Raw genomic sequence first — 454,098 nt, forward strand, 5'->3', positions numbered from 1 at the left:
ATTATAATGGTTTTATTTTTTGACAAGGATTATTGCGCGCGGAACCACAGTTGGCTTGGCGTCCGTGATGCGTTCCGTTCCGGGCGGGGCATTGATGCGACATACTGGGACGCGCTCACGACGGGGTTGGCCCTAAAGCGGGCAGTTTGGCCACGGCGCAGCGAGCCTTTTGGAACCATCGCGGCGGGCAGCGAAAAAAAACGGCGCCGCGTGGGCGCCGTTTAGGCAAGGTTCAGGCTGCGCGCATCAGTCGGCGGCGTGGCCCTGCGCCGGCAGGCGTTCACCGTCCAGCCAGGCGGCGCCGTCGCGCATCGCCAGGCGGCCGTCGACGAACCAGCTCACCACCAGTGGATAGATCGTGTGTTCCTGGGTTTGCACCCGTTCAACCACGTCATCCTCCTCGTCGTCAGCGAAAATCGGCACCTTGGCTTGTAAAATCACCGGGCCGCCGTCGAGCTGTTCGGTCACGAAGTGCACCGAGGTGCCGTGTTCGCTGTCGCCGTTGTCGATGGCCTGACGGTGAGTATGCAGCCCCGGGTATTTCGGCAGCAGGGAAGGGTGAATGTTCAGCATGCGGCCGGCATAGCGCTGCACGAACTGCGGGCTGAGGATGCGCATGTAGCCGGCCAGCACCACCAGATCGGGCTGGTACTGGTCGATGGCGTCCGCCAATGCGGCGTCGAACGCCGTGCGATCGGCGTAGGCCTTGGCATCCAGCGCCTGGGCGGCGATGCCCGCCGCTTCGGCGCGTTGCAGGCCATATGCCTGCGCCTTGTTGCTGAACACCGCCACGATTTCGGCGGCGATGCGGCCCTGCTGGCAGGCGTCAATCAGCGCCTGGAGATTGCTCCCCTGGCCGGAGACCAACACCACGATCTTTTTCATCAGTTGATGACCACTTGTTGTTCGTCGGAAGAGGCGGTCAGTTTACCGATTTTCCACGCTTTTTCACCTGCCGCGGTCAGCAGCGCGATGGCCGCTTCCACTTCGGCTTCCGGCAGGGCGATGACCATGCCTACGCCGCAGTTGAAGGTGCGATACATTTCATGACGGCTGACGTTACCGGCCTGCTGCAGCCAGGTGAACACCGCCGGCCACTGCCAGCTGGCTTCGTCGATCACCGCCTGCATGCCTTCCGGCAGCACGCGTGGAATATTTTCCCAGAAGCCGCCGCCGGTGAGGTGAGCGATGGCGTGTACGTCAGCCTTCTCGATCAGCTCCAGCACGGACTTCACGTAAATCTTGGTCGGCGCCAGCAGGTGGTCGGCCAGCGGTTTACCTTCCAACTGAGTGGCGGTCGGATCGGTGTTGCTCACTTCCAGGATTTTGCGCACCAGCGAGTAGCCGTTGGAGTGCGGGCCGGAAGCGCCCAGGGCGATCAGCGCATCGCCGGACTGCACTTTGCTGCCGTCGATGATCTCGGATTTTTCGACCACGCCGACGCAGAAACCGGCCACGTCGTAGTCTTCGCCGTGGTACATGCCCGGCATTTCAGCGGTTTCGCCGCCCACCAGCGCACAGCCGGACTGTTTGCAGCCCTCGGCGATGCCGGTGATCACGCTGGCCGCGGTGTCCACATCCAGCTTGCCGGTCGCGTAGTAGTCGAGGAAGAACAGCGGCTCGGCGCCCTGAACCACCAGATCGTTGACGCACATCGCCACCAGATCGATGCCGATGGTGTCGTGGCGTTTCAGATCCATCGCCAGACGCAGCTTGGTGCCCACGCCGTCGGTACCGGAAACCAGCACCGGCTCGCGGTATTTCTGCGGCAACGCACACAGGGCGCCAAACCCGCCCAGACCGCCCATCACTTCCGGGCGACGGGTCTGTTTAACTACACCTTTGATGCGATCTACCAATGCGTTGCCTGCATCGATATCGACACCTGCGTCTTTATAGCTGAGAGAGGTTTTGTCGGTCACTGCGCGATTCCCCACGACGATTTGCGGTTTGAAAACTGTGCTTCCGATGTTGATTCCGGAATAAGGCGCGGCAATTCTAACAGCGCAGGCAAACGTTTGCGAGCGGCTTGTGAACCGGCTCCGCTTTTTCGTCATCTATACTGATATTCAAAATTTTGTTGATCCCGATCGGGCTATTGTGGGTGGCGCGGCGAAAAAAAGGAGGTATAATCCCGCGATTTTTTTGGCCGCAACCACCTTAATAGGAGAAAAATGATGAAGATCGTTGAGGTGAAACACCCGCTGGTAAAACACAAGCTTGGCCTGATGCGCGAAAATGACATCAGCACCAAACGCTTCCGTGAGCTGGCCTCAGAAGTGGGTAGTTTACTGACCTATGAAGCGACCGCCGATCTGGAGACGGAAAAAGTCACCATCGAAGGCTGGTGCGGGCCAGTTGAAGTGGATCAGATCAAAGGGAAAAAGATTACCGTAGTGCCAATCCTGCGCGCAGGCCTGGGCATGATGGAAGGGGTGCTGGAGCACGTGCCGAGCGCGCGCATCAGTGTAGTGGGCGTATACCGCGACGAAGAAACCCTGGAGCCGGTGCCGTACTTCCAGAAGCTGGTTTCCAACATCGAAGAGCGCATGGCGCTGGTCGTCGACCCGATGCTGGCCACCGGCGGTTCGATGATCGCCACTATCGATCTGCTGAAGAAAGCCGGCTGCCACAGCATCAAGGTGCTGGTTCTGGTCGCGGCGCCGGAAGGCATCGCCGCGCTGGAGAAAGCGCATCCGGACGTTGAGCTGTACACCGCCTCCATCGATCAGTGTCTGAACGACAAGGGCTACATCGTGCCTGGCCTGGGCGATGCGGGCGACAAGATATTTGGTACTAAGTAAACATTTGAGCCGACTTAACGAGTCGGCTTTTTTTTGACTAAAACCTATAAAACCAATAAACCGAGGAAAAGCACACATGACCCGTCGCGCCATCGGCGTCAGCGAGCGCCCGCCGCTGCTCCAGACCATTCCGCTCAGCTTCCAGCACCTGTTCGCCATGTTTGGCGCCACCGTGCTGGTGCCTATCCTGTTCAAGATCAACCCGGCGACCGTGCTGTTGTTCAACGGCATCGGCACGCTGCTGTATCTGTTCATCTGTAAAGGCAAGATCCCGGCCTACCTCGGTTCCAGCTTCGCGTTTATCTCGCCGGTGCTGCTGCTGTTGCCGCTCGGTTACGAAGTGGCGTTGGGCGGTTTCATCATGTGCGGCGTGCTGTTCTGCCTGGTGGCGCTGATCGTGAAAAAGGCCGGCACCGGCTGGCTGGACGTGATGTTCCCGCCGGCGGCGATGGGGGCGATCGTCGCCGTCATCGGCCTGGAGTTGGCGGGCGTGGCGGCCAATATGGCGGGGCTGCTGCCGGCGGAAGGCGCCAGCGCCGACTCGACCACCATCACCATTTCGCTGGTGACGCTGGCGGTCACGGTGCTCGGTTCAGTACTGTTCCGCGGCTTCCTGGCGATTATCCCGATCCTGATCGGCGTACTGGTGGGCTATGCACTGTCGTTCTTCATGGGCGTGGTGGATTTGACCCCGATCCGCGAGGCGCACTGGTTCGCGCTGCCGACCTTCTACACCCCGCGCTTTGAGTGGTTCGCCATCTTCACCATTCTGCCGGCGGCGCTGGTGGTGATCGCCGAGCACGTCGGCCACCTGGTGGTGACCGCCAACATCGTGAAAAAAGACCTGATCCGCGATCCGGGCCTGCACCGCTCGATGTTCGCCAACGGCATCTCGACGGTATTCTCCGGCTTCTTCGGCTCCACGCCGAACACCACCTACGGCGAGAACATTGGCGTGATGGCCATCACCAAGGTCTACAGCACCTGGGTGATCGGCGGCGCGGCGGTGCTGGCGATCCTGTTGTCCTGCATCGGTAAGCTGGCGGCGGCGATCCAGGCGGTGCCGGTGCCGGTGATGGGCGGCGTTTCGCTGCTGCTGTACGGTGTGATCGGCGCTTCGGGCATTCGCGTGCTGATCGAATCCAAAGTGGATTACAACAAAGCGCAGAACCTGATTTTGACCTCGGTGATCCTGATCATCGGCGTGAGCGGCGCCAAGGTGCACATCGGCGCGGCGGAGCTGAAAGGCATGGCGCTGGCGACCACCGTGGGGATCGGCCTGAGCCTGCTGTTCAAGGTCATCAGCCTGTTCCGCAAGGAAGAAGAGGTGCTTGACGCGCCGGACGAATCGGCGGAGCAGAAGTAACGAAAAGGGCAGCCCAGGGGCTGCCCTTTTGACTTATGGCATTCGCCTTAGCTGCGAATTTTGCGGTACACGAACAGCACCACGATGGCGCCGATAACCGCCACCACGAAGCTGCCGAAGTTGAAGCCGTCAACCTTGCCGTAGCCGAAGAAGGTGCTGATATAGCCGCCGACCACGGCGCCGATGATCCCCAGCACAACGGTCAGGATAAAGCCGCCGCCGTCTTTGCCGGGCATGATCCACTTAGCCAAAATACCGGCGATCAGGCCGAAGATAATCCAGGAAATAATCCCCATTTACTGCTCCTTTCTTTGGTGGCTGAGAATAGCTTACTGCTGGGTGGCCGGCTGAGTATTGCCGTTCACCGCCGCATCGGTCTCTTGTTTCAACTCTTGCGCTTTGTTTTCGGCGCTGTTCTTGATGGCTTCGGTCTTCGCCTTGGCCTGCTCGGTCAGATCGTTGGCGCCGTTGATGGCGTCGTTTTTGATGGCCTTGGCCTGATCCACCAACTGCTGGCTCTGTTTGCCTGCGTCGTCTTTGATCGCGGCGGCTTTGGCCTTGGCGTCGTTGGTGATGGCGTCCGCCTGCTTGGCGGCGTCTTCTTTAATCGCCGAAGCTTTGTCTTTCAGCTGATCCGCCTGAGTGGCGGCCTCTTTTTTGATTTCATCCGCCGTCGCTTTCGCTTTGTCCGTCAGATCGTCTGCTTTTTTCTGGGCGGCGTCTTTCATCTGCTCGGCGCTGTCTTTGGCTTTATCCAGGTTGGCGTCAACCTTGGAGGAGTCATCACAGCCGGCAACCAACAACCCGATAAAGGAGGCCAACAGCACTTTATTCCATACTTTCATCGTCTATATCCTTGCAGAAACCTTGTTGATGGTGATTGCATTTAGCCTACCTATACTAGGTCAGATTTTACTTAAATTACAAATTTAACCTGCGCAGGCATGGAGTTAGGGAATGATATCGGATAATTCTTGCCTCGGCGGGCGCCGCCGCCGATCAAGCGATGCTTAGGCATTGTTCACTATTGCGGCATAAGATCCTGCCGGTTCAACAGCGCCCGTTTTCTGTGTTAAACTGCCCACGTTTTTCTGCCAGTTTTGGTTGAGGTGCTTCTCTGAATACGCCGGCACAGCTTTCACTGCCACTTTATCTTCCCGATGATGAAACTTTCGCCAGTTTTTATCCGGGCGAGAACCCATCCCTATTAGCCGCGATCCAATCCGCCGTCCGTCAGGAACATGGCAGCTATATCTATTTCTGGTCGCGTGAAGGCGGCGGGCGCAGCCATCTGCTGCATGCGGCCTGCGCCGAGCTTTCGCAGAAAGGCGAAGCGGTGGGCTATGTGCCGCTCGACAAGCGCGCCTACTTCGTGCCTGAAGTGTTGGACGGCATGGAGCAGCTGGCGCTGGTCTGCATCGACAATATCGAATGCATCGCCGGCGACGAAGAGTGGGAGATGGCGATCTTCAACCTCTACAACCGCATCCTGGAAACCGGCCGCACCCGTTTGTTTATCACCGGGGATCGTCCGCCGCGTCAGCTGAACCTGCGTTTACCGGATCTGGCTTCGCGCCTGGACTGGGGGCAGATCTACAAGTTGCAGCCGCTGTCGGACGAAGAGAAACTGCTGGCGCTGCAGCTGCGCGGCAAACTGCGCGGCTTCGAGCTGCCGGAAGACGTGGGCCGCTTCCTGTTGAAACGGCTGGATCGCGAGATGCGCACGCTGTTTATGACCCTCGATCAACTCGATCGCGCCTCGATCACCGCCCAACGCAAGCTCACCATCCCGTTCGTTAAAGAGATCCTGGGGCTGTAACGGGCTAATCTGCCTATTTTTCCGCGTGTTCCAGCAGGGAGCAGTAGTGCTCAACCTGCTGGCGTTGCCGATCGTTTCGCAGTTGCAAAGCGAGATTGATATGTTCCAGACACTGCGCATTGTCTGCAAGCCGTGGGTCGATTTTCCCCTGTTGTGCCAACCAGGCCGCCACGTCAGCCCAGCGCCACAGCGGTGAGGCGCCGCCGAGCCGTTGAATGGGGGAAGGGAAGCCGCCGGGGCCGCGAGTTCCGTCTTTTAGCATGGCGATCGCCTGACGCGACAGTTCGGTGAGCTCGGCAATATCGCTTAATCCCACCAGACTGGAGTCCACCGATATCACCTTGGCGCCGATATTTGCGGATTCAATATCGCTGATGGCGCTGCAAATCGCGTGCGCAAAGTTATCGCTTTCTCGATCGAACTCCAGGTAAACGGCTTTACCGTAGAAACAGATCAGCGCGTCATCGCATCCCGCCGCATACAGCGCATCTTCCAGCCCGGCGGTATCGGCGGTGACCCCATCCAGCGTCAATGAGAAATGATAGAGCGTCATGGTGATTCTCCGGTTATTTTTTCTGCGACAGCGCCAGGCAGTGATCGACTTTGCGCCGAATCTGTTTGGCATGTACCTCTGGGTTTTTTGGCGTGCTCCAGATGCTCATCATATGTTCTTGATGCCCGGCAAAGGCGCAATGTAGTCGGCCAAATGCGTGCCCCTTGCTGGGCCGAAAATGCCAACCCTGAGAAAGGGCGTAAGCTAATGCCGCCTGAATGTGCTTGTCTGGGTGTTTTTTCATCGCTCGTCCAGTGATGCGATCAGGGTAGGCGGGGTGTTGACGATTGTCAACGGCTGTTTCACCGAGAGATTTGGCGTTTGCGCAGCATAGCAGCGGAAGAAGACTGTGATGATGAAAAGTATTTATATAACAATTAATTAAAAATAGCCCTGTTCAGGGCTATTGGTATTTTGCGGTTCAATAAGAGATTTGCCGGACGATTACAAAATCTCCAGCACCTGCTCCGGCGGCCGGCCGATGCGCGCCTTGCTGCCTTTCACCACGATCGGGCGTTCGATCAGTTTCGGGTTCGCCGTCATCGCCGCCAGCAGTTGCTCTTCGCTCAGGCTTTCGTCCGCCAGCTTCAATTCCTTGTACAGATCTTCTTTTTTGCGCATCAGCTCGCGCGCGGATGTGAAGCCCAGTTCCTTCAACAGCTTTTTCAGCTCATCGACCGTAGGGGGCGTTTCGAGGTACAGCACCACCTTGGGATCGACGCCGTGCTGTTCCAGCAGCGCCAGGGTTTCACGGCTCTTGGAGCAGCGCGGGTTGTGGTAAATCGTGACGTTTTTCATGGCGTTCATTCCTTGTTGAATCAGCTGCGCTGGTATTGGCGGAAGCGCTGTTGCAGTTGGCGCAGCTGGTCGATGCGCGCATCGTAGCGCGCCTGTTTCAGGCTGCCGAGTTTCTGCAGCGAGCTGGCATTGCTGAGCAGGCCGATAGCCTGATCGAGCCGGCCGTTCAGCGCCAGGCTTTCGGCGCGGGCCGACAGCTCTTCATCGCGCAGCCCCTGAGCGGCGCTGGCCTGCGCCAGCAGATCCCAGCCGTTCGGATCGTCCGGATGGGCAAAGGTGTAGCGGTTCAGGATCTTCGACGCCTGCGCCGGCTGGTTGCCTTCGACATAGGCGTTGGCCAGGTTGAGCTGCAGCACCGGGTTGTTGTTCTGGGCGACGTTGGCCGCCTGCAGGCGGGCGATGGCCTGCGGCGCGCGTTTCTGGCCGAGATCGATATCGGTCATCAGGTCAATCAGCCAGACGTTTTTCGCATCCTGCGCCAGCATCGGTTGAATGATGTTGCGCGCGTCGTCGTATTTTTTCGCTTCATAGAACAGGATGGCGCGGCCGTATTTGGCGGCCGCCTGTTCGCGCACGTTCCCTTTGCTGAGCGAGCCGAGCAGCTCTTCATTCAGGCCATAGCCTTCCGAGCTGTACATGCCCAGTGCGCGCACCTTGGCCATCAGGTAATCCTGCGAAGACTGCACGATGTGTTTCTGCATCTGGTTGGCGCGGTTGCGCGCATCAGAGAGACGGCTGTCCGGCAGCGGGTGCGTCAGCAGCATTTCCGGCGGCTTGGAGGCGTAACGCGACTGATCCGAGAGTTTCTGCAGGAAGTCGGGCATCGCTTCCGGATCGAAACCGGCGCGCTGCAGCACCTGAATGCCGATGCGATCGGCTTCCTGTTCGTTCGATTGGGTAAAGCTGATCATGCCCTGCTGGGTGCCGGCCATGGTGCCGCTCAGCGCCGCCATGCCCATGGTCGGGTTGGCCATCGCCAGCAGGATGGAACCAAGCGCGCCCACCCAGGTCAACGGGGCGTTGCGTTGCTGATCTTCCATTGCGCGCGCCAGGTGGCGCTGGGTGACGTGCGAGATTTCGTGCGCCAGCACCGAGGCCAGCTGGCTTTCGTTGTCGCTGACGCGGAACAGGGCGGAATGCAGCACCACGTTGCCGCCGAAGAAGGCGAAGGCGTTGATTTCGTCGTTGCGCACCAGATAGAAATGGAACGGCGTGCGCACCGAATAGGCGCTGGCCACCAGCCGGTTGCCCAGTTGGTTGATGTATTGACTCAGTAGCGGATCGTTGATCAGCGGGGCGCTGGCGCGCAGTTGGCGCACGTAGAAGTCGCCCATCGCCAGCTCTTGTCCGATGCTCAGGGTGCCGCCGGCGGAGGTGCCCATATCCGGCAACTGGTCCTGGCTTTCCGCCTGTGCTGGCGCCAGGGCGGTGGCGTTCAACGTGCCGAGCAACAGCACCGCTAACGCGGTTTTGGTCAACCGGTTGGTCATAGTCAGGCGTTTCCCTTAAATAATCATTTCTAAGACGTCAGCAGCAGACAAGAGTTCTTTATTCCCACGGCGCGATCCGCGTGAAAGTGCGGCGGATCACAAACCGCCGCGACGGCAATCATCACATCATAGTCAGCGGCAGGCGACAAGGAAACGTTAGCCGGGGGCGAATAGGGCAAAAAAGTTTTATTTTTCATTTCGAAGGGCGTTTTCTCCGTCGGGAGCGAGACGGAACTTCAATAAAACGCGGATAAAGTTAGTCTGTGTTTTATTGACAAGATAAACGCAGACTCATATAGTCTGCGTTATTGAAGGTTTACTGACGGTCAAAAACGGACATATGGCGTACATCACAACCAGCGTTGAATATGGCATCCACTGCCTGCTGTGGCTGGTCGGCGATAACCAGCGCGCGCTCAGCAGCCGCGAACTCGCCGAACTGCAAGGGATCTCCCCCAGCTTTCTGGCCAAGATTTTCCCCAAGCTGGAAAAGGCGGGCATCGTCGCCGCCAGTGAAGGGGTGCGAGGCGGTTACCGGCTGGCCCGTCCGGCGAAAGAGATCAGCTTTCTGGAGATTATCGACGCCATCGAGGGGCACAAGCCGCTGTTCGATTGCCAGGAGGTGCGCGGGCGCTGTGCGGTGTTCGATGATTCCCCGCCGGAATGGGCGGTCTCCGGCAAATGCGCTATCCATGCGGTGATGCTGCAGGCGGAGAAGGCGATGCGCGATGCGCTGGCGGCGCAGACCCTCGGCGACGTCGCTGCCCGTTTTGGCCGCAAGGCGCCACAGGGCTTCTTCGGCGAGGTCAACATCTGGCTCGACGAGCGCATGACGGAACGCACCGCGCGCAGCGGCAAAACGGCTCGCGCCAAGACCTAAACTCCGCCTTTCCTTAAAACAAAACACATTTTTCCCGCCTCTTCGGAAGGGGCGGGCGGTCCTTCTGCACCCTGCGACGGGAGCGGAACGGCGCCGTTCATCCGAAAAAACTGCGGGCAGCCTCGTCGCCCGGTCAACCCTGTATGAAGGAGTCATCCCATGACGCAGAAAATAGTGATTGCCGGTTCCGGTTTTGCCGGTTTTTGGGCCGCCGTGTCCGCCATGCGCGCCATTACCCTTGCCGGTAAGCATGACGACATCGAGGTGCTGATGGTTTCGCCGACGCCAACGGTCACCATCCGGCCACGCCTGTATGAAGCGGTGCTGGAAAACATGAACCCCGACATTTCCGCGCAGCTCACCGCCATCGGTGCACGGCACCTGGCCGGGACGGTGGAACGTATCGACGCCGCCGCCAAAACGCTCAGGGTGGCGCCGGCGGTGGGGGAACCCCTTGAGTTGGCCTACGATCGTTTGGTGTGGGCCACCGGCAGTCGGCTTTCCGTGCCTGCGGTGCCGGGCTTTGCCGAATACGGTTTCAACGTCGATACGCTGGAAAGCGCGCAGCGTCTGGATGCTCATATTAAAGCGCTGGCGGCCAAACCGTCGACGCCGGCGCGCAACACCGCCGTGGTGGTGGGAGCGGGACTGACCGGCCTGGAGAGCGCGGCGGAGATGCCGCAACGGCTGCGCGATGCGCTGGGCAAAGACGAGAACGTGCGCGTGGTGATCGTCGATACCGCGCCGGAAGTGGGCGCGGGAATGGGGGCAGAGCCGGGGGCGGTGATTCGCCAGGCGCTGGCGGAGTGCGGCGTGGAAGCGCGAGCCGGCCTGCGCGTTTCGGCTATCGATGCCGAGGGGGTGATGCTGTCGAACGGTGAGCGCATCGCCGCCAACACGGTGATCCTGGCGGCAGGCGTGCGTGCGCATCCGCTGACCGAGCAAATCCCCGGCGAACGTGACGCTAATGGCCGAGTGATCGGCGACGCCTTCCTGCGCGCGCCGGCGGCGGCGGGCATTTTCGTGACCGGCGATACGGTGAAAGCGGCGACCGACGATCTCGGTAACCACAATCTGATGACCTGCCAGCATGCGCTGAGCCTTGGCCGTGTCGCCGGCCATAATGCGGCGGCGGAGCTGACGGGCTTGCCGGCGCACCCTTACAGCCAGCCGAAGTATGTGACCTGTCTGGATCTGGGCCCCTGGGGCGCGCTGTATACCGAAGGCTGGGAGCGCCAGGTGCGCTTTACCCGTGAGGAAGGCAAAAAGATTAAGCAGGAGATCAACACGCAGTGGATTTACCCACCGGCGGCGGATCGCGAGGCGCTGTTTGCCGTCGCCAATCCGGATTTCGTGATTGTGCCTTAAAGAAAAGAGAAAACGGGAGCGGCAACGCTCCCGTCGTCATTGGCCCAGCGGCAGGAACGAGCGCTCCGGCACCACGGTTTTCATCACCAGCGTGGAGCTCAGGCGCTGCACGCCCGGCAGAGCGGAGAGCTTCTCGTCGTAAAGCTGCTGGAAGGCGGGCAGATCGCGGGCGATCACGTGCAGCAGATAGTCCGGATCGCCAAACAGCCGCTGCGCCTGCACCACCTGGGGAATGTCCACCATGGCGTTTTCGAAGGTTTCAACGGCGCGGCGATCGCCTTCGCGCATGGTGACGAACACCAGAGCGGAGAAGTTATAGCCCAGGCTGCCGGGATCGAGCTGGGCGCGGTAACCCCTGATCACCCCGGACTCCTCTAATGCGCGCACCCGGCGGTGGCAGGGGGACACGCTCAAACCGATCCGCTCGGCCAGCTCGGTCACCGACAAACGCCCGTCGGCCTGCAGTTCAGCAAGAATCTTGCGATCAATCTTATCCATTTGGAAAAATTTCCCCGCTTATGCCGGTTTCAGGCAAGTAATTGAAAGCACATTTTAACGCCTTGAGGATATTCTTGCCATCTGTTGAACGGTTTTGACGGCCGCCGCCAGGCGGGGCCGTGCTTATTCTACGAGGAAAACGCGATGGTTCTCTGTTCGGTGCGGCGCTGTGCGTTTGAGAGGGCGCCGGCATGACGCTCGCTCTGTTCGCCGCTTTTTGGGTGGTGTCGATTCTGTTGGTGATCACGCCGGGTATGGATTGGGCTTATGTGATCTCGGCGGGCATTCGCGGCCGGGTGGTGGTGCCCGCCGTCGCCGGTTTGTTGTTCGGCCACCTGCTGATGATTGCGATCGTGGTGGCGGGCGTCGGCGCGTTGCTGGTCGGCAATCCGCTGGCGCTGACGGCGCTCACCTTGCTGGGGGCGGCTTACCTGCTGTGGATCGGTTTCAATATGCTGCTGCATCCGCCGGTGCCGGGCGCCGGTGAGGATCAGCGTTCCGATTCCTGGCTGCGCTGGGCCGGCAAGGGCGTGTGCGTCAGCGGCCTGAACCCCAAGGTGTTTCTGCTGTTTCTGGCGCTGTTGCCGCAGTTTACCGACGCCCGGGCCGAATGGTCGGTGCCGATGCAGATGCTGGCGTTGGGCGTGGTGCATTTGATCAGCTGCGGCCTGGTGTACCTGCTGGTGGGATTCGGTTCGCAGTCGGTGCTGCGCACGCGCCCGCAGGCTGCGAAGGTGGTGGGGCGCATCTCCGGCGCGGCGATGATCGTCATCGCCCTCGGGCTGCTGGCCGAGCAGGCGCTGAAATAGCGCCTTGAAAGGCCCGCTTGTGCGGGCCTGGCGGTATCAGGCTTTGACGGCGAGCAGCACCGATGAGGCTTTGATCAGGGCGATGGCGCGCGAACCGTTCTTCAGCGCCATCTCCTGCAGGCTTTCATTGGTGATCACCGACGTCAGCACAAAACCGGCATCCGCTTTGAGGTGCACGGTGCTGTTGACCGCGCCGTGCTCAACCGCAATCACTTCCCCGGCAAACTGGTTGCGGGCGGAAAAACGCAAACCGCAATCCTCCGTCGCCAGGATCACCCACGGCGCTTTAATCAGCGCGACGGCCTCTTTACCGATGGTTAATCCCAGCGACTGTTGGCTTTGTACCGTGACGATGGCCACCAGTTTTTCACCGCCCTGCAGGGTGATCTCCACTTCGTCATTGACGGCGCCTTTGGCGACGGCGGACACGGTACCGGTGAATTGGTTACGGGCTGAAACGGGCATAGATTCTCCTTGAAAGGGGCAAACGGTAAAATTTGTCGCCAGCATGGGCCCTAACCGCCGCGATTGCCAATGTCGCGGGGGAAGAGTGTGAACTGGGGCGGCCTTGCTGAAAAATTAACGTCGGTAGATGTCCGGTCGGGCGATCTGCCAGACAAAATCGGGACAGTTGATGGCGGTATAGCCCACTTTTTCATAGAGCCAAGGGGCGGTGCTGGTGACCAGCATGATTCGCCGCAGCGTCGCCATCAGCGGATGGGCCTGGCAGCATTCCGCCAGCCACAGGCCCAACCCGCCTTTTTGATGCGTCTCCAGCACGTACACGTCGCACAGATAGCCGAAGGTGGCGTAATCGGTGACCAGCCGGGCGAAACCGATTTGTCTGGTGCCGTGATACAAGCCGAAGCACAGGCTGTGGGAGAGGGACTGGCGAACGGTCTCTTTATCAATGCCCTCCGCCCATGACGAACGGGTCAGAAATGCATGAATGGCGTCAATATCCAGCAGGCTGGGCTCGGTGCTGACGAGATAGTCAGCACGCCGCCACTCCCGTGGGTCAGAGGTTGTCATGAGGGGGCTTCTCCTGTTGTCTGCTTGTTTGCCGTTAAGTGTCTGTACGCAGGGTGAGGCAGTCTCTCGACGGTGTAAGGCGAGATAATCATGCCCGGCACCGCGGTCGATAGCTGACGTATTGGCTTTGATAATACGAGATACCGCCATGACTTTTAGAGAGCGAAGGAAAATAATTACGCTTGATTGCGTAAATAATAATGAGTATGTTTCTCATTCTCTTTGTTGTTCGCGGGCGCATGAAGGAGTTATTAGCCTGCATTAGCGTGATAGTTGATTCACAGGGAAACACTGAGACGCGCGGTGGCGCTCATTTCTCGTTATGAGAAAGCTCAAAACTAAACTGCAGAGCCCCCGTTAACGCCGTTTTAAATGGTCAAGGATTTCCCCGATGAAAATGAAAATCTCTGTGCTCGCCCTGCTGACGGGTATGGCGCTAAGCGGCTGCGCGCCGCACCAAACCACTTCCTCTTCCCCTGCCGTGCAACCTCTCGCGCCAGCGGCGCAATCCGACAGCGTCGTCAAACGCCAACTGGCTTATGGTTTGTATGAAATGGCGCTGACGCCAGGGGGAGATGCGCTGTACGTCGCCAGCGCCGAAAGTTTTAAAGATGTACAGGGGGGCGTGGTCTATAAGCTGGACGCCAAGACCCTGAAAACCCTTGGCACGACGCATACCGATCTGAAAAATTTCGCCATGCAGGCCTCTGCGGATGGAAAAACCCTTTATGTCAGCAATTCGCTGGACGGCGGTATCAGCGCAATCGGCGCCGCCGACGGTAAGGTGAAAGGACGTTTGTTGTTCAGCGAGCGCAATGAGAAAGGGTTGCCGTATGGTGCGCGCCAAATTCTGGCTCACAACAATACGCTGTATGTGGGGGCGGTGGCCGATCCGGCGCAAATTTGGGTGGTTGACGCCGAAACGCTCAAGCTGAAAACGCGCATTAAAAATACCGGCAAATGGATGACCGGCCTGCATTACTCCGAACAGACCCAACGTGTGTATGCCGCCAATGGCAGCGGCGAGATCCTGGTGATCAACCCGCGTTCCAATCGCATCGAGAAACGCTGGAAACCGTTGGGAGACCAACCGGCACTGCTGCTTAATATGGCTGAAGACGAGGCTACCGGTCGTTTGTTCGTCACTGACAACTCCAAGGCGAAGACCACGCTGGTCTTGGATATTCATACCGGAAAATTATTGAAGCGGCTTGATGTGGGCGACTCTTTGGCTGTCGTTTTCAATTCACGGCGCAATGAAATTTATATCTCGCAGCGTGAATCCGGCAATGTACTGAGCCTGGATGCGACGACCTATGCGGTGAAACAGCGCTGGGCGCTGCCGCCGAATCCAAACAGCTTGCTGTTGTCGGCAGACGGCCAGACATTGTTCGTTACGGTCAAACAACCGTTTAACAAAGATCATTCCACTCAGGGGCCGGACAGCGTGGTTCGCATCGCGTTGAATCAATAAGCCCCATCGGCTCGGCGACGGGCCATTTAACTTTTTATCCTCATTCATGAGTGAATTATGCACAACACCAGTACAACGAATTCCCCTTTACGCAAAACGCTGCTGGCGCTGGCTATCGGCGCGCTGAGCCAAGGCGCGCTGGCCGCAGACGGCGACGCCAAGAAAAACCAGGAGGACACCCTGGTCGTCCGGGCCGAAAAACACGCCGATTTCAACTCCGGCGGCAATGATTTGGTTCCCGCCTACCTGGATGGACAGGTTGCCCACGGCGGCCGCCTGGGAATGTTGGGCGAACAGAAAGCGATGGACGTCCCGTTCAACGTCATAGGTTATACCGCGAAGCTGGTACAGGATCAGCAGGCGAAGACCATCGCCGACGTGGTCAGCAACGACGCGGGTGTGCAGGCGGTGCAGGGATACGGTAACTTCGCCGAAACCTATCGCATCCGCGGTTTCTCACTGGACGGCGACGACATGACGATGGGCGGGCTGCCGGGCGTGGTGCCGCGTCAGGTGATGGATACCCAGATGCTGGAGCGGGTAGAGATCTTCAAAGGGGCGAACGCCTTGCTGAACGGCCTGGCTTCCAGCGGCGTTGGCGGCATGATCAATCTTGAACCGAAACGGGCGGAAGAAACGCCGACCACTCAGATCGGCCTCGACTACACCTCCGATTCTCAGGTGGGCGGCAAGCTGGATCTGGGCCGCCGTTTTGGTGACGACAACCAGTTTGGCGCTCGCGTCAACCTGGTACACCGAGAGGGGGAAACGGCGGTTGAGGATGATAAGCGGCGCACCACGCTGGCATCGGTCGGGCTGGACTATCGCGGCGATCGTTTCCGTTCATCGTTGGACTTCGGTTATCAGAAAAAGACCTTCCATGGCGGAACGATGGGGGTCAACATCAGCGGCATCGATGTGATACCCGCAGTGCCTGACACCCGTAAAAATTACAGTCAGCAGTGGGGCTACAGCGATATCGAGAACGAATTCGGCATGGCGAAAGCGGAATATGATTTAACCCGCGACTGGAAGGCCTATGCCGGGTTGGGTGCGCAGCACGGCCATGAAACCGGCGTTTACAGCGCACCGAAGCTCATCAACGCCAACGGCGATGCCACGGTTGGGCGTCTGGACACCAATCGCATCATCGACGCTTTCAGCGGCATGGCGGGGCTTGAGGGCAAGTTCACGACCTGGGCGGTTTCGCATCGGGTCAACGTCGGTTATTCCGCGCAGATTAAACGCGACAAAACCGCGTGGCGCATGTCTGCCAACAATCCGACGACCAATATCTACGATAACCATGATGTCGCAATACCGGACAACGCCTATTTCGGTGGCAACTACAGCGATCCGCTGACCACGGCGCGCAACCGGACGCAGGGCTGGTTGTTCAGCGATACGCTGGGCTTTTTCGGCGACCGGGTGTTGTTAACGGCGGCCGCGCGCCATCAGAAAGTGGTGGTGCGTAATTACAGCAACGCCACCGGTCTGGAGGATACCGCCTCTCGTTATACGCAAAGCCGTTGGATGCCGACGTTCGGGCTGGTCTACAAGCCGTGGGAAACGGTGTCGCTTTATGCCAACCATACCGAGGCCTTGCAGCCTGGCGGCATCGCGCCGAAAGAGGCGGCCAACTTCGGGCAAAGTACCGGTATCGCCCGTTCCAAGCAAAATGAAGTGGGGGTGAAAGTTGATTTCGAACGCGTGGGCGGCTCGTTGGCGCTGTTTGAAATCAAAAAGCCGGCCACCATGATCGACAGCAACAACTACTACACGTTGAACGGCGAACAACGCAACCGCGGCGTGGAGTTGAATGTGTTCGGCGAACCGGCATTCGGCCTGCGCCTTAACGGCAGCGCTACCTGGCTTTCGCCTGAGTTGACCAAAACCCAGGGCGGTCGTAACGATGGCAAAGACGCTATCGGCGTAGCGCACTTCTACGCGGTACTGGGAGCGGAATACGATATCAAGCCAATCGATGGCCTGACGGCAACGGCGAAAGTGCGGCATACCGGTTCGCAATATGCCGACTCTGCCAATACCAAAAAGCTCGATAGTTTCACGACCCTGGATCTCGGCCTTCGCTATCGCATGCGTTTGAATGAGGATCAAAACACGCTGGTATGGCGTGTGGGGTTGGACAACGTCACGAATGAGAAGTATTGGTCCGGCGTAGAAAGCAATGGCACTTACGTCTTCCAGGGACAGGCGAGGACGCTGAAAGCGTCGGTAACTTACGACTTCTAATCGATACAGAAACGACGGCGTCCCACATGCGATGGGACGCCGGTTCCTTTGCCACCGGGAGGGCGTTTTTCAGCATGACCGGTGGGTGAGTACGCTGATCAAATCCAGCGCGTCGTCCGCCGCCGCGATTTCGCTTTCGCTGAGCGCCTGTCGTTCGATGAAGCATTCGATAGCTTCCAACAGGGAGAAGACGCTGATTTCATCCCCTATCTTCACGACTTCGCAAACGCCACGCCCGATTGCCAGACAGATGGCTTCATCAAATTCACACGGTTTGCTGTTCATCTTTCCCCCTTACGGCATTTGGGATGATATCGGCCATGCTACCGGTTTTTGCTCGACGGCTGTCTGACGAAAATCCCATTTTTTCGTTGCTGCAGAATGGCTCACGATCGCGTGCGTTGGCGAAATTCTGATTTCCTGACGGCGGTCAGATTTCCCTTGAGACCGCCTGAGCGGCGCGGTATTGTCGCCAAATGACGACAATACCGCCTCATTGTCCGCATAAAAAATTTATGACGTTATCATCCCTTCATCCCGCTGCCGTGCGGGATTTTTTTATGAGGTTTTTCTCAAAGTGCGGAGAACCTCGACGCGATCGCTTGCCATGCTCTGGGAATAATCCTAGCTTGAAATAGTCATTTAGGGTTAGCAATCCCTCATGACCTCCTTGTAATACTTGATGCACCAGAACGTTTTCTCCCCCCGCTTAGGCGGGGGTTTTTAATGGTGTGCATCGGCATAGGCCTTCAACGTAAAGAACCGACAGAGTTCGTGGCGATAATCGGTTTACGCATCATCAAGGGACAGGACAATGAAAAATGATCTGGCGGCGGCGATCGCCATCGGCTGTGTGTTGTTGTTCGCATTGGCGGTCGGTTCGCCGCTCTCCATCAGTGCCTCGCTGTAATCTTCTGCGGCCCCGCCCGGGGCCGTTCACCGACTCTGACGCGGCGTCTGCGGATTTTTGCGCCGATCGCCCACCGGCGCGATAAATTCAGCCAAATCGCTGTTGATGTATGGCGAACTTTGAGTACTCTGAGTGCTTTGCACACCCCCACGTGCGACGTTCTATCTATGCTTTAATCAGGCCCATCACAGGAATCGCCATGCCCGCCCGTCAAATCTCGAGGAGCCCGCTCTGATGCTGGAGATGCTATTACAGTGGTACCGCCGCCGTTTCACCGATCCACAGGCTATCGCGTTGCTGGTGATCCTGGTCGCCGGCTTCCTCATTCTCTATTTTCTGCACGGCATTCTGACCCCGTTGCTGGTCGCCATCGTGCTGGCGTATCTGCTGGAGTGGCCGACCGCGCGCCTGCAGCGCATCGGCTGTTCGCGCACCTGGGCGGCGAGCATCATGCTGCTGGTGTTCGCGGGCGTCGCCATGCTGCTGGTGTTCGTCGTCGCGCCGACCGCCTGGCAGCAGGGCATCAATCTGATGAGCGATCTGCCGGGCATGCTCAACCAGTTCTATAACTTTGCCGCGACGCTGCCGAAGCGTTATCCGGCGCTGGTGGATGCCGGCATCATCGACATGATGGCGGAAAATCTGCGCAGCCGGCTGTCCGGCATGGGCGAGTCGGTGGTGAAATTCTCGCTGGCGTCGCTGGTCGGCCTGTTGACGCTGGCTATCTACCTGATCCTGGTGCCGATGATGATGTTCTTCCTGTTGAAAGACAAAGAGCAGCTGCTGAACGCGGTGCGCCGCGTGTTGCCGCGCAATCGCGGTCTGGCGGGGCAGGTCTGGAACGAGATGAATCAGCAGATCACCAACTATATTCGCGGCAAGGTGCTGGAGATGGTGATTGTCGGCGTGGCGACCTACCTGGTGTTCGCCGTGCTGGACATGCGCTACTCGCTGCTGCTGGCGGTGCTGGTGGGTTTTTCGGTGCTGATCCCCTATATCGGCGCGGTGCTGGTCACCATACCGGTGGTGGTGGTAGCGCTGTTCCAGTGGGGCGTCGGCGCCGATTTCTGGACGCTGATCGTCGCCTATCTGGTGGTGCAGGGGCTGGACGGCAACCTGCTGGTGCCGATCCTGTTCTCCGAGGCGGTCAACCTGCATCCGCTGGTGATTATCCTGTCGGTGATCGTGTTCGGCGGAATGTGGGGCTTCTGGGGCGTGTTTTTCGCCATACCGCTGGCGACGCTGGTGAAGGCGGTGATTCACGCCTGGCCGGATGAACTGCGGGTCGAGGTGGAAGACAAGGCCGGCTGACGGAGGGAGACGAAGCGCAGCTGGCCGCTGCGCTTCGTGAGAATTACTGCTGCAGGTAGTTCAGAACGATGTCGTGGTGATTGGTGGTTTTGAAATCATCAAACACTTTTTCAATCTTGCCTTTGGCGTCGATCAGGAAGCTGATGCGATGAATGCCGTCATAGGTCTTGCCCATGAAGGTTTTCTCGCCCCACACGCCAAACTGTTGCGATACCTGATGGTCTTCATCAGACAACAGCGTGAAGTTGAGCAGCTCCTTTTCGGCGAAGCGCGACAGTTTTTCCGGTTTGTCGGTGCTGATGCCCAGCACTTCGACGCCGGCCTTTTTCAATTCGTCCATGTTGTCCCGCAGGCCGCAGGCTTGCACGGTGCAGCCCGGCGTCATCGCCTTCGGATAGAAATAAACCAATACTCGCTGTCCCTGGAAGTCGGCCAAATTAATTTCCTCACCGTCCTGGTCAGGCAAACTAAATTTCGGCGCTGTGTCACCGGCTTTCAATGGGCTCATCACTACTCTCCATCTTTCTCATCATGCTGTGGATAGTTCACCACGCTAATACTGCCTTGCGCGTTCAATTCTGTACATAGGCGATGGAAGGCTTGCTCAATATTTGAGGCGTCCCGATCGCCGGAACTGTGGGCGGTGATTTGAATATACAGCTGCGGCGGCAGGTCGCCGTCCGCTGGCTGCGTGCGTGAGACCAGCTCGGCGATATTCATCTGGCTGGAGTCGAACAGATCGGTAAAACGTTCGATGATGTGCGGCGAGTCCTTCACCTCGACCTGAACCCACACGGTGGCCGGCATCGGCGGCCTTTCATGCGAGTTTGTGCGCTTCATCACGATCAGCAGCTCCAGCTCCGCGCCTTTTTGCGGCAGGGTGGATTCGATCAGGGTGATGGCGTTCCAGCTGCCGGACAGCAGCATGATGAACGTGAACTCCTCTCCCAGCATGGCCAGACGGCTATCTTCGATATTGCATCCGCAACTGCTGACGTGGCGGGTGATGGTATTGACGATTCCGGGGCGGTCGGCGCCGAGCGCGGTAATCACGAGATAGTGTTCGTCTGACTGAGGCAAAATGGCGCTTCCTGTCGTGCTTAATGGGGTTACCATGGTAAACATAAAAAAAACCGCCTGCCAAGCGCTTACAACGCGGTTGTGCGCTTGCTTTTGGATAGGCAGCAAAAGTACCATGAGTGACTTGTTTGTGGAGGGGACGGCCAATGTTTACGGGAAGTATTGTTGCACTGGTTACGCCGATGGACGACAAAGGTGCTGTCGATCGCGCGAGCCTGAAAAAATTGATCGATTATCATGTAGCCAGTGGCACCGCGGCGATCGTTTCCGTAGGGACCACCGGCGAGTCCGCAACGCTTGCCCATGACGAGCACGTTGACGTGGTGCTGCAGACGCTGGAGCTGGCCGACGGCCGCATTCCGGTGATCGCCGGCACCGGCGCCAACGCTACCGCCGAAGCCATCGCGCTCACCACCCGCTTCGCCAACACTGGCGTGGTAGGTTGTTTGACGGTGACGCCGTACTACAATAAGCCGACGCAGGAAGGGCTGTATCAGCACTTCAAGGCGATCGCCGAGAGCACCGAGCTGCCGCAGATCCTGTATAACGTGCCTTCGCGCACCGGCTGCGACATGCTGCCGCCGACCATCGCTCGGCTGGCGAAAATCAAGAATATTGTTGCTGTAAAAGAAGCGACGGGGAACTTAAGTCGCGTTAGTCAGATCCAAGTGCTGGTTGACGATGAAGACTTCATTTTGCTGAGCGGCGACGACGCCAGCGGGCTGGACTTCATGCAACTGGGCGGCAAAGGGGTGATTTCCGTGACGGCCAACGTGGCTGCACGCGAGATGGCGGAACTTTGTGCGCTGGCGGCGCAGGGCAAATTCGCCGAAGCGCGCCGCTTAAATCAGCGCTTGATGCCGTTGCATCAGGATCTATTTGTAGAAGCAAACCCAATTCCGGTGAAGTGGGCCTGTAAGGCGTTGGGATTGATGGCAACCGATACGCTGCGTCTGCCGATGACGCCGTTGAGCGAAACCGCCCGCCCGGTGGTGGAGCGCGCGCTGAAAAGCGTCGGTTTGCTGTAACTCTAAGGGAAATTTGATGGCTTATTCATTGCAAAAGTCGACGGTAGCAAAAGTAGTGGGCATCTCTTTGGTGATGATGCTGGCGGCCTGCAGCAGCGATCAGCGCTACAAGCGCCAGGTCAGCGGCGACGAGGCTTACCTCGACGCGGCTCCGCTCAAGGCGCTGAACGCGCCGTCCGGCATGATCCTGCCGGTGCAGAGCGGCAACTATGACGTGCCCGCCACGACGCTGCAAGGCAACGTCGGCAAGCAACTGGACATTCGTCCGCCGGTGCAGCCGTTGGCGCTGCTGAGCGGTTCTCGCGCGCAATACGCCGGCGACAGCGGCACGCTGCTGCTGGAAAACAGCCCGCAGAACCAAAACCTGTGGTCGCGCGTCGTCAGCCTGCTGCAGGCGAAGAACATCGCGATCGCTTCCCGCCAGGACGCCGGTCAGACCCTGACCACCGACTGGGTGAAGTGGAACCGTCTGGACGAAGACAACCAGTACGAAGGCCGTTATCAGATCAGCGTGCAGCAACAAGGCTACCAGCAGGCGCTGGTGGTGAAAAGCGTTGGCCTGCAGCAGCAGGGCAAGACCGAACAGGTCACCGATCAGTCTGAGATCCAGCGTTACAATGGCATGATGATCAACACCCTGATCGAAGGTCTGGACAAGCAGGACAATCTGGCGAGCAGCCAGACCGCCAGCCGCTTCGGCGCGCTGGACGTGCAGAGCGGCGCCGATGATACCGGCCTGCCGATGCTGGTCGTGCGCGGCCCGTACACCGTGGTGTGGGATCGCCTGCCGCCGGCGCTCGAAAAACTGGGGATGAAAGTGGGTGACCGCAGCCGTCCGCAGGGCACCGTCGCCGTGACCTACAAGTCCCTGAGCAGCAGCGATTGGGATGCGTTGGGCGTCAAGGATCCTGAGCTGGCGGAAGGGGATTACAAGCTGCAGGTCGGCGATCTCAACAACCGCACCAGTCTGCAATTCATCGATCCGAAAGGCAAACCGCTCACCCAGTCGAAAAACGACGCACTGGTGGCGGCATTCCAGTCTGCCTTCAGTAAAACCAGCGTTAAATAACCAAAAAGGGGCTTCGGCCCCTTTTTGTTTTGTCTATACGGTATCGTTTGCGTCGCAGGTTTGGCACAATAGTGCCCGGCACGCCAAAGAATTCATTAGGTCAATTCTATACCCCCTAATTTCGGGCCGCGCTCGGGAGACAACGGGGATACATCACTGGAGTAAGTAAGATGCAAAAGCTAGCTGAGCTGTATCGCGGAAAGGCAAAAACCGTTTACACCACCGAGAATCCCGATCTGTTGGTGTTGGAGTTCCGCAACGATACGTCAGCACTGGATGGTCAGCGCATTGAGCAGTTCGATCGCAAAGGCATGGTGAACAACAAGTTCAACCATTTCATCATGAGCAAACTGGAAGAAGCCGGCATCCCGACCCAGATGGAGCGTCTGCTGTCCGACAACGAAGTGCTGGTGAAGAAGCTGGACATGGTGCCGGTGGAATGCGTGATCCGCAACCGCGCCGCCGGTTCGCTGGTGAAGCGTCTGGGCATCGAAGAAGGTCTGGTGCTGAACCCGCCGCTGTTCGATCTGTTCCTGAAAAACGACGCCATGCACGATCCGATGGTCAACGAATCCTACTGCGAAACCTTCGGCTGGGTGAGCAAAGAGCATCTGGCGCGCATGCGTGAGCTGAGCTATCGCGCCAACGAAGTATTGACCAAGCTGTTCGACGACGCCGGCCTGATCCTGGTCGATTTCAAGCTGGAATTCGGCCTGTTCAACGGCGAAGTGGTGCTGGGCGATGAATTCTCGCCGGACGGCAGCCGTCTGTGGGACAAAAACACCCTGGACAAGATGGACAAAGACCGCTTCCGTCAAAGCCTGGGCGGGCTGATCGAAGCCTACGAAGAAGTGGCGCGCCGCATCGGCGTGAAGCTCGACTAAGCGTTGGCACCGCCATTCGGGGCGATCCGGCCGGATCGTCCCGCTGTTCTGCATTTTTCCAGAAAATTTCTACATTTCCTCCGCGGCAGACCATTTATAATGATGGATGCGAGATGACTAAAACCTATCCCACTCAGGCTTGAAGCTGCCTTTGCGCTTACCAACGCGCGGCATCTTCAACGAGCAGGGGAAATATCTGGAGTGTATTTATGCGTTGGCAAGGGCGTCGGGAAAGTGACAATGTTGAGGATCGTCGCGGGCAGTCTTCAGGTTTGGGCGGCGGTGGCGGCGGTTTCCGCGTGCCGGTGCGCGGCAAGGGTGGCATCGTCATTCTGGTGGTGGTGCTGGTGGCCGGCTATTACGGCATCGATCTGTCGCCGCTGTTGAACGGCGGTAATGTCGCTCCTCAGGGTCAACAACAGAGCGCCAGCATCAGTCCGAAAGACGATGAGCTGGCCAAATTCACTTCGGTGGTGCTGGCCTCGACCGAAGATAACTGGAAAGAGATTTTCCAGCGCATGGGCAAAACCTACCAACCGCCGAAGCTGGTGATGTATCGCGGCGTGACGCGCACCAGCTGCGGCACCGGTCAGGCGGCGATGGGGCCGTTCTACTGCCCGGGCGACAGAACGGTGTATATCGATCTGTCTTTCTATCAGGACATGAAGACCAAGCTGGGCGCCGGCGGTGATTTCGCTCAGGCCTATGTGGTGGCGCATGAAGTCGGCCACCATGTGCAGAACCTGCTGGGCATCGAGCCGAAGGTACGCCAGATGCAGCAGGGCGCCAGCCAGGCGGAAGTGAACCGCCTGTCGGTGAAAATGGAGCTGCAGGCGGACTGCTTTGCCGGCGTATGGGGCAAATACGCCGAGAAGCAGCAGATGCTGGAAGAGGGCGACCTGCAGGCGGCGCTGAATGCCGCACAGGCGATTGGCGACGATCGGTTGCAGCAACAGAGCCAGGGCCGCGTCGTGCCGGACAGCTTTACCCACGGCACTTCGCAGCAGCGCTACACCTGGTTTAAACAGGGCTTCGACAGCGGCGATCCCAATACCTGCAACACCTTCGCATCCCGTTAACACCTCACGTGCCGGAGCCTGACTCCGGCATTTTTTTCGAATTGAGATACAGCCTTATGCTACAGGCAGCGCAACAACTCATGCGGCGGCAGGGCATCCGGCGCCTGCTGGTGCTCAGCGGCGAACCCGAGTGGTGCCGCGAACAGGCGCAGCGGCTGGCGGCGACGTTGCCCGGCGACTGGCCTTGGGTCGGGGAGAATCCGCCGCCCGGTCAGGCGGCGTTGGCGAGCGGCGCGGTGCGTCAATTGCTGGGGCAGGAGCGGCTGCACGCAGTGTTCGATGCCGGTCATTCGCTGGACGTAGAGGCGCTGGCGGCGTTGAGTGGCGCCCTGCGCGCCGGCAGCTGGCTGCTGCTGTTGACGCCGCCCTGGCGGCAATGGGCTCAGTTGCCGGACGGCGACAGCCTGCGCTGGAGCGATTGCCCGCAGCCGATCACCACGCCGCATTTCATTCATCATCTGCAGCAGCATCTGACCGACGACAGCGAAGTGACGATCTGGCGGCAGGATGAGCCCCTGACGCTGGCCGCGCTGCCGGTGCGTGAAGGGTGGCAGCCGCCGGATGGCCGGCCGACCGAGGAACAACAGGCGATCTTGACGGCGCTGCTGCAGGCCGAGTCCGGCGTGTGGGTGCTGACCGCCGCCCGCGGCCGCGGCAAATCGACGCTGGCGGGCATGCTGGTGGCGCAGTCGCCGCTGACCTGCTGGATCACCGGGCCGAGCCGCGCCGCCACGGCGGTGGCCGGAGAATGGGCGCAGGGGCGCGCGCAGTTTTGGGCGCCCGATGCCTTGTTGGCGCAGTGCCGGGAAGGCGACGTCAGCGCCGTGGGGTGGCTGCTGGTGGATGAGGCGGCGGCGATCCCCGCGCCGCTGTTGCAGCAGTTGATCGGCTATTTCCCGCGCGTGTTGCTGACCACCACGGTGCAGGGCTATGAAGGCACTGGCCGCGGTTTTCTGCTGAAGTTTTGCGCCGGGCTGCCGGCCTATCAGGCGCTGAGCCTGCATCAGCCGATGCGTTGGGCGCAGGGGGATGCGCTGGAACGGATAACGGACAATGCGCTGTTGTTCAACGAGCTGCCCGCCTGGCCGGCGGATGGCCAGGCGATCGATTACAGCCAGGCGGAACAAGGCGAGCTGTGCGCCGATCCGCAGCGGCTGGCGCGTTTCTACGCCCTGCTGAGCAGCGCGCATTACCGCACCTCACCGCTGGATTTGCGCAGGTTGATGGATGCGCCCGGCATGCATTTTGGGCTGGCGCAGGCCGGTTTGGAGGTGGTCGGCGCCGTGTGGCTGGTGGAAGAGGGCGGATTGAGCGCCGAGTTGGCGCACGACGTGTGGGCCGGCCGCCGTCGGCCGCGCGGCAATCTGGTGGCGCAGTCGTTGGCGGCGCATGGCGGCCAATGGTGGGCGCCGACGCTGCGGTCTCGGCGCATTACCCGCATCGCGACGCTGCCGGCATTGCGGCGGCGGGGTATCGCGCGCCAGTTGATCGAGCGGCAACGCCGTCAGGCGCAGGGGCTGGACTTCCTGTCGGTCAGCTTCGGCTATACCGAGCCGCTGTGGCGCTTTTGGCAATCCTGCGGTTTCGAGCTGGTGCGCATCGGCAGCAAGCCGGAGGCCAGCAGCGGCTGCTATACCGCGATGGCGATCTTGCCCCTGAGCGAGCAAGGAGAGGCGCTGCGGCACGCGGCGCACAAGCATCTGGCGCGCGACTGGCCCTGGCTGCGGCAGCGTATCGAGCTAACGCTGGCGATCCCGGGCGACGATGGCGATACGTCGCTCGGCGAAGAGGACTGGCGCGAGCTGGCCGGGTTCGCTTTTGCCCATCGGCCGCTGGAGGCCAGCCTGGGGGCGTTGCAGCGGTTGCTGTTGGCCAGCAGTCTGCCGCTGCCCGCACTGCGCGGCCATCTGCAGCGGCGGCACTCTCCCGCGGAGTGCGCAGAGCGGGCGGGCGTCAGCGGCCAGAAAGCCTTGCTGCGCCATTGGCGGCACGAAACGGCGCAGGCGCTGGAACAGCTGAATGCGCAGCACTGCCGCTACTGGCGCGACTGGGCGCAGTCATTGCAATAAATTGAAGAACTTGCTCAATAAAACCCGATTTTCCCGATTTCTCAGTGGCGTATAGTGGCTGTCAGCGGTGCGGCGACGACAGTCGCTGCGTCAGGTTTGGTTACTATTAAGGAGTCATCGATGAAACATGAGCATTTCGTTGTCCAAAGCCCGGCGACCCCGGCGGCGCAGCTGATCTTGCTGTTTCACGGTGTCGGCGACAACCCGGTGGCGATGGGGGAGATCGGCAGTTACTTCGCCAAAGAGTTTCCCCAGGCGCAGGTGGTAAGCATCGGTGGCCCCGCAGCGTTTGGCAACGGCGCCGGCCGCCAGTGGTTTTCGGTGCAGGACGTGACCGAAGAGAACCGCGTGGCCCGCATCGCAGACGTAATGCCGCAGTTTGTGGCCGTGGTGCGCCATTGGCAGCAGCTGAGCGGCGTTGGCTATGCCGGCACTGCCCTGGTGGGGTTCTCGCAGGGAGCGATCATGGCGCTGGAGGCGTTGAAGGCGGAAACCCGCCTCGCCGGGCGAGTGGTCGCGTTCAGCGGGCGTTTCGCCCAGTTGCCTGAGCAGGCGTTCGGCGACAGCGTGGTGCATTTGATCCACGGCGAAGAGGACGCGGTGATCGCGGTGCAGCATGCTCACGCGGCGGCGGAGGCGTTGCGGACCAACGGCGCCGATTTCACGCTGGACGTGGAACAGGACGTTGGGCATGCGATCAACCAGGGCATGATGAACGCCGCGCTGGAAAGGTTGCATTACTATGTGCCGCAGCGCTACTGGGACGAAGCCTTGTCCGGCAAGCGCGGCGAGCTGATCGCCTTCCGCTAAAAATTCAGGGCGCCGATGAGCGCCCTGATATCACTTCTTCTTCGGCCAGTCGTCTTCGTCATCCCACTGGGCGTTGTTGTCGCGGTGCGGCGGTATCTCCGGCTTGTTGGCCAGATAGCTTTTGACGTCAACGCGGCGCAGTTCCTTGATGCCGCTGACGACCATCCCCACCAGAACCAGCAGGATAATCCACCAGTAATCAGCTAACCATTGCATAGCTACTCCTTTCCTTTACTGCGTATAAAACGCGAAAAAATCGATGGCAGATGGCGTTCGAGCCATTCGGCACCGGCGACCTCCTTGTCTTGCCAGGCCGCCAGCAACAGCGCCGGCGTCAGCAAGTGTTCGGCTTCTTGCGCCAGCGGCCGGTAGCTCAGATGCCACGGCTCCACCGCTACGCCGCCGCAGTCTTCGGTGAAGGGGCGGTAGAAACCGAATTCGGCCATATGCGCCGTCAGCCACTGGTTAAGGGGCGCAAAGTAGCCGCCTTCCTCATATTCCCACGGTTCCAGCTGCAGCTTTTGCCCTTCCGGCAACAGCGACGGATCGTACACGTCCAGATCGCTGCCCCAGTGGTGGCGGCTGGCGCCCGGCAGAGCCGACCAGCGCAGGATCGCCTCACAGCGCTCGGCGGCGGACAGCGGCGCGACGTCGATCGGTTGACTGTCCTTATCTAATACTGGCCGCTGGCCGCAGAATTTGCCATTCCAGATGGCCAACTGCCGGTCAAAATCGCGGAAGGTGCTGGCGGGCTGGAGATCGAATCCCGCCGCACGCGCCGCCTGCTGCATCGCCAGAAACGCGTTGACGGCTTCCGGCTGCAGCCGATGGTTGCCGCTCAGCGGCGCCAGGTGCTCGGTCGAGCGGCCGGTGAGCATTTCTGCGTTGATCATGCGATCAATTGCTCCATGATGCGTTGATACATGCGGCTCAGCAGCTGCAGATCCGCGGCGTTGACGCATTCGTTGACCTTGTGGATGGTGGCGTTGACCGGCCCCAGCTCCACCACCTGTGCACCCATCTGCGCGATGAAGCGGCCGTCGGAGGTGCCGCCGGTGGTCAGCAGCTGCGGCGTCAATTCAGAATAGTGCTCGACGGCGTTGACCACCGCATCCACCAGCGCGCCACGCGAGGTGAGGAACGGCTGACCGGACAGCCGCCATTCGATGCTGTAATTCAGATGATGGCGTTCCAGCAGCTCTTCCACGCGCTGCTTGATCATCGCGTCGGTCAGTTCGGTGCTGAAACGGAAGTTGAACTGCACGTAGAAATCGCCTGGGATCACGTTGTTGCTGCCGGTGCCGGCCTGCACGTTGGCGATCTGCATGCTGGTCGGCGGGAAGAACTCGTTGCCGCGATCCCATTCGATCGCCACCAGTTCATTCAGCGCCGGCATGGCGCGGTGCACCGGGTTGTCCGCCAAATGCGGATAGGCGACGTGCCCCTGTACGCCGTGGATATGCAGGTTGGCGGTGATGGAGCCGCGACGGCCGTTTTTCACCACGTCGCCGACGCGCTCGGTGCTGGACGGCTCGCCGACCAGGCAGTAATCCAGCCGCTCGTTGCGCGCCATCAGCGCTTCGACCACTTTAACCGTGCCGTGAGTGGCGCTGGCTTCTTCATCCGAAGTGATCAGGAATGCCAGACGACCCCGGTGATTCGGGTTGGCGGCGACAAAGCGTTCCGCGGCCACCACCATCGCGGCCAATGACCCTTTCATATCCGCCGCGCCGCGGCCGTACAGCATGCCGTCGCGGATCGCCGGTTCAAATGGCGGGTTGTCCCAGCGCTTTTCATCGCCGGTCGGCACTACGTCGGTGTGCCCGGCAAACGCCAGGGTTTGCCCTTCGCCGCGCCAGGCCCAGAAGTTTTGGGTATCTTCGAAGTCCATTGCTTCGACGGTGAAACCGATCGCCTGCAGGCGATCGATCATCAGCTGCTGGCAGCCTTCATCATTTGGGCTGAGGGAAGGGCGTTTGATCAGTTGCTGAGCCAGTTCGATAACCGGGCAAGTCATACGGCGACCTCGGCGATAAATTGCTGGTAAGCGTCGGCGTTGAAACCGAGCAGGGTGCGCCCGTTGCCGGCGTCCAGCAACGGGCGTTTGATGATCGCCGGCTGCGCCAGCATCAGCGCGATGGCGGCGTCGGCGTTATCGCAGGCGTTGCGCTGCGCTTCATCCAGCTTGCGCCAGGTGGTGCCGCGGGTATTGAGCAGCGGCTCCCACCCCAGTTGCGCGACGAAACCGCGCAGCCGTTGTTCGTCCAGGCCGTCGGCGCGATAGTCGTGAAAATGATAGGCCACGCCCTGATCTTCCAGCCAGCGGCGGGCTTTTTTGATGGTGTCGCAGTTTTTGATGCCGTACATCGTCAGCGTTGTCTGTTGCGGTTTGTTTGCCATGGCGTAAAGCTACCTGTCTCGTCGAGTCGATACTGAGCGGCGTGGGCGATCTTTGGCCCGCTAGCCGCCCGGCGATAGCAGAGATAATGCCAGTAAAGCGGCGGCGAGATCCAGACAACGATGCGTGCGAGGTGCGATTGCGCGCCAGGGATAAGAGGTCGGCAACGTGGTTGAACGGCTGCCTTCGCCGACCGTGCTGGTGAAAAGGCGCCGGCGAACGCGTTCTGCCGCCAATGCAGAGCTGGCGGAGAGAGAGCTACTCTTTATTGATCCTTATGTTTAAACGATCGGTCAAACACCGTACGCGGGTAATATGCAAGAGCGGTTTTATCCGGCTGGCGCCGAGTTTTTTCATTATTCGCGACTTGTAATGATTGGCGGTTTTATTTCTGATATTCATGGCATTGCTGATGTCGGCCAGCGATTTTCCCGTCGACCATTCCGAGAGAAAATGCGATTCGCGCTGAGAGAGTTGCGGCGGCTCGGTATAGTGGCTGTAGCGCTTATATAAGTCGCCGATCAGGTGGCTGAAGCGGCTCAATGATATAAGGTTTGATAATATAATGGTCTTGCTGTCGACAATCACCATGTCATGCAGGCAGTCGGTGATAATGACTATTTTGTAGGTATTGGGGTTGGCATATTCATCGCGGTAGCGCGCTTCAAAATTGGCGATAGTGACATCGATAAAGCAGACTCTTTTGCGGCTAAAACCGGCCGGCGCGCGTTTCTCCGCCCAGGTTTGATTGATGAGCTGCCGGATGCCGATAGCGGTATAGGCACACTCGCTGAAAATATCAATTTTCATTTTATTATAATCCCTTAATTTCTATTTCCCGGTGAGGATTGATATCTTAAAACATAAAAAAAGAAACAATCTAAATAATTTCACATTGAACTTATTGGGCGCCTCAGGGAAAGAACGCTATCCTGCGGTGGACAATCAGGAAAGCCCCATATACTAGCATGATTTATAAAGAGTAAATTTGGTTTTTAATCGAGCTGCCCAGTGAAGAAAGAGGAATAGAATAGAAATCCTCTATTAATACTCCGGTTATTAAAAGGAATTAACATAGAAAATGGCTATCAAAATAAAATATTCGATCGTTAATATCGATCGTTTTTGTGAGGGAGGGAATGTTAATGAATTAATAATTAAGATATTTCTTGCTTTTTAGCGAGGGGTGTTGCTTATTTTTAGCGCAGTTCAAAGAGTGTGCTGGGACAATCTCATGGCGCGCGCCAAATTAATGGCAAAGATAAATCTTAATCAAAAAAATGCGATGTTTTAAGCTGCGTGCGTTGTGCAAGTGGGGAGGATTTATACGGGGGAACGGCATGAAAGAATGCCGGATCGAAATTTCCGATAAGATCACGTCGGAAATAGCGTCTTGTCTTGTGGACGGATTGGATCGCGTTAACGATGAATATATCGGCTACGACAATCGTCGGCCGTGGTGAAAGATCCTGACAGCGGCAGCAATTCTGCGGGGCATCTGCCGCCCTATTTTTATCAGCCGAACGTTGTAATGCGCGATTAACGCACGTAGCCCCCCAGTTGCAAACGCCACAGAGCATCCCCCTCTGCGAACACCATGCCGGTGGTCAAATCGTGAAAACCGTACTTTTCATAGAAAGCCAGTTTTTCCGGCACCGAATAGATGAAAACCTTGCCGAGCGGCGCCAGATCTTGCATTACCCGGTCCATCAACCGGCGCCCCAATCCCTGCCCCTGAAAGCGCGGATCGATCGCCACGTCGGCCAGGTAAGCGACCGAAGTCAAATCGCTGATGGCATGCGCGGTGGCGATCAGCTCATCGCCGATAAACCCCCAATAGCAAAACTGGCTGTGTTGATAAACGCGTTGCAGCGTATGCGGATCGCGTTCGCCCAGCCCGGCGGCCTGCAGCAATTCACACAGCCGCCGCCAGTCGATGGCGCGGCGGTTCATATCGGTGATGATTTCCATCGTTTTCCTCTAATCAATATGATTGAGATCGGCGGCATAGTGCCGAATGGCGCGCTGATAGCCGCGGATGTCGGGGTCTGACGAGGTTTCCGCCAGCAACAACAACAGATCGGCCACGGCCCGTTTACCTTCACCCAGGTTGTACAGCGTCATGGCGCGAAACAGCATCAGCTCGTTGGCCTGCGGGAACTCAGCCAGGCCATCGTCGAAAGCGCGCAGCGAAGCCGGGTATTTCCCGAGGGCGCGGTAAGTGCTGCCGAGGCCCAGCCAGGCTTCACGGCGCTGGGCGGGCGGCAAATCGCGATCCAACGCCGCGAGGTAGCAGGGAATCGCCTGTCGCTCCAAACCCTGAACGTCGTACAGGCAGGCCAGCTGAAAATGCAGCATCGCCGCTTCCGGCTCTGCCGCCAGTTGCCGCAACGCCAGCGCAGTGGCTTCCTGATAATGACCTTGCGCTTTCAACTGTGAGACAGACAAAGAGGTGGACATGATCGGCGCTCCATTGGCGTATTGTTATACCTTTTACACGCTATCGTGGAGAAATTGATATCACAAGGGAATAGCCGCACTGAACATTGATCAGATAAATACGAAAATGTGCGCTAACCCCGGTTTCCGGGCCCGGCATCGTTCCCGTTTCCCTTCACATGGTCAAAAAACAGGCGTAGAATCCGCTTCGTCAAATGATTGAGGTTGTAAAGTATTATGGTTGATCGTGAATTAGGAAACTGGAAAGACTTCATTGATGAGATGTTGGGCAACTGACACAGCGATGAAGCCGATGGCAAGGTTGAGTCATTGGAAAATTACTGAAACACCGTGGGAACGAGATATTCGTTCGAAAAAGCAGCATCGGTCATCCGACGCTGCTTTTTTTATGCGCCGCCGATCACTCTTCGGCGGGCGGTGTGGCGGCAGGATGCGCTTTACCGGGGAAGCGGCGGCGAACCAGCACGAAGAACAGCGGCACGAAGAAGATCGCCAGCAGGGTGGCGGAGATCATGCCGCCCATCACCCCGGTGCCGACCGCATGCTGGCTGCCGGAACCGGCGCCGCTGCTGGTGGCCATCGGCAGCACGCCGAAGATGAACGCCAGCGAGGTCATCAGGATCGGCCGCAGGCGCATGCGCGACGCGTCGAGCGTCGCCGACATCAGATCCTGCCCCTTCTGGTTCAGCTCATTGGCGAACTCGACGATCAGAATGGCGTTTTTCGCCGACAGCCCAATGATGGTCAGCAGGCCGACCTGGAAATAAACGTCGTTCTCCAGGCCGCGCAGCCAGGTGGCGGCGACCGCGCCGATCACCCCCAGCGGCACCACCAGCATCACCGAGAACGGAATTGACCAGCTCTCGTACAACGCCGCCAGACACAGGAACACCACCAGCAGCGAGATGGCGTACAGCGCTGGCGCCTGCGAGCCGGACAGCCGTTCCTGATAGGACATCGCCGTCCATTCCAGACCGAAGCCGGTCGGCAGCTGGCTGACCAGTTTCTCCATTTCCGCCATGGCGGTGCCGGTGCTGACGCCGTTGGCCGCTTCGCCGACGATCTCCAGCGCCGAGCTGCCGTTATAGCGTTCCAGCCGTGGCGAACCATACTCCCAGTGCGAGCTGGCGAAGGCCGAGAACGGCACCATGCCGCCCGTGCTGTTGCGCACATACCATTTGTTGATGTCATCCGGCAGCATGCGGAACGGCGCCGCAGCCTGCACGTAGACTTTTTTCACCCGGCCGCGATCGACGAAGTCATTGACGTAGGTCGAGCCCCAGGCGGTAGAGAGCGTGCTGTTGATGTCGTCGATCGACACGCCCAGCGCCTGAGCCTTGCGTTGATCGATATCGATTTGCAACTGCGGGCTGTCGTCCAGGCCGTTGTGGCGCACGCGCGACAGCAGTGGATTTTGCCCGGCGAGCTGCAGCAATTGATCGCGCGCCGCCATCAGCTTGGCGTGGCCGAGGCCAGCGTGGTCTTCCAACTCCATATCGAAGCCGGAGGAGTTGCCGAGGCCGGTGATCGCCGGCGGACTGCTGGCGATCACCCGGGCTTCGTTAATCTTGCTGAATGCCTGAGTCGCGCGATCGATGATGTCGAATGAGCTGTTGGCGCCCGAGGCGCGCAGGTCCCAGTCTTTCAGCCGGACAAACAGGCGCGCCACGTTTTGGCCGTTGCCCCCCGGCCCGGAGCCGATGATGGCGAACACCGACAACACGTCCTGTTTCTCTTCGGTGAGGAAGTACTGCTCGACCTTCTCCACCACTTTGGACGTTTGCTGCAGGGTCGATCCCGCCGGCAGCTGCACCTGTACGGTGAAGATGCCGCGGTCTTCCTGCGGCAGGAACGAGGTCGGCAGCTTGATGAACAGCAGCGCCATGCCGCCGAGCAGCAGCAGATAAATCACCATATAGCGGCCGCTGGCGTGCAGGATGCGCCCCACGCCGCGCTCATAGCGATCGGCATTGCGGTTGAACATGCGGTTGAACCAGCCGAAGAAGCCGCGCTTGCCGTGATGATGCCCCTTGGCGATCGGTTTAAGCAGCGTCGCGCACAGGGCCGGGGTCAGGATCATCGCCACCAGCACCGACAGCACCATGGCGGAGACGATGGTGATGGAGAACTGGCGATAGATGGCCCCGGTGGTGCCGCCGAAGAACGCCATCGGCACGAACACCGCCGACAGCACAAGAGCGATGCCGACCAGCGCGCTCTGGATCTGCCCCATGGATTTGCGCGTGGCCTCTCGCGGCGGCAAGCCTTCCTCGCTCATCACGCGCTCGACGTTCTCCACTACCACGATAGCGTCGTCCACCAGCAGGCCGATCGCCAGCACCATGGCGAACATGGTGAGGGTGTTGATGCTGAAGCCGCAGGCGGAGAGGATGGCGAAAGTGCCCATCAGCACCACCGGCACGGCGATGGTGGGGATCAGGGTAGCGCGGAAGTTCTGCAGGAACAGGTACATGACCAGGAACACCAGCAGGATGGCCTCCAGCAGCGTTTTCACCACGTCCTTGATCGAGGCTTTGACGAACGGGGTGGTTTCATAGGCCACTTTGGCTTCCAGCCCGTGCGGGAAGTATTGCGACAGCTCGGCGATTTTGTCCTTCACCAACTGGTCGGTCTGCAGTTCGTTGGCGCCGGAAGCCAGCTTGATGTTCATGCCGGCGGCCTGCATGCCGTTGTAGCGGCTGAGGTAGTTGTAGTTCTCGCCGCCCAACTCAACGGTGGCGACGTTGCCCAGCGTCACCAGCGAACCGTCCTGATTGACCCGCAGGGTGATCTGGCGGAACTGCTCCGGCGTCTGGAGCTGCGACTGGGCGTTGATGGTGGCGTTCAGCGCCTGTTTATCGACCGACGGCGTGCCGCCCAACTGGCCGACCGCCACCTGGGCGTTCTGCGACTGAATGGCTTTGACCACGTCCTGGGTCGTGAGCTGATAGCTGTTGAGCTTGTTGGGATCGAGCCAGATGCGCATGGCGTACTGCGAGCCGTAGACGTCCATGCTGCCGACGCCGTTGATGCGGCTGAGCGGATCCTGCAGGTTGGAGACGATGTAATCGGCGATGTCCTGCTTGTCCATGCTGTTGTCGGTGGAGACGAACGCCACCATCATCAGCGTGGTATCGCCGGATTTCGAGACCGTGACCCCCTGATTCTGCACCGCCTGCGGCAGACGTTTGATCGCCGCCTGCAGCTGGTTTTGCACCTGCTGCATCGCTTCGTTGGGGTCGGTGCCGGCTTCGAACGTCAGCGTGACGGTCGCCTGGCCGGTATTGGTGCTCTGCGACGACATATACATCATGTTGTCGAGGCCGGTCATATTCTGTTCAATGATCTGCGTGACGGTGTTTTCCAGCGTTTGCGCCGAAGCGCCTGGATAAGTTGCGCTGATGCGCACGTTCGGCGGCGCCAAATTCGGGTATTGTTCTACCGGTAAAGAAAAAATCGCCAACGCTCCGGTCAGGCAAAGAATTATTGCCAGCACCCAGGCGAAAATCGGGCGATCAATAAAAAAATTGGCCATGCAGCGCGAACCTCGTTATGACTTGTTCTATCTTTAAAACGCATCAGAATTATGCATTTCAGCGGCAGGGAGGGATCCCGGCGCTATTGCACTGTACTCGGGAAAGCCGAGGAAAGCGTGGAGAAAAAAAGGAGATAGTGTAAATAACGGTAGCGTAAAACGGCGTTGGCGCTTGTTTGCCGACAACGAGACGCGATTAAGACATTTTTATGACTGTCGAAGGCCTTGCGTGCCTTTTTCGCGCGCAGGGAACCGGAAATAAACAGGACTCACCTTACAGCAGGAGCTTGGCATGGGAATTAACCCGGTATTTGCCCGTCGGCTTTATTTGTGCTGGCTGATCAGTCACAGTGAGCGGCCCAATGTGCCGCGGTTGATGGCGTTGACCGGTTGGCCGCGCCGCACGTTGCAGGATGTGCTGAAGGCGCTGCCCGGCATGGGCGTCGAGCTGCAGTTCGTGCAGCAGGGCGTGCGCAACAACGACGGTTTCTATCAGCTGGAAAGCTGGGGGCCGTTCAACAAGAGCTGGGTGCACCAGCACCATCAGGCGCTGCTCAGCGCCATCGAGTAAGCTGCCCCGGCGCAGTTGCCGGGGCTGACGTTCATTGGCTTTTATGCTCCAGGTACATCACCGTCGCCGCCACGCGAGAACGCACGTCCAATTTGCGCAGTATGTTGCGGATGTGCACCTTCACGGTTTCTTCAGAGATATGCAGCTGCGCCGCTACCTGTTTGTTGGACAGGCCGCGCGCCACCTCTTGCAAGACATCCAGCTCACGTTCGGTCAAGGCGGCAAAGGGATCGCGCTGCTCACTGCGCGCCAGCAAATAGTCGGCCATGGCGTCGCTGATCACGTTCTGCCCCTCGGCGGCGGCGCCGATGTGCTCCAGCAGCAGTTCCGGCTCGCTGTCTTTCAGCAGGTAGCCGTCGGCGCCGGCGTCGATCAGCGCATACAGATCGCTGCGCGCGTCGGAGACCGTCAGCACGATGATGCGCGCGTCCACGCCTTCGTCGCGCAGGGCCCGCAGCGTGTCCAGCCCGGACATGCCCTTCATGTTCAGATCCAACAAGATCACGTCCGGGGCGTGCTGCAGCGCCAGCGCAACCGCCTCGCTGCCGTTGCCGGCCTCCGCCACCACGCTAAATCGCGCATCCAGTCCCAGCAGTTGTTTGATGCCGCGCCGCATCAACGGATGATCGTCAACGATCATGACTCGGTATTGCTTCATCACCATGAAATATGCTCCCTGTAGCAAGTAAAGCCACTCAAACGCGCCCTGCGGCGTGCTTCACAGTGGGACTGTCTCTTCAAAAATAGCGGCAATCAGCGCCGTAAACCTCCCCGGACGGCCTTCCGCCCGGCGGCAACCGTAACGCAGAATGAACAGCCGCAAGGTCAGGGCGAGAATGTCAGGCAAACCGCCGTGCCGCCGCCGCTTCTGCGCTGAATGTGCAGCGTTCCTCCCAATCGCGCCGCGCGTTCGCTCATGATGGTCAAACCATAATGCCCTTCCGGTTCCTCCAGACTGGCGATGCCGCAACCGTCGTCGGTAATGCTGAAAACGTTGTCGCCTGCGGCGTTGACCTCGCAACACACCGTAATCTCGTTCGCCCCGGCGTGCTTGACGGCATTGAGCACCGCCTCGCGCACGATCTGCAGCGCGTGCACCTGCTGCTGGGCGTTGAGCGCCTGCGAAGACAGCCGACAGTGTAACTGAATCCGCGCGGGGGTTAGCGCTTTTAATGGCTGCAACAGCTGCTCCAGCGCGGCGTTCAGATCCGCCTCCTGAATGTTGAGGCGGAAGGTGGCCAGCAGCTCTCTCAACTGGCGATAGGCATCGGCCAGCGTGCGATCGAAATCGTCGATAATGGTCTGCGCCGCCGGATCGGCGGCGCTGCGCCGCAGCAGCGTCAGCTGGATGCGCAGGAACGACAGCGTCTGCGCCAGCGAATCGTGCAGCTCGCGGGCGATGGTCGCACGCTCTTCCATCAACAGCAGATATTGGTGCTGCTTTTGTGCCCGGTTGAAGTAAACGCCGCGGCCCAACATATTGGCCAGGCTTTGCATCAGGTGAGGATGCGGCGGGTGCGCCTCGGGCTGCCAGCGCAACTCGCCCAGCGGCTTGTCGCCCTGGGTGATCGGCAGCGCGTTCCAGGCCTGCGTCGGCGCCGCTTCCCCTTCGCTCAGCCGCCACTGGCCTTGGCCGTCCGCTACGTGCAGTTGGATGCAGCGCAGCCGTTCGCTTTGGCGCACGATGCGCAGCACATTTTCGAACGCCTGCTGATCGAGCTGGCGCACGCTCAGTGCCTGCGAGCAGCGATACAGCACCTCAAGCGTTTCATTGGCCTGCTGCAGACGTTGGGTTTTTTCCTGTACCTTCAGCTCCAGCGACTGATAGAGCCGGGCCAGTTCGTCCGACATGGCGCTGAAGGTTTGCGACAGCACGCCGAGCTCGTTCGGCAACGTCACGTCCAACTGCGGGTGGCGAAAATCCCCTTGTTGCACGCGCTGGCTGGCGTCGACCAGATGCTGCAGCGGGGTGACCACCTGGCGGCGCATGAAACGAATGCAAAACAGCACCAGACCAATGATGGCGGCGTAACCCAGCACGCTGACGGCGGCCACCAGGGTCAGTTTCAGTTCGGAATAGCGCTGCAGGGCAGATACGAAATGGTCAACGCGATTGACATGACCGGCGACCTCCGCCCGATAGGCGATCGCCTGCCCGTTGCGGATCTGCCGCTCCATCGTTTGCCACGCCTGTTGCAGCGCCAGATAATGGTTGCGCACCTCGGCCGGTACGTAGAAGCGCGCCAGTTTTTGCAGCGCCGGCGCCTGCAATGACTGCCGGTATTGCTGCAGGTGCAGCTCCAGTTCTGGGCTCTGCTGGTCGAGATCGAAGGCCAACCGGTAGCTTTGCATGCGCAGCGAACCGGCGATATTGATCGCTTCGGCATCGCTCTGGCTGCCGGCGACGGTGGTCAACGCCAACCCGGTGGCGAGCACCGACAGTATCACGATGCCGAACAGCGCTTTGGCCAGGCTGCCGGTCACGGAACGTTTAACAAGCAATCAAGGATCCTTCTCTCAGGTAGGGCGCGTCGCCAGTTTCATTCGAAAGCAAAACTATAACTTTTGCAACTAAAATGCACCGCGATTTGTATCAAGTTGTCAACAAAACGGGAACAATTGTGGTTGTGTAATCAAATGAATAGCGAAACGCCCGTCGATTTTCAGCGGCGGGCCGGTTTCCTCTGACGATTTGTCTTTGGGGGGCGAATCGCACTGGGTTTTATGCAATCTCATGCGCCTGAGCGCGACTTATTTTTCATTATTTTAAGCAATGTTAAGTCCCGGCTTGTCCGGCGGGGCGCGGTGTGATTTTTGTTGCAAATCGTCTGCCGCGGCGCGGCCTAATCGCGGTATGATCTTCACGTTGTCACGCAAGGGAAAAGGGTTATGTCGTCGAAAATTGAGAATGTGAAGAAAGAGCTGCTGTCGGACAACTGGTATGTGCTGCACAAGTACACGTTCGATCTGAAACGCAAAAACGGCGGTTCGGTGCAACAGGTGCGCGAGGTCTACGATCGCGGCAACGGCGCCACCATTTTGCTGTATAACCGCGCCAAGGGCACGGTGGTGCTGACCAACCAGTTCCGCATGCCGACCTACGTCAACGGCAACGAGAGCGGCATGCTGCTCGAGGCCTGCGCCGGCTTGCTGGACGCCGACTCTCCGGAGCAGTGCGCGCGCCGCGAAGCGGTGGAGGAGACCGGTTTTCAGGTCAGCGAGGTGAAGAAAATCTTCGAAGCCTACATGTCGCCGGGCGGCGTGACCGAGATCGTGCACTTCTTTATCGCCGAATACCATGACGATGAGCGGCGCGCGGCCGGCGGCGGCATTGAAGATGAAGATATTGAGGTGATCGAACTGCCGTTTCGCGACGCGGTGGCGATGATCGCCGATGGCCGGATTAAAGACGGCAAAACCATCATGCTACTGCAGTATTTGCAGATTCATCGGGTGATGGAATAAAAAAAGCCGGTCATGATGACCGGCTTTTTTATCGGCTTGCACCCGGCGGCTTACTTCAGCAGCGCCTGCGCCTTGGCCACCACGTTGTCCACGGTGAAGCCGAACTCGGCGAACAGCTGCTCCGCCGGCGCCGACTCACCGAAGGTGGTCATGCCCACGATAGCGCCGTTCAGGCCCACGTACTTGTACCAGTAGTCCGCGATACCCGCTTCCACCGCCACGCGCGCCGTTACCGCTGCCGGCAGCACCGACTCGCGGTACGCCGCATCCTGCTTGTCGAACGCGTCGGTCGACGGCATCGACACCACGCGCACCTTGCGGCCCGCCGCGGTCAGTTTGTCCGCCGCCTCCACCGTGATGCCCACTTCGGAGCCGGTGGCAATCAGGATAACGTCCGGCGTGCCCGCGCAGTCTTTCAGCACGTAGCCGCCGCGGTACACGTTCGCCAGCTGCTCTGCGGTGCGCGGCTGCTGGGTCAGGTTCTGGCGCGAGAACACCAGCGTGGTCGGGCCGTCGTTGCGCTCGATGCCGTACTGCCACGCCACCGCCGATTCCACCTGGTCACACGGACGCCAGGTGCTCATGTTCGGGGTCACACGCAGGCTCGCCAGCTGCTCCACCGGCTGGTGGGTCGGGCCGTCTTCGCCCAGACCGATGGAGTCGTGGGTGTAGACGAACACGTTGCGCAGCTTCATCAGCGCCGCCATGCGCACCGCGTTGCGGGCGTATTCCACGAACATCAGGAAGGTCGCCGAGTACGGCAGGAACCCGCCGTGCAGCGCGATGCCGTTGGTGATGGCGGTCATGCCGAACTCGCGCACGCCGTAATGAATGTAGTTGCCCGCCGGGTCAACGTTCAGCGTTTTCGAACCGGACCACATGGTCAGGTTGCTCGGCGCCAGGTCGGCGGAGCCGCCCAGGAACTCCGGCAGCACCTTGCCGAACGCTTCCAGCGCGTTCTGCGACGCCTTGCGGCTGGCGATGTTGGCCGGGTTGGCCTGCAGTTTTTCCACGAACGCTTTGGCGTCCGCTTTCCAGTCCGCCGGCAGCTCGCCGTTCATGCGGCGCTTGAACTCGGCGGCCAGTTCCGGGAAGGTCCTGGCGTAGGCGGCGAACTTGTCGTTCCAGGCCGCTTCTTTGGCCTGACCGGCTTCCTTGGCGTCCCACTGGGCGTAGATGTCCTGCGGAATTTCAAAGGCGGCGTATTTCCAGCCCAGCGCTTCGCGGGTGGCGGCCACTTCGGCGGCGCCCAGCGCGGCGCCGTGCACGTCATGGGTGCCGGCCTTGTTCGGCGAGCCGAAGCCGATAACGGTCTTGCACATCAGCAGCGATGGCTTGTCGGTCACCTTGCGGGCTGCTTCAATCGCGGCCTTGATGGCGTCCGGGTTGTGGCCGTCGACGTTGCGCACCACGTGCCAACCGTAGGCTTCGAAACGCAGGGCGGTGTCGTCGGTGAACCAGCCGTCGACGTGGCCGTCGATGGAGATGCCGTTGTCATCGTAGAAGGCGGTCAGCTTGCCGAGCTTGAGGGTGCCGGCCAGGGAGCAGACTTCGTGCGAGATGCCTTCCATCATGCAGCCGTCGCCCATGAAGGCGTAGGTGTGGTGGTCGACGATGTCGTGACCTGGGCGGTTGAACTGCGCCGCCAGGGTGCGTTCGGCGATGGCGAAGCCGACGGCGTTGGCGATACCCTGGCCCAGCGGGCCGGTGGTGGTCTCAACGCCCGGGGTGTAACCGTACTCCGGGTGGCCCGGGGTTTTGGAATGGAGCTGACGGAAGTTTTCCAGCTCGCGCATCGGCAGGTCGTAGCCGGTGAGGTGCAGGAGGCTGTAAATCAACATGGAGCCGTGGCCGTTGGAGAGCACGAAACGGTCGCGGTCAGCCCAGTGCGGGTTAGTCGGGTTGTGGTTGAGGTAGTCGCGCCACAGGACTTCGGCGATGTCCGCCATGCCCATAGGGGCCCCCGGGTGGCCGGAATTTGCTTTTTGTACGGCGTCCATGCTGAGTGCGCGGATGGCGTTGGCAAGCTCTTTACGAGAAGACATAACGAAACTCCAGTGCGATTACAGTTGAGCGGCCAACATGTCTTCCAGCTTCTGCTGGTCGACGGCGAACAGGCGGATGCCTTCGGCGAGTTTTTCCACCGCCATGGCGTCCTGATTGTGCAGCCAGCGGAACTCCGCTTCGGCCAGCGGGGCAGGTTGGTGGAAGCCCTCGGTCGACGGGGTCAGCTTGCGTTCGACCGGCTGCTCGCTGTTTTTCAGCTGCTCCAGCAGGTTCGGCGCGATGGTCAGGCGATCGCAGCCGGCCAGCGCCAGGATCTGCTCAACTTTGCGGAAGCTGGCGCCCATGATCACCGTCTGGTAACGATGACGCTTGTAGTATTCATAGATGGTGCGCACCGATTTCACGCCCGGATCCTGATCGGCGTCGTAGTCGGCGGCAGGCTGTTTAGCCTGGTACCAGTCATAGATGCGGCCGACGAACGGCGAGATCAGATACACGCCGGCTTCGGCGCAGGCGCGGGCCTGAGCGAAGGAGAACAGCAGCGTCAGGTTGGTGTTGATGCCTTCTTTTTCCAGCTCTTCGGCGGCTTTGATGCCTTCCCAGGTGGAAGCCAGCTTGATCAGGATGCGCGATTTGTCGATGCCCTGTTCCTGATACATGCCGATCAGTTTGCGCGCTTTGGCGACGCACATGCCGCGGTCGAACGACAGGCGGGCGTCCACTTCGGTGGAGATGCGGCCCGGCACGCTTTTGAGGATCTCGACGCCGATGTTGACTGCCAGTTTATCGCTGGCGTTGATCAGCTGGGTTTCCTTGCTGCCGCCCTGGCGGCGGGCATACTCCAGCGCTTCGGTGATCAGCGCTTTGTACTGCGGCAGCGCGGCGGCTTTCAGGATCAGCGAAGGGTTGGTGGTGGCGTCCTGGGGTTCGAACTGGCGGATGGATTCGATATCGCCGCTGTCGGCGACCACCGTGGTCAGCTGCTTGAGTGCGTCTAATTGATTCATTGATAAGCTCCTTGACCAAGCTCAACGTAGGGAAATGAGAACCTTTTTCATCATAGGGGGAACACACTGCATCATCGGATCGAGAATGAAAATGCGCTTTTTCTGATTGTTGCGATGGATAATAACAATGAATGACGAATAAACCCAGGCGGAGCGCGGCTTGCGCGCGACCGCCATCGAGACTGCAGGCGATTTAACGCCGACCGACCGCGTTTTCGTAATAGCCGATCCGCTCGACTTTCGGCGCCGATCCTCCCCCTTCAAACTCCGATTCCAGCCAGGCATCGACGATGGTTTTCGCCAGTTCGGCGCCGATGACCCGCGCGCCCAGCGTGATGATCTGCGCATCATTGCTTTTGCGCGCCCGTTGGGCGGAGTAGGTATCGTGACATTGCGCCGCGCGAATGCCGGGCACTTTATTGGCCACGATGCTCATACCGATGCCGGTGCCGCACAGCAGGATCCCCCGCCGATGTTTTTCCTCCCGTATCGCCTGCGCGACGCGATAGGCGATATCGGGATAGATCCCCGTTTCTGCGGTGCGATCCGTCGTGTAGTCAATGACGGGAATGTCCCGTCGTTGCAGGTGGGCGACGATCAGATCCTTCAGTTCAATGGCGGCATCGTCGGCGCCGATGGCGATAGGCAGCATAGCGGTCTCCTGATTGGTAACGAAAAGGGCGGCGATCCTCGGTGGCGCCACGTTCATTACCGTATCCCTGTTTAATCAAATGTTCAATTGGTGTTCTTTTGTTTTTTGCCTGATTTTTCTGTTCCTCCCTTTAAAAGGTGACGAGCGTCACTAAAAAAGAGGTTTTAATCGTTATTTATCCTCATGCAAACGGGTTTTTGAGCGATATCACAGTTTGGCAAGTTCTCTGTGGGCAAATTGAACGCGTGACGTTAGTGTTCATTTGTTCTTTGTTTGTGTTATTGATCATAAAGAGTCACCCTACCAGAGGAGAGTGCTATGTGTCAGACCTGCATGACAGAGGCGAAAATGGCGGACGGTATCCCCGAGATCATGAAGGCGGTTGTGGCGTACGCCCCGAAAGATTACCGCCTGGAACAGGTGCCGGTACCGAAGATCGGCCCGAAAGAGATCCTGGTGAAGATCGAGGCCTGCGGCATCTGCGCCGGCGATGTTAAAGCGTTCGAAGGGGCGCCCAGCTTCTGGGGCGATGAAAAACAACCGGCATACATCAAGGCGCCGATGATCCCCGGTCATGAGTTTATTGGCCACGTGGTGGGATACGGCGAAGGCGTCGAGGGCTTCAATCTCGGCGATCGGGTGATATCAGAACAGATCGTTCCCTGTTGGCAATGCCGCTTCTGCAACCGCGGCCAGTATTGGATGTGCGAAAAGCATGACCTGTACGGTTTCCAGAAAAACGTCAATGGCGGCATGGCCGAGTACATGAAGTTCACCAAAGAGGCGATTAACTATCACGTGCCGGCCGATCTGCCGATCGAAAAAGCCATTCTGATCGAACCCTATGCTTGCTCCTTCCATGCGGTGCAACGCGCCAATATCAAACTGGGCGATGTCGTGGTGCTGGCCGGTGCCGGCACCCTGGGGCTGGGCATGATCGGGGCGATCAAAAAGTCCGGGCCCTCGAAGCTGGTGGTGCTGGATCTGTCCGATGAGCGTCTGGCGCTGGCGAAGCGCTTCGGCGCGGATGTGACGCTGAACCCGACCCGTGACGACGTGCCCGCGGCGGTTAAAGCGATGACCGACGGCTACGGCTGCGACATCTACATCGAGGCGACCGGCGCCCAAAAGTCCGTGGAACAGGGCCTGACGCTGATCCGCAAACTCGGCACCTTCGTGGAATTTTCCGTGTTCAAGGATCCGGTGACCGTCGACTGGAGCATCATCAGCGACCGCAAGGAGCTGGACGTGCTCGGTTCGCACCTCGGCCCTTACTGCTACCCGCTGGTGATCGAAGGCATCGCCAATGGCGATCTGCCGACCGAAGGCGTGGTGACGCATACGCTGCCGCTGGAACAGTTCGCCGAGGGCTTCGAGCTGATGAAGCGCGGCATCGGTTCAATCAAAGTGGTGCTTAATCCAAACCTCTGAAACCTGCATCGTTCTTCGGGTGCGGGCGAGCCTGCGCCTCCATAATCACATGTGCTGGGGTGTTCTATGTTGCATGGACTGATTCATCGCATTGGTCTGTCACCGAAACTGCTGCTGGGCTATGCCGGCGTGTTGGTGTTCATGATGGGCGAAGGGCTGGAACAAGGATGGCTGTCGCCTTATTTGATCGGCAAGGGGCTGAGCATTCAGGAATCGGCGCTGCTGTTCAGCGTTTATGGCTTTGCGGCCGCGATCGCCGCCTGGTTTTCCGGCGTGCTGGCGGAAATCTTTACCGCCCGGCGAGTGATGTTGGCCGGCCTGCTGCTGTTTCTGTTCGGTTCGGTGTGCTTTTTGACGTTCGGCCTGCCGAGCAACAACCTGGCGATCATGGTGCCGACCTATGCGCTGCGCGGCTTGGGTTATCCGTTGTTCGCCTACGGTTTTCTGGTGTGGGTGGCGTATGAGGCGCCGCCGGAAAGGCTGGGGTCGGCGGTGGGGATTTTCTGGTTCGTCTACAGCGGCGGGCTCAGCGTGCTGGGCGTGCTGTATTCCAGCATCATGCTGCCTTATCTCGGCGAGATCCACACGCTGTGGAGCGCGCTGATTTTCGTCGTGCTGGGCGCGGTGATTGCGCTGATGCTCAATCGCGACGACGGCGCGGCACAGAGCGGCAACCGTGAAAAGGCGTCGCTGGGTTACGTCTTGAAAGGCATCACCATCGCGTTTGAAAACCCGAAGATTGGCCTGGGCGGCATCGTGCGCACCATTAATACCTCCGCGGCATACGGCTTCGTCGTATTCATGCCCATGTACATGATGGATATGGGATTCACCCGCACGCATTGGCTGCAGATGTACGCCGCGCTGTGGACGGTCAACATCATTTTCAACCTGATTTTCGGCGTGATCAGCGACGGTCTCGGCTGGCGCAATGTGGTGATGTGGTTCGGCTGCGTCGGCTGCGCCTTGACCACGCTGATGTTCTACTACGTACCGCAATTCTTCGGCGCCAACTACCTGCTGACCGTTTGCGCCGCCGGTTTGTTCGGCGCCTGCCTGGCGGCGTTCGTGCCGCTGTCGGCCATCATGCCGTCGCTGGCGCCGGACAATAAGGGCGCGGCGATGTCGATTCTCAATCTGGGCGCCGGCCTGAGCACCTTTGTCGGCCCGGCGGTGGTGGGGCTGTTTATCGGCAGTCTCGGCACCGTTGGCGTGATCTGGATCTTTACCGGTTTGTACCTGTTCAGCGGCGTGCTGATGAAATTTGTCACGCTGCCGAAGGAAAGCGCGATGGCGCAGGAAGAACGCGGCGCGAGTTTGGCGAAAATATCCTGACCGAGGGTGAAGTTCACAGTTTTAAGGGGAAATATATGATTAATCATCAAACTACGGCGCCGCGCGAGCTCTCGCTGCAGGGCAAGGTGGCGCTGATTACCGGCGGCGCTGCGGGGATCGGCCTCGCTATCGCCGAACGCTATCTGCAAAACGGCGCGCGCGTGGCGCTGCTCGATCGTGCGCCGCAGGTTGCTGAAGTGGCGCGACAGCTGGACGCCGAGGCGGCGGTGGGCGTCGTGGCCGACGTCACCGATGCCGCGTCGGTGGAGCGGGCGGTGGCGCAGAGTGAGGCGCATTTCGGGCAGCTGGACGTGCTGGTCAACAGCGCCGGCATCGTCGCGCTGCATCCCGCTGAGGAACTGCCGGAAGCGGCGTGGGATGCAACCCTGGCGGTCAATCTGAAAGGCGTGTTTCTCACCTGCCAGGCGGTAGGGCGCCGTTTCATTAGTCAGCGCGGCGGCAGCATCATCAATCTCGCCTCGCAGGCCGGGGTGGTGGCATTGCCGAATCACCTGGCCTATTGCGCCAGCAAAGCGGGCGTGATCGGGTTGACTCAGGTGCTGGCGCTGGAGTGGGGGCCGCACAACGTGCGGGTCAACGCCATTTCACCCACCGTCGTTTTGACGGAGCTGGGCCGTAAGGCCTGGTCTGGCGAGGTGGCTGAGCAGATGAAGCAGAAAATCCCGCTGCGGCGCTTCGCCGAGCCGCAAGATATCGCCGCCAGCGCCCTGTTTTTGGCCGGTGACGCGGCGGCGATGATCACCGGCGCCAACCTGGTGGTCGACGGCGGTTACACCATTCAATAATTTCTTATTCAGGCGACAGAGAGGCCGCGATGAACAGAATCATTAACGATCCCGATCACGTAGTGGAAGACGCCATTCAGGGCTATAGGCTGGCCCACCCGGACTATTACGCCGCCACTGACAATGCGCGGGTGTTGAAATATCCGCCGGCGCCGATCGCCGGCAAAGTGGGCATCGTCACCGGCGGCGGTTCTGGCCATGAGCCGGCGTTTCTGGGGTATGTCGGCAAAAACATGCTGGATGCCGTCGCAATTGGCGAGATTTTTTCATCGCCTACGGCGGGGGCTTTTCTCGACGCGTTCAAGGCGGCGGACAGCGGTGCGGGCGTCGCTTGCCTGTACGGCAACTACGCCGGCGACAACATGAACGTCAAGATGGCGATCAAGAAGGCCACGGCGGCCGGCATACGGGTGAAAACCGTGGTGGCCAACGATGACGTCGCCTCGGCGCCGGCCAGTGAGATCGATAAACGGCGCGGCGTGGCCGGAGAAATTCTGATGTGGAAGGTCGGCGCGGCGGCGGCGGCCAAGGGATACGATCTGGACGGCGTGATCGGCGCGGCGCAAAAAGCCATCGACCGGTGTCGTTCGATCGGCGTCGGCCTCAGTTCCTGCACCATTCCCGCGGTCGGCAAACCCAATTTTCATATCGAAGACGGCAAGATGGAGATCGGCATTGGCCATCACGGCGAACCGGGCATTGAGGTGTCGCCGATCCAGTCGGCGTCGGCGATGGCCGGCACCATGCTCGATTTCGTGCTCAACGACATGCCGCTGGAACAGGGGCAGGAGGTGGCGTTGCTGATCTCCGGGCTTGGCGCCACGCCGGTGATGGAGCTGTATATCTATTATGCCGAAATAGAGCGTCGGTTGACGGCGAAAGGCGTGCGGGTGCATCGGCGCTACGTCGGCAATTACTTCACGTCGCTGGAAATGATGGGCGTGACGCTGACGCTGATGACGCTGGATGACGAACTGAAAACGCTGCTGGACATGCCGGCGCAATCTTTAGGCTTAACCCAGGTGGAGTGAATCATGACGGAACAAATTTCAACCCGGTACGGCAGTGAGATCGTTACGGGGCTGATAGAAACCATTGTCAGCAACCGCGAATACCTGAGCGAAATCGACGGCGCCATCGGCGACGGCGACCACGGCATTAACATGTCGAAGGGATTCGCGATGTGCGGCGATGCCATTCGCGGCCGCGAGCTCACGTTGGCGCAGGCGTTCGATGCGGTTTCCGATGCGCTGATGGAGGGCATCGGCGGTTCGATGGGGCCGCTGTACGGCAGCCTGTTCATGGGCATGGCGGAGAGCGTGCGCGAGCGCAGCGTGCTGGATAAGCAGGCATTTTTGGCGATGTTGCACGGCGGTTTGCGCGAACTGCAGGACATCAGCAGTGCGGGCGTGGGGGACAAGTGTCTGATGGATACGCTGATACCGGCGGTAGCGGCGTTTGAGCAGGCGGCGGGGCGCGGTGACGACTTCGCCGCTGCGCTGGAACAGATGAGGATCGCCGCAGCGCGCGGGCGCGATTCCACGCGCGAGCTGGTGGCGAAAATCGGCCGCGCCAGCCGCCTGGGCGAGCGTTCGCGCGGCGTACTGGACGCCGGCGCGGTATCTTGCTGCCTGCTCTTGACCCGATTGGCGGACGAGGTGGAGCAACGACTGAATACCGTTGCCGCCTGAACGCGTTATACTAGCGGGCATTCAGCATTGTCGGAGGGGCGTGTATCGTCCCTCCGCCATGATTAACCGGCCTGCCGTGGGGAAACGTCTAACGGATGGAAAAACAAACTGTGTCCCAGGATAACGAACTGCTGACCGAAATCGCCGTTGCTTATTATCAGGATGAGATCACGCAGGAAGAGATCGCCAAAAAGTTCGGCATCTCACGGATCAAAGTCGGTCGTTTGCTCAAGCGCGCCAAGGAAGAAGGCATCGTCGAGATCAACGTGCGTTATCACCCGGTGTTCAGCACCCGGCTGGAACAGCAGATGATGGAACGTTTTCCCATCAGCCGCGCGCTGATCGCGCTCGATCATCAGGACGAAGAGGAACAGCGTCGGCAAGTGGCGGCGCTGGTGTCCAACTACCTGGCGATGTCGCTGAAAGACGATATGGTGTTGGCGGTCGGGCAGGGACGCAACGTGGCGGCGATCGCCGATCACGTCGGCAGCGTGACGGAGCGCAACTGCAAGTTCATCTGCGGCATCGGCGGCACCCACCGTCCGGGCGATGCGATCAACGCCGACCATATCAGCCGGCGTCTGGCGAAGAAGTTCGGCGGCAGCAGCGAGACGCTCTATGCGCCGGCCTACGTCGAAAATCGCGCGCTGAAAGACGCCTTCATGCAGAACGGCACGATCAAGGAAACGTTGGATCGCGCGCGTAAGGCCGATGTGGCGTTAGTCGGCATTGGCGACATGAATGAAAACAGTTATATGGTGAAATTGGGGTGGTTTACGCCGCACGAGATTATCGACGCCAGCCTTAATCAGGGCGTGATCGGCGACATCGCCGGCTATGACTTTTTCAATGCCCAGGGGCAGCATGTCGATACGGTGATGAATGACCGTGTGATTGGGCTGAGCATTGATGAGCTGCGCAAAATTCCGTGTGTGATCGCCATTGCCTCCGAGAATACCAAGGCGCTGGCGATTTTGGGCGCGTTGCGCACCGGCGCCATCGACATTATCGCTACCAGCGCGCTCAATGTGCGCACTATCCTCAACATGTCGCAATAGCGACACCCGCAAAAAAAGGGTTCAGCGCCAGGCTGAACCCTCCAGAGACATCCCCCTTTTGACGGATCAGTGGCTGAGGTTGACGTCAATCGCCTGATAGAAGGCGTTGGCGGTGTCGGCTATGTCCCACACGGCAAGGATCACGTGCGAACCGCTGCGATCTGCCGGTATGTTGCACTGGTGGGTGACCTGCGCGGCAGGGATGGCGCCGCCGTCGTTGAACTGGCAGAACGGCGTCAGGTCAAAGGAAGCGCGGGTCAGCGGTTGAGAAGCGTCCCAGTTCGGCTTGGTGATGAAATAGCGCCAGCTGGTGGTGCTGTGACGCGCGGTCAGCTTCCAGGTAAAGGAGTTCGGGCCGGTTTTCAGGTTGAGCTTGTTCCAGCGCGTCGGCGTTTGCTGATCCAGTTCGAAGAAGGTGGACTTGTTGGCGCTGGCGATATGGCCGTCAACCGGGCCGGCCTGCGGGAAGCCTTTCAGGCCTTCGACGCTCTGCGGTTCGTACTGCACGCTGCCGCACTGGGTGTTGAGCTGCAGTTTGCACTGGTAGGCGCGGCTGGCCGGCGACTCGACATAACCGTGAGCATTCGCCTGTTGCGAAACGCCGAACATGGCCGCGCTCAGCAGGCCCAGAGAGAGCAGGGTACGGGAAGTTTTGTTCATAAGTCACTCCTGACTGAAATTATGTTGTAAGTTGAGCGTATTTCACCGACAAAATGAGAGACTAATAACGCAATTAGAAATAACCCTTCTTGTCGGCTTGTTTTATTTTTATCATTCTGGTCGTGCGATAGAGCGGAATGTTTTAACGGCTATTAACGAAAATTATTATGATGACGATCTTTGATCGTTAGGCTGAATTTATTTAACTGTCGCTGTGTAAAAGTAGGGCGCTATGATGAATTTTATATCAGGTCGTGATGAATAGTATTTAAGATAGCGCTCTCATTTATGAAGTATATTGCTTGTTGCTATGAGTACCCTTGTTCGATTTGATCGATTTTTGTGCGCCACCACCTTGGGAATTTAGTGTCATTTTTCTTATTTTATTTTAAAGAGGAATTTGTATGACTAGATTATCCCTGGACGCGATTAAAATAATCAGCACCATCAAGAGCACCGGTTCTTTCTCTATGGCGGCGGAGGCGCTGCATAAAACGCCTTCGGCGATCTCTTATCGGGTTTCCAATATTGAAAGCAAACTCTGCGTGAAACTTTTTCATCGCAATGGCCCCATGATTACCCTGACGGATGAAGGGGAATTTCTCCTGCAGGAAGGCAGCTGGATATTAAATGCGGTGCAGGATCTGGAAAGCCGGGTGCGCAACATCCCCAAGCTGGACAATAATATCCGCCTGGCGGTAGACACCTTCTTCCCGTTGGAAACCCTGACGCAGGATATCCGCGACTATATTCAGCATTGCCCGAACGCCAGTATCTCGGTGCAGCGAGAAGCGTTGAACGGCACCTGGGATGCGCTGAAGAACAACCGGGCGGATCTGATCATCGCCATCGGCCAAATTCCCGACAGCGTGCAGGCTAAAACCCTGATGCTCGGCAAGCTCAACTTTGTGCTGTGCGTGTCGCCTTCGCACCCGTTCGCGGCGCAGAGAAAGCCGGTGTGCAAGAAACAGCGGTTGAACGACATCGTGGTGGTGATCGCCGACAGCAGCCATGAGCTGCCCAAGCGTAATCACGGCACGCTGCCCTTGCAGCGTCAGTTGGTGGTATGCGACGTGGAAAGCAACCTGGCGCTGCTCAAACGCGGCATCGGCCACGCTTTTCTGCCGCCTGCTTTGATCGAAAAGGAATTGGCCAGCGGCGAACTGGTGACGGTGCCGGTGGAGATGCAAAAGGGCGACGAAATGATTTGGCTGGCGTGGCACCCGGCCAGCAAGGGCGCCGGGTTTAACTGGTGGCATGAGCGGCTGACGCGCAAAAGCGATGTCTACAGCCTGATGGGCCGCGAAGTGGTCCGGGATGGCGGTTATCCTTGGTGCCACAACTGAAGGAATAGAGACGAAGGGACGCGAAAATCAAACGGTTAACTCAATGAAAACCCCGCAGCATTCGGCTACGGGGTTTTTTTACGGCTTACGCCACGCGGCCCACCTTCAGCCAGGCGCCGTCAGAACCGGGCGCCGAGGTGATGTAACCCCATTTGGTTTGCCAGACGTAACCCTGGTAGGACACCAGCGCGCCCTGCGCGTAAGTGGTGCCCGGCACATAAGCCGGCGCGGTCATGATCGGCAGGTTGCCGGGGCCGACGCCGGTGTAGCGCAGCCCGGTGCCCATATCCAGCTGGCTGTCGTCGTAGTCCGCGGCGTTGAAATAGCGATCCAGCGAGGCCAGCAGATCGCCGTTGCGGTTGTCTTGCCCCAGATGCCAGAACATCACGCCGCCCAACTGCTGTTGCTTGATGTATTTCGCTTTGTATTTGAAGCTCTCGGCATCGTCATAGGTGACGAACAGCCCTTTCTGCGCATGATACAGGTAAGGCGTTTTGGTCTTGTCGTTCCACAGCCGCTGATAGCCGTAGTTGCCCAGCAGCATCTGCTCCAGTTGGCGATAGGAGGCGATGCGCGGATCCTTGTCGCGCACGCACTCTTCGCAGCCCACCAGCCAGTAATCGGTGTTCGGGTACGGATCTTCGCCCGGCGTGCTGTGGCTGCTGTATTGCCCGCCGTTGCCGCCGCTGACGCCCTTGAAGGCGCGGCCGTAGAAGGGCACGCCCATCACGATTTTGGCGCTCGGCACGCCTTCCATCATCAGGTGTTGCTGCACCGCGGCGTCGACCGTCAGGCTGAACGGGCTGGGGAAGGCGCGGGTCAGCTCTTCCCAGCTCCAGCCCAGGTTGGCTTCGCGCAGCGCATTGTAGAAGGTCGGCCCGGCCGCATCGCCGAACAGCGCCGCCTGGTGGTTGGTTACCTTCTCCCAGGGGCCGGCCAGATCGTAGGTCATGAGGTTGATGTAATCGAGCGGCGCGACGATCTGCGCCAGCTTGCTGTAATAGCGCGACAGGAAGAAGGCGCCGCCGGCGCCGGCGATGGTCAACTGGTACGGCAACGCCTGGCGGCCGTCGGCGACGGTTTGCTGGTTCAGCAGGGTGCGGATCTCCTGCAGCGCGGCGATGAAACCGTCCACTTCCGAGGCTTGCGGGTACTCCCAGTCGATGTCCACGCCGTCGAAGCCGTAATCCTTCATGATGCGCACGCAGGATTGGGCGAACTTGGCGCGCGACGCCGGGGTTTTCACCGCGTTGACGTAGTTGGCGTGCGACACCCCCAGATCGTTGGAGTAGTACCAGCCGCCGATGGAGAACATGATGCGCAGGCTGGGGTTGTGCGCTTTGAGCGCGGTCAGGCGGTTGACCACATCGCGCGCCTTGGCGTCGTTGGTGGCCGGATCCCAGGCGCATTCCAGATTGTCGTTGATATCCAGGAACGAGAAGTTAATGTGCGTCAGCTGTTTGGCTTTGGCCGGCGTGATGTTGGAAACCGGGAACGGCACGACAGACGTATCGGTCTCGGTGTAATTATTGATTTGGTTGGTCGGAATAAAATAATACCCAATAACGGCTTTACGTGTGGACATGGCATTTCTCCAGAGTGGATGTTTTTGGATGGGAAAATATTTCCCGTTGCCATTAATGTTTATTTTTCGCGGAAATAACAGTCGAAACAAATCACGATAAGAATGAATTTTTTATTCACTGCCGCCTGCCTTGGCGTTTATGTGTTGTGCCAGCATTCAGCATGAATGAATTCGACCATAGGGCCTGTATTTATTCATTTGCTTTGTAATAGCATCCTTAACTAGATTCTGAGTATCCGATGTCCCACCGGCCGTGATTGGCATTTAATTAAAAATAAAAAAGGAGATGAGCTATGTCCAGCATAGAGCCTGACGCTGTTGGCTTAATAGTCCAGCGAGTATGTGAATATCTTCAGCCGGTATTGAACGCCATTCTGGCCGGCGTGATGGCGCTATTACACGGTGCCTATCGCAACGTGGGTATTCGGCGACGTTTATTGAATGCGGCGATGTGCGCGTTATTGGCCTGGACGGTGCGCGATGCGCTGGCGTTGATGGGCCTGGAATTAAACTGGGCGAATTTGGCCAGCGTATTGATTGGCTTTATGGGGGCGGATTACATCAACGCCTTAATTAAAAAATTCATCGGCAAAAAAACGGGGTTTAAAAATGTTAAATGACATCGAAGAGATTCGCTTTACCGCCCGCAGCGAAGAGAACCTGCGCGGCGTGCATCCGGATCTGGTGCGCGTTATTCGTCTGGCGCTGCGCTATTCCCTGGTGCCGTTTTCCGTCAGCGAGGGGCTGCGCAGCATGGCGCGCCAGCGGGAAATGGTGCGCGCCGGCAACAGCCAAACGCTGCGCAGCCGCCACCTGACCGGACACGCGGTGGACGTGGTGGCGATGCCGGCGGGCGTGGTCTCCTGGGAGTGGGATTACTACGCGCAAATTGCGGTGGCGGTGCGGCGCGCGGCGCGCGAATGCGGCATCAACGTCGAATGGGGTGGCGAATGGAAGACCCTCAAGGACGGCCCGCACTTCCAGCTGCCGTTTCGGGACTATCCGGCATGAGCGGCTGGCTGCAAAAACTGATGCAGGGCGGGTTGCTGCTGCTGTTGCTGGCGGCCATCTGCCTCGGCGGCTACAGCTCGCTGTTGTCGCACCAGTTGGCGTCCGCGCGACAACAGGCGGCGGAACTGCAAAAAAGCCTGGCGCAGCAGGCGGGGCTTATCGCCACCTTGCAGACACAGGACGCGCAAAACCGCGCGCTGATGGCGGCGCAGCAGCGGCAGGAACAGCAGCTGCGCCAGCAACACGAGGCTTATCAGAGGAAATACCGTGAAGCGATTAAAAACGATCCCTGCGCCGCTCGGCCTCTGCCTGGCACTGTGCTTGAGCTCCTGCGCCCGGCCACCGGCGCCGCAGGCCGTGCCGCTGTTGCCCCCTGAGTCGGTATTCGCTCCCTGTGAGCAGCCGCAGTTGCAGGGGGCGACCTGGGGCGATGCGGTGAGCTATGCCCTGGCATTACAAACCTCGTTACACATTTGCGCCGGCCAGGTGGAGACGCTCAACGCCTGGCGCGCCACGCTGCCGCCGCGCTGACGGCGGCGCTTGTCTGACTTGTCCCGCAGGCCTTCTTTTTTTACTTTTAAAACGGTCTTTCGACCAAGGTTATGGCGCGCTTCAAAGTTTGTGATGTTTCTCTCACTATACTTCAAGGCTGTGCCCTGTCATTGTAATTGGGCGCCATGGCCCACGGCAGGGCGCAGCCTCAAAGCCTTACCTCAACATAAAAGCAAAAAACAAAGGAATCCATAATGGACGAACAGCTCAAACAGAGTGCCCTTGATTTCCATCAGTTTCCTGTCCCAGGGAAGATCCAGGTTTCCCCTACCAAACCGTTGGCGACCCAGCGCGATCTGGCGCTGGCCTATTCGCCGGGCGTCGCCGCGCCTTGCCTCGAGATCGCCGAAGATCCGCTGGCGGCCTACAAATACACCGCGCGCGGCAACCTGGTGGCGGTGATTTCCAACGGCACGGCGGTACTGGGTCTGGGCAATATCGGCGCGTTGGCCGGTAAGCCGGTGATGGAAGGCAAGGGCGTTTTGTTCAAGAAGTTTTCCGGTATCGATGTATTTGATATCGAAGTGGATGAGCATGACCCTGACAAATTAATCGACATTATCGCCGCGCTGGAACCGACCTTCGGCGGCATCAACCTGGAAGACATCAAGGCGCCAGAGTGTTTCTACATCGAACAGAAACTGCGTGAGCGCATGAAGATCCCGGTGTTCCACGACGACCAGCACGGCACGGCGATCATTACCACCGCTGCGGTGCTCAACGGCCTGCGCGTGGTGAAGAAGAACATCTCCGACGTGCGGCTGGTGGTGTCCGGCGCCGGCGCGGCGTCCATCGCCTGCCTGAACCTGCTGGTGGCGCTGGGGCTGCGTCAACAGAACATCACCGTCTGCGACTCCAAGGGCGTCATCTATAAAGGCCGCGACGCCAATATGGAACAGACCAAAGCCGCCTACGCCATCGAGGATAACGGCCAGCGCACGCTGGGCGACGCCATCCCGAACGCCGACATCTTCCTCGGCTGCTCCGGCCCGGGCGTGCTGACGCAGGATATGGTGAAAACCATGGCGCGCGATCCGCTGATCATGGCGCTGGCCAACCCGGAACCGGAAATTCTGCCGCCGCTGGCCAAAGCGGTGCGCCCGGATGCCATCATCTGTACCGGCCGCTCCGACTATCCGAACCAGGTGAACAACGTCCTGTGCTTCCCGTTCATTTTCCGCGGCGCGCTGGACGTGGGCGCCACCACCATCAACGAAGAGATGAAGCTGGCCTGCGTGCATGCCATCGCCGATCTGGCGCTGGCGGAACAGAGCGACGTGGTGGCCTCCGCGTATGACGATCAGGATCTCTCCTTCGGGCCGGAATACATCATTCCGAAACCGTTCGATCCGCGTCTGATCGTCAAGATCGCGCCGGCGGTGGCCAAGGCGGCGATGGACTCCGGCGTGGCGACGCGCCCGATCGAAGACTTCGACGCCTACGTGGAGAAGCTGGCGGAGTTCGTCTACAAAACCAATCTGTTCATGAAACCGATCTTCTCGCAGGCGCGCAAAGAGGTGAAGCGGGTGGTGCTGGCGGAAGGTGAGGAAGAGCGCGTGCTGCACGCCACGCAGGAGCTGGTGTCGCAGGGGCTGGCTTTCCCGATCCTGGTCGGCCGGCCGAGCGTGATCGAGATGCGCCTGAAAAAACTGGGCCTGCAACTGACGCCGGGCAAAGATTTCGAAGTGGTGAACAACGAGTCGGATCCGCGCTTCAACGAATACTGGGGAGAGTACTACCAGATCATGAAACGTCGTGGCGTTTCGCAAGAGCAGGCGCGCCGCGCGGTGATTGGCAACCCGACGCTGATCGCCGCCATCATGCTGCACCGCGGCGAAGCGGACGCGATGATCTGCGGCACCATCGGCAGCTACCACGAGCATTACGACGTGGTGAAGAACGTGTTCGGCTTCCGTGAAGGCGCGCACGTTGCCGGCGCGATGAACGCGCTGCTGCTGCCGAGTGGCAACACCTTCATCGCCGACACCTACGTCAACGACGATCCGACGCCGGAACAGCTGGCGGAGATCACCCTGATGGCGGCGGAAACCGTGCGCCGTTTCGGCATCGAGCCGAAGGTGGCGCTGCTGTCTCACTCCAGCTTCGGCTCGTCTGATTGCCCGGCGGCGCGCAAGATGCGTAAAACGCTGGAGCTGGTGAACGAGCTTGCGCCGGAGCTGGAGATCGACGGTGAAATGCACGGCGACGCCGCGCTGGTGGAAAGCATCCGTCACGATCTGATGCCGGACAGCCCGCTGAAAGGCTCGGCCAACCTACTGATCATGCCGAACATGGAAGCGGCGCGCATCAGCTACAACCTGCTGCGCGTCTCTTGCTCGGAAGGGGTGACCGTCGGGCCGGTGCTGATGGGGGTGGCCAAACCGGTGCACATCCTGACGCCGATCGCCTCGGTGCGCCGCATCGTCAACATGGTGGCGCTGGCGGTGGTGGAAGCCCAGACCGAACCGCTGTAAGCCCGGGTTAATGACTGGCCCCCTGCGCCGTTGGCGCCGGGGGCTTTTTTATGCCTTGCAGCGTGCAGCGATGGCGCGAATATCCTGCGGCGTAGTGCGACAACAGCCGCCGATCAATTGTGCGCCGAGCGTGCGCCACTCTGTCGCCTGATCGGCCAGGCTGCCGTGCTCGCCGCCGCAGGCGCGCCAGGTTTTGCTCACCGCATCGTAGTGCTCGCCGGAGTTCGGGTAGACCAGCAGCGGTTTGTCGGCCAGCGCGCTCAGCTGACGCAGCGCCGGGGCGACCTTGTCCAGCGCGATGCAGTTGATGCCGATGGCCAGCACCTGCGGATTGTCGCGCAGCGCGGACAGGACCTCCGTCAGCGGCGTGCCGTCGCTGAGGTGTTGGCTGTCGCGCAGGGTGAAGGCGAACCAGGCGCCGAGCGTCGGGAATTCCTGCAGCAGCGTCAGCAGCGCCTGCAGTTCAGCAAACGACGGCAGCGTTTCGCAGGCCAGCAGATCGACGCCGGCGGCGGCCAGCGCGGCGATGCGCGGGCGGTGGAAGGCAATGAAGTCATCCTGCGCCAGCCGGTAGTCGCCGCGGTATTCCGAGCCGTCGGCCAGATAGGCGCCGTACGGGCCCACCGAACCGGCGATCAACAGCGGCGTCGCCTGCGGGTGCGCGGCCAGATAATCGCGGCGTGCGCGCTGCGCCAGCTGCACGCTTTTGGCGATCAACGCCAGCGACTGAGCCTGGTCCAGGCCGCGGCGCGAGAAGCCCTGCGGCGTGGCCTGATAGCTGGCGGTGATAGCGCACTGGGCGCCGGCGTTGAAATAATCGAGGTGTACCTGATAGATAAGCTCGGGATTTTCAATCAGCACCTTGGCCGACCACAGCGGATCGGTCAGATCGCAGCCGCGCGCTTCCAGCTCGGTGGCCAGCGCGCCGTCCAGGATCAGCGTCGGCCGTTCGGCCAGCAAACGAGCGACGGGGTTGTTAACCGACATGTTGTTCTCCCAAAGCGTTTTTTTGCCCGGCGCGCCGGGTCAGGAAATAGGTGAGATAGCACAGGGCGACGAACGGCAGCCCGCAGTAGAGCGCGATGCGCTGCTCCGGATCGAACGCCAGCCCGATGCAGGCCAGCAGGCACAGCGCAAAGCCGAGGATCGGCGTCAATGGATAGCCGGGCGCGCGGTATTTCAGGCCGTTTATCGGCTGGCCGCTGCGCAGATAGGCGCGGCGGAAAGCATAGTGGGCGGCGCAGATGCTCAGCCACACCGCCACCACCGCAAAGCCGGAGATCGCCGACAGGGCGACAAACACCGTATCCGGCGCGATCACGCTGGTCAGCAGCGCCAGCACGCCGCCGAGCATGCTGAAGGTCAGGGCGTTGATCGGAATGCCGCGCGCATTGACGCGCGCAAAGTAGGCCGGCAGGGTGCGCTGGTGGGCCAGCGACCACAGCATGCGCCCCGAGGCGTACAGGCCGGAGTTGGCCGCCGACAGGATGGCGGTCAGGATCACGAAGTTGAAGATATCGGCGGCGTAAGGCACGCCGATGCGTTCAAACACCAGCACGAACGGGCTTTTGACGATCCCCGCCTGATCCATGGGGATCAACGCCGCCAGCACAAACACCGTGCCGATAAAGAACAGCATCAGGCGGATCACCGTGGTGCGGATCGCCAGCGGCACGACTTTCTCCGGGTTCTCGGTTTCACCGGCGGCGATGCCGATCAGCTCCGTGCCGGAGAAAGCGAAGTTCACCGCCACCATGGTCATCAGGATCGGCAGCGTGCCGTGCGGCAGCCAGCCGGAAGCGGTCAGGTTGTGCAGGAACGGCGCCGGCGTGCCGTCTTTCATCGGCAGCAGGCCGAACATGGCGGCGCCGCCCAGAATGATGAACGCCAGAATGGTCACCACTTTGATCAGCGAAAACCAGAATTCGCTTTCGGCGAAAAAACGGGTGGTCACGACGTTGAGCAGGAAAATGGCCGCGCAGAAGATCAGGCACCACAGCCACACCGGCGACTGCGGGAACCAGTACTGCATGCAGAATCCGGCCGCGGTCAGGCTGGAGCCCAGCGCCACCGTCCAGGTGAGCCAATACAGCCAGGCGACGGCATAGCCGGTGGCCGGCCCCAGATAGCGCGAAGCATAGACGTGAAAGGCGCCGGTTTCCGGCATTGCCACCGACAGCTCGCCCAGGCACAGCATCACCAGATACACCACCAGCGCGCCGATCAGGTAGGCCAGCAGCGTGCCGAGCGCCCCGGTGGTGGAGATGATGTAGCCGGTATTGAAAAACAGCCCGGTGCCGATCACGCCGCCCAGCGACAGCATCACCAGATGCCGGGCCTTCATGCTGCGTTTGAACTGCCCTGCGGCGGGCGCCGATGAGTGCATAATAATCTATCCGTATAGACGTCTAAATATCTGAATGGCTATTGGTTATACCCGCAATGCCGTTTCAACGCAATGCGTCACCGGCGATCGCCGCGTAAAAAAATCGTCAGGCCAGATCTATATGCAAATGATAATTATTATCTATAATGTCGCCATTTTCGCTAATGGGGCAACATGATGAGATATCTGATTTTATTGGCGGCGTTGGCGCTCGGCGCCTGCAGCCAAACGCCGGTGAAGACGCCGGCCAGCGACGTCGCGAGCCTGGGGAATATCACCGATCTGCACAGCGGCGCGACCCTGACGCCCGAGCAGCTGTTGACGCGGTTGGCGCAGCAGCCGCGGGTGATCGTCGGGGAAAAGCATGACAATCCTTACCACCATCAGATTGAGCAATGGCTGGTGCAGCAGCTGCCGCAATTGCGGCCGCAGGGTAGCGTGCTGATGGAGATGATCAACCCGAACCAGCAGGCGCAGGTCGACAAAGTCAAGCAGTGGCTGCAGAGCGATCCCACGGTGCGTGATGGCCGCGTGGCGGAGCTGATCGCCTGGCAGCCGGGCTGGAAATGGGCGCTGTATGGCGGGGTGACGATGGCGGCGATGCGCGCGCCTTACCCGCTGTGGTCGGCCAACCTGGATCGCAGCGAGATTACGGCGTTCTATCAGCAGCCGCAGTTCCCGGCGGGGCAGCTATCGGCGCAGCCGGCGGTGCGCAAGGCGCTGGAAGAGACCATCCGCACTTCGCACGGCGGCCAGATTGAGGCCGACCAGCTGCAGGCGATGCTGGCGATCCAGCAGCAGCGCGACCGGCGCATGGCTGAGCGCCTGCTGGCGGCGCCGACGCCCGCGTTGTTGATCGCCGGTGGCTATCACGCCGCCAAATCGGTGGGCGTGCCGCTGCACGTGCGGGATCTGCAACCGGCGGCGGCGCCGATGGTGCTGATGCTGGCGGAGCCGGGCGTACAGGTCGATGCGAACACCGCAGACTACCTGTGGATCACACCATCAGTGAAATGAATACGTTAAGACGGTGAAAAGGAGTGTTAATTATATTTGCAAATGATTATCATTAGTAAATGTGATCTGCAATCATTCGCAATTAAGCAAACTAATGTCCCTATGTTAAGTCAGTCTTATTCCCTTCCGGCCTTTGAGCTGCCGCAGCCGCGCTGGGCGCGCGGCCTGCTGCTTGCCCTGGCGGCGCATGTGGCGTTGGTGCTGCTGTTTTATTGGCCGCAGACGGCGCTGGAGCCGGTGGCGCTGCCGCCGCCGGCGGTGATGATGAGCTGGGCGGCGCAGATTGAAGCGCCGGAAAGTAAGCCGCTGCCGCTGGGCGTGCAGCAGGCTGAATCTGCCGCGGCGCAGCCGGCGGAGCAGCAGCAACAGCCGGATCTGCCCAAGCTGGCGCGTGCCGATAAAGCAAAAATCGTGACGGCGCAGAAGAAGCGCGCCGAACACCGTCCCCCGCAAAAAGCGCAGCCGAAACCGCAGGAGCAGGCCAAAGAGACGCGCAACGCCGCCGCGTCCAGCGCTGCTGCGCCGCAGGCGCAGACGCTCTCCCACCAAACCGCCGCACCGATCAACAGCGACGCCAACAGCAACGCGCAGGCCAAACTGTCGTGGGAGAGCCTGGTGAAGGGCAAACTGAATCGCATCAAGGATTACCCTTTGGATGCCCGCAGCCGCCGGCGCAGCGGCATGCCGCAGGTCAGTTTCAGCGTTGACGCGCAGGGACGGGTCTCGAATGTCATGCTGCAGGTGCGTTCCGGCACCGCGTCGCTGGATCGGGAAGCGGTGGCGGTGGTGTCGCGCGCCCAGCCGTTGCCGCCGCCGCCGCCGGAGATGCTGCAGCAGGGAGCCGTCAAGGTGACGATGCCGATCGATTTCAATCTGGCGGAGCTGAATGCCCGCCGTTAATGCCCGCAGGCGCCGCATCGCCGTCGTGCACCTCTTCAAACTTCGTGAGGGATTATGAATCCGCTGTTATTCACCCCGCGCCGTCGCATCGCGGCCGCGCTCTGGCTTTCTTTAGGCGTCGCCGGCGTCGCGCTGGCGCAACCGCAGCCGCCGTTGGCGGAACGCGCGCCGAAAGCGCTGACGGCGCACGGCGAGACGCGCACCGACGATTACTACTGGCTGCGCGACGATAGCCGAAAAGAGCCGAAGGTGCTGGACTACCTGAAGGCGGAGAATCGTTATACCGAGCAGATGATGGCGCCGTACCAGAAGCTGCGCGCCACGCTGTATCAGGAGATGCTGGGTCGCGTGAACCCTGACGATCGTTCGGTGCCGTATCAGCTCAACGGTTATCGCTATCAGGAAAGCTACGCTGCCGGTAAAGATTTCGCGCGGTATCAGCGCCAGGCGCTCACCGCCGACGCGCCGTGGCAAACCTTGCTGGACGCCAATCAGCGCGCGGCCGGCCATGCGTATTATCGTCTGGGGGCGATGGACGTCAGCCTGGACAACCGCCGCCTGGCAGTGGCCGAGGATCTGCAGGGCCGCCGCCAATACCGCATCTCCCTGCGCGAGATAGACAGCGAACGCTGGTCGCCGGAAACGCTGGAAAACACCTCCGGCAACATGGTGTGGGCCAACGACAACCAAACCCTGTTCTACGTGCGCAACCACCCGCAAACGCTGTTGCCATATCAGGTCTACCGCCATCGGTACGGTACGCCGACCGCGGAAGATAAGCTGGTGTACCAGGAAAACGATCCGGCGTTCTACCTCAGCCTCGGCCGCTCGTCCTCGCGCGATTACCTGATTCTGACCATCAGCGGCAACACCACCTCCGAAGTGCGCCTGATCGACGCCAACCAGCCGCAGCGCGAGCCGCAGCTGTTCGCCGCCCGGCAGAACGGCCGCGAGTATTACCTCGATCACTACCGGGGCGAGTTCTACCTGCGCTCCAACCATCAGGATCCGAACTTTGGCCTGTACCACACGGCGGCGGCGGGCAAACCGTGGCAGACGCTGATCGCACCGCAGGCGCAGCACGAGGTGGAAAGCTTCAGCCTGTTCCGCGATTGGCTGGTGGTGCAGGAGCGCGCCAACGGGCTGGTGCAGCTGCGGCAAATCAGCTGGGACGGCAAAACCGAGCGCGCCATCCCGTTCGATGATGCCAGCTACATGGCCTGGCTGGGCTATAACCCCGAGCCGGACAGCGATCGCTTGCGCTACGGCTATTCGGCGATGACCACGCCGACCCGCACCTATGAGTGGGACCTGAACAAGGGCGAGCGCACCCTGCTGAAACAGCAGGAGGTGAAAGGCGTCGATCCCAGCTTGTATCACAGCGAGCGCATCTGGGTCACGGCGCGCGACGGCGTGAAGGTGCCGGTCTCGCTGGTGTACCGCACATCGCTGTTCAAAAACGGGCATAACCCGCTGCTGGTATATGGCTATGGCGCTTACGGCATGAGCATGGATCCGGCGTTCAGCGCCAACCGCATCAGCCTGCTGGATCGCGGCTTCGTCTATGCGCTGATCCACGTGCGCGGCGGCGGCGAGCTGGGGCAGAGCTGGTACAAACAGGGCAAGCTGACGCACAAACCGAACAGCTTCAACGACTTCATCGACGCCACCCAGGCGCTGATCAAAGACGGCTACGGCCAACCGGGGCGCATCTACGCCATGGGCGGCAGCGCCGGCGGCTTGCTGATGGGGGCGGTGATCAATCAGGCGCCGCAGCTATTCAACGCGGTGGTGGCGCAGGTGCCGTTCGTCGACGTGGTGACCACCATGCTGGACGACAGCATTCCGCTGACTACCGGGGAATACGAGGAGTGGGGCAACCCGCACCAGCCGGCCGCCTATGCGCTGATGAAGTCCTACAGCCCGTACGACAACGTGCGTAAGCAACGTTACCCGAACCTGTTGGTCACCAGCGGTCTGTACGACTCGCAGGTGCAGTATTGGGAACCGGCCAAATGGGTGGCGAAGCTGCGGCGCTTCAAGCAGGGCGATTCGTTGCTGCTGCTCTCCACCGACATGACCGCCGGCCACGGCGGCAAATCGGGTCGCCTGGCGCGGCTGGAAAACGGCGCGCTGGAGTACGCCTTTATTTTGGCGGCGGACCGGCAGGCGCAGAAATAATCTTTAGCGCCGCAGCACGCTGCGGCGCAATAAAACAATAACAACCTTTTACCGCGCTTTCGGCGGGCTTTTTGCTGGGCATTGTCGGCCATCAAACCTTATTGGCTATTTCTGGGGATATATGAAAATCAAAATGATAGCGAGCCTGATCGGCGCGGGACTGGCGCTGTACGGGCAGGCTGCGGCCGCGCAGGAACAGGCGGAAAATAATAAAGGCAGCGTGGCGTTCAGCCCGCTCAACGTCTCGGCGGCCGACAGCGGCAAGAGCAGCGAAAAAGACGCGTTGGCGAGGCCAGGCGCGTTCAGTTCGCGCGATGAAAACAAGAATCTGGAGTCGGTGGACAGCATTCTGCGCAGCATGCCGGGCACCTATACCCAGATCGATCCCGGCCAGGGATCGGTCAGCGTCAATATCCGTGGCCTGAGCGGCTTTGGCCGGGTCAACACCATGGTCGACGGCATCACGCAAAACTACTACGGCAACTCGCCGAGCGACGCAGCGCACGGGGGATTGCCCACCAGCCAGTTCGGGGCGCTGATCGATCCTAACTTTATCGTCGGCGTCGACGTGGCGCGCGGCAACGCCACCGGATCCGCTGGGGTGAACGCCTTGGCGGGCAGCGCCAACTTCCGCACCATCGGCGTGGATGACGTGGTATTTTCCGACAACCCGTTCGGCGTGCGCACCAAATTCTCGGTGGGCAATAACGGCATCGGCCGCAGCGGCATGATCGCCGTGGGCGCCAAAACCGCCGCCTTTGCCGACGGCGGCAGCCTGGGGGCGATGGCGGCGATCAGCGGCAGTTCCATCACCTCCAACTACAAAAACGGCGCCGGTTTCGACAGCGAGATGTTCAACGTCGATAAGACCTACCGCCAGAATCCGAAATCCCAGCTGTTCAAGGTGGACATCAAGCCGGATGCCTTCAACAGCATCGAACTGTCGGCGCGCAGCTACCAGAATAAAATCACCCGCCGCCACATCGACAGCGACGATTTCTACCTTAAATACCACTATGCGCCGTTCTCGGAGCTGATCGATTTCAACCTGACCGCCAGCACCAGCCGCGGCAAGCAGCAGTTCATGTCCGACAACATGGCGGGATTCAGCGACAGCACGGCGAAAAACATCTCCGATGCGCTGGATATCAACAACACCAGCCGTTTCAGCCTGCAGGACGTCGATTTCGCTTTCAGCTACGGCGGCAAGCTGGTGCGCAACGAGTATAAGAAAAAGGCCTCTGGCTTGGTGACGGATGACAATCAGGCGGAAAGCATGCCGGTGGGAATGTCGGGCAAGCAGGATATCTCCAGCCTGTACAGCGGGTTGCAGGCCAACTACGGCATCTGGCAGGGGAATTTCGATCTGAACTACACCGCCTATCGCCTCTCCGGCTATAAGCCGGCCTGTGACGAGCGAGTAGAGTGCTTCCCGCAGGGCGCTGGCACTATTAGCCGTAACGAACACGGCTTCAACCCGTCGGTCATGCTGTCGGCGCAGGTGACGCCGTGGCTGCAGCCGTTCGTCAGCTACAGCAAGTCGATGCGCGGGCCGAATATCCAGGAGGTGTTCTTCGCCAACAGCGGCGGCCAGTCGATGAACCCGTTCCTCAAGGGCGAAAAAGCGGAGACCTGGCAGGGCGGGTTCAACGCCAATGCTCACGATCTGTTGTTCAAGCAGGACAGCTTCCAACTGAAAGCGGTCTATTTTGAAACCAGGATCAAAAACTACATTTCCAGCCAATCCTACCTGGTGTGTAAAAATCGCCAGAAGTGCAACCGTTCGCAGGCGACGCAGGAAGAGTGGGATGACGCGGACGTCAACGTCAGCATGACCATGTACAGCAACGCCCCCGAACCGGTCAAAATGCGCGGGGTGGAGCTTGAAGCGCTGTACGACGCCGGTTTCGCCTTCACCAAGCTGTCGTTAAGCAAGGAGCATACCTCCCAGCCGACCAACCAGGCCAGCAACGTATTCGGCGCGGGCGATATCAGCGAGCTGCCGGAGTTCTACTTCACGCTGGACAGCGGGGTGCGCCTGCTGGACGAGAAACTGACGCTGGGCGGGGTGGTGAAATATACCGGCAAATCGGTGCGCCTGTCGCCGGACTCTGATTACGATGAGAATGAGCAGTTGCTGAAAGAGCCGGCGCCGCATATTCCGACCATTATCGATCTGTACGGCACCTATCAGGTGAATCGCAATCTGCTGCTGAAGCTCAGCGTGCAAAACCTGATGGACAAGGACTACTCGGACGCGCTGAACAAGATGAACTCGCTGCCGTCTCAGTCGCAGTATGAGACGCCGACCAACACTGCCCGTGGACGCACCTATATCTTCGGCGGGGAGGTGCGCTTCTAAACCGCAGCGGAGCAGGGCGCAGTCACTGCGCCCGTTTCGCCTGCAGCAGCCATTTATCCAGCTCGTTGGCGAACTGCTGGCGGTCGCGCTGGTTCAGGGCGTTCGGGCCGCCGGTCTGAATGCCGCTGGCGCGCAGGGTATCCATAAAATCGCGCATGTTGAGGCGCTCGCGGATGGTGTCCGGCGTATAGCGTTCGCCGCGCGGGTTCAGCGCCACCGCGCCTTTCTCAATCACCTCCGCTGCCAGCGGAATGTCGGCGGTGATCACCAGATCGCCCGCTTCGCAGCGGCGCACGATCTCGTTATCGGCCACGTCGAAGCCGGCCGCCACCTGCAGCGAACGGATGTACTTCGACGGCGGCGTGCGCAGCGGTTGGTTCGCCACCAGCGTCACGGTGATGGCGGTGCGATCGGCGGCGCGGAACAGCACTTCCTTGATCACGTTCGGACAGGCGTCCGCATCGACCCAAATCTGCATCATTTCGGCTCCTGCAGCCAGTCGCGCACCGGCAGGAAATCGCGCGCCAGCGCCGCTTCCGGGCTGTCGCCTTCCGGCTGGTAGTTATATTCCCAACGCACCAGCGGCGGCATCGACATCAGGATGGACTCGGTGCGCCCGCCGGTTTGTAGCCCGAACAGCGTGCCGCGATCCCACACCAGGTTGAACTCCACATAGCGGCCGCGGCGATACAGCTGGAACTGGCGCTCGCGCTCGCCCCAGGTCAAGGCCTTGCGTTTTTCGACGATCGGCAGGTAGGCGTCGAGGAAGCCCTGGCCCACCGCGCGGGTGAAGGCGAAACAATGGTCGAAATCCGGGGTGTTCAGATCGTCGTAGAACAGGCCGCCGATGCCGCGCGCTTCGTTGCGATGCTTGATGAAAAAGTAATCGTCGCACCACTGTTTATATTTGGGGTAGACCTCGTCGCCGAACGGCGCGCACAGCTCGGCCGCGGTGCGGTGCCAGTGCACGGCATCCTCTGCGAAACCGTAGAACGGCGTCAGGTCAAAACCGCCGCCGAACCACCACACCGGCGCTTCGCCCGGCTTTTCAGCGATGAAAAAGCGTACGTTGGCGTGGCTGGTGGGCACGTAGGGGCTGAGCGGATGGATAACCAGGGAGACGCCCATCGCCTGGAAGCTGCGCCCGGCCAGTTCCGGACGGTGCGCGGTCGCCGAGGCCGGCAGGGTGGCGCCGGAGACGTGCGAGAAGTTGACCCCCGCCTGTTCGAACACCGCGCCGTTGGTCAGCACGCGGCTGCGGCCACCGCCGCCTTCTTCACGCGTCCATTGGTCTTCGGTGAACACGGCGCCGCCATCGGCCTGGGCGAGCTGCGCGCAGATATGATCCTGCAGCGCCAGCAGGAAGGATTTTACTTCAGCGATGTTAGGTAAACTCATGCGGGGTCTTTATAGCGTCTGGCTGAACAAGGCGCTGAGTATACTCTTATTCGCCGCCCGCGGCATCAGCGGGGTTTGCGTTGGTGTGCGTCGAAGTAGTCGAAGAAGTTGACGATGCCGTCCGCGATGGCGCGGGCGATTTTCTCGCGAAACGCGGTGGTGCCCAGCAGCCGTTCTTCGTTCGGGTTGGTGATGAACGAGGTTTCTACCAGCACCGAGGGAATGGACGGGGATTTCAACACCGCGAACGCCGCCTGTTCGGTGCTGTCGCTGTGCAGATGGTGTACCGGACGAATTTGGCCGAGCACGTGGCGGCCGAGCGTCAGGCTGTTGTTGATGGTGTCGGTTTGCACCAGATCGAACAGCACCTGCTGCAGGTAGTTGTCCTGATCCTTGTATTTGCCGCCCGCTACGTCGTCGGCGGCGTTTTCACGGTTGGACAGGTAGCGCGCCATGGCGCTGCTGGCGCCGCGGTTGGAGAGGGCGAATACCGAAGCGCCGGAGGCCGACGGGCTGGTAAAACCGTCGGCGTGAATGGAAATGAACAGATCGGCCTGGTGCTGGTGGGCGATCTCCACCCGCTGGAACAGCGGAATGAATTCGTCTTCTTCGCGCGTCAGGCGCGCCTCGATGTGATCGTGCTCATGCAGGAAACGGCGCACGTGGTTGGCGATTTCCAGCACGATGTGTTTTTCCTGCGAACCTTCGTGGCCGACCGCGCCGGAGTCGATGCCGCCGTGGCCGGGATCGATCATCACCCGCTTTTTGCCGCCGGCCGGTTTCGCCGCCGGTTTGCTGTGCTGGTTGCGCAGCAGGCCTTCCGCTCTGGCGCTTGGGTTTTTCACGCCGAACAGCGCCACCGCCAGGCCGGAAAGCAACAGTTGGCGTCGCGTCGGGGAAACGGCAAGCGGTTTAAAATTGAGGAATTGTTTACCCTGCTTTTTCATTACGCAACGCTCCGTCGACGATTCTATTTTGCGACGTTATATCGTATTGATAATCATTAATCGACCCGATAACTATTTCCATTTATTACGCCTGTTACCGGCGATTTCCGGGCAAATAGCGCGGTAAATTGCAGTTTGATATTGCGTAAGTGAATAATCACGCGATAATCAGATAAACACCTTAATTAACAGCGGCCAACATCGATGGAAATTCGCGTATTTCGACAAGACGACTTTGAAGAAGTCATTACCCTGTGGGAGCGCTGCGATCTGCTGCGGCCGTGGAACGATCCGGAAATGGACATCGAGCGCAAGCTGAACCACGACCCGGAGCTGTTCCTGGTGGCGGAAGTCGGCGGCGAAGTGGTCGGTTCGGTGATGGGCGGCTATGACGGCCACCGCGGGTCGGCGTATTACCTCGGGGTGCATCCCGACTATCGCGGGCGCGGCATTGCCAATGCGTTGATCAACCGTCTGGAGAAGAAGTTGATCGCCCGCGGCTGCCCGAAGATCCAGATTATGGTGCGCGAAGACAACGACACGGTGGTCGAGATGTACGAGAAGCTCGGCTACGAGATTCAGGGCATCACCAGCCTGGGCAAGCGGCTGATCGAAGATCAGGAATATTGATCGAGCGGCGGGCGGCGGCGTTGCACCGCCCGCCGCAGCGCATTACGGCAGCTTTTTGACGGTTTTCACGTCCACTTCGAGGCTGTTCCAGTCTTTATCCACTTTGCCTTCCAACTGCACCTTGTCTTTCGGCGTAACGGTCTGGCCGTTCCAGCGTTTGCGATCGATATCGACCGTCAGGGTGCCGGTGGCATCGCGGAAGGTGTAGGTTTCGTCGCCGATGCGCTGCTCGATGTTGCCCTGCAGCATCACCCAGGCGTCGTCGCTCAGCGATTTCACCTTGTCCACGGTGGTCAGCGCCGCGCTGGGGCCGGAGAAACCGCCCTGTGCGGTGGTTTGCGTTTGAGCCTGCGGCGCGGCCGGATCGAGGAACCCGCCTTGTTGCGCCAGTACCGGTGCGCTGCACAGCGCGATCAGAGCGGCCAGAGTCAGTTTTTTCATGTTGCGCTTCCTTATCGTTATCGAAAATCACATCCCGCTGATATCGGGTTGCTTGCTTAGTGATAAGGATTAAAACACACCGATCTTAAGAGCTTCTTAAGCCGACGCATTGAAATTCCCATCGCCGGCGCCCATCTGTAGCCATAGTCTTTATTCTGTTGGCAAGGAACGAGCGTTGAAGCCATTCTCACCCCGGTTTTCCCCGGACGATTACGATCAGCACGGCGCGCTGCGGCTGCCGCTGGGATTTTGGGCCGTGCTGATTTTGCAGGCGCGCACCTGGCTGTTGTTCGTGATGGCCGGCGCTTCGCGCGAGCAGGGCGAAAGCTTGTTGGCGTTGTTTTATCCGGATACCCAACGCTTTTGGTACGGCATGCTGCTCGGTCTGCCGGCGGCGCTGGCGTTTTTGCTGAGCGGCCGTCGCCACCAATGGCCGCGGCTGTGGCGCGGTTGGCGCTGGGGGCTGGCTGTCTCGCTGCTGGCGTCGTTCGGCGGCTCGCTGTTCAGCCTGTGGCGCCAGGACGGCGATGCGCCGGGGCTGGAGCTGACGTTGGCGCTGCTCGACGCGCTGGCGCTGAGCTATCTGCTGCTGAACGCGCGTCTGAAAGCCTGTTTCGCGCTGGCGGAGCGCGCCGACTAATTGCCGAGAAGTGCGGCACTTTTCGCATTTTCCGCACTCCAAGCTGGCAACCGTTGGCGTAGTGCGGGCCGTTGTGAGAGGCTGGCACGCAGCAAAACGCCGAATGCGGCAGGAGCGGGTGACCCGCCCAGTGCCATTGATGTCTAAGGAGCTAGAGATGAATATTCGCCCCCTGTTGTTAGGGCTTCCGCTGTTACTGACCGGCTGTTCGAGCATGTCCAATTTCTCCTGGTCCAGCCTGTCGCCGTTCAACTGGTTCGGCAGCAGCCTGGAAGTCGGCGCCAAGGGCGTCGGCAAGCTCAACGCCGGCACGCCGATGTCGGAAAGCGCCATCAACGACGGGCTGGACGGCAACTACCGCCTACGCGGCGGCATGGCGACCAACAACGGCCAGATCGTCTCTTATTATCAGGCGCTGTCCGGTGACGAGGTGAAGCTGGTGATCACCGGCGAACCGAAAGGGCGCCTGCAGCGGGTGGACGTGCTGGATCCGAAAGTGGCGACGGAGTGGGGCAACAAGCTCGGCACGCCGTTCGGCGACATGTACAGCAAGGCGTTTGGCTCCTGTAAGCCGGGCAGCGGCGAAGACGCCGGTAAAGTGGAGTGCGTGGCGGAGCAGAGCAAATACGTCACCTACATCTTCAGCGGCAAGTGGGCCGGAGCGCAGGATATCATCCCGCCGGACGACACCCTGAAAAGCTGGACGGTCAGCAAAATCATTTGGCACGCCAAGCCGCAGCAGTAACGCGTTCAACGGGCGCCGGTTCCCGGCGCCTGCTTGTCCAAATCATTACCCCTATTTTCTTTGCGCTGCTGCAAGGCAATCGCCTGTGCTTGCGGTATGATAGCGCGCGTTTGTAACAGGGACCCCGCGCGTCAACCGCCATACCTTACCTGTTGCCGGATTCTGGTATTGAGGATAACAACATGACACAGGTTCAGAGCGGCATTCTGCTGGAGCACTGCCGTTTCGCCATTTTTATGGAAGCCAGCGTACAGGGCGAATTCGCCGATTTGCGCCAGGGCTGCAAACAGTTTTGTCAGACGCTGAGCGAGCTGCAGCAGCAGTTCCCCGATGCGCGCCTCGGCGCGGTGATCGCTTTCGGCTACGACGTCTGGCACGATCTCTCCAGCGGCCAGGGCGCGAAAGAGCTGAAGCCGTTCACGCCGCTTGGCAAAGGGCTGGCGCCGGCCACCCAGCGCGATATGCTGATCCACATCCAGTCGCTGCGCCACGACGTCAACTTCACGCTGGCGCAGGCCGCGCTGGCGGCGTTCGGCAACGTCATCAAGATTGAGGAAGAAACCCACGGTTTCCGCTGGGTGGAAGAGCGCGATCTGAGCGGCTTCATCGACGGCACCGAAAACCCGCAGGGCGACCAACGCCCGGCAGTGGCGACGATCGCCGAAGGTGAAGAGGACGCTGGCGGCAGCTACGTGCTGGTGCAACGCTACGAGCACAACCTGCGCCAGTGGCAGCGCTTTACCACCGAACAGCAGGAGCAGATCATCGGCCGCACCAAGCACGACAGCGAAGAGCTGCCGGCGGATCGGCGCCCGGATACCTCCCACGTCAGCCGCGTCGATCTGAAAGAGAACGGCAAAGGCCTGAAAATTCTGCGCCAGAGCCTGCCTTACGGCACCGCCAGCGGCAAGCACGGCCTGTTCTTCATCGCCTATTGCGCGCGCCTGCACAATATCGAGCAGCAACTGCTGAGCATGTTCGGCGATTTGGACGGCAAACGCGACGCGATGCTGCGTTTCAGCCGTGCGGTCACCGGCAGCTACTACTTTGCGCCATCGCTGACGCGCCTGCTGTCACTTTGACGCCGTTGCCGAAGCCGGCGCGTCCGGCTTCGGTCTGTTTTCCCGCCCCAAAACGCCTCGCATTTCCTGCCTTATAGCGTTTGATGCTTGTAAATCACTAAACGGTATATAAAAGCGTTACAGCTCCGCACCGAGTTATAAATACACTGGTCGTCAATAAGGCGAAAGCCTGAAGGAATGACTCAGTGATAAGGTGCAGAATGAAACAAAACCGGGTTAAAAATCTCGTGCTGAAAGGTTGGCTGGCGGCTGCGCTGTTGGCGAGCGGCGCCGCGTCGGCGGCGGAATTGCTGAACAGCTCTTATGACGTTTCCCGTGAATTGTTCGTCGCGCTGAATCCCGGCTTTGAACAGCAGTGGAACCAGCAGCATCCGAATGACAAGCTGACCATCAAACAATCGCACGCCGGCTCGTCGAAGCAGGCGCTGGCGATCCTGCAGGGCCTGCGTGCCGACGTGGTGACTTACAACCAGGTCACCGACGTACAGATCCTGCACGATCGCGGGCAGCTGATCCCGGCTGACTGGCAGTCGCGCCTGCCGAACAACAGCTCGCCGTTCTATTCCACCATGGCGTTTCTGGTGCGCAAGGACAACCCGAAGGGCATCCACACCTGGAACGATCTGGTGCGTGACGACGTGAAGCTGGTGTTCCCGAACCCGAAAACCTCCGGCAACGGCCGTTACACCTATCTGGCCGCCTGGGGTGCCGCCAATCAGGCCGACGGCAACGATGCGGCCAAGACCCGTGCCTTCATGACTCGCTTCCTGAAAAACGTGCTGGTGTTCGATACCGGCGGCCGCGGCGCGACCACCACCTTCGTCGAGCGCGGTTTGGGTGACGTGCTGATCAGCTTCGAGTCCGAAGTGAATAACATCCGCAAGCAATACGGTGAAGACAAGTACGACGTGATCGTGCCGCCGGTCGATATTCTGGCGGAGTTCCCGGTGGCCTGGGTCGACAAAAACGTCGCGCGCAACGGCACCGAACAGGCGGCCAAAGCCTATCTGAACTATCTCTACAGCCCGGCGGCGCAGCAGGTGATCACCAGCTTCTACTACCGCGTGTATGACCAGAAAGCGATGGCGGCGGCGAAGGGGCAATTCCCGGACACCCAACTGTTCCGCGTGGAAGACCAGTTCGGCGGCTGGCCGCAGGTGATGAAAACCCACTTCGCCACCGGCGGCGAGCTGGATCAGCTGTTAGCGGCAGGGCGCAAGTAAATGTTGGCGTTGTCGTCCAGTAAGCGGGTGCTGCCCGGATTTGGCCTCAGCCTTGGCAGCAGCCTGTTTTATACCTGTTTGATCCTGCTGTTGCCGCTCACCGCGCTGGTGATGCAGCTGGCACAGATGAGCCTGGCGCAATACTGGGAAGTGATTTCCAACCCGCAGGTGGTGGCGGCGTATAAAGTGACGCTGCTGGCGGCCGGCGTCGCCAGCCTGTTCAACGCGGTGTTCGGCATGCTGATGGCCTGGATCCTGACGCGCTACCGTTTTCCCGGCCGTTCGCTGCTGGACGGCCTGATCGATCTGCCGTTCGCACTGCCGACCGCAGTGGCCGGCCTGACGCTGGCGGGGCTGTTTTCCACCACTGGCTGGTACGGTCAGTGGCTGGCGCACTTCGACATCAAGGTCACCTTTACCTGGCTTGGGATCGCGGTGGCGATGGCGTTCACCAGCCTGCCGTTTGTGGTGCGTACCGTGCAGCCGGTGCTGGAAGAGTTAGGGCCGGAGTACGAAGAGGCGGCCGAGACGCTGGGCGCCACGCGCTGGCAGAGTTTTCGCCGCGTCGTGCTGCCTGAAGTGGCGCCGGCGCTGCTGGCCGGCACCGCAATTTCCTTTACCCGCAGTCTGGGCGAGTTCGGGGCGGTGATTTTCATCGCCGGCAACATCGCCTGGAAGACGGAAGTGACCTCGCTGATGATTTTTGTGCGTTTGCAGGAGTTCGATTACCCGGCGGCCAGCGCCATCGCCTCGGTGATCCTGGCGGCGTCGCTGCTGCTGCTGTTCAGCATTAACGTATTGCAAAGCCGCTTCGGCAGACGTTTGGGAGGAGGGCACTGATGGCTGATATTTCCGCCTTCAACGGCGCCGAGCGCCCGCGCGTCAACTGGGGCAAGTGGACGCTGATCGCCATCGGCACGCTGTTTTCGGCGCTGCTGCTGGTGGTGCCGATGATATCGATTTTCGCCGAGGCCTTCTCCAAAGGATTCGGCGCGATGTGGAGCAATTTGCTCGATCCGGACATGCTGCACGCCATTTGGCTGACGGTCCTGATCGCGCTGATCACCGTGCCGTTCAACCTGGTGTTCGGCACGTTGCTGGCGTGGCTGGTGACGCGTTTTACCTTCCCCGGCCGCCAGCTGCTGCTGACGCTGATCGATATCCCGTTCGCCGTTTCACCGGTGGTGGCGGGGCTGATTTATCTGCTGTTTTACGGCAGCAACGGCCTGCTGGGCGGCTGGCTGGATGCGCATAACATTCAGGTGATGTTCTCCTGGCCGGGCATGGTGCTGGTGACCATTTTCGTCACCTGTCCCTTCGTGGTGCGCGAACTGGTGCCGATGATGCTCAGCCAGGGCAGCCAGGAAGATGAGGCCGCCATTCTGCTGGGAGCGTCCGGCTGGCAGATGTTCCGCCGCGTGACGCTGCCCAACATTCGCTGGGCGCTGCTGTACGGCGTGGTGCTGACCAACGCGCGCGCCATCGGCGAGTTCGGCGCGGTGTCGGTGGTGTCCGGTTCGATTCGCGGCGAAACCTACAGCCTGCCGCTGCAGGTCGAGCTGTTGCAGCAGGATTACAACACCGTCGGGGCCTTTACCGCCGCCGCCCTGTTGACCCTGATGGCGATCGTTACCCTATTTTTGAAGAGCGCGCTGCAGTGGCGTCTGGAACGTCAAAACGCGCGTCTCGAGCGGGAGGAAAATCATGAGCATTGAGATTAACGGCATCAACAAGTCCTTCGGTCGCACCAAGGTATTGAACGATATCTCGCTCGATATTGCTTCCGGCGAAATGGTGGCGCTGCTCGGGCCGTCCGGTTCCGGCAAGACCACGCTGCTGCGCATCATCGCCGGGCTGGAAAGCCAGAGCGGCGGCAAGCTGGGCTTCCACGGCACCGACGTCAGCCACATGCACGCGCGCGACAGGCGCGTGGGCTTCGTATTTCAGCACTATGCGCTGTTCCGCCACATGACGGTGTTCGATAACATCGCCTTCGGCCTGACCGTGCTGCCGCGCCGTGAGCGCCCGAACGCCGCGGCGATCAAACAGAAAGTCACTCAGTTGCTGGAAATGGTGCAGCTGGGCCACCTGGCTACCCGCTATCCGTCGCAGCTGTCCGGCGGCCAGAAACAGCGCGTGGCGCTGGCGCGCGCCCTGGCGGTGGAACCGCAGATTCTGCTGCTGGATGAACCGTTCGGCGCGCTGGATGCGCAGGTGCGCAAAGAGCTGCGCCGCTGGCTGCGTCAGCTGCATGAAGAGCTGAAATTCACCAGCGTGTTCGTCACCCACGATCAGGAAGAGGCGATGGAAGTGGCCGACCGCATCGTGGTGATGAGCCAGGGCAATATCGAACAGGTCGGGTCGCCGGTCGACATCATGCGCGAACCGGCGAGCCGCTTTGTGCTGGAATTCATGGGGGAAGTGAACCGCCTGAACGGCGAAATTCGCGGCTCCCAGCTGTTCGTCGGCGCGCACCAGTGGCCGTTGTCGTTCCAGCCGATGCACCAGGGCAGCGTCGATCTGTTCCTGCGCCCGTGGGAAATGGAAGTGGCGACCGAAAGCAGCGAACGTTGCCCGCTACCGGTTCAGGTGCTGGAAGTCAGTCCGCGCGGCCATTTCTGGCAGCTGACGGTGCAGCCGATCGGCTGGCACCAGGAACCGATCAGCGTGGTGCTGCCGGAAGGCAACGCCACGCCGGTGCGCGGCGGCCGTTATTACGTCGGCAGCCTCAATGCGCGGCTATATGCCGGCGATCAACTGCTGCAACCTGTTGCGTTAGCCAAAAGCGCCTGATAGGTTTTAGCAGCCCTTTATTCAAGGCAACCCCAGGGTTGCCTTTTTACTTTACGCACACCAACACACAGGCAAAGATCGTGACAACGCTCGAACAATGCATCGGGAATACCCCGCTGGTAAAACTGCAACGGCTGGCCGCCCAGGCGGGCAGCGAGGTATGGGTCAAACTGGAAGGCAACAATCCGGCGGGATCGGTGAAGGATCGCGCTGCGTTGGCGATGATCCAGCAGGCGGAGCTGCGCGGTGAGATCAGGCCCGGCGACGTGCTGATTGAGGCCACCAGCGGCAACACCGGCATTGCGCTGGCGATGATCGCTGCATTGAAAGGCTATACGCTGAAGCTGCTGATGCCGGAGAACATGAGCCTGGAGCGGCAGGCGGCGATGCGCGCCTACGGCGCCGAGCTGATCCTGGTCAGCCGTGAGCAGGGCATGGAAGGGGCGCGCGATCTGGCGCTGGAGATGCAGCGTCAGGGGCAGGGCAAGGTACTGGATCAGTTCAACAACCTGGACAATCCCTACGCCCATTTCACTACCACCGGCCCGGAGATTTGGCGCCAAACCGAAGGGCGCATCACGCATTTCGTTTCCAGCATGGGTACCACCGGCACCATTACCGGCGTGGGCGGTTACCTGAAAAGCCAGAATCCGCAGGTGCAGATCATCGGCCTGCAGCCGGCGGAGGGCAGCAGCATCCCCGGCATTCGCCGCTGGGCGCCCGCTTACCTGCCGGGTATTTTCCGCCCGGAGCTGGTGGATCAGGTGCTGGATATCGAACAGGGCGATGCCGAGCAGACCATGCGCCAGCTGGCGCAGCGTGAAGGCATCTTCTGCGGCGTCAGCTCCGGTGGCGCGGTGGTCGGCGCCTTGCGCGTCGCCGCGGCTCACCCCGGCAGCGTGGTGGTGGCGATCGTCTGCGATCGCGGCGATCGCTACCTTTCAACCGGCGTGTTCGGCTGAGCGCGCCCTCCCGGCGGTGTGTTCCGTCGGGAAAACCTTTCCTCCTTTCCTTTCGACAGACGGCAGCCCCACTTGCGGCGGATGCCGCTTGCCCGTGCGCCAATGCCATGACTGAAGTAGAGAAATCGCGCGGCAGCGGCCACAATAACGGTGACGAGACGCCAAGAGCGATGTGTAAGGATTGAGTAAAACCGGCTGCGGACCGGCGAAATTGGCGGGAAAATAACGAAAATCGGTGAAGGAGCAAGGCATGAAAATTTTACTGGTCGACGATGACCTGGAGCTTGGCACCATGCTGAGCGAATACCTGACGGGCGAAGGTTTCGACGCCAAGCTGGTGCTGACCGGCAAGGCGGGGGTAGAGGGCGCGCTGTCGGGCGACTATACCGCGATGATCCTCGACATCATGCTGCCGGATATGAGCGGCATCGACGTGCTGCGCGACGTGCGCAAAAAGAGCCGGCTGCCGATCATCATGCTGACCGCCAAAGGTGACAACATCGATCGGGTGATTGGTCTGGAGATGGGCGCCGACGATTACATGCCCAAACCCTGCTATCCGCGCGAATTGGTGGCGCGTTTGCGCGCGGTGCTGCGCCGTTTCGAAGAACGGCCGCAAGAAGCGGACGACGAGGCCGCCATCAGCGTTGGCGAGCTGACGTTAAACCCTTCAACCCGCAGCAGCGAATGGCGCGGCAAGGCGTTCGATCTGACCGCTTCGGAATTCAATCTGTTGGAGCTGTTGCTGCGCGCGCCGGACCGCGTGGTGTCGAAGGACGAATTGTCCGAGAAGGGGCTGGGGCGCCCGCGTGAAGCCTATGACCGCAGCGTGGATGTGCATATCAGCAATATCCGCCAGAAGCTGAGCGCGTTGGCTGGCAATACGCTGAGCATCGAAACGGTGCGCAGCATCGGCTATCGCATCCGGTAACCTGACATGCGCGGAAGACTGTTCTGGAAAATTTTGCTCGGCTTTTGGCTGACTTTTCTCATCATGACGCAGGCCCTGTGGGTGGCGTTTTCTCTTTATGGCGATCGCTATGTGCCGCCGGAGAACGCCATGGCGCGGCGGGCGATCGGCCTGCAGCTGACCTCCGCCGCCACCCAATTGCGCAGCGGCGGCATGCCGGCGCTGGAAGCGCTGATGCGCGACTGGCCCGAGGACGACAGGCGTCTGCTGTCGGTAACGCCGATGACCCAACCGCCGCCGCCCGCGCCGGAAGAACCGCTGTTTGAAGGGCGGCGGATGCCGAAAGCGATTTCCGCCTGGGTGCAGACCGGGGAAGGGCAGGGATACTGGCTGAGTTATAACGTGCGCGGGCTGCGGGAAGAGTATCGGCCGGAGCGGCGTTCCCATTTCTTCAACATTCCTGCGCCGATGTTGTGGGTCGGCGGGCTGGGCGGTTTGCTGTTCAGCGCCGTGCTGGCCTGGAACCTGACCCGGCCGATGCGTCAGCTGCGCGGCGGCCTGGATCGGGTGGCGCAGGGCGATCTGTCGGTGCGGCTGTTCCCGAAAATGCGGCGCCGTCATGACGAGCTGTCCGACGTGGCGCGCGATTTTGACACCATGGCCGAACGCTTGGAGCTGCTGGTCAGCGCCCGCGAGCAGCTGTTGCACGATGTCTCGCACGAGCTGCGTTCGCCGCTGGCGCGCCTGCAGTTGGCGATCGGCCTGGCGCGGCAGAATGCCGGCAACGTCGAAACCTCGCTCAAGCGCATCGAACATGAGTCGGGGCGGCTGGATAAAATGATCGGCGAGCTGCTGGCGCTGTCGCGCACCGAACACAGCAGCCTGCCGGACGAGGAGTACTTCGATCTGTACGGCCTGGTGGATGCGGTGGTGAGCGATGCGCGCTACGAGGCGCAGGTGCCCGGCGTGGAGATTGTGCTGCAGGCCGAGTCGGACGTGGAGTATACCGTCAAGGGCAATGCGGAGCTGATGCGGCGCGCGGTGGACAACATCGTGCGCAATGCGCTGCGCTTTTCCAGCCAGGGCCAGCGGGTGACGGTAGCGCTGTCGCGCATCGACAACCAGTTCCAGCTCGCCGTCAGCGATCAGGGGCCGGGCGTGGAGGAGTCGAAACTGTCGAGCATCTTCGATCCATTCGTGCGCGTGAAGTCGGCGCAGTCGGGCAAGGGTTACGGCCTGGGGCTGGCGATTACCCGCAAGGTGGTATTGGCGCACGGCGGCCAGGTTGAGGCGCGCAACGGCGACAGAGAGGGGCTTATCATCACTCTGCGTATCCCGCGCTGGCAATAATAGACTATCTTACTTGCCATTTTGAACTAGGGCAGTGCTCGCCTTCGTCACGTACTGTGTGTACGCTCCGAAGGTTGCGCGCTGTCCATGTTCAAACTGCCTGCGCCGATAACGTCTATTATCCGCGGCATACCCAAAGGATTTCGAATTGCAGCTAGGCGGCAAGCGGGGGAATCCCCGGGAGCTTACTCCGGTAAGTGACCGGGGTGAGCACGTGCGGCCAACAACGCTGCGGTTCGAAAGACGAAGGGGATAAAAAAACGGCGCCGAGGGCGCCGTTTTTCTTGCTCATTCGCGATTACTTCTTGATGCGGATGATCGGGGTTTCGCCAACGGTCACGCTGCCGGACAGTTTGATCAGCTCTTTGATCTCGTCCATGTTGGAGATAACGACCGGCGTCAGGGTAGACTTGGCTTTCTCTTCCAGCAGAGGCAGGTTGAACTCGATAACCACGTCACCTTTCTTGACGCGCTGACCTTCTTCGGCGATGCGTTTGAAGCCTTCGCCTTTCAGTTCTACGGTATCGATGCCGAAGTGGACGAACAGCTCAATGCCGCTGTCGGATTCGATAGAGAATGCATGGTTGGTTTCGAAAATCTTGCCGATGGTGCCGTCAACCGGAGCAACCATTTTGTTGCCGGCCGGTTTGATGGCGATACCGTCGCCAACGATTTTTTCAGCGAACACTACGTCCGGCACATCTTCGATATTGACGATTTCGCCAGAAAGGGGAGCGACGATCTCGATAGTGCCCGTGTCTTTCTTGTCATCAGAAACCAGAGATTTCAGTTTATCGAACAAACCCATGATCTTCTCCTAAGCATTAAATTGGGCGGCGTTCCAGTGTCGTGGAAGTTTAGCAGAGCGTTTTTTCTTCGATGAATTTATTGACGCAATTCATCAGGTCTTGTGCCGTTGGCTGTGCCAAGGCTTGCGCTGCCAACGCCTTCACATCTTCGAAATTCGTGTTGCGAATAATTTTCTTGATGCGCGGGATTGAAATCGCACTCATGCTGAACTCATCCAGCCCCATGCCCAATAACAACAGTGTAGCACGCTCATCGCCAGCCAGTTCGCCGCACATGCCGGTCCACTTGCCTTCCGCGTGAGATGCATCAATAACCTGTTTAATCAGGCCAAGCACTGATGGGGACATCGGGTTATAGAGATGAGAAATCAGCTCGTTGCCGCGATCTACCGCCAGAGTATACTGGGTTAGATCGTTTGTCCCAATACTAAAGAAGTCGACTTCTTTCGCCAGGTGGTGAGCGATGACCGCCGCAGCCGGTGTTTCCACCATCACGCCCACTTCGATGCTCTCGTCAAACGCCTTGCCTTCTTCGCGCAGCTGCGCCTTCAGCGTCTCGATTTCGCCTTTCAGATCGCGCACTTCTTCCACGGAGATGATCATCGGGAACATGATGCGCAGTTTGCCGAACGCCGAGGCGCGCAGGATGGCGCGCAGCTGGGCGTGCAGGATTTCACGGCGGTCCATCGCGATGCGGATGGCGCGCCAGCCGAGGAACGGGTTCTCTTCCTTCGGCAGGTTCATGTACGGCAGGTCTTTGTCGCCGCCGATGTCCATGGTGCGGACGATCACCGCCTGCGAGCCCATGGCTTCCGCCACGGCTTTATAAGCCTGGAACTGCTCGTCTTCGGTTGGCAGCGAGTCGCGGTCCATGAACAGGAATTCGGTACGATACAGGCCGACGCCTTCCGCGCCGTTGCGCTCTGCACCCGCGACGTCACGCACGGTGCCGATGTTGGCGCAGACTTCAACCTGATGGCCGTCCAGCGTAATCGCCGGCAGGTCCTTCAGCTTGGCCAGATCGTTTTTCTCGGTGATGTATTGGTTCTGGGCGGCTTTCAGCTGATCGATAACGTCAGCGGTCGGGTTAACGTAAATCTGGTTGTTAACCGCGTCCAGAATCAGATAGTCGTCGTTCTTCACCTGCTTGGTCACGTCGCTGGTGCCGACGATTGCCGGTAGCTCCAGGGAGCGCGCCATGATAGAGGTGTGGGAGGTGCGGCCGCCGAGATCGGTAATGAAGCCCAGCACTTTGTCCAGGTTCAGCTGCGCGGTCTCGGACGGGGTCAGATCGGTGGCCACCAGGATCACTTCATCCTGAATGGAGCCCAGATCGACGATAGGCATGCCCAGAATGTTCTGCAGCAGGCGTTTGCCGATGTCGCGCACGTCGGCGGCGCGTTCTTTCAGGTATTCGTCGTCCAGCTCTTCCAACGCTTTCGCCTGGCCTTCGATCACGGTGTAGGCGGCGGCGTCTGCGGAGGCCAGATCGTCTTTGATTAGGGCTATGATTTCCTGCTCAAGCTCTTCGTCTTCCAGCAACATGATGTGGCCTTCGAAGATAGCTTCCTTCTCTTCGCCGAAGGTTTCGCCAGCTTTGGTCTTGATCGCTTCCAGCTGTTCGGACGCTTTCGCGCGGCCGGCCAGAAAACGCGAGACTTCCTGCTCTACTTGATCAGCAGAGATTTTCTTCCGGTTGATGACAATGTCGTCTTCTTTCAGCAAGAGAGCCTTACCAAAAGCGATGCCCGGTGATACTAAAATGCCTGAAATCATAACCCTACCTTACTCTTGACTGGTGTTAACTAAAAAGACGGGCCGATTACTCAAGCTCTGCCATCAGTTTTACCAAGTGCTCAACGGCTTTCTGCTCGTCTTCACCTTCAGCGGAGATGGTCACTACGGTCCCTTGAGTCAGCCCCAGAGTTTGCAGTTTGAACAGGCTTTTAGCGCTGGCGCTTTTGCCGTTGGAGGTCACGGTGATGTCAGACGTGAAGCCTTTGGCTTCTTTAACGAACTGAGCGGCAGGGCGAGTATGCAGACCATTCGGAGCGGTAATAGTAACTTCTTGCTGGAACATTGATGTTTCCCCAACTTATTGGATTAATGTTGTGGAGTTAAAGTTTAGCCCAGGGGCCTGACTTTAACTTGTCTGGTTATAGCGCCTGACTATGGACAGGGGCGAACGTTGATGCAACAGAAAACGACGCGTTAGGCACTTCAGATCAAAAAACTCGGCTTTAGACGTCGTTCCAATCCGCTCCCCATTATGCCCGATTCGCCGCGTCGGCGACAGATGAGTAAATCGATTCAGCCTCGACCAGGCTCGGAGAGTGATTAATTTTGCGCATCGAAATAATGCACCGTTAAATACTAAAGGCGACGGGCAAAAGCAATCTTGGACTGCTATAAAGTTTGATCCAGTCCACAAAAAAGCACCCCACAGGGTGCTTTTTTAGCGATTTGTGCAGTGGCGGAATTACTGCTGCAATTCCTGCTCGGTGAACAGATCGGCAAACAGCGCGGTGCTGAGATAACGTTCGCCGGAAGAGGGCAGGATAACCACAATGGTCTTGTCGGCGAACGCCGGTTCTTCGGCCAGTTTTACCGCCGCCGCGACCGCTGCGCCGGAGGAGATGCCCGCCAGGATGCCTTCTTCGTCCATCAGACGGCGCGCCATGCTGATGGCTTCGTCGTTGGAGATTTTTTCGACGCGATCCACCAGGTCCAGATCGAGGTTGCCTGGAATGAAGCCGGCGCCGATGCCCTGAATTTTGTGCGGGCCCGGCTTCAGCTCTTCACCGGCCAGCGCCTGGCTGATGACCGGCGAGTCGGTCGGCTCGACCGCCACGGTGGTGATGGCTTTGCCTTTGGTGTTTTTGATGTAGCGGCTAACGCCGGTCAGCGTGCCGCCGGTGCCGACGCCGGAGATGAACACGTCGACTTCCCCGTCGGTGTCTTCCCAGATTTCCGGGCCGGTGGTTTTTTCATGGATGGCCGGGTTGGCCGGGTTGCTGAACTGTTGCAGGATCAGGTAACGGTTTGGATCGGTGGCGACGATCTCTTCCGCTTTGGCGATGGCGCCTTTCATGCCTTTCGCCCCTTCGGTCAGCACCAGATTGGCGCCCAGCGCCTTGAGCAGCTTGCGGCGCTCGATGCTCATGGTTTCCGGCATGGTCAGCGTCAGCTTGTAACCGCGCGCGGCGGCGACGAAGGCCAGCGCGATGCCGGTGTTGCCGCTGGTCGGCTCCACCAGTTCTTTGCCGGCGGTCAGCACGCCGCGTTGTTCCGCATCCCAAATCATATTGGCACCGATGCGGCATTTGACGCTGAAGCTCGGGTTGCGTGATTCAACCTTGGCCAGAATGCGTCCGTTGCCGATACGGTTCAGACGAACCAGCGGCGTATGGCCGATTGTTAATGAGTTGTCTTCATATATCTTGCTCATAGCCCGTCCTTTAACTCTATGAAAATGTGGGGAACATCGAAAGCATACGCTAACAGTACCGGCAGGGAAGTAAAGAATTGGTATATCTATATGTTATTAGGAAATAAGTTTTAAGCACAATGATAAGGGCGCGAAATGCGCGCCCTGTCGAAAATTTCCGCGCTGTCGGCGGCAAAAAACGGCGGTTATCGGACGAATTGCGAGCGGTAGCGATCGACCCACATCGCGGTGGCGCCGCAGACGGCGACCGGCAGGATCACCAGGTTGAGGATCGGGATCATGGTGAACAGGCTGACCAGCGCGCCGAACTGCAGGTTGTCGGTTTTGTGCTGGCGCAAAGCGCGGCGCATGTCGGCAAAGCTCACCTTGTGGTTGTCGAACGGATAGTCGCAATACTGGATCGCCAGCATCCAGGCGCTGAACAGGAACCACAGCACCGGCGCCACCGTCTGGCCGATGCCGGGCACGAAGTACAGCGCCAGCAGCAGCAGCGCGCGCGGCAGGTAATACATCAGCTTGCGCCATTCGCGCGCCATGATGCGCGGCAGGTCTTTGGCGATGCCGAGCAGGCCGGTGTCCGGCAGCGGTTTGCCGGTCAGGCTGCCTTCGAGCTGTTCGGCCAGCAGGCCGCAAAACGGGGCGGCGATCAGGTTGGTGAGGGTGCTGAACAGATAGCTGAACACCAGCAGCACCGAAATGACCGCCAGCGGCCACAGCAGGTAGCTCAACCATTGCAGCCAATCGGGAACGTGGCTCATCATCGCCGGGATCCAGTCGCCGAGGCGGCTGAACAGCCACCAGAAAGCGGAGCCCATCAGCAGCACGTTGACCAGCAACGGCAGGACCACATAGCGTTTAATCCCCGGGCGCGAAATCAGGCGCCAGCCTTCGGCGAAATAATGAATGCCGCTGGTGGAACGGGAAGGGGGCTGCGTATAGGACATATCTTAAGTTATCTCGTTGTCTGAACAGGCATCATTATCATATAGGGATGATTTTCCACTGGCTAGGGTAGGGTTGGCTGAAAAACCAGCAGAAAAAGGCAGTATAATCATCTTTATTGGCATAAAGTTCAGCACGGACTTGCACTTGTGTGCGCGGGCAAATAGAGTTAAAGAGTGAATGTTTGCCGCGGTGGCAATGTATTGGAACAACAGAGATAGCAATGATGCAGGATTTGCGTCTGATATTAATCGTTGTTGGCGCGATCGCCATAATAGCGCTGTTATTGCACGGTCTGTGGACCAGTCGCAAAGAACGGTCAGCGCTCTTCCGCGATCGCCCAGCCAAACGTTCCCAAAAGGAACGTGAACAAACTCCGATCGACGATCTCGAAGAAGGCGTCGGTGAGGTGCGCGTACGCGCCGCTCACCCGCAAGACGAGCCGTCATTCGGCCATTTCGATGCCGCACGCGAAGAACCCGTGGCCGCGCCGAAGCCCGCTCCGGCGGCTGCGCCTGCGCCCCGCGCCGTTCAGCCGGCTGCCCATCAGACGCCGCCTCCGCTGTCTCAGCGGCCGGAGTACGATGACATCCTGCTGAACAACTACGCGCCGGACGAAAAACCGGCCGAGCCGCAGCAACCGCAACCGGCCGTGCGCCGCGAGCCGCGCGTTGACGATCTGCCGCATGAACATGAGGCGCCGCTGGCGGCGGAACCGGCATTCCACGCCGAACCCGCCCCGGTGCAGCAAGCGCCGGAAGTGAAGCCTGCGTCGGAACCTGCACCGCAGCCGCAACAGCCGGCCGCTGCGCCAGTACAGGCTAAACTGAAAGAGACCGTGCTGGTGCTGCACGTCGCGGCCCATCAGGGCGGCGTGATCGGCGGCGAAGTGCTGCTGCAGAGCGTGTTGCAGGCGGGCTTCCAGTTTGGCGAGATGGGCATCTTCCACCGCCATATCAGCCCGGCCGGCAGTGGCCCGGTGCTGTTCAGCCTGGCGAACATGGTCAAGCCGGGGTCGTTCGATCCTGACATGATGTCCGATTTCTCCACGCCGGGCGTGTCGATGTTCATGATGGTGCCGTCTTACGGCGACGCCAATCAGAACTTCAAGCTGATGCTGCAGTCGGCGCAGCGCATCGCCGACGACGTGGGCGGTGTGGTGCTGGACGACGAGCGCCGCATGATGACGCCGCAGAAGCTGGAAACCTACAAAGCGCGTATCCGTGAAGTGTTGGAAAACAACGCCTGACCGGGTTGCCGCGCGCACTGAACATCCGTAACAACAAAGCCCCCGCTAGCCGGGGGTTTTTTATCTTTGATGGTGAGCCATGGAATCGATAATCCAACAAATCAATCAACTACGAGCCACATTGCGCCATCATGAATACCAGTATCATGTGCTGGATGCGCCCGAAGTGCCGGATGCGGAATATGACCGCCTGATGCGCGAGCTGCGCGAGCTCGAGAGCGCGCATCCGGAGCTGATCACCGCCGATTCGCCGACCCAGCGCGTGGGCGCGGCGCCGCTGGCGGCGTTTGACCAGGTGCGTCACGAAGTGCCGATGCTGTCGCTGGACAACGTGTTCGACGAAGAGAGCTTCCTGGCGTTTTACAAGCGCGTGCAGGACAGGCTCAAGAGCAGCGATCCGTTGACCTTCTGCTGCGAGCTGAAGCTGGACGGCCTGGCGGTCAGCCTGCTGTACGAAGACGGCGAGCTGGTGCGTGCGGCGACGCGCGGCGACGGCACCACCGGCGAGAACATCACCTCCAACGTGCGCACCATTCGCGCCATCCCGCTGCGCCTGACCGGCGACAACATCCCGCGCCGGCTGGAAGTGCGCGGCGAAGTGTTCATGCCGCAGGCCGGGTTTGAACAGATGAACGAAGAGGCGCGGCGCAAAGACGGCAAGGTGTTCGCCAATCCGCGCAACGCCGCCGCCGGTTCGCTGCGCCAGCTCGATCCGCGCATTACCGCCAAACGTCCGCTGACCTTCTTTTGCTATGGCGTCGGGCTGCTGGAAGGCGGCGAGCTGCCGCGCAGCCACTTTGAACGCCTGATGCAGTTCAAGGCCTGGGGCCTGCCGGTCAGCGATCGCGCCCAGCGCCGCACCGGCAGCGAGGAAGTGCTGGCGTTCTATCGCCAGGTCGAGCGGGACCGCGCACAGCTCGGTTTTGACATCGACGGCGTGGTGATCAAGATTGACGACATCGATCTGCAGGAAACGCTGGGCTTCGTGGCACGTGCGCCGCGCTGGGCGACGGCGTTCAAATTCCCGGCGCAGGAGCAGATCACCGTGGTGCGCGAAGTGGAGTTTCAGGTTGGCCGCACCGGCGCGATTACGCCGGTGGCGCGCCTTGAGCCGGTGCTGGTGGCCGGGGTGACCGTCAGCAACGCCACCTTGCACAACGCCGATGAAATTGAGCGGTTGGGGCTGCGCATCGGCGATACGGTGATCGTGCGCCGCGCCGGCGACGTGATCCCGCAGGTGGTGGGCGTGCTGGAAGACCGTCGGCCGCAGGATGCGCGCGAAGTGGTGTTCCCGCTGCACTGCCCGGTGTGCGGTTCCGACGTTGAGCGCGTGGAAGGCGAGGCCGTGGCGCGTTGCACCGGCGGTCTTATCTGCGGCGCGCAGCGCAAAGAGGCGTTGAAGCATTTCGTTTCCCGCCGCGCGCTGGACGTTGAAGGCATGGGCGACAAGATCATCGAGCAGCTGGTGGACAAGGAGTACGTGAAGAACCCGGCCGATCTGTTCCGGCTGTCCGCCGGCATTCTGACCGGCCTGGATCGCATGGGGCCGAAATCGGCGCAGAATCTGGTTAATGCGCTGGAGAAATCCAAGCAGACCACCTTCGCTCGCTTCCTGTATGCGCTCGGCATTCGCGAGGTCGGCGAAGCGACCGCCGCCAACCTCGCGGCGCATTTCGGATCGCTCGAGAAGCTGTTCGCCGCCGACATCGAGGCGCTGAAAGAGGTGCCGGACGTCGGCGAAGTGGTGGCCAAACACACGCGCAACTTCCTCGATGAAGCGCTCAATCAGCAGGTGATCAACGAGTTGGTGGGCGCCGAAATCGGCATCCACTGGCCGGCGCCGGTGGTGGTGGCGGCGGAAGAGATAGACAGCCCGTTCGCCGGCAAAACCGTGGTGCTGACCGGCTCGCTGAGCCAGCTGTCGCGCGACGAGGCCAAAGATCGCCTGACGGCGCTGGGCGCCAAGGTCAGCGGCAGCGTGTCGAAGAAAACCGATCTGGTGATCGCCGGCGAGGCGGCCGGCTCCAAGCTGGCGAAGGCTCAGGAGCTGGGTATCGCCGTGATCGACGAAGCGGAGATGATCCGCCTGCTGGGTGAGTGATGGAAAAAGAAAACCTGCTGGAGATCGCCAATACCGTGATGCCGTTCGGCAAGTACCAGGGGCGGGTGCTGATCGATCTGCCCGAAGAGTACCTGCTGTGGTTCGCCCGCAAGGGTGAATTCCCCAAAGGCAAGCTCGGCATGCTGATGGAGATGACGCTGGCGATTAAAATCGAAGGGCTTGACCACCTGGTCAAGCCGCTGAAGAAAAGCTGAACTGACGGGCCTTGGCCCGTCTTTTTTTTACCCGCGCGACGCCTGCGCGTTGGGCACCGCCTGTTGCGCCCGCTGCTTGCGCTGATACCTTTTCGCCAATACCGCACAGGTCATCAGCTGCACCTGATGGAACACCATCAGCGGCAGCACCATGATCCCCACCGTCGCCGCCGGGAACAGGATATTGGCCATCGGAATGCCGTTCGCCAGGCTCTTCTTCGAACCGCAGAATACGATGGTGATCTCGTCCGCTTTGCTGAACCCCAGCCAGCGCGCCATGTAAGTGTTCACCACCAGCACGATCGCCAGCAGCACGATGCTGCCGCCGACGATAAACGCCAGTGAGCCCATCCCTACCTGATGCCAGATGCCGTGCGTCACCGCCTCGCTGAAGGCGGCGTACACCACCAGCAGAATTGAAGTCTGATCGGTTTTACCGATAAGCGGCCGATGGTGTTCGATCCAGCCGCCGATCAGCGGCCGCAGCAGGTGACCGGCGACGAACGGCACCAGCAGCTGCAGCACGATCGAACCGACCTGCCGCAGGCCGCCGGTATCGCCGTGCACATTCATCAACAAGCCGACCAACAGCGGCGACACGAAGATCCCGAGCAGGCTGGAGGCGGAAGCGCTGCATACCGCCGCCGCGACGTTGCCGCCCGCCAGCGAGGTGAAGGCGATGGCCGATTGCACGGTGGCCGGCAGGATGCACAGGTAGATGAAACCGGCGTACAGCTCGGGGCTGACGTCGATCGGCGCCCACCAGGCAAACAGCACGCCCAGCGCCGGAAAAATGATGAAGGTGCTGCACATCACCCACAGATGCAGCCGCCAGTTGTTGCTGCCGGCCAGGATGGCCTCGCGCGACAGCTTGGCGCCGTGCATGAAGAACAGCAGGGCGATGGCGGCGATGGTCAGGGCGTTGAGCCAGCCGACGAACTCGCCGCGCGCCGGCAGGAACGACGCCAGCAGCACGGTAGCGATCAGCGTCAGGGTAAAACGATCGGGCAGAAATCTCATGGCGGTGCGCTCAGGGTCGAAAATCGATAGGGCTATTCTCCCGCGCGGACATATAATAATTAAATTGATTTATTTAATTCATATATGAATAAAACACATGAATTACTCACTCAAACAGCTGCGGGTGTTCGTCGCCATCGCCCGCCACGGCAGCTTCAGCCGCGCCGGTGAGGCGATCGGCCTGACGCAATCGGCGGTCAGCCACAGCGTGAAAGAGCTGGAAGCGGAGGTCGGCGTGCGGCTGCTGGATCGCACCACGCGTGAAGTGGTGTTGACCGACGCCGGTCTGCGGTTGGCCAACCGGGTCGAGCGGCTGCTGGACGAACTGCAGGCCGCTTTGCTGGATGCGCGCAGCTTTGGCGTACAGCGCAGCGGCACGGTGCGGGTGGCGACGAGCCAAACCATTTCCGCCCATCTGATGCCGCAGTGCATCGCCGCCGGCGAGCGTGAATACCCGGAGATCCGCATCATGCTGCGCGATCAGGCGCAGCAGCAGGTGCTGCACAGCGTGCGCAACGCCGAGGTGGATTTCGGCATCGTGGTCGATCCGGTACAGGCGGTGGATCTGGAGTGCGAAGCGGTGCTGCATGAACCTTTCCTGTTGCTGTGCCGCGACGATCATCCGTTCGCTGCGCAGCAGGCGGTGCGTTGGTCGGCGTTGAACGGTTGCCGCCTGGTGTTGCAGGATTATGCGTCGGGCAGCCGGCCGCTGATCGACAGTGCGCTGAGACAGCAGGGCGTGGAGGCACAGGTGGTGCAGGAAATCGGCCATCCGGCCACGCTGTTCCCGATGGTGGCGGAGGGGATTGGCATCAGCATTTTCCCGGCGTTGGCGCTGCCGTTGCCGGAAGGGGGGCGGCTCCGGGTGCGGCGGCTGGTGCCGGAAATTAACCGCGCGCTGATGCTGGTGCGGCGCAAGAACCGCTCACTGACGCCGGCGGCGGAGGCCATCTGGCAGGTGGCGCGTCAGCAGGCGGCGCTGCTGCAACAGCGCCGGCGGGAAAACGCGGCATATTGACTCAGATATAGACGTCCACCGCGTTGAGCGGCGTTGGGCGGTTTACGCCGTCGCCGGATTTCGCCGCGGCTTTTTCCATTTGCTCCTGCTGCTGCTTTTCCATTTCTTCTTTCTGGATGCGCGCGATCTCGGCCTGCAACATCTTGATCTGCGCTTCGATCAGCTGTTTCTGCTTTTCGATCTCTTTGGGATCGGCGTCGGAATCCTTCAGTTCCACCAGCTTTTGCTGCAGCGCCTGAATCTGCCGGTTCAGCGCCTTGATACGCGCCGAAGCGCGGCTTTCATTGAGATTAACCGGTTCGTCATTGCCGTTGGCGCGTTCGTTTTTCTCCATCTTGCCGCCTTGCGGCTGGTTGTTGACCGGTTTGGCCATCAGTAATTCGCCCTGATGGCCCGGCGCGCTGAAGACGTTGCTGACGCCGGGGACGGTATTCTTGATCGGTACGATCATGGTGATGGTGGTCGACATGGTTGCTCTCCCTGAGTCTGGATCTCGCTTTTCAAGGTATCGGCAGCGGCGGCTAAATCTTTACCTGCTGCAGACGCGGCCAGCGCAGCAGCCAGCCTTTGTCGACCACGCGCTGGGCATAGGCCGTGCGATCGCCATTTTTCACGTTGAAGGTAATGGTGTCGTTGAACAGCGCCGCGAGCCCGAAAGGGGCGACCAGCGTGATGCTGTCGTCGGCGTTCAGGCGCGCGCCGATCGCCGTTTCCACTTCGGTCCAGAAGCTGATGGCCTCTTCGCTGTTGCGGTAGGGCGCGCGGCCGCTGCGCAGGTGCATGCGCGCCTGGTTCTTGACCGACCACGGCTGCGGCAGCCACTGCTGCAGCCGCGCCTCCAGCATGCGATCGCGTTCGGCGTCCGCCCGCTCTGCATCGAAGTGGATCACGTCGATATCGTTGAGCTGCGTGGGCTCCACATAGCCGTGGCGCCGATCCCACACCAGGTTGCGCACAAAGCCGGCGCCGAGGCACCAGTCATTCAGGCCGAGCCGGCGCACGGTGCGCAGGGCGGCCATGCGCGCGCTATCTTGTTGCAGCCAGTCGATAATTTGCCGTTGCGGATCCATCACCCCTCCTGTTTTCGCGGCTACTGTAACCCGAAGCGGCGGCGGGTGAAATGGGGGGATGCGCGATGGCGGCGATAGCAGGCAAATTAATTTTCTTGCTTCACTGACTACACTTGGTGCAGGGCTTTTATCTCGTCACTCAGGGCAAGGGAGGGGGGCTATGTATCAGGCAACGTTGGGCCAACGCGGCTATCGCTTCGGCGGCCTGCGCCAGCTGATGGCGAAAGCTTCGCCGGCGCGTTCCGGCGATTATCTGGCGGAGGTGGCGGCGGAAAGCGCCGAAGAGCGCATGGCGGCGCGCATCGCGCTGGCGGATGTGCCGCTCAAGGCGTTCCTGCAGCAGCCGCTGGTGCCGTACGAGCAGGACGAGGTGACGCGCCTGATCATCGATAGCCACGACGCCGCCGCCTTTGAGCCCATCTCGCACCTCACGATCGGCGATTTTCGCGACTGGTTGCTGAGCGAGCAGGCGGACAGCGCCATGCTGGCGCAGGTGGCCGCCGGCATTACGCCGGAGATGGCGGCGGCGGTAAGCAAGATCATGCGCAATCAGGATCTGATCCTGGTGGCGAAGAAATGCCGGGTGGTGACGCGCTTTCGCAATACGATTGGCCTGCCGGGCCACCTCAGCGTGCGGCTGCAGCCCAATCACCCGACCGACAGCCTGCAAGGCATCGCCGCCAGCATGCTGGACGGTTTGCTGTACGGCAGCGGCGACGCGGTGGTCGGCATCAATCCGGCCAGCGACAGCCTGCCGCTGCTGGAAAAACTCAACTACATGCTGGACGACGTGATCCAGCGCTTCGCCATACCCACCCAATCCTGCGTGCTGACCCACGTGACCAACACGCTGCGGCTGATGGAGCGCGGCGCGCCGGTGGATCTGGTGTTTCAGTCGATCGCCGGTACCGAAGCGGCCAATCGCGGTTTCGGCATCAGTCTGGCGCTGCTGGCGGAGGCGCAGCAGGCGGCGCTGAGCCTCAAGCGCGGCACGTTGGGCGATAACGTGATGTACTTCGAAACCGGGCAGGGCAGTTGCCTGTCGGCTAACGCGCATCACGGCGTCGATCAGCAGACCTGCGAGGCGCGCGCCTATGCGGTGGCGCGGCATTTCTCACCGCTGCTGATCAACACCGTGGTGGGGTTTATCGGCCCTGAATACCTGTATGACGGCAAACAAATTATCCGCGCCGGGCTGGAGGATCACTTCTGCGGCAAGCTGCTCGGCCTGCCGCTGGGCTGCGATGTCTGCTACACCAACCATGCAGAGGCCGATCAGGATGATATGGACACGCTGCTGACGCTGTTGGCCGCCGCCGGGCTGACGTTCCTGATCGGCGTGCCGGGCGCGGACGATATCATGCTCAATTACCAAAGCACCTCGTTCCACGACGCGCTCTATATCCGCGAGCTGCTGGGGCTGAAGCACGCGCCGGAGTTCGCCGCCTGGCTGGCGGCGATGAACATCACCGATGAACGCGGACGGCTGCGCGACGCCGCCGCCAATCACCCGCTGTTGCTGGCGCTGCAGGGAGAACGGACATGAGCAAACCGGTTCACGTCAACAGTTGGGACGCGCTGCGCGCCTTTACCGATGCGCGCATCGCGCTGGGGCGCACCGGCGCCAGTCTGCCGACCGACGAGCTGCTGCGCTTCGGCCTGGCCCATGCCCAGGCGCGCGACGCGGTGCATCAGCCATTCGAGAGCGAACGGCTGGCGGCGGATCTGCACGATGCCGGTTGGCCCACGCTGGCGGTGCACAGCCAGGCCGTTGACCGCGCCGCCTATCTGCGCCGTCCGGATCTGGGGCGGCGATTGGCGCTGGACAGCCGCCGCCTGCTGCTCGGCGTGCCGCCGCGCCGGACCGATCTGCTGCTGGTGGTGGCGGATGGCCTCTCCTCCAAGGCGGTGCACCGCCAGGCATTGCCGCTGCTGCAGGCGCTGCGGCCCTATCTCGATACGTTGGGGCTGGCGATCGCGCCGGTGGTGTTGGCGCATCAGGCGCGAGTGGCGCTGGGGGATGAGATCGGCGAGTGCCTGCAGGCCCGGGCGGTGGCGGTGCTGATCGGCGAACGGCCGGGGCTGTCGTCGCCGGACAGCCTGGGCATTTATTTAACCTGGGAGCCGAATGCGCGCAGAACGGACGCCGAGCGTAACTGCATCTCCAACGTGCGGCCGGAGGGGCTGGATTACCCGCAGGCGGCGTTCCGCCTGGCCTGGCTGCTGGAGCAGGCGTTCCAGCGGCGGCTGAGCGGCATCGAGCTGAAGGACGAGAGCGACAATCCGGCGCTGCACAACCGGGTGACACCGCTTTACCCCCAACTGGGCGGCTGACCGAGGGTTTGCTGCAGCAGGGCGGTGAAGGCCGCCAGCCGGGCGGACACCTTCGCCATCGGGCGCAGCAGATAGATGCCTTGCTGCTCATGGCGCGGATCTTCGAGCATCTGAACCAGTTGCCCATTCTGCACGTCCGGCCCCACCACCCAGTTGGGCAGGAAGGCGATGCCGAGGCCGAGCAGCGCCGCCTGGCGCTGCGCGGTGAAGTCGTCGCAGCGCAGCGCCATGGTGCAGCGGTTCATCAACGCCGCGTCGAGGATCTGCGCCCAGCAGGCCGGCTGTTGTTTGTGGTAGCGGGCGATCAGCCGGTGCTGCGGCAGCGCCTCCAGATCGCTCGGCAGGCCATAGCGGGCGACGTAGCCGGGGCTGGCGCACATCACCCAGCGTTGGGTGGCGATGCGGCTGGCGTACAGCGCGCTGTCCTTCTGCTCGCCGATGCGGATGGCGGCGTCCAGCCGTTCCTGGGTCGGATCGGTCTGGCGTTCGGTCAGATCGAGATCGACCCACAGCTGAGGGTAGCGTTCCGCCAGCGTCGGCAGCAGCGGCAGCACATAGGTTTTGCCGAAGGTCGGCAGGCAGCTGATGCGCAGCGTGCCCTGCGGCGTTTCGTTCAGCGCGTTCAGCTCGGCGCGAATGCCGGTAATGTCCGTCATCAGCGCGGCGGCGCGTGCCAGCAGCAGCTCGCCGGCGTCGGTCAGCAACAGGCCGCGGGTGGAGCGTACGAACAGCGTCGCGCCGAGCGCGCTTTCCAGCGCATCGATATGGCGCACCAGCGAAGAAGGCACCATACCCAGCTGGCGTGCGGCGGCGGAAAAGCTGCCCAGGCGGGCCACGTCGAGAAAGATTGGCAGATGTTCTACATAGCGGGCGTCATTCATTTTTGCATTATATGCAAAAGCGTTTCTTATGAATACCCGCTTCTCTGTTGGCGATGCTGCGGCTACTCTGATTGCGGGTTGACGACGGGCTTCAGCGCCGCCGCATCCCGGCCGCATAGAGAGAAAACGCATAAACCTCGCGGCGTTTAGCACCAAATAGCAGATGTTTTTCCCAGGCTGCGTCAGCCGCCTGTGGCGTTGATTGTCGCTCCAACACCAGATTAACCGTTCAATTTGATATCCGACTCAACCTCAATGATTAGTGAGTCTTTACTTTCACTTATCTTCCTGTTGTTTCTGGATATCGGCCGGCCAGCCGTGCCGGTTTTTTTGTCGCCTCAGGCTGAATCGTTCCAACTGATGAACGCGCCTGAGGGGCATCTTGGCTCGCCGTCGGCGGGTCTTTTGAACGCGTGGAACCGCAGTTCCGCGCTGGTGGAGGAGTCAGCATGAACGAAAAACACGGGTGTTCCTGTGCGCGCCATCTGGCGCAGGGTTTCGCCAGGCAGTCGATCAACGCCGGGGAGGGCGAAATCTATCAAATCTCGCTGATGAGCGCGCTCATCGACGGGGTTTATGAAGGGGAGACCACCATCGCCGAATTGCTGAAACACGGCGATTTCGGCCTCGGCACCTTCAATCATCTGGATGGCGAACTGATCGCGTTCGATCAGGAAATACACCAGCTGCGCGCCGACGGCAGCGCCCGCCCGGCCTGTTTGCAACAGAAAACCCCTTTCGCCGTCGTCACCTTTTTCCAGCCCAGCGTCAGCCAGCAATTCGATCGGCCGATCACCAAGGCGCAACTGCACCAATGCATCGATGAACAGGTCGCCTCGCCGAACCTGTTCTGCGCGGTGCGGGTCGACGGTGAGTTCAGCCATGTCGAAACCCGCACCGTGCCGCGCCAGGAGCGGCCTTACCGCCCAATGCTGGAAGCGATAGAAGAGCAGCCGACCTTCTCGTTCCATCAGCGGCGCGGCACGCTGGTCGGCTTCCGCTCGCCCGATTACATGCAGGGCATCGGCGTGGCCGGCTATCACGAACACTTCGTTACCGACGACCGCAGCGGCGGCGGCCACGTGCTGGATTACCAGCTCGATCATGGCCGCCTGCAGTTCGGCGTCATCACCCGTCTCAATCTTCAGTTGCCGCATGATGCGGATTTCTTGCGCGCCAACCTCTGTCCAGAGGATTTGGATCGCGCGATTCGTTCCGCCGAGGGCTAATCCCGGCGATCGTTTTCTTAGGAGGTGGAACCATGGCACAGGAAAAAACAGGCAATGACTGGCAATGCGGCGCCGACTTGGTGGTGAAAAACCTGGAAGCGCAGGGCGTCAAACACGTTTTCGGCATTCCGGGCGCCAAGATCGACCGGGTGTTCGATTCGCTGGAAGATGCGCCGTCGATCGAAACGGTAGTGGTGCGCCATGAGGCCAACGCGGCCTTTATGGCGGCGGCGGTCGGCCGCCTGACCGGCAAGGCGGGGGTGGCGCTGGTCACCTCCGGGCCGGGCAGCTCCAACCTGATCACCGGGCTGGCGACCGCCACCTCGGAAGGGGATGCGGTGGTGGCCTTCGGCGGCGCGGTGAAGCGCGCCGACAGCCTGAAGCAGACGCACCAGAGCATGGATACCGTCAGCATGTTCCGGCCGGTGACCAAGTACTGCGCCGAAGTGCATGCCGGTTCGGCGATTTCCGAGGTGATCGCCAACGCCTTCCGCCGCGCCGAGTTCGGCCGGCCGGGGGCGTCGTTCGTCAGCCTGCCGATGGATATCGTCAATGAGCCGGTCACGGCGCCGGTGCTGGCGGGCTGCCGCTTGCCGCGCATGGGGGCCGCGGCGGCGGACGACATTCAGGCGGCGGTGAAACTGATCCGCCAGGCCAAATGCCCGGTGCTGCTGCTGGGCTTGCAGGCCAGCCGGCCGGAGAACAGCGAGGCGGTGCGCCATCTGCTGTACCGCACCCATATGCCGGTGGTCGGCACCTATCAGGCGGCGGGGGTGATTGACGTCAATCACTTTGCCCGCTTCGCCGGCCGCGTCGGCCTGTTCAACAACCAGCCGGCCGATCAGCTGTTGCAAAAGGCCGATCTGGTGGTCAGCGTCGGCTACGATCCGATCGAATACGATCCGTGCATGTGGAACAGCCACGGGCGGCTGAAGCTGGTGCATATCGACGTGCTGCCGGCGGACATCGATACCTGCTATCGGCCGGACGTCGAGCTGGTGGGCAACATCAGCGCCACGCTGAACATGATGACCGAAGCGTTCAATGAGGCGGTCTGCGTCCCGGCGGAGGTGGAACTGATCCTGACCGATCTCGGCCGCCAGCGCGCCGAATTGGCGGAACGCGCCGCGCGCCGCGGCGGCATGCCGATCCATCCGTTGCGTATCGTCAAGGAGCTGCAGGACATCGTCAGCGACGACGTGACGCTGTGCGTGGACATGGGCAGTTTCCACATCTGGATAGCCCGCTATCTTTACAGCTTCCGCGCTCGCCAGCTGTTGATCTCCAACGGCCAGCAAACCATGGGGGTAGCGCTGCCGTGGGCCATTGGCGCGGCGCTGGTGCGCCCCGGCGATAAGGTGGTGTCAATCTCCGGCGACGGCGGCTTCATGCAGTCGAGCATGGAGCTGGAGACCGCGGTGCGGCTGAAAAACAACATCGTGCACGTGATCTGGGTCGATAACGCTTACAACATGGTGGAAATGCAGGAAGTGAACAAATACCAGCGCAAATCCGGCGTGGAGTTCGGGCCGATCGACTTCAAGGCCTACGCGGAATCCTGCGGCGCGGTCGGTTTCGCCGTGCAGTCGGTGGAAGATCTGCGGCCGATGCTGCGCAAGGCGATGGAGATCCAGGGGCCGGTGGTGGTGGCCATTCCGGTCGACTACGCCGATAACTATAAGCTGATGGCGCAGATGAACTTCAGCCAGATGATTTAATTTCATCATCCTCGCGCCGTTTCACCGGGGCAGGCCGCTTGCGCGCCTGCCCGTTTTTATGCGCGGAATTTGTCCTTTACATCGCTAACTGCATGATTTATTGCTATCCGTTCGGCTGTTTTTTCACCACTGGGGATAGCGCAATGAAAAGAAAAGCAATAACGATCGGGCTGCTGGCGTTGGCGATTGCCGGCGGCGCGCGGGCCAATACGCTGGTCTACTGTTCCGAAGGCTCGCCGGAAGGCTTCAACCCGCAGCTGTTCACCTCCGGCACCACGGTAGACGCCAGTTCGGCGGCGATCTACAACCGGCTGGTGGATTTCAAACCCGGCACCGTCGAGCTGCAACCCAGCCTGGCGGAAAGCTGGGAGGTGAGCGAAGACGGCAAGCGCTATACCTTCCATCTGCGCAAGGGCGTGGCATTCCAGAGCAATAAATATTTCACGCCCACCCGCGATTTCAACGCCGATGACGTCATCTTCTCGTTTATGCGCCAGAAGGACGCCAACAACCCGTATCACAAGGTCTCCAATGGCGCCTACACCAACTTCGAGTCGATGGAGTTCGGCACGCTGATCGACCGGATCGTCAAGGTGGATGAGCACACCGTGCGCTTTGAGCTCTCCCGCGCCGAGGCGCCGTTCGTCGCCGATCTGGGCATGTATTTCGCCACCATTTTATCGGCGGAATATGCCGACGCGATGCTGAAGGCCGGCACGCCGCAGCGGGTGGACAACGATCCGATCGGCACCGGGCCGTTCCAGCTGGTGCAGTACCAGAAGGACGCGAAAATCCTCTACAAGGCGTTCGACCGCTACTGGGAAGGCAAGCCGAAGCTTGATCGGCTGGTATTCTCGATCACGCCGGATGCGGCGGTGCGTTACGCCAAGCTGCAAAAGAACGAATGCCAGGTGATGCCGTTCCCCAATCCGGCGGATCTGGCACGCATGCGGCAGGACGGCAACATTCAGGTAATGGAAAAATCCGGCTTGAATATCGGTTTCCTGGCGTTCAACACCCAGAAGAAACCGTTGGATAACGTTAAGGTGCGCCAGGCGTTGGCGCTGGCGGTCAACAAGCCGGCGATCATCGACGCGGTGTTCCACGGCGCCGGTCAGCCGGCCAAAAATCTTCTGCCGCCGGCCCAATGGGGCAGCAACGCGCAGCTTGAAGACTACCCGTATTCACCGGAGCGGGCGAAGCAGCTGTTGCAGGAGGCCGGGCTGGGGCAGGGCTTCGACATCGATCTGTGGGCGATGCCGGTGCAGCGGCCCTATAACCCCAACGCCAAGCGCATGGCGGAGATGATCCAGGCCGACTGGGCTAAAATCGGCGTGCGCGCCAAAATCGTCACCTTCGAGTGGGGCGAGTATTTACAGCGGATTAAAAACGGCGAACACCAGACCGCGCTGATGGGCTGGACCACCGCCAACGGCGATCCGGACAACTTCTTCGGCCCGCTGTTCACCTGCGCTTCGCTCGGCGGTTCGAACTCGGCGAAATGGTGCTATAAACCGTTCGACCAGCTGATCCTGCAGGCGCGCGAGGAGAACGATCACGCCAAACGGGTGGCGATGTATCAGCAGGCGCAGGTGATGATGCACGATCAGATGCCGGCGTTGATGATTGCGCACTCGACCATCTTCGAACCGGTGCGCAAGGAAGTGAAAGGCTACGAGATAGACCCGTTCGGCAAACACATCTTCAAACAGGTGTCGCTGGAGAAGTAACGACAAGGCCGGGGTAACCCGGCCTTTTTCATGCCTGTGGTGCGTCGCAGTGGTAGCGGCCGCGCGGGATCACCAGCGGCGTGTGGGACAGCGGATCGTCGATGATCATGCACGGCATGCCGAACACCCGCTCCACCAGTTCGGCGGTAATGATCTCCGCCGGTTTCCCTTCCGCCACGATCTTGCCGTCGCGCATGGCGATGATGTGATCGGCATAGCGGCAGGCGTGGTTGAGATCGTGCAGCACCGCGATCAGGGTTTGACCGCGCTCGCGGTTGAGCTGGCGGAACAGATCCAGCAGCTCGATCTGGTGCGCGATGTCCAGATACGTCGTCGGTTCATCCAGCAGCAGCAGCGGCGTTTGCTGCGCCAACGCCATCGCTACCCAGACGCGCTGACGCTGCCCGCCGGACAGCTCGTCGACGCTGCGATCCGCCAGTTGGCTGACGTTGGTGGCCGCCATGGCGGCTTCCACCGCCTGTTTGTCGGCCTGTGTCCACTGTTTCAGCAGGCTCTGGTGCGGATAGCGGCCGCGCGACACCAGGTCCGCCACGGTGATGCTGTCCGGTGCGATCGAGGTTTGCGGCAGCAGGCCAAGCTCGCGCGCCAGCGCCTTGGTGGCGAAACTGCTGATGTTCTTGCCGTCCAGCATCACCTCGCCGGCGCTGGGTTTCAGCAGGCGGCACAGGGCGCGCAACAGCGTCGATTTGCCGCAGGCGTTCGGCCCGACGATCACCGTAAAGGCGCCGTCGGGGATCGCCACGCTCAGATCGTCAGCGATGATTTTATTGTCGTAGCCTAGCTTCAGGTGCGAGGCGTGCAGGCGGTGGCTCATGGCATTATCACTCTTCATTATCTATCTGCGGGCCTCACGGATGAGCAGCCAAATCAGGTACAGGCCGCCGATGCAGACGGTCACGATCCCGACCGGCAGTTGGATCGGCGCGAAAAGATGTTGGGACACCACGTCGGCGCCGAGCAGCAGCGCCGCGCCCATCAGCGCCGAGGACGTCAGGGTGACCGAGGATTGCCCGGCCAAGCGGCGGGCGATTTGCGGCGCCGCCAGCGCGATAAAGGAAATCGGCCCGGCGGTGGCGGTGACGGCGGCGGTGAGGGTGACGCCGAACAGCATCAGCCACAGCCGGCTGCTTTCGGCATTGACGCCCAGCGCGCGCGCCGTGTCGTCGCCCATTTCCAGCAGCTGTAGCCGTTTGCCCATCAACAGCGCGGCGGCGGCCGCCAGCACGATAAACGCCGTGGCGGGCTGGGCTTTCTGCCAGGTCATGCCGTTGAGCGAACCGGCCTGCCACATGGCGGCGTCCATGGCGCGCTCGAGCGAGGCGGTGATGATCAGCCAGGTATTGGTGGAGACCAGCACCGCGCTGATGGCGATGCCGACGATGATCAGCCGGAAGCCGGCGATGCCTTGCCGCCAGGCCAGCAGGTAGATGGCCAGCGCGGCGAGAATGCCGCCGGCCAGCGCGCCGCCGGCGATGTAGTAATAGCCGCCGTTGAACAGGGTGATGGCGATCAGCGCGCCGGTGTAAGCCCCCATGTTAAAGCCAATCACGTCCGGGCTGCCGAGCGGGTTGCGGATAATCGACTGGAAGATGGCGCCGCTCATGCCGAGCGCGGCGCCTAACAGCAGCGCCATGGCGATGCGCGGCAAGCGCCATTGGGTGACCACGGTGACCAGGTTTTTCGGCGCCTCGCCGGTCAGCGCGGCAAAAACCTGCTCCAGCGAAAGTTGCAGCGTGCCGTAGCACAGGGCGGCGACGGCCATCGCCAGACACAGCGCCAACAGTGAAAGGTTGACCAGCAGCAGGCGCAGCGGCAGGCGCCCGTTGATGACGCCGTCCGGGCGGCCGATATGCAGCGTGTGCGGCAGACTCATCACAGACCCCCCAGCGTTTTCTTGCGGCGCACCAGCCAGATCAGCACCGGCGCGCCGATGAAGGCCGCCACGATGGAAACGCGCAGCTCACCGGCCGCCAGCAAGCGGCCGACCACGTCGGCGCACAGCAGTAAAATCGGCGCCAGCAGCATGGAGTAGGGCAGGATCCAGCGTTGGTCGGGGCCGACCCACCAGCGGGCGATATGCGGCACCATCAGGCCGATGAAACTGATCGGGCCGACGGTGGCGGTCGCCGCGCCGCACAGGAGCGTAATGGCGATCACTGCGATCGCCTGAGTCAGCACTACGCGCGCGCCGAGCGCGATAGCCAGATCTTCCCCCATGCCGATGGTATTCAGCGGCCGGGCGATGAGCAGCGTCAGCAGGCAGCCGAGCAAAATGGCGGGGGCGGTCACCGGCAGGGTGGCCAGCGTGCGGATATCCAGCGTGCCGGCCTGCCAGAAGCGCAGTTGGTCGAAGGTTTGTGGATCGATCAGCGACAGCCCGGTGGTGATGCCGAGCAACACCGCGCCGATCGCCACGCCGGCCAGCGTCAGCCGCACCGGGTTGATGCGCCCGCCCGCCAGCGTGCCGATCAGGTAGACCAGCAGGGTGGTGACGGCGGCGCCGACAAAGGCATAGGCCATATAGCTTTCGGTGGTGGCGGCGCCGAAAAACATGATGCCGATGACTACGGCGAAGCTGGCGCCGGCGTTGATGCCGAGCACGCCGGGATCGGCCAGCGGGTTGCGCGTCAGCGCCTGAATCAGCGCGCCGGCGGCGCCGAGCGCCATGCCGGCCAAAATGCCCGCCAGCGTACGGGGCACCCGGGCGTTGAGAATGATGGTGCTGTCGGAGCCGCTCGCGGCGCCCTGTAGGCTGAGCCAGACGGTATGGAAGGGGATGGCTTTGGAACCCAGCATCAGGCTGGCAATGATGCACAGCAACAACAACGCCAAGCCGATACCGAACCCGGCGATGCGTTTGAAGCCACTGGCGTAAGCTGCGTGCGGTGCGGACGAAAGCGTCCGCTCAGTCGGAGTGGGTACGTTCACACCGGTAACTCCTTTATGATTTTTATTCTCATTGTTATTTGCGTTCGTGAAGGGCGCCAATAGTAACACGAGTTTACGCCCGCATGCACCCGCCGGTTGGTGGCGAAGGCGCGTGGACGATGTTAATAACTATTGATATTTCAATTGATTGAATGTGAATGGTTGCCCCGTTTGCGAAAAGCGTCGGCAGGGGACTGGCCTGCCGACGGCGTGATTCAGGGCTTTTTGAACAGCCGTTCGATTTGGTTCAGCATGTTGGTGGCGCTGTAATAATCGAGGCGGAAGGTGTCGTTGCCGACGGCGTAGACGTGCCGCTGTTCCACCGGCTCCAGATGTTTAAGGAACGGGTTGGTCAGCACCTCTTGCACTTTGCGCTCATTGGTGGCGAACAGGATCAGGGTTTTGCCGTTCAGGCCTTCGGCCATTTTTTCGCCGGAGATTTGGATGATGTCATGGCGTTTACCCATGCTGGCGTTGCCTTTGGCGCTTTCCGGCGGGGTGGCCAATTGGAAGCCAAGCTGGGTGAGCAGCTTGCCTTGGGCGGAGCCCGGTGTCCACAGCATGGCCTCACGGCCGTTGTCGGCATACACCAACGGCGTGGTCGGCTGCGGCGGCAGGGTAATCGCCTGCTTCACTTGTTCCACGCGCTGCTCGAAACGATCTTCCGCCTGTTTGGCGCCGGCTTCGTGACCGGTGATCTCACCGAGCTCGCTGGCCAGCTGTTGCCAGCTTTTGTCGCCGTAATCGAGCACCAGCGTCGGCGCAATGGCGGACAGCTGATCGTACAGTTTCAGCGCCGAATCACCGCCGGTCGCGGCGACGACGATCAAATCCGGCGCGGCGGCGGCAACGGCTTCGGCATTGGGTTCCACCTGATACAGCCGTTCGACGTGGCGCTGTTTGGCCACTTCGCTCCACTGGGTAAAGAAGCCTTGTTGATCGGCCACCAGGGGATTTGGGCTGGTGGCGGCGCTGGCGACCACCGGGGCGTCGATAGCCAGTAACGTGCCGGTGATGGTGACGCTGGTGGATACGATGCGCTGCGGCGGTTTTTCCAGCGTGAACTTCCCTTTGGCGCTATCGATGGTGCGCGGCCAACTGCTGTCGGCAGCGGGGGCGGACGGTTTCTGCCCGTCGCTCTTGTCGTCCGGGCCGCAACCGCTGAGCAGCAAGGCCGCGGCGGCAATAACTGAAATGAACAGCTGACGTAAGGATAGGGTCATGAGCGGGCTCTTTCTTTCCTTAAACTAAGGCGTATCAATCCGCGTGCGGATTGCTGGGGAGTGTTATGCCCGCTAATTTACCATTCAAGCCGTCAAAATGATAACCATTCGTATCTCAGCGCGTGGCGAATGAAGAAAGGGAGGCGAACGGCAGAAACGAAAAAAGCGCCAAAAGGCGCTTTTTTCTGAATTGGTGGGTCGTGCAGGATTGATTCGGCCTGTGGCCTCACCCTGCGGGCAACGCTGCGCGTTGTCGTATCGCTGCGCGATGCTCGAACCTCTACGGTTCTTCATCCTACACGACCCGGTGAACTCTGTCGGCGAGAGATGAAGTCAGAGTCGGATGGTGCAGAAACGAAAAAAGCGCCAAAAGGCGCTTTTCTCTGAATTGGTGGGTCGTGCAGGATTCGAACCTGCGACCAATTGATTAAAAGTCAACTGCTCTACCAACTGAGCTAACGACCCGCAGAAGTGGTGGGTGATGACGGGCTCGAACCGCCGACCCCCTCCGTGTAAAGGAGATGCTCTACCAACTGAGCTAATCACCCACTTCAGGACTTCCAGGCACTGCTAAACGAGAGAATGATGGTGGGTGATGACGGGCTCGAACCGCCGACCCCCTCCGTGTAAAGGAGATGCTCTACCAACTGAGCTAATCACCCTCATTCGTTCTCATTTTTCTCAACAAGATGGTGGGCGATGACGGGCTCGAACCGCCGACCCCCTCCGTGTAAAGGAGATGCTCTACCAACTGAGCTAATCGCCCCGTCTTGTTGGAGTCGCATTATAGGGATAGTTCAAAGTGAGTCAACGGTTTTTAAAATGATTTCAATCGTTCGCCGCAAATTTAGGCAGGGCGCGATAATTATCGCCAACGGCGCCGATTCTTTGCGCAACGCTCTGCGAAACTCGCCGCAAAACGCGCGAAATCGACCGGCGCAATATCGTGTCGGCGTTGAGGAATTAGCGCGTGGTGATACAATGTCGTCCACTCTTTTTTCAATTCCGAGCAATCGTCGGCCATCGCCGACACGCGTTGCGTAATAAGGCAGTGAACCCAATGAAAATCAAAACCCGTTTTGCACCGAGCCCGACCGGCTATCTTCACGTCGGCGGCGCGCGTACCGCACTTTATTCCTGGTTGTTCAGCCGCCATGCGGGCGGTGAGTTCGTTCTGCGTATCGAAGATACCGATCTGGAACGCTCTACCCAGGACGCGATCGACGCAATTATGGATGGCATGAACTGGTTGAACCTGGATTGGGATGAAGGCCCGTACTTCCAGACCAAGCGTTTCGATCGCTACAATGCGGTCATCGACGAAATGCTGGAGCAGGGCACGGCCTATAAATGCTATTGCTCCAAGGAACGCCTGGAAGCGCTGCGCGAGAAGCAGATGGAAAACGGCGAGAAGCCGCGTTACGACGGCCACTGCCGTGACAGCCAGTGCAGCCACACCGACGACGAGCCGCACGTGGTGCGCTTCCGTAACCCGCAGGAAGGGTCGGTGATCTTCGACGATAAAATTCGCGGCCCGATCGAATTCAGCAACCAGGAGCTGGACGATCTGATCATCCGCCGCACCGACGGTTCGCCAACCTATAACTTCTGCGTCGTTGTCGATGACTGGGACATGGAAATCACCCACGTGATCCGCGGCGAAGACCACATCAACAACACCCCGCGCCAGATCAACATTCTGAAAGCGCTGGGCGCGCCGGTGCCGGAATACGCGCACGTGTCGATGATCCTCGGCGACGACGGTAAAAAGCTGTCCAAGCGTCACGGCGCCGTGGGCGTGATGCAGTACCGCGACGACGGCTATCTGCCGCAGGCGCTGCTGAACTACCTGGTGCGTCTGGGCTGGTCCCACGGCGATCAGGAGATCTTCTCCATCGACGAGATGAAAGAGTTCTTCACGCTGGAAGCGATCAACAAATCCGCCAGCGCGTTCAACACCGAGAAGCTGCAGTGGCTGAACCACCACTACATCAACCATATGCCGGCGGAAGAAGTGGCGGTGCATCTGGCATGGCACGTTGAGCAACTGGGCATTGAAACCCGCAACGGGCCGGAACTGAAGGACATCGTCAAGCTGCTGGGCGAGCGCTGCAAGACGCTGAAAGAGATGGCGGAGTCTTGCCGTTACTTCTACGAAGACTTCAGCGAGTTCGACGCCGACGCCGCCAAGAAGCACCTGCGCCCGGTCGCGCGTCAGCCGCTGGAAGCGGTGCGCGCCAAGCTGGCCGCCATCACCGTCTGGACGCCGGAAAATGTGCACGACGCCATTCAGGGCACGGCGGATGAGCTGGGTGTCGGCATGGGCAAAGTCGGCATGCCGCTGCGCGTCGCGGTGACCGGCGCCGGCCAGTCGCCGGGCATGGACGTGACCGTGCATGCGATCGGCCAGAAGCGTTCGCTGCAGCGTATCGATATGGCGCTGGCTTACATCGCCGAGCGCGAAGCGCAAGCCTGATTAGGCTGATACGCCATAATGAAAAAGCCCCGTGGAGCGATCCCGGGGCTTTTTTTATTGCTTGCTGTCAGGCTTGCTCGCCGGCCGGCAAACCCGGACGGTAGGCGAGGAAATACATCAACCCGACAAAGCCGGCGCCGCCCAGCGCGTTGCCGAGAAATACCGCGACGAAGTTTGGCAGGTAGTGCTCCCAGCCCATGCCGCCGGCAAAGATAGCCGCCGGAATGATGAACATATTTGCCACCACGTGCTGGAAGCCGATGGCGACAAAAGCCATGACCGGGAACCACATGCCGATCACTTTACCCGGCACATCCTTGCTGGCGAAGGCTAACCACACCGCCAGGCACACCAGCCAGTTGCAGCCGACGCCGGAAATGAAGGCGTGCAGGAAGTCCGCATCCACTTTGGCCTGTGCGATCGCCAGCGTCTTATGCAAGAACGCGCCTTCGGTCAGGCCCAGCAAATGGCCGAAGAAGTAGGCAACGGCTACGCTGCCGGCGAGGTTGGCCAGAGTGACCCAAAACCAGTTGCGCAGCACGGCGAGGGCGGGGATTTCGCGGGCAAACCAGGCCATCGGCAAGGTCATCATGTTACCGGTCAGCAGTTCACCGCCGGCCAAAATAGTCAGGATCAAACCGATAGGAAAGACCGCGGCACCCAACAGGGCGCCGAAAGAGCCCCATTCGGCCGGCAGGGTGCCGATGACGTGAATATCCAGCAGAAAGCCGGTGGCAATAAAGGCGCCGGCGAGAAAGCCCAGAATCAACAGATTAGCGAGAGGGGCGCGGCTTTTGTTTACCCCGGCCTGAACGGCGAGGGCAGCGATTTCTTTTGGTGAATGCAAAGACATGACGGACTCGGTTTATAGTAATGAAGTTTATGGCGCGGGCAGTCTATGCCGCTCGGGAGTCCGACTCAAGCGCATTTCACTAACATTCCGTTAATTAAAAATCAACGTGATATACAGGGTCTTTTGCCATTTTGAGATGTAGCGCGCAAAATGGATGAACTCTGCACAAAGTGATGATTTTTTGGCGCCAAAGATGCTGATTTGGCGGCTTTTTCAACGCTTGATTCAGGAATTCAATTTAGCCGTTGACAGCTTTGAGCGGGTTTCATATTATGCGCCCCGTTCACAGCACAAAGTGATTGTGGAACGGGGCTATAGCTCAGCTGGGAGAGCGCTTGCATGGCATGCAAGAGGTCGACGGTTCGATCCCGTCTAGCTCCACCAACCTTCTTCTCAGAGCGGTTGGGGAATACCGTAACGCCGGTCAAAGCGTACCACTTTTGTGGGGCTATAGCTCAGCTGGGAGAGCGCTTGCATGGCATGCAAGAGGTCGACGGTTCGATCCCGTCTAGCTCCACCACCATTTAAAAAGCCGACCTTAGGGTCGGCTTTTTGCTTTGCGTTATTTCACCTTCGCCGAAGGCCAGCCAATAAAAAAGGCGCCCGCAGGCGCCTTATCATTGCTGTAAATTTCAGGCTTAGCCCAGCACCAGACCCGCGATAGAAGCGGACAGGATGCTGACCAGCGTAGAGCCGTAGACCAGCTTCAGACCGAAGCGGGACACTACGTTGCCCTGGTGTTCGTTCAGGCCCTTGATCGCACCGGCCACGATGCCGATGGAAGAGAAGTTGGCGAAGGACACCAGGAACACCGACAGGATCCCCAGGCTGCGCGGCGACAGCTCGGCAGAGACTTTCTGCAGTTCCATCATTGCCACGAATTCGTTGGAAACCAGCTTGGTGGCCATGATGCTGCCGACCTGCAGGGCTTCGTGCTTAGGAATACCCATGATCCAGGCGAACGGATAGAAGAAGTAGCCGAGGATTTCCTGGAAGCTCAGGCCGAAGATGGCGCTGAACACGCCGTTAAGCGCGGCGATCAGGGCGATGAAACCAATCAGCATCGCGGCGACGATAATCGCTACTTTGAAGCCGGCCAGGATGTATTCGCCCAGCATTTCAAAGAAGCTCTGGCCTTCGTGCAGGTTGCCGAGGTGCAGCTCTTCTTCTTTATTGGTGTCGTACGGGTTGACCAACGACAGCACGATAAAGGTGCTGAACATGTTCAGTACCAGCGCCGCCACCACGAACTTGGCGTCCAGCATGGTCATGTAGGCGCCGACGATGGACATAGACACCGTAGACATCGCGGTCGCCGCCATGGTGTACATGCGCTTTTCCGACATCTTGCCCAGGATATCCTTGTAGGCGATGAAGTTTTCGGATTGGCCCAGGATCAGCGAGCTGACGGCGTTGAACGACTCCAGCTTGCCCATGCCGTTCACTTTCGACAGCACGGTACCGATAATGCGGATGATGAAAGGCAGCACTTTGATGTACTGCAGAATACCGATCAGCGCCGAAATGAAGACGATCGGGCACAGCACCTTCAGGAAGAAGAACGCCAGGCCTTTGTCGCCCATGCCGCCGAACACGAAATCAGTCCCTTGTCCCGCAAACCCGAGCAGTTTGTCAAACAGCGCGGCGAATCCTTTTACGAAGCCCAAACCCGCTTCCGAATGCAGGAAAAAGTAGGCCAGCAGTACTTCGATAACTAATAATTGAATAACATAGCGAATGCGGATGCTTTTGCGATCGCGGCACACCAACAGGGCCAGGATCGCCACCACCACTATCGCCAACGCAAAGTGCGCAATATGGGACATGTTTGCTCCAAATTTGAGGCAGGCTGAATTTCGGCTGTCATTTTATGTAACGCTACGTTTAAAAACGAGACTTCTATTGCAAATATGGAAAATCATAGTGGGAGTTCTCCTAAAGTGTTGCGCAAAAGCATAAAAATCAAGATGTTAACTCAGACATAGGAAATTCGTATTCTTGTGCTAACCTGTCTTTCAGGGGTATTGCAGCCAAAATCCCAACCCAAAAGCACGGAAATCGGCAAGTACGGTGTCGAACCCTTCGATAAAACCGTTAATGTTGGCTATTGCAGAGATAAGTTTTACCACTCTAAATGCGCTTGATAATTATTATCATTTATATAGAGTGGAGATAAACGTAATTTCAGTAAGGGTTCAACATATGCTGAACAGTCGCGTGGTTGAAACCACCTCCGGTCGCTCCGCCAGAAAAATCAAACTCTCGCTGATGGGGCCCGCCTTCATCGCCGCTATCGGCTACATCGACCCCGGCAACTTCGCCACCAATATCCAGGCCGGCGCCTCGTTTGGCTATAGCCTGTTGTGGGTCGTGGTCTGGGCCAACGTGATGGCGATGCTGATCCAGCTGTTGTCCGCCAAGCTGGGGATCGCCACCGGAAAAAACCTGGCTGAGCATATTCGCGATCGCTTTCCGCGGCCGGCGGTATGGGCCTATTGGATTCAGGCGGAGATTATCGCCATGGCGACCGATCTGGCCGAATTCATCGGCGCGGCGATCGGCTTCAAACTGCTGCTCGGCGTCTCCTTGTTGCAGGGCGCGGTGCTGACCGGCATCGCCACCTTTTTAATTCTGATGCTGCAAAAGCGTGGACAAAAGCCGCTGGAGCTGGTGATTGGCGGCCTGCTGCTGTTCGTCGCCGCTGCTTACATCGTCGAGCTGGCGTTTTCCCAGCCGCAGCTTGCGCCGCTGCTGAAAGGCATGGCGTTGCCCGATCTGCCTAACGGCGATGCGGTATTTCTCGCCGCCGGGGTATTGGGTGCCACCATCATGCCGCACGTGATCTATCTGCATTCGTCGCTCACCCAAGTTGGCGGTGAGCACGATAAGGCGGAGCGCTATGCCGCCACCAAAGTCGACGTCGCCGTCGCCATGACCATCGCCGGTTTCGTTAACCTGGCGATGATGGCCACTGCCGCCGCCGCGTTTCATTTCAGCGGCAACAGCGGCATCGCCGATCTTGACGTGGCCTATCTGACGCTGCAGCCGCTGCTCGGGCAAGCCGCCGCCACCGTGTTTGGCCTGAGCCTGGTGGCCGCCGGTCTTTCTTCCACCGTGGTGGGCACGCTGGCGGGGCAGGTGGTGATGCAGGGGTTCGTGCATTTCCATATTCCGCTGTGGCTGCGGCGCGCGGTGACCATGCTGCCGTCGTTTATCGTCATCATGCTGGGGATGGATGCGACGCGCATTCTGGTGCTGAGCCAAGTGCTGCTCAGCTTCGGCATTGCGTTGGCGCTGGTGCCGCTGCTGGCTTTCACCGGCAATCGGGCGCTGATGGGGGAGATGGTTAACGGCCCCGTGGTGCAAAACCTGGGCAAGCTGATCGTGTTGGTGGTGGTGGGGTTGAATGGCTACTTGCTGATCGGCAGTGTGCTGTAGGCGAAAACAGTGCGGGCCGGCGTTGCGCCGGCCCGTTGTCGTTAATCGCGGTCGTCATCGCCGTGGCGGCGCCAGCGATCGCGGTCATGATCGTGGTGGTGTTTTTTCTCTTTCTTCCAATGGTGCTTATCGTAATGCTTGTCGTATTTACGATAGCGTCCTTCATGATAGTAATAGTGTTTGCGCCAGTAGTCGCGGTCGCGCCAGCGATAGCCATCCCAGTAATAGCCGCGCGGGCTGCGATCGCCGAGATAGCGTCCCTGATGGCCTTGCCACCAGTCGCGATCGCGCCAGTCGTAACCGTCCCAGTAACGGCCGCGATTGTCCTGATCGCCGATGCGCAATGAAACGCCCGGCATCAGATCGATGCTGATCCCTTCGGCGTGCGCCTGCTGTGCGGCGGGCAGTACCGTCGCCGCCAAGATGGCGGCCAAGAGCAGAGGTTTAAACATGACTTCTCCTTTCCGCTTGCGCGGCCTGGCCGTTGATCACTTTATGAAGCGCGTTCATCAGTTTAAAAAAACGGCCTTATCGTTATTTTTACTGCAATATAGGCATCATAGCGCCGGCGCATGGGGTTGAATCTGAGAGCCACTCTGAAAAGGGCGCCGGAGGCCGAGATTTGAGATTTTTCTGGGGCATCGCCGCTCAATTGAGCGGCGGGATTTGTAAGCGATTACAATAAAATGTTCTCGATCTGCGCAAGCTCTTCTTCAGTGAAGTGACGATTGGCCAGCATGCCCACCGCGTCTTCTATCTGCGCAGTCTTGCTGGCGCCGATCAGCACCGAGGTAATGCGATCACCGCGCAGCACCCAGGCCAGCGCCATCTGCGACAGCTTCTGCCCGCGTTGCCGCGCCAGCGCATCGAGGCGGCGCACCTTGTCCAGTCGGTCGGCGGTCAGCTGTTCCGGCTGCAGGAAACGGCTGCCGCTGGCGGCGCGGGAATCTTGCGGGACGCCGTGCAGATAACGATCGGTCAGCAGGCCGCCCGCCAGCGGGGAGAAGGCGATCGCGCCGACGCCATGATCCGCCAGCGTATCCAGCAATTCCGTCTCCGGCCCGCGTTCCAACATCGAATACTTGGGCTGGTGGATCACGCACGGCGTGCCGAGCCGCTGCAGGATGTCGAACGCCTGGCGCGCGCGCTCGGCCGGGTAGTTGGACAAACCGACATACAGCGCTTTGCCCTGGCGCACCAACAGATCCAGCGCCGCCATGGTTTCTTCCAGCGGCGTGTCCGGGTCCGGCCGATGGTGATAAAAGATATCCACATACTCCAATCCCATGCGCCTGAGGCTCTGATCGAGGCTGGCGACCAGGTACTTTTTCGAGCCCCAATCGCCGTAGGGGCCGGGCCACATGGTGTAACCGGCTTTGGATGAGACGATCAGCTCGTCGCGCCAGGCCCGCAGATCGGCGTTGAGAATGCGGCCAAAGTTTTCCTCGGCGGCGCCGGGCGGCGGGCCGTAGTTGTTGGCCAGATCGAAGTGGGTTATGCCGCGATCGAAGGCGCAGCGGATCAGGGCGCGGGCGTTGTCGTACAGCGTGGCGTCGCCAAAGTTGTGCCATAGCCCGAGCGAGACGGCGGGCAGCTTCAATCCGCTGCGGCCGCAGCGCCGGTATTCCATATCTTGATAACGCGAGGGGGAGGCTTGGTAGGACATAGTTATCCTTGTCGGCGAGAGATAAAGTGCCTTGAGTGTATACGTTTCCACGCTGCACCGCCGCGGGAGCGATCACAGCGCCGGCATGTAACGTCAGGTTGCCGATCGACGTCGGCGCGTTTGTTCGAAATTTGAGCGGCATCTTCGATAATTAAGATAATCGCTCCAGCTGCAGACAGGTGATGATCATGACTCAGACCTATACGGTGGCCGATTATCTGCTCGATCGTCTGGCCCAAATCGGCATCCGTCATTTCTTCGGCGTGCCGGGGGATTACAATCTGCAATTTCTCGATCACGTCATCGCTCATCCGCAAATCACCTGGGTAGGCTGCGCCAACGAACTGAACGCCGCCTACGCCGCCGACGGCTATGCGCGTTGCAAACCGGCCGCGGCGCTGCTCACCACCTTCGGCGTCGGGGAGCTGAGCGCGCTGAACGGCGTGGCCGGCAGTTATGCCGAATACCTGCCGGTGATCCACGTGGTGGGCACACCGGCGCAGCGTGCCCAGCGCGCCGGCGATTTGCTGCACCATTCGCTGGGCGATGGCGACTTCACTCACTTTGCGCGGATAGCCAAAGAAGTCAGCGTCGCACAGGCCAATCTGACCGCCGACAACGCCGCCAGGGAGATCGATCGCCTGATCGACGCCGCCTTGCTGGAGCATCGTCCGGTTTATCTGATGCTGCCCAGCGACGTAGCGGAAGCGCCGCTGCCGGCCAAACCGGCGCCGCTGATGCTGCGCCAGGCCAGGCTGTCGCGGAGCGCATTGCAGGCGTTTATCGCCGCAGCGCGTGAAAAGCTGCAATCGGCGCGGCAAGTGTCATTGCTGGCGGACTTTCTGGCGGACCGCTTTGGCGTTGAAACAGCGCTGGATAACTGGATGCAGGAGGTGGCTATCCCGCACGCCACGCTGCTGCTCGGCAAGGGCGTGCTGGATGAGAACCGCGACGGTTTTGTCGGCACCTACAGCGGCGGCGCCAGCGCTGCGGCGACCAAAGCGCTGATTGAAAATGCCGATGTCGTGATCACCGTTGGCGTGCGTCTCACCGACACCATTACCGGAGGATTCACGCATCATCTGCCGGCGGAAAAATGCATCGATATCCAACCGTTCGAAGCCTGGGTCGGTCGTCAACGGTTCAGCCGCATCCCGATGTGCGCCGCCGTGCAGGCGCTGCACCGCCTGACTCTGTCGCTGGCGTCGCGCTGGCCGTTGCCGACGATCGGCCGTCCGGCGCTGCCGGAAGGCGATGGGGAAGGGTTGGATCAGCACGCCTTCTGGCGGCAGGTACAGGATTTCCTGCGGCCGGGGGATATCGTGCTGGCCGAGCAGGGCACGGCCTGTTTCGGCGCCGCGACCTTGACGCTGCCGCGCGGCAGCCGGATGATCGTGCAGTCGCTCTGGGGCTCGATCGGCTATACCTTACCGGCGACCTTCGGGGTGCAAACCGCCGAACCACAGCGCCGGGTGGTGCTGTTGATCGGCGACGGCGCCGCGCAATTGACCGTGCAGGAGCTGGGATCGATGCTGCGCGACGGGCTTAAACCGGTGATTTTCGTGCTGAATAATCAGGGCTACACGATTGAACGCGCTATCCACGGGCCGGAGCAGAGTTACAACGACATCGCCCGGTGGAACTGGACGCAGCTGCCAACGGCATTGGCCGGTGGGCGGCCGGTGACGGCGTTGCGGGTCAGTCAGCCGGAGGCGCTGCGCCAGGCGCTGAGTGAGGCGGCGCAGGGCGACCGGCTGGCTTTCATCGAAGTGATGCTGCCGAAGATGGATATTCCCGAACTGCTCGATACGATCTCGCGCGTCATTCAGTCGCGCAACGCCGCCGCCTGAGCCGCGTCGTCTTCCAGCAATCGCTCCAGCATCCAGTACCCCGCCGGGCCCGGCGGGGTCAGTTTGGACCATACCGCATCCACCGAAATCAGTTTGGGCCAGCCGCGCGGGCGCAGCTGGGTGAGCCTGCCGTGGCCGTATTGTTGCACCAGCCAGTGCGGCAGCACCGCCCAACCGAATCCCTGTTCCGCCATCTCCAGCAACAGCAGATAGCTGGGCGCCGACCAGACCAGCCCGCCTTGTCTGGCCGCTTCGGCGCCGGTGTAAGTGTTCAGGATCAGCTGACGGGTGCTGGATAATTGCTCCGGGGTCGGCGCGGCGACCTGCGCCAGCGGATGCCCATGCGCGACGAACAACCCCATTTCGGTCTGCTCAGGCAGGCGGGAGAAGGCGATATCCGGCGGATAGGTTTTTTGCACTTCCACCATGCCCAAATGCGCGCGGCCGCTTTGCAGTAGATCGATAACGTCGCCTTCCTCGGCGATCATCCATTCCAGCTCAATCTCCGGGTAACGTTGTTCAAACCGCTGCATCAGGCTGTCGTGATGCTTCGGTTGGTAGGTATCGGAAAATACCATGCTCAGGCGCGGTTCGACATTGCCCGCCAGCTGAATGCTCAGCGCGTCGAGTCGCTCGCTGGCGGCGAGGATCTCCTGCACGTGCCCCAGTACCTTGCGGCCAGCGGCGGTGAGCACCGGTTGGCGCGCGCTGCGATCGAACAGCGTCAATGCCAGGTCGGCTTCCAGATTGGCGATGGCGGTGCTGACGGTAGATTGGCTTTTGCGCAGCTTGCGCGCGGCGGCGGAAAATGAGCCGAGGGAGGCGGCTTCAACGAACGCCTGTAACGCTTCCGGTGAATAGTGCATATATCTACTTTATCGATGGAACCTATTTTTAATCTACCCAAAAAAGCGATGATAATCACCTGGCTTTCGCAACAACTGTTGAAAAAAAGGTGATGTATGCAACTGCAAAACAAGTCTCTCATTGAACGTATCGTCCACGCCGTCGGTTTCGAGGCCATCGCCGTGATGGTTTGCGCCCCGCTGGGCGCGTGGCTGCTGAACCGCTCAATGGTGCAGGTCGGTGCGTTGGCGGTGATGCTGTCCACCGTCGCGATGCTGTGGAACATGGTTTACAACACGGTGTTCGACCGCCTGTGGCCGGTCAGCCGGGTGGTGCGTAACCTGAAGGTGCGTGCGCTGCACGCCGTCGGCTTTGAAGCCGGTTTTATTCTGATCGGCGTGCCGATCGCCGCCTGGATGCTGAGCATTTCCTGGGCGCAGGCGTTTATGCTGGAAATCGGTTTCTTCCTGTTCTTCCTGCCGTACACCATGGCCTACAACTGGCTGTACGACACGCTGCGCCAACGCTGGTTCGAAGCGCGCCAGCCGATCAATTCCGGCGCCAAATAAGGCGTCGTCAGCCCGGCGATTCTCAGGTAAGGTCAGAGGATCGTCGGAAAATGCTGAGGAGTGAAGGATGAAAGTGTTGGGTCTGCTGGGCGGCATGAGTTGGGAATCCACCATTCCGTATTACCGCACTATCAACGAGCAGGTAAAGGCGCGCCTCGGCGGGCTGCATTCGGCCAAAATCGTGCTCTACAGCGTCGATTTTCAGGAGGTTGAACGCTTGCAGCACCAGGGCGATTGGGATGGCGCCGGCCGGCTGCTGGCCGCCGCCGCCGTGGCTTTGCGCGCCGCCGGCGCCGAAGCTATCGTGATCTGCACCAACACCATGCACAAGGTGGCGGAGGCGGTCGAGCAGGCCAGCGGCCTGCCGCTGATTCACATCGCCGATGCCACGGCGCTGCAGGTGCGGGAGAAAAACATTCGCCGCGTCGGGCTGCTGGGCACGCGTTTTACCATGGAGCAGACCTTCTACCGCGGCCGCCTGCAGGAATTGCACGGCATCGATGTGGTGACGCCGGTCAGCGCCGATCGTGACATCGTGCACCGCATCATCTATGACGAACTCTGCCTCGGCAAAATTCGCGACGCCTCGCGCGACGAGTATCGCCGGATCATCAGCGATCTGGAACAACAGGGCGCGCAGGGGATTATTTTCGGCTGCACCGAGATAGGGTTGCTGGTGAGCGAGCGGGATGCCTCGGTGCCGGTGTTCGACACCACCGCGATCCACGCTCGCGCCGCCGCGGCGTTCGCGCTGGCCTAATCGTCGTGCGGCGGTTGCCGGCGGTTCACCAGCATCAAGGGTTTGCCCGCCAGCGCCAGCCAGGCGGGCAGCATCACGATGCACAAGATCGGCAGCAGGTGCAGATCCGGCACCACCGCCACCGCCATAAACAGACTGAGCCAGCCGTCGCGCGTGACCACCAGCACCAGCCCCATGATGGCGCAGGAGACGGTGATCGCCGCCGGCACCGCCGGAACGTGCTGATGCAGCATCAGCCCCAGCGCCACGCCGACGAACACCGCCGGGAAGATGCGCCCGCCGCGAAAGCCGCAGGCGGCGGCGATCACCAGCGCCGCCAGCTTGGTCAGGGTAACGGCCAACAGCGCCGGCACCGAATAGTTGCCGTCTGCCGCGAGGCGCTTCATTTCATCCAGCCCTTTGAACAGGGTAATCTCACCGCCCACCAGCGCCAGCAGGCCCAGCACAAAGCCCCCCAGTCCTAGCATCAACACCGGATTCTTCATCGAATGGAACAGGCGGTGAACGTGCGGGAAGCACCACAGCGCCACCATGCCGAGCGCGATGGCGATCAGCGCCACAATGGCGCCGCTGAAGATGTCCGGCAGCCGCGTCACGTCATAGGCGTCGAGCTGCAGGGCGAAGTTGGGCACGAAGAACAGCTGGGTGGTGACCGCGCCGGCAGCGGCGGCCACCAGCGGGGCGAACAGCCGATCCCACAACGGCGTTTCGTTATTGCCTGCCAGGGTTTGCGAGAAGATCAGCGCGGCGGCGACCGGTGTGCCGAACATTGCGCCGATGGTGCCCGCGGCCGCCAGGATAATCCAGTCCATGCGCGGCACTTTCGGCAGCAGGCGAGCCCCAGCCGCCGCTACCAGCGCGATATTGATGGCGGTGATCGGGTTTTCCGGCCCCAGGCTGACGCCGCCGGCCAGGCCGACGATCAGCGCCAACCCCAGCCCCGGCAGGGCGGAGAGCGGCAGGGGCATGCCGATCAGCGATTCCGTCGCCGGATCCGGCCCGGCATGGCCCGGCATATAGCGCACGATCAGGCCGACCGCCACACCGGTCAGCGTCAACATTGCGACCGGCCACCAGGGCGACTGGGCGTCCAGGCTCAGCGCATCGGGCAGCGTTACCCACAGTAACTGCTGCAGTGCGGCGGCGATTTTCATCACCAACAACAGCACCAGACTGGAGGCGGAACCGATAATCAGCGCAGGCAAAGCAAAGGCCAACATGGCATTGGCGCGCGGATGCAGCATGGATAATCCCTTGTCGATGCCTCCATGCAGGGCAGGGAGAGCGGGTGGTTGGACAGTGGCCACAGCTTGCCAGACTATCGGCGCGCAGGCACGCATTGATATTGCCCGGCGTCGATGACGGTTAACAGTCGCCGAGGGGCGTTTTTTGCCGCAATTTGTTTCAAAGCGCGGCGTCGCGGGCCAGCTGAAACGTTTTTTGTGATCCGGATCGCTATTGGGGTGCAGATACGAGGCGGGTGATTGTTGTTTTCGCAGCAGGATTTTACAGTGTGGGCAGCTTTTTATTTTTCATTTTGCGGAGACGAAATCAATGACCTATGCCCTCGTAGGTGATGTTGGCGGCACCAATGCCCGCCTGGCGTTGTGCACTGTTGCGACGGGTGAGATTACCCAGGCGAAAACCTATTCCGGCCTGGAGTTCGACAGCCTGGAGGCGGTGATCCGCCACTATCTGAAAGCGTGCGATATCGAGGTGCAGGACGCCTGTATCGCGATCGCCTGCCCGGTGACGGAAGACTGGGTTGCGATGACCAACCACAGCTGGGCGTTCTCTATCAAAGAAATGAAGGCCAACCTGGGGTTGAGTCATCTGGAAGTGATCAACGATTTCACCGCCGTCTCGATGGCGATCCCGATGCTCTCGTCGGACGACGTGCTGCAGTTTGGCGGCGGCGATGCGCAGCCGGGCAAACCGATCGCGGTGTACGGCGCCGGCACTGGGCTGGGTGTTGCCCACCTGGTGCAGGTCGATCGCCGCTGGGTCAGCCTGCCGGGCGAGGGCGGCCATGTCGATTTCGCACCGAACAGCGAAGAAGAAGACATTATTCTGGAGGTGCTGCGCGGTGAAGTGGGGCACGTTTCCGCCGAGCGCGTGCTGTCCGGGCCGGGCCTGGTCAACCTGTATCGCGCCATCGTCAAGGCAGACAACCGCCTGCCGGAGAAACTGGAGCCGAAGGACATTACCGAGCGGGCGCTGGCCGACAGCTGCATCGACTGCCGCCGTGCGCTGTCGCTGTTTTGCGTGATCATGGGGCGCTTCGGCGGCAACCTGGCGCTGAATCTGGGCACCTTTGGCGGCGTGTACATCGCCGGCGGCATCGTGCCGCGCTTTATGGAATTCTTCAAGGCCTCGGGCTTCCGCGCCGCCTTCGAAGATAAAGGGCGTTTCCGTGACTATGTGCGAGACATTCCGGTGTTCATGATAACCCATGGCCAACCGGGTCTGCTGGGAGCCGGCGCGCATCTGCGCCAGACGCTGGGCATGCAGCTGTAAGCAACGCGGCGGCACGATAAAAAAAGGGGCGCAACCCGCAGGTTGCGCCCCTTGTCGTTTTCGTGGGGTATCAGGCTTTGGCCAGCTCTGCCGCCTGTGCCGTTTCTTCGCTTTCCACTTCCACGGCTTTCGGCGCTTTGATGAACAGCGTAATCAGCAAGGAGGCGGCGGACAGAACGCCAATCACCATGAAGGTGGCGTGGAAGCCGCCGAAGTATTTGGCGACGAACGAACCGGCCAGCGCGCCCAGGCCGAAGCCCTGGTAGATGATGCCGTAGTTCTTGCTGTGGTTTTTCAGACCGAAGAAGTCGCCGACAATCGCCGGGAACACGGTGATGTTGCCGCCGAAGCAGAAGGCCACCGCGCCGACGCAGATGAAGAACAGCGTGTGGTTCAGGGTCATGAAGCTCAGGGCGACAATCGCCAGCACGGTAACCAGCATGGTGAAGCTGATGACGCGCATACGGCCCACTTTATCGGACAGCGTCCCCAGGATGATGCGGCCGGCGGTGTTAAAGATGGCGACGGCGGACACGGTGTTGGCGGCGGTGGCCAAGTCCATCCCGGCCAGTTGAACGCCCATGTCTTTCACGATGCCAATCAGATACAGACCGCTCATGCAGGCGGCAAAGAAGATGGTGAACAGCAGGTAGGCTTCTTTGGTGGCCAGCATCTGGCGCACGCTGAAGTCGTTGCCCAGACCGTTGGCGCCTGGCTGTGCGGCGTTGGTCGCCAGCACCGGCTCTTTCAGCAGCAGGGAGCCGACGACGATCAGGCCCATCACGATGGCACCCCAGTAGAAGAAGGCGCCGGAAACGCCGACGTCGGCGATCAGGGCGGCATTGACGTATTTGAACAGCAGGCTGCCGCTGCCGAAGGCGCCGACGGAGATGCCGGAAATCAGGCCTTTGTTGGCCGGGAACCATTTGATCAGGTTGGACAGGGTGGAGATGTAGGCGATACCGACCGCAAAGCCCACCACCACGCCGGCCAGCAGGTAGATCATGTCGAGAGAGCTGACGTGGGCGCTGGCGATAAGGCCCAGGCCGACCAGGATGCCGGAGCACAGCGTCAGGTTGCGGATGCCGAAGCGTTCTTGCAGCTTACCGGCGAACAGCGTGGCGAAGGCCAGGAAGAAGCTGGTGATGGAGAAGGTGGTGGCGACGTCCGCCAGCCCCCAGTGGAACTTGTCGACCAGCGGCTGGTTGAACAGGCTCCAGGTGTAGATGGTGCCCAGACCCATCTGACAGATGATGGTGCCGAGAACGATTAAGCTGCGATTTGCCGGTTTGGTGTTCATGGCCGGTCTCCTTCCTGTGTGTGCGTTGCCGGGCGTGAGCCGTTGGCTGAAATTTGCGGGGTGAATCAGCGTTCCCGCGGTATGGGCTTATTATATGGCCGGCCCCTGCGGCGGGCGGCGGATCGGGAATGAGTTGCACGACGGAAGGAATGAAATGCATTTTATGGGGCGTGAGTTGCCGTTTTTGCGCCTGAAAGCCCGTGAAATGCCGGGGGTGACACGTGATCTACATCAAAGATATCAACGATTTATTGTTAATCGCCGGTGAACGATTGTGGTGGAATTGTGAAGGATGCGTCTGAAAGGCGTAAATCGGCATTGCGCCTATAGAGCGGCGGTGAGCGCGGGGCTATGTTATCTGCGATCGGACAAGGTCCGCTCTGCAGGAGCCATGAAATGAAAAAAACGCTGTTGTTACTGGCTGCGCTGCTGGCGCTGCCGCTGGCGAGCCAGGCCGACGTCTCCATCGGCGTGAACGTGCCTGGCCTGTCGTTGCATATCGGCGATCGCGACAATCGCGGCCATTACTGGGACGGCTATCGCTGGCGCGATCCGCGCTGGTGGGCCGATCACCGCCGGTATGAACGCCCGCGCGGGTACTATTACGGCCCGCCGCCCCGGGTGATTTACTACGGGCCGCCGCGGCGCGACTGGCGCGACCGGCCGCATTACCGCATGCCGCCACCGCCGCCGCCGGGGTATTACTACCGTCCGGGCCCGCGCTGGTAAGCGCTTACAGGCGCATCAGCTTGCGGAACTCTTTCACCTTGCTGCGGCTGACCGGCACTTCAAACTCGAGATCGCTCAGCCGCAGAATGTAGGTATTGTTGAACCAGGGCACGATCTCGCGGATCTTCGCCAGGTTAACGCAGTAAGAGCGGTGGCAGCGGAAGAAATGCTCTTCCGGCAGCCTGCCGTAAAACTCGGTGATGTTCATCGGCATCACGAACTCTTCCCGGCGGGTATAGACCCGCGTCACCTTTTCATCGGCGGCGGCGTAATAGATGTCGTTGATGTCGGTAACGATGATCCGCTCGTCTTTGATCAGGTTGATGCTGTGGCTGCCGCGGCTCGGCGCGCTGGCCGGCTCCGTCGCGCCGGCGGGACGATGATGCAGCGCCTCCAGCTTTTGCAGCATGGTGACGATGCGCGCCTCGTGATAGGGCTTGAGGATATAGTCGAACGCTTCGATCTCGAACGCTTCCACCGCATGCTCTTTATAGGCGGTGATGAACACGATAGACGGGCGATGCGCGAATTTGCTGATGTTTTGCGCCAGCAACACGCCGTCCAGCGACGGGATGTTGATGTCGAGGAAAATGGCGTCGACCTGGTGAGTCTGCAGGTATTTGAGGACGTCGAGGCCATCCTCGAAGGTGGCGACGATATCGATATTGCTGTGTTTCTTGATCAGGTAGCTGAGTTCTTCCTGCGCGAGGAATTCGTCTTCCACGATAATGGCTTTCATGAGGCCTCCCCGACCGGCGGCGCGCTCGGCTCCTGATGCAGCTTGCCGCCGTTTTTGCTGATGTAGAACGCGATTTCGGTGCCCGGCTCCAGGCGGCGGATATGCAGCCCTTCACCGTACAACAGCGACACGCGGTGGTGTACGTTGAGCAGGCCGATATTGTGGCCCGGCATCTCGTTGCGCGCCACCCGATCGATGGTTTCCTGATTGATGCCGTGGCCGGTATCCTTCACCGATATTTTCACCCGGTCGCCCTGATCTTTCACTGCGATCACCACTACCCCTTTGCCCTTGCAGGGCTGGATGCCGTGCACGATGGCGTTCTCCACCAGCGGCTGGATCAGCAGACTCGGAATGCGCACCGAGACGTCGTCGTCGATGTCGTAAATCACCGTCAGCTTGGCGCCGAAACGCGCCTGTTCGATGGCGATGTAATCCTGGATCTGATGAAGTTCCTTGCGGATATCGATCAGTTCGTCGTTCAGCTCCAGGTTGTAGCGCAGGTAGCGCGACAGGTTGATGATCAGCTGGCGCGCGGTGTCCGGATTCAGGCGGATGGAGGAAGAGATGGCGTTCAGCGCGTTGAACAGGAAGTGCGGGTTAATCTTGCTCTGCAGCGCGCGCATTTCGGCTTTATCCGCCATCTGACGCAGGTGCTCGATGCGCGAAACCTCCATCTGGGTGGAGATGATCTGCGACAGCCCGACCGCCATCACTTTCAGCGTGTTGGTGATCTGGTGAGCGTGGCAGTAGTAAATTTTCAGCGCGCCGGTCACTTCACCTTTTTCCCACAGCGGCACCACCAGCTGCGAATGGATCTGCGGCGCGGCCGGGTTTTCCAGGTTGTTTTTGATGATGATTTTGCCGTGGCGAATGCTTTCGCGAGTGACGCGGCTCAGCCCTTCGCGGCCGATCGGGTAGGCTTCGCGCCCTACGCCGACGTAAGCCAGCACCTGATGGGTATCGGTGATCGCCACCGCGTCGGCGCGGATATCCTGGCGGATGATATCGCAGATGGTGGCCAGCGATTCGCTGTTGATGTTGCGGAAATAGGGCAGCGTCTTGTGGGCGATATCCAGCGCCAGCTTGGCCTGGCGCGCGGCGATCACTTCTTTCTCATCCTCGACGCTCTGCACCAGCAGCACGATCAGGCCGATGCACACCGTGCCGAGGATCATCGGCAGGGCGATCTGCGACACGATGTCCAGCCCGAGCTCGGTCGGCTTGGCCAACAGCACGATCAGCAGCATGGTGAGGGATTCGCACAGCATGCCGCCGACGATGCCGGCGCGCCAGCGCTGCTCTTTTTTGACCTTGAGGTTGATGTAACCGGCGCTGATGCCGGCGATGATGCTGGTGATAAGGCAGGGCACCGAGGTGATGCCGCCGATGTCGATCAGATAACGGTGCACCCCGGCAATGATGCCGGTGACGATCCCCACCCAGGGGCCGAACAGGATGCCGCCGGCCATGATGGCGATGACGCGCACGTTGACCAGCGAGCCCTCAACGTTGATGCCGGAGTAGGTGCTGAACAGCGCGAACAGCGAGAAGATTGCCGTGACGATGCCGAGCTCAAGCGGCGTATGGTCTTCTTTTTGCAGCAGTTGGCGGAACAGCCGGGTGCGGGTCAGGAAAAACAGACAGATCAACATCAGCGCGGCGCGATCAAACACCGCCAACAGCATTTCAAAAAAAGGGTGCACGACGGGTTCTCGCTGCGGCCTACGGATGACGGCAGTATACCACAGCGAGAGAGGCCCGTGGCTGGGGGCGGCGGTCAGCGCATCCCGAGCTGCGCTTTGCCCAGCGGCGTCAGCAGCTCGACGGTGGCGCGGCCCTCGAAATCGACCTCGAAATCGTCGGGGGCGAAGTCCGGCGGCGTTCTGCCGTCGATAAAGCTCGGCAGCTGGCGCTGCAGATAGGCGTCGTTTTTCTCGCAGCCCGGCGCGGCGGCGATGTACATCACGTTGCTGTCGAACTCGCCGTTATGTTCGTTCTCCACCGCGTGGATCACATCGCAGTGCCAAAAGACCGTGTCGCCCGGCTCCAGATCGGGAATAGGGGAAATCCCGCTTAATAAAAGGGGATGCCATTTTTCCGAGATCGACAGCGCGCGACCCGGCGCCGCATCGCACAGATCGTCATCGGCGACGTCGTCCTGCAGCGCGCGCAGCAGCACATAGGCCATGGCGTTGGCGATTGGCACCAGGTTCAGCGTGCCGGCGTTGGTGCGCTGCGGCGTCAGCGCCGTCCAGCCCTGGAAGGTGCGGAACATCGAGCAGACCGCCGGAGAGGCTATCTCGCGCACTTCGGTGCGGCCGTCGGCGGCGAAGGGATCGTACTGCTGCCAGTCGCCGGAGAAGACGTGGCGATACACATAGCGGAAGTTCTCGTCCAGCCAGCGCTCGATGGTGCCGCTGTCGACGTGCGGCGACAGGCCCAGCGACGAGGAGTTCGGCGGGCGGCGGCGGGTGCGATCGGCGTAGGTGGCGACGCGAGTCGGATCGAAATGCTGTTTGCCGTTGCTTTCGGTGGCCCACAGGCTGTTGAGAAACACCTGCACCGCATGCATGCGCGCGTCCTGCCGCGCTTCAACCTGCGGTTTTGACCAATAGATGCCGTAGATCTGTGGCTTGCTGGCGGCCAGCTTGCCGAAATAGTTGTCTTCGGCGGCGTTCTTCAATCGCTCGACGAAGTTGTTGCGATCGAGGTAATCGCCGATTTCTCGGTTCCAGCCCTCGGCTTTGGCGCGCGGAAACACCCCGCGAATAGCGCAGGCGCCGCGTTGTTTGATCAGCGCTTTTTGTTGTTCAGTGACGCGCTGCTGCAGGATATCTTCCGCGTCAATTTGCGGCACCGGGTTGTGGCCGGCGGCCAGTTCGCGGCGAATCTGTTCGACCTGGCCGCGGATGTTCTCTTCCAGCGCCTGGAATACGTCGCGATAGTTGGGCAATGCCTGGCGCAGCTGACGCTTGACGTTAACGATCGCCTGCGGAATATCGTCGATGACTAAAGAGGCCATGGTGTTCTCCTGATGCCGCGTGGGTAACGGCGGCGGGCAGTTGTAGGGAATCGGGCAAGACGTTATGGTTTTGTGGTTTTAACGTAAATGATTATCGGCAACCAATCGGGGAAAATAAAGAGATATCTTTCATTCGTAAGTTCCTCTTTTTCGTTTTTCGGAGATTTTATGAAGCTGGTCACTGAACGTCTGCAGTTACAGTCGATAACCGCCGAGGATTGGCCGCTGTTTCTGCGCCTGTACCAAGATCCCGAGGTGATCCGTTACATCTCCGATCCGCGCAGCGAAGCGGAGATCCGCGCACGGTTCGAGGAGCGCCTGCCGGTCTGGGACAAACACGGCGACCAGTGGCTGTGCCTGGTGATGCGTGAGAAGCACAGCGGAGAGGCGGTGGGCATTACCGGCTTTCGCCCGCACTGGGCGCCGTATCGGCAGGCGGAAGTGGGATATGGGAGTTTGCCTTCCGGGCAGGGCAAGGGCTATGGCAAGGAGTCGCTGCGGGCGGTGCTGGATTTTGCGGTGAACGCCTGCGGTTTTCACAAGCTGACCGCCACCGTGACCGCCGGTAACGTCGCCTCGCGCGGCCTGCTGGAGTCGTGTGGTTTCCAGCTGGAGGGCACGCTGCGCGACAACTACCGTCTGGCGGATCAGTGGTGCGACGACTGGCTGTTCGGGCTGCTGGCGGCGGAGTTTCAGAGCGCTAAATAAAAATATCGCGCAGGGTATCGACAAGCTCGTCGGCGCTGCGCTATGTTCGATATTCGGTCAGTTCGCTGGCCAGCGTCGCTCGGACGGTCCGGGCGCTAACGTCTATCGAGGAATCCCCTATGGCTGATAACAGTCCACAGCGCCGTTTCACGCGCATTGAACGCCTTCCCCCTTACGTATTCAACATCACCGCCGAACTGAAGATGGCCGCACGCCGTCGCGGCGAGGATATTATCGACTTCAGCATGGGTAACCCCGACGGCCCGACGCCGCCGCACATCGTGGAAAAACTGTGCGCCGTCGCCCAGCGCGACGACACCCACGGTTATTCCACCTCGCGCGGCATTCCGCGCCTGCGCCGCGCCATTTCGCGCTGGTATGCCGATCGTTATCAGGTGGATATCGATCCGGAAAGCGAAGCCATCGTCACTATCGGTTCGAAAGAGGGGCTGGCGCACCTGATGCTGGCGACCCTCGATCACGGCGATACCGTGCTGGTGCCGAACCCCAGTTACCCGATCCACATTTACGGCGCGGTGATCGCCGGCGCTCAGGTGCGCTCGGTACCGCTGGTGGACGGCGTGGATTTCTTCGGTGAGCTGGAGCGCGCCATTCGCGAAACCATTCCGCGCCCGAAAATGATGATCCTCGGCTTCCCGTCCAACCCGACAGCCCAGTGCGTGGAGCTGGATTTCTTCGAGCGGGTGGTGGCGCTGGCCAAGCAGTACAACGTGCTGGTGATCCACGATCTGGCCTATGCCGATATCGTCTATGACGGCTGGAAAGCGCCGTCGATCATGCAGGTGCCGGGGGCGAAAGACATTGCGGTGGAGTTCTTCACCCTGTCGAAAAGCTACAACATGGCCGGCTGGCGCATCGGTTTCATGGTCGGCAATCCCGAACTGGTCAGCGCGTTGGCGCGCATCAAGAGCTATCACGACTACGGGACCTTTACGCCGCTGCAGGTGGCGGCCATCGCCGCGCTGGAAGGCGATCAGCAGTGCGTGCGCGATATCGCCGAACAGTATCGGCAGCGCCGCAATGTGTTGGTGAAAGGGCTGCATGAGGCCGGCTGGATGGTGGAAAACCCGAAGGCGTCGATGTACGTCTGGGCGAAAATTCCCGAACCTTATGCCCATCTCGGTTCGCTGGAGTTCGCCAAACGCCTGTTGGCGGAAGCCAAGGTTTGCGTTTCGCCGGGCATCGGCTTCGGCGACTATGGCGATACCCATGTGCGCTTCGCGCTGATCGAAAATCAGGACCGTATTCGCCAGGCGGTGCGCGGCATCAAGGCCATGTTCCGCGCGGACGGGTTGCTGATGCCGGGCAAAGGCGGCGGCGCCAAATAATCCTGTCAGGCCGGACGTTTGTCCGGCCTTATTTTTTCCCGTCCCAAGGTTTTCTTCATTATTTCCCCATTATGCTCGACTACGCTGAATTTTATTTTTTGGATAGAGTGTATGAGCAACCGCTACGCGCGATCGCAAATTGTTTTACATTGGTTGACGCTGCTGATGGTGATCCTCACCTACGCGGCGATGTTGCTGAAGGATTCGGTGCCGGAGGCGTGGGCGCCGCTGGTCAAAAATCTGCACTTTAATTTTGGGGCTTCGGTTTTTGCCCTGATGCTGATTCGGCTGGCGGTGCGCACCCTCCACGCGACGCCGCCGACCACGCCGCCGCTGGAGGAATGGCAGGAAGTGGGCGCCAAGATCTTCCATTGGCTGCTGTACGTGGTATTCCTGATGTTGCCGCTGCTGGGCGTGTTAACCCTGGCCTACGGCGGGAAATCGTGGACTTTACTGGGGTGGCCGGTACTGCAATGGGTGACGCCGGATCCGGTGATGCGCAAGCTGGTTAAAACGGTTCATGAGACGCTGGCGAATATCGGCTACTTTATCATTGGCGCGCATGCGCTGGCGGCGCTGTATCACCACTACCTGCGCAAGGACGACACCCTGCGCCGCATGATGCCGGGCAAATAACGGCGAACGACGGAAACGACAAAGGGACGCTCGCGCGTCCCTTTGGCTGTGTTCCCGGTCAGGCAACCATCAACATGAAGGTGCCAACCCAGGCAACCAGCATGAATGACACGCCCATCAAAAAATATTTCACTGAACAACTCCTGTCTGGAGTCCTCGCCAGCAATGATCCCGATTGTTGTGCTGAGTGTTTTATGGGCAACCTGTTTGTCGGGCGGGTTCTTCCAAACGAAAGAACAACGTCCTCGCGCGCGGGTTGTCCGGTTGTCGCGCCTCATGCTCCGTGAGGTAAAATCCGAACCGCGACAGGATCGGCGCTAATGTACTCTCAATACTGGTCTGATTTCAATACTGTGTTTTTGATCACAATTTTTGGCTGTTTTTTGAACAGGGTGCGCTGTTTTATAACGCTTTTTATCGGCGGGCGACAGGAACTAGCCCGCCGTGGCGGGCTGTAAAATAAGGGATGAAGCAATGCAGCGGCAGGCGCTCAGGCGACGGCGTTGATGCCGGTCGCCAGAATGACCCAAAAAACGAGACAAGACAGCAGAATAACGGCCCAAATATGACGGCGACTCCACTCCATTTTTAGCCTTCGTTGTTGCGACAGAGGATTAGGTAACGATCACATCGGCGCGAATGGAGGAAAATTTAGCCCCTGCGGGTAATATTTTGCTTACCTGTTGCTAACTTATTGGCAAACTTCACTTATTGTCACGCGCACGTCGTAGCCCAACAGATACAGCGCCTGCTCCAACGCTTCCACCTTCGAGGCGTAACCGATATCCAGCAACCGCTCCATTTGCCCGCCGTTGAAACCCAGCTTGCGCGCCAGCGCCGCTTTACCGGTGTTTTTGCGCAGCATGGCGTTGTGCAGTTCGATTTTCAGCGCCACCAGCGCCGGCAGGTGTACCCTCAACTCATCGGCTTGCAGAGGAGAAGGGGCGGGCAGGGGCAAACCTTCATCCATCGTGGCGGCGATGGCGGCCAACAGGCTTTCCTGCGCCTCCAGTTCGATGTCTTCGCGTTTATAGCAGGCGGTTTGCCACTCGGGGAAGTCGCGAAAACCGATCTGCCAGGCGTCGCTGTCGCGATCGAAGGCGTAATGGGCGAAGTAATGGCTGAACATGGCGATCCCTGATTAAAACCTGAATGAGGCGCTATTGTGACGGCACGGCCGGCGGATAGCCATAGCCTTGAGCGGAATGGCGCTCAATCGGTCTGTTCACGCGGCTTGCGTCGCAGCCCGTCGGGCGGCAACAGCAGGGCGCAGACCATGACTGCCAGACTGAACAGCGGCAGCCAGCGCGCTACCGGGCCGGGGGAGTAGTTGTTGAGCACCGAGCAAACATAGCACGCTACGGCCAACGCCCAACCGGGCAGGCCGATATCGTTGAGTCGGAATGCGGTTTTGGCCATGAACCACGTGACCAGGCCGAAACAGAACAACGCCCACACCATAATGCACAGCAGATACAGCAGCACCGAGACGAATTCGGCGCCGTCGCCGTGCGCGTGGGCGCGAAAATGGTTTTTATCCAGATAGGTCGACAGAAACGACAGCAGCACGATACCGATGGCGAAGATCGCCAGCGAGAAAATAAACGGTTTGCGCGAGATGCGCCCACGGTACAGGTCTTTGGCGAGTTGTCCGAGAGATTCCATCACAGTCCATTGTCGTGATCATTGCGGCGATAGCCGGGTGGCAAGCAGTCGGGCATTTTATCGGGGCAAACGTGGGCGTCAAGGTGATAACTTTTCTCATTTAGTTGCGGTTGAGATTCAGCGCGGCCGCACCGGGCGTTCTTTGCCCGTGCAAAACGTCACAATTTGGCACGTTTGGCTACCTGACGCGGTCATTGGCGGCATAATCCTGTTTGTTCGCGTTGAACAATGCATTAACATAACTCCCACTTATCTCTTGCATGGCTATATGGATATCCGATGCGTCACCTGGTTGCGCTTTTACCGCTGATTACCTTGCTTGCTGCCTGTAGCAGCACGCCGAAACCCAGTACCACCGCTACGCCGCAGAGCGCCCCGGTAAAGGGCGGCTTTTTGCTGAGCCCGGCGCACAGCGGCGCGCCGCTGGGTGGGGATTTCGCCAATAACCCGAATACCGCGCGCTTTATCGAGAAGATGGTGCAGGAACACGGTTTTGACCGGCAGCAGCTGCACGACGTGCTGGCGCAGGCTCGGCGATTGGATTCGGTGCTGCGGTTGATGGACAGGCAGGCGCCGACGCCGTCTACCCAGGGGCCAACCGGGCCGAATGGCTCCTGGCTGCGCTACCGCAACAAGTTCATCACCCCGGATAACGTGCAAAACGGCGTAGTGTTCTGGAATCAATATCAGGATGCGCTGCAGCGCGCCTGGCAGGTGTACGGCGTGCCGCCGGAGATTATCGTGGGGATTATCGGCGTGGAAACCCGTTGGGGCCGCGTAATGGGTAAAACCCGCATTATCGATGCGCTGGCGACGCTGGCCTTCGACTACCCGCGCCGCGCCGATTACTTCGCCGGTGAGCTGGAAACCTTCTTGCTGATGTCGCGCACCGAAGGCGACGATCCGCTCGAGTTGCGCGGTTCCTTCGCCGGTGCGATGGGCTACGGGCAGTTCATGCCTTCTTCCTTCAAAAGCTATGCGGTCGATTTCAACGGCGATGGGCATATCAACCTGTGGGATCCGGTCGATGCCATCGGCAGCGTGGCCAATTACTTCAAAGCGCACGGCTGGTCCAAAGGCGAGCCGGTCGCCATTCAGGCCAACGGCCAGGCGCCGGGGTTGGAAAACGGCTTCAAGACGCGCTACTCGGTCGCCGCGCTGGCCGAAGCCGGCTTGAGCCCGCAGGGTTCGCTTGGTGATAACCAAGAGGCCAGCCTGCTGCGGCTGGATGTCGGCACCGGCTACCAGTATTGGTACGGTCTGCCGAACTTCTACGTCATCACCCGCTATAACCACAGCACCCATTACGCCATGGCGGTATGGCAACTGGGCGAAGCGGTCGGGCGCTCGGCGCGCGGCGGCTTCTGACGCTGTGTCAATAAACGAAAAAGGCCGCTTGCGCGGCCTTTTTTGCATTCTGAGCAATCAGAAATCGTAGCGCAGACGCACCACGGTCATATCGCCGAGGTTGTCGGTGCTCGATGTTAGCACGTGCTCCACGTCAACGCGGAAACCGTAGTCAAACTGTACGGTCACCCCGAGGCCGTTATCGATGCGCTGGTAGTTGCGGCCGGTGATGTATTCCAGGCGGTCGCCCATGAAGTACGGCATCACCGATTTCACCGCGTACTGACCTACCGGCACGGTATAACCGGCCAGGTATTCGATACCCCACGCATCGCCGGCGAAGTAATTATTGACGTCGGCTTTCTTGGTGGTCAGGAAGTCGTTGTAGTAACCGCCGCCGAAGGTCAGGGTCCAGTTGTCCGGTTTCCAGCTGATGGCGGTGCCGAAAATGTTCTGATCGTAGCTTTTGCTGCCGCTGGTGGACGGGTTGCGCATTTCGGCGCGGGTGTAGTTCCAGGCGGTGCCCCAGGTCAGATCCGGCGTAATATGGTAATCCACACCCAGAGAGCCGCCGCCTTTGCGCTTGTAGCGCAGGCCGTTGCCCGGCAGATAGTCGCTGTCGCTGAACAGGTACGAAGCGTAAACGTCCGCATCGCCGAAGCGGTTCTTGTACTTCAGCATTTTGCGTGAACGGTAAGAGCCGTCGTAGTCGCCGTTAATGCCGTTGCCCGGCGCCTGGGCCAGCATGTCGTAGTCCCAAATATCAGTCTTGGCGCCCACCACGTCATAATAAACGCTGTTCTGCTGACCGAAGGTCATCTGGCCCCAGGTGTTGCTTTTCAGGCCGGTGTACAGCATGCGGCGGCTGGTGTTTCTCGCGCCGTCGGCATAGTGATGATCCCAGTCAAACAGCGCCGGAATGTTCACGCCCAGCTCGTAGTAGCTGATCCAGCTGATATCGTCGAACAGATAGTAGTCCGCCGCGAAACGGAAGCGGGTGCCGCCGTCGAAGCCGTTACGCTTGTACGAGCCCTTGTCACCGTCGCCCGTCATGTTGTTGAACTGCGGACGAATACTGCCGCCAACGGTGAAGTTCAGGCGGCTGAGCGGATCGCCGGCCTGTGGATCTTGCTTCAGCAGGGTGATTTCCGCCTGAGCGGCGAACGACGCGCTGCCGATCGCCAGACCCAGCGCCACCGCTTGAGTCATTACGCGCAATTTCATTGCCATGTGTTATCCCTGTTTTAGGTATGACCGCCCTCATCAGCACCGCCATGCCGATGTTTTGCGCAGAAAGCTGCGTTTTTGCGCATTTTGACGGTTTTTTTTGGTGTTTTAGCGGCGGGCGGCATTTGTAGCATAAACGGTGAAATAAATAATTACTTTTCTTGCTAATTATTGGCCGGTTTTTGACCATTTCGTGCGGTGAAAGTGGCCGCTCTGCCTCTCTCTCCACTCGGATGAATTCATTTAACGCCAAGGTTTATATTTTTCATTTGTCAGTCACCAACCCCAGCCTGTAATTTCAGCCATGAAGAGATAATTAATTCCAGCCTGTCACCGCCGTATTAACGTGAGGCATTTTTGCGTAATCGGTTGGCAGGAATAAGCGATTGGGAGGTCGCCATGAGAAACCTGTTAATGTTGTTGGTGGGGCTGTTTTCATTACCGGTGATGGCGGCGGAGTCGCACGTCTGCCATTCTCAAGCTTATGATTATGCAGAGGTTAGTAAGCTAAGGTTGTCTGACGACACTCTGTTTTTCTGCCGCGGCGTGGGGCGCCTGACGATCCCGGAATTGGCGCGAAAAGGCTGGAAGGTGATTCACCTGGCGCAGCAAACTGAATATACCGACTCCGTCGACAGCGATGGCGAAGTTATTAAGCTTTATCAGGAAATCGTGGTGTATAAAGAATAACGCGACGGCAGCCTGTGATTATTTCAACGGCGGCGGGAACCCTATTATGAATGCAAGAATCGGTATCGACGGCAGGGCTGCCGCCGCCATGGTGATGCTATGCGCCATTTGGGGGATGCAGCAGGTGGCGATCAAGGCCGCTGAACCGGATGTGTCGGCGGTGCTGCAAATTGCCATTCGCTCCGGTCTTGCCGCGCTGGGGGTTTACCTGCTGGCGCGCTGCCGCGGCGAGTGCTTCACCTGGGATCGTGCCACGCTGAGCGCCGGTTTGAGCGTAGGGGCATTGTTCGCGCTGGAGTTCTTTTTTGTCTCCGAAGGGCTGCGCTATACCAGCGCTTCGCATATGGCGGTGTTTTTGTACACCGCGCCGCTGTTTTCCGCTCTCGGCCTGCATTTTCTGATTCGCCAGGAACGCCTGTCGTCGGTGCAGTGGCTTGGCATGCTCATCGCCTTTGGCGGCGTGGTGTTGGCCATATCGGGCATGGCTGAGGGCAGCGGCGCTGCAGCTCGGTTGAAGGGCGATCTCTACGGTCTGCTGGCGGGGATCGCCTGGGGCGGTTCTACGCTGGTGATCCGTACCACGCGTCTGGCGGAGTGCCCGGCTAAACAGACGCTGCTGTTCCAGTTGACGGGCGCCTGCGTGCTGCTGTCGTTGCTGGCGATAGCGTCGGGCAATTTGCACGTCGTTCTGAGCCGGGTGGCCTGGAGTAGCCTGCTGTTCCAAACGGTGATCGTGTCGTTTTTCAGTTACCTGATCTGGTTTTCACTGTTGCGTCGTTATCAGGCGTCCTCGCTGGGCATTCTCACCTTTATGACGCCGGTATTCGGCATCCTGGCCGGCGTCGTCATGCTCGGCGAGCCGCTGCAAATTGAGTTTGTATTGGGTGCCGTGCTGATCGTGCTGGGGTTAATCGTGGTGAGTTGTTCATATCTTATTTATTTTGACCGTAGGGTGGCACCAAAAATATAAATTATGGATGTTGATGTACAGAATTACCAAATAAGCTGCGCAAGCCAATTCATTATTCAGATGCAAATATCCCGCTATGCCTGGGGCGTGCCGTTGATTACGCTCAGCGATAACGGTGACTTTACCGTGATAAGAAGCCGAGGTTGGTCGAAATTGGCTAACGGGATGCCGCTGGAGGTTTATTACTTTGCCAATAATTCCCTGCTGACCTGGGATAAAAATCGCAAATATATCTCTTATTCAAAGGCCGGCCGGCTCTATGCCTGCGCGTTGCATTTTTCTTATTCTCCCAAAGTATGGCGATAACCCTCTGGCCATCAGACCAGAGGGGATATTTTCATTATCCACTGCTTAAACGCGAGGATCTTCGGCCACTGCCGCTCGGAGATGGTCGAGGTAAAATAGCAGTGTTCGCAGGGCACGGTCATATCGGCGAACGGAATGATCAGCTCGCCGCTTTTGATCCAGTCCTGCACCAGATTAAGCCGCCCCATGGCGACGCCAAGGTGCCGCGTAGCGGCCAGCACCGCGAGATCGGAACGGTCGAACTCCATACTTTTACTGTCGGTATCCAGCCCCAGCGCAAAGTGTTGTGACCAGGTTTGCCACTCATCTTCGCCGGAGTTGTAGCGATCGTGCAGCAGCGTACAGTGAGCCAGGTTTTCCGGCGCATCATACAGATTGTGTGCGGCGGCGTACTGCGGCGTGCAGATCGGCACCATCGATTCCTGCATAAAGGCTTCTTCCAGATGCCGCCCCGAGCGCAGTTTGCCGAAGTACATCGCCAGATCCACGCCGCGGTTGGCCAGGTTGATGATTTCCTGCCCGGTCAGAATGTTGAGGTGAATGGTGGGGTGCTGGGCGATAAAATCGCCGATGCGCGGCAGCAGCAGACATTGCACCAGGGACGGGTGCGAGTAGAGGGTCAAGGTCCCCGTCAACTCGCGATTTTTGATGTCCAGGATTTCCTGATTCAAGGTGTTGAAGGAGCTGTCCAGCGCCCATTGCATGCGCTCGCCCTCCGGTGTCAGCGTAATTCTGCGATGAAAGCGTTGGAATAGCAGAAACCCCAATTCCTTTTCGAGCAAATTAATGCGGTGGCTCACGGCGCTGGGGGTGATCGACAATTCTTGTGCCGCCAGCGCAAAAGATAAATGACGGGCGACGCATTCGAAAGTATGCAGCCTGGAAAATTGATAGCTGGTCAGTGGGGTCGCCCGCTGCGAATGTTTTTTACTGGGGAACATGCTATTTCTCCGTGCGCATAATCCGGCAATATTAACATTTAATGGCTCGAGGGATAAACCCAGCCTGATTGATATATTCGGTTTTTATGCCGAGGGATTTCGTTATGTTGAGGGTAAATTAACTTACTGGCATAACAAGCGGAAATAACAGGCGCTGGGGGCGTTGATTGAGAGGGCGATGATAATCAGCAATAGGATGAATATAATAAAAGAGGTGCCGTTAAGCCGCGAGTAAAGGCGGTGTGCGACAGCCTGAACGATAAAGGCTCATGTTCCATGCGGGATATAACGGTTTCGCCATAATAATCCGTGGCATGGCGACGCAGAGCACGCGTTAAGCCCGGATGCCAACGAGAGGGAGGCAGCAATCCCCCGCCTGGCCAAAGAACCGTGCCCGGTGGCTGCCCACCGGACACGGCATTCAGGGAAAAGCGGTTTGCTCGTCGGCGCCCATCAACGGCGACGCAGCAGCAGGCCGGCCAACAGACCTGCGCCGGCAACGAGTGCTAACGCGGCGAGGGGATTTTTCTTCATCATGCTGCCGGCGCAGCTCAGGGCGTCGCCGTATTTTTCTTGCAGCGCGCCCACTGCCTGGCGCGTGACGCCTTCGGCCTGCCAACGTTCGTTGCCGCTGACGTCGCCCGCGATTTCCTGCGCTTTGCCCGCCACTTTTTCCATCATGCCATTGGCTTTTTCGCTGTTCATTATGATGCGCTCCTTAGGTTCGATCCGTTTGGCGTTCGCACAGGGCGAAAGCCTGCATTTGCACCGCCATGTTATGCACTTCACTCGGTGCTCATAAGGGGCGTTTGCATCGGTATGGCTAGTGCATTTGCAGGCTACTTGCCATTCATCGAGGCTGGTCCGCCGGTAAACAGCCCGCGTTCTCTGGCCCATACGATGGCTTCGCTGCGGCTGTGCACGCCGAGTTTGGAATAGACCGTCGCGACATGATTGCGAATGGTGTTGAGCGCCAGATTGAGGCGCGCCGCGATTTTCTTGTCCGGCAGTCCCTCGCAGATCAAACCCAGCACATCGCGCTCGCGCGGGGTGAGATCGTTGGCGGCAAACCCGGTCTGGTTGGACCGATTGATGCTTTTCACATTAGCCAGTTTTTCGATCAGGGTTTGGCTAAACCACGAGGCGTCCTGCATCACTTCCTCGATGGCGTTCACCAGCTCCAGCTCCGAGCGCTTGCGTTCGGTAATGTCCATGAGCACCAACAGATAGCAGGGCGCATTATGGATGCTGACGGCATCCGCCGAGGCCACGCAGTCGATTAACTCGCTCCCTTTCTTGCGCACCCGGATGTCCATCCCTTCGACATTGCCGGTTTTTTCCAGGGCGGCAAACAAACGGCTGCCCGCCTCGGGATCGTCAAAAACCGGGATCTCGTCGACCGATTTGCCGATCAAGGCTTCGGCGTCGTATTCGATGGCGCGGGTGAAGGCTTCGTTAACATCCAGCACGCGCCGCCCGTCTGCGGTGCACACCAGCGTTGGCACCGGGCTCAGGCGGAAAGATTTGGCGAACCGCTCTTCACTTTCTCGCAGCGCCGATTCAGCCTGGCGCCGGGGTTCGAGATCGGTAAACGTGAACAGCATGCAGTCGTCTTCATTGATGTCCAACGGTTGACCGGCAACCACCACCAGCTTGCTGCCTCCGTCGGGCAGTTTCAGCTCAGCCTCCATCTGCGGAATGGTGGCGCCTTCCCCCAGGCGCTGCACGGCCAGCTCTTTATGCTCGGCCTGTTGCAGGACGTCCAGTTCATAAACCGAACGCCCCAAGACCTGTTCACGTTGGTAACCGGTCATATCAAGGAACCCTTGATTGACCTTGACGTAGCGCAGATCGCTGAGCCGACAGATGACCGCCGGCGCCGGATTGGCGTTAAAGGTTTTTTCAAAGCGCTGTTCGGCGCTGGCCCACTCCGTCGCGTCGCTCATGATCAGCGCCAGCAGCTCCGGCTGCCCCTGCGGATCGGTGACGATCAGGCTCCGCAGGCGGTGCACCCAGAAACTGTCCGGATCGTCGACCTGGCGAACTTCCACCACCACATCGGTGAAGGTCTCGCCATCGGCAACCCGGTTCAAAGGGTACTGCTCCAAAGCCAGCGGATGGTTGTTGCGATAGCGCAGGGCAAAACGCGCCGCGTACTCGCCGGCATTGGCCCCCAGGGCTTGCTGGTGGCTCACGCCATGCATGGCTAACGCGGCCTCGTTGGCCCATAGCAGGGTTTGATCGGTATCCGTCAGGATCACGCCGTCGGACAAGCCGGAGATGATTTGCTGCAGGTGGCCGCGGTTGGTTTCGCTGGCCAAGACGGATTGGCTCATGTGTTCTCCGCTAGACAGAAGGGGAGCGGCCTCTCTAGGGGCCGCGGGTTACGCTACTCGCTGAGCAGCTTAGTGCATAACGTGCGTATTCGCAGGGTGTGAATGCACCAGGCGTTCTGGTGCAAATGAACCGGGACGGCCGATGATGTCGCGCGGCAGACTGAATTTGTCTGCGCGGTTTTCTGCCGTGCGTGCAATCACTTGTCCAGAAAATATAAGGAACAACGATGACCACTGTCTATGAATCAAATCGCTTTGCGTTTCAGGTGTCATGGGGCTCGATATTGGCCGGGAGTGCCGTGGCGCTGGTGACTTATCTGATATTCAGCGTGCTGGGGACGGCGATCGGCGCCCAGGCCGTGGATATGATGCAAAAGGGCAACCCGCTGAGCGGATTTGGCACCAGCACCGGGATCTGGCTGCTGGTTTCAACGCTGGCGTCGTTGGCCGCAGGCGCGTTCGTCGCCGGCCGCACCGCGCCGAATCGCGGCGGCTTGCATGGCCTGTTGAGCTGGGCGATCACCACCTTGCTGACCACCTGGTTGATGGTGTCGCTGGCAAGCGGCGTGGTGGGGCTGGCTGGCAACGCGGTTGGCAAAGGGCTCTCGCTGGCGGGCAGCGGCCTGGCTGCGGCGGCGCCAAGCGTGGGCGACAGCCTGAAGCAACAGTTGGATAAAAATGGCATCAGCCTGGACTGGGGAAACCTGGAAAGCCAGTTGAACGCAACGCTTAAGCAGACCGGTAAGCCGGAGCTGGATCCGGCTCGGTTGGAGCAGAAAGCCAATCGGGCGGCCGCCGACGGCAAACAGTCGGCCGTGGATGCTGCGGCCGATCCGGCGCAGGCCGCCACCGAGCTTAAGCAGTGGTTCGAGCGCGTTAAGCAGTCCGGTGAGCCGACGTTGAGCGCCGCCGATAAGGACGCGCTGGTGAATATTGTTGCGGCACGCACCGGCAAGAGCCGTGATGAAGCGAGCCAAATCGTCGATAACTACGCCCAGGCTTATCAGCAGGCGGTGCAGAAGGTGGAAAAACTCAAGGCCGAGGCCGAGCAGAAAGCGCGTGAAGCGGCTGATGAAGCGGCCAAGCAACTCTCTCGCGCCGCGTGGGGCTCACTGCTGATACTGCTGCTGGGCGCTGCGTTGAGCGCCGGCGTGGGGCGAATTGCCGAGTCAACCCGCCGTACCGTCACGGTGAGTTGATATGGGCAAAAACCTGTCGTGCATCTCGCTGAATTATCGAAAAGTGGCGGGAGCGTCTGCGCCCGTACTGGTCATCGATTTTTGCAACGAGAACAACGAGCGCTACACCTTGCGCTATAACTTGCCGCCGGATACCCCGGAACGGACCGAGCGACGGGTGTCCTTGCTGCTGTATCTGTTGCGTAAGCACAGAGCGGCAGAGATCGACAACCTGACGGACTAATCCGCTCATTGGATGAAAAGCCCAGCTTTGCGTGCTGGGCTTTTTTTTGAGGAGCGGGCGGTTACGGTAACAAACTATGGCGCGTATCGGCTTGGCGCTTGACGGCGGAGAGGCTGGCGCGGTGCGGGAGCATCAATGCCCCGGGACGGGAAGGCAATATATGACCTCTAACATGATTTGTTGATGCATCCGCTTTTTCTGTGCAGGGAAAGATAAAAAAGAAACTCACTGTTGCGACACGTGATTATTAAGCCTGATGTTCAGGCTTTGCGTTTATTCCTCTCAGCTTCCTTAGTCACGGCTCAGGCTTTACCCATTAGCTGCAATAAGTGTTATCAACAATCAAGGCTATAAAATGCGATTTAATTTCTGATGATGAAATTCCTATTCGGCCATGCAATTGATGCGATAAAAAACACTTTAAGATAAAAAATTTAACAGAAAGTGTGATTCTCAGTGGCGGCGCAAGTGCTCCTTCAATAGATGCACTTTGTGCCGTTAAATTTTGTTTTTCGATTTTCTTGTGGGTGGATTTATATAACATGATCATTTTCAGTTATTTATATAATGACCTCTTGGAGGGTGTGAGAATAAAAAGAAGAGGGCGTGATTTTTTAGGATTAATCTTAATGACTTAATTTCTTCGCTTAACGATTTTAATGAAAAGGATACGGCTTTTATAAATGCAAGGAGCGCACATGGATTACAGAAGAGATATTCTTTTACAAGTGTTGGAGTATATGGAAAAGAATATTGTGGAGGGGCTTTCGGTTGAGAAGGTTTCAATTATCTCGGGTTACTCTAAATGGCATTTACAGCGGTTGTTTAAGCATTATTTTGGCATTACGCTCGGGACGTATATCAGGAATAGAAAGCTGAGCCGATCGGCTGTCTTGCTCAAACAGCATCAAGGGAACATATTGGATGTCGCCTTGGCATCGGGGTTTGCCTCTCAGCAATGCTACACCCGGGCATTCAAACGTTTCTTTGGCGAAACGCCCAACAGCTTTAGAAACAGCCGGGGATGGGATTTTTCCACGCAGATCCCCCCGTACGGCAACGATAATAAACCCTATTTCTATCATACGGTCATGCCGGATGACATCGAGATGCTGAAGCATTACAAAACATTGATTTTCCATTCTATAAGGAAATACAGAGATGCCAATGATATTGCGCAGACTAATGAGAAACGGCTAAGCAAAAATTGGGGGGCATATAATGTAGAGAAAAGCAGGGGGAATAAATGCCATGCCAACGGCAAGGAGCAGGCGGTTTTTCACTCCATCTTCAACTTCTATATCCCAATGGGCAAATATATTGTTATTCCCTTTATGGGCGAGTTGCCTGAGTACGTTAATTTTTTTGAGGGGATATATGACACTTACTTGCCGGCCATCAACGTCAAAATGAGGGAAAGCTTCTTCATCGAGCTATATAGAGATGAAAGTTCAAACAGTAAGGTTATCAATGTCGATATACTTATTCCTGTGACGTAGTGATGGAAAAGGAGACGTCATGAATAGAGAAAATCGCCCCGATTCGATGAATAAACGGCACCACGCACTCCTGCTACTGTATTTAAGGCTGTCTGCCTTTGGCCGAATCATCGTCGCCGGTTTAGGAAAACGGGCCATTCAATTCATGCTGGCATTTATTCTGTTCATGTTTTCAGGAAATGCGATGGCCAATAATCGGGAACATCAGCCAATCGTGTTGGCAGGAATGACCTGGATGGCGTGCCTGCACCCGCAGGGATGAAATTAGGGCTGAATAAGGGATTGGAGCAGGGTCCGCGGGCGGTCGATGCGCATTGGCTCGATAAGGAAAAATGGTGTCCCCGACTGGAATCGAACCAGTAACTAGCCCTTAGGAGGGGCTTGTTATATCCGTTTAACTACGGGGACGCTGCGGACCGGCAACCGAAGCTGCCGGGGCATTATACCTTTTTTTACCCGCAGAATAAGCGCTTAGCGGCGCGTTTGCTCAATACCTCGCCAGTTCGCGCCGAAATTTCCTTGGCTAACCGACGGCGATCACGGTTTTTCCCCGCCGTGGCGCCGTTTTTCCTCTTGCAGGCGCGCCGCCTTATTTTTGGCGCTCAAATCGTTGCGGATTTGCGCGTGGCTTATCAGCGCAAAGATAAAAGTGCCGCCGATGATGTTGCCCGCCAGCGTCGGCAGGGCGAACGGATAAACGAATGCTTGCCATTCCATCGCGCCGTTGAACACCAGATACAGGATCTCCACCGAGCCGACCACGATATGCGTCAAATCGCAAATCGCCACCAGGTAGGTCATCAACACGATCACCCAGATTTTCGCCGCGCCGGCGGCCGGGAACATCCATACCATGGTGGCGATGATCCAGCCGGCCAGGATGCCGTTGGCGAACATTTCTCCCGGCGTATGGCGCATCACCTCTTCGCCCAGACTGATGAAGGCGCGGCGCGTTTCGGCGTCGAACAGCGGCATATGGGTAAACGCCAGTGCCGCCAGCGCGGTGCCGATCAGATTGCCGAGCAGCACCACGCCCCACAGGCGCAGTAGGATAAGCAGGTTGCGCGGCGTGGGCTTATGCATGATCGGCAACACCGCCGTGACGGTGTTTTCGGTAAACAGCTGCTGGCGCGCCATAATGACAATGATAAAACCGAAGGTGTAGCCGAGGTTCTCAATGAAAAAGCGGCTGGGATCGTCCGGCAAGCGGGCGTGGAAAATGCCTTTCGCCGCCAGCGAGGCGCCCATCGACAGCCCGGCGGCGATCGCCGACCACAGCAGCGCCAGCCCGTCGCGCTCTAGCTCTTTTTCGCCTTCCATCCGGATCTGCTCATGCACCGCTGCCGCGCGCGAAGGCAAATTTTCTTCCCTGACTTCGATTTCGCGTTTGCCCTGTTCCTGCTCTTCGCTCTCTACCTGCATTGTCTCATCCGGCTCGTGCTCCTGGCGTGGCTGTTCGTTCATGCTGTCGCTCCTGCTCAATAAGGGTGAGTTCACGTCATTAAGCGTAGTTGCCCGGTCTAAATGCGGCGAAATACAGAAAAAGGTAACAAGAGTTAACATCCGTCGATTTTTTCCACGCATTCTTGATCCTGCTCGCCATATTGGCCCCTCGGCGCGCCCGCCGCAGGCTGCGTGCGGGGAAAGGCTTATGCTATGATTCGCTATCCCAAAGAAAAATATGAGTTCCCTGATGCTGGAAGCCAAAAGTCTGAGTTGCGTGCGCGATGAGCGCATCCTGTTTAGCGAGCTAAGCTTTTCAGTTCAGCCGGGCGATATCATTCAGGTAGAGGGGCCGAACGGCGCGGGCAAGACCAGTTTGCTGCGCATTCTTGCCGGCCTGGCGCGGCCGGACGGCGGTGAGGTGTGCTGGCGCGGGCGCAACACGCTGCGCGATCGCGCGGCGTATCAGCAAGATTTGCTGTTTATCGGCCATCAACCGGGCATCAAAGCCGTATTGACACCCTTTGAAAATCTGCAGTTTTATCAGGCGGTGCGCGGCGCGGCCGAGCATCAGGCCATCTGGCGCGCGCTGGAGCAGGTGGGGTTGGTGGGGTACGAAGATCTGCCGGTGGCGCAGCTTTCGGCCGGGCAACAGCGGCGGGTGGCGCTGGCGCGATTGTGGCTCAGCGCGGCGCCGCTGTGGATCCTCGATGAACCCTTGACGGCAATCGATAAACAGGGCGTGGCCGAGTTGATTAGCCTTTTTGAACAACATGCGCAGCGGGGCGGCATGGTATTGTTGACCACGCATCAGGATTTGGCTGGCGTCAGCCAAACGGTGGGCAAAATTCGTTTGGCGGAACACGACGCGGGGAGTTTGTGATGTTTTTGACTCTGGTGCGTCGCGAATTGAAGATCGCCTGCCGTAAAGGGTCGGAGATCGTCAACCCACTGTGGTTTTTCCTGATTGTGATCACGCTGTTCCCGCTGGGGATTGGCCCTGAACCGCAGCTGCTGGCGCGCATTGCGCCGGGCATCGTGTGGGTGGCGGCGTTGCTGGCCTCGCTGCTGTCGCTGGAGCGGCTGTTTCGCGACGACTTTCTCGACGGTTCGCTGGAGCAGCTGTTGCTGCTGCCGACGCCGCTGCCGATGACGGTGCTGGGCAAAGTGTGTGCTCACTGGGTTGTGACGGGATTGCCGCTGCTGATCCTATCGCCGCTGGTGGCGCTGCTGCTGTCGCTTGATATGCCAACCTGGCTGGCGGTGGCGGGTACGCTGCTGCTCGGCACGCCGACGCTGAGTCTGATCGGCGCTATCGGCGTGGGGCTGACCGTCGGCCTGCGCAAAGGGGGCGTGCTGCTCAGCCTGCTGGTGCTGCCGCTGTATATCCCGGTGCTGATCTTCGCCACTGGCGCGATCGACGCCGCCTCGATGGGCATGCCGATCGACGGTTATCTGGCGATACTCGGCGCGATGCTGGCGGGCAGCGTGACATTGGCGCCGTTTGCCACCGCGGCGGCGCTGCGAGTGAGCGTGCACTAGCTAACGTATTGAATGAACAGACGGGGCAAGGCCGACAAGAGCGTACCCCGCAGAAGATTTTCGCCGTTTCGAACGCTCGGAGCGGCCGACGCATAAAAATTACCGTGAGCACTGACGACAATGTGGAAATGGTTACATCAACTGGCGCGGCCCGAACGGCTGTATCACGTCTGCGGCCGCTTTATCCCCTGGCTGGGACTGGCGGCGGCGGCCTGCCTGCTGCTCGGCTGGGCATGGGGCTTTGGCTTCGCGCCGAAGGATTATCAGCAGGGCGACAGCTTCCGCATCATTTATATTCATGTGCCGGCGGCCATGTGGTCGATGGGCATCTACGCCTCGATGGCGGTGGCGGCGTTTATCGGCCTGGTGTGGCAGATGAAAATGTCCGATACCGTGGTGGCGGCGATGGCGCCGATCGGCGCGGTGTTCACCTTTATCGCGCTGGTGACCGGTTCCGCCTGGGGTAAGCCGATGTGGGGCACCTGGTGGGTATGGGACGCGCGGCTGACCTCCGAGCTGGTGCTGCTGTTCCTCTATATGGGTGTCATCGCGCTGTATAACGCTTTTGAAGACCGTCGCCTGGCGGGCCGGGCCGCCGGCATTCTGGTGCTGGTGGGCGTGGTGAACATTCCGATCATCCATTTCTCCGTCGAATGGTGGAATACGCTGCATCAGGGCTCGACCAACATGCAGCAATCCATCGCGCCAAGCATGCGCACCCCGCTGCGCTGGGCGATCCTCGGCTACCTGCTGTTGTTCGTCACGCTGACGCTGATGCGCCTGCGCAATCTGATCCTGTTCCAGGAGCGCCAGCGCCCGTGGGTTGCCGGGCTGGTGAATAAGGAGCGTCAGTCATGAATGCCGCGTTCGATTCCTGGCCGGCGTTTTTCGCCATGGGCGGTTATGCCTTCTATGTCTGGCTGGCGGTTGCCGTCACGCTGATTTCGCTGTTGGGGCTGGTGGCGCACACCGTCTGGCAGCGGCGGCTATTGCTCGCCGAGATCGGCCGCCGTCAGGCGCGCGAGCGGCGCATTCGCCATGCGCAACAATCAAAACAAAAATCCGCCGCACCGCGGGAGAAATCATTGTGAATCCACGTCGTAAAAGCCGCCTTTATCTGGCGATCGTTGTGCTGATCGGCATCGCGCTGACCGCAACCCTGATGCTGTACGCGCTGCGCTCCAACATCGATCTGTTCTACACCCCGGGTGAAATCCTGCAGGGCAAGGGCGAAAACCATGAGAAGCCCGAGGTCGGCCAGCGGCTGCGCATCGGAGGCATGGTGATGCCGGGCTCGGTGAAACGCGATCCCAATACGCTGCAGGTCAGCTTCAAGATTTACGATGCGCGCGGCGCGATCGGCGTGACCTACACCGGCATTCTGCCGGACCTGTTCCGCGAAGGGCAGGGCGTGGTGGCGCAGGGCGTGCTGGGCGAGGGCAACGTGGTCAACGCGCGCGAAGTGCTGGCGAAGCACGACGAGAAATACACCCCGCCGGAAGTGGCCGACGCGATGAAAGAGAATCACAAAGGGCCGGCGGAAGCGTATAACGCGCCGCAGGCGGAGGGCGCCAAGTCATGATGCCGGAACTGGGCAGTTTTCTGCTGTGCCTGGCGCTGGCGATCGCGCTGCTGCTGAGCATTTACCCGCAGTGGGGCGCGGCGCGGCAGGACAGCCGCATGATGGCGGTGGCCCGCCCGCTGACCTACGGCATGTTCGCCGCGATTGCGCTGGCGTTCCTGTGCCTGGTGCATGCCTTCGTGGTCAATGACTTTACCGTCGCCTACGTGGCCACCAACTCCAATACCCAACTGCCGGTGTATTACCGCATCGCCGCCACCTGGGGGGCGCACGAAGGTTCGCTGCTGCTGTGGGTGCTGCTGCTGAGCTGCTGGTCGCTGGCGGTGGCGTTGTGCAGCCGGGCGATGCCACAGGACGCGGTGGCGCGGGTGTTGTCGGTGATGGGCATGATCACCGCCGGCTTCCTGCTGTTCATCATCATGACCTCCAACCCGTTCACCCGCACGCTGCCTAACTTCCCGATCGACGGCAGCGATCTCAACCCGCTGCTGCAGGATATCGGCCTGATCTTCCACCCGCCGCTGCTGTACATGGGCTATGTCGGCTTCTCGGTCGCCTTCGCGTTCGCCATCGCCTCGCTGATGGCCGGCCGGCTCGACACCGCCTGGGCGCGCTGGTCGCGCCCGTGGACCACCGCCGCCTGGGTGTTCCTCACGCTGGGCATCGTGCTCGGATCGGCCTGGGCCTACTATGAGCTGGGCTGGGGCGGCTGGTGGTTCTGGGATCCGGTGGAGAACGCTTCCTTTATGCCGTGGCTGGCCGGCACCGCGCTGATGCATTCGCTGGCGGTGACCGAGAAACGCGGCACGTTCAAAGCCTGGACGGTGTTGCTGGCGATCACCGCTTTCTCGCTGTGCCTGCTGGGCACCTTCCTGGTGCGCTCCGGCGTGCTGGTCTCGGTGCACTCCTTCGCTTCCGACCCGGCGCGCGGCATGTTTATTCTCGCCTATCTGGTGATCGTCATCGGCGGTTCGCTGCTGCTGTACGCGGTCAAGGGCGGCCAGGTGCGCAGCCGGGTGCAGCACGAGACCTTCTCGCGCGAGACCTTCCTGCTGGGCAACAACGTGCTGCTGATCGCCGCCATGCTGGTGGTGCTGTTGGGCACGCTGCTGCCGCTGGTGCACAAACAGTTGGGGCTGGGCAGCATTTCGATCGGCGAGCCGTTCTTCAACACCATGTTCACCTGGCTGATGGCGCCGCTGGCGCTGCTGTTGGGCATCGGGCCGCTGGTGCGCTGGCGCCGCGATGAGCCGGGCAAGCTTTGGCGCCGCCTCGGCGTGGCGCTGCTGGTGACGCTGGTGCTGTCGATTCTGCTGCCGTGGCTGTTGCAGGACAGCATCGCCGGCATGACGGTGGTGGGCCTGATTATGGCGCTGTGGGTGATCATCCTGACGCTGATGGAGCTGCATGAGCGCGCCACCCATCGTCACGGTTTCTGGCGCGGCCTGCGGCAGCTGTCCCGCAGCCACTGGGGCATGGTGCTCGGCCACCTCGGCGTGGCGGTGACGGTGATCGGCATCGCCTTCAGCCAGAACTACAGCGTGGAGCGCGACGTGCGGATGAAGGCCGGCGACAGCGTGGATATCCACAACTATCACTTCGTGTTCCGCGACGTGCACGACATTCGCGGCCCGAACTACAGCGGCGGCGTCGGCATCATCGACGTCACGCGCAACGGCAAGCCGGAGGCGACGCTGCACGCGGAGAAACGCTACTACAGCGTGGCGCGCAGCATGATGACCGAGGCGGCGATCGACGGCGGGTTCAGCCGCGATCTGTACGCGGCGCTGGGCGAGGAGCTGGAAGACGGATCCTGGGCGGTGCGTCTGTATTACAAACCCTTCGTGCGCTGGATCTGGTTCGGCGGCGTCTTTATGGCGATCGGCGGCCTGCTGTGCATTCTCGATCCGCGTTATCGCATGAGCAAAAAGCTCAAGCGCGAAGGCAAGCTGGAGGCGCAATCATGAAGCGTAAGCTGCTGTTTATCCCGTTGGTGCTCTTCCTGCTGCTGGTGGCGGCCCTGATGGTGCAACTGACGCGCAACGCCGGCGGCGAAGATCCGACCATGCTGGAGTCGGCGCTGATCGGCAAACCGGTGCCGACCTTCAGGCTGGAATCGTTGGATCAGCCGGGCAAAACCTACGATCAGGCGGTGCTGCGTGACGGCAAGCCGATATTGCTCAACGTCTGGGCCACCTGGTGCCCGACCTGCCGCGCGGAACACCAGTATCTCAATACGCTGGCGGCGCGCGGCGTGCGGGTGGTCGGCTTGAACTATAAAGACGATCGCGCCAAGGCGGTGACCTGGCTTAATTCCCTCGGCAATCCCTATGCGCTCAGCCTGTACGACGGCGACGGCATGCTGGGATTGGATCTCGGGGTGTACGGCGCGCCTGAGACCTTCCTTATCGACGGACAGGGGATCATTCGCTATCGCCATGCCGGCGACATGAACGAGCGGGTCTGGCAGCAGGAAGTGCTGCCGCTGTATAGAAAGTACGGGGGTGAGGCATGAGGCTGATTGCCCTGCTGTTCGCCGCATTGCTGAGCTGGAGCGCCGCTGCGGCGATCGATACCTATCGCTTCAACTCCGTCGAGCAGGAGCAACAGTATCGCGAGTTGACCGAACAGCTGCGCTGCCCGAAATGCCAGAACAACAGCATTGCCGATTCCAACGCCATTATCGCCGCAGACATGCGCACCAAGGTGTACGAGCTGATGATGCAGGGGCAAAGCAAGCAGCAGATCATCGACTACATGGTGGCGCGTTATGGCAATTTCGTCACCTACGAACCGCCGGTAACGCCGGCGACGCTGATCTTGTGGATCGGCCCGCTGCTGTTCGTGCTGATAGGCGGGGCGGTGGTGATCCTGCGCACCCGTCGCCGGCCCGACGCGGTGGTGGATGATGAATTCTCCGAACGGGAACGGCAGCGCCTGGCGGCGTTGTTGCAAGAGACTGACAGGAAGAAACCCTAATGGCTTTTTGGCTGATTATTTGCGTGTTGCTGGCCGGCGCCGCCGCGTTGCTGGTGGTGCCGGCGATGCGCCACGGCAAGCAGAGCGCCGCTACGCGCGATGCGCTGAACAAGGCGTTCTATCAGGATCGCCTCAGCGAACTGGAGCAGGACGAGCAGCAGGGCGTGGTGGCCGAGCGCCCGGAGCTGGTTAAAGAGCTGCAACAGAACCTGTTGAACGACATCCCCGTCGAACAGGCAGAGCAGGCGAAACCGATCAACCGTTGGGCGTTAGTGCCGGGCGTGCTGTTATTGCTGGCGGTGACCGTTGGCTTTTATCTGAAAACCGGCGGGTTGGCGCAGGTGCTGGATTGGCGTCTGGTGCAGGCGCAAATGCCGGAATTGCGTGAGCGCGTCGCCAATGAGCGCGCCAAACCGCTGAGCATGGAAGAGATCGCTCGCCTCGGGCTGGGGCTGCGCACCGAGCTGCAGCAGGACGATCGCAATATCAATGACTGGATGATGCTGGGGCGCGTCGGCATGGCGTTGAACAACGCCACCACCGCCACGCAGGCATTTGCTCATGCCTATCAATTGGATCCGAATAGTCTGGAAGTGCGGCTCGGCTATGCCGAGGTCTTGACGCGATCCAACGATCCGGAGGATAACAAGCAGGCGACGCAGCTGTTGCGGCGCATGATCGCGGAAAATCACAGCGATCCGCGGGTGCTCAGCCTGTTGGCGTTCAACGCTTTCGAACAGGGCGATTTCAAACAGGCGATCGGCGCCTGGCAAGTGATGCTGCAGCTGCTGCCGGCTAACGATCCGCGCGCGGAAGTGATAAAGCGCAGTATTGCACAAGCAAAAGCCCAGGCCGGCGGAGAAACTGTTAAACTGAATGTGACTGTTTCGCTGTCACCGCAGGCGGCGAAAGCCATGCCGCCGCAGGGGACGCTGGTTATCTCGGTGACCGACGGCGTCAGCCCGGTGCCGGTCGCGGTAAAACAATTGCCGCTGAGCCGTTTTCCGCTGTCTTTCTCTCTGGACGACAGCAACGCCATGATGCCCGAGCGTCTACTCTCGGCACAGCATCAGGTGCAGGTGCGTGTGCGCCTCTCACAGGACGGATTGGCCACGCCGCAGCCGGGGGACTGGTTCGGCGAAAGCTCGCTGCAGACATTCAGCGGCAAAGAGCAGGTTAGCGTTCAGATAAACAAGCAGGTCCCTGAAAAATAAGACCGAACGTGTTTTTATGGAGAAAAATATGAACTTTCGCCTGACTGGGGTGGCATTCGCAGCGGCATTACTGGTGGGCTGTGCCAGCGCGCCAGACAATGAGCCGCAAGGGCGTTCCGATCCTCTGGAAGGATTTAACCGGACGATGTTCGACTTCAACTACAACGTCCTGGATCCTTATATCCTGCGTCCGGTCGCGGTGGCCTGGCGTGACTACGTGCCGATGCCGGCGCGTAACGGCATCAGCAACTTCACCTCCAACCTGGAAGAGCCGGCCAGCATGGTCAACGCCTTCCTGAAGGGGGATCCTTACCGCGGGATGATCCACTTCAACCGTTTCTTCCTGAACACCCTGCTCGGGATGGGCGGCCTGATCGACGTGGCCGGCATGGCCAACCCGAAACTGGCGCGCGAAGAGCCGAACCGTTTCGGCAGCACGTTGGGGCATTACGATGTGGGCTACGGTCCGTACGTGATGCTGCCGGGCTACGGCAGCTTTACCCTGCGTGAAGACGGCGGCGACTTTGCGGATACGCTGTATCCGATGCTGAGCTACCTGACTTTCTGGATGTCGGCGGGCAAATGGGTGGTCGAGGGTATCGAAACTCGCGCTCAACTGCTGGATTCCGACGGCCTGCTGCGCAACTCCTCCGATCCTTATGTCATGGTGCGCGAAGCTTACTTCCAGCGCCACGACTTCATCGCCAACGGCGGTTCGCTCAAGCCGGAAGAGAACCCGAACGCCAAGGCGATTCAGGGCGATCTGGACGAGATCGACTCGCAGTAACCGCCGGCCTTATGCCAATGAAAACCCGCCGTCTGGCGGGTTTTTTTACGCCCGCGGCGAGCGACAGGCAAAGAAAAAGCGCCCCGCGGGGCGCTTTGGCATCCATCTCAAGCGAGATTAGAAGCGGTAGTTGAAGTTGGCGCCGTACAGCCAGGCCTTGCCTTCGGAGGTGAAGGTGTAAGGACCTTCGTTGATGGTGACTTTCTGGCCGTGCATGTAGGACACGCCGACGTCAACCGAGGCGTCTTTGTTGAACGCATAGGTAGTACCGGCACTCAGCCAGAAACGGTCCTGATCGGGAATGGAGATCGAACGGTTTTGGGCAGGCACCGGGCTGTCATCGAAGGCGATACCGGTACGGAAGGTCCAGTTATCGTCGTAGAAGTAGGTGGTGCCGAGCGCGATGCGGTAAGCGTCTTTGAAGCCTTCATGCTTCTGGAACAGCGTCTGGCCGTTGTTGCCGGTGGCTTTCAGCTCCTGGAACTGGCTCCAGCTGGTGTAGGCCAGGCTGTAGTGAACGGCCCACTGCGGCGCCACTTTGTTGTAACCGGACAGCTCCCACATTTCAGGCAGGTGCAGGCTCAGAGAACCCGGGATGGTGGTGCCGTTGGTGCCCCATGGCAGGCCTTGAGAGGCCAGCAGCGGGTTGAAGGCTGAAGGCAGGCTGCTCTTGTAATCGCCGTCGAAGTCGATTTTGACTTCAGAGCGATAGGTGAAGCCGTAACGGTTGTTTTCATCCACTTCGTAGAGAATACCGGCGTTCCAGCCGAAGCCCCATTCGTCGCCTTTCAGGTGAGAAATTTGGGTATCTGCCGGGATCTGCGAAACCGGGCCGGCCAACTGTGGCGGCAATTTGCCTGAACCGGCGATCAATTTTGGCAGATCGCCGGCGTAACGCTCGAGTTTAGCCTTGGCGTAGACGGCGTCAAAACCCAGACCGAAGCTGAAGTTTTTGTTCAGGCGATAAGCGCCGCTCAGGTTCAGGTTCAGGGTTTCCAGATCGGTTTTGCCGCCCATGGAGCCCGCCGCATAACCGTTGTTGTATTCGGTCGCCAAACCGAAGTTGCTGGTGACCGAGCCGCCTACGGCGAATTGATCGTTAATCGGGTGAACATAATGCAGGTTCGGCACCCAAGCGGTCGGCGCGATGTTTTTCGCATCCAGACTGGCGCGGGAAGGTGAGGTACCGGAAATATCGACGTCCGGATCGATGAAGACTGCGCCGAAAGAGAGTTCCGGGCGGGTATACATCATCAGCAACGCCGGGTTGCGGCTTGCGGAGGCCGCCGTATCCGCCATGGCGCCTTCGCCAGAATACGAACGTCCTAAACCAGCTGATGAGAACTCATTCAGCTGGAATCCTGCGGCAGACACGTTTGAAGAAATAATTGCCACTGCAGCTGCGAGAGCTGATTTAGTCAATAGGTTTTTCTGGCTCATGACCAAAACCTCATTATGTGTTTATTATTTAAACTATTGTTACACGAAGTAACAAGGAGCGCGGGATTGTAGGGTCCGTTATCGTTCAGACAAATCAGACCAGTGGCTGAAGTATAGGTCTGACCTGTGAAAATGTTGCAAGTTTGTTTTTGAAATATTTCCACTCTGATATCAAAAAAGAGATCTGCTTAACAAAAAGACAGTGGTAAATAACAAAATTCTTACCATTTCTTAGCAGGCGCTCATTTTTATTTGTGATTTCCATCACTTAAAACACCCAGTAAAAGTAAGTGCTAGTGATTGCCGGCTTGGGAGCGTAAAATACCCACAGAATTTCGTGGCTTTGCGCCGGTGAATAAAACGGCAATTTGGGCTGATAACAGAGGCCCTTGAGGAGAACCAATCATGTCAGATGCAATTAATAAATGCAGCGCCCAGGAAACCGCCGCGTGTTGCTGCGTGGATGTCGGCACCGTGATGGATAACACCGATTGCACCGCATCCTACAGCCAGGTGTTCAGCAATCAACAAGATGCGGAGGCGATGCTGGCGGCCCTGAGCGAAAAGGCGCGCGCGGTCGAATCCGATCCCTGTGACATCAGCAGTAGCATTAAACCGGTTGACGGCGGCGTACAATTGGAAGCCGATTTTACCTTCGCCTGCCAGGCGGAAACCCTGATCTTCCAGCTCGGCCTGCGTTAATCCCCGCTTTACCCCGGCGCCGCCTGCTGCGCGCCGGGGATTTCCTTCCCTGCCTCGTTCCCGATAGAAAGTGCGCCTGCTCGCAGTTTTGATCTCTGCCGGTTTGCCAAATGTAACCGTTTGGTTAACAATGACCTCATCAGGTCAGACCTCTTTCTGCCCATTGCGCTGACGTTATTTTCTTCAGGAGCATTTATGAGTAAGGCACTGCCGTTGGTGACCCGTCATGGTGACCGCATTGCGATTGTGAATGGACTGCGTACCCCCTTTGCCAAACAGGCGACCGCCTATCACGGCATTCCGGCGGTGGATTTAGGGAAAACGGCGGTGAGCGAGCTGTTGGCGCGCAGTGGTATCGAGCCGCAACTGATCGAACAGCTGGTGTTCGGCCAGGTGGTGCAAATGCCCGAGGCGCCGAACATCGCGCGTGAGATCGTGCTTGGCACCGGCATGAGCGTTCATACCGACGCCTACAGCGTGTCGCGCGCCTGCGCCACCAGTTTCCAGGCGATCGCCAACGTGGCGGAGAGCATCATGGCCGGCAGCATCAGCGTCGGCATCGCCGGCGGGGCCGACTCTTCTTCCGTCTTGCCGATCGGCGTCAGCAAGGCGCTGGCGCGCACGTTGGTGGACATCAACAAGGCGCGCACGCTGTCGCAGCGCCTCAAATTGTTCAGCCGGCTGAAATTCCGCGATCTGATGCCGGTGCCGCCGGCGGTGGCGGAGTATTCCACCGGCCTGCGCATGGGCGATACCGCCGAACAGATGGCGAAAAGCCACGGCATCACCCGTGAAGCGCAGGATGCGCTGGCGCACCGTTCGCATGAGCTGGCGGCCAGGGCCTGGCAGGAGGGGTGGCTGCGCGATGAGGTGATGACCGCCTACGTGCCGCCGTACCGCGCACAGCTTTCTGAAGACAACAACATCCGCAAAGACTCCAGCCTGGCTTCCTACGCCAAGCTGAAACCGGCGTTCGATCGCAAGCACGGCAGCGTCACCGCGGCCAACAGCACACCGTTGACCGACGGCGCGGCGGCGGTATTGATGATGAGCGAATCGCGCGCCAAAGAGCTGGGGCTGCAGCCGCTGGGCTATTTGCGCAGCTTTGCCTTCGCCGCCATCGACGTGTGGGAAGACATGCTGCTGGGGCCCTCCTACGCCACGCCGCTGGCGCTGGATCGCGCCGGCATCGGTCTGGCCGATCTGACGCTCATCGACATGCATGAAGCCTTCGCCGCGCAAACGCTGGCCAACCTGAAGATGTTCGCCAGCGAAGCGTTCGCCCGCGAGAAGCTTGGCCGCAGCCAGGCGATCGGCGAGGTGGACATGGCAAAATTCAACGTCCTGGGCGGTTCCATCGCCTATGGCCACCCGTTCGCCGCCACCGGCGCGCGCATGATCACCCAGACGCTGCGCGAGCTGAAACGCCGCGGTGGCGGGCTGGGTCTGACCACCGCCTGCGCCGCCGGCGGGTTAGGGGCCGCGATGATCGTGGAGGTGGAATGATGAGTGCCGAAAATGCATTGCACGAACAGCGTGCCAAACCGTCGGCCTTTCAGCTGACGATCCGCCCCGACAACATCGGCGTGATCACCATCGACGTACCGGGCGACAAGGTCAATACGCTCAAGGCCGAGTTCGTCGAACAGGTGAGCGATGTGCTGATCCGGGCGCAGCAGCATACCGCGCTGGAAGGGCTGGTGATCGTTTCCGGCAAGCCGGACTCGTTTATCGCCGGCGCCGATATCACCATGATCGCCGCCTGCACCAGCGCCAAAGAGGCGGAAACGCTGGCCAAGAAAGGGCAGAGCACGCTGGCGCAGATCGCCGCCTTCCCGGTGCCGGTGGTGGCGGCCATCCACGGCGCCTGCCTGGGCGGCGGGCTGGAATTGGCGCTGGCCTGCCACGGCCGCGTCTGTTCGTTGGATGACAAAACCGCGCTCGGTCTGCCGGAAGTGCAGCTGGGCCTGCTGCCGGGCTCCGGCGGTACGCAGCGCCTGCCGCGCCTGGTAGGCGCCGCCAAGGCGCTGGACATGATCCTGACCGGCAAGCACATTCGCGCCCGCCAGGCGCTGCGCATGGGGCTGGTGGACGACGCCGTGCCGCAATCGATTTTGCTGCAGACCGCCATCGAGCGGGTGAAACAGGGCTGGAAGCATCAGCGCGAGCTGCCGTGGCAGGATCGTCTGCTCAACGGCCCGCTGGGCAGAAATCTGCTGTTCAGCATCGTGCGCAAGAAAACGTTGGCGAAAACGCACGGCAACTACCCGGCGGCGGAGCGCATCATTCAGGTGGTGCGCACCGGGCTGGATCACGGCAGCGCCAGCGGCTATGAAGCCGAAGCGCGCGCCTTTGGCGAACTGGCGATGACGCCGCAATCGGCGGCGTTGCGCAGCCTGTTCTTCGCTTCCACCGCGCTGAAAAAAGAGCGGGGCGGCGATGCTCAGCCGCGCGCCTTGCATCGCGTCGGCATTCTCGGCGGCGGCCTGATGGGTGGCGGCATCGCCTGCGTCACCGCCACGCGCGGCGGTTTGCCGGTTCGCATCAAAGACATCAATGAAACCGGCATCAATCATGCGCTGAAATACAGTTGGGACGTGCTCGGCAAGCGGGTGCGCAGCAAGCGCATGCGCCCGGCGGAACGGCAAAAACAGATGATGCTGATCTCCGGCTCTACCGATTACACCGGCTTCGAGCAGGTGGATATCGTGGTCGAGGCGGTGTTTGAGGATCTGGCGCTGAAGCAGAAGATGGTGGCCGAGGTCGAAGCGAACTGCGCGCCGCATACCGTGTTCGCCTCCAATACTTCCTCGCTGCCTATCGGTCAAATCGCCGAACAGGCCCAGCGGCCGCAGCAGGTGATCGGTCTGCACTACTTCAGCCCGGTGGACAAAATGCCGCTGGTGGAAGTGATCCCGCACGCCGGCACCAGCGAACAAACCATCGCCACCACCGTGGCGCTGGCGCACAAGCAGGGCAAGACCGCCATCGTGGTGGGCGACAGCGCCGGTTTTTATGTCAACCGCATCCTGGCGCCGTACATCAACGAAGCGGCGCGCTGCCTGCTGGAAGGCGAGCCCATTGAATCGCTGGACAAAGCGCTGGTGGACTTCGGCTTCCCGGTCGGCCCCATCACCCTGTTGGACGAAGTGGGCATCGACGTCGGCACCAAGATCATTCCGGTGCTGGTTGAGGCGCTGGGGCCGCGCTTCGCCGCGCCTGCCGCGTTCGATGCGGTGCTGAAGGACGGGCGCAAAGGGCGCAAGAACGGCCGTGGCTTCTATCTTTACCCGAGCGAGGGGCAGCAGCGTCAGCGGCGTAAGCGCGCGGACACCTCATTGTATACGTTGCTCGGCGTCACGCCGAAGGCGCATATGCTGCCGGCGACCATTGCCCAGCGCTGCGTGATGATGATGCTGAACGAAGCGGCGCGCTGTCTGGATGAAGGCGTGATCCGCAGCGCGCGCGACGGTGACATCGGTGCGGTATTCGGCATCGGTTTCCCGCCGTTCCTTGGCGGCCCGTTCCGCTATATGGATGAACTCGGCGCCGAGAAAGTGGTGAAGACGCTGGACTACCTGCGTCAGCAGCACGGCGAGCACTTCGCACCGTGCGAGCGCCTGCAGCGCATGGCGCAGCAGGGCGAACGTTTTTACCCGCTGGGGAGTTGAACGCAGGGCGGCCCGATTTGCACTATAGTTGCAACAGGGCCGCGTTGTGATCGCCATCACTCCTTGCGACAGCGTCAGCCCGTGAGGCTGTACAGCAAGGCTGCGGCAGCGGTAAGTTAGCTTGAGCGCCATCAATAATTTTCATGGCGAAAAGGTTAAAATTTAACCCGTTGAATTGATTGTTCTATGAGCAATCGAGGTTTGCTCGGGGAGGATTGCTGTAAAAAACAGCATTTTCTTTACGCAAACTTTCAGGCAAAATGCCCGGCCGCCATAAAGAGACGGCGCGTTATCGTTTTAAAGCTTTGGCTTTGGGGTTGTAAAACTCGGCGGTACAGCACGCACGGCGTTTCTGTATAGCGTTACTTTGTCAACAACAGCGGTGCAATATGCAAGTTTTGATTATGCGTCACGGAGAGGCGGCGCTCGAGGCAGCCAGCGATGCGGTAAGGCCCCTTACCCTGTGCGGCCGCGACGAGTCCCGTCAGATGGCGGCCTGGTTGAACACCAAGTCTGTGGATATTGAACGCGTGCTGGTCAGCCCCTATCTGCGGGCCGAACAGACGCTGGCGACGGTGCGTGAAGCCTTGACGCTGCCGGAGGGCGAAGAAGTGCTGCCCGAACTGACGCCGGGCGGGAACGCCGAACAAGTCGGCAGCTATCTTCAGGCGCTGGCGATGCAAGGGGTGAGCTCGGTGCTGATCGTGTCGCACCTGCCGCTGGTGGGGTATCTGGTGGCGGAACTGTGTCCGGGCGAGTGCCCGCCGATGTTCGCGACCTCGGCGATCGCCAACGTCGATCTGCCGGCGGACGGCAGCTACGGCAAATTTGAATGGCAGGTCAGCCCGTCGCAGGTGATGGCCAAAGTGTGAGCCGCGGATGCGGTGCGGAATAAACTCAGGGCGATGTCTGACATCGCCCTGAGTCGTTTCTTCGGGAGGCTATTCTGCCAGCTCCACCAACAGCAGGACGGCGGCGTTGCCGCCCCATTCCTTCGGCGCCTGATGGAACGCCAGCACGTCGGGATGCTGCGCCAGCCACAGCGGCGTTTGCTGTTTGAGAATGTGTTTGCCGTGCCCGTGCATCACGCAGGCACAGTGTACATGCTCGCGTTTGCAGGCGGCGATCAGCGCCCCCAATTCCTGCTTGGCCTGCAGCTGAGTCAGGCCGTGCAAATCAAGAAACAGCTCCGGCGAATAATCGCCGCGTCGCAGCTTCTTCAGCTCATACGGGCTGCTGCCGGGGCGCACGTAGCGCGTCGGGCCTTCCTCTTCCAGCTGCGGCTGATATTCATCTGAAAAATAATAGCTGGCATCGACCTGCTCCTGCAGCAGCCGCTGCGGCGCGACCTGTTTGACCTTGAGCTTCGGTGGGCGGTGGACGATGGTGTCCTGGCGCAGCTTTTTTGCGCCCGCCACCGACTCTCTGAAGAGCTGTTGTTCGTCTTTGCTCAGAGGGGGCTTGTTCTTCATGCTTCATTCACCGGAAATCGTTTATTTCGCTAGTTTACCTTGTGAATGAGCGCTGTCGACGCAAAACTCGGGCCAGAGTGAAAAGCGCGAGGGGCGCGCGTGATTTGTCGCGGGCTTCATGGCAAACTATGCGGCTAAATCATGAAACACAGCGCCTGCCGGAGGGCAAATTGGACAAAATTTTCGTCGACGAAGCAGTGAACGAACTGCACACCATTCAAGATATGCTGCGCTGGACGGTAAGCCGTTTCAACGCCGCCAATATCTATTATGGTCACGGAACCGACAATCCGTGGGACGAAGCGGTGCAATTGGTGCTGCCAAGCCTGTTTCTGCCGTTGGACATTCCGGAGGACATGCATACCGCTCGTCTGACTTCCAGCGAGCGCCATCGCATCGTTGAGCGCGTGATCCGCCGCGTCAACGAGCGTATCCCGGTCGCCTACCTGACCAACAAGGCCTGGTTCTGCGGCATGGAATTCTACGTCGACGAACGCGTGCTGGTGCCGCGCTCGCCGATCGGCGAGTTGATCAACGATCGTTTCAGCGCGCTGATCCCGCACCCGCCGCGCCATATTCTCGACATGTGCACCGGCAGCGGCTGCATCGCCATCGCCTGTGGCTACGCTTTCCCGGAAGCGGAAGTGGACGCGGTGGACATCTCCAGCGAAGTGCTGGCGGTGACCGAGCGCAATATTCAGGCGCACGGCGTCGAGCACCAGGTGATCCCGATCCGTTCCGATCTGTTCCGCGACGTTCCCGCGATCCAGTACGATCTGATCGTCACCAACCCGCCGTACGTCGATGCGGAAGACATGTCGGATCTGCCGCAGGAGTTCCGCTTTGAGCCGGAACTGGGGTTGGCGGCGGGCAGCGACGGCCTGAAGCTGGTGCGCCGCATCCTGGCGTGCGCGCCGGACTACCTGACCGACGACGGCGTGCTGATTTGTGAAGTGGGCAACAGCATGGTACATCTGATGGAACAATATCCGGACATCCCGTTCACCTGGCTGGAATTCGAAAACGGCGGCGACGGCGTGTTCATGCTGACCAAACAGCAGCTGGTGGATTGCAAGGATCACTTCAGCCTCTATCGCAGCTAAGCCGCATTTCCAAGGCCCGCATGGCGGGCCTCATAACGATAAAAGACTAACGGTAAGGAGCCGTGATGGCAGGAAACAGTATTGGGCAGATTTTCCGCGTCACCACCTTCGGTGAATCTCACGGGGTGGCGCTGGGTTGTATCGTCGACGGCGTGCCGCCCGGCATCCCGCTCACCGAAGCCGATTTGCAACACGATCTGGACCGCCGTCGTCCGGGCACCTCGCGTTACACCACCCAGCGTCGCGAACCGGATCAGGTGCGCATTCTCTCCGGCGTATTCGAAGGCGTGACCACCGGCACCAGCATCGGTCTGATCATTGAAAACACCGATCAGCGCTCGCAAGACTACAGCGCCATCAAAGACGTGTTCCGTCCCGGGCATGCCGACTACACCTACGAACAGAAATACGGTCTGCGCGACTATCGCGGCGGCGGCCGCTCTTCGGCGCGTGAAACCGCCATGCGCGTCGCGGCGGGCGCTATCGCCAAGAAATACCTGCAGCAGAAGTTCGGCGTGCAGGTGCGCGGCTATCTGGCGCAGATCGGCGACGTGACCTGCGAGCTGAAAGACTGGGATCAGGTCGAACAGAACCCGTTCTTCTGCCCGGATCCGGACAAGCTGGAAGCGCTGGACGAACTGATGCGCGCGCTGAAAAAAGAGGGTGACTCCATCGGCGCCAAGGTCAGCGTGATTGCGGAAAACGTGCCGGTTGGCCTGGGCGAGCCGGTGTTTGACCGCCTCGATGCCGATCTGGCGCACGCGCTGATGAGCATCAACGCGGTGAAAGGCGTGGAGATCGGCGACGGATTCGCCGTGGTGACCAAACGCGGCAGCGAAAACCGCGATGAAATCACCCCGGAAGGCTTCCAAAGCAACCATGCCGGCGGCATTCTCGGCGGCATCAGCAGCGGCCAACCGGTGATCGCGCATCTGGCGCTGAAGCCGACCTCCAGCATCATGGTGCCGGGCCGCACCATCAATCGCCACGGGGAAGCGGTGGAAATGGTGACCCGCGGTCGCCACGATCCGTGCGTGGGCATCCGCGCCGTACCGATCGCCGAAGCGATGATGGCGATCGTGTTGATGGATCACCTGCTGCGCCAGCGTGCGCAAAACGGTGATGTGGTTTCCGACGTGCCTCGCTGGTAATCGCTATGAAAAACTGGATGTTGGGCCTGGTGGCCCTGACGGCCTCCGCTTCCGCCATGGCGCTGACGCCGTGGCAGAAAATCGACCATCCGGTGGCCGGCGCGCCGCAGGCGGTGGGCGGTTTCGCCAACGGCTGCATCATCGGCGCGCAGCCGTTGCCGCTGAATTCACCGGACTATCAGGTGATGCGTACCGACCAGCGCCGCTATTTCGGCCATCCGGATCTGCTGGCGTTCATACAGCGCCTCAGCAGCAAAGCGAACCAGAAAGCGCTGGGCACGGTGCTGATCGGCGACATGGCGATGCCGGCCGGCGGGCGCTTCAGCAGCGGCCACGCCAGCCACCAGTCTGGGCTCGACGTCGACATCTGGCTGCAGCTGCCGCGCCAACGCTGGAGCGCGCAGCAATTGCTCAAGCCGCAGCCGATCGACCTGGTGTCGGGCGACGGCAAACAGGTGGTGGCGAGCCAATGGCAACCGCAGATTGAGTCGCTGATCAAACTGGCGGCGCAGGATGCGGACGTGACGCGCATCTTCGTCAACCCGGCGATCAAGCAGCGTCTGTGCCTGGACGCCGGCGCCGATCGCGCCTGGCTGCACAAGGTGCGGCCGTGGTTCGGCCACCGTGCGCACATGCACGTGCGTCTGCGTTGTCCGGCCGGCAGCCTGGAGTGCCAGGAGCAGGATACGCCGCCGCCGGGCGATGGCTGCGGCGCCGAACTGGCGAGCTGGTTCGTACCGCATCAGCCGAACGCGAAGCCGGGCAAACCCGTGCCGCCGCCGTTACCGCCTACCTGTCAGGCATTGCTGGATCACCATTTCTCAGCGGAATAACACATGGACTGGTTCGTCATTGGCCCCGAGATGCTCGGGGTGTTGTTTGCGGTAGCGCTGCTGGCGGGGTTTATCGACTCCATCGCCGGCGGCGGCGGATTACTGACGGTGCCGGCCTTGCTGGCAGTGGGGGTTCCTCCGGCGCAGGCGCTGGCGACCAATAAGCTGCAGTCGGTCGGCGGCTCTTTCTCCGCCAGTCTGTACTTCATTCGTCGGCGAGCGGTGAACCTCAACGACCAGAAGCTGACGATTTTTCTGACGCTGATCGGCTCGATCGCCGGTGCGATTCTGGTGCAGCACATGCGCGCCGATTTGCTGCGGCAGATGTTGCCGCTGCTGGTGATCGGCATCGGTCTCTATTTCTTGTTGATGCCGCGACTGGGTGAGGAAGATCGTCAACGCCGCCTCGGCGCCTTGCCGTTCGGGCTGGTAGCCGGCGGTTGCGTCGGGTTTTACGACGGTTTCTTTGGCCCCGGCGCCGGCTCATTCTACGCGCTGGCCTACGTGACGCTGTGCGGTTTCAACCTCGCCAAGTCTACGGCGCACGCCAAAGTGCTGAACTTTACCTCCAACGTCGGCGGGTTGGCGCTGTTCATCATCGGCGGCAAGGTGGTGTGGAGCATCGGTCTGGTGATGCTGGTGGGGCAGGTGCTGGGGGCGCGTTTGGGCGCGCACATGGTGCTGACCCGTGGCCAGAAATTGATTCGGCCGATGATCGTGATCGTCTCGCTGGTGATGAGCCTCAAGCTGCTTTACGACAATCACGGCGCGGAAATTCAGCAGTGGTTGACCGCCTTGGTGCACGGTTAAAGATGAAGAGGGGGCGTTGCTTACGCGCCCTGTCTTATCGGGTATAATGGCCTCTTTATTTTTGTGGTTATAGAGTTTTTATGTCAGACACGCAGACCCGTCATCGCTATGAACAGCTGATCGAGATCTTCAATCAGTGCTTCAGCGATGACTACAACACCCGCCTGGTGAAGGGCGACGACGAACCTATCTACCTGCCGGCCGACGACGAATTGCCGTATCACCGCATCGTGTTCGCCCACGGCTTCTACGCCAGCGGCCTGCATGAAATTTCGCACTGGTGCATCGCCGGCGAAGCGCGCCGCCAACTGGTGGACTTCGGTTACTGGTATTGCCCGGACGGGCGCGACGCGCAAACCCAGAGTGAATTCGAAGCGGTGGAGATCAAACCGCAGGCGCTGGAATGGATGTTCTGCGTGGCGGCCGGTTTCCCGTTCAACGTCAGCTGCGACAACCTGAACGGCGACTGCGAGCCGGATCGCATCGCGTTCCAACGCAAGGTGCGCGCCCGGGTATTGGCGCTGCTGGAGCAGGGAATACCCACAAGGCCTGCGCGCTTTATTCAGGCGTTGCAATCGTTCTACAATACGCCACCGTTGGCGGCCGAGCACTTTCCGTATCCGGAAGATCTCAACTGACGCCACAGCCCGTTATTTAATGAGGAAATTTGATGATCGCAGAATTTGAAGCGCGCATTTTGGCGCTGATTGATGACATGGTAGAGCACGCCAGCGATGATGAACTGTTTGCCGGTGGCTACCTGCGCGGTCATCTGACGCTGGCGGTGGCCGAGGCGGAAGAGCAGGGCGAACACACCGCCGAAGCGCTGAAAGCGCGGGTGGAGGAGAGCCTGCACAAAGCGATCGCCGCCGGGGAACTCTCGCCGCCGGATCAGATCCTGGTGCGCGGCATGTGGGAAAACCTCTATCAGGCTGCAGCCCCTGCCGCCTGATCGTCATGCCGGGGCGCGTCGCCGCGCCCCTCAAGGTTGATTAAACCGCACGCCCTTTCAGCAATTTCCGCACCCACATCCGATTCGGATTCAACGCCGCCAGCAGGCGCGCATCGCCCGGCAACGGCTCGCCGAACAGCTGCGCCGCCAAAATTTCCGCCGCCAACGGCGCCGAACACAAGCCGCGCGAGCCTAACCCGCCGATAGCGAACAGACCGGGATAGAGCGGCGCATCGGCGACGGTTTCGCCGCGCTGGTTCTGCCGCTGCAAATCCTGATACTGTGCCAGCGTGGCCTGATAGTCCGGCAGCGCGCCGACCATCGGCAGATGATCGCGGGTGGCGCTGCGCACGCCGCAGCGCGCCTGATGAGCGCTGACGTCCACCTGCTGCGGCCAGGACTGCTCCGGTAGACAGCGCAGCAGGCGCTCGCGGTTCTCCTGTTGCTCCTGCTCGCGGTAGTCGGTGGCGATGTCGCCGCGCTGGTAGCTGGCGCCAATGCAGTGGTGGCCGTTGTTGGCATTAACCGGCGTCAGGTAACCGTCGTAACACAATACCTGTTTCAATTGACCGAGGGCCGGCGAGCTTGGGATATGCGACACCTGCCCGCGTACCGAATACAGCGGCAGGGCTTCCGTCGGCGCCAGTTCGGCCAACCGATGGCCGTTGGCCAGGATCACCGTCGCATGGCATCGGCTGTCGCCGTTGGCGAAATCGATGCGCCAGCCGTTTTCTTCCTGCGTCAGCCTCTGTGCATCGTGCCGGTAGTGGCAGACCAAGCCCTGACGCTGCGCCAGCGCGATAGCGCCGCGCGTCAGCTCGGCCGGGCAGAGCCAGCCGCCTAGCGGGTAGGTGATGCCGCCAAAGCCGGTATCAACACCGCACCGTTCGCTGAGCGTCTCGCGGTCGGCCGCCATCGCCAAGGCCTGCGGCCAGTCGGCTTTCAGCATATTGGCGATCTTGGCGCCGCTCTTTTCGTCATAGGCCAACTGGCTGACGCCGCACCACTGGTGATCAAAGGCGACGCCTTGTTGCAACAGGGCATCGTACTGGCGGCGGGCGAAGGGAAACGCGGCGCTGAAAAAGCTCTCCAGCGCGTCGCCGCTGCCGTTCAGCAAAGGATAAATCGCGCCCTGGCGGTTGCCGGATGCGCCCTCGGCCGCCTGCTCATCGGCGCAGTACAGCGTGACGGTGGCGCCGCGGCGCAGCAAGGCCAGCGCGGTGAGCGCGCTGGCGACGCCGCCGCCGATCAGGGCGATGTCGGCGGTGTTGTCCGCCGCCGGGCGTCGATACCAGGGCGCCGGATGTGCGGCGGGCTGCGCATCGGCCGGGAGCTCGCCGGCGAGCATCTCACGCTTTTGGCCGAAGCCTTTGCAGCGGTTGACCTGAAAACCGGCCTGTTGCAAGCCGCGGCGCACGAAGCCGGCGGCGGTAAAGGTGGCGAAGCTGCCTCCCGGCCGGGCGAAGCGCGCCATGGCGACGAACAGTTGATCGGTCCACATGTCGGGGTTTTTTGCCGGCGCGAAACCGTCGAGGAACCAGGCATCCACCTGGTTATTCATGCTGGCGTCAAACTGCGGCAGCAGATCGTTGACGTCGCCGAACCACAGATCGAGCGTAATGCGGCCTTCGGCTAACAGCAGGCGATGGCAACCCGGCAACGGCAGCGGCCACTGGGCGCGCAGCTCGTCGGCATAAGGCGCCAACTCCGGCCAGCGTGCATGCGCCGCCGCCAGGTCAGCCTGCTGCAGGGGGAATTTTTCGAAGCTGATAAAGTGCAGGCGCTGCAGCGTCGCGTCCGGCTCGGCTTGACGGAAGCCGGCGAAGGCCTGCCACAGCGTGAGGAAATTGAGCCCGGTGCCGAACCCGGTTTCCGCCACGACAAACAGCGAACGCGGATGGGCGGCGAAACGTTGCGGCAGCCGATTGCCGTGCAGGAAGACGTAGCGAGTTTCTTCCAGCCCATCCTGATTGGAAAAATAGACGTCATCAAACTGTTTCGAAACAGGTGTACCCTGTTCGTTCCAGGTTAGCGTTGCGGTTTGGATGGGGGCGTGGTTCACGGTCAATGGCTCGAAATTCAAGGGATGCCGCGAATTCTAACGGCGCTGGCGCCCCGGCGCAAACTGGACAACAATAAAGCTGAAAAACGCTGATCGGACTTGTTCGGCTTACATCTGTACGCTAAAGTGCGATGCAAAATCCCGTAGGTAAATAGTGGAAGAGGTATTGAATGAAACGTGCAGTGATTACTGGCCTGGGAGTTGTCTCCAGCATTGGTAATAACCAGCAGGAGGTCCTGGCAAGCCTGCAGGAAGGACGTTCTGGGATCACTTTCTCCCAGGAGCTGAAAGATTCCGGCATGCGTAGTCACGTATGGGGGCAAGTTAAGCTCGACACTACCGGCCTGATCGACCGCAAGGCGGTGCGTTTCATGAGCGACGCTTCCATTTATGCCTTCCTGGCGATGCAAGAAGCGATCGCGTCTTCCGGCCTGAAGGAAGAAGAGTATCAAAACAACCCGCGCGTAGGCCTGATCGCCGGTTCCGGCGGCGGTTCTCCGCGCTTCCAGGTGTTCGGCGCCGATGCGATGCGCAGCCCGCGCGGCCTGAAAGCGGTTGGCCCGTACGTGGTGACCAAGGCCATGGCTTCCGGCGTTTCCGCCTGCCTGGCAACGCCGTTCAAAATCCACGGCGTGAACTACTCCATCAGCTCCGCTTGCGCCACCTCCGCGCACTGCATCGGCAACGCGGTTGAGCAAATCCAGCTGGGCAAACAGGACATCGTGTTCGCCGGCGGCGGCGAAGAGCTGTGCTGGGAAATGGCCTGCGAGTTCGATGCGATGGGCGCGTTGTCCACCAAATACAACGACACGCCGGAAAAAGCGTCCCGCACCTATGACGCCGATCGTGACGGTTTCGTCATCGCCGGCGGCGGCGGCATGGTGGTGGTTGAAGAGCTGGAGCACGCGCTGGCGCGCGGCGCGCACATCTATGCGGAAATCGTCGGCTACGGCGCGACTTCCGACGGCGCCGACATGGTTGCCCCTTCGGGTGAAGGCGCAGTGCGCTGCATGAAGATGGCGATGCAGGATCTGGATGCGCCGATCGATTACATCAACGTGCACGGCACCTCTACGCCGGTAGGTGACGTGAAAGAGCTGGGCGCCATTCGTGAAGTGTTCGGCGACAATACCCCGGCCATCTCCTCCACCAAGGCGATGACCGGCCACTCGCTGGGCGCTGCGGGCGTGCAGGAAGCGATCTACAGCCTGCTGATGCTGGAGCACGGCTTTATCGCGCCGAGCATCAACATCGAAACCCTGGATGAACAGGCGGCCGGCATGAACATCGTGACTCAGCCGACCCAGCGCGAGCTGACCACCGTGATGTCCAACAGCTTCGGCTTCGGCGGCACCAACGCCACGCTGGTGATGCGCAAACTGGCGAAATAATCCCGCCGGCGCGTCATTCCGCCAACAAGCCCGCGTTTTCGCGGGCTTTTTACTGCCCGAAGCCCACCGGCCGGGCGCTCGGAGTTTTCCCAAATCACATCCCCTGACACATCATTACCTCGCCATTACACGCGTTGGGCATACAATAGCCAGGTAGCGTGATTATCGCTCGGCGTAGCTTTCTAAAGTGATCGAACATTGAGGCAAGAAGTATGAAAAAGTTAATTGCGGTTGGGTTACTGTCGGCCGTGTTGGCCGGATGCGCCACCGATTCTCCCTGCGTGCCGGTCTACGATGACCAGGGGCGTCTGGTGCACACCAACACCTGTATGAAGGGCACCACTCAGGATAACTGGGAAACCGCGGGCGCGATCGCCGGCGGTGCGGCGGCGGTTGCCGGTCTGACCCTCGGTATCATCGCGCTGACCAAGTGATCGGCGCGGAACAGGAATAAGCCCGGCCATTGCGCGCCGGGCTTTTTTATCTCACTGCACTAAAAATGCTTTGAACTGCGGCGTCATCACGGCGCTGAAACCGTCGTCGGTTTTGCTGATCAGGTAGACCGCCAGCCCTTTCTCTTCTGCGAGCTGCAACGCTTTCTCCGGGCCCAGCACCATCAAGCCGGTATCCCAGCCGTCGGCCTCGAGTGCGGTCGGGGCGATCACCGTGGCGGAAACCAGTCGGTGGTTTATCGGCCTGCCGGTGGTCGGATCGATGACATGGGAGTAACGCTGGCCGTTTTGTTCGAAGTAGTTGCGGTAGCTGCCGGCGGTGCTGATGCCGTAACCGTGCAGATCCACCAGCGCCTGCACCGCATTTTCACGGTCGGTCGGCTTTTGGATCGCCACCCGCCAGGGTTTGCCCTGGCCGTTGACGCCGCGTGAAGAGACCGCGCCGCCTACCGACACCAGGTAGTTGGTAATGCCGTGACGGTTCATCAGGCGCACCAGCTCATCGGCACCATAGCCTTCGCCCAGCGTCGAGAGATCGACATACATGCCCGGCAGATCTTTTTGCAGCCACTCCCCGCGATTGTCGCTGATCAGCTTCAGGTGCTGCAGGCCGATGTTCTGCTTCGCCGCGTCGATCTGCGCCTGTTCCGGCACCTTGACCGGATGCTTGTCTGGGCCGAACCCCCACAGGTTCACCAGTGGGCCGACGGTGATGTCCATGGCGCCGCCGGTATCGCGGCCGATGCGTTGGGCCATCAATACGATGTCCGCCATGCCGCGCGGGATAGGCTGCGGCTCGAGGCTGGCGCTGCGGTTAAATTGCGACAGCACCGAGTCGGCGCGGTAGGTGGAGATATCGTCGTTGGCCCGTTCGAGCACCGCGTCGATCTGCCGCTGCAGTTCTTGCTTGCCGATCGCGACGTCACCGCTGACTTTAACGCTGTAGAAGGTGCCCATGGTCTTGCCGTCGATAGCGATTTGCGGGCGGGAGGAGGCATCGTCGCAGGCGGCGAGCAGGGCGCATAAGGCGCTGAGCAACGCCCCTTTGGCGAACAGGGAAGCCATAACATGTCCTTTGAAAACGAGAAAGCCGCTACAAATAAAGTAAAGCGCGGCAAATGAAAAGCGGATAAAGGTAAAATAGCATTTTGCTGGCGCTGAAGCCGCGTCTGAGCTAACGTCTGCCCATTCTTTTCGGTGAGGTTCACACTGCCGCTATGAGTTCAACCGCCATTTCTCGGCTTATCCACCCCTTTGTCAAAGATCGCTTCTTGCATGCATTGCTGCTGGCCGGCGTGGCGATGTTCGCTTTTCATCCGCAACCGCTGTCGGCGCTGGGTGGTTTCATCGACGGCCGTACCCTCATCACCCTGTTGGGGCTGATGCTGCTGACCAAAGGGGTGGAGGTCAGCGGCTACTTCGATTTTGTCGGCCGCAAGATTATCAACCGCTTGCACAGCGAACGGCGGCTGGCGCTGTTCCTGGTGTTTTCCGCCGCGCTGCTGTCGTCGTTTCTGACCAACGATGTGGCGCTGTTTATCGTCATTCCGCTCACCATCACGCTAAAAAAGCTGTCGGCGCTGCCGGTTGGCCGCTTGATCATCTTCCAGGCGCTGGCGGTGAACGCCGGTTCGTTGCTGACGCCGATCGGCAACCCGCAAAATATCCTGCTGTGGAGCCGCTCCGGCCTCTCTTTCCTCGGTTTCATCGGCCAGATGGCGCCGTTTGGCGCCGCAATGATGTTGAGCCTGCTGGCGCTGACCTGGTTCAGCTTCCCGGCGCGCGACATCGTGAAAACGCCGAATACCGAGGGGTATCCCTACCAGCGGCCGTTGTTGCTGAGCTGTGTAGGGCTGTATGCGGTTTTCCTGCTGTGTCTCGATTTCGATCTGCCGTTGTACGGGCTGCTGGCGGTGTTCGCCGGTTTCTTGCTGCTGGCGCGCCGAGTGCTGTTGCAGATCGACTGGAGTCTGATTTTCGTGTTCGCCGCCATGTTCATCGATGTCGGCCTGTTTACCCGTTTGCCGCCGCTTCAGCCGGCGTTCGCCGCCATCGCCGGGCTGAGCGAGGGGAGCGTGTATGCGTTGGGCGTCGGGCTGTCGCAGATCGTCAGCAACGTGCCGGCCACCATACTGTTGCTCAACTATGTGCCCTCGAGCGCTCAGTTGGCCTATGCGGTCAACGCCGGCGGCTTCGGGTTGGCGATCGGGTCGCTCGCCAACCTGATTGCGCTGCGCATGGCGGGGGAGCGCAAGATCTGGTTGCGCTTCCACTATTATTCGCTGCCGCTGTTGGTATGGGCCGCGTTGCTCGGCTGGGTGATGAGCTAAGCCGGTTGGCCGCTTTGTCGCGCGGCCAGCAGGCAAATGCTGCGGGTCACCTGATAGGATTTCACGAAGGCGCTGACGGGTAAAAACTCGAAGCGCGAGTGGAAGTTATGCGCGCCGGTGAAGTAATTGGGCGTCAGGATGCCACGGCTGGAGAGCGCCGCGCCGTCGGTGCCGCCGCGCATCGGGATCACCTTCGGCGGGATGCCGTGGGCGGCGAGGGCGCCGAAGATCAGATCGATGGCGCGCCGGTCCTCGCCGATGGCGTTGCTGATGTTGCTGTAGATGTCGCTGACGCTGCAGCTGACGTTGGCCCGCGGATAGTTGGCCGCCACCTGGCGCACGGTCTCCTCAAGGCGGGCTTTGCGTGCCTCGAACGCCGCGCGCTCGAAGTCGCGAATCGACACCTTCAGCGTCGCCTGATTGGCGTTGGCGGCCAGATCGGTGAACCAGAAATAGCCCTCGCGCCCTTCGGTGTGCTCCGGAGTATCCTGCACATCGAATCGGTTAATGATGTCGTTGGCGATGCGTATCGGGTTGATTAATACGTTTTTCGCCGACATCGGGTGGGCGGTCACCCCCTCGATGCGGATCTCCGCCGCCGCCGCGTTGAAATTCTCGTACACCACTTCACCCAGTTCGCAGCAGTCGATGGTGTAGGCGAAATCGACGGGGAAACGCTGCAGATCCAGCGCCTTGGCGCCGCGCAGGCCGATTTCTTCGTCCGGCACGAACGCCACCACGATATCGCCGTGGCGATCGGCCGCGGTCAGGTTGGCCAGCAGCGTCATCACCACGGTGACTGCCGCCTTATTGTCGGCGCCCAGCACGCTGGTGCCGTCGCTGAACAGGATCTCTTCGTTCCGGTAGGGCAGGATCTCCGGATGCTCGGCGGTACGCAGCCAGATGTCCTGCTCGGTGTTCAGGCATAAATCCTCGCCGGTGAAGCGCAGGCGCTGCGGGCGAATCTCGGGCGACAGGCCGACGTCCACGGTGTCGATATGCGTGATGAAGCCGATGCGCGGTGCGCCGGGTTGGGTGCCGGGCTTGCGGGCGGTCACGGTGGCGTGCTCGTCGATTTGAACGTCGGCCAGGCCGAGCCGGCGCAGCTCGTCCGCCAACAGTTGCGCCATCTCATGCTGTCCCGGCGTGCTGGGCAGGGCGGTTGCGGCGGCGTTGCTCTGGCTGGTGACGGCCAGGTAGCGGAAGAAACGTTCGGTAAGCTGTTCGGCAATCGGGCTGGTCATCGGAACTCCTCGCGGTTGGCAATCTACCGGTTTTAAAACGAAATCAGCCGATTGTCCAACGGCGCAATGCGTAAACCGCCAGAATGCGAAGCATCGCGCAGAAACGAAAAATAGCGGTGCAACTAGGAAATAGTCGCAGGTTTCTGCGGCAAAATCGGTGTTAGCTGTGGGCCGGGAAGCGCCCGCATAACACTTATCTGTCCCTCAAGGAGAATTCATGCACACCGGTCACGCTTTGCTCATCACCTTACTGTCCCTGGGCATCTCTCACAGCGCCTGGTCGTCCGCCGATACCGGGCACGCCAACAGCAACGCCAACAGCCGCGAGGTGGCCAGCGCGTTGGGCGGCCTGAAGAACAAAACCTACGAACTGGAACAGGCGCCGAAGATCCGCGTCGCCAGCTTCAATATCGCCGCCGGCAAGGTCAGCGACATGACCGCTATCGCCAAGGCGATTCGCGCGATGAACGTCGACGTGGTGGCGCTGCAGGAGGTGGATAAACTCACCGCCCGCAGCGGGCGGGTCGATCAGGCGGCGGAACTGGCGAAGCTGACCGGCATGCAGGCGGTGTTCGGCCGGGCGATCGATTTCGACGGCGGTGAATACGGACTGGCGTTTCTCTCGAAGTATCCGCTGCACGACGCCGTGATCTATCCGTTGCCGTCCGGCCAGCGCGAGCAGCGCATCGCCTTCAGCGCCAAGGTTGATGTGCCGGAGTTCCCGACGCCGATCACCCTGTTCAACACCCACCTCGATACCAAGGAAGATCCGACGATGCGTCTGGATCAGGTGCGGGAGCTGAACGATCGCACCATCGAAGTGCGCGGCATCAAACTGCTGTTCGGCGACATGAACGACGTGCCGGGCAGCGTCACCTGGCTGGAGCTGAGCCGCTATTGGAACGATATCATGCCCAATGGGCAAGATGGCCGCAGCTGGCCGGCGGAAAACGCCGAAATCAAGGTGGATTACATCTTTAGCGGCAATGCGCAGCGTTGGCATCTGGACAGCCTGACGGTGCCGAACGCCAGCGGCGATTGGAACGGCGTGCACTGGCCGGCGGTGAGCGATCACCTGCCGCTGGTGGCGGAGATGCGCCTGACCGAGCAATAAGCCGGCCGGCGTCTCTCCGGGGCAGGGCTAAGCCGCGGCGATCCGAGCCAGCCGCTCGACGGCGCTGCGGATCTCGCCCGGCGTCAGGGCCGAAAAACCCAGCAGCCAGCCGTCGCGCTGGGCCTGAACCGTTTGGTATTGCGCCGTTAACCCGGGCGTAAGGACGCCGAGCCGCCGCGCCTGTTGGCTGAGCGCCGCCTCCCGGCCGGGCGGCAGCCAAACGCTGAGCTGCAGGCCGCCGGCGGCGGGAGCGGCCGTGGCGAAGTGGCTCAGCTTTTCGCTCACTTCCGTCAGCAGCACATCGCGCCGGCTGTGGTAGAGCTGGCGCATGTAACGAATATGCGCGGCGAAGTGCCCCTGGCGAATGAACTCGGCGGTCACCGCCTGCATCAATTGCGCGCTGTGGCCGTCATAGACCGTGCGTGCGGTGACGAAGGGGGCGACCAGCGCGGGCGGCACGATCAGGTACGCCAGCCGCAGCGAAGGGAACAACGATTTGGAGAAGGTGCCGAGATAGAGCACCCGGCCATGGCGATCCAGGCCTTGCATCGCCGGAATCGGCAGCCCGTCGTAGTGAAACTCGCTGTCGTAATCGTCTTCAATGATCCAGGCCTGTTGCCGCTCCGCCTGCGCCAGCAACGCTAAGCGGCGTGCCAGGCTGAGCGCCGCGCCGGTCGGGTATTGGTGCGAGGGCGTCAGATAAATCAAACGCGGATCGGGCAAGGAAGGTTCTGCTCGCAGGCCATCGCCGTCTACCGCCACCGGCGTCAGCGCGGCGCCGGCGCTGATAAAGGCGTTTCTCGCCCCGGTGTAACCCGGCTCTTCCATCCAGACGCTGTCGCCGCTGTCCAACAGTAAGGTGGCGATCATTTGCAGCGCCTGCTGCGAACTGGTCAGCACGATAACCTGGCTCGCATCGCAGACTACGCCACGCGTTTGGTTGACGTGGGCGGCAATGGCTTCGCGCAGCGGCAGATAGCCTTGCGGATCGCCGTAGCGCAGCAGGCTTTCCCCCTGCAGGCGCAGGCGTTGAGCGGTCAACTGCTTCCACAGGGCCAGCGGAAACGCGCGCAGGTCCGGCGAGCCGGCTGCGAAGGCCTGAGGATGCTGCGGATCGCGGCAGCCGCCGGTGTGCACGATCTGTTGGCCGCGCAGCGAAAGGCGCGGCATGGCGGTGCGGGTCGCCGGCGGCGGCGATTTGGCGATGCGGATAGCCACAAATGTGCCCTGGCCGACGCGGCGCTGCAAATACCCCTCCGCCTCCAACTGGCCGTAGGCTGCTTCGACGGTCACCCTTGAGAGGTTCAGATCCCCAGCCAGCACTCGGCTGGAGGGCAGCCGTTGCCCAACGCTCAATGCGCCGTGGTGGATGGCCTGCCGCAATGCCGCACACAGACGATCGCGCAGCGTGCCGATGGCCTGGGGCGATTGCTGAAACAGCGTGATCAGCGTGTGCCGCATAATGGGTCTTATCATGAGTAAAAAATGGGTATCAATCATAAGACCAAAATCGGGCACTATTGTCATCTGTCTTGATCAACGGGAGTGAGTGATATGTCGAAAGAATCCTTGGTGCTGGCCTTTCCGCCGGCAGCGCCGGAAGAGAGCCTGGCCTATCTGGCGGCCAAGCTGAGCCGCTATGCGGATGCCTGGGACGTGGCGGAAGATTTGCGCAATGGCGTGGACGGGATGGTGGTGATCGACACCCGTGCGGAGGCGCTGTACGCCGCCGGGCATATCCCCGGCGCGCTCAGCTTGCCGCATCGCCTGATGGATGAAGCCGGCACGGCGCACCTGGATCGCCAAAAGGTGTATGTGACCTACTGCGACGGCATCGGCTGCAACGGCTCCACCAAAGGCGCCTACAAGCTGGCGAAGTTGGGGTTTAGGGTGAAGGAGTTGATTGGCGGGCTGGATTTCTGGCTGCGCGACGGCCATCCGTTGGCCATCGGCGAACTGCCGGGGTCACTGCGCTCCCGGGCGGCCGCAGCGGACTGCGGCTGCGCCTGAGGCGTTAAAACACCAGCGCCAGCACGACGGCCAACGCCAACAGCAGCAGGATCAGCGCCACGGCGGGCTTGCTCAGCGCTTTTTGCAGCGGCAGAGGCAGGGTGGCGATCAGCGGGTTGAGCAGCGGCTGCGGTTCGATAGAGGGGCTTGCGATCGGCTGCGCCTGGCCGGCTTTCTCCAGACGGCGGGCAAACAGCTGATGAATGGCGTCGCTCATTTGCGGATGCGTCAGCGGCGCGTTGGCGCCGCAGTTGAAGCGCGTCTGGCAATAGTCGTTCATCTGCTGCAGTTCTTGCTCATCCGCCGGCTGTTTGAGCGCCGCCAGCAGGTTGTTCAGCGTTGGCGCGTTCTGCGGGCTGAGCGCCACCTTCACCTGTAAAAACTGGTTCAGCAGCTGGAAGTGGCGCGCCGGCAGCGGATCGTTGGTTTTCACGCCCGCCAGATCGAACAGCGTTTGCCAAATTTTAGCCGGCGCTTCGCCGGTCGCGGCGCTGAGTTTGGTGACCTGCTGCTGCAGGCTTTGATGCTCTGCGGGCAGCAGCGGGCGATCGCTGGTGGCGGTTTGCTGCGGTTGGGGAATGGTCAGGCCGCCGGTCTGCAACAGATTCAGCACCTGCTGCAGCTGCGGCGGGCTTAGCTGGCTCAACACCGTATGGCCGAACCGTTGACGAATAAAGTCACTGACCGCCTGGCGATTATTGCCCTGCGGCAGCAACTCGGCCAGCTGTTGCAGCAGTTGGCGCCCGGCATGGTTTTGCTGCGCCTGCGTCAGGCGCGTTTGCAGCAGCTGTTCCGCCGGTTGAAAATGGCGCGCCAGCAGTTCGCCGCCTTTGTCGGCGCCGAGATCGTGACGCAGAGACGCCCAGATCTCCGCCGATTTTACTGGGCTGAGCGTCATGATTTTCACGATCAGTTTTTCCAGCGTTGTGCGCTGCGCCGGAGAGAGGGGTTGATCGTCAGTGGCCGCCGTTTTGCCCGGGGAAGGGGGGCGCTCGCCGGCGATTGGGGTGCCCGGCCCACTCAAAGGTTGCATATCACCAGTCCTTCGCTGTGTATCCCCGCAGTGTGCCTGGAGGAGAGAATCGTCATTGTACCCGGCGAAAAGCGCAGGCTTACCCTCTATGATACCTGTAATTCGCCGCCATCAATACCGCCGCTCAGACATTTCTTTACCGACAAAACGTTGCTAATCGCGTCTGCGCCGCTAAGATAACCCCAGATCTGAACATGAGGATGGCATGGTTAAACGGCAGCGGATTGCAAAATGGTTTTTATGCCTGGCTTGCCTGGTGGTGCTGACGTGCATGACCCAGCGCATGGCGGGCCTGCATGCGCTGCAGCAAACGCTGGGGATCCCGGCCGCTACCGCCGTTCAGTCCAGTGATGCCGCCGCCGAAGCGCAGCCGACGCCCTGTGAACTGAGCGCCAAATCATTGCTGGCCGCGCCGCCGGTAATGTTCGAAACCGTGCTGTTCGGGCTGGGTCTGCTGCTGGCGCTGTTGGCGCCGACCATTGCCGCGCGTCTGCGCATTCCTCCTCCTCGCGCCATTTCTCCGCCCACCCTCAGGGTGCACCTTCGATTATGCGTCTTCCGTGAATGAGTTAATCGCCCGTTTTTCGCGGTGAATTAATCATTTATGGAGAATTAACATGTTGAAAATTATCAGGCTGGCCTGCGCTTGCCTGTTTATGCTGTGGCTGCCCGCCTTGCAGGCGGCGGACAGCGGCTGGCTGCAAAATCCGGCCAACGATCATGCCAAGGTGCGGCTGCGCGCCGACACGTCACAGCCGGGAGAGACCCGTCTGCTGCTGTCGGTCGAGCTGCAAAAAGGCTGGAAAACCTACTGGCGTTCCCCGGGTGAAGGCGGCATCGCGCCGGCTATCGTCTGGCAAGGCCACCCACCGCCGGCGACCTGGCACTGGCCGACGCCGCAGCGTTTCGAGGTGGCCGGCATTTCCACCCAAGGCTATCACGATCGGGTCACGCTGCCGATCGTGATGCCAGGCCCGGTATCCGGCCCGCTGGCGGGCACCCTGACGTTGTCCACCTGCAGCAATGTCTGCATTCTGACCGACTACCCGTTCAGTCTGGATCTGACGACGCCGAACGATCCGCAGTTTAATCACGACTTCGCGCAGGCGATGGGGCAAGTGCCGATCGCCGCCGGGTTGACGGATAACGTCAAGGCCGGGTATCGCAGCGGCGAGCTGCAGATTGCCGCCGAACGCGCCGGCGGTTGGCAGCGGCCCGCGCTGTTCTTCGATACACTGGCGGATGCCGATCTCGGCAAGCCGCAGGTTGAAACCGACGGCGATCAGCTGCTGGCGCGAGTGCCGGTCAGTGATGGCTGGGGAGAGGCGGCGCCGGATCTGCGCGGCAAAACGCTGACGCTGGTGATCGACGACGGCGGCATGGCGCAGCAGATTACGCTGCCGATTGGCGATCCGCTGGCCGCGCCGGCCGGTGCGGCGTTCCCGTTATGGCAGGCGGTATTGATGGCGCTGGCGGGCGGGTTGATCCTCAATCTGATGCCGTGCGTCCTGCCGGTGTTGGGCATCAAGCTCGGTTCCATCCTGCAGGTGGAGCGGCGCGATCGGCGCAGCGTACGGCTGCAGTTCCTGGCGTCGTCGCTGGGTATTGTCGCCTCGTTTATGGCGTTGGCCCTGCTGATGACGCTGCTGCGGCTCGGCAACCACGCGCTCGGTTGGGGCATTCAGTTCCAGAATCCGTGGTTTATCGGCTTTATGGTGCTGGTGACGCTGCTGTTCAGCGCCAACCTGTTCGGCCTGTTCCATCTGCGCCTCTCATCCGATCTGAATACCTCGCTGGCCACCCATAACGGGCACGGTCTGAGCGGCCATTTCTGGCAGGGCGCGTTCGCCACGCTGCTGGCGACGCCGTGCTCGGCGCCGTTTCTCGGCACGGCGGTGGCCTTCGCGCTGGCGGCGTCGCTGCCGGTGCTGTGGGGCATGTTCATCGCGCTCGGCATCGGCATGAGTCTGCCGTGGTTGCTGATCGCCGCCTGGCCGTCGCTGGCGCTGCGGTTGCCGCGTCCCGGCCGCTGGATGAATACCGTCAAGCTGGCGATGGGGTTGTTGATGCTGGCGTCGTCGCTGTGGTTGCTGAGTCTGCTGAGCAATCATATCGGCGTGCAGGCTACGCTGTGGCTGGGGGGGTTGGCGCTGCTGGCACTGCTGCTGGCGGTGTGGCGCCGGCAGGGGGCACGGTTGGCGGCCAAGCTGGCGGCGGGCACGTTGGTGCTGGCGGGCGCCGTCTTGCTGGCCGGCTCGCTGACCGCCGGTCTGTGGCACCAGCCGTTGCAGGATCGGGTGCAGTGGCAACCGCTGAGCGAACAGGCGATCGCCGAGGCGCTGGCGCAACATAAACGGGTGTTCGTCGACGTCACCGCCGACTGGTGCGTGACCTGTAAAGCCAACAAATTCAATGTGCTGCTACGCGATGACGTACAGCGGGCGTTGAGCGCCGATGACGTGGTCGCGCTGCGCGGCGACTGGAGCCGCCCGTCGGCCGACATCAGCGCCTTCCTGCAAAAGCGCGGCAGCGTCGCCGTGCCTTTCAACCAAATCTATGGCCCCGGCAGCCCGGACGGCGAGGTGTTATCCCCGCTGTTGACCCGTGACGCCGTGCTGCAAACGCTTTCCCATGCCAAAGGAACCGAACAATGAAAAAGCTACTGATTTTACTGATGATCATCGCCGCCCCGGTGTGGGCCGCCGAGCCTTTCACCCCGGCGCAAGAGGCGCGTATCAAAGAGATGATCCGCGAAACGCTGGTGTCCAACCCGGACATTCTGGCGCAGGCGGTGGACGCCTGGCAGCAGCAAACCGCAGGCCAGCAAATCAGCCAGGCTATCAAGCAGAATGCTAAAACGCTGTATCAGGATCCGGCCAGCCCGCGCCTCGGCGCCGCCAACGCCAAGCTGACGCTGGTGACCTTTACCGACTATAACTGCCCGTACTGCAAGCGGTTTGATCCGATGCTGGAGAAAATCGTCAAGCAATACCCGGATGTGGCGCTGGTGGTGAAGCTGTTGCCGTTCAAGGGCGAAAGTTCGGTCAGTTCGGCGCGCGTGGCGCTCACCACCTGGCAGCAGCACCCGGAGCAATTCTGGGCCTTGCATCAGCGGCTGATGGCGAAAAAGGGCTTCCACGACAAGGCCAGCATCGCCGCCGCGCAGGAGAAAACCGGCGTCAAGACGGTGGCGCCGAGCGAACAGAGCATGACCACGCTGCGCACCAATATGGCGTTGGCGGAACAACTGGGCGTACAAGGGACGCCGGCGACGCTGATCGGCGATCGGATGCTGCCGGGGGCGGTGTCCTATGAAGAGCTGGAAACGATAGTGAAGCAGCAGCTGGCGAAGGCCAACCATGGTTAAGCTCAAGCGCTGGGGGCGCGAGTTGCTGCTGCTGGCGCTGATCGCACTGGCGGTGATCACGGTGATGGATTGGCTGAACGCGCCGCAGGCGCCGCCGGCCTTCGATGCCCAGACGCTGACCACGTTGGACGACGAGCGCGTGTCGTTGGCGCAGCTCAGTCATGAGCGGCCGCTGCTGGTTTACTTCTGGGCCAGCTGGTGCGGCGTTTGTCGTTTCACCACGCCGGACGTCGCCCGTTTGCAGGCGGCGGGCGGCAACGTGCTGACCGTCGCGCTGCGATCGGGCGACGATACCCAGGTGAAACAGTGGCTGGCGCGCAAACGGCTGGCGCTGCCGGTGGTCAACGATCCGGCCGGTACGCTGTCGGCGCAGTGGCAGATTGGCGTGACGCCGACCTTCGTGGTGGTCTCGCAGGGCAAGGTGGTGCAGAGCACCACCGGCTGGACCAGCTACTGGGGGATGAAGCTGCGGCTGTGGTGGGCCGCCGTCTAACCGGCGTTTTTCTCTGCTATCACTTCCTCAATCGCCCGGCTAAGCCGGGCGATACCTTCTTCAATCTGCGGCGGCGAGTTGGCGGCGAAGTTTAGCCGCAGACTGTGCGCGCCCAGCTGTTCCTGGGCATAAAAGCATTCGCCGCGCGCGAAAGTGACGCCGTGCCGCCAGGCCACCGGCATCAGCTCGGTGGTGGTCACCGTCGCGGGCAGCGTCAGCCAGATAAACAAGCCGCCTTGCGGCGTTTCGAAACGGCACCCCGGCGGCAACCGCCGTTGCAACGCGTCGATCATCACTTCGAGATGCAGGCGATAGACGCGCCCGGCGCGGCGCAGCTGCTTGTCGTAACGGCCGACGGTGACAAACGCGTCCAGCGCCCGCTGGATCAGGCTGGAACTGGTGAAGCTGTCAACGTGCTTGCGCCGCGCGAAGCGCTGATAGTGCTCGCTGTCCGCCACCAGATAGCCGATGCGCATGCTGGGCAGCAACATCTTGGAGAAGGTGCTGACGTAGATCACCGCGCCCGGCTGCGCCAGCGCACGCAGCGACGGCAGCTGTTTGCCCTGGTAACGCAGATCGCCGACGAAATCGTCCTCCAGGATCACCACGCCGGCCCGTTGGGCGATCGCCAGCAGGCGCCGCCGGCGAGCTTCGCTCAGGCAACGGCCGGTCGGGTTGTGAAAGTTGGGGATGGTGTAGATCAATTTGGGGCGGTGGCGTTCCAGCAACTCGGGCAATCGTTCGACCAGCATGCCGTGGCGATCGCCCGGCACGGTGACGATATTGATGCGGTGCTGGCGCAGCAGGCCCAGCGCTTCGGCGTAGGTCGGTTCTTCGACGATCACCGTATCGCCCGGCGCCAGCAGGCTTTGCACCACCAGGCTGATGGCATGCTGCGAGCCGTTGGTGATCAGCACCTGTTCCGCCTGCGTGGGGATGCCCTGTGCGCTGAGGATGCGGCTCAGCGTATCGCGCAGCGGGTAGTAGCCGCAGTATTCGCCGTAGCTGAAGGCCTCTTCCGCGTGGCGGCTGAGCACCGACAGCAGCACTTTGCGAAATGCCTCCAGCGGAAACACCTTAGGGCTGCCGACGCCGGCGGCGAAGTTGATCAGCCCCTCCGGCAGCGGGGCGTCGGCGTAGCCGTCCAGCCGCGAGGTGAGGGTGGTGAAGCTCTCCAGCGGGAAGGGGGCATCGCTGGTCGGCCGGGCCGGGCGCGTTTGCGCCTGCGGGTGCGCAACATAGGCGCCGCTGCCGCGTCGCTGATGCAAAAAGCCCTTGGCCGCCAGTTCGGCATAGGCGTTATCCACCGTCAAACGGCTGACCGCCAATTCGGCCGCCAGCGTGCGCGTTGAGGGCAGCTTGTCGCCATCCACGAACACGCCGGTAAGGATGGCGCGCCGCAGCGCTTCTTCGATCTGTAAATAGAGCGGAACGTCCTGCTCGCGATCTAACGGAATGTGCATGCGAAATTGGCCCGGTTAGGGAGAGAGCTTTTTACTATACCCCATGTCAACAGGGCTTCAAGCGCAGAAAAGTGGCCTGCATGACAAGGCCGAAAAGTGGCTATAGTGGGAAAATATGGCCGCGTTACACTGTGCGCCTGAGCATTTATGTCGCCATTTTCCCGAGGATCTCATGTCATTACCGTCAGGCGTTTCCGCCCGGCCTTTGCTGCCCGGCGCGCGTCTCTTTCAGGGCAGCCGCCAGGGTTACGTCATCGCCATTATCAGCGCCATGCTGCTGGCCTTTACCGCCATCATCATCCGCGCGCTGACCGAATACTATCACCTGCCGACCTTCGTGCTGGCGTTCTGGCGCGCGGCGCTGGTGGCGCTGGTGCTGTTGCCGCTGCTGTTGGTGGTGAAACCGCAGTGGGCACGCCTGCGCCGTGAACAGGTCTTGTTCTACGCGCTTTACGGGCTGCTGCTGGCGTTGTTCAACAGCCTGTGGACGCTGTCGGTGGCGCTGAACGGCGCATCGGTGGCGACCATTCTGACCTACTGTTCGGTGGGCTTTACCGTGTTCCTCGGCTGGGTGATGTACAGCGAACGCCTGACGCTGCGCCAACTGCTGGTGATCGCCATCAGCCTGGGCGGTTGTTTCCTGGTCAGCAACGGCGACAGCATGGGCAACCAGCACTTCGACTTGTTGGGGCTGCTGGTGGGGATGCTGTCGGGCATCGGCTATACCCTGTATACCCTCGGCGGGCGGGTGGCCAGCGAACGGGGCTATCCGGTGTGGAACACCATTTTGTACGTGTTCGGTTTTTCGGCGCTCTATCAGCTGGTGTTCAACGCGGCGCTGACGGCGTTCCCGCTGACGGCGTTCCACGGCATGGCCGGCTCTCTGTGGTTCCTGTCGCATGGCGCGCAGGGCATTCAGTGGAGCGGCTGGCTGTTGCTGCTGGCGCTGGCCGCCGGGCCGACGCTGTTGGGCTTCGGGTTGTATAACATCAGCCTGAAAACGCTGCCGCTGGCCGTAGCCAACCTGATCCTGTCGTTGGAGCTGGTTTTCACCGCGGTGATCGCCTATTTCCTGCTGGGGGAAAACATGAATCAGCTGCAGCTGCTGGGCAGCGCGTTGGTCATGGGCGGGGTGCTGCTGTTGAAAAGCAAGACCGCCGAGGCGTGATCGGTTACCATTTCGCCTCGCAAGAGAGGCGGTAATCATGAATAACCCGAGATTGAAACGAGCGCTTATCGCTTGAATGGCCGTGTTGAGTGAACGACAACACGGCCACAGACATTCCGTTCCGTGGCTTTTATTCCCGTAACAAGAGAATACGCCATGTCCGAAAAACACTGGTCCAACACCGAACTGCTGCATCAGACGGTGACTAACCCGAATATTATCGTCAAAGGCACCCACAGCTACTACAGCGACTGCTGGGATAACGGTTTCGAACGCTCGGTGGTGCGCTATCTGCACGGCGACGCGGTCAGCCGGCAATGGCAGCCGCTGGGCGAAATAGATCGCCTGCTGATCGGCGATTACGTGTGCATCGCGGCCGAAGCGGTGATCCTGATGGGGGGCAATCACACCCATCGCATCGACTGGTTGAGCCTGTACCCGTTTATGGCAACCATCAAACAGGCGTACCGCCCCAAAGGCGATACCCGGCTGGGTGACGGTTGCTGGATTGGCATGCGGGCGATGTTGATGCCAGGGGTATCGATAGGCGAAGGGGCGATCGTCGCCGCCGGCAGCGTGGTGACCGGCGACGTTGAACCTTATGCCATCGTCGGCGGCAATCCCGCGAGGTTTATCCGTTGGCGATTCGCGCCGGAAGTTATCGCGCGCTTGCTTGCGTTGCGCCTCTATGATTTGTCCGAGGCGGACTTTGCGCAGGTGCAGCCTTTGCTGGCCGATAATGATATTGCGGCCTTAGAGCGGGCGGTATGCAACATTGAGCGTTAGCTAATGAAACACGGGATAATAACGCTGCGCAAGCTCGATTAAGGCCCGAGATAATCGGGCCAAGTGTACCAGAAACACTGCGGCTGTTAATCCTCGTTCCACGACAGCCGTAGTGCCGCATTTATAGAAATGCAATGTATACAATAGCATTACCTGAGAAAGGCCCTGGGTCGACGGTATCATGGGCTGTCAGTTTTGCTTTTAGGCTGATATTTCTTTGTTGGCCGCCAACCAGATAATAATCCACGCCTGTCCATGCAGAGTTGCCATCTAAAAAAAGCGTTGAATAAAATTTCTTATTGCTTCTTAAATAAATATTCCCCTCGCCCAATGTAGATTGAGAGTAAATTTTTATCGTGCCTGATTGAGTGCATCCGATTGTTCCATAAATCGTTCTCTCCATCCCGGAAATCTCGTCTTGTGAAAGCGTATCAAAATCTATCACTGTAGGAAGATTCACATCACAAGATTGGTTTTGTGGTGGTAATATGCCGCAAACAGAATTAGGCCATAAACTCGCACCGCCGGATATTGCCGGCGTTCGTATATAGAACATCCCAACACAGCTGGCATCTCTGCCATTCACGAGGTAAGGCTGCGAGGTCCATGGAATGCCGAAGGTGTTCTTCCAGGCGATCTCCACTTCTTTTGCTGTTCTATAATTTTCAATCCGAAGACAATTTTTGGAGTCTACACATGAGCCGTGTAGTCCAGGATATCGAGTACTGTATTTTACATCAGGGCCAATAAAACAAGACGTCCACCCATAGCAAGGGTTGAGATCAGAAGGGCTCTCATCCCACGCAACCAGCGATTGAACAACCGTCAGGTTAACAAAAGAGACCGGGAGCATATAGGCGCCAGCTAAAGCTTGCTGAGATAATAAAGAGGCGAAACAAAAAATAAATACTCTAAACATTATAATCCCTCATTTTACATTGATCTTCCTTATTGATTGTTCATCTATAATGTTGCCCATATTGTGACAGGTTTACAGAGGATATCGTCATCACATTACCATGTGCCTGATTGAACGGCAATAATATGGTCTCTGGCGTTGTTCGATGAGCTTTGGCTAGGTTTATAATATTTTATTTTTTATGATTAAATAAAAAATCATAATTCATATTTATATAATGGCTCAGTGTGCTTGCGTCACGTTCTCCATAAATACCGATATAAAAAGTTCGTGTAGGGGGCAGATTCAGGGGTAAAATTTGATGGCCTTCGCCAGGTTAAAAACGGTGTCGAGGAGGTAACAGACATCTTTAATGGAGCAATCGCGTACAACAAAGGCTATTGCGAGTTTAGACATGAAAAATCCAGAGTCAAAAGTCTGGCTCTGGATTTTTTCTCTGCTCGACTTATGCAAGCATCCTCAAACGATCGGCATTAGGGAACATATCCCCGCCCGTTACGCGTTACTCGGCCTTGGCCTCGGCCGCCGGATGGCGGCGTTTGCGCATCAGGCGCAGCAGCGGCGGCAGCGCCAGCACCGCGACCGCCAGCACCAGCAGCGTTTGCGCGATGCTGCTGCTCCACAGGATGCCGAATTCACCGTTGCTGATCGACAGCGCGCGACGCAGATTCTGCTCCAGCATCTCACCCAGCACGAAGCCCAGAATCAGCGGCGACATCGGAAAGTGCATTTTCCGCAGAATATAGCCGAACACCCCCAACCCGACCATCAACAGCAGGTCGAAGGTGGTGCTGTGCACCGCATAAACCCCCACCGCGGAAACCGCGGCGATCGCCGGCACCAGGAACCACAGCGGGATGGTCAGCATGCGGGTGAACAGGCCAACCAGCGGCAGGTTCATGATCAGCAAGATGACGTTAGCGATCAGCAGCGCGGCGATCAGCCCCCAGACGATATCCGGCTGTTCGGTGAACATCGCCGGGCCGGGGGTGATGTTGTACAGCGTCAGCGCGCCCATCATCACCGCCGTGGTGCCGGAACCCGGCACTCCCAGCGTCAGCATCGGAATGAACGAACCGCAGGCCGAGGCGTTGTTGGCCGCTTCCGGCGCCGCTACGCCGCGGATGTCGCCCTTGCCGAAGGTGTCGCTGTTGCCGCTGATTTTCTTTTCGGTCATGTAGGTCAGCGCGCTGGCGATGGTGGCGCCGGCGCCCGGCAGGATGCCGACGAAGAAGCCGATCACCGATGAACGCAGGGTCGGGCCGGCGCACTGCGCCGCTTCTTTGCGGTTGAACAGCAACCGGCCGGTTTTACGCACCAGCTTTTGCCCGGCGCTGGTGCTTTCCAGCATCAGCAGAATTTCACTGACCGAGAACAGGCCGATCACCACCACGATAAACTGCACGCCGTCGGAGAGGTGTACGCTGTCAAAGGTAAAGCGGTAAACGCCGGTGTTGGCGTCGACGCCCACCGTCGCCAGCCCCAGGCCGATCAGCGCCGCCAGCAGGGATTTCAGCGGGTTTTGGCTCATCATGCTGCCGAGGCAGGCGATGGCGAACACCATCAGGGCAAAATACTCCGCCGGGCCGAAGGCCAGCGACCAGCGGGCCAGCAGCGGCGCGAACAGAATAATGCCGCCGATGGCGATCATCGAGCCGACGAACGAGCTGACCGCCGAGATGGACAGCGCCACGCCGGCGCGCCCCTGCTGCGCCATCGGGTAGCCGTCCAGCGCGGTCATGATCGCCGCCGCATCGCCCGGCACGTTGAGCAGAATCGACGAGATGCGCCCGCCGTATTCGCAGCCGATATACACCGTCGCCAGCAGGATCAGCGCCGATTCGGCCGGCAGTTTGAGGGCGAACGCCAGCGGCAGCAGGATCGCCACGCCGTTGATCGGCCCCAACCCCGGCAACAGGCCGACGATGGTGCCGACGAAGCAGCCGATCAGGGCGATAATCAGGTTTTGCGGCACCAGCGCCACTTCAAACCCTTGGGTCAAATACATCCAGGTATCCATCATCGCTCCCGTTAGCTCAGCCAGGCGCCGAGCGGCAGTGTGACATCGAGAAGTTGGTCAAAGGCGTAGTACAACGCTGCGCCCATGATGACGCCGGAGATGGCCGCTGCCGGCAGGCTGGCCTGAAACAGCAGGCCGATGCTGAACGTCAGCAGCGCGGTCGCCAGCGGAAAGCCAAGCCATTCAAACCCCCAGGCATACAGCACCAGGGTGATCACCAGCACCAGCAGCCGCTGCATCACCTTGTGGTGCGGCCATTCCACCGCCTGCGGGCGGCGCAGCAACAGCAGCGCCGCGCACAGCGCCATCAGGCTGAGGATCGCCAGCGGGAACGGGCGCGGCCCCAGCGGTTCATAGCTGTATTCGCTCTGGATGCCCCAGCCGATGAACAGCCCGCCGATACACAGCAGCAGCCAAAAGCCGGCAAAAATACGATCGCTCATGGTTTTCCCCTGCGGTTATTTGGCCAGGCCGAACACTTTCGCCTGCTCACGGTATTGGGCAACCTGATTCTTCACGTAGGCGTCCAGCTCTTTGCCGGTCAGGTTGAATTCGAACAGGCCGCGCAGATCGCGCTGCTGCTTGAATTCGTCGGTCGCCATCATTTTCTGGAAGGTGTCGATCCACCACTGATACTCTTCATCGCTGACTTTCGGCCCGACGTAGAAGCCGCGAATGATCGGCCACACCAGGCTGTATCCTTGCTCTTTGGCGGTGGGAATATCGGCCAACTGGCCCGGCAGACGTTGCTCGGCATACACCGCCAGCACGCGGATCTTGTCGCCCTGCAGGTAAGGCACCATTTCGCTCAGATCGCCGGATACCGCCTGGATGTGGTTGCCCAGCAGCGCGGTGACCGGTTCCCCGCCGCCCTCGAACGCCACGTAGCGCATCTTGCGCGGATCCACGCCGACTTCGCGCGCCAGCAGCGCGGTTTTCATCCAGTCCTGGCTGCCGATCGAGGCGCCGGCGCCGAACACCACGCTGTTGGGATCTTTTTGGAAAGCGTCCATCAAGTCTTTCAAGGTTTTGTAAGGCGAGTCGGCGCGCACCGCGATCATGCCGTAGTCGGTACCGACCGCCGCCAGCCATTTCACGTCGTCCACGTTGTAGCGGCCGAACTTGCCCTGAGCCAGGTTGAGCAGCGAACCGCCGGAGAAGGCCACCACGGTGCCGAACTCCGCCGGGCGTTGCGCGACGATGGCGTTGTAGGCCACCGCGCCGACGCCGCCGGGCATATAGGTGACGCGCATCGGTTTATCAATGGCCTTGGTGTCCTGCAGCGATACCTGAATCAGTTTGCAGGTCAGATCGAAGCCGCCGCCGGGTTTGGCCGGCGCAATGCATTCGGTGCGTTTGGGCGCTTCCACGGCAAAGGCCTGAGAGACCGCCAGCAACAGGGCGGCGGCGGTAAAGGTACGGGTCATTATTTTTTTCATTGTGACTTACCCTCGGTATTGTCTGATGGTGAATCCCGCCGAATGCGGTTGCGGAATTGTTAAAACAACAACCTTTCATTTACCTTTCAGTGGCCGGAAAAGTTTCCAGTCTGTGATTAGGGTCTCTTGTCGCGAGCGAACGGCGGGTGCGCTAACATAGAATGGGCGCAGAGAACAGTGCGCAAAACCGGCCAAAACCCTGCGTAATGTCAGGATTGCCGATAGTCGTTCGCGTTAAAATCATCTGTAATAAAATGAATAGAGATGCAGTGATATGTTTTCGTTAGGGAAATTGTTTGGCGGCAGGGACAGCGCCAAGGTATGTGCGATTAAACGGCTGCCAGAGGTCTACGCCGAGATGGCGGGAGAAGCCGGGCAGTGTCGTTTGAAGCGCTTGCGCCCTGAGATTGGCGTATTTGAGTTGCATTTCGTCAACGCCGACGGTGAAAAGTATGCTTGCCAGATGACCGCCTGCGTGACCGGCATCGATCTGGTGTTTGCCGCCAACAACCGCTCCGTGCTGGTTTCTTCGCCGTTTACCGCCGACAAGCTGTGTCCGGTGTTGGATCTTGCTCTCGCCGATAGCCCCATCACGCTGATCTGAGGCGTCACACGAGCGCGCCCCAGTACGCATAATTGTGTGCCAGCTCCCAAAACTGGCGGCGCGGCGCTCTTTTATCCCCTTATTTTCCATGCCATTCTCTGTTATCGACCTGTTAACAGACGCCGCATCGGTGTCTGGTTGTTCAGGTAAATCAATGGAATGGGAACATGCGACTGTTATTGGTTGAAGATCACCCCGAGCTGTCTCACTGGTTGCAAAAGGCGCTGACCGGCGCCGGATTTGCCGTCGACGTCGCGCCGGACGGCGTGGCCGCCGACCACCTGTTGCTTAATGAACGCTATGCGCTGGCGGTGCTGGATGTGGCGTTGCCGCGCCTGAACGGTCTCGATTTGCTGGCGCGCCTGCGCAAGCGCGGGCAGGATCTGCCGGTGCTGTTGCTGACGGCGCGCACCGACGTGACCGACCGGGTGAAAGGCCTGAATCTGGGGGCGGACGACTACCTGACCAAACCGTTCGAACTGGACGAGCTGGAGGCGCGCATTCGGGCGTTGCTGCGCCGCAGCGTCGGCGCCGCGCAGCCGGCGTTGCAATACGGCGCGTTGACCTATCATGACGAAGGTTATTTCCTGCTGGAGAGCAAACCGCTGGCGCTGACGCCGCGCGAGCTGGCGGTGCTGACCGCGCTGATGCACCGGCGCGGCCGCCCGGTGGCCAAGCAGCAGCTGTTTGAGCAGGTGTTTACGCTGTCTGACGAGGCCAATCCAGAGAGCATCGAGCTTTACGTACACCGTTTGCGGAAAAAGCTGCAGGGCAGCGACGTGGCGATCGTCACGCTGCGCGGTCTGGGCTACAGCCTGGAACTGTGCAATGCGGTGGTTTAACGCGCCGCGTTCGCTGTTTTATCAACTGCTGCTGTTTTTTGGCCTGCCGCTGCTGGCGCTGGGCGGCATCTCTATCTACACCCACTACTTCAGCGCCATGAGCGCCGCTACCCTGGCTTACGATCGCACGCTGCTGGCGTCGGCGCGCACAGTGGCGGAGCGGCTGGTGGTGCGCGAAGGCAAGCTGGCGGTCGATGTGCCTTATGTGGTGCTCGACAGCTTCGAGCGCAACATGAACGATCAGCTCTATTACGAGGTGATCTCGCCGCAGGGGAAAAGCATCTCGGGCTATGACGACTTGCCGTCGTTGCCGCCCCACATTCCACGCTCCACCCTCTATCCGGCATTGGTGCATTTCTACGATGCGGAATACCTCGGCCGGCCGATCCGTGTGGCGGCGCTGTTTCAACCGGTCAACGAGTCGGGCGTGAGCGGCATGGCGACCATTCTGGTGGCGGAAACCCTGGAATCGCGTCGTTACCTGGCGCGGCAGATGATGATCGCGGCGCTGTTGAGCCAGGGCACGGTGGTGGTGTTGACCCTGATCCTGGCGTTCGCGCTGCTCAAGCGGGTGTTGAAGCCGATGCGTAAACTCTCCGGCATCATGCTGCGGCGCGATCCGGGCGAACTGACGCCTTTGCCGCGGGTTCTTCCCTGGTCGGAGATGCAGCCGCTGCTGGTGGCCTTTAATCGTTACATCGAACGGCTGCGGCTGATGGTGGCGCGTCAGGAACGCTTCAGCGCCGACGCCTCTCACCAGCTGCGCACCCCGCTGGCGGTGCTGAAGACCCAGGTCGGGGTGGCGCTGGCCAGCGATCGGCCGCAGCAGTGGCGCGAAAGTCTGCAGGCGATGAGCGCGACGCTGGATAACACCGTGGCGCTCACCGACCGTCTGCTGCACCTCTCGCGCCTGAAAGCCAGCGAGCACAACGCCGATCGCAAGCTGCAGCCGGTCAATTTGGCGCAGGTGCTGCGCGACGCCTGTTTCTCTCGCTTGCCGCAGGCGCGCAGCAAACAGATCGATCTCGGTTTCGAGGGTGAAGCGGCATGTCAGGTCGCGGGGGAGCCGCTGCTGTTGGCCGAGCTGTGTGCCAATCTGCTGGACAACGCGCTGAAATACACGCCGCGTCAGGGCGTGGTGACCGCCCGCCTTACGCGGGACAAGGCTACGGGGGAAGGGGTGCTGGAGATAGAAGACAGCGGCCCGGGCATCGCCTTGCAGGACAAGGCGTTGGCGCTGCAGCCGTTTCATCGTTTGGACAACGTGGGCGATCAGCCGGGCGCCGGTTTGGGATTGGCGTTGGTGAAGGACATCACCGCGTATCACGGCACCCGCCCGGAGCTGTTGAGCTCCGCCGCGCTGGGCGGCCTGTTGGTGCGGGTGCGTTTCAGGTTGCTGGCTTAGGCCTGTTCTTTGCAGGAATCTGCGCCTGCCGCCGGGGCTTTGGCTTTACGCGTCAGCGGCGTGCGCAGCCGCTGCGACAGGATCACGCCCAGCAGGGTGATGCCGCCGCCGATCAGATGGTAACCGTGCAATTGCTCATGCAGGAACAGCACTGCGATAGCGGCGGTAAACACCGGCGCCAGGTTCATGAAGATCGAGGTGGTGTTGGCGCCCAGGCGCAGGACGCCCTGGATCCACAGGTACGGCGCGATGATCGAGGCCGGAATGCCGGCGAACAGCACCAGCGGCAGGTTATGGCCGTTCAAGCCGACATCCTTCGCCATCAGGAAATTCGGCAGCAGCAACAGCACGCCGAACAGGATCTGCACGTAGAGCGATTGCCAGTTCGGCAGCGCGATGGCCCAGCGTTTGGTCAACACGCCATACAGCGCGTAAGAGGCGGTGGCGAGCAGCATCATCAATTCCCCTTTGCCGATACCGTGCTGCAACAGCGCGCCGGGCTGACCGCCGCTGACCAGCCAGATCAAACCGCAGAAGGAGAGAATGCTGCCGAGCAGCACGCCGACGGTCGGCGCAATGCGCAGCAGTACGATGCTGATCAGGATGGTCAGCAGTGGGATCAGCGACACGATGATGCCCATAAACAGCGCGCTGACGCTGTGCGCCGCGTAATAGGCCAGGCTTTGATACAGCACCATGCCGAGCAAGCCGAGGAGCATCAGCTTCCACCAGTTGGCGCGCACCTGCGCCCAGTTGCGAAGCACGCCCGGCAGCACAAACGGCGTCAGGGCGATCAGCGCCAGCAGCCAGCGGTAGAGCGAGATGGCCGCCGGATCGATGGCGGTGGCGGAGAGTTTGCTGACGACGGCGTTAATCGACCAAATCAGCACGGCCAGCAGGGGGAAAAGCATATTCATGACAATTATTCTCAATAGCGTCCAACATGCTGGCTAGTCTACGCGTGTCCGGTTTATCATATATAACGATATTCAGACAAAAATCGGCGTAAATAAGACAAATCACGAGACGAAACCATGCCAGAAATCCGCCATTTCCCCGAGTCGCTGATCCCGGCGCCAAACCCGGTGCAGTTTCGTTGCGAGGAGTTCAACGTCCGCACCGAATTCCAGCCGCACAGCCATACCTGGGGCCAATTGATGTGGGTCAAAGCCGGGGTGATGGTGCTGCGCATCGGCGGGCAGCGCTTTCTGGCGCCGCCGGAGTACGTGCTGTGGACGCCGGCGGGCATCGAACACTCCTGTTACAACCAGCGGCTGGCGCAGTGCCGCATGGTGGACATCGCGCCGGCGCTGTGCGCCGGCATGCCGGCCGATCCTTGCCTGGTCAATGTGACGCCGATCTTTCGCGCCATCGCCGAGGATTTCTATGCGCGTAAACAGTACATTCCGCAGGCGGAGGCGGATTTGCGCCTCTGCCAGGTGCTGATCGACCAACTGCATCTGTCGCCGCGCCAGCAAACCTATCTGCCGTCGTCGGACGACAAGTTTTTGGCGCCGGTGCTGGAAGCGCTGGAACATTGCCCGGCGGACAACACTTCGCTGGCGACGTGGGCGAAGCGGGTATACACCACCGAGCGCACGCTGTCTCGCCGCTGCCAGCAGGATTTGGGCATGCCGTTCAGCGAATGGCGCCAGCGCCTGCGGTTCCTGCACGCCGTGTCGCTGCTCGAACAGGGCAAAACCGTGCAGGACGTGGCGCTGGAGGTCGGTTACAGCTCCGCGTCGGCCTTTATCGTCATGTTCCAGCAGATCGCCGGCACCACCCCTGAGCGCTTTCGCCGTGCCTGATTCAGTGGCACACTATTTCGCAGACAAATAGCCGTAAACCGTCGGAGAACGCAGTGAAAATTCTGGTTGATGAAAATATGCCGTATGCGGCCGAGCTGTTCAGCCGCCTGGGCGACGTGCGGGCGGTGCCGGGGCGTCCGATCCCGCTTGAGGCGCTGGCGGATGCCGACGCGCTGATGGTGCGTTCGGTCACCAAGGTCAATGAAGCCTTGTTGGCCGGCAGCCGCATCGGCTTTGTCGGCACCGCTACCGCCGGCACCGATCACGTCGATGACGCCTGGCTGCAACGGCAGGGCATCGGGTTTTCCGCCGCGCCGGGCTGCAACGCCATCGCGGTGGTCGAGTATGTGTTCTCCGCATTGATGCTGCTGGCCGAGCGCGACGGCTTCCAACTGCGGGATAAAACCGTCGGCATCGTCGGTGTGGGCAACGTCGGTTCGCGTCTGGACGCGCGCCTCAAAGCGCTGGGCGTGCGCACGCTGCTGTGCGATCCGCCGCGCGCCGATCGCGGCGACGCCGGGGAATTCTGGCCACTGGAGAAGTTGGTGGCCGAGGCCGACGTGCTGACCTTCCATACGCCGCTGAATAAATCCGGCCCGTATCATTCATTGCATCTGGCGGACGCCGATCTGCTGGCGGCGTTGCCGGACAACCGCATTCTGATCAACGCCTGCCGCGGGCCGGTGGTGGATAACGCTGCGTTGCTGCAGGCGCTGGAAAAAGGCAAAAAGCTGAGCACGGTGCTGGACGTGTGGGAACCGGAGCCGGATCTCGCTTTGCCGCTGTTGGCGCGGGTGGATATCGGCACCGCGCACATCGCCGGGTATACGCTGGAAGGCAAGGCGCGCGGCACCACCCAGGTGTTCGAAGCGTTCAGCCGCCATCTGGGGCAGCCGCAACAGGTGGCGCTGGCCTCGCTGCTGCCGGTGCCGGAGTTCAGCCAGATCCGTCTCAACGGCCCGCTGGATGAAGCGCGGTTAAAACGATTGATGCACTTGGTGTATGATGTGCGCCGCGATGATGCGCCGCTGCGCAAAGTCGCCGGGCAACCGGGCGAGTTCGATCGCCTGCGCAAGCACTACCAGGAACGCCGCGAGTGGTCTTCGCTGGCCGTGCAATGCGATGACAGCGCCAGCGCCGAGCTGCTCGGCAAGTTGGGCTTCAGCATCGCGTAGCGCGTAAGGTTGTCTTAAGCCAACGCCGCTACAGTGAGCGGCAAAGATTATCGGGCGGTGGCTGCACTGCCCGTCTGCTTTTATGAATGAAATACTCTGGAGAAAACCCAATGTCTGACGGCTGGAATATCGCGCTGCTCGGCGCCACTGGCGTGGTAGGTGAAGCGTTGCTGGAATTGTTGCAGGAACGCCAGTTCCCGGTGGGTGAGCTCTATCCTCTGGCAAGCGAACGCAGTGCGGGCGCCAATGTGCGCTTCAACGGCAAGTCTCTTCTGGTGCAAAACGCCGAAGAGTTCGATTGGTCGCAGGCGCAGCTGGCCTTCTTCGTCGCCGGCAGCGACGCTTCAGCGCGCTATGCCGAAGAGGCCGGCAACATGGGCTGTCTGGTGATCGACACCAGCGGCCTGTTCGCCATGGAACCGGATGTGCCGCTGGTGGTGCCTGGCGTTAACCCGCAGGTGCTGGCGGATTACCGCAACCGCAACATCGTCGCGGTGGCCGACAGCATGGTCAGCCAACTGCTGACGGCGATCAAACCGCTGACCGAACAGGCGGGGCTGTCGCGCCTGCACGTCACGACGCTGATGTCGGTATCCTCGCGTGGCAAGGCGGCGGTGGACGATCTGGCCGGCCAGAGCGCGCGGCTGTTGAACGGCATCCCGGCCGAAGAAGGCGTTTTCACAAAACAGCTGGCGTTTAATATGCTGCCGCTTGTCGCCGACGAGCAGGGCAGCGTGCGCGAAGAACGCCTGATCGTCGATCAGGTGCGCAAGGTGCTGCAGGACGAAGGGTTGCCGATTTCGGTGAGCTGTATCCAGTCGCCGGTGTTTTATGGCCACGCCCAGGTCGTGCATCTGGAAGCGCTGCGTCCGCTGTCCGCCGAAGAGGCGCGCAGCGAGCTTGAAGAGGTCGAAGACGTTCAACTGAGTGAAGAGGACGATTACCCGACTCAGGTCACCGAAGCTTCCGGCAGCGATGCGCTCAGCATCGGGTGTCTGCGCAACGATTACGGCATCCCCGAGCTGTTGCAGTTCTGGACGGTGGCGGACAACGTCCGCTTCGGCGGCGCGTTGATGGCGATCGAAACCGCCGAGCGTCTGGTGCAGGAGCAGATGTACTGATGTCTGAGGTGGTCTCGCCCGTTAAGCCGACGCTGAAGGTAGCGCTGGGCATCGAATATGACGGCAGCCGTTACTACGGCTGGCAGCGGCAGCAAGAAGTGGCCAGCGTGCAGGAACGGCTGGAGCAGGCGTTGAGCAAGGTGGCGGATGCGCCGATCAACGTGCTGTGCGCCGGGCGCACTGACGCCGGGGTGCACGCCACCGGGCAGGTGGTGCACTTCGAAACCACCGCGCGCCGTAAGGACGCCGCCTGGACGATGGGCGTCAACACCCATTTGCCGCCGGACATCGCGGTGCGCTGGGTGAGCCCCGTCGCCGATGATTTTCACGCGCGTTTCAGCGCCACCGCGCGCCGTTACCGCTATATTATTTTCAACCATCGCTACCGGCCGGCGGTGTTGCAACAGGGGGTGACGCATTTTTATCACCCGCTGGACGCGGACCGCATGCATCGGGCGGCGCAGGCATTGCTGGGCGAGAACGACTTTACCTCGTTTCGCGCGGTGCAATGCCAGTCGCGCACCCCGTGGCGCTGCGTAAAACACGTTAAGGTTACGCGCTACGGCGAATATATTGTGGTAGATATCAAGGCGAATGCCTTCGTGCATCACATGGTTCGCAACATCGTCGGCAGCCTGATGGAGATCGGCTGCGGCAATCAGGATGAGAACTGGATGGCCGAGCTGCTGGCGCTGAAGGATCGCAATCTGGCGGCGGCGACGGCGCGAGCCGAGGGGCTGTATCTGGTTTCCGTGGACTATCCCGACCACTTTGGCATCCCGCGGCCGCCGATGGGGCCGCTGTTTTTACCCGACGATTAAACGCCGGCACGCCTGAAAGCGTCGCTCCCTTGTGCTTCTGCCGGGTGATTGAAACGCCCGGTATCAATGAGAGAATTTATGGACATCATCAAGTTTATTATTGATTTCATTCTGCATATTGATGTGCACCTGGCCGAACTGGTCGCACAATACGGCATGTGGGTCTACGCTATTCTGTTCCTGATCCTGTTTTGCGAGACCGGTTTGGTGGTGACGCCGTTCCTGCCGGGGGATTCTTTGCTGTTCGTCGCCGGCGCGCTGGCGGCTTTGCCGACCAACGATCTGAACGTGCACACCATGGTGGCGTTGATGGCCGTGGCGGCGATCATCGGCGATGCGGTGAACTACACTATCGGGCGGTTGTTCGGCGAGAAGCTGTTCAGCAACCCGAATTCGAAAATCTTCCGCCGCAGCTACCTGGATAAAACGCATCAGTTTTATGAGAAGCACGGCGGGAAAACGATTATTCTGGCGCGATTCGTGCCGATCGTGCGTACTTTTGCGCCGTTCGTCGCCGGCATGGGGCATATGTCCTATCGCCACTTCGCCGCCTACAACGTGATTGGCGCACTGGTTTGGGTGCTGCTCTTCACTTATGCTGGCTACCTGTTCGGCGATCTGCCGGTGGTGCAGGAGAACCTGAAACTGTTGATCGTCGGGATCATCATCGTTTCGATTCTGCCGGGTGTGATTGAAATTTGGCGCCACAAGCGCGCCGCCGCCCGCCAGCAAAAACAGTAAAAACATCGCTTAACCTGTCGGTTCGACCAGTTTTTTGTCCACAGCGTCGGGCCGATATGGTTTAATGAGCGACATTATGGTCTGTTCCTGCGAACAACCCTGAAGCCGATGCCTCAGTCGCCGCGCTTGCCGCGCCGCGAACGGGCATTTTTTCATTGGGGTGTTTTCGGGGGGATTGTTAAAGCATGAACAGCGGACTGGCGTGTGCCAGGTTCAAACAGAAAGGTCATCGATGAGCTGGATTGAACGAATTCTTAACAAGAGCAATATCACACAAACCCGTAAGGCGAGCATTCCTGAAGGGGTCTGGACTAAATGCGACAGCTGCGGCCAGGTTCTCTACCGCGCCGAGCTGGAGCGGAATCTGGAAGTGTGCCCGAAGTGCGACCACCACATGCGTATGAGCGCGCGCGCGCGTCTGCATACCCTGCTGGACGAAGGCAGCGAAGTGGAGCTGGGCAGCGATCTGGAGCCGAAGGACGTTCTGAAATTCAAGGATTCCAAGCGCTATAAAGATCGTCTGGTCGCCGCACAGAAAGCGACCGGCGAGAAAGACGCGCTGGTGGTGATGAAGGGCACGCTGTACGGCATGCCGATCGTCGCGGCGTCCTTCGAATTCGCCTTCATCGGCGGCTCGATGTCTTCCGTGGTCGGCGCGCGTTTCGTGCGTGCGGTTGAGCAGGCGCTGGAGGACAACTGTCCGCTGGTGTGCTTCTCCGCCAGCGGCGGCGCGCGCATGCAGGAAGCGCTGATGTCGCTGATGCAGATGGCGAAAACCAGCGCGGCGTTGGCCAAAATGCAGGAGCGCGGCTTGCCGTATATCTCCGTGCTGACCGACCCGACCATGGGCGGTGTCTCTGCCAGCCTGGCGATGCTGGGCGACATCAATATCGCCGAGCCGAAAGCGCTGATCGGTTTTGCCGGCCCGCGCGTTATCGAGCAAACCGTGCGCGAGAAACTGCCACCAGGCTTCCAGCGCAGCGAGTTCCTGATCGAAAAAGGCGCGATCGACATGATCGTTCGCCGTCCGGAAATGCGCCAAACGCTGGCGAGCATTCTGTCCAAGCTGACCAACCAGCCGCAGCCGCATTTCGATGTGGCCGCGCCGGTCATTGAGCCGGAGCAGCAGGCCGACGCCTGAGGCAAAGACGGATCCCGCCCGGGTTCAGCCGCCACTTTGTGGCTAAGTGACGGCTGATGCCCGTTCCCTGCTGGCCGCGGCCTATGACGTTGCGGTTTGCAGGTGGGCGGCAGTGACGAAGCGCATCGCCTTTACCGCGGTGAGGGTGGTGCCCTGATGGATTAATGAACCCAAGTTCAGTGATGGGACTCATGCAAAACCACCAAATTCCCCAAGCCACGTCGCCATTGAGCTCGTGGCTTTACTATCTGGAACGTCTGCACAGCCAGGCGATCGAACTCGGCCTCGAGCGCGTACAGCGCGTCGCGGCGCATCTGGACTTACTGACCCCCGCTCCCACGGTGTTCACCGTTGCCGGCACTAACGGCAAAGGCACGACCTGTCGCACCCTTGAAGCTATTCTGCTGGCCGCCGGCCTGCGCGTCGGCGTTTACAGCTCACCGCATCTGGTGCGCTACACCGAACGTGTGCGCATTCAGGGGGAAGAGCTGAGCGAAGCGGAGCACAGCCGCTCGTTTGCCGCCATTGAAGCCGGCCGCGGCGAAACGTCGCTGACCTATTTCGAATTCGGCACCCTGTCGGCGCTGCAGCTGTTCAAACAGGCGCGGCTGGACGTGGTGATCCTGGAAGTCGGCCTGGGCGGACGTCTCGACGCCACCAACATCGTCGATCCGAGCGTGGCGGTGATCACCAGCATCGCGCTCGATCACACCGACTGGCTGGGCAACGATCGCGAAAGCATCGGCCGTGAAAAGGCCGGCATTTTCCGCAGCGGCAAGCCGGCGGTAGTGGGCGAACCCGACATGCCGGACAGCATTCGCCAGGTCGCCGAAACGCTGGGCGCGCCGCTGTATCGCCGCGGTGAAGCCTGGAGTTTCAGCGAGCAGGGCGATCGCTGGCAGTGGCAGGGCGGCGACACGCTGCTGACCGATCTGCCGACGCCGAACGTGCCGCTGGCCAACGCCGCTACCGCGCTGGCGGCGCTGAACTGTTCCCCGCTGGAAATCGACGAGCGCGCGATCTTCACCGGGCTGCAGCAGGCGACGCTGCCGGGGCGTTTCCAGATCGTGCGGCGGGAGCCGATGCTGATCCTCGATGTGGCGCACAACCCGCACGCCGCCGGCTATCTCGCCGGGCGTCTGGCCAAGCTGCCGCGCGACGGCGGCAAGGTGCGCGCGGTAGTGGGCATGCTGTCGGACAAGGACATCGCCGGTACGCTGGCCTGCCTGAGCGAGCAGGTGGATGAATGGTACTGCGCACCGCTCGACGGCCCGCGCGGCGCCAGCGTCGAACTGCTGGCGCAACATCTGGCGGAACCGCGACGCTTTAATGATGTCGAAACTGCCTGGCGGCAGGCTATGCAGGATGCTGATAAACAGGATATTGTGATCGTCTGTGGATCGTTCCACACCGTTGCGCAGGTGATGGCGGCGTCAGACGAGATGCGGGGAGTGTGAGTGGCGAGTAAATTTCAGAACCGACTGGTCGGAACCGTGATTCTGGTGGCGCTGGGGGTGATCATCCTGCCAGGGTTGCTGGACGGCAAAAAGAAGCATTACGAGGATGAATTCGCGGCCATTCCTTTGGTGCCGAAGGCGGGCGACGTCGAAGAGAACGACGTGTTGCCGCCGGTGACGCAGCCGTTGCCGGCGCAGCCGCCGGAAGGGGCGGGGGCGCTGGTCGAGCAGCAGGCGGCCAACGAAGCGGCGGCGCAACAGGCGGTGCGACAGAATGCTCAGCAACCGACGCAGGTGGCGCCGCCGCCGGTCGAGACGCGTCCTCAGCCGGTGCAGCAGCAGCCTAAGCCGAAACCGGTGGAAACCAAACCGGTAGAGGTGAAACCGAAACCGGCGCCGCAGCCGAAGCCGGTGGAAGTGAAACCGACGCCAAAGCCGGAGCCGAAACCTGAACCGACGCCGAAGCCTGAGCCGGCACCGCAGCCGAAACCGGCGGAAGAAAAAGCGCCGGCCGGGCAAGCCTATGTCGTGCAGCTCGGGGCGTTGAAGAATGCCGCCAAGGCGAACGAGATTGTCGCTTCGCTGCGTCTTTCGGGCTATCGCGCCTTCACCGTGCCGTCAACGCCGGTGCAAGGGCAGATCACCCGCATTTACGTCGGCCCGGATGCTTCCAAGCAGAAGCTGCAGGCGGCATTGCCGTCGCTGAACTCGATCAGCGGGCTGAGCGGGCAGGTGAAGCCGTACGGTCGTTAAACCCCGCAGGGGCGCAGCAGGATGCGCCCCTGAATTAAGGAGTGGTGGAGAGATCGCTAGAGAAACCGCGCTTTTTACAGGCGAAATCACCTATGTAGGCGCGGCGATTGGGAATTTTTTAATCGCCGCTTTTTATTTGTAACGTGGTAGGAAATCCCCTACGCAAACGTTTTCTTTTTCTGTTAGAATTCGCCGCGAATTGGATGCAGGGGCGATTCATCATTGGAATAGTTCATGGTCTGGATTGATTACGTCATTATAGCGGTGATTGGATTTTCGGCTCTGGTGAGCCTGATCCGAGGGTTTGTTCGCGAAGCATTGTCACTTGTGACATGGGGATGTGCGTTTTTTGTTGCCAGCCATTTCTACTCTTACCTTGCGGTCTATTTCACTCGTTTTGAAGATGAACTGGTGCGAAACGGCATCGCGATCGCGATTTTGTTCATCGCGACCCTGATCGTAGGGGCTATTGTTAACTATGTGATTAGCTCACTGGTAGAGAAAACCGGGCTGTCGGGCACCGACAGGGTGCTGGGCATCTGCTTCGGCGCATTGCGCGGCGTGTTGATCGTTGCGGCGATCCTGTTCTTCCTGGATACCTTTACCGGCTTTTCACAAAGTGCCGACTGGAAACAGTCGCAGCTGATTCCCCAGTTCAGTTACGTCATCAGGTGGTTCTTTGACTACCTGCAGAGCACGTCGAGTTTCTTGCCGACCCAATTGCCGGGGCGGTAGCGCTGATGAGGAAAAGACAACATGTGCGGTATTGTCGGTATCGCCGGTTTTATGCCGGTAAACCAGTCGATTTATGATGCGCTGACGGTGCTTCAGCACCGTGGCCAGGATGCCGCAGGCATCGTCACCATTGACGCCCACAACGGGTTCCGTTTGCGTAAAGCCAACGGCCTGGTGAAGGATGTATTTGAGGCGCGCCATATGCAACGCTTGCAGGGCAACATGGGCATTGGCCATGTGCGTTACCCGACGGCCGGCAGCTCGAGCGCCTCTGAGGCCCAGCCTTTCTACGTCAACTCGCCGTTCGGCATTACGCTGGCCCACAACGGCAACCTGACCAATGCCCATGAGCTGCGCCAAAAGCTGTTCGAAAGCGGCCGCCGCCATGTCAACACCACCTCCGACTCGGAAATCCTGCTGAACGTGCTGGCCAGCGAGCTGGATCGCTTCCCGCATTATCCGCTGGAGGCCGACAACATCTTTACCGCGGTCGCCGCCATGCATCAGCAACTGCGCGGCGCTTACGCCTGCGTGGCGATGATTATCGGCCACGGCCTGCTGGCGTTCCGCGACCCGTACGGCATTCGTCCGCTGGTGATCGGCAAACGCACGCTGGAAGATGGCCGCAGCGAGTATATGGTGGCTTCCGAGAGCGTGGCGCTGGATACCCTGGGCTTTGAATTCCTGCGCGACGTGGCGCCGGGCGAAGCGGTGTACATCACCACCAAAGGCCAGCTGTTCACCCGCCAGTGCGCAGAGAATCCGAAAACCAATCCGTGCCTGTTCGAATACGTTTATTTCGCGCGCCCGGACTCCTTTATGGACAAGATCTCGGTCTACAGCGCCCGCGTACGCATGGGCCAGAAGCTGGGCGAGAAGATTGCCCGCGAATGGGAAGATCTGGACATCGACGTGGTGATCCCGATTCCGGAAACCTCCTGCGACATCGCGTTGGAGATCGCGCGCATTCTCGACAAACCCTACCGCCAGGGCTTTGTGAAGAACCGCTACGTCGGCCGCACCTTCATCATGCCGGGCCAGCAGGCGCGTCGTCAGTCGGTGCGCCGCAAGCTGAACGCCAACCGCGCCGAGTTCCGCGACAAGAACGTGCTGCTGGTGGATGATTCCATCGTGCGCGGCACGACCTCAGAGCAGATCGTCGAGATGGCGCGCGAAGCGGGCGCCAAGCGCGTGTACCTGGCTTCCGCCGCGCCGGAAGTGCGTTTCCCTAACGTCTACGGCATCGACATGCCGAGCGCCAACGAACTGATCGCCCACGGGCGCGAAGTGGATGAAATCCGCCAAATCATCGGCGCCGATGGGCTGATCTTCCAGGACCTCGACGATCTGATCGAAGCGGTGCGTGAAGAAAACCCGGACATCACCCAGTTCGAATGCTCGGTATTCAACGGTATCTACGTGACCAAAGACGTCGATCAAAGCTATCTGGAATACCTGGAGTCGCTGCGCAACGACGACGCCAAGGCGCTGCGGGGACAAACCGAAGCGGAAAATCTGGAACTGCATAACGAAGGCTAACCGCCTGCGTTGATCCATCAGGGGGCATCGCCGCGTCTGCGGCGGTGCGCCTTGCTCCTGTGAACTTGCTTATCCCTCGCCATTGCGGCAAAGTCTGCCTGATCTTATTTTTTACTTTTTACGGCAGAGGCCATTCTTCATGAAACGACTCATCATCGGCATTTCCGGCGCCAGCGGCGCGATCTACGGCGTGCGCCTGTTGCAGGTCTTGCGCGACGTCGCAGAGGTGGAAACCCATCTGGTGATGAGCAACGCTGCAAGGCAGACGCTGGCGCTGGAAACGCCGTACAGTCTGCGTGAAGTGCAGGCGCTGGCCGATGTGGTTCACGATGCGCGCGATATCGCCGCCGCCATCTCTTCCGGTTCCTTCAAAACCCTGGGCATGGCGATTTTGCCTTGTTCAGTCAAAACGCTGTCCGGCATCGTCAACAGCTACAGCGACGGACTGCTGACCCGCGCCGCCGACGTGGTGCTGAAAGAACGCCGCCGCCTGGTATTGTGCGTGCGTGAAACGCCGTTGCACCTTGGGCACCTGCGGCTGATGACGCAGGCGGTGGAAATGGGCGCGGTGATCATGCCCCCGGTGCCGGCGTTTTATCACCAGCCGAAAAGCGTGGAAGACATCATCGATCAGACCGTCAATCGGGTGATCGATCAGTTTGATATTGAATTGCCGGCCGATCTGTTCACCCGTTGGCAGGGTGCTGATTAACATTTTCATCCCCAAATTGGTACATTTGTGCAACACCGCACTGAATTAGGGCGGCGCATGCACCATAATGATCCCACTTCATCACGTTCACTGTTTCATGGCGCCGTCCTGTCGCGGCTGCCAGTGGCGCGGCCCCGAGCGGCCGATTTAATTTTGCGGTTATCGTCCCAGGAAACAGTATTGTGAAGGCCGGAGCCGTTCCCTCCGCCCGTAGCACCTAATGTGGCACGATTACTGCAAATTGATTTGGTGGGGAAAAGTAATGCCCGTAGTGGCATCAAAAAAATCAATTTGAGGGTAATTTATGAAAAAGCTGGTTAAGGTTCTTCCTTTAGTCTTGGCTTTGGCGGCCGCAAACAGCGCATTCGCCGCTATCCCATCGACATTGAAGATTGGCACCGATCCGACTTATGCGCCGTTTGAATCCAAAAACGCCAAAGGCGAGCTGGTCGGCTTCGATATCGATTTGGCCAAAGAGCTGTGCAAACGCATAAATACCCAATGCACCTTCGTGGAGAGCGACTTTGACGCGCTGATCCCATCCCTCAAGGCGAAAAAGATCGACGCTATCATCTCTTCGCTGTCCATCACCGAAAAACGCCAGCAGGAAATCGCCTTTACCGACAAGCTGTATGCCGCCAACGCCCGCCTGATCGCGCCGAAGGGGTCTAAGCTGTTGCCTACCGTGGATGCGTTGAAAGGCAAGAGCGTGGGCGTGCTGCAGGGCACGACCCAGGAAGCCTACGCCAACGCCATGTGGCAGCCGAAGGGCGTCACCGTAGTGCCTTATCAGAACCAGGATCTGGTCTACGCCGATCTGGCCTCCGGGCGCATCGACGCCGCCTTCCAGGATGAAGTGGCGGGCAGTGATGGCTTCCTGAAACAGCCGCCGGGCAAAGACTATGCGTTCGCCGGCGAATCGGTGAAGGATGACAAATTCTTTGGCGTGGGCACCGGCATGGGGCTGCGCAAAACCGATACCGAGCTGAAAGCGGCGCTGGACAAAGCCTTCGCCGAGATGCGCAAAGACGGCACCTACGATAAATACGCGAAAAAGTACTTCGACTTCGACGTCTACGGCGGCTAATCCGCTAACCGTTCCATGCTGTGACTGCGGGGCCGGTGCGCCGGCTCCGATGGTTCGGATCCTAGACGACAGGGTGAAGTAGATGCTGCAAGGCTATTCCCAACTGATTTTCGAGGGGGCTCTGGTGACGCTGGAGTTGGCCCTCAGTTCCGTATTGTTGGCGGTGGTGATCGGGTTGATCGGCGCCGGCGGCAAACTCTCCCACAACCCCCTTATTTCCGGCCTGTTCGGCGCTTACACCACGCTGATCCGCGGCGTGCCCGATCTGGTGCTGATGCTGCTGATTTTTTATGGCCTGCAAATCGCCTTGAACAACATCACCACGCTGCTCGGTTTCTCGCAGATCGATATTGACCCGCTCGGCGCCGGCATCATTACCCTCGGCTTTATTTACGGCGCGTACTTTACCGAAACCTTCCGCGGCGCCTACTTGGCGGTGCCGAAAGGGCAGATTGAGGCGGCGACGGCCTACGGCTTCAGCGGCGCGCAGATCTTTCGGCGCATTTTGTTCCCGGCGATGATGCGCTTCGCCTTGCCGGGCATCGGCAACAACTGGCAGGTGATCCTGAAGGCGACGGCGCTGGTGTCTATCCTTGGCCTGAACGACGTGGTGAAAGCCACGCAGTTGGCGGGGAAAGGCACCTATCAGCCGTTCTTCTTCGCCATCGTAGCCGGCGTGGTTTACCTGATTTTCACTACCGTTTCCAACGGCGTGCTGTTGTGGCTTGAACGGCGTTACTCACTGGGCGTCAAGAGGGCCGAGCTATGATCGAGATTTTGCAACAGTATTGGCAGTCGCTGCTGTGGAGCGACGGCTACCGTTTCACCGGCGTGGCGGTCACGCTGTGGCTGCTGATCGCCTCCGTGGTGATGGGCGGGCTGCTGGCGATCCCGATGGCGGTGGCGCGCGTCTCTTCCCTGCGCTGGGTGCGTTTCCCGGTGTGGCTCTACACCTACGTGTTTCGCGGCACGCCGCTGTACGTGCAGTTGCTGGTGTTCTACTCCGGCATGTACAGCCTGGAAATCGTGCGCGGCAGCGAGTTTCTCAACGCGTTTTTCCGCAGCGGGCTCAACTGCACCATCCTGGCGCTGACGCTCAACACCTGCGCGTATACCACCGAGATCTTCGCCGGGGCGATCCGCTCGGTGCCGCACGGTGAAATCGAGGCCGCCAACGCCTACGGTTTCTCGCGCTTCAAGATGTATCGCTGCATCATTTTGCCTTCGGCGCTGCGCACCGCGCTGCCGGCCTACAGCAACGAAGTGATCCTGATGCTGCACTCCACCGCGCTGGCGTTTACCGCCACCGTGCCGGACCTGCTGAAGATTGCGCGCGACATCAATGCCGCGACCTATCAGCCGTTTTACGCTTTCGGCATTGCGGCGGTGTTGTACCTGATCATCTCCTACGTGTTAATCAGCCTGTTCCGCAAAGCTGAAAAACGCTGGATGGCACACGTTAGTCACTGATAAATGACGGGAAGAAAAACCATGTCTGAGAATAAATTAGCCGTCACGGAACTGCACAAACGCTATGGCGATCACGAGGTGCTGAAGGGCGTCTCGCTGGCGGCCAACGCCGGGGATGTGATCAGCATCATCGGCTCCTCCGGCTCCGGCAAAAGCACCTTTCTGCGCTGCATCAACTTCCTCGAGAAGCCGAGCGAAGGCTCGATCAGCCTGAACAACGAAGATATTCGCATGGTGCGCGACAAGGACGGCCAGCTGAAGGTATTCGACAAGAAGCAGCTGCAGCTGCTGCGCACCCGCCTGACCATGGTGTTCCAGCATTTTAACCTGTGGAGCCATATGACGGTGCTGGAGAACGTGATGGAGGCGCCGGTGCAGGTGCTGGGGCTGAGCAAGGCCGACGCGCACGAGCGCGCGGTGCGCTACCTGGATAAAGTGGGCATCGACGAGCGGGCGCGCGGCAAGTACCCGGTGCACCTGTCGGGCGGCCAGCAGCAGCGCGTCTCCATTGCCCGCGCATTGGCGATGGAGCCGGAAGTGCTGCTGTTTGACGAACCGACGTCGGCGCTGGATCCCGAGTTGGTGGGCGAGGTGCTGCGCATCATGCAGAAGCTGGCGGAGGAGGGAAAAACCATGGTGGTGGTGACGCACGAAATGGAATTTGCGCGCCACGTTTCGAACCACGTGATCTTCCTGCACAAAGGGTTGATCGAAGAGCAGGGCCCGCCGGCCGAGCTGTTCGGCAATCCCAAAAGCCCGCGCCTGCAGCAGTTCCTGTCCGGCGCGTTGAAGTAACCTCAGATCAGCGGGCTTCGGCCCGCTGATTGACAACGTCATCCAATGCCTGTTCCAGCTCCAGATAGCGGAAGTGGAAACCGGCCTCTTCCAGGCGCTTCGGCACCGCCCGCTGGCCGCCGAGCACCAGCACCGCCGCTTCCCCCATCAACAGCCGCATGACGAACGCCGGCACCCGCAGAAACGCCGGGCGATCGAGCACGTTGGCCAATTGGGCGGCGAATTGCTCGTTGTGCACCGGGTAGGGAGCGACCATGTTGAACGGGCCGCTCAGGGTGGCGTGATCCAGCAGATAAATAATGCCGTTGACCATGTCTTCGAGGTGGATCCACGGCAGGTATTGGCGACCGTCGCCGATCGGGCCGCCGAGCCCGAAGCGGAACGGCGGCAGCATTTTGGCCAGCGCGCCGCCCTGTGGCGCCAGCACCACGCCGGTGCGCAGCAGGCAGACGCGGGTGGCGTCGCTTTGCGCCTGCAGCGCCAGCGCTTCCCAGCGTTGACACAGCTGGTGGGTGAATTCGTCGTGCGGCGGCTCCTCTTCGGTCACCACCGCCTGCCCCTGATCGCCGTAGTAGCCGACGGCGGAACCGGAAATCAGCACGCCGGGGGGCGTGCTGCCGGCCTTGATCAGCTTCGCCAAGCGTTCGGTCAGATCCCAGCGGCTGCGGCACAGCCGCTCTTTCTGCTGCGCGCTCCAGCGCTTGTCGGCGATAGGTTCGCCGGCCAGGTTGATCACCGCGTCAAATTCATCCAGCGATTGCCGGTCGTCCAGCGTTCGCCAATAGCTCGGCCGGTCGCCCAGCCGGGCTCGGGCTCGCCGTTCGTCTCGGGTCAGCACCGTAATGTGGTGAGAAAGCGCCAGCAGTCTTGCCGTCAGGCTGCTGCCTATCAATCCCGTTGCGCCGGTGATCAGGATCCGCATGGTTGACCTCCCTGAATTAGTCCCGGCGGTAGCTCATGGTCATGGAAACCGAGTCGGCGTAGCGCAGGGCCAGAAGTTTATCTATCTCCACTTCAGCATAGGTCACCCAGGCGTGTTCTTTTACGATATCGAGCACATCCTGCGTTAATTTTTCCAGCAACGCGAAACGGTTATCTTCCACATGGCGGATGATCGCTTTGGTGATGGTGCGGTAGTTGAGCGCATCGGCGATATCTTCGCTGTTGCGCGCCTTGTCCGCCGGGTAGTGGATCACCACGTTGATCAGGACGTCCTGTCGGTTGTTGATTTCCTCTTCCTTGATACCGATGAACGTGCGCAGCCGCAGATTTTTAATGCGAATAACGGCGTCGGGTTGACTGAAAGACATCAGAGATTCTCCATAGGTCTGATTATTAGCGTTCAGAATACACGGAAAGTAGGGAAATGATAACGCAGGGACAATGTGACTCCCCGGCCGACGGGGAGTCGGGGGAGGCACTTAGGCTTGTTCGGTCAGTTTGTAGGCGCGCTCGGTCGCCGGGCGATTGCTGATGCGCTCGAACCAGTTGCGCACCGCCGGGTAATCCGCCAGATCGATGCGCTGGCGCGGATGCGACACGACCCACGGGTAGGTGGCGATATCGGCGATGCTGTAGTTATCGCCGCCCAGGTACGGGTGTTTTTGCAGTTCAGCTTCCAGCACGCCGTACAGCCGCTTGGTCTCCAGATGGTAACGCTCGATGGCGTAAGGCACCGGCTGCGGCGCGTAGTGGTTAAAGTGGTGATTCTGCCCGAGCATCGGCCCGAATCCGGCCACTTGCCAGAACAGCCACTGCAGGGTAGCGGCGCGTTCGCGCAGGCCCTTGCTCAGCAGCTTGCCGGTCTTCTCCGCCAGATACAGCAGGATTTCCCCGGATTCGAACAGGCTGATCGGCGCGCCGCCGTCCACCGGTTGCTGATCGACGATCGCCGGGATTTTGTTGTTGGGAGAAATGCTCAGAAAGTCCGGTTTGAACTGCTCGCCGGCGCTGATGTTTACGCGATGGATACGGTAGGGTAAGCCGACCTCTTCCAAAAACAAGGTGATCTTGTGACCATTGGGAGTAGGCGCGTAATACAGGTCAATCATGTTGCCTCCTGCGGTAAGGTGATCTGTAATTCATTACACGTTGCTGCGGTCTTCGCCGCGCACAAAGGTATATCAGAGATCCAACAATAGCAGCTAAGGATAGCAGGCTATGTGGGATTCGTCCGATGCTATCTGCGCAGTTGGATCACAATTCTCCACCGGGGCGGGCGGCGGTTTGCCGCACGGCGCCGGCGCGGTAAAATGGCGCTTATTTCCCTCTATAGGACAAGGTTATGAAGCTGATGTTCGCCTCGGATATCCACGGTTCGCTGCCGGCGACCGAACGCGTGCTGGAATTGTTCGCACAACACGGCGCCGACTGGTTGATTCTTCTGGGTGATTTGCTGAATCACGGCCCGCGCAACGCGCTGCCCGCCGGGTATCAGCCCGCTCAGGTTGCCGAACGATTGAATCGCTATAGCGACAAGATCATCGCCGTTCGCGGCAATTGCGACAGCGAGGTCGATCAGATGCTGCTGACGTTTCCCATCGAGGCGCCCTGGCAACAGGTTTTACTGCAAAAAAGACGATTGTTTTTGACCCACGGTCACCTTTATCATCCCTCGGCACTGCCGCCGTTATCCTGCGGTGACGTCTTGGCCTATGGCCATACGCATCTGCCGCAGGCGGAGCGGCAGGGTGAGATCTATTGCTTCAATCCGGGCTCGGTCAGCATCCCGAAAGGGGGCTTTCCCGCCAGCTACGGCATGTTGGAAAGCGGCACTTTGCGCGTGCTGACGCTCGACGACGGCAAGGTCGTCGCGGAGGTGGCGTTAACACGCTAAACGCACTAATTTATACACACACAATAAAAATCTTTGAAAAACACTCATTGATTAACCAGCGCGCGGGATTGCATCGCGCCAAAATAGAAGGTTTTAGAGGATGGCGGAACAGGGTCAGGCTGCAGATACCGAGTGGGTTGATATCGTCGACGAGCAAAACGAGGTGATTGCTCAATCCAGTCGTCAACAGATGCGGGCGGAGCGGCTGCGTCATCGTGCTACCTATATTGTGGTGCATGATGGGATGGGAAAAATTCTGGTGCAGCGTCGCACCGAGATCAAGGACTTCTACCCGGGCTGGCTGGACGCGACGGCGGGCGGCGTAGTGCAAAGCGGTGAAAACGTGCTGGATTCGGCGCGCCGCGAGGCGGAAGAGGAGCTGGGCATCGCCGGCGTGCCTTTCGCCGAGCACGGTCTGTTCTACTTCGAGGAAGAGCAGTGCCGGGTGTGGGGGGCGCTGTTCAGCTGCGTATCGCACGGGCCGTTCGCGCTGCAGGAAGAAGAAGTGGCCGAGGTGTGCTGGCTGACGCCGGAAGAGATCACCGCCCGCTGCGACGAGTTTACCCCGGATTCGCTGAAGGCGCTGTCGCTGTGGCTGACGCGCAACAATGAACAGGATTACGGCAAGCCGCTCGACAATCACTGAGCCGCCTGCGCATGGAAAAGCCGGTCATCGACCGGCTTTTTTTACGGACGGATTCAGCAGCTGTCGCGGCGGCACAGCGTGGCGGGCAGGGAGCCTGGCGGCTGCCAGGGATGCTCGTTCAGCCGCGCCAGCAGCGCCTGGCCGGCCTGAATGCCGATATCGCGATGCGGAATGGTCATGGTGGTCAGCGGCGGCTGGCACACCCGGCTGAACTCGCTGTTGCCGAAGCCCACCACCGCCAGATTATCCGGCACCTTGATGCGCCGCCGCTGGCATTCATACAGTACGCCGCCCGCCAGTTCGTCCGACGCGCACACCAGCGCGTCCAGCTCCGGCCAGGCCAGCAAGAATTCCGGCAGCTGCTGCGCGCCGGTGCTGAAGCTGGCGGGCTGCGCGGCGTTGATGACCCGATGCGGCGACATATGGTTGCGCAGCAGCGCCTTGTGCCAGCCCTGCAGGTGCTGCTGGAAAATCCACTGCTCCTGATTGGCGCACAGCAGCCCGATATTCTGGTAACCGCTGGCGATCACCGTTTGCGTCAGCTGATACATGGCCGCCACGTAATCGATGCCGATGCTCATGTCGATCGGATCGGCGCGTACGGCGCCGATCTCCACCACCGGAATGTTGGTGGCGATCAACGCGTTGCGGGCATTTTGCGAATGCTCGACGCTGAGCAGCACCGCCGCCGCCAGGTTGTAAGAGAGCAGCGTCTCCAGCAGTTTCTCCTCGCGTTCCAGGTGGTGCTGCGACTCCGCCAGCATGATGTGATAGCCGGCGGGCTGCAGCACTTTCTGCAGGCCGGCGAACATCTCGGCGCAGCCGGATTCGGACAGGCTGGGCACCACCATGGCGATGGTGTAGGACGAGGCCGAGGCCAGCGAGCTGGCGGCCAGGTTGGGCAGATAGCCCAGCTCGTTTACCGCCGCGTCTATCTTCTCGCGCAGTTTGTCCGAAACCTGTTCCGGCGTGCGCAGCGCGCGCGACACCGTCATGGTGCCGACGCCCGCCAGCTGCGCTACGTCAGCCAACGTCACCCTGCCTGTGCTGCGGCGTTTTTTACCGATCGACATGCCTAATCCCGACTGAAATGCGCGCGCGGCGCATAAAGATTGTGATGGTGGGAAGCCGACGGCGCGGTTTCGACGATCCCAGTATGCGGCACATTCTACCCCGTAACCCGGAAGAGCGAGAAAAAATTGTGGTTAACGCCGCGCCGCGGCATGGCGTTTTGATAGCGCTATCACAGTTCTGCATGATAGCGCTTTGGTAGCGCTATCTTTGTGATGCCAATCACTGTGCAGCCGAGAGGGGTTGATTAAAGTTTTACCGTCGTCGGTGAATTAATCACCGGCCGAAACCATCAACGCTTGGGAGGGTAACGTGCTGAAAGAATGGCTGACCGCCGATCATATACAGCTGTGCGAACGGGTGGAGGACTGGCGCCAGGCGGTAACGCTGAGCGCGCAACCGCTGCTGCAACGCGGCGTGATTACGCCGAATTACCTGACGGCCATCTTTCATCAGCAGGAGCAGCTTGGCCCCTACTTCGTCCTGGCGCCGGGCATCGCGATGCCGCACGCGCGGCCGGAGCAGGGCGCCAACGCGCTGGGGCTGTCGCTGTTGAAGATCCACCAGGGCGTGAATTTTCATTCTGCGGATAACGATCCGGTTCAGGTGGTGGTGATGCTTTCCGCACCCGACGGCAACAGTCACATTGAAATGATTTCGCAGTTGGCGGAATTATTTTCCGATAACACGGCGATGGAGGCGTTATTTCACGCCACAGATAAACGGCAAATTGAGGATATTATCGCCCGCTATTAACGTTTAATCACCAGGAACATTATTAATGCCCATAACGTCGGGAATATTCCCGGCGGCGCTACCCTACACGCTAAATTCAACAGGTGGATATCATGAAAATCATGGCGATTTGCGGTTCAGGTCTCGGCAGCAGCTTTATGGTGGAAATGAACATTAAAAAGGTGCTGAAAAAGATGGGGGTGGAGGCGGAGGTCGAGCACTCCGATCTGTCGTCCGCCACTCCCGGCGCCGCCGACGTGTTCGTGATGGCGAAAGACATCGCCGACAGCGCCAGCGTACCGGCCGAGCAGCTGGTGGTGATCAGCAACATCATCGACATTAATGAGCTGGAAGCCAAGCTGCGCGCTTACTTCGAAGCCCACTCAATCATCTGAATAAAACGATTGGCGAGGTGGATATGTTTATCCAGGAAACGCTTAAGTTTGTGGTGGATATATTAAAGGTGCCTTCGGTACTGGTCGGGCTTATTGCGCTGATCGGTTTGCTGGCGCAAAAGAAATCGTTTTCCGACGTGGTGAAAGGCACGGTAAAAACCATTCTCGGCTTTATCGTTTTGGGCGGCGGCGCCACGGTATTGGTCGGGTCGCTCAATCCGCTGGGCGGCATGTTCGAACACGCGTTTAATATTCAGGGCATCATTCCGAATAACGAAGCCATCGTCTCCATCGCGCTGGAGAAATACGGCGCTTCCACCGCGCTGATCATGGCGTTCGGCATGGTGGCGAATATCGTGGTGGCGCGTTTTACCCGATTGAAATACATCTTCCTCACCGGCCACCACACCTTCTACATGGCCTGCATGATCGGCATCATCCTGACGGTGGCGGGCTTCGAGGGCGTACAGTTGGTGTTCACCGGCGCGCTGACCCTGGGGTTGGTGATGGCGTTCTTCCCGGCGATCGCCCAGCGCTATATGCGCCGCATCACCGGCAACGACGATATCGCCTTCGGCCACTTCGGCACCCTGGGCTATGTGCTGTCCGGTTGGATCGGCTCGAAAGTGGGGAAAAACTCGCGCTCGACCGAAGAGATGAACCTGCCGAAAAACCTCAGTTTTCTGCGCGACAGCTCCATTTCGATCTCGATGACCATGATCGTCATCTACCTGATCCTGGCGATCTGCGCCGGGCGGGCCTATGTGGAAAGCGAGCTCAGCGGCGGCCAGAACTACCTGGTGTATTCGATTATCCAGGCCATCACCTTCGCCGCCGGGGTATTCATTATCCTGCAGGGCGTGCGCTTGATTCTGGCGGAGATCGTGCCGGCGTTCACCGGCTTCTCGGAAAAACTGGTGCCTAACGCGCGGCCGGCGCTGGATTGCCCGGTGGTTTACCCCTATGCCCCCAACGCGGTGCTGATCGGCTTCCTGTTCAGCTTCCTCGGCGGGTTGGCCGGGCTGTTCCTGCTGGGGCAACTGAAGATGGTGCTGATCCTGCCCGGCGTAGTGCCGCATTTCTTCACCGGCGCTACCGCCGGGGTGTTCGGCAACGCCACCGGCGGGCGGCGCGGCGCGATGCTGGGCGCTTTCGCCAACGGTCTGCTGATCACCTTCCTGCCGGTGCTGCTACTGCCGGTGCTGGGGGCGCTGGGCTTTGCCAACACCACCTTCTCCGACGCCGACTTCGGCGCGATCGGCATCCTGCTGGGCAACATGGCGCGCTTTATGTCGAAAGAGATGATCATGCTGGCGATTGTCGCCGTGTTTGCGCTGCTGGTGGCGCATAACTTCCTGGGAAAACGCAAAGGCGCGCCGGCCGCTGACCGCGTCGAGAAATAATGAGGGCAGAGTGATGAACGACACAACGAGCGAAACGGAAATTGAAGAGCTGCGCGCCCTGGCGCGCGCCATCCGCCTGGAAACATTGAAGGCGTTGACCGGGCTGGGGTTCGGCCACTACGGCGGCTGCATGTCGGTGGTCGAGACGCTGGCGGTATTGTACGGCGGCGTGATGCGCATCGATCCGGCGGATCCGGACTGGCCGGAGCGCGATGACTTCGTGCTGTCGAAGGGGCACGCCGGCCCGGCGCTGTACAGCACGCTGGCGATCAAGGGCTACTTCCCGCTGGCGGAGTTGCAAACCCTCAATCAGAACGGCACGCGCCTGCCGAGCCATCCGGACCGGCTGCGCACGCGCGGCGTGGATGCCACTACCGGCTCGCTGGGGCAGGGCGTGTCGATCGCCGCCGGCATGGCGCTGTCCCATCGGCTGGCGGGGCGCCGCAATCGGGTGTTCAGCATCCTCGGCGACGGTGAACTGAACGAAGGGCAGTGCTGGGAGGCGTTCCAGTTTATCGCCCACCACAATCTGAACAACCTGACGCTGTTTATCGATTACAACAAACAGCAGCTGGACGGCGCGCTGGACGAGGTGATCCAACCGTTCGATCTGGCCGCCAAGTTCCGCGCTTTCGGCTTTGAGGTGCAGACCATCAAGGGCGACGACATTGCGGCGCTGCTGGCGGCGGTGAGGCCGGCGCGCGGCGGAGAACAGCGGCCGCTGGCGATCGTGCTCGACAGCATCAAGGGACAGGGGGTGACCTATTTGGAAAACCTGTCGAACTCACACCACCTGCGCCTGACGCCGGACGTGCAGCAGGAGATTGAAAAAGCCATCGCCGAACTGGAGGCCGCCCATGTTTAACGTAGTGACGCAGTTGGAAAACGACGCCGTCGAAATGCGCAAAGTCTATGCCGGCGCGGTGCGGCGGCAGATTGAAGCGGGCGCGCCGATCATCGCGCTGGAGGCGGATCTGATGAGCTCCATGGCGATGGACGGCGTGCATAAGGATCACCCGCAGCACGTGATTAACTGCGGCATCATGGAGGCTAACGTGATCGGCGTCGCCGCCGGGCTGTCGCTGACCGGCCGGGTGCCGTTCGTGCACACCTTTACCGCCTTCGCCAGCCGCCGCTGTTTCGATCAGCTGTTCATGTCGCTGGATTATCAGCGCAACAACGTCAAGGTGATCGCTTCCGACGCCGGGGTGAGCGCCTGCCACAACGGCGGCACCCACATGTCGTTCGAGGATATGGGCATCGTGCGCGGGCTGGCGCACTCGGTGGTGCTGGAAGTGACTGACGCCACCATGTTCGCCGACATTCTGCGCCAGCTGATGGATCTGCGCGGCTTCTACTGGGTGCGCACCATCCGCAAGCAGGCGACGCGCATCTACCAGGACGGCTCGCGCTTTACCATCGGCAAGGGCAACCTGCTGCGCGACGGCGACGATATCACGTTGATCGCCAACGGCATCATGGTGGCGGAGGCGCTGAAGGCGGCGGAGATGCTGGCGCGGCAGGGCGTCAGCGCGGCGGTGATCGATATGTTCACCCTCAAGCCTATCGACCGCAAACTGATCAAAACCTACGCGGCCAAGACCGGACGCATCGTCACCTGTGAAAACCACAGCATTCATAACGGGCTGGGATCCGCAGTGGCGGAGGTGCTGGCGGAAGAGTGCCCGACGCCGATGCGGCGCGTGGGGGTGAAGGAGCGTTATGGCCAGGTGGGCACCCAGGCGTTTTTACAGCAGGAGTATGGCCTGACCGCCGAGCATATTCTGGAGGCTGCTGGGCAGCTGCTGCAAAAATAGTTCTCGAGTCAATAACAACTGCTGTAACGAATGAGGTCTGGTGCTCTGGACAAAGCACATAGCTTCCTGCCCAGTATCTGAGTCATGACTCACGCGTTATCAACTGAGAAGCCCCTTAGGGGGCTTTTTGTTTTTAATGGATAATAGATGGCCAATGCTTAGGTAAAAAGAGATAATAAAAATAGTATAATAAATACAATTAGTTATATTCATGGAGTGAATAATGATAACAGCAAGAGGCTCGTTCAGAAGGCTGACGCTAGGCGAGATCACGCTATCCCGTTCTACGCTCATCATGATGATGTTGCTCAGTGGCTGTATGCTTGAAAAGCAACGTTTTTATACTGCGGATATTACGCTGAGGGGAAATGATCTCTGTTTCTCTTTACCGCAAACCGACCCAACACAGAGTGGCAGGGTCAGTCTGGTCAGTATCGCTATTGAACACCGGTTGGGTAGCCAAACGCATGAACTCTGGCGTAGGACCATTCTACCGCCGAAGCCCGTTGAGACGATTACGCCCGGCCAATGTATCCCATACTCGTTCAAGGCATTTGAGAGCAATGTGCCATATACCGTGGCAATCAGTACCGTAGATCCTCAGGATGCAGATTCCAAACGTTTCTGGCAGCGCAGTTTCTCGCTGAAAATCAGTGACGGCCAGATTTCGCAGGTTATTGCCAGCGCGAAGTAATAAAGCCAGAGAAGGGATGAATGAGATGACTGGGGCAGCAATGTGTGTGAAGCGGGGTGATTGGTATAACGCTTGAGAAGGAATTGATTATGCAACTCGGCATGGTTACTAAATGGGCTCATCGGCTATTGACGACGGTTTTGTTGGTTATTGTCGTTGGCTTTGCGGGGTATTGGTATGCCACCCGCGATACTTATGACGATAAGCTCTACAGCAAAAAGCAGTTGACCGACGAGATTTGGCTCTATGTCACCGAGTACCAGAATGCGGGGGCCACCGACACGGATGTGTATCGTTACTATTTGAACGGAAGCCTGGATGGCGACCCTATCAACGTGCTGAGTCAAAGCGCGCCAATTTTGACGGCGGATCGGGCTGATGCAACTATCCGCGGCGAGGGCAACCGCGTCACCATCAATTTTTCCGGGAAGGTGTATTCCTTTACGAATTCGGCATTTTTCTATGCCACGAAAAGCCAAATCCCCATCATGCCTACCATTGATTTTTCTGCACGGGGCGTCAGCGCTTGGCGATGATGGTGGGTGCTGCGGATTTGGCGGGTATTGTCTAAAACAGCATCATCACCAAGAATATCAGGCATAAAAAAGCCAGTCAGGATTACCTGACTGGCTTTTTTTAACGGTTTATTACGCCTTGGCGGCGGCAGCGTCAGCCTGGGAAGACTGGATCGCCGTCAGCGCGACGGTGTAGACGATATCGTCAACCAGTGCGCCGCGCGACAGGTCGTTCACCGGCTTGCGCATGCCTTGCAGCATCGGGCCGATGGAAACCAGGTCAGCGGAGCGCTGTACCGCTTTGTAGGTGGTGTTGCCGGTGTTCAAATCCGGGAAGATGAACACGGTCGCCTGGCCGGCCACCGGTGAGTTCGGCGCCTTGGACTTGGCAACGTCGGCCATGATGGCGGCGTCGTACTGCAGCGGGCCGTCGATGATCAGATCCGGGCGTTTTTCCTGCGCCAGACGGGTCGCTTCGCGCACTTTCTCTACGTCGCTGCCCGCACCGGAGTTGCCGGTGGAGTAGGAGATCATCGCCACGCGCGGCTCGATGCCGAAGGCCGCGGCGGAATCCGCAGACTGGATGGCGATTTCAGACAGCTGCTCGGCGGTCGGATCCGGGTTGATCGCGCAGTCGCCGTAGACCAGTACCTGGTCAGGCAGCAGCATGAAGAACACGGAGGAGACCAGCGAGCTGCCCGGTGCGGTTTTGATCAGCTGCAACGGCGGACGGATGGTGTTGGCGGTGGTGTGAACCGCACCGGAGACCAGGCCGTCGACTTCGCCTTGTTCCAGCATCAGGGTGCCGAGCACCACGTTGTCTTCCAGCTGCTCGCGCGCGACCACTTCGGTCATGCCCTTGCTCTTGCGCAGCTCAACCAGACGTGGCACGTAGTTTTCACGCACGGCGACCGGATCGACGATTTCGATGCCTTTGCCCAGCTCAACGCCTTGCGCTGCCGCGACGCGCTGGATCTCGTCCGGGTTGCCGAGCAGCACGCATTCCGCGATGCCGCGTTCGGCGCAGATGGCCGCCGCTTTCACGGTGCGCGGCTCGTCGCCTTCCGGCAGCACGATGCGCTTGCCGGCTTTACGCGCCAGCTCGGTCAGTTCGTAACGGAACGCCGGTGGAGACAGGCGGCGTGAACGCTCAGAGGTAGCGGTCAGCGAGTCGATCCACTCGGTGCTGATGTGGCTGGCCACGTAGTTCTGCACTTTCTCGATGCGCTGGTGGTCGTCCGCCGGCACTTCGAGGTTGAAGCTCTGCAGGCTCAGCGAGGTTTGCCAGGTGTTGGTGTCAACCATGAACACCGGCAGGCCGGTCTGGAAGGCGCGTTCGCACAGCTTCTTGATCGGCTCGTCGATGGCGTAGCCGCCGGTCAGCAGGATGGCACCGATTTCCACGCCGTTCATCGCCGCCAGGCAGGCGGAGACCAGCACGTCAGGGCGGTCTGCGGAGGTCACCAGCAGGGAGCCAGGGCGGAAGTGTTCCAGCATGTGCGGGATGCTGCGCGCACAGAAAGTCACGGACTTCACGCGGCGGGTCATGATGTCGCCTTCGTTGACCACGCGGGCCTTCAGGTGGCGAGCCATGTCGATGGCGCGGGTGGCGATCAGATCGAAACTCCACGGCACGCAGCCCAGAACCGGCAGCGGGCTGTTGGCGAACAGCTGCGCAGGATCGACGTGGGCGATGCTGGCCTTGGTGGAGTCGTCGAAGATTTCGGACAGGTCAGGACGGGTGCGGCCCTGATCGTCGACCGGCGCGTTCAGCTTGTTGATGATAACGCCGGTGATGTTTTTGTTCTTGCTGCCGCCGAAGCTGGTGCGCGCCAGTTCGATGCGCTCTTTCAGCTGCGCCGGGGAGTCGTTGCCCAGCGCCAGCACGAAGACGATCTCGGCGTTCAGGGTTTTGGCGATCTCGTAGTTCAGCGCGTTGGCGAACTGATGCTTGCGGGTCGGCACCAGGCCTTCGATCAGCACCACTTCCGCGTCTTTGGTGTTCTCGTGGTAACGAGCCACGATCTCTTCCATCAGCACGTCTTGCTGGTTGGAGCTCAGCAGGCCCTCAACGTAGTCCATGCGCAGCGGTTCGGCCGCCGGAATGGTGGAGTTGCTGCGGATGATGGTGGTGGTCTGGTCGAGTGCGTTGTCGCCGGTGCGCGGTTGAGCGATAGGTTTGAACACGCTCAGACGAACGCCTTTTTGCTCCATGGAGCGGATGACACCCAGGCTGACGCTGGTCAGGCCGACGCTGGTGCCGGTGGGGATCAACATAATAGTACGTGACACAGAATAGTCCTCTTCACGATTAACATGAGGCTAAAACAACACCGTCAGCCTGGGCTGACGGTGTTTTGAGAGCATTACGCGGTCAGGCGGGATGCGTCCTGCGCGATGACCAACTCTTCGTTGGTCGGGATCACCAGCGCCAGGCGGCTGCCGTCTTTGGTGATGGCGCCGGATTTGCCGAAGCGAGCGGCCATGTTGCGGTCGTGGTCGATTTCGAAGCCCAGCAGGCCCAGTTTGTTCAGGGTCAGCTCACGCACCATGCCGGCGTTCTCGCCGATGCCGCCGGTGAAGATCACCGCGTCCAGACGGCCTTCCATCAGCGCGCTGTAGGCGCCGACGTATTTGGCCAGACGGTGGCAGAACACGTCCATGGCGCGTTTGGCGTCGGCTTTGCTGTCGTAGTTGTCTTCAACGTAACGGCAGTCGCTGGTGACTTCGGTCAGGCCCAGCAGGCCGGATTCTTTGGTCAGCATCTTGTTGATCTGATCAACGCTCATGCCCAGAGAATCGTGCAGGTGGAAGATGATAGCCGGATCGATGTCACCGCTGCGGGTGCCCATTACCAGGCCTTCCAGCGGGGTCAGACCCATGGAGGTGTCAACGCACTGGCCGTTGCGCACTGCGGTGACGGAGCCGCCGTTGCCCAGGTGGCAAGTGATCACGTTCACTTCTTCTACCGGCTTGTTCAGCATCTTCGCGGCTTCTTGAGTCACGTAGAAGTGGCTGGTGCCGTGTGCGCCGTAGCGGCGAACGCCGTGGTCGCGGTACAGGCTGTACGGCAGGGCGTACAGGTAAGATTCTTCCGGCATGGTCTGGTGGAACGCGGTGTCGAACACGGCAACGTTCTTGTCAGCCAAGTGAGGGAAGGATTTCAGCGCTTCCGCGATGCCGATCAGGTGAGCCGGGTTGTGCAGTGGTGCAAACGGCACGGAATCTTTGATACCCTGCAGAACTTCGTCGTTGATCACGGCGGAAGCGGTAAACTTCTCGCCGCCGTGCACGATGCGGTGGCCGATAGCGGTCAGCTGCGCAGAAAGCTCTGGTTTTTGTGCCAGAATAGTATTAACAATGAAGTTCAGCGCTTCGCTGTGTGCAGCGCCGGCCCCCAGGGCAGCTTCGTGTTTGGCGCCGTCCATTTTCCACTTGATGCGAGCTTCAGGCAGGTGGAAACACTCGGCCAAACCGGAGAGGAATTCGTCGCCGTTAACGGCATCGATGATGGCGAATTTCAGAGAAGAACTGCCGCAGTTAAGAACCAGTACTAGCTTACTCGACATGGAAGTACCTACTTAAATAGTCGTGTTGTTAAAAGAAAATCGAACACACGTGGTGAATTAATCGTCAATCAGACAACAAGCGTAGCGCATAGTGCCGATGACATTTATGATTAACATCATGTGAAGTGCACAAATCACAGGATGATGGAAAAACCGATGATTTCTCTGCGGTTTAAATAATCTTGATTTTTATAGGGCTAAAAGTTGACAAAATTTACGTCATCTTCTACCGGCCACAAGGCCGGCTTAGGATACCGATAGCCCGGTGCAAACACAAAATAAATTTAAAGCTTCAAATTTTTTAGTATGGGCTCTGGCAGCACGCTTTTAGTTTCTTTACGTGACGTTGAGGTACGCAATGACGAGCAAACCGTCCGGTTCCGTAAGCTGGTTTCAGGTCTTCCAGCGCGGGCAGCATTATATGAAAACCTGGCCGTCAGACAAACGTCTGGCACCGGTCTTTCCGGAGAACCGCGTTGCGCGTGCCACCCGTTTCGCTATCCGTTTCATGCCGCCGTTGGCGATTTTCACGCTGACCTGGCAGATCGCGCTGGGCGGCCAGCTCGGCCCGGCGATCGCCACCGCGCTGTTCGCCTGCAGCCTGCCGATGCAGGGCTTGTGGTGGCTGGGGCGCCGTTCTGTTACGCCGCTGCCGCCGACGCTGCTGCAATGGTTCCATGAGGTGCGCAACAAGCTGACGGAAGCCGGGCAGGCGGTGGCGCCGCTCGAGGGCACGCCCACCTATCAGACGTTGGCCGATCTGCTTAAGCGCGCCTTCAAGCAGTTGGATAAAACCTTCCTCGACGATCTGTAAATGAAAAAGGCCGCGCTGATGCGGCCTTTCTCGTCAAAGCGCCAATAACCCCGGTTTAAATCAAAGAACGGTCGAGTTGTGATTTCCTGCGTTCTTGCGCTGTGCGATGCTCCCGCCATCATACAGAAATGAGGAAATCCTGATGGAAATGACCCATGCCCAGCGCCTGATCCTGTCGAATCAGTACAAGATGATGACGCTACTCGATCCGGACAACAGCGATCGTTATCGCCGGTTGCAAACCATCGTCGAACGCGGCTTCGGCTTGCAAATGCGCGAGCTGGATCGTGACTTTGGCGAACTGAGCGAAGAGGTGTGCCGCACCATCATCAACGTGATGGAGATGCACCATGCGCTGCAGGTTTCCTGGGGCAATCTGAAAGAGAAACAGGGGCTGGACGAGCGCCGCCTGGCGTTTCTCGGCTTCGACGCCGCCACCGAGGCGCGCTACCTGAGCTATGTGCGTTTCCTGGTCAACACCGAGGGGCGCTATACTCACTTCGATTCCGGCAGCCACGGTTTCAACGCCCAGACCAAAATGTGGGAAAAATACCAGCGTATGCTGGCGATCTGGCTGGCCTGCCCGCGCCAGTATCACTTGAGCGCCGTTGAGATAGCGCAAATCATCAATGCTTGATTAAAAAGAGGTTTTCTGTGGAGTGTAAGGGTTTTCTGTTCGATCTTGATGGCACCCTGGTGGATTCGCTGCCGGCGGTAGAGCGCGCCTGGACGCACTGGGCCGAGCGTCGCGGCGTCGATCCGCAAGCGGTGCTGGACTTCATTCACGGTAAACAGGCCATTACTTCTCTGCGCCACTTTATGCCGGGTGAAAGCGAAGCGGAAATTCAGCGCGAGTTCCAACTGCTGGAGCAGGTGGAAGCGCAGGATACCGAAGGCGTTCGCGCGCTGCCGGGCGCCATCGCGTTGTTGGAGCGCCTGAACGCGCTCGGCATCCCTTGGGCGATCGTCACCTCCGGTTCGGTGCCGGTGGCCGGCGCTCGCCGCCAGGCCGGCGGTTTGCCGCAGCCGGCGGTGTTCATCACCGCCGAGCAGGTTAAACACGGCAAGCCTCAGCCCGATGCCTACCTGCTGGGCGCCGAACGTCTGGGGCTGGCGCCGCACGAGTGCGTGGTGGTTGAAGACGCGCCGGCCGGCATTCTTTCGGGGCTGGCGGCGGGCTGCCAGGTGATTGCGGTCAACGCCCCGGCCGACGCGCCGAAGCTGGAGCAGGTTGACCTGCGGCTGGATTCGCTGGCGCAGATCGCCGTTGATAAAACGGCGCAGGGCGCGATCGTTCGCCTACTGGCCTGAGTGGCATTATCTTCACCCTAATTGATTAGACCCCGCCTTTGCGGGGTTTTTTTATGCTATTTTTTAAGCCCTTGGACATTTGCCGGATGAGGCCGTTTTGAACAGCGAATTACTGTGGGTGCTGAGTTTACTGCTGATTGCCATCGTGCTGTTTACCACCAACAAGCTGCGCATGGACGTGGTGGCGCTGTTGGTGATCATCGCCTTCGTGCTGAGCGGCACGCTCAGCCTGCAGGAGGCGACGGTCGGGTTCAGCGATCCCAACGTGATTCTGATCGCCGCGCTGTTCGTGATCGGCGAAGGGTTGGTACGCACCGGGGTGGCCTATCAGGTGGGCGACTGGTTGGTGAAAGTGGCCGGCAGCAGCGAAACCAAAATGTTGATGCTGCTGATGGTGACGGTCGCCGGGCTGGGGGCATTTATGAGCTCGACCGGCGTGGTGGCGATCTTTATCCCGGTGGTGCTCAGCGTGACGGCCAGAATGAAGATCGCGCCGGGGCGGCTGATGATGCCGCTCAGCTTTGCCGGGCTTATCAGCGGCATGATGACGTTGGTGGCCACGCCACCCAATATGGTGGTCAACAGCGAGCTGGTGCGCGAAGGCATCCATGGTTTCGGTTTCTTCAGCGTGACGCCGATCGGCCTGGTGGTGCTGGCGCTGGGCGTCGGCTACATGCTGATCGCCCGGCGTTGGCTGGGCAGCGGTGACACGGGCAAAGCCGGCGACGGCTGGCAGCGCCGCACCTTCCGCGATCTGATCCGCGATTACAGACTGACCGGCCGCGCGCGGCGGCTGGCTGTCCGCAGCGCTTCGCCGCTGATTGGGCGTTCGCTGGATGAACTGCACCTGCGTGCGCGCTACGGCGCCAACGTGGTGGGCATCGAGCGCTGGAAACGCTTCCGGCGGGTGATGGTCAGCGCCTCCGGCAGCACCGAGCTGCGCGAGGGCGACGTCCTCTTGATCGACATGTCGGACAGCCAGATCGATCTGCGCGAATTCTGCGGCGAACAGCGGCTGGAGCCGATGGTGCTGCGCGGCGATTACTTCTCGGAACAGTCGCGCAACGTCGGCATGGCGGAGGTCTCGCTGATCCCTGACTCGGCGCTGCTGGGCAAAAGCCTGCGCGAAGCGGCGTTCCGCAGCCGCTACGATCTGAACGTGGTGGGCATCCGCCGCCACGGCGAGACGCTCGGCGGCAAACTGGTGGACGAGCCGCTGGAGCTGGGCGACATTTTGCTGGTGATCGGCGACTGGAAGGCGATCCGTCAACTGCAGGCCAAAACCCATGACTTTATCGTGCTCAACTTGCCGGCCGAAGTGGACGAAGTGGCGCCGGCCATCACACAGGCGCCGCACGCGCTGTTTTGCCTGGCGTTGATGGTGGCGATGATGCTGACCGACGAAATCCCCAACCCGATCGCGGCGCTGATCGCCTGTTTGCTGATGGGCAAATTCCGCTGTATCGACATGGAGAGCGCTTATAAATCGATCCATTGGCCGAGCATCATTTTGATCGTCGGCATGATGCCGTTCGCGCAGGCGCTGCAAAAGACCGGCGGGGTCAGTCTGATCGTCAGCGGGCTGATGGATGTCGCCGGCGGGGCGGGGCCGCGCGTGATGCTGCTGTGCCTGTTCGTCTTGTGCGCGACTATCGGGCTGTTTATTTCCAACACCGCGACGGCGGTGCTGATGGCGCCGATCGCCATCGCCGCCGCGCGCGAAATGGGCGTCTCGCCATACCCGTTCGCGATGATTATCGCCATCGCCGCGTCCGCCGCCTTTATGACGCCGGTCTCTTCACCGGTCAACACGCTGGTGCTGGGGCCGGGCAATTACAAGTTCGGCGATTTCGTGCGTCTCGGCGTGCCGTTCACCCTGCTGGTGATGGCGGTCAGCGTGATTGTGGTGCCGTGGCTCTATGGTTTTTAACGGCGCAGCGAGGCTGCGCCGGCGGGGTTACAGCGAACTGTCGAGGCTGATTTCGTCCAGCGACAGGCTGAAGCTGGGAATGAACACTTCCATGAAGTAGCCCATCTCCGGGCTGCGGCGCTGTTCCAGGGTTTTATCCAGCCTCGCCTTGGCCAGGGTGAATTCGTTGTTGCCGGCAGACAGCTCTTCCAGGCATTTCAGGTAGGCGCACAGCGCGTCAGCCTGCTTCACCACCTGCTTTTCATCTTCGCTGTAATAATGCTCATCGAGGATGGTGCGAAAATCGTTGCGCAGCTCCGCCGGGATCATGTCCAGCAGCTTTTGCTGGGCGATCTTTTCGATCTTCTTGTACTCATGGGCGATCTGCGGATTGTAGTATTTGATCGGCGTCGGCATGTCGCCGGTGATCACTTCGCTGGCGTCATGGTACATCGCCAACAGCGCAACGCGGTCGGCGTTGAGGTTGCCGTTGAATTTGCGGTTCTTGATCACCGCCAACGCGTGGGCGACAAAGGCCACCTGCAGACTGTGTTCGGAGACGTTCTCGGTGCGCACGTTGCGCATCAGCGGCCAGCGGTTGATCAGTTTCAGGCGGGACAGATGGGCGAAGAAATGGCTCTGACTCATGGTGCTCTCTTTAACGGCAAGTGAGGGCCTCATTGTGAAGCAGTGTCGGCGAATTTTGCAACCGGGCTGTGAGGGAAGGGCGCAGCGAGGCGCTGCGCCCCTGATGATTATTGGTGATAGCCTTCCAGGAAGCGGCCCAGCTTGCCGACCGCCATTTCCAGTTCGTCTACGCGCGGCAGGGTGACGATGCGCACGTGATCGGGGTAAGGCCAGTTGAACGCGGAGCCCTGCACCAGCAGCACTTTTTCCTGCAGCAACAGATCCAGCACCAGTTTCTGGTCGTCGTGGATGTTGAAGCGTTTGGCATCGATGCGCGGGAACATGTACAACGCGCCCTGCGGCTTCACGCAAGAGACGCCCGGGATGTCGTTGAGCAATTCCCAGGTGCGGTTGCGCTGTTCGTACAGGCGGCCGCCGGGCTGAATGAATTCGCTGATGCTCTGATAACCGCCCAGCGCGGTCTGAATCGCGTGCTGCATCGGCACGTTGGCGCACAGGCGCATCGAAGCCAGCATCTCCAGCCCTTCGATATAGCCTTTGGCGTGCTTTTTCGGCCCGTTCAGCACCATCCAGCCCTGGCGGAAACCCGCCACGCGGTAGGTCTTCGACAGGCCGTTGAAGGTCACGGTCAGCAGATCCGGCGCCAGCGCGGCGATCGAGTGGTGCTCTGCTTCGTCGTACAGGATCTTGTCGTAGATCTCGTCGGCGAAGATGATCAGGTTGTGTTGACGGGCGATCTCGACGATCTGCTCAAGCAGCGCTTTGCTGTAGACCGCACCGGTCGGGTTGTTCGGGTTGATGATCACGATGCCGCGGGTGCGCGGGGTGATCTTGCTGATGATGTCGTCCAGATCCGGGAACCAGCCGGCCTGCTCATCGCACAGGTAATGTACGGCCTTGCCGCCGGACAGCGACACTGCGGCGGTCCACAGCGGATAGTCCGGCGCCGGCACCAGCATTTCGTCGCCGCTGTTGAGCAGCGCCTGCATGGACTGAACGATCAGCTCGGAGACGCCGTTGCCAATGTAGATATCCTCAACGGTCACGTCACGCATGTTGCGCGCCTGATAGTGCTGCATGATCGCTTTACGCGCCGAGAAGAGGCCTTTGGAATCGGAGTAGCCTTGCGCCGTGGGCAGATTGCGGATCACGTCGACCAGGATTTCGTCCGGGGCGTCGAAGCCGAACGGGGCAGGGTTGCCGATGTTCAGTTTCAGGACTTTATTGCCTTCTTCTTCAAGACGTTTAGCTTCTTTAAGCACCGGGCCGCGAATGTCATAGCAGACGTTGTCCAGTTTGCTGGATTTCTCAATGGGGGACATAAAAAGTTGAGCCTTTTGCTGGGATAGGGGCGCTCCTACCGTGGGACGCCGCAACCCGCCCAATGTACTCCTGGCGTAGTTGCTTTTGAAGGGTTTTGCACGCCTTTGGTGCAAATGCATGTCGTAACGGGGGATTTTAGTTATGATAAGCAAAGGTAAAGTTATTTTGTGGTTCATAATTTCATGAACTATAATTTTACTAGGGTTTTGTTCTGCGAAATCGAGCGTCGTTCAACGCGACGCGCTGGCGTCAGCGCTTGGGTGTGGAGAACTGATAAGCCGTAAGGGAGAATGGTTTTCAGTAACTGTAAAGGAACGATAATACCGGAGTTGTCTGATAGCGGGTTGTCAGATGACACACCACACTAAGAAAAATGGCATATTTACATAAGCTTTACTTTATATTTTATCTTAAGCATTGTTTATGTGGTTATGAGAATATTATTTAAAGTAAAAATCTTACTGATTGAATTTATTAAATTCATTGCGTGGTGACACGAAGTCGGTGCCGTTAATTATTTATATTTCTTGCTCGTAAATGCAGTCTGAACGCCAGTTGATAAGGGTTATCAGTAGCACGAATGGAGTGGAAATTAGGCAGTATGAATGAGTAAAATCTCAGGCCCGGTGGGGGTTTTCCCCGTATGCCGGCATTTAGTCCCCCGCGTTCTATAAGCAGCATCGATAGATCGCATTTCAAAAAGCGATAGAGGTAACGAATCATAAGTAATTTTTTTGCCCTCCACTTATGAGTGGGGTACTGTCATAACAGGCTCCGTCCTTTTTCAACGGCGTCTGAGAAACACACCAGGGTAGTAGTTCGTAAATTAGAATTTAAAAAAGTGAAGAATACACTATGACAACTGCAAATCGTCCGATACTTAATCTCGACCTCGATCTGCTAAGAACCTTTGTTGCGGTTGCTGATTTGAATACTTTCGCAGCGGCGGCTGTCGCCGTTTGCCGTACTCAATCAGCCGTCAGCCAACAAATGCAGCGATTAGAGCAACTGGTCGGCAAAGAACTGTTTGCCCGCCATGGGCGCAACAAACTTCTGACTGAGCATGGTATTCAGCTTCTCGGTTATGCCAGAAAAATCCTGCGCTTTAACGATGAAGCCTGTACCTCTCTGATGTACAACAATATTAAAGGTGTTCTGACCATCGGCGCTTCCGACGACACCGCCGATACCATTCTGCCTTTCCTGCTGAACCGCGTAACCGCCATCTATCCGAAGCTGGCTATTGACGTGCGCGTGAAGCGCAGCACGACGATGGTCGATCTGCTGGAAGAGGGCGAGATCGATCTGGCGGTGACCACGGCCGATCCCGAAGGGCATCCGCACATCGTGCTGCGCACGTCGCCGACGTTGTGGTACTGCGCCGCCGATTACCATTACCAGGCCGGCGAGCCGATCCCGCTGGTGGTGATGGACGAGCCAAGCCCGTTCCGTTCGCTGGCGATCAAGCAGTTGGACGAAGCCGGCATCCCGTGGCGCATCGCCTACGTCGCTTCCACGCTGTCCGCGGTGCGGGCGGCTTGCAAGGCCGGCCTGGGCGTGACCGCGCGGCCGATCGAGATGATGAGCCCTGACCTGCGGGTGCTGGGCGCGGCGGAAGGTTTGCCGCCGTTGCCGGATACCCAGTATGCGCTGTGCAAAAACGCGCAGTGCAGCAACGAGCTGGCGATGGCCATCTTTAGCGCGATGCAGGGCGGCAATGACGGCTATGGCTTCAACGGCGCGGAAGGCGGTCTCCAGAGCGATCAGGATGACGCCAGCCTGGTGGACGAAGAAGAATAACGCTGCGGCGCGATATCTGATGAAAACCTCTGCTTCGGCGGAGGTTTTTTTTGTCCTTTTTTTACCTAAAATTGTATTTATATGTGTTTGGTTTGTTTTTTTAATTGAGTTGGATGTTTTGTTAACTTTTAAGCGTTACTGAAAAGAGAGTTTGGCCGGGTTTAATACGCTAAGTTCGTTTTTTGAGCAATAAGATTGAATGGGTTAAAGGCATGGTAATAGCAGGGTTATTTTGTTAGCTTATAGCGGCCGTTTTTGCGGCTCAATTTGAGGAAAATTGTTAAAGGGCCACACTTTTTTTGAGGATTTATGCTGAAAACGTGTCCTGGATCAAAAAAATACCCCTAGGTAGTGAGTGGAAGAACAGGGAATTCCTGAGACAATGGTATAGTAAAACTGAAATGTGCATGTTGGTTTATATCTATCTGTTTCTACACAAAAATTAACTGACACGATTTAGCCTGTCCCTGGCGCATCAAATGTTAATCAAATGATACGTATGTAAACTAGTGTGTAGATACTTTTGTCAAAGTTGACAAAAGGTTATAGAAAGGAGTAAAAAGCCCACAGAAAAACGCTGCCTAACTCGCTGTAAAAGCAGTTTGTTTGTGTGGTTATTTATCCTTCCCTTAAATCGATGTGGCGCACTAACTGCCGGTGACAAGAGCAGTGCGATCGACGCCACTTTTGATGAGTAAGCATAGAGTATGTCAACAACCACTGAAGTTATCGCTCATCACTGGGCGCTCGCCGTATTTCTCGTTGTGGCTATCGGGCTCTGCGGCTTAATGCTGCTGGGCGCGTTCTTCTTGGGCGGGAGAGCCCGGGCGCGCGCCAAACACACCCCGTTTGAATCAGGTATCGACTCGGTCGGCACGGCGCGCATGCGTTTGTCCGCCAAGTTCTACCTGGTGGCCATGTTCTTCGTTATTTTCGACGTTGAAGCCTTATACCTGTATGCCTGGTCGGTCTCGATTCGCGAGAGCGGCTGGGTAGGCTTTATCGAAGCCGCCATTTTCATTTTGGTGCTATTGGCCGGTCTGGTTTATCTGGTGCGCATCGGCGCGTTGGATTGGACTCCGGCGCGTTCCCAACGCCGCAGCAAACCGAGCACGATCACTAACACCAACAGTCATCCGCAGTAACAGCGAGGCATTAAGATGGACTATACGCTCACCCGCATAGACCCGAACGGTGAGAACGACCGTTATCCCCTGCAAAAACAGGAGATCGTCGCCGATCCCCTGGAACAACAGGTCCACCGCACGGTTTACATGGGTAAACTCGAGCATGCGCTGCATGACATGGTGAACTGGGGGCGTAAAAACTCTATTTGGCCGTATAACTTCGGCCTTTCGTGCTGTTACGTGGAGATGGTGACGTCGTTTACCGCCGTTCACGACGTGGCGCGTTTCGGTGCGGAAGTGTTGCGCGCCTCCCCGCGTCAGGCTGACCTGATGGTGGTGGCCGGCACCTGCTTCACCAAGATGGCCCCGGTTATCCAACGCCTGTACGAGCAGATGCTGGAGCCCAAGTGGGTGATCTCGATGGGCGCTTGCGCCAACTCCGGCGGCATGTACGACATCTATTCCGTGGTGCAGGGCGTGGACAAGTTCCTGCCGGTCGACGTGTACATTCCCGGCTGCCCACCGCGTCCGGAAGCCTACATGCAAGCGCTGATGCTGCTGCAGGAATCCATCGGCAAAGAACGTCGCCCACTGTCGTGGGTTGTCGGCGATCAGGGCGTTTACCGCGCCAATATGCAGTCTGAAAGAGAGCGTAAACACGGCGAGCGCATCGCGGTGACCAACCTCCGGACGCCTGACGAGATTTAAGACGTTCATTTAACGTCCATCTTAGTGCGCTATTGGTTAACACAGCGAAAAGTGAAACTTGCGGCGAATAACCCTTTAGTGTGGTGAAAAAAAATTATGACAGATTTGACGACGCACGACGCCTTGCCTGCCTGGCAGACCCGAGATCACCTTGACGACCCGGTGATCGGCGAACTGCGCAACCGTTTTGGGCCGGAAGCCTTTACTGTTCAGGCCACCCGCACCGGCATGCCCGTGGTATGGGTTAAACTTGACCAGTTACTGGAAGTAATGACGTTCCTGAGAAAACAGCCGAAGCCGTATGTCATGCTGTTCGATCTGCATGGCGTGGACGAACGTCTTCGCACCCACCGCGACGGCCTGCCCGCTGCGGACTTCTCTGTTTTCTACCATCTGATTTCCATCGAGCGCAACCGCGACATCATGCTGAAGGTGGCGCTGTCTGAAAAAGACCTGCACGTGCCGACGGCCACCAAGGTGTTCCCAAACGCCAACTGGTATGAGCGCGAGACCTGGGAAATGTTCGGCATCACCTTCGACGGCCACCCGCACCTGTCGCGCATCATGATGCCGCAGACCTGGGAAGGGCACCCGCTGCGCAAGGACTACCCGGCGCGCGCCACCGAATTCGATCCTTTCGTGTTGACCAAGCAGAAAGAAGATCTGGAGATGGAAGCGCTGACCTTCAAGCCGGAAGACTGGGGCATGAAGCGCGGCACCGAGAACGAAGACTTCATGTTCCTCAACCTCGGCCCGAACCACCCGTCTGCGCACGGTGCGTTCCGCATCATTCTGCAGCTGGACGGCGAAGAGATCGTCGACTGCGTGCCGGATATCGGTTATCACCACCGCGGCGCCGAGAAGATGGGCGAGCGTCAATCCTGGCACAGCTACATTCCGTACACCGACCGCATCGAATACCTCGGCGGCTGCGTGAACGAAATGCCTTACGTGCTGGCGGTTGAAAAGCTGGCCGGCATCAAGGTGCCGGAGCGCGTTGACACCATTCGCGTGATGCTGTCCGAACTGTTCCGCATCAACAGCCACCTGCTGTACATCTCCACCTTCATTCAGGACGTCGGCGCGATGACCCCGGTGTTCTTCGCCTTTACCGACCGCCAGAAGATCTACGATCTGGTGGAAGCGATCACCGGCTTCCGTATGCACCCGGCCTGGTTCCGTATCGGCGGCGTCGCGCACGATCTGCCGCGCGGCTGGGATCGCCTGCTGCGTGAATTCCTCGAATGGATGCCGAAGCGTCTGGATTCCTACGTGAAAGCGGCGCTGAAGAACAGCATTCTGAAAGGCCGTTCCATCGGCGTCGCGTCTTACAACGCCAAAGAAGCGCTGGAATGGGGCGTGACCGGTGCCGGTCTGCGCGCCACCGGCGTCGAGTTCGACGTGCGTAAATGGCGCCCGTACTCCGGCTACGAGAACTTCGACTTCGAAGTGCCGGTCGGCGACGGCAACAGCGACTGCTACACCCGCGTGATGCTGAAGGTGGAAGAGCTGCGCCAGAGCCTGCGCATCCTCGAACAGTGCCTGAACAATATGCCGGAAGGCCCGTTCAAGGCCGATCACCCGCTGACCACGCCACCGCCGAAAGAGCGCACGCTGCAGCACATTGAAACGCTGATCACCCACTTCCTGCAGGTTTCCTGGGGCCCGGTGATGCCAGCCAACGAATCATTCCAGATGATTGAAGCCACCAAAGGGATCAACAGCTACTACCTGACCAGCGACGGCAGCACCATGAGCTACCGCACCCGGGTACGTACGCCGAGCTTTGCGCACCTGCAGCAGATCCCATCGGTCATCCGAGGCAGCCTGGTTTCCGACCTGATCGTCTATCTGGGTAGTATCGATTTTGTAATGTCAGATGTGGACCGCTAACTATGCATGATCAAAAAGACAATCACGCAGTCAATGATGCGCTCGAGCCCATCAATGCAGCCGCTCCTCAGAGCGGCGTTGATGCATTTGTACTGAGCGCGGAAGAACGTGATGCGATCGAGCACGAAAAGCACCATTACGAGGATCCGCGCGCCGCTTCCATCGAAGCACTGAAAATTGTGCAGAAGCAGCGCGGCTGGGTTCCGGACGGTGCGATTTACGCCATCGCGGAAGTGCTGGGCATCCCCGCCAGCGACGTAGAAGGCGTGGCCACGTTCTACAGCCAGATTTTCCGTCAGCCAGTAGGACGTCACGTGATCCGTTATTGTGACAGCGTTGTTTGTCACATCACCGGTTACCAGGGCATTCAGGCCGCTATCGAGAAGAAGCTGAACATCAAACCGGGTCAAACCACCTTTGATGGCCGCTTCACGCTGCTGCCGACCTGCTGTCTGGGCAACTGCGATAAAGGGCCGACCATGATGATTGATGACGACACGCACAGTCAGCTGAAGCCTGAAGATATCGAGACGCTACTGGAGCAGTATCAATGACCAAGCACATTGTACGCACTCCCGAAACGCATCCGCTGACCTGGCGTCTGCGCGATGACAAGCAGCCGCTGTGGCTGGACGAATACCGCAGCAAAAACGGCTATGCCGGCGCAGAGAAGGCCCTCAAAGGCCTGGCCCCGGACGAGATCGTCGGCCTGGTGAAAGATTCCGGGCTGAAGGGCCGCGGCGGCGCGGGCTTCTCCACCGGTTTGAAGTGGAGCCTGATGCCGAAGGATGAATCCATGAACATCCGTTACCTGCTGTGTAACGCCGATGAGATGGAGCCGGGCACCTATAAAGACCGCCTGCTGATGGAGCAGCTGCCGCACCTGCTGGTGGAAGGCATGCTGATCTCCGCGTTCGCGCTGAAAGCCTACCGCGGGTACATCTTCCTGCGCGGCGAGTACATCGAAGCGGCGGCGCACCTGCGTCGCGCCATCGCGGAAGCCACCGAAGCCGGCTATCTGGGCAAGAACATTCTCGGCACCGGGTTTGATTTCGAGCTGATCGTCCACACCGGCGCCGGCCGTTACATCTGCGGTGAAGAAACCGCGCTGATCAACTCGCTGGAAGGCCGCCGCGCCAACCCGCGTTCCAAGCCGCCATTCCCGGCCAGCGCCGGCGTCTGGGGCAAGCCGACCTGCGTCAACAACGTCGAAACGTTGTGCAACGTGCCGGCCATTTTGGCGAACGGCGTGGAGTGGTACACCGGCATCTCCGGCAGTGAAGACAAAGGCACCAAGCTGATGGGCTTCTCCGGCCGGGTGAAAAATCCGGGCGTCTGGGAGCTGCCGTTCGGCACCACCGCGCGCGAAATCCTGGAAGATTACGCCGGCGGCATGCGCGACGGTCTGCGTTTCAAAGCCTGGCAGCCGGGCGGCGCGGGCACCGACTTCCTGACCGCCGATCACCTCGATCTGCCGATGGAATACGGCGCGATCGGCAAAGCCGGCAGCCGTCTCGGCACCGCGTTGGCGATGGCGGTAGACCACGAGATCGGCATGGTGCCGCTGGTGCGCAACCTGGAAGAGTTCTTCGCCCGCGAGTCCTGCGGCTGGTGTACGCCTTGCCGAGATGGCCTGCCGTGGAGCGTGAAGATCCTGCGTGCGTTGGAAAACGGCGAAGGGCAGCCGGGGGATATCGAAACCCTCGAACAGCTGTGCCGTTCCCTCGGCCCGGGCAAAACCTTCTGCGCCCACGCGCCAGGTGCCGTAGAGCCACTGCAAAGCGCGATTAAATATTTCCGTGAAGAGTTCGAGGCGGGTATCGCCGTGCAGCACTTCGGCAACGCGCATGCGATTGGCGGCATTCAGCCGAACAATCTGCTGAAGCAACGCTGGTAAGCCGACTCGCCCGAACACGGCCAGAATTTTTGATTAACGCCTGCCGCAAGGCAGGCCACTTGGAAGCATGCTGACTATGGCTACGATTCATGTAGACGGCAAAGAGTATGAGGTAGACGGAGCGGACAACCTGCTGCAGGCTTGTCTCTCCCTCGGCCTTGATATTCCTTACTTTTGCTGGCATCCGGCGCTGGGAAGCGTCGGCGCTTGCCGCCAATGTGCGGTAAAGCAATACCAAAACGCGGAAGATACGCGCGGCCGTTTGGTGATGTCCTGTATGACCCCGGCATCCGATGGCACCTTCATCTCCATCGATGACGGCGAAGCGAAGCAGTTCCGTGAAAGCGTGGTCGAGTGGTTGATGACCAACCACCCGCACGATTGCCCGGTCTGTGAGGAAGGCGGTAACTGTCACCTGCAGGATATGACGGTAATGACCGGCCACAGCTTCCGTCGCTACCGCTTCACCAAGCGCACCCACAACAACCAGGAGCTGGGGCCGTTTATCTCGCACGAGATGAACCGCTGCATCGCCTGCTACCGCTGCGTGCGTTACTACAAAGACTATGCGGACGGCACCGACTTCGGCGTGTACGGCGCGCACGACAACGTCTACTTCGGTCGCCCGGAAAGCGGCACGCTGGAAAGCGAGTTCTCCGGCAACCTGGTGGAAGTGTGCCCGACCGGCGTCTTCACCGACAAAACGCACTCCGAACGCTACAACCGTAAATGGGACATGCAGTTCGCGCCGAGCATTTGCCAGCAGTGCAGCATCGGCTGTAACACCAGCCCGGGCGAGCGTTATGGCGAGCTGCGCCGTATCGAAAACCGTTACAACGGCAGCGTGAACCACTACTTCCTGTGCGACCGCGGCCGTTTCGGTTACGGCTACGTCAACCAGAAAGATCGTCCGCGTCAACCGCAGCAGCTGCGCGGCGACGACTGGATAACCCTGAACGCCGAGCAGGCGATGCAGGGCGCGGCGGACATCCTGCGTCAGGCGAAGAAAACCATCGGCATCGGCTCCCCGCGCGCCAGCCTGGAAAGCAACTTCGCGTTGCGCGAGCTGGTCGGCGCCGAGAACTACTACACCGGTATCGCTCAGGCGGAGCAATCACGCCTGGCGCTGATGCTGAACGTGCTGAAGAACGGCGGCGTTCATACGCCGGCGCTGCGTGAGATCGAAGATTACGACGCGGTGCTGGTGCTGGGCGAAGACCTGACGCAAACCGGCGCGCGCATCGCGCTGTCCGTGCGTCAGGCCGTCAAGGGTAAAGCCCGCGCGATGGCGGCGGCGCAGCGCGTTGCCGACTGGCAGATCGCGGCGGTGCAGAACATCGGCCAGCACGCCAAGTACCCGCTGTTCACCACCAACGTCGACAACACCCGCCTGGACGACATCGCCGCCTGGAACTACCGCGCGCCGGTAGACGAGCAGGCGCGCTTTGGCTTCGCCATCGCGCACGCGCTGGATAGCGCAGCGCCGGCGGTGAACGATCTGGCCGATGGCCTGAACAAGAAAGTCGATATCATCGTGCAGGCGCTGACCGGCGCACGCAAACCGCTGATCGTGACCGGCAGCAACGCCGGCAGCGAAGCCATCATCGAAGCGGCGGCCAACATCGCCAAAGCGTTGAAGGGCCGCGGTTCCGACGTCGGCATCACCTTCGTGGCGGGCGCCGCCAACAGCATGGGCCTGGCGATGATCGGCGGCGGTTCGCTCGATCAGGCGCTGGAACAGCTGGCGAGCGGCGCAGCCGACACCGCCATCGTGATGGAAAACGATCTCTATCGCCATGCGCCGGCGGCGCAGGTGGACGCGGCGTTGGCCAAGGTCAATAACCTGATCGTCGCCGATCACCAGCGCACCGCGATCATGGACAAAGCCAACCTGATCCTCTCCTCGGCCAGCTTTGCCGAGAGCGACGGTACGCTGATCAACCAGGAAGGCCGCGCGCAGCGCTTCTTCCAGGTATACGATCCGGCTTACTACGATGACGCCAAGAAGAATCAGTTCACCGTGATGCTGGAAAGCTGGCGCTGGATGCACTCGCTGCACTCCACCTACACCAGCCGCCATGTGGACTGGACTCAGCTCGATGACGTGATCGCCGCTTGCGTCGCCGCGTTGCCGCAGCTGCAGGGCATCGTCGATGCCGCGCCGGACGCGACTTTCCGCATTCGCGGTCAGAAGCTGGCGCGTTCGCCGCACCGTTCCAGCGGCCGTACCGCCATGCGCGCCAACATCAGCGTGCACGAGCCGCGTCAGCCGCAGGATAAAGACACCATGTTCGCCTTCTCGATGGAAGGGAACAACAGCCCGCTGGCCGATCGTCAGCAGATCCCGTTCGCCTGGGCGCCAGGCTGGAACTCACCGCAGGCATGGAACAAGTTCCAGGCCGAAGTGGGCGGCAAACTGCGCCACGGCGATCCGGGCGTGCGCCTGATCGAAGCAGGGGAGGGCAGCCTCGGTTACTTCGACCGCGTGCCAGCCGCCTTCAATCCGAACGACGGTTGGCGTGTCGCGCCTTACTACCACCTGTTCGGCAGCGATGAAATGTCGCAGCGCTCTCACGTGATCCAGCAGCGCATGCCGGAAGCCTACGTGATGGTCAACCCGGCCGACGCGGCGACGCTTGGCGTCAACGCGGGCAGCCTGGTGGAGTTCAGCTGTGCGGGCCAGACCTTGCGTCTGCCGGTGCGTCTGAGTGAAACCCTGACCCAGGGCCAGGTTGGTTTGCCGCTCGGCTTGCCAGGGATCCCGCCGATCTTGGTGGGTGCTAAGGTAGACAATCTGCGGGAGGCGGCACGATGAGCTGGTTTACCCCTGAGGTGATCGACATTCTGATCGCCGTTCTTAAAGCGGTCGTGATCCTGTTGGTGGTCGTGGCGTGCGGGGCGTTCATGAGCTTCGGCGAACGCCGCCTGCTCGGCCTGTTCCAGAACCGTTACGGACCGAACCGCGTAGGCTGGGGCGGCTCGCTGCAGCTGGTCGCCGACATGATCAAAATGTTCTTCAAGGAAGACTGGGTGCCGAGATTCTCCGACCGGGTGATCTTCACCCTGGCGCCGATGATCGCCTTTACTTCCCTGTTGCTGGCATTTGCCATCGTACCGGTCAGCCCGACCTGGGCGGTGTCCGATCTCAACATCGGTATTCTGTTCTTCCTGATGATGGCCGGCCTGGCGGTGTACGCCGTGCTGTTCGCCGGCTGGTCGAGCAACAACAAATACTCGCTGTTGGGCGCGATGCGCGCTTCTGCGCAAACCCTGAGCTACGAAGTGTTCATCGGCCTGTCGCTGATGGGCGTGGTGATGCAGGCGGGTTCGTTCAACATGCAGGCTATCGTTGAATCGCAGGCGCACGTCTGGAACGTCATTCCGCAGTTCTTCGGCTTCGTGACCTTCGCGATCGCCGGCGTGGCGGTGTGTCACCGTCACCCGTTTGACCAGCCGGAAGCCGAGCAGGAACTGGCTGACGGTTACCACATCGAATATTCCGGCATGAAGTTCGGTCTGTTCTTCGTGGGGGAATACATCGGTATCGTCACCGTGTCCGCCCTGATTGTGACGTTGTTCTTCGGCGGCTGGCAGGGTCCGTTCCTGCCGCCATTCATCTGGTTCGCGTTGAAAACGGCCTTCTTCATGATGATGTTCATCCTGATCCGCGCCGCGCTGCCGCGTCCGCGTTATGACCAGGTGATGTCTTTCGGCTGGAAAGTGTGCCTGCCGCTGACGCTGCTGAACCTGCTGGCAACCGCCGCGGTCATTTTGTACAACGCTCAATAAGGGGTGAATAAACCATGACATTGAAAGAGTTAGTGGTTGGTTTCGGCACCCAGGTGCGCAGCATTTGGATGATTGGCATGCATGCCTTCGCCAAGCGTGAAACCCAGATGTACCCGGAAGAACCGGTTTACCTGCCGCCGCGCTACCGCGGCCGCATCGTGCTGACGCGCGATCCGGACGGCGAAGAGCGCTGCGTCGCCTGTAACCTGTGTGCGGTTGCCTGCCCGGTCGGCTGTATCTCGCTGCAAAAAGCGGAACAGAAAGACGGCCGTTGGTATCCGGAGTTCTTCCGCATCAACTTCTCGCGCTGCATCTTCTGTGGCCTGTGCGAAGAGGCTTGCCCGACTACCGCTATCCAGCTGACGCCGGATTTCGAATTGGGTGAGTACAAGCGTCAGGATCTGGTGTACGAAAAAGAAGATCTGTTGATCTCGGGGCCGGGTAAATATCCGGAATATAACTTCTACCGGATGGCCGGTATGGCGATTGACGGCAAAGCCAAAGGCGAAGCCGAAAACGAAGCCAAACCGATCGACGTCAAAGGTCTGTTGCCCTAAGGAGCCAGCAAGCATGGAAATTGCATTTTATCTGGCAGGTTTGATTGCGGTGGCCGCGACGATTCGCGTGATCACCCATACCAACCCTGTGCATGCGCTGCTGTATCTGATCGTCTCGTTATTGGCGATCTCGGCAGTCTTCTTCTCTCTCGGCGCCTACTTTGCCGCCGCGTTGGAAATCATCGTTTATGCGGGCGCCATCATGGTGCTGTTCGTGTTCGTGGTGATGATGCTGAACCTCGGCAACGTGCAGCAGCAAGAGCGCGACTGGATGAAGCCGACGGTGTGGATCGGGCCTGGCCTGCTGTCGCTGGCGCTGCTGGTGGTATTGATCGTCGCGATTCGCAGCGTATCCGATCAGGGTATCAGCGGTGAGATGGTCGACGCGAAGGCGGTGGGCATCAGCCTGTTCGGGCCTTACGTATTGGCGGTTGAGCTGGCTTCAATGCTGCTGTTGGCGGGTCTGGTTGTCGCCTTCCATATCGGCCGCGAGCACAAGCCTGGCGAGGTGCTGAGCAACGCGCCGGCGAGTGGCGAAATGGCGAGAAGAAAATCGGAGGAGCAAGCATGATCCCTCTTCAACATGGCCTGATCCTGGCGGCTATCCTGTTTGTGCTCGGGCTGACCGGGCTGCTGGTGCGCCGCAACCTGCTGTTTATGCTGATCAGCCTGGAAGTGATGATCAACGCTGCGGCGTTGGCGTTTATCGTGGCGGGAAGCTACTGGGGCCAGGCGGACGGACAGGTGATGTACATCCTGGCGATCAGCCTGGCGGCAGCCGAGGCCAGTATCGGCCTGGCGCTGCTGCTGCAGCTCTACCGTCGTCGTCATACCCTGAATATTGATACTGTCAGTGAGATGCGCGGATGAACCTATTATATTTAACAATTCTGCTACCGCTGATCGGGTTCCTGCTGTTGGCATTTTCCCGCGGTCGTTGGTCTGAAAACACGGCGGCCACCGTCGGCGTGGGTTCTATCGGCCTGGCTGCGCTGGTCACGGTCTATGTGGCGATGGATTTCTTCGCCCAGAAAGCCGCCGGCGTGCAGCTGTTCGAGCAAAGCCTGTGGACCTGGATGGCCGTCGGCAACTTCAATATCGGCGTGACCCTGGTGCTGGACGGCCTGTCGCTGACCATGCTGTCGGTGGTCACCGGCGTCGGCTTCTTCATCCACATGTTCGCTTCCTGGTACATGCGCGGTGAAGAGGGCTATTCGCGCTTCTTCGCTTACACCAACCTGTTTATCGCCAGCATGGTGGTATTGGTGCTGGCGGACAACCTGCTGTTGATGTACCTGGGTTGGGAAGGCGTGGGCCTGTGCAGCTACCTGTTGATCGGTTTCTACTACAAAGATCCGGCCAACGGCGCGGCGGCGATGAAAGCCTTTATCGTGACCCGCGTGGGCGACGTGTTCCTGGCGTTCGCGCTGTTCATCCTCTACAACGAGCTGGGCACGCTGAACATCCGCGAGCTGATGATCCTGGCGCCGCAGAAACTGGCGGTGGGCGACACGGCCATCACCTGGGCGACCCTGATGCTGCTGGGCGGCGCGGTCGGCAAATCGGCGCAGCTGCCGTTGCAAACCTGGTTGGCGGACGCGATGGCGGGCCCAACCCCGGTTTCCGCACTGATCCACGCGGCGACCATGGTGACCGCGGGCGTCTATCTGATCGCCCGCACGCACGGCCTGTTCCTGATGGCGCCGGAAGTGCTGCACCTGGTGGGCATCGTCGGTGCGGTCACTCTGCTGCTGGCCGGCTTCGCCGCGCTGGTGCAGACCGACATCAAGCGCGTGCTCGCTTACTCCACCATGAGCCAGATCGGTTACATGTTCCTGGCGCTGGGCGTGCAGGCATGGGACGCGGCGATCTTCCACCTGATGACCCACGCGTTCTTCAAGGCGCTGCTGTTCCTGTCGTCCGGTTCGGTGATCCTGGCTTGCCACCACGAGCAAAACATCTTCAAGATGGGCGGTCTGCGCAAGAGCATCCCGCTGGTGTACGTCTGCTTCCTGGTGGGCGGCGCGGCGCTGTCTGCGTTGCCGCTGGTCACGGCCGGCTTCTTCAGTAAGGACGAGATCCTGGCGGGCGCGATGGCCAACGGCCACATCAACCTGATGGTTGCCGGCCTGGTCGGTGCGTTCATGACCTCGCTGTACACCTTCCGTATGATTTTCATCGTGTTCCATGGCGAAGAGAAAATCAAAGCGCATGCCGGTAAAGGCATCACTCACCACTTGCCACTGCTGGTTCTGCTGGTGATGTCCACCTTCGTCGGCGCGATGATCGTGCCGCCGTTGCAGGGCGTGCTGCCGGAGACCACCGAGCTGGCGCACGGCAGCGTGCTGCGGCTTGAAATCACCTCCGGCGTGGTGGCTATCGTCGGCATTCTGCTGGCGGCCGCGCTGTGGCTGGGCAAACGCAGCCTGGTCAACAGCATCGCCAACAGCGCGCCGGGTCGTTTCTTCTCGACCTGGTGGTTCCATGCCTGGGGCTTCGACTGGCTGTATGACAAAGTGTTCGTCAAGCCGTACCTGGGCATTGCGAAGCTGCTGCAACGCGATCCGCTGAACTCGCTGATGAACCTGCCGGCCGTCTTCTCCCGCTGGGGGAACCGCGGTCTGACGGTGAGCGAGAACGGTCAGGTGCGTTGGTATATAGCGTCTATGGGTGTGGGTGCAGTGGTCGTATTGGCTCTGTTGATTTTGGTTTAATTGAATAATTTAAACAGACGCATTTTTCGGGCGTAGCGCCGGGCAGGCGCTACGTACAAAGTTTGAAATTATTCGTATAAGGGACACAAAACGCCATGCTATTACCTTGGCTAATTCTTATCCCCTTTATCGGCGGTCTGCTGTGCTGGCAGCTTGAGCGCTTCGGTACTAAGGTGCCGCGCTGGATAGCGCTGATCGCAATGGGGCTGACGTTGGCGCTCTCTCTGCAGCTGTGGATGCAGGGCGGCTATACATTGACCACGCCGAAAGGCATTCCGCAGTGGCAGAGCGAATTCCTGCTGCCGTGGATCCCGCGCTTCGGCATCTCCATCCACCTGGCGCTGGACGGTCTGTCGCTGCTGATGGTGGTGTTGACCGGTCTGCTGGGCGTGCTGGCGATCCTCTGTTCCTGGCGTGAAATCCAGAAGTATCAGGGCTTCTTCCACCTCAACCTGCTGTGGATCCTGGGCGGCGTTATCGGCGTGTTCCTCGCCATCGACATGTTCCTGTTCTTCTTCTTCTGGGAAATGATGTTGGTGCCGATGTACTTCCTGATCGCGCTGTGGGGTCACAAGGCGTCGGACGGTAAAACCCGCATCACCGCGGCGACCAAGTTCTTCATCTACACCCAGGCCAGCGGTCTGGTGATGCTGATTGCGATCCTGGGCCTGGTGTTCGTGCACTACAACGCCACCGGCGTGTGGACCTTCGATTACGAAGACCTGCTGCAAACGCCGATGTCCCATAACGTGCAATATATGCTGATGCTGGGCTTCTTCATCGCCTTCGCGGTGAAAATGCCGGTGGTGCCGCTGCACGGCTGGTTGCCGGATGCGCACAGCCAGGCGCCAACCGCAGGTTCCGTCGACCTGGCGGGCATCTTGCTGAAAACCGCGGCCTACGGCCTGCTGCGTTTCAGCCTGCCGCTGTTCCCTGAGGCTTCGCACGAGTTCGCGCCAATCGCCATGTGGCTGGGCGTGATCGGCATCTTCTACGGCGCCTGGATGGCGTTCGCGCAGACCGACATCAAGCGCCTTATTGCTTACACCTCGGTATCGCACATGGGCTTCGTGCTGATCGCCATCTACACCGGCAGCCAGCTGGCTTACCAGGGCGCGGTTATCCAGATGATCGCGCACGGCCTGTCCGCCGCCGGCATGTTTATTATCTGCGGCCAGCTGTATGAACGTCTGCATACGCGCGACATGCGTCAGATGGGCGGCCTGTGGGGGCGCATCAAGTTCATCCCTGCGCTGTCGCTGTTCTTCGCCGTGGCTACGCTGGGGATGCCGGGTACCGGTAACTTCGTCGGCGAATTCATGATTCTGTTCGGCAGCTACCAGGTGGTGCCGGTGATCACCGTGATCTCCACCTTCGGTCTGGTGTTCGCTTCGGTTTACTCGCTGATCATGATGCAGCGCGCTTACTACGGTGCGCCTAAATCCGACCAGCCGCTGCAGGGCATGACCGCGCGCGAACTGTTCATCATTCTGCTGCTGGTGGTGTTGCTGGTTCTGCTGGGGGTTTACCCGCAGCCGATTCTGGATACTTCCAACGCGGCGATGAGCAACGTGCAACACTGGTTTGGTTCGTCAGTTTCAGCAATTTCAACAACAAGGCCGTAATTCGCCATGACAATAACTCCTCAACAACTGATCGCACTGCTGCCGCTGTTGATCGTCGGATTGACGGTGGTGGTTGTGATGCTAGGCATTGCGTGGCGACGCGACCACTTTATCAACGCCACCCTGACCGTGATCGGTCTCAACCTGGCGCTGCTTTCGCTGTACTTTGTCGGCCAGGCAGGCCCAATGGACGTCACCCCGCTGCTGCGGGTTGACGGCTACTCGATGTTCTACACCGGGCTGGTGCTGCTGGCGAGTCTGGCGACCTGCACCTTCGCGTATCCGTGGCTGGTCGGCTATCCGGATAACCGCGAAGAGTTCTACCTGCTGGTGCTGATCGCCGCCATGGGCGGCATCCTGCTGGCGAGCGCCAACCATCTGGCTTCGCTGTTCATCGGTATCGAGCTGATCTCGCTGCCGCTGTTCGGCCTGGTGGGCTACGCCTACCGCCAGAAGCGCCCGCTGGAAGCCGCCATCAAGTACATGCTGCTGTCCGCCGCCGCGTCGTCGTTCCTGCTGTTCGGCATGGCGCTGCTGTACGCCGAATCCGGCGATCTGTCGCTGGCCGGCCTCGGCAAGAGCCTGCAGGAAAACATGATGCACCAGCCGCTGATCCTGGCCGGCATGGGCATGATGATCGTCGGTCTGGGCTTCAAGCTGTCACTGGTGCCGTTCCAACTGTGGACGCCGGACGTTTATCAGGGCGCGCCTGCGCCGGTCTCGACCTTCCTGGCGACCGCCAGCAAGATCGCGATCTTTGCGGTCGTGATGCGTCTGTTCCTGTATGCCCCGGCCGCCGACAACGAAGCGCTGCGCATGGTATTGTCGATCATCGCGTTCTGCTCCATCTTGTTCGGTAACCTGATGGCCATCAGCCAGACCAACATCAAGCGTCTGCTGGGCTACTCGTCGATCGCTCATCTGGGCTACCTGCTGGTGGCGCTGATTGCGGTGCAAACTCATCAGCTGTCGCTGGAAACCGCCGGCGTTTATCTGGCCGGTTACCTGTTCAGCAGCCTGGGCGCCTTCGGCGTGGTCAGCCTGATGTCCAGCCCATACCGTGGCCCGGATGCGGATTCGCTGTTCTCTTACCGTGGTCTGTTCTGGCACAAGCCAATCTTGTCCGCGGTAATGACGGTGATGATGCTGTCGCTGGCCGGTATCCCGATGACGCTGGGCTTTATCGGTAAGTTCTTCGTGATCGCGATGGGCGTCAGCGCGCACCTGTGGTGGCTGACCGGCGCAGTCGTGGTAGGCAGCGCCATCGGCCTGTACTACTACCTGCGCGTGACCGTCAGTCTGTTCCTCAGCGCGCCGGAATCGCTGCAGCGCGACACCCCGAACAACTGGGCGTTGACTGCCGGTGGCGTCGTGGTGCTGATCTCAGCCGCGCTGGTGCTGCTGTTGGGGGTTTATCCTCAGCCGCTGATTTCGCTGGTGCAGATGGCTCAGCCGACGTTCTGATAACGCTTCTGACGGTAAAAAGGTCGCTTCGGCGGCCTTTTTTTATGGAGAAACGGCACTCAGTCGTAATGGGCGCTAAACGACGTTTCCAGCGCCTGCACCACCGCGCGCACGCGAGCGGCGCGTTGCAAATCGGGGTGCAGCACCAGCCAGATATCCACCCAGTCTTTGCTCTCGGGAAAGAGGCGCACCAGTTCCGGGTCGTGGTCGGCCAGGCACGACAAGAGCAGCCCGATGCCCAGCCCGCTGCGGGTGGCCGAACGTAACAACAGCTGCGAATTGCATTGCAGCACGGCGTTGGGCTCGTACAGGGTCTCGCCGCCAAAATTGCTCCAGTGGCGCGGCACCAGTTCGCGCGGGAACATCAGCAGATCGTGGCCGCGCAGCTGCTCGCCTTTGACCGGCATGCCGCGCCGCGTCAGATAGTGCGGGCTGGCGTACAGACCCATTTCGATAGTGGCTAAGCGTTTGATGATCAGCTCATCGTTATCGGGGCGGGCGCCGCGGATCGCCAGATCCGCGCTGTGGTAAGCGATATCGGTGATGTTCAGCGCCGTCAACAGCGTGACGGTGATGGCCGGATAGCGTTGCCGCAGATCTTGCAGCGCCGGTATCACGAAGGCTTCGGCCAGGGTATCGGTGGTGGCGATGCGCACGTTGCCGCACAGGCTTTCGTCGCCGCCGGCGGCTTTGCGAGCGATCGCCTGCACGGCATTTTCCATCTTCATCATGTCCGCCAGCATGGATTCGCCCAGCGGGCTGAGGGAGAAGGATTTTGGCGTGCGGATAAACAATTTCGAACCCAGCGAGTTTTCCAGGGCGGTGAGACGTCGGCCGACGGTCGCTTGATCAACCTGCAGCTGGTTGGCGGCTTTACGTAACGTGCCGCAGCGCGCGACGGCCAGAAAGAAGCGCGCGTCATCCCAATTCATCATGCCATTTCCTCTCTGCAGATTTGTCGGCGCCAGGGGAGCAGTGCGGGCCGGGCGAACGATACCGGTATCTATCATAAAGCGTTGTTCCGCCTGGAGGGAGAGAAAGACGGTCAACGGCACGCACATCGGCGGTTATTTCTCCGGTGATGCAAGAATGCATCAGGGTGATTCATTCTTGACGATACTTCGCCCGTCGTCGTAACGCTATGATAAGCGCCGTTCCCGGCAGACCGGGTGAGGAAAGATGACGATGGCAGGCCGCCGCCTGCCGACTTTGGGAGTTGAAGCATGTCAGAAAATACCGCCATCCAGGACGGGGCGCCAGCAAACGCACAGGCGTCGCGCACGGCCATTTTACTGTTCCTGGCGCTGGCTTTGATGTCGGCATTGCTGAACAGCAGCGCGCCGACGCCGCTTTATCCGCTGTATCAGCAGCAGCTTGCGCTAAGCTCGGTCAGTCTGACCGTCATCTACGGCGCCTATGCCGCCGGCGTGCTGATCTCTTTGTTCGGCGTCGGCAATCTGGCCGGCAAAGTAAAGGATTTACGCAGCATGATCGTGCCGGCGTTGCTGGTGGTGTTGAGCGGCGCGCTGCTGTTCGTGCTGGCTGATACCTTTGCCATGATGCTGATGGCGCGGCTGCTGGCCGGGGTAGGCACCGGGGCGCTGACCGGCGCGGCGAACATCGCGTTGGTGCGGTTTGGGCCGCGCGACGGCGGTAAAAGCGCGGCGTTAATCGCAACGCTGTCATTCACCACCGGATTAGCGCTGGGGCCGATCTTCAGCGGCATCGCTTTGCAGACCGGTTTTCATCCCACGACGCTGCCGTTCGTTTTCATCATGGCCATTGCCGCCATGGCGGCGTTGGGCGTCATGCTGCTGTGGCCGCGTGGCCAGGTTGCGTCGCCGGCCCGCGCTGCGCCGGCCGAACAGGAAAAAAGCACGCTGCTCGATGGCCTGCGCGCTACCGGCGGTAAATTCTTTGTGTGCGCCGGCGCGCTGTTTGTCTGTTGGGCGCTGGCCGCCAGTATTTTGGCAATCGGCCCCGGCGTGGCGGAAACGCTGTTAGGCATGCACCAGCGTGGCGTCTTTGGCTATGCGATTGCGGTGTATCTGCTGATCGCCGGCATCAGCCAGATCCTGAGCCGCCGCGTTAACGCCCGTCATTCGCTGTTGTTCGGTTGCCTGGCGCAGGTGCTGGCGGCAGTGGTGTTCGCCATGGCGATCCAGTGGCATTCTCTGGGGCTGGCAGCGATGGGGCTGGTGGTGGCCGGCTATGCATACGGCGCCATTTTCGTCGGCAGCGCGACCCTGGTGAACTTGATTTCGCCTCCGACCAGCCATGCGCGTTTGCTTTCTCTGTTTTACGTTATCGCTTATATCGCCAACTGGGTGCCTATCTTGCTGGGCGTGGTGGTCGATCGCGTCGATCTGCAGCAGGCGACCCATTTGCTGTTCTTGAGCAGCAGCGCAGTGTGCCTGTTGCTGGCATGGAAAACGTCCCGGGTGGGGTTCCCTTGCTAATTATTTTGTGATGAATATCTATTTTTTATAATTAATGATTCTTTAATTACATTTATGATGTGATTTGTATCGCATAAATTGGCCTGATTTCGGGTAAACTGCGCGCTTTCTTTTTGCTGCAGGTCACTTTATGAACGTTCTTTTCGCCATTGCCGTCACCACCGGGATCCTGTCCGGCGTTTGGGGATGGGTTGCCGTCAGTCTGGGCCTGATCGGTTGGGCCGGTTTTCTCGGCTGCACGGCCTATTTCGCCTGCCCGCAGGGCGGCCTGAAAGGGCTGTTGATCGGCGCGTTGACCTGCTGCAGCGGCGTTTTCTGGGCAATGGTCATCATCCACGGCAGCGAACTGGCGCCGCAATGGAATTTGCTGGGGTATCTGCTGACCGGCGCCGTGGCGTTCTTGATGTGCATACAGGCCAAACAGCAATGGCTGGGGTTCGTGCCCGGCACCTTTATCGGCGCCTGTGCGACCTTCGCCGGCGGCGGCGACTGGCCGCTGGTGACGCTCTCTTTGCTGGTGGGCCTGCTATTCGGCTATGCGATGAAAAACAGCGGGCTGTGGTGGGCGGCGCGCAGCGAAAAAGCCCGCGCCGCACAGCCGGTCAGCCGGCATGCCGGCTCAAACGGTGCCGCCGAGTGAGAGGCGGTAGTGCAGGTCGAGACGCTCGGCGCAGGGCTCGCCCGCGATCCGCTGCAGCAACAGTTCACTGGCGGCCTTACCCATCTCAAAGCGCGGCGTGATCACGCTGGCGATGCCCGGCGTGGTCGCCTGGCCGATATCCAGACCGTGAAATCCCGATAGCGCAACCTCCTGCGGCACGCGCACGCCGAGACGCAGGCAGGCCTGCAACACGCCTACCGCCAAATCGTCGTTGGTGCACAGGATACCGTCCAACTGCGGGTAGCGTTCGCGCGCCATCGCCAGCATGTCGGCGCCGATCGAAACCGATGAGACCCGATGCGGCGTGATCTGGCGCGGCGTTTGCCCCTGAGCCGCCATGGCGCGGCAGTAACCCTGGTAACGTTTAATGTCGCGGGCGTCGGACATGGCGCCAAAGTAAACGATATGGCGTTTGCCGCTGGCCAGCAGCGCGGCGGTCATGTCATACCCCGCCTGTTCATTGTCAAATCCCACCGCGATCCGCCCCGGCGGCGCGTCGAGATCCATCACCTGCGCGATGGGAATTTTCGCGGCGGCGAGATAGGTCTCAGCGCGCAAGGTGTGCGCCGAATCGGTGAGGATTAGCCCGGCGATTGGATAAGCCAGCAGCTGTGCAATCTGCTCTTCTTCCCGCTGCGGGCTGTAATCGTAGTTCACCACCAGCGTTTGATAACCCCGCGCCTGGGTGACGGATTCGATGCCGGCCAGCAGATCGGCGAAAATCTGGTTATTGAAAGAGGGGATCAACACGCCGATGCGCGGTTTTCTGCCGGCCTGTGCGGTATCGGCGTCAGTGATGTTCAGCTCCCGCATGACCTGCGCAATGCGTTCAGCGGTGTCGGCCGCCACTTTGTCCGGCGTGCGCAGAAAACGGCTGACGGTCATTTTGGTCACGCCGGCCAATTGCGCGATGTCCTGTAGCGTTACGCGGGGGTGTTTCATTCGGTAGCCTTAACGGGCGGCGCGGCAAGGGTGGATAGCGGTATGTTAACAAATCGATTTGGTGATAACAACGCATGCGATTTTATTGAAAGTGGCTATTTTTCAATTGGATAGATTGGCTTTGTTCTCTCGCTGTCTGCGTGAGTTCACGTTAAGGGTAACAGGGTTTCGTAACATTATTTTCAGTGATTTTCATCACGTTTTTACCGGTAACAATCGGCTGAGATAGAGGCCTGTCCGATTGGAGGCCTGAAGGCCGGGAATCACCATGAACAACCTGTTTTCTCTGGATAACAAAACCGTCTTGATCACCGGCGCCTCGCGCGGCATCGGTTTTCTGCTGGCGCGTGGCCTGGCGCAGCAAGGCGCGCATATTCTGGTCAACGCCACCACCGAAGAACATGCCCGGCACGCCGCCGATCGCCTGCGCGAAGAGGGGCTGCGCGCCGACGCGGCGGCGTTCGACGTCACCGACTCTCAGGCGGTGCATGCCGCCATCGGCCGTATCGAAACGGACATCGGCGCGATAGACGTGTTGATCAACAACGCCGGCATCCAGCGCCGTCATCCCTTCACCGAGTTCCCGGAGCAAGACTGGGACGACATCATCGCCGTCAACCAGAAGGCGGTCTTCATCGTGTCGCAGACCGTGGCCCGTTACATGGTGCCGCGCCGGCGCGGCAAGATAGTCAATATCGGCTCGATGCAAAGCGAGCTGGGGCGGGACACCATCACCCCTTACGCGGCGTCCAAAGGGGCGGTGAAAATGCTGACGCGCGGCATGTGCGTGGAGTTGGCGCGTTACAACATTCAGGTCAACGGCATTGCCCCCGGCTATTTCAAAACCGAGATGACGCAGGCGTTGGCCGACGACCCGGCCTTTACCGCCTGGCTGACCCAGCGCACGCCCGCCGCGCGTTGGGGGGATCCGCAGGAGCTGATCGGCGCGGCGGTGTTCCTGGCCGCCGACGCTTCCAGCTTCGTCAACGGGCAGCTGCTGTTTGTCGATGGCGGCATGTCCGCCGCGGTGTAATCCCTCTTTCGTGGAGTGTTGAGATGAAAATTCAAACCCAGTCCTGCATGGTCAACGGCAAACGAGACGTGGCGGTGATCGCGCAAGAAGTGAATTATCAGGGACAGGGCACGCTGGTGAAAATCCGCCGCGGCGGCATCTGCGGCTCGGATCTGCATTACTTTCAGGAAGGGAAGGTCGGCAATTTTCAGGTACGCCAGCCGATGGTGCTGGGCCACGAGGCGATCGGCGAGGTGGTCGCCAGCGATTCACCGCAGCTGGCGATCGGGCAGAAGGTGGCGCTCAATCCCAGCAAACCCTGCGGGCAGTGCAAATATTGTCTGGCGCAGCAAAGCAATCAGTGCGTCGAGATGCGCTTTTTCGGCAGCGCGATGTATTTCCCGCACGTCGACGGCGCTTTCACCCAATACAAGGTGGTGGATAGCGCGCAGTGCATTCCTTACGCCGCCGATCGCGACGACAGGGTGATGGTATTCGCCGAACCGCTGGCGGTGGCGATCCACGCGGCAAAACAGCCCGGCGCGGTGAAGGGTAAAACGGTTTTCGTGTCCGGCGTCGGCCCGATCGGTTGTTTGCTGGTGGCGGCGCTGAAAGCGCTGGGCGCCGCCGAGATCGTCTGCGCCGATCTCAGCCCGCGCTGTCTGGCGCTCGCCGGCCAGATGGGGGCGGACCGCTGTCTGCATGCCGCAGACGACGATTTCAGCGTATATCAGCAACACAAAGGCTATTTCGACATTGCTTTCGAGGCAGCAGGGCATCCGACGTCGCTGCAGCGCTGCCTGGAAGTCACGCGCGCCAAGGGCACCGTCGTGCAGGTCGGGATGGGCGGCAGCTTCCCTGATTTCCCGCTGATGCTGTTGATCGCCAAGGAGTTGAATCTGCTCGGCTCCTTCCGCTTCGTGGAGGAATTCGCGCTGGCGGTGGCCTGGCTGGCCGGCGATGTGGTCGATCCGCTGCCGCTGCTGTCGGCGGAGTTCGCCGGGGACCAACTGGCGCAGGCGCTGGAGTTTGCCGGTGACAAGCGCCAGGCCGCCAAGGTGCAATTAGTGTTTTAGGGTAAAAGTCCGATGGCCGCAGGTGACGATCGTTGTCTATAGTGTAGGAACGCTTAATTTTTCAACCACGGAGATCTCACGATGGCAAGACATACGGATGCTGAGCAAACTACGCTGGATGACGATCTGAGAATGCTGACCGAAACGCTGGAAGAAGTGTTGCAATACAGCGGCGATCGCGCGGATCAGGCCTACATCGACATCAAGTCGCACGCCGAGCAGGCGCTGAGTGAGGTCAAGGCGCGCTGGGTGAACACCGGCGAATCCTACTATGCCCGCGCCAAAGAAGCGGTGCACCGCACCGACGACTATGTGCGGGATAAACCCTGGCACAGCGTGGGCATCGGCGCCACCGTCGGGCTGGTGCTGGGGCTGCTGCTGGCCCGCAAATAAATCACGCCCCAGGGGCGGCGCAAGCCGCCTCGTTCTTTTCTGCAGACTGTGTGCTTCATCCCGCTGTTTCTCCGATAGTTCTTCCATATCCCGCCTATACTTTCCGCTAGCCGCCGCAGGCGGGGCGCTATTCCCCTGTTTTTTGTGCGGACGAATTGAGGCCATGTCGCCGCAGGTGTAAAGTGTTTGTGTATTTATTGTTTGTTTTTTGTTCTAAATCAAATAATTATCTGGTGTAAACACCCAGGGATATACGGCGTTTTTGCGCTGGCGCAAAAGCCGTGAAAATAACACCTCATATAATACAGAGCGTAACTACAGGCGCGGCGTCCGTCGGCTGCGCCGGGGACGATCTCTGCTAACTGACTTGTGAGCGAACTATGTCGACAAGTGTTTTTAATCGCCGGTGGGCGGCTGTGCTGCTCGAGGCGCTGGCCCGCCATGGGGTGCGGCATGTTTGTATCGCTCCGGGATCGCGCTCCACGCCGTTGACGCTGGCCGCTGCGGCCAACCGATCTTTTATCTGTCATACCCACTTTGATGAACGCGGGCTTGGCCATTTGGCGCTTGGGCTGGCGAAGGCGGCGCGTGAGCCGGTAGCGGTGATTGTCACGTCCGGTACCGCGGCGGCGAACCTTTACCCGGCTTTAATCGAGGCCGGCCTGACCGGTGAGCGGCTGGTGTTTCTCACCGCCGATCGGCCGCCGGAACTGATCGACTGCGGCGCCAATCAGGCGATCCGTCAAAACGGCCTCTACAGCAGCCACCCGACGTTGGCGATCGATCTGCCGCGTCCTACGCCGGATATTCCGGCCGCGTGGCTGGCCTCCAGCGTCGACAGCGCGATGGCGCGCCTGCAGCACGGCGCGTTGCATATTAACTGCCCGTTCGCCGAACCGCTGTACGGCGGCGATGAACGTCAGTATGCCGATTGGTCCGCCGCGCTGGGCGACTGGTGGCAGAGCGATCGGCCTTGGCTGCAGGAAAGCGAGACGCGTGCGGCGCCAGTGCCGCAGCCGGACTGGTTCTTCTGGCGGCAAAAACGCGGCGTGGTGCTGGCTGGCCGCATGAGCGCGGAAGAGGGCGCACAGGTGGCCGACTGGGCCGAGACGCTGGGCTGGCCGCTGATCGGCGATGTGCTGTCGCAGACCGGGCAACCGCTGCCCTGCGCCGATTTATGGCTCGCTCATCCGCAGGCGCAGCGCGTGTTGCAAGACGCGCAGCTGGTGGTGCAGTTCGGCGGCAGTCTGACCGGTAAACGCTTGCTGCAGTGGCAGGCGCAGTGTCGGCCGGAAGAGTATTGGGTCATCGACGAGCTGCCGGGGCGGCTCGATCCGGCCCAGCACCGGGGGCGGCGTCTGCGTGCCGGGGTGGCGCAGTGGTTGGCGCAGCATCCGGCGCAACCGCGCGCGCCGTGGGCCGCCGGGCTGGCGGTCTTGGCGGATAAGGCGCTGACGGCGGCGTCCACGCATCTGCACGATAACTTTGGCGAAGCGCAGCTGGCGCACCGCCTGCCGGAACTGCTGCCGGAGAACGGCCAGCTGTTTCTCGGCAACAGCCTGGTGGTGCGACTGATCGACGCGTTAACCACGCTGCCTGTCGCTTACCCGGTATTCAGCAACCGCGGCGCCAGCGGCATCGACGGTCTGATTTCCACCGCCGCCGGCGTACAGCGCGCCACCGCCATGCCGACGTTGGCGATGGTGGGCGACCTTTCCGCGTTGTATGACCTCAATGCGCTGGCGTTGTTGCGCCACTGTTCGGCGCCGACGGTGCTGATCGTCGTCAATAACAACGGCGGCCAAATTTTCTCGCTGTTGCCGACGCCGGACGAGGAGCGCCAACGCTTTTACTGCATGCCGCAGAACGTCGAGTTCAGCCACGCGGCGGCGATGTTCCAGCTTGACTACGCGCGGCCGGAAAACTGGCGCCAACTGCAACAGGCGGTTGAGCAAGGCTGGCGGCGCGGCGGCGCCACGCTGATAGAACTGCAGGTGTCGCCGAGCGCAGGGGCCGAGAGTCTGCAATTCCTGGTACAACAGATGGCGGTGCAATGATGCTGGCGACGCGAATTTTGCAACAGGGCGAAGCGGGGCGTCCGTGGCTGGTATGGCTGCACGGCCTGCTGGGCAACAACAATGAATGGCGGGTGATCGCCGCGCGTTGCCCGGAATGGCCGTCGCTGGCCATCGATCTGCCCGGCCACGGCGATTCCGTGGCGGTGAGCTGCCGCGGCTTCGACGACATCAGCGCGCAAATCGCCGCGACCCTGCAACTGCGCAATATTGAACGTTATTGGTTGGTGGGCTACTCGCTCGGCGGGCGCATCGCCATGTATCACGCTTGCCACGGCCGCCATGACGGCCTGCAAGGCGTGATCGTCGAGGGCGGCAACCCGGGGCTTGAGGACGAACAACAGCGCCGCGATCGTTGCGAGCAGGATGCGCGATGGGCGGCGCGTTTTCGCAGTGAGCCGATTGCCGAAGTCCTGGCGGACTGGTATCAGCAACCGGTGTTCAAAGAGCTTAGCCATGTGCACCGCCAGGCGCTGATCGCCGCGCGTTCGGTCAACAGCGGCCCGGCGATTGCCGACATGCTCGAAGCCACCTCGCTCGGGCGGCAGCCTTATCTGGCGCCGCAGCTGCGCCAACTGACCGTGCCGCTGCGAGTGCTGTGCGGTGAGAACGACCCCAAATTTCAACGGCTGGCGCGCGACGCCGGGTTGCCGTTGCGCATCGTGCCGCAGGCCGGCCACAACGCGCATCTGGCCAATCCGCAGGATTTCGTCGCCGAGCTGCAGACCTTTCTCGTTAACCCTGGTTAAAGGAACCGAACATGCTTTATCCGAATGAAGAACACCTGTATGCCGCTATCGCCTGGCAGGATTGCACCGGCGATTTCGAAGACATTCTGTATCACAAGTCCGCCGACGGCATCGCCAAAATCACCATCAACCGGCCGCAGGTGCGCAACGCGTTTCGTCCGCAAACGGTCAAAGAGATGATCGACGCGCTGGCCAACGCCCGTTACGACGACGGCATCGGCGTCATTATTCTGACCGGCGCCGGCGATAAGGCCTTCTGCTCCGGCGGCGATCAGAAAGTGCGCGGCGACTACGGCGGCTATCGCGACGACAGCGGCGTACATCACCTCAACGTGCTGGACTTCCAGCGCCAGATCCGCACCTGCCCGAAGCCGGTGGTGGCGATGGTGGCCGGCTATTCGATCGGCGGCGGCCACGTGCTGCACATGATGTGCGATCTGACCATCGCGGCGGATAACGCCATCTTCGGCCAGACCGGCCCGAAAGTGGGCTCGTTCGACGGCGGCTGGGGCGCGTCTTACATGGCGCGCATCGTCGGCCAGAAGAAGGCGCGCGAAATCTGGTTCCTGTGCCGCCAGTACGACGCCGCCGCCGCGCTGGACATGGGCCTGGTCAATACCGTCGTGCCGCTGGCCGATCTGGAAAAAGAGACGGTGCGCTGGTGCCGCGAAATGCTGCAGAACAGCCCGATGGCGCTGCGCTGCCTGAAGGCGGCGCTGAATGCCGACTGCGACGGCCAGGCCGGTTTGCAGGAGCTGGCGGGCAACGCCACCATGCTGTTCTACATGACCGACGAAGGGCAGGAAGGGCGCAACGCGTTCAACGAGAAGCGCCAACCGGACTTCAGCAAATTCAAGCGTAACCCGTAATGAGCGGGGCAAACCGCAGCGCGGCGCTATACCGTTACAGCCTGCCGATGGAGGCGGGCGTGGTGCTGCGCAATCAACGGTTGAAAACGCGTGACGGATGGGTGGTGCAGCTGTGTCAGGGCGAGCGTGAAGGTTGGGGCGAGATCGCGCCGCTGCCGGAATTCAGCCGGGAAACGCCGGCGCAGGCCGAACAGGCCGCGTTGGGCTGGCTGCAGGCGTGGTTGGCGGGCAACGAACCGGAGCACAGCGCGCTGCCCTCGGTGGCCTTTGGGCTCAGCTGTGCGCAGGCCGAGCTGGAGCAGCGTTTGCCGATGCAGGCGGATTTTCGCAAGGCGCCGCTGTGCACCGGCGATCCGGATGAGCTGTTCGAGACATTGAGCGCTTTGCCGGGCGAGAAAGTCGCCAAGGTGAAGGTGGGGCTGTATGAGGCGGTGCGGGACGGCATGATCGTCAACGTGTTGCTGGAGGCGCTGCCGGATCTGCGGCTGCGGCTGGACGCCAACCGCAGCTGGACCCGCGCCAAGGCCGACGGCTTCGCCATGTACGTTAACCCGGCGTGGCGCGATCGCATCGCCTTCCTGGAAGAGCCCTGCAAGACCCGTGATGAATCGCGCGACTTCGCCCGGGCGACCGGTATCGCCATCGCCTGGGATGAGAGCGTGCGGGAGGCGGACTTTGTGGTGCAGGCCGAGCCGGGCGTGGCGGCTATCGTGATCAAGCCGACGCTGGTCGGCAGCCTGGCGCGTTGCCAGACGCTGGTGGCGCAGGCGCACGCGGCGGGCCTGACGGCGGTGATCAGCTCCAGCCTCGAATCCAGCCTGGGGTTGACTCAACTGGCGCGCATCGCCCATTGGCTGACGCCGGATACCGTGCCGGGCCTGGACACGCTGGGGTTGATGCAGGCGCAGGTGCTGCGCCCGTGGCCGGGCAGCGCGTTGCCGCTGCTGGATGTCTCGGCGCTGGAGTGCCTATGGCGCCGTTGAACGATTGGCCGTGGCGACACTGGGCGCGCACTCAGCCGCAGGCGACGGCGCTGATGCTCGGCGAACAACCGCTGAGCTGGCTGGCGTTGCAGAGCCAGGTGGATGAGCTTGCGGCGGATTTCCAGCATCAGGGCGTTGAACCGGGCTACGGCGTGGCGCTGTGCGGTAAAAACAGCTATCCACTGCTGCTGGCCTATCTGGCGCTGTTGCAGTGCGGCGCACGCCTGTTGCCGCTCAATCCCGCCTTGCCGACGCCGCTGCTGGCGCAGCTGTTGCCGGAATTGGATATGACCTTTGTCTTCGGCCCGGACTCGTTGCCGGCGCTGCCGGAAGACGTGATTCGATTGACCCCGCCGTCGACCGAGCCGCGTTGGCCAGACCTGCCGACGTGGGATGCGCAGCGTCTGGCGACGCTGACGTTGACCTCCGGTTCCAGCGGCATGCCGAAAGCGGCCGCGCACAGCTATGCCAACCATCTGGCCAGCGCCGCCGGGGTGTTGGAGCTGATGGCGTTTCAGCGCGAGGATTGCTGGCTGCTGTCATTGCCGCTGTTTCACGTCTCCGGACAGGGCATTGTCTGGCGCTGGCTGGCGGCGGGCGCCCGGTTGGCGGTGCGCGAGATGCACCCGCTGAACGAGGCGTTGGCGGGATGCACGCATGCCTCGTTGGTGCCGACCCAGCTGTGGCGGCTGCTGGCGCAACCGCTGGCGGGCATGACGCTGAAGGCGGTGCTGCTCGGCGGCGCGATGATCCCGGTGGAACTGACCGAACGGGCGGAGGCGGCGGGGATCCGTTGCTGGTGCGGCTACGGGCTGACCGAACTGGCCTCCACGGTGTGCGCCAAGCGTGCCGATGCGCGGGCGGGCGTCGGCCTGCCGCTCGGCGGCCGCGAGGTAAAACTGGTGGATGAAGAGGTCTGGATCCGCGCCGACAGCCTGGCGCTTGGCTACTGGCGTCATGGCCATCTGCAGCCGTTGGCCGATGAGCAGGGCTGGTTCCCGACCCGCGATCGCGGCGCGATGATCGAGGGGGAACTGCGAATTCTCGGCCGGCTGGACAACCTGTTTTTCAGCGGCGGCGAAGGGGTGCAGCCGGAAGATATCGAACGCGTGCTGGCGGCGCATCCGCAGATCACGCAGGCGTTTGTGGTGCCGGTGGCGGACGCCGAATTCGGTCAGCGGCCGGTGGCGGTGATCGACGGCGATCCGTCGCTGTCGCTGGCGACGCTGCTCGCCTGGTCGCAGGATAAGCTCGCCAATTTCCAACGCCCGACGGCATTGCTTCCGCTGCCTGACGAGCTGAAAAACGGCGGCATCAAGATTTCGCGCCGCCGGTTGCAGGCGTGGGTGGCGGAGCGCCTGCGTCAGGCATAAAAAAAGCCGCCCGAAAGGGCGGCTGAGCGAATGATGACGACGGGTTATTTCAGTCCCAACGCCTTGGCGACGCCGGCGCCGTAGTCCGGGTGCACCTTGGTGAACAGCTCGACCTGACGGCGCTGGATGTGTTCCGGCACCTGCGACAGTTCGCCGGCGATGCGGGTGAACATGCGCTGGTGCTCTTCGGCGCTCAGCAGGTTGAACAGCGCGCGCGGCTGGCTGTAGTAATCGTCGTCTTCACGATGATTCCAGTGGTCGGCCGCGCCTTCAATGCTCAGCGGCGGTTCGCTGAAGTCCGGCTGCTCTTGGAACAGGCCAAAGCTGTTCGGTTCGTAGGTTGCGCCGTTGCCGCTGTTGCCGTCCACGCGCATCGCGCCGTCGCGATGATAGTTGTGGAACGGGCATTTGGCGCTGTTCACCGGGATCTGGTGGTGGTTGACGCCCAGGCGGTAGCGGTGCGCATCGCCATAGGAGAACAGGCGGCCCTGCAGCATTTTATCCGGCGAGAAACTGATGCCCGGCACCACGTTAGCGGGGTTCATCGCCACCTGCTCAACCTCGGAGAAGTAGTTGTCGGGGTTGCGGTTCAGCTCGAAAAAGCCGACGTCGATCAGCGGGTAGTCGCCGTGCGGCCAGACCTTGGTCAGATCGAACGGGTTATACGGCGTCTGCGAGGCTTCGTGTTCCGGCATGATCTGGATCTGCAGTTTCCAGCGCGGGAAGTCGCCGCGTTTGATCGCATCGAACAAATCGCGCTGTGAGCTTTCGCGATCCTTGGCGATGATCGCTTCCGCTTCTTCATCCATCAGGTTTTCAATGCCTTGTTCGCAGCGGAAGTGGAATTTCACCCAGAAACGCTCGTTGGCGGCATTGATAAAGCTGAAGGTGTGGCTGCCGAAACCGTGCATGTGGCGGTAGGACTTGGGAATGCCGCGATCGCTGAAGTCGATGGTCAGCTGGTGCAGCGATTCCGGCAGGTGAGAGAAGAAATCCCACTTGTACACCGGATTACGCAGGTTGGTATGCGGATCGCGTTTCACCACGTGATTAAGATCGGGGAATTTCAGCGGATCGCGCAGATAGAACACCGGCGTATCGTTGCCCACCAAATCCCAGTTGCCTTCTTCGGTATAGAACTTCATGGCGAAACCGCGAATGTCGCGTTCGGCGTCGGCCGCGCCGCGCTCACCGGCGACGGTGGAGAAGCGGATAAACATTTCGGTCTGCTTACCGATTTCGGAGAAGATCTTGGCGCGCGTGTAGCGGGTGATGTCATGGGTGACGGTAAAGGTGCCGTAGGCGCCGGATCCTTTGGCGTGCATGCGGCGCTCGGGGATGACCTCGCGGTCGAAGTGGGCCAGTTTTTCCAGGAACCACACGTCCTGCAACAGCATCGGGCCGCGTTTGCCCGCGGTGATCACGTTATTGTTATCGACAACCGGGGCGCCGGCTGCGGTGGTCAGTCCTTTCTTGCTCATCACTTGCTCCTTATCGTAGTGCAGTTAAGTAAAGACTCGGGCGGTTTAAGCGTTCATCAGCATAGTCCTTTGGCGGGGCTTCTTCCCCTGACCTTGGTCAAAGCCACTACTAGTTGTAGCCCTATTGCCGAGCGACGGCAAATAGGTCTCGGTTATCGTTGGCATCGCCTTGACGAATATGGATTTTTGTTTGCAAATTTTTACATTCATTTGATTATTGAAGAATTTTTTCGCTTTTATCCCTTAAATACTCATTGCGCTTTGGTATAGACTCATGACGTTATTATTTTGCGTTGATTCGATCATTCGGTACGGATGACAAACCAGAGGGAAAAATGATGAAAAAGACTTGGGTCGCGTGCGCGGCAGGATTGCTGTTTGTGACCGGCGCGGCGAACGCCATCAGCGTGTCGGGCGAAGCCGGGCAACACTACACCAACCTGGGCGTTGGTATGAGCACCGGCTCTTCAGGTCTGGGCCTGACCGGCAACTGGGCGCGCAGCGACCACGACGGCAACGTCGGCAGCGTGGGGTTGAACTTCGGCGTGCCGCTGGGGCCGTTGACGGCGACCGTGGGCGCCAAAGCGCTGTACCTCAGCCCGAAAGACGGGAAAAGCGGCGGGGCGGTGGCGCTGGGCGGCGGCCTGGAGTGGGAAATTAACCGTTACTTCAGCCTGCACGGCGAAGGTTACTTTGCCCCTGAGTCTTTCACCAGCGGCGTGAAGGCCTATAACGAAGCCAGCGGCGGCCTGCGCTGGAAGTTCCGTCCGCTGAGCGTGGACGTGGGCTACCGTTACATGCAGATGGAAGGCAAAGACGGGCGTCGCGACAACACCCTGGCCGATGGCCCTTATGTCGGTGTCGGTCTGAGCTTCTGACGCTCAGCAAAAAGGGGCCATTGCGGCCCCTTTCTCTTTATCATTCTTTGTCTTTCGTCGCTTACCCGACCGCCGGCAGCATGCCGCTGGCGATGCCCAGTTGGATGGCGATCACCGTTACCCCACAGACAAACACCAGCGCCAGCGCAGGGGTGCCGCCCCAGACGCGATACTGCGCCTGATGCTTTTGGCGAGTTTTCCACACCAGCAGCGAAGGCAGCAGCAGCGCCAGCACCGACAGGGCGATGGCGGCGAAACCCAACGCCAGCACGAAACCGCGCGGATAGAACAGCGCGAAGGCCAGCGGCGGCAGGAAGGTGATGGCGCCGGTTTGCAGGCGGCCACGCACGTTATCTTGCCGCTTGAACAGGTCAGCCAGGAAATCGAACAGCCCAAGCGCAACGCCGAGGAACGAGGTCGCCAGCGCCAGATCGGCGAACAGGTGCACCGCCAGTTCAACGTGCGGCGAAGCTACTGCATCACGCACCGCCTGCAACAGGCCATTCAGCCCGGCCTGCTGCGCCAGAATGCCGACGAAGGTGTCGGAGCTGATACTGCCCAGCGTTGCCAGCTGCCAGAAGATATAGGCGATCAGCGGGATGGCGCTGCCGATGATGAACACCCAACGCAGTTTGCGAATGTTGCCGCCCATGTAGTTGACGATGCTCGGCACGCTGCCGTGGAAGCCGAATGAGGTGAAGATCACCGGAATGGCCGATAACGCCAGGCCTTGCTCCAGCGGCAACGTCATCAGATTGGTCTGGTGGATATTCGGCAACATCAGGCCGAGCATCACCACCAGAAACACCACTTTCGCGCTGAAAAGGATGCGGTTGAACAAGTCGACCGAGTGGGTGCCGATGCACACCACGCCGCCGGCCACCAGGGTGAACAGCAGGACGCCGAGCGACACCGGGAAGTCCTGCGATGTCCATTGGCTGATGCTGGTGGCGAGCAGTTCGCCGGCGCCGCTAATGTAGGCGGCGGTGAGGGCGTACATCAGGAACATCATGCTAAAGCTGGTCAGCCACTGGCCGCCGCCGCCGAGATAACGTTTGGCGAGCGTGCCCAGACCGGTATCCGCCTGCTCATGCTGGTAAACCTCCACCAGTAACAGCGCGGTGTAACACATCAACAGCCACAGCCCGACCAGTAAGGCCAGCGTGACGCCGAAACCGACGCCGGCCGCCGCCAGCGGCATCGCCAGCATCCCGGCGCCAATGGTGGTGCCCGCCACGATAAAAACACTGCCAAGAGTGCGATTCTTCACGTTTTTTCTCTACCAGCCGAAAGATTTTGAAAATTATAGGTAACGATTTATGAGGATGGCAGGATAGTGGAAGCCCTAATTTGTGTCAAACCGGCGTTACGCGAGTTGTAAATTAAAGTTTACGACCTTGCGGGCGGCATGGCGCATGATGAACGACGCGATGGCGGAAATAATCCGACGGCGGCTAGTGAAAAGTTATTTACGGGCTTCTATAGTGGAATGACCAAAAAATGTGGGAGAGATCAATGTTAAGGGTGGAGATGCTCAGCACCGGCGATGAGGTGCTGCACGGGCAAATTATTGATACCAACGCCGCCTGGCTGGCGGACTACCTGTTCCAGCAGGGCGTGCCGATGAGCGGGCGGGAAACGGTAGGGGACAGCCTCTCTGCTTTGATCGAGATCCTGCAGGAACGCAGCCATATCGCCGATGTGCTGATCGTCAACGGCGGCCTGGGGCCGACCAGCGACGATTTGAGCGCGCTGGCCGCCGCGAAAGCCTGCGGCGTAGAGCTGATTGAACGGTCTGACTGGCTGGCGCGTATGGAAGCCTATTTCGCCGAGCGCGGGCGGCCGATGGCACCTTCGAATCGAAAGCAGGCGCAGATCCCGGCCAATGCGGAAATGCTGGATAACCCGGTGGGCACCGCCTGCGGTTTCGCGTTGCAGCTGAACCAATGCCTGATGTTCTTCACCCCCGGCGTGCCTTCGGAATTTAAAGTGATGGTCGAACAGCAGATCGTGCCGCGTCTGCGCCAGCGCTTCACTTTGCCGGCGCCGCCGCTGTGCCTGCGTCTGACGACGTTCGGTACCTCCGAGAGCGATCTGGCCGCCGAACTGGACAGCCTGCCGCTGCCGCCGGACGTGGTGCTGGGTTACCGCTCGTCCAGCCCGATCATTGAGCTGAAGCTGACCGGGCCGGAAAGCCGGCGCGCGGAGATGGAGCTGGCCTGGCGACGCGTGCGCGAGGTAGCGGGGGACAACTGCATCTTCGAAGGCACCGTCGGGTTGCCGGCGACGCTGACGCAGCGCTTGAATCAGCAAGGGCTGAAGCTGGCGTTGAGCGAGCAATTCAGCGGCGGCTTGATCAACCTGCAGCTGCAGAGCGAAGGCGCGCCGCTGGCGGGGGGAGAGCTGCTGCCGGCCCACTGCATCGAAACGCTGGAAACGACGCTGGCGCGCGCCCGCTCGCTGGCGGAATTGACCGGCGCGCCGTTGGCGTTGGCGGTCAGCGCCATGCGCGATGAGCAGGTGAGCATTGCGCTGCACACGCCGCGCGGCGGGATTGGCCAGACCGTGCGTTATCGCGCGTCGCGCCACGGGCTGCGGCTGCGGCAGGAGTCGGTGGCGATGCTGGCGCTGGATATGCTGCGCCGTTGGCTGAATGGGGGCCAGGCGTGCGGTAAAAACGCCTGGCTGGAGGTGGTGGAAATTATCGAGTGACGCTCATGGCGCTGAGTTGTCTGCCTCACTGTTTTGTTGTAGCCGTTCGGACGCCAGGCGTGAAAGATGTATTGCCGCCGCGCCTCGCGTTTGCAGCTCTGTACCGTAGTTCCTGAGCGCCTGCGCGGCGCTGTCTGAGTGCGCCAGATGCGCCGCCAGGCTGGCGGCGTCTACCAGCGCGGTGTTGGCGCCGAGCCCACCTGCCGGGCTCATGGCGTGCACGGCGTCGCCGAGAAAGGCGATGCGTTCGCTGTGCCATTCCGGCATCGCCGCCGTAACCTGCACCGTCCGCACGCTGAGCGACAGGGGATCCGCCAGCGCTAACGCCGTTTGCAAGGCGGGCGCCCATCCTTGCGAGATATGCCGTACGCGCGCCTGCAACGCGGTGTTCTCCTCCAGTCCCGGGGCTCCGCCGAGACGTTCAGCCGAACCGATACAGGCCCAATAGAGATAGTCGTCGACCGGCGAGAGGCGGCAATCGGGCGCGTAGTCGGCCGCCAGTTGCGCCATGGGGGCCTGAAAGCGCATCGGCTCAACCACCAGCGACACGCCGTCGGCGAAGATCACCGATACGCCGTTCAGCAGCTCAGGGGCCAATTGGGCCCGGGTCGCCGCATCGAGCGGCGTTTTGCCGTAGAGGGTGACCGCACCGCTGTCTTCTGGCCCCGCCTCGGGCAGGCAGCGCCGCCGCACCAGCGAGTTGACGCCGTCGGCGGCGATCAGCACATCGACCCGCACGTGTTCGCCGTTGGCGAACTGAAGTTCCACACCCTGCGGCGTTTGTGCAAATTCACGCAAGGTATGGCCGAAACGCACCCGGTCTTGCAGGCCGGCAAGCAGGATCTCGCGCAGCGTTTGGCGATGGATGCCGAGATCGCCGCTCGGTTCTTGCGTTTGGTGCTGGCTGGAGGGCAACCAGTGCTCGGGGCGCCGGCCGGTGAGTGGGGCAAGCTGCGGATCCCATAGATTGCTCTCGCCGCTGTTTTGCGCGCTGCCGGCGCAGAGCAAGCGGTAGTGCGCCGGCGGCAGGCAGGCGGCCAGCGCCTGCTGGCCCGACGGATCGATGCGCAGCCGGTAGCCCTGATCGCGTGCTTGCGGTGTGGTGTCGCGTTCAAACACCGTGGCATGGATGCCAAAGCGGCGCAGTCCCTGAGCCAGACACAGGCCGCCGGGCCCTGCACCGATAATGCCAATGCTGAGTGTTGTCATCATGTTCCCTCGTGAGTCAGTGGCCGCAGACGGTCGCGGCCGGAAGCATTTCATTATGTCGGTGCAGGAAAAGGTTGGTATAACGGTATCTGGACTAAAAATAGTGATTAGTGGCCAATATGAATGCGAACCTTCACGCCCTCGATGCTGACTGCAGCGAATGGTCGGCGGGCCCCTGGTTGATCGCCCTTGGCGGCCGTGACGCGGCAGGCCGGGAGTATCGGTTGGGCACGCGCGAATACGACTGGCATCAGCATGTGCGCGGGCAGTTGCTGTGCGTTGAAAGCGGTTTGCTGCATGTAAGCACGGCGCAGGGCGATTGGGTGCTGCCGCCTCAGCGGGCGGGTTGGATCCCGCCGGCGACGGAGCACCGGGTGCAGGTTTGCGGCGCGCTGAGCGGCTGGAGTTTGCTGCTGGCGCCGGAGGCCTGCCACGATTTGTCGAATACACCTTGCGTTATCGGCATCAGCGCAGTGCTGCAGGCGCTGGCTCAGCGTGCGGAAGGTTGGGACAAACGCAGCGCGCTAACCCTGGAGCAGGAGCGTATGGCGCAGGTGATGCGTGACGAGATACGGCTGGCGCCGACGGAGCCGCTGTATTTACCGATGTCGTCCCATCCGCGCCTGGCCGGCGTTCTGCAGGCCTTGCTGGCGCAACCGGGGAGCGAACGTTCACTGGAGGCGTGGGCTGAATGGGGGGCGATGTCGCCGCGTACCCTGCGGCGGCTGATGATCGGCGAGACGGGGTTGAGTTTTGCCCAGTGGCGTCAGCAGGCTCGGTTGTCATATGCGTTGGCGAAGCTGGCCGAAGGCGAAACGGTGCTGCAGATTGCGGAGGCGCTGGGGTATGCCTCGCCGAGCAATTTTATCGCCATGTTTCGTAAAGCCTTCGGCGATTCCCCGGCGCGTTATTTTTCCACATCGGCGGGAAAGGGGCGCTAAGCGAAATACTTTGAGGATAGTTATATATCCCTGATTAATCATAATCTTATAGGGGATATTCGCGGTGAGGGAATGCTGTTACTCTCTTGACGGGTGCTTGAGACTGTTCGTCTTGGGCATTGTGTGACAAGGCGGATAGATGAAAGCCCCAGACTGACTCTCAATCAGAATGGGGCTGCACATACCGCCTAGACACCGGTATGGTAGCCCCTTCACAGCAAGGAGGCAAGCATGCGCTTAAGGCATGTGTTTCACTCGCTAACCGTTGTATGTATTACGGTTTTGTTATTTATCTGGATGATAAGAGACTCGCTGTGCGAGCTGAAAATCTACCAGGAAAATATCACTATCCTGATCAGGTTGGCGTGTGAGGTGAAGCGGTAATCCTAGGGCGGGGGCAACCCCGCCTTCTGGTCTCCAGGCGCGGTTTCCGGCACCCGACTTTACATTTCCAGCTCGATATCCGTCAGCGGCATGCAGCAGCAGGGCAGGATTTCGCCGGCGTTGATAAACGCCAGCGGCTGTTGGCGGTAGGCCACTTCGCCTTTCACCAGCTTCAGGCGGCAGGCGCCGCAATAGCCGGAGCGGCATTGGTACTCCACCTGCACGTCGTGCAGTTCCAGCACGTCGAGCAGGCAGTTTTCACTGTTAGGGCAAGAGAGCTGCGTGCCGGCGGCGCGCAGCGTTACGGTAGGCGTCGCCATCGCTTACAGTTCGAAGTCGCTCAGGTCGTCGGCGTTGATCTCCGAGTCGATCTGGCCAACCAGGTAAGAGCTCACTTCCACTTCCTGCGGCGCTACCTGCACGTTGTCGGACACCAACCAGGCATTGATCCACGGGATCGGGTTGGAGCGGGTTTCGAACGGCAGACCAAGGCCGACCGCCTGCATGCGGATATTGGTGATGTATTCCACATACTGGCACAGGATGTCTTTGTTCAGGCCAATCATCGAGCCGTCGCGGAACAGGTATTCCGCCCACTCTTTCTCCTGCTGGGCGGCCAACACGAACAGATCGTAGCACTGCTGCTGACATTCCTCGGCGATCTCCGCCATTTCAGGATCGTCGGCGCCGGAACGCATCAGGTTCAGCATGTGCTGGGTGCCGGTCAGGTGCAGCGCTTCGTCGCGGGCGATCAGTTTGATGATTTTGGCGTTGCCTTCCATCAATTCGCGCTCGGCGAAAGCGAAGGAGCAGGCAAAGCTGACGTAGAAGCGGATCGCTTCCAGCGCGTTCACGCTCATCAGGCACAGGTACAGCTGCTTCTTCAGCGCACGCAGATTGACGGTGACGGTTTTACCGTTCACCTGGTGGGTGCCTTCACCCAGCAGGTGATAGTAGCTGGTCATCTCGATCAGATCGTCGTAGTAGCCGGAAATGTCTTTCGCGCGCTTCTTGATCTCTTCGTTGGTGACGATGTCGTCGAACACCAGCGCCGGATCGTTGACGATGTTGCGGATGATGTGGGTGTAGGAACGGGAGTGGATAGTCTCGGAGAACGACCAGGTTTCCACCCAGGTTTCCAGCTCAGGGATCGAGATCAGCGGCAGCAGGGCGACGTTCGGGCTGCGGCCCTGGATGGAGTCCAGCAGGGTCTGATACTTCAGGTTGCTGATGAAGATGTGCTTCTCATGCTCCGGCAGCGCCTGGTAATCGATGCGATCGCGGGAAACGTCAACCTCTTCCGGGCGCCAGAAGAAGGAGAGCTGTTTTTCGATCAGTTTTTCGAAGATTTCATGCTTTTGCTGGTCGAAACGCGCAACGTTTACCGACTGGCCGAAGAACATCGGCTCTTGCAGCTGGTCGTTTTTGGTCTGAGAAAAAGTGGTGTAAGCCATAAGCCTGAATCCATCGTAACGTGGCTAAATGAAGGGGCCGGAAAATTCCGGCCCGCTAGGTCAAACTTTAGATCTTGCAGGCGCCGCTTTCGCAGTCGTCATCGCCGGCCTTGGCAGGCTGCAAATCTTCCTGGGCGTCTTCCGCACCGTCGCGGGTGTTTTGGTAGTACAGCGTTTTCACGCCGAACTTGTAGGTGGTGAGCAGGTCTTTCAACAGCTGCTTCATCGGCACCTTGCCGCCCGGGAAGCGGGTCGGATCGTAGTTGGTGTTGGCCGAAATCGACTGGTCGATGAATTTCTGCATCAGCCCCACCAGCTGCAGATAGCCGTCGTTGCTCGGCATTTCCCACAGCAGCTCGTAGTTGTCTTTCAGACGCTCATACTCCGGCACCACCTGGCGCAGGATGCCGTCTTTCGACGCCTTGATGCTGATGTGGCCGCGCGGCGGCTCGATGCCGTTGGTGGCGTTGGAAATCTGCGAAGAGGTTTCCGACGGCATCAGGGCGGACAGCGTCGAGTTGCGCAGACCGGTTTCCTGGATCTCTTTACGCAGGGTTTCCCAGTCGTAGTGCAGCGGCTCGCTGCAGATCGCATCCAGGTCTTTCTTGTAGGTGTCGATCGGCAGGATGCCCTGCGAATAGGTGGTTTCGTTGAACCACGGGCAAGCGCCTTGTTCCTGCGCCAGACGGTTGGAGGCTTTCAGCAGGTAGTACTGAATGGCTTCGAACGTCTTGTGGGTCAGGTTGTTGGCGCTGCCGTCGGAGTAGCGCACGCCGTTCTTCGCCAGATAATAGGCGAAGTTGATGACGCCGATGCCCAGGGTGCGGCGACCCATTGCGCCACGGTGCGCGGCCTTGATCGGATAATCCTGATAATCCAGCAGGGCGTCCAGCGAACGTACCGCCAGGGTCGCCAGCTCTTCCAGATCGTCCAGGCTGTCGATCGCGCCCAGGTTGAAGGCGGACAGGGTGCACAGCGCGATCTCGCCGTTTTCGTCGTTGACGTCTTCCAGCGGCTTGGTCGGCAGGGCGATTTCCAGACACAGGTTGGACTGGCGCACCGGCGCGATCTGCGGATCGAACGGGCTGTGGGTGTTGCAGTGGTCGACGTTCTGGATATAGATACGGCCGGTAGAGGCGCGTTCTTGCATCATCAGCGAGAACAGCTCAACCGCTTTCACGCGCTTCTGGCGAATGCTGTCGTCTTTCTCGTACTGGGTGTACAGGCGCTCGAATTCGTCCTGATCGGCGAAGAACGCGTCATACAACCCCGGCACGTCGGACGGGCTGAACAGGGTGATGTCTTCGCCTTTGATCAGGCGCTGGTACATCAGACGGTTCAACTGCACGCCGTAGTCCATGTGGCGCACGCGGTTGCCTTCAACGCCGCGGTTGTTTTTCAGCACCAGCAGGCTTTCCACTTCCAGGTGCCACATCGGGTAGAACAGCGTTGCCGCGCCACCGCGCACGCCGCCCTGTGAGCAGGATTTGACGGCGGTCTGGAAGTGTTTGTAGAACGGGATGCAGCCGGTATGGAAGGCTTCACCGCCACGGATCGGGCTGCCCAGCGCGCGGATGCGGCCGGCGTTGATGCCGATGCCGGCGCGTTGCGAAACGTATTTCACAATGGCGCTGGAGGTAGCGTTGATGGAGTCCAGACTGTCGCCGCACTCGATCAGCACGCAGGAGCTGAACTGGCGGGTTGGGGTGCGCACGCCGGACATGATCGGCGTAGGCAGCGAAATCTTGAAGGTGGAAATCGCGTCGTAGAAACGTTTGACGTAGTCCAGACGAGTTTCACGCGGGTAGTTGGAGAACAGGCAAGCGGACACCAGCATGTACAGGAACTGGGCGCTTTCGTAGATCTCGCCGCTGACGCGGTTCTGCACCAGATACTTGCCTTCCAGCTGCTTGACGGCGGCATAAGAGAAGTTCATGTCGCGCCAGTGATCGATAAAGGAGTCCATCTGCTCGAACTCTTCAGCGCTGTAGTCTTCCAGCAGATGTTTATCGTATTTGCCCATCTCGACCATGCGGGTCACGTGAGCGTGCAGCTTCGGCGGTTCGAACTGGCCGTAAGCCTTTTTACGCAGGTGGAAGATCGCCAGGCGAGCGGCCAGGTACTGATAGTCCGGCGCATCGCGGGAGATCAGATCGGCAGCGGCTTTGATGATGGTTTCGTGAATGTCGGCGGTTTTGATGCCGTCATAAAACTGAATGTGGGAACGCAACTCTACTTGAGAAACCGAGACGTTGTGCAATCCTTCTGCGGCCCAATCGATGACCCGGTGGATTTTGTCGAGGTTGATGCGCTCTTTACGGCCATCGCGTTTAGTTACAAGCAGACTTTGGTTCATGTGGTGTTTTACCTGTCCGTATGGTGCCCCTAAGCAGAAGTGTAGTCGCTCTGCTCAGTATGTAAACACTATATATAGGGGTTGTATGTCGGTGAGGTAACAAGATAGTGAGAAAAAACGGCGTTTGCAAGTGAACAAAACCGGCCTAATTTGTGGATAACTTGGGGGTGAAATGTAACTTGCCGTTCGCAGTGCGCGCCGTGACTGGCGTGACAAGCTTGTCAATAAGCGAGATCAGATTTTACTGAAAAACTGAAAAAACCGATCGTTTGGCGTTTTATTAAACGTTAGAAAAAAACGGCATATTGATCTGATTTAATATTCTAAAAAACTGTCTACAACCACGATTTTGATCGAAGTCGCGGAAATTAGGTATTTTTCCTAACAGCGCGTTGGCGCCGAACCCCGATAACGCAGGGCCGGCGCGGTTTACAGCGCTCAGCCTTCGTGCTGGGTGTGCACCATGTAGTTCACGTCAACGTTGCGCCCAAGCTTGAAATGATCGGTGATCGGGTTGTAATGCAGGCCGATCATGTGCTTTTCGCGCAGCGGCGTGCCGTCGACCCAGCCGATCAGTTCGGAAGGGCGAATAAACTTCTTATGATCGTGGGTGCCCTGCGGCACCATCTTCAGCACGTACTCCGCGCCGATCACCGCCATCAGCCAGGCTTTGGTGTTGCGGTTGATGGTGGAAAAGAACACGTGGCCGCCCGGTTTCACCAGTTGGGCGCAGGCGCGCACCACCGAGGCCGGATCGGGCACGTGCTCCAGCATTTCCATGCAGGTGACCACGTCGTAGCGCTGCGGGTTGGCCTGAGCGTGGCTTTCCACCGTCTCCTGCACGTAAGTCACGTTCACGCCGCTTTCCAGCGCGTGCAGCCGGGCGACCTGCAGCGGCTCCCCGCCCATGTCCAGACCGGTCACTTCGGCGCCTTCGCGCGCCATGCTTTCCGCCAGAATGCCGCCGCCGCAGCCCACGTCGAGCACCTGCTTGTCAAAAATGCCGCCGGCGCGCTGCATGATGTAGTTCAGGCGCAGCGGGTTGATGCGGTGCAGCGGTTTGAACTCGCCTTCCAGATCCCACCAGCGGGAGGCGACGGCCTCGAACTTGGCGATTTCCTGGTGGTCAACGTTTTGCACTCGGCTGGATGATTCTGCGTTCATGGGCTTGTCTGGCTCCTTGTTCTCGTTGCGCGGATTATACATGTTCCGGCGCGGCATCGTCTGCGTCGATGCGTTTTTAGCGCACTAATCTGTACAATTTCCGTGAAACAGCGGCGGTTATTTTCCCGTAAAGCGTGCTTTGTGATATAGTTTTACACCTTTGCCACTATGGCAGCGGGCAGATGAATCATTAGTAGAGGGATAGCAGCTCCATGAGCGACCTTGCCAGAGAAATCACACCGGTAAACATCGAAGACGAGTTGAAAAACTCGTATCTGGACTACGCGATGTCCGTTATTGTCGGACGTGCGCTGCCAGATGTTCGTGATGGACTGAAGCCGGTTCACCGCCGCGTTCTTTACGCGATGAGTGTATTGGGTAACGACTGGAATAAACCATACAAGAAATCGGCCCGTGTCGTCGGGGACGTGATCGGTAAATATCACCCGCACGGTGACAGCGCGGTTTACGACACTATCGTGCGTATGGCTCAGCCGTTTTCACTGCGCTACATGCTGGTGGACGGTCAGGGTAACTTCGGTTCCGTCGACGGCGACTCCGCCGCGGCGATGCGTTATACCGAAGTGCGCATGTCCAAGATTGCTCACGAACTGTTGGCGGATCTGGAAAAAGAAACCGTCGACTTCGTGCCTAACTATGATGGCACCGAGCAGATCCCGGCCGTTATGCCGACCAAGATCCCGAACCTGCTGGTCAACGGCTCGTCGGGCATCGCCGTGGGCATGGCCACCAATATTCCGCCGCACAACCTGGCTGAAGTCGTCAACGGCTGCCTGGCCTATATCGATGATGAAAACATCAGCATCGAAGGGCTGATGGAACACATCCCGGGGCCGGACTTCCCGACGGCGGCGATCATCAACGGCCGTCGCGGCATTGAAGAGGCCTACCGCACCGGGCGCGGCAAAGTCTACCTGCGCGCGCGCGCGGAAGTGGAAGCCGACGCCAAAACCGGCCGCGAAACCATCATCGTTCACGAGATCCCGTATCAGGTGAACAAGGCGCGTCTGATCGAAAAGATCGCCGAGCTGGTGAAAGAAAAACGCGTAGAAGGCATCAGCGCGCTGCGTGACGAGTCCGATAAAGACGGCATGCGCATCGTGATCGAAGTCAAACGCGACGCGGTCGGCGAAGTGGTGCTGAACAACCTGTATGCGCTGACGCAGCTGCAGGTTACCTTCGGCATCAACATGGTCGCGCTGCATCAGGGGCAGCCTAAGCTGCTGAACCTGAAAGATATCCTCGAAGCCTTCGTGCGCCACCGCCGCGAAGTGGTCACCCGCCGCACCATCTTCGAACTGCGCAAGGCCCGTGACCGCGCCCATATCCTGGAAGCGCTGGCTATCGCGTTGGCTAACATCGATCCGATCATCGAGCTGATTCGCCGTGCGCCGACGCCTGCGGAAGCGAAAGTCGCGCTGGTGGCTCAGCCGTGGGATCTGGGCAACGTCAGCGCCATGCTGGAACGCGCCGGTGACGACGCCGCTCGCCCTGAGTGGCTGGAGCCGGAGTTCGGCATCCGCGACGGCAAGTACTACCTGACCGAGCAGCAGGCTCAGGCGATTCTGGATCTGCGTCTGCAGAAACTGACCGGCCTGGAGCACGAAAAGCTGCTGGACGAATATAAAGAGCTGCTCAACTTCATCGCCGAACTGATCTTTATTCTGGAAAGCCCAGAGCGCCTGATGGAAGTGATCCGCGAAGAGCTGGTGGCGGTCAAAGAGCTGTACAACGACGGCCGCCGCACCGAGATCACCGCCAATACTTCCGACATCAACATCGAAGACCTGATCAACCAGGAAGACGTGGTGGTGACCCTGTCTCACCAGGGCTATGTGAAGTATCAGCCGCTGTCCGACTATGAAGCGCAGCGCCGCGGCGGCAAAGGCAAGTCCGCCGCGCGTATTAAAGAAGAAGACTTTATCGATCGCCTGCTGGTGGCCAACACCCACGATACGATCCTGTGCTTCTCCAGCCGTGGCCGCCTGTACTGGATGAAGGTGTATCAACTGCCTGAAGCCAGCCGTGGCGCGCGCGGCCGCCCAATCGTCAACCTGTTGCCGCTGGAAGCCGATGAGCGTATCACCGCCATTCTGCCGGTGCGCGAGTATGAAGAAGGGCGTCACGTGTTCATGGCCACCGCCAGCGGTACCGTGAAGAAAACCGCGCTGACCGAGTTCAGCCGTCCGCGCAGCGCCGGCATTATCGCCGTCAACCTCAACGAGGGCGACGAGCTGATCGGCGTCGATCTGACCGATGGCACCAACGAAGTGATGCTGTTCTCCGCCAACGGTAAAGTGGTGCGCTTCCCGGAAACGCAGGTGCGTTCGATGGGCCGTACCGCGACCGGCGTGCGCGGCATCAACCTCGGCGAAGGCGACAGCGTGATTTCGCTGATCGTGCCGCGCGGCGAGGGCGACATTCTGACCGTCACGCAAAACGGCTTCGGTAAACGTACTGCAGTCACCGAGTACCCGACCAAGTCACGCGCCACCCAGGGGGTTATCTCCATCAAGGTGAGCGAGCGTAATGGCCAGGTGGTCGGCGCCGTGCAGGTGGAAACCAGCGACCAGATCATGATGATCACCGATGCCGGCACGCTGGTGCGTACCCGCGTTTCGGAAGTCAGCGTGGTCGGTCGTAACACCCAGGGCGTGACGCTGATCCGTACGGCGGAAGACGAAAACGTCGTCGGTCTGCAGCGCGTGGCCGAGCCGGTGGAAGACGAAGAGCTGGACAGCCTGGAACCGGGCGCGGAAGCGGTGGAAGAAGACACTACGCCGCTGGACGATGGCGACGACGCGGCTGAGCCGATGGACGACGACAACGTTTAAGCAAGGTGAGGGCGTCGGCATGCCGACACCGTAATGCACTGAGACAAAAGGGCCTGGCAGCGATGCTAGGCCCTTTTTCAGTTATATGGTTTAATTGGCGCACCGAGCCGCCGGCCGCTGCGCCGGCGACAACGCGCGCCGCCACTGACTTTCGTATGGTATCCGATTGAAATATTTAGCCTCTTTTCGAACTACGCTGAAGATATCCCGCTATCTGTTCCGGGTGCTGGCGATTTTGCTGTGGTCGTTGGGAGCGCTGCTCACCACCTTTTATATTCTGAATATCCTGCATCAGAAAGAATCGGACATCCGCCAGGAGTACAACCTCAATTTCGATCAGGCGCAGGGCTATATTCGCCATTCCGCCGACATCATACGCGACATCAAGTACATGGCGGAAAACCGCCTCAACGGTTCGGTCAGCGGCCTGGACATGTTCAGCGGCGTGATCCCCGGCAAGGGCAGCCCACCGCAATTCTATCCGCTGTATCCAGAGTCTAACTGCGCCCTGAGCGCCACTTACCGCAGTTCACTCGATTCGCTGAGCGGCCTGATCCAGTATTGGAAAGAGAACTTCGTGGCGGCCTACGATCTCAACCGGGTGTTCTTTATCGGCGGCGACAGCCTGTGTCTGGCGGAATTCGGCGGCGGCAACGCGGTCGCCAACCGGGAAAACATGCTGAAGCTGCTGCACGAGCGCATTCTGAAATACCGCAACGCCAAGAATCTGGACAAAGACAACAACCTGTATTGGATTAGCCCCAGCGCGCAGCGGCCTGACATCGGTTATCTGTATGTGCTGACGCCTCTCTATATCGGCAACAAGCTGGAGGCGCTGCTGGGCATCGAGCAAACCGTCCGGCTGGAAGATTTCGTCACCGCCGGCAACCTGCCGATCGGCGTCACGCTGCTGGATGAAAACAACGATCCGATACTGCGCCTGGCGGATGGCGATCGCTATGCCGCTGCGCTCAACAGCTACCCCGAAGAGCATGCTTACTTCGGTTATGTCGACAACTACCGCGATCTGATCCTGAAAAAAGCGCTGCCGCCTTCATCGCTGAGCATCGTTTATGCGCTGCCGGTGAAAAGCGTGGTGGAACGCTTCAAGATGCTGATCCTCAATGCGCTGTTGCTGAACCTGTTGTCGGCTATCGTGCTGTTCACGCTGGCGTGGCTGTTTGAGCGCAAGATGTTCCTGCCGGCGGAGGACAATGCCTTCCGGCTGGAAGAACACGAACAGTTCAACCGCAAGATCGTCGCCTCGGCGCCGGTGGGCATCTGTATCCTGCGCATCAGCGACGGCACCAATATTCTGAGTAACGAACTGGCGCACAACTACATCAACCTGTTGACCCACGAAGATCGCGATCGCATTACGCGCATCATCTGCGAACAGCAGGCGAACTTCGTCGATGTGATGACCAGCAACAACAATAACCTGCAGATCAGCTTTGTCCATTCGCGCTACCGTAACGAAGAGGTGGCGATCTGCGTGCTGGTGGACGTCAGCGCGCGCGTGAAAATGGAAGAGTCGCTGCAGGAGATGGCGGCGGCGGCGGAGCAGGCCAGCCAGTCTAAATCGATGTTCCTGGCCACCGTCAGCCATGAGCTGCGCACGCCGCTGTACGGCATTATCGGCAACCTCGATCTGCTGCAGACCAAGGCGTTACCGCCAGGGGTCGATCGGCTGGTGAATGCGATGAACAACTCTTCCGGGCTGCTGCTGAAAATCATCAGCGATATCCTCGACTTCTCCAAAATCGAGTCCGAGCAGCTGAAGATTGAACCGCGTGAGTTCTCCTGCCTGGAGGTGATCACCCATATCGCCGGCAACTATTTGCCGTTGGTGGTGAAGAAACGTTTGGGGCTGTACTGCTTTATCGAGCAAAACGTGCCGGAGCGTATCTTCGGCGATCCGGTGCGGCTGCAGCAGGTGCTGTCTAACCTGGTGAACAACGCCATCAAGTTCACCGATACCGGCTGCATCGTGCTGCAGGTCTGCACCCGCGGCAGCTACCTGGAATTCAGCGTGCGCGATACCGGCGTCGGTATTCCGGAGAAGGAGATCTCACGCCTGTTCGATCCGTTCTTCCAGGTGGGCACCGGCGTGCAGCGCCACTTCCAGGGCACCGGTTTGGGGCTGGCGATCTGCGAGAAATTGGTCAACCTGATGGACGGCGACGTCTCCGTCGAGTCCGAACCGGGGCTGGGCAGCTTGTTCAGCATTCGCATTCCATTGTTTAACGCCCAGTTCCCGATCCCGCAGGCCAGCGATACCTGGCAGGGCCGGCGGCTGTGGCTGGATATCCGCAATCAGCGGCTGGAAAGCTACCTGATGGCGATTCTGGGCGGCTACGGCGCCGATATCCAGCGCTATGACGGGCAGGAGACCGCCGCCGACGAAGTGATGCTCAGCGACTATCCGCTGATGCTGAACACGCCGCTGTTGGCTCAGATCCAGTTCTCGACCGAACATATCGGCCCGTCGCTGGAAACCCGGCCAGGCTATTGGATGCACAGCACCTCTACGCCGCGTGAAACGCTGACCTTGATCAACCGATTGTTCGGCGTCGGCAACGGCGCGGCAGAGGCGCTGGTGCAGCTGCCGGTGCCCGCCAAGGCCAGCGCGGCGGACAACGGCGATATTCATCTGCTGGTGGTCGACGATCATCCGATCAACCGTCGTCTGCTTTCCGATCAGCTGGGGTCGCTGGGGTATCAGGTGGTGACCGCCAACGACGGCGTAGACGCGCTCGCCGTACTGAAACAGCACCACGTCGATATTGTGTTGACCGACGTCAATATGCCGAACATGGACGGCTATCGCCTGACGCAGGCGCTGCGGGAGATGCAGTTCAGCGCGCCGGTGATCGGCGTGACGGCGAACGCGTTGGCGGAGGAGAAGCAGCGCTGTCTCGAGGCGGGCATGGATAATTGCCTGTCGAAACCGGTTACGCTGGAGACGCTGGAGCAGACATTGGCTTATTACAGCCAGCAGGTACGCTACAACCGCAGCGAGGCCTGAAAAGCAAACAGGCACGGCGGATGCCGTGCCTGTTTGGCGTTAACCTGCCGTGAGGCGGGCTTTAGTCTTTGTCCAACGGCGTCATGCTGACGGACGAGAGGTAGTTGAGCAGGGCGATGTCGTTTTCTACGCCCAGCTTCATCATCGCCGATTTCTTCTGGCTGCTGATGGTTTTGATGCTGCGGTTGAGTTTCTTGGCGATTTCGGTCACCAGGAAACCTTCGGCGAACAGACGCAGCACTTCGCTCTCTTTCGGCGACAGGCGTTTGTCGCCATAGCCGCTGGCGCTGATTTTCTCCAGCAGTTTGGAGACGCTTTCCGGCGTGAACTTCTTGCCTTTCTGCAGGGCGGCCAGCGCCTTCGGCAGATCGGTCGGCGCGCCTTGTTTCAGCACGATGCCTTCGATATCTAGATCCAATACCGCGCTCAGGATCGCCGGGTTGTTGTTCATGGTCAGCACGATGATCGACAACTGCGGATAATGACGCTTGATGTACTTAATCAGCGTGATGCCGTCGCCATACTTGTCACCCGGCATCGACAGATCGGTGATCAGCACGTTGGCATCCAGCTTGGACAGATTGTTGATCAGTGCGGTTGAGTCTTCGAACTCCCCAACGACATTCACCCATTCAATTTGCTCAAGTGACTTCCGGATGCCAAACAGTACGATAGGATGGTCATCAGCAATAATTACGTTCAGGTTATTCATGTTGTTGGCTACCTTGCTTCAGCAGTCTGCTGACGAAAAAATCAATCTGACTGATGTTATTCTCGATCTCGGGCGCATCACCTTCTGCGATGCGCTGTTCTAACGATTCGCACAGCTGCTTGCCGGGAAGCAGATTTAACATGGCAAACACGCCTTTCAGGCGGTGTGCGGTTTGTGACAGCGCATTGAAATCACTGCTGCCCGCCTCAGTATACAGTTTTTTGACATCATCGGGTACTGTATCGACAAACAGCCCATAGTAATCACTTGATTTCAATTGTTTTTCATAGAGTTGGATATCTTCTGAGCTCAATGAAAGCGGACTTTCTTCCTGCTCCAGCGCGGCCATTTGCTGTTCGATCAGCATCAGCACGGCGTCGATTAATGCGCCGTTCAGGTTATAGTTCACCCGAATGTAGCGTTTATCCAGCGCTTGCCAACCCGGTTCATCGGTCGCCAGCAACAGCGTGTAATCATCGGCTCGCTGCGGGTTATCGGTCAGCAGCACGTCATAATCGCGGTTGACCGCGCGATCTTCGGCGACGAGGCAGTCGGCGCCGTAAGCCTGCAACAGGCGGGTCACGATGCCGCGCACTTCATCTGACGTGATGTCCAGCAGGGCGGTGACGCCGTCGAGCAGCTTTTCCTGTTCCTGCGGCTCTTTTCTCTCCATCTCCATGGCGACGCGAATGGTATAGCGAGTGCCGATATCCACTTTGCTGCGAATGTCCAACTGGCCGTTAAGCTTTTTGCACAGCTGATTGCACAGGAAGAAAGTGAGGCCGGAACCGTGGTTGAAGCGGTCCACCAGCGTCTGGCTGAGGAACGGGTAATTGAGATTGCTGATCTCTTCGTTGGAGATGCCGGAGCCGGTGTCGTTGATTTGGAAAATCAGGCGATCCGGGTGTTCGGGCTCATGGTCGATGACCAGAGAAATCTTGCCGCAGGCGGTGGTGATAATGGCGTAATGCACCAGTAGCGAGATCACTTTGCGCAGCGCGTTGGCGTCGCCGATATAGTTCTGTTCGACGTCCAGCTGGAAATGCTTGAACAGCGCCAGCCCCTTTTGATTGAGAGCGGGCAGGGCTTCCAGCAGCAACTCGTCGATCATCGCCGCCGGGTTGAACGGCTCGCGCGTCGGTTGCCAGTCCTGGGTTTCCAGCCGCGTCAGCAGAGTGATGTTATCGATCAATCCCAGCACCGATGACGACGCCGCCGTCAGTTGGCCCAGCAGCGCCTGCTGTTGTTCCTCATCCGGCTGGTTGCGCAGGCTGTCGACCAGATCGTGCATCTGGCGCACCGGCTGATTCAGTTCGATGCCCAGGTTGTGCAACATCAGTTTGCGCGCCTGCACGTTCTTGTCGTATTCACGCCGTGCCTGCTGCAGCCGCTTGTTCACCATGACCTCTTTATCTTGATCGTGCATCAGGAACAGGTAGGTATCCGGCGATAGCTGGCTGCGGAAAATGCGGATTTCATACACCTCGTTGTTGACCGTTGCCTGAATGACGCCGTGATGCTGTTCGGCCATATGGGCGATTTTTTGCAGGCTGAGGTGCGGCAGCAGGTGCTCGGCGATTTTGTTGCTGGCGATCACCGCATTGTTGGCGAAGCTGTAAACCAGCAGGCCGGAGGGCAGGCTGGAGACGATTTCCTGATTCAGCGCGCGCTCGGCCTCCAGCTCAACCGCCATGTTTTCGCTCGGGCGGATGTACTGGCGGCGGATAAAGTAGATGCTCAGCATCGAGAGCGCCAACAGCAGCAGATTGACCGCGATCAGCCAGATGTTGTTGCGCAGCAGATCGATGGCCAGATTAATGGCCGAAACGCGATACACCACCTTCAACGGCGCATTGGGCAGGGCGGCGCTGAACTCCACCCAGCCGCCGCTCATCGCCGCCTGGGCGCCGAGGGCGGTTTCCGCCGGGATGGCGCTGTCGTCGAGCTCGACATCGTCCGGCTGCAGCAGGAAATTGGCGCGGGCCAGGTTGGCCGGAATGATGTCGTTGATCGGCAAGTCGAAGGCGATCACCGTCGCCAGATGCCCCGGCTGATTAAAGGTGGTGCGAATCGAGAATGAATAGGCGTTCTGGAAGCGCTGTTTGCGCAGATCGGAAAAGCTCTCGCGTTCGTCGAGCATATTGGCCTGTTGCAGCATCTCGGCGCGGCGTTCGTCCGCCGAAGTGGTCAGGTAGCTTTCCCTAAAGCGCGAAGCCAGCTCTTTGAGCGGCTGAGTGGTGATCAGACTGAGGCTGTTGTCCTGACCATTGAGGTAATACATGGCGTAGCTCTCGGTCTTGGCGCCCCAACGGTTGTCCAGGTAGTCCGAGATGTTGGCGATCATCGCCAGCGTGTTCTCGTCATGGCTGCCGAAGATCACCGCGTCGGTTTTCTTGTGCGGCTTCTCGACATAGTAGACGTCGGGGCGCAGGCGAGTTTCCTGCAAACCGGGATCGACATTCTGCGCCGGCGCGTTGCCGAATTTGTCATAGACCTGATAGGTCATGTAGCGATAGGTATCGATGCGCTTTTGCAGCGAACCGGCGATGCTGTTCAGCGTGTACTTCTTTTCCGCCAGCCAGGCGTTGGTGTAGTTGTAGCCATACAGGCCGATGCCGATCGTCAGCAGCACGATAAACAGCAGGAAGCAGCGAGTGATATTGCTGGAGCTAATGGTCAGTTGTTTATTTTGCATAGTGGCTGCGCATTCCTGAATCAGCGAGTGACGGCCCTGGCGCTGGCGGTCACCGCCAACAGCAGAGCGGCTACGCAGGCGAAGGCCACCGTCAGGCTGGAAAACTGAGCGATAAAGCCGATCAGCGCCGGGCCGGCCAGAATACCGGCATAGCCGACGGTGGTAACGGACGCGATCGCCAAATTGGCCGGCATATCGCGTTGGTTGCCCGCGGCGCTGAACAGAATCGGCACGACGTTGGAAGCGCCTAGGCCAACCAGCATAAAGCCGACCAGCGAAACGGTGGCGTGATTGAAGGCGATAGCCAGGCTGAGACCGACAGCGGCGCACAGGCTGCCCAGCAGCAGCACCCGGTAGCGGCCCAGCGAGTTCACCACCCGATCGCCATTGAGGCGGCCGAGCGTCATGGTGATGGAAAACAGCGCATAGCCCAGCCCGGCCTGGCTGTGTTCGACGCCGCGCAGCGTGGTGAGGAACAGCGCGCTCCAGTCGAGCATCGAGCCTTCCGCCAGGAACATGATAAAGCACAGAATGCCGATAAACATCACCCAACCGCGCGGCAAGACGAACATCGGTCCGCCGTCGTCGTCGGCGCCGCTGTCACGCAGCAGATGGCGGCTGGCGAACGCCAGCAGCACGATCACCGCCAGCACGGTGATCAGGGTGGATTGCAGCGGCGTCAGCCCCAGCCACAGCAGCGCGCTGACGCCGCCTGCGCCGGCGATGCCGCCGATACTGAAGAAGCCGTGAAAGCCGGACATCATCGCCTTGCCGCTGTTGCGCTCGACGATCACCGCCTGCACGTTCATCGCCACGTCTATCATGCCGATCGCCGCGCCGAACAACAGCAGCGCCACGGCCATGCCGCCGAGGGAGTCCATCAGCGCCAGCAACGGCAAATCGATGCACAGCCCCAGCCCCGCCATCAGGATCACCGCGCGGCAGCCCAGTTTGCCGGTCAGGAAGCCGGTCAGCGGCATCGCCAACATGGAGCCGGCGCCGATACATAACAACAGCAGGCCGAGCGAGCCGTCATCGAGGCCGATGCGCGTTTTGGCGAAGGGCACCAGCGGCGCCCAGGCGGCCATACCGAGGCCGGCGACGAAAAAGGCCAGGCGGGTGGCGATCTGTTGAGGAACGCCGGGCGTTTGCTGTTCATTGCACAAGGTGGCTGTCATGTAAGCGTCAGGATCTTGGGTCAAAAGAGTGGCGAAAGTTACTGACAGTTTTTATCACAATCCGCGATCCGGGTCGAAAAGATTCGCGCCTGATTCCTCTCTGGCGCCGCCTCGGCGCACCAGCCACAGGGCGATCGCCTGGACAATATAGTCTTTTTGCTGTTCGTCCAGCGCGACGCCCTGCGGTATGCCGTGCCATTTTTCCAGGCAGCTTCGGCAGCAGGTGGCGGTGGCGTGTTGGGCGACGAACACCGGGTGGCCGCGCATCGGCGTCTGCTTGCCATCGTTTTTGGGGTGGGCGGCGGCCAGACGGCGATCGATAAAGTCGCGGGCATGGCTGAGGATCAGCGGCAAGCCTTTGTCGTCAAGATAGCTCTGGTCTTTGGGATTCAAACGGAAACGGGCGCGGAAGGGGGAGCCTTGCAGCCGCCGCCATAGCGCCTCTGGGTGAAATGGCATCATGACTTTACTCGCTGAGGGTGAGCTTTTTTTCAGGCTACCAGAAGTGAAACTCTGCGGCCAATTTTGCCTGTGACACACAATATTCGGCGAGATAAAGCACGAAATGAAAAACAAATTCAATTTGTAGACCAAAATAAGAGAAAAGATTAGCAATTAGTGCGGATGTAAATTGGCGAAACTATATCGCGAGGTTATTTATTTGCGTGCTATTTGTGCGGATTGAAATTGTGAGGACAGTGTGGAGGAAAATAAAAAACCGGCCAGAAGCCGGTTAAAGGTATGCAGAAATTATCTTCGGATAATGAAGGTAATAATGAAAATAATGATGATAGCGAGGTGATTATAGCGGCTGCGTGCAGGCGGCGTTTTGGCACAATGTGCTTATTGTCCAGCACAATTGTATGGTTGGCTTTTTTTTCTTAAAGATTTGTATAACTACATGATTTTTTATCAATTAATCTATTCTTTGTCTTTAAGTGCTTTATTTTGTTTGTCGGTAATGTTTTGTGAAAGTTCGCGCACATTTACATTTTGAAACCTTTATTAATCACGCTGAAACACTATCGGATACTTGGTATCATTTTCTTTCTGGATTAATATAACCCTTGTTACCAGAATGGTAATGCACAGTCGTGCTAATAATGCTCGAAAAGGGCAGTGGCCGTAGCTCGACATAATTAACGAGGATAATAACGATGAAACTTCGAGTACTCTCTCTGATGGTACCCGCACTGCTGGTTGCAGGCACAGCAGGCGCGGCGGAAATCTACAACAAAGACGGTAATAAACTGGATTTGTACGGTAAAGTCGACGGTCTTCACTATTTCTCCAGCAACAACGGCGTGGACGGTGACCAGTCTTATATGCGTTTTGGCCTGCGCGGCGAAACGCAAATCAGCGATCAGCTGACCGGCTACGGCCAGTGGGAATATCAGGCTAACCTGAACCACGCTGAAAACCAGGACAACAAGAACTTCACCCGTTACGGCTTCGCCGGTCTGAAATTCGGCGACTACGGTTCCTTCGACTACGGCCGTAATACCGGCGTGCTGTACGACGTCGCGGCGTATACCGACTTGCAGCCTGAGTTCGACGGTATGACCTACGGCGCCGACCAGTTCATGTTCCAGCGTTCCAGCGGCCTGGCGACCTACCGTAACAACGACTTCTTCGGTCTGGTTGACGGCCTGAACTTCGCCCTGCAGTACCAGGGTAAAAACGGTAATGGCGAAGAGACCAACAACGGTCGCGACGTCCTTGGCCAGAACGGCGAAGGCTACGGTATGTCCATGAGCTATGACATGGGCTACGGCATCAGCGCGGCGGGCGCCTTCTTCAACTCTCGCCGCACCAGCGAGCAGAACGGCGCTAACGGTCACCAGAACATCATGGGCCGCGGCGACAAGGCCGAAGGTTACTCCGGCGGTCTGAAATATGACGCCAACGACGTCTACCTGGCGGTGATGTTCACCCAGTCCTACAACGCGGCGCGTTTCGGCAGCTCCGACAGCAGCGTTTACGGCTACGCCAACAAGGCGCAGAGCTTCGAAGCCTACGCGCACTACCAGTTCGATTTCGGTCTGCGTCCGTTCGTCGGCTATAACCAGACCAAAGGTAAAGACCTGGGCCGCGCCGGTAACGGCAAGGACTACGGCGATCAAGACCTGGTCAAATTCGTCGACCTGGGTGCGACCTACTTCTTCAACAAAAACATGTCTACCTATGTTGATTACAAAATCAACCTGGTGGACAACAACGACTTCACCGACGCTGCCGGGATCAACACCGACAACGTGGTTGCCGTGGGCCTGGTTTACCAGTTCTAAGCACCTCAGTGTGAACGTCATCGCGCGGCCTTCGGGCCGCGTTTTTTTTGCCTGTAAACCGGTAAAAAGCACGGATTGATCCGCTATCGGCACGGGAAGCACCGTGGTTTTCCTCCTCTAAGCCTACGCTGTCAGTACAAAAAAGAGGGGGATGATATGGAACTCAAGATCGATAAGGTGATCGAAACGGTGCTGTACGTCAGCGATATTGAGCGCGCGGACGCCTTCTACCGAGAGGTGCTGAAGCTGCCGGCGATGGTCGCCAACGAGCGGTTCCGCGCCTATAACGTTGGCGATCGGAGCGTATTGTTGCTGTTTGTCGAGGGCGATTCGCTGCGTGGGGCGCATTATCCGACCGGCTTTATTCCCGCGCACGATGGCGTGGGGCCGGCGCATATCGGGCTGGCGGTGGCAAAAGACCAACTGCCGCACTGGGAACGGCATCTGACGGCCAACGGCGTGGAAATTGAGGGGCGCATGCGTTGGGATCACGGTGGCGAGAGCATCTACTTTCGCGATCCCGACGCCCACCTGTTGGAACTGGTGACGCCGGGCATCTGGGCCAATTACTGATCGAACCCGCCTTGCGCCAACAACGCCAGCGCGGCATTCAGCACCTGCAACGCCGGCTGCGGCTGGCGCTCAATCTGCACCCTGACGATGGCGCCGTCGATCAGCATCGCCAATATCGCGGCGTGCTGTTCCCGCTGCGGGCCTGCGGGCAGGTGGCGCGCCAGTTCATCCGTCATCTGTTGCTTATGCCGGCCGGCGAGGTGCAGGCTTTCCGGCAGCAGATCGGCGATCTCCACGGCCGTATTGATAAACGCGCAGCCGCGAAAACGCGGATCGTCGAACCATTCCGCCAGGCAGGGCGCCAGCGCCGGCAGTAACCCGCCGCTCTGCGCCACATGTCGATCCAACGCTGTACTGAACCAGGTTAGCCACTGCTGGTGGCGATAGGCCAAAAACGCCGTAATCAAATCGTTCTTGCTGGGAAAGTGGCGATAAAACGTCACCTTAGTGACGCCTGATTCCTTGATGATGCGATCGATGCCGGTGGCGCGGATCCCTTCCTGATAGAACAGATCGTGGGCCGTCAGCAGGATGCGCTGACGGGCGGGTAAGGTGTTGCGATCAACGGTCATCATTTTTCTCCCAAGCTATTTTCGAGTGATTGTAGACAACTCTGTCTACATGCGCTAGCGTAATGATGTAGACAGAGTTGTCTACTTGCCTATACGCAGGAGATGATCATGAGCATTAAACCCCCATTGCCGCCTTTTACCCGTGAATCCGCCATCGAAAAAGTACGGTTGGCGGAAGATGCCTGGAACAGCCGCGATCCTGAGCGGGTGTCGCAGGTCTATTCCCTCGATACCCATTGGCGTAATCGCGCGGAGTTTGTCGACGGCCGCGCGGCGGTGGTCGCATTTTTGCAACGCAAGTGGGCGAAAGAGCTGGAGTATCGGCTGATTAAGGAACTGTGGGCGTTTGACGGCGCGCGCATCGCGGTGCGTTTCGCCTATGAGTGGCGCGACGATTCCGGCAACTGGTATCGCAGCTTCGGCAACGAAAACTGGGAGTTCAATCAGGAAGGGTTGATGATCAACCGCCATGCCTGCATCAACGACATGCCGATTCGCGAACAGGATCGGCGTTTTCATTGGCCGCTCGGTCGGCGCCCGGACGATGTCCCGGCGCTGAGCGATTTCGGCTTTTGAATCCGATGTCGCGCCCGTGCCGGCCGAACGCGAGAAAAAGCGCACCGATCGACAAAGGGGAGTTTGTAGAAAAGCCTTTCCACTTCTAGACTTAGGGGACAACAAACGTACTCCAAGAGGACAAGCTATGACGAAGAAGTTGGTTTTGGCCGTCGGCACTGCGGCGGTATTTTCCATTCTTGCCGGCTGCACCGCCTATGACCGTGCAACCAGTTATGTCAATGAGCCGGTGGTCAGCGATGTCAAAGTAGGGATGACCAAGCAGCAGGTGCGGGCGATTGCCGGTCCGCCGTCGACGTCCGCCACGCTGATCCATGCGCAGGGCACTTGCGACACCTATGCGGTTGCGCCGCGCGATGGCAAAGTGCAAACGTATTTTGTCAGCTACAACGACACGGGCCATGTCATGAACAAGGGCTATCAAACCTGTTCAGACTACGATTCGCAGCCGAAGTAATCGCCTTTCAGCCGAACATAAAAGCCTCGCTTTTGCGGGGCTTTTCATTTTTTAAGCGTTTAAGGCCTGAAGTTTAGGCAACTGCGCCGCCGATGTGATTTTTTTGCATCAAAACGATAGACATTTCATAACGGTATCGCTAATATCAGCGCCCATTGGAAGGATGGCCGAGTGGTTTAAGGCAACGGTCTTGAAAACCGTCGAGTGTAACAGCTCCCAGAGTTCGAATCTCTGTCCTTCCGCCAAATTCAGCCGGCTTAGCTCAGTAGGTAGAGCAACTGACTTGTAATCAGTAGGTCACCAGTTCGATTCCGGTAGCCGGCACCATGACAGAGGCCCCAGCAGCGATGCTGGGGCTTTTTGTTATGGTGCTTGTACGAGGAAAAGGTGCCCACGCAGGAATACACGCTTCGAAGTGCGCCAGGATTAACCGATAATCGGGGGCATGTGCCGCAGTCAGTCCTTTGACCCAAGGGGGTATTCGCTGCGGAACCGGAGGTTGAGCGGTGCGATATGCTGGTGGAAATAATAGCCGGTGGGTCAGCCCGGCGTTCAGATTGGGTTTATATATCCATAACCAGCCACTGATCCGCTTCTTCGAACATCTCTTCCAACATCCGGTTCAGCTTTTCGCGATCGCTTTTGCTGGCGTCGGAGTTCAGGCCGTTGGCCTGCATCGGTTTCACGCGCACTTCCGCCTCCGGGAACAACACGTGCACGCGTTTTTCCAGCTCGCTGCGAATAATCTCGGCGGCGTTGGGCAGCCCAGCGACGTTGCGTTTGTCGTACACCAATTCTACAAACATGACTCACCTGTAAACACTGATTTAATGTACAGTATTCTGGCCTGAGGCGCTCGGGTTGGCAAGAGGCGGCGCAGAATTTTACAAGGGGCGTTTATTCTTGCGCGGCGTGCGGTAAAGCCCGCCGCTGAATCCCCGTTCTGCCAGAAAAGGGAGCCGTCGCGTTAAGGCGATTTTTATCTGGCCTGCGTCAGCAGCTGCAAAAAGCGGCTCAGCGCGGCAAAAGGCGGCTCGCTGTTGCGCCAGAAAACACCCACGCTGCCTTTCTGCTCAATCTTCGGCAGGTTCAGGATCGCCAGTTGCCCCTGGCTGGCATAACGCTGCGCCAGCCGTAGTGAAAGAATGGAGATCATGTCGCTGCTTTGCAGCAGGTTGGTGCTGACGTTCATCGATGCCGATTCAACCGTGTTTTCAGGCAGCATCACGCCGTTATCTGCCAACGCATTATCGATGCTGAGGCGGATTGGCGTGCCGGTCGGCCAGACTATCCAGCGCCAGTGGGTGAGATCGTGCCAGGTGAGGGAGGCGGATTTTGCCAGCGGATGGTGAGGGCGGGCAACGAAGCATACCGGTTCGGTGTAGAGCACTTGATAGTTGAGCGGCAGTTGCAGCGCCCGCCCCCCGACGCGGCCCACGACGACATCCACCGCGCCCGCGAGCAGATCGTGCAGCAGCGGGGTCATCACCTTTTCCTCAATATTGAGATGCAGCGTCGGCATTTCTTGCAGCAGGCTCAATATGGCCTGCGAAACGCAGTCGGTCGCCACCGGCGAGCAGCCAATTTTCAGGCTTCCCACCAGCCCGCCTTGCTTAAAGCGGGCGATTTCAGACTGCGAACGCTCCAGATCATTGATCAAACGCTGCGCATGCTGAAGCAGCAATTTCCCCCCCTCGGAGGGGCGCAGCCCTTTGCTATGCCGCTCAAAGAGCGTGAGCCCAATCTCATCTTCGAGCTGCGACAACCATTTTGACAGAGCGGGTTGGGAGATGTTCATCATCCGCGCAACGTGGGTCAGATTTCCCTGTTCACCCAATGCCACTAACATTTGCAGATGGTGCAGCTTCAATTTCTGCGCCCAGTTCGCCATTTGTTATAACCCTCCGGTTATGTCTCCGCCCGAAAAGCCATTGTACATTTTATCGCTAAAGATACAAATTCGTAACATACCTAAAACAACACAGACATCTCCCTACCTGCTCCGAGGCGCTCACTATGACTCAACGGCGTGATTTACAAGCACTGATCGACGCAGCCCCTATCGGCAAGACGCAGTGGCGCGTCATTCTCTGCTGCTTTTTGGTGGTGATGCTCGATGGTTTTGACACCGCCGCCATTGGTTTCATCGCGCCCGACATCCGCGCCCAGTGGCAACTGTCCGCCGGCGAACTGGCCCCGCTGTTTGGCGCGGGGTTGCTGGGATTGACGGCGGGCGCGCTGCTTTGCGGCCCGCTTTCTGACCGCTTTGGCCGCAAGCGCGTCATCGAACTTTGCGTGGCGCTGTTTGGCGCGCTGAGCCTGATTTCGGCCTTCTCCCCCGATCTGCAAACGCTGGTCGTTTTGCGTTTTCTCACCGGCCTGGGCCTGGGGGGCGCGATGCCGAACACCATCACGATGACCTCTGAATATCTGCCCGCTCGCCGCCGTGGCGCGCTGGTCACGCTGATGTTCTGCGGTTTCACGCTCGGTTCGGCCCTGGGCGGGATCGTCAGCGCCCAACTGGTGCCGAGGGTGGGGTGGTCCGGCATTTTGGTGCTCGGCGGCGTCTTGCCGTTGATGCTCTTTGCGGCGCTGCTGTTTGCCCTGCCGGAATCCCCGCGCTGGCAGATTCGCCGCCAACTGCCGCAAAAGGTGATTGCCAAAACGGTCAGCGCCATGACTGGCGAGTGGGATGAAGAAGCCCATTTTTATCTGAACGAAGCCGCCACGGCGGCCAAAGGCAGCATCAGCCCGCTGTTCGCCGGCCGCCAGTTGCGCATCACCCTCATGCTCTGGGCGGTGTTTTTCATGAGCATGCTGATCATCTACCTGCTCTCCAGCTGGATGCCGACGCTGCTTAACCACCGCGGTATTGATCTGCGGCATGCCTCCTGGGTAACCGCCGCTTTCCAGATAGGCGGCACGGTGGGCGCGCTGGGGCTGGGCGTGTTGATGGACAAATGCAATCCCTTCCGGGTGTTGGCGGTGAGCTACGCCTTGGGCGCCGTGTGTATTGTCATGATTGGCCTGAGCGAGAACGGCCTGTGGCAAATGGCGCTGGCCATCTTCGGCACCGGCATCGGCATCAGCGGGTCGCAGGTCGGGCTGAATGCTTTGACCGCCACGCTCTATCCGACGCAAAGCCGGGCGACGGGCGTCAGCTGGTCCAATGCCATTGGCCGCTGCGGCGCGATTGTCGGCTCGCTTTCCGGCGGCGTGATGATGGCGATGAATTTCTCATTCGATACGCTATTTTTCATTATTGCCCTTCCGGCGGCGCTCAGTACGGTGATGTTAATGCTGCTGACGGCTGTCGTTCGTCTGTCTGCCCCAGCCCCTGACACGTTGCCTCGCGCAGCGTCGTGAATGAAAAAGGAGAATCCCTATGCCTGAACGCCATCAGGATGTTAACCCCAGCCGCCAGCAGTTTTACCGGCAGATTTCCGGGCAGAACCTGACCCCGTTGTGGGAGTCGCTGCACCATCTGGTGCCGTCAACGCCGAATGCAAACTGCGCCCCGGCTTTCTGGAACTATCAGGAGATTCGCCCGCACCTGCTGGCCAGCGGCGAGTTGATTGGCGCCAAAGAAGCGGTGCGCCGCGTGCTGGTGCTGGAAAACCCGATGTTGCGCGGACAAGCCGCCATCACCCCGACGCTGTACGCCGGCTTGCAGTTGATCATGCCGGGCGAAATCGCGCCGAGCCATCGCCATAATCAGTCCGCGTTGCGTTTTATCGTCGAAGGGAAAGGGGCGTTTACCGCCGTTGACGGCGAACGAACGCAAATGCATGAAGGCGACTTCATTTTGACGCCGCAGTGGCGCTGGCACGATCACGGCAATCCCGGCGCTGAGCCGGTGGTATGGCTGGACGGGCTGGATTTGCCGCTGGTGAATCTGCTGGGCTGCGGTTTCGCGGAAGACTATCCGCAAGAACAGCAGCCCGTGACGCGCCGGGAGGGGGACTATTTACCGCGTTATGCGGCCAATATGTTGCCGCTGCGCCATCAGAAAGGCAACTCATCGCCCATTTTCAACTACCGCTACGATCGCAGCCGCGAAACGCTGTACGACCTCACCCGCATGGGGGACGCCGACGAGTGGGACGGCTACAAGATGCGCTACGTCAATCCGGTGACCGGCGGCTATCCCATGCCCTCGATGGGCGCTTTTCTGCAACTGTTACCGAAAGGCTTTTCCTCACGAAAGGCGCGCGCCACGGACAGCACCCTCTACCACGTAGTGGAAGGGCGCGGCCAGGTCAGCATCGGCAACGAAACCCTTCACTTTTCGGCAAAAGATATCTTTGTGGCGCCGACCTGGTTCGACGTGTCGTTTCAGGCGCATGAAGACACCGTGTTATTCAGTTTTTCGGACCGGCCGGTTCAGGAAGCCCTGGGGCTGTTCCGTGAAGCACGTTATTAATTTGGGAGAGACAAAATGACGCAATACGTATTTGCACCGCCAGCCCCCGTGACTGTTCCAGTCGTGGGGAGTGATAAACAGTTCCCCGTGCGCCGTGTCTACTGCGTCGGGCGCAACTATGCCGCCCATGCTCGCGAAATGGGCTTTGATCCGGATCGTGAGCCGCCGTTTTTCTTCTGCAAGCCTGCCGATGCGGTGGTGCCGGTGGCGGCCGGCGAAACGCTGGCGCTGCCGTATCCGGCGCAAACGGACAACTATCACTACGAAATCGAACTGGTGGTGGCGATTGGCAAACGGGGGAGCGATATTCCGTTGGAAAACGCGCATGAATATATCTGGGGATATGCCACGGGCCTGGACATGACCCGCCGCGATCGGCAGATGGACATGCGTCAAATGGGGCGCCCATGGGAAATCGGCAAGTCGTTCGATCTCTCTGCGCCCATCGCGCCACTGCATAAAGCCGGCGACAGCGCAGACGTCAACCATGCGCCTATCTGGCTGCAGGTCAATGGCAGCGATCGTCAGCGCAGCGACATCCGTCATCTGATCTGGTCGGTGAATGAAACCATCAGCTATCTGTCCGGCTTTTTTGAGCTGCAGCCCGGCGATCTGATTTTTACCGGCACGCCGGAAGGGGTGGGGGCGGTGGTGAAAGGCGATGTGATTACCGGGAATGTAGAGGGGCTTACCCCTATCGCCGTGAAGATTGTCTGAGGCTGATTCTGAGGTGAATGATGAAGCTGTACAGTTTTTTTAATAGCTCAGCGTCCTACCGCGTGCGCATTGCGCTGGCGCTGAAAGGTATCCATTACCAGACGGTGGGCGTCAATATTCGCATCGGGCAGCAGAATGAGCTGGCTTATCGGCGCATGAACCCGGTCGGGCTGGTGCCGACGCTGCTCACGGACGACGGCGAGTCTCTCAGCCAGTCGCTGGCGATTACCGACTGGCTGGATCGCCATTTCCCCCAGTCGCCGCTGTTGCCGACGGCCGATCCGGCGCGCAGCCGGGTACTGGAAATCGTTTATGTCATCGCTTGCGATATTCACCCGGTCAATAACCTACGGGTGTTACGCTACCTGAGTGAAGAGCTGAAGGTGAGTGAGGAAGAGAAAAAACGCTGGTATGCGCACTGGATCCGGCAAGGGCTGAGCGCCGTGGAACAGCTGTTGCTCCAGAGGCCGCCAGGGCCCTTCTGCGTTGGCGATAGCCCGACGTTGGCAGATTGCTGCCTGATCCCTCAGTGGGCGAATGCCCTGCGGATGGGGTGCGATCTGAGCGGGTATCCGCGCTGTAAAGCGATTTACGACGCCTGTACCCAGCTCCCGGCGTTCATCGCCGCAGCGCCCGAAAACCAACAAGACAAAATCTCAGCCTGAGCCTGGTAAAGAGAAAGGCCGTCGCGAAAGCGAGGCGCGCAATGATCGTTGGGGGAGGCAGGGGGGCAGCGGCTGCGCTCTCATCCTCTCACGTACAGACGAAAAAAAACCTGCTGTTACAGCAGGTTTTCTTGAATTTGGTCGGCATGAGAGGATTCGAACCTCCGACCCCCGACACCCCATGACGGTGCGCTACCAGGCTGCGCTACATGCCGACGCTATGAAAAATCATACTACCGATTCTCGATGTTTATGCAAGCGCCTTACCACTTGATTGCTTTAGTTTTAAGCAGTTAGTTGGCGATAAAGCGTTTTACATCGGTCAGCACCTGCAACAGCAGAGCAAGCTGCGGTTTCTCGTCTTTTATTTCATCGCCGTTCTGATCGTAGACGCGATAGTTGCCGCTGTTGTCCAGCATCAGCGTCTGCGTCGGCGTGGTGATCACCAGCTGGTTGCCATCGCCGGTTGCGATCCAGTTGTTGCGGCGCTGGGCGGTAAACAGATCTTCGCCCTGCGAATAGTCTTTCGGCGCGGTTTTCACGTGCAGCAACCGTTGCATCAAGGTACGCATCACGTCGTTATGGCCGGTCAGCTTGTTGATGGTCTGCGCCGGCGTGCCCGGCCAGTGGATCACCAGCGGCACCTGCAGCTGCGCCTGGTTGAAGGCGGTGCCGGCGCCCCATTGGCCTTTGCCGCTGTCGTTGAACTCGACGCCGTGCTCGGCGGTGATCACCACCACGGTTTTATCCAGCAGGCCGCGCTGTTTCAGGGTGTCCAGCACCTGGGCTATCTGGCTGTCCACGTCCTGAGCGCCGGTGCGATAGCGTTGGATAAAATCGGCCGGCGCCGGAGTTTTAGCGCCTTCGGCCGGCTCGGCGCCGCTGAAGTTGATATAGGAGAACCACGGCTCTTTGTCGCCCTGATCCGTCAGCCAGCGTTGCCATTGCTGCGTGGTTTGCGCGTCGCTTTGCGGCGCCGGCGTCGGCAGCGAGAAGTCGGTCAACAGGGCCTGACGGTACAGGCTGGCGTTGAAGCCGTCGGACGAGAACAGCCCCAGTTGGTAACCCTGCTCGCCGAGCGCGTTGATCAGCGCCGACGGCTTGCGGCCGGCGAGCACGCTGTCCAGATAGGTCGGGGAAATGCCGTAGAACAGGCCGAACAGCCCGGTGTCGGCGTGGTTGCCCGAGCTGTAGTGATCGCTGAAGCGCACGTTTTCCTGGGCGAAACGCGTCAGCGTCGGCATATCCTGCGCCACGTCTTTGGCGCGAATGCCGTCCACCACGATCATCAGCAGGTTATAGCCGCTGCCTTTATCGCCGTAGCTGAGATCGCTGAGCGGGTACTCCACCGCCACCGCTTCCGGATTGCCCTGTTGCACCAGGCGGCGTTCATATTCTTGCTGATCGAGCAGGCCGTGTTTTTCGAGGAACTTGCGCGCGGTCATCGGGTACGAGAGCGGCAGGTTGGCCCGCTGCATGGTGATCGGGCGATAGAAGTTGGCGTCGGCCCAGATGTAAATCAGGTGCGAGGCGAAAAAGGCGCTGATGAACAGCGCCGCCAGCGGCTTGCCGAAACGGCGGCGGTTCAGGCTGCGCAGCTTCTGCCAGCTCCAGGTGCCGAACAGCATCTCCACCAGGAAGATCACCGGCACGCAGATAAACATCAGCTGCCAGTCGCGCGACAGCTCGCTTTGATCCGGGTTGACCACCAGATCCCACACCACCGGATTGAGGTGCAGGTGGAAATGGGAGAACACCTCGCTGTCGACCAGCAACAGCGTGAGCCCGGCGGTGGCCAGCGCGGCGGAAATAAATCGCAGCAGCCGCTGCGACATCACCACGAAGGTGAGCGGGAAGATCACCAGCAAATAGCCGGCGAACACGATAAAGCTGAAATGCCCCAGCAGGCTGACCAGGGCATAGACCCGGCCCAGCAGGGAAGCGGGCCAGTCGGTGACAAACAGGTAGCGGCTGCCCAGCCCAAGGGCGAGCAGGATGTTGAATAAGGCGAACCAGTGCCCCCAGCTGATCATCTGGGAGACTTTTTCACGATAACGCTGACGGTTTGTCACCATAAATAAATATTAATGCGCTTTATCTTCACGGACAGAAGCCTGCAGGGCTTCCGCGAACGATCTCGCCAGGGTTTTCCGCTGCGCGGGGGCAACGCTGGTGTTGATCAAATTAGTGACCATATTGCCCAGCACCATCAGGGAAAGATCGGTGGGGGTATGGTGTTTTTCCAGAACATTGACCAGCTCTGAGAGCAGTTGTTCAACGTGTTCGTCACTGTAACGGGATGATTGTGGCATAAAATTGCGCTTAGTAATCTGCAAAGTGCCCTATCTTACCGTATAGGACAGTGATTTTCCGCTCTTTTATCACTTCCTGTCATTCGGGAAAGGGTTCGCCCACGACGGGGCCGCTCACCGCTGCGCCTTTCCGGTTTGCCGCGGTTTTTTAGTATTGCAGGGCGGGGCCTTCAGTGTTTGAATACGCGCCTAAAGAACAGGAGGATTTACCATGAGTCTGGATATCGACCAGATCGCTCTGCACCAGTTGGTGAAACGCGACGAGCAAACGCTGGACGTGGTGCTGCGCGATTCCTTGCTTCCCACCAACGCGGCGGTGGAAGAAATGATGGCGGAACTGCATCGCGTCTACAGCGCCAAGAGCAAGGCCCTGGGCTTGTTCAACGAGGGCAGCGAGCTGGCGGAAGCGCTACGCACTTGCCGCAAGGACGATAAGGACTTTCTGGCTTTCAGCCGCGCGGCGACCGGCCGTCTGCGCGACGAACTGGCGAAGTATCCATTCGCCGAAGGCGGCGTGGTGCTGTTCGGTCAATACCGTTATCTGGCGGTCGAGTACCTGCTGATCGCGGTGCTGAACAGCCGTAACAGCATGCGCGTCAACGAAGAGCTGGATATCAACACTACGCACTATCTGGACATCAACAACGCCGATATCGTTGCGCGTATCGATCTGACCGAGTGGGAAACCAACCCGGAATCGACCCGCTACCTGACCTTCCTGCGCGGGCGCGTGGGCCGCAAGGTCGCCGACTTCTTCATGGACTTCCTGGCGGCGTCCGAAGGGTTGGACACCAAGGCGCAAAACCGCGGGCTGCTGCAGGCGGTAGACGACTATTGCGCCGACGCGCAGCTGGACAAGAATGAACGCCAGTCGGTGCGCCAGCAGGTGTACAGCTACTGCAACGAACAGCTGCAGGCGGGCGAAGAGATCGAACTGCAGGCGCTGTCGCAGGAACTGTCGCCGGTCGGTGAGAAAGACTTCATGCAGTTCTCCAGCGAGCAAGGGTATGAGCTGGAAGACAGCTTCCCGGCGGATCGCGGCACGCTGCGCCAGCTGACCAAATTCGCCGGCAGCGGCGGCGGTATCAGTCTGAACTTCGACGCCATGCTGCTCGGCGAGCGCATTTTCTGGGATGCGGCCACCGACACGCTGACCATCAGAGGCACGCCGCCGAACCTGCGCGATCAGCTGCAACGCCGGACCGGCAGCGGCAAGTAAGCTTGCCGAATCGCAGACAATAAAAAACGCCGCAATTGCGGCGTTCTTTATTTCGGCGTCCCGAAAGGTTCGAAAACGTAGCGATTAAACGCGAACGAAGTCGATGTGAGCCAGTTTTGGCTTGAACGGGTGACGCTGTACAGCCTGAACCTTAACTTTGGTTTCTTTACCGTCGATAACCAGAGTTACTGCTTCGCTGTAGAATTCTGGTTTAGCTTCCATGTTCTTGACAGAATCATGATCCAATTCGATGGAAACTGCAGCTTCTTTGCCACCGTAAACGATAGCTGGGAATTTGTTTGCTGCACGCAGGCGGCGGCTCGCACCTTTACCCTGGTCTTTACGTACTTCTGCATTGATAGTGAACATTGTTTTTTCTCTTAAAAGAAAATTTACCCTGCTACAGGCGACCCAAGTAGCAAGTTCGGAATTCCGCTTTAACGCTGGGCAGGCCCAGGTAAAGCGCGCGGCATTTTAACGGAAAGCCGCCCGCAGGGCAACGAAAACCTGCCCAGATTGAGGGCCGTTCGCTCAGGCCAACTGATTGGCACGGCGGAAACGGCCTTGATAATCGAACACTTTCTCACGCACCTGCCAAAACTGCCCGCGCTTGCGTGCCACCACGAAATCCGGATGGCGCAGCGATTGCTGTTGCGCCAGCACGTCGGCGGCGGTGTGCCAGGCGAACGGCACGCCCGGCGCGCGCTGGTGCGGGCGCAGGAACAGCATCTCGAACGCTTTGCGCTGCGCCGGCGTCTGCAGGCGGAAGCGCTCGCTGGTGCTGGTGCCGTCCTCGTCGTAATAGATGGCCTTCAGCCATTCGCCCTTATCGTCGCGGCCGCTTTGCAACTCCATGCCGCCGCAGCGCAGCACCAGCGCGTCTTTCAGCTTCAGCGCCGCCTTCAGCATGTCGTCGGGATCGACCAACACCTCCTGACACTGATGGCAGCGGCGTGCGGCGATGTCGTTCTCCGCGCCGCAGTGCGGGCAGCTCTTGAACCGGAAGCGGTAATCGCACTGTTCGCGGTGGCCGTCGTCGTCCTCCAGCCAGCCCTGGCAGCGGCGGCCGTAGTGTTCGATGATGTCGCCGTTTTCGGTGCACTTGCCCCAGAACAGGTTGGCGAAACCGCAGGCCGGGCAGAACACCTGCACCGGCTGGCTGTCGCCGTGCGGCTTGCTGACGCCGACCTCCGGCGTAAACAGATCGTGCGGGTTGCCGGCGTAGTCGAGGATCAGGCAATCCTTTTTGTCGGGCGCCAAACGCAGCCCGCGCCCGACGATCTGCTGATACAGGCTGACGGACTCGGTGGGGCGCAGGATAGCGATCAGGTCGACGTGCGGCGCGTCGAAGCCGGTGGTTAACACCGCCACGTTGACCAGATAGCGCAGATGCTGCTGTTTGAACGCCTCGATGAGCGCATCTCGCTCGGCGGGCGGCGTTTCGGCGCTGACCAGCGCGGCTTCGCCGTTCGGCAGCAGGCCGTGGATCTCGCGGGCGTGCTCGACGGTAGCGGCGAAGATCATCACCCCTTTGCGATCGTCGGCATACTCCACAATCTGGCTGATGATATGCGGCGTGACGCGGTTTTGCCGTTTCAGCTCACGGTTCAGGTCCGCTTCGCTGAACAGGCCGTTGCTCCTGGCCTCCAGCCTGCTGAAGTCGTATTGCACGATCGGCATATCCAGCCGCTCCGGCGGCACCAGAAAACCGTGTTTAATCATGTAGCGCAGCGGCAGCTCATAGATGCAGTCGCGAAACAGACTGGCGCTGTCGCCGCGGGTGAAACCGTGGTAGTGGTACTGATAAATCCAGCCTTTGCCCAGCCTGTACGGCGTGGCGGTCAGCCCCAGCAGCCGCAATTGCGGGTTGGTTTTCTGCAGGTGCTGGATGATTTGCTGGTACTGGCTGTCGTCGTCGTCGCTGATGCGATGGCATTCATCGACGATCAGCAGCGAGAAGGCGCCGTCGAACAGCGGCAGGTTGCGCGCCACCGACTGCACGCTGCCGAACACCACCTTGCCGGCGCTCTCTTTTTGTTGCAACCCGGCGGCGAAGATGTCCGCCTCCAGGCCGTAGGCGCAGTATTTGGCGTGGTTTTGCGCCACCAGTTCCTTGACGTGCGCCAACACCAGCACTCGCCCACGGGCGCGTTTCGCCAGCTCGGCGATCACCAGGCTTTTGCCGGCGCCGGTCGGCAGCACGATCAGCGCCGGTTCGGGATGCCGCCGGAAATGGTTGATGGTGGCTTCGACCGCTTCCAGTTGGTAGGGGCGTAGGGTAAAGGCCATAAATGAACGCCGTAGGTTGGAATGGGCCGCGGGGGTTAGGTTTGTCAGCGCTGTTGCCACAGAAACGCTGACATTTTACGCCCCGGGCGACCGAGAAATGTCTATATTATGCCTTCTGAGCGCGCGCGGTGCGAGAAGCGTGAAAATTACCCCTGTCGGGCAGCGCGTTGTGCCGCTATACTCGTGTGACAGCAATCGCTGTGCCCCCACGCGATTTCCCCCCTGAGCCTGCCATTTGCACCCGGTGCAACGGCGGGCGTCATATTTTGGCAATACGATCAATGCGATCATAACAACGACAGGCAAAGCAGATCCCATGCGATTGGACAAGTTTTTATCTCAGCAGTTAGGCATCAGCCGTGCGCTGGTCGCGCGCGAACTTCGGGCTAAACGCGTCACCGTAGACGGTGAGGTGGTGAAGAGCGGGGCTGTCAAACTGACCCCGGAACAAGAGGTGGCGTTCGACGGCAATCCGCTGCAGCAGCAGAACGGCCCGCGCTATTTCATGCTCAACAAACCGCAGGGTTACGTCTGCTCCACCGACGATCCCGATCATCCGACGGTGCTGTACTTCCTCGATGAGCCGGTCGCGTACAAACTGCACGCCGCCGGGCGGCTGGATATCGACACCACCGGGCTGGTGCTGATGACTGACGACGGCCAGTGGTCGCACCGCGTTACCTCGCCGCGCTACCACTGCGAGAAAACCTATCTGGTGACGCTGGAGCACCCGCTGGCGGAAGACACCGCGCAGCGTTTCGCCGCAGGGGTGCAACTGCACAACGAGAAAGATCTGACGCGGCCGGCGACGCTGGAGCAGGTTGACGAGCATGTGGTGCGCCTGACCATCAGCGAAGGGCGCTACCACCAGGTGAAGCGGATGTTCGCTGCGGTCGGCAATCGGGTGATCGAATTGCACCGTGAGCGCATCGGCGCCATCGTGCTGGATGACGATCTTGCGCCGGGCGAATACCGCCCACTGACCGAAGAAGAGATCGCCAGCGTGGGCGCGCCGCACCTGCAGGACTGATAACCGATCATTGATTGCGGCCGATTAAGGAGTCGTGGAACGTGCAACAGAACCGAACCTCTCATCTCGGTTTGATTTTCATTCTGGGCCTGCTGTCCATGCTGATGCCGCTGGCCATCGACATGTACCTGCCCAGCATGCCGGTGATCGCCGCCCAGTTTGGCGTCGAGTCCGGCAGCGTGCAGATGACGCTCAGCGCCTATATGCTCGGCTTCGCCTTCGGGCAGCTGTTCTATGGGCCGATGTCGGACAGCATCGGCCGCAAACCGGTGATCCTGTGGGGAACGCTGATCTTCGCCATCGCCGGTTGCGCCTGCGCCATGGCGCAGTCGATCGATCAGCTGATCGGACTGCGTTTCTTGCACGGACTGGCCGCCGCCGCCGCCAGCGTGGTGATCAACGCCTTGATGCGCGACATGTTCACCAAGGACGAGTTCTCGCGCATGATGTCGTTCGTCATTCTGGTGATGACCATCGCGCCGCTGCTGGCGCCGATGATCGGCGGGGCGCTGCTGCTGTGGTTCAACTGGCATGCCATCTTCTGGACCATGGGCGCCGCGGCGCTGATCGGTTCACTGCTGGTGGCCTTGTTCATCAAGGAGACGTTGCCGAAAGAGCGTCGACAGCGGTTCCACCTGCGCACTACGCTGGGCAACTTCGGTTCGTTGTTCCGCCACAAGCGGGTGCTGAGCTACATGCTGGCCAGCGCCTTCTCGTTCGCCGGCATGTTCTCGTTCCTCAGCGCCGGGCCGTTCGTCTACATCGAACTGAACCATGTTTCGCCGCAGCACTTCGGTTACTACTTTGCGCTGAATATCGTCTTCCTGTTCCTGACGACGCTGATCAACAGCCGCAACGTGCGGCGGTTCGGCGCGGTCAAGATGTTCAAACTGGGGCTGCTGGTGCAGCTGGCGATGGGGCTGTGGCTGCTGGCGGTGAGCGCCGTCGGGCTGGGCTTCTGGGCGCTGGTGATCGGCGTAGCGGTCTATCTGGGGTGCATCGCGATGATCTCCTCCAACGCCATGGCGGTGATCCTGGATGATTTTCCGCATATGGCGGGCACCGCGTCTTCCCTGGCCGGCACGTTGCGGTTCAGCATCGGCGCGCTGGTGGGCGCGGTTCTGTCGATGGCGCCGGGCAAGAGCGCCTGGCCGATGGTCACTTCGATGGCGCTGTGCAGCATTGTGGCGGTGTTGTTCTATCTGTACGCCAGCCGGCCGCGCGATCGCGCAGCCTGACGTTCTCCTGGTTCGGGGCGAAGTTGCCCCGAGCCGTCACAGGGTTGCGCCTTGCCAGTTTGCGGTGCAACCGGCAATGAAAATTTTGTTGCCAAACATATGCCTGCTAATTAATGGGGCATTTACCCTTCTGTGTGCTTTTTGTTAAAAAATACCGTCGCTGAGCTGCCCGATATCCTCCGGTATGCGCGGCGTTTTGCCGGCGGGTCGGTGCGGGCGGTTTGCATTAGGGGTGATGTAAATCAAGGTATTAGCGGAGGACGGTGCGCTAACGCGACGGGTGAAATGTTTCTTCAATGTAAAAATATGGCGACGAAAAAGTAGTCGCATTGCAAGAAAAAAGAGTTGAGATCGCTGCGGGAAAGGGTTACATATAACGCAAAAATGCGAGCTGAGTCGCAAAATGCCGTGAAATAACACCGCACGGCGCGCCAAAAAATGGCACGGCATCGGCAAGCACGGGGTCAGGTTAATGGCTTGCGGCAAAATTTACATTTAAATAACATTTGTGCGCGGCAGAGTCGGGAGTCAACGGCTATAACTTAGTAACCCTGTCAGGTAAAAGTGTTTCACCTTTTCAAACTAGGGATTTCATGTGGAGAGTATCCAACTTTCGGTAGTGCATCGCTTGCCGCAAAGTTATCGTTGGCTATCCGGTTTCACCGGCGTAAAGGTCGAACCGATTCCGTTTAACGGAATAGACGAGGATAACAACCTGATTGGGCTGAAGCTGCTCAGCCATGAAGGGGCCGAGGCCTGGCAGGTGATGCAACAGCTTAATCTGTCGTTGCAGGAGATTCAGGTCGACTGCGCGATCGTCGAGTGGGAAGGGGAACCTTGCCTGTTCGTGCAGCGCAGCGATGAGAGCGCGACGATGTGCCGCCTGAAAAACGTCGGCGCCGCGATCGCCGAACCGCTCAGCGCGCAATACCCCTTCTGAATTCGCCGCTAATCCGCCAACTGCAACAGTTGTCGGGTATAGTCGGCTGCGGGCGCCGCGAAAATCGCCCGGCAGTCTCCCTGCTCAACCACTTCTCCTTGTCGCAGCACAATCACCTGGTGGCACAGCGAACGCACCACCTGCAGGTCATGGCTGATGAACAGATAAGCCAGCCGGTGGCGTTGCTGCAGCGATTTCAGCAGCGTCAGGATCTGCGCCTGCACCGATTTATCCAGCGAAGAGGTCGGCTCGTCGAGGATCAGCAGCTGCGGCTGCAGGATCAGCGCGCGCGCGATGGCGATGCGCTGGCGCTGGCCACCGGAAAACTCGGTGGGGTAGCGGTGGCGCAGCTGCGGATCCAGGCCGACCTCCTGCAACACCTCGATCACGCGCTGTTCGCGCTGCTCGGCGTTCAGCCGCTGGTGCACTTCCAGCCCTTCGGCGATGATCTGCTGTACGTTCAGGCGCGGGTTGAGGGCGGAATACGGATCCTGAAAGACGATTTGCATCCGGCTGCGGTAGGGCAGCATTTGTTTCATCGTCAGCGGGTGGAGCGGTTCGCCGTCGAACCAGATGGCCCCCTGCGAGGCCAGCAGACGCAATAGCGCCAGCCCGGTGGTGCTTTTACCCGATCCGGATTCCCCCACCAGCCCCACGCTCTCTCCGGCGCGCAGTTCGAAACTCAATGACTTCAACGCATAGTGATAATCCACCGTGCGGCGCAGCAGGCCGCGCCGAATGGGGAATCGCACCTGCAGATCTTCCACCTTGAGCAGCGGCCGCTCATCGCCGGGGCGCGCGCTGGCTGCGGCCGGCAGCGGCAGCGGTTCGCCGACGTCCTCGGCGGCCAGCAGTTGCCGTGTGTAGGGATGCTGCGGCCGGCTGAACAGCTGTGCGCGGCCGTTTTGCTCCACGCAACGGCCCTGACGCATCACCGCCACGTTGTCCGCCAGACGGCGCACAATATTCAGGTTATGGGTGATGAACAGCAACCCCATGCCCATTTCTTGTTTCAATTCTTGCAACAGCGTCAGGATCTGCGCCTGGATAGTTACGTCGAGCGCGGTGGTGGGTTCGTCGGCAATCAGCAATTTCGGGCGGGTTAACACCGCCATGGCGATCATCACGCGTTGGCGTTCACCGCCGGAGAGCTGATGCGGATAGTCCTGCAACCGGGTTTTGGCCTGGCGGATGCCGACGCGCTCCAGACAGTCGACGATCTCTGCGCGTGCGGCTTCGCGCCGCAGGCCGCGGTGCAGCATCAGCACTTCCGCCAGTTGCTTCTCAATGGTGTGCAGCGGATTGAGCGACACCATCGGTTCCTGAAAGATCATCGCGATCTGATTGCCGCGCACCTTGCGCAGTTCAGCCTCCGGCGCATGCAACAACGAGTTGCCGTTGAACAGAATATCGCCGCCAGGGTAAACCACCGGCGGCGCGGGCAGCAGTCGCAGTATCGACAGGGCGGTGACGCTTTTGCCGGAGCCGGATTCTCCCACCAGCGCCAGCGTTTCCGCCGGGGCTATTTGCAAAGAGAGTTCGTTGACCACCGGCGTGACGGCGTCGCCCTGGCGGAAGGCGATGCTGAGATCCTGGATGGCGAGCAGAGGTGTAGCCATATCAATGCGCCTTGCTGGGGTCAAAGGCGTCGCGTACCGCTTCGCCGATAAAGATTAATAACGACAGCAGCACTGCCAGCACCAGGAAGGCGGTGATGCCGAGCCACGGCGCCTGCAGATTGTTTTTGCCTTGCAGCAGCAGTTCGCCGAGCGACGGCGAACCGATCGGCAGACCGAAGCCGAGAAAATCGAGCGACGTCAGGGTGGTGATCGAGCCGCAGAGGATAAACGGCAGGAAGGTCAGCGTCGCCACCATGGCGTTGGGCAGCATGTGGCGGGACATGATCACGCGATCCGGCACGCCCATGGCGCGCGCGGCGCGGATATAGTCATAGTTGCGGGTGCGCAGGAACTCGGCGCGCACCACGCCCACCAGGCTCATCCAGCCGAACAGAATAGTGATGCCGAGCAGCCACCAGAAATTGGGCTGGACGATGCTCGACAGCAGAATGATCAGAAACAGCGTCGGCATGCCCGACCACACTTCGATAAAGCGTTGCCCCCACAGATCGAAACGCCCGCCGTAATACCCCTGTGTCGCGCCGACGCACACGCCGATCAGGCTGGAAAACAGCGTCAGCGCCAGGCCGAACAGCATCGAAATGCGAAAACCATACAGCACGCGGGCCAGCACGTCGCCGCCGTTGCTGTCGGTGCCCAGCAGGTTATGGCGCGAAGGCGGGGAGGGGAAGGGCACCTCGGTGGCGAAGTTGATCGTGTCGTAGCTGAAACGGATCGGCGCCCAGATCGCCCAGCCATGCCGGTCGATTTGGCACTGGACGAACGGATCCTGATAGTCGGCTTCGGTGTTCAGTTCGCCGCCGAACGCGGTTTCGCTGTAGTTGATCATAAACGGCAGGTATAGCCGGCCTTCATAACGCACCAACAGCGGTTTGTCGTTGGCGATAAGATCGGCGGCCAGGCTGAGCGTGAACAGCGCCAGAAAGATCCACAGTGACCAGTAACCGCGGCGGTTGCGGCGAAAACGCGCCCAGCGCGCCTGATTGATTGGGCTAAGGCGGCTCATTGGCGGGCCTCGAAGTCAATGCGCGGATCGACCAGGGTATAGGTGATATCGCTGAGGATGTTCAACAGCAGGCCGATCAGGGTGAAGATATACAACGTGCCGAACATCACCGGGTAGTCGCGCTGCAGTGTGGCGTCGTAACCCAGCAGCCCCAGGCCGTTGAGCGAGAACATCACCTCAATCAGCAGCGAGCCGGTGAAAAACATGCTGATAAAGGTGGCCGGAAAACCGGCGATCACCAGCAGCATGGCGTTGCGGAACACGTGGCGGTACAGGATCTTTTTCTCGTCCAGGCCCTTGGCGCGGGCGGTGGTGACGTACTGTTTGCGGATCTCGTCGAGGAACGAGTTTTTGGTCAGCATGGTCAGGGTGGCGAAACCGCCGATCACCGTCGCCAGCACCGGCAGCGTGATGTGCCACAGATAGTCGGCGATCTTCGCCGGCCACGAGAGGGTATCGAAGTTGCTGGAGACCAGGCCGCGCAGCGGGAACCAGTCGAGATAGCTGCCGCCGGCGAACAGCACGATCAGCAGGATGGCGAACAGGAACGCCGGAATGGCGTAGCCGATAATGATCAGCGTGCTGCTCCAGGTATCGAACGCGCTGCCGTTGTGGACGGCCTTGCGGATGCCGAGCGGGATCGACACCAGATAGATGATCAGCGTGCTCCAAAGGCCCAGCGTGATGGAGACCGGCAGGCTTTGGCCGATCAGTTGCATCACCGAAGCGCCGCGAAACAGGCTGTCGCCGAAGTCAAAACGCATGTAGTTCCACAGCATGGTGAAGTAGCGTTCGTGCAGCGGTTTATCGAAGCCATAACGCTGGGTGATCTCGGCGATCACCTCCGGATCCAGGCCGCGCGAGCCGCGGTATTGCCCTTCGGTCGCGGCCGGGACGCCGGCTCTGGCGTGCCCCAGGCCTTCATTGACCCCGCCGCTGCCGAAACCGCTGCCCTGACCCAGTTCGATGGCGGCGATGGCCTGATCGACCGGGCCGCCGGGGGCGATTTGCACGATAAAAAAGTTGATGGTGATGATCGCCCACAGCGTAGGGATCACCAGCAACAGTCTGCGTATCAGATAGGCTGCCATGCCGACTCCTTATTGCCGTTGAGCCGGCAAGCGCGCCGCCTTGTTGACGTCGTACCACCAGTTGTCGAAGCCGATGGCGTAGGCCGGGCGGATCGGCGGCGTGGAGAACTTGTCCCAATAGGCGTAGCGGTCGTGGTTGGAGTACCACATCGGCAGCATGTAGCGGTTCCAGGTCAACACCCGATCCAACGCGCGGCCGAGCGGCAGCAGCGCTTTTTCGTCGCCCTGATGCTCAGCGATTTGCCTGACCAGGCTGTCGACCGCCGGGTCCTTGACGCCGGGGGTGTTATAGCTGGAGTTGATGTACTCCGAATCCCAAATGATGCGTAAATTGGCGGTGGGGAACGGCATCGCCATGTACACCGTCGGCATCATATCGAAGTCGCGTTCGCGCATGCGGCGCGTATATTGCGAGGCGTCGATCTCGCGGATTGCCATATCGATGCCCAACCGCTGCAGGTTGTGGCGGAACGGCAACACGTACTGGAAGTTGCTGCCGCTCAGCAGCATCAGCTCAAAGGCGAACGGCTGGCCGGTTTTGGCGTTGACCAACTTTTGATTTTTGACCACCCAACCGGCCTCTTGCAACAGTTGGGTCGCCTTCAGCAGATTTTGCCGATCGTTGCCGCTGCCGTCGGAGGCGGGCGGTTGATAGATGCTGGTGAACACCTCAGGCGGCACCTGGCCTTTGAGCGGCGCCAGCAGCGCCAGTTCGGCGGCGTCCGGATAGCCGCGGGCGGCGTAGGCGGTGTTTTGGAAATAGCTGTCGGCGCGTTGATAGGCGTTGTAATACAGCGCCTTGTTCATCCAGTTAAAGTCGAAAGCCAGGGTGATCGCCTCGCGCACGCGCGGGTCGGCAAACAGCGGTTTTTGGATGTTGAACGCCAGCCAGCGGGTGTTTTGCGCCGCCTGGTTGGTCTCGTCCTGTTTGATGATGTAGTTGCGCGCGAAGTTGCCGCCCTGATACTGGGTGGCCCAGCTCTTGGGCGACGGCTCGATGCGGAAATCGTAAGCGCCGGCCTTGAACGCTTCCAGCGCCACTTTATCGTCCAGATAATAATCGTAGCGAATGCTGTCGAAGTTATAGCGGCCGCGGTTCACCGGCAGGTTGGCGGCCCAGTAGTCGCGCACCCGTTGATAGGTGATGTACTGGCCGAGGCGATAATCGCCGATTTTATACGGGCCGCTGGCCAGCGGCGGCGTGTTGAGCGGCTCGTTGAGCTTATGGTTTTGCCAAAAGGCGGCCGGGAGAATAGGCAGGCTGCCGAATAACGACAGCATCGCTTCTTTGTTCGGCTGCGGGAATTCAATGCGCACCGTCAACCGAGAGATGGCTTTGACCGTGACGCCTTTGTAGTAGGAGCGAAACTGCGGAACGCCCTCGGCCATGAATTTGCTGAAGGTGAAGGCCACGTCGGCGGCGGTGATCGGGCTGCCGTCGTGGAAACGCGCGCGGGCGTTGATATCCACTTCCACCCAACGCATGTCGGCCGGGAAGCGCGCCGATTCGGCAATCAACGGATAAAAGCTGCCGGGTTCGTCGTCGGACGTTGCGAACAGAGTATCGTAGAGTTCGTCGGTACGCGCGCCGGGCACGCCCCGGGTAGCGAAGCGGTTGAAGTTATCGTAGGTGCCGATGGCCGCCAGGCGCACGTCGCCGCCCTTGGGGGCCGCCGGATTGACGTAGTCGAAATGGCTGAAGTCGGCGGCGTATTTCGGTTCACCGAGAAGGGCGAAAGCGTAGCTTTCGTTGAGGGCTTCGGCCTGCGAGGCGAAGCTCAGTGCCGAAAGCACCAGAGCAGCGAAAATGCGCACGGACATCAGACGGTAAGCTCCTGCTGTGGAATAAAGTACAACCGGCGCCCAGCATAACATTCTTCGGGCGGACGCAGGGTAAAGATGCTTAAAGATTAACTATTTTTTTCCTGATAATCAAAGACCTGATGAGCATTGCAGTAAGCGAGGAAATTAGCGATGCTAAGCGGCTTGCTGAAGTAATAGCCCTGCATGAAGTTAACGCCGCGTTCTTGCAGGAACTGCATCTGCTCGGCGGTTTCCACGCCTTCGGCCACCGTCAGCATTTTCAGCTTTTTCGCCAGCGAAATCACCGCATCCAGCACCGGTGCGGTGACGGTGTCCTGGCCGATGGTGTTGACGAAGCCGCGATCAATCTTCAGGTAATCCATGGTGAAACGCTCAAGATAGATCAACGCGCTGTGGCCGGTGCCAAAATCGTCCACCGCGATCTCGATGCCCTGTTTATGCAGCCAGTCGAACTCCGCCAGCGCGCTCTCTTCTTCCACCATGCCGCGTTCGGTGATTTCAAACACCAGCGTAAAGTAATCGCCCGGCAGCTGCGCCAACAGTTCATACACGTCCTGATGGAATGACGGCGCGCTAAGGTGGGCGGGGGAAATATTGAGGCCGACCTTGCCTCCCCGCGGCAGCGCCTTGGCGAGCTGCGGCGCATCTTCGGCAATCAGCCTGAACAGATGGCGGGTGAGCGGCACGATCAGCCCGTTGCTTTCGGCGTACGGGATAAAGACATCCGGGGGAATGCGGCCCTCGATAGGATGCTGCCAGCGGATCAACGCTTCCAGCCCGCCGATGCTGTTGCTGCCGGTATGGAACACCGGCTGATATTCGATGAAGAACTCGTTGCGCTTGATGCCGCGCAGCAGCGCGCGCTCCGGGCTTTGCCGCAACAGCAGCATGTAGTAGCAGAGCACGCCGATCATCAGCGACAGCACCAGGCTGCCCAGCAGCGTCAGGCGAATATCGTTGGGCGTCAGTTTCTCGTTGTAGAACAGGATGCTCAGCGGCAGATTGGGCAGCGTCAGGGTGTCCGCCTTGTCTTGCGGCAACTGCGCGATCGGCATCAGGTTCGGGCTGAAGGTGGTCAGCGCGCGGTTGCCCATCACGATGGCGATGCCCGGCGCCTGCTCGTCATGCGAAGTGAACAGCAGGTAGGGCATCAAATTGATGTCCAGCGTGGCGAGGATGCCGGTCGCCGATGCGCCAGGATGCCGCAGCCAAACCGCGACCGCCGGCTTGTCCGGCACGATCGGCGTGCCCTGCTGCAGCTTCAGATCCAAAGGCAGGTGGGTATCGATGTCCTGATACAGGTTTTTCATCGGCAGCATCATGTCGCCGGTGGCGGAGGAGCAGTAGGCGTAACCGTCTTTCACCAGCAGGAAGGTGCGTACGCCGCTGGTAAAGGCCGCCTGATAGGTGATGTCCGACTGGCTTGAGAGGCAGGGTTTGTCCAGCAGCGGCATCATTTTTTGCATGACATCCGTCAGGTGCGAGATATAACCCAGCGCGAATTTTTGCGTACGCGCTTCAACCTTGTGTTGATATTGCGTGCGCTGGTGGTTGATCAAAGAAAGTGTGACCGCGGTGAATAGCGTAAAAAATAGCAGGGCGGCGACAACGCTTTTGGCCAGACTGCGCTGTCGGTGCGACACGCTGCGAGAGAACGCCCTTTTCAAGCCCATAACCGAGACCTCTGCAACGGGGCGTCAGGCGTGTCGCGCAGCCATTTAATGGATTGTGCCAACGGCTTTTTTTTCATTTTTTGCCTTTTATCCCGTACCCAACCGGCGACGCGTTTAAATACAAGGCGTCGCCGACAGAAATATAATGCACCTATTAAGCGGAAACGTTTTAAATAACGCCGGGCGCGCCGTTGCCGTCATCTGACGATAATAGGCGAGTTTTTCCTCGTCGGCGCGATTTCCGGCCGGCAGTTTATCAAAATAATGGTGTGAGGTGACGATAAGGCCTGGCTCAGCCCCGGTGGCTCTCGTTCGACAGCCAAAAAAAACGCCGCCCGTAGGCGGCGTTTATCGCTCGTTTGGTATTCAGGATCTTCAGGGCGTTGCGCCGTCAGCCGTTGGTCAACACTCGGCGCGCTTCTCGATAACGTTTATTCCAATAGTTATCGGTCAGCTTGGAAATCATGACGCCACTGCTGGTAGAAGCGTGAACGAACTGATCGTTGCCTAAATAGATGCCGACATGGCGCCCGGTAGAACCGGCGCGGAACAGCACCAAATCGCCGGCGCGCAGTTTGGTGCGCTGGATTTTCTTACCGAGATCTTCCTGTTCGTAGGTAGAACGCGGTAAATCCATGCCGAACTGTTCGCGGAAGGTGCGCTGTACAAACGCCGAGCAATCGATGCCGCGCTTGGTGTCACCGCCTAAACGGTAGCGAACGCCTTTCCAGTCCGCGTACTGATCCATAATCTTTGACTTGACGTCAACGTTGCGGACCATCGCTTCGAATTCATCCTGAGAGGCTTGCAGTAAAAGACCGTCTTTGTCATTAACTGCACGCATCTCAGTTTGTGCGTTACTCAAGTTCGAAGTGTGAGTCGAGCTGCACGCTGACAGCATAACCGCAGCGGCAATTGCAGGGACTACCCGCAAAAAATATCTCAGAAACGGTTGAGATTTGACCATTGTTGTTGTTTTCCCTTGAAGTCCTTAACGACGAAAGTCGCTACCTGAAAAATGCCAAACGAAACGAGCCTAGTCCGCACCTGTTGCATCGACAATCAGTTACCGTTGAAAACGTGCGGGAACGCACATTTTTATCGGATTCCGTACTGATTCGACTTAAACCAGGCACAAACGCATCTGAGATTACCGGAACAAATAGGGGATTGCGAGTCTTTTTCCGGTCTTTTTTATATGAATTTGTGATGTAACATAATGTAAATCTTCATATAAAAAACGCCAATTGTCCGATGTATGAATCTGGCGTGAAATCAGGTTGCAAAAGCGTTAACGGGGGGCGGAGAAATTTTGCGCATCGCGAGGGGATAAAACGCGGGAGGCGGGCGCCTCCCGGAATGACTCATAGACGTAAGTTATGGTTGGCCGGGGCGGTGCTTGCCGGGCAACAGGCGATTCAACCGTTCGATAATCCAGTCGCTGCAAGGCGTCATCAGCACCCAACTGGCGCCAACCAAGACCACGGACAGCGAGCCTACGGCGATATCGGTAAACCAGTGGGCGCCAATCATCACGCGTGGCAATGAAAAGATCAGCGTAATCAGCAGGGCGACGGCGAAGGCGCCGCGGCCGAAATAGCGCAGCATAAAGCAGGAAAAAATAATCAGCATCATGCCGTGGTCGCCGGGGAAGCTGTCGCCGGAGGCGTCCTTGGTGGGGATGCCGGTCAATGCGCTGACGCGATTGATATTGTCGAAGGTCAGGGTGGGGCTCGGATGCTTCACCGGCAGCAGGTGGCCAAGCTGATTCAGCACCACGGCGGTCAGCAGCATCACCACGCCGGTGATCACCAGACGGCGGCGGCCGGCGGCGTCCTGCTTCAGGTAGAAGTACAAATACAGCAGGCCCATGGCGAGCAGTGAAATCACATCGAACGCGCGGTTGTTGGTGATGGCGACCAGGTGCAAAAATGCCGGGTCGGTAGCCAGATGGCGGTTAAAGAAGAAGAAGATCGCCGAATCCAGGGTAAACCAGCCGCCGTGATTGGCCGGCAGGAACCAGGACAGAAACAGCGCAACGCCCAGTAAGTTGAAGAAGAGAATGAAGGGTAAATTGCGGCGTGTCATGACATAAACCTGTTGGAAAAATGAAAACGAAACAAAACCGGCCGCCCTGCGGCAACCGGGGGGCAACGGTACGGGGTTTAACTTAAACGAATCTTAAACAAGGCGGATTGCAGGGCGTTCCAGTCGGCATTTTCGCTGTGGATCAGTTCAACCCGGCTGTCGAGCGGCGCGTTCGGGCGGGTTTCGATGTTGAGATCCTGGCCCTGGCGATTGATCAGCAACGTGCCTTCGGGGATGCGCACCACGCCTTTGGCACGTTCGACCGGCGCCAGCCGCACCCATTCCATAAAGCCGACGGTATCGAACCGGGTGTCGCCGTCAAAAATCCAGCCGCAGCTGGTGAAGCCTTGCCCTTCGTTCAGCGCTCGCCGCCAACGCGCGTTCTCCGGCAGCCGCAACGCCGCCAGTCCCTGCGTTTTCGCCTGACCATGATGATGTTGTGCGTCCGGCAATTCTGTACGATTTGTGCGAGGAAGCGACAACAACGCGACATCCGCCTCACCTTGCGCGATGGCGTAGCAGGGCCGCTGCAGCGGATCTTGCGCCGTCCAGGCTTCCAGCGCCCGTCTGTCTTCCGGCCGATAGGTATCGCTTTTGCTGGCCAGGATAACGTCGGCCGCGGCCAGCTGATCGCGGAAGTTTTCGTTGTCGCGGTAGCGGGGCTGACTGAGTTGACGGGCATCCAGCAGGCACAGCGTGGCCTGCAGATCGATCCAGCCGGCATAGCTCTCCTGGGTCAGCAGCGACAGGATTTGCTTCGGATGCCCGAGCCCGGTCGGCTCGATCAGCAGCCGGTCCGGTTTGGTCTGCTGCAACAGCATATTCAGACCCACCTGCATCGGCAGGCTGTTGACGCAGCACATGCAGCCGCCGGGGATCTCTTTGAGCACCGCGCCGCTGTCCGCCAGCAGCGCGCCGTCGATGCCTATTTCGCCGAATTCGTTGACCAGTACCGCCCAGCGTTCATGCTCGGGCTTATGGGCCAGCAAATGGCGGATGGCGGTGGTTTTACCGCTGCCGAGGAAGCCGGTAATCAGATTGGTTTTAGTCATTAATCATTCCTGGGTGCAAAAATCAACCTGCCTAATAAATGAGCGATTCTGCGCGGTCGCGGCGGCGAGCGCGATTTAATTTGTGCTCTACCTCGCAAATTTTGCACGCCACCCTGCGCTTTTCAACCGGCAAAATCCACTTTTCTTTGCAAGAAAATTCTTAGATAAAACCCTGTATTAGATACGGTTAACTTTTGTTAGTAGCTTGTTTTTACATTGTTAATGACGCGATTAACGATCAAATCTCGTCCCTTTCCTTGCGATTATTCCGAACAAGATCCTCTATGGTTAAATTGGCTTAACTAAAAATGAGGTTGCCATGAATACCTTTCGGTTATTTTTGATCGTAGGAATGTTGTTTTCATGGACGGCAGTGAGTCAGGCAGGAGTGGCCGGCGGGGTAATTCGCTTCGTCGGCTCTATCGTTGAAAGTCCTTGCACGGTCAAGATTGCAGATTCTAAGGCGAATACGCAATGTTACCGCAACGGCCAGCATTATCAGGCCCAGCAAGCGTTGTCAGGTTTTGATACTACACGCAAAGAACTTCCGCTGAATCTTGGCACAACCGAAATGAAGTGGGTAGACCAACAGAAGAAACTTGCTGTTATGACGGTCGTTTATCGTTAAGTCGTTCCGCCATGCCGGCGTAACGTTACGTCGGCATGGTTATTCTCAGCCTGCAGGCACTTCACCGCTTCACCCACTCCTTCACCGTTTCACGCGCACCGCGATCGCGCAGTGACAAATAGGCTTGCGTCACCGCCTCGGTAAACGCGGCATGCGTCGCCAACTGTTCGCCAAACACCGATTTCAGCGCCAAGAGCGCCGTTACGCGCCGCCGATCGTCCGGAGTGGCGGCGATCGTCTGTTGCAGGACATCTGCCAGCGGATCGCGAATGTCGATGGGCTGGCCGGCGTCATCGACACCGCCGACGTACCGCATCCAGCCCGCCACGCCCAGCGCCAGCCCGCTATAGTCGCCGCCGTGCCGCAGATGCCAGCGCACGGCGTCCAGCAGGCGCTGCGGCAGCTTTTGCGTGCCGTCCATGGCGATCTGCCAGGTGAGGTGTTGCAGCGCCGGATTGCTGAAGCGCGCGATAAGCTGCGCGGCGTAGTCGGGCAGACTGATGCCGGTGACGCTCAGGGTTGGGGCCTGCTCGCACAGCATCAGCCGCTGTGCGGCGCGGCGGTAGTGCTCGTCCGCCATGCACTCGTTGATATAGCGGTAGCCGCCCAGGTAACCGAGATATGCCAGGAACGAGTGGCTGCCGTTCAGCATGCGCAGCTTCATATGCTCAAACGGCAGCACATCGCGGACCAACTGGGCGCCGGCCAGCTCCCATGCCGGGCGTCCGGCGGCGAAATTGTCTTCCACGACCCATTGAATGAAGGGCTCGCAGGCGATGGCGCATTCGTCACGCACGCCGCCCAGCGCGGCGGCGATCTCATCCAGCGTGGCCGGCGTGGCGGCCGGAACGATGCGATCGACCATGGTGCAGGGGAAGGTGGCGGCGGAGGCTATCCAGTCGGCGAGCGACGGATCCCGCGCCTGCGCCAAATCGAGCACCGCCCGGCGCAGGACGTGGCCGTTCTCCGGAATATTGTCGCAGGAGAGCAGGGTGAAGGCGGGCAGCTCGCGTTCACGCCGCAGCCGCAGCGCCTCCACCAAAATACCGGGCGCGGTCTGCGGCTGATGCGGCGCCGCCAGATCGGCGACGATCCCCGGATGCCGCCGATCCAGCCGCCCGCTGCCGGGTTCGATGCAGTAGCCCTTTTCGGTAATGGTCATCGAGACGATCGCCACCTGCGGCTCGGCCAGCTTCTCCAACACCGCGGCGATGCCCTCCAGCTTGCGGTGCACGCTCTCATGCACTGCGCCGATCACCAGGGCCTGATGGCCGTCCGCGCCTTTCTCCAGCACGCTGTATAAATGATCCTGTTGCCGCAGCGCCTGAAACAGCGGCACGCCGCCGGACAGGCTGATCTCGCAAATGCCCCAGTCGCCGCCCTGGGCGTTCAACACCCGATCGGTCAGCAGCGCCTGATGCGCACGGTGGAACGCGCCGAAACCCAGGTGCACGATGCGGCTGCGCAGGGCCCGGCGATCATAATTCGGTTGCCGGACGGCGCCCGGCAGCGGGGTGTTGGCGATCGTATTCATCTCATCTCCAAAGCGAGTAGACAGCTGGCGGGCCACTTGCGTCAAGTTAGCGGACCAGTTTGCCGACGCATGGACAGCGGGGCGCCAGCGATAAAAAACTGCCCCCAGTCTAAAGTTGTCGGCAGGTTAAGGGAATTGGTCAGGCCAAAATAAGCCAGAATCGTGAAGCGGATCAACCAATGAACGGTTCAATTTTGACAGCGCGCGGCGAAAGAGTAAGTTAAAGCTAGCTGACATCTAAGTTAAACTGGTATAACAACATCGCAATGCGAGACAGGCATAAGGACACAACATGGAACAAACATGGCGTTGGTATGGCCCGAACGATCCGGTCTCTTTGGATGACGTGCGTCAGGCTGGGGCGACCGGGGTGGTCACGGCGCTGCACCATATTGCGAACGGCGAGGTCTGGCCGATCGACGAGATCCGCGCGCGGCAGGCGCTGCTGGCGGAAAAAGGGCTGGTGTGGTCGGTGGTGGAGAGCGTGCCGGTACATGAAGAGATCAAAACCCACAGCGGCGATTGGCGGCGGCATATCGCCAACTATCAACAGACGCTACGCAACCTCGCGGCCTGCGGCATCGACACCGTCTGCTACAACTTCATGCCGATCCTCGACTGGACGCGCACCGATCTGGCCTATTCGCTGCCGGACGGCGCCAAAGCGCTGCGTTTCGATCAAATCGCCTTCGCCGCGTTCGAGCTGTATATCCTGCAACGCGCCGGCGCCGAGGCGGACTATACGGCGCAAGAGCGCAGTCAGGCGGCGGCCTATTTCGCCGCCATGGGCGAGGAGGAGAAAGCCACGCTGACGGGCAATATCATCGCCGGGCTGCCGGGGGCGGAAGAAGGCTATACGTTGGAGCAGTTCCGCCGCCGCCTGGCGGAATACGACGGCATCGACAAGGCGCAGCTGCGCGAAAACATGGCGGTCTTTCTGCGCGCCATCGTGCCGGTGGCGGAAGAGGCCGGCATCCGGCTGGCGGTGCATCCCGACGATCCGCCGCGGCCGATCCTCGGCCTGCCGCGCATCGTCTCCACGATCGAAGACATGCAGTGGCTGAAGCAGACCGTCGACAGCATTCATAACGGTTTCACCCTATGCACCGGTTCCTACGGCGTGCGCGCCGACAACGATCTGGTGCGGATGATTGAAACCTTCGGCGATCGCATTCACTTTACCCACTTACGCGCCACCTGCCGCGAGGAAAACCCGAAAAGCTTCCACGAGGGGGCGCATCTGCAGGGCGATGTGGACATGGTGGCGGTGATCGAAGCGATCCTGACCGAAGAACTGCGTCGGCAGCGGGCGGGCGATCGGCGGCCGATCCCGATGCGCCCCGATCATGGGCATCAGATGCTGGACGATTTGAAAAAGAAAACCAATCCGGGCTATTCGGCCATCGGGCGGTTGAAAGGGCTGGCGGAGCTGCGCGGCGTCGAGCTGGCGCTCAAGCGGCGATTTTTCCCGGAATTGCCGTAGCGGAAAATGAAACGGGGCCGAGTATCGGCCCCGCTGGCGCGACTAGTCGGCGCGGCTCATGTAGCGGCGTTCGGCGATATGAATGCGGATCTTGTCGCCGGCGCTGAGGTATTCCGGCACATGGATCACCAGACCGGTGGCCATGGTGGCCGGCTTGTTGCGGGCGCTGGCGGAAGCGCCTTTGATGCCCGGCGCGGTCTCGACGATTTCCATATCCACGGTCTGCGGCAGCTCCAGCGCCAGCACCTGGCCGTCCAACGTCAGCACCTGCATGCCCGGCAGGCCGCCTTCCGGAATGAACAGCAGTTCGTCTTCGATCTGGTCTTTCTTGAAGATGTACGGCGTGTAATCTTCGTCATCCATAAACACGTATTCTTCGCCGTCGATATAGGAGAAGTTCACCTTGCGGCGCGACAGGGAAATGGTGTCCAGGATATCGTCGCCCTTGAAGCGTTCTTCTACTTTCAGGCCGGTGCGCACGTCGGAGAAGCGCATTTTGTACAGGGTGCTGGCGCCGCGGGCGCTCGGGCTCTGCACGTCGATATCTTTTACCAGCAGCAGCTTGCCGTTGTAGCTGATCGCCATGCCGCGTTTAATTTCGTTAGCTCTTGCCATTTCAATTCATCCGCAATGAAGAGTATTAGAGAAGTTGCGACAAGGTACTCGCGCCGCCGATTTCAGGCAATAGCCCGGCGCAAAAACAGTGCGGGAAAGGGAGGGCGGCAGCCCTCCCGTCGGGGATTACCGGAAGACCGGCAGCAGGCCGAACAGCGACAGAATATGCGCGGCGGCGTTGATCAGTCCAAACAGGATGACGAACAGGATCACGCCGTTGCCGCCCGGTGCGCGATAACCGGCCTGCGGATAACGGCGGCGGCTGGCGCGCGCCATCAGCGCCGGCACGATCACCGCCCAGATGGTGGCCGCCAGCCCGGCGAAGCCGATGGCGTACAGGAAACCGTTCGGGAACAGCAGCGCGGCCAGGGTCGGCGGCACAAAGGTCACCAGCGCGGTCTTGCTGCGCCCGACGGCGTCGTCCTTGAACTTGCAGAAGTCCGCCAGGTAGTCGAACAGGCCCAGCGACACGCCGAGGAACGAGCTGGCCAGCGCCATATAGGAGAAGGCGTTCAGCAGTTGGCTGACGGTCTGGCTGCTGGAGACGTTGCCCATTTGCTTGAGCAGGCTGCCGATATTGCCGCCCTCGGCGATCACCTGCTTAAAGGCGTCGCGCGCGATATTACCCTGAATCACATACTGCCACAGGATGTAGATAGCCAATGCCAACAGGGTGCCGTACACCAGGCTGCGCACCACGGAGCCGCTGTCCTTGTGGTAGTACTTCACCAGCCCGGGAATGTTGCCGTGGTAGCCGAACGAGGTCAGCAGGTAAGGCAATGCCGCCAGGGCGTAAGGCAGATAGTTGGCCTGGTCATCGCCGGTATTGAACAGCACCGCAGGCTGCACGTGGGTGAACATGTCGCCCACCGACATCACGAAGGTGATCACCATGCCGCCGATCAGAATGGTGCTCAGGCGGTCGACCGCGCGGGTGGAGAGCCAGACGATAAACGCCACGACCAGCGCGAACACCAGGCCGGCGGTGGTCTGGCCGACGCCGACGATGCCCTCCAGCGTGTGCGCGATGATCGAACCGCCCGCGGAGATATAGGCGTAGGTCAGGATGTACAGCACGAACGCCACCGACAGGCCGTTCACGGCGTTCCAGCCTTTGCCCAGCAGATCCTTGACCATGGTGTTGAAGCTGGCGCCGCTCGGGTAGTGCAGCGTGGCTTCAAGGATCATCAGGCCGGAAAGCAACATGCAGGCCCAGGTATACACCAGCAGCGCGACGGAGCCGCTGAACCAGACACCGGAAGTGACGATCGGAATGGAAAACATGCCGGCGCCTACGGCGGTACCGGCAATGATCATCGCGCCGCCGAGAACGGAAGGGCGGGCCAGCTTCTGGATGGTGTCCGTAGACATGTGTGCTCCTGATGGAAGAGGTTCTTTTGTACTAGCTCAATGGTACATGGGGGCATGGCGCATGTAAAGCGTGGGAATTGCACGCTTCACGCGTTTTTGTCTTTAAATTGCGGCTTTTTGGGCATTTATTCGCCAGGCGGCGAATCCGGCGGGGCAAGACGGTTGCGGGACGAGTGTAAAGATCGCCAAGGCGCAGGGATTCTGCTGGCCGCCGCCGCACGCGGCTGCTATTGTCGCGCTTCTTTTCCCCAGCCCACCAGGAGTAGCGCTGATGGACTGTCGCAGCGACTGCGGCGCCTGCTGTATCGCGCCGTCAATATCCAGCCCGATCCCCGGCATGCCGAACGGCAAGCCCGCCAATACCCGCTGCATTCATTTGGATGAACAGCTGCGATGCGGCCTGTTTCATTCGCCGCTGCGGCCGAAGGTGTGCGGCAGCCTGCAGCCGAGCCGCGACATGTGCCACGATCACCGCGATCAGGCGCTGATTTATCTCGCCAGGCTGGAAGCGGACACCGCGCCTTAAGCGTCTTTCAACCGCCACAGACACAGCGTCGCGCCTGCGGCCATCGCCAGCGCGGCGTAAAACACCGCATGGTAGTTCCAGATTTCCGCCACCGCGCCGGCGATGGCGCCGGCGATAACCCAGCCGACTCGAATGGTGTTGGTGAACAGCGTGGTGGCCGCGCCGGCCTGGCCGGGCATCAAATCCTGGAAGTAGAGCATGCCGATCCCCGCCAGCACGCCGATAAACGCCGCATTCAACAGCTGCAGAGCGATGAGTTGCCCACTGCCGGTGATAAACAGCAGGCCGCAGTAGAACAGTACGCCGGCGACGGCGGCGCCGAGCATCAAACACCGTTTGCCGCAGCGTTTCGCCACCATGCCGGCGATCAGCATGATCGGGATCTCCAGCCCGGCGGCGGTGCCCATCAGCACGCCGACCAGCCGCTCCGGCAGCCGCAGTTCGTGCACCATATACAGCGGCATGTTGATCAGGTACATGCTGTTGGCGGTCCACATCAGGGTGCTGGCGCCAAACAGCAGCAGCGCGTCGCGGCGATGCTGGCGTGGTGCAGCCAGAGGCGCGCTCGCCACGGCGCTTTTCGGCATGGAGGGCAGCCGTTTCCACACCAGCAGGCCGCACAGGACAAAGGCCGCCGCGCCCGCCAGATACAGGGTTTTGAAGCCGAAACCCAGCGCCAGCGCGAAGGCGATCGGCGGGCCTATCACCCAGGCGAGCGAGACCTGCGCGCGCATGATGGAGGTGAACATCACCGCCTCGCGCCCGGTGCGATCGGCGTGTTCGCGCGCCAGGGCGAACATTTGCGGGTTAGCGGTGGAACCGAAGCTGGTGAGCAGCACGCCGACGAGCAGCAACAGGGAGTAATTGCGGCTCCAGGCGAACAGCGTGAACCCCAGCGCACCCAGCATACAGCAGAGGAAGATCAGCGATTTGCGGTCGCCTTTTTTATCCGAGCGGCCGGCGAGAAACTGGCTGACCAGAATGCCGATCACCGCGCTGCCGGTGAAGAACAGGCCAACCAGCGCCGGCCGCACCTTGACTTCGGTTTCCAGAAACAGGCTCAGCGTCGGGGTTTGCAACGCGCCGGCGATGCCGGTCAGGAAGGCCACCGCCAAAAAGGCCAGCGAAGTGAGATCGGGCGTGCGTCGCGTTACTGCGGATGAAGTCGGCATGGCGATGGAGAATTCGTCGAAAAAGTGAGGTCGCGCGCATCATACGCCCGTTGAAAAGAAACGCAAACCGCTATCCCTCGGCGCAGGGTAAGCGGCTATGTCGCGCGGCGACGAGGAAAACAGAGGGCGCGTTGCGCCCTCTGTTTATCGCGGGATCAGGCGCCTTGCGGCACGGCGTGCGCGGTATTTTTCAGCGCCGGCCCCTGATACTTCTCGATCTGCAGCTGCGCCATCTGCCCGCAGTTGCCCTGCGCCAGGCTGGAGGAGCCGATGTCGAAGGTCAGGCAGTTGACGTTGCCGTTCTTGCACAGCGAGCCGGGCTGCGCCGGATCGGCCGGATCGAACCAGGCGCCTTCGCTGATGCGCACCACGCCAGGCCGCACGTCTTCGCTGACCACCGCCCCCACCAGGATCTGGCCGCGATCGTTAAACGCCCGCACCAGATCGCCGCCGGTAATGCCGCGCGGCTGCGCGTCCTGCGGGTGGATCAGGATCGCTTCACGATCCGCTACCGCATATTTCTTGCGCAGCGGCGTATTGTCGAGCTGGGAGTGCAGCCGGTTGGTCGGGTGCGCGGTATTGAGCGACAGCGGATACTTGGCCGCTTCCGGCCCGCGATACCACTCGTGCGGCGGCATCCAGGTCGGGATGCCGGGGCAATCCGCATAATGCATTTTGGCGATGGCGTCGGAGTAGATTTCGATCTTGCCCGACGGCGTGCCCAGCGGGTTCAGCAGCGGGTTGTCGCGGTAATCGGCGAAGCGCACCCACTGCTTATTGGCCTCCGGCACCGGGAAACGCACGTAGTTATTGGATTGCCAGAACATGTCGAACGGCGGCAGCGCCACCCGCGCGGCGCGCGCCTGGTTTTTCATGTCGTCGTACATGCCTTTCAGCCACTGGGTTTCATCCTTGCCCTCGGTAAAGGCCTCCTGCACGCCCAGCTTGGCCGCCATCGCCGAGAAGATGTCGAAGTCGCTGCGCGACTCGTGCTGCGGCGGCACGCATTGATGCATCGGGAACACGTAGAGCTGCGAATAGTCGCCGCCCATTTCCAGATCGTTGCGCTCGTAGCTGGTGGTGGCCGGCAGGACGATATCGGCATGCTTGGCGGTGGCGGTCCAGTAAGGCTCGTTGACCACGATGGTGTCCGGCCGCTGCCAGGCTTTGACCAGGTTATTGGTGTCCTGATGCTGGTGGAAGGTGTTGCCGCCCGCCACATACACCATTTTCACCTCGGGGTAGGTGACCTTGGCGCCGTTGAAGTCGATGGTTTTGCCCGGATTGCTCAGGCATTCGGCGATGCGCGCTACCGGGATCGGCGCCGGCGAGTTCTTCGGCGCGTTGCCGGCGGAGATGCCGGCGATGATGCCGCCCTTGGCGGTCGGGCTGCCGCCGGACGAATAGTGGTAGCTGAAGCCGAAGCCGCCGCCCGGCAGGCCGATCTGGCCGAGCATCGCCGCCACCGTCACCAGCAGCCAGTGCTGCTGTTCGCCGTGGTGCTGGCGCTGAATGCCCCAGCCGCCCATGATCATGGTGCGATGCTTCGCCATCTCGCGCGCCAGACCGCGCAGCGTGTCGGCATCGACGCCGCTGATGTCGGCCGCCCATTCGGCGGTTTTCGCCACGCCGTCGCTCTCGCCCAGCAGGTAGGCCTGGAACTTGTCGAAGCCGACGGTGTAGGTTTTCAGGAAGTCCGGGTTATGCAGCTTCTCGGTCAGCAGCGTGTGGGCGATGCCGATCAGCATGGCGCCGTCGGTGTATGGGCGCGGGGCGATCCACTGCGCATTGACGAACTTGGCGCTGTCGCTGTGCACCGGATCGATGCTGATCACCCGGGTGCCTTTCTTCTTCAGCGCCTCGAAGCCGGTCTGGCCGACGTGATCCGGCACGTTCCAGCTGTTTTTCAGCGTGACCATCGGGTTGCAGCCCCACAGGAGCACCAGTTCGCTGTTCTCGATCACGTTCGGCCAGGCGGTCTGCTGTTCGTAGACCTCCATCGAGCCGACCACGTGCGACATGATCACCTGCGCCGCGCCGGTGGAGTAGTCGCCGGCGTAGCCGAGGAAACCGCCGGTCAGGTTCATCAGGCGTTGTAGCAGCGTGCGGCTGTTGTGCAGCATGCCGACGCTTTTCCAGCCGTAGGAACCGGCGTAGATCGACTGCGGCCCGTGATCTTTTTGCAGGCGAGTGATCTCATTGCACACCAGCTCGGTCGCTTTGTCCCAGCTGACGCGCACCCACTCGTCACGGCCGCGCAGCTCGGTGCGGCTGCCGGGGCCGCCTTCCAGCCAGCTTTTACGCACCATCGGGTATTTGATGCGGTTCTCGGCGTGCACCTGATAAGGCGCCATGGTGATCAGCTCATTGGGATACGGATCGTCCTGCACCGGCTGCACGCCGACCATCTTGCCGTCCTGCACGATGGCCTCAAACGCGCCCCAGTGGGCGCCGGTCAGGATGCCTTTTTGCGCCTGACGCAAGACGATGAACTGCGGCAGCGCTTCGCTGATGGCCTGCGCCAGCGCCGCTTTGGGCCATAAGCCTGCCAGCAGCGGGGCGGTGGCCAGCGCGGCGGCGCCGGTCAGGAAGCGGCGGCGGCTCATTGTTAACGGTTGTTGGTTGCTCATTGCGCTTCTCCCTTAAAGCTTGGCCGGTGCGGCAGGTGGCATGTCGCTGGCGTGTTTTTGTACGTATTGTGTCAGCACGCGCAGCTGTTCCTGCGTCAGCGAGGTGCGCGGCGCCATGCCTTTGATGACGCCGATCCATTGGTTGGCGTTGAAGCGATCGAGCGCGGTCAGCCCGTGGCAGCCGGTACAGTTGGCCGACATCATGTCCGCGGCGTAACGCCAGATTTTTTGCTGGTCGTCGATCAACTGTTTACGCGGCAGCCACACTTGCAAAGAGACCTGATGCCAGACCAGACCGGTTTCCGCATCGGTCTGGGTGGATGCGGTCTTCAGCTGTTTGCGCGCGTCTTCACCCAGCAGCACGCTGAGGATGCGTTTACCCTGCGCGGCGTAGAACACTTCGCTGACCCCGTCCTGCTGCCAGCCGCTCACGGTGGCCAGCACCTTGTCGCCCTCCTGCTTCACCACCTGCACTTCGGTGGATGGCATCAGGTTGCCGGCGTTATGGCTGTCGTCCGCGCTGAGGAAGAACGGCTCGGTGGCGATGGTGTAGAGGGTGGTGGCGTCCGGGGCGGTCAACGCCGCGGCCTTCGCCAGCTCGGCGGCGCCGGCCTGGGTTTCGCCGCTCATGTCCGGCAGGATGTGGGCCACGCCCTTATGGCAGTCGATGCAGGTCTCGCCCTGTTTGATCGCTACCGGGTGCTGCAGGCGCGCCTCAGGGCGCTGGGCGGTGATGTCCATGGCGTCGTAGCTGTGGCAGGAGCGGCAGGTGGCCGAGTCGTTCTCTTTCAGCGTCTTCCAGACCGATTGCGCCATCGCCAGCTTGTGCGCTTCGTATTTTTCCGGTGTGTCGATGGTACCGACCATTTCGCCGTAAATGTCTTTCACCGCGCGGATTTTGGTCCACAGGTAATCGATCGGCTGATGGGGGACGTGGCAGTCGGCGCACTCGGCGCGGATGCCTTTGGTGTTCTGGAAGTGGACGCTGCCCTGATATTCGGCCAGCGGTTGTTGCATGGTGTGGCAGGAAACGCAGAAGGCGGTATCGCTGGTTTTATGGAATACGGTGGCGGTCCCGGCCAACAGCGCCGCGCCGAGGATAATCCCCAGCAGCAAAAGCCATAGCCATCCCCACCGGCGCTTTTTTTCAAAGCCAGTCAGTTTTTTGCTCATGGTAAACCCGCTTATAATTATGAATTTAAAATAAAATCTTGCCAAAAGGCCACCGACCGAAGGTCAGAATGCCACGTCGATTGCAGGGGTAATAATAGAAGAGGGTTAACCCCATAGGGTTATCCATAGTCAAAAAAATGGCGTATATCGCAAAAAATAGCGTTATATTCTAAATTATATAGCGGTGGGGCGGTGCAGCAGGGAAAGCGAGCGCAGCACGCGCTCGCGATGGGTCAGGCCGTGGGCAGATAGGCCTGGCCGCTCAACCACAGGCGGATGGCGGTGAGGCTGGCTTCGAAATGCGGTTCCGGCAGGGCGTCCGGCGCGCACCAGCGCCACTCGGCGCATTTTTCGGGTTCTTTCAGCTCGGCGTTGCCACCGGGGTGATCCACCTGCAGGCAGATGGACACCGTGTGTTTGCCTTCGGCGCGCCAGGTTTGCAGATTGTTGCTGACGCCAACGAAGCGCGGCGGAGCGATGAGCAACCCGGTTTCTTCGGCGATTTCGCGCTGGGCGCACTGCTCGAAGGTTTCGCCGGCATCCAGATGCCCGCCGGGGATCGACCAAAAGGGCGCGTGGGAGCCGCAGCGTTTGCCCAGCAAAATCTCGCCTTGCGGGTTCACGATGATCACCCCGACGCCCGTCACTACATTCATGCTTTTCTCCGTCAGCAAAGTTTCAGCACAGTATGTCATTTTGCCCCGGCGCTGACCAATGCGCCGATGAAAGTGTGCGTAAGCTCAAAAATCTGCAATGGCGAAAGGGAGAAAACTTGCTTTCATCTTGCGCTGCTTACACACTCCTTGAAACGTTTCAGCGTTATCCGACCGCTTGTGGGCAGCGGGTAACGCTCCTTTTTCTCAATGAAGCTGAAACGATTCAATTCAGCAGGAGAGGAGAATCATGTTCCAGTTGTCACCGCAAGACATTCATCTGGGCGCCGCTGCCGCCGATAAGCAGGAGGCCATCCGTCAGGTGGCCGCCGCGCTGACCGACGCCGGCTGCGTCAGCGCCGGTTACGTGGACGGCATGCTGCAGCGCGAACTGCAGACGTCCACCTACCTGGGCAACGGCATCGCCATTCCGCACGGCACCACCGATACCCGCGATCTGGTGTTGAAAACCGGCGTGCAGGTGTTCCAGTTCCCGCAGGGCATCGCGTGGGGGGAGGGCCAGACCGCCTATGTGGCGATCGGCATCGCCGCCCGTTCCGACGAGCATTTGGCGCTGCTGCGTCAGCTCACCCACGTGCTGAGCGATGACAGCGTGGCGGAGCGGCTGGCGAAAACCACCTCCGCGGAAGAGCTGCGCAGCCTGTTGATGGGCGAACGGCAGAGCGCCGAATTCCAGTTCGACGTTTCGCTGATTGCGCTCGACGTCGCCGCCGACAGCCTGATGACGCTGCAGGCGCTGAACGCCGGCCGTCTGCAAAAAATCGGGGCGGTCAACGCGCAGTTCGTCAGCGATGCCATCACCCGCAAGCCGCTGAATCTGGGGCAGGGCATTTGGCTGAGCGACAGCGTTGAAGGCAACCTGGCCAGCGCGGCCACCGTCAGCCGCCCGGCGCAGGCTTTCGTGGAAGACGGCGAGCCGGTGGCGCTGCTGCTGACGGTGTCGGTCGCCGACGCGCAGCCGCTGGCGGTGCTCAACTACCTCAGCGATCTGCTGCTGGCCAACAAAGCTGAACGCTTGCTGAAGGCGGATGCCGCCGGCGTGCTGGCGCTGCTGACCAGCGACGTGGCGGAAGAGAGCAGCGTGCTGAGCGCCGAGTTCGTGATCCGCAACGAGCACGGTCTGCACGCGCGGCCGGGCACGGCGCTGGTCAACGTGATCAAAAGTTTCAACAGTGACATCACCGTCACCAACCTGGACGGCAGCGGCAAGCCGGCCAACGGGCGCAGCCTGATGAAGGTGGTGGCGTTGGGCGTGAAGAAAGGGCATCACCTGCGCTTTACCGCCAATGGAGAAGATGCTGAAGCCGCGCTGAAGGCGATTGGCGAAGCGATTAATGAAGGACTGGGCGAGGGCGCAGCATGAGCAGAAGAGTAGCAACAATCACCCTGAACCCGGCGTACGATCTGGTGGGTTTCTGCCCGCAGATTGAACGCGGGGAAGTCAACCGGGTAAAAACCGCCGGCCTGCACGCCGCCGGTAAGGGCATCAACGTCGCCAAGGTGTTGAAAGATTTAGGCATCGACGTCACCGTCGGCGGCTTCCTGGGCAAAGATAATCAGGACGGTTTCCAGCTGCTGTTCAGCGATCTGGGGATCGCCAACCGCTTTCAGGTGGTGCCGGGGCGCACCCGCATCAATGTCAAGCTGACGGAAAAAGACGGCGAAGTGACCGATTTCAACTTCTCCGGCTTCGAAGTGACGCCGCAGGACTGGGATCGCTTCGTCAGCGACTCGCTGAGCTGGCTGGGCCAGTTTGACATGGTGGCGGTGAGCGGCAGCCTGCCGGCCGGCGTCGATCCCGACGCGTTTACCGACTGGATGACCCAACTGCGCGCCAAGTGCCCGTGCATCATTTTCGACAGCAGCCGCGAAGCGCTGGTCGCCGGGCTGAAGGCCTCGCCGTGGCTGGTCAAACCGAACCGCCGCGAGCTGGAAATCTGGGCCGGTCGCCCGCTGCCGACGCTGGCGGACGTGGTCGAGGCCGCGCATGCGCTGCGCGAACAGGGCATCGCCCACGTGGTCATCTCCCTCGGCGCGGAAGGCGCGCTGTGGGTTAACGCATCCGGCGCCTGGATCGCCAAACCGCCGTCCTGTGAGGTGGTCAGCACCGTGGGCGCCGGCGATTCGATGGTCGGCGGCCTGATTTATGGCCTGCTGATGCGCGAATCCAGCGAACACACCCTGCGTCTGGCCACGGCGGTAGCGGCGCTGGCGGTCAGCCAGAGCAACGTCGGCGTGACCGATCGTCCCCAGTTGGCCGCGATGATGGCGCGCGTCGATCTGAAACCTTTCAATCAATAGCAGGAGGCAGAATGAAAACGCTGCTGATGGTAGACAGTTCGCAGGGACAGGCCCGTGGCCACCTGGCGAAACGCATGCTGGAGGCCGCCGCGGCCAAAGCCGGCCTGACGCTGGTCGAGTCGCTGCAGGACGCCGAACTGGTGGCGGTGGCGGGGCAGGCTGCTCCTGCTGACGCCGCGCTGAACGGCAAATTGATCTATGTGGGCGAGGTAGAACAGGCGGTGCGTGAACCGGACGCGTTTCTGGCGCGCGCCCAGGCCGAAGCTGAAACCTATCAGGCGCCGCAGGCAGCGGCGGCGGTGAAAGCCGATGGACAAAAACGCATCGTGGCGATCACCGCTTGCCCAACCGGCGTGGCGCACACCTTTATGGCGGCCGAAGCCATTGAAAGTGAAGCCAAGAAACGCGGCTGGTGGGTGAAGGTGGAAACGCGCGGCTCCGTCGGCGCCGGCAACGCCATCACCCCGGAAGAAGTAGCGGCGGCGGATCTGGTGATCGTCGCGGCGGACATCGAAGTGGATCTGGACAAGTTTGCCGGTAAGCCGATGTATCGAACTTCCACCGGTCTGGCGCTGAAGAAAACCGCGCAGGAACTGGACAAGGCGCTGGCCGAAGCCGAAGTGTTCCAGCCGCAGCAGCGCAGCGGCGCGGCGCCGACGGCGAAGAAGAAAGAGGGCAACGGCCCGTATCGTCACCTGCTGACCGGCGTGTCCTACATGCTGCCGATGGTGGTGGCGGGCGGTTTGTGCATCGCGCTGTCGTTCGTGTTCGGCATCAAGGCGTTTGAGGTCAAGGGCACCCTGGCGGCGGCGCTGATGCAGATCGGCGGCGGCTCCGCCTTCGCGCTGATGGTGCCGGTGTTGGCCGGTTTCATCGCTTTCTCCATCGCGGATCGTCCGGGCCTGACGCCGGGCCTGATCGGCGGCATGCTGGCGGTGAGCACCGGCGCCGGGTTCCTTGGCGGCATCATCGCCGGTTTCCTGGCGGGTTATGTCGCCAGGGCGATCAGCAGCAAGCTGCGCCTGCCGCAAAGTATGGAAGCGCTGAAGCCCATCTTGATCATTCCGCTGGTGGCCAGCCTGATCACCGGCCTCATCATGATTTACGTGGTCGGCACGCCGGTGGCGAAAATCATGGAAGGCCTGACCCATTGGCTGCAGTCTCTGGGCACCGCCAACGCCGTGCTGCTGGGGGCGATCCTGGGCGGCATGATGTGCACCGACATGGGGGGCCCGGTGAACAAAGCGGCCTACGCGTTCGGTGTGGCGCTGCTCAGCTCCTCGGTGTATGCGCCGATGGCGGCCATCATGGCGGCGGGCATGGTGCCACCGCTGGCGATGGGCCTGGCGACGCTGCTGGCGCGCCGCAAGTTCCCGAAATCCGAACAGGAAGGCGGCAAGGCGGCGTTGGTGCTGGGGCTGTGCTTCATCACCGAAGGGGCGATTCCGTTCGCCGCCCGCGATCCGATGCGCGTGTTGCCGTGCTGCATCGCCGGCGGGGCGCTGACCGGCGCGCTGTCGATGGCCTTCGGCGCCAAGCTGATGGCGCCGCACGGCGGCTTGTTCGTGCTGCTGATCCCGGGCGCGATTTCGCCGGTGTTGCTGTACCTGGTGGCGATCGCCGCCGGCACGCTGTTGGCCGGGGTGGCTTATGCCCTGCTGAAACGTGCTGAAACGCCGGTCGCCGCCGCGGCGTAAGCCTCGCCGATACCGCAAAACGCGCAGCCCAGAGCTGCGCGTTTTTATTTGTGTCTTAGGCAGTTAGCACGATTTACCCCTGGTCAGAAACCACAAGGCTTTCTAAGCTGATAGCGCGACCTTATTCCTGCGAACAAGGAATGATTCAAGGAGATTCATCAGTGGCTAAAAAAGTGGCGATCGTACTGACATCCGGTTTCGCCGATTGGGAATACGCGCTGATTGCCGGCGTTGGCGGCCCGTTTTATGGGCTGGATGTGGCGTTTTTTGCGCCGCAGGCCGGAACGCTTCGTTCACAGGGCGGGTTGACGGTGGACGTTGCTCACGGCGTGGCCGAATTGGCGGACTGGCGCCCCGAGGTGCTGGTGGTGGTCGGCGGCACCCTGTGGGAAACCGAACGGGCGCCGGATATCCGCGCGTTGCTCAACGAGCAGCATCAACGCGGCGCGACCCTGGCGGGCATTTGCGGCGGGACGTTGGCGTTGGCGCGGGCCGGCCTGTTGAACGGCAGGGCGCATACCTCCAACGATGCCGAGTTCTTGACGCGCAACGTTGCGGGCTACAGCGGGCAGCGCCATTACGTTGCGAGCGCCGTCGCCGTTGTGGATGACCGCGTCATTACGTCACCGGGATCGGCGCCGGTCAGTTTTACCACCGCGGTGTTCAGGGCTGCGGGCCTGGATGAAGAAACGCTGCGTCAGTTCGGCGCCATGCTGGCGGCGGAGCACGCGGTGGGGGAAACCGCTCGCGCTTAAGCGAGCGGCCAGGGGAGGGTTACTGCTGCGCCTTCAGCCAGGCGATCTCTTCGGCCCAGATATCCGGGTTTACCGTTTCCAGAATCAGCGGGATGTTGTCGAAACGCGGATCGCGCATGATGTAGCTGAACACCGTTTTGCCGATGTTGCCTTCCCCCAGGCTGTGATGGCGGTCGACGCGGCTGTTGAACTCGCTCTTGGCGTCGTTCAGGTGCATGCCGCGCAGGTAGTTGAAACCGACGATGTCGCCCAACTGCTTGAAGGTGCGCTCGCACTCTTCTTCGGTGCGCAGATCGTACCCGGCGGCGAAGGCGTGGCAGGTGTCGATGCAAACGCCGACGCGGCTTTTGTCTTCGACGCCGTCGATGATCGCCGCCAGGTGCTCGAATTTGAAGCCCAGGTTGCTGCCCTGGCCGGCGGTGTTCTCGATCACGGCCGTCACGCCGGCGGTTTTATCCAGCGCGATGTTGATCGATTCGGCGATGCGCGCCAGGCATTTATCTTCGTCGATTTGTAGCAGGTGGCTGCCGGGGTGGAAATTCAGCAGCGTCAGCCCCAGCTGTTCGCAGCGCTGCAGCTCGTCGATAAACGCCTCGCGCGATTTTTCCAACGCGTCGGCTACCGGGTGCCCCAGATTGATCAGGTAGCTGTCGTGCGGCAGGATTTGCCCCGGCCCGTAACCGTACTGGGCGCAGGCGCTCTTGAACTTATCGATCACGTCGGCGGCCAGCGGGGCGGCCTTCCATTGACGCTGATTTTTGGTGAACAGGGCGAACGCGGTCGCCTCCAATTCGTGCGCGCGGATAACCGCCTGATCCACGCCGCCTGACGCGCTGACATGTGCACCGACAAACTTCATCTTCATTCTCCTGTGTTATCGGTGACATTATGGCATTGATGGCGGGCGGATTGAATGGCGAAAAGCGGCGGCCCGCCGAAGCGGGCCGCCGAGGGAGATTACAGCAGGTGTTGCACCAGTTGGTTTATCGCGCCGCCGCCGACCAGCAGCCAGACGAACAGCAGCGTTGCCAGCAGAATCGGTTTCATCCCGGCCTGGCGCACGGCGCTGATGTGGGTAGTCAGCCCCAGCGCCGCCATCGCCATCGCCAGCATCCAGGTGTCGGCGGTGATCAGGTGCCGCACCAGCGTGGCCGGCAGCAGGTTGAAGGAGTTCAGCCCGGCGACGGCGATAAACAGCACGGCGAACCACGGAATGGTGATGGCGGATTTTTCCGCCTTGCCTGCGCTGCCTCGGCTGATGTAGCCCGACAGCAGCAGCAGGAACGGCGCCAGCATCATCACGCGGATCATCTTGGCGATCACCGCCGCATTTTCGGCGTCCGGCCCGATGGCGTGCCCGGCGGCGACCACCTGAGCCACTTCGTGGATGGTGGAGCCGGCGTAGATGCCGAAGGTTTCCTGGCTGAACGGCAGCCACTGGAAGTGTTCATTCAACTGATACAGCCACGGATAGGCGAAGATCGCCAGGGTGCCGAACACCACCACGGTCGAAACCGCCACCGCCACTTTGCTGGAGTCGGCCTTCAGCACCGGCTCGGTGGCCATCACCGCCGCCGCGCCGCAAATGCTGCTGCCGGCGCCGATCAGTATCGCGGTTTGGCTGTCGATGCCGAACACTTTCTTGCCGAGCCAGCAGGCCAGCAGGAAAGTGGTGATCAGGGTCAGCGCATCGATGATGATGCCGCTGGCGCCCACGTCGGCGATCTGCTGAAAGGTCAGCCGGAAGCCGTAAAGGATAATGCCCAGACGCAGCAGGCGCTGTTTGGCCAGCTGTACGCCGCTGTGACAAACGGTTTGCCAGCGGGGGTACAGCGTGTTGCCCACCAGAATGCCGAGCAGGATCGCCAGCGTCAGCGCCCCCAGCCCCAGCTCCGCCACCCTGGGAATGTCGCCGGCCCAGACGGCCAGCGCGGTGAGCGCGCCGGTCAGCGCCAGCCCCGGCACCAGCCGCGGCAGGCCGAACAGCGGGAAGCGTCGCTCGGGGTAAGTGTGAGTGGTATCAGTCGCCATATAAAGTCAGTCCTTCAGTCTGTTTCTTGCGGTCAAGAGTACGTTTGGGCTGAATAAAAGAGAAATTGATTATATATTTATAACCTATCTGAATAAGTGGTATGGGGTCAGCCATTGGCATAACGCCGCATTGCGGCTAGGGTGTGGAGGAGCGGCGAGCCGCCGTCAATTTTCCAACTAACAGGAGCAGGCGATGGATACCGACGATCAACGCAGAGAGCAGGTAGATCAGGAAGTGGGCCGCGCGGTGCGGCGGTTGATTGAAGAAAACAAGGCGATCGACCGCGACCATCTCGCGGCGATGCTGCAATTGATACTGCGGGACGAAACCGGCACGCCGCGAGAGCCGGTGCTGGCCGCGGCGGCGCAGCTGGTCGCGTTGGGCAAATAGCGCGCCGATCTGGCCGCAAACAGGGTAGCCTGGCCGGGCTGCCCACCACACCATATTGGGGTTCTCTGGCAGAACCTTCTTTCAATACCGGGACAGCTATGCATATCACGTTGCGTCAACTGGAAGTCTTTACCGAAGTGCTGAAAAGCGGTTCGACCACGCAGGCCTCGGTGGTGCTGGCGCTGTCGCAGTCGGCGGTCAGCGCGGCGCTGGCGGATCTGGAGGGGCAGCTGGGCGTGCAGCTGTTCGATCGCGTCGGCAAACGGCTGGTGATCAACGAGCACGGCCGGTTGCTGTATCCCAAGGCGCTGGCGCTGTTGGAACAGGCGGGGGAGATAGAGCAGCTGTTTCGCCATGACGGCGGGGCGTTGCGCATCGCCGCCAGCAGCACCATCGGCAACTACATGCTGCCGGAGATGATCGCCCGCTACCGCCGGGATTTTCCCGCCACGCCGCTGGAGCTGAACGTCGGCAATAGCCAGGACGTAATCGTGGCGGTGGCGGATTTTCGCGTCGATCTGGGGCTGATCGAAGGGCCTTGCCATATGCCGGAGCTGGTGACGCAGCCGTGGCTGGAGGACGAGCTGGTGGTGTTCGCCGCGCCGGATAACCCGCTGACCCGTCAACCGCCGACGCTGGAGGCGCTGGCCAATGCGCCGTGGATCCTGCGCGAGCGCGGTTCCGGCACCCGTGAAGTGTTGGACCATCTGCTGTTGGCGCATCTGCCGCACTTCCAATTGGTGATGGAGCTGGGCAACTCGGAGGCGATCAAGCATGCGGTGCGGCACGGCATCGGCATCAGCTGCCTGTCGCGGCGGGTGGTGGCGGAACAGCTGGCCAGCGGCGCGCTGGTGGAACTGCCGGTGCCGTTGCCGCCGCTGCGCCGCACCCTGTACCTGATCCGCCATCGGCAAAAGCACGTCTCCAACGCGTTGCAACGTTTTCTCAGCTATTGCGTGCTGTAACCGGCGGCACGTCAAGCCCTCTGCTGCCGCGCAGGCCGGAAAAAGCATAAAAACCTGCGCGCGCTCACATTAATGAGAGTAAGTAAGGCTATAAGGGCCGCAGCTAATAATTGCCTCTGAATTATGAAGCTATCTTATATCGGTGCAATGTTGCTAGTTCACCGGCGGGTATTTGTTACAATCCGCCCTCATTTTTCGAAGAGCAGATAGATAGGGAACGAATGGCTCAGCAGGATATAAAAACATCGGGGCAGCAAGCACCCGGATTGCGCCGTGAATTGAAAGCCCGGCATTTGACCATGATCGCCATCGGCGGCTCCATCGGCACCGGCCTCTTCGTCGCCTCGGGCGCCACGGTTTCTCAGGCAGGCCCCGGCGGGGCGCTGCTGTCTTACGCTCTGATCGGTTTGATGGTGTACTTCCTGATGACCAGCCTGGGCGAACTGGCGGCCTTTATGCCGGTCTCCGGTTCATTCTCCACCTACGGCGCCAAATACGTAGAAGAAGGCTTCGGCTTCGCGCTGGGCTGGAACTACTGGTACAACTGGGCGGTGACCATCGCCGTTGACCTGGTGGCCTCGCAGTTGGTGATGAGCTACTGGTTCCCGGACACCCCGGGTTGGATCTGGAGCGCGCTGTTCCTCGGCCTGATGTTCCTGCTGAACTACATTTCGGTGAAAGGGTTCGGCGAGGCGGAATACTGGTTCGCGCTGATCAAGGTCAGCACCGTGATTATCTTCATCGCCGTCGGCGTGATGATGATCGTCGGCATTCTGAAGGGCGGCGAGCATGCCGGCTGGCAGAACTGGACAATAGGAGACGCGCCGTTTGCCGGTGGCTTCTCGGCGATGATCGGCGTGGCCATGATCGTCGGCTTCTCGTTCCAGGGCACCGAACTTATCGGCATCGCAGCCGGCGAATCGGAAAACCCGGGTAAAAACATCCCGCGCGCGGTGCGTCAGGTGTTTTGGCGTATCCTGTTGTTCTATATCTTCGCCATTCTGATCATCAGCCTGATCATTCCGTACACCGATCCGAGCCTGCTGCGCAACGACGTGAAAGACATCAGCGTCAGCCCGTTCACGCTGGTCTTCCAACATGCCGGCCTGCTGTCGGCGGCGGCGGTGATGAACGCGGTGATCCTGACGGCGGTGCTGTCGGCCGGTAACTCGGGCATGTATGCGTCGACCCGCATGCTGTACACCCTGGCTTCGGAAGGCAAGGCGCCGCGCATCTTCGCCAAGCTGTCGAAAGGCGGCGTGCCGCGCAACGCGCTGTACGCGACCTGCGTGGTGGCCGGCCTGTGCTTCCTGACGTCGATGTTCGGTAACCAGTCGGTTTACCTGTGGCTGCTGAATACCTCGGGCATGACCGGTTTCATCGCCTGGTTGGGCATCGCCATCAGCCACTACCGTTTCCGTCGCGGCTACATGCTGCAGGGGCGCGATCTGAACGATTTGCCGTACCGTTCCGGTTTCTTCCCGCTGGGGCCGATCTTCGCCTTCGTGCTGTGTCTGATTATCACCCTGGGGCAGAACTACCAGGCCTTCCTGCAAGACAAGATCGACTGGTACGGCGTGACCGCGACCTACATCGGTATTCCGCTGTTCCTGCTGATTTGGTTTGGTTACAAGCTGTCGCAAGGCACCCGTGTCGTGAAGTACAGCGAGATGGAATTCCCGAAGATGGACGTGAAGTAATTTTCGGTGAGTGACACGCGGCGGGGGCTCCCGCCGCGTTTTGTTTTACTTTTTCCCGCCTTTGGCTTCCGCCAGCGCCTGCTGCGCCGAGCTCATCAAACTCTCTACCGTCGCGTAATCCTGCGTCAGCGCCACAATGCCGGCGTTAAGCTGCATGTTCACCTCGCCGAACGCGCCAAAATCGTAGGGCGCCTCCAGCGGCGGCACAATGCGCGCCAGAAACTCGCTTTCCGCGCCGTAGGGCAGATCGTGCACCAGAATTAGAAACTGGCCGCCGGTATAGCGGCAGATATAGTCGCTGGGGCGGATCAGCGTCTTGAGACGCTCGCCGACGGTGCGCAGCACGTCGTCGCCGATCTGGACGCCGTGGCTTTGGTAGAGCGCCGCCAGCGGGCCGAATTCAAGAATGAACAGATGGGAGATCGGCTGCGCCGTTTCGGGACGGCAGATGCTGCGCATCACCGCCTCGCCGCCTGCGCGGTTGAGAAAGCCGGTCAGGCGATCGCGGTGCGACGCCTGCTGCTTCTCCCACGCCAGCGTGACGTGCTGCACCAGCTGGCGGTGGTAGCGCGCGATCATGCCGTGGGCCAGCACCAGCCACAGCGGCGCGAGGTCCGCCAGGACAAACAGGTTTTGCACGCGCGACAGCGGCGCCGCCAGCAGGTAAGGCAGCGTCAGCGCGATCACCTCAAGCAGCGCGAAGCGCGGGACGGCGGCGTGGCGTTGCATCAGCCAGCAGGCCAGGGCGGTGATCGTCAGGCCGGCGAACAGCATTAAGACGAAGCGGCCCGAGAGCATCGCCAGAGCGGCGCTGGCGCCGACCAGCAGCGCCCACAGCAGCACCGTCACCAGCATGGCGTTCGGCCAGGCCGGTTGACGCCGGCGCGCCAGCCAGGCTCGCCCGGCGGTCAACAACAGCAGCAGCAGCAACAAACCGATGCCGAGCGGCCGCTGGACCAGCCAGGCGTACCCCGCCAGCAGCGCGGCCGGCCCCGCGGCATTCAGCCAGGGCGTGAGAGGAGAGGGCGTCAGCGTGAGACGCAGCTGGCGTTGAAACGGCTCGTCATCGGCGTGCAGCGGGCTGTATAACAGCCAGTTCAGCAGCGCCGGGCGTTTGGGCGTTACCGCCGGAGATGGACTTCTCATTACAGCCTCGTCAATCAATAAGGCCGCTCTTGCGGCGGCCTGAAGTTTTTTTGCACGCGCGGTGCTGTGATTTTGGATTCTATGTGGTTTTGCCGTTATTTGTCAGAGTCTGGTCGGATCAGGAAGAATTTTCAGAATAATTAACCTACTGGCCGTTGGCGGGGGAAAGCGTGGCGGTTTGAAAAATGGCGATAAAAAACAAATTATTACATTTCGACAACGCCGTTTTCACCTATTGATATGATTGATAAGTATTATCGTTTGTTTTATTGTTAACGGCTGTGCAGCAGGCTGCTGCCGCACACTTTTCGGTTCACGGCGGCCGCTTTCGCGCCGCTGTCATGATGGTTGCAACAGGTATCTTAACTAATGAGCGTATCCACCGATCCCATGACTGAAGCCAAGGGGCAACCCGACGCCGGCGTGATGGGGCGTTATCAGCATATTCTTCGCCATCGCCTGTTGATGATGGGCGTATTGGCACTGGCGATCCTGGGCTCGCTGCTGCTGGATTTCACCATGGGGCCGTCCGGCCTGTCGTTGTCGTCTTTATGGCAAACGCTGCTTGATCCCGCCGCGGCCGATGCCGGCACGCGGGTGATCGTCTGGGACATCCGCTTGCCCTATGCGTTGATGGCGGTGGTGGTGGGCTTTGCGCTCGGCCTGGCCGGGGCGGAAATGCAGACCATCCTGAATAACCCGCTGGCCAGCCCCTTCACCCTCGGGGTGTCTTCCGCCGCGGCCTTTGGCGCCGCGCTGGCGATCGTGCTCGGCATCGGCATTCCGGGGATCCCCGATCAGTGGTTCATCTCCGCCAACGCTTTTATCTTCGCGCTGTTCGCCGCGCTGATGCTTGACGGCATCACGCGCTGGACGCGGGTCGCCACCTCCGGCGTAGTGCTGTTCGGTATCGCGCTGGTGTTTACCTTCAACGCGCTGGTCTCGATGATGCAGTTCATCGCCAGCGAGGATACGCTGCAGGGGCTGGTGTTCTGGACCATGGGCAGCCTGGCGCGCGCCTCGTGGGACAAACTGGGCATTCTGTTCGGGGTGTTCGCCGTGCTGCTGCCGCTGTCGATGATGAGCTCGTGGAAACTGACCGCGCTGCGTCTGGGTGAAGACCGGGCGGTGAGCTTCGGCATCGACGTGCGTCGGCTGCGTTTGACCACGCTGCTGCGCATCAGCATGCTCTCGGCGCTGGCGGTGGCTTTCGTCGGGCCGATCGGCTTTATCGGTCTGGTGGCGCCGCACATCGCCCGCATGATCTTCGGCGAAGATCACCGTTTCTACCTGCCGGCCAGTGCGCTGATTGGCGCGCTGGTGCTGTCGATGGCCTCGGTGGCGTCGAAAAACCTGGTGCCTGGGGTAATCATCCCGGTGGGGATCGTGACGTCGTTGGTCGGGGTGCCGTTCTTCCTGAGCATTATTCTGCGCCACCGGGGGAACGTATGAGCCAGGGTTTACGGATAGAAAACTTCTCGGCGGGTTACCCGAAACGCCAGGTGATCGACAATCTCTCGGTGCCGATGCTGCCGCGCGGGCAAATCACCGTGTTGCTGGGGCCGAACGGCAGCGGCAAATCGACATTGCTGCGCTCGCTGGCCGGGCTGAACCCGGCGCAGGGCAAGCTGTGGCTGGACGACGGCGATTTGATGCAGATGCCGTTCGCCCGTCGGGCGGAGAAAGTGGTGTACCTGCCGCAGTCGCTGCCCGCCGGGGTGCATCTGCACGTGCTGGAGTCGATCATCGTGGCGCAGCGCGCCTCGGGCGGCCGCAGCAACGCCGGCAGCGAAGCGGAAGTGATGGCTTTGCTGGAACAGCTGGGCATCGCCCACCTGGCGCTGAGTTATCTCGATCAGCTGTCCGGCGGCCAGAAACAGTTGGTGGGGTTGGCGCAGTCGCTGATCCGTCAGCCGTCGCTGCTGCTGCTGGATGAGCCGCTGAGCGCGCTCGATCTCAACTACCAGTTCCACGTGATGGATTTGGTGCGCCGCGAAACCCGCAAGCGCGATATCGTGACGGTGGTGGTAGTGCATGACATCAACATTGCGCTGCGTCACGGCGACCACGTGCTGATGCTGCAGGATGGCGATCTGATCGCCGACGGCGCGCCGGATCAGGTGATTACGCCGCAGAGCCTGGCGCGGGTCTATGGCGTGCGCGGGCGCATCGAGCGTTGCTCGCAGGGCACGCCGCAGGTGCTGATAGACGGTCTGGTGAACCAGCCGACGATATAATCCAGGAAAAAGCCCGGCATCGCCGGGCTTTTTTTATCGCGCAGCGCGGTTCAGTGCTTCGCTCACGCGTTCGACGACGTGCTGGGCGGTGACGATGCCGCCGGACAGATAGACCTCGGCCGCCGGCAGGTAAACCACCTGGCCTTTTTTCACCGCCGTGGTTTTCTTCAGCGCGGTGCCGGTGAGGATTTTCTGCGGCGCCACCGCGTTCGGCCGACCGGTCGCGGCGTCTCTGTCGATGACGAACAGCCAGTCCGGGTTCAGTTTGGCGACCTGCTCAGGCGTCAGCTTATTGCCGCGCACGTCTTTTTCATCGGACTGCAGCGCGGACGAGAAGCCGAGAGCGTCATAGACGAAGCTGAAACGGCTCTTGGGGGCGTAAGCGCTGATCTTGCCGCCGGAGAACAGCACCACCAGCCCGCGTCCGGCCTGGGCGGCCTGCGGTTTGACCGCCGCGATCTGCGCATCCAGCTTATCGATCGCCGCCTGCGCCTGTTGCGGTTTATCGAACAGCTCGCCCAACTGGCGGGTGCGCTGTTTCAGGCTGCCCAGCTGATCCTGCTGATCGACGGACATGTTCAACGTCGGTGCCAGCGTGTTCAGCTCGTCATAGGCTTTGGACGCCCGGCCGGCGATCAGGATCAGATCCGGTTTGGCGGCGCGCAGCACGGCCATATCCGGTTCGAACAGGGTGCCGGCATTGAGGTATTTGTCATCCTGATAGCGCTTCAGGTTATCCGGCAAGTTCTTGCGGTTGCCGGGCAGCGCCAGCGGCTCGACGCCCAGCAGCTGCAGCGTTTCCAGCGAGGCGTAATCCAGCACCACGATGCGCTGCGGGTGCTTCTTCACCTCGGTGCTGCCGTTCAGGTGCTGGACGTTGACGGTGGCCGAGGCCGCCGGCGCGTCGGTTTTGCTGTGGCAACCCGCCAGCGCCATCGCGGCCAGCAGGGCGATCATCAGGGGGGAGCGGCGTAATCTCATGGAGCTTCCTCTCGGTGATGGAATGAAAAGGGCGCGCAGCGCGCGCCCGGGGGCATCAGAAGTTGTAGGTCATGCCGACGGTGTAACGGCGGCCGTCCAGCGTGGTGCGGTAGTGATCGTAATCCACGGTCTTGTCGAGAATGTTGTAGATCCCGCCGGTCAGCTGCAGGTTTTTCGCCGCCTGGTAGCTCAGGCCCGCATCGACGAAGGTATAGGACGGGGTGCTGGTCTCCATCGACGTGCGGCTCAGGTAGTCTGAGGTGCGGCTGCGGAAGTTAACGCGCGACCACAGGCTGAGGTCTTGCGTAGCCTGCCAATCCAGCACGGTGTTGATCATGTGCTTAGGCATCTGGTTCAGCGCCTTGCCCTGGAACTCGCCGCTTTTCTGCTCGGAAGCGGTGTAGGTGTAGTTGGCGTTCCACTTCCAGTCTTTATTGATCTGCCAGCCGAAGGTGGCCTCTACACCGCGCATATTGGCTTTGTCGACGTTGACGCGATCGCTGATAAAGTCGTAGACGTCATTGCCGATCTTACAGTCCGGCGTGTCTTCGCAGCGGCGCACTTCGGTGATCTTGTTCTTGAAGTCGGTGTTGAAGACCGTCACCCCGGCATTGACGCCTTCCAGGCTGTCCCACATCAGGCCGATCTCTTCGCTCAGGCTCTTCTCCGGCTGCAGATCCGGGTTGCCGACGATGATGCCGTTACGCACGCCGCCGCCGGTGACCTGGCCCCAGCTGGCGGAGGATTGGCGCAGATCCGGCGAACGGTAGCCGGCGGAGACGCCGCCTTTCATCGTCCACTGTTCGGTCAGGTGCCAGACGCCGTACATGCGCGGCGACCAGTGGCTGCCAAAGTTTTGATCGCGATCCATACGGATGCCGCTGGTCAGGCTGAAGTCGTTGGTCAGCGCCCATTCGTCCTCGGCGAACAGCGCCCAGCTCCAGCGCGTCAGCTGGTTGACGTCTTGCGCCGAGCTCAGCTGGTTGCCGCTGTCGCCCAGTTTCTCATAGCGGTATTGGCCGCCGAGGTTCAGCATGTGGGCACCCAGCTCGAACTGGTTCTGGGTGTTGAAGATGGTGTTGTACATCTTCATCTTGCGGCCCGGGTTATTGGTCTCTTCCCGCTGAACGTAGCTGGTGGAGTTACCGAAGTCGTAATAACCGTTGTGGGTCAGCGCGTAGTTGGTGCGGGTGTAGAGATTTTCGCTGCGAGAGGTAGGTTTGCACTTGCCTTTGCTGCAGCGCTCCGCCACCACCGATTTGCCCGGCGTGCTGTTGCGATCCTGCAGCGAGCGGCCGATTTCGAAGTCGAATTCGTTTTTCTCGTCTGGCGTCAGAGTGAACACCGCGGTGCCGCTGCGCATGCGCTGTTCGTTGTAACCGTTGGCGATTTTATCTTCGGCGCGGCGCGACAGCAGGCCGTTGACCCGCACGCCGAGCAGGCCTTCAATCAGTGGGCCGGAGGCGTAGGCGTTGGTCTGGAACAGATCGCCGGAATCGCGGTTTTCCTGAAGGGTGGCGTCGCCGTGCAGCGAGCCTTTCCACTCGGTGCGGGAAGTCTTGCGGGTGATGACGTTGATCACGCCGCCCATGGCGTCGGAACCGTACAGCGAAGACATCGGCCCGCGCACCACTTCGATGCGCTCGATGGCTTCCATCGGCGGCAGCCAGCCCTGTTCGATGCCGGCGTTATCGCTGTTCGGCCGGGTGCCGCGGGTGTCAACGCGCTTGCCGTCCACCAGGATCAGCGTGTACTTGGAGGACATGCCGCGGATGCTGATGTCGCTGCTGCTGGCGCCGCCGGTGACGACCACGCCCGGCACGTCTTTCAGCGCGTCGGTCACGTCGCGATAGGCCTTATCTTCGATCTGCTGGCGCGGGATCACCGAGATGGAGGCGGCGGAGTCCTGAATTTTTTGCTGGAAGCCGGAGGCGGTGACGACCATGGTGTCTTGGGTGTCGTCCTGCGGCGCGGCCAGTGCGGCGGTGGCGCTGAGTGAGGCGATCACCAGAGCGGCGAGCTTGCTGTAACGTGGCGTTTCCATGAGGTAAACCTTTCCTGGATTGAAGTGAAAGTAATTAACCAATTGAATTTCTAATGAAATAATTCATCGTTCGCTGAGAAATCCGTCGCTTCGTCAGCGTTGCGTGAGGCCATTGTAAGGATTTTTTACTGAATGTAAACGCTAATGATAATTCATATCATTTGTATGCTTGTTATTCTGGCGGGAAAGAGTAACCGGATGAATTAAAGGGAAAAGCGGCGCAGCAGACGTGCGCCGGAGAGGATCAGCGTTTCTGGATATAGGTGATGGCCAGCGCCAGCGCCAACACCAGGCCTTTGATAATGTCCATGGCGTAGTAGGGCACCGACAGCATCACCAGGCCGTTTTGCAGCACGCCGAGGATCACCGCGCCGCTCAGGGTGCCGAGCGCATTGGGTTTGCCGGCGCCGGCCAGCGAGAAGCCGATGTAGGCCGCCGCCACCGCATCCATCAGATAGCCACCGCCGGCATTGACCTGCGAAGAGCCGATACGTGACGCCAGCAGGATGCCGCCAAGCGCCGCCAGCCAAGAAGAAATGACGTAAGCGGCAACCCTGTAACGTACGGTGCGAATGCCCGACAGGCGTGCCGCCTCGGGGTTGCCGCCGATGGCGTACATGCGGCGGCCGTGCTTGGTCAACGACAGGAACAGCTGTACCGCCACGGTGACCGCCAGCATGATCAGCACGATCACCGGCACCTGGCCGAGGGCGGAAAACACTTCCGGGATCAGGCCTTCCGCCATGTCGCCATTCGGCAGCACCATGTTTTGGGTGATGGAGCCGCCGTAGCTGTAGGTCATCGCCACGCCCTGGATCACGAACAGGCTGGCCAGCGTCGCCAGCATATCGGGGATTTTGAGCACCACGATTAGCAGGGCGTTGAACAGGCCGACCAGCGTGCACAGCAACAGCGTCACCACGATGGCGCCGGTGGTGCCGAACCCGTGCCAGACGAACAGGGAAATCACCAGCGCGTTGGCCAGCGAGGCGGTCGAGCCGACCGACAGATCGAAACCGCCGACCGACAGCGAGATAGAGACGCCGATGGCGATTACTGTCACGATGGCGATCGAACGCAGGATATTGATGATGTTGTTGGCATCGAGAAAGTTGTCCGACGCCAGGCCAAACAGGGCGACCAGCGCCGCGACGGTCAGCAGCATGCCCCACTTGTAGAGGAAATCGAACAGCTGTTGGCGCCAGGGCAGCGCCGGCCGCAAGGCAAATTCTTTACTCACGCAGGGGTTCCTCCGGTGGAATAGAGCAATAAGGTTTCTTCGTCGGTATCGGCGGCGTTCAGCTCCGCCACGATGCGGCCATCCCACAGCACGCAGATGCGATCGCACAGGCCAACCAGCTCGGCGAACTCGCCGGAGGCGTAAATCACGCCTTTGCCGGCGCGGGCCAGGCCGTCGATCAGGCTGAACAGCTCCTGTTTGGCCTTGATGTCCACGCCCTTGGTCGGCTCATCGAAGATCAGCACGTCGGCGTCGCCGCGCAGCCACTTGCCGATCGCCACTTTTTGCTGATTGCCGCCGGACAGGCGCGCCAGCCGCTGTTGCGGGCCGGAGGCGCGAATGTTCAGACGCTGCATGATCTCGCGCGCCCAGCGCAGCTCTTGCCGCCGGCTGAACAGGCTCCAGCGCGAGAAGCTGTCATCGGCGCTGACGCTCAGGTTCATCGGGATCGCCTCATCGATAAAAATGCCTTCTTTGCGGCGTTCTTCCGGCACCAGCGCCAGCCCCTGTTCGACCGACAGATGCGGCGCACGCGGCGCCCAGGGCTGCCCGCGCAGTTCGCCGCGTTCCAGCAGCGCGGCGCCGGCGCCGAACAATGCCTTGCACAGCTCGCTTTTCCCGGCCCCGGCCAGCCCGGCGATGCCGAGGATCTCGCCTTCATGCAGCCGCAGCGAAACGTCGCGCAGCTTATGGCGATCGCGCAAGCCCTCCACCTGCAGCAGCGTACGCTCCGCGTGCGGCGGGCGCGGCGGCGGGAAAATGTCGTCCAGCCGGTGGCCGAGCATTTTCTCGACGATCTGTTCGCCGCCGAGGCCGCGCATGGCGTCTTCGCTGACGCGGCGGCCGTCGCGCAGCACCGTCAGCCGATCGCAAATGTCGCTCAGTTCGTGGATGCGGTGAGAAATGAATACGATGCCGATGCCTTCGGATTGCAGGCGGCGCACCACGTTGAACAGGCGCTCGCTCTCGGCGCGATCGAGCGGCGCAGTCGGTTCATCGAGCACCAGAAAACGGCAGCGGTGCGACAGCGCGCGCGCCAGCAGCACCTGCTGTTTTTCCGCCAGCGTGCAGTCCGCCAGGCGTCTGCGCGGGTTGAGCGGCAGCGCCCATTGCTGCAGCAGCTCTGCGGCGCGGCGGTGCAGTTCCGCCCAGTTCAGCCAGTGGCCCGGTTCGTTCAGCCAGTCCAGCATGATGTTTTCCGCCACCGACAGCGTGGGGATCAGCGCGACATCGACTTCTTGCTGTACCACGTGGATGCCGTGGCGGCGCGCCTGCAGCGGGGAATGAATTTCCACTGCCCGGCCGTCGATCAGGATCTCGCCGCGGTAGTGATCGTGGGCGCCGGAGAGGATCGACATTAGCGTCGATTTGCCCGCGCCGTTGGCGCCGACCAGCGCGTGGATTGAGCCGCCGTGCAGCGTGAAGTCCACGTCCTGCAGCGCGTTGAAGCCGGCGAAGGCGATCGAGATATTGCGCATCTCGAGGCGCGAAGGCGTTGCGGTTGACATTGCGTAGTGAGGCCGTTTAGATGTTTAGATGGCTGTTTTGCTCTGTTGTAACACAGATTGCGCCGTTGGCAACCAACAAAATGGCATAACGGCGATGAAAAGCGTGGGCGGACAGGGGCGCAACCCGCGTCAGGCTGCGCCGGAGCGATAAACGGTCAGAAGGTGGTGGGGGTGTGTGCGCTGACGATGCGGCAGATGCGCGCCGAGGTATTGCTGAAGCTGTGCGGAATGCCGGTGTTGATGGCGTAGCTCTGACCGGCGGTCAGGCAGTAACTCTGGCCGTTGATGGTCAGCACGATCTCGCCCTCCAGCAGGGTGCCTATCTCTTCGCCCTGATGCTTGATCTTTTCGCCGGTGGTGGTGCCGGGCTGGTAGGTTTCCAGCATCATCGCCAGGTTGCGCGTCGGGCTGCCGTTGTGCACCAGCTTCATCGACACCCCCTGGCTGCCGATCTCAATCAGATCCTCGGCGTCGATCACCACGCGCGGCTCGTCGACGGCCTCCGGTTCGGCAAAGAATTCCGACAGCGACAGGCCATACACCTTAAGCAACTTTTGCAGCGTGCTGATGGCCGGGCTGACTTTGTCCTGTTCGATGGTGCTGATCGCACTGTGGGTTAACCCGGACAGTTCGGCGACCCGGCGCTGTGACAAACCCAATTGCTGGCGGATCTGCGACAGGCGTTTGCCCGGTGCCAAGCTGGCTTCGCTCATAGCGGTACTTCCTTCTGGTAAGGGCGACAGGCTGAAATGACGATCGGTATCGGGCGCCTGCCTGGTCGATAACGATGCTGCATGATATCGGTAGTTAGGGTAGGTTTGGAAAATATATTGCCCATGCTCACCGTCGGCGCGGCGGACAAAATAGTTGACGTGAAAATGGCGGCAAGGCCTTTTCGGTCAATATTTTATCAATTTAGCAGCCGGTGGCGAATAATCAAACAGGATTGTAACATTTGCAAACCCATTCTGTTAAGACTATGTTTCATGTTGTGGATGTTATTTTGAGCGCCCGCAGCGGCGCGACCTGGCGAGAAATCCAATCATGTGTTGAATCGAACGGCGGACGGGCGCCAACGCGCCTTAAGAGCATAATGGCGGGTGACGTATGCAAACCAATAGCGCAGCAGTTGAACATTTTGCACAGCATCATGAAGAGAGGCGAAGTAGCGCGTTCCAAAATGAGGTCGCTCATTATTTGGAACGCCATCCCGCCACGCAGTATATCGATATCCTTCTCACCGATCTCAATGGTTCCTTCCGCGGCAAACGCATACCCGTCTCAGGGTTGAAAAAACTGGAAAAAGGCAGCTACTTCCCCGCGTCGGTGTTCGCTATGGACATCCTCGGCAACGTGGTGGAGGAGGCGGGCCTTGGGCAGGAACTCGGCGAACCGGATCGCGTATGCCTGCCGGTGCCCGGTTCGCTGACGCCGTCGGCGGCCGATCCGCAGCACATCGGCCAGGTGCTGCTCACCATGCTGGATGAAGATGGTACTCCCTTTGACGTTGAACCCCGCAATGTGCTGAACCGCGTGTGGCAGGCGCTGCGACAGCGCGGCTTGTTCCCGGTGGCAGCGGTAGAGCTGGAGTTTTATCTCATCGATCGGCAGCGCGACGCGGAAGGCGATTTGCAACCGCCGTGTGCGCCCGGCACGCAGGAGCGCAACACCCAAAGCCAGGTGTACTCCGTCGATAACCTGAACCATTTCGCCGAGGTGCTGAACGATATCGACGCGCTGGCGAAGCTGCAGGGGCTGCCGGCGGACGGCGCGGTGGCGGAGGCCTCGCCAGGGCAGTTCGAGGTCAACCTGCGCCATACCGACGATATCTTGCAGGCCTGCGACCACGCGCTGGCGCTGAAGCGGCTGGTGCGGCTGGTGGCCGAGAACCACGGCATGCACGCCACCTTTATGGCCAAGCCCTATGAGGATTACGCCGGCAGCGGCATGCACGTGCACGTCAGCATGCAGGATGGCGCGGGCAACAACCTGTTCGCCGACGGCGAAGGCGAGGATTCGCCGCTCTTGAAACAGGCGCTGGCCGGGATGATCACCCTGATGCCGGCGTCGATGGCGCTGTTGGCGCCGAACGTCAATGCCTATCGGCGTTTCCAGCCGGGGATGTATGTGCCGATCCAGGCCGCCTGGGGCCACAATAACCGCACCGTGGCGCTGCGCATTCCCTGCGGCGAACCGGAGAACCATCGGGTGGAGTATCGCGTGGCCGGCGCCGACGCCAATCCGTATCTGGTGATGGCGGCGATCCTGGCCGGCATGCTGTACGGGCTGGACAACCTACTGCCGCTGCCTGAGCCGGTGACCGGTAACGGGCTGGAGCAAGAGGGGCTGCCGCTGCCGATCCGCCAGAGCGACGCGCTGTACGAGTTTGAACATCAGCACGCGCTGACGCACTATCTCGGCGAGCGTTTTACCCGCGTTTATCACGCCTGCAAGACCGACGAACTGCTGCAGTTTGAACGGCGAGTGACGGAAACCGAGATCGACTGGATGTTGAAAAATGCCTGAATAGGCGTATAAAGTAAGAGGTATGTGCGGGCGACTGGCCTGCCGGCAGCGGATTAATTCGCCTGCCGGGCTGGTTTTCCGTGCGATCGACAAAAAGAATTTGTATTTGAGGGTTTCCGGATCTTGTCATTCGGAGGCATTCTGGTGCAAAATATCTCAAATGCAGATAGCCGACGTTTTGAAAGCGTCGGTTATTTTTTTTGCATTATGTTTTACCAACGTAGCGTTTCATACACCAAGCGAGGCCGGACACCGATCCGGATAGATAAATAGTTTCGTGCACGATCAAACAAAACTTTATGGTCGTGACTCATGAGGATTAGAAAGATGGGGCAATTTTTCACTTTAGCGCCGGTGCCCGCCGGTTTCCGCTGTGGCCGCAGCGACTATGGAGCAGCCGAGGTTACCTCGACCCGTTATCCAGCTTACAACCCCCTTCTTTTAGAATTAAGTCGCTCGTTGCGAAGTTTCCCCGCAACCTTAAGTCTTGGCGTGTCCGCCATCCGCAAGGCTCAAGGTAAGGGGGGGCTGAACAATGTCCGATAACACCATCAACGCCGCTCCGGCTCAGCGCACTCAGCTGCGTAAAACCCTGACTTTAGTTCCGGTAGTGATGATGGGCTTGGCTTACCTGCAGCCAATGACCATTTTCGATACCTTCGGCATCGTATCCGGCCTGACCGATGGTCACGTCGCGACCGCGTACGCCTTCGCTCTGCTGGCGATCCTGTTTACCGCCCTGAGCTACGGCAAGCTGGTGAAGAAGTTCCCTTCCGCCGGTTCCGCCTACACCTACGCCCAGAAAGCCATCAGCCCGCACGTCGGCTTTATGGTGGGCTGGTCATCGTTGCTGGACTACCTGTTCATGCCGATGATCAACATTTTGCTGGCCAAGATTTACCTGGAAGCGATCTTCCCGGGCGTACCGTCCTGGATCTTCGTGGCGGTGCTGGTCGGCTTGATGACGATTTTCAACCTGCGCGGCATCAAGCTGGTGGCTAACCTGAACTCCATCATCGTGGTGGTGCAGGTGGCGATCATGATCGTGTTCCTCGGCCTGGTGATCAACGGCATTTACCACGGCGAAGGCGCCGGTACGCTGGTCAGCAGCCGCCCGTTCTGGTCCGATAACGCTCACGTGGTGCCGATGATTACCGGCGCGACCATCCTGTGCTTCTCGTTCCTGGGCTTCGACGGCATCAGCTCGCTGTCCGAAGAGACCAAAGACGCGGAAAAAGTGATCCCGAAAGCCATCTTCCTGACGGCGCTGATCGGCGGCATCATCTTTATCGTGGTGTCTTACTTCGTGCAGCTGTACTTCCCGGACATTTCGCGCTTCAAGGATCCGGACGCGTCGCAGCCTGAAATCATGCTGTACGTGGCGGGCAAGTTCTTCCAGTCGGTGATCCTGGTGTTCTCCTGCGTGACGGTATTGGCGTCGGGCATGGCGGCGCATGCGGGCGTTTCGCGTCTGATGTACGTGATGGGCCGCGACGGCGTGTTCCCGACTCGCTTCTTCGGCTATGTGCATCCGAAGTGGCGTACCCCGGCGCTGAACGTGCTGCTGGTAGGCGCCATCGCGTTGTCCGCGGTGTCGTTTGACCTGGTGACCGCGACCGCGCTGATCAACTTCGGTGCGCTGGTGGCCTTCACCTTCGTTAACCTGTCGGTGATCTCGCAGTTCTATATTCGCGACAAGATGAACCGCACCGTGAAGGACACGTTCAACTACCTGATCCTGCCGGTGATGGGCGCACTGACCGTCGGCGCGCTGTGGATCAACCTGGAAGCCAGCTCGATGACGCTGGGCCTGGTTTGGGCTGCCATCGGCCTGATCTACCTGGCCTTCGTCACCCGCAGCTTCCGTCTGCCGGTGCCGCAAGCGAGCGAAGACGCCGCCTAAACGCGAGCCGTCTCCTCAGCCACAAAAAAGGCCGCTTTCGCGGCCTTTTCCTTTTCTGCTGCGGCGGATTTTATCCCACCAACTCTTTGCCGTAATCGAACAGCGCTTTCAGCAGGGCGGTTTTCTCTTTGTCGCCTTCGTGCAGGTTATACAGCGATTCGAGCTGCAGCAGATAGCTCTGCACGCGCTCCGCGCTCAAGGCTTCCTGACGATGTTGCAGCCAGCGGCGCTGCTCGGCGTCGTCCAGCGTATTCGGGTAGTTGCGCGCGCGGAAGCGGAACAGCAGCTCTTTCATGCGGCCGTCGCTGAAGGCCAGATCCAGCGCCGGCAGGTTCTGCGGCTTGGTCTGCTGGATAATCCTCATCGCCGCCTTGTCGGCGTCGCTGAAGAAACCATCGTACAAGCGGGCGTCGACGTCCTCGGAACCTTTGAACGGCTCGGCTTCGGCGAACAGCGCGACCACTTTCTCGCGCACTTCCGGATGCTGTTTCAGCAGCTGCAGATTTTGCAGGCACGCCTGACGATCGATGCCCAGCCGCTCGGCGTTCTCCGGCAGCAGGGTTTTGGCCGGCGCCAGCACCGGGCATTTGTTGATGTGCACCAGCTTGATCGGCACCGGCGCCTGATCCGGCGCCAGATCGTCGCGGCGGGTGTACAGCCGCTCACGCAGCTGCTCGGCGCTCAACGTCAACAGCGGCGTCATGTCGCCGGCCAGATCGCACATGATCACCGCATTCTTGTTGTCCGGGTGCCAGGCCAGCGGCGACACCCAGCTGGTATTGCCGCGCGCCGCGCCGAACATGCCGGAGACGTGCACCAGCGGCGTCATGTCGGCGACGTCGATCAGGGCGTTCAGCTTGTGTTTATTGCGGTGCTGCAACAGGAAATCGAACAGCCGCGGCTGCGCCTGCTTGACCAGCTTGGCCATGGCGATGGTGGCGTAAACGTCCGACATCGCGTCGTGAGCCTGCGTGTGCTCGACGCCGTTGGCGCGCGTCAGGTGTTCCAGGCGGAAGCTGGGGAAACCGTCTTCGTTTTCCGGCCAAACGATGCCGTCCGGGCGCAGAGCGTAGCAGGCGCGCATCACATCCAGCAGATCCCAGCGCGAGTTGCCGTTTTGCCAGCTGTAGGCGTAGGGATCGTAGAAGTTGCGATAGAAGATATTGCGGCTCACTTCGTCATCGAAGCGGATGTTGTTGTAACCGAGAATGCAGGTGCCGGCCACGCTGAAGGCCTGATGGATTTGGCGGGTGAATTCGGCTTCGTTAACGCCTTTGGCGCGCGCCACCTGCGGCGTGATGCCGGTGATCATCACCGCCTCCGGTTCCGGCAGGTAATCGTCGGCCGGGGCGCAGTAGATGACCAGCGGCTCTTCGATAATGTTGAAATCCATATCGGTGCGCACGCCGGCGAACTGCGCCGGGCGGTCCAGCGACGGGCTCTTGCCGAAGGTCTCGTAATCGTGAATGTAAAATGTGGCCGTTGCCTTGCTGCTCAAAATCGCGTCTCTTCAGTGGCGGATACAATATGCCTCTATTGTAACGGCGTGGGGAGCGATGCCAAGCGGCGGTTAGCGAAATGCGCGCAATTACGCACGGCGATAATAATTCAGCCGTTGATGAAAGTAGGGGAGCAGGTGGTCGGGGACCTGTTGTTCTGTTTCCGCCTGAGTGGAGGCGATGCCGTAGCGTTCGTTGTAGATCACGCTGATGGCCAGCAAATCGGTTTCTATTTTCTCGCGTTGCGCCTGCGGTAAGCTATCCAGCTTTCGAGCCATCGTTATCTCCCTGTTAACCTTAGGGCATAATAGGATCGTTAGCGGATATTGTCCCTACCCATTCCGGGGGGCAGTCGACGCCTGAGCGCCGGGTTGCGCGCAAGGCGCCTGGCCGTGACGGGCTGCGAACTCGCTCTCTGCGTGATGTGCCTGAAAGCGATCCACGCGTTGATACAGCGAACAGGCGCCGCCGATCACCGCCACCCAAAACAGGGTGCATAGCAGCAAAACCCCCAACCAGATTTTTTGGTTATAGGTCATAAGTCCTCCACGGACGAAAAGAGAAATAACATTGACCGGTAAATTAAATCAGGCACTACATCAATGGTATTTAAACGGCAGAGATTAATCCTGGAATCTACGTAGTTCATTTGTTACTAAAGCCCCGGTGAATGTTTCAAAAGATTCCTTAAGATAATATTAAGAAAAGTGAGTTTGGGCGCCGTAATTCTATTTAATATTTGTTTAAATATCCGCAGATACAATCTCCCATATTCAATACCAATGTGGGTGACAATGATGAAAACGCTACTGTTGACCGGCGCTACCGGCTTTCTCGGTGGTGCAGTTCTTGAAAAATTATTGATTGAAAATCAGTCTATTAATTATCTTTTACTGGTGCGCGCCGACGATGCGCAGCAAGGGCTGGCCCGTATTCGCGCGAATATGGAAAAATTTAATATCGACGCGAATCTGCTGTCTAAAATTACGATAGAAAATATATTGTTGGGCGACCTTTCCGAGCCAGCCGACTTTTTAACTGACGCACGCATTAACAAAGTCACGCACGTTATTAACTGCGCGGCCGTTGCTTCTTTCGGTAATAACCCGCTCATTTGGAAGGTAAACGTAGAAGGCACACTGGCCTTTGCCGAAAGAATGGCGCAGGTGCCGGGATTAAAACGCTTCCTGCACGTCGGTACCGCCATGTCCTGTTCGCCGGAGCCGGGTTCGCTGGTGTCGGAGAGCGGCGAGTTTGAGGAAGACGCCGAGCACCTGGTGGAATATACGCGTTCCAAATCCACCATCGAACAGCTGATGCGCCAGCGCTGCCCGCACATGCCGCTGACCATCGCCCGTCCGTCGATCGTCGTTGGCCACACTCGCTTGGGCTGCCAGCCTTCCAGCAGCATTTTCTGGGTGTTCGGCATGGCGCTGATGCTGCGCAAGTTCATGTGTTCGCTGCAGGACAATATCGATGTGATCCCGGCGGACTACTGTGCGGATGCGTTGGTGATGTTGATGAACAGCGAAACGCTCGAGAACGACGTTTATCATATCTCCGCCGGTGAGGAGAGCAGCGTCAGCTTTGCCGAAATCGACCGCGCCATGGCGGCGGCGCTGGAAAAGGCGCCGGTGGGCGATGAGTATGCGCAGGTGACGTATGACGCGCTGGTGAAAATGCGCCGTCAGCTGAAAGACATTTTCGGCCCGTGCAACGAGCGGCTGATGCTCAAAGCGATGCGCCTGTACGGATCGTTCGCCATGCTCAACGTGCGTTTCAGCAACGAGAAAATCCTCAAGCTGGGCATGCCGAAACCGCCGCGCTTCACCGACTACATCGCCGGCTGCGTGCAGTCGACCCGCGGGTTGTCCATTCAGCAACAGATGGTGGTGGACTTCAAATAACCGCCGGGCGCCCTGGGCGCCCGACGCTGTGGTCCGTTACCAGGACGAAGATGACCAGAAGACGCGGCCGAGCACCACCAGTTGCTCTTTGCGCTGCTGATAGCTGAGATGCTCGTCCTGGTACTCTTCCCGGTTGAGGGAGCGGATGATGACGCCGCCGTCCGGCTGCTCGATAAGCACCTTCACCCGCAGCAAATTGCCGTGGCGGATGGCGTAGGTCTTGCCCTCGCGGATGCGCGTGTCGTCGGTGTTGATGCCGACCACGTCGCCGTCCTGCAGGCGCGGCTCCATGCTGGAGCCGGAGATGCGGATAATGCGCGCGGCGTTGACCGCCACCCCCATCTTGTGCAGATAGTAACGGCGAAAGATCAGCGAAAACTCCTCGCGATCGACGATTTCGTAGCAGCCGTCGCCGGCGGAAAAATCGATATCCAGCAGCGGGATCTCCACAAACTCTTCCTTGTCTTGTTCGGTATCTTCCCATACCACCGGTTTCAAGCGGGCGGGTTGGAAGTCCGACTCCGCCGCCACGTTGTCAAACGGGCGCACCAGCTGCTTTTCATGAAACACGTCGAACCAGCCCTTGGGCAAATTCAGCTTGGCCTCGATCCGCCTGGCCAGATTGTCGCCAAGATTGCGGGAGGATTTCTCCCCGATGATTTGGCTCAGCGTCGGCGCGGAAGACTCAACCAGCGTGGCGAATTCATTCTGGTTGACGCCTTGCCGGGCGTAGCGGGCCATCAATTCGCGCAGATTGTTGCGCCTGATTTCTTTAGTTTCCATCGTGCAATGATCGCACTCTTTAGCAAAAAGGTAAATAACGATTTTGCTAAAAAACACTTGCGCATGATTTAGCAATTAGCTAAAACAAAAGGGTGAGCCAAGGGTTCACCCGTGCGGGGCGGTCTGTCATGATGAGGGGCCGCTCAGTGAAATCAAACGAGAGAGGGACTTTACGATGTACAAGATTGATTACAATAGCTACCGATCGGTCGCCAGCTTCGGCCACCGCGTGCGCTTTCTGGTGCTGCACTACACGGCGCAAAACTTCGCCGACTCGGTGAAGTCGTTGACCGGAAAATCGGTCAGCGCGCACTATCTGGTGCCGGATCCGACCGAGGCGACCTATCAGGCGGCCGGCTTCAGCGGCGTGCGCATCTTCAACCTGGTGGACGAGAATGAGCGCGCCTGGCATGCCGGCAGCAGCCAATGGGGCACCCGCAGCAATATCAACGACACCTCGATCGGCATCGAGATCGTCAACCTGGCGAGCGGCGACGGTGGAAACATCACCTTCCCGCCGTTCAATCCGCAGCAGATCGAGGCCGTCACCCAGCTGGCGCAGAACATCCTGCAGCGTTATCCGGACATCTCGCCGGTGAACGTGGTGGCGCACTCGGACATCGCGCCGGGCCGCAAGAGCGATCCGGGCCCGCAGTTCCCGTGGCAGCAGCTGTATCAGGCCGGCGTCGGCGCCTGGTATGACGAAGCGACCAAGCAGCAGCGCCAGCAGGAATACTGCAGCCAGGGTCTGCCGGCGCAGGCCGAGCTGCTGAAACTGTTCGCCCAATATGGCTACGACACCTCGGCGGCGAACACCGCAGAAGGCTATCGCCAGCTGGTGCGCGCGTTCCAGCTGCACTTCCGTCAGCAGAAGTATGACGGCGTGATGGATGTTGAAACCGCCGCCGTTCTGCGCGCGCTGGTCGACAAGTACGTCGCCTGAGCCTGAAGGTGAATGGGGGACGCCTCATTCGCCTTTTCCTCGCCGGGCTTCCTCCGCTAAAATAGCGGCCTGGCTGGTCTTTATCGGAGGCACTGTGCGCCTCGATCGAAAAATCTCTTCCCTTGAACTGCTGACCTATCGCCACTACCGCATCGTACACGGCGTGCGCATCGGGCTGGCGTTTATCCTGACCTTTCTGCTGATCCGCCTGCTGGCGGTGCCCGAAGGCACCTGGCCGCTGATCACCCTGGTGGTGGTGATGGGGCCGATCTCGTTTTGGGGCAACGTGCTGCAGCGGGCGCTGCAACGCATTGCCGGCACGGTGTTCGGCGCCGCCTCCGGCCTGATCGCCCTGTATCTGGAGCTCTATTCGCTGCCGCTGATGCTGGTTTGGTGCGGCGTGGTGATGTTCGTCTGCGGTTACCTGACGCTCGGCAAACGGCCGTATATGGCGCTGCTGGTGGGGATCACGCTGGCGGTAGTGTGCGGCGCGGGCGCCGGCGACATGCACACCGCGCTGTGGCGAAGCGGCGACGTGATCTTCGGCTCGCTGTTGGCGCTGCTGTTCACCAGCATCTACCCGCAGCGCGCCTACATTCTGTGGCGCATGCAAATGGCGGACTGCCTGCAAACCGCCGCCCGCCTCTACGGCGCGTATTTTTCGCCGAACGTTATCGAGCGGCCGCGGCTGGAGCCGCAGCTCAAGGATCTGTTGAATCAGGTGGTGAAGTTGCGCAGCCTGATCGTGCCCGCCAGCAAGGAAACCCGCATCCCCAAAGCGGTGTTCGAAGCGGTGCAAACCCTCAGCCGCAATCTGGTGTGCACGCTGGAACTGATGGCGGATGCTTACTGGGCCTCGCGCGAAACGCACTTCATCATGCTGAATGCCCGCACGCTGCGCAGCACCCAGCTGCTGACGCTGAGCTCGCTGGAGTCGCTGGCGGTGCTGATGCGCGAAGGGCCGCAGGCGCAGCGCCAGGCGGCGGCGGGGCAGCTGGCGGAAATCGCCGGCGAGCTGAAAACGCTGATGCAGGAAGTCAGCGTCGGCCAACACGGCGAAGCGCCGATTTACGGCTACGTTTGGCTCAGCATGGAGCTGGCGCAGCAGTTGGAAGAGTTGGGGGATTTGCTCCAGGTTTGCACCGCCGCCGGGCGCGAATAAGGGGTCAGATCATGAAGGCGGCGCTTTGGGTTTTGGCCGCCGGGGCAAAGTGGGTAAGATAAGCCAATCACTGTTGTGCCGGACCGCCACAAACCTGTATCTTGGTGCCATGTGGCCGTAAGCAAATGAATCTGTGTATTACTAAAGCAAGGGTATAAAGATGGATAATGCAAATAAGCCGAGTTTCCAGGACGTGCTGGAGTTTGTGCGTATGTTCCGCCGCAAAAACAAACTGCAACGCGAGATCGTCGACAACGAAAAGAAAATTCGTGATAACCAGAAGCGCGTGCTGCTGCTCGACAACCTTAGTGAGTACATCAAGCCCGGCATGAGCATTGAAGACATTCAGGGTATCATCGCCAACATGCGCAGCGACTACGAAGATCGCGTTGATGACTACATCATCAAAAATGCCGATCTGTCCAAAGAGCGCCGCGAGCTGTCCAAAAAGCTGAAAGCGATGGGCGAAGTGAAGTAACCCGCTTTATCGGGCCGGGCGCGATGCCTGGCCCGCATTCCTGCCAATCATCTTCTTCCCGCCGTTTCGATCATCTCCCGATCCTCACCGATCCTGTAAATGGGATCGCGATCCGCATTTGTAGCATTTTTAGCCGCAATGTTAACGAACTGTGATTTTGCTCAAACAATTCTTTTTGCAGCTTTGGTTATATGTCGATCAATGTTCACGTTGTCATTTTTAGTTTTCGGGATGTGTGATGATTAATTCATTGAAATTTAACATGTTGTGTCGTTACTCATTTTTTGTTGAATAAAAATGACAACGTCAACATTAATAGAATTAAAGCGTTTAACGAATGTATTGGAGGAAGAGATGAGCCAGTTGCCGGAAAAAATGCGCGCGGTCGTTTGCCATGGCCCGCAGGACTATCGTTTCGAACAGGTGCCTACGCCGCTGCCGAAGGCGCGCGAGCTGGTGATCAAGGTGGAAGGCTGCGGCATCTGCGCCGGCGACTGCAAATGCAAGAACGGCGCGCAGATGTTTTGGGGGGAGAACCCGTGGGTTAAACCGCCGGTGGTGCCGGGCCACGAGTTCTACGGCCGCATCGCCGCGCTGGGCGAGGGCGCGGAAGGCAAATACCGGCTCGGCGAGCGGGTGATCGCCGAGCAGATCGTGCCGTGCTGGGAGTGCCGCTACTGCAAATCCGGCAGCTACTGGATGTGTGAGACGCATAACATTTACGGCTTCCAGAAAGACGTGGCGGAGGGCGGCATGGCGGAGTACATGCGCTTTTCCGAAAACGCCATCGTCCACAAGATCCCGGAAAGCCTGAGCCATGAAGACGCGGTACTGATCGAGCCGATGGCCTGCGCCATCCACACCGTGGCGCGCGGCGACATCCAGCTGGACGACGTGGTGGTGTTGGCCGGCGCCGGGCCGCTCGGGTTGTGCATGGTGCAGGTGGCGCGCCTGAAGACGCCAAAGAAACTGATCGTTATCGACGCCATCGACGAGCGGCTGGCGCTGGCGAAGGAATTCGGCGCCGACGTGGTGATCAACCCGCTGAAGGAAGACGCCGACCAGATCGTCAAATCGCTGACCGGCGGCTATGGCTGCGACGTCTACATTGAGGCCACCGGCGCGCCGATCGGCGTCACCCAAGGATTGCAGATGATCCGCAAGCTGGGCCGCTTCGTGGAGTTCAGCGTGTTCGGCAAGGAAACCACCGTCGATTGGTCCATCATCGGCGATCGCAAGGAGCTGGACATTCGCGGCGCGCACCTGGCGCCCTACAGCTATGAAATCGCCATCGATCTGTTCGAACGCGGGCTGGTGACTTCCAACGGCGTGGTCACCCACAGCTATTCATTGAACGACTGGGACGAAGCCTTCGCCCTGGCGGACTCGACCGACTCCATCAAGGTGATCCTGGTTCCCTGACCCTCCCGCCGTACCGCTGTTGCAGTCACGACCGCCGGCCCGTTCGCAATGGAGGGGCCGGCCGGTCGGCCAAACGTAAAGACATGCTGTTGCTCTGATAACCACAACAAGAAGCTTCCCTACAGGAGAATTGGCTATGTTTTCATTATTCAAAAAGACCCTGCCTTTTATCGTCGCCGGTGGAATGTTGGCGGCCAGCCAGGTGGCGCTGGCCAAGCAAATCACGATCGGTATGTCGTTCCAGGAAATGAACAACGACTACTTCGTCACCATGAAGCAGGCGCTGGATCAGGCGGCGGCGGATATCGGCGCCAAGGTGTACGTGGCCGATGCGCGCCATGACGTCGCCAAACAGATCGGCGACGTGGAAGACATACTGCAGAAGAAGGTGGATATCCTGCTGATCAACCCGACCGATTCGGTGGGGGTGCAGTCGGCGGTGATCTCCGCCCATAAGGCCGGCGCGGTGGTGGTGGCGATCGACGCCCAGGCGGAAGGGCCGCTGGATTCATTCGTCGGCTCGGAAAACTACGACGCCGGCTTCCAGGCGGGCGAGTACCTGGCGAAAGCGCTGGGCGGCAAAGGCAAGGTGGCGATCCTCGACGGTATCCCGGTGGTGCCGATCCTGGAGCGCGTGCGCGGCTTTGAAGCGGCGATGAAAAAATACCCCGACATCAAGATCGTCACCAAGCAAAACGGCAAGCAGGAGCGCGACACCGCGCTGACCGTGACCGAAAACATGCTGCAGTCGGTGCCGGATCTGGCGGGCATCTTCAGCGTCAACGACGTCGGCGCGCTCGGCGCCCTGGCGGCGATCGAAAGCAACGGCGCCAAGGTCAAGCTGGTGAGCGTCGACGGCCAGCCGGAAGCCATCAAAGAGATCCTCAAGCCGAATTCGCCGTTCATCGCTACCTCAGCGCAGTTCCCGCGCGACCAGCTGCGCATCGCGCTCGGCATTGCGCTGGCCCGCTACTGGGGCGCCACGGTGCCGAAAACCGTGCCGGTCAAAGTGAAGCTGATCGACCGCAGCAATGCGGCCGGCTTTAGCTGGTAACAGCGGCCGGGTTCGCCCCGCTGCGGCGGGGTGTTCGGCGCGGAGGGCAATGCGGTGACACCTTTACTGGAACTGAAGCGAATCAAGAAAAGTTTTCCCGGCGTGAAGGCGCTGGACGGCATCGATCTGGCCATTCAACGCGGCGAGGTGCACGCCCTGCTAGGTGAAAACGGCGCCGGCAAATCGACGCTGGTGAAAATCATGTGCGGCATCTATCAGCCGGACGAGGGCGATATTTTTATCGACGGCGAGCAGCGCCGCTTTAACAACTATCGCCAGGCGATCGAGGCCGGCGTCGGCATTATTTTTCAGGAATTCTCGTTGATTCCGTACATGAGCGCCATCGACAACATCTTCCTCAACCGGGAGATCAGGAACCGCTGGGGCCTGCTGGATCGGCGGGCGATGCGGCGCAAGGCCGAGGCGATCTTCAAGCGGCTGACGGTGGCTATCGATCTCGATTGCCCGGTGGAGCAGCTGAGCGTGGCGCAGCAGCAGTTCGTTGAGATCGCCAAGGCGCTGTCGCTGGAGGCGCGGGTGCTGGTGCTGGATGAACCGACCGCCACGCTGACGCCGGGCGAGGCCGAACACCTGTTCAGCGTGATGAACGATTTGCGGCTGCTGGGCGTGGGCATGGTGTTTATCTCGCACCACCTGGACGAGATCTTCACCATTTGCGATCGCATCACCGTGCTGCGCGACGGCGCTTACATCGAAACGCTGGCCACCGGCGACACCAACGTGGAAGAGCTGGTGCGGCTGATGGTCGGGCGCAAAATCGAGAACGCTTTCCCGGTGAAGCAGCACCCGGTCGATACCGCGACGGTGCTGCTGGAGGCGGAGATCCAGCGCGAGAAGCACGGCGCGACCGACCGCTTCCACCTGCACAAGGGCGAGATCCTCGGCTTCGCCGGGCTGGTGGGCTCGGGGCGTACCGAGACCGTTTCGACGCTGATCGGCGCCAGCCGCTGCCACCGCAAACGCGTCCGCCTCGGCGGCCAACCGGCGGCGCTGCGCTCCCCGGCGCAGGCGCTGGCGCAGGGCATCGGCCTGCTGCCGGAGAGCCGCAAAACCGAGGGCCTGGTGCTGCCGTTTTCGGTGGCGCAGAACATCACCCTCAACCGGCACCACCGGCGCGGCAAGATCTTCGTCAGCGCCCGCAAGGATCGCGACGTGGTGCAGCGGCTGATCCGCGCCGTGGGCGTGAAAACCCCGGACGCCGAGACCGCCGTCAGCACCCTGAGCGGCGGCAACCAGCAGAAGGTGGTGATCGCCCGCTGGCTCAACAACGACTGCAACATCCTGATCTTCGACGAGCCGACGCGCGGCATCGACGTGGGCGCCAAGGCCGAGATCTACCAGCTGATGCAGCAACTGACCCAGCAGGGCATCTCCATCATCATGATTTCTTCCGAACTGCCGGAGATCATCGGCGTGTGCGATCGCGTGCTGGTGTTTCGCGGCGGCCACATCGTTGCCGAACTGACCGGCGACGACATCGAATCCAACCACATCATGCTTCACGCGACCGGGAGTGCCTTATGATCGGAATTGAACAACCCGCCGTGGCGCGCCGCGCCGCCGGCCCCAGCCTCGGCAAGCGCTGGGAAAAACTGCTGCATCACCCGGCGGTCTTGCCGTTTATCGGCTTCGTTGTCCTGTTCGTGCTGATGAGCCTGCTGAACGACAGCTTCCTCAGCGTCAACAACCTGACCAACGTGGCGCGCCAGGTATCTATCAACGCCATCATCGCGGTGGGCATGACCTGCGCCATCCTGACCGGCGGCATCGATCTCTCGGTGGGGCCGGTAATGGCGCTGGCCGGTTCGGTCGCCGCCGGGCTGATGCTGGCGGCGGTGCCGATCCCGCTGGCGATGGTGGCGGCGCTGGCGCTTGGCGCGCTGTTCGGCCTGGCCAACGGCGCCTGCATCGCCTACCTGCGCATGCCGCCGATCATCGTCACCCTGGCGTCGATGGGCATCGCCCGCGGCCTGGCGCTGCTCTATACCGGCGGCTACCCGATCTCCGGCCTGCCCGACGTCTTCTCCTTCTTTGGCCGCGGCACGGTGCTGGGCATCCAGGTGCCGATCCTGATCATGATCGGCGTGTACCTGCTGGCCTGGCTGATGCTCAACCAGCTGCCGTTCGGCCGCTACGTCTACGCGATGGGCGGTAACGAAGAGGCGGCGCGCCTGAGCGGCATCCGCGTGCCGCGCTACAAGATGCTGGTGTACGTGATCAGCGGCCTGACCGCCGCGCTGGCCGGGCTGGTGCTGACCTCGCGCCTGATGAGCGGGCAGCCCAACGCCGGCGAAGGCTTCGAGCTGGACGCCATCGCCGCGGTGGTGCTGGGCGGGGCGGCGATCTCCGGCGGGCGCGGCGCCATCGTCGGCACGCTGGTGGGGGCGATGATGCTCGGGGTGCTCAACAACGGCCTCAATCTGATGAACGTGTCGCCGTATATCCAGAACGTGGTGAAGGGCGGCATCATCCTGGCCGCCATCTACCTCAGCTCCGTGCGGCGCAAATAGGAGGCGCGATGTCAGTCTTTCTTGGCATAGACGTCGGCGGCACGGTGATCAAGGCCGGGCTCTACCGGGCAAGCGGTGAAGAGCTGGCGATCGCCGAGCGCGACGGCGCGGCGATTGCCGCCCAGCCGGGCTTCAGCGAGCGCAATATGGACGCGCTGTGGGATGACGTTTGCACGGCGATCCGCCAAACGCTGCACGCGGCGGGGCTGGCGGCCGGGCAGGTGCGCGGCGTCAGCTTTTCGGCGCACGGCAAAGGGCTGTACGCCATCGACCGCCACGGTAAACCGGTCGGCAACGGCATCCTCTCTTCGGACAACCGCGCGGCGGCCACGGCGGCTGAGCTGCGCCGCGCCGGCGTAGACGCGCAGACTTACCCGCGCAGCCTGCAGCCGCTGTGGCCCAGCCACCCGGCGCTGCTGCTGCGCTGGCTGAAGCAGCGGCAACCGGCGCAGTACGCCGCCGTCGATCGCATCCTGATGGCGCACGACTACCTGCGCTTTCGCCTCACCGGCGAGGCGGCGGCCGAGGTGACCAACATCTCCGGCAGCAACCTGTTTAACCAGCGCAGCGGCGCTTACGATCCGGCGCTGATGGCGGCCTTCGGCATCGAAGAGGCGCAGGAGAAGACCGCGCCAACGATCGGCTCGGCGCAGCTGGCCGGGCGGGTGACGGCCGTGGCGGCGGCGCAATGCGGCCTGCGAACGGGTACCGCGGTGTACGGCGGCCTGTTCGACGTGGTGGGCGCGGCGCTCAGCTCCGGCGTGGCCGACGATCGCACGCTCAGCGCGGTGGCGGGCACCTGGTCGATCGCCACCTGCGTGACCGAGCGCATCATTCCCGCCGACCATCCCTACGCCTGGGGGCGCTACTGCATCGACGGCCGCTATTTCGTGCACGAAGGCAGCCCGACCTCGGCCGGCAACCTGGCCTGGTTCCTGCGCCAGTTCTGCGCCGACGACCGACAGCGCTACGCCCAGTTCAACGCCTGGGTGGCCGAGCGCCGCGAGCAGCCGAGCGGGCTGCTGTTCCTGCCTTATCTGTATGGCTCCAACCTTGGCGGCAACACGCCGGGCGGGCTGATCGGCCTGAGCGCCCACCACGAGATGGCGGACGTGGTGCAGGCGATCTACCAAGGCATCGTGTTCTCGCACCTGATCCATCAGGAGCGCATGGTGCAGCTGAACCCGCGTATCGAACGGGTGCGCATGACCGGCGGGCCGACGCAGTCCGAGGTGTGGATGCAGATGTACGCCGACGCCGGCAACCTGCCGCTCGAGGTGGTGGAAACGCGCCAGAGCGGCTGCCGCGCCGCCGCCCTGTGCGCCGCAGTCGGCGCCGGGGAGTACGCCGGGTTCGCCGAAGCGATCGCCGCCGCGCCGCCCAAATTGCGCTGTTATTATCCCGCGACCGCCGCCCATCGGCGCCTGCGCGCCCAGCAGGCGCGCTATCTGGCGGTCGCTCAGGCTTTGAGTGAGGTGACTGATGCAAACGACTAACGCCGCCTGTCTGGGGCTGTATGAAAAGGCGCTGCCCGCCGATCTGAGCTGGCCGCAGCGGCTGGCCACCGCCGCCGAGCTGGGCTTTGAGTTCGTGGAGATGTCTATAGACGAGCAGCCGGCGCGCCAGCAGCGGCTGGACTGGGATCGCCGCCAGCGGCTGGCGTTTATCCAGGCGCGGCTCGACAGCGGGGTGACGGTGCCGAGCCTGTGCCTGTCGGCGCATCGGCGCGATCCGTTCGGCAGCCATGACGCCGCCACCCGCGAGCGGGCGCGGGTGCTGATGAGTAAGGCGCTGGAACTGGCGACGGATCTTGGCATCCGCAACATCCAGCTGGCGGGCTACGACGTCTATTACGAACCCGCCGTTCGCCACAGCCGCGAGCGCTTTATCGAGGGCATGCAGTGGGCGGCGGCGCAGGCCGCCAGGGCGCAGGTGATGCTGTCGGTGGAGGTGATGGACACGCCGTTCATCAACAGCATCAGCAAATGGCGCGACATCGCCCGCCACGTCAACAGCCCGTGGTTCACGGTGTATCCCGATCTCGGCAACCTTAGCGCCTGGGGCAACGACGTCGCCGCCGAGCTGGCGCTGGGCATCGGCAGCATCACCGCCGTGCACCTCAAAGACACCGTCGCTGTGGGGCCGGGCAGCGCCGGGCAGTTCCGCGACGTGCCGTTCGGCGAAGGCTGCGTGGACTTCGCCCACGCCTTTTCCGTGCTCAACGCGCTCGGCTATCGCGGCCCCTACCTGCTGGAGATGTGGGCGCGCGAAGACGGGCGGGACAAGCAACGCATCGCCCAGGCCAAGGCCTGGATCGAACAACAGATGAATGAGGGAGGCATCGCATGCTGAACGAACTCAAACGGCAGGTGCTGGCCGCCAACCTCAGCCTGCCGGCCTACGGGCTGGTGACCTTTACCTGGGGCAACGTCTCGGCGATCGACCGCCAGAGCGGGCTGGTGGTGATCAAACCTTCGGGCATCGCCTACGAGGCGATGACTCTGGCGGATCTGGTGGTGGTGGATCTGGAGGGCAAGGTGCGCGAAGGGCACCGCAAGCCCTCATCCGACACCGCCACCCACCTGGCGCTGTACCGCGCCTTCGCCGATATCGGCGGCGTGGTGCACACCCACAGCCGCAACGCCACCATCTGGGCGCAGGCCGGACAGCCGATCCCGGCGCTGGGCACCACCCACGCCGACTACTTTTACGGCGACATTCCCTGCACCCGGCCGATGAGCGAGGCGGAGATCGCTGGCGATTACGAGGGGGAAACCGGCAAGGTGATTATCGAGACCTTCAATCAGGCGGGGCGCGATCCGCAGCAGGTGCCGGGAGTGCTGGTCTATTCCCACGGCCCGTTCGCCTGGGGCAAGGACGCGGCGGATGCGGTGCACAACGCGGTGGTGCTGGAAGAGGTGGCGATCATGGCGATGGCGACGCGCCAGCTGGCGCCGGCCATCGCCCCGATGCAGCCGGAGCTGCTGGACAAACATTTCCTGCGCAAGCACGGCAAACACGCCTACTACGGGCAATAGCGCCCGTCAGCGATTCAACAGCGAGCCGGTGAAGAACTCTCTGCGCACCGGCAACTCGCCGCGCGGGCTGTTAATGGCGCTGAACAGCAGCTCCGCGGCGATCTCCCCCAGTTTCTGCGTATCGTGATACACCCCCGGAATGTGCAGGCCGTAAGCGCCGGCGCGCGGCGGCTCGTCTATCGAGAAGAACTTCACCTGCTGATAAAGCCCCATCTCGTGGCAAATGGCGATGGCGCCCAGCGTGATGATGCCGTTCAGGCCGATGATGTAATCCGGGCGGTTCTCCGGCTGCGCCAGATAGGCGCGCACTTCGCTCTCTTGCGAGGTGAAATCGTAGTCGCCGTTGATGATATGAATCTCACGCCCGCTGCCCTGCAGCGCCGCGACGATGCCGGCGGTGCGCGTTAGCGTAATTTCCGAATCCGCCGGGCCGCCGATAATCAGCAGCTTCTGCTCCGGCTGCTCCGCCAGATAACGCCCGGCCAGCACGCCGATTTCGCGGTTATCGAGGAACACGCCGCTCAGCTGCTGATCGTAAAGATCGCGGTCGATCAGGATCAGCGGCACGCCGTACACCTCGGCCAGCTCGAGATAGGCGGGGCGGTAGCGCTTGTCGTCGCGCACCGCCGACAGCAAGATGCCGCGCGCCTTGTAGCCGAACAGCGCCTGAATGGCGCGCATTTCCGCCTCTTCGCTGCCGTCGGTGTCGAACAGCATGATCTGATAGCCCTGCTGACGCGCAATGCGCGACACGGTCTTGATCAGGCCGGAATAGAACGGGTTGTACATGCTGCTGGTGACGATGCCGATAATCTGGCTGCTGCTGCTTTTCAGCCCCTGCGCGAACGCGTTGGGCACATAGTTCAGCTCTTTGGCGATGGCGTGAATGCGCTCGCGGGTTTCCGGCTTGACCAGCTCGGGCTTATTGAAGGCGCGGGAAACGGTGATATTGGTCACCCTGGCGCGGCGGGCGATATCCACGATAGTGGCATTGGGATTGGCTTTCGACACCGTCTTTCCTTGCGTTATGCCTCAACAGATCCCTTATTGTAGGGAAAGGGCGGGGGCGGTGCTAGGGGGGAGTTGGGGGATGGGCTGGAGTGGGGGAGGAAAATAATAGAATGAAAGCAAGAATAATAATGTATCTGGCTTATTAATTGTGGGTTTAATCATTTTATGTGGTTGTATTTTGTTGGCGGAGAGTTTGGTAAGGTGTATCGCATGGTCGAGGTTAGGTGTTAATGGCTGCTTTGTGCCAGGAGCGGACGTTTCTATAAGTCAACATTCCGGCACTTTAGGTTGAAGTTTAGGGAGTTTTAGAGTTGAGAAGATAACTTTTGAACAATTGAACCTGCAGTGTTAATAGAATGGTACGAACTTTTTTAATCAACTTCTCATATTAACGCTTAAAATTCACCCAGCTTAAGTTGTTGTGTCTTTTATATAATCCTGTTACCTTATCCGTAGGGCAGTGGTGTAAAGGTGCACGCTCTAGCAATAGAGAGGTCCAGGTTCGAATCCTGGATGCCAAAAAACTCAAGCGAGTTTTTTGGCATCAGGATTCTCGTTAGAGTATATGAGATGGCTCAGAATGATACTTCATTAATAGTTCCCCCCCCTTCGTCTCCTCGTAGAGAGGATGAGTTGTATCTTTCTGATCCTGACGCTTACATTTTTAAAGTTAAGACATGGCACCAAAGCAATTTTGACTCTGTCGCAAAAGCACTTGATGAAGCTAGAAAGCAATTAAGCAACGTTATTGCTAAAACAGAAGATACAACTCTAGAGTTAACATTTACTCGGCTTTATTCGATGCTAATGGGCATATGGATTGAATCAAGAATTCATGTTTTGCTATATGAAAACGGAGCATTTACTGAACCAGAAAGAGCGATTGTTTACAACAATAATAGTTTGGAAAATAAATGGAAAGCTGCTTTGACTATTGCTGTAAAGAAAAGTGTTCAGTTACCATTACATATGGACTTGACCGAAGATAATTGCGATTTTAGTATTTATAATATTTATATTAAGATATCTGATTGGATCAGTGAATATTTCTCAAAAACCATTACTTATCGAAACAAAATTGCACATGGCCAATGGATCCATCCATTTACTTCCACACACGATGATTGGCAAAGTTCAACTTATTTTAAAATTAGTCCTGATATAACGGAGGGTTTTTTAATTCGTTACGAAAATTTACTCTCTATAAATGAAAGGAAAAAATTGCTTAGTGCTATATGTACTGCAATTAATAACCTTGCAGTACAGCGTCGTCGTGACTATAAAGCTCAGGAGTTTAATGAGCACTATAGAATCATTTCTAGTCACATTCGAAATCTTCGTGATTTAGACTATAGGAATTATAAAAACAATGCTCGCGCGAGTTTCCTTGCCCAGCAAAATAGAAATTAACAAATTCGATAGCTTTCTATTTGCATTAACTTTTCACTTTCAATAATTTATTTTTATCGCGTTTAATTAAAATTAAAATAACTTTTTTAACTAATTTATCTTCAATATTGAAAATCTTTCAGCCTCATTGTGACGCCAATATCTGCTTCTCGCTCATAAGGGACAGCCATACTCAAATCTCTCTCATTGCAGGAGATTTGAGTATGAACACGTCACCGTGGAACAAAGACCGTATCATCGGTCAAAAAAGACCACTCCAGATATCTCATATCTGGGGGATCCGAGTCCGACTTGAACTGGAAGGTAAAACGCGTGATTTAGCTCTGTTCAATATGGCCCTGGACAGTAAGCTACGAGGCTGCGATCTGGTCAAACTCAAAGTATCTGATATTGCATATGGTAACTCTGTTTCAAGCAGAGCAACGGTGTTGCAACAGAAAACTGGTAGTCCCGTGCAATTTGAGATAACCAAAGGGACAAGAGAAGCTGTTGCTGCACTGATAAAGCTTAGCAATTTGCATAGTAAAGACTCCTTGTTTCGGTCTCGGGTCGGAACTAACCAGCACATATCAACCCGGCAGTACAACCGAATTTTTCATGGGTGGGTAGAAAAGCTTGGTCTCGAAGATTCGCTTTACAGCACACACTCCTTGAGAAGAACGAAACCTTACCTAATCTACAAGAAAACCAAGAATCTCCGGGTGATCCAACTTCTGTTGGGCCATAAGAAACTGGAAAGCACAGTCCGTTATCTGGGCATTGAAGTGGATGATGCGTTAGAGATCTCTGAATCGATTGAAGTCTAAGGTTGTCAGGGCTGCAACAGCAGCCCTGTGCCAGAAGTGGACGTTAGCTCTAACTTGTGTTGCATATAATACGTAAAAGAGTTAACAGTGAGCGTTGAATTTTCAACCGTATGCTTGTCATTTCCAACGCTAATAGTTTATGTCTTTATTTCCGACCTTAAGATAGATTAGCATCAAACACTGGTTAAAAAACACTAAAGGATTTCGAGTAATAACCGATACTTGTTATAATACTTCAGACAATTAACTGTGGGGTGAAAGGAATGGATTACGATGAGTTGTATGGAAAATATACTGAAAAGGCTAGTCAGAATCCACATTACGCTCATTATCCTACGATACCGAATGCATGGATTTACATCGCTATTGATATTCGTGACATGAATATGTGTAAAATTGGGCTTACCACTAAAGAAGATCCATTAAAAAGAATAAACGAAGGTAAAACTTATAACCCATTTCTTGAATTATTTGCAACGTATCAACTCTCAGCCTGTACTTGGGGATGTTCGCAGCAAGAACTGAATGATATCGAAAACTATTTTCATCACAGAGCCACTTTTGGAGGGGCGATAAAACATGTAAGAACTCAGCGGGATTCAGAGTGGTTTTTTAACGATCCTGAGGAGGCAGAACACCAAATTGACTGGATGTTGGCTAAGAGGGGCTTTTCAGTAAGAGGGTGGAGTCTTTACGAAATCTATATACGGGAAGACCGGGATCAAGAAAAATTGAATTATGTCAATGTTGATGCCTTGAAAGAAATAAAAACCATATTTAGGCCTGAACCGTACGAATATAAAAGTAGAGCTTTGGCTGCGGGCCTTAGAGACTATCAGTTTGCAGATTATTTCAATTTTCTGTTTGATTTTCATCGAGGAGATGAAATTAGAAAAATATATTTAAAATAGAACCACTATTATAATTTAAAAACTATCCATATGGCATTTAATGGTTTTTTAGTATAGGTTATAACGAAATAATGCTTAAATTTTTAGTCCATACGGCTACTCATGACCTGATTATCTAGAATACAATATTAGCGCTCACGAGGAATCGCAACGTCCGCTGTTCGCTCATAAGGGACAACCATACTCAAATCTCCCACATTGCAGGAGATTTGAGTATGAACACGTCACCGTGGAATAAAGACCGTATCATAGGCCAAAAAAGACCACTTCAGATATCTCATATCTGGGGGATCCGAATCCGACTTGAACTGGAAGGTAAAACGCGTGATTTAGCTCTGTTCAATATGGCCTTAGACAGTAAGCTACGAGGCTGTGATCTGGTGAACCTCAAAGTATCTGATGTTGCATATGGTAGCTCGGTTTCAAGCAGAGCAACGGTGCTGCAACAGAAAACCGGTAGCCCTGTGCAATTTGAGATAACCAAAGGGACAAGAGAAGCTGTTGCTGCATTGATAAAGCTTGGCAATTTGCACAGTAAAGACTTCTTGTTTCGGTCTCGGATCGGAACTAACCGGCACATATCAACCCGCCAATACAGCCGAATTTTTCATAGGTGGGTAGAAAAGCTTGGTCTCGAAGCTTCGCTTTACAGCACACATTCCATGAGAAGAACAAAACCTTACCTGATATACAAGAAAACCAAGAATCTCCGGGTGATCCAACTTCTGTTGGGCCATAAGAAACTGGAAAGCACAGTCCGTTATCTGGGCATCGAAGTCGATGATGCGTTAGAGATCTCTGAATCGATTGAAGTCTAAGGTTGTCAGGGCTGCAACAGCAGCCCTGTGCCAGAAGCGGACATCTAGAAAGTTACGATACGTCAGGTAATATGTTCAAAGGTGCCTAGTCCGTTAGGTAGTATGCATACACTAGTACTAAGTTCCAGAGATCTCGGCTTCACGGCAAAGGTCCCTTACGGCACGCCCGGTCTCAACGGACTTCAGTACGGCAATGATCTTATGTTCGGTGAATCGGACTTTACGCATGGAGATCTCCTTACAGGGAAAATACAGAGATATCACTGAAAAAAATTCAATAAAAACAATTAATCTAATAGCTCTTTGTAAACCCTCTTTAGTTTCTTATCTGTTAGGCTTGCAACATAATCCTTGGCCAAAATTAACTGATATACATCTATATATTTAGTATTTCCAGGGTGGAAACCTATCATCATATCCAAAGGCAAGAATTTTAAAAGTTCATAAGGTATTTCAATTGTTTTATGTTGGTCTCTATAATACTTCAAGTATTCAGTTGAATTTAATCTCTCATGCTCCATTCTGAATTGTGTATTTATATGCTCAGGGAATAACGTAAAAAGTAACAATAACTCGCTTACCATTTTTGAAGCCTTCATATTAGCAGATAAAACTCTCGGATCTAGGTGAAGTTTGTTGACTTGAATTTTACCCCAAATTTCTCCCATGTCATTATCAATCTGTTCACTATGAAATACACAGTAATGGCCCGCATTAAAAACATCGGCTCTGGATTTTAATTTACTGATCCTTTTTGTTGACTCCAGAATGATATCTTCCATCAGGAGTTTTATTATAGCCCCCCTTTGCTCTATAAACTTACCATATAGATTTTCGCCGCTTCTCATTCTAAAGTCTATTGGAGCTCGATGAAACAGTCTAGAACCTAAGAGGTCATGAAGTTGTATAGCTCCTAACTTTATTCCATCCTCTATATCTGATAGTAAATAAGATATTTTATCAGCAGCTCTAACTGCCTGACCTTCAAGGTGACTGTATCCTCCACATTTCAGGTATTTTTGATGTTTTGTATGTTTCCATATATTTTCTTGACTAGGTCCATCCCCATTGTGGCAATACGTATGTTTTAAAATGCAATCACATACCTCTGGTGTTAAATTTAGCCCATTATGCAATTCAATAACGCTGTATTGATATGAACCTTCCAAAAATCGAACAACATCCACACCGTGCTCATAATGGTTAAAGCCACCTTTAAAACCTAATTTTCGAAACATTTGATCTATTGCGTGTTCGCCAGCATGCCCAAATGGAGTATGCCCTATGTCATGAGCTAATGAGCCAGCTTCTATTAAGTTCTTATCTAAACCGAAAGCAGCACCAATAGTCGATGCTAGCTGCATTACCTCTATGCTATGTGCCAGTCGTTGTCTTAAATGTTCATCTTCTTCAAGAGGGAATAATTGAGTTTTATCAGCGAGTTTTCTAAACCCATTCGACCAGATAATTCTATCTCGATCCCTTTGAAATTCTATGCGAAAGCCATCACTTCTGCTTCCATGTTCTCTTTCAGAGGCTTTGGCGGCCCACTCACTAGACAAAGCATCATTTTTCTTTTTTATTTCTTCAGATGTGCGACGCACTGGAGATTCTGGGGTCATCGCCCAAAAACCAGTATATTCTTCTAGCTGTTCAATTATCTGTTTAATTGAGTTTACATTAGCTTTGTCGTTATTTCTCTCACCAATAATCTTTATTGTCTCTTCTATATTATTACCATCACTCCATAATTGGATTACTTCGTTAAAAAAGACTATATCGTTAACTTGAAATCCTTGTTTTTCCGAAGTCCATAAGTTTACTTTTTCAACATTGTCTCTATTGCTAATAGATTTGGAAAAGTCATCAACTCTTCTAATTGGAAAACTAGATTCTACATTGTTTTCTTCTATGAACACCCGAAAAACATGATTATTCCCAACCCTAGAGAAAGACCTGACCTTGTTAATCACTTCGGACTCAAAGCTTAGTGTTTTAGTCCCATTGACTTTTATTACTAATAAATCAGAAGATCTCCATGGTTGATTCTTTGTCTCAATACCACTATTTTTTAATGCTTCTTCTTCAAAATATGGAACTATGTATTTCATCACACTAGGCTCAATGTATAATATATCATGACCACATTTTTGCAAAGATGAAATTAGTTCCGCTCTCTCCTCTCTAATCCCTGGTCGTGTAAGATTTTGTGGGATAGAGCAATAGATTGTTGCTCCATCTTTTGATAACTGTATTGCTCTAGAAATAAACTTTTTAAATTCAGAAGGGTACCAAGGAGGGTCTATTGTTATGCAGTCATATTTTTTTCCATGTAAGCCAATATTGCCGACATTTACATCATGCACCTCGGCATTTGATATACCTGTAAATACTTTATTAAATAAAGATACAACATCTTCATCAATATCAAGCAATGTTACTTCTTTGTTGTATGAAGAAATTGTTGCGGCTAAAGTAGGAGTGCCTATGCAGGCAATGTCATGATCATTATGAATATCCAGAATCCTAGTAGTCATTAACTCCTGTGATTCAAGAGTATACCACCATTGGAAAAATTTAGGGTTGGCCGCAGGGAGTTTGAAGAAAAATTTAGATTTATAGTCAAGTGAATTAGTAGATGTTCCAAAGTTGGTTTCTTTCAATTCGTTAAATATGCGAAATGCATCTTTAGGTTGGGCGCCATCACACAGTGGTAATATCTCATCAAATTTTTTATATCCTCGCTTAAACAGATTTTTAATTTTTATTCTCAAGTTGGTCTCCCAAACTTGTTCTTGATGTGTGCGTGTAGTCATATGCTTTCCAGTGTTAGACTAGTTAAATTAAAACTATTGTTTAGAAATGCTGAGTATTGCATAAAAAAAATTGTGGTCAACTTGACCTGCGGCCAGTTCACTAACATACCACTATGCTTGTAAAACCTTAAGCAGCAGTGGAAATGATCGTGAACTTCCGCTTCTCGCTCAAAGCTGCCCCTTAATGCCACCGTTCAAAGCAATAAACCAGTACCAGTAGCTGTGGAACGGAAGCGTTGTGGGGCTCATTGAGGAAAACAGAAATCCCCGCTCAAGAATGATCGTATAAACAACGCAGATGATGAACCCTACGCTCGACTACCGATAACAACACCGCTAATCTAGCCGCGACTTTTCACCCCCCAACCCCCCGCCACAACTCCGGCAACAGCCCCAACGTCTCATCAATCAGCGTTCGTCGGTCATTGCCCGGCTTCCAGATGGTCACCATGGTTTGGCTGATCCCCTGGCTGCCGACTTCGGTGCGCAGCGTGTTGACGTTTTTCCACTGTTCGGCATGCATATGCGTCGGCAAGAATCCCCAGCCGCAGCCCTGTTCGAGCAGGGCGCGCAGCATTTCCAGCTCATTGGTAAATATGGTATGCCCGGAAATTTGCAGGCGGCGCGCCACTGGTTCGTCAGAATCCGGGTGCATGATCACCTGCGGCGTGAGCGAGAGCTCCAGCAGCGAAAGCGGGTGTTCCGCGCCGGGGAAAAGCGCTTTAGACGCGTAAAAATCCATCTCTATCGCCCCTAAGGCGCGCCACTCCATGGCGTCGCCCACGCTGCGGTGGCGCGCCTGGCAGATGCCCAGATCGGCCTGGCCGCTTGCCAGCAGGCTTTCAGCCTCGTCGCGCGAGGCGTTAATCAGGCTCAGGCGCGTGTTGCGCTGGGCCATAGCGGCAATCAGCGCCTGCAGCAGCGTGCGGGGGGTAAAGGGATCGTAGACCAGCGAGATTTCCTGCGCTGCGCTCTTCGGCACGTCTTTGGCAAATGCCTCAAACGCTTTCACCTGGCGCATAAGCAGGTGCGCCTGGCGCTGCAGCTGTTCGCCTTCCGGCGTCAGGTGCAGGCTGCGCCCCTCGCGCAGGAACAGCGCATAGCCCAGCCCATCCTCGAGAAAATCAATCAAATCGCGCAGCGTCGTGCGGTCTTTGCCCAGCTTGAGCGCGGCTTTCGCCAGGCTGCCGTGCTCGGCCACGGCGGTGAAGGCTTCCAGTTGGGCAAAGGAATAAATCAGGCTCGGCACGCGGTTCTCCCGTCGATTTTGCGGGGGATTTTCCCCCATCAGGCGTTTTTTATTATAGGCCGCGTTTTTTTAAGCTGAACGCCTTCCTGAGCTAAGCGAGAAAAAATATGAAAAGCAAAGTGTTTAACCGCAGCCTGCTGGCGGGCGTTGTCATCAGTCTCTGCAGCGGCCTGTTGGCGCCCGCCGCGCTGGCCGCCTGTGCGGGCACTGAACTCAGCGCCTGTCCCGCACCTTTCGATGCCCAATTGCCGGACACGCACAAGATGCTCACCTGGAGCCAGAGCGATCGGGTGATCGGTTTTCGTAACGACTACCGCAACTATGCGGGGGATGTGTTTCACCATGGTAACGCCACGCCGCTGCTTACTGCCGCTAAACAGCTAACCGACGCCAGCTATCGGGTGAATGGCAAAACCTACCACCTGCAGGATTACCTGCAGCGCCAGAACGTCAGCGGCATGCTGGTGCTGAAAGACGGCAAAATTGCCTGGAAATATCTGGGGCAGGGCAATACCGACGCCACGCTGTGGACGTCGCGCTCGGTGGGCAAATCCGTGGTCGCCACGCTGGTGGGCGTGGCGATTAAACAGGGCAAAATCCGCTCGCTCGACGATCTCATCACGCAATACGAACCCGATCTGAAAGGCACCGCGTGGGACGGCGTGACCCTCAGGCAGCTGATCACCCACACCTCCGGCGTGGCGTGGAATGAGGATTACACCAACCCGAAATCGGACTTCGCGCAGCTGACCGAGTGTGAAGCCAGGCCCGGCACCTACGCCTGCGTGCGCAAGCTGGTAGCCGGTTTGCAGCGTGCGCATCCGGCTGGGCAGAACTGGTCTTACTCCTCCGGCGGCGCGTGGCTGCTGGGCGACGTGCTGGAGCGCGCTACCGGCATGCCGCTGGCGGCTTATCTGGAACAAAGCATCTGGCAGCCGTACGGCATGGCGAACGACGGCGTGTGGCATGCCTACGCCAAAGGCCAACACGACGTGGGCGCGCACGGCTTCAACGCCACGCTGGAAGACTGGGGGCGCTTCGGCGAATTCATTCTGCATAACGGGAAGCTGCCGAACGGCAAACAGATCTTGCCGGAAGATTGGGTAGCCCAGTCGTCCAACTGGACGCGGGCGGCAGGCTCGGTGTCGGCGGCGCATCCCAACGGCATCTACGGCTACCAATGGTGGAACAACGATGTGCCGGCGAATGCGGCCAACGTAGAACCCGCTCCGCAGGCATCCCTGAAACATTCCCTGTGGGCGCTGGGGATCTTCGGCCAGATGATTATGGTCAATCGGGCGGAGAATCTGGTGATCGTCCAGTGGTCTACCTGGCCGCAGGCGGAACCTTCTTTCAGAGCCCAACCGCTGGAGGCGTCGCTGATGTTTAGCGCGATAGCGAAGGAACTGCGTTAATCCCACGGAGCGAGCAGGGGCGGTTGCCATTCCGCCCATGCATATAACAGCGCGGAAACGGCGATCTGGGCTATGCTTTTCACCACATCCACTTTGCGCCGCAACAAGCGTGACAAAAGTGCGGCATGTCAGTCTAGGTTGGGGAGTGGCTAAATTGAAAATCGATTGGCATAGCGCATTGCTAACACGCGCCACGATCGTGGATAAAAGCTACAAAAATACGCAAAACGTTCGTCGTTTCATGGTTGAGGCGTGCGGAGAGGATTTTCGCTTCGATCGTGAATTTATGGCATGGATACGCAATGACATGCCAAAGACGTTAGGTGATGTCGTCGATGAATGGCAGCGTAGGCACTCCCTCAACCTTAGCGGATAGGGTGCAACCTGCGGACGAGTCAATCACCTGCAACCCTTCCCATTATTCCACTGTTCTCACTCTTAACCCCGCCGATCAAACCGATAAACCAGCGCCAACGCCAGCGCCAAAATCAGCAGCGGCGGGGCGAGGGCGGTGAAGGGCGCGTTGAGGGCGAACAGCAACCCCAGGTTGAGGACGATCTGGTAAGCGATGTAGGTCAGCAGCCCGACGATCACGCCGAGCGCTAACCGGCTGCCCATGCCGGGCGCACGCGGGGCGGTGAAGGTAAACGGGATGGCCAGCAAAATCATCGCCAGCACCAGCAGGGGCTGGCCGAGTTTTTTCCACAGCGCCAGGCGGTATTCGGTGCTGGGCTGCCCCGAGCCCTGCAGGTAATCGATATAGCGATCCAGCTGTTGGAGCGAGAAGCTGCCGGCCGGCAGGGTCAGATCTTTCAGGCTCGGCACGGCGAACAGCGAGCGCCACGGCAGGCTGCTTTGCCGCTCAATCGTCTCCTTTCTGCCTTGCCAGCGTTTCTGCATCACGTTGTGCAGCAGCCAGCTGCCGTCGGCGGCGGTGCTGGCGCTGTCGGCGTAAAGGTAAGATTCCAGCGCGCGGTTGGCCTGATAACGGAAGATCTCAATGCCGTGGGGCTGGTCGTTCTCATCGACGGTTTTTACCGTCACAAACTCGTTGCCGCGCCGCGCCCACAGCGGGTTCACGGTGACGTCGTTAGCGTTCGACTGCGCCAGCGCGTTGTTCTTCATCTGCAGCGCGCGTTGCTGCAGCGGCGAGGCTGCCCACTCATCGAGGGCGCCGAGCGACAGGTTCATCAGCAGCCCGGCGGCGAGCATCACCAGCGCAATGCGGAATATCGACATCCCGGCGGAGCGGATCGCGGTCAGTTCCAGGGTTTTCGACAGCTGCCCCAGCCCGACGATGCCGCCGAGCAGCGCGATAAACGGCCCCAGATCGACCAGGCTGCGCGGCAGGGTCAGCACGGTCACCAGCAGCGCCTGCTGCCAGCGGTAGCCGCCCGGGGTCACGTCCTCCAGCTCGTTGATCAGCGTAAAGGTGGTGAACAGCGGGATGAGCAGCCCGGCCGCGGCGGCGAAGCCGATGAACACGTTGCGCATTAGGTAGCGGCTAAAAATAGTCATCGGGAGGGTTTCCGCAGCAGGGATAAGTCGCGCGCCAGCAGCAGGGCGATGCCGACAGCCATCGCCAGCGGCACCAGCCAAACGCCGGGGATCGTCGGCAGAGAACCGTTGGCCACCAGCGTGCGGCAAATGTTGCCGCCATAGAAAATTACGGTAAACAGCACCGTCAGGGGCAGCAGCGCGGCGTAGCGCCCCTGCCGCGGCTTGATGCGGCTAAAGGGGATCGCCAGCAGCACCATCAGCACGGTGGTCAGCCCGCGGCTCTCGCGCCATTGCAGTTCGGCGGCATCGCCCGGATCGGCGGAGCGCGCCAGCTCCGCCGGCGAGGCCGACTTGTGCCGGCTCTCGGCGCTGGGCACGAACGGTTTGAGCGCGATATCAAAGTTGTCGTAATTCTGCCCGTTGTCGTCAGCGCCCTCACGATCCAGCACATAGGCGGTGCCGGTTTTCAGCCGCACGGCGGGGCTGGCAGGGGAGGCGTCGAGCACCTCCACCGACTGCGCGCGGTACAGGTTGGTGTGATGGCCGCCGCGCACATAAATCAGGGCATCGGTCAAATGATTGGCCGTTTTGTCGACGTGATTGGCGAGGATCATGCGGCCGTTGCCGCTGACGTTGAATTTGTCGGCCTGCAGGTGGCTCACGTCCAGCACCGACTGCGACTGTTGTTGCAGCTGATAAATATTGGCGTACGCCCAGGGCCTGCCATACAGCGACAGCAGCGTGACCGCTATCGCCAGCGGCACCGCGAGCAGCAGCACCGCCTTGTACAGCCGCAACGGGCTGGCGCCGGCGGCCAGCATGGCGGTGATCTCCGCATCGCTGTACATCTGGCTCAGCGCCACCGCCACCGAGACATACAGCGCGACGGGCAATATCATCTCCAGCGCAATCAGCGACTTATAGAAAACCACGTCGGCCACCACCCGCAGCGCCAGCGTGCCGTTGGCGGCGTCGGTCAGGTAGCGCTGGGCGGAGTAGCTGGCGAACATGAAGATCAGAAACCCGGCGATCATCATCACCAGGCGGCGGATCTCAACCGTGATATAGCGTTCAATCAAAGGCATGCGTTATCGGCTCCCGGCGGCGTGCGCGTGCGCTTCATGGCGTCTCCTGCGCGATCAGCGCGCGCAGCAGGGCGATCACCTGGTCAACTTCCTGCGGGGTGAGTGCGCCGTCCTTCGCCCACTGCACGCGCCCGGCCTTGTCCAGCACCACGATGGTGGAGCTCTCCTCCGGCAGCCGCCAGGCCATGCGCCCCAGCCCGTCGCTGTCGACGATAAATTGCGCCCAGGGGTAATGCCGCTTGTTTTTCTCGATCTTGCCGCGCACGAAGAAGCCGGAGCCCGGTATCGCATCGTCGGTGTTGACGATGGTGGTGGGCTGGAAGCGGTCGCCTGGCAGGTTCGCGTCCTTGACGGCGTTGATCAGCAGCGAGTTCTTCTTTTTGGCGGAGGTGCGCCCGGCGATGTACTGGATCACCCGCACCTTGCCCGCCAGTTTTGCGCTGTTCCATGGCCGGTAGCTGAAATCGCCGTTGCGCAGCAGCAGCTCGCCGCGATCGGCGATGGCGATCGGCGCCACCGGCCGGCCATGCACGAAGTTATGCGCCGGCGCCGCCAGCGGCGACAGCAGCAGGGCGAGGGCCAGCAAGCGAGGTAACGTCATCATGGCTACGGGCAACGCGCTTATCTGCCGGCCGCGACGGCCGACGGGGAAAACGACAGCGGAAAACGCGCCAGCAGCAGCTCCAGGCGCTGGCGGATGTCGATGTCCAGCGTCGCCGGCCGGTCATAGATATCGCCGCCGGCCAGCTTGTCCGCCACCATCACGTCGTGCCGGTCGCCCATCAGGCCGTTAATCGCCGCCAGGAAGCGCGAAATCTGCCGGGCCTCGCGGTTGTCCGGATCGATCGATCTCAGCGTGTCGTAAAACGACACCTGGCGACTGACGATTTTGCGCACGTCGTGGAATTGATGCCCGGTCAGCGCCGGGCCGGCGATCAGCGTCTGCAGCTGGCGCATCTGCTCCTGGCGGTAGGCGATAAAGCCCTGTGCGCTTTCCAGGCGGGTGTGGCGCAGCGCATAGCGCACGTAAGACCATACCGGCTTGCTGAGCAGCAGCCGCAGCAGGTTGCCGTACAGCGTCAGGTTCTTCTGGTTGCCGTTGCGAAACGCGTCCTGAAAATGGCCGAGCACCACGGTGGTGGTGTGGAACAGGCGGTTGGCGCGGTGGGGCGCGCCGTACAGCTGCTGGGCGAAGCGCAGGTGCTTATAGCGGGCGCGGATATATTTGTAGCGCATGCGGGTAGCCGCCGCCAACTGCGGGTCTTGCAGGAAACCGTTCACCAGTTGCAGCAGCTCGCGGCGGGAAAAGCCGTCTTCCCAAAACTGCAGGCACAGCGCGTAGTTGTCCCGAATGCTCTCGGGGGAGCATTCCAGATCGATCTGCTGCGGCAGGCTGATATTCGCCTCGACCAGGTCATCCTCTTCCACGGCGACAAACAGCGCCTGGGTGGTTTCGGCGGAGAACTTCTTCCAATTCGTGTTAGCGGTCATTGATTACTCTCTTTGGGCACATTCAGCCCCAACATAAAGCGATTGCGGTAGGCGCCGATCGTCGGTATCAGGGATAACAGCACGTCTAAACATTGCCCCAGTAAATAAGCGAAGGCGGCGCCCTGCACGCCGAAGGCATACGCCATCGACACCAGCAGCGCAATGTAGGCCGCCGAGGCCGTCGCCTGCGCGATCAGGAAGGCGCGCTGCTTGCCCGCCATAAACAGCAAGGATTCCTGCGGGAAGCCCATCATCGAGACGATGATCGCGCCCAGCATGATTTGAATCAGGTCATAGGCTTCCAGGTATTGCTGCCCGAAGACCGCGGAAATAAGCGGCTTGCCCACCAGCAACATCAACACCGCGACGGCCAGACCGATGCCGCCGGCCAGCAACGAAGAGCGCAGGCCCAGCAGCCACGGGGTCTTGGTGCGCGGATCCAAACGCATGATCTCGGGATAGAAGCTTTTCTCCAGCAGCTTGGCCGGGGTGCCCGTCGCATCGAAGAAGGTCATGGCGATCTTGAACAGCCCGGCGGCGGCCGGCCCGAGCACCACGCCCACCAGCACGGTGGTGCAGGAGTTGCGCGCGGCCCAGATGGTGTGGGCGATGTTGGTGGTCCAGACGAAGTTCCAGGCGCCCTCGATGCGGCGCGCGACGTTGAACAGGCGCGGCCTCAGCGCGCCGTGGATATCGCGGCGGCGCAGCTCGCGCGCGGTGAACCACCAAAACAGCGTGCCGCCGATCAGGTTAGAGGCGTACCAGGTGACGATGAAACCGGGGAACCCCAGATCGAAATAATAGGAGATGACGCTGCCCACCGCCTGCAGAAACGGCTTGATCGCCTGCTGAATGGCGATGAGATCGAAGCGGTTGAAGGCGCGCAGCACGCCGGTCGGCGTGGACGAGGTCATCGACGGGATCAGGGTGCAGTACAGCATGGCGAGCCAGAAGCTTTCGCTGTCCAGCCCCAGGGCGTGTGACAAGAACGGCAGCATGATCATGCCGCCCAGCACGGCGATGACGCCGCTGGCGATATCCAGGCCGAAGGAGAACGCGACGACGTCGCGGAAGCGCCCGGTATTTTGATGCTCCAGCGCCGGGGTGCCGAATTGCACCACAAACTGCCAGGTTTGGAATTTGATGAAATCGCTGACCGCTTTGGTATAGGCCTGGATCACCACCAGCACGCCGAACATTTCAGGCGACATGCCTTTACCGGCGCAGGAGAGCGCCAGCAGGCCAAGCAGTGCGCTGGCGACGCTGCCGGAGCCTAAATAGGCGGCATTACGTAAAATGGAACGAAACGCGCCATCGGAAAACCATCGTTTCATAACTTAAACCAGCCATCATCGTTATTTTTGTGCATCTTGTGTTCCGCACTCATGCGCTTGCCCTGTCTCTTTTTAATAAACCTGAGTTTCTTTACCGGCGTTTTCGCCGGGTTGCCCGATGTCGCTCTGCGGGCGCTTCGCGGGGTTCACCACGGCGGAAATGGCGTTGAGCGCGTTGCTCAGCACCTCGTCGTAAGGGGCTCTGGCGTCCAGCTCGATGATGCGCGCGCCGTTGTACTGCAGGCGCACCATGGCGGAAATCTTGTCTTTCAGCTCTTCATAGCTGTGATCGGGCTTGCGGGAAAACGCCGTATCGACGTCGATATCCAGGCGAATGATCAGCTCCGGCCGATAGACGGCCATGAGTTGATATAAACGGCGTTCGCGCGCCGCCAGGCGGCGCAATAGCCGGCCTTTTGCGCGTTCCACGCCGATGCCGGGCCCATCGTAGTAAAAACCGGAAATTTCCGCCTGCGGGTAGCGATCGCTGATCACCAGCACGCCGCTCTGCGCCAGCCGCCGCACCTTGCGCAGGTTGGCGGCGCGCCACAGCGAAAAGCCGTACATGATCAGCGCCGCCCACAGTGCCGGCGGCCTGTTGCTCATGCGCTGGGTTTTATCGGATTTGGCCGCAAGGCGCCGCTCCAGCCACACGCCGATGAACGGCAATTTCTTGATTTTGTCGCCGTCTTCGCCGGAGATCAGCCCTAAATAGCGGCGCTGCGTGGGGCGATGCTGCTGCAGGTTTTTCACCAGATCGGCGGTCAGCGTGGACTTGCCCGTGCCGTCGCTGCCCACCACGGCAATCAGCCCGGTGATGCAGCCGTGAGAGATATCCTGCTCGGCAGTGAGTTTATTTTTTTTCATCTGTTTCAGTACGAAAAGGTTATTTGGCGGCTAGGCATTGGCGGCCCTCAGCGATATTTTAACGGCGCGCAGCGAAGCATCGAAAATATGCTTGGCCGGCTCGCGGCCGTCCAAATCCAATATGTTAGCGCCGTTAAACGTCAGGTGCGGGATGACGGCGATCTTTTCACGCAACGCCGCCAACGAGTGATCGGGTTTGCGTGAATAGGCCGTTTGCTCGTCAATATCCAACCGAATTAATAATAAGGGCTGATAAGACGCCATCCAGTGGTACAGACGTTGTTCGCGTTTTCTCAGCCAGCGTATCCAGCGATTGCCGCCGGCGGTTTTTGCCAGCTGCGGGCCATCGAAACGAAATCCCGCCACTTCGGCCTGCGGATAACGATCGGTGATCAGCAATGCGCCGCGGCGACTTTTCTTCAGCATGCGGCGGAATTTAAAAACGCGCCAATAGGAAAGTAAAAAGATCACCAGCGCCGTGGCATTATCCGGCGGCGTAGCAGGGCGATCGTGCACGCGCTGCGATTTCTTCAGCAAATAACGCCCGAAGGGCGCGCCAATAATCGGCAGCGAACTGATCCATTCGCCGATACGCCCGGAAGACTGGCCGAGATAAAGCAGTTCGGCAGGTTCTTGCGCCGATAAGGCCTCGACCAGACTGGCGGCCAGGGTGGATTTTCCCGAGCCGTCACAGCCGGTTATCGCTATTACGCGCACGGGCGAGCGATCAGATGAAGGTCTTATCTGCTGACTCACAATAATTAATCCAATGCGAAAAAAACTATTGTATTCCAATACGCCTTGGGTTCAAGATATTTATTGTGCTTTGCCGCGATAAAATAATGGGTTCAGTATTCCTGTTGGTTATTTGAATTGATATTTATGGCGTTCGTTCTTGTTATTTTGTGCTAATTGGCCGGGCGTGAGCCGGTTTCGCTTTTTATGTTAACTTTCGGCCTGGCTGACGGCGAAAAAAGAGCAGAGGTTTTCCATTTTCGCTTAATCTTTTGTGCGGTTTGGCGCGGCGTCATGGCAATTATCTTCGCGCTGCCGTCGCGGCCGTGAGCGATATTTCGTTTCAAATAGGGCATGCCGTTTCTGGTGTATTGAAAGAGAGTCTGATTATGAATGCAAAATTTCCGCCGCTGATTGCGGTTATCGGCAGCGACGGATCGGGTAAGTCCACCGTTTGTGAACATCTGATCGAATATGTGAAACATTATGGCCCGGCGGTGCAGGTGCATCTGGGCAAACAGGCGGGCAACGTCGGGCGCGCGGCGGCGAAACTGCCGCTGCTTGGGCGCTCGGTGGGCAAGGCTATCGAAAGCAATACCAAAAAAGTCAAAACGAAGAAATCCCGCATCGGCCTGTTGCCGTCGGCGGTGATCATCGCCTTCGTGGGGCGGCGGCTGCTGCGGTTTCGCCGCATGCTGGCGTTTCGGCGGCAGGGGTTCATCGTGCTGACCGACCGTTTTCCGCAGGCGCAAATCCCCGGCGCTTATGATGGCACGGTATTTCCCGTCGATGTTGAAGGCAGCCGTTTCGTCCGTTGGCTGGCGGCGCGGGAGCGGGCGGCGTTTCAGTGGATGGCGAAGCAAAAACCGGATCTGGTGCTCAAGCTGAATGTCAGTCTGGACGTGGCCTGCGCCCGTAAACCCGATCACCGCAAAGCGGCGCTGGAGAAGAAGATCGCCGTCACGCCGTTATTGACCTTCGAAGGCGCCGACATCGTGGATCTCGATGCCGATCGGCCGATCGAGGAGGTGCTTTCGGCGGCGGAAAAAGCCATCGCGGAATTTATGGTGGTGCAGGGGTATCGCTATTCGGCTGATGGGGCATCACCGGCTGCGCGCTGAGGCGCAGCAATTCGGCAGGGCGGCGATGGCGTTTTCGCCGCCGCCGCGGCCGAGAGGGAAAGCTTTATTTTTTCAGCGCCGCAAAGGCGCGCACGATGGTGTCTATTTCTTCATCGCTGTGCGCGGCATTGACGCTGCAGCGCAGCAGGGTGACGCCCGCCGGCGCGGCCGGCGGCAGCACCAGATTCACATACACGCCGTGGGCGATCAGCTCGCGCCAGAAACGCAGGCCGTCCTCCTTCGAACCGATCATCACCGGCACCACCGGGCTGATGCGCGGCCCCAGGGTATAACCCAGCTCGGCGAGGCCGTGATACAGGCGGTGCGCGTTGCTCCACAGTTTTTCCCGCAGCTCGGGCTGGCGCGCGATTTTTTGCAGCGCCGTGCGCACCGACGCGATGCTGGACGGCGACGGCGAAGCGGTAAAGATATACGGCCGGCTGCTGTAGCGCAGCACGTCCATCCCCTTGCCGCCGACGGCGAAACCGCCGATCGAAGCCAGGCTTTTGCTGAAGGTGCCCATGATGATATCCACGTCTTGCTCGACGCCCAGCGCTTCGGCCAGGCCGCGGCCGTGTTCGCCCATCACGCCGAAGGAGTGCGCTTCGTCGACCAGCAGATATCCGCCCAGCCGCCGCTTGATATCGACGATTTCCACCAGCGGGGCGACGTCGCCCAGCATGCTGTAGATGCCTTCCACGATAATCAGCGCCTCGCGGGCGCGCTCGCCCAGGCGCACCATGCGGCGCTCCAGATCGGCGGCGTCATTGTGGCGAAAGCGAATAATCTCCGCGCCGCCGAGGGCGCAGGCGTCGTAAATGCTCGCGTGGCTGTCTGCGTCGATCAACACCACGGATCCCGGCCCCGCCAGCGTGCTGATGACGCCCAGGTTGGCGGTGTAGCCGGTGGAGAACACGATGGCGCTCGGGCGATCGAAGAATGCCGCCAGCTCCCGTTCGAGCGCCAGGTGCGATCCGTAGCTGCCGTTCGCCATGCGCGAGCCGGTGGTGCCGGTGCCGAGCGCGGCCAGGGCCGATTGGCCGGCGGCGATCGCCTGCGCATCGAACGTCAGGCCAAGGTAGTTATTGGTGCCGGCGAGGACAATCTTTTGATCGCCGATGCGCCCCTGAGTGGCGGAATAGACTTCGTCGATGCAGGTGCCGAACGGATTCAGGCCGGAGGTTTGAAACTGTTCGCGATCGCCCGCGAGCCGCGCAAACTTATCATACAGTCCCATGGTTTTTCTCCAGATAAGGGCGCAGCGCGTCAAGCAGTTGCTCAGGCGTTCTGACATCAAGCAATATATTGATCGGAATGGAGATATCTAATTCATCTTCCAGCATCATCAGCAGATCCAAGACTCTGATGGATTCCAGGCCAAGATCATTGACGAGATCGCTATCAGGTTTTATTTCCACTCCGCCTTCGACGATACCTTGCAAACACGTCAGGATATAATCCATTACAGCATCGCGATTTAGCATAAGAACGTTGACACACCTCTACTTGGAATAATTAAAACAGCCCTTCACGCAGCGCGCGTTCCAAACTCACTTGTGGAAACCAATTAATCTGTTGCGACAGCGCCTGATTGTTGGCGGACCAGTCTTGATGGGTTAATTCGCGTATTTTGCTGCGCGTCAGCATCGGCTCCTGTTTTATCAGGCGGTTCCACACCACGCTGATATCCGCCAGGGCTTTCAGCAGCGGCAGCGGAATGCCCACCAGCCGCACCGGCCCGTGACGCACGGCGGCGCCGATGTCCCGCAGGCGCAGCCAGTCATAGCCTTCGGCCACGCCGTCGCACAGTTCGTAAATATTCGACTGCGCGGGCTGCGCTAATAACCATTGGCCGACCGCCTTCGCCAAATCGCTCACGTGCAGAAAAGAGAGCCTGGCGTCAGGCGCGCCCAGCCGGGGCAGCACGCCGCGCAGCAGGCCGTTGAACAGCGGTTTCAGCTCTTTATCGCCCGGCCCGTAAACCGCCGTCGGGCGGAAAATCCCCAGCGCGATCTCGCCCGAGGCGGCGATCAATTGCTGCTCGGCGGCCTGTTTTGAATGGGCGTACCAGGACAGCGTCGGATGGCGCGCCGCCAGCGACGACATGAACAAGAAACGATTGCAGCGGCCGTTTTGCCTGGCCGCCTGCATCAGGTTCAGGCTGCCGGTCACGTTGCAGCGGGTGAACACCGCTTCCGCATGCCCGCGCACCTGGCCCGCACAGTGCACGACGCACTCGGCGCCGCGCACCAGTTCGGTGAGCGAAGGCCGGTCTTCCAGCGCGCCGGGGATCCACTGCAGGTTGTCCGCGGCGGCTTTGTCGGCTTGCCGCGTCAGGGCGCGCACGCTAAACCCCTGCGCCAGCAGTTCCCGGACGATATGCCGGCCGATAAAGCCGGTCGCGCCCGTCACCGCCACGGTGCCGCTCATTGCGCGAAACCGGCCAACTGCGGCATTTGCGGGTAGAGCGAAGCGCTCAGCCAGCGTTTCTTGGCTTCGGCGCGGGCGGGTTTGCCCGACGACGTGCGGGGAATGCTGTGCGGCGGCAGCAGCTCGATGTCCACCGCGATGCCGAATTCGCTTTGAATGCGCGCGCTCAGGGAATGCACGATCTGCTCCCGGCGCTCTTCCGAACTGACTCGGCATTGGATCTGCAAAATGATCCTGGCCGCTTCGTCGTGTTCTTCGGTCACGAAGGCGATCGCATCGCCGGAACGGATTTCCGGTTCGGATTCCGCGACGTACTCGATATCCTGCGGCCAGATATTGCGGCCGCGAATGATGATCAAATCCTTCTTGCGGCCGGTGACGTACAGATAGCCGTCCAGCAGGTAGCCCAGATCGCCGGTATCCATCCAGCCGGTCACCTGAATTTGCTGCTGGGACTCAGCATCGCAAAAATAGCCGTTCATCAGGCTGGGGCCGGAAATCGTGATATGGCCGACCTGGCGCTCCGGCAGCGGTTGCCCGGTTTCGCTGCGGATCTCGATGCGGTGGCCGGGCAGCGCACGGCCGCAGTTGACGAAGGTCGAGACGGCGCGGGTTTTTTTGCCCGGCGCGACCGCTTTACCCTCGTACTCCAAAATATCGCGGTCGACCGCGTTGGTTTGCGGGCCGGAGCAAGGATCGGAAAAGCTCACCGCCAGGGTGTTCTCGGCCAGCCCGTAGCACGGCATGAAGGCCTTGCTGTCGAAGTTGATGCTGCTGAAGTGTTCGCCAAACTGGCTGAGCAGCTCGGCCGGGATCGGCTCGGCGCCCACGCCGGCGACCCGCCAGCTGGAAAGATCCAGATCGGCCAGCTCTTTGGCGTTGCTGCGGCGCAGACACAGATCGTAGCCGAACGGCGGGGCGACGGACACCGTGCCGCGATTCTTGGCGATCAGTTTCAGCCACTGCATCGGGCGCATGGCGAAATCTTGCGTGCGCAGATAATCGACGGACAGCTGGGTCGCCACCGGCGTCAGCAGGAAACCGACCAGGCCCATATCGTGATAGAAGGGCAGCCACGACACGCAGCGATCGCCCGCGCGCAGCTTGATGCCGTCGCGACTGATCGCATTCAGGTTCGCCATCGCCGCCCGCTGGGTGATGATCACGCCGCGCGGGAAGCGGGTGCTGCCCGAAGTGTATTGGAGATAGGCGATATCGTCGGGCGAAGGCGCCGGCAGCGCGATCTCCGGCTCCGGCAATGCGTTGAAATCCGCGTCGCTGAGGATGTGCATCGCTGACGCGTTTTCCGTGGCGGAGGCGATGAGCGGCGTCCACTCTTCGCTGCTGATGATAGCCGCCGGGTTGCAGCTGGCGATCAGCCCTTTCAGTTTGGCGGTGTAGGAGTCGCGCTGGCCCACGCCCATCGGGATCGCCAACGGCACCGCCACCAGGCCGGCATATTGGCAAGCGAAAAAGGCTTCGACGAACCCCGCGCTGGTTTCGGCGATAAGCGCCACGCGATCGCCTTTCTTGAGCTTCAGGGACAATAAACGCCGCGCGCCCGAGATCGCTTTTTGCTGCAGCGTGCGATAATCGAGAACGGTCACGAGTTGATTGCGCCGATCGTAAAAATTCATTCCCGTATTACCGAGCGCCGCGTAATCCAACGCGTCCACTAAAGTGGGGAAGTCCGCATAGCGCATGGGAAGAGAATGAACGGAACTTGTTTCAGACATAGACAAACTTAGCCATAGATTAAAAATCACCAAAAGAGTTAAATCACTCTTGGCGAGGTAATTGATGTTTTACTATGAATAGGTTTTGAATAAGTTTGTTATTCAACCATCTTCATTCCGCGAATTGCGTATATTGCCGTACTTGAGCGGCACGCCGGTTATTAACCCGGTAGCGCGTGAGCGGCCTGCATTATCAGCCTTGAGCGGCGACCTGGAGATATACGAGAGGTGATTGTAATACCCGAGGTTCGCCGTTCTTTAGTCTGCATCTGTCGGGCAGGAAATACCTGTCTGCTCATAGGTTATGACCTCATGCATGGCTATCTTCGAACTTAAACACTTCCTAAACAGTATGCCGCAAGAAATCAAAAAGTGAATGCCTCATTTAAGTTGATTCTTAAAAAGAGCATTAAGTGGTAAAAATGGCGGCGCGCCACCTGATTAAAGTCGGTACACTTAAAGCGGCGGGTTTCTTTCGCCCAAATAGCACTAAATAATAAAAGAGCACGCATAGCGTAGCATGTCAGCGCCGCTTTGGGATTTCCTTTTTTTGTTTAATCACGCCGCCTCAGTGCGCGTGATAGGCAAATAATGCGCTGGTTCACAGGGGGAAATATTCGGTTTTTCTTATCGTTGAACCGGAGGCGATACACAATCCAATAAAAGAGAACAGCATAAAAAATGCTAAAGGCGTTGTCGCGCTCATATTTAATTATTTTATTAAAACGTAAGGCTATTTATGATCCGTATTGAGAAAGTTCTGGATAAACGCGAACTTAAAGAATTTATTGCTTTCCCTTCGTTACTGTTTCGTGATGACCCGAACTGGATTGAGCCGCTGTATTTAGAGCGCGAAGAGCACCTGTCAAAGAAGAATCCCGGCACCGATCATATCGAATGGCAGGCGTGGGTGGCGAAAAAGCAGGGGAAGGTCGTCGGGCGCATCACCGCGCAAATTGATTCTCTGCACCGGGCGCTGCACGGAGAAGATTCCGGTCACTTCGGCATGATCGACGCCGTTGACGATCCCGCCGTGTTCAGCGCGTTATTCACGGCGGCGGAGGAGTGGTTGCGGTCCAAGGGCACGCGGAAAATCACCGGGCCGTTCAGCCTCAATATCAATCAGGAAAGCGGCCTGCTGGTCGAAGGGTTCGACACGCCGCCGTCGGCCCTGATGACCCATGCCAAACCTTACTACGCGGCCCAGATAGCGCAGCAAGGATATAGCGAAGGGATTGATTTGCTTGCTTATTGGATGAAAAGAACCGACCTGCATTTTTCGCCGTCGCTGACCCGGATGATGGATCAGGTGCGCAAAAAGGTGACCGTTCGCCGCCTCAACCGCAAGCGCTTTCGCGAAGAGATGCAGGTGCTGCGCGAGGTGTTCAACTCGGGGTGGCAGCATAACTGGGGGTTTGTTCCGTTCACCGAGCATGAGTTCGCCACCATGGGGGATCAGCTGAAGTTCCTGGTGCCCGACGATATGATCCATATCGCTGAGGTGGATGGCGCGCCCTGCGCCTTTATCGTCGGGTTGCCGAACATTAATGAGGCGATTGCCGATCTGCAGGGGCGGTTATTGCCGTTCGGTTGGGCGAAGTTATTGTGGCGGCTGAAAGTCAGCGGCGTTCGCACCGCGCGCGTGCCGCTGATGGGCGTTCGCCAGGAATATCAATTCAGCCGCATCGGGCCGATTATTGCATTGCTGTTGATTGAGGCGCTGCGCGAGCCGTTCGCCAAGCGCAATATCGACGCGCTGGAAATGTCGTGGATCCTGGAAACCAATACCGGCATGCGGACGATTTTAGAACGTATCGGCGCGGTGCCTTATAAACGCTACCGTTTGTACGAAAAGACGCTTTAATCGACTGATATCGCATCGCCTTTTAACGCCATCAGGATAATAAGCGCATTGCGTGCGGCGCCGTTCGTTTTGGGGGACTGAGCGTGAGTGAAAGCATTGTCCCCAGAGTGGAACGGTTAAGGCCGTTAATTAATAAACCCGAGATAAATTCACGGCGCGTGATTTATTGAACCGCGATCGCCGTGATGCTGAAGAGAGCAGAATGCATGCCTGTGGAAAAGAAAAAGGGAATAAGCCGATTAACCTACAGCATAAGGAACTCCTGGGCCGGCTTTATTGACGCCGCGCTGACCGAAAATGCGTTTCGTGAATTATTGGTTATTAACGCCATTTTACTGGTTGTTACATTTACTCTGGATATTACAAAAATGGAGCGGCTGTTATTAATCGCCTGCAGTTTCCTGCTGCTGGTGGTTGAGCTGCTTAATACGGCGATTGAAACCGTGGTCGATCGCATTTCGCTGGCGTTGCATCCGTTATCCAAACGCGCCAAAGATCTGGGCGGCGCAGCGCAGCTGGTGGCGGTGATAATGACCATCATTATTTGGGGGACGGTGCTGCTGGGAGGATAACGGCGAGGCGCGCTCCGGCGTTAAACCGGTTGCTGCGGCTAAATAAGCGGCTATTATCGTTGCTTTACGCCTTTGGCGCCATGGTAAGGATAGGTTGCCGTTATGCCCGTGAATTTTGATCTCAACGATCTTTATGCGTTTCGCGCGCTGGTGGAGTACGGCAATTTTCGGCTGGCCGCAGAGTCCATCTGCCTGTCGCAGTCGGCATTGAGCCGCAGGATTGAGAAGCTGGAAAACGCGCTGGGCATCAAACTGTTCGATCGCACCACCCGGCGCGTGACCTTGACGCTGTACGGGCAGGCCTTCGCCGAACGTTCGGAGCAGCTGCTGATGAACGTCGAAGCGGTGATGGCTGATATCGATAAGGTCAGCCAGGAGCGGGTGGGGCTGGTCACCGTCGCCACGGTGCCGTCGGCGGCCTACTATTTCATGCCCGACGTGATACGCCGTTTCCGGCTTCGCTATCCGCGCGTGCGCGTTAAGCTGATCGACGGCAGCGCAGGCAATGTCATCGAGGCGGTCACTGGCGGCCAGGCCGATTTCGGCATCTGCTTCGCCGGGCGGCTGCAGCCTAATCTTGAGTTTGTGCCGTTGGTGGGGGACGTCTACGTGGCCGCCTGCCGGCGCGACCATCCGCTCGCCGGTAAAAAGAGCCTCAGCTGGCGGGAGTTTTATCAGCAGGATTACGTGTCGCTGGATAAAACCTCCGGCAATCGCAATCTGCTCGATCAGCGCCTGGAACACCTCGTGCCGGAACGCCCCAGCGTGTGTGAAACTCGCCATGTGACGACCATGCTGGGCATGGTTGAGGCGGGCATCGGCATTGCCGCCGTGCCCGCCATGTCGATGCCCGCTTCAGAGCACTCGGTGTTGACGTCGGTGCCGCTGGTCGATCCGGTGGTGAAACGCACCGTAGGCCTCATCAGACGCGGCGGCCGCATGCAGTCTTTCGTCGCCGCCGAGCTGGAAAAGCTGATTACTGAACAGTATCACTCTGCCTGACCGGCTGCGGCGCCGGCACGGTTCGCATGCCGGTCGCGCGAATGGTCGGCTGCGCCTGAGAGGAGGCGAGGAAGTCCAGCAGCGCTTTGCCTTCGCGGCGGTGCTCCGCCTTGGCGGTTACCGCGCCCGCGAAGCGGGTGATGTACTGCACGTTTTCAGGCAGCTCGCCGATAAAGGTCACGCCCGCCACGGGCAGCAATTCGCTGACCTGCTGGAAGCCCAGCGCGTATTTCCCCTGCGCCACTTCAGAGGCCACCGGAATGCGCTCAACCTTATGCGCTTTCCCTTTCACCTGTTCCTCGATGCCCAGCTTTTTGAACAGTTGGCCGCTGACATAGCGGCCGCTGGCGCTGTCGGAATAGGCGAAAGAGTCCGCCTGCAGCAAGACATTGCGCAGGTCGGCATCCGTTTTTATCACCGGCTTGGGCGCGCCCTGTTTGACCACCATGCCGATCGGCGAATCGGCCAGCTCCACGCGCGAACCCGGCTGGGTCCAGCACTCTTTTTCCAGTTGGGTGAGCGCGTCGCCCACCATGATCAGCACATCGGCTTGCTCTCCGCGCGCCAGCCGCGCGGGGATCGCCTGCGGCGTTTTGCCCATCGAGGGGCCGGACACCAGAATGATTTTGTCGCCGCTTTGGGCTTCATACTCCGGGGCCAGCTTCTCCAGCGCGGCTTTGAAGCCACCGGAGATCATGACGGTCACGTCTTTGGCCAGCGCCGCCGTACTGCAGGAGGCGCACACCAGCGCGGCGAGGATCGAACGAGTGAGTTTTTGCATGGCATCATTCCTTTTGAGATGGCGGCTTAGCGCGCGGTTTGCAGCGGCATGGCGATGCGGCGATACATATACAGCGTCGCCAGCAGGGCGCACAGCGCGGCGAAGCTCATCCAGTAGCCCGGTGAAGCCTTGTCGCCGGTGTATTCGATCAACGCGGTGGAGACTACCGGCGTAAAGCCGCCGAACACCGCCGTCGCCAGGCTGTAGGCCAGCGAGAACCCGGCCACCCGCACTTCCGTTGGCATGATCTCCGTCAAGGCCGGGATCATGGCGCCGTTGTAGAGGCCGTAAATGAAGGACAGCCACAGCAGCACGGCCAGCATCATGCTGAAGCTGGGCGCGGCGGCGAGCAGGCTCAGCGCCGGGTAGGCGGTGGCCAACGTCAGCAACGTCATGGCGACCAGCACCGGTTTGCGGCCGAAACGGTCCGACAGCGCGCCGCCGATGGGCAGCCAGATGAAGTTGGAGATCGCCACCAGCAGGGTGACCAGCAAGCTGTCGGAAGCGCTGAGCAGCAGCACCTTTTTGCCGAAGGTCGGCGCATAGACGGTGATCAGGTAAAACGCGGTGGTGGTCATGGCGACCATCAGCATGCCGGCGATCACCACCGGCCAGTTTTTCAGCAGGGTTTTAAACACGTCGCGCATCGCCAGGTGGTGACGGCGAGCGGTAAATTCCTGCGTCTCTTCCAGCTTGCGGCGCAGGAAGAAGATGAAGGGAACGATCAGGCAGCCGAACAGGAAAGGCAGGCGCCAGCCCCATTCGCGAATGGCGCTTTCTTCCAGCGCCGCATTGAGCGCGAAGCCCATGGCCGCCGCCACCATGATAGCCACCTGCTGGCTGCCGGACTGCCAGCTGGTGTAGAAGCCTTTACGGCCCGGCGTGGCGATTTCAGCCAGGTAGACGGACACGCCGCCCAGCTCCGCGCCCGCCGAGAAGCCTTGCAACAGACGCCCGCACAGCACCAGCAGCGGCGCCCAAAGCCCGATGCTTTGGTAAGAGGGGATCAGCACGATCAGGAAGGTGCCCGCGGCCATGATCGACAGGGTCACGATCAACCCTTTGCGGCGGCCGACTTTATCGATGTAAGCGCCCAGCACGATGGCGCCGATCGGGCGCATCAGAAAACCTGCGCCGAATACCGCGAAGGTCATCATCAGCGAGGCGAACTCGCTGCTGGCCGGGAAAAAGGTGTGTGCGATGTAGGTAGCGTAAAAGCCGAACAGGAAAAAATCGAACTGCTCTAAAAAGTTGCCGGAGGTGACGCGCAGTATCGCGCCGGTTCTGGCCCGGGTGGTCATGGGTGAGGTAGAGGAATGCATCTTTATCTCCAGTTTGTTATTGGCGCTTGACGCTGCGCCTGTTGCTGAAGACTCGCTCAGGAAAATAAAGTAAATAAGCGCAATAAACTCATGGCGTGATGCGTTTGACGCATCAATCGGCGTTAACAATGTTGCCTAACCCGATGTAACGTGGCGTTAACAAGTTTGTCGCTCATCGCCCGCTGCGCAGAACGCCGAAAACGTTATGCGCTTTTTGTGACAGGGTTCATAAAGGGGCGGCGGGGAGAGAAGGTAGTGACCAGGCAGTAACGGTTTCTGGGCCAGAGGGTTGTCCCGGCTGGGGATGGTGATATTTACCCGCTCACATCATCCTGTTCTGGCTTCAACCTAACCGCGGGATCGCCCAATACGACATAATTACGGATATCATCGCGCGCGATTTGCAATGCCAGCAAGTCAGCGGCGGGGACGGTTTGTCCATTCAGTTTGTTATTCAGTTTTTCCAACAGCCTGGTGCTTAGCACCCCCCACTGCCCGTTGAAAGCGTCGGTGGCCATACCGACGCGTTGGCCGGCAAGCAAGCGATGGATGACGTCACGAAATCGTTGGGGCTGCGCCATACCGATTTCAGAAACGAAGCTGGATGCCCACACCCGATCAATATGTCCCAGAGAAGCCAGAATGCCTCCCTGGGGAAGCGTCATGAGCTTTTGCGGCAGGCGGGCCGTCATCGCATGTGGCGCAATGCGAACGCGATCCGCTTTAGAGTGAAAGTTATCGAACGCCGGCGTACCGGCGCCATAGCAGGCAAAAAACAAATGGATCATGCCATGAACGTTGGCATGCTCTGGAATATCTTGAGCGGCAAACCAGTGTTCATGGGTAATATCGCCATAAGCGGGCCAATCCTGACACACCAATGCCCCTTGATGGTCCGCCAGTCGAGGGTCATCGGCCTGAAAGGCCATGCCGTGCGTGCCCGTGATCAGCAGCGAAGGCGGGTTATGTGGGGCACTGAGCAGGTGACTCAGGCAGGCTTTGGTCGCTTGCTCGCTTAATGAACTGTTTAACGCAAAGCGATACTTTTCACCCAACGGCCCGAGTGAACCTGTGCCAGCGCCAAAGGGAGTGGCGACATGCTTGATGAACAACTGGGTGGCGCGATCGAAATCATGGCGGGTAGCGAACAGTTCAATACGCCGAGCTGTTTTGCGAGTGGCATCTGTTTCATGGGCCACAACGCTGTCTGCATAGGCGGTAAATTCTTCCAGTGTGGGGAAATCCAATCGCCCAACCCCGGCGACGAGATCCAGCGCATATTGAAATTCAAACGGAATGGCCTCTGGCGAACCGATCAGGACAAGATAATAAGGCATGCCGAGATCGGGGTTAATCATGTCTAATGAGGAGCCATGACGATTAAGCCAGCCGCTGGCGCTTTCGCCCTGTCGGTAACCGTCCGGACCGGCGAAGATGCGGAGTGTGCCGCCGGCCTGCCGCCGTCGCAATTCAATCAGGGGGGCCAGCGCGGCCAAATGAGGTGCCGAGTCCATATTCGCGGCGAAGAGGAGCCCCCAGCCACTTTCGGACAGTTGGTCGGCATCGAACCCGAATTGCAGCCCCAAATGCGCTCTGTCGGGAAATGCCGCGCCGACGGTTTGTCCGAGCAGTGATTCAGCGGCAGACTGATGCTGCTCGTGCCGGCCCATGCTCCCGGTTTCCAATGGCAGCCCCGTATCGGCGTGAATGCCGAAAGCCAGTAGCGGCACCTGTTCTTCGTCAATCATGATGCGTCCGCCGTTTTGAGCGCCGCTTGCCAGAGCAGATGAGCCACTTCGGGGCCGGCAATATCGCTGTGCGAGCCGGAGATGCCGTCGCCATGGCAAATAAAATTGCTGCTGTTCACGTTATAAATGTGAGCCGGAACGAAGGCATAGGCGCCGGCGCGTGGCAACAGGGTAATATTGTGAACGGTCGGTATGCCACATATGCCCAACGCGCCAATTGCGGCATAGAGCGGGGGAAACATATAGGCGACCTGGCCTGCCACCCCTGCAGCCCAGGGATAAAGTTTGCCGACGGCCATGTCGCTGTCCGAGCGCGTAGCCACCAAAGGACCGCTGATTTTCTTTTCCATCAGGATGTTATTGAAGAATCCGGCCGTTTCATGTGATGTAGGGAGTGATGAGGTAAAGGACCAGATAGACATGGCGCCTTGGACCAATACGCAAGAGTTTATCGGGAATGGCAACGGCGTAGCGCCAGCAGGGCCCGCAATGGCCGCGCTGGCGACTATGCAACCGAAACTGTGTCCCATCAGATGGATGCGTACGGCGGGTGAGGCTTGCTGCATAGCGCGCAGCAGAGGATGCAGCCCTCTTTCGCCGACGTCTTTGGCTCTTTTCTTCATCGTCCAAAAAGTTAATTGCCGCAGAGGCGCCAGTAACGGGTTGTCGCCGACATCATTACCGAAGGCCACATTATTGACGGCTTCAGCCACGGTTTGATCGGGATCGAAAGGCAGACGATCGGCGGAGCCTTCACCCGGTGCGCCGTTGGCACCCAAATCCAGTGCGGCATTGAGCTCTAAATAGGCCGCACGCAAGGTGTCGGATAACGTCATTGACGCGGAGTCTGTGCGTACTTCATCAAAGATTTTATACAGCGCCGCCCGAACTTCCGGTGTGCCGCCGAGCGCCTCGATATGGAAGTCGATCCTTTCTCTCAATGTCTGAGTGTTAGCAGGGGAGAAACTGGTGTCTGAGGCCTCTTTTTCATCCCCCCATGCCAGACTGGGCCAGTGAAAGCCAATGTGCATTTCTTTAAACGAGGGGATTTGTTGCAGCATATGCAGGCGATCTTCATCCAGCGAGGCAAAAGCGCCGATCCAACTGTCAAATTGAGCGAAGGCTTTGGCCTTATCCTGATGCCAGCCGTGGCAGCGAATGAACACGTCGGTAATGCCATTGTCCACCAGGGATGACAGCATCAACTCGCTCAGTTTGCCGTTAGGTGCATCGGGATCGTTATCTAGTTCCGCGCCGTTTTTATCGGTGACAATCATGAAATAGTTTGTATCCGTTGTCGGGATCGTGCGGTATGGCATACAACCTCCTAAAAAGTCATTTCGATGGATTGTCGGGACACGGGTCATTAATGGACGCATAGTGGAAGTATTTGTCGATGTCTCCAGGCTGGAATGTCGGGCGGTTCGCCCATTTACAAGCCTGTTTTATCCAGCTTTTCATGCGCAGATCCCAAATGGCTGTGCCGGCGCTTGATGAAGAAACCAGCCATTCTCCATCCTGAGAAAGGGCGAGGGCGGTGATTGGCGTCGTGTGGAAGTCTTGTGCGATGTGCATGGCTGAACCTGCGACGAACACGGACAACTGCCCTTTGTTGTCCCCCATGGCGACGGTGTTGCCATCACCCGCGACGGCCAATAGATGGGGGATAAAAAAAGAATCATTTTTCTTCTGTGTGAACGACCAGTCCTCCCCGTTTATCGTTGCGGAATATATCTTGCCCGAGAAGTCGCCCAGCAGCATCGTTTGGCCTGAAGAATCGAACGCCAGTGTTTCGATCGGCGCACGCATATTGCTGGATTCAGAACGTTCGCTCGCAACCTGAATGACGCGGGTTTTGACTATCTCAAGTTCTTCACGTGACTGAGCGTTGAATCGCCATGAGACGATTTCATTCTTGTCATTTATGGTCATGATTTCGTCGCTGTTGGGTTTGAACCAGGGCAATGGAAAGTAGACGTTGCGCTGAGTTTTAATTTCTTTGCAGGTGAATCCATGGGGGGCTGACGCGGTGAGGCGATACAGTTTATTGGCGAGCTCTCGCCCGTTCTTGCCGACGAGGGTAACCGCCAGCAGGGTGCCGGCATCATTGACGCGAATGGCGGCGATGCGGCGGCCTGGCGGTTGCAGCAGGCACGCCAGCGGCTCGCCTTGGGAAGGTGAAATGAGCACATTGCGAAACACCTCAACGCCTTGCTGTTGCGCAGCAAAGAGCATCGTGGCTGAGGGGGACCACGCGAGAGCGACGACGTTCGATACCGGCAACTGCCGAATGACCGATGGTTGGCCGGTATTGGCATCCAACCGATATTGCGTCAGCCCTGTCGCCTGTACGGTGAATAGCTGACGGTTTGCTTTACTGTCGACAAACAGCGCAGGAGCTTGAGGACTAAGCAAAAATTGCCCTAAAGGATGTCTGTCAACGCGCAAATTGACTTTGAGTATGTCGCCGGCTTCACTGGTGACATAGGCGGTTTGCTCATCAGGCTCGGTCGCGACGCTGACCAACTGCCGCGGAAATTGCAAAAGGGTGCGGTTGGTGGGAGCGGCGGCATTATTGGCCGAAAACAGCCACAGCTTGAGGCTCCCATCCCAGCTTAATGACAAGAGGTCGCCATTTTGCAGATACTTGAGTTGCGCGACGGTTTGCTGATGAGCGTTGATAATCGTTGGCCAGTAAAAGAACGACGATTTTGGCAAGGGGGCGTCGGCTCGCGGCGAAACATCCTTTTCGACGTTATTCTTGGTCGGAGAAAGGCGTGAAGTCTCCCAGATATAAATGTAGCCATCCCTGCTGCCGGCTGCGATAAATCGTCCATCGGGGCTGATGTCGATACTGTAAAAAGTTTTGCTGTACTCGGTCTCTGGCGCGATGGCCGCCAATGGGATGGACTGTTGCGGTTTACCTTGGCTAAACGTCTGCCATTTGACTGCCCTGCTTGTGGCGATGGCGACGTTATCCAGAGCATTTTGGGGGGCGACGGCGGTGGCCATCACGGAGTTGGTTTTCTTATCGAATTGTTGTGACAATAATTCAAATTCGGCTCCGGATATTTTCCACACGGCCAGCGTACCGTCTTGATATCCGGCATAAAGCCTGTCGCCAGCTGCCGTGATGGCACGCACCTTGTTGCTTACATGCTTAGTGTTGTCACTATCGGGCAGATGTAGCGGGCCCCCCACGGTTTTTCTTGTCGCCAGACCCCAGATGCGGATCGTCCCATCGCCATCTCCAGTCGCCAATAGTTTAGGTGTGACGAATGTTAAGGTGTTAATTCCCGAGGGATGCGCCTGTTGCACCTCTTCGGGGGGGATGAATTCGCTGTTCGCACCGCAGGTTTTTATCGAGAAACGGTCACGGCCGATCTTGGCGCTAATGCATTCGTTCTCGCGGATTCGTACTACTGTGGTTTTGCCATCGCCGAGAGTATCAATGCGCTCAAGTTGTCTATAGCGGCCGAGATAGTCGCCGAGCAACATTTGAAAATTGAACGTCAACAGATTGTTTGAGTTGGCTGGTAACCGTAACTGCGCGCCGGCCGCGGTGGCTAAGGCTTCCAAACTTGGGTTGGGGTGATCGTTGAGAATGGAAAGAATACCGGTTTGAATGGCGAGATAATTCAACGCGAGCTTGGTTTTCTGTTGTTCATCGGCGCTTTTGTCAACAAAGAAACCAATAATTATCGCCAAAACGGCGATGACTAAACCCGAAGCGCAAAAAAGCTGCTGTTTCCTGCGGCGATACGACGCATACGCCGCGAGGAATCGCGCCTCGACTTTTGAATCGGGAGCATCGCTTTCCGCCGGCCTCATTTTTCGTTGGGTACGGTATGGCAGGGCGCGAAAGTAATCTGGTTTTTCGCCGTCCATATGCCATATCCGCGCCTGTTTTTGCCATTCTTTCAGATTATTGCTACGCCACTCTTCTATGCTGCGGCGTACGGGGCCGGCTAAACGATCGTGCGCCAATTCATACCACATGTCGTCTTCACGGCTTTGACGACGGATGAGATGGTGCTCCTCGAGCTTTTGAATTTCTTTAAGTGATGGCCCGTCCGTGCTTTGCGGGCTGAAAATCACGGCTGAGCGGCGCCCACTTAACGTCAGCAGATACCGGTCTATCCAATCTCCCAACGTTCTGAATCGATGGGGATCTTGCGCCGCCAGATTGAGCGTCTTGGTGCAGTAATCCAGTAAGGCATTGTCCGGGTTATATCCCGCCACGTCGGCGACGCGAACCTCACCGACCTGCCGCTCGGTTTGGCTTAAGGTGTTCCACAGATCCGTACAGATAACCTGCAGCTGTACCGGTTCCACGGTCTTACTCGGGCGTGCGCCTTCCGGCGCTTTAATCAATTCGCTGACCAGCAACTGCGCCGCATCTGTTCCGTCTTGCACTGGAAAAGCGACGCCCATGGCTTCTGCCGGCCCCTTGATGGCGGCGACGGCTTGCTCGACCGACAATAGGTTTAAACGGTAGGTGTTGTTAAGGCGGGTGGGAATATCATCGCGGAAATCATCAAGCCAGGAGAAGTATTCTTCTCGCATGCTGATGAGGAGCCAGATAGTTTTTTCGTCGTTTGACAGCAGTTCTTTCAACTGCTGGAAAAAGACTTTTTGTTGCTCGTAGGGGACATTACCGGTTAACACTTCCTCAAATTGATCGAGCACCAACAGAAGACGCTTCGGCGGATCAGATTCAGGCAGAGTGATACGGTTGAAGTAGGTAAGAAGCGTATCATTGGGACGAATCGAGCCAAAACTATCTTGGTCCAGGCGCTGCAAGAGGGAGATGACCGGATCGGTATCATCGGCCTGCGCGATGCGCTGCACGGGTAAAACATGGAACAGCGTTGTCAGTGTGGATAAAAGGCCGTTCTTGGCCATCAAAAGCGAGGTTTTACCCGCTCCGGAAGGGGAGTACAGCACGATTATCCGATCCGAGATTAAGCGCCATTGCAGTTGCTTAATGTCCGCGTCGCGACCGAAGAGTGTTTGTTCGGCGCTAAAAGGGCTGGGGCCTACGTAAGGAGCCTTCATGAGTCCTCCTGCGTACGGGCATTTAATTCCGCCATAAAGGTGGTAACGTCTCCCCAGTACAGACGCCATTGGGCCTTCGTCTGCAGGTATTTTTCGATATAGCGGCGTGCGCTGCCGGGATCAAGAATGCTGTTTGGATCAATTTGTACAGAGAAATGTTCGATATTTTTGCGCAGGTCATGGCCTTCCAACAGTAAAAGGCTGCGAAACAGTACCCGAAACTCCCAGGATTCAGCCTGCAGGCCGACAAACAGCAGCGCGCTGCTGTTCAGCCTGGCACGGACGTAAAGGGGAATGGCGTCTTGGGCGGAAGAGACTTTGGTCAGGTAGTCAAAAAAATGATCTTCGGTTAACACCAGCGATTTTGGCGTGGATAAATCCCCGAAGAGCTTGAACACGATCGGATGGGTCGCAGTGCCTTCGTCCGCCGGGCTGGCGGGGGCTCGGCTGACATAATTGGCATCGCAAATTTCAGCGTGTATATTCCACCTCAGCAGGCGGACTGTCGGCGTCGCGCCCTGTTCTTTGAGGGCATCGACCAGTAGATCGCTGGGATCGGTGGTGATGTAAACCGGGAGTTTATAGCCGGCCAAGATCCGCAGCGGATCAAGAGGGGTACGGGCGCGGATTTTTTGCCCCACCACTGAAACCAGTTCTCCTAGTGATGTGTAGATCTCCATTTGATCTAAACCTTTTAGCCGGTCCGGCACATCGTCAGGATATTTCTCAAGAATTCGCTCATAGACGTACTTGTAAAATTCCTGACGGGGGTATTTGTCTTGCCGCATCACGGCAAGATATTGTGCAATCTGCGGCAGACCCGCCACGTCGTGCCCACCTAACGGATAGTGGTAGATTTCCCCCCATTCACGTGCCAGTTCACGCCGCGAGCCGAACAGCGCTTCGTTCATGCTCGGGCCGAGGATAGGAGTGCTGTCTTGGCTGGTAATATTGTCGACGATCAGAGCCCAGGGATCCTTATTTTCGTCGGAAACACCGAATCCGGGTGGATACCAAATACGTGCATTATTCAACCGGGTAAAAACGACCGGGATCCACCAGTCCGGTGAGTCCATGATTTTTGCCCGCGCACTGGCGGTAGCGCGATCGACTTCGCCATGCTCCGCCAGCTGTCTGAAAAACTCCGGGATAAATTGCGTTGCCGCAGACATCGAAAGCTTGCCCTGCATCGCCAATACCGCCGGCACGCCCTCTTTGGCTAACAGGGGGCCCAGAGCGACCAGCGCGTCGCGTGCGGGATTGCCGGCACCGGCGCTTTGGCAGGAGCATAGGACGACCAAGCTGGGAATTCTCTCCAGCGCGCCCAAACGCGCGGCGAAATCTTCGCCGGTGACGCTGGCGGCATTCCCGGTCTCATCCTCCAACCACAACACGGCGCCTTGCTGCCCGACAATGCCGTGACACATGAGATAGAGAATGTCGGCTCCCTCTTCTATGCCTTCGATAATCGCCTGGAGCGTCGCGCTTCCGCGCCGCGTGAGCGTGGTTAACGGAACATGACGCAGCGCATTTTCAGCGAGCTCCTGCTCATGAGGAACGTTGATGGGCGGGAAGGTTTCCGACAGGTCCTGAGGATTGGCGATGGCTAATAGTGCCTTAATGCCTTGTTTAGGGCGCAACATTGGGAGGCGGTAAGTTCGGGCCGCCAGATAGCGCGAAAAAACGCACTGATTGCTGCGTAAGAGATGTGTGGCCGTATCGGTGGGATCAACCAGCGTTTCCCAAGGGAGGCTGTGTAATATGGATGCATTTGAATCGATAAGCAGGCGTATTTTTAGCGGGCTTTGCTGATGGTCAGAAAATGCCCGTGCGGACGTGAATGCATCACGCAGTGCGGGCTGCATAAACAGTGATTCCGATAATAACCGGCCCATTCTTTGCGGGTTGCGGGAGTAAAATGTCGGATCGTGGATGTTTAATGCCAACGGGATGAAAGGGGTAATATTTTCGCTTTCGTCAAAGCGCTGGCGAAAACTGGCTTGAAATTCATCGAGTGAATTCCGCTGAAACACGATCTCAAGTTCCGCATAGCCTTTCATGAACGTACCCCCGACAGTAGCGTTGTCGACAGCATTGACGACCAAAACGAGAGAGGGAGGCGGGAGTCTACCCAGCGTATTTCAGCACGTAGTTATTTAGATAACTGATTTTTTTTTATTTAATATTTTGCTGAGACACTGGGTGTTCAGAGCGTCGCCGACCAGTTCGTGACGGTATAATATACATCTAGCTTGAATAAGGATTTCTGTCCAATATGGCGCGGTGTTGATGAGGAGCGCTTCGCTACTGAAATAAAATAAGGGCGAAAATTAATAGATAAATAACGATAGGATGCGTTGTATCGATTTTTGCGCACAGCCATGCAACGCAAAAAGCAAAAAGCAAAAAGCAAAAAGCAAAAAGCCCGCTCGGGTTTCCCTGAGCGGGCTTCTCTAAATATGGCTCCTCTGACTGGACTCGAACCAGTGACATACGGATTAACAGTCCGCCGTTCTACCGACTGAACTACAGAGGAATCGTGTGAACGGGGCGAATAATAGCGGGGCATCCGGGGTTTGTCAAAGCGCTAAACTGCAAAAAAAGCGCGTTTGCTGAGGGAATGAGCACCTTGCGCTGTTTTTCGGCATTTTCCATCGCTATGCGTTGATTTTTGCATCCCCAATCGTTTTGACGCCGCTTGCACACGCCTTTGCACGGCGATGGTGCAGGGCCGTTCTCCCACCCATACTTCCACTCGCGCTAACCGTATTGGCCAGACCCTGGTTAACGGCGCCACACGCCGCGCCGCAACTGATATGTAGGATGAATAAGCAAACAATATGTATTCGTCGTCACAATGGCTGGATTTTTGCTTACCCATTTTTGGGGAATGCGACTGCGCTCTCAAGAAAATTATTTTCCCCGTCTACACATAAAGTGACTGATCCGCGCCCCAGGGCGTTTCGCTACAACAGTGCTGAGGAAGATAACAATGTCATCGAAATTGATAAAAAGTCCGCTCGCTGCTTTGCTCATCGGTTGTTTAGGTACGGCGTTTTCCGCGCAGGCCGATATCGTCATCGGCGTCGCCGGGCCGTTCTCCGGGCCGAACGCCACCTATGGCGATCAGTATTGGCGCGGGGCTTCGCAGGCGGCGGCGGACATCAACGCCGCCGGCGGGATCAAAGGGGAAAAAATCAAACTGGTGCAGGGGGATGACGCCTGCGAACCGAAACAGGCGGTCGCGGTCGCCAACCGGCTGGTGGATCAGGACAAGGTGTCGGCGGTGGTCGGCCACTTCTGTTCCTCATCCACCATGCCCGCCTCCGAGGTGTATGACGAGGCCGGCATCATCGCCATTACCCCCGGCTCCACCAACCCGCAGATCACCGAGCGCGGCATGAAGACCATGTTCCGCATGTGCGGGCGCGACGATCAGCAGGGCGTCATCGCCACCAACTACATGCTGGATACCCTGAAGGCCAAACGCATAGCGGTGATCCACGATAAAGACACCTACGGCCAGGGGCTGGCGGACGCCGCCAAGGCGGCAATGAACAAGCGCGGGGTTAAAGAGGTGCTGTATGAGGGGCTGTCGCGCGGCGAGAAAGACTTCAACGCGCTGGTGACCAAGATCGCTTCGGTCAAGCCGGACGTGGTCTACTTCGGCGGTTGCCATCCCGAAGCCGGGCCGCTGGTGCGCCAGATGCGCGAGCAGGGCGTGACCGCCAAGTTCTTCTCCGGCGACTGCGTGGTGACCGAAGAGCTGGTGACCGCCGCCGGCGGGCCGCAGTACACCAACGGCGTGCTGATGACCTTCGGCAACGATCCGCGCCAGATCGCGGAAGGCAAGGCGGTGATCGCCAAGTTCCGCGCCAGCGGCTTTGAGCCGGAAGGGTACACCCTTTACTCCTACGCTTCGATCCAGGCGATCGCCGCCGCCTTCAACGCCACCGGCGGCAAAGACAGCGCCAAGGCCGCCGAATGGCTGAAGTCGCACGATGTTGACACCGTGATGGGTAAAAAAGCCTGGGATCAGAAGGGCGATCTGAAGGTCTCGGATTACGTGGTCTATCAATGGGATGACAAGGGCAAATATCACCAACTGTAAACGGCCGAACATTGAGGGTGTGACCCTATGACCGACGGGCCGCCGCCTTGGCGCGCCCGTTCCGCGACTACCTTTGGGCCGCGTCGGACTGCGTTGGCGGCCTTACCAGGCGAGACTGCTCATTATGGATGTATTCTTTCTGCAACAGCTGATCAACGGCCTGACCCTCGGCGCGGTGTATGGCCTGATCGCCATCGGCTACACCATGGTTTACGGCATCATCGGCATGATCAACTTCGCCCACGGCGAGGTGTACATGATCTCCGCCTACCTGTGCGCCATCGGTCTGGCGCTGCTGTCGTTCTTCGGGCTGCAATCGTTCCCGCTGCTGATCCTCGGCACGCTGGTATTCACCATCGTCATCACCGGGGTGTACGGCTGGGTGATCGAGCGTATCGCCTACAGGCCGCTGCGCAACTCCACCCGCCTGGCGCCGCTGATCTCCGCCATCGGCATGTCGTTAATCCTGCAAAACTATGCGCAGATAAGCCAGGGGCCGCGCCAGCAGGGCATCCCGACGCTGCTGAGCGGCGTGTTCCGCCTGGAATTCGACGGCGGCGTGGTGCAGATCACCTACACCAAGGTGTTCATTCTGGTGGCGTCGCTGCTCGGCATGGCGATCCTCACCTACATCATTCAGCGCACCCGGCTGGGGCGCATCTGCCGCGCCACCCAGCAGGATCGCAAAATGGCCTCGATTCTCGGCATCAATACCGATCGGGTGATCTCGCTGGTGTTCGTGATCGGCGCCGCCATGGCCGGGCTGGCCGGGGTACTGATCACCATGAACTATGGCACCTTCGATTTTTACGTCGGCTTTATCATCGGCATCAAGGCCTTCACCGCCGCGGTGTTGGGCGGCATCGGCTCGCTGCCGGGCGCGATGCTGGGCGGGCTGCTGCTCGGCGTGGCGGAGGCGCAGTTCGCCGGCATGGTGAATTCGGATTACAAGGACGTGTTCTCCTTCGGGTTGCTGGTGGCGATCCTGATCTTCCGCCCGCAGGGCCTGCTCGGCCGGCCGCTGGTCGCCAAGGTTTAAGGAGAACGCCATGTCGCAATCCGTAATCAACGGCGGGCTGAACGTCAAACGCAGCCTGCTGGATGCCGTTTTGGCCGGGCTGATCGCCCTGATCGTGTTCGGGCCGATCGTCGGCATCGTGCTGAACGGCTACAGCTTTAACTTCGAGCCGCACCGGCTGGTGTGGATCATCGTCGCGGTGATGGCCGGGCGGCTGCTGCTGAGCCTGTTCCTGCAAACCGCGCCGGGCCGCAAGGTGTTGGCGCGCTTCGACGGCGGCAACGACGGCGTTTACGTGCGTCCGCTGGGCTATAAATCCAATCTGCGCTGGTTCCTGCCGCTGATGGCGGCGATCGCGCTGCTGTTCCCGTTCGTCGCCACCAAATACCTGCTGACGGTGGCGATCCTCGGCCTGATCTACGTGCTGCTCGGACTGGGGCTGAACATTGTGGTCGGGTTGGCGGGGCTGCTCGATCTGGGGTACGTGGCGTTTTACGCCATCGGCGCCTACGGGCTGGCGTTGGGCTACCAGTATCTCGGGCTCGGTTTTTGGGCGATGCTGCCGCTCGGGGCGCTGATGGCGGCGTTGGCGGGCGCGCTGCTGGGCTTTCCGGTGCTGCGGATGCACGGCGACTATCTTGCCATCGTCACGCTCGGGTTCGGCGAGATCATCCGGCTGGTGCTGAACAACTGGATGTCGCTCACCGGCGGGCCGAACGGCATTTCGGTGCCGGCGCCGACGGTGTTCGGCCTGGAGTTCGGCCGGCGCGCTAAAGACGGCGGGGTGCCGATCCACGAGTTTCTCGGCATCGATTACAATCCCAATCTCAAGTTCATCTTCATCTACGCGATGCTGTTTTTGGTGGTGCTGCTGGTGCTGTACATCAAGCACCGGCTGACGCGCATGCCGATCGGCCGCGCCTGGGAGGCGCTGCGCGAGGACGAGATCGCCTGCCGCTCCCTCGGGCTGAACCACGTGCTGGTGAAGCTGTCGGCGTTTATGCTGGGCGCTTCCACCGCCGGGCTGGCGGGGGTGTTTTTCGCCACTTACCAGGGGTTCGTTAACCCGACTTCGTTCACCTTCTTCGAGTCGGCCCTGATCCTGGCGATCGTGGTGCTGGGCGGCATGGGCTCCACCCTCGGCGTGGTGCTGGCGGCCTTTGTGCTGACGGTGGCGCCGGAGCTGCTGCGCAGCTTCGCCGAATACCGGGTGCTGCTGTTTGGCGTGCTGATGGTGGCGATGATGATCTGGCGGCCACGCGGGCTGGTGCGCATCAGCCGCGCCAGCTTTGCGGAACGCAAGGGGGTGGCGCCATGAGCGACGCCATTTTGCGGGTGGAACACCTGATGATGCGCTTTGGCGGCATCAAGGCGCTGAACGACGTCAATCTGGAGGTGGAGCGCGGTTCCATCACCGCCCTGATCGGCCCCAACGGCGCCGGCAAGACAACGGTGTTCAACTGCCTGACCGGTTTCTATCGCGCCACCGGCGGCGCGATCCTGCTCAATACCCACAAGCGGCCGACCGATGTGATCCAGGTGCTGGGGCAGAAGTTCCGCGCCGGCGACTGGATACGCCCGAAGCGGCTCGGTTCGCGCCTCTATTACAAGATGTTCGGCGGCACCCACCTGGTCAACCGCGCCGGGCTGGCGCGCACCTTCCAGAATATCCGCCTGTTCCGCGAAATGTCGGTGGTGGAAAACCTGCTGGTGGCGCAGCACATGCAGAGCAACCGCAATCTGATCGCCGGGGTGCTGAATACGCCGGGCTACCGCCGGGCGGAAAGCGCCGCGCTCGATCACGCCTTCTACTGGCTGGAGGTGGTGGATCTGGCGGACTGCGCCAACCGGCTGGCGGGGGAGATGTCCTACGGCCAGCAGCGGCGGCTGGAGATCGCGCGCGCCATGTGCACCGCGCCGGAGATGATCTGCCTCGACGAACCGGCCGCCGGGCTGAACCCGGTGGAGACGGCCGCGCTGAGCCGCATCATCCGCTTCCTGCGCCAGCATCACGGCATCACGGTGCTGCTGATCGAGCATGACATGGGCATGGTAATGGAGATCTCCGATCGGGTGATCGTGCTCGATCACGGCGATGTGATCGCCCGCGGCACGCCGCAGGAGATTCAGCACAACGAGGCGGTGATCGCCGCTTACCTGGGCGCGGACGAAGAGGAGCTGGCGGGATGAGCGAAACGATGTTGGAATTTCGCGAGGTCGATGTGTTTTACGGGCCGATCCAGGCGCTGCGCCAGGTGTCGCTGCAGGTGAACGCCGGGGAGACGGTGGCGCTGATCGGCGCCAACGGCGCGGGCAAGTCCACGCTGTTGATGTCGATCTTCGGTCAGCCGCGTATCGCCGGCGGGCAGATCCTGTTTCGCGGCGAGGACATCAGCCGCCGCTCCACGCACTTTGTTGCCAGCAGCGGCATCGCGCAGGCGCCGGAGGGGCGGCGCATCTTTCCGGACATGAGCGTGGAGGAGAACCTGCTGATGGGCACCATCACCGTCGGCAATCGCTACCTGGAAGAGGATTTGCCGCGCATGTTCGAGCTGTTTCCGCGCCTGAAAGAGCGGCGCAACCAGCGGGCGATGACCATGTCCGGCGGCGAACAGCAGATGCTGGCGATCGCCCGCGCGCTGATGAGCCGGCCGAAGCTGTTGCTGCTGGATGAACCAAGTCTGGGGCTGGCGCCGATCGTGGTGCGGCAGATCTTCGGGGTGCTGCGCGAACTGACCCGCAGCGGCATGACGCTGTTTCTGGTGGAGCAGAACGCCAACCATGCGCTGAAACTGTCCGATCGCGGCTATGTGATGGTCAACGGCCAGATCCGCCTCACCGGCAGCGGGGAAGAACTGTTGAACGATCCGCAGGTGAGAAAGGCGTATCTGGGCGGCGGCTGACAGCCGCCTGCGGGCAGGGAAGCCCGCGTTCATTTTTCGGCGTCGCGCTCTTGGCTATCGTAGTGCGAGCGGGCTGCCCTGAAGGCGTCGGCGGAGGAGATAATCCACGACCAGAGCGGCAGCATGTTGAGCAGCATTTCTTCCCCCGCCTCGGTGATGGTGTAAACCACGCGGGGCAGTTTTTCCTGATAATCGCAGCGCGATATCAACCCATCCCGCTCGAGATGGCGCAGCGTCCGCGTCAGCATTCTCTGCGTCACGCCCGCTAATTGGCGGCCTAGTTCGCCGTGGCGCAGCGGCCCGTGGGTGCCCAGGAGATGCAATACGCCCAGCGACCAACGGTTGCCCGCATGCGCGAGGATCTCGCGCTTCAATCCTTCATCGTCGTTGCTCAATGCTTCACAGAACGCTTGCGAAAATTGCAGCAGCGCTTCCCGATCGCTCGTCATATTCCTCCCCGGTATCACGCGTGTACCTAATTGAACCCGTTTTTGTCAGCTGTCAGGATGACGCAGTGTCAAGACAGGAGGCAAGCATGAAATCCACAAATCCATCCATCAATACCGTGCTGATACTCGGCGCCGGCGAACTGGGGCTGCCGGTACTGCGAGCGATGAGCCGGCAGGCTCAGTTATCTCCATCTTTAAAAATCAGCGTACTGCTCCGGCCGGAGGCCGCCCGCGCCGTGAGCGGCCCGCTCCGGGCGCGGCGGGATGAACTGGCGCGGCTCGGGATCGCCGTGGTGGAAGGCGATCTGCAGCAAAGCGGGGTGGAGGCGCTGAGCGTGCTGCTGCGCGGCTTTGATGCGGTAATCAACTGCAGCGGCTTCGTCGGCGGGGCGGGCACGCAGATAAAGATCACCCAGGCCGTTTTGCAGGCCGGCGTGGCGCGCTACTTCCCGTGGCAGTTCGGCGTGGACTACGATGTCGTCGGTAAAGGCAGCGGGCAGCCGGTGTGGGATGAACAGCTCGAGGTGCGTCACCTGCTGCGCGCGCAGAGCGCAACGGAGTGGGTGATTGTTTCCACGGGTATTTTCACCAGCTACCTGTTTGACTCGGGTTTTGGCGTGGTGGATGTGGAACGCAAAACCGTGCGCGCGCTGGGTGACTGGCAGTATGCGGTGACGCTGACCACTCCCGAGGACATTGGCCGGCTGACGGCCGCGATTTTTTTCCATCGGCCCGCGTTTCGCAACCAGGTGGTCTATATCGCCGGGGACACGCTGACCTACCGTGAGCTTGCCGATCTTATGCAGGCGCACTGGGGCGTGGAGGTCAACAGAGTCCTGTTGGACAAAGAGAGGCTGCAGGCGGAGGTGCGGAATCATCCGCATGACGTCGGCGCGAAATACCGGCTGGCTTTCGCCCGACCCGACGGCGTGGCCTGGGATAAGGCGAACACCTTCAATGCGCGCCAGGGCATGGCCGCCACCACCGCCGGCCAGTGGCTGGCTTCTCAGGGCGGTTAATCGCCTGTGCGCCGCAGTCAGAACTGGCGCTGCATCCAGCGCACGTTCAGCCGCACCAGCGCGATGATGGCGCTGGAGAGCAGCCGCAGCCCGCCGGGCATGTCGCGGCGGCGAATGTCCAGCAGCAGCACGGTGCGCACCTGCGGGCTGTCGTTCCATACCTCGTGCTCGAAGGTATCGTCCCACAGCATGAACTCCCCTTCGCGCAGCCGGTATTCGCGGCCGTCCACCTTCAGCACCGCCGCCGGCGCGCCGTCGGCGCGTTTGGGCATGTCCAGCACCAGATAGCCGCGCAGAATGCCGCGGAACGGGCCGCGATGGGGCGGCACCTGTTTGCCGGGCGCCAGGAAGGAGAGCGACGCGGACAACACGTCCGGCGAGGAGGCGATCAGCGCCGCCAGCGTCGGGCAGCGTGCCAGGTTGCGGGGGATGGGCTGGCCATAGGCCTTCATGATGAACATGCGCCAGTCGCGCGCGTCGTTGGCGGAGATGGACGCCTGCTGGCTCATGATCTCGTGGAAGCGCGGGATATTGTGCAGATCGTGGGCGACCGTCAGCGCCTCTTCGCGGATCTGCCGCCATTGGGCGGTAAAGCGTTCGGCGTCGGGGAAGAGGGCCGCGCTGTCGAGCACCGGCTGGCCCTGGATGCGGCGATCGTAAACATTGCGCAGGGCAAGTACGGACCAATCATAAATCGCGGACATCATAATGACCTCGCCTCAGGAAACGCCAAAGGGACACTGCGCGGGTCTTCGGCGCGGCGCGTGGGCGGCCGGGGAAGAGCGGCAGGAAAAATTGGTACGCTTCAATAGATTAGCACAGCATTTTGGCAACCGTGCGTCGGTGAGCGTGTCGATGGGCGGTGAAAAAAACCACACAATTAAAATGTGACGCGTATCGCATTTAGCGGGCCGGTTGGTTAAAATATCGCGACTTGCCCGCACCTGTCCGGATTTTTTTTACCATGGAACACGCTCCCGTTTCCCGCTCAACCGCCTGGTTGCGCGTGGTCATCCTCGCCGTCTCGGCCTTTATTTTCAACACCACCGAGTTTATTCCGGTCGGTCTGCTGAGCGATATCGCCGCCAGCTTTTCGATGCAAACCGAACAGGTCGGCTTGATCATTACCATTTACGCCTGGATCGTCGCCGCCGCCTCGCTGGCGTGCATGCTGCTGACCAGCAAGATCGAGCGCCGCAAACTGTTGATCGGCGTGTTCATGCTGTTTATCGCCAGCCACATACTGACCGCCGTGGCCTGGAACTTTACCACGCTGGTTATCTCGCGCGCCGGCGTGGCGCTGGCGCACTCGGTGTTCTGGTCGATCACTGCCTCGCTGGCGATCCGCGTGGCGCCGCCGGGCAAGAAAGCCCAGGCGCTGAGCCTGCTGGCGGGCGGCACCGCGCTGGCGATGGTGCTCGGGTTGCCGCTCGGGCGGGTGGTGGGGCAGTTGCTCGGCTGGCGCATGACCTTTATCGGCATCGCGGTGTGCGCCACCCTGGCGCTGGTGCTGCTGTGGCGCCTGTTGCCGGTGCTGAAAAGCGAGCACTCCGGTTCGCTGGCCAGCGTGCCGCTGCTGTTCAAGCGCCCGGCGCTGGTGGCGCTGTACATGCTGACCATCATTGTGGTGACGGCGCACTTCACCGCCTACAGCTACATCGAGCCGTTTATCCAGACCGTGGCCGGGCTGTCGGAGAACTTCACCACGCTGATGCTGCTGCTGTTCGGCGCCGCCGGCATCGTCGGCAGCCTGCTGTTCAGCCGCTACAGCGAGCGTTTTCCTTCCGGCTTCTTTATCGGCGCCATTACGCTGCTGGCCTTGAGCCTGCTGCTGCTGTTGCCGGCCGCCGGCAGCGAAAGCCATCTGACGGTGCTGTGCATCTTCTGGGGCATGGCGATCATGGCGATCGGCCTGTCGATGCAGGCCAGGGTTTTGAGCCTGGCGCCGGACGCCACCGACGTGGCGATGGCGATCTTCTCCGGCCTGTACAACTTCGGCATCGGCAGCGGCGCGCTGCTGGGCAACCAGGTGAGCCTGCATCTGGGCATGGGCAACATCGGCTTCGTCGCCGCGCCGCTGGCGCTGATCGCCCTCGGCTGGTGCTTGCTGAGCGCCTACCGCAGCGAACGGCTGCAGCAGCACCACAGCCGTTAACCTGCCGATTCGGGATGCCGCTGCGGCATCCCGCGCTACATTTTCCTGCTATAAAACAGGCTGCTGCAGCGTTTTATGCTTAACTTTTTTTCATAGTCTGCTAATTAAAAATTTAACTCCGACGCCGCTTCGCTAGCATAGAAAGTCATCAAAAATGTTAATGCGAGGTTAATGGTGAGTGAATCTGTAGCGGCGTCGCCGATCCATGCGCGGGATTTGGCGGCCAGAATCGACGCCTTGCCCGCGTCGGCCGGCCTGTGGCGCTTTATCATTCTGCTGTCGCTGGGCGGCTTTTTCGAACTCTACGATCTGTTCCAGACCGGCTATATCAGCACCGGCCTTATCGCCGACGGCATTTTCCACACCGGTGCGCAGGGCGTTTTCGGCGTGTCGGATCAGGCGGCCTTTGCCTCCGCCACCTTTCTCGGCCTGTTCGTCGGCGCCAGCCTGCTGAGCCCGTACGCCGATCGCTTCGGCCGGCGCGCCACCTTTATGTTCGCCCTGATCTGGTATGGCGCCTTCTCGCTGCTGTTGGCGTTTCAACAGCAGGCGGAATGGGTGATCTTTCTGCGTTTTCTGGTGGGCGTCGGGCTCGGCATCGAGTTGGTGACCATCGATACCTACCTGACGGAGTGGGTGCCCGCGCACTTGCGCACCCGGGCTTTCGCCTTCGCGTTCTTCGTGCAGTTTCTGTCGGTGCCGGCGGTGGCGCTGATGTCCTGGTGGCTGGTGCCGCAGACGATTTGGGGGCTGAGCGGCTGGCGCTATGTGGTGATCGCCGGCGCGCTGGCTTCGCTGGTGATTTGGCTGGTGCGCAAGGGGCTGCCGGAGTCGCCGCGTTGGCTGGTGCAACAGCGGCGCTATGCGCAGGCCCGGCAGGTAATGCGGGACATGGAACGGCGCTGCGGCGTGGCGGCCGCGGACTTCCCGTCGCGCCCGGTGGACGATGCCGAGGGAGCGCCGCTGCGCGGCCGCTTTCGCGACATCTGGGCGCCGCAATATCGCGATCGCACGCTGATGCTGGTAGTGATGAATTTCTTTCAGGCCATCGGCTTCTTCGGCTTCGGCAACTGGCTGCCGGCGCTGCTGTCGGGCAAGGGCGCGTCGGTCACCCACAGCCTGCTGTACGCTTTCTTTATCACGCTGGCCTACCCGCTGGGCTCGCTGCTGTGCAGCTTCTACGCCGACAAGATGGAGAACAAGTGGCAGATCGTGTTGTCCTGCCTGGTGACGGTGATCTTCGGCTCGCTGTTCGCACTGCAGAACAACCCGCTGTGGCTGATCCTGTGCGGTTTCTTCATCACCTGGTCCAACGCCTGGCTGACCTACAGCTACCACTCGTATCAATCCGAGATCTTCCCGACCCATATCCGCGCCCGCGCCGTCGGTTTCTGCTACTCCTTCAGCCGGCTGTCGACGGTGTTCAGCAGCATCATCATCGGCATTATCTTGCAGTACGGCGGTTCGCTGGGGGTGATCGCGTTTATCGTCGCCAGCATGCTGATCGTGATGCTGGTGATCGGGCTATTCGGCCCAAAAACGCGCGGTATCGATCTGGAAAACATCTGACGTTTTGCGCCGGCGGCGACGCCGGCTTCTTCAGCAAAAAAACTCGCGATCATGCGAAAATTATTCCGTTATCACTGCCTTTGCGCCTGCCGTACTGTTAACCCGTCCAAAATCCAATTCGATACCGAGCGGGGAACACGTCATGAGCACTCTTACCGCGCCCGATGGCGCACGCATTTTCTATAAGGATTGGGGCCGCGGCCAGCCGATCCTGTTCTCGCACGGTTGGCCGCTGTCCGCCGATGCCTGGGACAACCAGATGCTGTTTTTCGGCCAGAGCGGGTTCCGCGTGATCGCCCACGATCGCCGCGGCCACGGCCGTTCTGATCAAACCTGGCACGGCAACGACATCAACCAATACGCCGACGATCTGGCCCTGCTGATCGAAACGCTGGATCTGCGCGATCTGATCCTGGTCGGCCATTCCACCGGCGGCGGCGAAGTGGCGCGCTACATCGGCCGTCACGGCAGCGATCGGGTGGCGAAGGTGGTGCTGGTCGGCGCCGTGCCGCCGCTGATGCTGCAGACGCCGGTCAACCCAGAGGGCACGCCGATGGCGGCGTTCGACGGCATTCGCAGCGGCGTGGCGGGCAACCGCTCGCAGTTCTTCAAAGAGCTGGCGGTGCCGTTCTATGGCTTCCACTGCGACGAGGTGGAGAGCAACGCGGGGCTGATCGACAGCTTCTGGCTGATGGGCATGCAGGGCGGCGTGAAAGGGCAGTACGACTGCGTGCGCGCGTTCTCCGAAGTGGATTACACCGCCGATCTGCTGGCGATCGACAAGCCGACGCTGCTGGTGCACGGCGACGCCGATCAGATCGTGCCGATCGGCGCCTCGGCGCTGAAAGCCGCTAAGCTTATGCAACAGGCGGAGCTGAATGTTTACGCTGGCGGCTCTCACGGTTTGGCGCAGGCCGATCCCGATCGCTTCAACGCCGATCTGCTGGCCTTCATCCAGAATTCACCGTTTTAAGGGGGCGCGATGAACCTGACTGTTATCGCCGCCCGCTGCGCGCAGCGGCTGCACGCGCCTGCGGTGCGCTGGGTGCTGCTGCTCGCGATCTGCGCCGCCTATATTCAGGGCGGGCTGGTCAAGGCGCTGAACGTTGAGGGCGCCATCGCCGAGATGGCCCACTTCGGCCTGCAGCCGGCGGCGCTGTTCGCCGTGCTGGTGACGCTGCTGGAACTGGCGGCGTCGGCGCTGATCCTGAGCGGTTTTTATCGCTGGCTCGGCGCGTTGGCGCTGGCCGGTTTTACCCTGATGGCGACGCTGATGGCCAATCCGTTCTGGCAGTTCGACGGGACGGAGCGCGACCTGATGATGAACGGATTTTTTGAACACCTCGGGCTGGCCGGCGCGCTGTTGCTGGTGGCATTTAACGATTTGAAGGAGCGAACGGATGGCTGAACAGACGGAAAACAAGGCGGCGGCGGGCGGCTTCGCGCCGCTGAAAATTCCATTATTTGCGGTGCTGTGGGGCGCCACGGTGCTCGGCAACGTCGGCAGTTTTATGCGCGACGTCGCCAGCTCGTGGCTGATCACCGACCTGTCGAGCAACCCTTCGGCGGTGGCGTTGATGCAAACCGCCGCCACGCTGCCGGTGTTCCTGCTGGCCATCCCGGCCGGGGTGCTGTCGGACATTCTCGATCGGCGACGCTTTCTGATCTTCGTGCAAATTCTGCTGGCCTGCGTCAGCGGCAGCCTGTTGCTGCTGTCGCAGACCGGCGCGCTGACGGTGGAATACCTGCTGGCGCTGACCTTCGTCGGCGGTATCGGCGCGGCGCTGATGGGGCCGACCTGGCAGGCGATCGTGCCGGAGCTGGTGCCGCGCGCCGAGCTGAAAAACGCCGTGGCGCTGAACTCGCTGGGCATCAACATCGCCCGCTCCATCGGCCCGGCGGCCGGCGGTTTGCTGCTGGCCAGCTTCGGCGCCGGCGCGGCCTACGGCGCGGACGTGATGAGCTATGTGCTGGTGATCGCGGCGCTGCTGTGGTGGAAGCGGCCGAAGGTTGAGGACAGCGGCCTGTCGGAACACTTCTTCGGCGCCTTCCGCGCCGGGCTGCGCTATGCCCGTTCCAGCCGCGAGCTGCACGTGGTGCTGCTGCGGGCGGCGGTGTTCTTCGCCTTCTCCAGCTCGGTTTGGGCGCTGCTGCCGCTGGTGGCGCGCCGCATGCTGGGCGGCAGCGCCGGTTTTTACGGCGTCCTGCTGGGGGCGGTGGGCGCCGGGGCGATCCTCGGGGCGATCGTGCTGCCGCGCCTGCGCCAGCGGCTGAACGCCGACGGGCTGGTGTTGCTGGCGGCGGTGCTGACGGCGGCGGTAATGGCGGCCCTGTCGCTGGCGCCGCCGCAGTGGCTGGCGGTGGTGCTGCTGTTGGTGCTGGGCGCCGGCTGGATCATTGCGCTGACCACGCTCAACGGCGCGGCGCAGGGCGTGCTGCCTAACTGGGTGCGCGGCCGCGGCCTGGCCATCTATCTGATGGTGTTCAACGGCGCGATGGCGGCGGGCAGCCTGTTGTGGGGGCTGGTGGCGCAGGAGCTGGGCGTGGCCGCCACGCTGCTGGTCGGCGGCGTCGGCCTGTTGGCGGCGGGGCTGCTGTTCCACCGCCTGCGTCTGCCGACCGGTGAGGCCGATCTGCAGCCGTCGAACCATTGGCCGGAGCCGTTGGTTAACACGCCGGTCGAGAACGATCGCGGCCCGGTGATGATTCAGGTGGAGTACCGCATTCGCGAGCAGGATCGGCCGCAGTTCTTGCGTACGCTGCTGATGCTGGAGCGGGCGCGTCGCCGCGATGGCGCTTACGCCTGGGGCATCACCGAGCACACCGGCGATCCGGAATGCATCATGGAGTGGTTCCTGGTGGAATCCTGGGCGGAGCATCTGCGGCAGCACCAGCGGGTATCGCACGCCGATGCCGATCTGCAGCAGGAGGCGCTGCGCTTCCATATCGGCCCTGAGAAACCGGTGGTGCATCACTTCCTGTCGCTCGACCGGCGTCAGGTGAAGCATTAACTGCACGGCCAGGCGGTGAGAAGGTGCTATGCTTTTGGTCGGTTCGGCGGCGCGGCCGCCGTAAGACGAATGTAGTCAGCACAGGGAGACATATTGATGACGGCACCTTCTGCTTTTGCCCGCGAGCTTGGGCTGCGCTATCCGATCGTTCAGGGGCCGATGAACGGCGCGTCGCCGCCGGCGCTGGCGGTGGCGGTGAGCAACGCCGGGGCGCTGGGATCGTGCGCGGCGGCGCTGTTTTCCCCGGCGGTGATCCTCGAGCGCGTGCAGCAGATCCGCGCGCAGACCGCCGCGCCGTTCAACATCAATCTGTTTCTGCTCGATGAGCAGCACCCGGATCTCGCCGAGCTCAAGCGCGCCCAGCACCTGCTGCGGCCGTTCCGCGAAGCGCTGGGGCTGAGTGAACCGCCCATGCCGACCCAATTCGCCGAAAACAACCGCGACCAGATCGCGGCCCTGCTGGAGGCTGCGCCGCCGGTGGTCAGCTTCACCTTCGGCGTGCTGCCGCGCGCGACGGTCACGCAGTTCAAGAAGGCCGGCTCGCGGGTGATCGGCACCGCCACCACGGTGGCGGAAGCCCGCGCCTGGGAAGAGGCGGGCGCCGACTTCGTCTGCGTCTCGGGCGCGGAGGCGGGGGGGCATCGCCCGACCTTCCTTGGCGATATCGAACAGTCCTGCGTCGGCCTGATGGCCCTGTTGCCGCAGGTGGCGGCGGCGGTGAAGATCCCGGCGATCGCCGCAGGCGGCATCATGAACGGGCGCGGCATCGCGGCGGCGCAATTGCTGGGCGCGCAGGCGGCGCAGCTGGGCACCGCATTCCTGTGCAGCCCGGAGTCGGGCATCGCCGAAGCCTGGCGAGCGGCGCTGCGCAACGCTGGCGATGACAGCACGCGCCTGACGCGCGCCTTCAGCGGCCGCCCGGCGCGCGGCATCGTCAATGATTTCATGCGGCAGATGCGCGCGGAAGAGGCGCAGATCCTGCCTTATCCGGTGCAGAACGCGCTCACCGGCGATATTCGCCAGGCGGCGGCCAAGGCCGGACGCGCGGAGTTTATGTCGCTGTGGGCCGGGCAGGGCGTAGGCCTGGCGCGGCCGATGCCGGCGGCGGAGCTGGTCGCCACCCTGGCGGCGGAGCTGGAAGCGGTGTGACCTCGTCGGCGCGATTTATTGCTGTGGCAATGTAAAAAGACGCCGGGGTGAGGCCTGATAAGAGATGAACAGTCCGGCGTTCGCGCCGGACTGTTGGTTTCTTGGCTAGACGAGAATATCGGCGGAAGCGTCGACATGCCCAACGATTTTGACAAGGAAATCAGGCAATTGATTGCCGGAGAGATTGATGGCCAGATCGGTGACATTCTGCTGCGCGTCATAATTCAGCGCCGCTTCATACAAAGAGCCGCTTAAACTATCCACGAAGTGCAATTCGCTCCCTTCGGCCTTAGCCGTCTGGTTGAGCCACGACAGGTCGATTTTATCCACCGCCGTCTGGAAATCGCGGATCCAATCCGGCGCGGCGGCTTGGCTGTCGCCGGCTTCGCGGAAGACGAAGGTGTCCGCGCCTGCATTGCCCCAGAGCTGATCGGCGCCGCCGGCACCGTAAATGATGTCGTTGCCTGCACCGCCTTTTAACGTATTGTTCAGCGCGTTGCCCACAAGAATGTCGGCGCCGCTGCCGCCGATGATATTTTCAATCTGCGCGCCGTAGGCGATGGCGATATTCGCCTTCAAGCCGCCGACATCAGAGAATGCGCCTTCGTTAATGTTGATGCGCTGATCCTGGCTGTAGCCTGAAAAATCCAGCGTGTCATTGCCGCCGGCATCCCAGATAGCCGCCACGATTTTGTCCGTGGACGCCTTAACGCTCAAAAAGTCTCTGTCCGTATTCGAGTTGAAACCATAGGTGGTATCGCCGGTGCGCGTGGTGGTATTCGCGCCGTAAAGCTTCTGTATGGCGGTAATATCATCCAGCTGCGGCCCTGATGGCCAAACGCCTTTATAGTCAGCGCTGGTGTATTGTTCGTTAAAATAGCTCATCAAAGAATATTGATGGTCGTCTTCATAATACTTCGCCGAGTTGGCGTAGGTGGGGTAGGTGGCATTTGACGCATCATAATTGCCGGGATGAGAAAGCCCCAACGCATGCCCTATTTCATGAGTCAGCGTATCCCTCGCGTAGTTATTGGTTTGCGGATTGGAGGCGTCGTAGCCGTTATTGCCGCTGATCCAAATGGTGCTTTTTAGATTGCTCTGCGTACTTTCATACGAGGTGTAATTGCCCCCGCTGGCCGCCTTATAAAAACCAAACTTTATATCTGCATTTTTCGCGTCGTTGCCTTTAACCTCGGTGAACGTGATGTTGGCCACATCCGACCAGGATTGTAATGAAAGCTTGGTTTGGGCTTGCTGGGCGGCGGTAAGCTGCGAGGCGCCCGTCTTGTCGCTGCCGGTATAGACGGGGAAAGAGTAGGTCAAGGTAGCCGCATGGTCGGTCACGCCTTTGCCATTGGCGGAATAATGGCTCCTCAGCAGCAGATCTGAAACCTCTTGCGTGGTATATGACGGTTTACTGCTCCCCGCGTGATCGCCTCTTTCATAACGGGTTAAATAATCGGAAATCTTATCGGTCGCTAATGACATATCAAACTCCTTTGGACGTTGACAATATTGCACCTAACGCTCTATATGCTCGTACACAGGTTTGAAAATCAGGGGTAATTAAAGTGATATCATTGGCTTGCCTCCTTGGTCTGGCTTGAATATTGCGTTCAAGCGGAATATATCCTTATCATTAATCACGGTGAGGAATTAATTGTGCACTGTGATTGAGTTAAAGCAGTATAAACATAATTATTTTATTAATGAGTTATTCTTATATGAATCTTTTACATAAGATATGAGTAAAAGACGTGTTTAAATAACTCGTTGGAATTAAATCTTTATTTAATATTTCTCTGTAATCGGCGCGCGGCGTTTGCGTCGCTGATTTATCTTTCTGCTTTTCCAGCTTTTTATCTGTGAAATGCGGTGAGTAGCCGCCATTGCCGTAACGCATAGAGGCGGCCACACGCCGGCTGTCGTCATTAATCGGATACGGGATTATTGAGGGCGCCCGCGTACACCGATTAACTTGCCTGATACTTAAAAACTGTAGGTGCCCTGCGCCAGGACGAAGTTCATGCTTTTCAGCCCGGCATGGTGCTGCAGGCTGTTGCTGACGTCGAAGTAGACATAGGCCACCTTGAACTGAAGATCGCTGCGCGGTGTCCAGGTGGTTTCGACCTGATACTGGTTGCCGATAAAGCGCGAGCCCTGCGCGCTGCCTTTCACCGGGCGCATCGGGCCGAGGTAGAAGGCATCCTCGCGGCGTTGCCGCCATAACGCGTCCCAGCTGAAGTCGATGGACAGGGTTTGCCACGGCGTGATCGTGACCGAAGGATGGATGGCGATCAGGTTCGCCGGCGCCACCAGCCCGTTCTCGGTCAGGTAGGGCAGCTTGGGGTACATGGCGTTAAAGGTATTGAGCTGCCCGTCGTGACCGTTTTTGTCGCCGCTGGCGATGCCGATTTTGCCGCCAAAGCGCGGCCGCCAGCGCCAGTCGTTCGCCGTATAGCCGGCGTGCGCCGACGCTGACCAGGCGCGGATGTCGCGCTGTTCCGCGCTGCCGAACTGCCAGGCGGTCTCATTGTCCCAGTCGAAGCCCTGCGCCGCGCCGAAAATGCGCGCGCCGACGGTGTAGCGCCGCTCTTGCCCGCTGAGCTGCGCGTAGTGGGCGTCGTTATCTTCAAAGCCGAAGGTATAAAGATCGAGCGAGGAAGCCAGCGGCGTCAGCGGTGTGGTGCCGTACAGCCCCCATACCTTTTGGCTGTTGTCGGTATCGTCGTCGAAACTGCCGGTTTTGAGCGTAATGGGGTGGCCGATAAAGGCGTCGAGGCGGTTTTTGTCCTTGACCCAACTGGCGCGGATAGCGTCGAAGGAGCGGCGCACGTTGGGGCCGTCGCGGGTGCCCAGCAGGTGCAGCGAGCCCAGCGCAATCTCCTGGCGGCCGATCCGCAGGGTGCCGAGGCCGTAGGCGGTGGGCAGTTTCATATCCACATAGCCCTGGCCGAAGTAGGCATGATCTTCGTCGGTCGGCTTGCGCCCGCGGTCGCGCGGCGTGGCCAGCGACGATCCCACCTGCACATAGGCGCCGACATAGTCGCCGTAGTCGAGGCGCGCGCCAACCAGCAAGCGCTGCATGAAGGTGTCGTCGCGTCCGCCGTTCAGATCCCGCTGATCCGTCCATTCATAGCGCTCGCGCAGTGAACCGTCGAAAGACAACGTGGCCGCATCGCCCAACGGGATGTTTTTCCAGGGGGAAGCGGCGGGCTCCGCCGCCAGCGCGGGGAGCGTGGAGAACAGCAACAGTGCGGGTAGCGTGCGTTTCATCATGGATATCCGAAGAAAAAAGCGCGCCGCAGCGCGCCTTGGGTTTATTTAGCCGTCTGGTGAATTTCGGCGATATAGCCGCCGGGGAAGCTCACCAGCGCCGAGGCGCGGCGTTCCGCCGCCGTCGAATGCCACAGCACCTGCGCGCCGCTGGCCGTCGCTTTGGCCAGCGTGGCCGACAGATCGTCGACGCCATAGCCGGTGCGCTCATGGCCGAACGGATAAGGCAGATGCCCGTCGGTGACGAAAATGCGCGTTTTGCCGAAGCGGGAGTCCAGTTCGATCTGGCGGATCTTGCCGTTGCCGTTACGGCCGATCGCCGCATCGCTGACTTGCGCGTCGCTCGCCACCTTGGCGTGCGAGAATGCCCGATAGCTGTTCAGGAAGTCGTCGACGCGATAGGCGGAGAGGTACAGGCGGTTTTCCGGCACGCTCAGCAGCGGCTTGTAGTTGGGCGCTTTGGTGTGCCAATAAAGCTGCATGTTGACGCCGCCGGGCCACTGGATCACTGCGTCGCGGCCAATCGGATCGTCGAAGGGTTCGACCTGCACATCGGCGCCGGCGGCCTTGGCTTGCCGGATGGCGGCGTCCATATCCCTGACCAGAAAACCGTTGCGCTCGGCGCCAAACGGATGCGGGATCGGCGTTTTGAAATCGAACACCGAGAAGCTGCCGGCCGGCGTCAGTATCAGCTGGGAGTAGGTTTCGCTGGGCGTGGGCGTGACGTTGACCAGCACGCGTTCGGTGCTGGTGCCGCCGAAGGTTTTCAGGATGCTGTCGACAAAGGCATCCATCTTGCCGCGTTCGACGTAGACATGGGTGGTGTCATACTGCGGCCCTACGGCGACAGACGCCGTATCGGCCGCCCATGACATCGCCGGGAGCAGCAGCGCAAGGGCCGATATTCTCAGCCGACGAGAAGAAATGCCGATAATATGTTGCATGTTGACCTCCAGGTAGCGGTTATTTTCCTGAGTGAAGCGTAATTTCCCATGAGCTTTCCCGTCGGCTGAAAAATAAAAGCTAAAAACGCAACGCGCGTGATGAAACGCTAAATAGGGGCGAGGTTCTGACGCCCCGGCGAATATGGCGCAGGCGCAGAACATTTATTCTTATTGGCGTAAACGGTGAGGCGCCGGGCCAGCAGGCCCGCTATCGCTAAGGGACGGCGCTGATAATACGGCCCGCCTCGCCGCGTGTTGAAGTGAATTGAGGATAATCCATAACGGTGTTCTCCTTGATGGGATATATCGTATTAGCGCGCTGAATTTACGTTCTTCATTGCCCTCTAAATATAAATACAGCATTAAAAGAATTGCCGCCCATCAAATTTTTATATGACTTGTTGAGTAAATACGAATAAGCGGGAAAAGAAATATAACGACGTGCGCTACGGCTGGCGCTGAGCGGAGGCAGTGTTGCTCTCGGGAGGAAAAACGGCCTGCCGAAGCAGACCGTTGCGGGGGGGTTACGCCAGATCGAAGCGATCGAGGTTCATCACTTTGTTCCAGGCGGCGACGAAGTCGTGGGCGAACTTCTCTTGCCCGTCGGCGCTGCCGTAGACTTCGGCCAGCGCGCGCAGCTGCGCGTGCGAACCGAACACCAGATCGACGCGGGTGCCGGTCCACTTGACCGCGCCGCTGCGGCGATCGCGGCCTTCGAACAGGCCGTCTTCACCGACCGGGTGCCAGGTGGTGCCCATGTCGAGCAGGTTGACGAAGAAGTCGTTGGTCAGCGCCTGCGGGCGGTGGGTGAACACGCCGTGCTGCGTGCCGCCGACGTTGGCGCCGAGCATGCGCAGCCCGCCGACCAGCACCGTCATTTCCGGCGCGGTCAGGGTCAACAGCTGCGCCTTGTCGACCAGCAGCGTTTCGGCCGGCACGCGGTATTTGCCCTTCAGGAAGTTGCGGAAACCGTCGGCGAGCGGCTCCATCGCCTCGAAGGAGTCCACGTCGGTCTGTTCCTGCGAGGCATCCATGCGGCCCGGGGCGAACGGCACCGTCAGGGTGAAACCGGCGTTCTTCGCCGCCTGTTCCACGCCCGCCGCGCCGGCCAGCACGATCAGATCCGCCAGCGAGACGCGCTTGCCGCCGGTCTGCGCATCGTTGAAGGCGCGTTGGATGCTCTCCAGCTTGGCCAGCGTCGCGGCGAGCTGCGCAGGTTGGTTGACCGCCCAGCCCTTTTGCGGCGCCAGGCGAATGCGCGCGCCGTTGGCGCCGCCGCGCTTGTCTGAGCCGCGGAAGCTGGAAGCGGAAGCCCAGGCGGTGGAGACCAGCGCCGACACCGACAGGCCGGAAGCCAGCACGGCGTTTTTCAGCGCGGCGATGTCCTGCTCATCGATCAGCGGATGATCGACCGCCGGGATCGGATCCTGCCAAATCAACGCTTCCTGCGGTACTTCCGGGCCGAGGTAGCGCGCGCGCGGCCCCATGTCGCGGTGGGTCAGCTTGAACCAGGCGCGGGCGAAGGCGTCAGCCAGCTCCTCCGGGTGCTCATAGAAGCGGCGCGAAATCTTCTCGTAGGCCGGATCGAAGCGCAGCGACAGGTCGGTGGTCAGCATGGTCGGGCGGCGTTTTTTGTTGGGATCGAAGGCGTCGGGAATGGTTTCACCGATGTCTTTCGCCACCCACTGGTGCGCGCCGGCCGGGCTTTGGCTTAGCTCCCATTCGTATTCGAACAGGTGGCGGAAGAAGTCGTGGTTCCACTGGGTCGGGGTGGTGGTCCAGGTGACTTCCAGGCCGCTGGTGATGGCGTCTTTGCCGACGCCGGAGCCGAAGGTGCTGTGCCAGCCGAGGCCCTGCGCTTCCAGTCCGGCGGCTTCCGGATCGGCGCCGACGTGAGACGCCGGGCCGGCGCCGTGGGTCTTGCCGAAGGTGTGGCCGCCGGCGATCAGCGCCACGGTTTCTTCGTCGTTCATCGCCATGCGGGCGAAGGTTTCACGGATGTCGCGCGCGGCGGCCACCGGATCGGGATTGCCGTCCGGGCCTTCCGGGTTGACGTAAATCAGGCCCATCTGCACCGCCGCCAGCGGGTTTTCCAGATCGCGGTCGCCCGAGTAGCGGCTGTTCGGCCCGCCGCTCAGTTCCAGCCAGATCTTCTCAGAGCCCCAGTAGACGTCGTCCGGCTCCCAGGTGTCGGCGCGGCCGCCGGCGTAGCCGAAGGTTTTGAAGCCCATCGATTCCAGCGCCACGTTGCCGGTCAGGATAATCAGGTCGGCCCAGGAGATGTTGCGGCCGTATTTCTGCTTGATAGGCCACAGCAAACGGCGCGCCTTGTCGAGGCTGACGTTGTCCGGCCAGCTGTTGAGCGGGGCGAAGCGCTGCTGGCCTTCGCCTGCGCCGCCGCGGCCGTCGCCGATGCGGTAGGTGCCGGCGCTGTGCCAGGCCATGCGGATGAACAGGCCGCCGTAGTGGCCGAAGTCCGCCGGCCACCATTCCTGCGAGTCGGTCATCAGGGCGTGCAGATCCTGTTTGACCGCCGCCAGATCGAGGCTGTTGAAGGCATCGGCGTAGTTGAAGTCTTTATCCATCGGATCGGACAGGGGGGAGTGCTGGTGCAGCGGTTTCAGGCTGAGCTGATTAGGCCACCAATCCTGATTGGTGGGGCCGTTCTGCGGTGCGGGCTGCTTGCCGCCCGAAAACGGGCATTTGCTTTCAGTTGTCATAATGCGCTCTCTGCTTCCGTAAAGATGCTCCAGCCGCCGGGCGTGGAGCGGTTAACAAGGCATGCGGGTAAGGCTTGCGTCGGGTGTTGCGCTAAATAACTGAACTCAATCGATTGACGTCACCCTCGCCGCCAACGGGCAAAGGGGGACATAGGGCTAAGCTTAGTCAGCGGCGGCGGAGAGATAAAATAGGAATGAGTGAATATTGTGATAGCTTGCGGCGATTTATGGGTGTGCTATTGATAGTCAACACGCCGCGTTATCGGCGCCGCAACATGAACGCGAGCACTGCGTCCGCCAGCTTGCCGAACGGCGCGCGCAGCAGGTCGGTAAAGCGCCAGCGGCTCTGGATGAAAACGCCTTTGGCGTGGCTCAGCGCCCGAAATCCTTCGATGCCGTGACAGGCCCCCATGCCGCTGGGGCCGATGCCGCCGAACGGCAGGTCGTCCTGGGCGAAGTGCAGCAGGGTGGCGTTGATGCTGACGTTGCCGGAGGCGGTGCGCGCCAGCAGCCGGTCCCGATCCTCGCCCGGCGGGCCGAAGTAGTAGAGCGCGAGCGGGCGGGGCGCGGCGTTGATAACGTCGATCGTTTCATCAAAGGCGGCGTAGGTGCGCACCGGCAGCAGCGGCCCGAAGATCTCTTCTTGCATGATCGCGCTGTCATCGGGGGCGCCGACGATAAGCGTAGGGGCCAGCGTGTTCGGCCGTTCAGACGCCGAGTCCGGGCGGTGGCCGACCGGATGGAGTTGCGCGCCGCGCGCCTGTGCGTCGGCAAGCAGCGCTTGCAAGCGGCGATAGTGCCTGTCGTTGATGATGGCGCCGTAGTCGTCGCCGGTTGGCCCGTCGGGATAAAAGCTTTTAACCGCCGCGTCATAGAGCGCCATGAAGCTTGCCAGATCGTCCTGATGAATCAGCAGGTAATCGGGCGCGATACAGGTTTGGCCCGCGTTCGACAGCTTGCCGAACGCCACGCTCTTGACGTTTCTGGCGTTAACCGCGCCGCGCGCCATGACGGCAGGGCTTTTGCCGCCCAGTTCGAGCGTTAACGGCACCAGATGTTTGCCGGCCGCCTGCATGACCTGACGGCCGATCGCCGTGCTGCCGGTGAACACCAGATGGTCGAACGCCAGCTCGCTGAATCTGGCCCCGACGTCCGGCCCGCCGGTCACGACGGCGACCTCATCGGCGGGAAACAGCGCCGCCAGCATCGTTTCGATGAGGCGGCTGGTATGCGGCGTGAGCTCCGAAGGTTTCAGCATCACGCGGTTGCCGGCGGCCAGGGCGGTGGCCAGCGGGATGAAGGTCAACGAGAAGGGATAGTTCCACGGCGCCATGATGCCAATCACGCCCTTGGGCTGATATTGCACATAGGCGCGTGCGGCCTGATACGGCAGGGCGACGTGGCGGCGCTCCGGCTTCATGAAGCGTTTCAGGTTGCGCAGCAGGTAATCGATCGCCTGAACGGTGACCAGAATCTCCAGAATATCGGTTTCGTAAGGCGAACGGTGGCCGAAGTCCGCGCTGACGGCCGCCGCCAGCGCGGCGCGCTGGGCCAGAATGGCGCTCCGCAAGCGGCGCAGGGCGGCCTTGCGCTGTTGCATCGTCGGCGCGCCGTCGCGCAGGAAGGCGTGGCGCTGGGCGGCAAGCCGCGGCTCCATCGTCATGAGGATGTCATCTCCCTGCACTTGAATTCTCCTGATGCCGAGTGAAAGCGGGAATGCGGTTTGCCGAATTGTGTTTGACCTTAAAGTGAACTTTAAACCTATACTCGTTAAACGATCAACGCAAGATCGTCGGCCAACCGGGATGAGGGAGCCAGAGATCCCGGCGCCGTGCGCAGTATAAACCTTCTTTTTTAACCATAGTGTAAATGGGAGAAACGACATGGGTTATGTAACGACCAGCGATGGCGTCGAGATTTTCTACAAGGATTGGGGCCCAAAAAACGGCAAGGTTATCTACTTCCACCACGGCTGGCCGCTGTCCAGCGATGACTGGGATGCCCAGATGCTGTTCTTCGTGAACAAAGGGTTCCGCGTGGTTGCGCACGATCGCCGCGGCCACGGCCGCTCCAGCCAGGTGTGGGAAGGGCACGACATGGATCACTACGCCGATGATGTCGCCGCGGTGGTAAAACACCTCGGCGTACAGGGCGCCATGCACGTGGGCCACTCGACCGGCGGCGGCGAGGTGGTGCGCTACATCGTGCGCCACGGCGAGGACAAGGTGTCCAAAGCGGTGCTGATCAGCGCGGTGCCGCCGCTGATGGTGAAAACGGACAGTAACCCGCAGGGCACCCCAAAATCGGTATTCGATGATTTCCAGGCGCAGCTGGCCGCCAACCGGGCGCAATTCTATTACGACGTGCCCGCCGGCCCGTTCTACGGCTATAACCGTCCGGGCGCCAAACCGTCGGAGGCCATTATCTGGAACTGGTGGCGGCAGGGCATGATGGGCGGCGCCAAGGCGCACTATGACGGCATCGTCGCCTTCTCGCAGACCGATTTCACCGAAGATCTCAAGAAGATTGCCATTCCGGTGCTGGTGATCCACGGCGACGACGACCAGGTGGTGCCTTATCAGGATTCCGGCGCGCTGTCGGCCAAGCTGGTGCAAAACGGCACGCTCCATACCTATAAGGGCGCGCCGCACGGCATACCGACTACCCATGCCGATCAGGTCAACGCCGATCTGCTGGCGTTCGTGAACAGTTAAGCGCGAACAAGCACTTTTGCTCCGCCCTGAGTGGGCGGAGTTTTTTTCATTGCGATGAGGAACGCCAATGCAAACGATCCTGGGCGCCAGTGGCCAGATCGCCCAAGAGCTGGCGCGTGAACTGAAGCGCGCGTACACCGATGATTTAAGATTGGTCAGCCGCAACCCGAGGAAGGTCAACGACAGCGATACGCTGGTCGCGGCCGACCTGCTCGATGCACAGCAGACCCTGGCGGCGGTGAAGGGCAGCGACGTGGTGTATTTCGCCGCCGGCCTGCCGCCGGATTCGGCGCTGTGGGAGCGGCAATTTCCGACCATGCTGCAGAATGCGTTGGACGCCAGCCGTACCGCGGGCGTGCCCTTTGTTTATTTCGACAATACCTATATGTATCCGCAGAACGGCGAGCCGCAGACGGAATCGACGCCGTTCGCGCCTCGGGGGCGCAAGGGACGGGTGCGCGCTCTGATGACCGAGAAGGTGCTCGACGAGATGGAGCGCAAGCAGATCCCCGTGCTGATCGGCCGTGCGCCCGAGTTTTATGGGCCGGGAAAAACGCAGAGCTTCACCAATGCGCTGATCGTCGACAGGCTGAAAGCGGGGGAAAAACCGCGCGTGCCGGTTCGCGACGACAGGCTGCGCACGCTGATCTGGACGCCCGACGCCAGCCGTGGGTTAGCCCGGCTCGGCAATACGCCCGACGCGTTCGGCCAGACGTGGCATCTCCCGTGCTGCGACGAGCGGCTCACCTATGCGCAGTTCGCCGCGTTGGCCTGCGAGGTGTTTGGGAAGGACATTTCATATTCCGTTATCGGCAAATGGGCGTTGATCGCCGCGGGGTTGGTTTCGTCCGGGGCGCGAGAGATGCGCGAGCTGCTGCCGCGCTACGAGCACGATAACCTGTTCGACTCGACCAAGTTCAAACAGCGTTTTCCCGACTTCGCCGTCACGACGTATCGCGCCGGGCTGGAAACGATTTGGCGGGAGTGGAAAAACGCGCAAGCGCCGCGCTGAGGCGTCCGTCGCGCCATGAGCAGGCGCATTCGGCACCCTGTCATCACTCTGCCCTCATGATCCTCTCGCACCGTCTCGATCGGCGCGAGCGAGCCTCGCCCTTCACCGGGCGGGGCTTTTTATTGGCTGCGGCAGCGCGTCACCAGTGATAGCTGATGCCCATATCGAGTTTGTCTGACGCATCGACGCCGGGGGCGTGGCGAGAAAGGTTATTGAATTCATAGTTAATAAACACCTGCATGTTGCTATTGAGCAACCAGGTCACGCCTAACTCCTCGTAGTTCAATAAGTCGGTGTTGCGGCCTGCCCGGGCCTGTATCAAACGGGTATAGCCGATGTTGGGCTGAATATGGTCCGTCAGCCGGTATTTGGCGAGCGCTTCATAACTGGACGCCGAGCCGCGGTTAGCGGTTTGTTGCGGGCTGATGGCGTTGTCGCTTTGGGTGAACACGGCCGCGAGATAGATTTTTTTCGACGCATAGAGAACCCCCTCGGCCAGCGTATCGATGCGCCGACGATAGCCGGCGGCGCGTTGCTGCCGCTGCGTGGTTTGAGACGCCGAAGCGGCGGCGATGAGGCTGAGCGTCGGCGTCAGCGCATAGCGGAAGGAGGCGCCGAACCCGTTGCCGTTTTGTTTGCCCAGCGCCTGTCGATCGTCGCCGTCTTTGAACTGATACTGCAGCGCGAGGGCGGCGTGCCGCTGAAACAGGCTGAAAGGTTTGCGGTAAGTGAGCAGGTTGTGCGCCCGGCCGCGCATAAAGTTGTCGATGTAGTTGTAGGCCATTTCTCTGAACAGCGGGGAGCGATCGGTCAGGGCGGTCACATCATAGAGCACGCCCCAGTTGCGGCCGATATCGAGGCTGCCCAGGGCGGCGTTCTGCACGCCGAGGTAGGCGAGCCGGGTGCTGTTTCGGGTGGCGTCGGCGAAGCTGACGGTATATTCCCAATGGGCGTAGGCCCGCCAGCGCGGCGCGATCTTTTTTTTGCCGATCAGGCCGAAATAGAGATAGCTGCGGTCGCCGTCGTCGCGTTCGCTTTGGCCGCTGTAGCGTCTGGCGATAATCGTGCCGTAGAAATTCAGGCTGCTGTGTTGCGATACCGTCAGCGGCACGGCGAAGGCGCTGCGCGGCAACAGGGCCAGCAGCGGGAGCCACAGGCTCGCCGAAAAAGCGCGAGGATTGCATTTTATCATGATGACGCCGTCCCTGTGCGCGGCAAGCCGGCCGGCTTGCCGTCCTGGTGAAGCTTAAGCGTGCGTGACGTGTTTAAAGTAGCTGACGATCCCCTGCGTGATGGCGGTGGCGATTTTATTTCGGAATGCAGGGGTACCCAGCAGCCTTTCTTCCTCGGGGTTGGTGATGAACGAGGTTTCCACCAATACCGAAGGAATGTACGGGGATTTCAACACCACGAAGGCCGCCTGTTCGGTATTTTTGGCATGCAAATGATGGATGGGCGCAATATGTTGGATCAGGTGCGAGCCCAGCGTCAGGCTTTCTTTGATGGTTTCCGTTTGTTCCAAATCAAACAGTATCTTCTGCAAATAGCGATCTTTCTTGATGACGTGGGGGCCGGCGAGATCGTCCGCCGCGTTTTCACTGTTCGATAAGTATTTCGCCATCGCGCTGCTGGCGCCCTTAGTGGAAAGCGCAAAGACCGAAGCGCCGCAGGCGCTGGGGCAGGTAAAGCCGTCGGCGTGAATCGACATGAAAAGATCCGCGCCATGCCGGTGCGCGATCTCCACCCGATCGTACAGCGGAATAAAAACGTCGCTGTCGCGCGTCAGGCGGGCATCGATGCCGTGTCGATCGAGCTGCGCCCGCACGTTTCTGGCGATCGCCAGAACGACATGTTTTTCCAGCGAACCGGTGTGGCCAATGGCGCCGGAGTCGATGCCGCCATGGCCGGGATCCAACATGACCAGGAATCGTTTTCGCGCACCCTGAGGGCCCGCCTGTTTTTTGGGGCGTGGCAAGCCGTGGGCGCCAGCCAGCGGAGAAACGGCGCTATTGAGCGCCAGAGCCGCCAGCCCGGCCAGCATCATTCTGCGGCGGGACAAGCGCGTGTTCAAAAGGTCCTTCTTAGCCATAAGGTTAACCCGCATAAAGGGAAGGTCGTTGTGTTATAACATAACAACTTATGCTGGCATCATCGTCGTCTGTTAGCGCCTGTTACTTTTAATGTCATTCTATAAATCAACCGGTTTTTTATACTGAGTATAGTTATTTGGTTGGGTTTTTATATTGTAACTTATTTGTATTTCATTTGTTAATTCTCATTTTGAAACACTATGCAATTCAATATTTCAAATGAGATTTATTACCATCCAATAATGATATGTTATAACGTAATTACAAAAATTGATAAAAACGGCGTCTTTGCCGCCGGCATGCCGGCATAAAGACACCCACGTTTTTGGAGCGTTAACATGACTTTTAAACACCAGGAAAAAGAGACGCTAAATCTATTCGCGGTTCTCGCCGTCTCGTTAAGCACGGTCATCGCCATGCTCGACAGCACCATCGCCAACGTAGCGCTGCCGGTGATCGCGAAAGATTTCGCCGTTTCCGAATCGGCCTCCATCATGATTATCAATGCCTACCAGTTTGCCGTCGTCGCGTCGTTGATGCCCTTTGCGGCGCTGGGCAGAGCGGTGGGCAATAAAAAAATCTTTATGGCCGGGGTGGTGCTGTTTGCTTTCTCCTCGTTGGGCTGCGCGCTTTCCGACACGCTGGCGATGCTGACGGCGTTCCGAGTGATACAGGGCTTCGGCGCGGCGGCGGTGCTCAGCGTCAATGCGGCGCTGATCAAGGAGATCTACCCGGCAAGGCTGCTGGGGCGCGGCCTGGGGATTAACGTGATGGTGGTGTCGGTTTCCGCCGCCGCCGGGCCGTCCATCGCCTCGGCGATACTTTCTCAAACGAGCTGGAACTGGCTGTTCACCATCAATGTTCCCATCGCCTGCCTGTCGCTGCTGCTGAGCGTGATATTTCTGGGCTCCCGCGAGCGGCGCAGCGTTGGCTTCGACAGCGGGGGCGCCCTGTTGGTGTTTGTGCTGTTTATCGCTTTCTCGCTCAGCACGATGAGCATGACCACCCGCCATCTGCCGGCGGCGGCGCTGAGCTTTGCGGTATTCGCCGGACTGGCCGGGTGGCTGTACATCAATCAGAAAAGAAAGGCCAACGCCGCGCTGATCCCGGTCGCGATGCTGCATAACCCGACGCTGTCATTGTCTTTGCTGATGTCGATGCTGTCTTACAGCACCCAGCTTTTGGCTTTTGTATCGCTGCCTTTTTATTTCCACAATGTCCTGCAAAGAAACGTGGTGGAAATCGGTCTGCTGCTGACCGCCTGGCCGCTGGCCACCATGGTTTCGTCGTTGATTTCCGGCGATTTGACCAAGAAATACGATCCCAATCTCGTCGCCCTGTCAGGCCTCGCCTGCTTGTTGGCCGGCATGCTGCTGATGGCCAACCTGCCGGCCGATCCGTCGAATGGGGCGATCGTATGGCGTGTGGCGCTGTGCGGCATCGGTTTCGGCCTGTTTCAATCACCGAACAACCTGCTGATCATGACCTCGGTCTCTCATGAAAACAGCAGCATCGCCAGCGGTCTGTTGGGCAGTTCCCGGTTGATCGGGCAAATCGTCGGTTCGGCGTTAGTGGCGATTTTCTTCAATATGCGCGGCGCGCAAGCGACGACTATCAGCTTAATGGCGGGGGCGGCGTTCTCGTTTCTCTCTCTGGCCGTGAGCTATATGCGCTTCAAGTCCGCCGTTACGTTAAAAACCAGCAAATAAGCACGTTCGAGGTTTCCCATGCGATTCATCCACCTGGTGCCGCTCATTATCGGGATGGCGGCGTTTTCCCTCAGCGGCTGCTCGACCTACCACGACGTGGCGCTGCAACAAAAAGAGGCGGGGCTCAATAGCCCGTATTATCTGTTGCAGCCGCCGGTGTATGTCGGCGATCGGCTGAAATACGGCCTGAAGGACGGCAGCGGCGGTGAGCTGACGGTTGCGAAGGTTGAACCGAAAGACATCGTTGCCGACAGCGGAAAAATCATTCCCCTGTCGCAACTCTCTTTCCTGCAGCGAAAAGACATTTCCGAAGGAAAAACCGCCGCGTTGGTCGGCGGCGGCGCGGTCGCCACCGCGGCGATCGTTTTCGTTGCCGGGATCACCATCATGGCCGCCGGCATCGCCGCCTCGGCCTGACACTATTCATCGACGCGCGCCATTGCGCGTGCGCGCAGGAGGCCTCATGGCCGTAAAACTGACATTCATCGCCACCGCCTTGCTGGCGATAGCCGCTTTGCCGATGCTGCCTTGCGCCGGCGCCAGCCAGCCGGAAGCGGCCGCGCTGCCGCAGAGCGCGGCGGCGCAAACGCTGCCCGGCAGCTACCCGCGGATCGTCATCACCGGCAACTGCCCCTTCGGCGTGATCCTGGCCAACGAGGCGGCCTATCGGCACGTCGTCGGCGTCGGCCCCTGGGCGTTCATGCATGCCGATAGGCATGTGTTGAAAGACATGAAGCCTGACATCGGCAGGATCACGTCCGATTTCATCAATAAGGACTATCGGGTCAACATGGAGTCGTTAATGAATCTGCGGCCCGACATCATTTATTACTACGGCAAAAGCCAGGACGATCGGCTGGAAAGGGCGGGCGTGATGACGGTCGATCTGGACGCCGGCGGGAAGACCAAATACCAGCCGATGGTCACCCAGGTGTATTGGGAAAATACCTTCGCCGACACCCTCGGCCTGCCGCGCACGCATAAATTCAAAGACGCCTGGGAAAGGACCCTGAAGCAGATCCGCCCCTATGCCGCCGCCATCCGCGCGCAGCACGTCAGGGCATTATATCTGGAAGAAAGCGACGGCAGGCAGTTGAAGGTGAGCGGCCCGCACACCTACGGCGACACCTATCTGAAAATGGCCGGCATGGATAACGTCGCCGGGGATTTGCCGGTGAAGGGCGATGCCGGCAGGTACATCAACGTGTCGATGGAGCAGATCATGGCCTGGGATCCGGATGTGATTTTCGTGGTGTTCGGCAGCGCCAAAGCGCTGCTGCACGGGGGGATCCCCGGCCAGGCGTGGGAGACGCTCAGGGCGGTGAAAAACGGCAAGGTTTTCTCGACGCCGGTGGGCATTCACAACTGGGGGGGCCTGTCGGCGGAAACGTCACTGTTGCCGCTGTTCATGATCAACCGATACGCGCCCGAAGACATTAGCGACAAGACGCTGCGGCAGGAGACGCGTCGTTATTATCAGACGATGTTCTCCTACGCGATCCCGGACCGGTTGCTGGATGAGGTGCTGGCGCAACGCTAGCGCCACGGTTGAATAGCTTTAATCCATTGGAGGAGCTTGGGGATGCCGGGCAGAGGAAAATATGCGGCGATCATGGCGGGATTGTTCATTTCGCTGTGTGCAGTCGCCTTCGCATCGCTGTTTGCCGGCCGCTACGCCTTGTCGGCCCATGATGTGGCGCAGATTTTATGGCAGGGGAACATGCCGGGGGAAAACCAGGCCCGCTATTCGGTGATTTTTAACCTGCGCGCGCCGCGGGTAGTGGCGGTGATGCTGGTGGGCGGCGGGTTGGCGGTCGCCGGCGCGACCTTTCAGGCGGTGCTGAAAAACGCATTGGCCAGCCCGGACGTGCTGGGTACGTCTTCCGCCTCCGCCTTTGGCGCTGCGCTGGGCATTCTATTGAGTTTGCCTTTTGCCCTGAGTTCGCTGCTGTCGTTTCTTTTCGGCGTGGTGAGCCTGTTGCTGGTGCTCGGCATCTGCCGCCTCAAACGCCGGCAGGATGCGCTCACCACGATTTTGTCCGGCATGATTATCGCGTCGCTGTTTATCGCGTTTGTCTCGGTCATAAAATATGTCGCCGATCCGCAGGATACCTTGCCGGCGATCGTCTTCTGGCTGATGGGCAGCTTCGCTTCGGTAGCGAAAGCGCAGGTTTATTGGCTGATCCCGCTGTTTGCGGCGTGTTACCTGACTATCTACCGGCTCAGGTGGAATATGAACATTCTCTCTCTTGGGGACGACGAGGCGCGCATCGCCGGTCTGAATCCGCCTCGGCTGAAGATCCTGTTGCTGATCGCCGCCTCTCTGCTGGTTTCCGCCTCGGTGAGCTTGGCCGGCGTGGTGGGGTGGGTCGGCTTGGTGATCCCGCATTTGGTGCGAAGCGTATTGGGGTATAACCACGGTCGCCTGATCCCGGCTTCGGCGCTGAGCGGGGCGCTGTTTTTGCTGGTGATCGACAATATCGCCAGAGGCGCTACCTACGCTGAAATCCCGATCGGCATCCTGACCGCGCTGATCGGCGCGCCGCTTTTCGCCCTCCTTTTTATTATGAGCAGCAAACATGATCACTGTTAGCCAGTTGACCCTGGGGTTCAAAGGGTGTGAGCCCATTCTCGACAACGTCAGTTTTCATCTGAAACGCGGTGAGATCCTCAGCGTGCTCGGGCCGAACGGCGCCGGTAAAACCACGCTGCTGAGACATGTCGCGGGCCTGTGCCGGCCCCTGTCAGGCGTTTGCCAGATCGGCCATATCGATAATCGGCCCGCCCGACTGGCCTATGTGCCGCAGGCGAAAACGCCGCATTTCGCGTATGGCGTGCTCGATTTTGTCACTTTCGGCTGCGCTCGCCAGGCGGGGTGGTTCGCCGGGCCGCGGCGGCAAGATTTCGCCAAGGCGCAGGCGGTGTTGCACGCGCTGGAGATCGCGCCGCTGGCGCAGAAAAACATCAATCAGATCAGCGGCGGGGAACTGCAGATGTGTTATTTCGCCAAGGCGCTGGCGGCGGACCCCGACGTCATGATCCTCGACGAACCGGAGTCGAACCTGGATTTTTACAATCAGGCTAAAATGATCGAGATGCTCTGGCGCCTCGCCAAAGAGCGGCAGATGACGATCGTGCTGAATACGCATTTTCTGCATTACGCCGATCGCATCTCCGACAAGTGCCTGCTGATGAATAAGCGACAGTGCATGTTTGGCGATAAAAACGCCTTGCTGCAAGAGGATATCCTGGAACGCTACTTCCAGGTGCCGGTGAGAAAGTGCCGGTACGAATATGCCGGCGTCAGCGAAGAAACGTTCATTGTCGCGCTACGGCACCCCGCTTGAGCGCCGCCAGTGCGAGGGCGATTGAGGGATATCCCTCATTGCGGCCCCGCCGGCGGTTATTTAAGCTGAAAGAGAAATGCAACGGTGAATATGGAGATAATCATGACTGATTCAGTATCCAACGATCGTAATCCCACCCCGGATGTGGCGGAAGACAACGCGTTCTTCCCATCACCTTACTCCCTCAGCCAGTACACTTCGTCCAAAACCGACTTCACGGGCGCCAGCTACCCGAACGCCTATCGCGGCGGCAAGTGGAAGGTGCTGATGATCGCCTCGCAGGAGCGCTACCTGCTGATGCAAAACGGCAAGTTCTTCTCCACCGGCAACCACCCGGTCGAGATGCTGCTGCCGATGTATCACCTGGATCTGGCCGGTTTCGAGATCGACATCGCCACGCCGTCCGGCGATCCGGTGAAGCTGGAGATGTGGGCGTTCCCGCATGAAGACCCAGCGGTCAAGGCCACCTATGAGAAGTACCGCAGCCAACTCAAGCAGCCGAAAAAGCTGACGGAAGTCGTGAAGGATCTGGATGGCGGCAACTACCTCGGCGTTTTCATTCCCGGCGGCCACGGCGTGCTCAATGATATCCCGTTCAGTGAAGAGGTGAAAAAGACGCTGCACTGGGCCCATGACAACGATCGCTACGTGATCTCGCTGTGCCACGGGCCGGCCGGTTTGCTGGCGGCGGGCATTGGCGAGAGCAAAGACGATTTCCTCTATCGCGGCTATGAGATGTGCGTGTTCCCGGATGCTCTCGATACCGGCGCCAACATCGACATCGGCTATATCCCCGGCCCGATGCCCTGGCTGGTGGGCGAACGCTTGCGTGAGTTGGGCGTGAAGATCGTCAATGCCGACATCACCGGCAAGGTGCATAAAGATCGGCGCCTGCTGACCGGCGACAGCCCGCTGGCTTCCAACAACCTCGGCAAACTGGCGGCGGAGACGCTGCTGGCCGACGTCGCCGCGCGATGAGCGACGAGATCGCGCAGCGCGCTTTCCAGACGGCGTTGGCGATGGACCACGAGCGAACCCTGTCCGCCATTCAGGGGCGGGTTCGCGCCTTCGCCGCGCCGTTCGGTTTCGATCGCTTTGTGCTGTTTTCCGCTTCCGCCACGGCGGAGGCGGGGATCGAGCATATCTATTGGGTCGAAGGCGACTGGTTCGGCGAGGGGGAGGCGGTCGATGCGCTGACCTACGTGCGGCACTGCCCGGTGACTCGCCACATGCTGCGGGCCAGCGAGCCGTTCTTCTGGACCAAGACCCGGGCGCAGCAGGGAGAGCGCTACCGGATTGTGCGCACGCCGCGCGGCGCGGGCCTGCACGGCATGCAAATCCCGGTGTTCGGCCCCGCCGGCCTGGAGGGCGCCGTCAGCCTGGGAGGCGAGCGCATCGCCGCCTCGCCGCCGGTGCGGTTGGCGCTGTCGCTGGTGGGCACGGCGGCCTTTTTGGCGGCGCGGCGGTTGTTCGAACCGGCGGCCGGCAAAGAAGAAGGCCGGCTGTCGGCGCGCGAGCGTGAGGTGCTGAGCTGGACCGCCATCGGCCGGCGACAGGCGGATATCGCCGCGATGCTCGGCCTGTCTGAACGCACGGTGGAAAACCACCTGCGCCGCATTCGCCGGCGCCTTGGCGCCGCCACCACCGCGCAGGCGATCAGCGTGGCGATCCGCCTGGGCGAAATTGCCCCCGAGAGCCGTTAGCCTGCCGCCATTTGCCGCAGCAGCCACTCGCGCAGCGCAATGATATCGGGGCGCTGCGCGGTCTCTTCGGTGGTCATCAGATAGTAGTTGGCGCCGGGTAACGCCATCTCGAACGGCGCGGCCAGCACGCCGCGCTGCAACAAATCGCGCGCCAGCAGCCGGCTGGCGATCACCACCCCCTGGCCGGCCACCGCCGCCTGCAGCGCATGGGTTTCGTCGCTGAAGGTCAGCCCGGCTTCCACGTTCAACCCTTCCGGCCCGTAGCGCCGCCGCCAGTTCTCCCAGGTCGGCGAGTCGGCGGGCACCTGCCGATGCGCCACGTGAAACAGCGTCACCCGCTGTAAATCCTCGATGTGCGCCAGCGCCAGCGCCGGGCTGGCGACCACGATAAAGCGATCCTCATGCAGCAGGGTGCAGTGCAGATCGCTTTCCGGCGTTTCACGGTAGCGGATGGCGACGTCCACGGTGCGTTGGCTGAGATCGACCCGCTCGACGCTGGTGTGCAGGCGCAGATCGATGGCGGGAAACTCCGCCTTGAAATCCGCCAGGCGCGGCACCAGCCAGTGGGTGAGAAAATTGGAGGTGGTGGTGACGGTCAGCGCCGGCGGCTGCCGGGCGCGGGTGATTTGGGCGACGGACTGTTCCAGCGCGGCAAAGGCGCGCTGGGTGCCGGCATACAGGATCTCGCCGGTCTCGGTCAGGCTGACGCCCTGCGCGCTGCGCTCGCACACCCGGCATTCCAGCACCGATTCCAGCAGCTTGATCTGGTGGCTGACCGCCGTCGCGCTCACGCCCAGCGCCTCGGCGGCCAGTTTGAAGCTGCGGCAGCCGGCCACGGCGTGGAAAGCGCGCAGCGCGCCCAGCGGCGGCAAACGGGGTTTTCTCATGGCTGAGTTATTCTCATCTAAGGCTGAAAACTATGAGTTTGTCTGGCCGATTATACAAGAGATAGGCTACTGACATGTGAACAGGGAAATGAATTTATTTCATCATTTCCACCCTATCGGGAGTGAGCGATGAGCCTTTCTATCAACAACGGCGCCCTGGGCGCCATGACACACATGGGAACGGCGGCGAGCGCCCTGGCGCTCAGCGTGCCGGTCGCGGCGGGCGCTTTGCTGCTGGAGGCGGAGAGCCTGCAGGGCATCGGCGCGACCCTGATGCTGCTGATGGCATTGGCGCTGGCGTTTCTCGGCGGCGCCGCACTGGCCCGCTGGCAGCCGCTGCGGAACCGGCCTGCGCTGGCGATTCTCCGCCACGGCTTTTTGCTGGCGGCGGCGGGATGGCTATTCACATTGCTGATGCTGTTCGGCGGCCATGACTGGCCGGCTCTGCTGGCGGGTCTCGCCCTCGGCGGCCTGGGGCAGGGCGTTGCCTACCGCACGGCGGTGGAGGAGAAAGCGGCGTTCGCTGTGGCGTGCAGGCTGACGACGGTGGTGACTATCGTGGCCGTAGTGATTGCCGCTTCGCTGGTGCAAACCTACGCCGCGCCGGGCGTGAGGGGGAGCTGTTTCGCGCTGGCGTTGCTGGTCGATCTGGCGTTGCTGGGGACGTTGCTGGCGCGGGTGGCGGAGCGGGATGGGGAATGAACTGTCACGCTGAAGGTAAACAACCCGCCGGTAAACCGGCGGGCTTCGCTTAGGCGGCCGCCAGTTCTTGCGGCGTAACGGTTTGCAAACCGACAAGCTGAATGGCCGGCTGCTCCAGATTGATGCCAAAGTATCCTTGATCCCAATTGTAGATATTGACGACGTGCTGATTGAGTGCGCTTTCGCCCTGCATGAATATCGACAGATCCTGCGTATGGGTTTGCGCGTTGTAGTTCAGCGAGAAGCTGCTGTTTGAGCCTTCGGCGCCGAAGGCCAGCAGGTGGTTATCGATAGACAGGGAAGAGGCCTGTAAAAAGCCCAGTTCGAAGCTGTCGTCGATGTAGATATTGTGGGTCTGCTTCACGGGAATATTCAGCAGGCTGTTGGGGAAGGGAACATCGTTGGACAGCATGCTCAGGTTCACGCCGAGATAATCCTGCGGCGCGCTCCCACCCGGCGCAGTGGTATAGCCGTGCTCGAAGCGAATCTCGCTGGAGCCTTTGCCCAGGTTAACCTCCAGGCCGTTGGCCGGCGTCAGCACCCGATCGTTAAAGGTGACGTTATCCTTAAAGTCCGTCAGCTTCACCGCCTCAATGTTGTACAGCCCGTCCTTAAAACCGTACAGCCCGATGCCGTTTTTCTCGATCACTCCGCGCCCGCCGTAGCTGCCCTGGGCGTCAAACTTCAGGTTTACCCCGTGCGACAGGCTGGAATAATCGACCGTATCATGGCCGCTGCCGCCGTCGATCACCGTCCAGCCGTAGTTGCCGGCGTTGTTTTGCCAGCCGCGCGGCACGCTGATGGTGTCGTCGCCGCTGCCGGTGTTAACGGCGATATTGCCGAACGCCAGCGTGAAATCATCGTCATGCAGCGTACCGACGCGGTACAGATTCGGCGTGGACAGCACGTCGGCAATGTCGTTGAAAATCGCCGAGCCGATATCCAGCTTGCCGGGAATGAGGCTGCCGCCGCCGGTCACGCTGCTGCCGTAGGATTCGGTGTAGAAATCACGCGCCGCTTCGGCGGCGAGGCGGATGGTCTCGTGGCCAATGCCCAGGGTGGTCAAATAGGTGGGCACTTCGCCCGCCAGCAGCGTTTCAACCACGTAACTGAGGTTTTTCATCTGCATGGAGACCTGCGCCGCGGCAATCAGATCGTAAGTCCCGCCTTCCACCTTAAAGGCCGAGGTATCGTTGGTCGCCACCCATTCGGTGAAGAACGAGGTATCGCCTAAATAAGAAAACAGCGTGGTGCCGGCCCAGGGGGAATAGTTGGGGGCGCCGGTCGAGGAGGCGTCGGTGAACACTTCGGACGCCGCCGCGCCGGCGTCGATCAGGCCGACCTCGTGAATGTCCGGCACTTTGGCGCTGCTGGGCGGGGCATCCGGCAGCGGCGCGTTGGGATCGCTGCTCAGATCGACGCCAAACAGCGTTTTGGCGAAGTTTTTGGCGATGTTATCGGAGGCATTCTGAATGCGCGCCTCCCAGTCATCGGGCACATGCCCGGTGCGCAGCTCATACTGCAGCTTGGTTTGGTCGCGAATGTAATGGGCAAACGCCCCCTGATTCGAGTTCACGCCATAGGCGCCTTTGATCCAGGTATACACCGCGATATCCACGCCCTCAATGGGTTGGTTGGCATGGTTGGGATCGGTGAGCGCATCGACGGATGCGGCATATACCGCTGGCCAGTCGCCGGCTTTGGCGGCCTCCCAAATCGCTTGCAGTTTTTCTCGGTCGGTAATGACGTAAGCCATATAAACACTCCTTGTTGCTGAGAGATTGCTGTGAAATTCAACATGATGAATGGAAGCGCGCGATGGAATAAAACCGAAACCCGAACAGCCAGAAACGCGCATGCCGCGATCTGCAGCGAACGATGGGCGGCAGGCGCCCATAGCGAAAGGATAGACGCAACTTGCTGAGCGAGAGAGTTTGGCTTATCGATTGTTTTTTCAGGATTATTTCTGTAAATCGGCGGGTAAATCCGCGTATTGGCGTCAGGAAGGCATTTCCGTCAGCTCGGTTAGGAATCTTCTTAGATAAAAGAGTGGGTTTCGCTGGTGGGGCCAAGCGTTGGCGTTATGGCGGTGATTGTGGCTGCCGCTTTGCGGATTTACACCGACGGCAACGCCGGGGGTGGTTTCGCTCCAACGCTGCTGGGGTGTGGAATAGGGTGGGGAGATGCTGGCGTGGGGACTCTGGCGGTCGGCTTCGTGCCAGTAGCGGACGTTAACAATCTTGAACAGGTTAGCCGACAAACCTGAAAACTCTTTTGCTTACATCGGGAATGTTGGCAGAAAGTACTTCAATTATGATTACAGATCAGCCAGTTAATCCCAAATCTCAATGGGATCATTAATACTTTCCCCCTGGAGCAGTTGCTCAATGTGTTTAGGTAAGTTCCTTGGATAAAAAGTCGCAGACGACGATTTTAGTTCCTCCAGGGACCACCAGTGATACTCGAGATGATCTTCCAGTTCAAAAGGTTCCCGTTCTGCATAATGGATATCAGGTTTGAAATCATTTATATAGGCAAGGGATATAGCTTCGTGTTGCAGGCGCCTTTCACCGCGATACGAGTAATGAACATCTCTGAACCACTGAGGTACACGGACGCTTTGGAAAGGAACTATCAAACCCGTTTCTTCAAACACTTCACGTATGGCTGCGTCCGCGTGAGATTCCCCCTCCAAAATGCCACCGCCAGGTAATTCCCACGAATTTATGAAGTTAGGATTACTGACATCACGTGTGCTGAGAAGCAGGATCGAGCAGGTCTTATCAATCAGGACAACTCTTACCGCGCGCCGCTCAGTTTCTTTGAGTGGGAAAATCATTTCAGAAGACATAAATAAGGCCATAACAAATAAACACTAAAAGAAGATAGTCTACATACTGCCTTCTATTTTTCTACTAAAGTCCGCTCCTCGCTCAAAGCAGACCTTCAGCTCAGTTAGCCTGCCCACTCCGTGCCAGAAGCGGACGTTGGCATTTATCATAGCGGCTAAATATAAAAGTCAGTTACTCAATGGCAACTGCTGACTTTAAGGGGTTATCTACGGGGAGCAGATCATACTGATTCTATGCCGCCTCTGGCTGCTCACACAGCGCGCCTCCCTTCGCATAACCGACTTCTCAGGTTCTCTCTCGTGCCAGAAGATAAGACATTATCATCCTCGTCGCTTCTCTCTTTATCACTGGCGACATGAGTTCATTCCGGCGAGAGGCGGAATGAACGATGCCCTCCAACGCATCTGCGAGAATGCGGGCCGCGACTAAGTGGTCCGTTTCAGTATCGTCTGACGGGGCCGCCGCACGGATGAGGTCTTCATAGCGACGATGATACTCACGCTCAAAAGCGTCATAGAATTCCCTCGGCGCGAGCGGAACCTCATCGATCAGAACACGATGTAGATCTTGGTTAGTCGCATGAAGCGTGACAACCGCATCAATCAATCGGCCAATATGTTCTTCGAGCGGAACCCTTTCACCTTGCGTCTTGATATCAGGAAGCACTTTCAGGATGTCATCGAGATGCCGTTTCCGAATAGCCTCGGCAATCGCCAGATTATTTGGGAAATACTGATACAGCGATCCAATGCTGACTCCAGCAGTATGCGCCACCTCGTTAGTCGTGAAGTTTGCCCAACCTCTCTGCGCCAAAACGCGAGCACCTGCCTCGACGATACTCTCCACCGTGTTCTGGGAACGCTGCTGTTTAGGGCGTTTCCGCATCGCGCGGTGTTCTGTAGGAATGCGAGTAGCCATACACAACCTCGATTATTAATATGAGCAAGTGCTCATATTTTGGATTTTACCAGAAAGAGCGAAATGAGTCTTATGGAGCGACCATTATGTCTGCAGGTTTATCAAACAACCGCGAAGTTAAACTTATCCGCCATGTGCAGGGAGAAATTCACCCCGAAAATTTCGCCATCATGGAAACGACCATTCCTGCGCCCGGACCCTATGAAGCCGTAGTCCGTAACCGTTGGTTCCGTGTATCCATCTCGACACGGTTGATGGCGCAGGAGGATGCAAAGGCCGCCGAAGGCATTCCGTTCCCGCCTCTCAACCCCGGAGACACTCTGGCGGACGGCGCGATCGGAGAAGTGGTCCAGACCGGATCGGGCTGCAGCCTTCCTTTAGGTAGCCTTGTCATGCATCCGTTCGGGTGGCGGGAATATGCTGTGATCCACGAACACGACGGCAAGCTCATCGATTGCCTCGAACCTGACCCAGCGGCTTATCTTGGCCATGGCTGGACGGCCTATGCCGCGTTGACCCGAGGCGTTCAGGTGAGGAAAGGTGACACCGTGTTCGTTTCCAGCGGCGCGGGGGCCATTGGCTCGATGGCTGGACAGATCGCACGGCTCCTCGGCGCGACACGCGTGATCGGTAGCACGAGCAGATCCAGCAAGGCCCGCTGGATGCAAGAGGAACTGGGCTATGATGCCGTCGTCACCCGAGACGGCGGCCCCATGAACGAGCAACTGGCGAAAGCCGCACCTGAAGGCATTGATGTCATCGTAGACATGGTGGGGGGTGAACAGCTCGCGGCGGCGATTAAGTTGGCAAGGGATGGTGCCCGTGGCGTTCTGCTCGGTGCGCTCACCGCTGAGCTGAACGCAGAAAAGGCGTCTTTGCAGGCTCCGGTTACATTGGACAGCTTTCAAATCATCTTCAAAGGTATGACATTACGCGGCTTCAGCGCGGATCATTCGCCCGATGCGTTTGGATTCTGGTTACGCGATCTGAAGACATGGAAGCGTGACGGACGCATTCATCTTACGTCCACGACCTTCAAGGGAATTGAAAGCTCGATATCTGCATTGCAGGAAGCCTGTGCCGGTCGCCTCAAAGGCGTGGTCCTGATCGAGCTATAAAACGGACGTCGTCATCTGGCATAGCCGTTCGGATGACTTACCCGCCATTCCTAAGCCTTATAGGTTAAATCGTCGTGTGATGGCGCAATGGCGTCTACGGAAAGTTCACGTCACGCAGGCTGAAAACCACATTTTTCTCACATTGGAGTCAACAATATGACTAACACATATCATCGCGTGGGCAACGGACCCCACCCCGTTCTCGTGCTTCACGGTTGGTTCGGTGACGCGCACTCGTTCGAAGAGATTGAACCCTGGTTGAATGTCCACGCGTTCAACTATGTGTTCATGGATTATCGTGGCTACGGGGGCATGCAGGAAACGCGCGGCGCATACACGATCGATGAGATTGCCTCCGATGCGCTGGCGCTTATTGACGCTCTTGGCTTTCACGACTTCAGCCTGATAGGTCATTCGATGGGGGGGATGGTGATTGAGCGGATTGCAACGCGCGCGCCCGATCGAGTGCGGGCACTCGTTGCCGTTGCACCCGTTCCTTGCGGCGGCATTTCGTACGATGCTACGACGCGCCGTCTGCTTGAAGATGCTGCTGAGCAACTGGACAATCGAAAAGCCATCATAGACCGCAGTACTGGCGGACGGTTGCCCTTATCCTGGGTCGAATGGAAAGCAGCGTATTCGGTATCGCATTCCTCTCAGGAAGCATTTTCTGCGTATTTTCATGCATGGGCCGATACCGATTTCAGCGATGAGATTGTCGGATCGCATCCGATAAAGGTGCTTGTGGGTGAGCACGATCCAACATTCAATGCCGGGTTAATGGCCAAAACCTATCTTCAACGCTATCACCATGCAACGGTTGAGATTCTGGAAAACGCCGGCCACTATCCGATGAACGAGACACCGCTCGCGCTTGTCAGGGCTATCGAATCCTTCCTTGCCGAAACAGCCACTGTCGGGCGTATCCCCTCGTCCGCTCGGTGACGAGGGTAAGAGGCACAGAGGGCCTTAACTTGTCGGCATCTTTCATTCCAGCGGTGACTGGAATCGTTCGCGTTCTTATGCGCCAGAAGCGGGCACTCCATACCTCAAGGTAGAGTTCGCCATACCAAATAAGCCTCAGTGCGATGAAACAAATACCGACGCAGGCTGCGCGGGCGGAATGGCGAAGTGACGCTGCATGCGTTTTATCTCCTCTGCCGGTGGCAGGCCAAACAGGCGCTTGAATTCGCGGTTAAATTGCGATGGGCTTTCATAACCAACGGCGTAACTCGCGGCGGCGGCGGTGATTTGTTGGCGCACCATCAGCATCCGTGCCTGGTGCAGGCGTACCGATTTCACATACTGCATTGGCGGCATCTGCGTTATCGCTTTGAAATGGCTATGAAAGGTCGGCACGCTCATGCCGGCCATCATCGCCAGCTGTGTCAGCGTTAACGGCTCCGCGTAAGCGGCATGGATGTGCTGCAACGCTTTACCGATTTTGCCAAACTGCCCCTGCAAGGCCAGCGCGGCACGCATTGCGTTGCCCTGTGCGCCTGTCAGCACGCGAAAATAAAGCTCACGCACCCGCGCCGGGCCGAGGATCGCCGCCTCAAGTGGGTTAGCCAGGACTTCAAGTAAGCGAAGTACGGCCATTTTTACCGCGCTGTCCATGGGGCTCGACATCATGCTTTGCGGCGCGACGGGAGGATGCGGGGCGCCATGCTGTTCAATCTGCAACATCAGTTCCGCGGCAAGCTGAAAATCCAGATGCATATAAATCGCCAGCAGCGGATGTGCTGCCGACGCGTCGGTTTCCATCACAAACGGCACCGGCACCGAAACCGCCAGGTAGTGCTGCTCATCATATAAATAGGTCTGTTGACCGAAATAGCCGCGTTTGCTGCCCTGGCAGACGATCACGATCCCCGGATCGTAAAGCACCGGCGTTCTGGCAAGCGGGCGATCGGAACGCAAAATTCGCACATCAGGTAGGGCAGTGAGGTTGTATCCCTCTTGCACCGCAAGTCTATTCATCAGGGCAATCATGTCGGACATCCCACCACCTCATAAAATCAGGCAAGAAAAAGAGAAAATACGGCCTAAAAATACGGCAGGGAAGAGAATACCATGCAACCTTCATGGTTCATGGGAGTTCTTTTTATGGCATCTGCAAAAACGATTTTAATTACCGGCGTCAGCAGTGGCTTTGGTCAGGCGCTGGCGCGGGAAGCCCTCGCCGTAGGGCATCGGGTTGTAGGGACGGTGCGCAACAGCGAAGCACTGCAGGCTTTCGCCGCGCTCGATACGCAGCGGGCTTTTGGCTATCTGCTTGATGTCACGGACGATGAACGTATTGATGAGGTGGTTGGAGAGATAGAGTCCGCCGTCGGTCCGATAGATGTGCTGGTGAACAATGCCGGTTACGGCCATGAAGGCATTCTGGAAGAATCCCCGCTTGCAGAGCTGCGCCGCCAGTTTGACGTCAATGTGTTTGGTGCGGTGGCAATGATCAAAGCCGTGCTACCGGGCATGCGCCAGCGCCGTCGGGGCCACATTATCAATATCACCTCAATGGGCAGTTTCATTACCTTGCCCGGTATCAGCTATTACTGCGGCAGCAAATTTGCACTGGAAGGAATATCAGAAACCTTAAGTAAAGAGCTTGCCCCGTTCAACCTACACGTGACCGCCGTGGCGCCTGGCTCGTTTCGAACGGACTGGGCCGGGCGTTCAATGGTGCGCAGCCCTCGTCGTCTTCCGGACTATGACGCGTTATTTGAACCTGTTCGTCAGGCGCGCCAGGAAAAAAGCGGCAAGCAACTCGGCGATCCGGTTAAGGCGGCTCACGCCATGCTGGCATTGATCGAGAGCGGGAACCCACCCACGCATCTGTTGTTAGGCAGTGACGCATTAAGTTTGGTGCGGCAAAAGCTCGAGGCGTTAGGTCAGGAAATTGAACAATGGGAGAAGCTCACCCGTTCAACGGATGGCTGAACGGTTTGGGGTAGGGAGAGTGCAGGGGATCACCGATTATGATCCGCCCAACAGCAAAAAGCCCGCTCAGGTTTCCCTGAGCGGGCTTCTCTAAATATGGCTCCTCTGACTGGACTCGAACCAGTGACATACGGATTAACAGTCCGCCGTTCTACCGACTGAACTACAGAGGAATCGTGTGAACGGGGCGAATAATAGCGAGGCGCCGTCGGCATGTCAAAGGCGGATTACACATTCTGTGACTGTTTGCTTACAGAATGCGCAACCCGTTGAGTTTTTTGGCAGATTTAGCCCTCGGGCGCTCGCTGCAAGCGCAGCTGATAGCGGTAAACGCCGGCGGTGAGCAGGTAATCCCGGTGCACGCTCGGGCTCCAGGAATCGTCGCCGCCCACCCCCATGTGGAAGCCGTCCAGATGCAGCCAGGTGCCTGCTTCCGGCTGCAGCAGGTGCTGGTGGCTGCAGGCCATCAGCTGTTGCAGGCCGTAGCGGCTGAGCGAGAAGTGGAAGCGGCCGTCGATGCGCCAGCCGCCGTAGCGCAGGCTGCGGGTGTCGCAGCGCAGGCCATTCTCGCCGGGGAAAATATACGGCGTGTGCAGATCTGCCAGCGGCAGGCGCCAGCGCCCGTATTGCGCGGCCAGGCGGCGATCCGGGTAGTTCTCGTGCGGGCCCAGGCCCAGCCATTCCGCCTGCGGCTGCACCGTCGCCAGTTGGCAGTGCAGGCCGATGCGCGCCGGCGGCGGCAGGGCGTCGGCCACCTCGACCTCCACGCTCACGTTCACTGCGCCCAGCGCGTCGAACAGCCACTGCTTGCGGCTAATCAGCAAAATCTGCCCGTCCACGCCGAACTGGTGTTCGCTCACCACCCGCACGCCGTTTTGCAGCGCATCGGCCTGCAACTGCGTGCAGCGCTCTTCCAGCCGGTACAGGCCCGCCAGCTTCCAGCGTTCGATCCAGGCGTTGGGATCGATATGGTCCGCTTCGCTGACGCCGATGTCGTTATCGATCGGCGCGCGCGCAAAACCGTCGCGCAGCGGCGTCAGCAACTGCGGCTGCTCATTCTGCCACCACTGCGTCAGGTGGCCGCTGCTGCGCTCGAAGCGCCAACGCTGGTCGCCGTGGGTGAGCGTCAGCCCCTGATCGTCTTCAATCAGCATTGGCGGCACGCCCTGCGCCGGCGGCGGCGCGGGATGCAGCGCGCGCGGCACCCGCCACTGATCCCAGGCGCAGCGGTGGTGCGCTTCGGACCAGTCGGTGGCCTGCGGCTGCACTACCTCCACGTTCAGCCACAGCTCGCCGGGCTGATGCAGCATCGGCAGCCGGTCGAGCAGGGTGAAGCGAGTGCTGCCCTGCGGCGGCAGCGCCAGATCGAGGCTGCCGCTGGCGCGCTCCACGCCGTCCAGCTCCAGCCGCCAGTTGAGCTGCTCGTTGTCGGTGTGGCGGAACAGGTAATCGCTGGTGACGGTCAGCGTCAGCGAGGCGGCGTCGAAGGCGAAGCGGAACAGCTGCTGCGCCCGCTGCGCTTCGAACAGCGCCGGGTGCGGGATGCGATCCGCGAACACCAGCCCGTTCAGGCAGAACTGGCGATCGTTGGGGGTGTCGCCGAAGTCGCCGCCGTAGGCCCAGAACTCTTCGCCGCGATCGTCGCGTTTGATCAGCGCCTGATCGACCCAGTCCCAGACAAAGCCGCCCTGCAGGCGCGGATGTGCGTGGAACGCGCGCCAGTAGCGCTCGAAACCGCCGAAACTGTTGCCCATCGCGTGGGCGTATTCGCACAGGATCAGCGGGCGCGGCTCCTCCGGCAGGCCGATCCACTTGCCGATCGCCCATTTGGGCACCGCCGGGAACGGCTGATCCTGATCCACTCGCGCATACATCGGGCAGATGATGTCGGTGGCGGCGGTGTCGGCGCCGCCGCCTTCATATTGCACCGGGCGGGTCGGATCCTGGCTTTTCACCCAGCGGTACAGCGCGTCGTGGTTCGCGCCGTGGCCGGACTCGTTGCCCAGCGACCAGATAATGATGCAAGGATGGTTGCGATCGCGTTGCACCATGTGCGTGACGCGCTCGCTCATCGCCGGCAGCCACAGCGGATCGTCAGCCAGGCGGTTCATCGGCTGCATGCCGTGGGTCTCGATATTGGCTTCGTCCACCACGTACAGCCCGTAGCGGTCGCACAACCGGTACCACAGCGGGTGGTTGGGGTAATGGGAACAGCGCACTGCGTTGAAGTTGTGCTGCTTCATCAGCAGGATGTCGTGGCGCATCGTCGCCTCGTCCATCACCTGGCCGTGGCGCGGATGATGCTCGTGGCGGTTAACGCCGCGGATCAGCAGCGGCTGCCCGTTGAGCTTCAACAGCCCGCCGCTGATCTCTACCTGGCGGAAGCCGACGTCATAGGCCTCCACCTCGATAATCTCCCCTTCGGGCGAGAGCAGGGCGACGGTAGCGCGATACAGCGCGGGCGTTTCGGCGCTCCACAGCGCCGGGCGTTCCACCGGCAGGCGCAGCGTGACGCGATCGTCATAGGCGCCGCGTTCGTCCACGATCTCGCTGCCGAGCGGTTGGGTGCGTTCGGCCACTCGCGCGCCGTCGCGCCACAGCTGAATCTGCACCTGCAGCGGGCCGGGCCGGCTGGCGCGCGCCGTCACCACCAGTTCGCCGCGGGTAAAGCGGTCATGCAGCGGCGTGGTGATGCGCACATCGCTCAGGTGCGCGGCGGGTTTGTGCAGCAGGCTGACGTCGCGGAAGATGCCGCTCATGCGCCACATGTCCTGATCTTCCAGATAGCTGCCGTCGCACCAGCGCAGCACCATCACCGCCAGCCGGTTTTCACCCGGCCGCAGCCACGGGCTGAGATCGAACTCAGCCGGCAGGCGGCTATCCTGCGAATAGCCGACCCAGTGGCCGTTGCACCATAAATAGAACGCCGAGTTGACGCCGTCGAAGATGACGCGCGTCTGGCCGGCGGCCAGCCAGGCCGGATCGACGCTGAAGGCGCGCGAGTAGCAGCCGGTCGGGTTGTCTTCCGGCACGCGCGGCGGATCGACCGGGAACGGGTAGCGCACGTTGGTGTAGATCGGCGCGTCGTAGCCGGCGAGCTGCCAGTTGCCCGGCACCGCCAGCGGGGCGGCGTCCGGCAGATCCTGCTGCAGCCAGCTCTCCGGTGCCGCCTCTGGGCGCGGGAAATAGTTGAAGCGCCACTCGCCGTTCAGCGATCGGCGGCTGGCGCTGGGGGCGTCGTCGCGCGCGTCTTCCACCGTGCGCCAGCTGGCGAACGGCGGGTGGGCCTCCAGCCGGCGGTAGTGGGTGCAGGCCGGGTTTTGCCAGTCACGGCGGGCGAGGATCTCGGTCAGGGAAGCTAGGGGCGCAGCAGGCATCGGCGATCGTCCAGTCGGCTAGGTGATGCTCACCAAGATGCTGACCGGCGCATAAAAAGTAAAGCGGTTACACGCAACCTTGCAAGGGCGATCAAATAACCGTTAATGCGGCTCGCCGGCGCGATAGATCCGCTGTGGGCGGCCTACCTTGCCGTAAATGATCTCGGCGCGCAGCTGCTGCGCGGCGGTGCAAAACTCCAGATAACGTCGAGCGGTGGTGCGGCTGAGCCCCATTTTTTGCGCAACGCTTTCAGCGGTGTGCCGCGCGGCGGGTTCGGCGAACAGCGCGCGGACCTTGCCCAGCGTCAGCTCGTCGATGCCGGCGGGCAGCGCCGCCTGCTGCTCGCTGCGGGCGTAGGTATTGAACATCTCGTCGATGCGGCGCTGGTTGAGGCGCGCTTTGTCCTTCAACGCTTCGCGGCGCTGGCTGAAGCGCAGCAGCGTCTGGCTCAGCCGGTCATAGGCCAGCGGTTTGATCAGGTAGTCGAACACGCCGTAGCGCAACGCCTCGGCCACGGTGGCCATGTCGCTGGCGGCGGTGATGAACACGATGCCGCCGCGATACCCGCTCAGCGTCAGTTCGCGCAGCAGGGTGATGCCCTGGCCGTCCGGCAGAAAGTTGTCCAGCAGGATCAGATCCGGCTTGAAGCGTTCGGTCATGGCGCGCGCCTGCGCCAGCGTGCCGGCCAGCCAAATCTGGCGGCAGCCGCCGTTCTGGCGGATAAACTCCGCGTGCATCTCCGCCAGCGGCGTTTCGTCTTCAACGATCAGGATGTTCAGCCATTCCATAGTGCGACCCGTAATTGCAATAAAAATGCTAAGTGAATGTAAGTGAATTGCGGCGCCAAATAAAGATTATCTCAATAATAAACACCATAAGATTAATTAAGCAAATAAAGAACATTAAATAACTTATTAACCGGGATCGGTTTGTGAAATAGGTCAATAATCCGCGTTTTTTTTCTGCTTACCATGGGTTTATCGAACGAGAGGATGATTTTATCTTCATGGTTTTTAAGGTTTTAATTGCCATTTCTGATGTTAATTAAAATGCCTTTTTGTATTTCATTTGTTGTTTGCCAGTTAACCCAGAGAGCGTGTTATGTTAGGCGATGCCGTATTTAATCGGGTAAAGCGATCGGATCATAAAGCGATTTCGGAAATAAGCGCCTTCTTGCGCAGTAACGATCTGAATATCGACACCACGGTTGAAATATTTATTACCGTTACCCAGCACGACAAATTGGTCGCCTGCGGCGGCATCGCCGACAATATTATCAAATGCGTCGCCATCAGCCCGCTGATGCGCGGCGAAGGGTTGGCGTTGGCGCTGGCGACCGAGCTGGTGAACCTGGCCTACGAGCGCCACCACACCCAGCTGTTTATCTACACCAAGGTGCAGAACGAGCCGCTGTTCCGCCAGTGCGGTTTCTACCCGATCGCCACCGTGCCGGGCATCGTGGTGCTGATGGAAAACAGCCCGTGCCGCCTGAAGCGCTACGCCGCCCAGCTGGCGAGCCAGCGCCGGCCGGGCGACACCATCGGCAGTATCGTGATGAACGCCAACCCCTTTACCCGCGGGCACCAGTATCTGGTGCGTCAGGCGGCCAAGCGCTGCGACTGGCTGCACCTGTTTCTGGTGAAGGAAAACACCTCGCGCTTCAGCTATGAAGACCGGCGCCGGCTGGTGCTGGCCGGCACCGCCGATATCCCCAACCTCACGGTACACGAAGGCTCGCAGTACGTGATCTCGCGCGCCACTTTCCCCTGTTACTTCATCAAGGACCAGGGCGTGGCCGACGACTGTTACACCGAAATCGATCTGAAGATCTTCCGCCAGTATCTGGCGCCCGCGCTGGGCATCACCCACCGCTTCGTCGGCAACGAGCCGTTCTGCGCGGTGACCGCGAAATACAACCGCGACATGCGCTACTGGCTGGAAACGCCGGCGCTGCCCAGCCCGCCGATCGCGCTGGTGGAAATCGAGCGTTTGCAATATCAGGGCACGGCGATCTCCGCCTCCTGGGTGCGCAAGCTGCTGGCGGCGGGGGACTTCCACGCCGCCGCGCCGCTGGTGCCGCCGGACACCCTGTACTACCTGCAGGATCTGCAAACGCAGCGCCGGGCCAAGGCGGCCCCGCATCCTTTTGAGTCCGCACAATCAGGTGAATGATGAAAATTATCCGAGAAGCAATGGCCGGCACGCTGGAATCCAGCGATGTCATGGTGCGCATCGCGCCCGCCGAGGGGCCGCAGCACGATCTGTTGATCGCCAGCAGCGTGGAAAAACAGTTCGGCGCGGCGATCCGCCGCACCCTGCTGGAGGTGCTGCAGCGTTATGAGGTGGAGCCGGTGCAGGTGATCGTCGACGACAAAGGGGCGCTGGACTGCGTGCTGCGCGCCCGGCTGGAAACCGCGCTGATGCGCGCCTGCGAGGGCGGCCAACTGCCGTGGGAGGCGAAAGATGAAAACGCTGAATAAAACCCGGCTGCGCCGCAGCATGCTGTTCGTTCCCGGCGCTAACGCGGCGATGGTCAGCAACGCCTTTATCTATCAGGCCGATGCGCTGATGTTCGATCTGGAAGACTCGGTGATCCTGCGTGAAAAAGACGCGGCGCGCCGGCTGGTGTACCACGCGTTGCAGCATCCGCTGTACCAGGAGGTGGAAACCATCGTGCGCGTCAATGCGCTCGATTCCGCCTACGGCTTGGCGGACTTGCAGGCGGTGGTGCGCGGCGGCGCGGACATCGTGCGCCTGCCGAAGACCGACAGCGCGCAGGACGTTGTTGACATGGAGCGCGAGATCGCCGCCATCGAGGCGGCCTGCGGCCGGCCGGTAGGCAGCACCGGGCTGCTGGCGGCGATCGAATCGGCGCAGGGCATCACCAACGCGGTGGCGATCGCGCACGCTTCGCCGCGTCTTATCGGCATCGCGCTGGGGGCGGAAGACTACGTGCGCAACCTGCGCACCGAACGCTCGCCGGAGGGCATCGAGCTGCTGTTCGCTCGTTGTTCGCTGCTGCAGGCGGCGCGCGCCGCCGGCATTCAGGCGTTCGACACCGTCTATTCCGACGCCAATAACGAAGCCGGCTTCCTGCTGGAAGCGGCGCTGATCAAACAGCTCGGCTTCGACGGCAAATCGCTGATCAACCCGCGCCAGATTGAGCTGCTGCACAACCTGTACGCGCCGACCGCCAAAGAGGTGGCGCACGCGCAGCGGGTGGTGGACGCCGCCGAAGCGGCGGAGCGGGAAGGGCGCGGCGTGGTGTCGCTCAACGGAAAAATGGTCGATAGCCCGGTGATTGAACGCGCCCGGCTGGTGCTGGAGCGCGCCGCGCTGTCCGGCTTACGGGAAGAACCGGCGCAGCACGGGGAGGAAGCATGATGAACCGCCAACAACGATTGATGACCTTCGCCAACCCGACGGATCTGCCGGGCTATCAGGACGTGTCCAAAGCCAATCTGCAGGCGCGCAAACCGCGCGATCTCAAGCTGTGCGACTCCTTGCAGGAAGCGGTGCGCCGCAGCGGGCTGCAGGACGGCATGACCATCTCCTTCCACCATGCGTTTCGCGGCGGCGATTTGACCCTCAATCAGGTGATGGAGACGCTGGCAGCGATGGGGTTCCGCAACCTGACGCTGGCGTCCAGCTCGCTGACCGACTGCCATGCGCCGCTGGTTGAGCATATCCGCCACGGTGTGGTGAGCCGCATTTACACCTCCGGGCTGCGCGGCCCGCTGGCGGACGCGGTTTCGCGCGGCCTGCTGGCGGAGCCGGTGCAAATTCACTCGCACGGCGGCCGGGTCAACCTGATCGAATCCGGCGAGCTGAAGATAGACGTGGCCTTCCTCGGCGTGCCGGCCTGCGATGAGTTCGGCAACGCCAACGGCTACAGCGGTGAAGCCTGCTGCGGCTCGCTCGGCTATGCGCGGGTGGACGCCGAGGCGGCGGGCACCGTGGTGCTGCTGACCGAGCAGCTGGTGCCGTATCCGCATCATCCCGCCAGCCTGGCGCAGGATCGGGTGGATCTGATCGTGCAGCTGGAGCGGGTGGGCGACGCCGACAAGATCGGCGCTGACGCCACGCGCATGACCTCGAACCCGCGCGAGCTGCTGATCGCCCGCCGCGCCGCCGAGGTGATCGCCGGTTCAGGCTACTTCACCGAAGGGTTTTCACTGCAAACCGGCACCGGCGGCGCCTCGCTGGCGGTGACCCGTTTCCTGGAGGACAAGATGCGCGCCCGCGGCATTCGCGCCGCGTTCGCCCTCGGCGGCATCACCTCGACCATGGTGGATCTGCACGAGAAAGGGTTGATCGGCAAGCTGCTGGACGTGCAGAGCTTCGATCGGGCGGCGGCGACCTCGCTGGCGCGCAACCCGCGCCATATCGAAATCAGCGCCAACCAGTACGCCAACTTCAGCTCCAAGGGCGCGTCGGTCGATCGGCTCGACGTGGTGGTGCTGAGCGCGCTGGAAATCGACACCGGCTTCAACGTTAACGTGCTGACCGGCTCCGACGGCGTGCTGCGCGGCGCGTCCGGCGGCCACTGCGACACCGCCGCCGCTGCGCGGCTGGCGATCATCGTCGCGCCGCTGGTGCGCGGGCGCATCCCGACGCTGGTGGAGCAGGTGACCACCTGCGTCACGCCGGGCTCCAGCATCGACATTCTGGTGACCGACCACGGCATCGCCGTCAACCCGGCGCGGCCGGAGCTGGCGCAGCGCCTGCGGGAGGCCGGGCTCGAGGTGGTGAGCATCGACTGGCTGCGCGCCCGCGCGCTGCAGCTGACCGGCGAACCGCAGCCGATCGCCTTTACCGACAAGGTGGTGGCGGTGGTGCGCTACCGCGACGGCTCGGTGATCGACGTGGTGCATCAGGTGGCGGAGTAACCGATGGCCGCCGTCGATCCCCAACTGGCCGCCGAACGCGCGGTCAGCCTGCCGGAGTTGCTCACCAGCCGCGAATGCCGCCAGGCGCGGCAGCAGGCGTGGCTGGCGCAGCACGAGTGCACGCTGCTGGTGCTGACGCTGGTGGTGCCCGGCCCGGTGAAGGACAGCGCGCTGACGCGCGGCATCTTCAACCTGGGGTGGGCGGCGCTGCTGCGACTGTGCGCCGAACAGGGGTGGCCCAGCCCGCAGGCCGAGGCGCTGGCGCTCGCCACCGGTTGCGAAGGGTTTGTGGCGCTGCGCGCCGATGCCCAGCGGGTGAAGGACTGCGCCATGCAGCTGGAGGTGAGCCGCCCGATCGGCCGGCTGTGGGATATCGACGTGCTGGATACGCAGGGGCGCATTTTGTCGCGCCGCGACATCGGCCTACCGGAACGGCGCTGCCTGCTGTGCGGCCAACCGGCCAAGATCTGCGCCCGCCAGCGGCGGCACAGCAGCGAGCAGCTGCTGCATGAAATGGAAAGGATGTTCAACGATGCGATCTCTGCCGATTAACCTGCCCGCCCACCGTGCCGAACCGGCCTGCGATTTCGCCCGCGCCGCTTTCCGCGCGCTGCTGGTAGAAGTCAACCTCACGCCCAAGCCGGGGCTGGTGGATCGCCATAACACCGGCGCCCACCGCGACATGGATCTCGGGCACTTCTATCGCAGCGCCCGCGCCATCGGCGTGTGGCTGCCGCGCTTTATCCAACGCGGGCGCGAGGACGCCTGCCGGCCGGCGGAGCGGCAGCTGGCGCGGCTGCGGCCGCTCGGCCTGGCCTGCGAAAACCAGATGTTTCGCGCCACCGGCGGCATTAACACCCATAAGGGCAGCGTGTTCTCACTCGGGTTGCTGTGCGCCGCCTTCGGCCGCCTGCAGCAGCAGGGCCGGGCCATCAGCGCCGCATCGTTATGCGCCGAAGTGGCGGCGATGTGCCGAGGGCTGGTGGACAGCGAACTGCGATGCAACAACGCCGGGCAGACCGCCGGCCAGCGCTTGTTCGCTGCGTATGGCCTCAGCGGCGCGCGCGGCGAGGCGGAATCCGGTTTTCGGTTGGTGCTTGACGGAGCGCTGCCGCTGTATCGGCAACGGCTGGCCGCCGGCGGCGACGAACAGCGGGCGCTGCTGGACAGCCTGCTGTGGCTGATGGCCCACAACGATGACACCAACGTCGCCTCGCGCGGCGGCCTGCGCGGGCTGCGCTGGCTGCGGCGCCGGGCGGCTTTGCTGCTGGCGCAGGGCGGCTCGGCGGGGGAGGCGGGCCTGGCGCGCCTGCGGCGCTTCGATGCCGATTGCATTGCCCGCAACCTCAGCCCCGGCGGCAGCGCCGACTTGTTGATAGTGACCTGGCTGCTGGCACAGCTGGGTGCCCAAGAATAATAACCAAGCCTTCAGGAGAGTCCCTATGTCCCAAACCCAGGAAAAGATCTGGAAAGCGATAGCGCCGCTGGCGGTGCTCGCGATCCTGTTATTGATACCGGTGCCCGACGGCATGCCGCCGCAGGCGTGGCACTATTTCGCTATCTTTGTGGCGATGATCGTCGGCATGATTCTGGAGCCGATCCCGGCCACCGCCATCAGTTTTATCGCGGTGACCGTCAGCGTGCTGAGCGCCAACTGGGTGCTGTTCGGCGCGCAGGAACTGGCGGAGCCGGGCTTCAAGGCCGGTAAAGAGGCGCTGAAATGGGGGCTGGCGGGCTTCTCCAGCACCACCGTCTGGCTGGTGTTCGGTGCTTTTATCTTCGCGCTGGGCTACGAGGCCACCGGGCTGGGGCGGCGCATCGCGCTGTTCCTGGTGAAATTCATGGGCAAGCGCACGCTGACGCTGGGCTATGCGGTGGTGATCATCGATATCCTGCTTGCGCCGTTCACGCCGTCCAACACCGCGCGCACCGGCGGCACGGTGTTCCCGGTGGTGAAAAACCTGCCGCCGTTGTTCGATTCCTTCCCTAACGATCCCTCTTCGCGCCGCATCGGCGGCTACCTGATGTGGATGATGGTGGTCGGCACCAGCATCAGCTCCTCGATGTTCGTCACCGGCGCCGCGCCGAACGTACTGGGCATCGAGTTCGTCGGCAAGATAGCCGGGGTGCACATCAGCTGGATGCAGTGGTTCCTGGCGTTCCTGCCGGTCGGCCTGCTGCTGCTGATCATCGCGCCGTTGATCTCCTACTACCTCTACAAACCGGGCGTGACCCACAGCAGCGAAGTGGCCGCCTGGGCGAATACCGCGCTGGGGGAAATGGGCAAGCTGACGCGCAAGGAGTACACCCTGATCGGCCTGGTGCTGCTCAGCCTATGCCTGTGGGTGTTCGGCGGCAAGGTGCTGGACGCCACTGCGGTGTGCCTGTTGGCGGTGTCGCTGATGCTGGCGCTGCACGTGGTGTCGTGGAAAGACATTACCAAATACTCCAGCGCCTGGAATACGCTGGTTAACCTGGCGACGCTGGTGGTGATGGCCAACGGCCTGACGCGCTCCGGCTTTATCGACTGGTTCGCCCAGACCATGAGCACCCACCTGGACGGCTTCTCGCCGAACATGACGGTAGTGGCGCTGGTGCTGGTGTTCTACTTCGCCCACTACCTGTTCGCCAGCCTGTCGGCGCACACCGCCACCATGCTGCCGGTGATCCTGGCGGTCGGCAAAGGGTTGCCGGGCGTGCCGATGGAGCAGCTGTCGATGCTGCTGGTGCTGTCGATCGGCATCATGGGCGTGCTGACGCCGTACGCCACCGGGCCGGGGGTGATTATCTACGGCTGCGGCTATGTGAAGTCGAAAGACTACTGGCGCCTGGGCGGGATTCTCGGCGTGGTGTACATCGCCGCGCTGCTGCTGATCGGCTGGCCAATCATGAGCCTGTGGTACTGAGTTGACGCACAGCGGCCGCCGCCCGGTGGCCGCTGGTACGATCTTTTCCCGTGAACCCTGTCACACACTTGTCACACTAACCCCGCCATCATACGCAGGCAAACGCTAACACCTTAAAAATAATCATTTTCCGGGAGCCTCTGCGGATGAGAAAAAAAACGTTATTGCTGTGCCTGCCTTTGATATTCACCGGGAACGCGCTGGCGGACGCCGGCGGTTATCAACTGGAACAGGTGCTGGTGATGAGCCGCCATAACCTGCGCGCGCCGCTGGCCAACAACGGCAGCGTGTTGGCGCAGTCCACGCCGAAGGCTTGGCCGGCCTGGGAAACGCCGGGCGGCCAGCTGACCACCAAGGGCGGGGTGCTGGAAGTGTATATGGGGCACTACTTCAACGCCTGGCTGAAGCAGACCGGCCTGTTGCCGCAAGAGGGCTGCCCGACCGCCGGCAGCGTATACGTTTACGCCAACAGCCTGCAACGCACGGTGGCCACCGCGCAGTTCTTCAGCAACGGCGCGTTCCCCGGCTGCGACGTCAGCGTGCACCATCAGGACAAGATGGGCGAGATGGATCCGACTTTCAACCCGATCATCACCGACACCGGCGAAGCCTTCAACCAGCAGGCGCTGGCGGCGATGAACGCCGCGCTGGGATCGCTGAAGCTGGACGCTTCTTACCAACAGCTGGCGAAGATCATCGACTACAAGGATTCCGCCGCCTGCAAGACCGACAAACACTGTGACCTGACCAAAGAAGCCAGCGTGATGAGCGCGGTGCCGGGCAAAGAGCCGGGCGTCTCCGGCCCGCTGCGGGTGGGCAACTCGCTGGTGGACGCCTTTATGCTGCAGTACTACGAAGGTTTCCCGATGAAAGAGGTGGCCTGGGGCAAAATCGCCACGCCGCACCAGTGGCAGCAGCTGGCGCAGTTGAAAGACGGCTATCAGGATTCGCTGTTCACCTCGCCGGTGGTGGCGCAGAACGTCGCCAAGCCGCTGCTGACCTACATCAACAACGCGCTGCTGGGCGAGCGCAAACCGGACGCGCCGAAGCTGACGGTGCTGGTCGGCCACGACTCCAATATCGCCTCGCTGCTGTCGGCCATGCAGTTCCAGCCGTATCAGCTGCCGCAGCAATACGAGAAAACGCCGATCGGCGGCAAACTGGTGTTCCAGCGCTGGCGCGACGCGCAGAACGACCGTGAACTGCTGAAGATCGAGTACGTCTATCAGTCCACCGAACAGCTGCGCAAGGCGACGCCGCTGACGCTGCAAACCCCGCCGCAGCGGGTGACGCTGGCGCTGAAAGGCTGCCCGATCGACAAAGACGGCTTCTGCGCCTGGAGCGATTTCGAGAAGACCATGAAAGGCATCTTGTAATGCTCAGCCTCTCTCCCGCGCGCGGGGGAGAGGCTTCTCCCCATCCCGGCTAACGCGCCGCCGTGCCGGCCTTAACGCCATTTATTTTGCCCAGGGTCATTGTTGCAGGCCGTTTCGGGGGCTAACATCATCAGCCTGCCTGCTTATCATGGATATCGCCGTTGCCCACTTTTATCCGCAATATCGAATTTTTCACGCCCGACGGCTATCCGGGCCAGGTGGCGCGCTGCCAGTTTGCGCTGGCGGAGTATCGCGACGAGAATTTTCCCGAGGCGGGCTTTGCGCTGCCGGAGCATCTGGCACGTGCGGTGCCGAAGCGCCGCGCGGAGTATCTGGCCGGGCGTGTTCTGGCGCGGCAACTGTTGGCGCCGCTCGGTTTTGCCGACTTCACCCTGGCGCGCGGCGAAGATCGCGCGCCGCAGTGGCCACCGGGCATCGCCGGGGCGCTGAGCCATAATTCGGATACCGCGCTGTGCGCCGTGCACCGCGAGAGCGGGCTGGGCGGCGTGGGGCTGGATGTGGAGACGCTGCTCTCCGACGTGCGGGCGGAGGAGCTGTGGGGGGCGATCGTTTCCCCGGCGGAGCGCGAGACGTTGCTGGGCGAAACGCTGCCGTTCAACGAGCTGCTGACGCTGACGTTTTCCGCCAAAGAGAGCCTGTTCAAAGCGCTGTACCCGCAGGTGCGCCGATATTTCGATTTTCTTGATGCGCGGATGGTGGCGGTGGATGCGCAGCGGCAGACGTTCGAATTGGCGCTGCTCACCACGTTGACGCCGCATTGCTGCGCCGGACGGCGTTTCGCCGGGCGGTTTTGGCGTGAAGGTGACGATGTCACGACTTTTATTTTTTGCTAAAACACAATAATAACAGTGTGTTATTTCTTGTTGTGGCGTAACGCGAATTTGCCGCGGCGTGCGGAAAGATTCATTCATCGGAGATTGACCGACGGTGGGGATCCGGTGTAATTTACCCACCCTTTACAGCTAATGATAATTATTCGCATAAACATTATCATTGGTGAGGCGCAACAAAGGAGTGGTCTTGTGGCGACACTGACGACAGAAAACCAAACCTTCTCCGGGTTTGAGTACGCCGAACAATCGACCTTTTTGTACCGGTCTGAATTCCGTTCCCTCTCCGCCCACGGCGTGTTTGAGCGTATCGAGACGCCGGCGTTCGGCGGCGAGCAGGAAGGCAGCGCGCTGGCGCAGCATATTCGCCAGGCGCTGGCGCGCGCCAAAGCCGCCGGCCAGGCGGCCCCGGTGGTGGTGGGCGCCATTCCGTTCGACACGCGCCGGCCTTCCTGCCTGTATATCCCTGAAGAAAGCCGATTCGTCGCCAACGACAGCTTTATCCGCGCCGCGCGCCCGATGCTGCAACAGCCGCATCGCCTGGTCGCCTGCACCAGTATTCCAGACGAACCGCGATTCAAACACGCGGTCGCGGAAGCGGTCAGCCGCTTTAAACAAGGCAAGCTGGACAAGGCGGTGCTGTCGCGCATCCTCGATATCGAGCTGGAGCAGCCGGTGGCCGGCCACCGGATCCTCAATAACCTGATGGTGCAGAACCCGACCGGTTACCACTTCTCCCTGCCGCTGGCCGATGGCAGCGTGTTGATCGGCGCCAGCCCTGAACTGCTGATCCGCAAGCAGGGCGGCGAGATCCACACCAATCCGCTGGCGGGCTCGGCGCGCCGACAGGACGATCCGCAGCAGGATCGCCTCGGCAGCGAGCGCCTGATGCGCTCGACCAAAGACAAATACGAACACAAGCTGGTGATCGACGATATTCGTCGGCATCTGACGCCGCTGTGCGCCACCCTGAGCGTGCCCAGCGGCCCGTCGCTGCTCAGCACCGGCACCATGTGGCACCTGTCCACCCGCATTCGCGGCGAGTTGCTGAACCCGGCTCTCAACGTGATGCAGCTGGCCTGCCTGCTGCATCCGACGCCGGCGCTGTGCGGCTTCCCGACCGAAAGCGCCCGCCAGCTGATCGCCGCTCTGGAACCGCACGATCGCGGCTTGTTCAGCGGCATCGTCGGCTGGTGCGACGCCAACGGCGACGGCGAGTGGGCGATCGTCATCCGCAGCGGGCTGCTGCGCGGCAACCGGGTGCGGCTGTTCGCCGGCGCGGGCATCGTCGCCGCCTCGACGCCGCAGTCCGAGTGGATGGAAACCACCGCCAAACTGGGCACCATGCTCAACGCTTTCGGCCTGAACAGCGGCGCGCTGTAGGCCTCTTTGCGGCGCAGTCCGCGCCGCGTCATAGCCTTTCGCAGGAGACAACGATGAACAACAACATGACCCGGCGGTGCGCCCGGATGGCGGTGCGCGCATGAGTATTCAGATGGATTTCACCGGCAAACGCGTGTGGGTGACCGGCGCGGCGCGCGGCATCGGCGAGCAGATCGCCCGCCACTTTTTGACCCAGGGCGCCGAGGTGGTGGGGTTTGACCGAGAATTCGCCAATCCGGATCTGCCTTACCCCTGCGTGACGTTGGACATCAGCCGGCCGGAGCTGGTGGAGGCGGTGTGCCGCCAACAGCTGGCGGAGAACCCGCGACTGGACGTGTTGGTCAACGCCGCCGGTATTCTGCGCATGGGCAATACCGAAGATCTGAGCGTGGATGACTGGCACCAGTGCATCAACGTCAACGCCTCGGGGGCGTTTTACCTGTTTCGCGCCGTGCTGCCGCACTTCAAGGCGCAGCGCAGCGGGGCGATCGTCAGCATCGGCTCCAACGCCGCGCACGTGCCGCGCGCGCAGATGGCGGCCTACTGCGCCTCCAAGGCGGCGCTGACCAGCCTGAACCACTGCGTGGGGTTGGAGATGGCGCCGTTCGGCGTGCGGTGCAATCTGGTGTCGCCGGGCTCGACCGACACGCCGATGCAGCGCGGCATGTGGCAGACCGACGATGCGCAGCAACGCACCATCGCCGGCTTCCCCGAGATGTTCAAGCTGGGGATCCCGCTGGGTAAAATCGCGCGTCCGGACGAGATCGCCAACGCGGTGCTGTTCCTGGCCTCGGATTTGGCCAGCCACATCACCATGCAGGACATCGTGATCGACGGCGGCGCCACGCTGGCCGCCTGAGTCAGACCCGCTGGCGGCGCAGCAGGTGCCGCGCGCCCTCCGCCGCCAGCAGCAGCACCGCCAGCCAGATCGCCAGATAGGTTGGCCATTCGCTTTGGCTGATGCTCTCGCCGAGCAGCAGCGCGACAAGCACCAGCAGCACCGGTTCCACATAGCTCAGCAGGCCGAACAGGCTGAACGGCAGCATGCGGCTGGCGAGGATGTAACACACCAGCGCCACGGCGCTGATGACGCCGAGCAGCGGAATGCGCCAATACAGCTCGGCATTGATCTGCAGCGCCGCCGCGCCGCCGTCGCCGAAGGCGAACCAGGCCGCCGCCGGCAGCATCAGCGTCAGCTCGCACCACAGGCCGCCGAGATTGTCGGTGCCGAAACGCCGCCGCAAAATAAAGTAGAGCGGATACCCCAGCGCTACCACCAGCGTCGGCCACGATACGCCGCCCGCCTGATACAGCTCATTGCCCACCCCCGCCACGGCGCACGCCACCGCCAGTTTTTGCAGCAGCGACAGCCGATCGCGGTAGATCAAACGGCCCGCCAGCACCATGGTCAGCGGCAGCAGAAAATAGCCGAGCGACACGTCGAGCGCCTTGCCGTGCAGCGGCGCCCACAGGAACAGCCACAGCTGCACCCCCAGCAGCGCCGAGGTGAGCAGCAGGCCCAGCAGACGCGGCGGCCGTTGGCCGATCCCGACCAGCGTGTCGCTCACCTTGCGCCAATCGCCGGACAGCGCCATGAACAGCGTCAGGAACGGCAGCGTCAGCAGCGTACGCCAGCCGTAGACCTGTTCGCCGTTCAGCGGGGTGAGGGTAGAGGTGAAGTAATACATCGCGCCGAACAAGATGGAGGCGACGACCGAAAGAGTGATGCCCTTAATCACACGCATTCCTGGTGAGTGATTGATTTTATGGCGGCTACTGTAGAGAAATTTGCCGCCAACGACAATGGCGCAGCCGGGCGCTGGACAATCGGCGGCGGCGGGTTACAATGGATACTGTGTATTCATACAGGTTTTGGCGATGACAATCGATCTTTTTGAAGACGCGCTGCCGCCGCCGTGGCGTGAAGAGATCGCCCCCGGCGCGGTGGTGATGCACGGCTTTGTGCGCGATCACGGGCCGGCACTGCTGGCGGCGGTGCAGGGCGTGGTGGCGCAGGTGCCGTGGCAGCATTTGACCACCCCCGGCGGGCACGTGATGTCGGTTGCGATGAGCTGGTGCGGCAACGGCTGGACCAGCGACAGCCGCGGCTACCGTTACTCGGAACGCGACGCGCGCAGCGGCAAACGCTGGCCGCCGATCCCGCCTATTCTGATGGCGTTGGCGGACGAAGCCGCGCAGCAGGCGGGCTTTGGCCCCTTCGTGCCGGATTCCTGTTTGATGAACCGTTACGATCCGGGCAGCAAGCTGTCGCTGCATCAGGATAAAGACGAGCACGACTTCGGCGCGCCGATCGTCTCGGTGTCGCTCGGGTTGCCGGCAGTGTTTCAGTTCGGCGGGCTGCAACGCAGCGACCGGGCGCGGCGCATCCCATTGGCGCACGGCGACGTGGTGGTGTGGGGCGGCCCGTCGCGGCTCTGTTTCCACGGCATCCTGCCGGTCAAGGAAGGCTACCACTCGCTGGTGGGGCCGCACCGCATCAACATCACGCTACGCAAGGCGCTTTAGCTGCGGCTCCTGCGCCAGGCAGGCGACGAGATAGTCGATAAACACCCGCAGTTTGGGCGGCAGATACTGGTTGGGCGCGTAAAGCAACCACAGGCCGCCGTGATAGCTGCTGAGGAAATCCCATTCCGGCAGTACCTGCACGATCTCGCCCTCGTCGAGCGCCTGGCGGGCGGTAAAGTACGGTAGGCTGCCGATGCCGATATGCCGTTTCACCGCGTCCAGCCGCACGCCGGTGTGGTTGGCGGCGTAGCGGCCGCGCACCTTGACCGTCACCGTTTTGCCGCTGCGGCGGAACTTCCATTGCGCGTCGCTCGGCGTTTCTCCCAGATAGATGCAGCTGTGCGCCGCCAGATCGTGCGGGTGCTGTGGCGCGCGGTGCTGCGCCAGATAGTGCGGCG

General features: G+C 60.0%; 419 protein-coding genes, 12 tRNA genes, 1 other RNA gene and 1 pseudogene (1 of these 433 only partly in view). 252 read left to right on the top strand and 181 right to left on the bottom strand.

The window, feature by feature from the left end:
- Positions 1-246 precede the first annotated feature (246 nt).
- Together purN and purM are read right to left on the bottom strand one after the other, a co-directional pair.
- Positions 247-885 (bottom strand): phosphoribosylglycinamide formyltransferase, encoded by a 639-nt coding sequence (gene purN, locus ACJ8J1_RS01405; protein ID WP_033644022.1) that lies wholly within the window; start codon positions 883-885, stop codon positions 247-249.
- A complete protein-coding gene (purM, locus tag ACJ8J1_RS01410) occupies positions 885-1,922 on the bottom strand; it encodes a phosphoribosylformylglycinamidine cyclo-ligase (protein WP_025303843.1) in 1,038 nt (345 codons plus the stop codon). Before purM ends, purN begins: the two co-directional genes overlap by 1 nt.
- 255 nt (positions 1,923-2,177) lie before the next feature.
- On the opposite strand from purM, the gene upp reads away from it, so the two are divergent.
- Positions 2,178-2,804, top strand: a complete 627-nt coding sequence (upp, locus tag ACJ8J1_RS01415) for a uracil phosphoribosyltransferase (RefSeq protein ID WP_004941642.1) — start codon at positions 2,178-2,180, stop codon at positions 2,802-2,804.
- Between the two features lie 76 nt (positions 2,805-2,880).
- Positions 2,881-4,170: a uracil permease gene (uraA, locus tag ACJ8J1_RS01420; protein ID WP_033644021.1), complete on the top strand. Its 1,290-nt coding sequence runs from the start codon at positions 2,881-2,883 to the stop codon at positions 4,168-4,170.
- A gap of 47 nt (positions 4,171-4,217) precedes the next feature.
- Here uraA and ACJ8J1_RS01425 read toward each other — a convergent pair whose 3' ends face one another.
- Positions 4,218-4,466, bottom strand: a complete 249-nt coding sequence (locus tag ACJ8J1_RS01425; RefSeq protein ID WP_016926728.1) for a GlsB/YeaQ/YmgE family stress response membrane protein — start codon at positions 4,464-4,466, stop codon at positions 4,218-4,220.
- 33 nt (positions 4,467-4,499) lie between these two features.
- Positions 4,500-5,015, bottom strand: coding sequence for a hypothetical protein (locus ACJ8J1_RS01430; protein ID WP_016926729.1), 516 nt, complete (start codon positions 5,013-5,015; stop codon positions 4,500-4,502).
- Positions 5,016-5,287: 272 nt separating this feature from the next.
- Here ACJ8J1_RS01430 and hda point away from each other — a divergent pair, with 272 nt between their 5' ends.
- Entirely contained in the window at positions 5,288-5,989 is a 702-nt protein-coding gene (hda, locus tag ACJ8J1_RS01435) for a DnaA inactivator Hda (protein WP_025159568.1), read from the top strand.
- Between the two features lie 13 nt (positions 5,990-6,002).
- Here hda and ACJ8J1_RS01440 read toward each other — a convergent pair whose 3' ends face one another.
- The 4 genes from ACJ8J1_RS01440 to ACJ8J1_RS01455 all read right to left on the bottom strand — a co-directional run bounded on the left by ACJ8J1_RS01440 (position 6,003) and on the right by ACJ8J1_RS01455 (position 8,830).
- Positions 6,003-6,542: a helix-turn-helix transcriptional regulator gene (locus ACJ8J1_RS01440; protein WP_033644020.1), complete on the bottom strand. Its 540-nt coding sequence runs from the start codon at positions 6,540-6,542 to the stop codon at positions 6,003-6,005.
- 13 nt (positions 6,543-6,555) lie between these two features.
- Entirely contained in the window at positions 6,556-6,786 is a 231-nt protein-coding gene (locus ACJ8J1_RS01445; protein WP_033644019.1) for a hypothetical protein, read from the bottom strand.
- A gap of 200 nt (positions 6,787-6,986) precedes the next feature.
- Positions 6,987-7,340, bottom strand: a complete 354-nt coding sequence (gene arsC / locus ACJ8J1_RS01450) for an arsenate reductase (glutaredoxin) (protein ID WP_033644018.1) — start codon at positions 7,338-7,340, stop codon at positions 6,987-6,989.
- A gap of 20 nt (positions 7,341-7,360) precedes the next feature.
- Positions 7,361-8,830, bottom strand: a complete 1,470-nt coding sequence (locus ACJ8J1_RS01455; protein WP_033644017.1) for a beta-barrel assembly-enhancing protease — start codon at positions 8,828-8,830, stop codon at positions 7,361-7,363.
- Positions 8,831-9,170: 340 nt separating this feature from the next.
- Between ACJ8J1_RS01455 and ACJ8J1_RS01460 the strand changes: the two genes are divergently transcribed.
- Together ACJ8J1_RS01460 and ACJ8J1_RS01465 are read left to right on the top strand one after the other, a co-directional pair.
- Positions 9,171-9,710, top strand: a complete 540-nt coding sequence (locus ACJ8J1_RS01460) for an RrF2 family transcriptional regulator (protein ID WP_033644016.1) — start codon at positions 9,171-9,173, stop codon at positions 9,708-9,710.
- 159 nt (positions 9,711-9,869) lie between these two features.
- A complete protein-coding gene (locus tag ACJ8J1_RS01465; protein WP_033644015.1) occupies positions 9,870-11,078 on the top strand; it encodes an NAD(P)/FAD-dependent oxidoreductase in 1,209 nt (402 codons plus the stop codon).
- Positions 11,079-11,114: 36 nt separating this feature from the next.
- Here the strand turns inward: ACJ8J1_RS01465 and ACJ8J1_RS01470 are convergent, their stop codons facing one another.
- The gene (locus ACJ8J1_RS01470; protein WP_033644014.1) at positions 11,115-11,576 is read right to left on the bottom strand and encodes an Lrp/AsnC family transcriptional regulator; all 462 of its coding nucleotides are present in this window, start codon (positions 11,574-11,576) and stop codon (positions 11,115-11,117) included.
- 191 nt (positions 11,577-11,767) lie between these two features.
- Here ACJ8J1_RS01470 and ACJ8J1_RS01475 point away from each other — a divergent pair, with 191 nt between their 5' ends.
- On the top strand, positions 11,768-12,385 hold the full coding sequence (locus ACJ8J1_RS01475) for a LysE family translocator (RefSeq protein WP_033644013.1): 618 nt from the start codon (positions 11,768-11,770) through the stop codon (positions 12,383-12,385).
- A 36-nt stretch (positions 12,386-12,421) separates the two neighbouring features.
- Here the strand turns inward: ACJ8J1_RS01475 and ACJ8J1_RS01480 are convergent, their stop codons facing one another.
- Together ACJ8J1_RS01480 and ACJ8J1_RS01485 are read right to left on the bottom strand one after the other, a co-directional pair.
- Positions 12,422-12,850 carry a TOBE domain-containing protein gene (locus ACJ8J1_RS01480; protein WP_033644012.1) on the bottom strand — a complete coding sequence of 143 codons (429 nt, stop codon included), beginning with the start codon at positions 12,848-12,850 and terminating at the stop codon, positions 12,422-12,424.
- Between the two features lie 114 nt (positions 12,851-12,964).
- Complete coding sequence (locus ACJ8J1_RS01485) at positions 12,965-13,417, bottom strand: GNAT family N-acetyltransferase (RefSeq protein ID WP_033644011.1); 453 nt, start codon at positions 13,415-13,417, stop codon at positions 12,965-12,967.
- Positions 13,418-13,808: 391 nt separating this feature from the next.
- On the opposite strand from ACJ8J1_RS01485, the gene ACJ8J1_RS01490 reads away from it, so the two are divergent.
- Complete coding sequence (locus tag ACJ8J1_RS01490; protein WP_033644010.1) at positions 13,809-14,891, top strand: YncE family protein; 1,083 nt, start codon at positions 13,809-13,811, stop codon at positions 14,889-14,891.
- A gap of 57 nt (positions 14,892-14,948) precedes the next feature.
- On the top strand, positions 14,949-17,144 hold the full coding sequence (locus tag ACJ8J1_RS01495) for a TonB-dependent receptor (RefSeq protein ID WP_033644008.1): 2,196 nt from the start codon (positions 14,949-14,951) through the stop codon (positions 17,142-17,144).
- Positions 17,145-17,213: 69 nt separating this feature from the next.
- Here ACJ8J1_RS01495 and ACJ8J1_RS01500 read toward each other — a convergent pair whose 3' ends face one another.
- Positions 17,214-17,429 (bottom strand): hypothetical protein, encoded by a 216-nt coding sequence (locus tag ACJ8J1_RS01500; protein WP_033644007.1) that lies wholly within the window; start codon positions 17,427-17,429, stop codon positions 17,214-17,216.
- Between the two features lie 859 nt (positions 17,430-18,288).
- Between ACJ8J1_RS01500 and ACJ8J1_RS01505 the strand changes: the two genes are divergently transcribed.
- Positions 18,289-19,365: an AI-2E family transporter gene (locus ACJ8J1_RS01505; protein ID WP_033644006.1), complete on the top strand. Its 1,077-nt coding sequence runs from the start codon at positions 18,289-18,291 to the stop codon at positions 19,363-19,365.
- A gap of 43 nt (positions 19,366-19,408) precedes the next feature.
- On the opposite strand, the gene bcp is transcribed toward ACJ8J1_RS01505, so the two are convergent.
- Together bcp and ACJ8J1_RS01515 are read right to left on the bottom strand one after the other, a co-directional pair.
- Positions 19,409-19,873 (bottom strand): thioredoxin-dependent thiol peroxidase, encoded by a 465-nt coding sequence (bcp, locus tag ACJ8J1_RS01510; protein WP_033635500.1) that lies wholly within the window; start codon positions 19,871-19,873, stop codon positions 19,409-19,411.
- 2 nt (positions 19,874-19,875) lie between these two features.
- Positions 19,876-20,481: a glycine cleavage system transcriptional repressor gene (locus tag ACJ8J1_RS01515; protein ID WP_369795937.1), complete on the bottom strand. Its 606-nt coding sequence runs from the start codon at positions 20,479-20,481 to the stop codon at positions 19,876-19,878.
- 110 nt (positions 20,482-20,591) lie between these two features.
- On the opposite strand from ACJ8J1_RS01515, the gene dapA reads away from it, so the two are divergent.
- The 6 genes from dapA to ypfH all read left to right on the top strand — a co-directional run bounded on the left by dapA (position 20,592) and on the right by ypfH (position 27,384).
- Positions 20,592-21,473 (top strand): 4-hydroxy-tetrahydrodipicolinate synthase, encoded by an 882-nt coding sequence (gene dapA, locus ACJ8J1_RS01520; RefSeq protein WP_033644005.1) that lies wholly within the window; start codon positions 20,592-20,594, stop codon positions 21,471-21,473.
- A gap of 16 nt (positions 21,474-21,489) precedes the next feature.
- Positions 21,490-22,542, top strand: a complete 1,053-nt coding sequence (gene bamC, locus ACJ8J1_RS01525; RefSeq protein WP_033644004.1) for an outer membrane protein assembly factor BamC — start codon at positions 21,490-21,492, stop codon at positions 22,540-22,542.
- A gap of 170 nt (positions 22,543-22,712) precedes the next feature.
- Complete coding sequence (gene purC / locus ACJ8J1_RS01530) at positions 22,713-23,426, top strand: phosphoribosylaminoimidazolesuccinocarboxamide synthase (protein ID WP_033644003.1); 714 nt, start codon at positions 22,713-22,715, stop codon at positions 23,424-23,426.
- Between the two features lie 209 nt (positions 23,427-23,635).
- The gene (ypfJ, locus tag ACJ8J1_RS01535) at positions 23,636-24,505 is read left to right on the top strand and encodes a KPN_02809 family neutral zinc metallopeptidase (RefSeq protein ID WP_033644002.1); all 870 of its coding nucleotides are present in this window, start codon (positions 23,636-23,638) and stop codon (positions 24,503-24,505) included.
- A 56-nt stretch (positions 24,506-24,561) separates the two neighbouring features.
- A complete protein-coding gene (locus tag ACJ8J1_RS01540) occupies positions 24,562-26,574 on the top strand; it encodes a tRNA(Met) cytidine acetyltransferase TmcA (RefSeq protein ID WP_033644001.1) in 2,013 nt (670 codons plus the stop codon).
- Between the two features lie 120 nt (positions 26,575-26,694).
- Positions 26,695-27,384, top strand: a complete 690-nt coding sequence (ypfH, locus tag ACJ8J1_RS01545; RefSeq protein ID WP_042785172.1) for an esterase — start codon at positions 26,695-26,697, stop codon at positions 27,382-27,384.
- 30 nt (positions 27,385-27,414) lie between these two features.
- Here ypfH and ACJ8J1_RS01550 read toward each other — a convergent pair whose 3' ends face one another.
- The 7 genes from ACJ8J1_RS01550 to ACJ8J1_RS01580 form a co-directional block, all read right to left on the bottom strand.
- Positions 27,415-27,600 carry a YpfN family protein gene (locus ACJ8J1_RS01550; RefSeq protein WP_004941720.1) on the bottom strand — a complete coding sequence of 62 codons (186 nt, stop codon included), beginning with the start codon at positions 27,598-27,600 and terminating at the stop codon, positions 27,415-27,417.
- 2 nt (positions 27,601-27,602) lie between these two features.
- On the bottom strand, positions 27,603-28,277 hold the full coding sequence (locus ACJ8J1_RS01555; RefSeq protein WP_033643999.1) for a M15 family metallopeptidase: 675 nt from the start codon (positions 28,275-28,277) through the stop codon (positions 27,603-27,605).
- Positions 28,274-29,401 carry a succinyl-diaminopimelate desuccinylase gene (dapE, locus tag ACJ8J1_RS01560; RefSeq protein ID WP_033643998.1) on the bottom strand — a complete coding sequence of 376 codons (1,128 nt, stop codon included), beginning with the start codon at positions 29,399-29,401 and terminating at the stop codon, positions 28,274-28,276. The genes ACJ8J1_RS01555 and dapE overlap by 4 nt, the downstream gene beginning before the upstream one ends.
- Entirely contained in the window at positions 29,398-29,784 is a 387-nt protein-coding gene (locus ACJ8J1_RS01565; RefSeq protein ID WP_033643997.1) for an ArsC family reductase, read from the bottom strand. The genes dapE and ACJ8J1_RS01565 overlap by 4 nt, the downstream gene beginning before the upstream one ends.
- Positions 29,785-30,040: 256 nt before the next feature.
- Positions 30,041-30,592 (bottom strand): LuxR C-terminal-related transcriptional regulator, encoded by a 552-nt coding sequence (locus ACJ8J1_RS01570; protein ID WP_033643996.1) that lies wholly within the window; start codon positions 30,590-30,592, stop codon positions 30,041-30,043.
- Between the two features lie 729 nt (positions 30,593-31,321).
- A complete protein-coding gene (locus ACJ8J1_RS01575; RefSeq protein WP_033643995.1) occupies positions 31,322-31,753 on the bottom strand; it encodes a GNAT family N-acetyltransferase in 432 nt (143 codons plus the stop codon).
- Between the two features lie 9 nt (positions 31,754-31,762).
- Positions 31,763-32,242 carry a tetratricopeptide repeat protein gene (locus tag ACJ8J1_RS01580; RefSeq protein ID WP_033643994.1) on the bottom strand — a complete coding sequence of 160 codons (480 nt, stop codon included), beginning with the start codon at positions 32,240-32,242 and terminating at the stop codon, positions 31,763-31,765.
- 216 nt (positions 32,243-32,458) lie between these two features.
- Between ACJ8J1_RS01580 and ypfM the strand changes: the two genes are divergently transcribed.
- A complete protein-coding gene (gene ypfM, locus ACJ8J1_RS01585) occupies positions 32,459-32,518 on the top strand; it encodes a protein YpfM (protein ID WP_100396732.1) in 60 nt (19 codons plus the stop codon).
- Positions 32,519-32,642: 124 nt separating this feature from the next.
- On the opposite strand, the gene acrD is transcribed toward ypfM, so the two are convergent.
- On the bottom strand, positions 32,643-35,777 hold the full coding sequence (gene acrD, locus ACJ8J1_RS01590) for a multidrug efflux RND transporter permease AcrD (protein ID WP_033643993.1): 3,135 nt from the start codon (positions 35,775-35,777) through the stop codon (positions 32,643-32,645).
- 292 nt (positions 35,778-36,069) lie between these two features.
- On the opposite strand from acrD, the gene ACJ8J1_RS01595 reads away from it, so the two are divergent.
- Positions 36,070-36,348 (top strand): winged helix-turn-helix domain-containing protein, encoded by a 279-nt coding sequence (locus ACJ8J1_RS01595; RefSeq protein ID WP_004941750.1) that lies wholly within the window; start codon positions 36,070-36,072, stop codon positions 36,346-36,348.
- A 31-nt stretch (positions 36,349-36,379) separates the two neighbouring features.
- On the opposite strand, the gene ACJ8J1_RS01600 is transcribed toward ACJ8J1_RS01595, so the two are convergent.
- On the bottom strand, positions 36,380-37,012 hold the full coding sequence (locus ACJ8J1_RS01600; RefSeq protein ID WP_033643992.1) for a response regulator: 633 nt from the start codon (positions 37,010-37,012) through the stop codon (positions 36,380-36,382).
- 161 nt (positions 37,013-37,173) lie between these two features.
- Positions 37,174-38,850 carry a nitrate/nitrite two-component system sensor histidine kinase NarQ gene (narQ, locus tag ACJ8J1_RS01605; RefSeq protein WP_033643991.1) on the bottom strand — a complete coding sequence of 559 codons (1,677 nt, stop codon included), beginning with the start codon at positions 38,848-38,850 and terminating at the stop codon, positions 37,174-37,176.
- Between the two features lie 387 nt (positions 38,851-39,237).
- Between narQ and nudK the strand changes: the two genes are divergently transcribed.
- Positions 39,238-39,813 carry a GDP-mannose pyrophosphatase NudK gene (gene nudK, locus ACJ8J1_RS01610; protein WP_033643990.1) on the top strand — a complete coding sequence of 192 codons (576 nt, stop codon included), beginning with the start codon at positions 39,238-39,240 and terminating at the stop codon, positions 39,811-39,813.
- A 50-nt stretch (positions 39,814-39,863) separates the two neighbouring features.
- Here the strand turns inward: nudK and tkt are convergent, their stop codons facing one another.
- From tkt to rpiB, 3 genes are all read right to left on the bottom strand, one after another.
- On the bottom strand, positions 39,864-41,858 hold the full coding sequence (tkt, locus tag ACJ8J1_RS01615) for a transketolase (RefSeq protein ID WP_033643989.1): 1,995 nt from the start codon (positions 41,856-41,858) through the stop codon (positions 39,864-39,866).
- Between the two features lie 18 nt (positions 41,859-41,876).
- A complete protein-coding gene (gene tal / locus ACJ8J1_RS01620; RefSeq protein WP_016926754.1) occupies positions 41,877-42,827 on the bottom strand; it encodes a transaldolase in 951 nt (316 codons plus the stop codon).
- Positions 42,828-43,020: 193 nt separating this feature from the next.
- Positions 43,021-43,479, bottom strand: coding sequence for a ribose 5-phosphate isomerase B (gene rpiB, locus ACJ8J1_RS01625; protein ID WP_033643988.1), 459 nt, complete (start codon positions 43,477-43,479; stop codon positions 43,021-43,023).
- 318 nt (positions 43,480-43,797) lie between these two features.
- Here rpiB and ACJ8J1_RS01630 point away from each other — a divergent pair, with 318 nt between their 5' ends.
- The 6 genes from ACJ8J1_RS01630 (at position 43,798) to ACJ8J1_RS01655 (ending at position 49,800) form a co-directional block, all read left to right on the top strand.
- Positions 43,798-44,910 (top strand): MDR/zinc-dependent alcohol dehydrogenase-like family protein, encoded by a 1,113-nt coding sequence (locus ACJ8J1_RS01630; protein WP_033643987.1) that lies wholly within the window; start codon positions 43,798-43,800, stop codon positions 44,908-44,910.
- A gap of 66 nt (positions 44,911-44,976) precedes the next feature.
- The gene (locus tag ACJ8J1_RS01635) at positions 44,977-46,245 is read left to right on the top strand and encodes an MFS transporter (protein ID WP_033643986.1); all 1,269 of its coding nucleotides are present in this window, start codon (positions 44,977-44,979) and stop codon (positions 46,243-46,245) included.
- A 35-nt stretch (positions 46,246-46,280) separates the two neighbouring features.
- Positions 46,281-47,051, top strand: a complete 771-nt coding sequence (locus ACJ8J1_RS01640) for an SDR family oxidoreductase (protein WP_050594438.1) — start codon at positions 46,281-46,283, stop codon at positions 47,049-47,051.
- 29 nt (positions 47,052-47,080) lie between these two features.
- A complete protein-coding gene (locus tag ACJ8J1_RS01645) occupies positions 47,081-48,082 on the top strand; it encodes a dihydroxyacetone kinase subunit DhaK (protein WP_015378693.1) in 1,002 nt (333 codons plus the stop codon).
- Positions 48,083-48,085: 3 nt separating this feature from the next.
- Entirely contained in the window at positions 48,086-48,742 is a 657-nt protein-coding gene (dhaL, locus tag ACJ8J1_RS01650; RefSeq protein WP_033643985.1) for a dihydroxyacetone kinase subunit DhaL, read from the top strand.
- A 95-nt stretch (positions 48,743-48,837) separates the two neighbouring features.
- Positions 48,838-49,800, top strand: a complete 963-nt coding sequence (locus ACJ8J1_RS01655; protein ID WP_004936575.1) for a sugar-binding transcriptional regulator — start codon at positions 48,838-48,840, stop codon at positions 49,798-49,800.
- 66 nt (positions 49,801-49,866) lie between these two features.
- Here the strand turns inward: ACJ8J1_RS01655 and ACJ8J1_RS01660 are convergent, their stop codons facing one another.
- Positions 49,867-50,460 (bottom strand): lytic polysaccharide monooxygenase, encoded by a 594-nt coding sequence (locus tag ACJ8J1_RS01660; protein ID WP_033643984.1) that lies wholly within the window; start codon positions 50,458-50,460, stop codon positions 49,867-49,869.
- A gap of 404 nt (positions 50,461-50,864) precedes the next feature.
- On the opposite strand from ACJ8J1_RS01660, the gene ACJ8J1_RS01665 reads away from it, so the two are divergent.
- Positions 50,865-51,806 carry a LysR family transcriptional regulator gene (locus ACJ8J1_RS01665; protein ID WP_025303805.1) on the top strand — a complete coding sequence of 314 codons (942 nt, stop codon included), beginning with the start codon at positions 50,865-50,867 and terminating at the stop codon, positions 51,804-51,806.
- Between the two features lie 85 nt (positions 51,807-51,891).
- Here ACJ8J1_RS01665 and ACJ8J1_RS01670 read toward each other — a convergent pair whose 3' ends face one another.
- Positions 51,892-53,391 (bottom strand): glycosyl hydrolase family 18 protein, encoded by a 1,500-nt coding sequence (locus ACJ8J1_RS01670; protein WP_033643983.1) that lies wholly within the window; start codon positions 53,389-53,391, stop codon positions 51,892-51,894.
- A gap of 293 nt (positions 53,392-53,684) precedes the next feature.
- Here ACJ8J1_RS01670 and ACJ8J1_RS01675 point away from each other — a divergent pair, with 293 nt between their 5' ends.
- The 5 genes from ACJ8J1_RS01675 to maeB all read left to right on the top strand — a co-directional run bounded on the left by ACJ8J1_RS01675 (position 53,685) and on the right by maeB (position 57,428).
- Positions 53,685-54,011, top strand: a complete 327-nt coding sequence (locus ACJ8J1_RS01675) for a phage holin, lambda family (RefSeq protein ID WP_033643982.1) — start codon at positions 53,685-53,687, stop codon at positions 54,009-54,011.
- The gene (locus ACJ8J1_RS01680; RefSeq protein ID WP_033643981.1) at positions 54,001-54,402 is read left to right on the top strand and encodes a M15 family metallopeptidase; all 402 of its coding nucleotides are present in this window, start codon (positions 54,001-54,003) and stop codon (positions 54,400-54,402) included. The genes ACJ8J1_RS01675 and ACJ8J1_RS01680 overlap by 11 nt, the downstream gene beginning before the upstream one ends.
- Positions 54,399-54,779, top strand: a complete 381-nt coding sequence (locus ACJ8J1_RS01685; RefSeq protein WP_033643980.1) for a DUF2570 family protein — start codon at positions 54,399-54,401, stop codon at positions 54,777-54,779. Before ACJ8J1_RS01680 ends, ACJ8J1_RS01685 begins: the two co-directional genes overlap by 4 nt.
- Entirely contained in the window at positions 54,760-54,933 is a 174-nt protein-coding gene (gene lysC / locus ACJ8J1_RS01690; protein ID WP_033643979.1) for an Rz1-like lysis system protein LysC, read from the top strand. Before ACJ8J1_RS01685 ends, lysC begins: the two co-directional genes overlap by 20 nt.
- A 215-nt stretch (positions 54,934-55,148) precedes the next feature.
- Positions 55,149-57,428 carry an NADP-dependent oxaloacetate-decarboxylating malate dehydrogenase gene (maeB, locus tag ACJ8J1_RS01695; RefSeq protein ID WP_033643978.1) on the top strand — a complete coding sequence of 760 codons (2,280 nt, stop codon included), beginning with the start codon at positions 55,149-55,151 and terminating at the stop codon, positions 57,426-57,428.
- Between the two features lie 48 nt (positions 57,429-57,476).
- On the opposite strand, the gene mmuM is transcribed toward maeB, so the two are convergent.
- Both mmuM and mmuP read right to left on the bottom strand, forming a co-directional pair.
- Positions 57,477-58,415, bottom strand: coding sequence for a homocysteine S-methyltransferase (gene mmuM, locus ACJ8J1_RS01700; RefSeq protein ID WP_033643977.1), 939 nt, complete (start codon positions 58,413-58,415; stop codon positions 57,477-57,479).
- A complete protein-coding gene (mmuP, locus tag ACJ8J1_RS01705) occupies positions 58,405-59,814 on the bottom strand; it encodes an S-methylmethionine permease (protein WP_033643976.1) in 1,410 nt (469 codons plus the stop codon). Before mmuP ends, mmuM begins: the two co-directional genes overlap by 11 nt.
- 177 nt (positions 59,815-59,991) lie before the next feature.
- Between mmuP and ACJ8J1_RS01710 the strand changes: the two genes are divergently transcribed.
- From ACJ8J1_RS01710 to ACJ8J1_RS01725, 4 genes are all read left to right on the top strand, one after another.
- Positions 59,992-60,831, top strand: a complete 840-nt coding sequence (locus tag ACJ8J1_RS01710) for a ChaN family lipoprotein (RefSeq protein ID WP_033643975.1) — start codon at positions 59,992-59,994, stop codon at positions 60,829-60,831.
- Positions 60,832-60,933: 102 nt separating this feature from the next.
- Positions 60,934-61,731, top strand: a complete 798-nt coding sequence (locus ACJ8J1_RS01715; protein WP_033643974.1) for a TonB family protein — start codon at positions 60,934-60,936, stop codon at positions 61,729-61,731.
- Positions 61,732-61,785: 54 nt separating this feature from the next.
- Positions 61,786-63,912, top strand: a complete 2,127-nt coding sequence (locus ACJ8J1_RS01720; RefSeq protein ID WP_080273401.1) for a S9 family peptidase — start codon at positions 61,786-61,788, stop codon at positions 63,910-63,912.
- A gap of 121 nt (positions 63,913-64,033) precedes the next feature.
- Complete coding sequence (locus tag ACJ8J1_RS01725; RefSeq protein ID WP_033643973.1) at positions 64,034-66,274, top strand: TonB-dependent receptor domain-containing protein; 2,241 nt, start codon at positions 64,034-64,036, stop codon at positions 66,272-66,274.
- Between the two features lie 22 nt (positions 66,275-66,296).
- Here the strand turns inward: ACJ8J1_RS01725 and ACJ8J1_RS01730 are convergent, their stop codons facing one another.
- From ACJ8J1_RS01730 to amiA (ACJ8J1_RS01740), 3 genes are all read right to left on the bottom strand, one after another.
- Entirely contained in the window at positions 66,297-66,752 is a 456-nt protein-coding gene (locus ACJ8J1_RS01730; protein WP_004936514.1) for a YaiI/YqxD family protein, read from the bottom strand.
- The gene (gene hemF / locus ACJ8J1_RS01735; RefSeq protein WP_033643972.1) at positions 66,752-67,672 is read right to left on the bottom strand and encodes an oxygen-dependent coproporphyrinogen oxidase; all 921 of its coding nucleotides are present in this window, start codon (positions 67,670-67,672) and stop codon (positions 66,752-66,754) included. The genes ACJ8J1_RS01730 and hemF overlap by 1 nt, the downstream gene beginning before the upstream one ends.
- 65 nt (positions 67,673-67,737) lie before the next feature.
- On the bottom strand, positions 67,738-68,619 hold the full coding sequence (amiA, locus tag ACJ8J1_RS01740; protein WP_033643971.1) for an N-acetylmuramoyl-L-alanine amidase AmiA: 882 nt from the start codon (positions 68,617-68,619) through the stop codon (positions 67,738-67,740).
- Between the two features lie 204 nt (positions 68,620-68,823).
- On the opposite strand from amiA (ACJ8J1_RS01740), the gene ACJ8J1_RS01745 reads away from it, so the two are divergent.
- Complete coding sequence (locus tag ACJ8J1_RS01745; RefSeq protein WP_004936504.1) at positions 68,824-69,249, top strand: GNAT family acetyltransferase; 426 nt, start codon at positions 68,824-68,826, stop codon at positions 69,247-69,249.
- A gap of 42 nt (positions 69,250-69,291) precedes the next feature.
- Here the strand turns inward: ACJ8J1_RS01745 and ACJ8J1_RS01750 are convergent, their stop codons facing one another.
- On the bottom strand, positions 69,292-69,690 hold the full coding sequence (locus ACJ8J1_RS01750) for a YgiW/YdeI family stress tolerance OB fold protein (protein ID WP_033643970.1): 399 nt from the start codon (positions 69,688-69,690) through the stop codon (positions 69,292-69,294).
- Positions 69,691-69,865: 175 nt separating this feature from the next.
- Here ACJ8J1_RS01750 and ACJ8J1_RS01755 point away from each other — a divergent pair, with 175 nt between their 5' ends.
- The 10 genes from ACJ8J1_RS01755 to ACJ8J1_RS01800 all read left to right on the top strand — a co-directional run bounded on the left by ACJ8J1_RS01755 (position 69,866) and on the right by ACJ8J1_RS01800 (position 79,395).
- Positions 69,866-70,330 (top strand): DUF2919 domain-containing protein, encoded by a 465-nt coding sequence (locus tag ACJ8J1_RS01755; RefSeq protein WP_033643969.1) that lies wholly within the window; start codon positions 69,866-69,868, stop codon positions 70,328-70,330.
- 157 nt (positions 70,331-70,487) lie between these two features.
- Positions 70,488-71,075: an RpoE-regulated lipoprotein gene (locus ACJ8J1_RS01760; protein ID WP_004936494.1), complete on the top strand. Its 588-nt coding sequence runs from the start codon at positions 70,488-70,490 to the stop codon at positions 71,073-71,075.
- A 182-nt stretch (positions 71,076-71,257) separates the two neighbouring features.
- Positions 71,258-72,157 (top strand): Dyp-type peroxidase, encoded by a 900-nt coding sequence (locus ACJ8J1_RS01765; protein WP_033643968.1) that lies wholly within the window; start codon positions 71,258-71,260, stop codon positions 72,155-72,157.
- Positions 72,158-72,357: 200 nt separating this feature from the next.
- Positions 72,358-73,380 (top strand): sulfate ABC transporter substrate-binding protein, encoded by a 1,023-nt coding sequence (locus ACJ8J1_RS01770; RefSeq protein ID WP_033643967.1) that lies wholly within the window; start codon positions 72,358-72,360, stop codon positions 73,378-73,380.
- Positions 73,381-74,220, top strand: coding sequence for a sulfate/thiosulfate ABC transporter permease CysT (gene cysT, locus ACJ8J1_RS01775; protein ID WP_019453852.1), 840 nt, complete (start codon positions 73,381-73,383; stop codon positions 74,218-74,220). It begins immediately after the preceding gene.
- Positions 74,220-75,095, top strand: a complete 876-nt coding sequence (cysW, locus tag ACJ8J1_RS01780; protein WP_033643966.1) for a sulfate/thiosulfate ABC transporter permease CysW — start codon at positions 74,220-74,222, stop codon at positions 75,093-75,095. Before cysT ends, cysW begins: the two co-directional genes overlap by 1 nt.
- Positions 75,085-76,173: a sulfate/thiosulfate ABC transporter ATP-binding protein CysA gene (gene cysA, locus ACJ8J1_RS01785; protein WP_033643965.1), complete on the top strand. Its 1,089-nt coding sequence runs from the start codon at positions 75,085-75,087 to the stop codon at positions 76,171-76,173. Before cysW ends, cysA begins: the two co-directional genes overlap by 11 nt.
- Positions 76,174-76,253: 80 nt before the next feature.
- Entirely contained in the window at positions 76,254-77,135 is an 882-nt protein-coding gene (cysM, locus tag ACJ8J1_RS01790) for a cysteine synthase CysM (RefSeq protein WP_033644334.1), read from the top strand.
- Positions 77,136-77,385: 250 nt separating this feature from the next.
- A complete protein-coding gene (locus tag ACJ8J1_RS01795) occupies positions 77,386-78,066 on the top strand; it encodes a response regulator transcription factor (RefSeq protein WP_033643964.1) in 681 nt (226 codons plus the stop codon).
- Positions 78,067-78,072: 6 nt separating this feature from the next.
- On the top strand, positions 78,073-79,395 hold the full coding sequence (locus tag ACJ8J1_RS01800) for an ATP-binding protein (RefSeq protein WP_033643962.1): 1,323 nt from the start codon (positions 78,073-78,075) through the stop codon (positions 79,393-79,395).
- Between the two features lie 298 nt (positions 79,396-79,693).
- Here the strand turns inward: ACJ8J1_RS01800 and crr are convergent, their stop codons facing one another.
- The 5 genes from crr to cysZ all read right to left on the bottom strand — a co-directional run bounded on the left by crr (position 79,694) and on the right by cysZ (position 84,596).
- On the bottom strand, positions 79,694-80,203 hold the full coding sequence (crr, locus tag ACJ8J1_RS01805) for a PTS glucose transporter subunit IIA (protein ID WP_004936467.1): 510 nt from the start codon (positions 80,201-80,203) through the stop codon (positions 79,694-79,696).
- Positions 80,204-80,252: 49 nt separating this feature from the next.
- Entirely contained in the window at positions 80,253-81,980 is a 1,728-nt protein-coding gene (gene ptsI / locus ACJ8J1_RS01810) for a phosphoenolpyruvate-protein phosphotransferase PtsI (RefSeq protein ID WP_004936461.1), read from the bottom strand.
- Between the two features lie 46 nt (positions 81,981-82,026).
- Positions 82,027-82,284, bottom strand: a complete 258-nt coding sequence (ptsH, locus tag ACJ8J1_RS01815) for a phosphocarrier protein Hpr (RefSeq protein ID WP_004936458.1) — start codon at positions 82,282-82,284, stop codon at positions 82,027-82,029.
- Positions 82,285-82,683: 399 nt separating this feature from the next.
- Positions 82,684-83,652 (bottom strand): cysteine synthase A, encoded by a 969-nt coding sequence (cysK, locus tag ACJ8J1_RS01820; RefSeq protein WP_016926786.1) that lies wholly within the window; start codon positions 83,650-83,652, stop codon positions 82,684-82,686.
- A gap of 185 nt (positions 83,653-83,837) precedes the next feature.
- The gene (gene cysZ / locus ACJ8J1_RS01825) at positions 83,838-84,596 is read right to left on the bottom strand and encodes a sulfate transporter CysZ (RefSeq protein WP_033643961.1); all 759 of its coding nucleotides are present in this window, start codon (positions 84,594-84,596) and stop codon (positions 83,838-83,840) included.
- Positions 84,597-84,817: 221 nt separating this feature from the next.
- On the opposite strand from cysZ, the gene zipA reads away from it, so the two are divergent.
- The 3 genes from zipA to ACJ8J1_RS01840 all read left to right on the top strand — a co-directional run bounded on the left by zipA (position 84,818) and on the right by ACJ8J1_RS01840 (position 88,159).
- Positions 84,818-85,843, top strand: a complete 1,026-nt coding sequence (gene zipA / locus ACJ8J1_RS01830; protein ID WP_033643960.1) for a cell division protein ZipA — start codon at positions 84,818-84,820, stop codon at positions 85,841-85,843.
- 79 nt (positions 85,844-85,922) lie between these two features.
- Positions 85,923-87,944, top strand: coding sequence for an NAD-dependent DNA ligase LigA (ligA, locus tag ACJ8J1_RS01835; RefSeq protein ID WP_033643959.1), 2,022 nt, complete (start codon positions 85,923-85,925; stop codon positions 87,942-87,944).
- Positions 87,944-88,159 (top strand): DUF3820 family protein, encoded by a 216-nt coding sequence (locus tag ACJ8J1_RS01840; RefSeq protein WP_004936441.1) that lies wholly within the window; start codon positions 87,944-87,946, stop codon positions 88,157-88,159. The genes ligA and ACJ8J1_RS01840 overlap by 1 nt, the downstream gene beginning before the upstream one ends.
- A 27-nt stretch (positions 88,160-88,186) precedes the next feature.
- Here the strand turns inward: ACJ8J1_RS01840 and ACJ8J1_RS01845 are convergent, their stop codons facing one another.
- The gene (locus tag ACJ8J1_RS01845; protein ID WP_033643958.1) at positions 88,187-89,179 is read right to left on the bottom strand and encodes a bile acid:sodium symporter family protein; all 993 of its coding nucleotides are present in this window, start codon (positions 89,177-89,179) and stop codon (positions 88,187-88,189) included.
- 97 nt (positions 89,180-89,276) lie between these two features.
- On the opposite strand from ACJ8J1_RS01845, the gene ACJ8J1_RS01850 reads away from it, so the two are divergent.
- Complete coding sequence (locus tag ACJ8J1_RS01850; protein WP_033643957.1) at positions 89,277-90,197, top strand: LysR family transcriptional regulator; 921 nt, start codon at positions 89,277-89,279, stop codon at positions 90,195-90,197.
- A 1-nt stretch (position 90,198) separates the two neighbouring features.
- Here ACJ8J1_RS01850 and ACJ8J1_RS01855 read toward each other — a convergent pair whose 3' ends face one another.
- On the bottom strand, positions 90,199-90,666 hold the full coding sequence (locus tag ACJ8J1_RS01855; RefSeq protein ID WP_021505617.1) for a FlxA-like family protein: 468 nt from the start codon (positions 90,664-90,666) through the stop codon (positions 90,199-90,201).
- A gap of 52 nt (positions 90,667-90,718) precedes the next feature.
- Positions 90,719-91,267, bottom strand: a complete 549-nt coding sequence (locus ACJ8J1_RS01860; protein WP_033643956.1) for a nucleotidyltransferase family protein — start codon at positions 91,265-91,267, stop codon at positions 90,719-90,721.
- Positions 91,268-91,427: 160 nt separating this feature from the next.
- Between ACJ8J1_RS01860 and ACJ8J1_RS01865 the strand changes: the two genes are divergently transcribed.
- Both ACJ8J1_RS01865 and eutC read left to right on the top strand, forming a co-directional pair.
- Positions 91,428-92,813 carry an ethanolamine ammonia-lyase subunit EutB gene (locus ACJ8J1_RS01865; RefSeq protein ID WP_033643955.1) on the top strand — a complete coding sequence of 462 codons (1,386 nt, stop codon included), beginning with the start codon at positions 91,428-91,430 and terminating at the stop codon, positions 92,811-92,813.
- Positions 92,810-93,601 carry an ethanolamine ammonia-lyase subunit EutC gene (gene eutC, locus ACJ8J1_RS01870; protein WP_033643954.1) on the top strand — a complete coding sequence of 264 codons (792 nt, stop codon included), beginning with the start codon at positions 92,810-92,812 and terminating at the stop codon, positions 93,599-93,601. Before ACJ8J1_RS01865 ends, eutC begins: the two co-directional genes overlap by 4 nt.
- Here the strand turns inward: eutC and ACJ8J1_RS01875 are convergent.
- Positions 93,580-94,482, bottom strand: coding sequence for a LysR family transcriptional regulator (locus tag ACJ8J1_RS01875; RefSeq protein ID WP_033643953.1), 903 nt, complete (start codon positions 94,480-94,482; stop codon positions 93,580-93,582). The genes eutC and ACJ8J1_RS01875 overlap by 22 nt on opposite strands.
- A gap of 449 nt (positions 94,483-94,931) precedes the next feature.
- Between ACJ8J1_RS01875 and budA the strand changes: the two genes are divergently transcribed.
- The 3 genes from budA to ACJ8J1_RS01890 all read left to right on the top strand — a co-directional run bounded on the left by budA (position 94,932) and on the right by ACJ8J1_RS01890 (position 99,159).
- The gene (gene budA / locus ACJ8J1_RS01880; protein ID WP_442520314.1) at positions 94,932-95,711 is read left to right on the top strand and encodes an acetolactate decarboxylase; all 780 of its coding nucleotides are present in this window, start codon (positions 94,932-94,934) and stop codon (positions 95,709-95,711) included.
- Positions 95,712-95,743: 32 nt separating this feature from the next.
- Positions 95,744-97,429: an acetolactate synthase AlsS gene (alsS, locus tag ACJ8J1_RS01885; RefSeq protein ID WP_033643950.1), complete on the top strand. Its 1,686-nt coding sequence runs from the start codon at positions 95,744-95,746 to the stop codon at positions 97,427-97,429.
- Between the two features lie 143 nt (positions 97,430-97,572).
- A complete protein-coding gene (locus ACJ8J1_RS01890) occupies positions 97,573-99,159 on the top strand; it encodes an ABC transporter substrate-binding protein (protein ID WP_033644333.1) in 1,587 nt (528 codons plus the stop codon).
- A 28-nt stretch (positions 99,160-99,187) separates the two neighbouring features.
- Here the strand turns inward: ACJ8J1_RS01890 and ACJ8J1_RS01895 are convergent, their stop codons facing one another.
- The 9 genes from ACJ8J1_RS01895 to ACJ8J1_RS01935 form a co-directional block, all read right to left on the bottom strand.
- Positions 99,188-99,994, bottom strand: coding sequence for an ABC transporter ATP-binding protein (locus ACJ8J1_RS01895; protein ID WP_004936408.1), 807 nt, complete (start codon positions 99,992-99,994; stop codon positions 99,188-99,190).
- 21 nt (positions 99,995-100,015) lie between these two features.
- On the bottom strand, positions 100,016-101,053 hold the full coding sequence (fepG, locus tag ACJ8J1_RS01900; protein WP_033643949.1) for an iron-enterobactin ABC transporter permease: 1,038 nt from the start codon (positions 101,051-101,053) through the stop codon (positions 100,016-100,018).
- Positions 101,053-102,108, bottom strand: a complete 1,056-nt coding sequence (gene fepD, locus ACJ8J1_RS01905) for a Fe(3+)-siderophore ABC transporter permease (RefSeq protein WP_033643948.1) — start codon at positions 102,106-102,108, stop codon at positions 101,053-101,055. The genes fepG and fepD overlap by 1 nt, the downstream gene beginning before the upstream one ends.
- A gap of 215 nt (positions 102,109-102,323) precedes the next feature.
- Positions 102,324-103,331: a Fe2+-enterobactin ABC transporter substrate-binding protein gene (fepB, locus tag ACJ8J1_RS01910; protein ID WP_033643947.1), complete on the bottom strand. Its 1,008-nt coding sequence runs from the start codon at positions 103,329-103,331 to the stop codon at positions 102,324-102,326.
- Positions 103,332-103,522: 191 nt separating this feature from the next.
- Positions 103,523-103,646, bottom strand: a non-coding RNA gene (locus ACJ8J1_RS01915) — RtT sRNA.
- Between the two features lie 74 nt (positions 103,647-103,720).
- Positions 103,721-103,796 (bottom strand) — tRNA-Lys (locus ACJ8J1_RS01920).
- A 7-nt stretch (positions 103,797-103,803) separates the two neighbouring features.
- Positions 103,804-103,879, bottom strand: a tRNA-Val gene (locus tag ACJ8J1_RS01925).
- Between the two features lie 38 nt (positions 103,880-103,917).
- A tRNA-Val gene (locus ACJ8J1_RS01930) sits at positions 103,918-103,993 on the bottom strand.
- 28 nt (positions 103,994-104,021) lie between these two features.
- Positions 104,022-104,097: transfer RNA gene (locus ACJ8J1_RS01935), tRNA-Val, on the bottom strand.
- A gap of 294 nt (positions 104,098-104,391) precedes the next feature.
- Between ACJ8J1_RS01935 and gltX the strand changes: the two genes are divergently transcribed.
- Positions 104,392-105,807 carry a glutamate--tRNA ligase gene (gene gltX / locus ACJ8J1_RS01940; protein WP_033643946.1) on the top strand — a complete coding sequence of 472 codons (1,416 nt, stop codon included), beginning with the start codon at positions 104,392-104,394 and terminating at the stop codon, positions 105,805-105,807.
- Between the two features lie 67 nt (positions 105,808-105,874).
- On the opposite strand, the gene ACJ8J1_RS01945 is transcribed toward gltX, so the two are convergent.
- Complete coding sequence (locus ACJ8J1_RS01945) at positions 105,875-106,660, bottom strand: formate/nitrite transporter family protein (protein ID WP_033643944.1); 786 nt, start codon at positions 106,658-106,660, stop codon at positions 105,875-105,877.
- Between the two features lie 308 nt (positions 106,661-106,968).
- On the opposite strand from ACJ8J1_RS01945, the gene ACJ8J1_RS01950 reads away from it, so the two are divergent.
- Together ACJ8J1_RS01950 and ACJ8J1_RS01955 are read left to right on the top strand one after the other, a co-directional pair.
- Positions 106,969-107,044, top strand: a tRNA-Ala gene (locus tag ACJ8J1_RS01950).
- A 60-nt stretch (positions 107,045-107,104) separates the two neighbouring features.
- Positions 107,105-107,180 (top strand) — tRNA-Ala (locus ACJ8J1_RS01955).
- A 118-nt stretch (positions 107,181-107,298) separates the two neighbouring features.
- Here ACJ8J1_RS01955 and ACJ8J1_RS01960 read toward each other — a convergent pair.
- The gene (locus ACJ8J1_RS01960) at positions 107,299-108,486 is read right to left on the bottom strand and encodes a NupC/NupG family nucleoside CNT transporter (protein WP_004936373.1); all 1,188 of its coding nucleotides are present in this window, start codon (positions 108,484-108,486) and stop codon (positions 107,299-107,301) included.
- 376 nt (positions 108,487-108,862) lie between these two features.
- Here ACJ8J1_RS01960 and ACJ8J1_RS01965 point away from each other — a divergent pair, with 376 nt between their 5' ends.
- Positions 108,863-110,098, top strand: a complete 1,236-nt coding sequence (locus tag ACJ8J1_RS01965; RefSeq protein ID WP_033643943.1) for an Nramp family divalent metal transporter — start codon at positions 108,863-108,865, stop codon at positions 110,096-110,098.
- Positions 110,099-110,139: 41 nt separating this feature from the next.
- Here ACJ8J1_RS01965 and ACJ8J1_RS01970 read toward each other — a convergent pair whose 3' ends face one another.
- Both ACJ8J1_RS01970 and mgrA read right to left on the bottom strand, forming a co-directional pair.
- Positions 110,140-110,550, bottom strand: a complete 411-nt coding sequence (locus ACJ8J1_RS01970) for a DUF2502 domain-containing protein (protein ID WP_050440153.1) — start codon at positions 110,548-110,550, stop codon at positions 110,140-110,142.
- A gap of 224 nt (positions 110,551-110,774) precedes the next feature.
- Positions 110,775-111,764: an L-glyceraldehyde 3-phosphate reductase gene (gene mgrA / locus ACJ8J1_RS01975; RefSeq protein WP_033643942.1), complete on the bottom strand. Its 990-nt coding sequence runs from the start codon at positions 111,762-111,764 to the stop codon at positions 110,775-110,777.
- 188 nt (positions 111,765-111,952) lie between these two features.
- On the opposite strand from mgrA, the gene ACJ8J1_RS01980 reads away from it, so the two are divergent.
- A complete protein-coding gene (locus ACJ8J1_RS01980) occupies positions 111,953-113,614 on the top strand; it encodes an alpha-keto acid decarboxylase family protein (protein WP_033644331.1) in 1,662 nt (553 codons plus the stop codon).
- Here the strand turns inward: ACJ8J1_RS01980 and ACJ8J1_RS01985 are convergent.
- Complete coding sequence (locus ACJ8J1_RS01985; protein WP_033643941.1) at positions 113,590-114,480, bottom strand: LysR family transcriptional regulator; 891 nt, start codon at positions 114,478-114,480, stop codon at positions 113,590-113,592. The genes ACJ8J1_RS01980 and ACJ8J1_RS01985 overlap by 25 nt on opposite strands.
- Positions 114,481-114,576: 96 nt before the next feature.
- Between ACJ8J1_RS01985 and ACJ8J1_RS01990 the strand changes: the two genes are divergently transcribed.
- Together ACJ8J1_RS01990 and ACJ8J1_RS01995 are read left to right on the top strand one after the other, a co-directional pair.
- Complete coding sequence (locus ACJ8J1_RS01990) at positions 114,577-115,029, top strand: multidrug/biocide efflux PACE transporter (RefSeq protein ID WP_016926809.1); 453 nt, start codon at positions 114,577-114,579, stop codon at positions 115,027-115,029.
- 67 nt (positions 115,030-115,096) lie between these two features.
- On the top strand, positions 115,097-115,789 hold the full coding sequence (locus ACJ8J1_RS01995; RefSeq protein WP_019453821.1) for an aspartate/glutamate racemase family protein: 693 nt from the start codon (positions 115,097-115,099) through the stop codon (positions 115,787-115,789).
- Here the strand turns inward: ACJ8J1_RS01995 and ACJ8J1_RS02000 are convergent.
- The gene (locus tag ACJ8J1_RS02000) at positions 115,786-117,033 is read right to left on the bottom strand and encodes an ion channel protein (RefSeq protein WP_096242470.1); all 1,248 of its coding nucleotides are present in this window, start codon (positions 117,031-117,033) and stop codon (positions 115,786-115,788) included. The genes ACJ8J1_RS01995 and ACJ8J1_RS02000 overlap by 4 nt on opposite strands.
- 310 nt (positions 117,034-117,343) lie before the next feature.
- Between ACJ8J1_RS02000 and glk the strand changes: the two genes are divergently transcribed.
- Positions 117,344-118,306, top strand: a complete 963-nt coding sequence (glk, locus tag ACJ8J1_RS02005; RefSeq protein ID WP_042785139.1) for a glucokinase — start codon at positions 117,344-117,346, stop codon at positions 118,304-118,306.
- Positions 118,307-118,376: 70 nt separating this feature from the next.
- Here the strand turns inward: glk and ACJ8J1_RS02010 are convergent, their stop codons facing one another.
- Positions 118,377-119,606: an L-lactate MFS transporter gene (locus ACJ8J1_RS02010; RefSeq protein WP_033643939.1), complete on the bottom strand. Its 1,230-nt coding sequence runs from the start codon at positions 119,604-119,606 to the stop codon at positions 118,377-118,379.
- 396 nt (positions 119,607-120,002) lie between these two features.
- On the opposite strand from ACJ8J1_RS02010, the gene ACJ8J1_RS02015 reads away from it, so the two are divergent.
- Positions 120,003-120,335: a DUF2502 domain-containing protein gene (locus ACJ8J1_RS02015; RefSeq protein WP_033643938.1), complete on the top strand. Its 333-nt coding sequence runs from the start codon at positions 120,003-120,005 to the stop codon at positions 120,333-120,335.
- Positions 120,336-120,339: 4 nt separating this feature from the next.
- Here ACJ8J1_RS02015 and ACJ8J1_RS02020 read toward each other — a convergent pair whose 3' ends face one another.
- The 3 genes from ACJ8J1_RS02020 to ACJ8J1_RS02030 all read right to left on the bottom strand — a co-directional run bounded on the left by ACJ8J1_RS02020 (position 120,340) and on the right by ACJ8J1_RS02030 (position 124,099).
- On the bottom strand, positions 120,340-121,074 hold the full coding sequence (locus ACJ8J1_RS02020; protein ID WP_025303751.1) for a LytR/AlgR family response regulator transcription factor: 735 nt from the start codon (positions 121,072-121,074) through the stop codon (positions 120,340-120,342).
- Positions 121,071-122,762: a sensor histidine kinase gene (locus tag ACJ8J1_RS02025; RefSeq protein WP_103682049.1), complete on the bottom strand. Its 1,692-nt coding sequence runs from the start codon at positions 122,760-122,762 to the stop codon at positions 121,071-121,073. Before ACJ8J1_RS02025 ends, ACJ8J1_RS02020 begins: the two co-directional genes overlap by 4 nt.
- A 92-nt stretch (positions 122,763-122,854) precedes the next feature.
- Complete coding sequence (locus ACJ8J1_RS02030) at positions 122,855-124,099, bottom strand: DUF1479 domain-containing protein (RefSeq protein WP_042785138.1); 1,245 nt, start codon at positions 124,097-124,099, stop codon at positions 122,855-122,857.
- A 168-nt stretch (positions 124,100-124,267) separates the two neighbouring features.
- On the opposite strand from ACJ8J1_RS02030, the gene ACJ8J1_RS02035 reads away from it, so the two are divergent.
- From ACJ8J1_RS02035 to ACJ8J1_RS02045, 3 genes are all read left to right on the top strand, one after another.
- Positions 124,268-124,807, top strand: a complete 540-nt coding sequence (locus ACJ8J1_RS02035; RefSeq protein WP_033643935.1) for a GNAT family N-acetyltransferase — start codon at positions 124,268-124,270, stop codon at positions 124,805-124,807.
- 119 nt (positions 124,808-124,926) lie between these two features.
- Entirely contained in the window at positions 124,927-126,156 is a 1,230-nt protein-coding gene (alaC, locus tag ACJ8J1_RS02040; protein WP_033643934.1) for an alanine transaminase, read from the top strand.
- A 111-nt stretch (positions 126,157-126,267) separates the two neighbouring features.
- Positions 126,268-126,792, top strand: coding sequence for a cytochrome b (locus ACJ8J1_RS02045; RefSeq protein WP_103682050.1), 525 nt, complete (start codon positions 126,268-126,270; stop codon positions 126,790-126,792).
- Between the two features lie 58 nt (positions 126,793-126,850).
- On the opposite strand, the gene ypdK is transcribed toward ACJ8J1_RS02045, so the two are convergent.
- The 3 genes from ypdK to ACJ8J1_RS02060 form a co-directional block, all read right to left on the bottom strand.
- The gene (ypdK, locus tag ACJ8J1_RS02050; RefSeq protein WP_099782600.1) at positions 126,851-126,925 is read right to left on the bottom strand and encodes a membrane protein YpdK; all 75 of its coding nucleotides are present in this window, start codon (positions 126,923-126,925) and stop codon (positions 126,851-126,853) included.
- A 558-nt stretch (positions 126,926-127,483) separates the two neighbouring features.
- On the bottom strand, positions 127,484-127,921 hold the full coding sequence (locus ACJ8J1_RS02055; RefSeq protein WP_033651988.1) for an antitoxin HicB: 438 nt from the start codon (positions 127,919-127,921) through the stop codon (positions 127,484-127,486).
- Between the two features lie 83 nt (positions 127,922-128,004).
- A complete protein-coding gene (locus ACJ8J1_RS02060) occupies positions 128,005-128,457 on the bottom strand; it encodes a DUF805 domain-containing protein (RefSeq protein WP_033643931.1) in 453 nt (150 codons plus the stop codon).
- Between the two features lie 279 nt (positions 128,458-128,736).
- Here ACJ8J1_RS02060 and mltB point away from each other — a divergent pair, with 279 nt between their 5' ends.
- Positions 128,737-129,825 (top strand): lytic murein transglycosylase B, encoded by a 1,089-nt coding sequence (gene mltB, locus ACJ8J1_RS02065; RefSeq protein WP_033632457.1) that lies wholly within the window; start codon positions 128,737-128,739, stop codon positions 129,823-129,825.
- Between the two features lie 57 nt (positions 129,826-129,882).
- Here mltB and ACJ8J1_RS02070 read toward each other — a convergent pair whose 3' ends face one another.
- Complete coding sequence (locus ACJ8J1_RS02070; protein WP_033632458.1) at positions 129,883-131,034, bottom strand: porin; 1,152 nt, start codon at positions 131,032-131,034, stop codon at positions 129,883-129,885.
- A gap of 396 nt (positions 131,035-131,430) precedes the next feature.
- Here ACJ8J1_RS02070 and ACJ8J1_RS02075 point away from each other — a divergent pair, with 396 nt between their 5' ends.
- The 3 genes from ACJ8J1_RS02075 to ACJ8J1_RS02085 are packed head-to-tail and all read left to right on the top strand — an operon-like array spanning position 131,431 to position 132,997.
- Complete coding sequence (locus tag ACJ8J1_RS02075) at positions 131,431-131,721, top strand: hypothetical protein (protein ID WP_103682051.1); 291 nt, start codon at positions 131,431-131,433, stop codon at positions 131,719-131,721.
- 46 nt (positions 131,722-131,767) lie between these two features.
- Positions 131,768-132,691, top strand: a complete 924-nt coding sequence (locus tag ACJ8J1_RS02080; RefSeq protein ID WP_046687576.1) for a DMT family transporter — start codon at positions 131,768-131,770, stop codon at positions 132,689-132,691.
- Positions 132,692-132,694: 3 nt separating this feature from the next.
- Positions 132,695-132,997: a hypothetical protein gene (locus ACJ8J1_RS02085; protein ID WP_033643927.1), complete on the top strand. Its 303-nt coding sequence runs from the start codon at positions 132,695-132,697 to the stop codon at positions 132,995-132,997.
- Between the two features lie 11 nt (positions 132,998-133,008).
- Here the strand turns inward: ACJ8J1_RS02085 and dsdC are convergent, their stop codons facing one another.
- From dsdC to ACJ8J1_RS02100, 3 genes are all read right to left on the bottom strand, one after another.
- The gene (dsdC, locus tag ACJ8J1_RS02090; protein WP_033651984.1) at positions 133,009-133,938 is read right to left on the bottom strand and encodes a DNA-binding transcriptional regulator DsdC; all 930 of its coding nucleotides are present in this window, start codon (positions 133,936-133,938) and stop codon (positions 133,009-133,011) included.
- 453 nt (positions 133,939-134,391) lie between these two features.
- Positions 134,392-134,643, bottom strand: a complete 252-nt coding sequence (locus tag ACJ8J1_RS02095; protein WP_033643925.1) for a CsbD family protein — start codon at positions 134,641-134,643, stop codon at positions 134,392-134,394.
- 134 nt (positions 134,644-134,777) lie between these two features.
- On the bottom strand, positions 134,778-136,274 hold the full coding sequence (locus ACJ8J1_RS02100; protein ID WP_103682052.1) for a PAS domain S-box protein: 1,497 nt from the start codon (positions 136,272-136,274) through the stop codon (positions 134,778-134,780).
- Between the two features lie 227 nt (positions 136,275-136,501).
- Here ACJ8J1_RS02100 and ACJ8J1_RS02105 point away from each other — a divergent pair, with 227 nt between their 5' ends.
- The 4 genes from ACJ8J1_RS02105 (at position 136,502) to ACJ8J1_RS02120 (ending at position 139,457) form a co-directional block, all read left to right on the top strand.
- On the top strand, positions 136,502-137,473 hold the full coding sequence (locus ACJ8J1_RS02105) for a YrzE family protein (protein WP_046687574.1): 972 nt from the start codon (positions 136,502-136,504) through the stop codon (positions 137,471-137,473).
- A 1-nt stretch (position 137,474) separates the two neighbouring features.
- Positions 137,475-137,696: a hypothetical protein gene (locus tag ACJ8J1_RS02110; protein WP_033643922.1), complete on the top strand. Its 222-nt coding sequence runs from the start codon at positions 137,475-137,477 to the stop codon at positions 137,694-137,696.
- A 698-nt stretch (positions 137,697-138,394) separates the two neighbouring features.
- The gene (locus tag ACJ8J1_RS02115; RefSeq protein ID WP_089195029.1) at positions 138,395-139,195 is read left to right on the top strand and encodes a helix-turn-helix domain-containing protein; all 801 of its coding nucleotides are present in this window, start codon (positions 138,395-138,397) and stop codon (positions 139,193-139,195) included.
- Between the two features lie 19 nt (positions 139,196-139,214).
- Complete coding sequence (locus tag ACJ8J1_RS02120) at positions 139,215-139,457, top strand: hypothetical protein (RefSeq protein WP_089197287.1); 243 nt, start codon at positions 139,215-139,217, stop codon at positions 139,455-139,457.
- Positions 139,458-139,528: 71 nt separating this feature from the next.
- Here ACJ8J1_RS02120 and ACJ8J1_RS02125 read toward each other — a convergent pair.
- Both ACJ8J1_RS02125 and ACJ8J1_RS02130 read right to left on the bottom strand, forming a co-directional pair.
- Positions 139,529-139,603, bottom strand: a tRNA-Arg gene (locus tag ACJ8J1_RS02125).
- A 129-nt stretch (positions 139,604-139,732) separates the two neighbouring features.
- Entirely contained in the window at positions 139,733-140,659 is a 927-nt protein-coding gene (locus ACJ8J1_RS02130) for a formate/nitrite transporter family protein (protein ID WP_046687571.1), read from the bottom strand.
- Between the two features lie 229 nt (positions 140,660-140,888).
- Between ACJ8J1_RS02130 and ccmA the strand changes: the two genes are divergently transcribed.
- From ccmA to mlaA, 10 genes are all read left to right on the top strand, one after another.
- Positions 140,889-141,521 carry a cytochrome c biogenesis heme-transporting ATPase CcmA gene (gene ccmA, locus ACJ8J1_RS02135; protein ID WP_015378626.1) on the top strand — a complete coding sequence of 211 codons (633 nt, stop codon included), beginning with the start codon at positions 140,889-140,891 and terminating at the stop codon, positions 141,519-141,521.
- Positions 141,521-142,180: a heme exporter protein CcmB gene (ccmB, locus tag ACJ8J1_RS02140; protein ID WP_103682053.1), complete on the top strand. Its 660-nt coding sequence runs from the start codon at positions 141,521-141,523 to the stop codon at positions 142,178-142,180. Before ccmA ends, ccmB begins: the two co-directional genes overlap by 1 nt.
- Before the next feature lie 120 nt (positions 142,181-142,300).
- Complete coding sequence (locus ACJ8J1_RS02145; RefSeq protein WP_004936270.1) at positions 142,301-143,038, top strand: heme ABC transporter permease; 738 nt, start codon at positions 142,301-142,303, stop codon at positions 143,036-143,038.
- Positions 143,035-143,271 carry a heme exporter protein CcmD gene (gene ccmD, locus ACJ8J1_RS02150; RefSeq protein WP_033651976.1) on the top strand — a complete coding sequence of 79 codons (237 nt, stop codon included), beginning with the start codon at positions 143,035-143,037 and terminating at the stop codon, positions 143,269-143,271. The genes ACJ8J1_RS02145 and ccmD overlap by 4 nt, the downstream gene beginning before the upstream one ends.
- Positions 143,268-143,762, top strand: coding sequence for a cytochrome c maturation protein CcmE (gene ccmE / locus ACJ8J1_RS02155; RefSeq protein WP_004936264.1), 495 nt, complete (start codon positions 143,268-143,270; stop codon positions 143,760-143,762). Before ccmD ends, ccmE begins: the two co-directional genes overlap by 4 nt.
- Positions 143,759-145,729, top strand: coding sequence for a heme lyase CcmF/NrfE family subunit (locus tag ACJ8J1_RS02160; protein ID WP_033632468.1), 1,971 nt, complete (start codon positions 143,759-143,761; stop codon positions 145,727-145,729). Before ccmE ends, ACJ8J1_RS02160 begins: the two co-directional genes overlap by 4 nt.
- A complete protein-coding gene (locus tag ACJ8J1_RS02165; RefSeq protein WP_033643916.1) occupies positions 145,726-146,277 on the top strand; it encodes a DsbE family thiol:disulfide interchange protein in 552 nt (183 codons plus the stop codon). Before ACJ8J1_RS02160 ends, ACJ8J1_RS02165 begins: the two co-directional genes overlap by 4 nt.
- Complete coding sequence (locus ACJ8J1_RS02170) at positions 146,274-146,741, top strand: cytochrome c-type biogenesis protein (RefSeq protein ID WP_089195024.1); 468 nt, start codon at positions 146,274-146,276, stop codon at positions 146,739-146,741. The genes ACJ8J1_RS02165 and ACJ8J1_RS02170 overlap by 4 nt, the downstream gene beginning before the upstream one ends.
- The gene (ccmI, locus tag ACJ8J1_RS02175) at positions 146,741-147,955 is read left to right on the top strand and encodes a c-type cytochrome biogenesis protein CcmI (protein WP_033651975.1); all 1,215 of its coding nucleotides are present in this window, start codon (positions 146,741-146,743) and stop codon (positions 147,953-147,955) included. Before ACJ8J1_RS02170 ends, ccmI begins: the two co-directional genes overlap by 1 nt.
- A 28-nt stretch (positions 147,956-147,983) precedes the next feature.
- On the top strand, positions 147,984-148,742 hold the full coding sequence (mlaA, locus tag ACJ8J1_RS02180) for a phospholipid-binding lipoprotein MlaA (RefSeq protein WP_033643913.1): 759 nt from the start codon (positions 147,984-147,986) through the stop codon (positions 148,740-148,742).
- A gap of 117 nt (positions 148,743-148,859) precedes the next feature.
- On the opposite strand, the gene fadL is transcribed toward mlaA, so the two are convergent.
- The gene (gene fadL, locus ACJ8J1_RS02185; protein WP_033643912.1) at positions 148,860-150,182 is read right to left on the bottom strand and encodes a long-chain fatty acid transporter FadL; all 1,323 of its coding nucleotides are present in this window, start codon (positions 150,180-150,182) and stop codon (positions 148,860-148,862) included.
- Between the two features lie 405 nt (positions 150,183-150,587).
- On the opposite strand from fadL, the gene ACJ8J1_RS02190 reads away from it, so the two are divergent.
- From ACJ8J1_RS02190 to sixA, 4 genes are all read left to right on the top strand, one after another.
- Positions 150,588-150,884, top strand: coding sequence for a YfcZ/YiiS family protein (locus ACJ8J1_RS02190; RefSeq protein ID WP_072145088.1), 297 nt, complete (start codon positions 150,588-150,590; stop codon positions 150,882-150,884).
- A gap of 195 nt (positions 150,885-151,079) precedes the next feature.
- On the top strand, positions 151,080-152,390 hold the full coding sequence (gene fadI, locus ACJ8J1_RS02195; RefSeq protein WP_033643911.1) for an acetyl-CoA C-acyltransferase FadI: 1,311 nt from the start codon (positions 151,080-151,082) through the stop codon (positions 152,388-152,390).
- The gene (gene fadJ, locus ACJ8J1_RS02200) at positions 152,390-154,555 is read left to right on the top strand and encodes a fatty acid oxidation complex subunit alpha FadJ (RefSeq protein ID WP_033643910.1); all 2,166 of its coding nucleotides are present in this window, start codon (positions 152,390-152,392) and stop codon (positions 154,553-154,555) included. The genes fadI and fadJ overlap by 1 nt, the downstream gene beginning before the upstream one ends.
- Before the next feature lie 389 nt (positions 154,556-154,944).
- The gene (gene sixA / locus ACJ8J1_RS02205; protein ID WP_004936230.1) at positions 154,945-155,427 is read left to right on the top strand and encodes a phosphohistidine phosphatase SixA; all 483 of its coding nucleotides are present in this window, start codon (positions 154,945-154,947) and stop codon (positions 155,425-155,427) included.
- 69 nt (positions 155,428-155,496) lie between these two features.
- Here sixA and smrB read toward each other — a convergent pair whose 3' ends face one another.
- Complete coding sequence (smrB, locus tag ACJ8J1_RS02210; RefSeq protein ID WP_025303720.1) at positions 155,497-156,027, bottom strand: endonuclease SmrB; 531 nt, start codon at positions 156,025-156,027, stop codon at positions 155,497-155,499.
- A 170-nt stretch (positions 156,028-156,197) separates the two neighbouring features.
- Between smrB and prmB the strand changes: the two genes are divergently transcribed.
- The 6 genes from prmB to ACJ8J1_RS02240 all read left to right on the top strand — a co-directional run bounded on the left by prmB (position 156,198) and on the right by ACJ8J1_RS02240 (position 160,876).
- Positions 156,198-157,130 carry a 50S ribosomal protein L3 N(5)-glutamine methyltransferase gene (gene prmB, locus ACJ8J1_RS02215; RefSeq protein ID WP_025160157.1) on the top strand — a complete coding sequence of 311 codons (933 nt, stop codon included), beginning with the start codon at positions 156,198-156,200 and terminating at the stop codon, positions 157,128-157,130.
- 65 nt (positions 157,131-157,195) lie between these two features.
- Positions 157,196-158,281, top strand: coding sequence for a chorismate synthase (gene aroC / locus ACJ8J1_RS02220; RefSeq protein WP_033643909.1), 1,086 nt, complete (start codon positions 157,196-157,198; stop codon positions 158,279-158,281).
- A gap of 5 nt (positions 158,282-158,286) precedes the next feature.
- Positions 158,287-159,114 carry a penicillin-insensitive murein endopeptidase gene (gene mepA, locus ACJ8J1_RS02225; protein WP_025303719.1) on the top strand — a complete coding sequence of 276 codons (828 nt, stop codon included), beginning with the start codon at positions 158,287-158,289 and terminating at the stop codon, positions 159,112-159,114.
- 3 nt (positions 159,115-159,117) lie between these two features.
- Positions 159,118-159,924, top strand: coding sequence for a sulfite exporter TauE/SafE family protein (locus tag ACJ8J1_RS02230; RefSeq protein ID WP_025303718.1), 807 nt, complete (start codon positions 159,118-159,120; stop codon positions 159,922-159,924).
- A gap of 80 nt (positions 159,925-160,004) precedes the next feature.
- Entirely contained in the window at positions 160,005-160,562 is a 558-nt protein-coding gene (locus tag ACJ8J1_RS02235) for an elongation factor P hydroxylase (protein WP_033643908.1), read from the top strand.
- Positions 160,563-160,594: 32 nt separating this feature from the next.
- On the top strand, positions 160,595-160,876 hold the full coding sequence (locus ACJ8J1_RS02240) for a YfcL family protein (protein WP_033643907.1): 282 nt from the start codon (positions 160,595-160,597) through the stop codon (positions 160,874-160,876).
- 40 nt (positions 160,877-160,916) lie between these two features.
- Here ACJ8J1_RS02240 and mnmC read toward each other — a convergent pair whose 3' ends face one another.
- Positions 160,917-162,938: a bifunctional tRNA (5-methylaminomethyl-2-thiouridine)(34)-methyltransferase MnmD/FAD-dependent 5-carboxymethylaminomethyl-2-thiouridine(34) oxidoreductase MnmC gene (mnmC, locus tag ACJ8J1_RS02245; protein WP_033644330.1), complete on the bottom strand. Its 2,022-nt coding sequence runs from the start codon at positions 162,936-162,938 to the stop codon at positions 160,917-160,919.
- Between the two features lie 170 nt (positions 162,939-163,108).
- On the opposite strand from mnmC, the gene fabB reads away from it, so the two are divergent.
- The gene (fabB, locus tag ACJ8J1_RS02250; protein WP_016926857.1) at positions 163,109-164,329 is read left to right on the top strand and encodes a beta-ketoacyl-ACP synthase I; all 1,221 of its coding nucleotides are present in this window, start codon (positions 163,109-163,111) and stop codon (positions 164,327-164,329) included.
- Between the two features lie 212 nt (positions 164,330-164,541).
- Positions 164,542-164,763: a hypothetical protein gene (locus ACJ8J1_RS02255; protein WP_004936201.1), complete on the top strand. Its 222-nt coding sequence runs from the start codon at positions 164,542-164,544 to the stop codon at positions 164,761-164,763.
- 51 nt (positions 164,764-164,814) lie between these two features.
- Here ACJ8J1_RS02255 and apbE read toward each other — a convergent pair whose 3' ends face one another.
- Positions 164,815-165,846 carry an FAD:protein FMN transferase ApbE gene (gene apbE / locus ACJ8J1_RS02260; protein WP_033643906.1) on the bottom strand — a complete coding sequence of 344 codons (1,032 nt, stop codon included), beginning with the start codon at positions 165,844-165,846 and terminating at the stop codon, positions 164,815-164,817.
- A gap of 152 nt (positions 165,847-165,998) precedes the next feature.
- Between apbE and ACJ8J1_RS02265 the strand changes: the two genes are divergently transcribed.
- A complete protein-coding gene (locus ACJ8J1_RS02265; RefSeq protein WP_033643905.1) occupies positions 165,999-167,111 on the top strand; it encodes an SLC13 family permease in 1,113 nt (370 codons plus the stop codon).
- Here ACJ8J1_RS02265 and pepT read toward each other — a convergent pair.
- A complete protein-coding gene (pepT, locus tag ACJ8J1_RS02270) occupies positions 167,108-168,355 on the bottom strand; it encodes a peptidase T (RefSeq protein ID WP_033643904.1) in 1,248 nt (415 codons plus the stop codon). The two genes, ACJ8J1_RS02265 and pepT, sit on opposite strands and share 4 nt — an antisense overlap.
- A gap of 217 nt (positions 168,356-168,572) precedes the next feature.
- Here pepT and ACJ8J1_RS02275 point away from each other — a divergent pair, with 217 nt between their 5' ends.
- Positions 168,573-169,469: an endonuclease/exonuclease/phosphatase family protein gene (locus ACJ8J1_RS02275; RefSeq protein WP_016926861.1), complete on the top strand. Its 897-nt coding sequence runs from the start codon at positions 168,573-168,575 to the stop codon at positions 169,467-169,469.
- A gap of 27 nt (positions 169,470-169,496) precedes the next feature.
- On the opposite strand, the gene pdxR (ACJ8J1_RS02280) is transcribed toward ACJ8J1_RS02275, so the two are convergent.
- A complete protein-coding gene (gene pdxR, locus ACJ8J1_RS02280; RefSeq protein ID WP_187307471.1) occupies positions 169,497-170,930 on the bottom strand; it encodes a MocR-like pyridoxine biosynthesis transcription factor PdxR in 1,434 nt (477 codons plus the stop codon).
- 93 nt (positions 170,931-171,023) lie between these two features.
- Here pdxR (ACJ8J1_RS02280) and ACJ8J1_RS02285 point away from each other — a divergent pair, with 93 nt between their 5' ends.
- Positions 171,024-171,479, top strand: coding sequence for a rhodanese-like domain-containing protein (locus ACJ8J1_RS02285; RefSeq protein WP_033643902.1), 456 nt, complete (start codon positions 171,024-171,026; stop codon positions 171,477-171,479).
- 4 nt (positions 171,480-171,483) lie between these two features.
- Here the strand turns inward: ACJ8J1_RS02285 and flk are convergent, their stop codons facing one another.
- Complete coding sequence (gene flk / locus ACJ8J1_RS02290; RefSeq protein ID WP_033643901.1) at positions 171,484-172,512, bottom strand: flagella biosynthesis regulator Flk; 1,029 nt, start codon at positions 172,510-172,512, stop codon at positions 171,484-171,486.
- A 205-nt stretch (positions 172,513-172,717) separates the two neighbouring features.
- Here flk and ACJ8J1_RS02295 point away from each other — a divergent pair, with 205 nt between their 5' ends.
- From ACJ8J1_RS02295 to ACJ8J1_RS02310, 4 genes are read left to right on the top strand one after another with little or no spacing between them, the layout of a single operon-like run.
- The gene (locus ACJ8J1_RS02295; protein WP_033639760.1) at positions 172,718-173,080 is read left to right on the top strand and encodes a hypothetical protein; all 363 of its coding nucleotides are present in this window, start codon (positions 172,718-172,720) and stop codon (positions 173,078-173,080) included.
- Between the two features lie 49 nt (positions 173,081-173,129).
- Entirely contained in the window at positions 173,130-175,166 is a 2,037-nt protein-coding gene (locus ACJ8J1_RS02300; RefSeq protein WP_033643900.1) for a protein-disulfide reductase DsbD family protein, read from the top strand.
- On the top strand, positions 175,163-175,879 hold the full coding sequence (locus ACJ8J1_RS02305; RefSeq protein ID WP_033643899.1) for a DsbA family protein: 717 nt from the start codon (positions 175,163-175,165) through the stop codon (positions 175,877-175,879). The genes ACJ8J1_RS02300 and ACJ8J1_RS02305 overlap by 4 nt, the downstream gene beginning before the upstream one ends.
- On the top strand, positions 175,872-176,372 hold the full coding sequence (locus tag ACJ8J1_RS02310; RefSeq protein WP_033643898.1) for a protein disulfide oxidoreductase: 501 nt from the start codon (positions 175,872-175,874) through the stop codon (positions 176,370-176,372). Before ACJ8J1_RS02305 ends, ACJ8J1_RS02310 begins: the two co-directional genes overlap by 8 nt.
- Here the strand turns inward: ACJ8J1_RS02310 and pdxR (ACJ8J1_RS02315) are convergent.
- The gene (gene pdxR, locus ACJ8J1_RS02315; protein WP_033643897.1) at positions 176,369-177,835 is read right to left on the bottom strand and encodes a MocR-like pyridoxine biosynthesis transcription factor PdxR; all 1,467 of its coding nucleotides are present in this window, start codon (positions 177,833-177,835) and stop codon (positions 176,369-176,371) included. The two genes, ACJ8J1_RS02310 and pdxR (ACJ8J1_RS02315), sit on opposite strands and share 4 nt — an antisense overlap.
- Before the next feature lie 172 nt (positions 177,836-178,007).
- Between pdxR (ACJ8J1_RS02315) and ACJ8J1_RS02320 the strand changes: the two genes are divergently transcribed.
- Positions 178,008-179,003, top strand: a complete 996-nt coding sequence (locus ACJ8J1_RS02320) for a DMT family transporter (protein ID WP_033643896.1) — start codon at positions 178,008-178,010, stop codon at positions 179,001-179,003.
- Between the two features lie 156 nt (positions 179,004-179,159).
- Positions 179,160-179,789, top strand: coding sequence for a CatB-related O-acetyltransferase (locus tag ACJ8J1_RS02325; RefSeq protein ID WP_033643894.1), 630 nt, complete (start codon positions 179,160-179,162; stop codon positions 179,787-179,789).
- A 121-nt stretch (positions 179,790-179,910) separates the two neighbouring features.
- On the opposite strand, the gene ACJ8J1_RS02330 is transcribed toward ACJ8J1_RS02325, so the two are convergent.
- The 4 genes from ACJ8J1_RS02330 to ACJ8J1_RS02345 all read right to left on the bottom strand — a co-directional run bounded on the left by ACJ8J1_RS02330 (position 179,911) and on the right by ACJ8J1_RS02345 (position 184,167).
- Positions 179,911-180,708, bottom strand: a complete 798-nt coding sequence (locus ACJ8J1_RS02330; RefSeq protein WP_142075822.1) for an MrpH family fimbial adhesin — start codon at positions 180,706-180,708, stop codon at positions 179,911-179,913.
- 502 nt (positions 180,709-181,210) lie between these two features.
- Complete coding sequence (locus ACJ8J1_RS02335) at positions 181,211-182,728, bottom strand: tripartite tricarboxylate transporter permease (protein WP_033643892.1); 1,518 nt, start codon at positions 182,726-182,728, stop codon at positions 181,211-181,213.
- Between the two features lie 11 nt (positions 182,729-182,739).
- Complete coding sequence (locus ACJ8J1_RS02340; RefSeq protein ID WP_033643891.1) at positions 182,740-183,171, bottom strand: tripartite tricarboxylate transporter TctB family protein; 432 nt, start codon at positions 183,169-183,171, stop codon at positions 182,740-182,742.
- A gap of 15 nt (positions 183,172-183,186) precedes the next feature.
- On the bottom strand, positions 183,187-184,167 hold the full coding sequence (locus tag ACJ8J1_RS02345; protein WP_033643890.1) for a Bug family tripartite tricarboxylate transporter substrate binding protein: 981 nt from the start codon (positions 184,165-184,167) through the stop codon (positions 183,187-183,189).
- Positions 184,168-184,441: 274 nt separating this feature from the next.
- Here ACJ8J1_RS02345 and ACJ8J1_RS02350 point away from each other — a divergent pair, with 274 nt between their 5' ends.
- The 3 genes from ACJ8J1_RS02350 (at position 184,442) to ACJ8J1_RS02360 (ending at position 187,018) form a co-directional block, all read left to right on the top strand.
- Complete coding sequence (locus ACJ8J1_RS02350; protein ID WP_033643889.1) at positions 184,442-184,771, top strand: hypothetical protein; 330 nt, start codon at positions 184,442-184,444, stop codon at positions 184,769-184,771.
- Between the two features lie 167 nt (positions 184,772-184,938).
- Positions 184,939-185,613 carry a transcriptional regulator TctD gene (gene tctD / locus ACJ8J1_RS02355; protein ID WP_033643888.1) on the top strand — a complete coding sequence of 225 codons (675 nt, stop codon included), beginning with the start codon at positions 184,939-184,941 and terminating at the stop codon, positions 185,611-185,613.
- Positions 185,600-187,018: a sensor histidine kinase gene (locus ACJ8J1_RS02360; protein WP_033643887.1), complete on the top strand. Its 1,419-nt coding sequence runs from the start codon at positions 185,600-185,602 to the stop codon at positions 187,016-187,018. The genes tctD and ACJ8J1_RS02360 overlap by 14 nt, the downstream gene beginning before the upstream one ends.
- Here the strand turns inward: ACJ8J1_RS02360 and ACJ8J1_RS02365 are convergent.
- The gene (locus tag ACJ8J1_RS02365) at positions 187,015-187,935 is read right to left on the bottom strand and encodes a DMT family transporter (RefSeq protein ID WP_033643886.1); all 921 of its coding nucleotides are present in this window, start codon (positions 187,933-187,935) and stop codon (positions 187,015-187,017) included. The genes ACJ8J1_RS02360 and ACJ8J1_RS02365 overlap by 4 nt on opposite strands.
- Before the next feature lie 117 nt (positions 187,936-188,052).
- On the opposite strand from ACJ8J1_RS02365, the gene ACJ8J1_RS02370 reads away from it, so the two are divergent.
- The 15 genes from ACJ8J1_RS02370 to hisP all read left to right on the top strand — a co-directional run bounded on the left by ACJ8J1_RS02370 (position 188,053) and on the right by hisP (position 202,373).
- Positions 188,053-188,826 (top strand): AraC family transcriptional regulator, encoded by a 774-nt coding sequence (locus ACJ8J1_RS02370; RefSeq protein ID WP_033643885.1) that lies wholly within the window; start codon positions 188,053-188,055, stop codon positions 188,824-188,826.
- A 53-nt stretch (positions 188,827-188,879) separates the two neighbouring features.
- Entirely contained in the window at positions 188,880-190,001 is a 1,122-nt protein-coding gene (gene pdxB, locus ACJ8J1_RS02375) for a 4-phosphoerythronate dehydrogenase PdxB (RefSeq protein ID WP_033643884.1), read from the top strand.
- Positions 190,002-190,111: 110 nt separating this feature from the next.
- A complete protein-coding gene (locus tag ACJ8J1_RS02380) occupies positions 190,112-191,122 on the top strand; it encodes an aspartate-semialdehyde dehydrogenase (protein WP_442520315.1) in 1,011 nt (336 codons plus the stop codon).
- Positions 191,122-191,943: a tRNA pseudouridine(38-40) synthase TruA gene (gene truA / locus ACJ8J1_RS02385; protein ID WP_033643882.1), complete on the top strand. Its 822-nt coding sequence runs from the start codon at positions 191,122-191,124 to the stop codon at positions 191,941-191,943. Before ACJ8J1_RS02380 ends, truA begins: the two co-directional genes overlap by 1 nt.
- Positions 191,944-192,021: 78 nt before the next feature.
- Entirely contained in the window at positions 192,022-192,684 is a 663-nt protein-coding gene (locus ACJ8J1_RS02390) for a DedA family protein (protein ID WP_004936130.1), read from the top strand.
- A gap of 232 nt (positions 192,685-192,916) precedes the next feature.
- On the top strand, positions 192,917-193,825 hold the full coding sequence (gene accD, locus ACJ8J1_RS02395) for an acetyl-CoA carboxylase, carboxyltransferase subunit beta (RefSeq protein WP_442520316.1): 909 nt from the start codon (positions 192,917-192,919) through the stop codon (positions 193,823-193,825).
- A 191-nt stretch (positions 193,826-194,016) separates the two neighbouring features.
- A complete protein-coding gene (folC, locus tag ACJ8J1_RS02400; RefSeq protein ID WP_033643879.1) occupies positions 194,017-195,282 on the top strand; it encodes a bifunctional tetrahydrofolate synthase/dihydrofolate synthase in 1,266 nt (421 codons plus the stop codon).
- On the top strand, positions 195,283-196,035 hold the full coding sequence (gene dedD / locus ACJ8J1_RS02405; protein ID WP_033643878.1) for a cell division protein DedD: 753 nt from the start codon (positions 195,283-195,285) through the stop codon (positions 196,033-196,035).
- Between the two features lie 234 nt (positions 196,036-196,269).
- Entirely contained in the window at positions 196,270-196,770 is a 501-nt protein-coding gene (gene cvpA, locus ACJ8J1_RS02410) for a colicin V production protein (protein WP_004936119.1), read from the top strand.
- A gap of 21 nt (positions 196,771-196,791) precedes the next feature.
- Entirely contained in the window at positions 196,792-198,309 is a 1,518-nt protein-coding gene (gene purF, locus ACJ8J1_RS02415; RefSeq protein WP_033632500.1) for an amidophosphoribosyltransferase, read from the top strand.
- 139 nt (positions 198,310-198,448) lie between these two features.
- Positions 198,449-199,021 carry a UbiX family flavin prenyltransferase gene (locus ACJ8J1_RS02420; RefSeq protein WP_033643877.1) on the top strand — a complete coding sequence of 191 codons (573 nt, stop codon included), beginning with the start codon at positions 198,449-198,451 and terminating at the stop codon, positions 199,019-199,021.
- 304 nt (positions 199,022-199,325) lie between these two features.
- Positions 199,326-200,108: a histidine ABC transporter substrate-binding protein HisJ gene (hisJ, locus tag ACJ8J1_RS02425; RefSeq protein ID WP_033643876.1), complete on the top strand. Its 783-nt coding sequence runs from the start codon at positions 199,326-199,328 to the stop codon at positions 200,106-200,108.
- 82 nt (positions 200,109-200,190) lie between these two features.
- A complete protein-coding gene (locus ACJ8J1_RS02430; protein WP_033635345.1) occupies positions 200,191-200,877 on the top strand; it encodes a histidine ABC transporter permease HisQ in 687 nt (228 codons plus the stop codon).
- Positions 200,874-201,578, top strand: coding sequence for an ABC transporter permease (locus ACJ8J1_RS02435; RefSeq protein ID WP_033643875.1), 705 nt, complete (start codon positions 200,874-200,876; stop codon positions 201,576-201,578). The genes ACJ8J1_RS02430 and ACJ8J1_RS02435 overlap by 4 nt, the downstream gene beginning before the upstream one ends.
- A gap of 21 nt (positions 201,579-201,599) precedes the next feature.
- On the top strand, positions 201,600-202,373 hold the full coding sequence (gene hisP / locus ACJ8J1_RS02440; RefSeq protein ID WP_004936098.1) for a histidine ABC transporter ATP-binding protein HisP: 774 nt from the start codon (positions 201,600-201,602) through the stop codon (positions 202,371-202,373).
- A gap of 7 nt (positions 202,374-202,380) precedes the next feature.
- Here the strand turns inward: hisP and ACJ8J1_RS02445 are convergent, their stop codons facing one another.
- From ACJ8J1_RS02445 to yfcG, 3 genes are all read right to left on the bottom strand, one after another.
- Positions 202,381-203,295: a TIGR01777 family oxidoreductase gene (locus tag ACJ8J1_RS02445; protein ID WP_033643873.1), complete on the bottom strand. Its 915-nt coding sequence runs from the start codon at positions 203,293-203,295 to the stop codon at positions 202,381-202,383.
- A 16-nt stretch (positions 203,296-203,311) separates the two neighbouring features.
- Complete coding sequence (gene folX, locus ACJ8J1_RS02450; protein WP_025303682.1) at positions 203,312-203,683, bottom strand: dihydroneopterin triphosphate 2'-epimerase; 372 nt, start codon at positions 203,681-203,683, stop codon at positions 203,312-203,314.
- A 111-nt stretch (positions 203,684-203,794) separates the two neighbouring features.
- Positions 203,795-204,424, bottom strand: coding sequence for a GSH-dependent disulfide bond oxidoreductase (gene yfcG / locus ACJ8J1_RS02455; protein WP_033643872.1), 630 nt, complete (start codon positions 204,422-204,424; stop codon positions 203,795-203,797).
- A gap of 233 nt (positions 204,425-204,657) precedes the next feature.
- Between yfcG and yfcE the strand changes: the two genes are divergently transcribed.
- Positions 204,658-205,209 carry a phosphodiesterase gene (yfcE, locus tag ACJ8J1_RS02460; RefSeq protein WP_033643871.1) on the top strand — a complete coding sequence of 184 codons (552 nt, stop codon included), beginning with the start codon at positions 204,658-204,660 and terminating at the stop codon, positions 205,207-205,209.
- A gap of 100 nt (positions 205,210-205,309) precedes the next feature.
- Positions 205,310-205,855: an NUDIX hydrolase YfcD gene (gene yfcD / locus ACJ8J1_RS02465; RefSeq protein WP_004936086.1), complete on the top strand. Its 546-nt coding sequence runs from the start codon at positions 205,310-205,312 to the stop codon at positions 205,853-205,855.
- 53 nt (positions 205,856-205,908) lie between these two features.
- Here yfcD and ACJ8J1_RS02470 read toward each other — a convergent pair whose 3' ends face one another.
- On the bottom strand, positions 205,909-206,928 hold the full coding sequence (locus ACJ8J1_RS02470; RefSeq protein WP_033643870.1) for a LacI family DNA-binding transcriptional regulator: 1,020 nt from the start codon (positions 206,926-206,928) through the stop codon (positions 205,909-205,911).
- A 310-nt stretch (positions 206,929-207,238) separates the two neighbouring features.
- Between ACJ8J1_RS02470 and ACJ8J1_RS02475 the strand changes: the two genes are divergently transcribed.
- The 7 genes from ACJ8J1_RS02475 (at position 207,239) to ACJ8J1_RS02505 (ending at position 212,506) form a co-directional block, all read left to right on the top strand.
- Positions 207,239-207,682: a PTS sugar transporter subunit IIA gene (locus ACJ8J1_RS02475; protein WP_033643869.1), complete on the top strand. Its 444-nt coding sequence runs from the start codon at positions 207,239-207,241 to the stop codon at positions 207,680-207,682.
- Positions 207,683-207,774: 92 nt separating this feature from the next.
- Entirely contained in the window at positions 207,775-208,056 is a 282-nt protein-coding gene (locus ACJ8J1_RS02480; protein WP_025303676.1) for a PTS sugar transporter subunit IIB, read from the top strand.
- Between the two features lie 23 nt (positions 208,057-208,079).
- On the top strand, positions 208,080-209,459 hold the full coding sequence (locus tag ACJ8J1_RS02485; protein ID WP_004936074.1) for a PTS ascorbate transporter subunit IIC: 1,380 nt from the start codon (positions 208,080-208,082) through the stop codon (positions 209,457-209,459).
- A gap of 13 nt (positions 209,460-209,472) precedes the next feature.
- Positions 209,473-210,324 carry a transketolase gene (locus ACJ8J1_RS02490; RefSeq protein WP_033643868.1) on the top strand — a complete coding sequence of 284 codons (852 nt, stop codon included), beginning with the start codon at positions 209,473-209,475 and terminating at the stop codon, positions 210,322-210,324.
- The gene (locus tag ACJ8J1_RS02495) at positions 210,317-211,276 is read left to right on the top strand and encodes a transketolase family protein (protein WP_033643866.1); all 960 of its coding nucleotides are present in this window, start codon (positions 210,317-210,319) and stop codon (positions 211,274-211,276) included. The genes ACJ8J1_RS02490 and ACJ8J1_RS02495 overlap by 8 nt, the downstream gene beginning before the upstream one ends.
- A gap of 223 nt (positions 211,277-211,499) precedes the next feature.
- The gene (locus ACJ8J1_RS02500; protein ID WP_229597901.1) at positions 211,500-211,970 is read left to right on the top strand and encodes a putative T6SS immunity periplasmic lipoprotein; all 471 of its coding nucleotides are present in this window, start codon (positions 211,500-211,502) and stop codon (positions 211,968-211,970) included.
- Between the two features lie 89 nt (positions 211,971-212,059).
- Positions 212,060-212,506 (top strand): hypothetical protein, encoded by a 447-nt coding sequence (locus tag ACJ8J1_RS02505; RefSeq protein WP_033643865.1) that lies wholly within the window; start codon positions 212,060-212,062, stop codon positions 212,504-212,506.
- A gap of 111 nt (positions 212,507-212,617) precedes the next feature.
- Here the strand turns inward: ACJ8J1_RS02505 and pta are convergent, their stop codons facing one another.
- Positions 212,618-214,777 (bottom strand): phosphate acetyltransferase, encoded by a 2,160-nt coding sequence (pta, locus tag ACJ8J1_RS02510; RefSeq protein ID WP_004936066.1) that lies wholly within the window; start codon positions 214,775-214,777, stop codon positions 212,618-212,620.
- A gap of 74 nt (positions 214,778-214,851) precedes the next feature.
- Positions 214,852-216,054 (bottom strand): acetate kinase, encoded by a 1,203-nt coding sequence (gene ackA / locus ACJ8J1_RS02515; RefSeq protein WP_004936063.1) that lies wholly within the window; start codon positions 216,052-216,054, stop codon positions 214,852-214,854.
- A 358-nt stretch (positions 216,055-216,412) separates the two neighbouring features.
- Between ackA and yfbV the strand changes: the two genes are divergently transcribed.
- The 4 genes from yfbV to ACJ8J1_RS02535 all read left to right on the top strand — a co-directional run bounded on the left by yfbV (position 216,413) and on the right by ACJ8J1_RS02535 (position 220,109).
- On the top strand, positions 216,413-216,868 hold the full coding sequence (yfbV, locus tag ACJ8J1_RS02520; RefSeq protein WP_004936061.1) for a terminus macrodomain insulation protein YfbV: 456 nt from the start codon (positions 216,413-216,415) through the stop codon (positions 216,866-216,868).
- A 142-nt stretch (positions 216,869-217,010) separates the two neighbouring features.
- Complete coding sequence (locus ACJ8J1_RS02525; protein WP_033643864.1) at positions 217,011-217,505, top strand: YfbU family protein; 495 nt, start codon at positions 217,011-217,013, stop codon at positions 217,503-217,505.
- Positions 217,506-217,522: 17 nt separating this feature from the next.
- Positions 217,523-218,179 carry a sugar phosphatase gene (locus ACJ8J1_RS02530; RefSeq protein ID WP_033643863.1) on the top strand — a complete coding sequence of 219 codons (657 nt, stop codon included), beginning with the start codon at positions 217,523-217,525 and terminating at the stop codon, positions 218,177-218,179.
- 97 nt (positions 218,180-218,276) lie between these two features.
- Positions 218,277-220,109 (top strand): SLC13 family permease, encoded by a 1,833-nt coding sequence (locus ACJ8J1_RS02535; protein WP_033643862.1) that lies wholly within the window; start codon positions 218,277-218,279, stop codon positions 220,107-220,109.
- A gap of 27 nt (positions 220,110-220,136) precedes the next feature.
- Here the strand turns inward: ACJ8J1_RS02535 and yfbR are convergent, their stop codons facing one another.
- Positions 220,137-220,736, bottom strand: coding sequence for a 5'-deoxynucleotidase (gene yfbR, locus ACJ8J1_RS02540; protein WP_033643861.1), 600 nt, complete (start codon positions 220,734-220,736; stop codon positions 220,137-220,139).
- A gap of 107 nt (positions 220,737-220,843) precedes the next feature.
- The gene (locus tag ACJ8J1_RS02545) at positions 220,844-222,058 is read right to left on the bottom strand and encodes a pyridoxal phosphate-dependent aminotransferase (RefSeq protein WP_019453720.1); all 1,215 of its coding nucleotides are present in this window, start codon (positions 222,056-222,058) and stop codon (positions 220,844-220,846) included.
- Positions 222,059-222,914: 856 nt separating this feature from the next.
- Here ACJ8J1_RS02545 and lrhA point away from each other — a divergent pair.
- The 14 genes from lrhA (at position 222,915) to nuoN (ending at position 239,633) form a co-directional block, all read left to right on the top strand.
- Positions 222,915-223,859 carry a transcriptional regulator LrhA gene (gene lrhA, locus ACJ8J1_RS02550; protein WP_033643860.1) on the top strand — a complete coding sequence of 315 codons (945 nt, stop codon included), beginning with the start codon at positions 222,915-222,917 and terminating at the stop codon, positions 223,857-223,859.
- A 707-nt stretch (positions 223,860-224,566) separates the two neighbouring features.
- A complete protein-coding gene (nuoA, locus tag ACJ8J1_RS02555) occupies positions 224,567-225,004 on the top strand; it encodes an NADH-quinone oxidoreductase subunit NuoA (protein WP_004936040.1) in 438 nt (145 codons plus the stop codon).
- 15 nt (positions 225,005-225,019) lie between these two features.
- Positions 225,020-225,694 (top strand): NuoB/complex I 20 kDa subunit family protein, encoded by a 675-nt coding sequence (locus tag ACJ8J1_RS02560; RefSeq protein WP_004936039.1) that lies wholly within the window; start codon positions 225,020-225,022, stop codon positions 225,692-225,694.
- A gap of 96 nt (positions 225,695-225,790) precedes the next feature.
- A complete protein-coding gene (gene nuoC, locus ACJ8J1_RS02565) occupies positions 225,791-227,587 on the top strand; it encodes an NADH-quinone oxidoreductase subunit C/D (protein ID WP_033643859.1) in 1,797 nt (598 codons plus the stop codon).
- Positions 227,588-227,589: 2 nt separating this feature from the next.
- Complete coding sequence (gene nuoE, locus ACJ8J1_RS02570) at positions 227,590-228,141, top strand: NADH-quinone oxidoreductase subunit NuoE (protein WP_015378580.1); 552 nt, start codon at positions 227,590-227,592, stop codon at positions 228,139-228,141.
- The gene (gene nuoF, locus ACJ8J1_RS02575; protein WP_015378579.1) at positions 228,138-229,484 is read left to right on the top strand and encodes an NADH-quinone oxidoreductase subunit NuoF; all 1,347 of its coding nucleotides are present in this window, start codon (positions 228,138-228,140) and stop codon (positions 229,482-229,484) included. Before nuoE ends, nuoF begins: the two co-directional genes overlap by 4 nt.
- 76 nt (positions 229,485-229,560) lie before the next feature.
- A complete protein-coding gene (gene nuoG / locus ACJ8J1_RS02580) occupies positions 229,561-232,299 on the top strand; it encodes an NADH-quinone oxidoreductase subunit NuoG (RefSeq protein WP_004936025.1) in 2,739 nt (912 codons plus the stop codon).
- Entirely contained in the window at positions 232,296-233,273 is a 978-nt protein-coding gene (nuoH, locus tag ACJ8J1_RS02585) for an NADH-quinone oxidoreductase subunit NuoH (RefSeq protein ID WP_033643858.1), read from the top strand. Before nuoG ends, nuoH begins: the two co-directional genes overlap by 4 nt.
- 14 nt (positions 233,274-233,287) lie before the next feature.
- Entirely contained in the window at positions 233,288-233,830 is a 543-nt protein-coding gene (nuoI, locus tag ACJ8J1_RS02590) for an NADH-quinone oxidoreductase subunit NuoI (RefSeq protein WP_025160170.1), read from the top strand.
- Positions 233,831-233,843: 13 nt separating this feature from the next.
- Positions 233,844-234,401: an NADH-quinone oxidoreductase subunit J gene (nuoJ, locus tag ACJ8J1_RS02595; protein ID WP_019453717.1), complete on the top strand. Its 558-nt coding sequence runs from the start codon at positions 233,844-233,846 to the stop codon at positions 234,399-234,401.
- Positions 234,398-234,700, top strand: coding sequence for an NADH-quinone oxidoreductase subunit NuoK (gene nuoK, locus ACJ8J1_RS02600; protein ID WP_004936014.1), 303 nt, complete (start codon positions 234,398-234,400; stop codon positions 234,698-234,700). Before nuoJ ends, nuoK begins: the two co-directional genes overlap by 4 nt.
- Complete coding sequence (gene nuoL, locus ACJ8J1_RS02605) at positions 234,697-236,544, top strand: NADH-quinone oxidoreductase subunit L (protein WP_442520317.1); 1,848 nt, start codon at positions 234,697-234,699, stop codon at positions 236,542-236,544. The genes nuoK and nuoL overlap by 4 nt, the downstream gene beginning before the upstream one ends.
- A 95-nt stretch (positions 236,545-236,639) precedes the next feature.
- Positions 236,640-238,169, top strand: a complete 1,530-nt coding sequence (gene nuoM / locus ACJ8J1_RS02610) for an NADH-quinone oxidoreductase subunit M (RefSeq protein ID WP_033643857.1) — start codon at positions 236,640-236,642, stop codon at positions 238,167-238,169.
- A 6-nt stretch (positions 238,170-238,175) separates the two neighbouring features.
- Positions 238,176-239,633, top strand: coding sequence for an NADH-quinone oxidoreductase subunit NuoN (gene nuoN / locus ACJ8J1_RS02615; protein WP_033635324.1), 1,458 nt, complete (start codon positions 238,176-238,178; stop codon positions 239,631-239,633).
- A 59-nt stretch (positions 239,634-239,692) separates the two neighbouring features.
- Here the strand turns inward: nuoN and ACJ8J1_RS02620 are convergent, their stop codons facing one another.
- Positions 239,693-240,568 carry a LysR family transcriptional regulator gene (locus ACJ8J1_RS02620; RefSeq protein WP_033643856.1) on the bottom strand — a complete coding sequence of 292 codons (876 nt, stop codon included), beginning with the start codon at positions 240,566-240,568 and terminating at the stop codon, positions 239,693-239,695.
- 288 nt (positions 240,569-240,856) lie between these two features.
- Between ACJ8J1_RS02620 and ACJ8J1_RS02625 the strand changes: the two genes are divergently transcribed.
- Both ACJ8J1_RS02625 and ACJ8J1_RS02630 read left to right on the top strand, forming a co-directional pair.
- The gene (locus ACJ8J1_RS02625) at positions 240,857-242,092 is read left to right on the top strand and encodes an MFS transporter (protein ID WP_033643855.1); all 1,236 of its coding nucleotides are present in this window, start codon (positions 240,857-240,859) and stop codon (positions 242,090-242,092) included.
- Positions 242,093-242,222: 130 nt separating this feature from the next.
- On the top strand, positions 242,223-242,732 hold the full coding sequence (locus ACJ8J1_RS02630) for a DUF1097 domain-containing protein (protein ID WP_033643854.1): 510 nt from the start codon (positions 242,223-242,225) through the stop codon (positions 242,730-242,732).
- Here ACJ8J1_RS02630 and ACJ8J1_RS02635 read toward each other — a convergent pair.
- A complete protein-coding gene (locus ACJ8J1_RS02635; RefSeq protein WP_033643853.1) occupies positions 242,712-243,695 on the bottom strand; it encodes a LacI family DNA-binding transcriptional regulator in 984 nt (327 codons plus the stop codon). The genes ACJ8J1_RS02630 and ACJ8J1_RS02635 overlap by 21 nt on opposite strands.
- A 268-nt stretch (positions 243,696-243,963) precedes the next feature.
- Between ACJ8J1_RS02635 and idnO the strand changes: the two genes are divergently transcribed.
- The 8 genes from idnO to menE all read left to right on the top strand — a co-directional run bounded on the left by idnO (position 243,964) and on the right by menE (position 252,225).
- A complete protein-coding gene (gene idnO, locus ACJ8J1_RS02640) occupies positions 243,964-244,728 on the top strand; it encodes a gluconate 5-dehydrogenase (RefSeq protein WP_033643852.1) in 765 nt (254 codons plus the stop codon).
- Positions 244,729-244,751: 23 nt separating this feature from the next.
- Positions 244,752-245,783, top strand: coding sequence for an L-idonate 5-dehydrogenase (idnD, locus tag ACJ8J1_RS02645; RefSeq protein WP_033643851.1), 1,032 nt, complete (start codon positions 244,752-244,754; stop codon positions 245,781-245,783).
- Positions 245,784-245,864: 81 nt separating this feature from the next.
- Positions 245,865-246,176 (top strand): stress response protein ElaB, encoded by a 312-nt coding sequence (gene elaB, locus ACJ8J1_RS02650; RefSeq protein WP_033643850.1) that lies wholly within the window; start codon positions 245,865-245,867, stop codon positions 246,174-246,176.
- Between the two features lie 380 nt (positions 246,177-246,556).
- Positions 246,557-248,233, top strand: a complete 1,677-nt coding sequence (gene menD, locus ACJ8J1_RS02655) for a 2-succinyl-5-enolpyruvyl-6-hydroxy-3-cyclohexene-1-carboxylic-acid synthase (protein ID WP_033643849.1) — start codon at positions 246,557-246,559, stop codon at positions 248,231-248,233.
- On the top strand, positions 248,230-249,000 hold the full coding sequence (gene menH / locus ACJ8J1_RS02660) for a 2-succinyl-6-hydroxy-2,4-cyclohexadiene-1-carboxylate synthase (RefSeq protein ID WP_033643848.1): 771 nt from the start codon (positions 248,230-248,232) through the stop codon (positions 248,998-249,000). Before menD ends, menH begins: the two co-directional genes overlap by 4 nt.
- An 11-nt stretch (positions 249,001-249,011) precedes the next feature.
- Positions 249,012-249,869 (top strand): 1,4-dihydroxy-2-naphthoyl-CoA synthase, encoded by an 858-nt coding sequence (gene menB, locus ACJ8J1_RS02665; RefSeq protein WP_033639797.1) that lies wholly within the window; start codon positions 249,012-249,014, stop codon positions 249,867-249,869.
- Positions 249,869-250,852, top strand: a complete 984-nt coding sequence (gene menC / locus ACJ8J1_RS02670) for an o-succinylbenzoate synthase (RefSeq protein ID WP_442520318.1) — start codon at positions 249,869-249,871, stop codon at positions 250,850-250,852. Before menB ends, menC begins: the two co-directional genes overlap by 1 nt.
- Positions 250,840-252,225 carry an o-succinylbenzoate--CoA ligase gene (gene menE / locus ACJ8J1_RS02675; protein WP_033643846.1) on the top strand — a complete coding sequence of 462 codons (1,386 nt, stop codon included), beginning with the start codon at positions 250,840-250,842 and terminating at the stop codon, positions 252,223-252,225. Before menC ends, menE begins: the two co-directional genes overlap by 13 nt.
- A 44-nt stretch (positions 252,226-252,269) precedes the next feature.
- On the opposite strand, the gene katA is transcribed toward menE, so the two are convergent.
- Positions 252,270-253,706 (bottom strand): catalase KatA, encoded by a 1,437-nt coding sequence (gene katA / locus ACJ8J1_RS02680; RefSeq protein ID WP_033643845.1) that lies wholly within the window; start codon positions 253,704-253,706, stop codon positions 252,270-252,272.
- Positions 253,707-254,044: 338 nt separating this feature from the next.
- Between katA and ACJ8J1_RS02685 the strand changes: the two genes are divergently transcribed.
- The gene (locus tag ACJ8J1_RS02685; protein WP_033643844.1) at positions 254,045-254,584 is read left to right on the top strand and encodes a YfaZ family outer membrane protein; all 540 of its coding nucleotides are present in this window, start codon (positions 254,045-254,047) and stop codon (positions 254,582-254,584) included.
- A gap of 61 nt (positions 254,585-254,645) precedes the next feature.
- On the opposite strand, the gene tyrP is transcribed toward ACJ8J1_RS02685, so the two are convergent.
- Positions 254,646-255,854 (bottom strand): tyrosine transporter TyrP, encoded by a 1,209-nt coding sequence (gene tyrP, locus ACJ8J1_RS02690; RefSeq protein ID WP_004935940.1) that lies wholly within the window; start codon positions 255,852-255,854, stop codon positions 254,646-254,648.
- A 245-nt stretch (positions 255,855-256,099) separates the two neighbouring features.
- Here tyrP and ACJ8J1_RS02695 point away from each other — a divergent pair, with 245 nt between their 5' ends.
- Positions 256,100-257,296 carry a nicotinamide mononucleotide deamidase-related protein YfaY gene (locus ACJ8J1_RS02695; protein WP_033643843.1) on the top strand — a complete coding sequence of 399 codons (1,197 nt, stop codon included), beginning with the start codon at positions 256,100-256,102 and terminating at the stop codon, positions 257,294-257,296.
- A gap of 3 nt (positions 257,297-257,299) precedes the next feature.
- On the opposite strand, the gene ACJ8J1_RS02700 is transcribed toward ACJ8J1_RS02695, so the two are convergent.
- A complete protein-coding gene (locus tag ACJ8J1_RS02700) occupies positions 257,300-258,508 on the bottom strand; it encodes an FAD-dependent oxidoreductase (RefSeq protein ID WP_229597900.1) in 1,209 nt (402 codons plus the stop codon).
- A 116-nt stretch (positions 258,509-258,624) separates the two neighbouring features.
- On the opposite strand from ACJ8J1_RS02700, the gene ACJ8J1_RS02705 reads away from it, so the two are divergent.
- On the top strand, positions 258,625-259,446 hold the full coding sequence (locus tag ACJ8J1_RS02705; RefSeq protein ID WP_033643841.1) for an AraC family transcriptional regulator: 822 nt from the start codon (positions 258,625-258,627) through the stop codon (positions 259,444-259,446).
- A 231-nt stretch (positions 259,447-259,677) separates the two neighbouring features.
- The gene (locus tag ACJ8J1_RS02710) at positions 259,678-259,830 is read left to right on the top strand and encodes a Hok/Gef family protein (RefSeq protein ID WP_004935921.1); all 153 of its coding nucleotides are present in this window, start codon (positions 259,678-259,680) and stop codon (positions 259,828-259,830) included.
- Positions 259,831-259,889: 59 nt separating this feature from the next.
- On the opposite strand, the gene yfaE is transcribed toward ACJ8J1_RS02710, so the two are convergent.
- From yfaE to ubiG, 4 genes are all read right to left on the bottom strand, one after another.
- Positions 259,890-260,150 (bottom strand): class I ribonucleotide reductase maintenance protein YfaE, encoded by a 261-nt coding sequence (yfaE, locus tag ACJ8J1_RS02715; protein ID WP_015378558.1) that lies wholly within the window; start codon positions 260,148-260,150, stop codon positions 259,890-259,892.
- A gap of 3 nt (positions 260,151-260,153) precedes the next feature.
- Positions 260,154-261,284 (bottom strand): class Ia ribonucleoside-diphosphate reductase subunit beta, encoded by a 1,131-nt coding sequence (gene nrdB, locus ACJ8J1_RS02720; protein ID WP_019453694.1) that lies wholly within the window; start codon positions 261,282-261,284, stop codon positions 260,154-260,156.
- Between the two features lie 67 nt (positions 261,285-261,351).
- Positions 261,352-263,640: a class 1a ribonucleoside-diphosphate reductase subunit alpha gene (gene nrdA, locus ACJ8J1_RS02725; RefSeq protein WP_033632525.1), complete on the bottom strand. Its 2,289-nt coding sequence runs from the start codon at positions 263,638-263,640 to the stop codon at positions 261,352-261,354.
- Between the two features lie 438 nt (positions 263,641-264,078).
- A complete protein-coding gene (ubiG, locus tag ACJ8J1_RS02730; protein ID WP_033644327.1) occupies positions 264,079-264,804 on the bottom strand; it encodes a bifunctional 2-polyprenyl-6-hydroxyphenol methylase/3-demethylubiquinol 3-O-methyltransferase UbiG in 726 nt (241 codons plus the stop codon).
- A gap of 212 nt (positions 264,805-265,016) precedes the next feature.
- On the opposite strand from ubiG, the gene gyrA reads away from it, so the two are divergent.
- Complete coding sequence (gene gyrA, locus ACJ8J1_RS02735) at positions 265,017-267,659, top strand: DNA topoisomerase (ATP-hydrolyzing) subunit A (RefSeq protein WP_033643840.1); 2,643 nt, start codon at positions 265,017-265,019, stop codon at positions 267,657-267,659.
- Between the two features lie 166 nt (positions 267,660-267,825).
- Positions 267,826-270,687, top strand: a complete 2,862-nt coding sequence (rcsC, locus tag ACJ8J1_RS02740; RefSeq protein ID WP_033643839.1) for a two-component system sensor histidine kinase RcsC — start codon at positions 267,826-267,828, stop codon at positions 270,685-270,687.
- Positions 270,688-270,748: 61 nt separating this feature from the next.
- Here rcsC and rcsB read toward each other — a convergent pair whose 3' ends face one another.
- Genes rcsB through ACJ8J1_RS02760 form a run of 4 tightly spaced genes read right to left on the bottom strand, consistent with a single transcriptional unit; the run spans position 270,749 to position 275,734 of the window.
- Entirely contained in the window at positions 270,749-271,399 is a 651-nt protein-coding gene (rcsB, locus tag ACJ8J1_RS02745) for a response regulator transcription factor RcsB (RefSeq protein WP_004935900.1), read from the bottom strand.
- Positions 271,392-274,094, bottom strand: a complete 2,703-nt coding sequence (gene rcsD / locus ACJ8J1_RS02750; RefSeq protein WP_033643838.1) for a phosphotransferase RcsD — start codon at positions 274,092-274,094, stop codon at positions 271,392-271,394. The genes rcsB and rcsD overlap by 8 nt, the downstream gene beginning before the upstream one ends.
- Positions 274,095-274,114: 20 nt before the next feature.
- Positions 274,115-275,272 carry an MFS transporter gene (locus ACJ8J1_RS02755; RefSeq protein ID WP_033643837.1) on the bottom strand — a complete coding sequence of 386 codons (1,158 nt, stop codon included), beginning with the start codon at positions 275,270-275,272 and terminating at the stop codon, positions 274,115-274,117.
- A 54-nt stretch (positions 275,273-275,326) separates the two neighbouring features.
- Complete coding sequence (locus tag ACJ8J1_RS02760; RefSeq protein WP_071991658.1) at positions 275,327-275,734, bottom strand: DUF4186 domain-containing protein; 408 nt, start codon at positions 275,732-275,734, stop codon at positions 275,327-275,329.
- A 695-nt stretch (positions 275,735-276,429) separates the two neighbouring features.
- Here ACJ8J1_RS02760 and ompC point away from each other — a divergent pair.
- Together ompC and ACJ8J1_RS02770 are read left to right on the top strand one after the other, a co-directional pair.
- Complete coding sequence (gene ompC, locus ACJ8J1_RS02765) at positions 276,430-277,560, top strand: porin OmpC (protein ID WP_033643836.1); 1,131 nt, start codon at positions 276,430-276,432, stop codon at positions 277,558-277,560.
- A 156-nt stretch (positions 277,561-277,716) separates the two neighbouring features.
- Positions 277,717-278,133, top strand: coding sequence for a VOC family protein (locus ACJ8J1_RS02770; RefSeq protein WP_033643835.1), 417 nt, complete (start codon positions 277,717-277,719; stop codon positions 278,131-278,133).
- Here ACJ8J1_RS02770 and ACJ8J1_RS02775 read toward each other — a convergent pair.
- Positions 278,127-278,705 (bottom strand): TetR/AcrR family transcriptional regulator, encoded by a 579-nt coding sequence (locus tag ACJ8J1_RS02775; protein ID WP_033643834.1) that lies wholly within the window; start codon positions 278,703-278,705, stop codon positions 278,127-278,129. The genes ACJ8J1_RS02770 and ACJ8J1_RS02775 overlap by 7 nt on opposite strands.
- A gap of 108 nt (positions 278,706-278,813) precedes the next feature.
- On the opposite strand from ACJ8J1_RS02775, the gene ACJ8J1_RS02780 reads away from it, so the two are divergent.
- From ACJ8J1_RS02780 to ACJ8J1_RS02795, 4 genes are all read left to right on the top strand, one after another.
- On the top strand, positions 278,814-279,281 hold the full coding sequence (locus ACJ8J1_RS02780; RefSeq protein ID WP_033643833.1) for a nuclear transport factor 2 family protein: 468 nt from the start codon (positions 278,814-278,816) through the stop codon (positions 279,279-279,281).
- Positions 279,282-279,408: 127 nt separating this feature from the next.
- On the top strand, positions 279,409-279,738 hold the full coding sequence (gene osmE / locus ACJ8J1_RS02785; RefSeq protein ID WP_004935874.1) for an osmotically-inducible lipoprotein OsmE: 330 nt from the start codon (positions 279,409-279,411) through the stop codon (positions 279,736-279,738).
- Positions 279,739-279,895: 157 nt separating this feature from the next.
- Positions 279,896-279,983 (top strand) — tRNA-Ser (locus ACJ8J1_RS02790).
- A 6-nt stretch (positions 279,984-279,989) separates the two neighbouring features.
- Positions 279,990-280,065, top strand: a tRNA-Thr gene (locus tag ACJ8J1_RS02795).
- A 236-nt stretch (positions 280,066-280,301) separates the two neighbouring features.
- Here the strand turns inward: ACJ8J1_RS02795 and ACJ8J1_RS02800 are convergent.
- A complete protein-coding gene (locus tag ACJ8J1_RS02800) occupies positions 280,302-280,544 on the bottom strand; it encodes a DinI family protein (RefSeq protein ID WP_033643832.1) in 243 nt (80 codons plus the stop codon).
- Positions 280,545-280,717: 173 nt separating this feature from the next.
- On the bottom strand, positions 280,718-281,629 hold the full coding sequence (locus ACJ8J1_RS02805) for a LysR family transcriptional regulator (RefSeq protein ID WP_033643831.1): 912 nt from the start codon (positions 281,627-281,629) through the stop codon (positions 280,718-280,720).
- Positions 281,630-281,754: 125 nt separating this feature from the next.
- Between ACJ8J1_RS02805 and mhbT the strand changes: the two genes are divergently transcribed.
- From mhbT to maiA, 4 genes are read left to right on the top strand one after another with little or no spacing between them, the layout of a single operon-like run.
- Positions 281,755-283,104 carry a 3-hydroxybenzoate transporter MhbT gene (gene mhbT, locus ACJ8J1_RS02810; protein WP_033643830.1) on the top strand — a complete coding sequence of 450 codons (1,350 nt, stop codon included), beginning with the start codon at positions 281,755-281,757 and terminating at the stop codon, positions 283,102-283,104.
- 19 nt (positions 283,105-283,123) lie between these two features.
- Positions 283,124-284,161 (top strand): gentisate 1,2-dioxygenase, encoded by a 1,038-nt coding sequence (gene gtdA / locus ACJ8J1_RS02815; protein ID WP_033643828.1) that lies wholly within the window; start codon positions 283,124-283,126, stop codon positions 284,159-284,161.
- Between the two features lie 15 nt (positions 284,162-284,176).
- Positions 284,177-284,878, top strand: a complete 702-nt coding sequence (locus tag ACJ8J1_RS02820) for a fumarylacetoacetate hydrolase family protein (protein WP_033643827.1) — start codon at positions 284,177-284,179, stop codon at positions 284,876-284,878.
- 20 nt (positions 284,879-284,898) lie between these two features.
- A complete protein-coding gene (gene maiA / locus ACJ8J1_RS02825; RefSeq protein ID WP_033643826.1) occupies positions 284,899-285,543 on the top strand; it encodes a maleylacetoacetate isomerase in 645 nt (214 codons plus the stop codon).
- Positions 285,544-285,681: 138 nt separating this feature from the next.
- On the opposite strand, the gene ACJ8J1_RS02830 is transcribed toward maiA, so the two are convergent.
- The 3 genes from ACJ8J1_RS02830 to ACJ8J1_RS02840 all read right to left on the bottom strand — a co-directional run bounded on the left by ACJ8J1_RS02830 (position 285,682) and on the right by ACJ8J1_RS02840 (position 287,855).
- Positions 285,682-285,758: transfer RNA gene (locus tag ACJ8J1_RS02830), tRNA-Pro, on the bottom strand.
- 78 nt (positions 285,759-285,836) lie between these two features.
- Entirely contained in the window at positions 285,837-287,618 is a 1,782-nt protein-coding gene (yejM, locus tag ACJ8J1_RS02835; RefSeq protein WP_033643825.1) for an LPS biosynthesis-modulating metalloenzyme YejM, read from the bottom strand.
- Positions 287,619-287,627: 9 nt separating this feature from the next.
- Entirely contained in the window at positions 287,628-287,855 is a 228-nt protein-coding gene (locus ACJ8J1_RS02840; protein WP_004935782.1) for a YejL family protein, read from the bottom strand.
- 211 nt (positions 287,856-288,066) lie between these two features.
- Here ACJ8J1_RS02840 and yejK point away from each other — a divergent pair, with 211 nt between their 5' ends.
- The gene (gene yejK, locus ACJ8J1_RS02845) at positions 288,067-289,074 is read left to right on the top strand and encodes a nucleoid-associated protein YejK (protein WP_033643824.1); all 1,008 of its coding nucleotides are present in this window, start codon (positions 288,067-288,069) and stop codon (positions 289,072-289,074) included.
- An 84-nt stretch (positions 289,075-289,158) separates the two neighbouring features.
- On the opposite strand, the gene rplY is transcribed toward yejK, so the two are convergent.
- On the bottom strand, positions 289,159-289,443 hold the full coding sequence (gene rplY / locus ACJ8J1_RS02850; protein ID WP_004935776.1) for a 50S ribosomal protein L25: 285 nt from the start codon (positions 289,441-289,443) through the stop codon (positions 289,159-289,161).
- A 162-nt stretch (positions 289,444-289,605) separates the two neighbouring features.
- On the bottom strand, positions 289,606-291,363 hold the full coding sequence (locus ACJ8J1_RS02855; RefSeq protein ID WP_033643823.1) for a DEAD/DEAH box helicase: 1,758 nt from the start codon (positions 291,361-291,363) through the stop codon (positions 289,606-289,608).
- 316 nt (positions 291,364-291,679) lie between these two features.
- Between ACJ8J1_RS02855 and rsuA the strand changes: the two genes are divergently transcribed.
- The 3 genes from rsuA to ACJ8J1_RS02870 all read left to right on the top strand — a co-directional run bounded on the left by rsuA (position 291,680) and on the right by ACJ8J1_RS02870 (position 294,571).
- Positions 291,680-292,393: a 16S rRNA pseudouridine(516) synthase RsuA gene (rsuA, locus tag ACJ8J1_RS02860; RefSeq protein WP_033643822.1), complete on the top strand. Its 714-nt coding sequence runs from the start codon at positions 291,680-291,682 to the stop codon at positions 292,391-292,393.
- 41 nt (positions 292,394-292,434) lie between these two features.
- Positions 292,435-293,631, top strand: coding sequence for a Bcr/CflA family multidrug efflux MFS transporter (locus ACJ8J1_RS02865; RefSeq protein WP_033643821.1), 1,197 nt, complete (start codon positions 292,435-292,437; stop codon positions 293,629-293,631).
- 595 nt (positions 293,632-294,226) lie between these two features.
- Positions 294,227-294,571: a YejG family protein gene (locus ACJ8J1_RS02870; RefSeq protein WP_004935763.1), complete on the top strand. Its 345-nt coding sequence runs from the start codon at positions 294,227-294,229 to the stop codon at positions 294,569-294,571.
- Positions 294,572-294,579: 8 nt separating this feature from the next.
- On the opposite strand, the gene yejF is transcribed toward ACJ8J1_RS02870, so the two are convergent.
- From yejF to ACJ8J1_RS02910, 8 genes are all read right to left on the bottom strand, one after another.
- Positions 294,580-296,190: a microcin C ABC transporter ATP-binding protein YejF gene (gene yejF / locus ACJ8J1_RS02875; protein ID WP_033643820.1), complete on the bottom strand. Its 1,611-nt coding sequence runs from the start codon at positions 296,188-296,190 to the stop codon at positions 294,580-294,582.
- A gap of 1 nt (position 296,191) precedes the next feature.
- Entirely contained in the window at positions 296,192-297,217 is a 1,026-nt protein-coding gene (locus ACJ8J1_RS02880) for an ABC transporter permease (RefSeq protein ID WP_033643819.1), read from the bottom strand.
- Complete coding sequence (locus tag ACJ8J1_RS02885) at positions 297,214-298,308, bottom strand: microcin C ABC transporter permease YejB (RefSeq protein WP_033643818.1); 1,095 nt, start codon at positions 298,306-298,308, stop codon at positions 297,214-297,216. The genes ACJ8J1_RS02880 and ACJ8J1_RS02885 overlap by 4 nt, the downstream gene beginning before the upstream one ends.
- A 9-nt stretch (positions 298,309-298,317) precedes the next feature.
- Positions 298,318-300,129, bottom strand: a complete 1,812-nt coding sequence (locus ACJ8J1_RS02890) for an extracellular solute-binding protein (protein ID WP_033643817.1) — start codon at positions 300,127-300,129, stop codon at positions 298,318-298,320.
- 89 nt (positions 300,130-300,218) lie between these two features.
- A complete protein-coding gene (locus ACJ8J1_RS02895; protein ID WP_033643816.1) occupies positions 300,219-301,805 on the bottom strand; it encodes a cyclic di-GMP phosphodiesterase in 1,587 nt (528 codons plus the stop codon).
- Positions 301,806-302,196: 391 nt separating this feature from the next.
- Entirely contained in the window at positions 302,197-302,772 is a 576-nt protein-coding gene (gene mepS, locus ACJ8J1_RS02900) for a bifunctional murein DD-endopeptidase/murein LD-carboxypeptidase (protein WP_033643815.1), read from the bottom strand.
- Positions 302,773-303,182: 410 nt separating this feature from the next.
- Positions 303,183-303,893 carry a phosphatase PAP2 family protein gene (locus tag ACJ8J1_RS02905; RefSeq protein ID WP_033643814.1) on the bottom strand — a complete coding sequence of 237 codons (711 nt, stop codon included), beginning with the start codon at positions 303,891-303,893 and terminating at the stop codon, positions 303,183-303,185.
- Positions 303,894-303,970: 77 nt separating this feature from the next.
- Complete coding sequence (locus ACJ8J1_RS02910) at positions 303,971-304,945, bottom strand: CobW family GTP-binding protein (RefSeq protein ID WP_033643813.1); 975 nt, start codon at positions 304,943-304,945, stop codon at positions 303,971-303,973.
- Between the two features lie 319 nt (positions 304,946-305,264).
- Between ACJ8J1_RS02910 and ACJ8J1_RS02915 the strand changes: the two genes are divergently transcribed.
- On the top strand, positions 305,265-305,573 hold the full coding sequence (locus ACJ8J1_RS02915) for a type 1 fimbrial protein (protein ID WP_004935734.1): 309 nt from the start codon (positions 305,265-305,267) through the stop codon (positions 305,571-305,573).
- A 61-nt stretch (positions 305,574-305,634) separates the two neighbouring features.
- On the opposite strand, the gene ACJ8J1_RS02920 is transcribed toward ACJ8J1_RS02915, so the two are convergent.
- Positions 305,635-307,107, bottom strand: coding sequence for a mannitol dehydrogenase family protein (locus ACJ8J1_RS02920; RefSeq protein ID WP_033652533.1), 1,473 nt, complete (start codon positions 307,105-307,107; stop codon positions 305,635-305,637).
- Between the two features lie 292 nt (positions 307,108-307,399).
- Between ACJ8J1_RS02920 and uxuA the strand changes: the two genes are divergently transcribed.
- On the top strand, positions 307,400-308,590 hold the full coding sequence (gene uxuA, locus ACJ8J1_RS02925) for a mannonate dehydratase (protein WP_033643811.1): 1,191 nt from the start codon (positions 307,400-307,402) through the stop codon (positions 308,588-308,590).
- Between the two features lie 42 nt (positions 308,591-308,632).
- On the opposite strand, the gene yeiP is transcribed toward uxuA, so the two are convergent.
- Together yeiP and mtr are read right to left on the bottom strand one after the other, a co-directional pair.
- Entirely contained in the window at positions 308,633-309,205 is a 573-nt protein-coding gene (gene yeiP, locus ACJ8J1_RS02930) for an elongation factor P-like protein YeiP (RefSeq protein WP_004935725.1), read from the bottom strand.
- Between the two features lie 126 nt (positions 309,206-309,331).
- The gene (gene mtr, locus ACJ8J1_RS02935) at positions 309,332-310,576 is read right to left on the bottom strand and encodes a tryptophan permease (protein WP_033643810.1); all 1,245 of its coding nucleotides are present in this window, start codon (positions 310,574-310,576) and stop codon (positions 309,332-309,334) included.
- A 271-nt stretch (positions 310,577-310,847) separates the two neighbouring features.
- Here mtr and ACJ8J1_RS02940 point away from each other — a divergent pair, with 271 nt between their 5' ends.
- Positions 310,848-311,102, top strand: coding sequence for a YkgJ family cysteine cluster protein (locus ACJ8J1_RS02940; RefSeq protein WP_019453627.1), 255 nt, complete (start codon positions 310,848-310,850; stop codon positions 311,100-311,102).
- On the opposite strand, the gene ACJ8J1_RS02945 is transcribed toward ACJ8J1_RS02940, so the two are convergent.
- The 4 genes from ACJ8J1_RS02945 to ACJ8J1_RS02960 form a co-directional block, all read right to left on the bottom strand.
- Positions 311,099-312,274 carry a sugar efflux transporter gene (locus tag ACJ8J1_RS02945; RefSeq protein WP_033643809.1) on the bottom strand — a complete coding sequence of 392 codons (1,176 nt, stop codon included), beginning with the start codon at positions 312,272-312,274 and terminating at the stop codon, positions 311,099-311,101. The genes ACJ8J1_RS02940 and ACJ8J1_RS02945 overlap by 4 nt on opposite strands.
- Positions 312,275-312,429: 155 nt before the next feature.
- The gene (torA, locus tag ACJ8J1_RS02950; protein ID WP_033643808.1) at positions 312,430-314,904 is read right to left on the bottom strand and encodes a trimethylamine-N-oxide reductase TorA; all 2,475 of its coding nucleotides are present in this window, start codon (positions 314,902-314,904) and stop codon (positions 312,430-312,432) included.
- 12 nt (positions 314,905-314,916) lie between these two features.
- Positions 314,917-316,077, bottom strand: coding sequence for a NapC/NirT family cytochrome c (locus ACJ8J1_RS02955; protein ID WP_033643807.1), 1,161 nt, complete (start codon positions 316,075-316,077; stop codon positions 314,917-314,919).
- A 233-nt stretch (positions 316,078-316,310) separates the two neighbouring features.
- Positions 316,311-316,733, bottom strand: coding sequence for a nucleotide triphosphate diphosphatase NUDT15 (locus ACJ8J1_RS02960; RefSeq protein ID WP_033643806.1), 423 nt, complete (start codon positions 316,731-316,733; stop codon positions 316,311-316,313).
- Between the two features lie 247 nt (positions 316,734-316,980).
- Here ACJ8J1_RS02960 and fruB point away from each other — a divergent pair, with 247 nt between their 5' ends.
- From fruB to ACJ8J1_RS02980, 4 genes are all read left to right on the top strand, one after another.
- Positions 316,981-318,114, top strand: a complete 1,134-nt coding sequence (gene fruB / locus ACJ8J1_RS02965) for a fused PTS fructose transporter subunit IIA/HPr protein (protein WP_033643805.1) — start codon at positions 316,981-316,983, stop codon at positions 318,112-318,114.
- Positions 318,111-319,052, top strand: coding sequence for a 1-phosphofructokinase (fruK, locus tag ACJ8J1_RS02970; protein WP_015378523.1), 942 nt, complete (start codon positions 318,111-318,113; stop codon positions 319,050-319,052). Before fruB ends, fruK begins: the two co-directional genes overlap by 4 nt.
- Before the next feature lie 11 nt (positions 319,053-319,063).
- A complete protein-coding gene (gene fruA / locus ACJ8J1_RS02975; RefSeq protein ID WP_033643804.1) occupies positions 319,064-320,749 on the top strand; it encodes a PTS fructose transporter subunit IIBC in 1,686 nt (561 codons plus the stop codon).
- A 161-nt stretch (positions 320,750-320,910) separates the two neighbouring features.
- The gene (locus tag ACJ8J1_RS02980; RefSeq protein WP_080273400.1) at positions 320,911-321,504 is read left to right on the top strand and encodes a DJ-1/PfpI family protein; all 594 of its coding nucleotides are present in this window, start codon (positions 320,911-320,913) and stop codon (positions 321,502-321,504) included.
- A 19-nt stretch (positions 321,505-321,523) separates the two neighbouring features.
- Here ACJ8J1_RS02980 and nfo read toward each other — a convergent pair whose 3' ends face one another.
- Both nfo and ACJ8J1_RS02990 read right to left on the bottom strand, forming a co-directional pair.
- Entirely contained in the window at positions 321,524-322,363 is an 840-nt protein-coding gene (gene nfo, locus ACJ8J1_RS02985; protein WP_033643802.1) for a deoxyribonuclease IV, read from the bottom strand.
- Positions 322,364-322,461: 98 nt separating this feature from the next.
- Positions 322,462-323,535 (bottom strand): YeiH family putative sulfate export transporter, encoded by a 1,074-nt coding sequence (locus ACJ8J1_RS02990; RefSeq protein ID WP_033643801.1) that lies wholly within the window; start codon positions 323,533-323,535, stop codon positions 322,462-322,464.
- Positions 323,536-323,728: 193 nt separating this feature from the next.
- Here ACJ8J1_RS02990 and ACJ8J1_RS02995 point away from each other — a divergent pair, with 193 nt between their 5' ends.
- The 3 genes from ACJ8J1_RS02995 (at position 323,729) to ACJ8J1_RS03005 (ending at position 326,591) form a co-directional block, all read left to right on the top strand.
- Positions 323,729-323,926 (top strand): hypothetical protein, encoded by a 198-nt coding sequence (locus tag ACJ8J1_RS02995; protein WP_033643799.1) that lies wholly within the window; start codon positions 323,729-323,731, stop codon positions 323,924-323,926.
- Between the two features lie 98 nt (positions 323,927-324,024).
- On the top strand, positions 324,025-324,891 hold the full coding sequence (yieE, locus tag ACJ8J1_RS03000) for a DNA-binding transcriptional regulator YeiE (RefSeq protein ID WP_021505917.1): 867 nt from the start codon (positions 324,025-324,027) through the stop codon (positions 324,889-324,891).
- A gap of 221 nt (positions 324,892-325,112) precedes the next feature.
- Positions 325,113-326,591: an amino acid permease gene (locus tag ACJ8J1_RS03005; RefSeq protein WP_033643798.1), complete on the top strand. Its 1,479-nt coding sequence runs from the start codon at positions 325,113-325,115 to the stop codon at positions 326,589-326,591.
- 45 nt (positions 326,592-326,636) lie between these two features.
- On the opposite strand, the gene ACJ8J1_RS03010 is transcribed toward ACJ8J1_RS03005, so the two are convergent.
- Positions 326,637-327,737 carry a GGDEF domain-containing protein gene (locus ACJ8J1_RS03010; protein ID WP_033643797.1) on the bottom strand — a complete coding sequence of 367 codons (1,101 nt, stop codon included), beginning with the start codon at positions 327,735-327,737 and terminating at the stop codon, positions 326,637-326,639.
- A gap of 369 nt (positions 327,738-328,106) precedes the next feature.
- Between ACJ8J1_RS03010 and ACJ8J1_RS03015 the strand changes: the two genes are divergently transcribed.
- Both ACJ8J1_RS03015 and ACJ8J1_RS03020 read left to right on the top strand, forming a co-directional pair.
- Positions 328,107-329,189 carry a FecCD family ABC transporter permease gene (locus ACJ8J1_RS03015; RefSeq protein WP_033643796.1) on the top strand — a complete coding sequence of 361 codons (1,083 nt, stop codon included), beginning with the start codon at positions 328,107-328,109 and terminating at the stop codon, positions 329,187-329,189.
- Complete coding sequence (locus ACJ8J1_RS03020) at positions 329,186-329,974, top strand: ABC transporter ATP-binding protein (protein ID WP_033643795.1); 789 nt, start codon at positions 329,186-329,188, stop codon at positions 329,972-329,974. Before ACJ8J1_RS03015 ends, ACJ8J1_RS03020 begins: the two co-directional genes overlap by 4 nt.
- Positions 329,975-330,007: 33 nt before the next feature.
- On the opposite strand, the gene ACJ8J1_RS03025 is transcribed toward ACJ8J1_RS03020, so the two are convergent.
- From ACJ8J1_RS03025 to puuR, 5 genes are all read right to left on the bottom strand, one after another.
- A complete protein-coding gene (locus tag ACJ8J1_RS03025) occupies positions 330,008-330,955 on the bottom strand; it encodes a siderophore ABC transporter substrate-binding protein (RefSeq protein ID WP_033643794.1) in 948 nt (315 codons plus the stop codon).
- 55 nt (positions 330,956-331,010) lie between these two features.
- A complete protein-coding gene (locus ACJ8J1_RS03030) occupies positions 331,011-332,999 on the bottom strand; it encodes a ligand-gated channel protein (protein WP_033643793.1) in 1,989 nt (662 codons plus the stop codon).
- A 244-nt stretch (positions 333,000-333,243) separates the two neighbouring features.
- Complete coding sequence (locus ACJ8J1_RS03035; protein ID WP_033643792.1) at positions 333,244-334,239, bottom strand: ABC transporter permease; 996 nt, start codon at positions 334,237-334,239, stop codon at positions 333,244-333,246.
- Complete coding sequence (locus ACJ8J1_RS03040) at positions 334,236-335,747, bottom strand: sugar ABC transporter ATP-binding protein (RefSeq protein WP_033643790.1); 1,512 nt, start codon at positions 335,745-335,747, stop codon at positions 334,236-334,238. The genes ACJ8J1_RS03035 and ACJ8J1_RS03040 overlap by 4 nt, the downstream gene beginning before the upstream one ends.
- Positions 335,748-335,902: 155 nt before the next feature.
- Positions 335,903-336,460 carry an HTH-type transcriptional regulator PuuR gene (gene puuR / locus ACJ8J1_RS03045; RefSeq protein ID WP_016927000.1) on the bottom strand — a complete coding sequence of 186 codons (558 nt, stop codon included), beginning with the start codon at positions 336,458-336,460 and terminating at the stop codon, positions 335,903-335,905.
- A 394-nt stretch (positions 336,461-336,854) separates the two neighbouring features.
- Here puuR and ACJ8J1_RS03050 point away from each other — a divergent pair, with 394 nt between their 5' ends.
- Positions 336,855-338,273, top strand: a complete 1,419-nt coding sequence (locus ACJ8J1_RS03050; RefSeq protein ID WP_033643789.1) for a glutamine synthetase family protein — start codon at positions 336,855-336,857, stop codon at positions 338,271-338,273.
- Positions 338,274-338,808: 535 nt separating this feature from the next.
- Positions 338,809-340,176, top strand: a complete 1,368-nt coding sequence (locus ACJ8J1_RS03055) for an APC family permease (protein ID WP_025303526.1) — start codon at positions 338,809-338,811, stop codon at positions 340,174-340,176.
- A 70-nt stretch (positions 340,177-340,246) separates the two neighbouring features.
- On the opposite strand, the gene sbcB is transcribed toward ACJ8J1_RS03055, so the two are convergent.
- Together sbcB and ACJ8J1_RS03065 are read right to left on the bottom strand one after the other, a co-directional pair.
- Complete coding sequence (gene sbcB, locus ACJ8J1_RS03060; RefSeq protein ID WP_033643788.1) at positions 340,247-341,674, bottom strand: exodeoxyribonuclease I; 1,428 nt, start codon at positions 341,672-341,674, stop codon at positions 340,247-340,249.
- Positions 341,675-341,764: 90 nt separating this feature from the next.
- Entirely contained in the window at positions 341,765-341,953 is a 189-nt protein-coding gene (locus ACJ8J1_RS03065) for a DNA polymerase III subunit theta (RefSeq protein ID WP_033643787.1), read from the bottom strand.
- Between the two features lie 519 nt (positions 341,954-342,472).
- Here ACJ8J1_RS03065 and ACJ8J1_RS03070 point away from each other — a divergent pair.
- Positions 342,473-343,582, top strand: a complete 1,110-nt coding sequence (locus ACJ8J1_RS03070) for an SDR family oxidoreductase (RefSeq protein ID WP_033644325.1) — start codon at positions 342,473-342,475, stop codon at positions 343,580-343,582.
- A 36-nt stretch (positions 343,583-343,618) separates the two neighbouring features.
- On the opposite strand, the gene ACJ8J1_RS03075 is transcribed toward ACJ8J1_RS03070, so the two are convergent.
- Positions 343,619-344,365 carry a S24 family peptidase gene (locus tag ACJ8J1_RS03075; RefSeq protein WP_033643785.1) on the bottom strand — a complete coding sequence of 249 codons (747 nt, stop codon included), beginning with the start codon at positions 344,363-344,365 and terminating at the stop codon, positions 343,619-343,621.
- Positions 344,366-344,540: 175 nt separating this feature from the next.
- Between ACJ8J1_RS03075 and ACJ8J1_RS03080 the strand changes: the two genes are divergently transcribed.
- The 10 genes from ACJ8J1_RS03080 to araD all read left to right on the top strand — a co-directional run bounded on the left by ACJ8J1_RS03080 (position 344,541) and on the right by araD (position 354,993).
- Positions 344,541-345,308, top strand: a complete 768-nt coding sequence (locus ACJ8J1_RS03080) for an N-acetylmuramoyl-L-alanine amidase (RefSeq protein WP_033643783.1) — start codon at positions 344,541-344,543, stop codon at positions 345,306-345,308.
- Between the two features lie 94 nt (positions 345,309-345,402).
- Positions 345,403-346,470, top strand: coding sequence for an FUSC family protein (locus ACJ8J1_RS03085; protein WP_033643781.1), 1,068 nt, complete (start codon positions 345,403-345,405; stop codon positions 346,468-346,470).
- A gap of 160 nt (positions 346,471-346,630) precedes the next feature.
- Positions 346,631-346,948, top strand: a complete 318-nt coding sequence (tmaR, locus tag ACJ8J1_RS03090) for a PTS system regulator TmaR (protein ID WP_004935612.1) — start codon at positions 346,631-346,633, stop codon at positions 346,946-346,948.
- A gap of 354 nt (positions 346,949-347,302) precedes the next feature.
- Entirely contained in the window at positions 347,303-348,370 is a 1,068-nt protein-coding gene (locus tag ACJ8J1_RS03095; protein WP_033643780.1) for a zinc-binding dehydrogenase, read from the top strand.
- A 136-nt stretch (positions 348,371-348,506) separates the two neighbouring features.
- Positions 348,507-349,424: an ABC transporter substrate-binding protein gene (locus ACJ8J1_RS03100; RefSeq protein ID WP_033643778.1), complete on the top strand. Its 918-nt coding sequence runs from the start codon at positions 348,507-348,509 to the stop codon at positions 349,422-349,424.
- Positions 349,425-349,478: 54 nt separating this feature from the next.
- Entirely contained in the window at positions 349,479-350,969 is a 1,491-nt protein-coding gene (locus tag ACJ8J1_RS03105) for a sugar ABC transporter ATP-binding protein (RefSeq protein WP_033644324.1), read from the top strand.
- A complete protein-coding gene (locus ACJ8J1_RS03110; RefSeq protein ID WP_033643777.1) occupies positions 350,966-351,955 on the top strand; it encodes an ABC transporter permease in 990 nt (329 codons plus the stop codon). The genes ACJ8J1_RS03105 and ACJ8J1_RS03110 overlap by 4 nt, the downstream gene beginning before the upstream one ends.
- Positions 351,956-351,963: 8 nt before the next feature.
- Positions 351,964-353,451, top strand: a complete 1,488-nt coding sequence (locus ACJ8J1_RS03115; protein WP_033643776.1) for an FGGY-family carbohydrate kinase — start codon at positions 351,964-351,966, stop codon at positions 353,449-353,451.
- Positions 353,438-354,307: an L-ribulose-5-phosphate 3-epimerase gene (locus tag ACJ8J1_RS03120; RefSeq protein ID WP_033643775.1), complete on the top strand. Its 870-nt coding sequence runs from the start codon at positions 353,438-353,440 to the stop codon at positions 354,305-354,307. The genes ACJ8J1_RS03115 and ACJ8J1_RS03120 overlap by 14 nt, the downstream gene beginning before the upstream one ends.
- Positions 354,301-354,993 carry an L-ribulose-5-phosphate 4-epimerase gene (gene araD / locus ACJ8J1_RS03125; RefSeq protein ID WP_021505898.1) on the top strand — a complete coding sequence of 231 codons (693 nt, stop codon included), beginning with the start codon at positions 354,301-354,303 and terminating at the stop codon, positions 354,991-354,993. Before ACJ8J1_RS03120 ends, araD begins: the two co-directional genes overlap by 7 nt.
- A gap of 6 nt (positions 354,994-354,999) precedes the next feature.
- Here the strand turns inward: araD and ACJ8J1_RS03130 are convergent, their stop codons facing one another.
- Complete coding sequence (locus tag ACJ8J1_RS03130; protein WP_004935582.1) at positions 355,000-356,004, bottom strand: LacI family DNA-binding transcriptional regulator; 1,005 nt, start codon at positions 356,002-356,004, stop codon at positions 355,000-355,002.
- Positions 356,005-356,574: 570 nt separating this feature from the next.
- Here ACJ8J1_RS03130 and ACJ8J1_RS03135 point away from each other — a divergent pair.
- The 4 genes from ACJ8J1_RS03135 (at position 356,575) to ACJ8J1_RS03150 (ending at position 359,949) form a co-directional block, all read left to right on the top strand.
- Entirely contained in the window at positions 356,575-357,414 is an 840-nt protein-coding gene (locus tag ACJ8J1_RS03135) for a hypothetical protein (RefSeq protein ID WP_142075755.1), read from the top strand.
- A 203-nt stretch (positions 357,415-357,617) separates the two neighbouring features.
- Positions 357,618-358,220: a site-specific integrase gene (locus ACJ8J1_RS03140; RefSeq protein ID WP_033643774.1), complete on the top strand. Its 603-nt coding sequence runs from the start codon at positions 357,618-357,620 to the stop codon at positions 358,218-358,220.
- Between the two features lie 263 nt (positions 358,221-358,483).
- A complete protein-coding gene (locus tag ACJ8J1_RS03145; protein ID WP_071991657.1) occupies positions 358,484-359,131 on the top strand; it encodes a GIY-YIG nuclease family protein in 648 nt (215 codons plus the stop codon).
- Positions 359,132-359,346: 215 nt separating this feature from the next.
- Positions 359,347-359,949 (top strand): site-specific integrase, encoded by a 603-nt coding sequence (locus ACJ8J1_RS03150; RefSeq protein ID WP_033643773.1) that lies wholly within the window; start codon positions 359,347-359,349, stop codon positions 359,947-359,949.
- A gap of 126 nt (positions 359,950-360,075) precedes the next feature.
- Here ACJ8J1_RS03150 and ACJ8J1_RS03155 read toward each other — a convergent pair.
- The 3 genes and pseudogenes from ACJ8J1_RS03155 to ACJ8J1_RS03165 form a co-directional block, all read right to left on the bottom strand.
- Positions 360,076-360,177: pseudogene (locus tag ACJ8J1_RS03155) on the bottom strand (transposase); the annotation flags it as partial.
- 59 nt (positions 360,178-360,236) lie between these two features.
- Complete coding sequence (gene dgt / locus ACJ8J1_RS03160; RefSeq protein ID WP_071991655.1) at positions 360,237-362,765, bottom strand: dGTP triphosphohydrolase; 2,529 nt, start codon at positions 362,763-362,765, stop codon at positions 360,237-360,239.
- A 355-nt stretch (positions 362,766-363,120) separates the two neighbouring features.
- Entirely contained in the window at positions 363,121-364,014 is an 894-nt protein-coding gene (locus ACJ8J1_RS03165) for a LysR family transcriptional regulator (protein WP_033643771.1), read from the bottom strand.
- Between the two features lie 107 nt (positions 364,015-364,121).
- Here ACJ8J1_RS03165 and ACJ8J1_RS03170 point away from each other — a divergent pair, with 107 nt between their 5' ends.
- Positions 364,122-365,429, top strand: coding sequence for a serine hydrolase domain-containing protein (locus tag ACJ8J1_RS03170; protein WP_442520319.1), 1,308 nt, complete (start codon positions 364,122-364,124; stop codon positions 365,427-365,429).
- A gap of 154 nt (positions 365,430-365,583) precedes the next feature.
- Positions 365,584-365,805 carry a DUF6434 domain-containing protein gene (locus tag ACJ8J1_RS03175; RefSeq protein WP_071991654.1) on the top strand — a complete coding sequence of 74 codons (222 nt, stop codon included), beginning with the start codon at positions 365,584-365,586 and terminating at the stop codon, positions 365,803-365,805.
- A 62-nt stretch (positions 365,806-365,867) separates the two neighbouring features.
- On the opposite strand, the gene lptG is transcribed toward ACJ8J1_RS03175, so the two are convergent.
- From lptG to ACJ8J1_RS03210, 7 genes are all read right to left on the bottom strand, one after another.
- A complete protein-coding gene (gene lptG / locus ACJ8J1_RS03180) occupies positions 365,868-366,947 on the bottom strand; it encodes an LPS export ABC transporter permease LptG (protein ID WP_241439415.1) in 1,080 nt (359 codons plus the stop codon).
- Positions 366,944-368,014: an LPS export ABC transporter permease LptF gene (gene lptF, locus ACJ8J1_RS03185; RefSeq protein ID WP_033643768.1), complete on the bottom strand. Its 1,071-nt coding sequence runs from the start codon at positions 368,012-368,014 to the stop codon at positions 366,944-366,946. The genes lptG and lptF overlap by 4 nt, the downstream gene beginning before the upstream one ends.
- 34 nt (positions 368,015-368,048) lie before the next feature.
- Positions 368,049-368,615 (bottom strand): YtfJ family protein, encoded by a 567-nt coding sequence (locus ACJ8J1_RS03190; RefSeq protein ID WP_116286365.1) that lies wholly within the window; start codon positions 368,613-368,615, stop codon positions 368,049-368,051.
- A gap of 20 nt (positions 368,616-368,635) precedes the next feature.
- Positions 368,636-369,505 (bottom strand): hypothetical protein, encoded by an 870-nt coding sequence (locus tag ACJ8J1_RS03195; protein ID WP_033643767.1) that lies wholly within the window; start codon positions 369,503-369,505, stop codon positions 368,636-368,638.
- On the bottom strand, positions 369,502-370,839 hold the full coding sequence (locus ACJ8J1_RS03200; RefSeq protein WP_004935553.1) for a lipopolysaccharide biosynthesis protein: 1,338 nt from the start codon (positions 370,837-370,839) through the stop codon (positions 369,502-369,504). Before ACJ8J1_RS03200 ends, ACJ8J1_RS03195 begins: the two co-directional genes overlap by 4 nt.
- Positions 370,840-370,911: 72 nt before the next feature.
- Positions 370,912-371,706, bottom strand: a complete 795-nt coding sequence (locus ACJ8J1_RS03205) for a hypothetical protein (protein ID WP_442520320.1) — start codon at positions 371,704-371,706, stop codon at positions 370,912-370,914.
- A gap of 30 nt (positions 371,707-371,736) precedes the next feature.
- Positions 371,737-372,462, bottom strand: coding sequence for a lipoprotein (locus tag ACJ8J1_RS03210; protein WP_033643765.1), 726 nt, complete (start codon positions 372,460-372,462; stop codon positions 371,737-371,739).
- Between the two features lie 368 nt (positions 372,463-372,830).
- Here ACJ8J1_RS03210 and ACJ8J1_RS03215 point away from each other — a divergent pair, with 368 nt between their 5' ends.
- Positions 372,831-373,562: an ATP-binding protein gene (locus ACJ8J1_RS03215; RefSeq protein WP_033651882.1), complete on the top strand. Its 732-nt coding sequence runs from the start codon at positions 372,831-372,833 to the stop codon at positions 373,560-373,562.
- Positions 373,563-373,626: 64 nt separating this feature from the next.
- Here ACJ8J1_RS03215 and spt read toward each other — a convergent pair whose 3' ends face one another.
- Genes spt through ACJ8J1_RS03235 form a run of 4 tightly spaced genes read right to left on the bottom strand, consistent with a single transcriptional unit; the run spans position 373,627 to position 377,728 of the window.
- A complete protein-coding gene (gene spt, locus ACJ8J1_RS03220; RefSeq protein WP_033643763.1) occupies positions 373,627-374,799 on the bottom strand; it encodes a serine palmitoyltransferase in 1,173 nt (390 codons plus the stop codon).
- Positions 374,786-375,046, bottom strand: a complete 261-nt coding sequence (locus tag ACJ8J1_RS03225) for an acyl carrier protein (RefSeq protein WP_015378483.1) — start codon at positions 375,044-375,046, stop codon at positions 374,786-374,788. The genes spt and ACJ8J1_RS03225 overlap by 14 nt, the downstream gene beginning before the upstream one ends.
- 31 nt (positions 375,047-375,077) lie before the next feature.
- Entirely contained in the window at positions 375,078-375,992 is a 915-nt protein-coding gene (locus ACJ8J1_RS03230; RefSeq protein WP_033643762.1) for an NAD-dependent epimerase/dehydratase family protein, read from the bottom strand.
- On the bottom strand, positions 375,989-377,728 hold the full coding sequence (locus tag ACJ8J1_RS03235; protein ID WP_033643761.1) for a fatty acyl-AMP ligase: 1,740 nt from the start codon (positions 377,726-377,728) through the stop codon (positions 375,989-375,991). Before ACJ8J1_RS03235 ends, ACJ8J1_RS03230 begins: the two co-directional genes overlap by 4 nt.
- Before the next feature lie 739 nt (positions 377,729-378,467).
- On the opposite strand from ACJ8J1_RS03235, the gene ACJ8J1_RS03240 reads away from it, so the two are divergent.
- From ACJ8J1_RS03240 to ACJ8J1_RS03250, 3 genes are all read left to right on the top strand, one after another.
- The gene (locus ACJ8J1_RS03240; protein ID WP_033643760.1) at positions 378,468-379,592 is read left to right on the top strand and encodes a DNA-binding protein; all 1,125 of its coding nucleotides are present in this window, start codon (positions 378,468-378,470) and stop codon (positions 379,590-379,592) included.
- 206 nt (positions 379,593-379,798) lie between these two features.
- On the top strand, positions 379,799-380,164 hold the full coding sequence (locus ACJ8J1_RS03245) for a diacylglycerol kinase (RefSeq protein ID WP_033643759.1): 366 nt from the start codon (positions 379,799-379,801) through the stop codon (positions 380,162-380,164).
- Between the two features lie 102 nt (positions 380,165-380,266).
- Positions 380,267-381,166 carry a LysR family transcriptional regulator gene (locus ACJ8J1_RS03250; RefSeq protein ID WP_033643758.1) on the top strand — a complete coding sequence of 300 codons (900 nt, stop codon included), beginning with the start codon at positions 380,267-380,269 and terminating at the stop codon, positions 381,164-381,166.
- On the opposite strand, the gene ACJ8J1_RS03255 is transcribed toward ACJ8J1_RS03250, so the two are convergent.
- The 7 genes from ACJ8J1_RS03255 to ACJ8J1_RS03285 form a co-directional block, all read right to left on the bottom strand.
- Positions 381,141-381,947 carry a substrate-binding domain-containing protein gene (locus tag ACJ8J1_RS03255; protein WP_033643757.1) on the bottom strand — a complete coding sequence of 269 codons (807 nt, stop codon included), beginning with the start codon at positions 381,945-381,947 and terminating at the stop codon, positions 381,141-381,143. The genes ACJ8J1_RS03250 and ACJ8J1_RS03255 overlap by 26 nt on opposite strands.
- Before the next feature lie 26 nt (positions 381,948-381,973).
- The gene (locus tag ACJ8J1_RS03260) at positions 381,974-383,269 is read right to left on the bottom strand and encodes an MFS transporter (protein WP_033643756.1); all 1,296 of its coding nucleotides are present in this window, start codon (positions 383,267-383,269) and stop codon (positions 381,974-381,976) included.
- Between the two features lie 314 nt (positions 383,270-383,583).
- The gene (locus tag ACJ8J1_RS03265) at positions 383,584-385,017 is read right to left on the bottom strand and encodes a C25 family cysteine peptidase (protein ID WP_033643755.1); all 1,434 of its coding nucleotides are present in this window, start codon (positions 385,015-385,017) and stop codon (positions 383,584-383,586) included.
- Complete coding sequence (locus ACJ8J1_RS03270; protein ID WP_033643754.1) at positions 385,014-386,336, bottom strand: hypothetical protein; 1,323 nt, start codon at positions 386,334-386,336, stop codon at positions 385,014-385,016. The genes ACJ8J1_RS03265 and ACJ8J1_RS03270 overlap by 4 nt, the downstream gene beginning before the upstream one ends.
- Before the next feature lie 16 nt (positions 386,337-386,352).
- Positions 386,353-390,075 (bottom strand): nSTAND1 domain-containing NTPase, encoded by a 3,723-nt coding sequence (locus ACJ8J1_RS03275; protein ID WP_033643753.1) that lies wholly within the window; start codon positions 390,073-390,075, stop codon positions 386,353-386,355.
- Positions 390,072-392,135, bottom strand: coding sequence for a CHAT domain-containing protein (locus ACJ8J1_RS03280; RefSeq protein ID WP_033644322.1), 2,064 nt, complete (start codon positions 392,133-392,135; stop codon positions 390,072-390,074). Before ACJ8J1_RS03280 ends, ACJ8J1_RS03275 begins: the two co-directional genes overlap by 4 nt.
- A gap of 400 nt (positions 392,136-392,535) precedes the next feature.
- Positions 392,536-392,611: transfer RNA gene (locus tag ACJ8J1_RS03285), tRNA-Asn, on the bottom strand.
- 456 nt (positions 392,612-393,067) lie between these two features.
- Between ACJ8J1_RS03285 and ACJ8J1_RS03290 the strand changes: the two genes are divergently transcribed.
- From ACJ8J1_RS03290 to ACJ8J1_RS03310, 5 genes are all read left to right on the top strand, one after another.
- Positions 393,068-394,186 carry a branched-chain amino acid ABC transporter substrate-binding protein gene (locus tag ACJ8J1_RS03290; protein ID WP_016927040.1) on the top strand — a complete coding sequence of 373 codons (1,119 nt, stop codon included), beginning with the start codon at positions 393,068-393,070 and terminating at the stop codon, positions 394,184-394,186.
- A gap of 124 nt (positions 394,187-394,310) precedes the next feature.
- Positions 394,311-395,225, top strand: a complete 915-nt coding sequence (locus ACJ8J1_RS03295; protein WP_033643752.1) for an ABC transporter permease subunit — start codon at positions 394,311-394,313, stop codon at positions 395,223-395,225.
- A 10-nt stretch (positions 395,226-395,235) separates the two neighbouring features.
- Positions 395,236-396,522: a high-affinity branched-chain amino acid ABC transporter permease LivM gene (gene livM / locus ACJ8J1_RS03300; protein ID WP_033643751.1), complete on the top strand. Its 1,287-nt coding sequence runs from the start codon at positions 395,236-395,238 to the stop codon at positions 396,520-396,522.
- Entirely contained in the window at positions 396,519-397,394 is an 876-nt protein-coding gene (locus tag ACJ8J1_RS03305; RefSeq protein WP_033643750.1) for an ABC transporter ATP-binding protein, read from the top strand. Before livM ends, ACJ8J1_RS03305 begins: the two co-directional genes overlap by 4 nt.
- Positions 397,391-398,107 (top strand): ABC transporter ATP-binding protein, encoded by a 717-nt coding sequence (locus ACJ8J1_RS03310; RefSeq protein WP_033643749.1) that lies wholly within the window; start codon positions 397,391-397,393, stop codon positions 398,105-398,107. Before ACJ8J1_RS03305 ends, ACJ8J1_RS03310 begins: the two co-directional genes overlap by 4 nt.
- A 29-nt stretch (positions 398,108-398,136) precedes the next feature.
- Here ACJ8J1_RS03310 and ACJ8J1_RS03315 read toward each other — a convergent pair whose 3' ends face one another.
- Positions 398,137-398,556, bottom strand: coding sequence for a winged helix-turn-helix transcriptional regulator (locus tag ACJ8J1_RS03315; protein ID WP_033643748.1), 420 nt, complete (start codon positions 398,554-398,556; stop codon positions 398,137-398,139).
- 86 nt (positions 398,557-398,642) lie between these two features.
- Between ACJ8J1_RS03315 and ACJ8J1_RS03320 the strand changes: the two genes are divergently transcribed.
- Positions 398,643-399,575, top strand: a complete 933-nt coding sequence (locus tag ACJ8J1_RS03320) for an aromatic alcohol reductase (protein WP_033643747.1) — start codon at positions 398,643-398,645, stop codon at positions 399,573-399,575.
- Positions 399,576-399,592: 17 nt separating this feature from the next.
- Here ACJ8J1_RS03320 and ACJ8J1_RS03325 read toward each other — a convergent pair whose 3' ends face one another.
- The gene (locus ACJ8J1_RS03325; RefSeq protein WP_033641388.1) at positions 399,593-400,279 is read right to left on the bottom strand and encodes an aspartyl/asparaginyl beta-hydroxylase domain-containing protein; all 687 of its coding nucleotides are present in this window, start codon (positions 400,277-400,279) and stop codon (positions 399,593-399,595) included.
- Positions 400,280-400,539: 260 nt separating this feature from the next.
- On the opposite strand from ACJ8J1_RS03325, the gene ACJ8J1_RS03330 reads away from it, so the two are divergent.
- The 6 genes from ACJ8J1_RS03330 (at position 400,540) to ACJ8J1_RS03355 (ending at position 407,459) form a co-directional block, all read left to right on the top strand.
- The gene (locus tag ACJ8J1_RS03330) at positions 400,540-401,730 is read left to right on the top strand and encodes a sugar transporter (protein ID WP_033643746.1); all 1,191 of its coding nucleotides are present in this window, start codon (positions 400,540-400,542) and stop codon (positions 401,728-401,730) included.
- A gap of 171 nt (positions 401,731-401,901) precedes the next feature.
- Positions 401,902-403,299 (top strand): MFS transporter, encoded by a 1,398-nt coding sequence (locus tag ACJ8J1_RS03335; protein WP_004928618.1) that lies wholly within the window; start codon positions 401,902-401,904, stop codon positions 403,297-403,299.
- A 142-nt stretch (positions 403,300-403,441) separates the two neighbouring features.
- Complete coding sequence (locus ACJ8J1_RS03340) at positions 403,442-404,272, top strand: alpha/beta fold hydrolase (RefSeq protein WP_033643745.1); 831 nt, start codon at positions 403,442-403,444, stop codon at positions 404,270-404,272.
- A 9-nt stretch (positions 404,273-404,281) separates the two neighbouring features.
- Positions 404,282-404,707, top strand: a complete 426-nt coding sequence (locus ACJ8J1_RS03345; RefSeq protein ID WP_033643744.1) for a DoxX family protein — start codon at positions 404,282-404,284, stop codon at positions 404,705-404,707.
- A complete protein-coding gene (locus ACJ8J1_RS03350) occupies positions 404,700-406,310 on the top strand; it encodes an MFS transporter (protein WP_033643743.1) in 1,611 nt (536 codons plus the stop codon). Before ACJ8J1_RS03345 ends, ACJ8J1_RS03350 begins: the two co-directional genes overlap by 8 nt.
- A 96-nt stretch (positions 406,311-406,406) precedes the next feature.
- On the top strand, positions 406,407-407,459 hold the full coding sequence (locus ACJ8J1_RS03355; protein ID WP_122016235.1) for an NAD(P)H-dependent flavin oxidoreductase: 1,053 nt from the start codon (positions 406,407-406,409) through the stop codon (positions 407,457-407,459).
- A gap of 105 nt (positions 407,460-407,564) precedes the next feature.
- On the opposite strand, the gene ACJ8J1_RS03360 is transcribed toward ACJ8J1_RS03355, so the two are convergent.
- From ACJ8J1_RS03360 to ACJ8J1_RS03380, 5 genes are all read right to left on the bottom strand, one after another.
- Positions 407,565-408,947 carry a serralysin family metalloprotease gene (locus ACJ8J1_RS03360; RefSeq protein WP_122016236.1) on the bottom strand — a complete coding sequence of 461 codons (1,383 nt, stop codon included), beginning with the start codon at positions 408,945-408,947 and terminating at the stop codon, positions 407,565-407,567.
- 501 nt (positions 408,948-409,448) lie between these two features.
- Complete coding sequence (locus ACJ8J1_RS03365; protein ID WP_240993312.1) at positions 409,449-410,735, bottom strand: alginate export family protein; 1,287 nt, start codon at positions 410,733-410,735, stop codon at positions 409,449-409,451.
- Positions 410,736-410,779: 44 nt separating this feature from the next.
- Positions 410,780-411,679: a VOC family protein gene (locus tag ACJ8J1_RS03370; RefSeq protein ID WP_162997205.1), complete on the bottom strand. Its 900-nt coding sequence runs from the start codon at positions 411,677-411,679 to the stop codon at positions 410,780-410,782.
- Positions 411,680-412,203: 524 nt separating this feature from the next.
- Positions 412,204-414,399: a catalase/peroxidase HPI gene (gene katG, locus ACJ8J1_RS03375; protein ID WP_442520321.1), complete on the bottom strand. Its 2,196-nt coding sequence runs from the start codon at positions 414,397-414,399 to the stop codon at positions 412,204-412,206.
- A gap of 259 nt (positions 414,400-414,658) precedes the next feature.
- Complete coding sequence (locus ACJ8J1_RS03380) at positions 414,659-416,062, bottom strand: aldehyde dehydrogenase family protein (RefSeq protein WP_172448699.1); 1,404 nt, start codon at positions 416,060-416,062, stop codon at positions 414,659-414,661.
- Positions 416,063-416,282: 220 nt separating this feature from the next.
- Between ACJ8J1_RS03380 and ACJ8J1_RS03385 the strand changes: the two genes are divergently transcribed.
- Entirely contained in the window at positions 416,283-417,113 is an 831-nt protein-coding gene (locus tag ACJ8J1_RS03385; protein WP_033643735.1) for an alpha/beta fold hydrolase, read from the top strand.
- A 67-nt stretch (positions 417,114-417,180) separates the two neighbouring features.
- Entirely contained in the window at positions 417,181-418,125 is a 945-nt protein-coding gene (locus ACJ8J1_RS03390) for an NAD-dependent epimerase/dehydratase family protein (RefSeq protein WP_046687430.1), read from the top strand.
- A 139-nt stretch (positions 418,126-418,264) separates the two neighbouring features.
- Here the strand turns inward: ACJ8J1_RS03390 and ACJ8J1_RS03395 are convergent, their stop codons facing one another.
- Together ACJ8J1_RS03395 and amiA (ACJ8J1_RS03400) are read right to left on the bottom strand one after the other, a co-directional pair.
- Positions 418,265-419,317 carry a porin gene (locus ACJ8J1_RS03395; protein ID WP_033651859.1) on the bottom strand — a complete coding sequence of 351 codons (1,053 nt, stop codon included), beginning with the start codon at positions 419,315-419,317 and terminating at the stop codon, positions 418,265-418,267.
- Between the two features lie 54 nt (positions 419,318-419,371).
- Entirely contained in the window at positions 419,372-420,214 is an 843-nt protein-coding gene (amiA, locus tag ACJ8J1_RS03400; RefSeq protein WP_096242405.1) for an N-acetylmuramoyl-L-alanine amidase AmiA, read from the bottom strand.
- Positions 420,215-420,553: 339 nt separating this feature from the next.
- Between amiA (ACJ8J1_RS03400) and ACJ8J1_RS03405 the strand changes: the two genes are divergently transcribed.
- The 7 genes from ACJ8J1_RS03405 to ACJ8J1_RS03435 all read left to right on the top strand — a co-directional run bounded on the left by ACJ8J1_RS03405 (position 420,554) and on the right by ACJ8J1_RS03435 (position 426,974).
- Positions 420,554-421,924, top strand: coding sequence for an MFS transporter (locus tag ACJ8J1_RS03405; protein ID WP_033651857.1), 1,371 nt, complete (start codon positions 420,554-420,556; stop codon positions 421,922-421,924).
- Between the two features lie 18 nt (positions 421,925-421,942).
- Positions 421,943-422,341, top strand: coding sequence for a hypothetical protein (locus ACJ8J1_RS03410; RefSeq protein WP_226886098.1), 399 nt, complete (start codon positions 421,943-421,945; stop codon positions 422,339-422,341).
- Positions 422,342-422,387: 46 nt separating this feature from the next.
- Positions 422,388-423,464: an ABC transporter substrate-binding protein gene (locus ACJ8J1_RS03415; protein ID WP_228287457.1), complete on the top strand. Its 1,077-nt coding sequence runs from the start codon at positions 422,388-422,390 to the stop codon at positions 423,462-423,464.
- A gap of 42 nt (positions 423,465-423,506) precedes the next feature.
- Entirely contained in the window at positions 423,507-424,517 is a 1,011-nt protein-coding gene (locus tag ACJ8J1_RS03420) for a FecCD family ABC transporter permease (RefSeq protein WP_142002659.1), read from the top strand.
- Positions 424,504-425,271, top strand: coding sequence for an ABC transporter ATP-binding protein (locus ACJ8J1_RS03425; RefSeq protein WP_033651856.1), 768 nt, complete (start codon positions 424,504-424,506; stop codon positions 425,269-425,271). The genes ACJ8J1_RS03420 and ACJ8J1_RS03425 overlap by 14 nt, the downstream gene beginning before the upstream one ends.
- A 102-nt stretch (positions 425,272-425,373) precedes the next feature.
- Positions 425,374-426,249 carry a glyoxalase III HchA gene (hchA, locus tag ACJ8J1_RS03430; RefSeq protein ID WP_033643728.1) on the top strand — a complete coding sequence of 292 codons (876 nt, stop codon included), beginning with the start codon at positions 425,374-425,376 and terminating at the stop codon, positions 426,247-426,249.
- Positions 426,246-426,974, top strand: a complete 729-nt coding sequence (locus ACJ8J1_RS03435; RefSeq protein WP_142002657.1) for a PA1136 family autoinducer-binding transcriptional regulator — start codon at positions 426,246-426,248, stop codon at positions 426,972-426,974. Before hchA ends, ACJ8J1_RS03435 begins: the two co-directional genes overlap by 4 nt.
- On the opposite strand, the gene ACJ8J1_RS03440 is transcribed toward ACJ8J1_RS03435, so the two are convergent.
- Positions 426,971-427,861: a LysR substrate-binding domain-containing protein gene (locus tag ACJ8J1_RS03440; RefSeq protein ID WP_116286335.1), complete on the bottom strand. Its 891-nt coding sequence runs from the start codon at positions 427,859-427,861 to the stop codon at positions 426,971-426,973. The two genes, ACJ8J1_RS03435 and ACJ8J1_RS03440, sit on opposite strands and share 4 nt — an antisense overlap.
- A gap of 129 nt (positions 427,862-427,990) precedes the next feature.
- On the opposite strand from ACJ8J1_RS03440, the gene ACJ8J1_RS03445 reads away from it, so the two are divergent.
- Positions 427,991-428,563: a hypothetical protein gene (locus ACJ8J1_RS03445; RefSeq protein WP_142002655.1), complete on the top strand. Its 573-nt coding sequence runs from the start codon at positions 427,991-427,993 to the stop codon at positions 428,561-428,563.
- Between the two features lie 49 nt (positions 428,564-428,612).
- Here ACJ8J1_RS03445 and ACJ8J1_RS03450 read toward each other — a convergent pair whose 3' ends face one another.
- The 3 genes from ACJ8J1_RS03450 to ACJ8J1_RS03460 all read right to left on the bottom strand — a co-directional run bounded on the left by ACJ8J1_RS03450 (position 428,613) and on the right by ACJ8J1_RS03460 (position 432,333).
- Entirely contained in the window at positions 428,613-430,319 is a 1,707-nt protein-coding gene (locus ACJ8J1_RS03450; RefSeq protein WP_094143540.1) for a hemolysin, read from the bottom strand.
- A gap of 576 nt (positions 430,320-430,895) precedes the next feature.
- On the bottom strand, positions 430,896-431,414 hold the full coding sequence (locus ACJ8J1_RS03455) for an NUDIX hydrolase (RefSeq protein WP_015378447.1): 519 nt from the start codon (positions 431,412-431,414) through the stop codon (positions 430,896-430,898).
- Positions 431,415-431,700: 286 nt separating this feature from the next.
- A complete protein-coding gene (locus ACJ8J1_RS03460) occupies positions 431,701-432,333 on the bottom strand; it encodes a TetR/AcrR family transcriptional regulator (RefSeq protein ID WP_071845129.1) in 633 nt (210 codons plus the stop codon).
- 86 nt (positions 432,334-432,419) lie between these two features.
- Between ACJ8J1_RS03460 and ACJ8J1_RS03465 the strand changes: the two genes are divergently transcribed.
- Positions 432,420-433,451: an MDR family NADP-dependent oxidoreductase gene (locus ACJ8J1_RS03465; RefSeq protein WP_033643721.1), complete on the top strand. Its 1,032-nt coding sequence runs from the start codon at positions 432,420-432,422 to the stop codon at positions 433,449-433,451.
- Between the two features lie 156 nt (positions 433,452-433,607).
- On the top strand, positions 433,608-434,396 hold the full coding sequence (locus tag ACJ8J1_RS03470; RefSeq protein ID WP_089197220.1) for an alpha/beta fold hydrolase: 789 nt from the start codon (positions 433,608-433,610) through the stop codon (positions 434,394-434,396).
- Between the two features lie 135 nt (positions 434,397-434,531).
- Here the strand turns inward: ACJ8J1_RS03470 and ACJ8J1_RS03475 are convergent, their stop codons facing one another.
- Complete coding sequence (locus ACJ8J1_RS03475; RefSeq protein ID WP_089197219.1) at positions 434,532-435,452, bottom strand: AraC family transcriptional regulator; 921 nt, start codon at positions 435,450-435,452, stop codon at positions 434,532-434,534.
- A gap of 105 nt (positions 435,453-435,557) precedes the next feature.
- Between ACJ8J1_RS03475 and ACJ8J1_RS03480 the strand changes: the two genes are divergently transcribed.
- On the top strand, positions 435,558-436,391 hold the full coding sequence (locus ACJ8J1_RS03480) for an oxidoreductase (protein ID WP_033644318.1): 834 nt from the start codon (positions 435,558-435,560) through the stop codon (positions 436,389-436,391).
- A gap of 97 nt (positions 436,392-436,488) precedes the next feature.
- Here ACJ8J1_RS03480 and ACJ8J1_RS03485 read toward each other — a convergent pair.
- The 3 genes from ACJ8J1_RS03485 to dpiA form a co-directional block, all read right to left on the bottom strand.
- A tRNA-Asn gene (locus ACJ8J1_RS03485) sits at positions 436,489-436,564 on the bottom strand.
- 114 nt (positions 436,565-436,678) lie between these two features.
- Positions 436,679-439,768 (bottom strand): beta-galactosidase, encoded by a 3,090-nt coding sequence (locus ACJ8J1_RS03490; protein ID WP_142002653.1) that lies wholly within the window; start codon positions 439,766-439,768, stop codon positions 436,679-436,681.
- 102 nt (positions 439,769-439,870) lie between these two features.
- Positions 439,871-440,557 carry a two-component response regulator DpiA gene (dpiA, locus tag ACJ8J1_RS03495; RefSeq protein ID WP_047574538.1) on the bottom strand — a complete coding sequence of 229 codons (687 nt, stop codon included), beginning with the start codon at positions 440,555-440,557 and terminating at the stop codon, positions 439,871-439,873.
- A 313-nt stretch (positions 440,558-440,870) separates the two neighbouring features.
- On the opposite strand from dpiA, the gene citC reads away from it, so the two are divergent.
- The 11 genes from citC to dhbA all read left to right on the top strand — a co-directional run bounded on the left by citC (position 440,871) and on the right by dhbA (position 452,033).
- Positions 440,871-441,941 (top strand): [citrate (pro-3S)-lyase] ligase, encoded by a 1,071-nt coding sequence (gene citC, locus ACJ8J1_RS03500; protein WP_004940809.1) that lies wholly within the window; start codon positions 440,871-440,873, stop codon positions 441,939-441,941.
- A complete protein-coding gene (citD, locus tag ACJ8J1_RS03505) occupies positions 441,941-442,249 on the top strand; it encodes a citrate lyase acyl carrier protein (RefSeq protein WP_004940811.1) in 309 nt (102 codons plus the stop codon). Before citC ends, citD begins: the two co-directional genes overlap by 1 nt.
- On the top strand, positions 442,233-443,153 hold the full coding sequence (gene citE, locus ACJ8J1_RS03510; RefSeq protein ID WP_033643716.1) for a citrate (pro-3S)-lyase subunit beta: 921 nt from the start codon (positions 442,233-442,235) through the stop codon (positions 443,151-443,153). Before citD ends, citE begins: the two co-directional genes overlap by 17 nt.
- Positions 443,153-444,658 (top strand): citrate lyase subunit alpha, encoded by a 1,506-nt coding sequence (citF, locus tag ACJ8J1_RS03515; RefSeq protein WP_033643714.1) that lies wholly within the window; start codon positions 443,153-443,155, stop codon positions 444,656-444,658. The genes citE and citF overlap by 1 nt, the downstream gene beginning before the upstream one ends.
- Before the next feature lie 3 nt (positions 444,659-444,661).
- A complete protein-coding gene (citX, locus tag ACJ8J1_RS03520) occupies positions 444,662-445,210 on the top strand; it encodes a citrate lyase holo-[acyl-carrier protein] synthase (protein ID WP_033635185.1) in 549 nt (182 codons plus the stop codon).
- On the top strand, positions 445,191-446,075 hold the full coding sequence (gene citG / locus ACJ8J1_RS03525; RefSeq protein WP_033643713.1) for a triphosphoribosyl-dephospho-CoA synthase CitG: 885 nt from the start codon (positions 445,191-445,193) through the stop codon (positions 446,073-446,075). The genes citX and citG overlap by 20 nt, the downstream gene beginning before the upstream one ends.
- A 25-nt stretch (positions 446,076-446,100) precedes the next feature.
- Positions 446,101-447,564, top strand: a complete 1,464-nt coding sequence (locus tag ACJ8J1_RS03530; RefSeq protein WP_033643712.1) for an anion permease — start codon at positions 446,101-446,103, stop codon at positions 447,562-447,564.
- 146 nt (positions 447,565-447,710) lie between these two features.
- Positions 447,711-448,940 carry a bifunctional glucose-1-phosphatase/inositol phosphatase gene (gene agp / locus ACJ8J1_RS03535; RefSeq protein WP_033643710.1) on the top strand — a complete coding sequence of 410 codons (1,230 nt, stop codon included), beginning with the start codon at positions 447,711-447,713 and terminating at the stop codon, positions 448,938-448,940.
- Between the two features lie 161 nt (positions 448,941-449,101).
- Entirely contained in the window at positions 449,102-449,794 is a 693-nt protein-coding gene (locus ACJ8J1_RS03540) for a 4'-phosphopantetheinyl transferase family protein (protein ID WP_033643709.1), read from the top strand.
- 189 nt (positions 449,795-449,983) lie between these two features.
- Positions 449,984-451,174: an isochorismate synthase gene (locus ACJ8J1_RS03545; protein WP_033643708.1), complete on the top strand. Its 1,191-nt coding sequence runs from the start codon at positions 449,984-449,986 to the stop codon at positions 451,172-451,174.
- A gap of 100 nt (positions 451,175-451,274) precedes the next feature.
- On the top strand, positions 451,275-452,033 hold the full coding sequence (gene dhbA, locus ACJ8J1_RS03550) for a 2,3-dihydro-2,3-dihydroxybenzoate dehydrogenase (RefSeq protein WP_033643707.1): 759 nt from the start codon (positions 451,275-451,277) through the stop codon (positions 452,031-452,033).
- Position 452,034: 1 nt separating this feature from the next.
- On the opposite strand, the gene rarD is transcribed toward dhbA, so the two are convergent.
- Positions 452,035-452,913 (bottom strand): EamA family transporter RarD, encoded by an 879-nt coding sequence (rarD, locus tag ACJ8J1_RS03555; RefSeq protein WP_033643705.1) that lies wholly within the window; start codon positions 452,911-452,913, stop codon positions 452,035-452,037.
- 139 nt (positions 452,914-453,052) lie between these two features.
- Between rarD and alkB the strand changes: the two genes are divergently transcribed.
- Positions 453,053-453,700, top strand: a complete 648-nt coding sequence (alkB, locus tag ACJ8J1_RS03560; RefSeq protein WP_033643703.1) for a DNA oxidative demethylase AlkB — start codon at positions 453,053-453,055, stop codon at positions 453,698-453,700.
- On the opposite strand, the gene ACJ8J1_RS03565 is transcribed toward alkB, so the two are convergent.
- Positions 453,683-454,098, bottom strand: partial view of a LysR family transcriptional regulator gene (locus tag ACJ8J1_RS03565; RefSeq protein ID WP_033643702.1) — the end only. 520 nt of this gene lie beyond the right edge of the window; 416 of the gene's 936 nt are visible here — the last part of the coding sequence; its start codon lies beyond the right edge, outside the window — the gene reads right to left on this strand; it ends in the stop codon at positions 453,683-453,685. The two genes, alkB and ACJ8J1_RS03565, sit on opposite strands and share 18 nt — an antisense overlap.

The sequence above is a fragment of the Serratia sp. CY37869 genome (assembly GCF_052168895.1).
GTDB classification, from domain to species: Bacteria; Pseudomonadota; Gammaproteobacteria; order Enterobacterales; family Enterobacteriaceae; genus Serratia; species Serratia ureilytica.

Coding starts and splice junctions, on each gene's coding strand:
- ACJ8J1_RS03290 (WP_016927040.1), top strand. CDS start 393,068: ATGTCATCGAAATTGATAAAAAGTCCGCTCGCTGCTTTGCTCATCGGT.
- menE (WP_033643846.1), top strand. CDS start 250,840: ATGGCGCCGTTGAACGATTGGCCGTGGCGACACTGGGCGCGCACTCAG.
- ACJ8J1_RS01845 (WP_033643958.1), bottom strand. CDS start 89,179: ATGAGATTTCTGCCCGATCGTTTTACCCTGACGCTGATCGCTACCGTG.
- ACJ8J1_RS01710 (WP_033643975.1), top strand. CDS start 59,992: ATGAGATATCTGATTTTATTGGCGGCGTTGGCGCTCGGCGCCTGCAGC.
- ACJ8J1_RS03315 (WP_033643748.1), bottom strand. CDS start 398,556: ATGACGAGCGATCGGGAAGCGCTGCTGCAATTTTCGCAAGCGTTCTGT.
- ACJ8J1_RS02310 (WP_033643898.1), top strand. CDS start 175,872: ATGGTTAAGCTCAAGCGCTGGGGGCGCGAGTTGCTGCTGCTGGCGCTG.
- ACJ8J1_RS03425 (WP_033651856.1), top strand. CDS start 424,504: ATGATCACTGTTAGCCAGTTGACCCTGGGGTTCAAAGGGTGTGAGCCC.
- ACJ8J1_RS02945 (WP_033643809.1), bottom strand. CDS start 312,274: ATGCCGACTTCATCCGCAGTAACGCGACGCACGCCCGATCTCACTTCG.
- ACJ8J1_RS01475 (WP_033644013.1), top strand. CDS start 11,768: ATGACGCTCGCTCTGTTCGCCGCTTTTTGGGTGGTGTCGATTCTGTTG.
- ACJ8J1_RS01500 (WP_033644007.1), bottom strand. CDS start 17,429: ATGAACAGCAAACCGTGTGAATTTGATGAAGCCATCTGTCTGGCAATC.
- yfbV (WP_004936061.1), top strand. CDS start 216,413: ATGACGAGCAAACCGTCCGGTTCCGTAAGCTGGTTTCAGGTCTTCCAG.
- ACJ8J1_RS03335 (WP_004928618.1), top strand. CDS start 401,902: ATGGTGAGTGAATCTGTAGCGGCGTCGCCGATCCATGCGCGGGATTTG.
- ACJ8J1_RS01770 (WP_033643967.1), top strand. CDS start 72,358: ATGAAACAAAACCGGGTTAAAAATCTCGTGCTGAAAGGTTGGCTGGCG.
- ACJ8J1_RS02770 (WP_033643835.1), top strand. CDS start 277,717: ATGGAACTCAAGATCGATAAGGTGATCGAAACGGTGCTGTACGTCAGC.
- ACJ8J1_RS02960 (WP_033643806.1), bottom strand. CDS start 316,733: ATGAATGTAGTGACGGGCGTCGGGGTGATCATCGTGAACCCGCAAGGC.
- ACJ8J1_RS02380 (WP_442520315.1), top strand. CDS start 190,112: ATGTCTGACGGCTGGAATATCGCGCTGCTCGGCGCCACTGGCGTGGTA.
- nuoC (WP_033643859.1), top strand. CDS start 225,791: ATGACAGATTTGACGACGCACGACGCCTTGCCTGCCTGGCAGACCCGA.
- truA (WP_033643882.1), top strand. CDS start 191,122: ATGTCTGAGGTGGTCTCGCCCGTTAAGCCGACGCTGAAGGTAGCGCTG.
- apbE (WP_033643906.1), bottom strand. CDS start 165,846: ATGGCTTCCCTGTTCGCCAAAGGGGCGTTGCTCAGCGCCTTATGCGCC.
- hemF (WP_033643972.1), bottom strand. CDS start 67,672: ATGAGTTTACCTAACATCGCTGAAGTAAAATCCTTCCTGCTGGCGCTG.
- ACJ8J1_RS03200 (WP_004935553.1), bottom strand. CDS start 370,839: ATGAAACGATGGTTTTCCGATGGCGCGTTTCGTTCCATTTTACGTAAT.
- uraA (WP_033644021.1), top strand. CDS start 2,881: ATGACCCGTCGCGCCATCGGCGTCAGCGAGCGCCCGCCGCTGCTCCAG.
- ACJ8J1_RS03190 (WP_116286365.1), bottom strand. CDS start 368,615: ATGACGTTACCTCGCTTGCTGGCCCTCGCCCTGCTGCTGTCGCCGCTG.
- ACJ8J1_RS02085 (WP_033643927.1), top strand. CDS start 132,695: ATGGATGTTGATGTACAGAATTACCAAATAAGCTGCGCAAGCCAATTC.
- ccmI (WP_033651975.1), top strand. CDS start 146,741: ATGGCTTTTTGGCTGATTATTTGCGTGTTGCTGGCCGGCGCCGCCGCG.
- ACJ8J1_RS03355 (WP_122016235.1), top strand. CDS start 406,407: ATGACGGCACCTTCTGCTTTTGCCCGCGAGCTTGGGCTGCGCTATCCG.
- ACJ8J1_RS03150 (WP_033643773.1), top strand. CDS start 359,347: ATGAACACGTCACCGTGGAATAAAGACCGTATCATAGGCCAAAAAAGA.
- ACJ8J1_RS03480 (WP_033644318.1), top strand. CDS start 435,558: ATGGCATCTGCAAAAACGATTTTAATTACCGGCGTCAGCAGTGGCTTT.
- arsC (WP_033644018.1), bottom strand. CDS start 7,340: ATGAAAAACGTCACGATTTACCACAACCCGCGCTGCTCCAAGAGCCGT.
- ACJ8J1_RS02365 (WP_033643886.1), bottom strand. CDS start 187,935: ATGAATATGCTTTTCCCCCTGCTGGCCGTGCTGATTTGGTCGATTAAC.
- ACJ8J1_RS03340 (WP_033643745.1), top strand. CDS start 403,442: ATGAGCACTCTTACCGCGCCCGATGGCGCACGCATTTTCTATAAGGAT.
- ACJ8J1_RS02895 (WP_033643816.1), bottom strand. CDS start 301,805: ATGGGCTTGAAAAGGGCGTTCTCTCGCAGCGTGTCGCACCGACAGCGC.
- gyrA (WP_033643840.1), top strand. CDS start 265,017: ATGAGCGACCTTGCCAGAGAAATCACACCGGTAAACATCGAAGACGAG.
- menB (WP_033639797.1), top strand. CDS start 249,012: ATGCTTTATCCGAATGAAGAACACCTGTATGCCGCTATCGCCTGGCAG.
- ACJ8J1_RS02545 (WP_019453720.1), bottom strand. CDS start 222,058: ATGTCCCCCATTGAGAAATCCAGCAAACTGGACAACGTCTGCTATGAC.
- smrB (WP_025303720.1), bottom strand. CDS start 156,027: ATGAAGAACAAGCCCCCTCTGAGCAAAGACGAACAACAGCTCTTCAGA.
- nuoI (WP_025160170.1), top strand. CDS start 233,288: ATGACATTGAAAGAGTTAGTGGTTGGTTTCGGCACCCAGGTGCGCAGC.
- ACJ8J1_RS01555 (WP_033643999.1), bottom strand. CDS start 28,277: ATGATCAACGCAGAAATGCTCACCGGCCGCTCGACCGAGCACCTGGCG.
- ACJ8J1_RS03135 (WP_142075755.1), top strand. CDS start 356,575: ATGGCTCAGAATGATACTTCATTAATAGTTCCCCCCCCTTCGTCTCCT.
- araD (WP_021505898.1), top strand. CDS start 354,301: ATGCTGAACGAACTCAAACGGCAGGTGCTGGCCGCCAACCTCAGCCTG.
- nudK (WP_033643990.1), top strand. CDS start 39,238: ATGTCGTCGAAAATTGAGAATGTGAAGAAAGAGCTGCTGTCGGACAAC.
- lptG (WP_241439415.1), bottom strand. CDS start 366,947: ATGACTATTTTTAGCCGCTACCTAATGCGCAACGTGTTCATCGGCTTC.
- ACJ8J1_RS01575 (WP_033643995.1), bottom strand. CDS start 31,753: ATGGAAATCATCACCGATATGAACCGCCGCGCCATCGACTGGCGGCGG.
- ompC (WP_033643836.1), top strand. CDS start 276,430: ATGAAACTTCGAGTACTCTCTCTGATGGTACCCGCACTGCTGGTTGCA.
- ACJ8J1_RS02110 (WP_033643922.1), top strand. CDS start 137,475: ATGGGCAAAAACCTGTCGTGCATCTCGCTGAATTATCGAAAAGTGGCG.
- fabB (WP_016926857.1), top strand. CDS start 163,109: ATGAAACGTGCAGTGATTACTGGCCTGGGAGTTGTCTCCAGCATTGGT.
- ACJ8J1_RS02780 (WP_033643833.1), top strand. CDS start 278,814: ATGAGCATTAAACCCCCATTGCCGCCTTTTACCCGTGAATCCGCCATC.
- ACJ8J1_RS01875 (WP_033643953.1), bottom strand. CDS start 94,482: ATGAATGACGCCCGCTATGTAGAACATCTGCCAATCTTTCTCGACGTG.
- ACJ8J1_RS01720 (WP_080273401.1), top strand. CDS start 61,786: ATGAATCCGCTGTTATTCACCCCGCGCCGTCGCATCGCGGCCGCGCTC.
- ACJ8J1_RS02480 (WP_025303676.1), top strand. CDS start 207,775: ATGAAAATCATGGCGATTTGCGGTTCAGGTCTCGGCAGCAGCTTTATG.
- ubiG (WP_033644327.1), bottom strand. CDS start 264,804: ATGAACGCAGAATCATCCAGCCGAGTGCAAAACGTTGACCACCAGGAA.
- ACJ8J1_RS03435 (WP_142002657.1), top strand. CDS start 426,246: ATGAGCGACGAGATCGCGCAGCGCGCTTTCCAGACGGCGTTGGCGATG.
- nuoJ (WP_019453717.1), top strand. CDS start 233,844: ATGGAAATTGCATTTTATCTGGCAGGTTTGATTGCGGTGGCCGCGACG.
- ACJ8J1_RS02840 (WP_004935782.1), bottom strand. CDS start 287,855: ATGCCACAATCATCCCGTTACAGTGACGAACACGTTGAACAACTGCTC.
- ACJ8J1_RS01440 (WP_033644020.1), bottom strand. CDS start 6,542: ATGACGCTCTATCATTTCTCATTGACGCTGGATGGGGTCACCGCCGAT.
- sixA (WP_004936230.1), top strand. CDS start 154,945: ATGCAAGTTTTGATTATGCGTCACGGAGAGGCGGCGCTCGAGGCAGCC.
- nrdA (WP_033632525.1), bottom strand. CDS start 263,640: ATGAACCAAAGTCTGCTTGTAACTAAACGCGATGGCCGTAAAGAGCGC.
- ACJ8J1_RS03330 (WP_033643746.1), top strand. CDS start 400,540: ATGGAACACGCTCCCGTTTCCCGCTCAACCGCCTGGTTGCGCGTGGTC.
- nuoE (WP_015378580.1), top strand. CDS start 227,590: ATGCATGATCAAAAAGACAATCACGCAGTCAATGATGCGCTCGAGCCC.
- maiA (WP_033643826.1), top strand. CDS start 284,899: ATGAAGCTGTACAGTTTTTTTAATAGCTCAGCGTCCTACCGCGTGCGC.
- fadJ (WP_033643910.1), top strand. CDS start 152,390: ATGAGTGCCGAAAATGCATTGCACGAACAGCGTGCCAAACCGTCGGCC.
- ACJ8J1_RS02240 (WP_033643907.1), top strand. CDS start 160,595: ATGATCGCAGAATTTGAAGCGCGCATTTTGGCGCTGATTGATGACATG.
- dhbA (WP_033643707.1), top strand. CDS start 451,275: ATGAGTATTCAGATGGATTTCACCGGCAAACGCGTGTGGGTGACCGGC.
- acrD (WP_033643993.1), bottom strand. CDS start 35,777: ATGGCCAATTTTTTTATTGATCGCCCGATTTTCGCCTGGGTGCTGGCA.
- ACJ8J1_RS03260 (WP_033643756.1), bottom strand. CDS start 383,269: ATGCATTCCTCTACCTCACCCATGACCACCCGGGCCAGAACCGGCGCG.
- yejM (WP_033643825.1), bottom strand. CDS start 287,618: ATGGTGACAAACCGTCAGCGTTATCGTGAAAAAGTCTCCCAGATGATC.
- ACJ8J1_RS02010 (WP_033643939.1), bottom strand. CDS start 119,606: ATGAACACCAAACCGGCAAATCGCAGCTTAATCGTTCTCGGCACCATC.
- fepG (WP_033643949.1), bottom strand. CDS start 101,053: ATGAGTCTGCCGCACACGCTGCATATCGGCCGCCCGGACGGCGTCATC.
- ACJ8J1_RS03350 (WP_033643743.1), top strand. CDS start 404,700: ATGGCTGAACAGACGGAAAACAAGGCGGCGGCGGGCGGCTTCGCGCCG.
- ACJ8J1_RS01860 (WP_033643956.1), bottom strand. CDS start 91,267: ATGGATCCGCAACGGCAAATTATCGACTGGCTGCAACAAGATAGCGCG.
- ACJ8J1_RS01765 (WP_033643968.1), top strand. CDS start 71,258: ATGACACAGGTTCAGAGCGGCATTCTGCTGGAGCACTGCCGTTTCGCC.
- ACJ8J1_RS02100 (WP_103682052.1), bottom strand. CDS start 136,274: ATGAGCCAATCCGTCTTGGCCAGCGAAACCAACCGCGGCCACCTGCAG.
- ACJ8J1_RS03015 (WP_033643796.1), top strand. CDS start 328,107: ATGAGCGTATCCACCGATCCCATGACTGAAGCCAAGGGGCAACCCGAC.
- ACJ8J1_RS01455 (WP_033644017.1), bottom strand. CDS start 8,830: ATGACCAACCGGTTGACCAAAACCGCGTTAGCGGTGCTGTTGCTCGGC.
- ACJ8J1_RS01665 (WP_025303805.1), top strand. CDS start 50,865: ATGACTAGATTATCCCTGGACGCGATTAAAATAATCAGCACCATCAAG.
- osmE (WP_004935874.1), top strand. CDS start 279,409: ATGACGAAGAAGTTGGTTTTGGCCGTCGGCACTGCGGCGGTATTTTCC.
- ACJ8J1_RS02760 (WP_071991658.1), bottom strand. CDS start 275,734: ATGATGCCATTTCACCCAGAGGCGCTATGGCGGCGGCTGCAAGGCTCC.
- ACJ8J1_RS02265 (WP_033643905.1), top strand. CDS start 165,999: ATGAGTTCAACCGCCATTTCTCGGCTTATCCACCCCTTTGTCAAAGAT.
- ACJ8J1_RS01515 (WP_369795937.1), bottom strand. CDS start 20,481: ATGGTAACCCCATTAAGCACGACAGGAAGCGCCATTTTGCCTCAGTCA.
- yfcD (WP_004936086.1), top strand. CDS start 205,310: ATGGCGGAACAGGGTCAGGCTGCAGATACCGAGTGGGTTGATATCGTC.
- ACJ8J1_RS03065 (WP_033643787.1), bottom strand. CDS start 341,953: ATGGCTCGAAAGCTGGATAGCTTACCGCAGGCGCAACGCGAGAAAATA.
- ACJ8J1_RS02285 (WP_033643902.1), top strand. CDS start 171,024: ATGTCGAAAGAATCCTTGGTGCTGGCCTTTCCGCCGGCAGCGCCGGAA.
- ACJ8J1_RS02805 (WP_033643831.1), bottom strand. CDS start 281,629: ATGGCGAACTGGGCGCAGAAATTGAAGCTGCACCATCTGCAAATGTTA.
- ACJ8J1_RS03370 (WP_162997205.1), bottom strand. CDS start 411,679: ATGCAACATATTATCGGCATTTCTTCTCGTCGGCTGAGAATATCGGCC.
- ACJ8J1_RS02525 (WP_033643864.1), top strand. CDS start 217,011: ATGGAAATGACCCATGCCCAGCGCCTGATCCTGTCGAATCAGTACAAG.
- mlaA (WP_033643913.1), top strand. CDS start 147,984: ATGAACTTTCGCCTGACTGGGGTGGCATTCGCAGCGGCATTACTGGTG.
- ACJ8J1_RS02115 (WP_089195029.1), top strand. CDS start 138,395: ATGGATTACAGAAGAGATATTCTTTTACAAGTGTTGGAGTATATGGAA.
- ackA (WP_004936063.1), bottom strand. CDS start 216,054: ATGTCGAGTAAGCTAGTACTGGTTCTTAACTGCGGCAGTTCTTCTCTG.
- tal (WP_016926754.1), bottom strand. CDS start 42,827: ATGAATCAATTAGACGCACTCAAGCAGCTGACCACGGTGGTCGCCGAC.
- ACJ8J1_RS01580 (WP_033643994.1), bottom strand. CDS start 32,242: ATGTCCACCTCTTTGTCTGTCTCACAGTTGAAAGCGCAAGGTCATTAT.
- crr (WP_004936467.1), bottom strand. CDS start 80,203: ATGGGTTTGTTCGATAAACTGAAATCTCTGGTTTCTGATGACAAGAAA.
- katG (WP_442520321.1), bottom strand. CDS start 414,399: ATGACAACTGAAAGCAAATGCCCGTTTTCGGGCGGCAAGCAGCCCGCA.
- citX (WP_033635185.1), top strand. CDS start 444,662: ATGGCCGCCGTCGATCCCCAACTGGCCGCCGAACGCGCGGTCAGCCTG.
- ACJ8J1_RS03445 (WP_142002655.1), top strand. CDS start 427,991: ATGAGCCTTTCTATCAACAACGGCGCCCTGGGCGCCATGACACACATG.
- hisJ (WP_033643876.1), top strand. CDS start 199,326: ATGAAAAAGCTGGTTAAGGTTCTTCCTTTAGTCTTGGCTTTGGCGGCC.
- nuoG (WP_004936025.1), top strand. CDS start 229,561: ATGGCTACGATTCATGTAGACGGCAAAGAGTATGAGGTAGACGGAGCG.
- amiA (WP_096242405.1), bottom strand. CDS start 420,214: ATGGCTAAGAAGGACCTTTTGAACACGCGCTTGTCCCGCCGCAGAATG.
- ACJ8J1_RS02145 (WP_004936270.1), top strand. CDS start 142,301: ATGTGGAAATGGTTACATCAACTGGCGCGGCCCGAACGGCTGTATCAC.
- ACJ8J1_RS02470 (WP_033643870.1), bottom strand. CDS start 206,928: ATGTCGATCGGTAAAAAACGCCGCAGCACAGGCAGGGTGACGTTGGCT.
- ACJ8J1_RS01445 (WP_033644019.1), bottom strand. CDS start 6,786: ATGAAAAAACACCCAGACAAGCACATTCAGGCGGCATTAGCTTACGCC.
- torA (WP_033643808.1), bottom strand. CDS start 314,904: ATGAGCAACCAACAACCGTTAACAATGAGCCGCCGCCGCTTCCTGACC.
- ACJ8J1_RS02165 (WP_033643916.1), top strand. CDS start 145,726: ATGAAGCGTAAGCTGCTGTTTATCCCGTTGGTGCTCTTCCTGCTGCTG.
- mmuM (WP_033643977.1), bottom strand. CDS start 58,415: ATGTCGGTTAACAACCCCGTCGCTCGTTTGCTGGCCGAACGGCCGACG.
- ACJ8J1_RS02885 (WP_033643818.1), bottom strand. CDS start 298,308: ATGGCAGCCTATCTGATACGCAGACTGTTGCTGGTGATCCCTACGCTG.
- ACJ8J1_RS02880 (WP_033643819.1), bottom strand. CDS start 297,217: ATGAGCCGCCTTAGCCCAATCAATCAGGCGCGCTGGGCGCGTTTTCGC.
- mltB (WP_033632457.1), top strand. CDS start 128,737: ATGCGTCACCTGGTTGCGCTTTTACCGCTGATTACCTTGCTTGCTGCC.
- ACJ8J1_RS01970 (WP_050440153.1), bottom strand. CDS start 110,550: ATGTTTAAACCTCTGCTCTTGGCCGCCATCTTGGCGGCGACGGTACTG.
- glk (WP_042785139.1), top strand. CDS start 117,344: ATGACCTATGCCCTCGTAGGTGATGTTGGCGGCACCAATGCCCGCCTG.
- ACJ8J1_RS03265 (WP_033643755.1), bottom strand. CDS start 385,017: ATGATTGACGAAGAACAGGTGCCGCTACTGGCTTTCGGCATTCACGCC.
- eutC (WP_033643954.1), top strand. CDS start 92,810: ATGAGCAAACCGGTTCACGTCAACAGTTGGGACGCGCTGCGCGCCTTT.
- ACJ8J1_RS02755 (WP_033643837.1), bottom strand. CDS start 275,272: ATGACAGCCACCTTGTGCAATGAACAGCAAACGCCCGGCGTTCCTCAA.
- yejK (WP_033643824.1), top strand. CDS start 288,067: ATGAGTCTGGATATCGACCAGATCGCTCTGCACCAGTTGGTGAAACGC.
- ACJ8J1_RS03280 (WP_033644322.1), bottom strand. CDS start 392,135: ATGAAAGGCTATGCGGAACTTGAGATCGTGTTTCAGCGGAATTCACTC.
- idnO (WP_033643852.1), top strand. CDS start 243,964: ATGAACAACCTGTTTTCTCTGGATAACAAAACCGTCTTGATCACCGGC.
- ACJ8J1_RS03100 (WP_033643778.1), top strand. CDS start 348,507: ATGTTTTCATTATTCAAAAAGACCCTGCCTTTTATCGTCGCCGGTGGA.
- rsuA (WP_033643822.1), top strand. CDS start 291,680: ATGCGATTGGACAAGTTTTTATCTCAGCAGTTAGGCATCAGCCGTGCG.
- ACJ8J1_RS02030 (WP_042785138.1), bottom strand. CDS start 124,099: ATGGCCTCTTTAGTCATCGACGATATTCCGCAGGCGATCGTTAACGTC.
- maeB (WP_033643978.1), top strand. CDS start 55,149: ATGGACGAACAGCTCAAACAGAGTGCCCTTGATTTCCATCAGTTTCCT.
- ACJ8J1_RS02120 (WP_089197287.1), top strand. CDS start 139,215: ATGAATAGAGAAAATCGCCCCGATTCGATGAATAAACGGCACCACGCA.
- nuoH (WP_033643858.1), top strand. CDS start 232,296: ATGAGCTGGTTTACCCCTGAGGTGATCGACATTCTGATCGCCGTTCTT.
- ACJ8J1_RS03010 (WP_033643797.1), bottom strand. CDS start 327,737: ATGAGAAGTCCATCTCCGGCGGTAACGCCCAAACGCCCGGCGCTGCTG.
- ACJ8J1_RS03235 (WP_033643761.1), bottom strand. CDS start 377,728: ATGTCTGAAACAAGTTCCGTTCATTCTCTTCCCATGCGCTATGCGGAC.
- ACJ8J1_RS01675 (WP_033643982.1), top strand. CDS start 53,685: ATGTCCAGCATAGAGCCTGACGCTGTTGGCTTAATAGTCCAGCGAGTA.
- ACJ8J1_RS03120 (WP_033643775.1), top strand. CDS start 353,438: ATGCAAACGACTAACGCCGCCTGTCTGGGGCTGTATGAAAAGGCGCTG.
- fruB (WP_033643805.1), top strand. CDS start 316,981: ATGTTCCAGTTGTCACCGCAAGACATTCATCTGGGCGCCGCTGCCGCC.
- purN (WP_033644022.1), bottom strand. CDS start 885: ATGAAAAAGATCGTGGTGTTGGTCTCCGGCCAGGGGAGCAATCTCCAG.
- fadI (WP_033643911.1), top strand. CDS start 151,080: ATGAGTAAGGCACTGCCGTTGGTGACCCGTCATGGTGACCGCATTGCG.
- ACJ8J1_RS03450 (WP_094143540.1), bottom strand. CDS start 430,319: ATGGCTTACGTCATTACCGACCGAGAAAAACTGCAAGCGATTTGGGAG.
- ACJ8J1_RS03410 (WP_226886098.1), top strand. CDS start 421,943: ATGCGATTCATCCACCTGGTGCCGCTCATTATCGGGATGGCGGCGTTT.
- ACJ8J1_RS02630 (WP_033643854.1), top strand. CDS start 242,223: ATGAACGTTCTTTTCGCCATTGCCGTCACCACCGGGATCCTGTCCGGC.
- ACJ8J1_RS03490 (WP_142002653.1), bottom strand. CDS start 439,768: ATGCCTGCTGCGCCCCTAGCTTCCCTGACCGAGATCCTCGCCCGCCGT.
- ACJ8J1_RS01570 (WP_033643996.1), bottom strand. CDS start 30,592: ATGAAAATTGATATTTTCAGCGAGTGTGCCTATACCGCTATCGGCATC.
- ACJ8J1_RS01540 (WP_033644001.1), top strand. CDS start 24,562: ATGCTACAGGCAGCGCAACAACTCATGCGGCGGCAGGGCATCCGGCGC.
- ACJ8J1_RS03320 (WP_033643747.1), top strand. CDS start 398,643: ATGAAATCCACAAATCCATCCATCAATACCGTGCTGATACTCGGCGCC.
- ACJ8J1_RS03365 (WP_240993312.1), bottom strand. CDS start 410,735: ATGAAACGCACGCTACCCGCACTGTTGCTGTTCTCCACGCTCCCCGCG.
- katA (WP_033643845.1), bottom strand. CDS start 253,706: ATGAGCAAGAAAGGACTGACCACCGCAGCCGGCGCCCCGGTTGTCGAT.
- ACJ8J1_RS01995 (WP_019453821.1), top strand. CDS start 115,097: ATGAAAGTGTTGGGTCTGCTGGGCGGCATGAGTTGGGAATCCACCATT.
- mepS (WP_033643815.1), bottom strand. CDS start 302,772: ATGGTCAAATCTCAACCGTTTCTGAGATATTTTTTGCGGGTAGTCCCT.
- nuoA (WP_004936040.1), top strand. CDS start 224,567: ATGTCAACAACCACTGAAGTTATCGCTCATCACTGGGCGCTCGCCGTA.
- ACJ8J1_RS01890 (WP_033644333.1), top strand. CDS start 97,573: ATGAAAAGAAAAGCAATAACGATCGGGCTGCTGGCGTTGGCGATTGCC.
- hisP (WP_004936098.1), top strand. CDS start 201,600: ATGTCTGAGAATAAATTAGCCGTCACGGAACTGCACAAACGCTATGGC.
- nuoK (WP_004936014.1), top strand. CDS start 234,398: ATGATCCCTCTTCAACATGGCCTGATCCTGGCGGCTATCCTGTTTGTG.
- ACJ8J1_RS02255 (WP_004936201.1), top strand. CDS start 164,542: ATGAAAAAGTTAATTGCGGTTGGGTTACTGTCGGCCGTGTTGGCCGGA.
- cysA (WP_033643965.1), top strand. CDS start 75,085: ATGAGCATTGAGATTAACGGCATCAACAAGTCCTTCGGTCGCACCAAG.
- bcp (WP_033635500.1), bottom strand. CDS start 19,873: ATGAGCCCATTGAAAGCCGGTGACACAGCGCCGAAATTTAGTTTGCCT.
- ACJ8J1_RS01685 (WP_033643980.1), top strand. CDS start 54,399: ATGAGCGGCTGGCTGCAAAAACTGATGCAGGGCGGGTTGCTGCTGCTG.
- ACJ8J1_RS03215 (WP_033651882.1), top strand. CDS start 372,831: ATGAATGCAAAATTTCCGCCGCTGATTGCGGTTATCGGCAGCGACGGA.
- yfcE (WP_033643871.1), top strand. CDS start 204,658: ATGAAGCTGATGTTCGCCTCGGATATCCACGGTTCGCTGCCGGCGACC.
- spt (WP_033643763.1), bottom strand. CDS start 374,799: ATGGGACTGTATGATAAGTTTGCGCGGCTCGCGGGCGATCGCGAACAG.
- yeiP (WP_004935725.1), bottom strand. CDS start 309,205: ATGGCAAGAGCTAACGAAATTAAACGCGGCATGGCGATCAGCTACAAC.
- fepB (WP_033643947.1), bottom strand. CDS start 103,331: ATGACCCTATCCTTACGTCAGCTGTTCATTTCAGTTATTGCCGCCGCG.
- ACJ8J1_RS03115 (WP_033643776.1), top strand. CDS start 351,964: ATGTCAGTCTTTCTTGGCATAGACGTCGGCGGCACGGTGATCAAGGCC.
- menC (WP_442520318.1), top strand. CDS start 249,869: ATGAGCGGGGCAAACCGCAGCGCGGCGCTATACCGTTACAGCCTGCCG.
- livM (WP_033643751.1), top strand. CDS start 395,236: ATGTCGCAATCCGTAATCAACGGCGGGCTGAACGTCAAACGCAGCCTG.
- ACJ8J1_RS01800 (WP_033643962.1), top strand. CDS start 78,073: ATGCGCGGAAGACTGTTCTGGAAAATTTTGCTCGGCTTTTGGCTGACT.
- mtr (WP_033643810.1), bottom strand. CDS start 310,576: ATGTCTACGGACACCATCCAGAAGCTGGCCCGCCCTTCCGTTCTCGGC.
- ACJ8J1_RS02955 (WP_033643807.1), bottom strand. CDS start 316,077: ATGAGCAAAAAACTGACTGGCTTTGAAAAAAAGCGCCGGTGGGGATGG.
- yfbR (WP_033643861.1), bottom strand. CDS start 220,736: ATGAGTCAGAGCCATTTCTTCGCCCATCTGTCCCGCCTGAAACTGATC.
- yfcG (WP_033643872.1), bottom strand. CDS start 204,424: ATGATTGACCTGTATTACGCGCCTACTCCCAATGGTCACAAGATCACC.
- ACJ8J1_RS03040 (WP_033643790.1), bottom strand. CDS start 335,747: ATGTCAACCGCAACGCCTTCGCGCCTCGAGATGCGCAATATCTCGATC.
- flk (WP_033643901.1), bottom strand. CDS start 172,512: ATGCAACCTTTGAGTGGGCCGGGCACCCCAATCGCCGGCGAGCGCCCC.
- ACJ8J1_RS02330 (WP_142075822.1), bottom strand. CDS start 180,708: ATGTTTAGAGTATTTATTTTTTGTTTCGCCTCTTTATTATCTCAGCAA.
- ACJ8J1_RS01430 (WP_016926729.1), bottom strand. CDS start 5,015: ATGAAAGTATGGAATAAAGTGCTGTTGGCCTCCTTTATCGGGTTGTTG.
- ACJ8J1_RS03440 (WP_116286335.1), bottom strand. CDS start 427,861: ATGAGAAAACCCCGTTTGCCGCCGCTGGGCGCGCTGCGCGCTTTCCAC.
- ACJ8J1_RS02560 (WP_004936039.1), top strand. CDS start 225,020: ATGGACTATACGCTCACCCGCATAGACCCGAACGGTGAGAACGACCGT.
- ACJ8J1_RS01760 (WP_004936494.1), top strand. CDS start 70,488: ATGAATATTCGCCCCCTGTTGTTAGGGCTTCCGCTGTTACTGACCGGC.
- ACJ8J1_RS01470 (WP_033644014.1), bottom strand. CDS start 11,576: ATGGATAAGATTGATCGCAAGATTCTTGCTGAACTGCAGGCCGACGGG.
- pdxR (WP_187307471.1), bottom strand. CDS start 170,930: ATGCGGCACACGCTGATCACGCTGTTTCAGCAATCGCCCCAGGCCATC.
- ACJ8J1_RS02505 (WP_033643865.1), top strand. CDS start 212,060: ATGCAACTCGGCATGGTTACTAAATGGGCTCATCGGCTATTGACGACG.
- cysZ (WP_033643961.1), bottom strand. CDS start 84,596: ATGTCCTATACGCAGCCCCCTTCCCGTTCCACCAGCGGCATTCATTAT.
- ACJ8J1_RS03230 (WP_033643762.1), bottom strand. CDS start 375,992: ATGAGCGGCACCGTGGCGGTGACGGGCGCGACCGGCTTTATCGGCCGG.
- ACJ8J1_RS02170 (WP_089195024.1), top strand. CDS start 146,274: ATGAGGCTGATTGCCCTGCTGTTCGCCGCATTGCTGAGCTGGAGCGCC.
- ACJ8J1_RS01480 (WP_033644012.1), bottom strand. CDS start 12,850: ATGCCCGTTTCAGCCCGTAACCAATTCACCGGTACCGTGTCCGCCGTC.
- ACJ8J1_RS01840 (WP_004936441.1), top strand. CDS start 87,944: ATGGAAAAAGAAAACCTGCTGGAGATCGCCAATACCGTGATGCCGTTC.
- ACJ8J1_RS02015 (WP_033643938.1), top strand. CDS start 120,003: ATGAAAAAAACGCTGTTGTTACTGGCTGCGCTGCTGGCGCTGCCGCTG.
- citF (WP_033643714.1), top strand. CDS start 443,153: ATGAACCGCCAACAACGATTGATGACCTTCGCCAACCCGACGGATCTG.
- ACJ8J1_RS01670 (WP_033643983.1), bottom strand. CDS start 53,391: ATGTCCACACGTAAAGCCGTTATTGGGTATTATTTTATTCCGACCAAC.
- tkt (WP_033643989.1), bottom strand. CDS start 41,858: ATGTCTTCTCGTAAAGAGCTTGCCAACGCCATCCGCGCACTCAGCATG.
- ACJ8J1_RS01635 (WP_033643986.1), top strand. CDS start 44,977: ATGTTGCATGGACTGATTCATCGCATTGGTCTGTCACCGAAACTGCTG.
- ACJ8J1_RS03255 (WP_033643757.1), bottom strand. CDS start 381,947: ATGCAAAAACTCACTCGTTCGATCCTCGCCGCGCTGGTGTGCGCCTCC.
- ACJ8J1_RS03295 (WP_033643752.1), top strand. CDS start 394,311: ATGGATGTATTCTTTCTGCAACAGCTGATCAACGGCCTGACCCTCGGC.
- pepT (WP_033643904.1), bottom strand. CDS start 168,355: ATGACCAGCCCGATTGCCGAACAGCTTACCGAACGTTTCTTCCGCTAC.
- ACJ8J1_RS03240 (WP_033643760.1), top strand. CDS start 378,468: ATGATCCGTATTGAGAAAGTTCTGGATAAACGCGAACTTAAAGAATTT.
- yejF (WP_033643820.1), bottom strand. CDS start 296,190: ATGGCTACACCTCTGCTCGCCATCCAGGATCTCAGCATCGCCTTCCGC.
- ACJ8J1_RS03195 (WP_033643767.1), bottom strand. CDS start 369,505: ATGACCGCTAACACGAATTGGAAGAAGTTCTCCGCCGAAACCACCCAG.
- budA (WP_442520314.1), top strand. CDS start 94,932: ATGAACGAAAAACACGGGTGTTCCTGTGCGCGCCATCTGGCGCAGGGT.
- cysW (WP_033643966.1), top strand. CDS start 74,220: ATGGCTGATATTTCCGCCTTCAACGGCGCCGAGCGCCCGCGCGTCAAC.
- ACJ8J1_RS02500 (WP_229597901.1), top strand. CDS start 211,500: ATGATAACAGCAAGAGGCTCGTTCAGAAGGCTGACGCTAGGCGAGATC.
- ACJ8J1_RS02420 (WP_033643877.1), top strand. CDS start 198,449: ATGAAACGACTCATCATCGGCATTTCCGGCGCCAGCGGCGCGATCTAC.
- ACJ8J1_RS02915 (WP_004935734.1), top strand. CDS start 305,265: ATGAATACCTTTCGGTTATTTTTGATCGTAGGAATGTTGTTTTCATGG.
- ACJ8J1_RS03310 (WP_033643749.1), top strand. CDS start 397,391: ATGAGCGAAACGATGTTGGAATTTCGCGAGGTCGATGTGTTTTACGGG.
- alkB (WP_033643703.1), top strand. CDS start 453,053: ATGACAATCGATCTTTTTGAAGACGCGCTGCCGCCGCCGTGGCGTGAA.
- gltX (WP_033643946.1), top strand. CDS start 104,392: ATGAAAATCAAAACCCGTTTTGCACCGAGCCCGACCGGCTATCTTCAC.
- ccmD (WP_033651976.1), top strand. CDS start 143,035: ATGAATGCCGCGTTCGATTCCTGGCCGGCGTTTTTCGCCATGGGCGGT.
- ACJ8J1_RS03530 (WP_033643712.1), top strand. CDS start 446,101: ATGTCCCAAACCCAGGAAAAGATCTGGAAAGCGATAGCGCCGCTGGCG.
- ACJ8J1_RS03395 (WP_033651859.1), bottom strand. CDS start 419,317: ATGATAAAATGCAATCCTCGCGCTTTTTCGGCGAGCCTGTGGCTCCCG.
- ACJ8J1_RS01485 (WP_033644011.1), bottom strand. CDS start 13,417: ATGACAACCTCTGACCCACGGGAGTGGCGGCGTGCTGACTATCTCGTC.
- ACJ8J1_RS02075 (WP_103682051.1), top strand. CDS start 131,431: ATGAGAAACCTGTTAATGTTGTTGGTGGGGCTGTTTTCATTACCGGTG.
- ACJ8J1_RS02320 (WP_033643896.1), top strand. CDS start 178,008: ATGTCATTACCGTCAGGCGTTTCCGCCCGGCCTTTGCTGCCCGGCGCG.
- ACJ8J1_RS03475 (WP_089197219.1), bottom strand. CDS start 435,452: ATGTCCGACATGATTGCCCTGATGAATAGACTTGCGGTGCAAGAGGGA.
- ACJ8J1_RS02105 (WP_046687574.1), top strand. CDS start 136,502: ATGACCACTGTCTATGAATCAAATCGCTTTGCGTTTCAGGTGTCATGG.
- ACJ8J1_RS01715 (WP_033643974.1), top strand. CDS start 60,934: ATGTTAAGTCAGTCTTATTCCCTTCCGGCCTTTGAGCTGCCGCAGCCG.
- ACJ8J1_RS02710 (WP_004935921.1), top strand. CDS start 259,678: ATGCGCTTAAGGCATGTGTTTCACTCGCTAACCGTTGTATGTATTACG.
- ACJ8J1_RS01660 (WP_033643984.1), bottom strand. CDS start 50,460: ATGAACAAAACTTCCCGTACCCTGCTCTCTCTGGGCCTGCTGAGCGCG.
- ACJ8J1_RS02625 (WP_033643855.1), top strand. CDS start 240,857: ATGTCAGAAAATACCGCCATCCAGGACGGGGCGCCAGCAAACGCACAG.
- ACJ8J1_RS01750 (WP_033643970.1), bottom strand. CDS start 69,690: ATGAAAAAACTGACTCTGGCCGCTCTGATCGCGCTGTGCAGCGCACCG.
- ACJ8J1_RS03415 (WP_228287457.1), top strand. CDS start 422,388: ATGGCCGTAAAACTGACATTCATCGCCACCGCCTTGCTGGCGATAGCC.
- upp (WP_004941642.1), top strand. CDS start 2,178: ATGAAGATCGTTGAGGTGAAACACCCGCTGGTAAAACACAAGCTTGGC.
- ACJ8J1_RS02340 (WP_033643891.1), bottom strand. CDS start 183,171: ATGAGCGATCGTATTTTTGCCGGCTTTTGGCTGCTGCTGTGTATCGGC.
- ptsI (WP_004936461.1), bottom strand. CDS start 81,980: ATGATTTCAGGCATTTTAGTATCACCGGGCATCGCTTTTGGTAAGGCT.
- fruA (WP_033643804.1), top strand. CDS start 319,064: ATGAAAACGCTGCTGATGGTAGACAGTTCGCAGGGACAGGCCCGTGGC.
- ACJ8J1_RS01495 (WP_033644008.1), top strand. CDS start 14,949: ATGCACAACACCAGTACAACGAATTCCCCTTTACGCAAAACGCTGCTG.
- tctD (WP_033643888.1), top strand. CDS start 184,939: ATGCGACTGTTATTGGTTGAAGATCACCCCGAGCTGTCTCACTGGTTG.
- citE (WP_033643716.1), top strand. CDS start 442,233: ATGAAAACGCTGAATAAAACCCGGCTGCGCCGCAGCATGCTGTTCGTT.
- ACJ8J1_RS03470 (WP_089197220.1), top strand. CDS start 433,608: ATGACTAACACATATCATCGCGTGGGCAACGGACCCCACCCCGTTCTC.
- ACJ8J1_RS02000 (WP_096242470.1), bottom strand. CDS start 117,033: ATGCTGCATCCGCGCGCCAATGCCATGTTGGCCTTTGCTTTGCCTGCG.
- ACJ8J1_RS02335 (WP_033643892.1), bottom strand. CDS start 182,728: ATGGATACCTGGATGTATTTGACCCAAGGGTTTGAAGTGGCGCTGGTG.
- ACJ8J1_RS02070 (WP_033632458.1), bottom strand. CDS start 131,034: ATGGCAATGAAATTGCGCGTAATGACTCAAGCGGTGGCGCTGGGTCTG.
- ACJ8J1_RS01655 (WP_004936575.1), top strand. CDS start 48,838: ATGGAAAAACAAACTGTGTCCCAGGATAACGAACTGCTGACCGAAATC.
- ACJ8J1_RS01680 (WP_033643981.1), top strand. CDS start 54,001: ATGTTAAATGACATCGAAGAGATTCGCTTTACCGCCCGCAGCGAAGAG.
- hchA (WP_033643728.1), top strand. CDS start 425,374: ATGACTGATTCAGTATCCAACGATCGTAATCCCACCCCGGATGTGGCG.
- ACJ8J1_RS02430 (WP_033635345.1), top strand. CDS start 200,191: ATGCTGCAAGGCTATTCCCAACTGATTTTCGAGGGGGCTCTGGTGACG.
- ccmB (WP_103682053.1), top strand. CDS start 141,521: ATGTTTTTGACTCTGGTGCGTCGCGAATTGAAGATCGCCTGCCGTAAA.
- ACJ8J1_RS03145 (WP_071991657.1), top strand. CDS start 358,484: ATGGATTACGATGAGTTGTATGGAAAATATACTGAAAAGGCTAGTCAG.
- accD (WP_442520316.1), top strand. CDS start 192,917: ATGAGCTGGATTGAACGAATTCTTAACAAGAGCAATATCACACAAACC.
- ACJ8J1_RS03140 (WP_033643774.1), top strand. CDS start 357,618: ATGAACACGTCACCGTGGAACAAAGACCGTATCATCGGTCAAAAAAGA.
- gtdA (WP_033643828.1), top strand. CDS start 283,124: ATGCCTGAACGCCATCAGGATGTTAACCCCAGCCGCCAGCAGTTTTAC.
- alaC (WP_033643934.1), top strand. CDS start 124,927: ATGGCTGATAACAGTCCACAGCGCCGTTTCACGCGCATTGAACGCCTT.
- ACJ8J1_RS03270 (WP_033643754.1), bottom strand. CDS start 386,336: ATGCCATACCGCACGATCCCGACAACGGATACAAACTATTTCATGATT.
- ACJ8J1_RS02445 (WP_033643873.1), bottom strand. CDS start 203,295: ATGCGGATCCTGATCACCGGCGCAACGGGATTGATAGGCAGCAGCCTG.
- citC (WP_004940809.1), top strand. CDS start 440,871: ATGTTAGGCGATGCCGTATTTAATCGGGTAAAGCGATCGGATCATAAA.
- ACJ8J1_RS02045 (WP_103682050.1), top strand. CDS start 126,268: ATGAGCAACCGCTACGCGCGATCGCAAATTGTTTTACATTGGTTGACG.
- ACJ8J1_RS03305 (WP_033643750.1), top strand. CDS start 396,519: ATGAGCGACGCCATTTTGCGGGTGGAACACCTGATGATGCGCTTTGGC.
- ACJ8J1_RS01980 (WP_033644331.1), top strand. CDS start 111,953: ATGACTCAGACCTATACGGTGGCCGATTATCTGCTCGATCGTCTGGCC.
- zipA (WP_033643960.1), top strand. CDS start 84,818: ATGATGCAGGATTTGCGTCTGATATTAATCGTTGTTGGCGCGATCGCC.
- nuoL (WP_442520317.1), top strand. CDS start 234,697: ATGAACCTATTATATTTAACAATTCTGCTACCGCTGATCGGGTTCCTG.
- dapA (WP_033644005.1), top strand. CDS start 20,592: ATGTTTACGGGAAGTATTGTTGCACTGGTTACGCCGATGGACGACAAA.
- pdxR (WP_033643897.1), bottom strand. CDS start 177,835: ATGCACATTCCGTTAGATCGCGAGCAGGACGTTCCGCTCTATTTACAG.
- cvpA (WP_004936119.1), top strand. CDS start 196,270: ATGGTCTGGATTGATTACGTCATTATAGCGGTGATTGGATTTTCGGCT.
- ACJ8J1_RS03465 (WP_033643721.1), top strand. CDS start 432,420: ATGTCTGCAGGTTTATCAAACAACCGCGAAGTTAAACTTATCCGCCAT.
- menD (WP_033643849.1), top strand. CDS start 246,557: ATGTCGACAAGTGTTTTTAATCGCCGGTGGGCGGCTGTGCTGCTCGAG.
- ACJ8J1_RS03325 (WP_033641388.1), bottom strand. CDS start 400,279: ATGTCCGCGATTTATGATTGGTCCGTACTTGCCCTGCGCAATGTTTAC.
- mmuP (WP_033643976.1), bottom strand. CDS start 59,814: ATGCACTCATCGGCGCCCGCCGCAGGGCAGTTCAAACGCAGCATGAAG.
- ACJ8J1_RS02775 (WP_033643834.1), bottom strand. CDS start 278,705: ATGACCGTTGATCGCAACACCTTACCCGCCCGTCAGCGCATCCTGCTG.
- ACJ8J1_RS02295 (WP_033639760.1), top strand. CDS start 172,718: ATGGTTAAACGGCAGCGGATTGCAAAATGGTTTTTATGCCTGGCTTGC.
- ACJ8J1_RS02910 (WP_033643813.1), bottom strand. CDS start 304,945: ATGACTAAAACCAATCTGATTACCGGCTTCCTCGGCAGCGGTAAAACC.
- ACJ8J1_RS03070 (WP_033644325.1), top strand. CDS start 342,473: ATGAAAACGCTACTGTTGACCGGCGCTACCGGCTTTCTCGGTGGTGCA.
- ACJ8J1_RS01425 (WP_016926728.1), bottom strand. CDS start 4,466: ATGGGGATTATTTCCTGGATTATCTTCGGCCTGATCGCCGGTATTTTG.
- ligA (WP_033643959.1), top strand. CDS start 85,923: ATGGAATCGATAATCCAACAAATCAATCAACTACGAGCCACATTGCGC.
- ACJ8J1_RS03405 (WP_033651857.1), top strand. CDS start 420,554: ATGACTTTTAAACACCAGGAAAAAGAGACGCTAAATCTATTCGCGGTT.
- purF (WP_033632500.1), top strand. CDS start 196,792: ATGTGCGGTATTGTCGGTATCGCCGGTTTTATGCCGGTAAACCAGTCG.
- ACJ8J1_RS03025 (WP_033643794.1), bottom strand. CDS start 330,955: ATGAGATTACGCCGCTCCCCCCTGATGATCGCCCTGCTGGCCGCGATG.
- ACJ8J1_RS03345 (WP_033643744.1), top strand. CDS start 404,282: ATGAACCTGACTGTTATCGCCGCCCGCTGCGCGCAGCGGCTGCACGCG.
- ACJ8J1_RS01985 (WP_033643941.1), bottom strand. CDS start 114,480: ATGCACTATTCACCGGAAGCGTTACAGGCGTTCGTTGAAGCCGCCTCC.
- ACJ8J1_RS02855 (WP_033643823.1), bottom strand. CDS start 291,363: ATGGCCTTTACCCTACGCCCCTACCAACTGGAAGCGGTCGAAGCCACC.
- dgt (WP_071991655.1), bottom strand. CDS start 362,765: ATGACTACACGCACACATCAAGAACAAGTTTGGGAGACCAACTTGAGA.
- ACJ8J1_RS03250 (WP_033643758.1), top strand. CDS start 380,267: ATGCCCGTGAATTTTGATCTCAACGATCTTTATGCGTTTCGCGCGCTG.
- ACJ8J1_RS02940 (WP_019453627.1), top strand. CDS start 310,848: ATGGACTGTCGCAGCGACTGCGGCGCCTGCTGTATCGCGCCGTCAATA.
- yieE (WP_021505917.1), top strand. CDS start 324,025: ATGCATATCACGTTGCGTCAACTGGAAGTCTTTACCGAAGTGCTGAAA.
- ACJ8J1_RS01855 (WP_021505617.1), bottom strand. CDS start 90,666: ATGTCGACCACCATCACCATGATCGTACCGATCAAGAATACCGTCCCC.
- folX (WP_025303682.1), bottom strand. CDS start 203,683: ATGTCTTTCAGTCAACCCGACGCCGTTATTCGCATTAAAAATCTGCGG.
- ACJ8J1_RS01640 (WP_050594438.1), top strand. CDS start 46,281: ATGATTAATCATCAAACTACGGCGCCGCGCGAGCTCTCGCTGCAGGGC.
- ACJ8J1_RS01565 (WP_033643997.1), bottom strand. CDS start 29,784: ATGGCAAACAAACCGCAACAGACAACGCTGACGATGTACGGCATCAAA.
- ACJ8J1_RS02495 (WP_033643866.1), top strand. CDS start 210,317: ATGTTTAACGTAGTGACGCAGTTGGAAAACGACGCCGTCGAAATGCGC.
- ACJ8J1_RS01725 (WP_033643973.1), top strand. CDS start 64,034: ATGAAAATCAAAATGATAGCGAGCCTGATCGGCGCGGGACTGGCGCTG.
- ACJ8J1_RS02695 (WP_033643843.1), top strand. CDS start 256,100: ATGTTAAGGGTGGAGATGCTCAGCACCGGCGATGAGGTGCTGCACGGG.
- dsdC (WP_033651984.1), bottom strand. CDS start 133,938: ATGTTCCCCAGTAAAAAACATTCGCAGCGGGCGACCCCACTGACCAGC.
- ACJ8J1_RS03460 (WP_071845129.1), bottom strand. CDS start 432,333: ATGGCTACTCGCATTCCTACAGAACACCGCGCGATGCGGAAACGCCCT.
- ypfJ (WP_033644002.1), top strand. CDS start 23,636: ATGCGTTGGCAAGGGCGTCGGGAAAGTGACAATGTTGAGGATCGTCGC.
- ACJ8J1_RS02345 (WP_033643890.1), bottom strand. CDS start 184,167: ATGAAAAAAATAATGACCCGTACCTTTACCGCCGCCGCCCTGTTGCTG.
- ACJ8J1_RS01730 (WP_004936514.1), bottom strand. CDS start 66,752: ATGCAGATTTGGGTCGATGCGGACGCCTGTCCGAACGTGATCAAGGAA.
- ACJ8J1_RS01505 (WP_033644006.1), top strand. CDS start 18,289: ATGCTGGAGATGCTATTACAGTGGTACCGCCGCCGTTTCACCGATCCA.
- ACJ8J1_RS01850 (WP_033643957.1), top strand. CDS start 89,277: ATGAATTACTCACTCAAACAGCTGCGGGTGTTCGTCGCCATCGCCCGC.
- yfaE (WP_015378558.1), bottom strand. CDS start 260,150: ATGGCGACGCCTACCGTAACGCTGCGCGCCGCCGGCACGCAGCTCTCT.
- ACJ8J1_RS01990 (WP_016926809.1), top strand. CDS start 114,577: ATGCAACTGCAAAACAAGTCTCTCATTGAACGTATCGTCCACGCCGTC.
- ACJ8J1_RS01645 (WP_015378693.1), top strand. CDS start 47,081: ATGAACAGAATCATTAACGATCCCGATCACGTAGTGGAAGACGCCATT.
- ACJ8J1_RS03055 (WP_025303526.1), top strand. CDS start 338,809: ATGTCCGATAACACCATCAACGCCGCTCCGGCTCAGCGCACTCAGCTG.
- ACJ8J1_RS03170 (WP_442520319.1), top strand. CDS start 364,122: ATGAAAAGCAAAGTGTTTAACCGCAGCCTGCTGGCGGGCGTTGTCATC.
- ACJ8J1_RS02095 (WP_033643925.1), bottom strand. CDS start 134,643: ATGAACAGCGAAAAAGCCAATGGCATGATGGAAAAAGTGGCGGGCAAA.
- ptsH (WP_004936458.1), bottom strand. CDS start 82,284: ATGTTCCAGCAAGAAGTTACTATTACCGCTCCGAATGGTCTGCATACT.
- ACJ8J1_RS01595 (WP_004941750.1), top strand. CDS start 36,070: ATGGGAATTAACCCGGTATTTGCCCGTCGGCTTTATTTGTGCTGGCTG.
- mhbT (WP_033643830.1), top strand. CDS start 281,755: ATGACTCAACGGCGTGATTTACAAGCACTGATCGACGCAGCCCCTATC.
- ACJ8J1_RS02025 (WP_103682049.1), bottom strand. CDS start 122,762: ATGCTGTTGGCGGTGTTTGATCGCGCCGCGCTGATGTTGATCTGTCTG.
- ACJ8J1_RS02060 (WP_033643931.1), bottom strand. CDS start 128,457: ATGGAATCTCTCGGACAACTCGCCAAAGACCTGTACCGTGGGCGCATC.
- ACJ8J1_RS03275 (WP_033643753.1), bottom strand. CDS start 390,075: ATGAAGGCTCCTTACGTAGGCCCCAGCCCTTTTAGCGCCGAACAAACA.
- rplY (WP_004935776.1), bottom strand. CDS start 289,443: ATGTTCACTATCAATGCAGAAGTACGTAAAGACCAGGGTAAAGGTGCG.
- ACJ8J1_RS02990 (WP_033643801.1), bottom strand. CDS start 323,535: ATGGCGACTGATACCACTCACACTTACCCCGAGCGACGCTTCCCGCTG.
- ACJ8J1_RS02020 (WP_025303751.1), bottom strand. CDS start 121,074: ATGAAAGCCATTATCGTGGAAGACGAATTCCTCGCGCAGGAAGAACTC.
- rcsD (WP_033643838.1), bottom strand. CDS start 274,094: ATGCAAAATAAACAACTGACCATTAGCTCCAGCAATATCACTCGCTGC.
- lptF (WP_033643768.1), bottom strand. CDS start 368,014: ATGCCTTTGATTGAACGCTATATCACGGTTGAGATCCGCCGCCTGGTG.
- dapE (WP_033643998.1), bottom strand. CDS start 29,401: ATGACTTGCCCGGTTATCGAACTGGCTCAGCAACTGATCAAACGCCCT.
- ACJ8J1_RS01600 (WP_033643992.1), bottom strand. CDS start 37,012: ATGGTGATGAAGCAATACCGAGTCATGATCGTTGACGATCATCCGTTG.
- ACJ8J1_RS02370 (WP_033643885.1), top strand. CDS start 188,053: ATGCCAGAAATCCGCCATTTCCCCGAGTCGCTGATCCCGGCGCCAAAC.
- ACJ8J1_RS02035 (WP_033643935.1), top strand. CDS start 124,268: ATGAAGCTGGTCACTGAACGTCTGCAGTTACAGTCGATAACCGCCGAG.
- bamC (WP_033644004.1), top strand. CDS start 21,490: ATGGCTTATTCATTGCAAAAGTCGACGGTAGCAAAAGTAGTGGGCATC.
- alsS (WP_033643950.1), top strand. CDS start 95,744: ATGGCACAGGAAAAAACAGGCAATGACTGGCAATGCGGCGCCGACTTG.
- lrhA (WP_033643860.1), top strand. CDS start 222,915: ATGACAACTGCAAATCGTCCGATACTTAATCTCGACCTCGATCTGCTA.
- ACJ8J1_RS02800 (WP_033643832.1), bottom strand. CDS start 280,544: ATGTTTGTAGAATTGGTGTACGACAAACGCAACGTCGCTGGGCTGCCC.
- rpiB (WP_033643988.1), bottom strand. CDS start 43,479: ATGCTGCCTATCGCCATCGGCGCCGACGATGCCGCCATTGAACTGAAG.
- ACJ8J1_RS02305 (WP_033643899.1), top strand. CDS start 175,163: ATGAAAAAGCTACTGATTTTACTGATGATCATCGCCGCCCCGGTGTGG.
- ACJ8J1_RS03225 (WP_015378483.1), bottom strand. CDS start 375,046: ATGCTAAATCGCGATGCTGTAATGGATTATATCCTGACGTGTTTGCAA.
- menH (WP_033643848.1), top strand. CDS start 248,230: ATGATGCTGGCGACGCGAATTTTGCAACAGGGCGAAGCGGGGCGTCCG.
- ACJ8J1_RS02190 (WP_072145088.1), top strand. CDS start 150,588: ATGTCAGATGCAATTAATAAATGCAGCGCCCAGGAAACCGCCGCGTGT.
- ACJ8J1_RS03420 (WP_142002659.1), top strand. CDS start 423,507: ATGCCGGGCAGAGGAAAATATGCGGCGATCATGGCGGGATTGTTCATT.
- ACJ8J1_RS01465 (WP_033644015.1), top strand. CDS start 9,870: ATGACGCAGAAAATAGTGATTGCCGGTTCCGGTTTTGCCGGTTTTTGG.
- elaB (WP_033643850.1), top strand. CDS start 245,865: ATGGCAAGACATACGGATGCTGAGCAAACTACGCTGGATGACGATCTG.
- tmaR (WP_004935612.1), top strand. CDS start 346,631: ATGGATAATGCAAATAAGCCGAGTTTCCAGGACGTGCTGGAGTTTGTG.
- ACJ8J1_RS03080 (WP_033643783.1), top strand. CDS start 344,541: ATGTACAAGATTGATTACAATAGCTACCGATCGGTCGCCAGCTTCGGC.
- nuoM (WP_033643857.1), top strand. CDS start 236,640: ATGCTATTACCTTGGCTAATTCTTATCCCCTTTATCGGCGGTCTGCTG.
- ACJ8J1_RS01460 (WP_033644016.1), top strand. CDS start 9,171: ATGGCGTACATCACAACCAGCGTTGAATATGGCATCCACTGCCTGCTG.
- nrdB (WP_019453694.1), bottom strand. CDS start 261,284: ATGGCTTACACCACTTTTTCTCAGACCAAAAACGACCAGCTGCAAGAG.
- cysT (WP_019453852.1), top strand. CDS start 73,381: ATGTTGGCGTTGTCGTCCAGTAAGCGGGTGCTGCCCGGATTTGGCCTC.
- ACJ8J1_RS02995 (WP_033643799.1), top strand. CDS start 323,729: ATGGATACCGACGATCAACGCAGAGAGCAGGTAGATCAGGAAGTGGGC.
- ACJ8J1_RS01895 (WP_004936408.1), bottom strand. CDS start 99,994: ATGAGCCACCGCCTGCACGCCTCGCACCTGAAGCTAGGCTACGACAAT.
- ACJ8J1_RS01865 (WP_033643955.1), top strand. CDS start 91,428: ATGTATCAGGCAACGTTGGGCCAACGCGGCTATCGCTTCGGCGGCCTG.
- ACJ8J1_RS03390 (WP_046687430.1), top strand. CDS start 417,181: ATGCAAACGATCCTGGGCGCCAGTGGCCAGATCGCCCAAGAGCTGGCG.
- nfo (WP_033643802.1), bottom strand. CDS start 322,363: ATGAAGTTTGTCGGTGCACATGTCAGCGCGTCAGGCGGCGTGGATCAG.
- ACJ8J1_RS03360 (WP_122016236.1), bottom strand. CDS start 408,947: ATGTCATTAGCGACCGATAAGATTTCCGATTATTTAACCCGTTATGAA.
- ACJ8J1_RS03095 (WP_033643780.1), top strand. CDS start 347,303: ATGAGCCAGTTGCCGGAAAAAATGCGCGCGGTCGTTTGCCATGGCCCG.
- dhaL (WP_033643985.1), top strand. CDS start 48,086: ATGACGGAACAAATTTCAACCCGGTACGGCAGTGAGATCGTTACGGGG.
- cysK (WP_016926786.1), bottom strand. CDS start 83,652: ATGAGCAAGATATATGAAGACAACTCATTAACAATCGGCCATACGCCG.
- idnD (WP_033643851.1), top strand. CDS start 244,752: ATGAAAATTCAAACCCAGTCCTGCATGGTCAACGGCAAACGAGACGTG.
- puuR (WP_016927000.1), bottom strand. CDS start 336,460: ATGAGCGAAGCCAGCTTGGCACCGGGCAAACGCCTGTCGCAGATCCGC.
- ACJ8J1_RS02490 (WP_033643868.1), top strand. CDS start 209,473: ATGAACGACACAACGAGCGAAACGGAAATTGAAGAGCTGCGCGCCCTG.
- ACJ8J1_RS03020 (WP_033643795.1), top strand. CDS start 329,186: ATGAGCCAGGGTTTACGGATAGAAAACTTCTCGGCGGGTTACCCGAAA.
- ACJ8J1_RS02890 (WP_033643817.1), bottom strand. CDS start 300,129: ATGTCCGTGCGCATTTTCGCTGCTCTGGTGCTTTCGGCACTGAGCTTC.
- ACJ8J1_RS02080 (WP_046687576.1), top strand. CDS start 131,768: ATGAATGCAAGAATCGGTATCGACGGCAGGGCTGCCGCCGCCATGGTG.
- ACJ8J1_RS01745 (WP_004936504.1), top strand. CDS start 68,824: ATGGAAATTCGCGTATTTCGACAAGACGACTTTGAAGAAGTCATTACC.
- rcsB (WP_004935900.1), bottom strand. CDS start 271,399: ATGAATAACCTGAACGTAATTATTGCTGATGACCATCCTATCGTACTG.
- ACJ8J1_RS02905 (WP_033643814.1), bottom strand. CDS start 303,893: ATGACACGCCGCAATTTACCCTTCATTCTCTTCTTCAACTTACTGGGC.
- ypfH (WP_042785172.1), top strand. CDS start 26,695: ATGAAACATGAGCATTTCGTTGTCCAAAGCCCGGCGACCCCGGCGGCG.
- ACJ8J1_RS02300 (WP_033643900.1), top strand. CDS start 173,130: ATGTTGAAAATTATCAGGCTGGCCTGCGCTTGCCTGTTTATGCTGTGG.
- nuoN (WP_033635324.1), top strand. CDS start 238,176: ATGACAATAACTCCTCAACAACTGATCGCACTGCTGCCGCTGTTGATC.
- ACJ8J1_RS01630 (WP_033643987.1), top strand. CDS start 43,798: ATGTGTCAGACCTGCATGACAGAGGCGAAAATGGCGGACGGTATCCCC.
- ACJ8J1_RS02350 (WP_033643889.1), top strand. CDS start 184,442: ATGTTTTCGTTAGGGAAATTGTTTGGCGGCAGGGACAGCGCCAAGGTA.
- ACJ8J1_RS02390 (WP_004936130.1), top strand. CDS start 192,022: ATGGACATCATCAAGTTTATTATTGATTTCATTCTGCATATTGATGTG.
- aroC (WP_033643909.1), top strand. CDS start 157,196: ATGGCAGGAAACAGTATTGGGCAGATTTTCCGCGTCACCACCTTCGGT.
- ACJ8J1_RS03385 (WP_033643735.1), top strand. CDS start 416,283: ATGGGTTATGTAACGACCAGCGATGGCGTCGAGATTTTCTACAAGGAT.
- ACJ8J1_RS03245 (WP_033643759.1), top strand. CDS start 379,799: ATGCCTGTGGAAAAGAAAAAGGGAATAAGCCGATTAACCTACAGCATA.
- ACJ8J1_RS01550 (WP_004941720.1), bottom strand. CDS start 27,600: ATGCAATGGTTAGCTGATTACTGGTGGATTATCCTGCTGGTTCTGGTG.
- ACJ8J1_RS03110 (WP_033643777.1), top strand. CDS start 350,966: ATGATCGGAATTGAACAACCCGCCGTGGCGCGCCGCGCCGCCGGCCCC.
- ACJ8J1_RS02820 (WP_033643827.1), top strand. CDS start 284,177: ATGACGCAATACGTATTTGCACCGCCAGCCCCCGTGACTGTTCCAGTC.
- ACJ8J1_RS02325 (WP_033643894.1), top strand. CDS start 179,160: ATGTCCGAAAAACACTGGTCCAACACCGAACTGCTGCATCAGACGGTG.
- mepA (WP_025303719.1), top strand. CDS start 158,287: ATGAAAAACTGGATGTTGGGCCTGGTGGCCCTGACGGCCTCCGCTTCC.
- fadL (WP_033643912.1), bottom strand. CDS start 150,182: ATGAGCCAGAAAAACCTATTGACTAAATCAGCTCTCGCAGCTGCAGTG.
- ACJ8J1_RS02485 (WP_004936074.1), top strand. CDS start 208,080: ATGTTTATCCAGGAAACGCTTAAGTTTGTGGTGGATATATTAAAGGTG.
- citD (WP_004940811.1), top strand. CDS start 441,941: ATGAAAATTATCCGAGAAGCAATGGCCGGCACGCTGGAATCCAGCGAT.
- ACJ8J1_RS02435 (WP_033643875.1), top strand. CDS start 200,874: ATGATCGAGATTTTGCAACAGTATTGGCAGTCGCTGCTGTGGAGCGAC.
- ACJ8J1_RS03380 (WP_172448699.1), bottom strand. CDS start 416,062: ATGACGATGGAGCCGCGGCTTGCCGCCCAGCGCCACGCCTTCCTGCGC.
- ACJ8J1_RS03050 (WP_033643789.1), top strand. CDS start 336,855: ATGCAAACCAATAGCGCAGCAGTTGAACATTTTGCACAGCATCATGAA.
- fruK (WP_015378523.1), top strand. CDS start 318,111: ATGAGCAGAAGAGTAGCAACAATCACCCTGAACCCGGCGTACGATCTG.
- ACJ8J1_RS03075 (WP_033643785.1), bottom strand. CDS start 344,365: ATGGAAACTAAAGAAATCAGGCGCAACAATCTGCGCGAATTGATGGCC.
- amiA (WP_033643971.1), bottom strand. CDS start 68,619: ATGAAAAAGCAGGGTAAACAATTCCTCAATTTTAAACCGCTTGCCGTT.
- purC (WP_033644003.1), top strand. CDS start 22,713: ATGCAAAAGCTAGCTGAGCTGTATCGCGGAAAGGCAAAAACCGTTTAC.
- ACJ8J1_RS01960 (WP_004936373.1), bottom strand. CDS start 108,486: ATGTCCCATATTGCGCACTTTGCGTTGGCGATAGTGGTGGTGGCGATC.
- ACJ8J1_RS03005 (WP_033643798.1), top strand. CDS start 325,113: ATGGCTCAGCAGGATATAAAAACATCGGGGCAGCAAGCACCCGGATTG.
- ACJ8J1_RS01965 (WP_033643943.1), top strand. CDS start 108,863: ATGCTGAACAGTCGCGTGGTTGAAACCACCTCCGGTCGCTCCGCCAGA.
- ACJ8J1_RS02235 (WP_033643908.1), top strand. CDS start 160,005: ATGTCAGACACGCAGACCCGTCATCGCTATGAACAGCTGATCGAGATC.
- ACJ8J1_RS02130 (WP_046687571.1), bottom strand. CDS start 140,659: ATGAACGAACAGCCACGCCAGGAGCACGAGCCGGATGAGACAATGCAG.
- ACJ8J1_RS03455 (WP_015378447.1), bottom strand. CDS start 431,414: ATGTCTTCTGAAATGATTTTCCCACTCAAAGAAACTGAGCGGCGCGCG.
- ACJ8J1_RS02635 (WP_033643853.1), bottom strand. CDS start 243,695: ATGAAACACCCCCGCGTAACGCTACAGGACATCGCGCAATTGGCCGGC.
- ACJ8J1_RS02360 (WP_033643887.1), top strand. CDS start 185,600: ATGCGGTGGTTTAACGCGCCGCGTTCGCTGTTTTATCAACTGCTGCTG.
- ACJ8J1_RS02160 (WP_033632468.1), top strand. CDS start 143,759: ATGATGCCGGAACTGGGCAGTTTTCTGCTGTGCCTGGCGCTGGCGATC.
- ACJ8J1_RS02275 (WP_016926861.1), top strand. CDS start 168,573: ATGCACACCGGTCACGCTTTGCTCATCACCTTACTGTCCCTGGGCATC.
- uxuA (WP_033643811.1), top strand. CDS start 307,400: ATGGAACAAACATGGCGTTGGTATGGCCCGAACGATCCGGTCTCTTTG.
- ACJ8J1_RS02705 (WP_033643841.1), top strand. CDS start 258,625: ATGAATGCGAACCTTCACGCCCTCGATGCTGACTGCAGCGAATGGTCG.
- ACJ8J1_RS01945 (WP_033643944.1), bottom strand. CDS start 106,660: ATGTCTTTGCATTCACCAAAAGAAATCGCTGCCCTCGCCGTTCAGGCC.
- ccmA (WP_015378626.1), top strand. CDS start 140,889: ATGCTGGAAGCCAAAAGTCTGAGTTGCGTGCGCGATGAGCGCATCCTG.
- folC (WP_033643879.1), top strand. CDS start 194,017: ATGCAAAACCACCAAATTCCCCAAGCCACGTCGCCATTGAGCTCGTGG.
- agp (WP_033643710.1), top strand. CDS start 447,711: ATGAGAAAAAAAACGTTATTGCTGTGCCTGCCTTTGATATTCACCGGG.
- ACJ8J1_RS02920 (WP_033652533.1), bottom strand. CDS start 307,107: ATGAATACGATCGCCAACACCCCGCTGCCGGGCGCCGTCCGGCAACCG.
- ACJ8J1_RS03205 (WP_442520320.1), bottom strand. CDS start 371,706: ATGAAAAAAAATAAACTCACTGCCGAGCAGGATATCTCTCACGGCTGC.
- citG (WP_033643713.1), top strand. CDS start 445,191: ATGCGATCTCTGCCGATTAACCTGCCCGCCCACCGTGCCGAACCGGCC.
- ACJ8J1_RS01490 (WP_033644010.1), top strand. CDS start 13,809: ATGAAAATGAAAATCTCTGTGCTCGCCCTGCTGACGGGTATGGCGCTA.
- ACJ8J1_RS02700 (WP_229597900.1), bottom strand. CDS start 258,508: ATGATGACAACACTCAGCATTGGCATTATCGGTGCAGGGCCCGGCGGC.
- ACJ8J1_RS03030 (WP_033643793.1), bottom strand. CDS start 332,999: ATGGAAACGCCACGTTACAGCAAGCTCGCCGCTCTGGTGATCGCCTCA.
- nuoF (WP_015378579.1), top strand. CDS start 228,138: ATGACCAAGCACATTGTACGCACTCCCGAAACGCATCCGCTGACCTGG.
- dpiA (WP_047574538.1), bottom strand. CDS start 440,557: ATGGAATGGCTGAACATCCTGATCGTTGAAGACGAAACGCCGCTGGCG.
- ACJ8J1_RS01795 (WP_033643964.1), top strand. CDS start 77,386: ATGAAAATTTTACTGGTCGACGATGACCTGGAGCTTGGCACCATGCTG.
- ACJ8J1_RS02620 (WP_033643856.1), bottom strand. CDS start 240,568: ATGATGAATTGGGATGACGCGCGCTTCTTTCTGGCCGTCGCGCGCTGC.
- mgrA (WP_033643942.1), bottom strand. CDS start 111,764: ATGTCCTACCAAGCCTCCCCCTCGCGTTATCAAGATATGGAATACCGG.
- ACJ8J1_RS02685 (WP_033643844.1), top strand. CDS start 254,045: ATGAAAAAGACTTGGGTCGCGTGCGCGGCAGGATTGCTGTTTGTGACC.
- ACJ8J1_RS02230 (WP_025303718.1), top strand. CDS start 159,118: ATGGACTGGTTCGTCATTGGCCCCGAGATGCTCGGGGTGTTGTTTGCG.
- ACJ8J1_RS02055 (WP_033651988.1), bottom strand. CDS start 127,921: ATGTTCAGCCATTACTTCGCCCATTACGCCTTCGATCGCGACAGCGAC.